Source organism: uncultured Winogradskyella sp. (genome assembly GCF_947498005.1).
Taxonomy (GTDB): Bacteria; Bacteroidota; Bacteroidia; order Flavobacteriales; family Flavobacteriaceae; genus Winogradskyella.
This window is the reverse complement of record NZ_CANMIW010000004.1, coordinates 1-382,370: the sequence shown is the minus strand read 5'-3', so window position 1 is coordinate 382,370 and position 382,370 is coordinate 1. Positions and strand designations below refer to the sequence as shown.

Below are 382,370 nucleotides of genomic sequence, written 5' to 3'. Positions count from 1 at the left end.
GCAGTATAACATACCGATCTCTAAATAATAGTTAAACAGAATATAAATGATACTTACTACTCTTTAACTTTTACATTCATAGTTAAGACTCTTTTATTATTTTATAGAAACTTCACTTTGTCTATTATATATATAGGTATATCTTTGTAGGCTAAAATTTATACTATATATAATGATAAAAATTACTCTACCTGATGGTTCGGTTAGATCTTTTGACAAAAAAGAAGTAACACCTTATGAAGTGGCTGTAGATATTAGCGAGGGATTTGCTCGTAATGTTATTTCGGCAAAATTTAATGATACAGTTGTTGAAACCACCACTCCATTAACTACAGATGGTAGCCTTACTTTATACACATTTAAAAATGATGAAGGTAAAAAAGCTTTTTGGCACTCATCTGCCCATGTATTAGCACAAGCTCTTGAAGAATTATATCCTGATGTAAAACTATGGGTAGGTCCAGCCATTGATAATGGGTTTTACTATGATGTAGATTTAAAAGAAGGTTCAATATCTGAAAATGACTTTAAAGCTATTGAAAGCAAAATGATTGAAATAGCCAGAGGTAAACACGATTTTAAAATGCGTACTGTTTCTAAAGAAGAAGCCCTCTCCTATTATAAGGATAAAAACAACTATAAAGTAGACCTAATTGAAAACCTAGAAGACGGAACAATTAGTTTTTGTGATCATTCATCTTTTACAGATTTATGTCGTGGAGGTCATATTCCTAATACTGGAATAATAAAAGCGGTAAAAATTTTAAGCGTTGCTGGTGCTTATTATAAAGGAGATGAAAAGAATAAACAATTAACTAGGGTTTACGGGATTTCGTTTCCGAAACAGAAAGAATTGACAGAATATCTTCATTTATTAGAAGAAGCTAAAAAACGTGATCATAGAAAACTTGGTAAAGAACTGGAGTTATTCACATTTTCGCAAAGAGTTGGTCAAGGTTTACCACTTTGGTTGCCTAAAGGTGCTGCACTGCGGGAACGTTTGGAAAATTTTCTTAAAGCAGCACAAAAGAAAGCAGGTTATGAAATGGTTGTAACTCCGCACATAGGTCAAAAAGAACTTTATGAAACTTCTGGGCACTACGCTAAATACGGAGAAGATAGTTTTCAACCTATTACCACTCCTGCCGACGGAGAAGAATTTTTATTAAAACCAATGAATTGCCCTCACCATTGTGAAATATATAACAGTAAGCCATTCTCATATAAAGAATTACCGAAACGCTTTGCTGAGTTCGGAACTGTATATAGATATGAACAAAGTGGAGAACTACATGGATTAACTCGAGTAAGAGGCTTTACACAAGATGATGCTCATATTTTTTGTACTCCAGATCAATTAGACACAGAATTCAAAGAGGTAATTGATCTCGTATTATATGTTTTTGGTTCGTTAGGATTTGAAAATTTCACAGCACAAGTTTCTCTTAGAGATCCTGAGAATCCGGATAAATATATTGGTAGTGATGAAAATTGGGACAAAGCAGAAAAAGCTATTCTAAATGCTGCAATTGATAAAGGTTTAAATTATGTAGTTGAAACTGGTGAAGCTGCATTTTACGGTCCTAAGTTAGATTTCATGGTAAAAGATGCCTTAGGTAGGCAATGGCAACTAGGAACAATTCAAGTTGATTATAATTTACCAGAACGATTTGACCTTACATATAAGGGTAGTGATAATGAGATGCATAGACCTGTAATGATCCATAGAGCTCCTTTTGGAAGTTTAGAAAGATTCGTTGCAATTTTATTAGAACATACAGGTGGAAATTTCCCGCTATGGCTAATGCCAGAACAAGCAATTATTATTTCTATTAGTGAGAAATATGAAAAATACGCCGAAAAAGTTTTAAATGTGCTAGAAAATGACGAAATTCGCGCCCTCACAGACAACAGAAATGAAACTGTAGGTAAGAAAATTCGCGAAGCTGAAATGCAAAAGTTTCCGTTTATGATTATTGTAGGTGAACAAGAAGAAAAGGACAATACTATAACTGTACGCCAACATGGAGGAGATGATCTTGGCACAATTACTGTAGAAGACTTTACGAAATTAGTAAATGACAGAGTAAATAAAAGTTTAAAGACTTTTAAATAATATAAGTTTAATTTAAATACAGAAGCCATAGCAATACGTAGAAACAGAAAGAATTATACAAGACGTGTATCTCAAGAAGATAAACACCGTATAAATTCCAAGATCAGATCTGAAGAAGTAAGACTTGTCGGAGATAATGTCGAAATAGGTGTATACCCTATAAAAAAAGCTTTATCCATTGCCGATGAACAAGGTTTAGATCTTGTAGAGATATCGCCAAATGCGAAACCTCCTGTTTGTAAAGTTATGGATTATAAAAAATTCCTTTACGAACAGAAGAAAAGAGAAAAAGCATTAAAATCTAAAGCAACAAAAGTCGTTGTTAAAGAAATTCGTTTCGGTCCTCAAACAGATGACCATGATTATGAATTTAAGAAAAAACATGCTGAAAAATTCCTTAAGGATGGCGCAAAGTTAAAAGCCTTTGTATTCTTTAAGGGAAGATCCATCGTTTTTAAAGAACAAGGCCAAATTTTATTATTAAAATTAGCTCAAGATCTCGAAGAATATGGAAAAGTTGAGCAAATGCCTAAGCTAGAAGGAAAGCGTATGATTATGTTCATCGCACCTAAGAAAAAATAAGACTAACTGTTAAATCAGTTAAAAGATAATAAGCGAAACGTAAATTTAAAAGAGGAGAAAATGCCTAAAATGAAAACAAAATCGAGTGCCAAGAAACGTTTTAAACTAACTGGTACCGGTAAAATCAAAAGAAAGCACGCTTTTAAGAGTCATATTTTGACAAAAAAATCTAAAAAGCGTAAGCTTGCGTTAACTCACGATGCTTTAGTACATAAGGCTGATGAGGACAATATTAAAACAATGTTACGTTTAAAGTAATATTTTTTTAATCGGTTAAAATAAATTATAAACCCTGGAGTTAGGCAAAACAATTTAGCAAGTACCTATTTAGGTCGCCTACTACAAAAAACAATTAAAGAAATGCCAAGATCAGTAAATTCAGTAGCGAAAAGAGCCAGAAGAAAAAAGGTTCTTAAGCAAGCAAAAGGTTACTTCGGAAGACGTAAAAACGTTTGGACAGTAGCAAAAAACGCGGTTGATAAAGCGATGCAATATTCGTACAGAGACCGTAGAGTAAAAAAGAGAACATTCCGTTCATTATGGATTATGCGTATTAACGCAGGTGCAAGACAGCATGGAATGAGCTATTCAAAATTTATGGGAGGTTTAAAAGCTAACAATATCGACTTGAACCGTAAGGTACTTGCTGATTTAGCAATGAACCATCCAGAAGCTTTTGAAGCTATCATAAACAAAGTTAAATAAGGCTTTTAGCCAAATTAATAACAACATTTCGCTTATAAAATCCGGTTCATTAATTTGAATCGGATTTTTTATTTTCTAATAATCTGTTTTCCAAAATTTATTACAATGAATAACATTAAACTAGTGGTTACTGATTTGGATGGTACCTTATTAAATTCTAACCATGAGGTCAGTTCAAGATTTTTTAAAGTATTCAAAGAATTACAGAAACATAATATTCAATTTGTGGCAGCCAGTGGAAGACCATATTATAGTATTATCCAAAAACTTCCATCTATAAAAAATGAAATTATAATTGTTGCAGAAAATGGTGGTTTAATTATTCAAAAAGAAAAAACACTACTCTCCTATGCTTTAGAAACAAGTAGATTATCGCAATTATATAATTTAGTATCAAAAATTAAAAATACGCATCCTATATTCTGCACAAAAAATCAAGCTTATATTCTAAGAGCTTCTGAGAAGATTATAAACACTATTTCTGAATATTATTCAATCTATACTTTTATAGATTCATTTGAAGAAATAAAAGATGATGTTATAAAAATAGCAATATATCACGAAACCAATTCTGAAACCCATGTTTTACCATTTGTTAAACACTTAAAGCCCGAGCTTAATGTCGTAGTTTCAGGAAAAAATTGGGTAGATATTTCTGAAGCAATTACCAATAAAGGAAACGCTCTAACTTTTTTACAAAATGAACTTAACATAAATGTTTCAGAGACTATGGTCTTTGGCGATTATAATAACGATTTAGAAATGCTGGCCTGCGCAAAATACAGCTACGCTATGGATAACGCACATGATAATGTAAAAACTACTGCCAATTTTAAGACTGCATCAAATGATGATTTTGGAGTAGAAGTTGTTCTAGAGAAATTAATTACCAAAAGCCGTTAACACTAAATTTCTACCAGCAGCTTTATTTCTATGCTCACATAAATAAATTCCTTGCCAAATGCCTAGGTTTAAACGACCATTTGTAATTGGAATTTGAACAGATGTACCCATTAAAGAAGATTTTATATGAGCTGGCATATCATCAGGTCCTTCAAAAGTGTGCTTGTAATAGGATTGATTTTCAGGAACCATAAGATTTATATGGCTTTCAAAATCTAATCTCACTGTAGGATCTGCATTTTCATTTATAGTTAAACTCGCAGACGTATGTTTAATAAATACCTGTAATTGTCCTATTTTAATGGAACTAATTTCTGGAATAGCACTGATTATATAAGATGTGATTAAATGAAATCCTCTTGGACAAGCATCAAGTTTAATTTCTTTTTGATAAAATTCCACCGTTATATTTTAAAATTACAATTAAGAATTCGCCGAAATTTCATCAACTGCAAGTTTAAATTCTTCCCAATTTATACGTTCATCACCATCCTTGTCATAGCCTTCAATTAATTTTGAAGACACAATTCCTCTAATAAATCCGCTAATCTCAGCTTGCTTTAAGAGCTTTACTATTTCACTATTATTGAGTTTTCCATCTCCATTTTTATCAAAAAAAGCAAAGGCCTTTTCTGGTGTACTAAAATGATTTGTAATTAAGATTTGAATTTTATTTAGTATATCTTCCTTTGCTCCCATATAATATTGAATTAATTATTTTAAATTACAAAAAAATCAGAATATGCACTAATTAATCTAGGTCTTCTGTTTCTTCTTCTTAGCAGCTGGAAATAATACATTATTTAAAATTAGGCGGTATCCTGGTGACGTTGGGTGTAAATCTAATTCTGTCTTTGGATCTCCTACTCTATGTGTATAATCTTCTGGATCATGACCACCATAAAAAGTAAAAAAACCTTTTCCCTTTATACCATGTATGTATTTGGCTTCTCCATTTGTTCTATTTTCGCCCATTACCAATACATTAGATTTTATTTGATCTCGCGTAAACGAAGTTGTTTGTCCCATAAAGCCCTTGACTAAAGCTGTATGATTTTGAGTTAACATCGTTGGTATGGGATCCCATTTAGCGGAATATTCCATCAATGAAAAATAATCTGTAGTCTTAGGAATTTTTCTCTTCTGAGTCATATCTATAGACGAAAACTCATAAACATTGGGGCTCCGCTCAAGAGTATAATCTTTAAAAGCAAATGTATTTGTAAAGTCAATTTTACTCTGGTAACTAGGATCACTAGCATCACCATCAAACATTGGTTCACAAATATCGACACCTTCTGCAGACAATGCGATGTCAAAACTATCTGTAGCGGAGCACATAGCGAACATAAATCCGCCACCGACAACGTAATCTCTAATTTTTAGCGCAACAGCCAATTTTTCTTCTGATACTTTAGAATAGCCTAATGAACTTGCTAACTCCTCAGCATTATTTTTTTCCTCGATATACCAAGCAGCAGAACGGTATGTTCTATAAAATTTTCCGTATTGCCCTGTAAAATCTTCATGATGTAAATGCAACCAATCATAAAGCAATAGTTCATCATTTAAAACTTCTTTGTCATAAATGGTTTCATAAGGAATCTCAGCATACGTTAATACCATAGTCACAGCATCATCCCAAGGTTGTTTTCCATAAGGTGTATATACTGCAATTTTTGGCGCTTTTTCTAATACAACAGCTTCTTGATTGACAGCAGGACTGGCTATATCTTCTAAAATTTTAGCTGCTTTAGAATCTGAAATCACTTCAAATGATACGCCTCTGATTTGGCATTCTCTTTGAATAATTTCTGCGTCTGGTAATAAAAATGAACCACCTCTATAGTTTAGCAACCATTTAACTTTAAGCTCTCGTTCTAATGTCCAATAAGTAACACCATAAGCTTTTAGATGATTTTCTTGAGTTTCTGCATCCATTGGAATTAATATATAGGATGCATGAGCCTTATAGCTCAAAATCAGTAAGAAACTAAATATGATTATGTTTTTCAAGTTCATTAGAATTTAAACGAAATATAATGATTATTTAGTCTTTTAAACCTGAATTTATTATTCTTTTAAGATTAAGAATACATTAAAGAATAATAAATTATCAGGCATTAGTCCAATTTGGTTTCATTACCAGACAATAGACTCGCTATGACTTTGGTGCCTTCAAACTGATCTAAAATAATTTTTATAAACACTGTTATAGGAATAGCCATAATTAAACCTGGAATTCCCCAAAGAAAACCCCAAAACATCAACATTACTAATACGGCAATAACATTAATAGAAAATGATTTACCCATAAATATAGGCTCTAAAATAGCTCCAAATGTTACTTGTACTAATGAAATGGCAAGTATAAAAAAGAATAAAGTACTCGTAGGATCTAACTCAACAAAGGCAAAAATTGATAATAAAATTACCGAAATAAACGAACCTACCATTTGAACAAAGTTGATAGCGAATGCAAATAATCCCCAAAATATAGGAAAGCTTACATCAAAAAAAACGCACATTAATCCTGTAAATAATCCTGTTAATGCACTAACCAAAAACTTAACCTTAATAAATTTAATAAGGTCGTTTTCAATCTTCATGAAGGTCTTGACAGATGTATGCTTTCTTTTTAGCAATGTATTATTAAGTAATTTGTGTACATTAATAGATTCAGCCAACCATAAAACAACAAAGAAAACTGTCATTAATAAACCAGTTAAGAACGAATTTAGAAATCCAAGTGTTGATCCTAAGTTTTCCTTTTGAAAAAATTGACCTATAAAACCGTGTTCTTGTTCAATCTCAATTCCAAAATTATCAAATAAATAAATCTTTAGATCTGTTATTTTCAATTCGGCTTTAGATAAAAATTCTGCATTACTAGCTAAGATTTGCCTACTAGATAATTGAACTAATTCAATACCTAATTTAAGACCAATTCCTACTAGTGAAAGCACAATAATTATACTAAAAACTTTAGGGATTTTACGACGCCCCAACCATCGCATTATTGGTAAAAACAATAAAGCGATAAACATCGAAAATATGAGTGGAATAAAAATAAATGACAAAATCTTTAGTAAGTAAAAAACTAAAGGAACTACTATAATTAACAACAATATATTTGTTGTACGTCTTTGCTCTAACATTGTAAAGATTTGGTTTAACTGAGCTTACAAAGATAAGTTAAAAATGAATGTGTAAATCCATAAAAAGTTGTTAAAAAGGCACACCATCATCTTCCGGTCCGTCAAATGCATCAGAAGGTGATGGGAAATTATCTGGTGCAAAAGTATTATCGTTGGCAGCAGCATTCATTTTTGAATGAAATTCACCAAAAGGTGTATCAAAATCATCTAAATTATCAAACTTACCTAAGTGACCGATAAACTTTAATCTAATGTTTTCTAATCCACCATTTCTATGCTTGGCAACAATAAATTCACCTTGACCTGCCGTTGGTGAACGTTCTTCATCATCCCATTCATCAATTTTATAATATTCTGGTCTATATATAAATGATACAATATCGGCATCTTGCTCAATTGCTCCAGATTCACGTAAGTCTGATAATAAAGGTCTTTTACTTCCACCACGCGTTTCTACAGCACGAGATAACTGAGATAAAGCAATAACAGGAATACTTAATTCCTTTGCTAAGGCTTTTAAGTTACGAGAAATCATTGAGATCTCTTGTTCACGATTTCCTCCTTTTTGACTTCCTCCTGCTGTCATTAATTGCAAATAATCAATCATTATCATCTTAATGCCATACTGAGATGCTAAACGACGTGCTTTTGCTCTTAAATCGAAAATAGAAAGCGATGGTGTATCATCAATAAAAAGTGGTGCTTTTTCTAATGTTTTTACTTTAACGTTAAGCTGTTCCCATTCGTGTTTTTCTAATTTACCAGTTCTTAACTTTTCAGAAGATAAACCCGTTTCACTAGAAATTAGACGTGTTATTAATTGTACTGAAGACATCTCTAATGAGAAGAATGCTACAGGTGTATTACTATTTACAGCAACATTACGAGCCATCGTTAATGTAAATGCTGTTTTACCCATACCAGGACGAGCTGCAACAATTACTAAATCTGATGGTTGCCAACCAGAAGTTAACTTATCTAATTTATCAAAGCCAGAAGGTATACCGCTCATTCCTTCTTTATTTGAAATCTCTTCAATCTTTTTCTTCGCTTGAATTACTAAACTTTGAGCAGATTCCGTAGATTTCTTAACATTACCTTGAGTTACCTCATATAATTTTGCTTCAGCTGTATCTAGAAGATCAAATACATCTCTAGTTTCATCATAAGCCTCTTCTATGATTTCGTTAGAAATTTTAATTAGACTTCTTTGAATATATTTCTGAAGAATAATACGTGCATGAAACTCAATATGTGCAGAAGATGATACACGTTGCGTTAAGGAAATTAAGTAAAAATCGCCACCTATAAGATCTAACTTTTGTTCTTTCTTTAATTGGCTAGAAACAGTTAATAAGTCAACAGGCTCTGAGTTTTCAAATAATTTAAAAATAGAATCAAAGATGTGTTTATGCGCTTCTTTATAAAATGCATCAGGACTTAAAATATCGATAACTTCATCAACACCTTTCTTGTCAATCATCATAGCACCAAGCACAACCTCCTCTAAATCAGTAGCTTGAGGTGGTATTTTGCCTTTCTCTAAGTTAATGATTGTGCTTTTATCTACTTTATAACCGGTTACTGGATTGGGTTGTTTCATAAGTAACAAAAATAACTAAATAGTGTTGTTGAAATGAAAAAGCTGTATCTACAATCTTAACACATCATCAACAATTGAACTGTTAATAACTCAAAAATATTGTTAATAGTGATAAAAAAAACTGAAGTATAAACTTCAGTTTTTTTAAATAGCCTATGTTTAGTGGAATTAGTCTTTATAGACTCCCATATCATTGTATTTATCCATACGTTGTTTCACTAAATCTTTTGGTGATAAGTTTTTAAGCTCATCATAAGACTTACAAATGGCATCACTTACAGATTTAAAAGTCTTCTCTCTATCTGTATGCGCTCCACCTAGTGGTTCTTTTATAATTTGATCTACAAGTTTCATACGTTTCATATCCTTTGCAGTCAATTTCAATGCTTCAGCAGCTTGCTCCTTATATTCCCAACTTCTCCATAAAATTGAAGAACAAGATTCTGGTGATATTACAGAATACCAAGTATTTTCTAACATCATTACCCTATCACCTACACCTATTCCTAATGCTCCACCAGAAGCACCTTCACCAATAATAATTGTAATTATAGGCACTTTTAAACGTGCCATTTCTAAAATATTTCTAGCAATAGCTTCCCCTTGCCCTCGTTCTTCCGCTTCTAAACCTGGATAAGCGCCTGGAGTATCTATTAGTGTTACCACAGGAATACCAAATTTCTCAGCAGATTTCATAAGACGTAATGCCTTTCTGTAGCCTTCAGGATTTGACATCCCAAAATTACGGTACTGTCTTGTTTTAGTATTATAACCTTTTTGCTGACCAATAAACATATAAGATTGATCTCCAATTTTTCCCAAACCACCAATCATTGCTTTATCATCCTTAACATTTCTGTCGCCATGGAGTTCTAAAAAGGTATTACCACAAAGTGCATTTATGTGATCTAAGGTATATGGTCTATTAGGATGACGAGACAACTGAACGCGTTGCCAAGCCGTTAGGTTCTTATATATTTCTTTTTTAGTTGTAGCTAATTTTTTTTCAATCTGCTTACAGGTTTCCGTAACATCTACATCACTCTCCTTACCTATTATTGCACATTTATCTAGTTGCTCTTCTAGTTCTTTTATTGGTAATTCAAACTCTAAGTATTCCATACAATTTGAAGTTAGTTTTTTAGTTAGTTTGTTTATTGAATACAAACCTACGTATTCTTATTATAATTAATAAAGATAAAAGTAAGTTCTATGTTCAATTTACAAAAATAGATTATAATATAGAAACTATAAAAATTTAATCTCGATTCTTTGCAGGTAATTTTTTTCTACTCTTATAGTTTTTAAAAACAGCATCAAACAATACTGTAATTAAAATGAGAATGGCACCTAGATAAAATTGTGAGGACATTTTTTCTGTTTCAGGATATAAAAATAAAGCGATAGCAATACCATAAATTGGTTCTAAATTATAACTAAGTATTACTGTAAACGGACTTATATAGCGCATTACATCTACTGAGCCTATAAATGCATAAGCTGTGCAAACCGAAGCCAAAATAAATAAGTACACCCAATCTTCATTTGAAAGTGTAAAAAACGCAGCGTTAAAAGTTTTACCTGTAAGCAAAATAAAAATGGTTAGGAAAACGACACCACAAATAAATTCATAAAATGAAATTATTGTAGCACTATGTTGTTCTATAAATCTTCCGTTAATAACCGCAAACAAAGTAGAGAATAAGGCAGAGAATAAACCTAAAACAATACCATTTATGTATCCCATTTCACTGCTTGTGATAAGAAGAACACCAAGTATTACAACAATCCCAAAGACTATTTCATATCCTAAAATACGTCGTTTAAAAAAAATGGGTTCAATAAAAGAGGCAAAAAAAGCGCCTGAGGAAAACATGGCTAATGCTATAGAAACGTTAGCTTGATTTATAGCTTCAAAAAAAGTAATCCAATGTAATGCTATAATTACACCAGCAATTGCGAATTGCAAAAATGACTTCTTAGATATTTTAAGATTGAACTTTCTTATTTTAATGTATATAAACATTAAAATAGCTGCCATTCCCATTCTATACCATACCAAATCTAAAGCGCCAATCGTTATTTCTTTACCTAAGATTGCTGTAAAACCAGCAATGATTACTAGAAAATGTAAATGTAAATAGTGCTTTAGTTTAACGTTTTGCATTTCGCAGTAGATATACTGCCAATATACCAAATATAAAATTGGGAAACCAGACAGCAATCACTGCCGGAAAATTTGATTGCTCAGCCATCACACCAAATACTTTATCAAAAAAGACATAAATCATGGCAATTGCAATACCAAAAGCAAGGTTAACACCCATTCCACCACGTCGCTTTACCGAAGAAACCGCAACCGCAATAATTGATAAAATATAGATAGAAACAGGTAAACTCCATTTCTTAAGCTTTACAACTTCATAGCGACCAATGTTAGGTGAACCTCTACGTTTTTCTGCTGCTATAAAATCTAATAATTCGCCGTAAGATTTGGTTTCCGCTGCGTATTCTACTGGTGTTAAATCTTCTAACTCAAAGGAGAAATCCATATCTTTTTGCCTTTCCTTTTCTACAGTTTCAACGCCATTTTCCCATGATCGTTTTAAATAAGTTCTTAACCTAAATGTACTGTCTTCTTCGTTATAGCGAATATTATCTGCAAAGATTTTATATTTAAGCTCATTATCTTCAAAATGCTCATATGTGAAATTTATTCCTGATTTATTATTAGGTATAAAATTACTTACATAGATATAGTCTGTGTCATTTATTTGTTGGTAGACTTCGTGTGTTTGTTGTATTTTTTTATTCTTTTTAAGATATTTAAATACAAACTCGTTAAACCCTTTACTTGCAATTGGTGCTAAATACATTCCTAAAAACAATGCGAATACTGCAACAATAGTTGCACCTATCATATAAGGTCTTAAAAATCTTGAAAATGAAACTCCAGAGCTTAAAAAAGCAACAACTTCTGTATTGTTGGCTAACTTAGAAGTAAACCATATAACGGATAAGAATAAAAATAATGGAAATAATAAATTAGCGAAATACACTGTGAAGTTTAAATAGTAAAAAGCGACTTCACCAAATGGTGCATTATTCTGAAGCATCTTACCAACTTTCTCAGCTAAATCAACTGTAATTCCAATAGGAACAAATAGCAATAACATCATTAAAAATGTAAATAAATATCGCTTTAATATGTACCAATCAAGTATTTTCAAATTAGTTCTATGTTGTTAATTATTATAAATCACTTAAATTTATAAACGGTTATCCATTTGTTTAACCATTTTTTCTTTCCATGTTCTAAAGTCTCCTGCAATAATATGCTTTCTTGCTTCTCTGGTTAACCATAAGTAAAACCCTAAATTATGAATGGTTGCGATTTGCTTACCAAGTAACTCATTTACCGTAAACAAATGTCTTAAATAAGCTTTGCTGTATTCTGTATCTACAAAAGTAATTCCCATTTCATCTATTGGCGAAAAATCATTAGCCCACTTTAGATTCTTTATATTAATAGAACCATGAGCTGTAAATAACATTCCGTTTCTTGCATTACGTGTTGGCATTACACAATCAAACATATCTACTCCTAACGCAATATTTTCTAATATATTGATTGGTGTACCAACACCCATCAAATATCGTGGTTTATCCTCAGGAAGAATACTACACACAACATCTGTCATGGCATACATTTCTTCTGCTGGTTCACCAACAGAAAGCCCTCCAATTGCATTACCTTCTGCACCTGCATTAGCTATATATTCTGCAGATTGTTTACGTAAATCTTTATATGTACTTCCTTGAACAATAGGGAAAAACGTTTGGTCGTAATCATAACTTAAGGGTGTTTTTTTAAGATGCGTTAGACAACGTTCTAACCAACGATGCGTCATATGCATAGAACGTTTTGCATAATTATAATCACATGGATATGGCGTACATTCATCAAATGCCATTATTATATCTGCACCTATTTTACGCTGAACTTCCATTACGTTTTCGGGCGTAAAAACATGGTAACTTCCATCAATATGCGACTTAAATTTTACACCTTCTTCTTTAATTTTTCTGTTTGAAGATAAAGAGTATACTTGATATCCACCAGAATCCGTTAAGATATTACGATCCCAATTCATAAACTTATGTAATCCACCAGCTTGTTCTAAAATAGGCGTCTGTGGTCTTAAATATAAATGGTAGGTATTACCAAGAATAATATCTGGATTGATATCATTTTTCAACTCTCGCTGATGAACACCTTTCACGGAAGCCACTGTGCCAACTGGCATAAATATTGGCGTTTCTATAGTACCATGATCGGTAGTAATAGATCCTGCTCTTGCTTTCGTTTCTTTATCTGTGGCTATTTTTTGAAATTTCATGTATATATCCTAATTGTTAATCAGCGGAAACATCTTGCAATCAATCAAAATTTGTAAAAATCGATTTCAATTTTGGCAACGACGTATCTTAAATTGTAAGTCCGTCGGCAAATATAAATAACTCTATAAGATTCCGTCTTAATTTAAATCTAAAATGCAGCCTTAAAAATTTATGCTCTTGACTAAACATTAAGTTTTTTATTCAGATTGTTAGCAAATTATACTTTTCGTTAATAAGTGCAAGGCCTCAACTTTTGATAGACATAGGTAAAAAGTTACATTTGTAGCGTAAAACATAAGCAACATAACAATGCCAAACATTAAAGAATTAGAAGATTTAACAACTCAGGTTCGTAGAGATATAATACGAATGGTACACAAGGTAAACTCTGGTCATCCAGGAGGATCATTAGGTTGTGCAGAATTTTTTGTATCACTTTACCAAGACATCATGGACAGAAATGAAAGTTTTGATATGGATGGAATAAATGAAGATTTATTCTTTCTTTCAAACGGTCATATCTCACCAGTTTATTATAGTGTATTAGCGAGATCTGGATATTTTCCGGTTGAAGAATTAAATACATTTAGATTAATAAACACGCGTTTACAAGGACATCCTACGACACATGAAGGCTTACCAGGTATTAGAATTGCTTCTGGCTCTTTAGGTCAAGGAATGTCTGTTGCAATAGGTGCTGCTCAAGCTAAAAAATTGAATAACGATGATAAATTAGTTTATAGTTTACATGGTGATGGCGAATTACAAGAGGGTCAAAATTGGGAAGCAATTATGTATGCTTCAGGTAAAAACGTTGATAACCTTATTTCTACAATAGATTTAAATCAACAACAAATTGATGGATCTACAGATGACGTTTTACCGATGGGAAGCTTAAAAGCAAAATTTGAAGCTTTTGGATGGACTGTAGTAGACATCGAAAAAGGAAATGATATAACATCTATTATTGATGGTCTAAAGGAAGCAAAATCATTAACAGGAAAAGGAAAACCAGTTTGTGTATTATTACATACTGTAATGGGTAATGGTATTGACTTTATGATGCACACACATGCATGGCATGGTAAAGCACCAAACGATGAGCAACTTGCAACAGGTTTAGCTCAAAACCCTGAAACTTTAGGCGATTATTAATCATCAATTCAAAAGAAAAAAATGAAAACATATACATATACAGAGAAAAAAGATACAAGAAGCGGATTTGGTGCAGGTTTAGCAGAACTTGGAAGAACAAACCCAAATGTGGTTGCTTTATGTGCTGACCTAATTGGATCTTTAAAAATGAATGAATTTATTGAAGAAAACCCAGATCGCTTTTTTCAGATAGGTATTGCAGAAGCAAATATGATGGGAATAGCTGCTGGTTTAACCATTGGTGGAAAAATTCCATTTACTGGTACTTTTGCAAATTTCTCTACTGGTAGAGTTTATGATCAAATTCGCCAATCTATTGCATATTCTGGTAAAAACGTAAAGATTTGTGCTTCTCACGCTGGTTTAACATTAGGAGAAGATGGTGCAACTCACCAAATTTTAGAAGACATAGGTCTAATGAAAATGTTACCAGGAATGATAGTTATTAATCCTTGTGATTATAACCAGACAAAAGCAGCTACTATTGCTATTGCTGATTACGATGGTCCTGTTTATTTAAGATTTGGGCGTCCTTCAGTACCTATTTTTACACCTGCCGACCAAAAGTTTGAAATTGGTAAAGCTATTAAATTTACGGAAGGTACAGATGTTACTATCGTTGCTACTGGTCATTTAGTATGGGAAGCTTTAGAGGCTTCTAAAGTATTGAATGAAGCTGGTATTTCTGCTGAAGTAATAAATATTCATACTATTAAGCCATTAGATGATAAAGCTATTCTTGACTCAGTGGCAAAAACGGGTTGTATTGTTACAGCTGAAGAACATAATCATCTAGGTGGATTAGGAGAAAGTGTTGCGAGAGTATTAGCTCAGCACAATCCTACACCACAAGAATTTGTTGCAACTAATGATACATTTGGAGAATCTGGTACACCAGCTCAGCTAATGGATAAGTACGGTTTAAATTCTGATGCTATTGTTAAGGCAGTGAATAATGTGATAAAAAGAAAATAATTTTGTTTTGGCATCGTTTTTGAAAGTAGATGCTTAATCTAAAAAAACGAACATTATGAGAAATTTAAAAAAATCAGTTATTACAACTGCGCTTTTATTATTTATTGGATTTAGTTTAACTGCCCAAAACAACAGTGCTTTTGGTTTTAAAGGCGGTTTAAATTATGGAGGAAATGGTGATTATTTTGATTCTGTTAGTCTCAACAGCAGCAATCCAGATCAAAATATTGGATATCATGTAGGTATCTTTGGTAAAATTGGTAATAAAATTTATTTACGACCAGAAATTGTTTACACAGTGACCAAAAGTGATTACGACAACAATGATTTTAACGTAAAAAAAATTGATGTACCAGTATTAGTTGGTCTTAAAGTATTAGGACCAATCAGTGTTTTTGCAGGACCTTCTGCTCAATATATATTAGAAACTGATTTTCATGGTGTAGAAATTGATGACCTCCAAGAAGACTTCACAGTTGGTTTAAATTTTGGTATTGGACTTAACTTCAATAAAATTGGAATTGACTTAAGATACGAAAGAGGATTTGGAGAAAATGAAGCGAGATTTATTGAAGATAACATTACTAGAAATAGTAGAATTGATACAAGACCAGAACAATTAATTCTTAGTTTGTCTATTGGACTTTAAACTATTTTAAATTAATTATCAATAAAAAAAGCCACTCAATGAGTGGCTTTTTTTTATGTGTAGTAATACTAGTGATTAGTTATTCTCTTCGTTATGATTTGTGACAATAGTTTCATCTAAATAATCTGGAGTACCATCACTATCAGAATCTACAACCGTAACCGTTTTTATAGTAATAACACCACCTGTTTCAGATCTATCATATTCATATTCACCTTCAGCAAGAACTGGCTCCTCTTCATTTTCATTTGTATCTACTGAATAATACGTAGTTATTAATTCATTAAATGTACTAACGCCATCATTATCATCATCAAAATCAATGTAGTCTGGGAATCCATCTTCATCTGTATCGTCATTAAAAACATCAATGTCATTATCTAAATCTTCTAAATAAGAAGGAATACCATCATTATCATGATCCTCTACTTCGTACTGTAATAATTCAAACTTAAACATTAAGTTGTCATAAGAATAACCTGTTGATGTCCCTGAAAAATAACCTAAACCCGATGGTACAAACATTATTCCAAGTCCGTAATCTTCATAAACTATACTTCCATTGTCATAATCAAAATCATAAGCAGTTTTAAACATTGGCATAACAAGTTGCCAAGCTCTAATAGCTCCAAATGTGTTGAATCCATCACCAAAAAGTAACAATTCTTCTGGCGTTGTGATTACATCAAAAATATCGTTATCATAATTAAGAGAGGTTCCTTCATACCTTACACGAACTTCATCTGTAAATTTAGGTTCTCCACCACCACCTTGGTTAATATTTAATACATAATAAACGTAATCTGCTTCTAAGTATGTTGTAGTATGTTCTACAACTGCATCAATAAGCATTGTATTTTGGTCTGGATTTGGCATTGGTAAGTAATCGCCATTATCATCCATTTCTAACTCCGAGATTACAATGTCTGTATATTTATGATTAATTCCTGATTCAAAAAAAGCAGAATTATAGTAATGCGTCGATAAGTACAATACAATGGAATCATTATCCTTTACTTGCTGTTCTGTTCTATCTTCAACTACAAATGTTGAGTCATCATCATCATCATCCTTACATGAAATGAATATTGAAAAAACTGCTAGTAACAGAATACTTAGTCTTAAAATTTTAATTTTCATAGAAACTGATATTTTTCGTTTAAAACCACCACAGTTTTGAAACGATGTTCATTATTGCTTATTTTTAACTCGCAAGATACAATAATATAATATTTTTGTACTAATCTATTAACGTAGTTTTTATTAACAGAATATGCGAATTGACAAATATTTATGGTGTGTGCGCTATTATAAAACGCGCAGTATCGCTACAAAAGCTTGTAAAAAAGGGCAAGTTAAAGTAAATGGCGCAGCTATAAAACCTTCAAGAGAAGTTTATCCAACAGACAAAATTGAACTCAGAAAAGATCAAATTATTTACCAATTAACTGTAAACGATTTACCACCAAATCGTGTTGGTGCAAAATTGGTGGATATTTACAGAGTAGATACTACTCCAAAGTCTGCTTTTGAAGCCAAGGAACTTTTAAAATACAGTAAAGATTATTATCGAAAAAAAGGTACTGGACGACCAACTAAAAAAGACCGAAGAGATATTGACGATTTTTACGATGAAGAAGAATAATACTTAGCAATACTAATTAATTAATGGTAGGAAAAGATTATTGGGAAAAACGTTATATAAATAATGAAACTGGTTGGGATATTGGATCTGTATCAAATCCTTTAAAGCAGTATATTGATCAAATTAAAGATAAGTCTTTAAAAATTTTAATTCCAGGAGCTGGTAATAGTTATGAGGCGGAATATCTATGGAATAACGGTTTTAAAAACATTTATATACTTGATATTGCACAGCAACCATTAGATAACTTAAAAAAACGTGTTCCTGAAATTCCAATAAACCGATTACTAAAACAAGATTTTTTTAAATTTGAAAACCAATTTGATTTAATCATAGAACAAACATTTTTCTGTGCTATTAACCCAAATTTAAGGGTAGCTTATAAAAATAAAATGTTTAAGCTACTTAAACCAAGTGGTAAATTGGTTGGGTTACTTTTTAATTTTGAATTAACGGAATCTGGTCCACCTTTTGGAGGAAGTAAAACCGAATACCAATCATTATTTCAAAATGATTTTAAAATTAAAACTTTAGAACCTTCAATAAATTCTATAAAACAAAGACAAGGTAAAGAACTGTTTTTTATCTTTGAAAAAAAGACCTAATGGCATTAACAAAAAATACAATTTTAAGTCATAAAGAAATTGAACATAAAATAAAACGTATAGCTTATCAGATATACGAAAGTAATGTTAATGAAACCGAACTCATCATTGCTGGTATAGAAAGTAATGGTTATATACTCGCCAAAAAAATTAAAGCCAATTTAGATAAGATCTCCTCTATTGAATCTACATTGTGTAAAGTCACTATTGATAAAGTAGAACCTACCAACCCAATTAAAACATCTATTGATAAAGAAGCATATTCTAATAAATCAATTGTATTGATTGATGATGTATTAAATTCTGGTAGTACTTTAATTTATGGCATAAAGCATTTTTTAGATGTGCCTCTTAAACAGTTTAAAACAGCGGTCTTAGTTAATAGAAACCATAAAAAATTTCCTGTAAAAGCAGATTTTAAAGGTATTTCACTTTCTACTTCTTTGTTTGAACATGTTCATGTTAATCTGTCTAAGCAACCATATGAAGCTTATTTAGATTAAATGTGTCAAAATTGTTTCTAAGACTTCTTGCATAGATTTGTTATCCGTATTGATAATGTGTTCCGCTTCATGATAAAAAGGTGAACGCTCAAAGAGATGTTTCCCTATAAATTCGAGTAAATCATCTTCTGAATCTATATGACTTATTAATGGTCGTTGTTCTTTTGCAACAAACAATCGTTTAGAAAGTAAAGGAATAGATAATTTTAAATAAAACGATACTACGTTAGTATTTGAATTTATAAGTTTCATGTTTTCGCTGTAACATGGCGTTCCTCCACCTAACGAAAGCACATAATTTTCTGGTAGATTTATAATTTCTTTTAAATATTCTGTCTCTTTTCTTCTAAAATAGATTTCTCCTTTGCTTTTAAACACCATTGACACAGAAGAATTCTCCTTTTCTGCGATATAATCATCTAAATCTAAAAATTTATAATTTAAAACTGTAGCCAATTCCTTACCAAGAGTTGATTTTCCAGATCCCATGTAACCTAATAAAATAATTATCATAATGCTTATAAATTGATTTTTAAAGTGATAGCTATTAAGAGTACAAAAAAACAAAAAATTAAATAAAAAAAGTGTTGTATTATTAATTAAACATTTTATATTTGCACCCTCGTTACTGAGAAACACATTATGACCAGTTAGCTCAGTTGGCAGAGCATCTCCCTTTTAAGGAGAGGGTCCTGGGTTCGAGCCCCAGACTGGTCACAAAAAAAGTTAAGCATTTTGCTTAACTTTTTTTTTATATTTACTTCAATAATTTGCGCACGTGGCGGAATTGGTAGACGCGCCAGCTTGAGGGGTTGGTGGACATTAGTCCGTGGAAGTTCGAGTCTTCTCGTGCGCACTTTCTTTAAAACATTTTTTCAAATACATATTTAATTTTTAGCCTTGGGCTAATTTTATTTTAAATAATTAGCTTCCAAGGCGGACTTCAATTGCAGATCGTAATTGTTATTACACTTTATTTGTTTAAAAAATGCCACCTATTTACGCATCTAAATTTTAAATTTTGTTAAAACGAGACTTTGTATTATTTAATATTGTATTTTTGTTTAACTTTTTTAAATAAAAAATGAACAATATTAAAAATCAGTTTAGTATAAAGGATCTTGAAAACCTCACAGGTATTAAAGCGCATACTATAAGAATTTGGGAAAAACGATATAACCTCCTAGAACCAAAGCGTACAGATACTAACATACGATATTACGATTTAGAAAACTTTCAAAAATTACTCAATGTTAGTTTTTTAAATAACAATGGTTATAAAATTTCAAAAATCAGTTCAATAAAAGACGAAGAGATTATTCAATTGGTTAAAGAAATTGCCGTTAAGAGTGATTCTGATAATCATGCTATTGATGGGTTGAAATTAGCTATGATGAATTTTGACCAAAAACAATTTTATAATATTTACAATACACTACTAAAAGAGAAATCATTTAGTAGCGTTTTCTATGACGTATTTATTCCGTTACTCTCGACTATCGGGATATTATGGCAGACAGACACTATAACTCCGGCACATGAGCATTTTATATTCTCTCTAATACGGCAAAAAATTATTGCTAATACAGAGGAAGTTCAATCAAATGAGAATAACAACTCTAAAAGAACCTTTGTTTTGTACCTCCCAGATAATGAAATACACGAGCTAGGATTAATGTATATTAATTACGAGCTTATTAATAAAGGCTATCATACTATCTTCCTAGGTGCTAGTGTACCAATTGATAGCCTAAAAGATCTTGCTAATTATTATGATGATATAACATTTATATCCTACTTTACCATAAAACCAGATAAAGAAAATTTACGCAACTATTTAGACACCCTTAATAATAGTATTTTAGAACCAAATAACTCCAATTTATGGGTTCTAGGCCATATGCTTGCTCAAGTTAATCTCGAAAAATTGCCAAATACCATTAAAACTTATAAAGACATTAAATCATTAACCGAAACTGTAGCCAATGTCTAAAACTATATCCATAATTGGTTCAGGATTTTCTGCCTTATCGGCTTCTTGTTATCTCGCACAGGCTGGTTATAACGTTTCTATCTATGAGAAAAATGAAACCGTAGGCGGAAGAGCACGACAATTAAAAAAAGAAGGTTTTACTTTTGATATGGGTCCAAGTTGGTATTGGATGCCAGATATATTTGAAAAGTTTTTCAATGATTTTGGCAAAAAAACAAGTGACTACTATCAACTTGATAAATTAAGTCCTGCTTATAAAATTTTCTTTTCAGATGATGTTATAACCATAGGAGATCATATGGATAAAATCTGTGAAGAATTTGAACGTATTGAAGCGGGAAGTTCTAAACCACTTAGAAAATTTATTTCAAGAGCTCAAGATCATTACAACATTGCAATTAATAAAGTCGTATTAAAACCAGGATTGTCTCCATTAGAATTAGTAACCAAGGAAACCATAACTCGATTAGATCAATTTTATAAAACCATTAGTTCTCAGGTTAGAAAAAACTTTAAGAACCCTAAATTAATTTCAACATTAGAGTTTCCTGTTTTATTTTTGGGTGCTAAGCCCAACAAAACACCTTCTTTCTATAGTTTTATGAATTTTGCCGACTTTGGCTTAGGTACATGGCATCCAAAAGGTGGTATGTATCAAATTGTTATTGCCATGAAAAGTTTGGCCGAAAGTTTAGGTGTAACAATAAACACAAATTGTAATGTTGAAAAAATAAATGTTGAAGGCCTAAAAGCGATTAGTATAACTGTAAATGGAAAAGAAATAGCATCTGATGTTGTTTTGAGTGGTGCAGATTATCACCATTCCGAAACTCTTTTAGCACCAAAACATAGACAATACACTGAAAATTATTGGAATAGCAGAACGTTTGCACCTTCTTCCCTACTTTTCTATGTAGCCTTTGATAAGAAACTAAACAATATAGAACATCACAATTTATTTTTCGATACTGATTTTGAAAAACACGCTGAAGATATTTATGATAATCCTAAATGGCCCGAAAATCCATTATTTTATGTTAACTTCCCTTCAGTAACGGATAAAAGTATGGCGCCAGACAATTGTGAGACCGGATTTTTCCTTATCCCTATTGCTCCTGGATTAGAAGACACACCAGAATTACGAAAACAGTATTTTGATATTGTTATCAATAGGTTCGAAAAAAGAACGCAACAAAATGTTCAAGATCATATAATTTTTAAAGAGTCGTATTGCGTTAATGATTTCATTGAAGATTATAACTCCTATAAAGGTAATGCATATGGTATGGCAAATACGCTAATGCAAACCGCCTTTTTAAGACCAAAACTAAAAAGTAAAAAGGTAAACGGTCTATATTTTACAGGACAATTAACTGTTCCCGGTCCTGGAGTTCCTCCTGCCTTAATATCGGGTAAGTTGGTTGCCGAATTAATAAATAAAAACGAAAAATAATACCTCTAAAATAGTATGAAATCAATTTTTGACACTGTATCTAAGGAATGTAGCAAGGCTGTTACAAATGCTTACAGCACATCATTTTCTTTAGCTACAAAAATGCTTGCTGATAGTATAAGACAAGACATTTATAATATATACGGATTTGTAAGATTTGCGGATGAAATTGTAGATACATTTCACGACTATGACAAAGAAAAACTTTTTAATAAATTTGAAAGTGATCTAGAAGCAGCCTTGGAGGATAAAATAAGCTTAAATCCAATTTTAAATGCTTTTCAAGAAACATTTCATAAATATAGTATAGATAAACATTTAGTGAATTCTTTCATGAATAGTATGCGATTAGATTTGCATAAAAGTGATTATTTAACTGACCAAGAATTCAAAGCCTATATCTATGGATCAGCAGATGTAGTTGGCTTAATGTGTTTAAAAGTTTTTGTGAAAGGAAACGGAGAGAAATTCGAAGATCTTAAAGATTCAGCTATGAGTTTGGGCTCCGCCTTTCAGAAAGTGAATTTTTTACGAGATTTAAAAGCTGATTTCGATGACCTAAATAGATCGTACTTTCCAAACACCGATTTAAGTCAATTAAACGAAAGTTCTAAAGAAGCTATAATTATAGAGATTGAAGAAGATTTTGCAAAAGGTCTTGTAGGAATTAAAAAATTACCTCTCGAAGCTCGATTTGGTGTTTTTATGGCGTATCGTTATTATAGCAAACTATTAGACAAACTTAAAAAGACACCTGCTTTACAAATTAAATCAACTCGTATAAGGGTTCCAAACTATAAAAAAATTGAACTCCTTACTCGTAGTTACGTAAAATATCAATTAAACCTACTCTAAAATTATAGCACTATTATGCAAGCAATTTTTTGGATATTTATATTCTTTGGTACATTTTTCATTATGGAATTTAATGCGTGGTTCACGCACAAATATATAATGCATGGGTTTTTATGGAATCTTCATAAGGATCATCATCAAAAGGATCATGACAGTTGGTTTGAGCGAAACGATGCGTTTTTTATATTCTATGCTGTTATAAGTATTATATGTTTTTACCTTTGGAGTTATGAAAACGTTTGGTATACATTACCAATTGGTTTAGGAATATTAGCCTACGGAATTGCTTACTTCGTTGTACACGATATTTTTATACACCAACGTTTTAAATTACTAAGAAATATTGACAATAAATATGCTAGAGGTTTAAGACGTGCTCATAAAATTCATCATAAACATTTAGGAAAGCATAAAGGTGAAAATTTCGGTATGCTCATTGTTCCTTTCAAATATTTTAAATAAACTATTCTAGCAATAGTTCGTCTAGTTGGTTTCGTATTTTTTCGCTACTCCAATCTACGGCACTAGATTTATCTATAATAATTTCGCCTTTTTTATTTATCACTAAAGTCCTAGGAATTGATGTAGTTTTCAATTCTTTTGGAGCACTAGTTGTCTTAATGTAAACAGGAAATGTATACTGCTTATCATCTTTAAAAGCTTTAATAATGTCTCTAGGTTCACTAGTTACAAATAGGAACTCAACTTTATCTCCATAGCTCTCATACAACTTTTGCAAACTTGGCATTTCTGCAATACAAGGCGGACACCAAGTCGCCCAAAAATTTACTACGGTCACTTTACTTTTTACGCTCTCAAAATTATAATACGAGTGGTCTTCTTTTAATAGCTTCCAGTTAAAGCTTTCTATTTTAATTCTTTCAGATTTTGATATAGTATCGACCGGATTAAATATTGAGATTGCTTTATGAATGATTATTTGAATTTGTTGTCTAGTTTGTGGAATCAACATTAATAGCACAATAAACAGAAAAATAAAATTTAAAATTTTGCTTTTTAAGGCTTTGTTCATATCCGTCGGTTTTATGCAAAAAGAAGCGTAATCCCAAATTAATGAAATTACGCTTCATATCTAACAAATATTTAAAATTAATTCCTGGTTACAACTCCTGTAACTGTAGCTACAGGACCTACACCTAAAGAAATTGGTGCGTGTACTGACGCATCACCTGGTACCATACCTGCTAAAGGTTTTAATGTAAAAGGTGATGTACTATTATCTGGACTTGGTTCTACAGAAATAACAATTGTTGCCCCTCTTAAATCTGTTGGAAACGTCATTCCCGCAGGTGCATTCTGTAAATAATCTTCTCCCGGATATGCAGGACCATCGCTTGTGTCGCCTTTAAACAAAGACGTTGAAGCATTATCATCAGCTGTCGCTGGATCTGTAAATGTACCTGTACTAATTGGTGTACCATCTAAAACTGCCCAACCTTCATAAACCCAACCATCAGTTAATGTTGGTAAATCTAAACCTGCCACTGCACTACCGCTTGAGTTGTCTAAAAACCAAACACCACTTTCTTCATTGGTATCATCTGCATCGGTTGGTGTGGCTAAAATATAAGTACCTGTTGAAGCACTAAAATCTCCTACAATACCATTTGAATCTACATTTGCAGAGCTACCTGAAAAATCGCCTGCTAAAATTTTAGTGTCTGCTGGAGCAGGATCACTATCTACTGCCGGTTCAATTGATAGCACAAAAGTCGTTGCACTATTTAATTGATCCGTATCAACAACATACGTTTGTGGAAAAACTACACTACTAAATGTACCTGTAGAGACAGGCGCGCCATCTACAATAATCCAACCTTCATAAACAAAATCGTCACCCAAAGCCTCTAAACCATCAAGACTAAGAACTAAATTTGAATTTGAACTACTACTGTTGTCATCATCATTACTACACGAGCTGGCAAAAATCCCTAATGCCAAGGCCGCTAAAATCATTTTTTTTTTCATTGCTTTTTTTGTTTTTTTGTTCAATCAAAAATATAAAAGCAAATAATAATAAAATGTTAGACAGCTAACATTACGCGGTTTTTTTTAAGATTCTTATCTCTTTTCTGTTAAAATCTAAATAATTTTCCTCCTTTAGTTCGTTTAAGAGAATATTTATAGTTGGTCTAGATGTCCCAATCAATGAGGCTATATCCTTTTGAGTGTATGGATGTCTTATAATTTGATCTCCAGTTTTATCACAGTTTTTACCAAAATCTTGACAAAGCTCAAGTAAAAATTCAACAAGTCTTGTTTTAGTATCTTTAAACAATAAGAGTTGTAATCTACGTTCTAGTTTTTTAAACTTAAAACCTATAAACTTATGTACTTTAAAACTAAAGGATTGGTTTTTTTGCATCATGCTATGCATGGTATCCACATCTATTGAACAAATTGAAGTTTTATTATCAATAGATTGTGCAAATTCATCACGTTTATCATCACCTAAAATAGCTTTCTCACCAAATAATTCGCCTTTTGTTAGAATTGCTTTAATGACTTCATTACCATCTTCTGTATAATAGCCAATTTTAACTTTTCCGCTTTCAATTAAATATATTTTGTTAGCTGAATCAGATTCAAAATAGATATAATCTTTTTTATTGTAAGCACAGAAGTTATGCTCATTTTTATACTCGTTAAATTTATGAGGACAGAGAATCTGGATAAGGTTAACGTCGTCAAAGAACCACAGTGACTGCATTATTTTATGGGATTTGTTAGATTACTTTTTTGTCGTGTTAAATCATTAAAACTTACAAAAATAAAAAGCCCTTGATTTCTCAAAGGCTTTTTAAAATATTTAGTTATTAATTAAGCGTTTTCTTTCTTAATTAAGTTTAACGCAGAACCTTCATTATACCAATCTATTTGAGCTTGGTTATAGGTGTGATTTAAAGCAACAGTATCTTTACTTCCATCGGCATGTACTATTTCTACATTTAATTGTTTGTCTGGCGCAAATGCATCTAAATCTAAAAAGTTGAAAGTATCATCTTCTTGAATTAAATCGTAATCCGCTTCATTTGCAAACGTCAATCCTAACATACCTTGTTTCTTAAGATTAGTCTCATGGATTCTAGCAAAAGATTTTACAATTACAGCAACTACACCAAGATGTCGTGGCTCCATAGCAGCATGTTCTCTAGACGATCCCTCACCGTAATTATGATCACCAACCACAATAGATTTTACACCAGCCGCTTTATATGCTCTAGCTGTATCCGGCACACCTCCAAAATCACCAGTTAATTGATTTTTAACAAAGTTTGTTTTCATACCAAACGCGTTGACAGCACCTATTAAACAGTTATTAGAAATGTTATCTAAATGACCTCTAAAGCGTAACCAAGGTCCTGCCATAGAAATATGGTCCGTTGTACATTTTCCAAAAGCCTTTATTAATAATTTAGCACCTTTAATTTCATTCCCAATTGGTTCAAAAGGTGTTAATAATTGTAAGCGTTCTGATGTTGGACTTACCGTAACCTCTACTCCACTTCCATCTGCCACAGGCGCTAAATAACCATTCTCCTTGACCTCAAAACCTTTAGGAGGCAATTCCCATCCTGTTGGTTCCTCAAACATAACCTCTTCTCCATTTTCGTTAATTAATTTATCTTTCATTGGATTAAAGTCTAAACGTCCAGCAATTGCAATAGCAGCTGTTAATTCTGGCGAAGCCACAAATGCATGAGTATTTGGGTTTCCATCGGCACGCTTTGCAAAGTTTCTATTAAATGAATGTACTATGCTATTTTTTGGTGCATTTTTAGGGTCACTATACCTAGCCCATTGACCAATACAAGGTCCACATGCGTTTGTAAAAATCTTAGCGTCTAACTCTTCGAATATGCCTAAAATTCCATCTCTATCTGCAGTATATCTTACTTGCTCAGAACCTGGATTTATCCCTAATTCTGCTTTCATCTTTAACCCTTTATCTAAAGCTTGCTGCGCAATGGATGACGCTCTAGATAAATCCTCATATGAGGAGTTAGTGCAAGAACCTATTAAACCCCATTCAACTTGTATAGGCCAATCATTTGCTTTTGCTTTTTCTCCCATATCTTTGCCAGCAGAAGTTGATAAATCTGGAGTAAATGGCCCGTTTAACAATGGTCCAAGTTCTGATAAATCAATTTCAATAACTTGATCAAAATATTGTTCTGGATTAGCATATACTTCAGCATCACCAGTTAAATAATCTTTTACGCTATTGGCAGCATCTGCTACATCTGCTCTATCTGTAGCACGCAAATAACGCTCCATAGAATCATCATAGCCAAATGTGGATGTAGTCGCTCCGATTTCCGCTCCCATATTACAAATAGTTCCTTTACCTGTACAAGACATTGATGTTGCACCTGGTCCAAAATACTCTACAATGGCTCCTGTTCCTCCTTTAGCAGAAACAATACCAGCTACTTTTAAGATAACATCCTTTGGTGCTGTCCAACCAGAAAGCTTTCCGGTTAATTTAACACCTATTAGTTTCGGAAATTTTAATTCCCATGCCATTCCCGCCATAACGTCAACAGCATCCGCTCCACCAACACCTATTGCTACCATTCCTAATCCACCTGCATTTACGGTATGTGAATCTGTTCCAATCATCATTCCTCCAGGAAATGCATAATTTTCTAATACGACCTGATGAATAATTCCTGCTCCAGGTTTCCAAAACCCAATACCGTATTTATTAGAAACAGATTCTAAAAAACTAAAAACTTCACTACTTGTACTATTAGCATGCTTTAAATCTGTAGCAGCACCATCTTTAGCTTGTATTAAGTGATCGCAGTGCACTGTAGTTGGTACGGCTACTTTTGGTTTTCCTGCTTGCATAAATTGTAATAAAGCCATCTGCGCTGTTGCATCCTGACAAGCAACACGGTCTGGTGCAAAATCTACATAATGCTTACCTCTAGTGAATGCTTCAGTTGGTTTTCCATCCCACAAATGCGAGTATAATATCTTTTCTGAAAGTGTTAATGGTTTACCAACAATCTCGCGAGCAGCGTCTACACGCTCTGTCATTTTGCTGTAAACGTCCTTTATCATATCAATATCAAATGCCATAGTCTTTTAATTTTTAATTTAATTCTACTAATATACAAAATGCCTAATGACTTTTAAAGCAGAACAACTATATATAATGATGATGGAATAAGTTTTATCAATACTTAATTTCTTATAATTAAAATCAAAATCTTATCTTATACGATGAACTACAATAACAAAAAAAAGCCTAAATCTAGGATTCAGGCTTCTTTTATGAAATATTGATAGTACTATCTTACTAATTGTTTCGTGGAAGGTTTAAACTTCGTGAGCACAATACCATCTACTGCAGCTTCATATTCTGCCATAGTCGGAGTTCTCCCTAATATGGTAGATAATACCACCACTGGAGTTGAAGATAATAATGATTCTCCTTTTTTCTCACCAGTATCTTTTACAACTCTTCCTTGGAATAAACGTGTGGATGTTGCCATTACCGTATCTCCTGGCTCTGCTTTTTCTTGGTTACCCATACAAAGATTACAACCTGGACGCTCTAGGTATAGCATGTTTTCGTACTTGGTACGTGCTAATCCTTTTGGTGCGCTATCGTCAAACTCGAAACCTGAATATTTTTGCAATACTTCCCAATCGCCTTCTTCCTTTAATTCATCTACAATATTGTAGGTTGGAGGTGCAACTACTAATGGTGCCTTAAACTCTACTTTACCCTGTTGCGCTTCAACATTTTTCAACATTTGAGCTAAGATTTTCATATCGCCTTTGTGAACCATACAAGATCCTACGAAACCTAAATCTACTTTTTTGGTTCCACCATAGTAAGATAATGGACGAATGTTATCATGAGTATAACGTTTAGAAACATCTTCATTATTTACATCTGGATCTGCAATCATTGGTTCAGCGATTTCATCTAAATCAATAATTACCTCTGCGTGATATACAGCATCAGCATCTGGCCTTAACGATGGTTTAATACCAGTTTTAAGTTCTGTAATTCTAGTATCTGCTTTATCAACAAGTCCCTGAAGCACACCTTTTGCATTGTCCATACCTTTTTCAATCATGATTTGGATACGACCTTTTGCAATTTCTAAAGATTCTATTAAGGTATCGTCTTCTGAAATACAGATGGAAGCTTTTGCTTTCATTTCTGCAGTCCAGTCTGTGAATGTAAAGGCTTCATCTGCGGTTAAAGTACCAATATGAACTTCGATTACACGACCTTGAAATACATTTTCACCTCCAAATTGCTCTAACATTTGCTGCTGTGTTGCATGAACCACATCACGGAAATCCATATAAGATTTCATCTGTCCTTTGAATGTTACTTTAACTGACTCTGGAATTGGCATAGATGCCTCACCTGTCGCTAAAGCTAATGCAACTGTTCCTGAATCCGCACCGAAAGCAACGCCTTTAGACATACGCGTGTGAGAATCTCCACCAATAATGATATCCCAATCTCCAACAGTAATATCGTTAAGTACTTTATGAATTACATCTGTCATTGGGAAATACTTCCCTTTTGGATCACGACCTGTAATTAAACCAAAGTCGTTCATAAAACTCATTAACCTTGGTATGTTAGCTTTTGACTTATCATCCCAAACTGATGCCGTATGACAACCCGATTGGTAAGCACCATCTACAATTGGAGATATCACTGTTGCAGCCATCATCTCTAATTCTTGAGAAGTCATTAAACCTGTAGTATCTTGAGAACCTACAATGTTTACTTCTGCACGAACGTAGGATCCTGCGTGTAATGTAGCTCCTGAAGTTCCTACGGCATTTTTGTTAAATATTTTCTCTACTGCTGTCAACCCTTGACCTTCAATTGATACTTCTTTTGAAGTCGCATAAACTTGAGGCACTTCTATACCCAAAGCTTTAGCCGCAAATGTTTGCAGTTTTTTACCAAAAACAACAGCGTAAGAACCACCCGCTTTCATAAACTCCATTTTTTGTGGTGTAAATGCTGCAGAAATATCTTTTAATTCTGTGTCTCCATTGTATAATTTCTTCTCTTTTGTATTTATGGTTAAAACAGTACCTGTTGCTACCGAATACATTTCTTTTAATACAGGCTCTCCATCTTCATCACGTATTGTTTTTCCGTCTTCATCTTTTTGAATAACCCAGTTTTTTAAATCTAAACCAATACCACCAGTTACACCAACAGTTGTTAAGAAAATAGGTGCGATTCCATTAGTACCTGCAATTACTGGAGCAATATTAATAAATGGCACGTAAGGACTAGAAGAAATACCTGTCCACAATGCTACATTGTTTACACCAGACATTCTAGAAGACCCAACTCCCATTGTTCCTTTTTCTGCAATTAGCATAACACGCTTATCAGGATGCGCTTCTTTTAAAGCCAACAATTCTGCTTGCATTTCTTTATTATGCTCAAACATACATTGGCCATGTAATTCTCTGTCTGAACGCGAATGTGCATCACCACCTGGAGATAATAAATCTGTTGAAATATCACCAACACCAGCAATGTATGTTACCACTTCAATTTCTTCCTCTATTTCAGGAAGTTTAGTAAAGAATTCAGCTTGTGCGTAACTTTCAATAATATCTTTAGAAATTGGACAACCATTCTTCATGGCTTTTTCCAATCTTTCTGTATCAGCTTCGTATAAGAAGACCTGTGTTTTTAAAACTTCCGCAGCCTTCTTAGCGATATCTATATTTTTTTGTTCTAAAACTAAATCAAGTAAAACCTTAATAGACGGTCCTCCTTTCATGTGAGATAACTGCTCTAATGCAAAATCTGGTGTAATTTCTTTCACGTCAGATTCTCCTAGAATAATCTCCTTTAAAAATTCAGCTTTTACACTTGCAGCACTAGTAGTACCTGGCAAAACATTATAGATAAAAAAGTTTACAGAATCATCTCTATCTGGATGCTCTGTATCTTTAATTTGCGCAATGATTGCACTTAGTAGTTCTGAACCATCAATTGGCTTTGGATGAAGACCTTGAGCTTTACGTTCTGCGATCTCCTTGATATAATCTTTATAAATGTTCATATAAGTAGAGTTATTTCTTTTTAAAAAGGACACAAATCTACACATTTTATAGAGGATTTAAAAATATGTAATGAAATAGGAAGCCTAATGAAAACAATACATTATTTAGCAAACTTTATTGATGTTAATTAAGTTTTTAACAAAAAAAAGTACACAAAATCAATAATTTAACAATAATTCAAAATTTGAGTAATTATAAATTATAACTATTTAATAATAACCATTATAAATAGATGAAAAATCAAACCAAAATTTTAGTTTTAACAACTAATTCAACTTCAAAAATATTACTAGAATGACATCGCAATAAATAGGTAGTTTTATTCTTTTCTATAATAATTATATACCTTAAAGAAAGCAATAATAGCCGCGAATAATTCAATACAACTTCCTATAATTAAGAAAAGAGCACCACCTCTTATACTTCCAGCAGCTGCTGCTGAACCAATTCCAAGTTTAGTGATTATACAATCCAATAAGGAATATCAGAATTGTTCCTGTAAAGTTTTTTAGTTTCATCTAAAACAAACTCTGAATAATCTTCTCGTCAGTGACACCTTCCGCTTCGGCCTTGTAGTTTTTAATAATTCTGTGTCTTAGAATCCCTGTTGCCACTGCTTGAATATCTTCAATATCTGGAGAGAATTTCCCATTCGTTGCGGCATGTGTTTTAGCTGCTAAAATTAAATTTTGTGAAGCTCTTGGTCCTGCTCCCCAATCTACAAACTCCTTTACAATATCTGCTGCAGTATTTTCTTTTGGCCTAGTTTTAGCCACCAATGACACGGCATATTCAATAACATTATCTGCTACAGGTATACGACGAATTACGTTTTGAAAATCTATAATTTCATCTGACGTAAACAAAGAATTTACAGTCATTTTAATATCAGTTGTGGTTGCTTTTACAACATCCACCTCTTCTTGAAATGAAGGATATTTTAGATTAATCGCAAACATAAAACGGTCTAACTGGGCTTCTGGCAAAGGGTAAGTTCCTTCTTGCTCAATTGGGTTTTGTGTCGCTAAGACAAAATAGGGTAAACTTAATTTATATTGATGACCAGCAACCGTTACTGAGCGTTCTTGCATTGCTTCTAATAATGCGGCTTGCGTTTTAGGTGGTGTTCTATTTATCTCATCTGCTAAAATGATATTAGAGAAAATAGGACCTTTAATAAATTTAAACTGTCTATTTTCATCTAAAATCTCACTCCCTAAGATATCACTTGGCATTAAATCTGGTGTAAACTGAATACGCTTAAAGTCGAGACCCAAAGCTTGTGCAATGGTATTTACCATTAATGTCTTTGCTAAACCAGGAACACCTATTAATAGTGAATGTCCACCAGAAAAAATTGAAATCAAAATTTGGTTTACAACTTCATCTTGACCTATAATTACCTTTGCTACTTCTTGTTTAAGCGCAGCAAATTTCTTAACAAAGTTTTCAATTTTAACAACATCAGACATATATTCTACTTTTTTAACCAGTTACTTTGAAAATCACATTCTCTATACTCACCATTAATTTTAATGTAAGTATCAGCAATGGTTTCTTTTTGCCATTTTGCAACTGCTTTAATTTGCTTGTCTTGTAATGCTAAATTTTTAATTTTTAAATAATCTTTTGCGAAGTCTGCTTCATGATCATCAATACGGTCTGTAACCGTTAAAATTTTGAATTTAATACTATTTACACGATCTTCATCTTGTAAAACCTCACTTATCTCTCCGTCTTTTAAATCTTGAATTTGAGAGTATAATTCTGGCTCCATACGTGTTAATTCAAAATTAAAATCTTGCGTTGTAGGATTTGTTAATTGACCACCTTCAAATTTAGTTTCAACTTCATCACTAAACTCTCTAGCTGCTTCAGCAAATGTAAGTGTACCATCTATGATCTTCGCTCTAACTTCTTTTATTTCATCATTAGCTTTTTTAATCGCATCTTGAGTTATTTCTGGGCGCAATAAAATATGTCTTACATCATATTCTTGTCCTCTAACTTTTTCTAACAATATTATATGGTAACCAAAATCAGTTTCAAAAGGCTCTGAAATTTCGCCTTCTTGTAAAGAGAAAGCAACATCTCTAAACTCTTTAACCATTCTTGGTTGTTTTCTGTTCAATGTGTATTTACCACCATCACGTTTAGACGCTGTATCTTCTGTATAAAACAATACTTTGGTTGTAAAGCTAGAATTATTCTCTTCAATATCTTTTTTAAATCCTTTAAGTTTATCAATAACAGCTTGTTTCGCATCCTCTGTTACCTCTGGTATAACAACGATTTGAGCTAATTTTAACTCTGTACCAAACGTTGGTCTTTCTTCTTTAGGTATGTCATTAAAAAAGGTACGAACTTCCTCTGGTGTAACCTCAATATCTGCTGTTACTTTAGCTTGCATTTCTTGAGCCAAGTAATTGTTTTTATTGATTTCATACATTTCATCTCTTAAAGCCTGCTCTGTATCTTTCTTATAGTATTCTAACATTTTCTGTAAATCGCCATTTAATTGACCTAAAATACCTTGAAATTGTTGATCTACTCTACTTTGAATTTGTAACTCATTTACAATAACACTATCTTGAATGGCTTGGTGCGCGTATAATTTGCTTTCTAATAAACTACCAAAAAGCTCACATCTTGTATAATCACTTAAATCAGCACCTTGTGCTTTTAACTGCTCAATTTCTCTATCTAAATCTGATTCTAGTAGAATAAAATCTCCAACAACAGCAGCAACGCCATCTGCTTTAATACGTGTTTTGTTTACAACACTATCTGCAACCTGTTCTTTTACTGGTTGGTCTTCATCAATAATTTCTTGTGCGTTAATAAAGCTAACGGACAAAAGGCAAACGATTAACGTTGCTTTATTTATAAATTTGGAATTGATTGTTTTTAATAGCATCTTTTGTAATATCATTTTCGAGTTGCTTGATGAGCTCTAATTTCCTCTTGTTTATAACAATTTTTTTAATCGATGAATTCACATAATTCATAGGTGCGTAATCGTTTTGAAGGCGCACGTCATTAACTTGCATCAAATATAGGTTTAATGAATCTTTGAGTTGTAAATAATTAGATTTTTTTAACAATTGATTTTTATTAGCATCTGTTATGATAGGAATCTTTTCTGCTACATGGTTGAGCTTTACCCAAAGCGAATCATTTAACAAATACGATTTAAACTGTACAGATATTGAATCTAAATACCTCTTATCCTTGGCTTTAAATCGTTTAAATCTTTTTCTAATTGAATCTAAATTCACTGGGTTTAGAGGTAAACTAATGTATCTTAATTGAATAAGGTCGTCATTGAGTTTAAAGGATTCTTTATTGGCTTCATAAAAAAGTTTAGCTTCATCAGGTTTCACAACGCTGTCAATGTTCTTTTTTACTAAACCTTCTAAATATGCCTTTGTGTATAAATCTGTTTTATATTGTTCTACTAATCTTGAATAGCTGTTTTGTTTTTCTTCAGATAAGTTAACCAAAGCACCATCCATTAAAAGTAATTGTCTTGCCCAACGATTTACATATGCATTAACCATTAAAGTGCTATCTTCTTTTGAAGCGCCTTTTGGCACTATATCCGCAATATCTTCCTTATAAAGATAAGTGTCATTGACTCTAGCAACAGGCTCACGATCATCAGATTTTTTAAAAAAATCACAGCTCGTAAGAAATAAACCCAAAATTAGTATGTAAAACGTTTGCTTCAAAAAAATAGGTTTAGTTGCCAATTTTAGATTTAATAGAATTAAGCACCTCTTCATTAACTTCTACTTTGTATCGCTTATATAAATCCTTAATCCAGTTATTTTCTATTTCGGTTTGGTAGTCATTGATTACATTTCCTTTGGCTTCTTCTAAAGTTTTAATTCTTGCAGGAAGAACTTCTTTCACATTAATAATATGAAATGCCTCGTTATGATTATTGTAAACATCAGAAACACCTTGTTCTGCTACAAAATCTGATGGCAATACAGGATTATCTAAATTATAAATCCCTTTTGTAAAAATCACATTGAGTTTATCTTCAGAATTTAAAGCTTCGGAAATCTCAGTTTCAGACTTTCCTTTTTTCATTAATTTCCTTAGTTTTTTCAATTTAGATTCGTCTGATGTTGTTGCAATCAAAACATCTACTCTATCATTCCAAGTGTAATTAGCTTTATTGTTTTCATAGAAATTATCTAAACCTAAAGTATCTTTAGACGCCTTATTCCAAATTTCTTTTTCCATAAGGTCAAACAACAAAAGTCCGTCTCTATACTCTTTTAATATATTAGCATACTCCGGATTTTCTGTTTCTAAATTCTCTTCTCTGTATTTAAAAATTGAAGATTCAAAGAAATTCTCAAATTCCTTATCAACAATAGCAGCTAATGGCAGTTTATTATTAGCGTATAAACGTTGTGCATTCTTTAAATGATTTCCAAAAGCTAAATACGTAAACGCTCTGTTATTTATTGTAAAAACAGGTTCATCTTCTTTAAGGTCTGTTGGCAAATCCCAAGCTCTATTATAATAGTCATCCGTCAATGCTTTTACAAAATAAGATTTCGCGTCTGCATTATAATTGATTTTATACTTTCTCTTAAGTTTAGCAACCATGGCTTCATTTATAAGCTTAGATCTAGAGTCTCTTTTAACGCGTTGCACAAAAGATGCCTTTACGTCTTCAAATGGAGGAATTGGTTTTAATTCTAAACGTTTTACAATGTGCCAACCATAATCCGTTTTAAACGGTTTACTAATGTCTCCATCATTCATTAATCCAAATGCTTCATCTTCAAATTTAATAGAACTCAATTGACCACTTTTAAATGGAGTGATTTTTCCTCCATTTTTTGCTGAACTCTTATCTTCAGAGAATTGCTTTGCTAAAGCTTCGAAACTTTCACCTTGATTTAATTTTTTATAAATGGTATTAATACGTTCTTCAGGATTTAGTAAGCTATCTTTTTGCTCAGACTTAATCATTATATGAGCTGCTGTCACAGTTCCTCTAGATAGTCTATTATCCATAACTTTAACCACGTGGTAGCCAAATTGTGTTCTAAATGGCATTGAGATTTCGCCAACTGGTGTATTAAACGCAGCGGTTTCAAAATCATACACCATTTTAAAGGCGGAAAAATATCCTAAGTCCTCAATAAAAATAGTTTCGCCATTGTGCATTTTCGTTTTCACATTGTCAAACCCTTCACTCAACGCGCGTTTTCTTAAATCTAATACTTGGTTGTATGCAGCGATAGTGTCCTTTGCAGTAGCGTCTAATCTTACTAGAATATGAGCCGCTTTAATATCAATATTACTACGGTCATAAGCTTCTTTCACTAACTCATCAGTAACTTTATTTTCTGAAATATAGTTTTTAATCAGTTGCTTTTTATATCTAGAAAACTCACGTTGGTATTTTTTGTCTTCATTTAATTTAAGACGCTTAGCCTCATTTAATTTTAATTGATATTCAGTAAATAATTTTAAATATCCATCAATATCTTTTTGACTTTCATCCTTTACTAAATCGAGATTTTTGTTATATACACGTAAAAACTCTGATGCCATCACAGGATTACCACCAACGTTAATTAATACGTCGTCTTTGTCTTGAGCAAAAGTTACGTTAAGCGCAAATATGAATACAAGTAAACATTTTAATTTTATCGACTTCATGCCATCTATTTTTAATCTGAATTTAATGTAGAACACTATTGTTTTTTTCAAACTGAGCAAAAATAACATAAATAGCTAATTTAGCAAGATGAATAAAACGCAATGTTGAACTATAATTGCTAGATACGTAGTAAAAATCATACTAGTTTAACAACTCTTATAGTTTAACGTTGATTTTAACAAATAAAACATTAAGAACGTCGATTTATCAAAATAATTGCTCTTTGTTTTTTTACATTTGGTTAAAATCCCTCGTAATGCAATACACCACTGAAATTTTAATAAAGAAGCCAATTTCAGAAGTTATAAATAAGCTCGATTCCATTGACAACCTTAAACATTGGCAAGACGGTTTAGTAAGTACAGAACATATCTCTGGTATTCCTAGTGAACTTGGCGCTAAAATGAAATTGAATTTTTCTTTTGGTAAACGCCAGCTAGTAGTCATTGAAACCGTAACCAAGCAAAATTTTCCAAATGAATATCATGCCTCGTATACTACAGAAGGTGTGCGAAACATACAAGAAAATTATTTTAATACTACAGAAGATAATTACACTAAATGGACTTCAAAAAACGAGTACCAACCTACTAGTTTTAGAATGAGTGCTATGTTATTTTTTATGCCAGGTGCTTTTAAAAAACAAACCGAAACGTATTTAAAAAATTTTAAAAATTTTGTTGAAAACGGAATTTCTATTCTACAGTCCGCCTAATTTAAATTAACTCCATGCGACAATTAAAATTGATTTGGGATTTTAGAGGACCTGTAGCCAATAAAACTGCAGAGCACCATGTTATTCACTTAAAAGAATATGTAGCTTTAAACGAGCTAGATATTACTATTATTGAAACTGAAACCATCAGTGACATGCATACTTTAGCTTTTATGGTCGTTGCTGAGTCTGAGATGAAACCCATTAGAGATGCTCTAAAACCACATCGTGGTCAGGTTTACACAGCAAAATAACCTTTAAAACAGTCTTTTAAAAAACGCTTGAATAAAACGTTTGGGTGGCACTGACAGTATTATTTTTAAATCTTGAATCAATGTTGATTCTTCATCCAAAAATTTAAAAATTGTTTTAATATGTGCTTTCATAAACATAGACGAAAACATTGAAGCGCCTTCATCATTATTGTTGGCTAAAACATCGAGAAATATTAAATCGTAAAACCAGAATTTAGTTTTCTTATGAAACTTAGATAAGTCATTATCTTGTTTCAAAAAAGAAACGACTTGCTTCGTCTTTTTAGCGGTATTACTAAACGTATAACCTGTACTTGCTTTAGTCCATCCACCAGCTGTACCAATATTAAGGATGTTCTTAGAATTTAAGTCAGAAAACTTAAAAGACGTCATTGGTATATTACCTTTTTCTTTTTCTATTATTTTATATTCAAATATTCCTTTTTTATTTAAATAGTTTTTAATACCATCTTCGTATTCAGACAATCGCAACAACTCGCCCGAAAACAACGTATACTCAAATAATGCCTGTTTATTATTTATTGGCAGGACATACATAAAACGTGTATTATCTTTTTGTGGCACTGAAAAATCCATAAATGTCGCTGTAGAGTCATCAAAAAAATCCTCTTTTAGCTCTACAAACCATCCTACAAAATGCTGATGAATTAAAGGATACGTTTCTTGAGACGCATATACTTCCGGATTAGGTATACTATTAAACAGTTTTGATCCTAAATAATTAACTTTATCAGTTATAACTTGTACTCCAGTTTCTAGTTCTAAAAAACTATCGACGTTTTCCTCAATAAATGTAATATTCGGTTTTTTATAAAGGGTTTTCCAAAGTTCATCGTAAAAATCCTTACTTCTTATCATTTTGTAGCGGTATGGAGCAATTGTTATTTTTTTAGAGAATGAATCACTTCCAAAAAAAACATTAGACCATTCTTTAGTCAACATAGTGTCCCATTCGCCAACACCTTCCTCCCAATAGCACCACGTTCTATCATTCCCCTTATCCTTAATTTTATCAATAATTAAAATTGATTTGTCATCAAAAAAAGAATCATTAGCCATTCTGTATGCTAATAATAAACCAGATGCACCTGCTCCTAAAATTATATAATCGTATGTAGTCAAATCTTTGATAGAAGAATTTTAAATGTAAAATTAAAGCATTTTATGATTAAAAATGCAATTAACATACTCAGAGAAATAATATAATAAGCTTAGAAACCATTTAAATATTGAGACCTCTTGAAAACAAAAGAATTTTAATCTTAGCTTTACATTAAATAAATGAGGCTATCGATTTTTCCTCATCGTTTCGATTTAAAAGATTATATAATGTGTTATGATATTAAGGCAAGTACAGAAACACAGCTAAAAAGAGCTCAAAGAAAAGGCGACTTATCGGCTGTTACAGAAATACTTGAATATTTAATTCCGTTTACAGATTTACCCATTTTTCATGCTTCTGGCTTTTCGCATCCAGAACTATTAATTTATACTAATGACGCACCAGAATTTCCTATTGTTGCAACTTGGGGTTTAGTTCCACATTGGATAAAAGACAAACAACAGCAGCAAAAAATTTGGAATAGCACACTTAATGCTCGTATTGAAACTATTTATGACAAACCTTCGTTTAAAGACTCTCTAAAAGATAAACGATGCATTATTTATATTGATGGTTTTTACGAGCATCATCATTATGACAACAAACTATATCCTTTTTATATACAACGCTCAGACAAAAAGCCTATGGCACTAGCTGGTTTGTGGAGCGAATGGACAGATCCTGACACTGGCGGAAAATTTAATTCTTTCACAATTGTGACTACCAAAGGGAATACAATACTATCTAAAATTCATAATAATCCGAAAATTAAAGAACCTCGTATGCCTTTAATTTTAACAGATGATATAGAAGATAAATGGCTTACTTTTCACCAAAATGAATCTAGCGAAGCTTTCTTCAAAAACCCAATTCCATCTTTTCCTAGCGACAAGCTTAAAGCGCATACAGTAGAAAAGCTGAGAGGTAAAAATTATCTTGGTAATGTAGAAGAAACTTCTAAATTGGTAACCTATGATGATTTAATTACTAATTTTTAATTTAAAATAAAATACCTAGTTTACATTACAAATTTACTTTAGGAATTATTATTAATTTGAAGGTTTCGTCTTTTATAATTCACTTTTTATAGTTTAATTTACTAAAATATAGTTTTGATTGCTATCGTATCTCCAATTGGATTGGCATACAAAATTTTAAAATTCAAAACGCATAAACCCTAAAAATGAGCGACAATAATAATCCTACTGAACATTTAAAATTATACTCTCAAAGATCAATCGGAATTGCAAGTTTCATTGGTAGCCCTTTGGCTGCTGGTTATCTTATAAATCAAAACTATAAAGCTTTAAATGAACCTGAAAAAGGAAACAAAACGTTAATCCTGTCTATAATAGTTACCATTATCATTTTTGGAAGCATGTTTACTTTGCCAGAATATATAGTAGATAAAATCCCTAGAATGATTATTCCTGCAGTTTACACAGGAATCATTTATTTAATCGTAGAGAAAATTCATGGTAACATTTTAAATAATCATTTAGAAAAAAACAACGAATTCTATTCTAGTTGGCGAGCCGTAGGAATAGGGTTTCTTGCATTAATATTAATTACTTCTATAACATTTGCTATCCTTTTTGCGCTACCAGACAAAGTGTACGATACTTATGAAACTGAATTTGAGCAATTTTCAAAAAATGAAGAAGCCTCTTTGCAATTCTATGACTACATAGATAAAAAAGATAATTCTGCTCTTATCACAGAACTCAACGAGGTTAGCATACCAAAATGGAAGGAAAATATCGAAATTATTAATAAAACTAATACCATTGAAGGTTTACCTCCAGAATTAATTGAGCGAAACGATAAATTAATGACCTATTCTAAATTAAGACTTGAAGCTTTTGAATTATTTAAAAAACGGATCCTTTATGATTCTGATGCCTATGATAGTGAGTTAAGAAATGTGCACGATAAAATTGATACAATTCTTAACCAAATCAATCAATAATTCAACTTAGATTACAAATAAATAAATCATCATAAAGTGACAAATGGCACCAGCCAGAACAAATAAATGCCATATAACGTGATTGTAAGGAATTTTTTGAATGGCATAAAAAATAATTCCTACAGTATAAAATAAACCACCAGCAAACAACCATAAAACACCTTCAGAACCAAGGGATTCTGAAACGTTAGAAAAATCAAAAACAATTAACCAACCCATTACCAAATAGAGTAAGGTAGAAAAGAGTTCAAATCGTCCTGTAAAAAACAGTTTTAAAATCACACCAAAAAGAGCAATTCCCCAGACAGTCCAAAAGAGCGTCCAACCCAAACTATCAGTCAAAGAAATAAGCAAAACTGGTGTATAAGTACCTGCAATAAGTAAATAGATACTAACGTGATCTACTATTCTAAAATAGTGTTTCTTCTTTTCGTCTTCTACAGCATGGTAGAACGTTGATGCTAAAAATAAAATGATAATAGATAAACCATATACAATAACACTAAAGAGGTGCCATGATTGTGTGTTATCGGTTTTTAAGATTAAAAGAATTAAAGCAACTAAACCTAGTAATGCGCCTAAACCATGCGTCCAAGTGTTTAATTGTTCTTCTCGTTTAGTTTGGCTTCGCATCTTCAACGTTATATTTTATACGCTTCACTTTTTTCCCTTTGGACCATTTGGATACACAAGCATAAAAATCTATATCAAATGCAGGTTCTTGTCGTTTTAATCTTTCGTTTTGAAATGCACGTTGCAGAATATCTTCTATTAAATAATCTTCTTCTTCATTTATAGGACTGAACTCTTTTTTTAAAGAAATATCAAATAAACTCGCTGTACTATTAAACCAAAAGGCACGCCAACCACTTCGTAATTCCTTTATTAATTCAAACGTAGTTTTACCTGTTTGTCTATGAATTAGTTTTACTAAAATCTGACCTTCTGTTTTAGTTAACTTCTTTAATTCTGCTGAGAATTCATCTTCAATATACTTCTGTATTACTTTGGCATATTTCTTCTTATCTCTTTTACGTTCAAGTTGGTCTAAGCGCTCTTGTAATGCTTCTAAACGCTCAGCCGCCAACTTAGCGTACGGATAAACTTTGAGTGTTTTTCGTCTTAAAATGATGTATCTAATTCTAGCAGCTTTATTATCGAATTTTAAGTTGGGCAGCACCAAAACTTCGTTTAACTCAACAGCAGTAACCGGTATAGAATCTCCTTCAATAATCATGTATTGAACTTCTGTAGAATCTTGCTCTTGCTCCACAGGTGTTTCTTGCGCAGATAATACGGCAGAAAAAAACATCGCTATGTAAATAAAATTCTTCATTAATTTCTTTAAAGCTAAAACCATACCAAAATACTAGTTTTATACATATTCAAAATTAGTAATATTTATAGTCTATAACCCTAAATTCGTATTAATATTATTATTTTTAAGGAAAATTAAAACTAATGGCTAAAAAACAATTATTGAACAAAAAGTCTTTGGACTTTTTAGAGAAATATTTAAATAATGCGTCACCTACAGGATATGAGTGGGAAGGACAAAAAATATGGATGGATTATCTTAAACCTTATGTAGATGAATTCATTACGGACACCTACGGTTCTGCAGTTGCAGTTGTTAATCCAAAAGCAAAATACAAAGTTGTCATCGAAGGACATGCAGATGAAATTTCTTGGTATGTTAATTATATTTCAGACAACGGATTATTGTACGTAATTAGAAATGGTGGTAGTGATCACCAAATTGCGCCAAGTAAAATTGTAAATATCCACACTAAAAACGGTATTGTTAAAGGTGTTTTTGGTTGGCCAGCGATCCATACCAGAAGTAAAGCAAAAGAACAAGCGCCAAAACCAGATAATATTTGTATTGATATTGGAGCAAAAGACAAGGACGAAGTTGAAAAAATGGGTGTTCATGTTGGTTGTGTAATTACGTATCCAGATGAATTTCATATCTTAAACAAAGACAAATTTGTTTGTCGTGCTTTAGATAATAGAATGGGTGGGTTTATGATTGCAGAAGTCGCTCGTTTACTAAAAGAAAACAAAAAGAAATTACCATTTGGTTTATACATTACTAATTCTGTACAAGAAGAAATTGGTTTACGTGGTGCCGAAATGATTACACAAACCATTAAACCAAACGTTGCTATTGTTACTGATGTAACTCATGATACAACAACACCAATGATAGACCAAAAGGTACAAGGCTATGCCGAAATTGGTAAAGGTCCTGTTGTAGCATATGCACCTGCTGTGCAACAAAAATTACGTGATTTAATAACAGAGACTGCAGAAGAGAAGAAAATACCTTTTCAACGTGCTGCTTTATCTAGAGCAACTGGTACTGATACAGACGCCTTTGCTTATAGTAATGGAGGTGTTGCGTCTGCATTAATTTCTTTACCATTACGCTATATGCATACTACTGTAGAAATGGTGCATAGAGATGATGTAGAAAATGTAATTAAATTAATATACGAAACATTATTAAAGATAGAAGACGGAGAAACATTTAGTTACTTCAAATAACTAGCCAAGCTAGCTTTGGCAGGCTAATAATTTTAAAGACCTCAAAGGTTTCCGAAATCTTTGAGGTCTTCTTACAACTATGGATGAAATTATAGACATCGTTGACAAACATGGTAAACCAACTGGTAAAACAGCTTTAAAATCTGAAGCTCATGCCTATGGTTTGTATCACAACACCATTCACTTATGGTTATATACGTCTAATGGAAAAATATTATTACAACAACGGTCTCACAAGAAAGCCATTTTTCCTTTGCTTTGGGACGTATCTGTTGCAGGACATATTGACGCTGGCGAATCTTTTACTGAAGCGGCTGTACGCGAAACTAAAGAAGAAATTGGATTAGATTTAGAAACCAAAGATTTAAAACATATTGGTGTTTTTCTGCATGAATCCAGTTATGCAGAAGGTAAAATTCAAGATAATGAATTTCATCAAGTTTTTATTGCAAAATTACAGACAGACTTAGATCAACTTACTATTCAAGAAGAGGAAGTTGAAGCGGTTAAATTGGTTACTTTCAAGGCCTTTAAATCCTTATTAAAACACAGTGAAACCAATTCGCATTTTGTAACTAGTAATACAGATTATTACAAATTCATATTAAAAACTATAAAAGAAAATAATTAATAATGAATTTACTTTTACTCGCCATTGCACCAGTTTTTAGTGTCATATTATACATATATGTTCAAGACAAATATGAAAAAGAACCGAGAGGGTTACTTATTGCTAATTTTTTATTTGGCGCCATAGTTAGTGTTCTATTAGTTTTTGTAATATACTTTTTCACAGGTCGTTTAATTCCTGTTACGGATCAATTCAGTATTTGGCAACAATTTATTCAGGCATTTATAGTCGTTGCTTTAACTGAAGAATTTAGCAAATACGTTATTGTAAAATACTACACACAACCAAAAGCAGCCTTTAACGAACCATACGATGGTATCATATATGCCGTTATGGTTTCTATGGGCTTTGCCTGCACTGAAAACATAATGTACGTCATCGATGGTGGATACCAAACAGCTATTATGCGTGCTTTCACTGCCGTTCCTGCTCATGCTATTTTTGGTGTGTTGATGGGCTATTTTATGGGAAAAGCAAAATTTTCTAACAACAGATTAGTCTTAAATTTAACTGGTCTTTTATTGGCAACTCTTTTTCATGGTGCTTATGACTTCTTCTTATTCATCAATTTTATTCCAGGGATTTCTACAGGTGCATTTGTGTCTTTAATTATTGGAATTGTTTTAGCACGTAAAGCGATAAAAAAGCATCAGGACGATTCTCAGTTCAAATCTTTATAGATTTCGTAAAATATCACTTAATATTTTTTTATTTTGCAGTCGATTAAGCTTTAAATTAACAATCGCGCAATAAAATCATTTTTATGTATAAGATAAAAGTCAATTCTAAACTATCTTTTGACGTATCAAAAGATAGCTTAGAAACTCTAGATGTGGTTAAAACTACTGCGAACAATTTCCATATTCTTCAAGATAGCTACACAATAAAAGCTGAAATATTAGATACTGATTTCAACAAGAAGAGCTATAATATAAAAGTTAATAACAATACTTACAATGTTACAATTCATGATGCTTTAGACCAACAAATAGAAGCTTTAGGTTTTGAGATTGGAGCCGCTAAAAAGATTAATGATGTTAAAGCACCAATGCCTGGATTAATTTTAGAAATTAACGTAAAAGTTAATGATGCAGTAAAAGAAAATGAGCCTTTATTAATCCTTGAAGCTATGAAAATGGAAAATGTAATTAACTCACCTCGCGATGGTATTATTAAATCAATAAAGGTAGAAGAAGGAAATACAGTCGATAAAAATTCACTATTAATAGAATTTGAATAATATGAAAAAGATATTAGTAGCAAATAGAGGCGAAATTGCAATTCGTGTTATGCAAACAGCAAAGAAAATGGGCATCAAAACAGTTGCTGTTTTTTCTGAAGCTGATAGAAATTCGCCACACGTAAAATTTGCAGATCAGGCCGTTTGTATTGGTCCTGCACCTTCAAACGAATCGTATTTACGAGGCGAAAAAATTATTGAAGTTTCAAAAGCATTGCAAGTAGACGCAATTCATCCTGGTTATGGATTTTTAAGTGAAAATGCTGAGTTTGCTGAGTTGTGCGAAGCCAATAACATTATATTCATTGGTCCACGCTCTAAAGCCATACAAGTGATGGGAAGCAAATTAGCCGCTAAGGAAACGGTTAAGGCTTATTATATTCCTATGGTTCCTGGCACAGATGAAGCCATAACTGACATTCCAGAAGCAAAGAAAATTGCCAAAGACATTGGTTTTCCTATCCTTATTAAAGCTTCAGCTGGTGGTGGTGGAAAAGGTATGCGTATTGTAGAAAACGAAGCTGAATTTGAATCACAAATGGATAGAGCTATAAGTGAAGCTAAGAATGCTTTTGGCGATGGATCTGTGTTTATCGAAAAGTACGTGGCTTCTCCGAGACATATCGAAATTCAGATTATGGCAGATATGCATGGCAACGTGATTCATTTATTTGAACGCGAATGCTCTATACAACGTCGTCACCAAAAAGTGGTTGAGGAAGCACCTTCTGCTGTTTTAACACCAGAATTAAGAGAAAAAATGGGTCAAGCAGCGATTAACGTTGCGCGATCTTGTGATTATATTGGTGCTGGTACTGTAGAGTTCCTATTAGATGAAAATCTAAACTTCTACTTTTTAGAAATGAATACAAGATTGCAAGTTGAGCATCCTGTTTCAGAATGGATTGCTAATGTAGATTTAGTAGAACTTCAAATTAAAGTGGCAAGAGGCGAAAATTTAAACATTAAACAAGCTGATTTAAAAATCAATGGTCATGCGCTAGAACTTAGAGTTTATGCAGAAGATCCAATGAATGATTTTCTACCAAGTGTCGGTAATCTTGAAGTTTACAGATTACCTGAAGGTAAAAATATAAGAGTAGATAATGGTTTTGAAGAAGGTATGGATATCCCAATTTATTATGATCCAATGTTATCTAAACTTATAACCTATGGAAAAACAAGAGAAGAAGCCATTGAGTTAATGATAAAAGCCATTGACAATTTCCATATAAAAGGTGTAGAAACAACATTACCTTTTGGACGTTTTGTTTGCGAACATGAAGCTTTTAGAAGTGGAAATTTTGATACACATTTTGTTAAAAAATACTACTCACCTAGCCTTTTAGAAGAGCAACATCAACTTGAAGCAGAAATTGCGGCAAAAATCGCACTAAAGCACTATTTGGCTGAGCAGAAAGTATTGCGAATACCAGGTTAGTTTTCAGTCGTAGTATTTAGATACAACTGTCATATCATGCGGAGTCGAGATGTAATTTAGACAATTAAAAAAAAACCTTAAACTTCCGAAGCTTCGGAAAAGATTGACAAAAAAATAACACATACAGCTTTGCGCCTTTTGCGACTTAGCGAGAACAATCAAAGTATGGACAACAAAATAAAAACATTAAACGATAAATTAGCCTTAGCCAAATTAGGAGGCGGACAGGCCAGAATAGACAAACAACATCAAAAGAAAAAGTTAACAGCAAGAGAGCGCGTTATGTATCTTTTAGATGAAGGCTCTTTTGAAGAAATAGGCGCTTTAGTGACACACAGAACTAAAGACTTTGGCATGGCTGACCAACAATTTTATGGTGATGGTGTTGTTACTGGTTATGGCACAGTCAATGGAAAATTAATTTATGTTTTTGCACAAGATTTTACCGTTTTTGGAGGTTCTTTATCTGAAACACATGCCGAAAAAATCTGTAAAATTATGGATATGGCTGTTAACGTTGGTGCTCCTATTATTGGACTTAACGATTCTGGAGGCGCACGAATTCAAGAAGGTGTACGTTCATTAGGTGGTTATGCAGATATATTTTACAGAAATGTTCAAGCTTCTGGTGTTATTCCTCAGATTTCTGCCATAATGGGTCCTTGTGCTGGTGGAGCCGTTTACTCACCTGCCATGACGGATTTTACACTAATGGTAGAGGACACAAGTTATATGTTTGTTACTGGGCCAAATGTTGTAAAAACAGTAACCAATGAAGAAGTGACTAGTGAAGAATTAGGAGGTGCCAGTGTGCATTCCTCAAAATCTGGTGTGGCACATAAAACATCATCTAATGATGTAGAATGTTTAGAAGACCTTAAAATGTTATTGAGCTATTTACCACAAAGTAATAAACAAAAAGCAGATGATATTCCTTTTGAACTTAAAGACGAAATTAGAGATGTATTATCATCCATAGTTCCTGAGAATCCAAATAAACCTTACGACATGCATAACGTCATTGAAGGTATTATTGATGAAAATTCTTTTTATGAAATCCATAAAAATTATGCCGAAAATATCATTGTAGGTTTTGCACGATTGGGTGGAAAAAGTGTTGGTGTAATTGCTAATCAACCTATGTTTTTAGCAGGTGTTTTAGATGTCAATAGTTCTAAAAAAGCGGCTCGATTTGTTCGTTTTTGTGATTGTTTTAATATTCCTCTTTTAGTTTTAGAAGATGTCCCTGGATTTTTGCCTGGCACTGACCAAGAGTGGAATGGTATTATTGTTAATGGTGCAAAATTATTATATGCATTTAGTGAAGCTACAGTGCCAAGAATTACCGTAATCACAAGAAAAGCTTATGGAGGGGCTTACGATGTAATGAACTCTAAACACATTGGAGCAGATATGAATTTTGCTTGGCCAAATGCTGAAATTGCTGTAATGGGTGCTAAAGGTGCTGCCGAAATCATCTTTAAGCGTGAAATTTCTAAAGCTGAAAACAAGGATGCTAAGTGGAAAGAAAAAGAAGCTGAATATGCAGAACTCTTTGCTAATCCTTACAGCGCTGCAGAACGTGGTTTTGTAGATGAAGTTATTTTACCTCAAAACACAAGACGTAAATTGATAAAGGCCTTTAGCATGTTAGAAAACAAAGAAATAGTTAAGCCTAAGCGTAAACATGGTAATATTCCTTTATAATCGATTTAAGACTGTTTTAATTAAAATAAATTTATAGTTACCATAGAGGAATTATTTATTTATCCAATAATCTTCTGTGGTAATTAATCTGACCTAAATGATATGCAAAATGTGATGATAAGTGAATTAAAAAATAACCTGTAGTCATTGGCTCTTTAAAAACTTGTAGCTCATATTCTGATTCTAATTCGTTTACTGATAATTTTTTTAACGTATTTTCAACTATAATTAAGGTGTCTTCAATTTGCAAAATCAGCTCTGATGCTGGCACATTTACCAATGAAAACTCTAAATCACGCTGTCTTACATAGCCTGACTTCCCTAAGACGGCTCCTATAAAATGATTTAAATTACCTAATAAATGAATACATAATCTACCTGCTGAATTAGAAATAGTGCCATCTGTTATCCAAAGGTTAGTTTCATCTTTATAGAGTGAAATCTCATCGATTAACTTATTAAGGTCTCTATTGAAAAGTGTGATTAATGAATCGGTTAACATATTATAGAATTTAATTAAAATTAAGAATTATATTTTTGCCTGAAACGTGTACAAATCATAATAACGACCTTCTGCCTTTAACAACTCATCGTGTGTGCCGCGTTCTGCAATTTTACCTGCTTCAATGACTAAAATTTGATCGGCTTTTTTAATAGTACTTAATCGATGGGCAATAACAATTGTTGTTCTATTATTAGTTAACTCCGATAAACTCTTTTGAATTAAGCTTTCACTTTCTGTATCTAAATTAGAAGTTGCTTCATCTAAAATAATAATTTTTGGATCTGCTAATATAGCTCTTGCAATTGCAATTCTTTGACGTTGCCCTCCTGATAGTTTCACACCACGTTCTCCTATTAAGGTATCTAGTCCATCATCAAATCTATCTGTAAACTCATTAACATAAGCAGCTTTTACGGCATGTTGCAATTGTGCTTCCGTTGCGTTTGGTCTAGGAAACATAATATTCTCCTTAATAGAACCTTCAAACAAAAACTCATCTTGTAAAACCACGCCTAAGTGTTGTCTAAAACTACTCAATTTTACCTTAGACAGATCTTTTTCATCAATTGTTATAACGCCAGATTCTGGATTTAAAAATGTTGCTGACAAACCTGCAATCGTAGATTTACCAGACCCTGAACTTCCTACTAAAGCAATGACAGAACCAGATGGTGCCTCAAAATTAATATTATGAAGTACAGTTTTTCCTTCTTCATATGCAAATGACACATCATTAAATTTAATGTTTCCTTTTATGGATTCTAATTCTATAATTCTGTCTTTTTGTTCATCTTCGGTAGCTAAACTCATTAATTCTTCGGTACGATCTAAACCTGCCAAAGCTTCCGTTAATTGACTACCAATATTACTCATCTGTACAATTGGAGCAACCATAAAGGCTAGTAAAAATGTAAATTGTAAAAAGTCTCCTGGTGTAATCTCTCCCTGAATCATGTAGTGTCCACCAATTCCCATGATGCCTGTGGTCGCTAAACCAATTAAGAACGTGGACGAACTTGTCATAATAGCCGTTGCTGTCATACTCTTCTTCACATTCTCAAAAATATTTTCTACACCTCTCTCAAACACTTTGTTTTCTTGTTCTTCGGCATTAAACGCTTTTATAACTCTAACTCCAGCTAAAGTTTCATTTAAACGACCTTTGACCTCAGCATTAATTTTTCCTCTTGCTCTAAAAATTGGTCTTATATATTTAAAGGCTTTTAAGGCAATAATTCCAAAAACAGACAAAGGAATAAATGTAAAAAGCGTCATCCACACATTCATTCGTAATAATATAATTAAGGTAATTATTGCTGTAAATGAACCACCAACCAACTGTACTAAACCAGTACCAATTAGGTTTCTTACACCTTCTACATCTGTCATTATTCTAGAAACTAAGGCACCAGATTTTGTGTTATCAAAAAAGCTTATGGGTAATGACAAGACCTTTTTTTGAACTTGTGCTCTCAATTCACTTATTAAATATTGCGCTTGAATACTTAATACTTTTGTTAACAAAAAAGACGTAATAGCTTGAACTAAAATTGCTGCTATTACGATACCTATTAGAATATGTAGCTGATCGTAATTTTTATTTGGCACCACCTCATCTAATAAAACTTTACTTTCTAAGGGTAAAACAAAACCTGCTAAACTGCGAATAATTATAAGCACCAAGCCCAACAACACCAATTTACGTCTTGGCCAAATAATTGTTTTAAAGGCTGTTTTTAAGGTAACTTTAGGTTTCTCTGTATTTGTATTCTTTGGAGATTCTTTAAAATGCTTCATGTAGTGCTAAACTTTATACAAATATAAGCGGTTGCAAACGGAAATGAAATGAATAAAAAATCATTCGACATTTAATTCTCTGGTATTTTAAACACTTCAAATTAATAAATCATTATTATGTTAAAGTGAATCTAATTTAGGGTTTAAATAAATTACTTTTGCGCCATGCAAAATGAAAACCGATCTCAGTTAGAATTTGTGGTACTAATGGCAGCATTAATGTCCATTGTTGCCTTGTCAATTGATGCTGTTCTACCTGCTTTACCTAAAATTGGAAACTATTTGGGTAGTGCAAATGAAACTGAGAACCAAAAACTAATTTTTACCATATTTCTAGGCTTAGGTTTTGGACAATTAATATTTGGACCATTGTCAGATAGTTTTGGTCGTAAACCTATGGTTTACGTTGGGTTTGGGATATTTATTGTGGCTTCCATTATCTGTATCACAACAAGAAATTTTGAAATGATGCTTTTTGGACGTGTTTTACAAGGCATTGGTTTGTCTTCTCCCAGAACCATGAGTGTCGCTATTGTTAGAGATTCTTACAGTGGTGATCATATGGCTAAAATTCTTTCTGTGGTTACAATGACGTTTATCTTGGTTCCTGTTATAGCACCTATGTTGGGTCAGTTTTTATTAAATAATTTTGGATGGGAATCTATATTCAACGTTAACCTAGCATTTGGTTCTTTAATAATGTTATGGTTTTGGAAACGTCAACCAGAAACTTTACATGACAAATACAGAAAAACATTTCGATGGTCTATTTTTAAAACAGGATCGCAGACCTTTTTCAAAATAAAATCAGCAATAATTTACACCTTTCTTTCTGGTTTAATCATGGGATCTTTTATGGTGTATTTGGGAACTGCGCAACAAATTTTTCAGGTACAATACGATTTAGGCGATTACTTCCCATACATATTTGCCAGTTTAGCGATTACTATTGGTTTAGCTACTTTTTTAAATAGTGCTATTGTAATGCGCTATGGTATGTGGAATTTAGTAAATATCGCTTTATTAGCTTTTACGCTAATTTCATTGATTTATGTTGTTTTATTTTGGTCTGGGATCAATCCAAGTATAGAGATCTTAATTCTCTTCTTAATTCTTCAGTTTACAAGTGTGGCGTTCTTATTTGGTAATTACAGAGCTTTAGCAATGCAACCGTTAGGACATATTGCTGGTATTGGATCTGCGCTAAACGGTTTTATTTCTACCATAATGGCTGTACCTATTGCATATTACATTGGTACTTTTATAACAACATCTGTATTACCGTTGTTTATGGGATTTTTAATAACCGGTTTAATTGGAATATTATTATTTTATAGTGTTAAAAAACCAATTAGAGAATAAGCTTAAAAAATCTCTAAACTCCCTTTACCTTCTCTTACAATAATTGGTTCGTCTTCAGATAAATCTACTATTGTAGAAGCTTCGTTATCACCATAACCTCCATCAATAACAACATCTACTAATTTATCCCATTTTTCTATAATTAATTCGGGATCAGTGGTATATTCTAACACATCATCATCATCTCTAATTGATGTAGATACAATTGGGTTACCCAATGCTGAGACTAATGCTAAGGCTATTGAATTATCTGGCACTCTAATACCTACTGTTTTTCGTTTTTTAAAAGGATTTGGTAGATTTTTAGAACCAGGAAGAATAAACGTATATGGTCCTGGCAAAGCACGTTTTAGAATTTTAAACGTTGTAGTATCAATTTGTTTTACGTAATCACTGAGATTGCTTAAGTCCTCACAAACAAATGAAAAATTCGACTTTTCTAATTTAACACCTTTAATTCTGGCTATTTTTTCTAATGCTTTTATATTGGTAATATCACAACCTAAACCATAAACTGTATCTGTAGGATATATAATTAATCCGCCATTTTTAAGGACTTTTATAATTCTTTGAATTGCCTTAGGATTAGGATTTTCGGGATATATTTTAATAAATTCAGCCATAATAAGTATCTTTCCAATACGTTTACAAAGTAACTATATTTTTCAATACGAATCACTCATGAAACATTTAAAGTTCGTTTTCCTAATTTTAATCTCAATTTCAACATCTATTGCTTGTGATTCTAACGGCTCTGATGACGAAGAACCAGAAGTTTTAAATCCTTTAGAAGCACACACAGCACTCAATGTCTCTTATGGTAGTGATAGTGACCAAGTTTTTGACTTGTATTTACCTGCGAACAGATCAAGTAGTACTAAAACCATTATTCTAGTACATGGTGGCGGATGGTCTTCTGGAGATAAAGAAGACATGGATGACTTTAAAGATTTTATATTAGACCAAATGCCTAGTTATGCTGTGGTTAACATGAATTATAGATTGGCTGACCAGACTAATGAAGCTTACCCAATGCAAATCAATGATATTACAAGCGTTGTAGAGTTTATTGGAGAAAATGAAGATTATTACACTATATCAGACGACATTGGTTTTGTTGGTGCGAGTGCAGGTGCTCATTTATCATTACTTTGGAGTTATGGTTTTGATTCTGCCAACCAAACCGAAATGGTATGCAGTGTTGTAGGACCAACCAATTTTACTGATCCTGCTTATTTAGATAACACCAACCCTATTCTACAGGCTTTATTAAATAATTTAGGCATTGATACTTCAACAGCATACTTAGAGGAAATAAGCCCTTACCATAGAGTAACAATATCAGCACCACCAACTATTTTATTTTATGGTGGTGAAGATCCTTTAGTACCAACTACGCAAGGTACAGATATGCAAAGCAAACTTGCTGAACTCAATGTTACGCATGAATTTACATTATATCCTAATGAAGGCCATGGTTGGGTTGGACTGAATTTGCTAGATACATCAGTAAAACTAAAGGCTTTTATTGAAACCCATTTATAATTACCACTTTCGTCGGTTTACGGCTAATAATGTTAAAAAATTGAAAAACTGTAACATTTTAGAACATTAACAGTCTATTATACATGCATCAATCAATCAAAATCATCCTAGTCTTTTTAATTTCAACTAAGCTTTTTGCTACCGAAATTAAACCTCCGATCATTTTTACTAAAGCTGAAGTTGTAAACGCTTCAACCACTCGTATTCCATTTAAAATCATAGATCAACTCATTGTCGTTGAAGTAGAATTACTAGATAAAGAAGGTAATTTTATTATTGATACAGGTTCCGAAACCCTAATTTTAAATAGTGTTCACTTTAATTCCTCTAAACCCAACGTACAAGACGGAAAGCAAAGAAGTGGTGTACACAGTGATATAGAAAATGTAAAGGCTAAATTTCTAGATAAAATGAGTTTAGAAAACTTTAATTTAGAAAAATTAAAAGCCGATGTCATAGATCTATCGCATATTGAAAAAATTAAAAAAATAGAAGTATTAGGTATTATAGGCTATAGTATTTTGAAGGATTTTGAAATATTTATAGATATGCACCTTAATCAAATTACCTTAACTAAAACTGATAAACAAGGAAATCGATTATCGGAAAAGGTATATGCAGAGACCATACATGATAGCATCGATTTTAAATTAAAGAATCACACCATTATTGTAAATGCATTCATTGAAAACGAAAAAGTTCTATTCGGAATAGATACTGGTGCAGAGTATAATCAATTGAATAAAAACTTAGATTCAGAAATTTTAGACTACTTTTATCCTAGCAAAGAACTAAAGCTTACTGGTGCTAGTGGTAAGAAAATGACAGTTATGGCAGGAAATTTGTATAGAGTTAAATTGAACGACTCAATTTACTTTGGCCCAATGAAAACTGTCCTTACTAATTTAAAAAAAATGAATAGTGCATTTAGCACTAATCTCGATGGTATATTAGGCTTTGAATTTTTCGCTCAACAACGTACAATTATTAATTACAAAAAAAAGAAACTCTATTTTATTAAGTTTCCTATTATTGAGCCTTGAAAATAAAATCAAAATATCTATTTTTTCTAATCTTTTCATTATTATTCGCCTTTAAAACCATTGCTCAAAGTAAAACTATTAAGGGTTTTGATATAAAAGGAAAAGAAATAACTTTCCTATTTAATGTCAACGATTATCCTAATATTAAAAATAACGTTGAAAAAATTGATGATGTCTTTGTCTCAGGAGAGTTTAATAATTGGGCATTAGATCAATGGCCAATGACTCAGGTAAATGATTCTATTTACCAATTAAAAAAAGACCTCTCTATATTTACTTCAGATTTTGGTTGGGAATTTAAATTCATTGTGAATAGTAAACATTGGGCAGAGCCAACTAGCGATGTTGAAAACAGTGTAACCGCTGTAGACTACAATGGCTATTCTTTAATGGTGTATAATCTAAAATTTTACAGCGCCTTTGCAACGGACTATGGAAACGTGAGTTTTAAACTTAAAGGCTATAAGGACGCTAAAAAAGTTATTTTAAGTGGAACCTTTAATCGTTGGGATGAAACCGGTTTTGTAATGAAACCAACAGATGATGGTTGGATGGTAACATTACAACTAAATCCAGACATCTATGAATATAAATTTATTATAGATGGCAATTGGATTGAAGACCCACAGAATCCATCAAAAAAAGTAAACGAGTTCAATGGCTATAATTCTGTTATTGATGTACAGAAAAACGTAACCTTTAAACTCTGCGATTTTGAAGATGCAAATACAGTAATCTTAAGTGGCGATTTTAACAATTGGTCTGAGAATGATTACGTAATGACCAAAACTGAAAATTGCTGGACCTATACCAAAAGACTATCTGGTGGTAAACACCATTATAAGTTTATTGTTGATGGAAAATGGTTTACTGATCCTCACAACTCTGTTAAAGAGTACGATGGCGAAGGAAACATTAATTCGGTCTGTATGGTAAAATAAAATTACCCTCTCATAATTTGAAGCTTAGCAAAACGTAACAATAATTTTTTAGTATCGCCTTTCTGAAATTTAATTTCGGCTTTCGCGTCTGCACCTTTACCTTCTAATTTAATCACTTCTCCTCTACCAAAACGTTGATGATTAACTTTACTACCAACTTCTAAACTTGTATTTGTAGCGTCAGTACTACTGTCCGCTTTACTTACTGGCACCATTTTCTTGGGTGCACTAATTTCAAAATTCTCTGGCTTCGCTTTTATCTTCTTTTTTGGCATTTTTGCAGTTTTAGGTTTTGCAAATCTTACTTTATTAGGCTCTATATCTCCAAATATAGTAGCATCTAACATAGGATTAAATCGTTCTTTTAAAGGTGTTGTTATGTTTACAAATTCATCATCTATCTCTTCAATAAATCGGCTTGGTTCTGCGTCTATTAATTTTCCCCAACGGTATCTAGATAATGTATATGTTAAATAGGCTTGTTTTTCTGCTCTGGTTAAGGCAACATAAAATAATCTTCGTTCTTCTTCTAGCTCACTTCTGGTATTCATACTCATGGCACTCGGAAATAAATCTTCCTCCATACCAACAATAAAAACATGCCCAAACTCTAATCCTTTCGCTAAGTGAATTGTCATTAAAGCTACATGGTCAGGATCACCTTTATCGCCATCTAAATCTGTAGCTAAGGCAACATCTTCTAAAAATTCTGCTAAAGAATCGCCAGCATCAGCTAATTCCATTTGACCTTCAACAAAATCTTTTATACCATTGAGTAACTCCTGAACGTTATCTAGTTTTGTTACACCTTCTGGTGTACCATCTTTTCCAAGCTCTCTAATTAAACCACTAGTCTTGGTAACGTGTTCTGACAAATCAAAAGCATTCGCTGTTTGATTCATTACTTTATAACTCTCAATAAGCGTTACAAAATCTCTTAATTTGCCTTTAGTTCCATTATTGATGTTGATATTAACTGAATCAATATCCTTAATAAGATCATATATTGTTCTACCAGTTGCATTAGCAGCAACAATTAAACGATCTACTGTGGTTTGACCAATACCTCTTGCAGGATAATTAATAACACGTTTTAATGCTTCTTCATCTGCTGAGTTAAGTATTAGACGTAAATATGCTGTAACATCTTTTATCTCTTTGCGCTGGTAAAATGATAAACCTCCATAAATTCGGTAAGGAATATCTCGTTTTCTTAAAGCATCTTCAATCGCTCTAGACTGTGCATTGGTACGATATAGAACTGCAAAATCACTATTATGAAGTTGCTCATTCATTTTAGTTTCCCAAATAGTACTTGCTACATAACGCCCTTCATCACCATCAGTCAATGCTCTATGTACAATGACCTTTTCACCAACATCATTGGCTGTCCAAACTATTTTATCAAGTTTTGTTTTATTATGTTCAATTACTGAGTTTGCAGCACCAACAATATTTTTTGTAGAACGGTAATTTTGTTCTAGACGATACATTTTTACATTATCGTAATCCTTTTGGAAATTTAAAATATTATTGATGTTCGCGCCACGGAACGCATAGATACTTTGAGCATCATCACCTACAACACAAATGTTTTGAAAACGATCTGCTAAAGCACGTACTATTAAATATTGAGAGTGGTTTGTATCTTGGTACTCATCTACCAGAATATAACGAAACTTGTTTTGGTACTGCGCTAAAACATTTGGAAAACGCGTTAAAAGCTCATTGGTTCTTAATAATAAATCATCAAAATCCATTGCACCAGCTTTAAAGCATCGATCCACATATTCCTTATAAATTTCACCCATTTTTGGTCGTCTTGCCATAGCATCAGCTTCCATTAATTCAGGATTGCGATAATAGGCTTTAACCGTAATTAAACTGTTTTTGTATGAAGAAATTCTACTATAAACCTGCTTTGTTTTGTAAATATCCTTATCAAGTCCCATTTCTTTAATAATAGAACCCATCAACTTTTGAGAATCTTGTGTGTCGTATATAGTGAAGTTACTAGGAAAGCCTAAATGATGACCCTCAAATCGTAAAATCTTAGCAAAAACAGAGTGAAAAGTACCCATCCAAAGGTTCTTTGCTTCGCCATCACCAACAATATCAGCAATACGTCCTTTCATTTCTTTTGCTGCCTTATTTGTAAACGTTAAGGCTAAAATATTGAACGAATCAATGCCTTTACTCATTAAGTAAGCAATACGAAAGGTTAAAACACGTGTTTTTCCAGAACCTGCACCAGCAATTATTATCATAGGTCCATCGACCTGAATTGTGGGTTCTAGTTGTGCCTCATTAAGTTGACTGAGATATTTTTCCAAGCTTGTTTTTTTGAAGCTGTAAATTTACGGATAGTCTTATTCTTATCCGAATTGAAACACTACAAATATTAAAACAATATTATAAAATTGTAAAATAATTAGTTTTCCTTAGTCCCATCACCTGTCATTGCATCTAATAATCCTTGTCTAACATTTAACCAAACAAAATTAAATACAGATTTCGTTTTGTCTCTTTCTACCGCTTCATCTAATCCATATCTATAAATACTACCTTCGTCTCTACTATTGTCTTTAACAATTAAATTTACCAAGCTTGACAAAAATTTATTTCTCTCTTTTCCATTTTTCTTCAAAATAACAACCTCAAAATCATCGTATTTCATTTTTAAGTTAACACGCGAACTCTCTTTATTTCCACTAATTGTAAAATAAGTTTGCGCTAATGCGCCATTTAAATCTACATTAAGATTAGATTTTGAAAATTGATCTAATTGGTTCACTTCAAATACACCTAAATCTGCTTTAAACTCAAATTCATCTGATTCATTAGCCACAACAAAATTCCAATCTACTTTTAGAATTGAATTTTCCATAAATGTTGTATTGATTTCAATTTCCGTTGGCTGATTTGCGTTAATATTACTCACATTAGTTAATATGACTTCCATATTTGAAAAATCTAATCGACCTGCCGGATTTTCCATGTTCACTTTCTCTAAATAAGAGATCTTTCCGTTATCAATGTTAATTTGTTTTAGATCTAACTGAAAATCAAGATCACGTAGAATTGAAGCATAAAGTGGTTTATGGGTTATACCATCTGCGACTAACTTATCTCTATAAATTTCGGCCTCAGGTGTGTTTAATTTTATATGATCTGAAATTAAATAAAAGGCATCATTTTCATTAAACCCATAATCTAAACCTACGAAGTCAATTTCTTTTATGGATAAGTCAAAGTGATCTCGTTCAGTTTTTAAAATTCTAGAATATTCCGTTTTACCATATTTAGTTTTAATACTTAAGCTTTCTATGTCTATACTATTATTTGAAAATTTAAATAAACTTGCAGTTAAGATTTCAAAATCACTTATGGCATACATCAGGTCATTAGCTACTAAACTGAAGTCGCTATACTTAATTTGATTTTTTAAACCTTCTACGTGAGGATTTAATTCTAAATCATTTAAGTTAATCTTTAAAACAGGTACACTGACAATTATAGAATCTGTCTTGTAATCTGAGATAAGCACATTAGAATCATTGATGAGAATTTCATTTACACCTATGACTTGCTTAATGTTTTCTATAAAACTAGCCTGATATGAATCGTTTTTAACAACTGAATTGTGCTTATAATTAGCAATGAGTTGGTTAACAAAAATTTGATTAATGTCAATTTTATCATTAACTAAAAATTCCCAATAGCTTAGGTCATTCAATTCAATAGTTTTAGTTTTCGCATCAAGAATAATTTCGTTTGTATTTTTTCCTTTGACTTCTATTTTTGGCATAGTGACCTCTATATTACCCAACCAAATATTAGTATCTATAGACTTATAGTCAACCAGAACAGAATCAGGTAAATTAGCAATGGCCTTGGAGATTTTTTGCTCTAATACCATATTCAGTATAAAAGATAAGAGGATTGACACTAAGACTATTGTTGCAATAATAATTCCTGGTTTTTTATATTTTTTGGTCATAGTTTGATGCATAAATTTTCAGAATCTGTAAAATAAATTAACTTTACAAGTTGAAGCATCAAGATACGTTAATACACGTATTGGTTTTAACTTCAAACAAGTTATTCTTAACTCAAAAAAATCAATTGAAATGGATATCGATAAAATTATAGAGCTTATTTTTAGTATTGCACCTGCTTTAATTGTTGGTGCTATTGCATATTACTTTTTTAAGATGCATACTGACAATGAAAATAATAGAAGAAACTTTCTATTGCAAAAAGATTTACAGAAAGAAACCTTTCCATTACGTTTACAAGCCTATGAACGTATGGCACTTTTTTTAGAACGTGTTGCACCTTCTAAATTGCTTACAAGGGTTAACCCAACATCCTCAAATAAAGAAGATTACGAAGCATTACTTATTGCTACTATAGAACAAGAATTTGAACATAATTTATCTCAGCAAATCTATGTAAGTGACCAATGTTGGTCTATTACACAAGCGGCAAAAAACGCAACGATTCAACTTATAAGAAAAGCAACAATGCAAGAATCTACAGACTCTGCCACAAAGCTAAGAGAAGTTGTATTAACTGATTTAATGGATAAGCCTGCGCCAAGTGGTGCCGCATTAGCTTTCATTAAACAAGAGGTTAGTGAGATGTGGTAATTTTTTGAGATTACTAAACCTTATAGATTGTTGGAATATTAGAACTTCGTTAAAACGATTTACATAGAAACTATTTATCGTGACGTTTCTCAGCGTATTCATAACCTTCTCGCCACCATTTTTCCATAAGTCGTTTGCTAAAGATTAATGAATTTTCAGTGAGAGTTGTAGGAGTGTAATAGAGATTCAATTTTACATTTCTATGCTTTGCAGCCAACTTACCTATTATTATATCATTTTTCTCTACCTGATCTAACAGGTGACCAAAAAGGCTTATCATTAACGAAAATGGGTTTTTACCCAATACCTTTTGCTTTCCTAAAGTTTCCGCTTCTAGCACTATGGCATCAATTTCTGTTGCGCCTCTTAAAATTGCTTCTCTAATAGGAATAACACTACCTAAGCCACCATCTGCATATTCATAACCATCTACTTTGGCTAAAGACATAAAAGGAATGTAATTACATGAAATCCAAATCCAATTACAAAACTCTTCATAAGAACACTCTTGTATAGATTTATACTCCACACGGTTCATTGATAAATTTGAAACAGTGACGACAACATCATGCTTTTCTTTTCTAATTTTTAAATATTCCTCATAGGTTACATTTTTTCTAATGTGTTTTCTTAAGGCTTTACTCTCTCCGAACGTTCGCTTTCGCCTAATAAATTGCCATAACGAATTAATAAAATCTATTGAAACATACTCTCTATCGCCTTTTTTACGTTGCACGAATGGACTTATACTAAAAATATCAGTCTGCTGTACATTTGTAAAAATATCATAAAGCTTACCTATTTCATTTACCGCTAGATGTGGCACCAACAAACTACCTGTTGAAGTCCCTAAAAACATATCGTAATTATGTTTTTCGCGTTCCATTAAATACTGTGCAACACCACCAGCAAATGCACCTTTACTTCCTCCTCCAGATATGACTAATGCTCGCATTAATTTTTGTTTTCTTCTATTTTTTTAATTAAATCTTTTGCAAACTTAACCATTCTCCAGTTATGATGCGATTTCGCTTTTTCTAATTCAGAAATACAGTCTTCGTCACAAGATTTCATTAAGTAAAGGTAATTAAATGCGCTCATTCTTAATTCTGCATTATATTTTTCTCCAGTATATTGTTTTAATTCATTAAAGAGTTCATATTTATTATCGGCTTCGTAGAATGGCGTGTTTAAATTTAAAACTATCCATAATAGACGTACATTTTTATCGCTAAAACCAACAACATCTCTCGTTTTAGATAAGTATTTAGCACGATCTGCCGGAAAACTAGTCCAAAGATTATACAATGCACTTTCTATAGTAACATACGATTTATCGTCTAACAATGTCTCATACTCTGATTTTAAAGCTAAAGGAATTTTTGTTACATGTTGCGCAATCGCCTGTCTTACTTTCAAACCGTTTTTAAAGGTATCTGCTGTTACTAAGTCTGGTACTTGAGAAATAATCTTAGCTTTAGCTTCATCTGAGATATAGTACTTAAGTTGCTCTGCACATTTAGAAGACTGCGCTTCGCAATCTACTATTGCATATTCATTCACAAACACAGATTGCTTTTTTAGAATTTCAAACGCCTGTTCGTATGGAAAATCTTTATTTACAATCCAATAATTCACAAAGCTGGTTAACGATTTACCATAAACTTTTTGGACTTCAGCGATAAAATCTTTGGTTTCTACATTGCCAAACTGATACTTTGTTAGATAGTTTTTTACTGCTTTTTTAAACACAGCATCACCGACTTTATCTTTCAAAGCATGCAACACAAAAGCACCTCTTTGGTAAAAGGTTAAACTACTGGCTTTCTCGTCTAGTAATGACGTGCCATTACCAGTTAAATCTTGCCGACTTAAATCGAGTACGTTTTCTAATAATTTAAAATAAAAATAGTCATCACCAAAAATATCGCGTTCGGCCAAAAGTGCGTAATACGTTGCAAAGCCTTCTTGCAACCAATGGTGCTTCCCAGATTTTGCCGATACCAAATCTCCAAACCATTGATGCGCTAACTCATGTGCATTAACATTCACATAATTTTTATCATTAAACCCAATAGAATCTACCACAAAAGCATCTGAAAAAATGGTTAAACTTGTGTTTTCCATACCTGAATATAAAAAATCGTGAACAGGAACTTGTTTATAATTCTGCCAAGGAAAAGGAAAACCAATTTCTTCTTCTAAAAAATCGAACATCTGTTTTGAATAACGATACGTAGGTTCAAACTTTAAAGAATCTTCTGGGTAATAGTAATATTCTAATGGAATTCCAGATTTAGACGTTTCAGTTTTCTTATCGTATTTACCAATTGCTAATGCTACTAAGTAGCTAGACATTGGTTTTTTCATGTTGTATTTCCAAGTTGTTAAAGAATCTCCAACTTGCTTATCTACTAACACGCCATTAGCAAGTGCCTCAAAACCGTTTGGGTAAGTTATTGAAATATCAAATTCAATCTTATCATTGACATCATCTATACTTGGCAACCAATTACTTGTGTATTTCCCTTGACCTTGAGTCCAAATTTGAAAATCATTATTTTGTTTCGTAAAATACAGTGCTTTCTTAGGCTTTGAAAAACAAATCATTGTGAAGTTATAGATTTGTCCGATTTCAAACTCACTACTTCTTATAACAATTTTATCATTTCCTAAAGAGCCAATTCCGCCTTTAAAACTACTATCATGAAGTTCATAGTGATACGTGTTTTTTGCATCTAAATAAATAGAATCTACCTTTTTTAATATTTTGAAAGTGTATTTAGCTTTGAATATAATTTCCTTCTTTTCTGGTTGAAACTCTAATCCTGCATCGACTGAAATAAAATCAACATAATCCGTTTGCTGAGCAAAGGAAACACTGGTAATAAAAACAAATAAATAGATAATAGAATTCTTCATAACTAGATATAAAACAAGAATAAGACCAAAATAGAGATTTTATACCATTACTAAAAAGTTAGCTCATAGAAATAACATAAATTTATAGATTATACAGCTTGTACTGTATCACAAAAAGATTCCTGCTTTCGTTGGAATTAATTAAATTCGCATCTATGAGTGTGAATTTACAAACTCCCATTGATTACCTCAAAGGTGTTGGCCCAAACCGCGCAGATTTATTGCGTTCGGAGTTAGGTATTCAAACGTATCAAGATCTCATCAACTTATTCCCAAATCGATACATAGACCGCACACATTATTACAAAATAAATCAGTTACTACGTAATGGTGCTGAAGTACAGATTATAGGCAAATTAATGGGCTTTAGAGAAGTGGCTCAAAAACGTGGCAAACGTTTAGTTGCTGACTTTAGAGATGACACCGGACAAATGGAATTGGTTTGGTTTCGTGGTCAGAAATGGATAAGAGAAAGTCTTAAACCAGGACAAACCTATGTGATTTTTGGAAAAACCAATTGGTTTGGCGGAAAATATAGTATGCCACATCCAGAAATTGAATTGCAAAAAGAACACGAAAGTAATCTGCGTTCTGCCATGCAGGCCATTTATCCTTCAACCGAAAAATTATCTAATAAAGGGATTACAAACAAAATAACATCCAAAATAATGCAGCAATTATTTTTGGAAACTAAAGGTCGTTTTGTTGAAACATTACCAGATTCTATTTTGAAAGAATTAAAATTAATTTCAAAATCTGAAGCACTTTTTAATATTCATTTTCCGAAGACTCCAGAACTTTTAGCAAGAGCAAAATTTAGGTTAAAATTTGAAGAATTATTCTACATTCAACTGCAATTAATTATTAAAAATCTCATTCATAAATCTAAAATAAAAGGCTTCCAATTTGATAAAGTCGGTACTTATTTTAATAGCTTCTACAAAGACCATTTACCCTTTGAATTAACCAACGCACAGAAACGCGTCTTAAAAGAAATTAGGCACGATTTGGGTAGTAACGCACAAATGAATCGGCTTTTACAAGGCGATGTAGGTTCTGGCAAGACTATAGTTGCATTCATGTCAATACTCATGGGACTTGACAACGATTTTCAATGCTGCCTCATGGCTCCTACTGCTATTTTGTCAGTTCAACACTACCAAGGATTAAGTGAGCTATGCAAACCATTAGGAATCAGTATTTCACTACTTACAGGTTCAACTAAAACTTCAGAACGAAAAATTATTCATGAAAATCTAGAAAACGGCAGTTTACAACTCTTAATTGGCACACATGCGCTTCTTGAAGACAAAGTAAAATTTAAGAATTTAGGACTCGCAATTATTGATGAGCAACATCGATTTGGTGTAAAACAGAGAAGTAAATTATGGCATAAAAGCCCACCTCAATCCTCCCAAAGGGAGGAAGCCAAAAACGTGCTAAAAAAATATATGACCGCTCGTCCTTCGGCTTACAATTTGATGAAAACATTTCAGCAAGAAAACAAAAAAAATAGTACTGAAGCAGAACGAATTTTACGGGAATGTTTAAGAGCTAAAAAATTAGATTTCAAATTTAGGCGTCAACATATTATTGATGAATTTATTGTAGATTTTGTTAATCTCGAAAAAAACTTAGTCATCGAAGTTGATGGAGGATATCATAACAGTTTACAACAACAAGAGGTTGATGAAATAAGAACATTAATATTAAAAGACTTAGGCTTTAAAGTTATTCGATTCTCAAATGAACAAGTCATTGGAGACATAGATAATGTAATAAGCCATATAGAAAAGCAGCTAAAAAGTCTCCCTTCTGGGGAGATTAGAGGGGCAACTATTCCGCCGCATATTCTTGTAATGACCGCAACACCAATTCCGAGAACCTTAGCGATGTCTGTTTATGGCGACTTAGATATTTCAATTATTGACGAATTACCAGCTGGAAGAAAACCGATAAAAACAGTTCATAGATATGATAATAATCGCCTAAAAGTTTTCAAGTTTATGAAAGACGAAATTGCTTTAGGTCGACAAATTTATATCGTCTATCCATTAATTCAGGAAAGCGAAAAAATGGATTATAAAGATTTAATGGATGGTTATGAAAGCGTTTCTAGAGAATTCCCAATGCCAGATTATCAAATTTCAATTGTACATGGAAAAATGAAACCTGCCGATAAGGATTACGAGATGCAACGTTTTGTAAAAGGTGAAACCCAGATAATGGTAGCCACAACTGTTATAGAAGTTGGTGTAAATGTACCAAATGCTTCTGTAATGATTATTGAAAGCGCAGAACGTTTTGGCTTATCTCAATTACACCAGTTACGAGGACGTGTTGGTAGAGGCGCAGAACAAAGCTATTGTATACTAATGACGAGTCACAAACTCAGCCAAGATAGCAAAACAAGATTAGAAACTATGGTACGTAGTAGTGATGGTTTTGAAATTGCAGAAGTAGATTTAAAATTACGTGGACCTGGCGATATTATGGGCACACAACAAAGCGGTATACTAAACCTTAGAATCGCAGATATTGTAAAAGACAAGGATATTCTAGAACAAGCACGTTATTATGCAAAAAACATATTAAAAAACGATCCTAGTTTAGCTGCACCACAGCACCAAGCGATTTTAAATACCTACAGACAAATGAGTAAGTATAAAAACATATGGAATTATATTAGTTAGAAACAACTTTCAATTTATCCATTAAAAACAATTATATAATGAGCATGCTACATCTAAAATTAGAAACCGACCCAAGATGGGCAACTATTGCTGAAGAAAACCTTGAAGAAATACTTACAGATCATGCCTGGTGTGAGCAAAAAGCGGCAACGAATGCCATTACTATTATCGCTAATAACTCTCAGTACGAGGACTTAGTTACAGATTTACTTGAGTTAGCTAAAGAGGAATTAGAGCACTTTCAAATGGTTCATGATATTATTAAAAAACGTGGTTACAAATTAGGAAGAGAGCGTAAAGACAGCTATGTCAACGAACTGTATAAATTTATGAATAAAGGTGGTAGCCGTCTTAAAAGTATGGTAGACAGACTGCTATTTTCAGCTATGATAGAAGCGAGAAGCTGTGAACGCTTTAAACCCCTCTCAGAACGCATAAAGGATAAAGAACTATCTAAATTTTACCACGAATTAATGATTAGCGAAGCTGGCCATTATACCATATTTATAACTTTCGCAAGAAAGTATGGTAAAGATATAGATGTAGATAAGCGCTGGCAAGAATTAGTGGAGTTTGAAGGTAAGGTTATTAAAAGCTACGGAAAGTCTGAATCTATACACGGCTAAAATCTTTTTACTTCTGTTAAAGCTGTAAGAAAAGATTAAGTCCAATTATTTATAAATCAGCTTGAAATTATGAATAACGAAACTATTTCACTCTGATATAAGACAAAAAAAGGAAGCACACGATGTACTTCCTTTTCTCTCTTCTTCAAAGCAATTTTATATTATGCTACTTGCTCTTCATGCTTACCCTCGTAAACCTCTTCTACCAATTTAGCATTGAAGGCTGGTAAATCTTCTGGCGAACGACTTGTTACTAACCCAGAATCTACTACAACTTCTTCGTCTACCCAATTTGCACCTGCATTAATTAAATCGGTCTTAATAGAGTCATACGATGTGACTTTTCTACCTTTAAGAACATCTGCCTCTGCCAACAACCATGGAGCATGGCATATTGCTGCTACTGGCTTATGATTCTCAAAAAATGATTTCACAAAATTTACTGCATCTTCATTTTTTCTTAAAATATCAGGATTTATTTGTCCTCCTGGTAACATTAAAGCATTATAGTCTTTCTGATTGACTTCATTTAATGTTTTATCTACTTTATATGAGTTGCTCCAATTACCATCAGCCCAACCTTTTATTTCTCCCGATTCTAAAGATACAATATGGACATCTGCTCCTGCGTTTTCCAAGGCCTGTTTTGGTTCTCTTAATTCGCTTTCTTCAAATCCGTTTGTTGCTAAAATTGCTACTGTTTTTTTATTTAAATTTTCCATTTTTGTGTATGTGTTTTAATTTGTGTTTAATTCTAATTTTAAATTGTAATAATTTTTAAATCATAGGTAAACCCTAATTAACACTCGTACTTAACTCATTATTTTGTAAACTATTCATCGCTTCTCCTATTACAGTCTCGCCCTGAATAATTTCAAAGGTTTTATTATTTGGCGCATCATCATGCAGTGCTTTTACTAGAGTTTGTGCCACATCTGCTCTACTAATTTCGCCTTGTTTATTTAATTTTTCGCTCAATTCAATCTTACCATTTCCTTCAGTATTATTTAAAGTTCCTGGTCTCACAATTGTATAATTTAATTCACTAGCTCTGAGATGCTCATCTGCATTTTGCTTCGCTTTCATGTAATCTTCCATTCCATCTACGGCATCAGGATTATCTGCTCCCATTGTACTTAACATTACAAACTTTTTAACGTCAGCCATTTTAGAAACTGCCATTAATCGTTTGGCACCTTCTTGATCTACCTCAACAACATTTTTCCCGCCAGATCCTGCCGCAAAAAGCACTTTATCTACGTCTTTTACTGCATGTGTAAGATCTTCTGTTATATCTGCCAATACAGTGCTTACACCTTGTACTTTAAATTGTTCTAATTGATCTTCTTTTCTAACCATTGCAATAGGGTTAAAATATTGCGATGCTTTTAAAAGGTTCACTATTTTTTTTCCTGTGGTACCATTGGCACCAGCTACTAAAATATTCTCCATAATTTTTTTATTTACTATTAACATAAAACGCATAAATAACGCCTGGTAACCATCCTACAATTGTTAATAGAATGCTAATTAGAAACTCAGTACCTACACCATGCTTTAAAAAAACTGCTAACGGTGGTAATAGAATGCTAAGGATAATTGTTAATAATGACATAATATGTGTTTTATTGGTTCGAGTCAAAATTATAGAGAATTAAAGCTTCTGTTTAGCGCAAATGAATGCGATATTGATTCAAATACTAAATTGGGAAAACTTTAATACTTATAAGCAATGAAGCCCAAATACGAGAATGCAAGGGCTTAACTATAAACTATGAAGATATCAGTAAGAGTGAGATAGAAATTTAAGAAAAACTTATTTATCCTGATGGTTATGTAAAAATTTTGAAGTTTTAATTATTCGCTTAATAACTGATTAATAAAATCGCTAAACTCTTTCTTAAATTCAATATACTTATTACCTGTTGCAGGACCATTAAAACCCGTATGTATCTTTCTTACCTTTCCCTTTTTATCTAAGAAAATAGTTGTTGGGTATGATAATACATGATTTAACATTGGCAGTTTTTCTTGCGCCTTGGCTTTATCAGATGTTCCATATTGTGCTAATAGAATCGGATATTCTATTTCTATTCTAGATTGTAAACGATCTATACTTTTAAAGGCTGTCTCTTTGGTTTTAGCGTACTCAAATGCTAAAGCCACAAATTCTATATCCTTGTTTTTATTCTTTTTATAAAACTCTGAGTAGTATTTACTTTCGTCTAAACAATTAGGACACCATGTGCCCATAATTTGTACAACAACCACTTTATCCTTGAAACGATCATCTATAATAGAAATTTCTTCATCCGATGTATTAGGAAATACAAAATCAATACTATCATAACCTTCTTTTAAAAACGTAAGGTTATTAGAATTTGGTAGTTCATAATTTTTGTTGCGTTTAGCCACAAAAGGTTCTCTCCAGTGGTTACCAGAATAAAAAACACCTTGCATTGTAGAATCTGTAACCGTTGCTGTAAATAAAAAGGCATGTGCACCATCAAAAGTAGATAGCTGCATTTCGTTTCCATCCATTACACCTTCAAGATATCTATAATCTCCTGTTGTCGTTCTAAAGGTTCCTGTTACTTTCTGCCCTTCTTGTTTAAAAACCCCTTTAGCAATATATTCATCTTCTGCTATGTCTTCACTAAAAACAGTTTCCCAGATTCCTGAAACATTAGCACTTGGTTTATTAGTTGTTTCAAAACGCGTATCATTATTATACTCTGCAAAGAATGGCACTATTCTACCTAAACTTTCTTTAATAAAACTACCTTTTAGATTATTACCTTCAAACTTTGCTGCAATGTAGCCTTCAAAAACAGGTGTCTCAATAAAAACAGAATCATTTCTGTATGCTATTTCATTGACCTCTATGATCTCTTCAGCATTAAAAATATGTAATTCCGTTGGCGACTTTACTTCAAAATTAAACGGTAATTCTTTATTATCCTTTACTTTTAGTGTAGCTCTGTATGTTCCCGTTTTTAATTCTTGTGCTTTTAGTATGTTAGAATTATTCTCATCTTTACAAGAAAACATAAGTAGTACAAAAACACTTACTATAATATATCGCATAATGGTTTGGGTAAGATTTTAATTTATTTTTTATAATTCTTGTGGCTTTATATTTAAAACAATAGCCCTATATCGAATGCCTCGCAACAACATCATTGGTCGTGCAAAATTTCTAAAATTACAGAAGCACTAATTTTAATTATGGAAGCGTTATTGAAACCTTCCCGTTTAAAATTTCATCATCATTTAAAAGCGTATTGCAAAAAATAAGTGTTAGGGTTTGTCCATCGTTTTCCACAAATAATTCCGTTTCTGAGGTGGAATTATATTCTATAAACACCTCATTGGTAGACTTCACCAATTCTCGTTGAATATAGGTTATATCAAATCCATAATTCACACCATAATATTGACCTGTCTGTGGATATCCATTGTCTAACTCATTAAAATTAATCTGAAATATATCTGGCCAAATCCCAAATCTAATACCAACATTTCCTTCATCGCAGCATTGTGGTTCTTCTATGGTAGCATACGCAGTTCGCCAATTGCCGTTGAGACTGTAATAATTGTTTTGCTGATAGGTGCATGGAATCTCTGATGTGGTAAATGATTCCCAATCTAATTTTTCATTATCTCCATTTTTAGAATAACAGGTGTAATAATATGTTGTGTTTGGAGATAATGAAGACATATCCATACTATAGGTTCTCATAGATGCTTCATAAGCAACGTCTTCTTCAATTATAAAAAACTGATCACTACTGGCATTAGTTTCACTACCAGTTCTAAAAATAAAGCCAACCTCGTAAGAATCTGATCCTTGATAATAATTATTAGAATTATCTATAAAACCGTTAAGTGTAACAGAATTTTGCGATGTATACGTTGCATAAGATTGTACTGGTGGTACATCAGAGGGTTCGTCATCTTCTCCTGTAATTTTGTCCACTACATCACATGAATATATGGTACAAGCAACAAATAGTAAGGCTAATAATTTTCTCATCTTAAATAATTGATTTTTGGTATCACAAATATATTGTATTCTATCATCATTATAAGTCATCAGCATAGAACAAAACAAATATCTTTAAGTAAAGCTTAAATTTTAATAATGGATGTTTCATTACCTATCAACTATTATTATCTTTGTGGCTTGACTAAATTATACTATGAAAATTTCATACAACTGGCTTAAACAGTTTATAAATACCGATTGGGACGCAGAGAAAACAGGAGATTTACTTACTGATCTTGGTCTTGAGATAGAAGGAATTGAAACCTATGAGTCTGTAAAAGGCGGCTTAAAAGGTATTATTGTTGGCGAAGTATTAACTTGTGAGCAACACCCAAATGCAGATCGTTTAAAAGTAACGACTGTAAATATTGGTACAGATGCGCCTCTACAAATTGTATGTGGTGCTCCTAATGTCGCAGCAGGCCAAAAAGTACCTGTAGCAACTATTGGTACAACTTTATATACTGCGGAAGGCGAAGCTTGGAAAATTAAGAAAGGTAAAATTAGAGGCGAAGAAAGCCATGGGATGATATGTGCCGAAGACGAATTAGGTCTTGGTGAATCACATGATGGTATTATGGTTTTAGATGATGCCACTTTGGTCGGTACGTTAGCAGCAGACTTATTTAAAATTGAAAATGATCAGGTTTTTGAAATAGGCTTAACGCCAAATCGGGCAGATGCCATGAGTCATTTTGGTGTTGCTAGAGATTTAAAAGCTGGTTTATTACAAAAAGAAGTGTCGTTAGAACTCATTACGCCTTCTGTAAGTTCTTATCACGTAGATGCAAGAGCATTAAAAATAGATGTTGATGTACAAGATTTAGAAAAAGCGCCTAGATATTGTGGTGTTACAATCTCCGATCTAAAAGTTGAACCTTCACCTGCTTGGTTGCAACATCGCTTAAAATCTATTGGTTTAGCACCTATTAACAATATTGTTGATGCAACTAACTACGTACTGCATGAACTTGGTCAGCCATTACATGCTTTTGATGCCGATAAGATATCTGGCAATAAAATTGAGGTTAAAACCTGCGAAGCTGGTACAAAATTTACCACTTTAGACGGTGTTGAGCGCGAACTCCATGAAGACGATTTAATGATTTGCGATGCTAAAAAACCTATGTGTATTGCTGGTGTTTTTGGCGGTTTAGATTCTGGCGTATCAGATCACACTACACGTATCTTTTTAGAGAGTGCCTATTTTAATCCGGTTAGCGTACGTAAAACTGCTAAACGACATGCTTTAAACACCGATGCTTCGTTTAGATTTGAAAGAGGAATTGATCCTAACATTACAGAGTATGCGCTAAAACGTGCTGCTTTACTTATCATAGAAATTGCAGGTGGCGAAATTACAAGCGATATTGTAGATGCATACCCAAAGAAAATTAAAGATTTTGAGGTTAGATTAAGTTTTGAAAATGCTAAAAAATTAATAGGAGAAGAAATCCCTAAAGAAACCATTAAAAGTATTCTTACATCTTTAGATATAAAAGTAAATAACGTCACGGAAACAGGTTTAGGTTTAACCGTACCTGCTTACAGAAATGATGTACAGCGCGAAGCGGATATAATTGAAGAAATCCTAAGAGTTTACGGTTATAATAATATTGCAACAACAACAAAGTTGAATGCATCTATTTCTAATTCATCACGCTTTGAAGATTATAAACTTCAAAATGTCATTGGCAATCAATTAGCGTCTCAAGGGTTCTATGAAATTATGGCCAATTCTTTAACGTCGCCCAAATACATAGAATTAAGTGATGATTTAAATGAGGAGCATAATGTAAAAATGCTAAATCCTTTAAGTAATGATTTAGAAGTAATGCGACAATCTTTATTATTTTCTGGACTAGAGGCCGTTGCACACAATATTAATAGAAAACGAGATGATTTAAAATTATTTGAATTCGGAAAAACATACCATCACTATTCTACATCTCGAGAAGAGCACAAGCACTTATCACTTTTTGTTACAGGAAATAAAGCTGAAGAGCGTTGGAATTCTAAAGCTAGTCAAACCGATTTTTTCTACCTTAAAGGATCCATTGTAGTTGCATTAGAGCGTTTAGGTTTAACAAAATTAAAAACCTCTCCTGTAAAATCTGATATTTTTAGTGAAGGCATGAGCTTTTCAATAGGTAAAAAGAAGATGGTAGATTTTGGCTTAGTAAAAAAATCGGTTTTAAAACCTTTTGGAATTTCTCAGAACGTATTATTTGCAGATTTTAATTGGGATAACGTGATTGAAATGGCAAAACACAATAAAATTAAGTTTAGCCCAATACCAAAATACCCTGAAGTTAGGAGAGACTTTGCTCTGTTATTGGATGATAAAATCACATTTGAAGAAATAGATACTATAGCCAAACAAACCGAAAGAAATTTACTTAAAAGCGTGAATTTATTCGATGTTTATGAAGGTAAAAAATTGCCATCTGGTAAGAAGAGTTATGCCGTAAGTTTTATTCTTCAAGATGAAAATAAGACGTTAAACGATAAGCAAATAGATAAAATAATGTCTAAGCTGCAATCTAATTTTGAAACTAAACTAGGTGCAGAATTAAGATAACCTTTACGTATAAAACGATATAAGCCTCAGGTTCAACAACTTGAGGTTTTTTTGTGCTATTTTTAAAATAACCTGTACTTTAAAATAAGTAGGCTTTAAGAATTATTTAAGATATTAGTAGCGACCTACTTGCGATAAACCCTCACTTCTTTTATATTGCAGTACTAATTAATCAATCGCTTAAAATATGAAAAAGATCTTAATCTTACTTATTGCAGCACCTCTGTTATTTAACAATTGTGCTTCCATCTTAAATGGTAAAGTTCAAAAGAATGTTACCGTTAGAACTAAAAATGCTAAATCTAAAGTTTACGTGGATGGTTCTAGCCAAGGAACAGGAAGGGCTGTAAAATCTAAAATGAACAGAGATGCTGACGTAAAACAAATTAGAATTGAAACTGAAGGTTACAAAGATCAGTATATTATTCATTATCAAAACCAAAAATCGCCTTTATACATTATGTCTTGGGTTCCTTTTGGGATCTTATTATATCCTCCATTTTTAGATGTTAGTTCTAAAAGTTTTAATTATAAAAAAGAGATTTCAGTAAGAGAAAAACTGATTCCAATTAACGAAAAAGAAGAAGATGACAAATATTTATTTGTTTCAAATACAGCTTTTGATATTGGAGAAGATGACTTAAAAATTAGAAAAATTAGACACCGTTCTTTAAAAAAGAATAAGAAGAATAAGTTTAAGGATATAGATTCTAACTCAGAAGAAGTAAATTTTGATAATTCAATCTTTACAGATGCTTTAAATGAAATATTAGTTAACTATAAATATACAGATACTACTAATACTATTTTTAAGAGTAAAACCAATTCGTCTTATTTAAGTGCTACAGTAAAGAAGCTAGATTTACAACACGTATACCAAACAGCCGCAAGAAGTTACATGAGTTTCTTAAAATCTGAAATAGAAATTGAGTGGGATTTTCAAGATGTTTATGGACAATCTTTATATAAGCGTAAATACAAATCGTTATCAGGAGAATTTTCTTATGATCATTATGGAAAAGAAACGATTCTACTTTCTGTAAAAGATGCTATTTCTACATCATTCTTAAAATTTATTGCTGATTCAAAAGTGAAAAAATTACTTAAAAAAGGTAGTGATGTTGAAGACAAATTAGATGTATTATCACTAGAAAAAGGTACATTAGTATCTAGCTTAAGTGATGCTATTGAATCTTCTGTAACTGTAAAAGTAAACGAAGGTCATGGTAGTGGATTAAAAATTAGCCAAAACGGCTACATAATTACTAACTTCCATGTGGTTGCAAAATCGAAAGAAGATATTACGGTTATCTTAAAAGATGGTACTGAAATGGAGGCCCAATTAGTTCGCCAAAACGAGCAATTAGATTTAGCTCTAATTAAAGTTGATGCAACTTTTGATAAACACTTTAATATTCCTAGTACTAAAAACTATTCTGTAGGAGATGATATATTTGCTGTTGGTACACCTAAATCTATTGAGTTGGGACAAACATTAAGTAAAGGAATTATTTCCGGAGAAAGAACAAACACTGAAGTACAATTAATACAAACTGATGCTAGTGTTAATGGAGGAAACAGTGGTGGTCCATTAATTAATAGTGATGGTCAACTTTTGGGTGTTGTTAACTCTAAATTATCTGGATTTGGAATAGAAGGTTTAGGTTTTGCTATACCTGCTGAACTTATTTTAGAAGGCTTATCTATTCAAATTAAATAAAAGTATTGACGTAAATCTCTTTTAAACAGGAGTGTTACTACATATTAAGCCTCATAAGTATTACACCATAAGTAATATTTGTGAGGTTTTTTCTATTTCTAGCCTTTACAATTCAATTATTATATAGTGACAAAATAATAACCCTACCCTACTTTAGGGTTTAGATTAATTCTAGCAGGTACGTTTACTATTTGTGATAATAAATATTCGAAAATCCAATTATAAATATTTATAGACATAAAAAAGCCTTTAAACAATTATGCTTAAAAGCTTTCTATATGTAATACATTAAGTTATTTGTTCAACAAATTATACTTGCTCTGACCCAAAATTAAATTGAATAGATTTAAACTTCATTTCAACATAAGAGATTAAAGCATAAAAGAATACAGCTGCTCCAGACATTTCCAAGAATTCTTCAAAAGTAAACATCAATGCGTAAGTTATAGTTTCCTCTCCATGCACTTCAGCATGCATTCCTCCTAGCATTTCCATACCAACAGCACCCGAAACAAATAACACACCTGCTAAAATAAATAGCTTTAAAATTCTTTTTGGTAAGCGCATCATAAATTTAAAATAAGCGATACCAAGAATAATAACTACAGCTACATAAGGAATAAACCATGCAAAATATAATAAACCAGATGTATTAAAAAGAGCTTCCATTGGTGCTCTAAATTGTTCATGAATCTGAATCATTTCATCTAAAGAAATGAATACAAATATTGCTGACAAACCTAGCCAATGCCAAAACTTTTCTCCAAGAGCTTTGCAACCATAAGCTATAAACGCCAATAAAATAGCATCACCCAATAGCACTAATGCAGAAAAATATGTTGGTAAATTAGCTTCTAGATTTACACTAAAGAGTTTTACCAGCAATCTTGTTACTTTACTTTCCATACCAGCTGTATTAAACAACAGGTAAATAGCGAATAAATTACCTAGAATCAATAAGATAATTCCAATAAATAAATTGCGAAGAACTTTAGTATTTCGAACTTGAAATTTCATAAAAATTGAGTTTATATTCTTACACCATTCACTGATAGTTATAAGAATATGAATTAGATTGATAGCTTAAAGCCGTCGAAGGTAAAATATTTGCCTAATTGGACTCAATAAATTATTCAAACGACAAATAACTTCGATTAAAGGTTTTCACTGCGCTGTACATAAATAATTAAAAATCTGAATGACAACAACTTAACATTACACATTAATGCATTTTTATTCTCTAAATATTATATAAAATTTAATAGAATTGCTTGTAAAAGTTCTTATTTTTAACATTCAATAAAACTAAAAATTATGGCTAAAATAACGTTAAAAGGAAATCCTATAGAAACAATAGGTAGTTTACCAACAACTGGTAGTAAATCTCCAGATTTTAAACTTACGGCGACAGACCTATCCACTAAAACTTTAAATGATTATGAAGGTAGTCGTTTAGTCTTAAATATTTTTCCTAGCATTGATACTGGCACATGTGCACAATCTGTAAGAACATTTAATGAAAAAGCAAGCCAACTTGAAAACACAAAAGTGTTATGTATCTCTAAAGATTTACCATTTGCACTCGCTCGTTTTTGTGGCGCAGAAGGATTAGAAAATGTAGAGAGTTTATCTGACTTTAAAACAGGTAGTTTTGGAGACGATTACGGTTTAACGTTTAAAACAGGTCCTCTTGAAACATTACATTCTAGATGTATCGTGGTACTTGATAAAGACGGAACAGTACTTCATACTGAACAAGTAGAAGAAATTGTAGATGAACCAAATTACGAAACTGCATTAGAAAGTTTAAGCTAATAAGGGAATGCAAAAAAAGGAATCCTTTTTAGTAAATAGAATAAAAAGCGTTGGTTTTGCTTTTAAAGGCATGCTAATTCTTATTAGAACGGAAGCCAGCATTAAGGTGCAATTATTTATAGCAATTGTAATGACCTTTGCTGGCTTCTTTTTTGATATTTCTAAAAGCGAATGGATGGCTCAAGTTATAATGATTGGTATTGTAATGAGTATGGAAGGTATGAACACTGCTATTGAATATATTGCAGATTTTATTCACCCAGAATACCATAAGAAAATAGGCTTAATAAAAGATGTAGCTGCAGGTGCCGTTTTTATCGCTGCAATTATTGCAGTTATTTTAGCTGGCATTATTTATCTCCCAAAGTTTGTATAAATTTATTAAATGTCATTCAATTTAATAGACAGAGTACTATACCTAAATAAAAGAGGAAACCCTGAACCAATGAAACAAGTTTGGCAATGGATTGTCAAAAATGAAGTTGAACCAGCAAACAAATTTATTAGTGATAGTGAAACTTATTATTGGAAAATAATTTCGTCACAACAATTTAATTCTCTCATAGGCGAAGAAAATACCGATTGGGTTTTAATTTTCACAAAGAATAAAACATTTAAAGCATTAGGAAAGTATATTTTATATTCTGAAAATTTAATAGGAAATAAAAATCATCCTAAGATTCATACATTATGGATTTTTAATTCAAACTTTGAAGGACTGGAAGTATCCAAACAGCCTTTATTTATTTGTTCTCCACATAATTTCAAAAGCACTACAAGAACCATAGATCATGACTTTCAACTTCTCATTTCAAAACTTAAAAACCCTAAGATTAAACTAACCGAGTTTATCATAGATCCTAAATCAAAAGAACGTTATAAACGAATACGATAAAAACTAACTTATCTCTTCATTCTATACCAAAACGAGAAGAATAAACGTTACTAATTTGTATTTTTGTTAAATTCTGATTTTGCAATCCTTTTTAAATAATAAAATGAAGCAATCGTTACTAATTTTTCTGCTTTCATTATTTGTTTTTAGTTGTGAAAAGCAAATGAAATCAGTTCATCATGTTCTTAAAATTAATGGTCGTTTAGGTCAACTTGAAATTAAAAATGCTAACGATTATCTTACAGCAAAAGAATTCGTTTTAGGTAAATTTAATTATCGAGAAGATTTGAGATTTACTAAAGTAAAATCCATGCATTCCGCTAAAGTATTGTACTTAGATATAGAAGTATATAATGCTTTTATAAAAATGTACGATGCTGCAGTTAAAGATGGTGTTTCATTAAAAATAATTTCAGGCACCCGAAATTTTAATGAGCAGAAGGCCATTTGGGAACGTAAATGGCAAAAGTATAATAGTCTTAAACCTACAGAACGTGCAACGAAAATATTAGAATATAGTTCTATGCCAACCTCGTCTCGTCATCATTGGGGAACAGATTTAGACTTAAATAGTTTAAGTAATTCGTATTTTAGCAGCGGAAAAGGAAAAGTCATTTACGATTGGCTCAATGCAAATGCAAATGATTTTGGCTTTTACCAAGTATATACCGAGAAAATAAACGGTAGAACCGGTTATAATCTCGAAAAATGGCATTGGTCTTATTTACCTTTAGCAGGTGAGTATTTAAATTTTTATAATTTTAATATTACCGCAAAAGATGTAAACGGATTTGATGGAGCACTATTAGCTAATGAACTAAATATTATAGAAGACTATGTAAATGGTATTTCTAAAAAAGCAAAAGCGTACAAATAAATATTTCTGATAAATAGAAAATATATACCGAAATGAATTCGGCTAAGAATGGCAAAAAAAACAACAAAAAAGAAAACAACTTCAAAAGCAAAAACGACAAGCAAAGCAAAGGCGTCTATAAAAAAGCCTTCCTTTAAGCTAAGCAGTCAGCATAAACTAGTTTTTGGTAGTTTACTTATAATTTTAGGACTTCTACTTTTTATATCTTTTTTATCGTTTGTGTTTACCGGTAAAGAAGATCAAAGTGTTTTACATAGTTTTCCTGAGCGGTCAACAGAGTACAAAAATTGGGCAAGTCAATTAGGCGCTTGGGTAAGTGAATTTTTTATTACAAAAGGGTTTGGTATACCATCCTTTATATTTTCTGGTTTAATATTTCTTTCTGGAGTTTATGTCACTCTTAATTTAAACAAAACAAAACTCCGAAAACATTGGATTTGGGGAACACTAATAATAATATGGCTATCTATATTATTAGGCTTCTTTTCACACAAATATGATTTACTTGGTGGCACCATAGGTTTTGAAATGAATCAATTTTTTCAAGATTATATCGGTAAAATCGGCACCATCCTTCTATTATTATTTGGTTTCATCACTTATTTAGCCATTAGATTTAAAGTTACAGGTGAGAGTATTATAAACACTTTTAAAAGTGCCAAATCAGCTATTAAAGATGATCTACAATCTGAAGAAAATGATAAAAAACCAACTGTAATTTTTGATAATAACCTAACGGAAGAAGCTGAAGCAATTAAATCTGCGTTTGAGATTCCTTTAGAAGATCCAAAGCCAACTATAAGCAACCATTCTAAGCCAACTGTAAAGGCAGAGCCAAAAACTGAAGTCAAGACTGAAGAGCTTAAAATGGAAGTAACGGCCAAACCTGTTGAAGAATCCGTTGAAGTGCCAGAATTAAAAGTTGAAGTTGAAACCGTAGAAGAAGAAAAATCTGAAGATGATAATTTAGCAGATAAATTAGTTGAAGACTTTGGGCAGTTTGATCCTACTTTAGAGTTGAGTAAGTATCAATTTCCGACTTTAGATTTATTAAAAAAATATGATAACGAAGGGATTTCTATAGATCAAGAAGAACTTGAAGAGAATAAAAATAGAATTGTAGAAACCCTAAACAATTATAAAATTGGTATTAGTAGTATTAAAGCGACTATTGGACCAACAGTTACACTTTATGAAATAGTACCAGAAGCTGGTATCAGAATTTCAAAAATTAAAAATTTAGAAGACGATATCGCTCTTTCTCTTGCTGCATTGGGTATTAGAATCATTGCTCCTATTCCTGGTAAAGGAACTATTGGTATTGAAGTACCAAATAAAAATGCGACTATTGTTTCAATGCGTTCTGTAATAGCATCACAGAAATTTCAAAAATCTACAATGGAACTTCCAATTGCATTTGGTAAAACCATTAGTAACGAAACCTTTGTTGTAGACTTAGCAAAAATGCCACACATGCTAATGGCTGGTGCTACAGGACAAGGTAAATCTGTAGGTTTAAACGCTGTACTAACGTCATTACTTTATAAAAAGCATCCTGCGGAAGTAAAGTTTGTATTGGTTGATCCCAAAAAGGTGGAATTAACGCTGTTTAATAAAATTGAACGTCACTATTTAGCTAAACTACCAGATAGTGAAGATGCTATTATTACTGATAATACAAAGGTTATTAATACATTGAATTCATTATGTATTGAAATGGATAACCGTTACGAAATGCTTAAAAATGCATTTTGTAGAAATATTGCTGAGTATAATGCCAAATTTAAAGCTAGAAAATTAAATCCAAATGATGGTCATGCATTTTTACCATACATTGTATTAGTTGTAGATGAGTTTGCGGATTTAATTATGACAGCTGGTAAAGAAGTAGAAACACCTATCGCTCGTTTGGCGCAACTAGCAAGAGCTATTGGTATACATTTAATTGTTGCAACACAACGACCATCTGTTAATGTAATTACTGGTATTATAAAAGCCAATTTCCCAGCACGTATTGCTTTTAGGGTAACAAGTAAAATAGATTCACGTACCATTTTAGATGGCTCTGGCGCAGATCAATTAATTGGTCGGGGAGACATGTTGTATACACAGGGCAATGAACTTATACGTATACAATGTGCTTTTGTAGATACGCCAGAAGTTGAAAAAATAACAGAATTTATTGGCGGTCAAAAAGCATATCCTGATGCACATTTATTACCAGAATATGTTGGTGAAGAAGGTGGCACAAATCTTGATATAGATATATCAGACAGAGACAAATTGTTTAGAGATGCGGCAGAATTGATAGTGACAGCACAGCAAGGTTCTGCATCTTTATTACAGCGAAAACTAAAATTAGGATACAATAGAGCCGGTAGAATTATAGATCAATTAGAAGCCGCTGGAATTGTAGGTAATTTTGAAGGCAGTAAAGCAAGGCAAGTATTAGTGCCAGATTTATTAGCTTTAGATCAATTATTAGAAAACGAAAAAAATCAATAAGATTAAATATTATAAAATAAATGAAATCAAAGATTCACGACAACAATAAAAATAAAATAAGCGCTATGAGTAAAAAATTATTTGTAATTGCATTTTTAGCATTAGGATTTATAGGATTTGCACAAAGTGATGCCAAAGCAGAAGCATTACTCAACGAAGTTAGCACTAAGATAAAAGCTTATAAAAACATAAGCTTAGATTTTAAATACGAATTAAATAATGTAAGTGAAAGCATTAGCCAAGAAACGCGTGGAGATGTTGTAATGGAAGGCGAAAAGTTTAAATTAAATATATTAGGAATTACGCGTATTTACGATGGAAAAACGATGTATACTATTAGTCCTGAAGACGAAGAAGTAACAATATCCTCAGATAATACAGAAGATGAAAGTACAATTACACCAAGTAAAATGTTATCATTTTATGAAGATGGTTATATCTTTAAAATGGATATTGTTCAGACGGTAAAAGGTAGAAAAATTCAATATGTAAAACTAAGTCCTATCGATACAAATTCTGAAATCAAACATGTATTATTAGGTATTGATGCGACTACAAAACACATTTATAACTTAATTGAAGTTGGTAAAAACGGTACTAAAACAACATTAACTGTTAATTCTTTTAAAACCGACCAACCTATTTCAAAAACCTTATTTACATTTGACGAAAGTAAATACAAAGATTACTACATCAACAAATTAGATTAAGGCAAAATTATAACTGTGTGAAAATACTCGATAGGTACATACTTATCACATTCTTAAGGACGTTTTTAAGCGTCTTTATTATATTCATGTTTATCTTTATTTTGCAAGGAGTTTGGCTATATATTGCTGAGCTAGCTGGTAAGGATTTAGATGTTATTGTGACTGTAAAATTCATTCTGTATTACATGCCAAAACTAATTCCTTTGGTAGTTCCGCTAACTGTATTATTGTCTTCAATAATGGTTTTTGGAAATTTTGCAGAAAACTATGAATTTGCTGCTATGAAATCCACAGGAATTTCACTGCAACGTGCTATGCGTAGCTTAAGTGTCTTTATTGTAGGCTTAGGTATAGCCTCTTTCTTTTTCGCGAATAATGTGATTCCTTGGGGCGAATACAATTTCTATAATTTAAGAAAAAATATTGCTAAAGTTAAACCCGCTTTGGCAATTGCAGAAGGTCAATTCAACGAAATAGGAAATATAAATATTAAAGTAGATAAGAAATCTGGCGATAGAGGTCAGTTTTTAGATGGCGTACTTATTCATAAAAAAAGTAATAAGCGTAAGTCTGGCAATTTTATCGTTATTATCGCCGAAAAAGGCGAATTAAAAAGTAGTCCTGACTCCAATATTTTACAGCTCGAATTAATTAACGGAAATTATTACGAAGAAGTATTAAATAATAATCGCTCTAATACAACAGATCAGCCACACGTAAAAAGTTATTTTGACAATTATATTTTTAATGTTGATTTAGAAAATTTAAATCCTGATGACCTTGATGAGAAAAGCCAAAGTGACAGGTATAACATGTTAGATGTTTCTCAATTAAACTATACCATTGATAGTTTAAAAACACAAAGACAAAATGATTATTCTGCCTTGTCAAATACCTTATACAATAGAAGCACCTACTCTTCTTTAAATATGAATATTGATACCGTTAAAGTTGATACCTTGTATACAGGAAAAAATATTTTAGACCTTTTTAATACAAACCAAAAGGTTCAAATATTAAATCTGGCAAAAAACTCGGCTAATAGCACAAAGCAGATTATAGAATCAAATAAAAAATCATTTCAAAATAAGCAGATAAGATTAAACAAGCATATTATCGTTATGCATGACAAGTTTGTGTTAGCTTTTGCATGTGTTATCTTATTTTTTGTTGGTGCACCACTTGGAGCTTTAATAAGAAAAGGAGGTATAGGATTACCAATGGTTGTGGCCATCGTACTTTTCTTAACCTACCATTTCTTTGGGATTTTTGCAAAAAACAGTGCAGAAAAAGGAAGTTTTAGTCCAATAATTGGCGCTTGGTTATCTACAGCTGTTATGCTCCCATTAAGTATCTATTTAACAACAAGAGCTACCAATGACAAGGGGGTTTTTCAGTTTGATGCCATTACTGTTCCATTAAAAAATTTGTTTTCTTCAAAAAACAAAGTTCAACTTTCTGAAACAGATACAAAAACTTATAATTTTTATAAAAAGTATTCATTAAATGAGTTAATTGGTATCATTAAAAATCAGAATGAATTCGATTTAGATAAAAAACCTAAAGAAATTGCGCTTCACAGTATATTAGATAGAAATATTTTGTTAGAAGGTTTAAAATCCGAAGGCTTAGAAATTCCAAACAAACTTATTGATGCACGGGTTTTATTGACAGACTATAAAGACTATTCTAAAACTAGTATTATTAGTTTTTTCTTAGGTATTATTCTATTAGTTTTATTTTTCGTTTTTAAAAATAACAAACTTCCAGATCTTGCTGAAACCGCTAAAACGTTAAGTATAATTGCAGGTTTGTTTTTTGCAATATATGTAGTTGTAGATGCCTATATATATTCAAAATTTTATAAAACACTTGATTTAGAAGGCAAACGAATAAATCCATTTATTCATATTATTACTTTACCTATTTACCCTTTAAAATATCTCGTATTAAGGAACAAGGTTTCGCAAGACTTTTACACGAGTTGTCTTCAAAATATAAAATAACCTTACCTTTGCTTTTTATAAACTCAATGACTATGATATCTAATTCAGTGAATACTAAAACAAAACTTAATACAATAGAAGAAGCTATTGAGGATATTAGGCAAGGTAAAGTGATCATTGTTGTTGACGATGAAAACCGTGAAAACGAAGGGGATTTTTTGGCTGCAGCAGAAAAAGTAACACCAGAGATGATTAATTTCATGGCAACTCATGGTCGTGGTTTAATCTGTGCACCACTTACAGAGCATAAATGTGAAGAATTAGAACTGAACATGATGGTAAGAAATAACACTGACCCAATGGAAACCGCTTTTACAGTGTCCGTTGATTTAAGAGGGAATGGTGTTAGTACAGGTATTTCTGCTAGTGATAGAGCAAAAACTATACAAGCTTTAGTACAAAAAGACACTAAACCTTTTGAGCTGGCAAGACCAGGACATATTTTTCCTTTGGTAGCAAAAGAAGGTGGAGTTTTGAGAAGAACAGGACATACTGAGGCTGCTATAGATTTTGCAAGATTAGCTGGTTTTGAACCAGCAGGTGTTATCGTTGAGATAATGAATGAAGATGGGACGATGGCTCGTTTACCACAACTATTAAAGGTTGCAGAGAAATTTGATCTTAAAATAGTTTCTATAGAAGATTTAGTAGCCTATCGTATGGAATACGACTCTTTAATAGAGAAGAAAGAAGATTTTGATATTGAAACGCGCTTTGGTAAATTTAGACTTAGAGCTTATCTGCAAACTACAAATAATCAGGTGCATATTGCACTAACCAAAGGAAACTGGAAATCTGATGAAGCCATCCTAACACGTGTCAATTCTACATTAGTGAATAATGATATCCTAGGAACCTTAACTAATAATGCTGATAAAAAATTAGATGACATGTTCAATGTTATTAATACGGAAGGAAAAGGCGCTATTATTTTTATCAATCAGCAAGCACAATCTATGAATTTATTAAACCGTCTTTCATTATTAAAAGAAAATCAAATTGACGGTCAATTAATAAAAGCTCCAAGTTTAGCTATGGATTCTAAAGATTTTGGAATTGGAGCACAAATACTACACGACCTTAAAATTAGCAAACTTAAACTGCTATCAAATAGTCTCCAAACTAAACGTGTAGGTATGATTGGTTATGGTTTAGAGATTGTAGAATATGCTGAATATTAAGAGATAAATAGCTCTTCCTAATTATTACTTCTAAATATTATACTTGAAGCACTTGTTTAAGTTTACAGTTATAATTAGATTCTATTTCTCAATGTAAATAAAAAAAGAAAGCCGCTCCCTACAGCGACTTTCTATGTGTTCTCTTAAATATGAGAACGTCTCAAACTATTGAGCTTATCATGTCATTATTTTCTATTTCGCTTTTTTAAGTAGAGTTTTCAATTCATTTATTTCATTTTCTAAACGATCTATTTTTTCTAATTTTTTATTCTGCGCTTCAATTAGTTGATTTTGCTCTTGAATTGCTTTGGTAAGAACTGGAATTATATCACTATAATAAACCCCTAAGTTTTCATTTTTTTGTAAAACACCAGGTTCATTTTCATCTGGATATACGAAATCCTGAGTTTTCACTACTTCTGGTAAAATTTTTAATAACTGTTGTGCAGAAAACCCAAGTTTCACTTCGGAAGGATTGTTGGAATTTTTCCATTGATAACTAATAGGTTCGAGTTTCATAATTTCATTTAAGCCATAACTTAGACTCTTGATATTCTTTTTTAAACGAATATCACTAGTGTTTACAACACCTGAAGTGGCATAAACGTCATCCCATCTAAATGTTGATGTACCTAAATCATATGTATTATCTATAGGAGAAACCCAAGAGCCATAAGGCCCAATCATTAAATTTCCAAAATCTGTAATATATTCAGTAGACCCTATTTGTATTGCTGTCCCATTGGTGTGGGCAGATCGATAAAATGATGCCACATATTCTAAATTTATACCATTAACAGATGCTCCATTGTTAGTTAGACTTAGAATATTTGTGCCTGCAAACATCACATTTTCTCCAGCGTCAACTCCAAATGCCATAGGGTTAGCATCTGATTCAATTCTAAAATCATTGTTTCCTCCCGTTTCATTAAAAATAGCCGATCCTCTAAGGTCTAAAGTTGCATTGGGTATTGTTGTATTAACTCCTATTCTATTAGTACTAGCATCTACAAACAGCGTACTAGTATCTACACTTAAATCGCCGTTATTACCATTCTGCAAATACATTAATGTATCATTATTGGTAATAATTTCATTACCGTCTAAACGTAATGAATTACCTATTTCTAAAACACCAGAGCCTATAGTTCCATTAGCATCAGCAGTATAAGTAAACTCTACTCTACCTGAGTTAACTTCTAAGTCACCAGCATTTGCGTTTATAACTCTACCTGCACCTGGACCTCCTTGATCATAAGCTTGGTCTAGCGTGTTAGCACTACCTATAAATGGTGTCCAAGTTGTTCCGTTCCAATAATAATAACCTTCTCCACTGCCTCCAATTACTGATGCATTTGTGTTCCATACCAATAAACTTGTTGCAGGTGCTGTAATTGGTGTTGTATTATTTGTAACATTTACTAAACTTACTCTTGGTATTAACAAACCACCATATGTAGATGTAATGTCTAATGCAGATGATGCATCTGGATTTGTATTTCCTATCCCAACTTGTGCATAAGAAATTACTGTTAATAAACAAAAACCGATAACGATAGCTAATTTTTTCATGGTTGTCATTTTTAAATTGGTAATTTTTAATGTGATTTATACTTTACTATATTGTGAAATAAATAGTCTAATGTTTTAAGCACAGCTTATAATTATTAGATGGCATTATTCAAAGAATTAACATCCATAGATGATTTTTATTGAAGGCGTTTTTTTTAACGACCTACAATCTTTTTCATCTTAATTGTGTTATTTAAATGGCACAATTTATAGTTAGTATAAAGGGGGAATTTAATACTGATGTAAAATTACAGAACACATTATTATATCACTGTAAGACATGTAACAAATGCTATGAGATATGTAACATTGTAGTATTTACAAGTGTTACACCTGCTTTAACTGTAATTTTTGAGAGATTCTTTATACGCTGAAGTTAATACAGCAACTTAATGTTTTTGATTAGTTCTCAATTGTATTTGAATACAAACAAGTAAATTTTAAAAAAAATGAATTGCAAAAAAAAACCACTTTATAAGTGGCCTTTCTTTCAAACTAAATTTGTAATATCTAATCCAAGATTGTTTATTTAAACCCAATATATTCTAATTCGGTTTCTAAAATATTCTTAACATATATTTTATAGGTTGGGTAATCTTCAGGCGAGACATTATCATATGGTGTAACGGCTTCAATAGTTACATTCAGTTGATTAGGCCTAGGGTTTTCATAGGTAATAGAATACTTATGATTCTTAAAGTTAAAGTTTTTACTTTCTGGAATTTCAACAAAAGTTTGACCTTCTTCAATCTCTATATTATATTGAGTTGAGTAAGAATCCACACTTTCGTATTGAATATAATCAATTGGATAATTTCGTTCTTCTAATTGAATAATAGAATTCTCATATGGATGCGTAAGTATCGGCAACTGTAGAATTTTAATAGATCCTATACTACTCAACTTTTTATTTAGAGTTAAATCAGATTTAAAAGTAAGTGAAGCTGTGTCATTTTGTTTTTTATAATCTGAAACTGTGTTCAATGTAAAATCATCACTTAGTTTAGATTCAAAATCTTCTGAAATGGATTTCTTAATAATATCTTGGTTAGGTTCACTAAACACTTCATTATAATAAGGCGTATTATGACCTATAACTTCAGTAGCTATTTGCAAATTCATGTTTTGTTGAGATAAATTAATAGTAACCTTATTATTAATTGCTGATTTTATTCTATTAACATTATCTAAGTGGATTAAATCATAAGTTTTATCACTCTTGGCAGTACTAAAAGGTATTTCTAAGGCTGTAGCTCCTCTCAAACTTGTTGGTAACGATTTATATGGCAAATACTTATTTGTCAATTCTAAAAATTGCTCTTTACCATCTATCATTACTTTTACTATACAATGATTAAAATCTGTACTTGGTAAAACCAAATTGTTTCTTCCATAATCTGAAGTTAATACCAATACTAGATTGGATTCTAATTCTGCCATTTTAGCTAGTGTAACGAACAAAGTTGAGAAATCTTTACAATCGCCTAAGCTTGTATTTATAGTTTTGGAAGGCTTTTGAGGAATAAATCCGCTTTGCTTAAAACTCACATAGCTATAATTAAAGTTAGAGGTAATATAATCGTAGATAATTTTAGCTCGCTCATTTTCACTTAGGTTTTTAAAACCATTAGGAAAAAGTAATTTAAATTCACTTTCTACTTTAGAGTTAACCTCTATTCTTGTTCTTACTAAATCTGAATACCATTCTGCAATTTCGTTCCAACTATCAATTGTATTATAATGTAGATAGCCTAATTCATCTACTGAATTTGGCATGTAATCTTCGGCAAAATCCATAGTTTTTGCACCTTTTAATTCCCACTGATAAAGCTTATATCCATTTTTATTAGAAATTTTAGGCTCTAAGTCTCCATTAATATATTTATAATTGAGATGACTGGTTTTTGGTATCAAAATATCTATTGAAGTTAAAACCATTGGATGAAAAGAATCAAATTGTATTTTATCTGAAATGTCTTTGTAGAAGCGTCCTGTAGTAGTTGCCAATCCTTCATAATCTATATAGACAACATCACCAATACTTATATCATTAAATACCAAATTAGAGCCTCTTCGGTCTGCAGGTACAATATTACCATCTGGTTTAACTAACTCTGACTTTAAAAATTTATAAGAACCACTAAGGCCCAAATTGTATTCCTTAAAGGTGTCTATTCCACTATTAGATGTTACTTCATAGACATATACATACCTATATTTAAATCCGCCTTCTTCAAACACTTCTATATTACTTTCATCTAATAAAATATTAAACCCATAATTATTTGTAGTTATTTTATTTCTGTTTTCTGTAATATAATCATAAGCGTCTTCTAAGACCAATTCATTTATAAGGTTAGATTTTTTTGATATATCATTAATCTTTTTTCTGAGTCCAGAATCGCCACTATTATGCTTAAGTGCCTTCTCGTAATATTCTAAAGCCTCATCTGATTTACCAAGTTGTTTTAAAATATCGCCTCTTAGCTCCATTGTTGTAAAACTGTAGGGATAATTTTGAAGCATTTCTTCTGTATACGGCAATGCCTTATCAAACATTTGATATTCTACATAACGATTAACCATGCGCTTTAAATAAGAATTATCCATTCTCATTTCCTTATAATGCTTGTCAATTAAATCTAAAACTTTATCCTTCTCGTTTTTCTTATCGTAATAATTGATAAGCTTATTTTCTGCACTTAAGCTAAAATTCTCTTTAGAAATACTTTCTAAGGCTGCAATAGTTCTATCTTGATCTTGAAACAATTGATCAAATAACGGAGCATATCTAAGTTTAAAGTTTGTGTTCTCGTTTTTTTCCGCTAATGAATTTAATCGCTCCAGTGTGGTTTTAATTCCAGATAAATCCTCTTTTCGTGCGTAGTAGAGAAAATCGGCTGCACCATTAATAATTTCTGAATCAAAAGCATTCTTTAGTTTTTCTATGTAATCTTCAAATTCAGTCATGGTAAGTCTAGAAAGCTCATCGTATTCTGTTACCTTATTTATTATAGGCAAGTAATATTCAGGATCATCGCGCTCTATGTTTTCATCTAACTCATCTGATGACGTATAATCTTTTTCTAAATTATAAGTTGTCATTAATGCGCTTCTTAGCAATGAGCTCTTAGGATATTTTTCATAATGAGGCATTAATATATCTCTTGCTTCATTATATTTTGAATTTCTTAAAAATGTATAATAAAGCGCATAGGTGTATAAAAAGTTATCTGGTTGAGATTTTATTTTTGCTTCAAAATAACTCTCAAAATCATTTTTCATTTCAACAGGATTCAAATCTAATAATGCTGACTTATTATAACTCGTTGGTTTGTTTGAAGAGGAAATAGACGTTAATGGTTTTTTATTTTCATCAAAAATCGCTATCATAAAATAGGGATTAGAATTGCTTTCAGCTGATTTAAATAATAATCTATTATTACCTTTAGGCAGGTTTACCAATACCTCGTAACCATTTAAATCTGTAGAAACATCTTTGTCATACTTATAAATTTCAACATCATTTAAAAAAAGCTTAAATGCAGAACCACAACCTACACGCAAAATAACTCTTTGATCTATTGAAGAATTAATAAAAGTTTGTGCATAATTAACGTTGGAACCATATTCATTATGATTTGAAAAATTCTGATAAGCCTCAATAGGATTTGTTCCATTATACCATTGAATAATCCCGTTACTTTTAGCGTCAAAATCGGTATTATTAGTAGGTGTTGTTTCGGGTGCGTAAAATTTATCTAACCCACTTTTATTCATGTTTTCAAAACTTCCGCAATACTGCCAATCTTTTATAGCATTCATTTTGGAGTTTAGATTATTATAAGCATCCCAGTTATTATTATGTCTATTTCTAATAGCATCTAAATAAAGAATAGCATCTTTTAGATCCATACTATTTAGTTCTAAAGACATTACAGCATCTAAAGTTTCAAAAGTGTTTTTATTGAAACCATCTTCTAAATAATCATCAAAAAGAAATGTTCTATTCCAAAACGCAAATAAATAATATTCAAAATCTTCTTTTTGTAGAAATGTGTTTAAAAAATCGTCATTACGTGTTATTTTACCAGACTCATTTCTGTAAATCTCATTCAATAACAACCAATCTAAATCTGAACTTTTATTTTTATCAATAATCTTACCAGCTTCTACTCTATTATTGGATAATAAGTGGTCCCAAAATTTTGCTTGATTTTTGTTTTGTGAAAAACAATTAATGGAACATAAGATGACTACAGAAAAAAATAATAGTGTTTTATACATAAATAGAAATTATAATAAATTAATTAATAGCTTTAATCAGTTGAGCCATTTTCTCAGCTCTTAATTTTACCTCATCCTCTGTCCATGATAATTTAATTAAACAAGAAATATTACGAGAGATATAGTGATCGGATTGGTCAAAAGATTTAGTTTGAAGATACTCTAATCCTTTTTTAACTTCGGAAGAAATAGGATATAAAGATTTTAAATCCTTTAAATGGTTCCATTTTCTAATGTAATGCCAATTGTTTTGATAATAATTCCAACAGACATCAATTCCATTTGTTTTAAATGCTTCAATTACTTTTTGAGCACCATCTAAATCTGGCATAAAGAAATTTAAAAAAGCATAACTCTCTTCTCCACCAACTGGCACAGTTCTAAATGTTACGCCAGGCACTCTAGCTAATTCATTTTTTATGATTGTAAAATTCCTTTTCTGTATTGCTATAAAATCTGGTAGTCGCCTTACTTGTGCTAATCCTACAGCTGCATGTAACTCTGAAATTCTAAAATTGTAACCTAAAAAGGGATGCGTTTCTGCACCTCTATCATTACCTACATGGTCATGACCATGATCACTAAAATGATCAGCATTAATGTAATAGTCTTTATTATTAGTAACTACTGCGCCACCTTCTCCACAAGTTATAGTTTTTACAAAATCGAAAGAAAAACAGCCTAAATCTGCGATACTACCTAATGGTTTTCCTTTATAAGAGCCTCCTATGGCTTGGCATGCATCTTCAACAAAAACTAAATTGTGGTCATTACAAATTTTACTCAAGGCGTCCATATTACCCATAGAACCGCACATTTGCACAATCATCACAGCCTTAGTCTTTGGCGTAATAGCCGCTTCAACAGCTTTAGGATCTAAGGTTAGTGTATCATCAATATCTACTAAAACCGGAATTGCACCTAACATCATTATGGCTTCAAAACTAGCTACAAACGTAAATGTTGGCATTATAACCTCATCACCTGCACCAACACCTGCAGAAGCCAATGCCACCGAAACAGCTGCAGTTCCGCTAGATACTAACTGAACGTGATTAGAATTAAAAGTTGTGGCTAATTCTGCTTCAAGCTCTTTTGCTTTCCAATGACCTTTACGCATGCCATCAAAACCATAGCGCATTAAAACACCATTGTCTAAAACATCGTTAACTTCTTTTCGTTCTAAATCACTGAATAATTCAAATCCTGGCATATATTAAATTGGTTTTATAAATTGAAAATTGTACAAACAAATATAATATTTTGAAGGTTTTAAAATAAGAAACTGACTACAAATCTATTATAGTTTCTGACACCTGTTTTCTCACTTTTTTTAAACCAGCAAACATATCATCGCCTGCTCTATAACCTACAGGAAGCATTAATACAGAATTAAGTCCGTAGGTATCTAATTTAAGTAGATTGTCTACCTCTGCAGGTAAAAAACCTTCCATTGGGCAACTATCAATGCCTTCAATTGCACAAACCGTCATTAGGTTACCTAATGCAATGTAGGCTTGTCTTGTAGCCCAACCTATCTTTTTTTCTAAAGGCATAGATTTTAGAGTTGTCTGCAACTGAGCTTTAAAAGGATCTAGAATAGAATCTGGTGTGTTTCTTATAGATTTTATAGTTTCAAAATGAGCATCTACATCATTTTCATCAATCTTAGTCTGTATACATAAAACCAATACATGAGATGCATCTACGACTTGACGCTGACCATAAGATACATCAACTAATTTTTCTTTTAGTTTATCATCTTGAACAACCACCATTTTTAGTGTTTGTAATCCATAGGACAAAGCCGTTAGATTAAAGGCTTCTTTTAAAGTTTTTAGTTGCTCTTTAGAAAGTTTCTTTTTAGAGTCAAACTTTTTTGTCGCGTAGCGCCATTTTAATTTTTCTATGACAGACATTCTATTCTTTTTAACAAAAATAAGGAATTATCAATTGCCGAATTTCACAAACGACCTCAATTATTAACTTAAACTACTTTAGTTCATAATTTTAAAATTTAACGGTTTTCAGGGTATTACAGAATTATATTCCAATTTAAATTTGTAACGTAAAACATATGAGTACATATGTTGCATTTATATCGTACAATGCGTTTTTTCATATTGAGAAAGACTATTAATGGAAAGAAATGATAATAGGACAATTTACATTTAAGGTTTATTACAAGTAAAACCTTAAGAATACTAACCGTTTATCGTATTTTTTTGTATGTTTGTCGATATTGCTAAGTTTTAGAAAAGTCGAAAAACCCGATTTTATTTAGAAACAAGATTTCAATAAAAATGAATAAAAACCTCATATTAATTCTAGTTCTAGCGTTTAGTTTAAACACTTTTAGTCAAGACTTTAGTGCCATCTGGAATACTGCAAACACGGAAACTAATTCTACGTTAGATAACCAAATTGAGATTCCAACAAACCCAGCCTACACCTATGATTACACAATAAATTGGGGCGATGGTAATACAGACACTAATGTCACTGGCAATATTACACACACTTATGCCTCACCAGGCACGTATACTATAAATATATCGGGAACCTTTCCTCAAATTTATTTTAATAACACAGGAGATCGACTAAAAATTGAGGAGATTCTTGATTGGGGAAATATTCAATGGCAAAGCATGGAAAATGCATTTTGGGGTTGTAGTAATCTAAATTTTGATGCGATTAGTTCTCCAGATTTATCCCAAGTTACAAGTTTACAGAACATGTTTAGGAATTGTAGCAGCTTCAATGGAATCGTTAATAACTGGAATACTATAACAATAACGAATTTATCTGGCATGTTTGCTAGTGCAGTAACATTTAATAGACCTTTAGATAGCTGGAATGTGAGTACTGTTAACAACATGTTTGAAATGTTTTATAATGCTAGAAATTTTAATGAACCTCTAGATAGTTGGAACACCTCATCCGTTACAGATATGGCAAGTATGTTTAGAGAAGCCTATGATTTTAACCAAAATATAGATAATTGGAGTGTAAATCAGGTTACTACAATGCAACGCATGTTTAGTGGCGCTTCAAATTATAATTCGCCTATTAATTCATGGAATGTAGCCAATGTTTCTGATATGTTTGAAATGTTTGAGGATGCTAACAATTTCAACCAACCATTAGATAATTGGGATGTGAGTAACGTTACTAATATGTCTGGTATGTTTGATGATGCAGATGATTTTAATCAGCCTGTTGAGATATGGAATGTTGGGAGTGTTACGGATATGTCAAATATGTTTAATGAAGCAGGTTCATTTAATCAACCGTTAAACAACTGGAATGTTAGTCAAGTTACAAATATGTCTAGCATGTTTGAGAGAGCTACTATTTTTAATCAACCTATAAACAATTGGGATGTTGGAAATGTAACGACTATGCACTCCATGTTTGACGGAAACTTTGGTGGTTCAAGTTTTAATCAACCGCTAGATTTATGGAATACTATTAATGTTACAGACATGAGTTACATGTTTAGACGATGTGACTTTAACCAACCTATTGCTAGTTGGAATGTTACTAACGTCGTAACCATGTCTGGTATGTTTTATTTAACGCCTGCCTTTAATCAACTTATTGAAAATTGGGACGTTTCTCAAGTCACTAATATGGCGAGTATGTTCTATCAAGCTGCACAATTTAATCAACCATTAAACAATTGGAACACTGGTGCTCTTACAAACATAAATAGCATGTTTAATAATGCACCTCTATTTAATCAACCATTAAATAATTGGGATGTTAGTAACGTAACAAATATGTCTAGCACATTTAATGGTGCAAGTCTATTTGATCAAAATTTAGCTACTTGGAATATTACTAGCGTAACAAACATGACTAACATGTTAAGTAATTCAAATTTAACTTTAGAGAATTATGATAATACGCTTATCGGCTGGGCTGCTCAAACCGTTCAAAGTAATGTTTCATTAGGTGCATCATCACTTACCTACTGTGATAGCTTAGAAGAAAGGCAAGATCTAATTGATATTCACAATTGGAATATTACAGGAGATAGTGTTAACTGCTCGTACGTATTATGTACATCAATTATTTCGCCTATTGATGGCGACACGAATGTACCTGCCAACTCAAACATTATTTGGGATCCTGCTCCAAATGCTACAGGCTATATTATTAGTATCCGAAGAGAAGATGATATGGGCAACATCATTCAAATTATTTTTGACAATGAAGATGTTGGTAATGTTGTGAGTGTCACTTTTACCAACGAATTTCTTCCTGGTGACAATGTATTTGTAACCGTAATACCATATAATGACGAAGGTCCAGCAACCGATTGCGACGAAATCTATTTTAAAACCGTAGAAAGTTGGGTTAATAGTCCTGATGCTTTTAAACTAACATACGATACGCAACTGCTAGACGGTACGTTTACAACACCTATAAACCAATTAGAAATACAAACAAGATCAGGAATAACCTATGATTTCTCAATTGATTGGGGCGACGGACAATATAATAACAATGTCACTGGAGATATAACACATACCTATTTAATACCTGGTGTTTACACGGTTAGTATTATTGGCGATTTCCCTGCACCAAGACATGAAGAATTCTATAGTGATGGTTACAAACTATTAACAATAGACCAATGGGGAACTCAAGTTTGGGAATCGATGCAAGGCGCTTTTGCCGGTTGTGATAATATGGAATACAATGCCACCGATACTCCTAACCTTACCAATGTCACAGACATGAGTAGAATGTTTATTACGTGCTACAACTTTAATGGAAACATAAACGCTTGGAATGTTAGTAATGTTACTAATATGTATGCCATGTTTGGTGTTACAAATTTATACAACCAACCTTTAGATAATTGGGATGTTAGTAATGTTACTAATATGTCTTTAATGTTTTTTGGTACAGATGTATTTAATCAAAATATTGATAATTGGGATACATCTAGTGTTACAGATATGAATAGAATGTTTGAAGGTACAGATGCTTTTAATCAACCATTAAATAGTTGGGACGTGAGTAATGTAACTGATATGAGCAGTATGTTTGAGCGTGCTGCTGTTTTTAATCAACCTTTAAATAATTGGAATGTTAGTAGTGTAACTAGCATGGAAGAAATGTTTTACAGCGCTTCTGATTTTAATGGAGAAATTAGTAATTGGGATGTAAGCAACGTCGTTGATATGAATGAAATGTTCAGATCCGCCACTGTATTTAATCAACCTATAAACGGATGGAATGTTGGCAATGTAATTACTATGAGCAGTATGTTTTATGGTGCTTCATCGTTTAATCAGCCTGTAAATAATTGGGATGTTGGCAATGTAATTACCATGAGTAGTATGTTTTATAATGCATCTGCATTTAACCAACCATTAGATTTATGGGATGTATCATCAGTTACCAACATGTATTCAATGTTTAGAAGTGCAACCTCATTCAACCAAAATATAAATAATTGGAATGTAACTAATGTTATTAATACCTCTAGTATGTTTCAAAATGCTTCCGTTTTTAATGAGCCACTAAATCAATGGGATGTAAATTCTGTTGTAAACATGACGTCTATGTTTGAAGACGCTTCAATATTTAATCAACCAATAAATAACTGGGATGTTAGTGCTGTAGCTACAATGTCTTCTATGTTTGAAGATGCCATTGCATTTAATCAACCTTTAAGTTCTTGGGATGTAAGTTCTGTTACGCTTACAGATGCTATGTTTAAAGGTGCTATAATTTTTAACAATCCAATAGATAGTTGGACAGTCGCTTCTGTTACCAATATGATGTCCATGTTTGAGGAAGCAACTGACTTTAACCAACCTTTAAATAATTGGGATACTGGAGAAGTGCTCACAATGCAAGAAATGTTTAAAGCTGCTACATCTTTTAATCAAGAAATAGATGCTTGGGATGTTTCGTTTGTAACCAATATGGAAGAAATGTTTATGGAAGCTTCAACTTACAACCAAACAATGGATAGTTGGAATGTTGCCTCTGTAACCACTATGGAAGGTATGTTTGAAGATGCAATTGCCTTTGATAGTGCAATAAATAGCTGGAATGTACGCCAAGTATTAACCATGAAAAATATGTTTTATGGTGCCACTGCATTTAATCAAACGCTTAACAATTGGCGAGTCACTGGTGTTGAGAATATGGAGAATATGTTTAGGGATGCTATTTCTTATAACCAATCTATGGATGCATGGAATATTGGTACGGTTACCATGAGAAGTATGTTTAGAGATGCTTCTGCCTTTAACCAGAATTTAGTGGATTGGGATATAAGTAATATCACTAATGCAACCAATATGTTAGATGATTCAGGATTATCTAGAGAAAATTATGATGCATCATTAATTGCTTGGTCAGACCTTACATTAACACCAGGATTAACTCTTGGAGCGGATAATTTATTGTATTGTGATGCTTTACAACAACGACAAAGTATAATAGACAATTACGGATGGAACATTCTTGGAGATATACTAGATTGCCCTATTCCAGAATGTACCCAGTTAATTTTGCCATTAAATGGCGCTACTGATGTACCTGTAAACACCAATTTAACATGGGAAGATGTTCTATTTGCTAATGGCTACCGCTTAGAAATCACAATTCAACCAAGTGGAACTGTAATTAATGAAGTCTTAGGCGATGTCACAACGTATCAATTCCCAACCAATTTTACTGGAGGAGAAACGGTATTTGTTACAATAATTCCATTTAATGATACTGGTGATGCTGTAGGACCATGTACTGAAGAAAGTTTTACAATCTCTTCTAATCCTGCAACAATTCCTGAGTGTACAAATCTTACTTTACCATTAGATGACGCTACAGAAGTTGAAGTTGAAACAGACATAAGTTGGTCTCCTGTAATTAATGCTAATGGCTATAGGTTAACTGTAGTTACAAACCCTGGAGGCATCGTAATTGTAAATAATGAGGATGTTGGAAATGTAAATACCTATGATTTATCAACGGATTTACCAGAAGAGACACTAATAGAAGTAACAATTACACCTTATAATGATGAAGGCGATGCTAGTAGTTGCGCAACTGAAAATTTTACGACACAAACTATTCCTACAGCACCATTATGCACCAACTTAATAAATCCACTTAACAATAGTATAGATGTTCCCATTGATACAAATATTTCTTGGAATGCTGTAGCAAATGCCACTGGATATTTAATTAGCATAGGTACTACAACTGGAGGAATTGAAATAGCCAACAGTATTGATGTCGGAAATATGACGACTTACGATATACCGAATGACCTTCAAAATACATGGACTTATTATGTGACTATCATACCATACAATTCAATTGGTGATGCAACTGGTTGTAATGAAGAAATTTTTATTACTGAAGACCCAATTTCTACAACACCTGCATGTACTAATCTTACAAGTCCTAGTAATGGTGATACTGATATTGTTACTACTTTAAATCAAATTACGTGGAGTACTGCTGCAAATGCGACATCCTACAGCGTAACCATTTCAGGCACCGTAAATAATGATATTACTAATTTTGAAACGACTGATACCTTCTATAATTTTACTAATGCTTTTGTAAATGGAGAAGTTGTAACCGTTAGCATAATTCCTTTTAATGCTACTGAAAATGCATCAGGTTGTATCTCGGAAAGTTTTACGATTATTCCTGAAGCCCCTAACTGTACAAACCTAACTAGCCCTTTAGATGGGGCCAATGGTGTTGCTGTAGATTTAAATCAAATCACATGGAATACTGCTACAAATGCAACGTCCTATAACGTAACCATTACTGGTACAGCGAATAATAACATAACCGATTTTTCTACTACTGATACTTTTTACAATTTTGCTAATACGTTTACAAACGATGAAGTTGTGACGGTTACCATTATCCCTGTTAATGGAACAGTTGATGCTACTGGTTGCGCGTCTGAAAGCTTTACTATTATTCCTGATACACCAAATTGTGCAAATCTTGCTAGTCCTTTAAATGGCGATACAAATATTGAAACAACATTAAACCAAATAACATGGAATACAGTTGCCAATGCGACACTTTACAGAGTGACTATTTCTGGGACTGCAAATAATGATATTACAGATTTTGAAACGACTGACACTTTTTATAATTTCAGTAATCCGTTTGTAAATAGTGAAGTTGTTACCGTAACAATAATTCCTATTGATGATAACGTGGAAGCTTCTGGTTGTGCGTCGGAAAGTTTTACTATTATTCCTGAAACACCAAGTTGTACAAATCTTATAAGTCCAATTGATGGCGAAACTGAAGTTGCTGTAAATTTAAATCAAATCACATGGAATGCTGCTACAAATGCAACGTCCTATAACGTAACCATTACTGGTACAGCGAATAATAACATAACCGATTTTTCTACTACTGATACTTTTTACAATTTCGCTAATACGTTTACAAATGACGAAGTTGTTGCAGTTACCATTATTCCTGTTAATGACACTGTTGAAGCTACTGGTTGTGCGTCTGAAAGTTTTACTATTATTCCTGACACGCCAAGTTGTACAAACCTTACGAGTCCTTTAAATGGCGACACAAATATTGAAACAACATTAAACCAAATAACATGGAGTTCAGTTGCCAATGCAACACTTTATAGAGTAACTATTTCTGGAACTGCAAATAATGATATTACAGATTTTGAAACGACTGATACCTTTTATAATTTCAGTAATCCGTTTGTAAATAGTGAAGTTGTTACCGTAACAATAATTCCTATTGATGGTGCTGTGGAAGCTTCGGGTTGTGCGTCGGAAAGTTTTACTATTATTCCTGAAACACCAAGTTGTACAAATCTCACAAGTCCTATTAATGGCGAAACTGAAGTTGCTGTAGATTTAAATCAAATCACATGGAATGCTGCTACAAATGCAACGTCCTATAACGTAACCATTACTGGAACAGCAAATAATAACATAACCGATTTTTCTACTACTGATACTTTTTACAATTTCGCTAATACGTTTACAAATGACGAAGTTGTTACAGTTACCATTATTCCGGTTAATGACACCGTTGAAGGTACTGGTTGTACATCTGAAAGTTTTACTATTATTCCTGATACACCAAGTTGTGCAAACCTTTCTAGTCCTTTAAATGGCGATACAAATATTGAAACAACATTAAACCAAATAATATGGAACACAGTTGCCAATGCGACACTATATAAAGTTAGTGTCTCTGGAACTGTAAATAATGATATTACAGATTTTGAAACGACTGATACCTTTTATAATTTTACTAATCCATTTGTAAATAACGAAGTTGTTACCGTAACAATAATTCCTATTGATGGTACTGTGGAAGCTTCGGGTTGTGCGTCGGATAGTTTTACTATTATTCCTGAAACACCAAGTTGTACAAATCTTATAAGTCCAATTAATGGCGAAACTGAAGTTGCTGTAGATTTAAACCAAATCACATGGAATGCTGTTGACATTGCAACAAGTTACAAGGTCACAATTATTGGTACTACTAATAACAATGTCACAAATTTTGAAACTACAAATACGTATTATGATTTCACAAATGTGTTCGTAAATGAGGAAGTTGTTTCGGTTACTATAATTCCTGTGAATGATACCGTTGAAGCTACTGGTTGTACATCTGAAAGTTTTATTATTATTCCAGAAACACCAAATTGTACAAACCTTACGAGTCCAATCAATGGAGAAACTGATGTGGTCATTGATTTAAATCAAATCACTTGGAATGCTGTTTCTAATGCAACATCTTATAAAATTACTATCACTGGAACTTTAAGTAATAACGTTACAGCTTTTGAAACGTCTGAAACATTCTATAATTTTTCAAATCTATTTGAAAATAATGAAGTCGTAAATGTAACCATCATTCCTGTTAATGACACTGTGGAAGCTCTAGGTTGTACCTCAGAAAGCTTTAGCATTGTAAAAGTACCACTATGTACATACCTCATTGCTCCTTTTGATGGTGAAACAGATGTAGCAGTAGAATCCCAGTTAGCATGGGAAGACATTTATAATGCTGATGGTTATTTACTCGCCATAGGCACAACTGTTGGTGGTACAGATATTTTAAATTATTTAGACGTAGGGCAAACTACCTCATATAGTTTTGATGATGATTTGGAAAGTATTACAACTTATTACGTTACAATAATTCCTTATAACATAAACGGTGAAGCCGAAAACTGTACTGAAAGTAGTTTTACAACACTCAAAATTCCTAAGAACGATGTTAAGTATGGCTTCTCTCCTAATGGTGATGGTGTTAACGATTTTTGGAACATTGTTGGCATAGAAGACCATCCTAACAATACCGTATCTATTTATAACAGATGGGGAGATTTAGTATTTGAAATTGACGATTACAATAATACGTCTAACGTTTTTAGAGGTGTAGCCAATAAAAAAACGAAAATGGGTGCAGGAAATCTTCCTGATGGAACCTACTTTTTTCAGTTCTCTATTAGTGGTGAACATAATTTTAAAACCTTAAAAGGTTACGTAATTATTAAAAGATAATTAAATGATTTTCAGAAAAAAAGCCACCACTCTAATAATTATTATTGGATTAGCATGTTCAATGTTTAATACCATATTTGCTCAGCAAACACCTTTGTTTTCGGAGTATAATTACAATCCATTTATTATAAATGCGGCTTATGCTGGCATGACATCAAATACCGAGTTTTCAATAAGTAATTCGGGATATTTCAATCAATTTGAAGGAAGCCCTAAGAGTTTTGCTCTCAGTGGACATGGCTCTATAAATGAGAAGAAAGCTGGTATTGGTGCTGGTATCTCTAGAGATGAAATTGGCGTAACAACGTCAACACGTTTTTTTGCAACTTATGCCTACAAAATTTATTTCGATTTTGACAGTAATCGTCCGTATTGGCAGAACTACCATCCTGGAGTGTTGTCTTTTGGTGCTTCAGTTGGCTTACAACAATACCAAGATAACCTAACAGAATTAGGTATCATTGACGATGAGGTTTTCGCTCAAAATATAAACTCAACTATACCAACAATAGGTTTTGGTTTTTTATTTAATCACAACACCTTTTATGTTGGCATTTCTTCTCCTAATGTTGTTGGTGATGCATTAGTAGCAGACAAGAGTATAAATATTACCAACACCTATTATGGCTACCTTGGCTACCGCATATATAACAACAGATTTCAAGACTTAATGATAAAACCAAATGTATTATTAAAATATGAAAATGGTGCTCCATTACAAGCCGATATTAATGTTGCCGTAAGTTTTAAAAATCAATTTGAACTTGGAGCTGGTTACAGAACAAGTAATTCATATAACTTTATTGCAGGCTTATACTTATTTAACAATTTTAGATTGATTTATAATTATAACTTAGCTACAAACAATTCGCCATTAGGAAATGCGCATGGATTCATTTTAAGTTGTCAGCTTGGTGAAGGATTTAGTAATAATTAAACTTACATTAATTTTAGATATCTATTCTTTTACAATCAAAAATTCCGAACGTCTATTTTCAGCATCTTGTTCATCTGTACAATTAGATTTACAATTTATTTTAGGCTCTAAACTTCCCATACCTTTTGCAGACAATCTTTCTTCACTAACACCTTTGGATATTAAGTATTGCACTGTTGCTTGTGCTCTTTTCTCTGATAACTTTAAATTATATTCAGCCTGACCTTTAGAATCTGTATGCGAACGCACTAAAATTTTCATATCAGGATAATCTGTCATAATCTTAACCAGTTTATTCAATTCTGAAGCACCTTGAAGCGTAATATTACTTTTATTGAACTCAAAGTAAATATTATTTAGCTTTACTTCGGTTTCAGTGATCATTTCATTTATGAGTTTTAAATTCGCTTTGATCACAATATCTTCTCCTTCTGACTCCTCTACTCTATAAAATGCGGTTTGATAACCGTCCATGGTAATATTAATAGAATATGCATTCTCACAGCTCACATTGAAGCTAGTTTTACCAGCTGCATCTGTCGCTTGCGTTGCGATTTGGTTATGTTGATCATCTAAAATTGCAATCTTTGCTCCTGATAAAATTTTAGAGCTTTCAGCATCTTTTACTATTGCTACGGTTTCAAACTGGCAAATAGGTATCGCCATATAAATATTATCTGCTCCTGATCGATTAGAAGAAAAATAACCCACTTTCAATTTTGAATTTAAACTAAATGCAAAATCGTCTTTATTAGTATTTACAGAACTACCTAAATTAACAGCATCTTCAATACTATTTAAATCATATTTGAATATATCTAATCCTCCAAAACCTTGTTTCCCTAATGAAGCAAAATATAATACATCATTATCTGTAATTGATGGAAAACCTTCCTTACCTGATGTATTAACACTTTTCCCTAAGTTCACTGGCTTTCCATAAGAATCTCCATCTATACTAATTTTCCAAATATCTGTATCACCTAAACCACCTTCCATATTTGAGGCAAAATATAGAGTTTTACCATCTTTACTTAAACTTGGGTGTGTTACAGTATATTCATTACTATTTATTGGTAATGCTATGATATTACTCCATTTACCGTTTACAAGCGTTGCCTTATACAAGCCTTGCTGTGCTAATTTTAAACGTTTCTTTTTAATTTTTTTATAAGCACCTTCACTATGGCCATCTCGCGAAAAATACATTGTTTTCCCGTCTGCACTTATGGTTAAAGGTCCATCATGATAACTTGTATTTAATTCTGAAATCTGTTTTGGTTGAGACATAGTTCCATCTGCATTTCTAGTCGATTGATAAATATCTAAATATGGTTGTTTTGTCCAATTATCTTTTTTACTTGCGACTTGCCTAGAACTCACAAAATACAATACATTTTCATTAGATAATACAGCTCCAAAATCACTTTGATTCTCATCATTAATAGCTATGTTTTCTACATTAAATGCCTTTGAAATATCTGCCAGCATTGGTATATAGTCTGGATTTGACAAATGTGAAATTGCACGTTGATCATTAGGCATCAATTTGGCAAAACTATCCATTTGCTTATTAGCTGCTTCATAATCTCCTAAAGATCTCAAAACTTGCGCATAACGATAGTAAGTCTCTGCATCTTGGTTAACTTCTACTGCTTTTTTATACCATTTAGATGCCTCTTCAATATTAAAAACATTATAGTAACTATCTGCCAATTGCTTATAAACATATGCATTCGCTTCATTGGTATGTGTCAATTTAAGATACTGATTTATAGCATCTATATATTGATAGCTTTCAAAAAGTTTATCCGCCTTTTCTGTTTTTTTACTTTGCGCATAACTTGACGCAACAATTAGGAATAAACTTAAAAAACTAATAATTTTTTTCATTTTATAAATTTTATTTGACCATAAACTTCTACGTTTTCTAATGTTGTAAACTGAACTCAACATTAAACCACAATACCCATTAAAACACTGTTATCTAAATAATTATAGGCTAAAATTAAAACAAATGATTTTAAATTTAAAATAATATGATGGTTTAAAGTTTCATCTTTATTAAGAATCGATAAGCTACTAATTAGTAAGTTAAACGTAAATACTACTGAAAACCAAATTCAAATTAACGGTTTTCAGGGTATTGAAAGAGATCTTCTACTGATAGTTTTGTACAGTAATAAAAATGGAAATTTTAATCACATGAAAACGAAAATATCTACCCTAATTGTATTAATTCTAATTATTCAATCTTGCGGATTTAGTACAACTCCTGAGAATTATTTTGAATACACCACCGTATATACTAATTTGTTCAGTGACTTCGGATCTAAAGATTTTCAAAATTTTAGAACGTTAATAAAGCAAAATGCCTTAATTATTGAAAATGAAAACGGTGAATGGGTTACTCAAGATAAATTAGTACCTCATATAGAAACATATGTTATTAGTAATATTGAAAAAAATATAAATAAAATACAGGGTTTAAAAAAAACAGCAAGCACTGACGCTATGATTGAAGCATCTTTAAATTTACACGAATTTACTTTAGAAATCTATCAAAAAGAGTATTTACATATAGCAAATCTCATAGATTGTAACGCTTCTGAATCTATAGTTAATGATGCCATTTCAGAATTAGATAAACATCATTTAGAAAAATATTTAGAATTATATACTAAATTAATGGATGTTGCTTTACCTTATGCCGAAGCGAATAAAATAAAAGGATAAATCTTATAAAGTAACCCAACTAAAAACTTAGTACTCAATTTTAATGCAAAACATATCTAATTACATTTTAAATTTAACTTCAAAGAAGTTAGCTACGTATTTAATAGTTTATCCTTTAATTCTTGCGCTTGCACATACTTCATTGACTTTAGTCAGTCGTTTAAATTCTTTTGATTCTGAAATCTATAATAGAATTGTTACTGCTATAGAATATGGTATTTTTATTCTGTTCTTATTCATTATTTTATTTTGGTTTTTATGGCTTAGAGCAGCAGCAAAATCAGTAGCGGAATTAAAATTAGGTTTACCAATTAAATGGTTTCATTTAGCATTTGGATTATTTTTATTCTATTTAGTTTTTAACCTTTCTTATGATTTTCTTATCAATTTTATAAGTAATATTAATCAAGATTATACGTGGATCATGTATGCTGCGCGTGAAACTATAAATTTTGTAGGACTCTTGGTTTTATACCCAATAATATGTCATTATTCGGCTAGAGCTATTTATGTAAAAAAGAATAATGCAGCAGCAACCTTTGTGAAATCAATACCTTTTACATTACTGTTAATTTTTATTCCAATTAGTATTCCTTTTTTTCAGAATTACTTTAGTCCTATTAAAACTAATCAGAATACACTTATTAAAATATATGTTTTAGGCTTAGGAATTATTTTGTTGCTTTTTATGACAGGTTTAATAGCTGCCTTTACGGGAGCCGTGTAATTGATCCGATAAAATCACTATTATATATAATGCAAAAAACCCATAACTTTCGTTATGGGTTTTCTTTTGCGGAGAGTAAGGGATTCGAACCCCTGGAGGTGTGACCCTCAACAGTTTTCAAGACTGCCGCATTCGACCACTCTGCCAACTCTCCTTTAGCGGCTGCAAATATAAAAGCCTTTTTGTTCTCGGCAAACATTTTTAATAGTTTTTTCAAAAAAAAATAATTTTTGCCAACTTATAGAAATAATAGGTCAGAAAATAGATCCTATTTAGATGTTCGGCATAAAAAGTGATGAGTTAATTATTAAATTTACAGATTATTCAGTTTTAGAATCACTTATAAGTTTTACTGTCACTGTTTCATTAACATTAAAAACATATAATCATGAAAAAAGTAATAATAGTACTAGGGTTTATTTCTGCTATAATAGCAACCATTTTATCTGCTTCGAGTTATTATAACTTCGCTACAGCACCAATTGTAATTGCTTTTGCATGTGGTATCGTGGTTTTATTCCTTTCTAAAAAAGAGAAAGTAAAAACAAAACCTATTCAATATATATTTCTATTAGTAATCATATCTTTAAGTCTAACGATTTATAAAAATGTAATTATTCCAGTAGAGGAATTAGAATCAGAACAAATTGAAATTTCTGCTGACGATAATGAAGAAGACGCTGTGGACAACGCTGATATAATTACGAAGAAAAACAGATTGAATTAATGCTAAAATTTCTATTAAACACAGACAACTACTTCAACCTATTTATCTTACATTTACCTAAATTATTTTAATCTATATAACTTGCTGTTATTTCTATTGATTTCGAGGGGAATTTTAATCTATTTTTTTGCAGCACAACCTTTTAAAACAGTATAAAAAAAGGATGAAAACACTCATTGCCTCTGCACTTATTCTTGTTGGTTCTTGCGCAACAATTCGACATAGTGAAAAAATTGACAATCTTAAAAACAATATCTCTTTTAAAGATAAAGCGGTTGTAACCAAATACCTCAATACCATAATTGAAGACGATTTAAAAACACATGTAGTTGAAGTCTCTTCTGACAAATACAATGGTAGAATGACAGGGGAAGAAGGTCATAATGACGTTTGTAATTATATTAGAGATCAATATAAATATCTTAACATATTACCTCCTACTACAAATCTCGATTACTATCAAACTGTACCAAAAGAAGCTCTACCAAATGACCTTAATGCATCTCAAAATATAATTGCTTACATAGAAGGATCTGAATTTCCTGACGAGTATATCTACATTGCCGCACACTCAGATCACGAAGGTGTAAAAAACGGAGAAATATATAATGGTGCAGATGATAATGGCTCTGGCACGGCAGCAGTTATTGAAATGGCAGAAGCATTTAGTTTAGCAATTAAAGATGGTTTTAGACCAAAACGCAGTGTTGTATTTCTTCACGTTACAGCTGAAGAAGTTGGATTACATGGCTCTAGATATTACACAGAGAATCCAATATTTCCAATTGAAAATACCGTTGCTACGTTAAATATTGATATGATTGGTCGCGTTGACCTTAGACACAAAAATGATGAAAACTATATTTACCTTATTGGCTCAGACAAAATGAGTACAGAATTAGATTTTATTGCTCAAAAAGCAAATTCTGACTTTACTAATCTCAATTTAGATTATAAATACAATGATGATAATGATCCTAATCAATACTATTACAGATCAGATCACTACAATTTTGCCTTAAAAGGAATCCCAGTAATATTCTTTTTTAATGGTGAGCATGAAGATTATACAAAACCAACAGATACAGCTGATAAAATTAATTACCCACTTTTAGAAAAGCGATCAAAATTAATTTTTGCAACAGCTTGGTATTTGGCAAATTCTGCTGAACGCTTAACTGTAGAAGTCATCTAAATCAAATTCCTTATTTTGTTTATTGAACAAAGTATTCAATCTGATAAAACTATTTAATATAAAACAAATGAAAAAACTATTAATTCTTGGATTTAGCACACTACTCTTTCTCGGTTGTGGCAGCTCATCAAATAAAAAATCTAATTCACAGGTTAACGAAATAGAAAACGTTGATCCGGCTGAATACGCTTCAACCATAACATCAGAGGAGCTAAAAACAATGCTTTATAAATATGCTTCAGATGAGTTTGAAGGTAGAAATACTGGGGAAAAAGGTCAGAAAATGGCTGTTGAATATTTAAAGGAAAAGTATCAAGCATTGGACATTCCTTCGCCACTTGGTGGTGAAGATTATTTTCAAGAGGTTCCATTAGAGAAACAAAGAGTATCACAAGCAAAAGTTAGTGTAAATGGAAAATCATATGAAAGCTATAAAGACCAAATTGTTTTGGCTGCTTCAAGTAGCATAAATATCTCTGCTGACGAAATTATTTTTGTAGGCTATGGTATTGATGATGCGACCTATTCCGACTACAAAAACATAGATGTTACAGACAAAATAGTACTTGCGAAAGCTGGTGAACCTAAAGACAGCTTAGGAAATTATATTACATCTGGGAAAACAGAAAACACAAAATGGACTAATGGTCGTCAAGCTATATCTAGCAAACGAGAAGCAGCGAAAGCCAATGGAGCAAAAGCGCTATTATATTTAGATAGCGAATCGTTCCCAAGATATGCGCCTTATTATCAAAGACAAGCAGCATCTGGAGCAACTGGTAGATTATCATTAAAAAGTGATACAGATAAATTATTAATGTTAATGATTGATGAAAATTTAGCTCATGCACTTTATCCAAAAATCACTGAAAACTCTGCACCAATGTTTCTAAATGTAAACGTGAATTTAGATGTTGAAAATCAATCTGAGTCCATTGTATCAGAAAATGTTGTGGCTTACATTAAAGGTTCTGAAAAACCAGATGAGATTATAATCATCTCTGCGCACTTAGATCATGAAGGTATTAAGAATGGAGAAATATACAATGGCGCAGATGATGATGGATCTGGTACTGTTGCTATTTTAGAAATTGCTGAAGCCTTTAAAAAAGCAGAAAAAGATGGCCATGGTCCTAAACGAACTATGCTTTTCTTACATGTTACTGGAGAAGAGAAAGGATTACTAGGGTCTAAGCATTATGCAGATAACGATCCTATTTTTCCACTTGAAGACACAGTTGCCGACCTAAATATTGATATGATTGGTAGAACAGATCCTAAACGTAAAGTTGGAACAAGAAACTATATCTATCTAATTGGAAGTGATAAATTGAGTTCAGAGCTTCATACTATTTCTGAAGAAGCGAATAGCAAGTACGTTAATATGGAATTAGATTATAAATTCAACGATGATAATGATCCTAATCGTTTTTATTACAGATCAGATCATTATAATTTTGCCAAAAATAATATTCCAGTAATTTTTTATTTCAATGGTACACATGATGATTACCACCAACCTTCAGATACTGCAGATAAGATTGAATACGATTTATTAGAAACAAGAACACGCTTTGTCTTTTACACGGCTTGGGAAGTTGCTAATAGAGCAGAAAGAATAGTAGTTGATAAAGCAAGCGAATAAAATATATAGTGCGTCTCACTTATTAAAGCCTTTCATTTATTTGAAGGGCTTTTTTTTATGCTAAGTTATATTAACAAAAAAAGCTTCTCTTTTCAGAGAAGCTTTGTCTTTTGGGTGGAAGACCGGGTTCGAACCGGCGACTTTCGGTACCACAAACCGACGCTCTAACCAGCTGAGCTACAACCACCATTTTAAATTGGATTGCAAATGTAAAATATTTACATTTTTCTACAAAGTGTTTTTTAACTTATTTTAAGTCAAATAATGAATCTACTGCAACATAGCGCTCAACAGTGTAACCCTCAGCATGTTCCACTCCAATTAATCGCCCTAAATTTCTTGCTCGGTAATCTACACTATCTGTAAAGTTCTTACTTGAGATAGGTGTTTCTGGTTCTTTACTATCTGGATCAAAAAACTGAGTTTTATAAGCCAATACTGCATCAACCTTTTTATCCATATAACCTGTAACATCTACAACTACATCTGGTTCAAGATCTTTCCATTGAATATAATGATAAATCGTTTTTGGTCGCCAAGGCTCTTGTTCAGTTTTTTCATCATTATAAGTAGTTACAATCTTTTTTAATCCACTTAAAAAACAAGCATCACTGACTAATTGGCTGCCTTTAGGATGATCAATATGCCTATCATCAACTGCATTGCAAATAATAACCTCTGGTTTATTAAAACGAATCATCTTAATAAGCTCTAACTGATGTTGTCTATCATTGACAAAGAAACCATCAGCAAAACGCATATTAATTCGAGAATGAACTCCTAAAATTTTAGCCGCATCTGCTGCTTCTTTATCTCTCGTTTCTGCAGTGCCTCTAGTTCCTAATTCGCCTCTAGTTAAGTCAATAATCCCAACTTTCTTACCATTAGAAACTTCTTTTGCTAATGTTGCACCACATCCTAACTCAACATCATCAGGATGAGCTCCAATGGCTAATATGTCTAATTTCATTCTTTCTTATCTTAATTGTGAAGTTAAATGAAGCATCAAATACCATACGTATAGATCTTTTTCTCATCATTTAACTATTTCTAATTATCAAAAATATTAAAAAGTAGATAAAAAACAGCTTTGTTTTTATTTCGCAATCGGTTTCGTTTAATATAAACTGTCGTTTTTTCAAAAATCGCTATGTAAAAATGAAAAAATCGCAATAGCACTAAAGTATGACTTTCGTCATAATTATTGGCTTTTTATGACTCTACCTTTACACTGTAATCAGAAAAACAAAATCCTTATGAGCTTAATGATAGCCATCCTAGTCATCACTATTTCACTTTTTATTTGGGGAAAATTTACACCAGACATTATCGCGCTTATTTCAATGTTAAGTCTTTTCATTTTTGGCATTTTAGATTTGCCAGAAACATTGAGTGGCTTTAGCAACCCTACCGTAATTATGATTGCTGCTTTATTTATTATAGGTGAAGGACTATCTCAAACAGGTTGGACAGCCTTAGCAGGAGAAAAATTTATAAAACTAGCTGGAAAAAGTAAAGTAAAGCTTTTACTTATCACAACATTAGGGTCTGGTTTACTCTCTGGAGTAGTTAGTAATACTGGTACTGTAGCGACATTAATGCCTGTTACAATTGCTTCTGCTTGGAGTATAGGCACGTTGCCTTCAAAGTTATTAATGCCTGTTGCATTTGGTTCTAACACTGGTGGTTTACTTACATTAACTGGTACACCACCAAATATTATTGTAAATAATACAATGATAGAAAGTGGTTTAGAAGGTTTTTCTTTTTTTGAATTTGGACTTATTGGCCTTCCACTTTTAATAATAGCACTTCTCTATTTTAGATTTATTGGCTATAAATTATTACCAAAGAATAAAACAAATAACAAACCTGTAAACATTAGTACAACATTACACCAATGGATTGAGGCCTATAAAGTAGACGGTGAATATTACAGATTAAGAGTGAGATCTGTGTCTCCTTTTTTAAATACAAAACTTGGCGATTGGGATTTTGAAAACAAACATGGTGTTTCAATTCTTCGTATTAAACGTAGACATCCTAATCGTTTAAAAGGCAATAGTCCATTTATTGAATTACCTACAGATGATACTGAATTTTTATATCACGATATTATTACCGTTAAAGGTGATACTGAAGCTATAAATGCTTTAATGATAACATTTAGATTAGGGCTATTACCATTAGATCCTATTGAGAATGAACTACGTGACAACTTAATTAATCAAGAAGTTGGTATGACGGAAGTATTGGTTACACCTCAATCTGCTTGGGTTGGTAAAAAAATTAAGTCGAGTCACTTATTTGAACGCTACAATGTACAGTTAATGGCTGCATCTAGAAATAATAGCCCATTAATAGGAAATGAAATTACTGTTAAAGCTGGTGATGCCTTTTTAATTCGTGGTGAATGGAGTGCTATTGATGATCTAAAAAAGCATTATGAACATTTAGTAATTTGTGGTAGTCCAGAAGGCATGGCAAAAACGGTAACTAACCTAACAACTAAATCCTATATCGCTTTATTATCGTTAGTTCTAATGATTGTAATGTTAGTTTTTAAAATAGTTCCTGGTGCGATTGCTTCGTTAATTTCCGCAGGTATTATACTTATCACAGGCTGTGTTCCTATTGCTAAAGCTTACAAAGGTATTAGTTGGATTAGCGTGGTAATGATTGCCGCAATGATACCAATGGGAATTGCGCTTCAAAAAACCGGAACAGCTGAACTTATTGCTAATGGCTTAGTAAGTACTCTAGGGAGTTTACATCCTGTTGTATTGCTTGCTGGCGTTTTTTTACTAACCACATCATTTAGTCAAGTAATTAACAATTCTGCGACTGCAGTACTTATGGCTCCTATTGTAATTATTGCTGCAAACTCTCTTAATATTTCAGCAGCTCCATTTATGATAGTAGTTGCTATTAGCGCTTCAACAGCCTTTTTAACACCTGTTGGAACCACAACTAATGCTATGGTTATGACTGCAGGTGGATACAAATTTATGGACTATTTAAAAGTAGGTGCGCCATTGCTCCTACTCTTCTTAATAACCTCATTATTATTAGTGCCATTAATATGGCCGTTTTAAATCGAATGTCGAATTAAAAAAATATTATCATGGAAACTTTATTAAACACATCAGCAAGAAAGTCTAGAGACTTAACAAAGTATGGAATAAAGAATGCCATTGCAAAGTGGAATTTAAGTCCAGAAGAGTTACAAGCCATTACTGTAAAAAAAGGAATGGGAACAGAAACAGCTAACGGAACTTTAGCAATCAACACAGGGAAATTTACTGGTCGATCTCCTCAAGATCGTTTTATAGTAAAAGATGATTACACAGAAAACAAAGTTTGGTGGGGAAAAACCAATAAGGCTATATCTCCAGAAAATTTTGATCATTTACAAGCGGAAATTGTCAACTTTTTAAGTGAAAAAGAAATTTATGTTAGAGATGCATATGTCTGTGCAGATCCAGAATTTAAAACTAATGTGAGAACAGTTACTGAATATCCTTGGTCTAACATGTTTACTTACAATATGTTTTTAAGATCAGAGGACTCCGAATTAGAAAATTTTGAGGAAGACTGGTTAGTACTTTGTGCGCCAGGTTATGAGGCACCAAATCCTAAAGCAGTAGACTTAAGACAGGGTAATTTTTCAATTCTTAATTTTTCTAAAAAAATTGCTTTAGTCGGTGGATCTGGCTATACTGGCGAAATTAAAAAAGGAATATTTTCTTCTTTAAATTTTATTCTTCCAGTTGAGAAAAATGTTTTACCAATGCACTGCTCTGCCAACGTTGGTGAAGCTGGAGATACTGCAATTTTCTTTGGATTATCTGGTACTGGTAAAACCACACTTTCTGCAGATCCTACACGAAAGTTAATTGGAGATGATGAACATGGCTGGACAGCAAACAACACTATCTTCAATTTTGAAGGAGGTTGCTACGCTAAAGTTATTGACCTATCTGAAGATAAAGAACCTGATATCTTTAGAGCTATTAAACCCGGAGCTATTCTTGAAAATGTTGTTTTCAAAGAAAATGGAGACGTTGATTATATGGACAGTACCATTACACAAAACACGCGTGTAAGCTATCCTATTTATCATATAGATAATATTCAAAACCCATCATATGCAGGTAATCCTAAGAATATTTTCTTTTTAACGGCAGATGCTTTTGGTGTTTTACCTCCTGTTTCAAAATTAACTCCTGGTCAAGCAGCATATCATTTTATTTCTGGTTATACGGCAAAAGTTGCTGGTACAGAAGCTGGTATTACAGAACCTGTTCCATCATTCTCTGCATGTTTCGGCGAACCATTTATGCCTTTGCATCCTTCTGTTTATGCTGAGATGCTAAGTAAAAAAATGCAAGATGCAGGTGTTAATGTTTGGCTCATAAATACCGGTTGGAGTGCTGGCCCTTATGGCATTGGTGCACGTATAAAATTAAAGTATACAAGAGCTATGATTTCGGCTATTCTTAATGGCGAATTAGATAATGTAGAGTATAATCAGCATCCTATTTTCGGATTATTTATGCCAAAATCTTGTCCTAACGTACCAGATAATTTATTAGATCCTATGAACACTTGGGAAGACAAAGGACAATATATCAGCAAATCAATACAACTGGCGCATTCATTTCATCTAAATTTTGAAAAGTTCGCAAGTGAAGCTTCAGAACAAATCATAGAAGGTGGACCGCTAATTGATGAACATCATCATTTACACGATCATATTTAAATTTCCATGAGCTAAAAGAGCCCTTAAATGGGCTCTTTTTTTATTACATATAGAATTATGAAAAAATACATATTTATTTTAGTTGCCATTATATTTAACCAAATTCAGTTAGAAGCACAAAGCACTGGAGAGCAGGAATTAGGGTCTTGGTACGAAATAACCTTATCAAACAGAATTAGCGATAAATACAGCGTATTTGGTTCTTTAACAAGTTGGAATTATGAGTTGCCAGCAGAACGATCTCATTTACTATTGGCTATTGTTGGTGCAAAATATCATTTAAATACTAAAACCTCAATAGGAATAGGTTACGCTTATGGTGATATTGATTCCTTTTTTGAAATCAATGACACGCCTCATACTAAAGAACATAGAATTTTAGAGCAATTAGTATTTAATCACAAATTAAATTCTATAAAATTATCACAACGATTTAGATTAGAACAACGGTTTTTAGAATATGAAACTGAAACTATCTTGAAGCATAGACTACGCTATAGATTTAAATCAAAAATCCCAATAAATGATACATTTTATGTTTCAATTTATGATGAAATTCACTTTTATTTAAATGAATTCGATTTTCAGCAAAACAGAATATTTTCTGGACTAGGCGTGAATTTTAATAAAAATATAAAAGCAGAATTTGGTTATGCAAGACATTCTTTTAAAACGAAAAGTTATAACAGACTATCGATTCAGCTTAATTTAAAATTTGACTCAAGGAAAGAGAAAACATAAAAATTATCTCAAAATTATTAAATAAGACAATTTTAATTCAACTCTTTATTATGCATTCTCAATAGCTTGATTGATATCTTTCTTTAAATCTTTAATAGTCTCAATACCAACTGAGAAACGTACTAACTGATCGGTTATACCAACAGCATCGCGTTCCTCTTGAGTTAATAAAGCATGAGACGTTAAATGTGGAGATACGACTGTGCTCTCTACGCCTGCCAAACTCATTGAAGATTTTATTAGTTGTAAAGCCTTTTGAAATTTTTGAGAATCTAAACCATCTACCAACTCAAATGATAGCATAGCTCCAAATCCACTCATTTGGGATTTTGCTAATTTATATTCTGGATGTGATTTTAATCCTGGATAATATACTTTTGAAACATTTGGGTGCTTATTCAACCATATGGCTAATTTTAAAGCATTTTTAGTCTGAGCTTTTACGCGTAATCCTAAAGTTTTCATACTGCGTTCTAACATCCAAACGGTCATATCACTAAGGCTTCCTCCTAAATTTTTTCCAACATTCCAAATGCGTTCTATATGTTCTGCTGAACTTGCTACTGCGCCTGCACAAATATCACTATGTCCTCCAAAATATTTGGTTGCTGAGTGCATAACCATATCTATGCCTAGGTCCATAGGTTTTTGATTAACAGGTGACGCAAATGTATTATCTATAGAGGTTAAGATGCCTTTAGATTTTCCTAACTTGGCTATCGCCTTAATATCTGTGATAGTTAATAAGGGGTTAGATGGCGTTTCAATATGAACTAATTTTGTATTACTTTGAATTACAGCCTCGAAATCTTCAACCTTATAACCATTTGTAAAGGTATACTCAATTCCATATTTAGGAAATTCTTCCTTTATAAAATTTACAGTTCCTCCATACAAGGTATTTTGCACAACTAAATGATCACCTTGCTTTAAAAATGCTAAAAACATGGTACTTATAGCTGCCATACCCGATCCAAAAATCATAGCCGATTCCGTATTTTCTAATGCTGCTATTTTCTTAGCTAAATACTCTTGGTTTGGTGTATTAAAATAACGAGGATAACGCTTCACGTCAACATCTAAGTACTCATATGACGAGCTTAAATACATAGGCGAAACTGCACCTTTAAACTGTTCGTCTTTTACTTCTCCAATATGTGCGCAAATGGTGTTTAAACCAAGATTTTTATTCTCTGACATCGTATAATTATTAATGGAATAAAATTAATAAAAATAGTCTGCTCTAACTTATTTCTCAATATAAACTTTAGAGGAATAAGAAGAAATCTCGGTTTCTAAGGATACAATGTAAATACCTGTAGAAATATTTGAAGTGGGAACTATTATAGAATTTGAAGTAGTATGATCAACGTTATCTAGCCAAATTTGTTTACCATTGACAGTATATAAACTTATTTTTAAAGTATTGTTATCGTTTGAAATACCATCAATATGTAATTCATTTTGAAATGATGAATGCCATATTTTTAACTCTTCAAAATTATTTTGAGTTACGGATAGCACTTCTTCACTTATTGTATCACCAACTGAATTTGAAAATGTGATGAAGAATCTATCTAAATATGTTTCAGCAGCTAAACTATTGAGGTAATCCACATCATTTAATAACGTATATTCATCCAATTCTAAATCATACAAATACACATCAATAACTTCATCAAAATTCTCTAACTCATGTAGAGATATTTTCACATCACCAGAATTTGACAAAAATAGTCCAAGTGGATAATACTTATTTTCATTAAAAGCACCTACGCCTTGTATCACATAGCGTTCGTCCTCAATTATCCAATTTAAATCATTTGATAAATCATCAATATTTATAGCATCATATCCATAGTCCAATCCATCTGTTGCTGAGTTATCTGGCACAAATCCTAATAACAACTGTCTAGAAAAACCTTCTGGATTTTCAAAATTAACTCTAACACGTTGTATTTCGTTTTGTGCGAATGAAAAAGTTATGCTCATCATAAGCATAAGTCCTAATACTATAGTTCTCATTAGATTTGGGGTTTTAATGAATTGTACTACTATGGTTTAAACATAGTAAAAATATCACAAAAAACCCTATTAAAACCATATTTACACGATAAAATACGTTTTTAATTAACAAAATAGGTATTTTACTTACAATAAGCAGAATATTATTTAAGATAAATTATATTCTAAACTTGATAGGTTCTGCTGACGTTAAGACCAACTCCATGCGTAACAAAGAGCAATTATTTCTTATAGTAAATCTTACTTTTTCTATAAGAGAAAAAACCAAGTATGGCAATAACACCTACAGCAATAGCAATTACTTTTCCACTTAAAATTTGGTCTCCACTAGCATAAGAGTGTAAACCTGCCAAGTAGAAATTAACACCAAAATAGGTCATTAAAATACTACCATATGCCACAATAGACATTAAACTATAGATCCAACGACCTCTTAAGCCTGGCACTAAACGCATGTGAATAACAAAAGCATATATCATAATACTTATTAAAGCCCAAGTTTCTTTTGGATCCCAACCCCAATATCGTCCCCAACTTTCATTTGCCCACATACCTCCAAGAAAATTTCCAATAGTTAACATTACTAAACCAACCGTTAATGCCATTTCGTTAATAATGGTCAACTCTTTTATATTTACAAGCATGCGCTCTTTATTCTCTTTTGTTGTAAAAATCATTAACAACAATGCTACGGCTCCTAATATCATTCCTAACGTAAATGGTCCATAACTCGCCACAATAACAGACACATGTATCATTAACCAATACCCTTGTAGTACTGGCTGTAGATTACCTATTGCAGGATCTAACCAACTCCAATGTGCAATCATTAAAATCATAGAGGTTACAAAGGCACCTGCAGCAACAGTTAAACTCGATGAACTAAATTTACCTAAAAATGAAGCCTTTTTATCTGAAGTATTCTTTCGCTTAGTTATACCTACAATAAACCCAAATAACATGGTAGACCATGCTACATAAATCATTGATTCGTATGTATCACTCCAAGGTGCATGACCAGATAAATACCATCTCCAAATTAAACCAATTGTGTGAAGTATAAAAAACAGCGCAATAACAATCATGAATATATTAATAGCTATTTTTAAAGCTTTGCTTTTGTATTTAAAAATCTGAACAATGATCAGAATAAATAACAATGCTCCTACAAGCATGTACATATAATACAATCGTTTGAAGAGGTCGAAATCATTATACATGATCTCCGAATTAATTTTTTCGTCCGATAGCATAACTTCACTACCATATTTCTGCTGAGTTTTCTTAATGCCAGAAAGCAATTCTTCAGCTTTAGAATAATCGCCAGTTTGTTTGGCATTATTTAAAGTAACCAAATAAGCTACAAATCCATTATTTATAAAGTTGCCATAAAGAGAATCCTTTATCTTATCTCTAAATCCTTCGTCTCTAAAATCCTTAGAAGATATCCAACGGTTATTTTCATCTTCTGGTACAGGGAATATTTTAATATTTCTTCCTTCAATGGCATCAGACAATAAACTTAGTCGACCGTAAACTTCTTTTATTTGACTTTGATATCCTGTTGGAATTTTTGCATTAAAAGCATCACTCAAATAAGGATCTAGTTTATTTACACCACGTTCCGTAAAGAAATCGAGTAGACTGGCATGTTTAACCTTTTTATCTACACCAATAATGGTTCTTATAGAATCTGCTTTTCTTGGTGTTAAATAAATAATTGGCACATTATACCAAAGCATAGGACTTTCTTGTATGGAAAGAAAAACTTGATCTGCGTTAAATTCTTCATACGTATCTCTATGACTAATACCACGTAACATTTCTGAAGAATAAGTATGAATTGGCATCATACGACCACTATAATCCTGAATTACCATTTTTGAAAACTCAGCTGCGTGTTCCTTAGGCGTAATATGTACTCTTAAAATTGAATCTATTTGTTCTTTTACAGGCCTATCTTGATGGTTGTGGCCATCGTCCTCTGAATGTTGTTGCGCAAAACCTGTTAAACCGAATAACAACAATATCATTGTCATTATTTTTGCTTTCTTTGCTTTTATCTTCTTTAGTCGGTTTCGTATATCATCAAAGCGTGTGTTTTTTGCGAATAGAATTGCTAACAACCCAAAATACAAAAACATGTAACCTGCGTAGGTAATATATGTTCCCCAAAAATCATGGTTTACAGAAAGGTAGGTTCCTTTTTCATCTGGATCAAAGTTTGCTTGAAAGAAACGGTAACCTCTATGATCTAATACGTGGTTCATATAAATATGATAATCAAAATCGCCTTCTTCTCTATCTAAAACCGTAACCTTACTCTCGTAAGATGAATAAGCTTTTTCGGTGCCAGGATATTTTTCGGCAATAAAATCGTTGAGTTTTACATCAAAAGGTAATTTTAAAACTTTAGGTCCATATTTTAAAGCTAATTCTAAGCCACCAACTTCAAATTCTTCATATTCCGCTGGTATTCCTAGTCCTCCTAAAACGCCAACTTCTTTAGTTTCTCCGTTCGCAGTAACCTCTAAAATTAAACCATCAGTATCATTCTTTAAGAGCTCAGACTTTTTTACCACTCCAAAATCGCCCTTAATAATAGGCTTTGGCATCACAATTTGCATATTCCCAATAATATATCGCGATCTTAAAATCAATGGCTGAATACTATCTTTAAATAATTTACCTGTTGCACGCGTCGCCATCGTCATATACTCTCCTTCGTAAGGTGATTGAATAAATAAACCTTCTTCTGTTTCAGTAATATTTATAGCATCCTTTTCAAATTTATTCAATGACACTAAAACATTATGAAGGCTAGAGATTGTACCATCTTCTAAAAAGTGATTATGAGGTGCTCCATTACCAGCTTCGACTATTTTTAAATAGCGCTTACCTGTTTCATTAGGAATAACGTCCTTTTCAGCACCTTGAATTAATTCCTTGAGTTTAATTGTAACATCTGTATCTCCATAATCTAATGTTTCACTAAATGAATTATCTAAACGATGAGAAAAATCTACTTCCTCTTCTACTCTACGTTGTTGTAACTGACCATTTATTTTATAATCGCCAATAATACGACCGCTTATGTATGTTTTTTGCGAGTAAAATTCATTTTGAGTTTCGCCTTCTCTAATAGGCATAATTCCTTCATAACCTACATAACGCGTTATAAATGCTCCTAGTAAAATAAAGATGAAAGATAAATGTAAAATTAGCGTTGCCCATTTTTCCTTTTTATACAAACGGAATCTAAAAATATTACCTACAAAATTAATGACAAAGAAGACCATAATTGCTTCAAACCACCATGCACCATAAATCAATGTTCTTGTGTAAGGTGTTGGTGAAGTATCCATGTTTCTATCTAAAAGTGTGCCTGTTGCCATGGCTGCGGCAAAGGCAATAAATAAAAACGCAGTAAGTTTTGTAGAGAATAGGAAATTAGCGATTTTCTTTTGCATAATTAATGGCTTTTTTAAGCTCGTGCAAAGATATGGTTTTTAAACGATTTAGGCATTCCTTTAAAACCCTCAATAGTTGTTAAAATTCTATTAATTCTACAAGCTTAATTACTTGAATCTGTCTTTAAAATTTTGTTTTGCTCTTCCATTAAATCTTTTAAATCTGATAACAACTGAATATCCTTAGGTGTTACCACAGTTTCGTCTGTAGTATCTTGAGCCTGATTTATAAGTCTGTTCATAAACTTTACAATTACAAATACTGTAAAACCGATAATTATAAAATCTAAAAACACTTCAGACAATTTACCATAAGCAACAGCTACCTCAGCCGTTATGGTTTCACCAGCAGAATTTAATACAGCATCTCGCAACACTAATTTTTTATCACTAAAATTTACACCATCTGTTAACAGTGACAATGGCGGCAACAGAACCTGTTTTGCCAATACATCGATGACTTTATTAAATGCTGCACCTATTATGATACCAACAGCCATATCCATCATGTTTCCTTTTACTGCAAATTCTTTAAATTCTTTGATGAGTTTCATATCGTAGTTTGTGTTTTAAATTTTAGGTTTTAAAAAACACAAATTTAAGAAGTTGCACATAAAAGCCTAAGTATTTCTAGACGTAAAAATATTCATGTACATAAAAGTGCCCATTTTACGTGCTCTTCGTTTGGCGTTTTCAGCATAATCGCCTTCAAATAATTCGTCTATAGTTTGAAACCATAAATTCAGCCAAATGCCAAAATGCAATTCTGTAATACTATGATTAAAAGCTTTGTCCACTTTGGTGTGTGCTTCTAAAGGATTGCCACTAAATTTTGTTTTTAAAAATAAGCTCGATTCCCAAAAGGTTGTAAGATGCTCTAAATGCGCTGGCCAATCTTTAATGGTTTTATTAAAAAATGGTCCTAGCGTTTCATCTTTTCTAACTTTTTCATAAAATTTAGAAACTAATAAAAAAACGTCTGCTCTGGTTTTTATATCTTTTTTGCTCATTGTTTCAAAGTTATTCTTTTAATCGCTTTGTTGTTATTCTAAGATAAGAAATCTTAGTATTTTTACAGCATGATTTCAGTGATATTACTTGGTGCTGGCAATGTAGCCACACATTTATATAAAGCCTTTTCTAATGCCGATAACGTTTCGGTAAAACAGTGGTATAACAGAAGACGTTCTTCCATTTCTTCTTTTGCCAATGACGTAGAAATTACGGATTCGTTAAATGAACTTAAAGAAGCTGATCTATATATTATGGCAGTGAGTGATGATAGTATTGCAGAATTTTCATCTGCTTTACCATTTACAAATCGTTTGGTTGTTCATACGTCTGGCAGTGTTGCTATGCACGACATTGATAAAAAAAACCAAATTGGTGTTTTTTACCCTTTACAATCATTTACAAAAGGTGCAGAAATTAATTTTTCTGAAGTGCCAATTTGTGTTGAAGTGTATGAAAAAGAAAATCTTGAACTCTTAAGAGACTTAGCAAGAGCAGTTGGGTGTAAGCCACATAAAATAACCACAGAACAACGTCAAACGCTTCATTTAGCAGCAGTTTTTGTAAATAATTTTACTAATCAACTCTATAGAATCGGTCATGAAATTTGTGAAACGAAGAATATAGAATTCGAAATTTTACATCCATTAATTGAGGAAACGGCTAAGAAAGTGCAACAAATGTCGCCTTTTATGGCACAAACGGGACCGGCTAAACGCAATGATAAAAGAACAATTAAAAGACAATTAAAATTAATTGAAAAGGATGAGCATGAAGCGATATACAAAATGCTGACATCTTCGATTAAGAAGACGCATAATGTTTTGAGCAGATCGATGAAGCAAGTAAAACGATGATAAAACCAAATGCAGTTGCCAACGAAAAGGATTCTCCTTACTATGTAAAGAATGAATCATTCTGTTTAAAGTTTGAAAGTTTTATTAGTCAACTTAACGGAAAATCAAAAGGCAATTATAATGCTTGGTCTTATAGTGTTTTAGGTGAAATTAAAACATCCAGAAAATGGATTTTAGAATATAAAAAATCAACATTCTCATCTGGGAATTTAATCCTAAGTGCAAAGAGCCAAAATCTATTTGTTTCAGCTATTTGGAAAACAGAATATACATCACAAAACATTCCAGATTTTATAATAAAAAAAAGAACGATCAAGGACATGGTATCTCAACTTTTAAGGAAAAATTTTTCTGAAATAAAAAGTACTTCCAACTATATTTTAGTATCTGATTCAAAGTCTAAGATAATCGATAAATTAATTGAAATTCTTCACCCCTTATTTGATTTAAATGAAATCTATAAAATTTCAAAATTAAAGAATGTATTGACAATAGAATTGAGAACAGACCAACATTATTTTAATATATTTAACCAAATAAATAATTTAAATTTTTGATATCAAAACCAATGAGCGACGATAAAAGTTATAAAGAATACTTAGCAGATATAACCACCTTCATTTTTGATGTAGATGGTGTTTTAACAGATGGAACCATTACGGTAACAACTGAAGGCGAAATGTTAAGAACCATGAACATTAAAGACGGATTTGCCCTAAAAACAGCTGTTGATGTAGGTTTTAACTTGTGCATTATTTCTGGCGGATCTAACGAAGGTGTTCGTAAACGTTTAGCTGGTTTGGGTATAAAAGACATATTTTTAGGTGCTCACAACAAAATTGAACAGCTTAATGCATATTTAGACCAACACAATGTTTCTAAATCTGAAGTGTTATATATGGGCGACGACATACCAGATTATCCTGTTATGGAATTGGTTGGATTGCCTTGTTGTCCTCAAGATGCAGTTCCTGAAATTAAAGCTATTTCAAAATACATTTCACATAAAAATGGTGGAAAAGGTGCTGTTAGAGATGTTATTGAGCAAGTCTTAAAAGTACAAGGCAAATGGAATGGTAACTTTAGTGCTAAGTATGATTAGCAAGTTATTATTTACCGTTTTTGTTTAATAGAAAAATGATTGTTAAAATAATTTAATCATGTCTAATAGAAGAAGACATAGTACTGGATTTGGATATATAGGTTTTGGGAATAACCAATCTACTTTTAACCGAAAATCGTCTACACCGTTTTCTAAATATAAAGAGAAGTTAGATTTAGAAACTCATTTGCACTACCAAATGGATTTTCTGCATAAAGATTTAACTAAAGAAGATAAGGAAAGAATTAAAAATAAAATAAGGCTCCAAGAACAAAAACTTTTTAAACGTACACTAATTTTAAGCATTATAATAATAGTTATAGTTGCTTTTATCACTTATTATTTAATCACTAAAATAGTATCTCACTAATCCCTCAAATGATTCACATTCTCAATTTAATCCGTTGGAAAAACTTATTAATGATTGCTTTTATGCAGTACTTAATTAAATATGCTTTACTGATACCATTTCAAGAAAGCCACGGCGTGACAATATCTTTATCACATTTTAATTTTTTCTTACTTGTTTTATCTACAATTTTGATTGCTGCAGGTGGTTATGTAATTAATGACATAAATGATATTGAAACCGATAGAATAAATAAGCCCAGTAAACTTATTGTAACAAAAAACATAAGTGAAAAAGATGCTTACTCTCTATTCATGGCATTTAATATAATTGGTGTTGGCTTAGGCTTTTATTTAACTTATGGCATAGGTAAAACTAGTTTCTTCGCTATCTTTTTTATAGCTTCTGCACTACTCTATATTTATTCTACATCACTAAAACAAATTGCTGTTGTTGGTAATATTGTAGTCTCGATTGTTGTTGCATTAAGTATTGTTTTAGTTGGTGTTTTTGAATTGATTCCTGCTATGAACGTCAATAATGAAGCTGTACAAACAACCTTTATAAACATTATTAAAGACTATGCCATATTTGCATTTTTAATAAATCTCGTTAGAGAAATGGTTAAAGATATTGAAGATATTGAAGGTGATAAAAAGACTGAAATACAAACTCTACCTGTACTTTTAGGTAAGACAAAATCTAACAAAATAGTTTTCATTATTTCTTTGCTTCCTATTTTATCCATAACTTATTACGTCATTACTTATTTATTTAAGCAATTACCTGTTGTGGGCTACTTTTTAATTTTGGTAATTGCACCTTTAATTTATGCCAGCATTAAGTTATTTAATGCTAAAGAGAAATCAGAATACAAACAAATCAGTCTAATTTATAAATTAGTGATGCTAACAGGTATGTTGTCTCTAATTCTTTATTATTATATTTTGAAATAATATGCTTAACGAAAAACTTAAAGACTTTAATATTATTTTAGCCTCTGCTTCGCCACGTCGTCATTCTTTTTTAAAAGATATGCATCTCGATTTTGAAATTAGGTTAAAACCAGTAGAAGAGGTTTTTCCGAAACATTTAAAACGTGAAGAAATAACCGATTTTCTGGCCAAGTTAAAGGCTCAACCATTTGCTGAAGAACTTAGAGACAATGATATTCTAATTACAAGTGATACTATCGTTTGGTTAGAAGATGAAGCCATTGGCAAACCAAAAGATGAAGCCGATGCTTTTGAGATGATAAAATCTTTAAGCAACAAAACCCATGAGGTGGTTACATCTATTTGCATTACTTGCAACGGAAAACAATGGGTTGTAAATACTATTACCAAAGTGACTTTTAAGCAGCTCGCAGATGAAGAAATCTGGTACTACATTAATCATTTCAATCCCTTAGACAAAGCTGGTGCATATGGCATACAAGAATGGATTGGTGCCATTGCGATAACTAATATTGACGGCTCTTATAATAATGTGGTTGGTTTGCCAACTCATTTACTTTATAAAACGTTAAATAGCATTGCAGACGATATCTAGAAGCTTATCTTTATTATAAAACCCAACGTACGTTCTATGCTTTTAAGCAATAACAGCGTTGAAATTTGTTGATTATGATAACGAAAATAAAACTCATCTTGGTATTAATTACTGTTAGTATTTTGAGCTTTACCGCTTGTAAAGATGCAACTACGAAAAAAGAATCAGAGATAGCAAAACTTACTGAAGTAGCACCAATACCTGAAGCGCCTAAAAAAGCACTATCCGAAGACTTTAAAGACTATTGGTATAATGGCGATGCAGAAATAACATCTTACAAATTAGAACAAGCGCGATATGGCGAGCTCAAGGAAGGCACTGCCGTACTAATCTTTGTTACCGAAGACTTTTTACCAGATGAACAAGTAAAAGCTAATAATTACAATGCTAATAATGTTCCTGTTCTAAAACTGAATATGACCAAGAATTTCAACAATGGTATTTACCCTTATTCTATAATGCAGAGCACCTTTTTTCCTGTGGCAAATAATCAACATGCTATAAAAATTTCAACCTCTGTACAAGAATGGTGTGGACATGTATATACCCAATTAAACAATCGTGACAAATTTGAAATAATGTCGCATTCTTACTTTCAAGGCGAAGCAGATGACACATTTACATTAGAAAAAAACTGGACAGAAAACGAACTTTGGGCAAAATTAAGGATTGATCCAACTACTCTTCCTGTTGGTAAAATTAAGCTTATTCCTTCTATTGAAAGTGCTAGACTTAACCACGATGAGCTTAAGGTATATAGTGCCACAACAAGCTTAGAGAATGATAGTTATACCATTAACTACAACGAATTAAATAGAACCGTAAAAATTAGCTATAATTCTAATTTTCCACATGAAATTTTAGGATGGACAGAAACTACCATCTCTGGCAAAGGACCTTCAGCAAAGACGTTAACTACGAAAGCTACAAAGTTAAAAACACTAAAAACTGATTATTGGAATAAAAAAAGCAACGCAGATTTAAGCTTAAGAGCAGATTTAAAATTGCAATAAGCAAACTTTAGTTTAATTTAGTTGATATTATTATTTTAAATATTAAAACATGGTTTTAAAACGTAAGGTTAAAAAAAGAACAGAACATTACAAAAAACATGTTGGTCAAGTTCCAGGAACCTTAATATACACAGGAGAAAAATCAAATAAAGATTTTCATATTGAAGCCTTTGATTATACAAAAGATACCTTTACAGAAAGTGTTTTAACCAAAATTGAAGACACCTACACTTTTAAAGAAACTGATTCTGTTTCATGGATAAATGTCGATGGTTTAAAACATACAGAACAGATTGAAAAAATCGGAAAACAATATGATTTACACCCTCTTGTTCTTGAAGATATTGTAAATACTACGCAACGACCTAAGATAGATGAGTATGAAGATTATTTATTCATTGTACTTAAAATGTTATACTACGATAAAGATGAAAACATAGTTATAGAACAAGTGAGTTTTGTACTTGGTAAAAATTATGTTCTCTCTTTTCAGGAGTCTGAAGGCGATGTTTTTGATACGATAAGAGAACGATTAAGATTAGGAAATGGACGAATTAGAAATCTAAAATCAGATTACCTTTTGTATGCTTTAATTGATGCTGTTGTAGACAATTACTTTAGTATAATTGAAACCTTAGGTAATAAAATTGAAGACTTAGAAACCGATTTATTTGCAGGCCATACAAGAGAAAATATTAGTATAGATGTGCAACAACTAAAACGTGAAATCTTAAAAGTGCGTCGTGCTATTTTTCCATTACGAGAAATTATTAATCGTGTTGAAAAAGGGGAGCATCCATTAATTTACAAAAAAACAATTACTTATTACAGAGATATTTACGACCACTTAATTCAAGTTTCGGAGAATATAGATATTTACCGAGAAATGATTTGGAGTTTAATGGATATGTACATGACTACCATTAGCAACAAGATGAATGAAGTGATGAAAGTTCTTACTATTATCTCATCTATTTTTATTCCACTTACCTTTTTAGCAGGTATCTATGGAATGAATTTTGAATACATCCCAGAACTCAGATATCGTTATGGCTATTTCGTACTTTTGGGAGTCATGTTTATTATGTTTATTGGTTTGTTATATTATTTTAAACGTAAGAAATGGTTGTAATTAAAACATCTGCAATCATTTGAATAAATTAGCGATATATGACTGGGTTAAATTAGGATTAAGCATTTCGATTGCCATAATTCTGCTTGTTTTCCGATACTCGATGATAATGAATAATATCGCTTCATCTGTATTGCTTTCTATATTAATATTCGACATAGTTAAATATAACAAAATCAATAATCCCGTATCAGTATTGATACATTATTTTACTTGGATTCTCATAATTTCATGTGTAATCTATATTAGGAGAGTTGGATTAAATTTTTGGTCGCCATTAGTATTAATTTTTTTCATAAAGCCTATATCTTTAATCTTCACTATATTTAAGTTTAAAAAACTTTACGTAACTAAATCTATTTTGGGGAATTTATGGCTAATTAGCATGGCTCTATATTTGTTAGAGCTAATACTAAATTCTACACATGGCTTAGCATCATATGCATTAAAATTGGCTATTATCTCTACTATTGAAACTACTCTAATCATTATTATAAGTAATAAATTATTAATTTATGAACCTAGCATTGTCTCAATGGGTTGGAAAAAAATAAAGCATAATATTTATCAGTAAAAAATTATATATGCTAAGAAAGCAAAGACCAATCTTAATCGTAGCCATTATTATTTCTCTTGCTATAGAGATTCTATTAATTGTATCTGTATATAGTAAAGTAGGCAACGAAAGGCTGCCTTTTCAAATAGGACGATTAGTGTTTCAACTTATATTTATAGCTTGGGCATTGTCTACAAAATCTAACTCAGCGCTTTTTATCTTAATGGCTTACCACGTAGTAACCGGTTTTATTATTTTAAACTCAAACAATGCCACAGAATTAATAGCCAAATTCTTAATCGGTTACCACTTTTTAATCGGCTTAATGATATACTTCCATGAGTATATTGAAGGTAAATTATTCTCTAAAAATCATTGAATTATTAAAGATTAAAATAAAGTAATAGGTCCTTCACTTCTTACTTGTAAAAAATAATTTCTTAACTTAACATCTAATTAGATTTTAAAAATGAAAAATGTATTAGCTACCATTATAGGATTGATTGTTGCGAGTATTACAGTTCATATCTTTGAGGCAGTTATTGGTCATAACCTATTTACATTCCCAGAAGGTGCAGATCTTTCCGATGTAAAATGGATAAAGAACAATATGGGAAAAATTCCAATGGGTTCTAAGGTTTTTGTCGTTATAGCTCATTTCGCAGGCATAATTACAGGTATGTTTACTGCCGCCAAGATCTCTAAACAAAGTGTTATTCCTTCTTACATTACGGGAGGATTAATGGTAATTGCGACGTTTGTAACTATTGTAATATTGCCAAAAGAGCTATGGTTTTCTATTTCTGATGGTGTTTTAGCTATTACAGGTTTTTTAATTGGAAAATTAATAGCTCAGAAACAGATCACAAACTTTTAATTTTTATCGAATTAAATAAATTAAGTAAATAATTCTTAACGCAAATGAGCAGTAATATAAGTTTAAAAGAGGCTATTTCCATCGGAATTGGAGGTATGGTTGGTGGAGGAATTTTTGCAGTACTAGGATTAGCAGTTTCAATTGCTAAAGGAGGAACTCCTGTGGCATTTTTATTTGCTGGTATTTTAGCTTTACTAACCTCTTACAGTTATGTAAAACTTTCTCAAAAATATCCTGATAGAGGTGGTACAGTAAAGTTTATTAATCAAGGGTTCGGAATCTCAATTTTTAGTGGAGCTATTAACAACTTACTATGGGTAAGTTACATTATTATGTTGTCTTTATATGCTTCAGCTTTTGGTTCTTACGCGCCAAATTTACTTGAACTTACACATAATAAAACAATTGACTTTCATATCTATGCGAGTGCTATAATTATTTTGGCAACTTCCATTAACTATTATAGCATTGCAGTCGTTGGAAAAATAGAATCGTACGCGGTAGTTATAAAATTAATCATTCTCATTGGTTTTATAGGTATTGGATCTTATGGTCTTATAGGTAATCCCAACCTATCTCAGTTAGCCATAAGTCATTGGGAAACCCCAATTCAATTATTTGCTGCTGGTATGGTTATATTTGTTGCTTATGAAGGTTTTGAGCTCATTGCAAATGCTGCTCCAGACATTGAGAATCCTAAAAAAAATATTCCGCGAGCATATTATTATTCTGTAATATTTGTAATTATACTATATATTATAATTGCTATTGTTACAGTTGGTTCACTTCCATTTGATAAAATTGCAAAGGCTGAAGATTATGTTTTAGCAGAGGCAGCGCAACCTATGCTAGGCAAGATTGGTTTTACAATTATTACCGTTGCTGCTTTAATTTCCACGTTTTCGGCGATTAACGCGTCATTGTATGGCGGTAGTAGAGTGAATTACGAGATTGCAGAAGATGATGAATTACCACATCATTTTATGTCAAAACTATGGAATCAGCCTGTTGGTTTATTCATAACGGCTATGGCAACATTGGTATTAGTAAATATTTTAAATTTAGAAACAATTTCAACTGCCGGAAGTGTAGGTTTTATACTCATCTTTGGTATTGTCAATTTTGTTGGTTTCAAATGTGCTAAAGAGACTGGTAGTAATAAATTAATTCCTCTTTTAGGGTCTGCTTTTTGTCTGTTAGCCTTAATTATTTTAATTCATCAACAATATCAATCTAATCTTACTGGTGTAATAGTTTCAGTTGTAATAATTGGTTTATGTTTTATCTCAGAATGGATCTTTAAATCACTTGAAAAACGAAATACTTAATAATGCCTTAAAAGCGCATTAGGATTTGGGCAATTACTTTTATAAAACTCTAAATCATTTTCGTTAGTAACACCTGGATAATCGCCTTTGTAATTTTGAATATCTTTAATGACCTGAAAATGTAAATGAGGCGGATAATCACCATTTACATTTGCACTCCCTAAAGTTCCTATTTGCATACCTGACTTTACTTCTACTCCAACAATTTTATCCGTAATAGATTCTATACTTAAATGACCATATAAGGTGTAAAACATATAATCATTTATTTTATGTTCTAAAATTATAGTTGGTCCATAATCGCCATAATTTGTATTGTTATTAAAACTATGGATTATTCCATCTAATGGTGCAAATACTGGTGTTTCTTCACTAATCCATATGTCTGTTCCTAAATGAATATTTCTTTCTTTTTTGGTATCAAGCTCATTAAAGTATTCGCTACGTTTATAAATTCCGCGTTTTTCAAGATAACCTCCATAAGCTAATTTGGCTTTATTATATGTGATATAGTTAGTAATATAGTTATCTAAGTCTTTAGAAGATGAAATGTTGATGTTTAGTAACGCCTCATTATCAATCGATAAATCTAACGTAACACAATCTTGAGGATTTGCTAATGCTTCAATAATAGGATAAGCATTAATGGAATTTAATAAGATTTCAAAACTTGCAACAGGCATAAATAAAAATTTCCATAAAAATAGAAAACTATTTAATGGAAAGAAGAAAGGAATAACAGATTCTATGACAAATCTGCAAAATAAAATTTAAATAATTTTAGTATTTAAGATAGATAACTATCTATTAACTATACTGTATTTTTTTTAATTAACAATCACATTACTAAACTTGGCATTAACCACTATATTTCTATTTGAATCTTGACTATTTGGTAAATTTCTTATCGTCTTTTGTGTTGTAGATTTATTGTTATACTTAGATCTATTACCTTTAAAATAAAGTATATAATCTACATCTTTAGGCAAATTTATTAACGCATCACTATGCTCTAAAACTAAATTAAGATTCTTAAAAACATCCGAAATATTAGAAATGGTAAGGTCTCCAAAACTACCGTCGATAATACCAGTTTCGGTAAGGCTTTGAATATTAATATTAGATGATTTGGAGTTAAGAACTAAGCTTTTTGCGTTTTTAATCTGCGCTTTGTCTACAAAGTTGAGATTTAACGTTCCTAAATTCCATGTATCTATGACGACTGGTGAGTAAGATACATTGATGGAAGTATCACTTCCATCAATGTGTTCTGCTACTAAGAATGAGTGCGAAATATCGCCACTCATGTTATGAATCACAGAGCTTAGTTTCAATTCGCCATGTCTTATGTCTGTTTTTAACTTAGCCTTTTTAGGTATTTTAATTTTAATTACCTTTTTCACTTTACTATTGCTACCTGATTCTAATCGTTGAATAACCTGAGTGTTTCTTCTATTTTGTAACGCACTACGCCTAGCTTCTAATGCAGCTCTACGTGCATCTCTTTGCTCATACAATGCCTCTTTTCTTTTATCAAGCGCTTCCCTTCTTTCCTCCATAACTTCGGAACGTTCATCCATTTCATTACTAAAACGCTCTCCCCAAACTTTCATCTTCTCTTCCCATTCTTTGCCAAATTTCTTACTAAACTCCTCTCCCCATTTTTCCATATCCTCACCATATTTTTCGCCAAATTTTTCGCCCCATTTTTCCATTTCTTCAGTCCATTTTCCATCAAAACGTTTAGCATATTCTTTTCCCCATTTTTCCATTTTTTCTGGATAACCTGCTTCACCAAACTTTCTTGCCCAATCTTCCATTTTTTTCTGAAACTCTTTACCACCTTTCTTTTCGTACTTTTTACTCCATTCAGCCAAATAGGCCTCTCCTTCTTCTTGATATCTTTCGTAATCGAATTCTATAGTCGTTACACCTTTAGGCAATTCCGGTAATTTTGGCATCACAGGCATTTCTGGTAAATCTGGCATCCTAGGCATTTGTACCATTTCTGGAAGCTCTGGCATCTCTGGCATCTCAGGCATTTCTGGCAACTCAATAAGTTGGTACTCTAAATCATTTAATAAAACCGAATAATCATCAGTTTCTAACAAACCAATATGTCTACCTCCATGAGATGAAATTGAAACCTTATTATTAGAACCTTCAACCTTAAGACTCCAATGCTCTAAAGCGTCTTTTAATTGCTCATTAGATAATGTTTCGCTTTCAATGTAAGCTTCGATTTCTACCGTATTTCTATTCCATGTTTCTAAGTGAATTTCTACGTTGCTAGTGTTTAGGTCTACTACAACATCCTTATCTACCTTTATGGATTGTGATGTTTTGTTCATCGTTTTCTGTGCATAACCTAAAGTGGTAAAAAGACAGAGAATTAAAATTTTGATTTTGTTCATGATTCTTTGATTTAACTGTTCGTTTTTTAATTGAATTTGATTGATTGATTGATTGATTGATTAATTGATTGATTTAAGCTGTTTTTTGCTCCATAGGCACATCACTAAAGTCTTTGAGCTTATCCTTTAAACGCATTACAAGCTTTAAACGAAACTTTAGATTTTGTATTAATGCATCTAAAGTTGCTTCATTGGGTCCGTTTTTATTAAGCTCTATCGTTAATTTTTTGTACTCGTCATTTAACTCTTTTAAGCGTGCTATGTAGCCATCAAACAATTCTTTATTTTCAGGTGTTAATTGCACTTTAGACAATTCTAAATTTATACTCGCTAAGTAATAATCCTCTACTTTTTTAAAATCTGGCGATATATCACCTAACGTTTTTATTTCGGTATCAACTACCTTAATTGGGTCTTTTACATCAACTGAATTGTTAAACATTTTAAAACCTCCAATACTTAATCCTAATAACACTATAACACTAGCTGCGACTTTAAAAAACAAAGTCTTATTTGATGATTTTTCTTTTACAGGTAAGGCTTTACCTAATTTCTGAAGAAATCGCATTTCGTGCCCTTCAGACATTTTTAGGTCTTCATTTTTGGCTTCATTTCTATATAAATCTCTAATATCTTGCTTCATTTTGCTTATATTTTAATGCCTTTTTCAACTTTTGTTTGCCTCGTGATAATTGTGTCCTAGAGGCAACTTCTGTAATTTTTAATATGTCAGAAATCTCGCTATGATCATAGCCTTCTACTAAATACAATAGCACAACATATTTGTATTTTTCTGACAACTTCTCAATTTCAATATTGACGTCTTCAACAGTAATTTCTGATTCTACTTGCCAATCACTTTCATTTTCATTTGTAACATCGCTTAAATGAAAATCTTCTAATTCTACCAAACGTTGATGCTTAGACTTTAAAGAATCAATGCATCTATTAATTACTATTCTTTTTAACCAAGCGCCAAAACTAACTTGAGCTTTAAACTGATCTAACCTAGAAAAAGCACTTATAAAAGATTCTTGAACAATATCTTCTGCTTCCATAGTGTTGCGTACATATCTTTTAGCTACAACCAACATGCCATTGCAATACTGATTGTACAATTGCATTTGCGCTTGCCTATTGTTCTGTTTACACAGTTCAACAATATTTATTTGAAACGTACTAATTTTAGATTTGATTTTTTGATTGGTTATACACTAAAGACGATACAAAAAATAAAGTGTTGCAAAAATTTTTCATAAAACATCATTTTTCATAAGAATTGCTTAAAATTCAACGTTAGTAGCTTATAAATTTAAGGAATTGAATTATCTTTAAATTTAGAATGCATAAGTTTGCATTACATTGAACCCTCTTAATTTTTAGATTAAAAACTATGCTGAAACGCCTCCTAATTATACTAAGCATCTTAGCTTTAGGCTTACTATTATATTCTGTATTTGTAGAAAATATTTTTGCGCCACGATTGAGCCCTAAAGATTCTGCAGAAATTACTTTAAATGATTTGAAGTTAAAAGTAGAATACAACAGACCTTCTAAACGAGAGCGTATTGTATTTGGTGCACTTGTACCTTTTGATAAGGTATGGCGAACAGGTGCAAATGAAGCTACAACTTTTGAAACCAACCAAGATTTATTAATTGATGGTATGGTTTTAAAAAAGGGAAAGTACACCATTTGGACTGTCCCTATGGAAGATAAATGGAAAGTAATGTTTAATTCTAAACAGTATAAATGGGGTGTTAATGAAAGAATGGAACCAATGTGGGATCCAAATTTTGATGCCTTAGAAGTTGTTGTACCATCAGAAACAATTGACGAAACTGTAGAACAATTTACAATTGCCTTTGACCATAAAACGGGTAATTTAAAACTCACTATGGCTTGGGATAGTACTATTATAGAGTTGCCATTAAGTGAATACTCCTCTACAAAACCTTAAATTTATAATGCAAAGTGGCAAAAAAAGATAAATCATACACGTCTGCTTTGCATGAACAAGAAGGTGTTGAACCACCTAAAAGTTTGAGCGCTAATGTTGCCAAAATCATAAAAGTAAATCGAAAGAAACAGCCATCTGTTGACGATTTGGTTTCTGGTATTACGTCTCAAAATATCACTTCGCTTAGTAGAGCCATTACCTTAGTAGAAAGTACGAATCCTTCACACACAAAAAAAGCAAATAAGGTCATTTCTAAATGCTTACCATTTGCTAATAAATCTATTAGAATAGGAATCACAGGCGTGCCTGGTGTTGGTAAAAGCACATTTATTGAGGCTTTTGGGTTGTATTTAACCTCTATTGGTAAAAAAGTAGCTGTGTTAGCAGTTGATCCAAGTAGTAGTCTCAGTAAAGGAAGTATTCTGGGTGATAAAACTAGAATGGAAGATTTAGTGAAAAATCAAAATGCTTTTATTAGACCTTCGCCTTCAGGAAATTCTTTAGGAGGTGTTGCCAGAAAAACACGAGAGACTATTATCTTATGTGAAGCTGCTGGTTATGACACCATTATTATTGAAACTGTTGGTGTTGGACAAAGTGAAACGGCTGTACATAGTATGGTTGATTTCTTTTTGCTCTTAAAATTATCAGGTGCTGGTGACGAATTACAAGGTATAAAACGCGGTATTATTGAAATGGCAGATGCCATTGTCATTAATAAAGCTGATGGCGAGAATATAAAAGCTGCAAAAATGGCCAAAGTAGAATTTAATAGGGCTTTACATTTGTATCCAACTAAAGATTCAGAATGGTCGCCAAAAGTTACTTTAAGTAGTGCTTTAAAACGTGAAGGTATTAAAGAGATTTGGAACCTTATTGAAGAATACGTAAAGACTACCACAACGAATGGTTATTTTGAGAACAATAGACATCAGCAAAATAAATTTTGGTTACTACAAACCATAGAGGACCGTTTAAAATCTAATTTTTATAATGCTTCTCACATAAAAGAAGAACTACAATCTCAAATAAAATTAGTTGAAGCCGGTAGAACGACACCTTTTATTGCTGCCGAATACTTGCTAAACTTGTGACCAAAAAGATGATTTACATTATTGTCATTTTAAGCTCTATTAGTTTAATAATTTTGATACATATTAATATAACGATGTACCAACATTATATTAGAACTACTGGTAAAACACGCGCTTTATTTGGGTTATCAGAATGGTTGGTATATGGTTATAGACATTATTATGGCATCATGCCTTTTATAGGCTTCTTTGTTAGTTTATTTCTCGCTTTTAAAATCGAAATTAGAAAAATAGCTTTAATAGCTGCGTTGATTTCATCAGTGGCCGTTATATTTTCAATATTTAGTGTTTGGAGGCTTTTCATATAAAAGATTAGCTTTATATATTAAGGCTTTAACACTAATATAAAAAACAATACTTTTGCAAGGATTAAGAAAAAAAACATGCCGTATAAGTTTACCATCATAGTTCCTGTTTATAATGAGGAAGACAATTTAGAACGTGTAGAAAAAGAACTTTCTATTTATCTCAATATAGCTACAGTTTCAACTTCAATTCTTTTTGTAAATGATGGATCTAGTGATAATAGCCAAGCGTTAATAGAAGGTATTTGTGAACGTAACGAAGCATTCCACTACATTCTATTTAAAGAAAACAGAGGATTGAGTGCGGCAATAAAAGCTGGCTTTGATCATGTAGATTCTGAACTCGTTGGTTATATAGACTCTGATTTGCAAACTGCACCCGAGGATTTTAATATTTTACTACAACATATAGGTTCTTACGAGTTAGTTACAGGAGTCCGCTCTAACCGAAAGGATTCTTTTGTAAAAAACATGTCATCTAAAATTGCAAATGGCATTAGACGTGCATTTACTAAAGATGGTATGGATGATACTGGCTGTCCGCTGAAAGTAATAAGAACAGATTATGCTAAACGTATCCCAATGTTTAGAGGTTTGCATCGATTTTTACCTGCTATGATAATGTTACAAAATGGACGTGTTACGCAAGTCACTGTTCAGCATTTTCCTAGAATGGCTGGTACAGCAAAATTTGGACTTTGGAACAGGTTACTTGGTCCACTTATGGATTGTTTTGCATATCTATGGATGAAGAAAAAGTATATTAATTACGAAGTTTCTAAATCGAGTAAATAATTTAATGTCATATTGAATACTTTAGAAAACAAATTACAGATGACATTGAAATTATAACTAACTTCAATTTGGTAAATCAACACAATTAAACTTGAAAGACTGGATTATTTACAGTATCGGATTTTTGGCTCAGATTTTATTTTCTTCTCGGTTAATAATTCAATGGATAACCTCTGAAAAACAACGAAAGGTTATTACACCTAAGACATTTTGGACGCTGAGTTTAATAGCCTCTTTCCTCCTATTTATATATGGTTATTTACGTTTAGACTTTGCAATTATGCTAGGTCAAAGTTTAACCTATTTTATTTATATTAGAAACTTACAACTGCAAGGTCAATGGCAGAAGTTCCCAAAAGTTGTTCAATATTTATTATTCTTTGTACCTATTTTTATTGTTATATTCTACTTTAATAATAACCAAATAGATGTTGACTTACTGTTTAAAAATGTAGATATACCAACTTGGTTACTAACATTAGGTATTGTAGCTCAAGTAATTTTCACATTACGTTTTGTATACCAATGGATACATTCTGAACGTAATAAAACATCTACTTTACCATTAGGTTTTTGGGTTCTTAGTTTAATTGGTGCAGGTTTAATATTAACTTATGCCATTATTAGAAAAGATCCAGTATTATTTGTTGGACATTTATTCGGACTCATAATATATGCTCGTAATACTTATTTAATCACACAAACTAAGACTAATAATGATTGAACGCATTGAGAAATATCCAATTCTAAGTTTATTACTTTTTGTAATTGTTATGCTCGGCTTTACCTTAGATTCTATTCCTGTTACGATAATGGAGGCTCGTAATTTTATTTCAGCCAGAGAAATGCTAACGGATGACAATTGGATTTTAACTACAATGAATGGCGAAGCACGTTACCAAAAACCACCTTTACCTACTTGGATTACTGCTATTTTTGGATCAGTATTTAGCATAACGTCTGTTTTAGCGTTACGCTGGCCTACTTTACTTTTTGTGGCGAGCATTGGTGTTTCAATTTATTTGCTATCAAAAAAACTAGAACTAGCTAAAGCACACAGTCTCATAAATGGGTTTATTGCTATAACATCTTTTTACGTCATTGGCATTACTGTAGAAGCACCTTGGGATATTTATACTCATGGGTTTTTACTCATGGCTTTGTATCAGCTATTTTTAATGTTTCAAAGTGGTAAAACATCCATTTTAAGAAGCTTACTTTTTGTACTGTTTCTGGCTGGCTCTGTGCTATCTAAAGGACCAGTTTCGTTATATGTATTATTCTTACCATTTGTAATAGCCTATGGTATTGCCTTTAAATTTAGAGGAAAACCTATTCATTTTTTAAAATTAATCAGTCTATTAGTTTTTGGAATCGTTTTAGGTGGTTGGTGGTATTTTCATGTTAGAGTTGCAGATCCCGAAACATTTACCGCTATTGCAGAACGTGAAACTTCTAATTGGAGCAGTTATAACGTAAGGCCATTTTATTACTACTGGAGTTTTTTTGTGCAAAGTGGATTATGGACTATTCCTGCTTTTATAAGTTTACTTTATCCGTATTTAAAAACTAGAGTTTCAAACCTAAAAGCCTATCGTTTTAGTTTCCTCTGGACGCTTATTGCTGTGATTTTATTGTCTGTAATTCCTGAGAAAAAATCGCGTTATTTAATGCCTGTTCTAATTCCTTTAGCCATAAATATTGGCTTTTATATTGATTATTTAATTAGAGAATTCAAAACTATAACTTCAAAAAAGGAAACCATTCCTGTATATTTTCAATTTGGTTTAATTGGCACAATTGCCATTTTATTTTGGGCTTCTGGCTTCTTTTTGTTATCTGATACAGAAGGATTTGCAAAAATTAGATTTTTTATTGCTAGTGCAGTCATAGCAATTATCGGTTTTTTCATTTTTAAAAACTTAAGAGCTAAACTAATTAAAAATGTGTTTTACTTAGTTGTGGCTTTTATGATGAGTATAGGATTACTGGTATTACCATTAGCTAAAGGCTTGGCTCAAGAGCATTACAAATCGGTTGCAGAATTAGCTTCGGATGACTTAAAACTTTACACTTTAGATGGTGTTTCACCAGAAGCTATATATAATTATGGGAGTAAAATTATAAGTATTAAAACGAAAGATGGTATTTTAATTCCTTCGGAAAAACAATTCAGATTATTAACCTCATCTTCAAAACCAGAAGACATTGAAGCGCTTGCTAAACTTTACCACATTAAATTTATTGACACCTATGATTTAAATTTTTCGGCTAGAAATCATAAATCACGTTTGGTGAATCAATTATATGAGCTTACTCTGAAATAAACCGTTTAATTAAATATTTATTCAGCTTATAAAATCCTATTCCTGAAACAGCTCCAAAGAGTAATCCACAAGCAATATCTAATGGATAATGCACGCCAACATATATACGACTGTAGGCTACAACTAAACTCCAAACGATTAAAATATAAATTACATTTTTAAAATATGGTCTAAGTAACAAACCAGCGAATATTGCTGTAGACATAGAGTTAGACGAATGACCTGAGAAAAAACCATACTTACCACAACGAGGTGCAATAAAGCGCGTAAAATCCATAACACCTTCTGCTCTACAAGGTCTTGGACGCATAAATGTATCTTTAAACACATTAGTAATTTGGTCTGTAAATGTAATCATACCTGCAATGACAACAAACATGAGCAATAAAGCTTTCCAACCAAATTTCTTGTAAATCACAAATAATAAAACGAGATATAAAGGGATTGATGAAAACTTATTTGTTATGACTAACCATAAGCCATCCCAAGTTTCTGAACCCAAATTATTGAGATATAAAAACAGTTCTTTATCGTATTGTAGAAGTTGTTCTAACATTAATCGTCGTATCTAGCCACTTCTCTATCGTAGAAATCTGTAGCTTGCTGAATGTAATTTTCAGTTTCAGTTTCTAGTTCCTTTTCGTCATGTTGGTCAAATTCTTCAAACCACTCCACCTCATCGTTTTCTAGATTAATTATAAATCTTGGGAATTCTGTATGTATAATATAAATTGCATTAGGATGATCCGTATTATCGCCTAGTATGAATTTTGGTAATTCCATGTTTTATTTTTTTTCTTGTTGCAAAATTAAACGCTTTGTGAGATAATTAAACCTAAAATATAATAAAATTGAAGCAGCTGTTAAACCTGCTAATAACCCAATCCAAATTCCAATACTTCCATAAGCGTCTTCTTTACCTAGAAAATAACTAATAGGAAAACCAATAACCCAATAAGAAATAAAGGTTAATACTGTCGGAATCTTAACATCTTGCAAACCTCTCAAAGCACCAAGAATAATGACTTGTAAACTATCACTAATTTGAAACACAGCAGATGCCAACAATAATGTAGCCGCAATTTCTACCACTTGAGCTGTATCAATTGCATTAACAGGATCATCTAAATCCACATATAAATTTGGTAGCATTGTATGAAATATCACAAAAAACAAGGCAAATATAATAGCGAAGCAAAAGCCAATTAAAAATATAGATTCTGCAATGCGTCTTAAGGCTTTAAAATCTTTTAATCCTTTTTGATTACCAACACGTATCATTGCAGCAACACTCAATCCCATAGCAACCATAAAGGTCATAGACGATAAATTTAAGGCTATTTGATTAGCAGCTTGCGCATTGGCGCCTAGCGTACCACTTAACCAAATGGCTGCTGTAAAAATAGCTACTTCAAAAAACATTTGCATAGCACTTGGCAAGCCTAAATTGATGATCTTTTTTAAAGGGTATTTTTTAAGTTCAAAGAATTTAATCTGTGTTACAAACGGTTTAGATTTTTCGCGTTTAGCCAATAACCACCATAAATAAGCCACCATAACAAAACGTGACACTAAAGTCCCAACAGCTGCACCTACAATTCCCATTTCTGGAAAACCAAATTTTCCAAAAATTAAAACATAGTTTATTGCTACGTTTAATATGTTAGCCACTATAGTAGCATACATAGGATATTTAGTAAGTGATAATCCATCACTAAATTGTTTAAACGCTTGAAAAATAATCAATGGCACTAATGAAAAAGCAACCAAATCTAAATAAGGCAAAGCCAACTCAACCACTTCTTCTGGCTGATCCATAACATACATTAGCGGTTTAGCGAACAATAGCATTGTAAATAATAACAATCCTAAAACTGTACACAAAAACAAACCATGCTTAAAGACTGATTTTCCTTTCGCAAAATCCTTTTCAGTATCCGCTTCCGCAACTAAAGGTGTAATAGCTGTTGAAAATCCTATACCTAAAGACATGGCAATGAAAATAAAGCTATTTCCTAAGGATACTGCTGCGAGTTCTGCTGCACCTAATTGACCAACCATAACGTTGTCTACAAAACTGACAAACGTGTGGCCAAGCATTCCCAAAATCACTGGAGATGCTAGCTTAAGATTGTACCTGAATTCTTTTGTGTAGTCGCTTAAAACCATGGCGCAAAAGTAATACTTCAATCGCCTATAATACCCTAATTATTTTGTAAAATAATCTGAAATACCTGATAAGATATTCTGAACCGCGTATGCTGCTAAAATTAAGCCCATAATTTTACTAATTACAGTAATACCATAACTACCAATTCTATCTTGAACCTTGGTGGCAGCAAGTAAAATTAAACTTGTTAAACCAATGACTAGTAATACTAAAATTGTGGTTACAATTTGCTCATTAATAGTATAGGTATGGTTATCCGTTAATAAAACGACAGCCATTATAGCACCAGGAGATGCTATTGAAGGAATTGCCACTGGGAAAATAGTAACATGCTTGTAATCTGAAATTTGATTTTTCTCCTTTTCTGGTTTACCATCACCAAAAATCATAGTTAACGCAAACAAGAAAAGAATAACACCTCCCGAAATTTGAAAAGCATCTAGTGACACTTCCATGCCTTCTAAAATAAGTTGCCCAATGACAATGAAAAAGAGTAAAATTAGAAATGCAACACCTGAAGCTCTAAGTGCTATTTTCTTCTTGTATTTTTTATCAAACTCTTTGGTGGCCTCTAAAAATACAGGAACAGTACCAATAGGATCTATAACCGCAAACAGAAAAAATATGCTTGTTAAAATTTCTGCCATTTAGTAAATACGTTTTGCATGTGTTACAAATGATAAGCCTTGTTGTCCTGCTGTAGACGTCATAACTCCTTCAAACAAAGGTTCTGGCGCATCTTTTGGTATTTTCCAATCGAAAAGAAAATTAGAACCTGTACCACCTGAAATATCTGCTTCGTCAATAACAATTTCAACGGTTTCTAATGGTGCTAAATACACCGTGTTCTTTATGTAACTTTTTAAAAGTGTGCCATGCGTATCGTAATAATCTGCGTTGGTTAAGTATATCGTATCCTTCATACTAACATTTCTTAAACTTACCATCGCTGTAAGATTATACGTTTTATGCTGCGAATAGCTATAGATTTGAGAATACACGGATAAATACGAATGTCCTGAAGTAAAAAGTGAGTCTACTTTAGAGATTGAAGCGACGCGCTCATTCCAATTTACTTTCACTGGGTCTTCTTCAGCATCAAAATTGATCTTGTTTTCACAAGCAAAGAAACCAAGAAGTATTACCGAGAGAATTATTAATTTTTTCATGGTTTGATGTATTAGTTAGATTATTGATTTAAGATACTATAAAAACCTTTAAATTCATATCAATATATTATATAAGACCGAACTTGTATTCAATTAAAGTTGATCTAAATATATTGTTTAATAAATCACTTAACAAGATTATTCACTGTTTAAATTCTAATAGCTAATTATTCTCTTGTATATAGTTTTTAACTTGTATTATCCAGTCTAAAGTTGAAGACAGTTTTACATCTGGCTCGATTCCCTTAGATTCAAATTTAAGATATTTACCATGTTTTTTTGAAGTTAAGACCGCTAACAAATTATTGCAAGGCAGATTATAATTAGAGTCAACAATTTCATAAGCTAAGGTTCCATTGGTTCTATTTCCTAAAATAGTGCAATTTTGAAACTCACTCAGTTTATAAGCAAATTGTTCTGCATTACTAGCTGTTCTATTATTAACTAAAACATAGACGTTATTGTTTTTCAAAAATTTTTTCAAAACTTTATACAAGCCATCAGAATTTCTATTTCCACCTCCTCCATTATCTCGTAAATCCAATATCAAATTTTTATGAATCAGCTTTCCTTCTAAAGATTTGTAAAATTGATCTGCTTCTGATAATTTAGGATTCCAAGAACTAAAACTACCTGCTTTCAGATAGATCGTTTCTGGCGAAATTTCGCGCTTTAAATAGGTAGATTCAGGATGTATTGAAACAGAATAATTTACTACAGACTCATCTTTTTGAAATCCCAAGGTTAAAAAAACTCCATTTTCAATACGCTCGCCGAATGCAATCATTCTTTTACTACTCAAACTTCCTCCAACTGCTAATAAATAATTATTACCATAAGGAACCAATGTATAAATAAGCTCACCTGTTTTCCATAGCTCGTTTTCTGAATTTAAAACAATAACATTATAAAAATCAGTTTCTAAAGATTTATATACACCAATAGACATATTATTCTTTCTGTAATAAATACCTTCGATCGAGTTGTTTGATTGTTTTTTTAGTGCTGTAGTTAAACTATCAATATCTATAGTTGGTTTAGGATAGGCTGCAAAAAGTTTTGAGTTTTTAAATTCATTAAACTTTTTATCATTCTTTTTTATTTGCTCAGTAGCTCCTTTATTTATACCATAAAGATTACAATGCCTATCATTTAAAGAGAGCATCAAAATATTTAATTGAAGAAAACAGTCATAACCAGAACCTAAATTTTTAACGGCTTCTTTTATTTTTGAATACGCTTTCTCATAATCTACCTTACTTACCTTATAAGAAGGTGTTTTTTGAATTTTTTCATTTAAAAAATTTAAATCGTTGACACAACTGCAATCACTAATTTGAGCATTCAATGATAAAATTGATAAAAGAAAAATAAATGAGAACTTTATAAATTTAAGCATCAGCTTTCTTTTTAAGAATGAATGAATAGAACAAATAAATTATGTTCATTAGTTTTTAATTATATAAAGTTAGTTTTTAAATTTTTAATTATCAATATATTAAAGCATCAAATCAAAATTATTGAATCAACATCTAAAAATGAAGGTATTTATAAGTTTGTAACAAAGTTTTTTGCCTCCTCAAATTCATGTACCATTTCAGTAACAATTTCAGCGACTGGTTTTATATCATGTATTAAGCCTGCGATTTGCCCAATTTCTAATTCGCCATCCTCTAAATCACCTTCAAACATACCTCTTTTGGCTCTGGCTCTTCCTAATAATTCTTTGAGTTCCTCTGGTGTTGGACTCGTTTTATAAAGCTCTTGTAGTTCGTTGTAGAATTTATTTTTTACTAACCTAACTGGTGCTAATTCTTTTAAAGTTAATTGTGTATCACCTTCTTTAACATCTACAACGACTTGCTTAAAAGCTTGATGCGCTGAAGATTCTTCACTCGCAACAAAACGGCTACCTACTTGTACGCCATCTGCTCCCAAAACCATACACGCTAACATGGCTTTCCCTGTAGCAATACCTCCTGCTGCAATTAATGGAATTTGAAGTTGTTCTTTTACCATAGAAATTAAGGTCAACGTCGTCGTTTCATCTCTTCCGTTGTGTCCTCCTGCTTCAAAACCTTCAGCTACAATTGCATCAACTCCTGCTGCTTGTGCTTTCAATGCAAATTTTACACTACTCACAACATGTACAACAGTAATTCCTTTGTCTTGCAACCACTCGGTCCAAGTCTTAGGATTTCCTGCAGAGGTAAAAACAATTTTTACACCTTCTTCAACTATAATATCCATTATTACCTGAATATTAGGATACAACATTGGCACGTTAACACCAAAAGGTTTATCGGTTGCGGCTTTACATTTCTGAATATGCTCTCGCAACACATCTGGATACATAGAACCTGCACCAATTAAACCCAAAATACCGGAGTTACTTGCGGCTGATGCTAGTTTCCAACCACTATTCCAAATCATTCCAGCTTGAATGATTGGATATTTTATATTGAAAAGTGATGTGATTCTATTTGCCATATTTAGGAGTTATTTTTTTATAAACTTGAACGTATAATTGTTATGTTCCGAAGAAAATTTCATCATATAAATTCCGGATACCAATTTTGATACATCAACTGAATTTACATCTTCATTAAATGAATGAAATAAGATTTCGTGTCCTAATTGATTATAAATTATAGCTTCAACATGCTCTACATGAGAAGGCAATTCTATATTTAAATAAGATAAAACTGGATTAGGATAAAAAACAAAATCTTCCCTGAGTTCAGTATCTATTGATAAGGCATTAGCTCTCGCTAAATCTAAATCTGGTATGCCGTAACCCAAAAAATCATCTGGTGTTGTAAACTGAGAAGCAGATTCTCTTACAAAATCCATAATTTCAGTTGGCAAAGCATCTGGCAAGGCTTGCCAAAGAGAAGCAATACCACCACACATTATTGGTCCACTGAAAGAGGTTCCGTTATTCTGTAAAATTGTGTCAAACTCATTAATCACATAGGCTTGACCTCCTCGCGCAACAACATCTGGTTTTTGATAGTCAACTTGTGCAGCGCTACCTTGCGAACTAAATGACACATAATTACCATCTGCATTTACAGCACCAATACTTAGAACGTTTGGAGAATCTGCTGGAGCACCAACAGTTTGCCAGCTCGTTGCACCTGAATTACCAGCACTGACAACCACCAGAATACCTTTTTCTGCTGCTATTGAAGCTCCTTTTGAAATGTAAGTTACTTGACCATTCATATCTGAAGGTGCGTAATCGTAATTAGAATTATTATAAGTCTGATACCCAAGTGACGTATTAATCATATCTACACCCAAACTATCTGCACGCTCTGCTGCCTCAACCCAATAACTTTCTTCTACCGGATTTTCACTACCAGAATCTTCTGTTCTAAACAAATAATACGATGCATCTGGTGCTGTACCAACATATTGATCTTGCACAAAAGCCGCCATAGTACTCAATACTTTTGTTCCATGATTATTGCCCGTAAAGGCATAAACATCAGCATTTCTATCTACAAAATCATAGCCATTAAGTAAATCGCCATTATCTCTTAAGCGTTGAAAAGCAGTCATTGTATTTACATTGGGAAATCCGGCATCCATAACTGCAACTGTAATGCCTTCACCTGTAAAATCTGCTAAATGCAAGTTATCTGCATTTATCATTTCTACTTGATTCTGCGTGTCACCATATGTAAACGCTATGTTCTCATTCTCTACTTCGTTTTTATCTAAAATCGAAGCATTTCTCGAAGCTGTATCTAAACTATTATTCGCAAAATCTATACTTTCTACATAATTTAAATTACTTAAGACATTGATATCTGCTTCTGTTCCTCTAACATGGATGGCATTAAACCATTTAGACTTTGCCATTACTGTGATACCAGATTGCGTTTTGAGATCGGCAATATAAGTTTCATTGACTGGTACATCGCGTTCATCTATTAACACATTGTGATTTTGCTTTCTATCGATAGCTTTTTGGGTAAGAATACTAATTGGGTTCGCTATGGATGCCGCTACATTTGGTTTGTCTGTAAGGTAAATCCATGCATCTTCTTGCGCATAAACAATTGTATTAATAAATAACAACAGTAATAACGTGAAAGTGATTTTCATAGATTTATGATTTAATGAATTGTAACTCTATAATATACGTAATCACAAATTTTTGGGTTTCTTAAAACCACCTTAATCTGTCATTACAAGCAACAAAACGTTATTCTGCAAGTTAAGAAATAACTCCTGAACCCACCAACTCATCCTCTAAATACCAAGCCACAAACTGACCTTCTGTAATTGCAGATTGTTTATTCTCGAACGCTACATATAAGCCAGAGTCTACCTTGTGTAAGGTAGCTTTTTCTAAAGCTTGTCTATAGCGAATTCTTGCCATTACTGACATTATTTCTCCATCATTTAATGCTAAATCCTCTCTAACCCAATGCAATTCGTCATTGGTTACAAATAAAACATTTCTATATAATCCAGGATGATTCTTTCCTTGACCAGTGTAAATAATATTCTCATTAACATCAGTGTCAATTACAAATAATGGTTCTACAGTTCCGCCAACACCTAAGCCTTTTCTCTGACCTTTAGTGAAATAATGTGCACCTTGATGTCTACCAACCACTTTACCATCAGACATATTATATACTGGTTTTTTAGATCTGTATTTTAACTCTGCTTCTTTTGAATCGAAATTAGGAATGGCTTGATTATAAATCTCTAAATCTGAATTTACCTCAACAATATCACCCTCTTTTGGTTTTAACTGTTGCTGTAAAAATTCTGGTAGTCTTACCTTACCGATAAAACAAAGTCCTTGAGAATCTTTCTTCTCTGCAGTAATTAAATCTTGAGCTTTAGCTATTTCTCTTACTTCTGGTTTCTGTAATTCGCCTATTGGAAATAACGCTTTTGCTAATTGCTGTTGTGATAACTGACATAGAAAATAAGATTGGTCTTTATTATCATCTGCACCTGCTAATAATTGGTGGATTTGCTTACCGTCTTTCTCTATTGTTGCTTTTCTACAATAATGACCAGTTGCTACGTAATCTGCTCCTAGTTCTAAAGCTATATCCATAAAGACATCGAACTTTATTTCGCGATTACATAATACATCAGGATTTGGAGTTCGTCCTTTTTCGTATTCATTAAACATATAGTCTACAATACGCTCTTTATATTGTACGCTTAAGTCTACCGTTTGAAAAGGAATACCCAATTTATCTGCTACCAGCATTGCATCATTACTGTCTTCTAACCAAGGGCATTCATCTGAAATAGTCACAGAATCATCGTGCCAATTTTTCATAAAAAGGCCAATAACCTCGTAGCCTTGCTCTTTTAAAAGATAAGCTGCAACGCTAGAATCTACACCTCCTGAAAGTCCTACTATAACTCTTTTCATAAGCAATACCTGTAAAAACAGGAATCTGGTATTTAGTTAAAAAATCTTAGTCTTAAAAACTTCGGCAAAATTACAAAATAAAAAAGGCAATCCTATTGAGATTGCCATTTTGAAATTCTATAGATATCATAGTTTTAAACTATTCTTTCTTGTAAATTACTTCTTCTGTGGTATGGTCTATTTTTTTTGTTAGTTTCCCACCTTTATAATACTTCCAAATGCCTTTCTTCTGACTTTTAATATAATTGCCTTCTGAAATGATATTTCCTTCAGAATCATAATGCATAGTTTTACCTTCTAAATGATCATCTTCATAATTAGCGTGTCTGAGCAACACACTTTTCTCAGAGTACCATTTAGATTCACCATGAAGTTTACCATTTTTATAGTTTGCACTTTCGGCGACTTTTCCATTTTTAAAATATACAAAACGTTCGCCTTCAAGTAAACCATTATCATTATAATGTTCAATAATCATGACATCTGAAGAGTTCTTATGATAAAAAACCCACTTACCAATAAATCGTTTACCATTCATTTGGCCTTTACTTATCACTTTCTTAGTTGAAGCTAAAAACGTAACATCAGCAATACTATCTGACTGATTAAAGACTTTTACTGCACTTAACACACTTTTACCAGAAGATAATGTGTAATATTTAAATGAGTCTACTTCTTTGCCATGGACAAAAGTACCTTCATATCGTTTTTGATCGGTCTTATGGTAGTTCTTTGTCCATATACCGTGACGTTTGCCTTCTTTGTCAAATTGATTTACAGATTTTTGAGCATAACCAGTTGTTAAAAAAACTGTTAAAATAAAAAGAGTATAAATTTTTTGTTTAATCATTTTCTATATTTGTTAAACAAACCAATGTGGTTTGAATGATGAACAATTTAAAAACTCAAAACAATGAAAATTATTTTAAAAAACTACAAATTACTTGCAGTATTTCTAATGGTTATAGGTTTTACTTCATGTAGCGACGATGACGACAATGGCACAACAGCACCAACAACTGTTGTTGATATTGCTTTAGAGAACAATTTAACGTCCTTAGCAGCAGCACTAACAGCCACTGATTTAGTAACGACGTTACAAGGTTCTGGACCTTTTACTGTTTTTGCTCCTACCAATGAGGCTTTTGCTGATCTTTTAGCGGCAACTGGTTTAGATTTAGACAATTTATCGGCTGCAGAAGAAGATTTAGTGAGAAATATTTTATTGAATCATGTTATAATTGGAGAGACGATTAACTCAACGACTTTGGCTAATGCTGGATCTGGTTACGTTAACACTGGTGCAACGGGTCCAAATGGCGCAAATTTGAGTCTATATTTTAATACTTCTAACGTAGTAATGATTAATGGATCCTCAACAGTAATAAACGCAGATAACATAGCTTCTAATGGTATAGTACATATTGTAGATGAAGTTATTGGATTACCAACTATTGCGACATTTGCAACAACAAATCCTGCTTTAGATACTTTAGTTGCTGCTTTAGCTTATGCTGATTCAGGAACTCCAACTGTGCCATATATAGCAACTGTATCTGATGCTACAGCTGGACCATATACAGTGTTCGCTCCTACCAATGATGCTTTTTCAGATTTATTGACAGAATTAAACGTGTCTGCATTATCAGATTTAGGCACTGATACAGTAGATGCTGTTTTATTATATCACATCGTCAACGCCAATGTACAATCATCACAACTACCAAACGGAACAGTAACAACACTTGGTGGAGATATTACTGCAGACAATACGGCTTTCACTTTAACAGATGCTAATGGCAGAGTGAGTAATATTATCGTTTCATTAGTAGATATACAAGCAATGAATGGTGTGGTTCATGTGATTGATAAAGTTGTTTTAACACCACAATAAAATAAATAAGGGAATTTATTTATATTTTTTGATTAATAGTTAGGTGCAGAAGCTCAAACATAAAGTTTGGGCTTCTGCTATTTAATGCGATATGATTTTACTTTTAGACTATTCTAAAGTTAATTAGCATTCATGGAGACGACACATACATTTATCAAAATGTAACATTAATAAAAAAGCCTTAACAGTTAAGTTAAGGCTTGTTATATAAAATTGAAGAATTACTTCTTTTTGTTCTTTTGCTGTGCTTGTTTTTGAGCTTCAGCCTGCTCCATCATCTCAGCCATTTTTTTCTGAAACTTGTTTTGCTTTTTAGGCTTTGTTTTACTCACTTCAATTTTAGCCAATACTTTGTCCTCATCAATTATGTAGTTTTTAATCACTAACATAATACCAATACTAATTAAATTAGAGATAAAGTAATATAAACTTAAACCAGAAGCATAATTATTAAAGAATACTAACATAAGTAATGGAGAGAAATAAATCATGTATTTCATCATTTTACCCATATCTGGCATACCTTCTTGCGTTGGCTGTGATGCTACTTGCTGACCTGTTGTCATTTTCATATAGAAGAAAATAGCAATTGCAGCTAATATTGGGAATAAACTCACATGACTACCATAAAAAGGAATGCTAAATGGTAATTCTAAAATAGAATCATAAGAACTTAAATCATCTGCCCAAAGGAAACTTTTTTGTCTTAAATCAAAAGCAGTTGGGAAAAACTGAAACAAGGCATAGAATACAGGAATCTGCATTAAACCAGGTAAACATCCGCTTAATGGACTTGCACCTGCTTTACTTTGAATGGCCATTGTTTCTTGTTGCGCCTTTAACTTATTGTCCTTGTACTTTTCTCTTACAGCATCTAATTCAGGCTTTAAAATTTTCATTTTAGCCTGAGACAAAAATTGCTTATACTGCACAAAAGACAACATAATCTTCACTAAAACGGTCATTACAACAATAGCAATACCATGCGGTAAATATTGTATTAAGAATCCAAATAAAGGAATGAATAAAATCTTATTAATCCATCCAAAAATTCCCCATCCAAATGGTATACTTTCCTCTAAACCTTTATCATAAGATTTTAAAGTAGAGGCTTCTGTTGGTCCATAATACAGACCTAAACTCTTATTTATTTCGCCTCCACTGTAAGCCAAAGGTAGCTTAGATGTATAGGTTTTAGTAAAAAGCGTATCTATCTCCTCATCATCTACTAAATTCTTAGACGTCATCGCCACATCTTTAAATGGACTATCGTTAGAAACTAGAATAGAGCTAAAAAAGAATTGTCTGTATGATAACCACTCTACATCTTCAACAATTTCATCATCATCTCCCATTTGAGATAATTTATCGACCTTTCCTTCATCGTGCATGTAGGTTAATCTCGTATAGCGATTCTCGTAGCTTATACTTTTTGCATGACGAATTCCTTTTTGTTTCCAGTCTAAGGTAATCGGTTGTGAAGTATTAAATACACCACTCAAACCTTGAGATTTGATTGAAAAATCAATCATATAATTATCTGGCTTCAACTCATAACGGTATTCTAAAAATGCCGTTTCTGAAGCCTTAAATTTCATAGAAATAATTGTATTATCTCCACTCTTAGTGACTTTAGGTTGAAAAGGTAATTCTTGCGTATTAAACGTTCTGTTGTCTGAAGTACCGAAAGTAATATTGAAGGCACTATTATTATCTTTAACCAAATAGATTGGTACCGAATCATAATCTACAAACTTCTTTAATTTTACCTCAGCTAAATGACCACCTATTCTATTAAATTTTAATTCAAAAACATCAGTTTGTACAGTGGTAACGTCTTCTCCTGATAATGTTGCAGCATAACCAAATCTTCCTAACTTACCTTGAGCAGCTGCTAGTTGTGTAGAATCTAAAGCTTGTGGGTTTGCATAGTCGTTAGACGTAGTAACTAAAGTTTCCTCTGGTTTACTTTCATTTTTTTCAGCTTCAACTTGTTCTTGTTCTGCTTTTTTCTGAGCTTCAAGTTCTTCTGGAGTTGGCTGATTTTGATACATCATAAATACCAAAATCCCAAATATAAGGATGAAGCCAATAATAGATTTAACGTCGAATTTCTTTTCTTCCATGTTTAGTTTTCAATTTTAGACCTGTCAGGTTTTTAAATCTAACAGGTCTTATAAGGTAACAATTGAACAACCCAAAAAACTGTCCAAAGTTAAAATTGCGCCAAAGTGGCACGTTTAATTTATTTTTTCTTCTTGTATTTTAATGCTGCTGATACAAATGCCACAAATAATGGATGAGGATTACTCACTGTACTTTTGTATTCAGGATGATACTGTACACCAACAAACCAATCATTTTCTGGAATCTCTACAATTTCAACTAAACCAGTATCAGGATTAAACCCAGTTGGTATTAAACCAGCATTTTCGAATTGCGCTTTATAAGCACTATTAAATTCAAAACGATGTCTATGTCTTTCCGTAATCATTTCAGATTGATACACTTTATGCGCTATGCCTTTTGTTTCTAACTTGCAGTCCCATGTTCCTAAACGCATTGTTCCTCCTTTGTTAACCACATTTTTTTGTGATTCCATAAGGTTAATTACAGGATTTGGCGTTTTTTCATCCATTTCTACAGAATTAGCATCCTTAAGATTTAGAACATTTCTGGCATACTCTATAACTGCCATTTGCATACCTAAGCATATTCCTAAAAATGGAATATTATTTTCTCTTACAAATTTGACGGCATCAATTTTACCTTCAATACCACGCTCACCAAAGCCAGGTGCCACTAAAACACCATCTAAATGACCGAGTTTAAATTCAATATTACTTTCTGATAAATATTCAGAGTGAATAGGTTCTACTATAACCTTAACTTCTTTTTCTGCACCAGCATGTATAAAAGCTTCAAGTATAGATTTATAAGAATCTTGTAACTCTACATATTTACCAATTAATCCTATAGTTACTTCACTTTTAGGATTTTTATGACGCTTTACAAACTCGTTCCAGCGTTCTAAATTTGGTACATCACTTTTGAGTTGCAATTGGTTTAACACCACTTTATCTAGACCTTCATGAAGCATTAAATTTGGTACATCATATATTGTAGATGCATCAATAGATTCAATAACGGCTTCCTTTTTTACATTACAAAAACGCGCTAACTTGGTTTTTAATCCTTCGCTTAGCGGATGCTCAGTTCTACAAACTAAAATATCAGCTTGTACACCACTTTCCATCAAAGTTTTTACACTGTGTTGGGTTGGTTTAGTTTTTAGTTCGCCAGCAGCAGATAAATAAGGTACTAAAGTTAGGTGAATTACACAGGTATTATGCTCACCTAAATCCCATTCTAGTTGTCTTACTGCTTCAATGTATGGTAAAGATTCAATATCACCAACAGTTCCTCCTATTTCAGTAATTACAATATCATAATCACCAGAGTTCCCTAAAATTTGAATTCTTCGTTTAATCTCATCTGTAATATGTGGAATTACTTGAACTGTTTTCCCTAAAAACTCTCCACGTCTTTCTTTATCTATAACGCTTTGGTAAATTCTACCTGTTGTAACGTTATTGGCCTGAGAGGTTGGTACGTTTAGAAAACGTTCGTAATGTCCTAAATCCAAATCTGTTTCTGCGCCATCATCCGTAACATAGCATTCACCATGCTCATATGGATTTAAGGTTCCTGGATCTATATTAATATATGGATCTAATTTTTGAATGGTAATTCTGTATCCTTGTGATTGTAAGAGTTTAGCCAAAGATGCTGCTATAATGCCTTTTCCTAGTGAAGAAGACACGCCTCCTGTTACAAAAATATATTTAGGGTTTGTGGTCATGGTACGTTGTTAAACGCAGACAAAATTACAAAATAAAACGAGTAATCTATGAATTGTTTAAGGTTTGTTGATATGTTATAAGTTACAGCTCCAAACCTCTGTGTAATTGGGACATACAACGGATTTAATTTGCTGAATTATAAAAAAAGTCGAACTTCGTATAGTAATTAAACCATAGACCTATTGAAATTTAGATTATTTAGCATTCTTTTGGTTTCTGTATTTCTTTCTTGCAAGAAAAAAATATTAGTTCCTAATACCTTAGACATTGCATTTCAGTACTTAGATAAAAACTGGCATGATGATCAGAGATTAGGTTTTAGTGATATAGTAATCAAAGAAGTAACACCTGTTTATTATGATTACGCTATTGAAAATGACTTACAACAAAATCTTTTAAACAACCACGAAGCGTCTGTTAAGTTAAATGCATTTTTTGATTCTTTGGGTGTATACAGAGTTAAGGATAAGTCTGGCTTAATACTAAACACCTATCATAATTATATAAACAGCAAACAACTTAACTTACAAAAGCAAGCAGACGAAATTCTTAATTATTGGCAACCTATTGAAGACTGCCAAAACCAAATTAATAAAAAAGCATTAGACGCTTACCATCAATTTAGTGTTAATGACATGATATTAATACGACTTCCTGTTGATGAACATAATAATGCTATAGATTACAATTGTCCTAAAATAGAGTGGAAATTTAAATCAGAGAGAGATTTAGAAATTACCGCTACGTTGCTAAATAAATTTGTAGCAGAGGATTCTTTAAGTGCTTCATTTCAGCTAAAACTGAAAAGTAAAAATAAAAATGATACAGAAATATTATATCAAGAATTAGATGAAGGCGATACCTTTACGATATCTTTATTTAACTCTTGGAAAATAAGAAATGTAAATTAACGAATGAAACAAAAATCAACAATCTATAAACCTATACTCTGGTTGATATTTGACTTTACACTAATCAGTGCTTTATCTGCTATAATGGAAATTTTCATATATGGTTATTTTCATTATGGCCTATCGCATGGTTTTATTAATATTCACTTTCAATACTATGTACCAGCTTTTAGCATAGTAATAGCAGTAATTTTTAGCGTTATTTCTATATTATTATTAAAGAAAAAAATAAGTTCTATAAAATTAAAATCTTCAAGATTTCCTTGGCTATTATTCGTTTTACTGTCAATATTTGCTGCTATTACGAAACCATTGGTTCAAAATTGGTCTGATAAAAAAGTGATGTTACTTTACGATGATCTTTCAAAAGCAGATTACTTAAGTCAATTAAACTTTGTAAAAATTTTTAATACTATTAACTACAGCAGTATAGGTGCGCTATGGCTTCTTGTTATTCTACTAGTGTGTTACGTTTGGTTTTTAAATAGAAAAGCTACTACTTAGAAAATTTGTTATACTGGAATTCCATAAAAGGAATAATCCTTTATATTATTAAGGCAAGTACATTTAAAAATAATGAAAAGTAGAACTAAAAATGCTATTGAAAACAAAGTAATTTTTCTAAATTGTTTTTGATGTTTCCAATTAAATTGATTTGAATAGCTAAAAAGAAAAATCGAAAAGTATAAAAATAAAAAAACACAAAGTATATTATATCCTCTTGTATCTATAAGCCTATGATGCACATAGCTATACTCACCTTTACATAAATAGTTCATTAGTTTTATATATCTAGATACTTTTGGTTTTTCAATATAAAAATTTTCATCTTCAAAACGCTCTAACAAAGCTTCAACTTCTTTAGCGTCTAAATCGACTTTTTTATGTATTACCAGCTCACGAAAACTCACAGCTAAACTAGCTACAATATTAACACCTCGTTTTTTTAAATGTATTTGACTACTATCCTTATACATTTTAATGGCAGTATCTATAGCATAATTGTAATCGTCAATACTATAAGTTTTAAAGTCATTTGACAAACTATCGAGTGGTAATGTAGTTAGTCTATTGGCACTACTAATAGAAGTAGTTTCACTTTGAGAAAATCCAGTCAAGAAATTGAAAACTAGAATAATAAATAGAAAATTTCGATTTTTAAAGCTCATAAAACGCGTTGTCTAAAGATCTCTATAATAAACCAATAAGCTGGCTGCGTTTTCTATTTTTGAGGATGATGTTAATGGATTAGGCCTATAATTTTTTAATAAGCCGTCTTCTCTTACATACATAATGTCTTTACTACCTGTATCTAAATTAATCATTTTACGTACAGCATAATTAGCTTGACGTAAATAGGCTACAGCATTTAATGCAGAGGTCATTAAATAGTTTTCTTCCGTACTATCTAAAATAATATGATATAGCTGATTGTCTTTTTCGCAAATCACTAAAAACCGTCTACTTCTATCATTATCGCCATTAGTCAGATTTTTAAAATTTTCTTTATCACTTTTATAATTCGTATAGACTAATTGGGTTTGAAAACTAGATATATTCTGTGTTTCAACTAAATTAATAAACGAAAACGTTTCTTCAGGATTATTTCTAATATTATCAGTACTAAAATACGGATAACATTTGCCATCATTACATGTATAGTTCTCTTTATCTAGATCTATAACTTGCATTGTATTAATTTCTGGCTCATTATTATGAATTAGCACAAGACCATCCATAGTTTGATGTGGTATTTTATTTAGTAACTTACCATTCTCTGCACAAAAACCAACGGGATAATTCGCATTTTTATTTACAGAAGAAGCGTAAGATGCTGAGGATACAAATAAAACTTGAACGCTATCCTTTAATTTTAAAAAAGAATTATAACTATCCCTCGCGAAAAAAGCTGATTTAATTTTACCAGTTGCAGAGTCATTTATGGTAAATGGAAATATCGAGATATTTGCGTCATTAATATTCCTCCTATCGTCAAGACTAAAGGGCTCGGCAGAAATTACAGCGATGCTCAAAAAAATAAGAAGAAATATTACTCTACTTTTCTTATTAATAATCTTCTCAATTAAGTCCATTAATGTTTTGTTTTTATTAGGAAAAAACAGTGCAATGTAGTAAAACCAATTATCAAAAACACAAAAAGTAGATGTATGGTTTTTTTTATAGTCTAGTTACAAAAAAGTAAGTTAAACGGCATTTCAAATACCTTAATAAAAATAATATCAACGCACTTTTAGAAAATGCATAAACTAACTTAAGTAAAGTTAATTGTGTTAAAAATCAATTAATTAAAGATTTTATTTTATTATTAAGTAACTTCAAAGTCAACTTAAAACACAACCAATATGAAAAAAATTACTTTACTCTTTACATTACTAACTTTTGCGGTAAATGCACAAACATTTCCTAATCCATATTGTGAAATACCGTCTGGAGCTGTTGTCGAAGAAATTTCATCAGTAAATTTTGATTTAACAAGTATTACTAATTCTGATACTAGTTCCATTTTAGTCGATAAAACAACTTCTATAGTCAATATAATTCCAAACCAAACCTATACCATTTCCGTTACTGGTAATACTTATGGCAACTTTGATACAAATATCGTAGCTTTTATAGACTGGAATCAAAATGAAACCTTAGATGATGCTAATGAGGTCTATTCTATCGGCACACTTACTAACACCACAGGAGATGATGGAACTATAGTTTCCTTAGATATAACAATTCCTTCAGATGCTGTCATAGGAGCTACACGTATAAGAATCACTAAAACATATACAGATGCGGATTCTCCTGCAATTGTAGATCCATGCTCTATTTCTTTTAATCCATTTGGCACAGCAGCTCAACCCGGTTATGGACAAGCTTTAGATTTCACTTTAAGCGTAAGTTCGCTAAGTGTTAATAGTTTTGACATTAGTCAATTATCTGTGTATCCTAATCCAATAAAAAATACTTTGAACGTAAGTTACAATGCAGAAATCAAATCTGTAAAAATCTATAATCTTTTAGGCCAAAATATTCTTACACACCTACCAAATGCCTCACAATTTCAAGTTGATGTATCTTCTTTAAATGCTGGTGTTTATATCGTTAAACTATTTTCAGAAAACGATCAATATAGTTTTAGAACTTTAAAAAAGTAAACGTCTTTTAATTAAATTTACAGAGGAATGACTTCAAGGTTATTCCTCTTTTGTTTTTATAAATTACCTAAAGAGTAAGGTAGAATATCAAAATTAATTTTAGTTATTTAATTGGTTAATGTGGTCTTCAAATTAAATTTCATTTCTGACTCAAGGAATCGTTAAATAAATCTAAATTAAAAGTGATACGTTTCAAACTTTTCTATATTTGAAACGCAACTAACTAATTACCACATGTACCATTTTAGACTCTGTCTATTGCTATTTTTAGGCAGCATTGTTTCATTACAAGCACAACAACCAAAAACATATAATTCATCAGAAATTTACGAAGCAGTTCAGAAACTAAATGTTTTAGGGTCTGTATTATACATAGCTGCTCATCCAGACGATGAAAACACAAGACTAATATCTTACATGTCTAATGAGGTTAAGGCGCGAACCGGTTATTTATCTTTAACTCGTGGTGACGGTGGACAAAACCTTATTGGCCCTGAAATTAGAGAGCTTTTAGGCGTTATTAGAACTCAAGAATTATTAGCAGCAAGACGTGTAGATGGTGGCGAACAGCGTTTTTCTAGAGCTAATGATTTTGGCTACTCAAAACATCCTGATGAAACCTTTGAAATTTGGAACAAAGATGAAGTCCTTTCAGATGTTGTTTGGGCTATTCGTAAATTTAAACCAGATGTTATAATTAATCGTTTTGATCACAGACGTGCAGGACGAACACACGGCCATCATACAGCATCAGCAATGTTGAGTTTAGAAGCTTTTGACTTAGCAAATGATCCAACTAAATATGCCTCACAATTAGAAATTACAGAAACTTGGCAACCAAAACGTTTATTTTACAATACATCTTGGTGGCGCTATGGAAGTCAAGAGGAATTTGATAAAGTGGACAAAAGTAATATGCTAAATTTTGATATTGGTGTATACTATCCAAACAAAGGACTATCTAACAATGAAGTAGCATCTTTAGCTAGTAGCCAGCATTTATGTCAAGGTTTTGGACGATTATCACAGCGTGGTTCTCAACAAGAATATATAGAGTTTTTAAAAGGAGAACCTATTCATAATAAAGAAGGTGTATTTGAAGGTATTGATACATCTTGGAATAGAATTGATGACGGAAAAGCAATTGAAAACATTTTAAAAGACGTAGAAAATAATTTTAATTTTAAAAATCCTGCGTCGCACTTACCACAACTTTTAGAAGCTTATAAGTTAATTCAGTCTATAAAAGATCAGCATTGGAAAACTGTAAAAACAAAAGAGATTAAAATTATTATTGAAGCTTGTACTGGTTTATATCTCGAAGTATCTGCAAACAGTCCTAATACTACTCCAAATTCTGAAGTGTCTTTAAAAATGGAAGTTTTAAATAGAAGCTCCGCTAAAGTAGATTTGGTGTCTTATGGTTTATCAACCCTTTCTCATGGAATTTCTAAAAACATGACGTTAACTTCAAATCAAAAATTAAATTTTGAAGAAAGTATTGTCATTCCAAACGATAGTGATTACACAACACCATATTGGTTAAACAAACAAAGTACATTGGGTATGTATCAGGTTAATGATCAAAATTTAATAGGTCTACCAGAAACGCCTAGAACAGTCTTTGTCGATTTCAATTTATTAATAGAAGGCACTCCAATAAACTATAAAAAACCGGTAATCTTTCGTTACTCTAAACCAGATAAAGGAGAATTATATAGACCTTTTGAAATCATACCTATTGTGTCAGCAAGTTTAAGTGATGACGTCTATATTTTTGATAACAACGAACAGAAAGAAATAGAAGTTATTGTAAAAGCGGGTAAAGATGGAATAGAAGGTTATGTTCAAATGGCCTACCCAAACGACTGGCAGGTATTTCCTCAAAAGCAAAAAATAGCAATAACCAATAAAGGAGATATTCAAAAAGTGGTGTTTTCTGTTGTGCCTCCAAAAAACCAAAGTGAAGGATTGATAACTCCAATGGTAAATGTAAATGGCGATTTTTATACAGATGAACTTATAGAGATTGATTACTCACATATTCCTTTTCAAACGGTTTTAATGCCTAGTGAAAGTAAGATAGTACGAATAAATATTGAAAAACGAGGCAATAATATTGGTTACATTGAAGGTGCTGGCGATGTAGTACCAGAAAGTTTAAGGCAAATTGGCTACAACGTAACAATTATTAAACCTGATGAAATAGCCCCAGAAAAATTAGCTACGTTTGATGCTGTAGTCGTTGGTATTAGAGCATATAATATAGTAGACGAATTAAAGTTTAAACAAAAACACCTATTAGACTTCGTAAAAAATGGTGGAAACTTAGTGATACAATATAATACCAATAGAAGACTTAAGGTAGATAATATAGCACCATACCATCTAAAATTATCAAGAGATCGCGTTACAGATGAGAATGCCGAAATGAGAATTTTAGAGCCAAATCACTCGATTTTAAATTTTCCAAACAAAATTACAAGTGCAGATTTTGAAGGTTGGGTGCAAGAAAGAGGGTTGTATTTCCCTAATGAGTGGGCAGAAGAATTCACGCCATTACTGGCTTCTAACGATAAAGGAGAAACTTCGAAAAGTGGAGCTTTACTAGTAGCTAAATACGGAAAAGGCAACTACATTTATACAGGCTTAAGCTTTTTTCGAGAATTTCCTGCTGGAGTCTCAGGTGCTTTCAGAATTTTTGCTAACTTACTATCCGCAGAAAATACCGATTAACGGTTGACTAAAATCAAAAAAATGTAATTAAAAATATAATAACTTCCTCATATAACTAACTCAAAAACAGAATTATGAATAACCAAAACCAACCACAAGCAAAACAAAAATGGAGTAAATTATACACAGCAGTTTTAATAGCTAATGCACTTTATATTGTGTTGTTTTACTTTATTACCGCATCATTCGCATAAAAAATGCCTCAAATTTTAGATTGGAAAGATTGGACCGTACTTATTGCTACATTAGCAATTATTGTAGGCTATGGGACTTGGAAAACAAGAGGTCAAAAAAACGCACAAGATTACATAAAGGGTGGTAATTCAACCAAATGGTGGACGATAGGTCTATCTGTAATGGCAACGCAAGCAAGTGCTATTACTTTCCTTTCTACAACTGGCCAAGCCTTTTCTGATGGCATGGGATTTGTTCAATTTTATTTTGGACTGCCAATTGCCATGGTCATAATATGTCTGGTATTTATTCCATTATACCATCGACTAAAAGTTTACACAGCTTACGAGTTTTTAGAAAATAGATTTGACCTAAAAACCAGAAGTCTAACCGCCATCTTATTTTTAATACAACGTGGCCTAGCTGCAGGAATAACGATTTTTGCACCTGCTATTATTCTCTCTGTAGTTCTTGGCTGGAACATAATAACGCTTAATATTATCATTGGAGTATTAGTCATAATATATACCGTTTCTGGTGGAACCAAGGCTGTAACCGTGACACAAAAACAGCAAATGTTTGTCATTTTTGCTGGTATGTTAGCCGCATTATTTATCATCATAAATTTAATTCCGGAAGAAGTTTCTTTTATCGATGCTATTGATATCGCTGGAGCAACAGGAAAAATGAAGGTATTAGATTTCTCATTTGATTTAGAGAATAGATACACCGTTTGGACTGGTATTATAGGCGGAACATTTTTAATGCTTTCCTATTTTGGAACAGATCAAAGTCAAGTACAACGCTACCTTTCTGGCAAATCTATTAAGGAAATGCAAATGGGATTATTGTTTAATGGTATGCTAAAAGTGCCCATGCAATTTTTTATCTTATTAGTTGGTGTTATGGTGTTTGTGTTTTACCAATTTAACCCTTCACCTTTAAATTTTATTAATAAATCAACACAAACGGTCTTAGCATCTGAGTATGGAAACGATTACAGAGCATTACAAGATCAACAAGCCGAACTATTTGATTTAAAAAATAAAATCTCTTTACAGTTAGCTCAGTCAGATGGCAATGATGATGCTTCTAAAAAACAACTCGCTGCCTTAAATATTTTAGAAAAGTCATATCGTTTAGAATCAAAATTCTTAATTAAAAAAGCAGTAGATCCAGATTACGAAAAAGCATACAACGAGCTGCAAAGTGAAGTGAACTCATTAGAAAACGATGAGGACAATTCGTCCTACATTGATAAAAATGCTGAATTAAACGCCTTATATAATGATGCTGCAAAAGACACTCAGACCAATGATAGAGACTATATGTTTATCACATTCATCTTAAATAATCTCCCGAAAGGTTTAATAGGTTTATTATTGGCTGTTATTCTATCTGCAGCTATGTCTTCTACAGCATCAGAAATAAATGCTTTAGCAACCATTACATCAATTGATTTATATGGTAGAAACTTAAAAGAAGAAAAGGATGATGAACACATGGTTAAAGTAACTAAGTGGTTTACGTTTGGTTGGGGAATTGTAGCTATAATTATTGCGTGTTTTGCGGATTTGGCTGAGAATTTAATTCAGCTCGTTAACATTATTGGCTCTATTTTCTATGGCAATGTGTTAGGTATATTTTTACTTGCTTTTTTCTTTAAATATATAAAAGGAAATGCTGTATTTATTGGCGCACTCATTACACAAGCCATTGTTGTTATAGGTTGGTGGCTAGATTGGATGCCTTACTTATGGCTAAATCTATTTGGTTGTGTTGTTGTCATTTGTATTGCAAATATACTTCAGGCAATCATGCCTAAAAAAGTGGCATAATGACCTCTAAAACTATCAATTGGGGAATTATTGGAGCTGGTAAAATAGCTTCTAAATTCGCTACCGATTTAAACGCGGTTTCTAACTGTAATTTCTACGCTATTGCTTCTAGGGATATTGAGAAAGTAGACGCCTTTAAAAAACAGCATCATGCAAATGTCGCTTACGGAAGTTATGAAGAACTTGTAATGGATAATAACATTGATGCCATTTACATTGCCACACCACATAGTTTTCATAAAACGCATACTGCTTTATGCTTAAATCATAATAAGCCTGTGTTATGCGAAAAACCATTCGCTATGAATTTACAAGAAGTTGAAGAAATGATTCAACTTTCAAAAGAAAAAAACACCTTATTAATGGAGGCCATGTGGACCAATTTTCTTCCACATTTTAATTATGTATTGGATATTCTTGAACAAAAGCATTTTGGAGAAATATTAAAGCTTGAAGCAGATTTTGGATTCTATCCAACCTATGATGAAAACTCTAGAGTTTTTGATAAATCTGTTGGAGGCGGAAGTTTATTAGATATTGGCATCTACCCTATTTTTGTAGCACTTTCTACTTTGGGTAAACCTAAATCAATTGAAGCTAAAGCAGAGTTTTTTAAATCTGGAGCAGATTCAAAATGCGATATCTTATTTAAATATAATAATGCAGAAGCAAGTTTAAAAAGTACCTTATTAGAGGAAACCAATACCGAAGCAATATTTTATTGTGAAAAGGGTATTATAAAAATAAATAGTCGTTTTCACGAGCCTTCTTCGGTTACATTAATTGACCATACAGGTCATTCCGAAGACATAAACTTCAATTATAAAACCATTGGGTATAGTTTCGAAATTGAGCATTTTAACCAACTAATCAGAGACAATCAAACGGAAAGCACAATAATGCCGTTTAAAAAAAGTAAAGAACTCATTAGAACTTTAGACAAGGTTAGAAATTTAATTGATTTAGAATATTAAAATCAAAAAACGCAACATATTAAGCTGCGTTTTTCAGTATTCTAAATGTAAATTAAGTTTAGAGCATTATTTTGCGCCCCATTCTTTAAGAGAATCTTCATTCATTTTAATATAATCTGCATTACCAGCTGCTTTAGAGCCTTCTAAAGATTTTTTAGCAATTTCAATCGCACCTTTCTTATCTCCTGTTGCTGCATAAATTAATGATTGCTTACGTAATTGATAAAAGCGAGGATTATCCATCATAGAAATCGCTTTATCCATCCATTCTTTAGCTTGCTTAATATCTTTTCCTTCAGCTAAATTATATACTGCCGCAGCATAATAATCATTTGCAGATGGTCCTGCCATTACTTTTTCTATTGCAGCACTAACCGTTTTATCAGTTGGTACTTTAAATTCTACCCCAACATAAGTCTTCTCCCACATCATTCCAATAACTGCAGAACTACTAGTGATATCATCTACCGAAATTGTAAACGATTGAATATCCATTTCTATAGGATAAACTTCAGCAGTAACTCTTGCCGCAACCTTTGATTCATCAATTTCTTTTGGAGTTCCCCAATTATTAGTGTCAGTATAAAAAATCACTTCCCAAGATTTTGCAGAAGGTGTAACAAAAATGGCATAAGCACCAGCTTTTAACTCTTTACCTCCTATTTCAACAGCATCGCTAAACGTTACCATCGTATTTTTGTTAGCTCCTGTTCTCCATAATTTACCGTAAGGTACAAGGTCTCCAAAAATTGTTCTGCCGTTCATTGCTGGTCTAGAATATTCAATAGCAACATCTGTTAAACCAACTACTTGCTCTAACTTAGCAGCAGGACTAGGTTGTGGTGTCTTAATTTGTGCATTTACAGAAAACATTAAAGTTAACGCAAATGTAAATAGTAATAACTTCTTCATAATTTATAGTGTTAAGTGTGTTTATAATGGGTATAAAATTACGCCTAAAGCCAAGCTGTATTTGTTAATAAAAACTTAAAATACCAATTAGTTTTCTGGAAGAAGATGCTTTTATATCAATATAGATCTTACAATTCAGTATCTTTAAGAACATCACTTTAGCTGTTACAAAATAGCTAAGCAATAAATTCTTGTTAAATTTTGTTTAACTATTACCAAAAATGATTAAACATTATTTATCTTTACACCATTCTTAAACGAATATACTATGGCAAAAAAGAAGGCATTTAAACAATCTGACGTAATCGAATTTTATATGGATTATGTTTTAACACATAACCACAAGCCAAAATCGGTCTATGCATTCGCAAAAGACAATAATTTTGAAGAACAAAAATTCTATGAATTCTTTGGATCTTTTGAAGCACTAGAGCAATCTATATTCCAAATATTTTTTGACCACACTATTGCTAATCTTGAGAAAAGTGAAGATTATCATTCTTTTGATGCCAGAAACAAAATGCTGAGTTTCTATTATACCTTCTTTGAAATTTTAACAGCTAATAGAAGTTATGTAATTCATGCTTTAAATGCTAGCAATAACAAATTAGAGACTTTAAAGGTTTTAAAACATTTAAAAAACAGCTTCACTAATTACGTGGCACACTTAGACATTAAGACTATTGATTTAAAACAAGAAAAGTTAGAAAAAATACAGAATAAAGCTTTAAAAGAATCTGCTTGGATTCAATTGTTAGTCACACTAAGATTTTGGATGGACGACGCATCGTCTTCATTCGAAAAGACCGATATTTTTATAGAAAAATCGTTAAAAACTAGTTTCGATTTAATAGACACAACACCCTTAAAAAGCATTATCGACTTTGGTAAATTTTTATACAAAGAAAAAATGCAAACCAAATAGAGCTTATGAAAACTATAGACAGCATACCAATTACTAAAATTTCTAGAGCCACTAAATTGGTATCTACTGGTGCAAAAGTTGGTGTTAATTACCTAAAATATTATGGCGATAAAATGGTTAATTCTAAAGAAGATGCCAAAGAACGACTTAATCAAAATAACGCCGAAGATATTTACGATAGCTTAAAAACATTAAAAGGAAGTGCTTTAAAAGTAGCGCAAATGTTGAGCATGGAAAAAAGCATTTTGCCTCAGGCTTATGTTGAAAAATTCTCCTTATCTCAATTTTCTGTACCACCATTATCGCCACCCTTAGTTATAAAAACCTTTAAAAAATATTTTGGGAAACATCCCGAAGATTTATTTGATACTTTCAACGCAACTTCAGTTAATGCTGCCAGTATTGGCCAAGTCCATATTGCAGAGAAGAATGGGAAAAAATTTGCTGTGAAAATCCAATATCCTGGAGTTGCGGAAAGTATTGCATCAGACTTAGCCTTGGTTAAACCCATTGCTATTAAGATGTTTAATATTAAAGGGAAAGATTCTGATAAATACTTTAAGGAGGTTGAAAACAAACTCACAGAAGAAACCAATTACATCTTAGAAATTGAGCAAAGTAAGGCCGTTGCAGACGCCTGCAAACATATTCCTAATTTAAAGTTTCCTAAGTATTATTCAGAATTGTCGTCTGAACGCATTATTACAATGGACTACATGAAAGGCGAACACCTGTCTGAATTTGTAGCACATAATACGGATGAAGCTTTAGCGAATCAGCTAGGCCAAGCCCTTTGGGATTTTTACATGTTTCAAATTCATAATCTTAGAAAAGTACATGCAGACCCACATCCTGGCAACTTCTTAATTTCTGAATCAGTCGATTTAATTGCACTCGATTTTGGTTGTATGAAAACAATTCCGGAAGAATTCTACATTCCGTATTTTGAATTAGCCGAAAAGGAATGCATCGAGAATCCTAAATTGTTTACCGAAAAACTTTATGAGTTAGAAATTTTAAGACAAGATGATTCCGAAGAAGAGCTGAAATTCTTTAGTGCTATGTTTCATGAGTTGTTAAGCTTGTTTACCAAACCATTTCATGTTGAAACATTCGATTTTTCGAATCCAGAGTTTTTCAATCAAATTTCAGAAATGGGACAACGTTATTCCAAAAGCACTGAACTTAGAAATATGAATGGTAATAGAGGTTCTAAACACTTTATTTATATTAACAGAACGTTTTTTGGACTGTATAATTTAATGTTCGATTTAAAATCTAAAGACGTTAAAATCAATAACTTCAAAAATTTATAAATGATAGAATTTACCAGTGACGACATCGACAAGATGGAACACCTCTACCGAATTAACCTCATTAACAGTTGTTCTGGTTATAAATCGGCAAACCTCATTGGTACTAAAAGTGAAGACGGGATTAGTAATGTTGCTGTGTTTAGTTCTGTGACGCATTTAGGTTCTAATCCTGCATTGTTAGGTTTCTTTTTAAGACCTACAACTGTCACACGTAACACCTATTCTAACTTAAAAACAACAGGAAAATACACTATAAATCACATTCATTCTGAAATTATAGAAGATGCTCATCACACTTCTGCAAAATACGATTCACACATATCAGAATTTGATGCCACGCATTTAACAGAAGAATATAAAGCTAATTTTTTAGCGCCATTTGTAAAAAATGCACCGCTGCAATTGGCCATGCAATTTGTAGAAGAATATCCTATTGCGGCTAACAATACTATTTTGGTCATTGGTAAAATTGAAAAACTATACATACAAGATACCTTGTTAAGCGACGATGGTTTTGTTAACCTTTCTAAAGGGAATGTGGCAACTATCAATGGTTTGGATGGTTATGCTATTCCAGAATTAAAAACACGCTTAGACTACCAAAGACCGAAAACAGAACTTATAAACTCAAAAAAATAATGCGCATATTAATCACAGGTACAACTGGCTATATTGCCAAAAGACTGGCACTTCAATTGCTTGAAGATGAGCATGAGTTGGTTTGTTGTGTGCGTGATTTAAACCGTATTCCAGATGAAATCGAAGACCATCCTTTATGTTCTTTTATTAAAGTAGACTTCTTAAAACCTGAAGATGCTGAAATTCCTAAAGACATCGATGCTGCTTATTATCTGATTCATTCCATGTCCACAAGTTCAGATGATTTTGAGGATTTAGAACAACAATGTGCTCAAAATTTTAAAGACCTTGTTGAACCTACCGACTGTAAACAAGTGCTTTTTTTAAGTGGCATTGTTAATGATGCTTCCTTATCTAAACATTTAAAATCGAGACTACAGGTAGAGAACACTTTAAAATCTGAAACCTATGCACTCACAACATTTAGAGCAGGCATTATTGTTGGTAGTGGTAGCGCATCATTTGAAATCATAAGAGATATCGTAGAAAAACTACCATTTATGATTACTCCAAAATGGCTCAATACCAAAACACAACCTTTAGCCGTTCGTGATGTGCTCAACTTTTTAGCAGGTGGCTTAGGCAAAACAGAACTCTACAATAATGCTTATGATATTTTTGGTCCAGAAGTCTTGACGTACAAGGAAATGCTACTTCAATTTGCTGAAGTTAGAGACCTCAAACGTTACATTGTAACGCTTCCTGTATTAACACCAAAACTCTCGTCGTATTGGTTGTACTTTGTAACCTCTACATCGTTTAAACTAGCAGCCGCATTAGTCGATAGTATGAAGGTTGAAGTGATTGGAAAACCCAGTAACATCAACGGCATTATAGGTATTGAACCTATGGATTACAAAACAGCTGTGGATTTAGCCTTTCAGAAAATTGAACAAAACGCTGTAATATCGAGTTGGAAAGATGCCGTGAGTAGCGGACGATTTAAAGACCAATTATCTAAGCATATAGAGCTACCAAAATTTGGCTGTTTTAAAGATGTCAAACAACGTAAAGTGACAGACGAAGCATTTACACTGAACAAAATTTGGGCTATTGGTGGCCGCAATGGTTGGTACAGCTTTAATGGTTTGTGGAAAATTAGAGGTTACATGGATAAGCTTTTTGGTGGTGTTGGTTTAAGACGCGGCCGAACAAGCGATACGTATTTAGAGGCTGGCGATGCATTAGATTTTTGGCGCGTTTTATATGCCAACAAAGAAGAAAAACGACTTTTATTGTTTGCAGAAATGCGATTGCCTGGCGAGGCTTGGTTAGAGTTTAAAATTGTAGACGACCAGTTACACCAACGTGCGGTTTTTAGACCTAAAGGGATTTGGGGACGTTTGTATTGGTATGCTGTTTTACCGTTTCATGCTTTTGTTTTTAATGGTATGATTAACGCTTTGGTAAAAAAATGAGAGGTGTAAAAAAGGAAAATCTTCCAACAAAGCTTTGCCTTGTTTGTAATCGCCCTTTTACATGGCGCAAAAAATGGGAACGCGATTGGGAACACGTTAAATATTGTAGTGACAGATGCAAAAAACAGAAAACAATAGCAACTTAATATGGTTTAGAAACGACTTAAGAACCATAGATAATGCCGTTTTAAATGAAGCTCAAAAAAACGGTAATCCAATTATAGCTGTGTATTGCTTTAATCCTTATCACTTTACTATTGACAAATTCGGATTTAAAAAAACCGAGAAATTTAGAGCGAAATTTTTAATTGAATCTGTACAAGATTTAAGAGCGCAACTCAACAACTTAAATATTGATTTATTAGTTTATTCTAAAGAACCACAAGTTATTATTCCAGAGCTTTGTAAAACTTATAATATCAATTCAATATTTCTTCAAAAGGAATGGACGTCAGAAGAATTAGAATCGGAAAATGCTGTTAAATCAAAATTGAGTTCTATTAACTGGCACTCTGTTTACAATCAGTTTTTATACCATCCCGAAGACCTCAATTTCAAAATTGAACAAACACCTCAAGTCTTTACCAACTTTAGAAAAAAACTTGAGAAATATGTTGCCATTCGCCCAGAATTACAACCTAAAAAATATCCAGAAAACAATCGGATTACCAACAACACTAAAATCCCAACACTTCACGATTTAGGTTTCGACCATTTTGAAACCCATCCGCATTCAGCTTTTCCTTTTAAAGGTGGCGAAACCGAAGCTAATAAACGTCTCGAGGATTATTTTTTCAACACTAAAAAATTAGGATTTTATAAAAAAACGAGAAACGGTTTAGTTGGTGTTGACTACAGTTCTAAATTTTCGCCTTGGCTAGCAAATGGTTGCATCTCAGCCAGAACAATTTATGGGCAAGTGAAAAAATTTGAAAACGAATGCTTCAGAAATCAATCAACCTATTGGCTCATTTTTGAACTCATTTGGCGTGATTATTTTAAATATGTGTCCTTAAAACATGGCAACCAAATCTTTAAGTTAGAAGGCATACTTCAAAAGGAATACGACTGGTCCTCAAACCAAACCCAGATTGATAAATGGATTAATGGCGAAACCACATCAGAATTTGTAAACGCTAATATGATTGAACTCAAAGAAACCGGTTGGATGAGCAATAGAGGACGCCAAAATGTGGCATCCTATTTTGCCAAAACATTAAAATTAGATTGGCGTATTGGTGCCGCCTATTTTGAGTCTTTACTCATAGATTATGACGTGCACAGCAACTATGGCAATTGGATGTACGTGGCTGGTGTTGGCAACGACCCAAGAGACAGAACATTTAATGTTGAATTACAAGCTGAACGTTATGACGCAAATAGAACATTTAGAAGTTTATGGTTACAACCCAAATTATTTTAGAGAATGAAAGAAGCCATACTCATATTTCCACATCAATTATTTAAGGATGCACCCATTCTTAAAGTAAATGCTGATATTTATTTAATTGAAGAATTCTTATTCTTTAATCAATACAAATTCCACAAGCAAAAAATTGCCTTTCACAGAGCGTCCATGAAAGCCTATGCGAATTATCTCAAAACCCAAGATAAAACCGTAAATTATATTGAAGCCAAGACAAAACAATCTGATGTTAGGCAACTGATAGCAAAGCTTATTGAAGATGGTTTAGAAAAGCTTCGCATAATTGACCCAACTGATAATTGGCTTCAAAAACATATAAATTCCGCTGCTAAAGCTATAGATATTGAATGGTATGAAAATCCACTATTCATAAATACGAAAGAGGACTTAAGTTCATTTTTTAAACCTTCCAAAAAGAAATTCTTTCAAACCTCTTTTTACAAGCAGCAACGTAAGGAACGTGATATTTTAATAGTTAATAGCGAACCTGAAGGTGGTAAACTTACCTACGATTCAGATAATCGAAAGAAATACCCAAAGGACAAAACACCACCACATATTCATTTTCCTGATAAAACAGCGTATCACAAAGAAGCTAAAACTTATGTCAATTCAAATTTTAGCGCGCATTATGGCGAACTGAATGATTTTGTAATTTATCCTATTGATTTTAAATCTTCAGAAGAATGGTTACATCAGTTTTTTGAACAACGTTTTCATGAATTTGGACCTTATGAAGATGCCATTGTTAAGGAAGAACACTTTTTAAATCATAGCATCCTCTCGCCTCTTATCAATGTTGGGTTGCTACATCCAATGGACGTTATAGAAAAGGCCATTGATTATGCCAAATCTAATGACGTCCCGTTAAATTCTTTAGAAGGTTTTGTGCGCCAAATATTAGGTTGGCGCGAATTTATAAGAGGCGTTTACGAAGTAAAAGGCACAGAAGAACGCACAAAAAACTTTTGGAATTTTGATAAGAAAATACCAGCCTCATTCTATGATGGCACCACAGGAATTAAACCCATTGACGACGTTATTAAAAAAGTATTAAAAACAGGCTACGCCCATCATATAGAGCGTTTAATGCTACTCGGTAATTTTATGGTGCTCTGCGAATTTCATCCAGACGAGGTTTACCAATGGTTTATGGAACTATTTATAGACGCTTACGATTGGGTTATGGTACCCAATGTGTACGGCATGAGTTTGTTTGCAGATGGTGGTTTAATGTCTACAAAACCGTACATCAGTAGCAGCCATTACATTATGAAAATGAGCAACTATTCTAAAGGCGATTGGCAAGCCACTTGGGACGGTTTATTCTGGACGTTTATGGACAAGCATCGCGATTTCTTCGCAGGCAATCCGAGACTAGGTATGCTTTTGGGCAATTTAGATAGAATGAAAAAAGAGACTTTAGAAAACCATTTTAACAACGCCGAACAATTTCTAAAGCAACTTTAAGATGAAAGCAAAAGAACACATTACTATCGTTTGGTTGAAACGCGATTTAAGACTTCAAGATAATGAAGCCATTTCGAATGCATTAAAATCAGGCAAACGTGTTCTTATTATTTATGTTTTTGAACATTTATTACTGAATGATGCACATTACAGTGATAGACATTTCAACTTTATAAAAGAATCTTTAAGAGATTTAAACAAAAACCTTGCGGCACACCAAACCAAAGTATTAACGGTAACTAGTGATATTACGAGTGCGTTTAATCAACTGCAAGAGTTTTATAAAATTGATACTGTTTTTTCGCATGTGGAAACTGGATTATTAGTGACCTACAACAGAGACAAAGAATTTACACGCTATTGTAGAAATAATTTTATTAACTGGGAAGAATCTAAAAATAATGGTGTTGAACGCGGATTAGTGAATAGAGACCATTGGTTTGAAAATTGGGAAACGTATATGAACAGTGCTTTGGAAGTTTTTCAACCTAGCGACAATCAGTTTTTAAATCATTCAGAAATTGAAAGTTTAGAAAACGTGTTGACCGTTACCGATTTATCCACACCTGAAGACACCAAGTTTCAAAAAGGGGGCACCACCATGGGTTGGAAATATGCCAATTCATTTTTTGAAAACAGACATGAAGACTACATGGTTAATATTTCAAAACCGGAAGCTTCAAGGACAAGTTGCAGTAGAATTTCGCCATACATTGCTTGGGGAAATTTATCTATTAGGCAAGTCTTTCAGAAAGCTAAACAATTTCAATCCGAATCTAAAGATAAGCGTCATATTGGTGCATTTATTTCAAGATTACGATGGCAAGCACATTTCATTCAAAAGTTTGAAATGGAACACACCATGGAAAACGCAAGTGTTAACAAAGGCTATCATAAACTAAAGAAAACGCTATCTGAAACCTACCAAACGGCATGGAAAGAAGGCCAAACCGGATTTCCGTTAGTAGATGCAAGTATGCGCTGTTTACTTGAAACAGGATACGTAAAATTTAGAATGCGTGCCATGTTGGCATCTTTTTTTACGCATATCCTCTGGCAACCTTGGCAGGCTGCAACCACACATTTATCACAACAATTTTTAGATTTCGAACCTGGCATTCATTTTCCACAATTACAGATGCAAGCAGGCGAAACGGGCATCAATAATCTTAGAATTTACAATCCAACCCTTAATGGTTTAAAGCACGATCCTGATGCGGTTTTTATTAAAAAATGGGTTCCAGAATTGGCACACTTGGATACACCTTTTATCCATGAACCTTATTTGATGACTGAGATGGAAAAAGCCTTTTACAACTTTAAGCCAGGCAAAGACTACCCAACGCCTATAGTAGATATCAAAGAAAACCGAAAACGCGCAAGTGAAATTCTTTGGAATATGAAAAACGATGCAGAGGTTATTAGTGAAAGTTATAGAATCTTAAAACGACATACGTTACAAGATAGAAAACGTATGTTGAGAAGTGATTGATTTTTATTCCATTACACAATAAATTCCATAGTCATAATTATCTGTTAATTTTTGTTTAATCTTTTTATATAATCATTAAACATTATGTATATTTGATAATATATGATATTAAATACCACACATCACAATTCTGAACACAAGCAAATAATTGCCGACTTAGTTGGCAGTCCCTTTAGTTTGGTACAGAAATTGAAAATGAATGGTGTAGGTTCTAAGCGTATGATTATTGATGATGTGAGTCCAAATATGCAATCTATAATAAATTTGGTATCTGATATTAATTACGGAAATATTGAATTGAGACCAAAAGGTATTTTAATTAGAATTAACAAAGGCTTAAAGAATTTTACATGGATTATACCTTATTACCATCTCGTTATATATAAAATCAATGGGTCTAGCATACATGCACAAGGAAAATTTGTGCACTTTAGAGCCAATAAAACTTTTAAAGAGAATAAGAAGTTTTTTGACAAATTAATGGATGAAAAAGTAAAGTACGATTTACAACATGCAATGCCTCATGGACTATGAATTTAGAACTAAAAGACATTGACCGAATTATTGAAATGGCATGGGAAGACAGAACACCGTTTGATGCTATTACGTTTCAATTTAATTTAAAAGAACAAGAGGTTATTAATTTGATGAGACGCGAATTAAAACCAAGTAGCTTTAGATTATGGAGAGCGAGAGTGCAAGGCAGAGCTACTAAACACAGTAAAAAAAGAACGTTTGACAAAGGCAGATTTAAATGCTCGAGGCAAAGAACAATATCAAATAACTCTATTTCAAAACGTTAACACGTGCTTTGATTTAAGTTTGGAGTACTTAAAGACAGCACATTAAAAAGATTCTATGAATACAGAAACGACTTCCAAAGACAATGGACAGCTTAATGGTTTTACAAACGAAGCGATAGGCGACGACCATTTATTTACAAGTTTAGACACACCAATGAAAGCCAATGCTTTTGATATGTCTAATGAAGAAAAGAAAAAACGCATATCTATTTTATTTTCAGAAATAATGGATGTTATGGGTTTAGATTTAACCGACGATTCACTTCAAGGCACACCAGACCGTGTAGCAAAAATGTATATTGAAGAGATATTTTCTGGTTTAGACCCTAAAAACAAGCCTAAAATGGCTCTTTTTGAAAATAAATATCAATATAATCAGATGTTAGTAGAAAAAAATATTACCTTCTACTCTAATTGTGAGCATCATTTTGTACCTATTATAGGAAAAGCACATATTGCATACAAATCATCTGGAAAAGTTATTGGACTTTCTAAATTAAACAGAATTGTTCAATACTATGCCAAACGTCCTCAAGTTCAAGAGCGATTAACAAACCAAATTGCTAATGAATTAAAATCAGTTTTAGAAACTGAAGACGTGGCAGTAATCATAGATGCCAAGCATTTATGTGTGTCTTCTAGAGGTGTACAAGACGATACTTCTACAACGATAACAACATTTTATGGAGGCGAATTTAATAACGCTTCAAAAATTTTAGAATTACAAAACTATTTAAACAAGTAAGCTATGAGTACAGTAGAAAAAGCTTTAGAATTTGAAAACAGAAAGTTTTCATTTAAAACAACAAGTGACAGAATTTTAGCAGCAAGAGAGGCTAAAGATTTAATATTAGAAGTCAACGAATTATATAAGAAAGAGAAAGATACCAAATTAATGGACTTAATGAAGCGTCTTACAGTGATTAAGCAAAAGATTGAAAAGCGCTTAAAAGGTAGACCATTAACAGCAACCTCTTAAATTTAACAATGAAAAGATTAATTATTATTGGAGGAAGCAAAGGTATTGGTAATGCAATTATCTCATCTTTGCTTTCTTCTTATGATGAGATTGTAAATATCAGTCGTACATCGCCAGAAGATTCACATCCTAATTTAAAACATTACGATTGTGATATTTTAACTGATGAATTACCAGACTTCGATGAAGCCGACGGATTAGTGTATTGTCCTGGAAGTATTAATCTTAAACCCATAAACAGACTTAGCGTTGATGATTTTAAAAATGATTTTGACATCAATGTTATTGGAGCTGTAAAGGCAATACAAAAGTATTTACCAGCTTTAAAAAATGGTAATAAACCATCAATTGTACTGTTTAGTACGGTTGCTGCCAAGTTAGGCATGCCTTTTCATGCAAGTGTAGCAGCTTCAAAATCTGCAATTGAAGGCTTAACAAAATCTTTAGGTGCAGAATTAGCACCCAACATACGCGTTAATGCAATTGCACCAACGGTTACCGACACAGAGTTGGCTTCAAAATTATTGCGTAATGAACGGATGATTGACAATATGAATGAACGTCATCCCTTAAAAAAATATCTTCAACCTAAAGAAGTTGCAGATATGGCTGGCTTTTTATTATCAGAAAAAGCGGCTTCTATGTCAGGACAAATATTTGAAATGGACTGTGGCATCGTAAGTTTCAAATTGTAAATACCATTTAATTACTTAATACCAAAACATCATGATAGCAACTGCTACGCAATCCGTGTACGATATAAAGATTAACAGCCTGCAAGGTCAACCTATAGATTTCCAACACTTTAAAGGTAAAAAGATACTCTTTATTAATGTGGCTTCTAAATGTGGTTTTACACCTCAATATAGAGCGTTACAAGAGCTTCAAGATACATATAAAGATAAGTTAGTGGTTATTGGTGTGCCTTGTAATCAGTTTGGAAATCAAGAACCTGGTAATGCAAACGAGATACAAGAGTTTTGTGAAATTAATTATGGTGTTTCATTTTTAATAACCGAAAAAGTTGACGTTAAAGGCAGCTCTCAACATCCATTATACGCTTGGCTTACAAATAAATCTTTAAACGGAAAACAAAACTCTAATGTACGTTGGAATTTTCAAAAATACTTATTAGATGAGCATGGCGGCTTTTTAGACTATTATTTTTCCATTACAAAGCCAATGAGCTCTCGAATCACAAAACACCTTAAATAGAACATTATGTTTGGACTCTTTAAAAAAACTTCAGAATTAGAAAAGCTTCAAAAACAATATAAAAAATTGATGGCAGACTGGCATAAATTGTCTGCTACAAACCGAGGCGAAAGTGATAAAAAATATGCCGAAGCACAATTAGTAATGGACAAAATTGAACAATTAAAAGCATCGTAAATTGAACAAGATTTATCTTATTATTCTATTTCTAGTTATTAATTTCGGTGGTCTTGCCTTAGGTCGATATTTTATGGGAGATGCTGTAACTGGCGAATGGTACTCTAATTTAAACAAAGCACCTTGGACACCACCTGGTTGGGTTTTTGGAGCAGCATGGACGTTAATAATGATATGTTTTTCTGTATACCTCAGTTATTTATTTTCAGTTCGTAATTCTAATTTTGTTAAAACACTATTCGTTATTGCTGTAATTTTAAATGTTAGCTGGAATTATCTGTTTTTTAATCAACAATTCACAACACTAGGATTCGTTAATATCTTATCACTCACTTTACTCATTACCTACTTCTTTATAACGTTTGGCGACGATAAATTAAGCCACATTAAATACCTGTTGCTACCCTATATTATTTGGCTTTGCATTGCTACATCGCTCAATGGCTACATAGTATTAAATAATTAATAGAAAATTATCAACCGATACATCAATAAGATTTCATAAAACCAACAGATGAAAATATACACGTTACACAAAAAGCAAAATTTACCAATCTCAGTAGAAGAGGCTTGGGCATTTTTATCTAGTCCTGCTAATTTAAAAACCATCACACCAGATTATATGAGTTTTGATATTCTCTCTGGTGCAGACCGACCTATGTTTCCAGGGCAAATCATTCAGTATATTGTAACACCTGTTTTAGGCATAAAAACGAAATGGGTTACGGAAATTACACATGTAAGAGATAATGAATATTTTGTGGACGAACAGCGTTTTGGCCCCTATGCACTTTGGCATCATAAGCACTTTATAAAAGAAATTGAAGGAGGCGTAGAAATGGAAGACATTATAGATTATAAAGTACCAATGGGCATCCTTGGGCAACTCGTCCATCCTATTTTAGTGAAGCCAAAATTGGAAGAAATTTTTAATTACAGGACGACAAAGCTGGAAGAATTGTTTGGAAAATATGGTCAGTAAGTTGCAAAGATTCAGAGATTCATAGTTACAGAGCTACAAAGTCTCAGAGTTTCTAAAAGCAGATTAAATAAGCAAGACTTTGTACTTTTCACTTTACAATTTTACTTTACACTTTTTCAACTTTCAACATTTCAACCTTCCACTAACTAAAAAAACACATGACTAAAAAAGTAAACATTTTCTGGTTTCGAAGAGATTTAAGATTAGACGATAATCTCGGTTTTTATGAAGCTTTAAAATCGGAACATCCTGTACTTCCTATTTTCATATTTGATACAACAATTTTAGAAAAACTACCTAAAGATGATGCTCGTGTTACTTTTATTTTTGAAACACTTCAAGGGTTAAGACAGACTTTACAAGATAAGCATAGCAGTAGTATTGCCATGTATAAAGGAAAGCCTGAAGACATCTACAAGCAATTAATTTCAGAATACGATATTGAAACCGTGTTTACAAATCATGATTATGAGCCTTATGCTACAACTCGAGATACCTCAATTAAAACACTCTTAGAGAAACATAATATTGAATTCAAAACCTATAAGGACCAGGTTATTTTTGAAAAAAGCGAAATTGTAAAAAACGATGGAAAACCATACATGGTTTACACACCATACATGCGCAAGTGGAAAGAAAAATTTAGAACGCTCGATTTAGAAATTTTCTATACCAATTCTTATCTAGACAATCTTATAGAACATAGTAGATTACCTAATTTAACCTTAGCTGATATTGGTTTTGAAAAATCGAGTCAAGACATAGCAGCTTATGATGTTACACCAACATTGATTCAAACCTATGAAGCTACTCGTAATTTTCCGGCACAAGATGCAACCTCACGTTTAGGACCACATTTAAGATTCGGAACGGTTAGTATACGTAAAATGGTTAAAAAAGCAATTGCTGAAGACAATGAAATATTTTGGCAAGAGTTAATTTGGCGCGAATTCTTTATGCAGATTCTTTGGCATTTTCCACATACAAAAGATGAAGCCTTTAAACCAAAATACGACAGAATTGAATGGCGTTATAATGAAACTGAATTTAAAGCTTGGTGTGAAGGTAAAACTGGTTATCCGTTAGTCGATGCAGGTATGCGACAACTGAATGCGACAGGCTTTATGCACAATAGAGTAAGAATGTTGGTTGGTAGTTTTCTTTGTAAACATTTATTGATGGATTGGCGATTAGGAGAAGCTTATTTTGCCGAGAAACTTCACGATTACGATATGTCTAGTAATGTGGGCAATTGGCAATGGGTTGCTGGTTCTGGTGTAGATGCTTCGCCTTATTTTAGAATTTTTAATCCTACAACTCAGATTCAAAAATTCGATAAGAATTTAGAATACATAAAAGAGTGGGTTCCAGATTTTCAAGAGTTGACTTACTCAAAACCAATTGTAGAACATAAAATGGCAAGAGAACGCTGCTTAGCAACTTATAAAGCAGCACTGAATTAAAATTTAGTATAGTTGCCAAATTCATTTCAATATATTCAATTCAATATGCCCTTAAATAGCAATTATTTAATTTAAAAGTTAAAAACGTCGTTATCAATTACATAATTTAGAAAAACTTTTCACTAACTTTAAAGCACTAATTTAAATTTAGAGAATTATGAATACTTGGGGAGTTGCTAGAAAGTGGAAAGAAATGTGTGAGCAAGGTAAAAACCTTGATTGCATTAACGAGCTTTATTCTGAAAATGTTGTGAGTAAAGAAATGCCAGGTATGCCAGGAGAAAATATTACTGGTAAACAAAATGTTTGGAACAAGAATAAAGAATGGTTAGAAAACGTAGAAGAATTTCATTACAGTTCTATTAGCGCACCTCTTGTGGCTGGAAATCATTTTTCGTCTAAAATGCACTTTGATTTAACTTTTAAAGACAGAGGCAGACAGCAAATGGAAGAAATTGCTGTATTTGAAGTTAAAGATGGTAAAATTACATCTGAGCAATTTTTGTATTCAATGGAATAACGTAACTCATCGTTTTAAAGTAAAATGTCCTTTATGCGTTAACCCGTTAGAACGTTCTACCACAAACCAGTAATCGTTTGTAGGCATAAGATTACCATTATAGTTACCATCCCAACCAACGTCATTGCCAGTAAAGTTAATTAATAACTTTCCGTACCTATCGAAAATATATACTTGTAAATCGGGTTCTAACTGCGAACCTGTAATTTGCCAAAATTCATTTTCGCCATCGCCATTTGGTGTAAAGAATTTTTTATAATTTAATAAGGAAATAGTTTCGGTATTAATACCACAGCCATTAATATCTCTTACAAAAACTGTATAAATTCCTGATTCTAGATTTTCAAAATAATTCTCCGACTGATAGGTCACACCATCTAATGAATACTCATAATCGCCAATACCAGATATTTCAATATCGATAAAATTACTATTTGAAGTAAAATCTTCGTTAATGATATTTTCTATATTAGCGACACCAGACATATCTATATTATAAGTTTTTGTGGCCTCACAATAAAAGTCACCATAATCATTTGAAACTGTAACCGAATAATTTCCAACAGTATCAACGACTATACTTCGTGTTGTTTCACCTGAAGACCATAAGTAGCTCGAGTAACCAAAATCTGCGGATAACACAACAGAAGTACCTTCACAAATAGTAATAGATTCATCCAAACCTAACTGAGGAATAGAACCAACAATAAGCTGAAAACTGTCTGTTTCGTAACAAATATCTAATGTATTATGAATCATTCTAACGTAAATGGTCTGTGGATTTACTATGTTCTCATAACTATCTGAAATTGGATTATTACCAGAATCTGCATCAGTTTGATTTAGGTGGTAAGTAATAGTTAAATTTTCTGGATTTTGATTACCTATCAACTGCGTGTATTGTTGTGATAGATCAAAAACGGCTTGGTTATCATTATCTTCATCACAAACGACCAAATCAGATGGACTACCTAGATTAACTACAGGAAGTAAATCCAAGGAATTAACAGTAATTGCTTCTATACTTCCACAAACATCCTCAACCCTTATTTCGTAAATGTCAGGACTTAAATTTGTAAAAACATTATCATTTCCATTGTCAATAAAAATAGGAGAAACAATAGAAAAATTATAAGGAGGTACACCACTTACATCCACTAAAATATCAGAAGGTCCTGATCCACCATCGCAATTAAGATTAAATACATCATTTATTATTAAATCTGAATCGATTTCAAATTCCCCAAAAATATCAAAACAATACTCATCTGTGTTTGGGTTATTAGTTGATTGAAATACTTTTATCAATCTAAATGTTCCTACCACGAAAATATTAAGTAGACTTTCTCCATTTTCTATAGAAATAGAATTCGCTGTATTCGGTAATTCACCTTCACTATACGTTACTCCAGTATTAGGATGTCCCCAACTATCAGATTGCGGATTATACCTCTGAAACCAATAGGTTTGATTTATCACTGAACTATCATTATCTAGAATACTTAAATCAAAAGAACCACAGTTTTGTTGTAAATTATAAATAGATTCATTGTTATCATAATTATACGTTTCTATGGTTTGAGTGAACATGAATTCATTGCCACAACTATCTGTAAATTCAATAGTATAATTTCCTGCGGGTAAATCATCAACATAGAAAAGTCCTTCTGATAAAATTGCAAAACTATAGTCGTAAGGTAACGTCTCTGAGAATTCAGTAGGTGCTGCAATAAACGTAACGGATTCTACTGCGCCATACGCACCAGCAATACTCAAGCTACCTGTATCAGAACTACAACTCACTGAGGTTGACACATTGAGTTCATAGTCTTCGAGTTCTGGAATTTCAAATTCTTCAAGATATGTTGTACCACAATTGTCTATCAATTCTATAGTAAAAGTACCTATTGGCAACACATCAACTATTAACAAACCATTGGGTGTGATAAACTCAGAAATATCAGATGGTATTTCACCTATATATGTTAGTGGAGCAACTGTAAGTGTCGCAGATGCAATCTCTCTATTTGGTATACTTACCGTTAAAGCACCTGTTAACGCATCACAACCTCCATTTGAAGTAGAAATAACAGGCTCTTCTGGCTCTTCAATTAATTCAATTGACGCTATACCTATATTATCACATGCATCAACAACTGTAACCTCGTAAACACCATAAGGCAAACCTAAATCTTCTTGTTCAAACGAAATTACCGATTCTGTATAAACGCCTTCATTATCATTATAATCTGATGGATTAAATTCCATTGGTGCCTCAGTAAATTCAAGAGAATATGGAGGAACCATATTAGAAATCACGATTATTAAATCGTCTCCACAAATATTGGTTACTGTAGATAAATTTATAACAGGATTGGGATTTACAACCTCAGAACTAGCAACAACATCTCCACAGCCATCTTGTACTACCGTATCGACTGTAAAAGTTTGATCGCCAAAATTAGTTACGGTCGTTGATATTTCGAGTTCTGTTTCTGAACCATCATCATAAGTCTGGGAATAACTTGTAGTTTCATTTCCATCAGAAAAATTAATGGTATAGTCAACGGTAATTGGATAAGACAGTTGAGATCCACTGCTAGCCGTAATTGTTTGATTAATTGTCGTCTCATCACAATTATTCAGTGCGTTAGATTGTTCTATAGCCGAAATTGTAAACGTAACGTCACTAATTAAAAGCGTATAAGTCTTCGTTAAGGCATTTCCACAAGTATCATATACACGTATAACATAAGTTCCTTCAGGCAGATTACTAAAACTATTATCAGATTGCAAAGGCACAGTGATAGGTCCTGATATAATCTCATAGGATTCTGCATTACCTGACAGTGTCGTTATAACTAAACTGATTTCGCTACAATCGCCTGTAAAACCTTGTCCGACTTCAAAATCTAGAGCTGTGATAACATCATCAATATCAGCATCTGCACTTTCTGAATTTTGTAAATCATTTAAGGTTTGTACGGCCTCTACTAAATAATTACCGCTATCTAAACTACTAAATGTATTTGAGGATGTTTGCGCTATAGGAGAATTAATATTTGGATATAAATAAAGATTATAAACGATAGTTGCACCTGGCGTAACCTCAGAAACATTCATTGTTATTGAACCATTACTTGCACATGTTTCATCTGTAGAAGTTACGGATAAATTAAAAACATTTAATTGTGCACAAACTAGCTGACTTGTCAAAAAAAGACAAAATATTAGGCTATATCTTGGAGGGAAGACAAGTTTCATTAGATTAAGAATTCACTAGCTTTAATGAGTAAATTACGAATAAATGCAACGCAGTGATTCAATACCTCGATGTAATCAATAATATTACCGACAGAAAACCATTTTAGACGAAAACCTTTACTAAAACCTCATATCATATAAAGCGATTTCATATGGACCTAAAAAATAATATATGATAAATAAAAAAGACCTCAATTACTTGAGGTCTCTTATTATATACTTGAATTGGTAATTATAATTTCTAATTACCTTCTACACGTTCAATCTTAGCACCAATAGCTCTTAAACGTTCGTCAATATTTTCGTAACCACGATCAATCTGTTCAATATTATGAATTATAGATGTTCCTTTTGCAGATAATGCCGCAATTAATAAAGAAACACCAGCTCTAATATCTGGAGATGTCATAGTTGTTGCTTTTAGCGTTGACTTAAAGTCATGACCAATAACGGTTGCTCTATGTGGATCACAAAGAATAATTTTTGCTCCCATGTCAATCAGTTTATCTACGAAAAACAAACGGCTTTCAAACATTTTTTGATGCACTACAGCACTTCCTCTAGCCTGCGTTAATACAGTTAAAATAATACTTAACAAATCTGGAGTAAAACCTGGCCAAGGTGCATCAGCAATAGTTAAAATTGAACCATCTATAAAGTTTTGCACTTCGTAACCATTGGTATGAGCAGGTATATGAATGTCATCACCTTGACGCTCTACTGTTATACCAATTTTTCTAAATACATTAGGTATTTGACCTAAATCATCCCAACTCACATTAGTGATGGTCAATTCACTCTTAGTCATTGCCGCTAATCCAATCCAGCTACCTATCTCAATCATATCTGGTAGCATTCTGTGGTCAGTGCCACCTAAAGCATCAACACCTTCTATAATTAACATGTTAGAACCTACACCAGAGATTTTCGCTCCCATTCGGTTTAACATTTTACACAATTGCTGTAAATAAGGTTCGCATGCAGCATTGTAAATTGTAGTTACACCTTCTGCTAAAACAGCTGCCATTACAATATTTGCGGTACCAGTAACTGAAGCTTCATCTAAAAGCATGTATGTGCCTTTCAGTTTTTTAGCTTCAACACCATAAAACAAATCTTCTTTATTATATCGAAATTCTGCACCAAGATTAATGAAACCTTCAAAGTGTGTATCTAAACGACGACGACCAATTTTATCACCACCTGGTTTAGGAATATAACCTTTGCCAAAACGCGCTAACAAAGGACCTACAATCATTATAGAACCTCTTAATCCTTTTCCGTCTTCTTTAAATTCTGCAGACTCTAAATACTTTAGATTAACTTCATCTGCCTTGAAAGTATAAGAACCTTTACCTAATTTATTAATTTTTACACCTAATTTTTTCAATAGCGCAATAAGTTTATTGACGTCTATAATATCTGGTATGTTATCAATCTTAATTTCTTCCGGAGTTAAAAGCACTGCACATAGTATTTGTAATGCTTCGTTTTTTGCTCCTTGTGGTTGAATTTTCCCTTTTAGTTTGTGACCACCTTCAATTTTAAATGTACTCATACAATTTAGTAACGTTTTCTGTTATTAGAATATTTCTTCTTGTTAGAATTGTTATTCTTTTTGTTTGAATTGTTTTTACCTCCATATTTAGACTTTGTACGCATTAAACTCGTAGAATCTGTAAGGCTTTCTTCACTACCTTTAAGGTTTAATGCACCACCTGAAAGTTCATATAAATGATTGTAGATCACATCATCTTCAACTGTATCTTTATTCCAATTAAGGAAGCACTTTTTCATGTGATTAGCAATCGTATAGGTTAAAGCTTCCTTTAACTCACCATCTTCCCAACTCACAGCAACATCTATCATCGTTTTTATGTTATTTCCGTAAAAACGATATTTAGGATGATTTTGAGGGTACTTTAAAGGTTCTGGTCTTGCTTGTATTTCTTCTTTTGATGGCTCGCCATAAGGTGCGTCAACGTCAATTTCAAAATCAGCCATAATAAAAAGCTGATCCCATAACTTATGCTTAAAATCTGGCACATCTCTTAAATGCGGCTGCAAATTTCCCATTACAGAAATGATAGCATTTGCTAATTTATTACGCTCTTCTTTTGTTTCGCGAGATTTTGCGTGATTAATCATCTTTTGCAGATGACGTCCATATTCTGGAATTATTAAATGCTCGCGCTCTGTGTTATATTCTAAATCGTCAATCAAAATTGTAAAATGTGTGTAGTAAATATTTTATTAACCTGAAGTCTCTAGGTTTTGTTGCAAAGTACAAAAAAATACGAAGCTTAAAAGGTATTTTATAGAGAAATTACATCGTCTACATTTTCTGCGACTTCCTTGTATTTATCTACCACTGCTTCAGGATCTTTCATCCTAACATTTATCGATACACTTGTGTATTTTCCGTTTTTAGATTCGGTTGTAGTAATTACGGCTCCTAAATTATTAAAAAGCGATTCAATTCCACTTACTCCAGAACCATCGGTAAGCACAATAAACTTATATAAATACTCTGTTGGCCACTGCGCAGTATCATATAGTTGTGATTTTAATTTTTCGTAAAATTCGTCTGTTTTTTTAGAACTATCCATTGTCATTTTTTTCTAATGCAAAGATACGTTTTAAACTTAAAAACTAAAGATTAAATAAATTCTCAGCCCAATTTTAAGCTAAAAATTAAGTTAAAAATTGACAGAATTGAGTTCTAAATTTAGTTTTGAATTCAAAAAATAAAAAGGATTTTAATATTCTGTTTTTTATCCCTTATTTTTAACCCTAATTATAAGTGTAAATTTTAAACAATTTGAACCCAAAAAAAATAGTCATTGCTGGTGGTCCTGGAACCGGAAAAACTACGATTATCAATGAATTAAAAAACCGTGATTTTATTTGCTATGATGAAATCTCAAGACAAATTACGCTTCAAGCAAGAGCAGAAGGTATTGAACAAATGTTTCTAACGGAACCTTTACTTTTTAGTCAGAAACTTTTAGATGGTAGAATAAATCAATTTAAAGAGGCAACAAATGAAACGGAATCTGTTGTTTTTTTAGACAGAGGTATACCTGATGTTTTAGCCTATATGGATTTTATTGGTGATACATATCCTAAGTATTTTGTAGATGCTTGCGAAAAACACATTTATGATTATATCTTTGTTTTAGCACCATGGCAAGAGATCTTTACGAGTGATAATGAGCGCTATGAAAACTTTGAAGAAGCTATTAAAATTCATGACCATTTAATTGATACTTACAAGCGTTTTGGTTACAAATTAATTGATGTTCCGTTCGGAAATGTAGAATCCAGAGCTAACTTTATTCTAGAGTCCTTAAATTTGGAATAATAACTATGGAATCTACTGATATTAAACATATAGAAAAACAACTTGGAATAGAGCTTCCAGAGTTCTACTTCAAAACAATGTTAGATTATCCTTTTTCTGAAGATTCTTTTGGAGCAGAATTCTCATTATCTAATGACCCTAAATATATCATAGATATAAATGGTGTGTTTACACAAGAAGACGAAAGTTTTTCAATTGGTTCAGATGGAGGAGAATTTTACTATTTTATCAAACTTAATGGTAATGAAAAGGTATACATATTTGACTTAGAAGGTTCTAAAGACCATATGAGTGTTGTCTCTGAATCCTGGTCGGAATATCTAACACAAATTGAAAATTTACATGACGAATTTAGACAAGAGAAGCTAAATGATCTAGAAAGAAAAAAGCATAAAAAATGGTGGCAATTCTGGATATGAAAACCCATAATATAAACACATTAAATTGGCAATATGCATCCAATAGAAGTTTTAGAGCGGTATTGGCAACATACGTCTTTTAGACCGTTACAAGAAGAGATTATTACTTCGGTTTTAAACCATGAAGACACCTTTGCTTTGTTACCAACTGGTGGCGGAAAATCGATATGTTTTCAAATACCTGCTTTAATACAAGATGGCATTTGTATTGTTGTTTCGCCGTTAATTGCACTGATGAAAGACCAGGTTACTACCTTAAAAGAAAAAGGTATTAAGGCTATTGCACTGACTTCTGGCATGTCTTACAAAGATTTAGACACGCAATTAGATAATTGTATTTATGGTAATTACAAATTTTTATATTTATCGCCAGAACGCTTACAACAAACTTTAGTGCAAGATCGCATTCAGCAAATGAAAGTGAATTTAATTGCTGTAGATGAAGCGCATTGTATTAGTCAATGGGGAAATGATTTTAGACCTGCTTATAAAAACATTTCCATTTTAAGACAATTGCATCCTCATGTTAATTGTATTGCATTAACTGCAACTGCAAAGCATAATGTTGTTAATGACATCGTAGAAAATTTAGATTTTATAAGCCCTAAAATATTTAAAGCTTCTTTTGCGAGACCAAATATTGCCTACAACGTTATACATACCGACGACAAATTATTTCAATTAGAACATATCTTAAAAACCAATTCTGGTTCATCAATTATATATGTAAGAAATAGACGTGCTACAACTGATATTCATAATTATTTAAATTCTAAAGGGTTCTCCTCTACGTTTTACCATGGCGGAATTACAAACAAAGAAAAGCAAGAACGTTTATATCAATGGACTAATGGTCAATTAGACATTATGGTCGCAACTACAGCTTTTGGAATGGGAATTGATAAGGCTAATGTAAAAACCGTTATTCATTTTAATTTACCAGAAAGTCTAGAAAGTTATTACCAAGAAGCTGGCAGAGCAGGACGTGATGGCGCCTTAGCTCATGCCGTTATTTTAAAACAACACATAGATGAAGACCATCTTCGTAGTCAGTTTTTAAGTACGTTGCCTTCCGTAGCATTTGTAAAAACGGTGTATAATAAACTGTGTAATTATTTTCAGATTTCTTATGGAGAAGGGGAAAATACGTTGCATCAATTAGATTTTAAATCTTTTTGTAATCAATATAAACTTAGTGCAAGCATTACTTATAATGCTTTACTATTGTTAGATCGAAATGCTATAATTACGCTAACACAACACTTTAATTTTAGAACAAAAATTCAGTTTATAACGACTAATGCCGTTTTGTTTCAATATTTAGAAACACACATGGATTTAAATATACTGGTAAAAGTGTTATTAAGAACTTATGGTGGAATTTTTGATTATGACACCAAGGTAAACTTAAGTTTAGTCATTAAAAAAGCTAACTTATCTGAAAAGAAAGTCATCGCGCAGTTGCAACGTTTAGAAAAAGATGATGTTATTAGTTTACAAATGGCAAATACAGATTCTGAAATTACGTTTTTGAAACCGCGAGAAGATGATATTACCATTAATCCTATTGCTAAAACTATAGAACAGCAGCATACGCTGAAACATAAACAGATTGAATCTGTTTTAAATTATATAAAAAACGATACCGTTTGCAGAAGTCAGCAACTCCTACTCTATTTTGGAGAAAAGACTAAAGTAACTTGCGGTATTTGCTCGGTTTGTGTTGCCAAATCTTCAAAATTAAAATCATCATCACATGAAGGCATATCGCTTCAAATTATAAAATTATTAAAAGTTGAAGCTTTATCTTCGCGACAATTAATACAGAAACTAAATTGTTCTGAAAACGTCTTATTGTTCTGTATTTCAGAATTGATTGAAACAAATAAAATAAAATTAACTCCAACGAACACTTACACTATTTTATGATTAAAAAACGTGACTTACGCATTGTTTTTATGGGCACACCAGATTTTGCCGTGGCCAGTTTAAAAGCACTTATTGACCATAATTATAACGTTGTTGGCGTAATTACTGCACCAGACAGACCTGCAGGTCGTGGGCAAAAGCTAAGAGCGTCAGCTGTAAAGGAATTTGCGTTAGTACAAAACCTAAATATCTTACAACCTACAAATTTAAAATCTGAATCCTTTATTGAAGAATTGGCAGCGCTTAATGCCAATTTACAAATTATTGTAGCCTTTAGAATGCTACCAAAAGTAGTTTGGCAAATGCCAGAGTTTGGTACTTTTAATTTACACGCTTCTTTATTACCACAGTATAGAGGTGCTGCACCAATCCATTGGGCTATTATTAATGGCGAGACCAAAACTGGTGTAACCACATTCTTTATAGATGAAAAAATTGACACTGGTGCTATTATAAAAAGTGAAGACGCCTTAATAGGACCTAAAACAACCGTTGGCGAATTGCATGATGATTTAATGAAAATAGGTAGTGATTTGGTTCTAAAAACAGTAGATCAAATTGAAAATGATGCTGTAACAACAACCATACAACCACAAACCGAAGATTTAAAAACAGCCTATAAACTAAACCGTGACAACTGTAAAATAGATTGGTCACTTTCATTAGATACTATTTATAATAAGATTAGAGGTTTAAACCCTTTTCCAACAGCTTGGTGTAATTTGGATAATGCGGAAGACAAACCATTATCTGTAAAAATTTATGCTGTAGAAAAAATTGAAGAACATCATAATTTTGAGGTCGGTAAAATAATAACAACAAAAGACGAGTTAAAGGTATCATGTAAAGATGGTTACATAAATATTCTTGAAATTCAATTACCAGGAAAACGCAAAATGGAGGTAAAATCTTTATTAAATGGGTTCAGTTTTTCAGCATCAGCAAAAATGCTGTAAACCCTTGTAAACATTGGATTTGTGAAAAAATCGTTAAAATGCATCGTCTTTATTAACAAATGTTCAAAGTTATTAACAAAAATCCGTTTTTCCCTTGCTATTCCTTGCGTAGCTTAATATTCCTAATAATTTTGTGTACGGATTTTAACAACACTAATTTTAAAATCGAATTATTTAACAAATTTAAATTTATAATTTTATGAACAAAACAGATTTAATCAACGGAATGGCAGAGAATGCTGGTATTACTAAAGCAGCAGCAAAGAAAGCATTAGACTCTTTATTAGTTGATATCGAAGGTTCTTTACAAAAAGGGAACAGAGTATCTTTAGTAGGATTTGGTTCTTGGTCAGTTTCTAAAAGAGCTGCAAGAGATGGAAGAAACCCACAAACAGGTAAAACTATCAAAATTAAAGCTAAAAACGTAGTGAAATTTAAGGCAGGTTCTGACTTAAGTAGCGCTGTAAACTAAGACATATTTAGTTTAAAATACAGAGCCTGCTCAATGAGCAGGCTTTTTTTTGTACCAATTTTAAAGCGTTAAAGTTGTTTATGTTACAAAAAAAAACTAGATTTAGTTCTAATTATAGATTACAAAACTAGTTAAAGCCAAAATGAGCAAACCCGAAAAAGGCAATTTATTAATTGCTGAACCATCCATTATCGGAGATATTTCATTTAATCGTGCGGTGATTCTGTTAGCAGATCATAACGCACTGGGTTCAGTTGGCTTTATTTTAAATAAACCTTTAGAGTACAATCTTAAAGATCTTATTGAAGGTACAGAATCTGAATTCCCAGTTTATAATGGTGGTCCTGTAGAACAGGATAATCTCTATTTTATTCATAAATCTCCAGACCTTATTCCTAATAGTGTAGAAATATCAAATGGTATATTTTGGGGAGGCGACTTCGCTGTAGTTATTGACCTAATCAATAATGGCAAAATTTCTTCATCAGATATACGCTTCTTTTTAGGGTATTCTGGTTGGGATGAACAACAATTAGATAATGAACTTAAATCTAATGCTTGGCTCATATCAGAGAATGTATATAATAATGATATCATCTCTAAATCTTGCAACTCCTTTTGGCGTGACAAAATGTTAGAACTCGGTGGCGACTATAGCATTTGGTCTAATGCTCCCGAAAATCCGAGTTATAACTAAACTAACCTCAACTTAGCGTTTAGCTTTGTTATTAGGCTTTGCGCAAAATCATTTTTAAATTCTTTTTTACGGTATTTAGTAATAGGCATAATTCCTTTTATAACGTTTGTTACAAATAATTCATCCGCTTTTTGAAGTTCGAACGGACTTATTGATGCTTCCTCAGCAGTAACATTAAGATCCTTAGATAACAATTCTAATATTTGCTTTCGCATTATACCTTTTAAACAACCATCTTCTAATGGTGGTGTTTTTATATGCGTCCCTTTTACTAAAAATAAATTTCCGTTTAAGGCTTCAATAACACTTTTATTGGTATTTAGAACTAAGCAGTTATCAAAATCATTTTCTTTTGCATAAATACTTCCTATTACTTGTATTGCTTTATTATTAGATTTTAAACCCGATAATAAACCTGGTGCCACAAAATAGTCCTTGTATAAATCAACAATATATGATGTTTGTGGATCAATAGTGTAGAATGGATTATCATGTGCTTCTACACTTATATTATAACCGACTTTGGCATTGGAGGCTGGTGTATATTTACCACCTTCACCTCTATCTACATTTAGTCTTACACGAGCAGAGGCTTGTAATAAGTTGTTTGCCTCTAATGTTTTTAAGATTTCAGCTTCTAGAAACTCCATAGTAAAGTTCATAGGAATATCCATTCTCAAAATACGCATAGATGCCATTAACCTGAAGTAGTGATCCTCCCAAAACAATATTTTACCATTAACCACTTTTAAGGTTTCAAATAAGGCATCACCATATTTGTAACCTCTATTGTTTACTGTAAGTTTAGAATCTGCAATTGATAGCAATGAACCATTAAAATTTACCATAAAAAAATCTCGATTTAGGTTTAAATTAAATCGAGACAAATATATATTAGATAAGTTATTTACTGGCTATCTAGAGCCTAAAACTTGTTTCAGACTTCCTATTTGGTTGGTCCAAAGCATTTTTCCTTCTTCTATTTCATCATCTTCAGCAAAATCTGTAATCATCAACGACACATCTTTTGTAATTTCATCTACTTGAATACGGATTTCAAAATAGTAAGGTAGCCCGTCTTCATCATCCTCTACCCAACGAAACTTAATGCGTTCGCCACTTTTTTTACTTAATAATTTGGCTTGCTCCTCAGATCCATCCCATATAAAAGTAAAAAACTCTCCACGAGAATTAACGTTATCTGCAAACCATTCTGACAAGCCAGAAGGTGTTGATATATAAGTATATAGTAAAGCTGGTGATGCTTGAATCACAAACTCCATTTCATATTTTTCTTTATCGTCCATACATGCTAATATTATGTGCTCAATATATACAATTTATGATGGATTCTTAAGGTTTAAATTAATAATTATTTTTTTTAGTTTTTATTGTTTGCTATAGAAGAATTTGTTTTTATATTTGCAGCCGCAATTACGCACAGGTATTAATTCTAAAAATGTAAATCCTAATATAGTGTAATTGATATGGCGAGGTAGCTCAGTTGGTTAGAGCGTTGGATTCATAACCCAGAGGTCACGAGTTCAAATCTCGTTCTCGCTACATCAGAAAAAGTCTAGTACAACAGTACTGGACTTTTTTTATGTGTTGTACTGAAGTGTGCTTCAAAGTGCATAAGCATAAAAAAAGGCAAAAGTAATGCGCTAGCATTGTTGACTTTTACTAATGTATATCGCAATATTGAAGTACAAGCCTATGCTACTTCAGTCAAAACAGCATCAACTTACATCAAAATTTCACTTATTACTCTTTCGCAAAAAAAGCAGCTAAGTTTTCACTCTGTGCCAACACCTTATCGGCTTCCATTTTTGCAACATCTGGCGGATAGCCATAACGCATTAATATCTTTTTTACTGTTAACCTTAATTTGGCTCTAACATCATCACGTTTACTCCAATCTACAGTGGCATTGTTTCTAACCACATCAACAATGGTATGAATTAAGTCTTTCATTTTATCATCGTCTAAAAAGCTTGTGGATTCATTTTGTGATAACACAGAATAGAAGGCATATTCTTCTGGAGTTAATCCTAAATCCACACTCTTTTTATCTTCTAAACGCATGTCTTTAGCTATTGCCGAAAGCTCTGCTAGTACTTGCGCTGAATCGATTTGATTGTTATGATAACGTTTTACTACAGACTCTAACATTTCGGAAAAGCGTTTACCTTGTGCTATGTTCTTTGTTTTACGCACACGAACCTCATCTGCTAACAACTTTTTAAGTAACTCAAAAGCCACATTTTTTTGTTGCATGTTCTTTACTTCTAGTAAAAACTCATCGGATAAGATGCCTACAGATGGCGCTTTAATTCCTGCTGCTTCAAATACATCTATAACACCTTCGCTAGATAAGGCATCATCTACAATTTGTTTGATTGCTGTTTCTACTTCATAATCTGATTTTGTGCTATTACCTGTAAACTTATTAATACGTGCTTTTACTGCTTGAAAAAATGCCACCTCATCTTTAATGTTATCTGCTTGCGGACTAGGAATAGACATTGCAAACAACTTAGAAAGTAGCGTCACTTCTTTTATAAATCTGTTTTTTACATCTTCTGTTTGCAATACAAAGTTTTGCGCGCCTAGTAGAATTTGAAGTTTGGTATTCGTTTCTGCTTTAAAATAAGATTGGTAATCATAGCCATGTAAAATTTGTTCTACGACTTCAAACTTTTCTAACATGCCTGCAATGGCTTCTTTAATATCTACAATGGGTGTGCCTTCGCCTCCACTTTGCAAATAGGTTGCCATAGCATTACGTAAATCTTGACCTATACCAATATAATCGACTATTAATCCGCCTGGTTTGTCTTTATAGACACGATTTACACGTGCAATGGCTTGCATTAAATTAGCACCTTGCATCTTTTTATCTATATACATGGTATGTAAGTTTGGTGCATCAAAACCTGTGAGCCACATGTCTCTTACAATTACCATCTGTAATGGGTCGTTTGGGTCTTTTATACGTGCTGCTAACACTTTTCGTTGTGCTTTTGTAGTGTGATGTGGTTGTAAAATGGCTTCATCATCACTGGTACTTGTCATAATGACTTTTATAGCGCCTTTATCTAAATCGTCGTGATGCCAATCTGGACGTAAAGCAATAATCTCATTATAGAGTTTGGCGCAAATTTTACGACTCATACTCACAATCATCGCTTTACCTTCAAACACTTGTTGTCGTGCTTCAAAATGCGACACTAAGTCTGTAGCAATGTCTTTTAATCTATCGGCTTTACCTATAATTTTTTCTATAGCTGCACTTTTAGTTTTTGCTTTTTCTATTTGCTCTTCGCTTGCGCCTTCAATAGCATCTATTTGTGCATCTATAGATTTGGTAACTTCTTCGTTTAATTTAATTTTTACCAAACGTGATTCATAACTAATAGGCACCGTTGCGCCATCATCTACCGCTTGTTTAATATCGTATACATCTATGTACTCTCCAAAAACGGCTGGTGTAGATTTGTCTTCTTTTTCAATGGGTGTTCCTGTAAAACCTATATACGAAGCATTAGGTAAGGCATCGCGTAAATACTTAGCATTTCCGTATCTAATTTCCGAACCTTCTTCTACATCTACTACGCGTGCTTTAAAACCGTACTGACTGCGGTGTGCTTCATCTGCAACTACTACAATATTTGTTCGTTCAGATAATGTATCAAACACATTACCTTCTTCTGGTGAGAATTTTTGAATGGTTGTAAATATTACGCCTCCACCAGACACATTTAATAGTTCTTTAATGTGGTCTCTGCTTTGTGCTTGTACTGGTGTTTGCCTTAGTAATTCTTTACAATTCCCAAAGGTAGCAAAGAGTTGGTCGTCTAAATCGTTTCTATCTGTTAGCACCACAATAGTTGGGTTTTCCATTTGTGGATGCGTTACTATTTGTCCTGAGTAAAACACCATAGATAAGGACTTACCAGAACCTTGGGTATGCCAAACCACACCAACTTTACGGTCACCTTCTTTACTATTTGTAGCACGTATAGTTTGTGTGACTGCTTTTTGTACCGCGTAATATTGATGATACGCAGCGACTTTTTTAATTTTTACTTGAAAAATTAAACCTGTCTTCTCATCCTTTTTTTCTTCTTGCTCAAAAACCGTACAGTAGCGAATTAACTCTACCAACGTTTTTTTGTTAAGCATGAACTCGGTTAGAATTTGTAATTCTGTTCTTGGGTCGTTGTCTGCTTTAATTGGTGCTTTCCAAGATAAAAATCGAGAAAAAGGTGCCGACACACTAGAGGTTTTAGCGTCTATACCATCGCTAATTACACAAATGCTATTGTAATAAAAAATGCTTGGTACAGCGGTTTTATAGTTTTGTATTTGCGTGTAGGCTTTTTTAACCGTTGCGTTCTCGTCTGTGGCGTTTTTAAGCTCTACAAATACCAATGGCAAACCGTTAATGTAGACGACTACATCAAAACGTTTCTCATTATTATTTTCTTTTACCACTAATTGATTGACAACCCAAAATTGGTTGTTTTGTGGCTGAGCCACGTCTAATAATTTTACATTAATGCCTTTGGTTCTACCTTCTTTGTGATACTCAACGGTAACACCATTGGTTAACAAAGTATGGAAACGCTCGTTGTTTTCCATAAGGTCTTGTGTCCCTAGATTAACAATCTTATTGTAAGCTTCTACGCGTGCCGATTCTGGAACGTCTGGATTTAATAGTTGTAACGCATTTTTTAATTGTTGCTCTAACAATACAGACTCAAAACCTTCTCGTTGTGGATTATCGCTATACGGTGCAATATCTGGACCATAATAATACGTGTACCCTTGACCTACTAATTGGTCTATAAAGGCTTGTTCTATTTTGTCTTCGTTAAGCATACTTTATATTTTCAATTGTTGTTTTAACCAAAGTATTGAGGCTTCTCCTTTCATTCTAACTATAGTATCAACTTCCCTAGAATGTCTTAATGCATTCCTAAGATTTGCCATATCATTGAACTCTGTGGTAAGTTTATCTTTAGAACCAAATGTTGTTTCGAAAAGATGCCAATGTGTTTTAGCATTAATAATTTGAAGCAATTCTTGTAAGTCTGAAAACTGCATCCAATAATTAACATCTTCAATATTGTCACTAACTAGAGACGGATTACGCTTGCGTTCTCTATTTAATTTTTGCGTAAACTTATCGTATATATTAGGTGGTATTTGTTCCTTTATATCATTTCTAGAGTTTAGCTGTAATCTATCAATGATTAAACCTCTTAAATACAATTCTATGTGTTCAATAGAAGTGTTTAGTTTACCTAAATCTTCTGGTAATTCTACCGAATCATCAATAACCGTTTTATAAATAGTGTTAATTATAGTGTCTTTACGTTCATTAATAAAATCGTTATAATCTTCAACAGAAAAATTATCTCGTAATAAAATATCTACGGCCTTTCTACTAATAAGATGTGATTTTAAAACTCTGTAAACAGTAGCCTCATCATTATGTGCTAACATGTTTTTAATATACACGTTTGGCAGATTATCTTTTATAATGTTTCGGTTGGTATTTCCAGATAAAGGTGTTCTGTTTAAAATGGTATTAATTTCTTTACTAATCCCCATTTTTTTACCCCAACTTTTAGGCACAATATGGTGGTCGTCTAAGTCTTCGTATTCTGGCAATTCTGACGAATCCCAATCTCTAGCTTCGTTTAAAATATATAAATTAAAAATAGCCTTATAAATTGCAGAACCACTATTAACTTCCTTATGTAAGTCTAATGATTTATAAGTCCCTATAAACTCAGATACGCAATCTATCTCTAAGGCATCATTATCAAACCACTTTTTTAAATCTAAATAATCTTTTGTTGACGTGGTTTCTACAGAACTCGAATAGCGCGTTAAAAATATAGACGACCAATACCACTTTTTAATCTTTCCTGCTATATCAGCCTTATTTTTAAAATCGGACTGTTCTACATAATGCTTTATTGCAGACAAACAAGGTATAATGGATGGATACGGTAAAAAACGTTTATTTATCGCACCAAATTCGCGTTGGTTTTTTAAAGTATTAAGTGTTTTATGTATTGCAGTTACTGAAGTATCCCATAAACTATTAAATGCTTCTTTATTTTCGATTAAGGTTTGGTATTCAAATTTGCCTTCTTTGTTTTTAATTTTCTTTACCTCTTTAGGCACTAAATAATACAAATACTTAGGACTACAATAGTTTTGCTTTATCATAGACATAACCATCATAATGTACGACTTCATCTCAAAACCAGGATAACTAACATCATCTAAGGTTTTAGAAGCTTCGCGATACATATCTTTTAAGTAGATGTCTTCTTTTCTGGTAATAGAATTTAATAAATCAAACGTATCTAGAGGTTTTCCCTTAGAGTTAATATGTGTAAAAATATCGCAGACTTTGTTTAACTCTAATTGCTTAGCTAATGAAATGTAACTTACTTGGTAATTATCTAGTAAGTCTTTAAAAAGTTCTTTAAGCTTTAGTGCATTTTTAGCATAGCCTGAATATTCGTTTTTTACATCTTGGTCTTCCTCTTGTTCTGCAATTTCTGACCAGTAATCTTTATAGCCTTTAATCCAATCGTCTATCTCCCAAGAGCCATGTTGCATAATCCCTAAAGGAAAAATATGCTCTTTATATTGTTGTTTTTTATCGGTTACCAAATCATTATAATACCGAGTGGCACTATTATAAGAAAAAGCTTCTTCAAAATTCTCGTCTAATAATTCGTTTAAATGAATAAAGTAATAGATTGGGTTTTTACGATTTCTGAAATTAACTTTAGGCTGAAAAAAGGCATAATGCAAAGCCGACAAGCGTTGTTGGCCATCTAGCACAATATATTCTGGGTCTGCCTCTTTAGTAAAGGCATACAAATTGGCACAACCTAGTTTTCTATAATTCTCTTTATTGCCTTCCCAAAGTAAGAGTGTACCAATATAGTAATCCATAAAAATAGATTTAATAAGGTCTCTTACATCCCAAGGTTGCCAATCGAACTCCCGTTGAAAGTCTGGAATAACAAAACGCCCTTTGCCAATCTCTGAAATTAAGCGTCCTAAATGTATTTTTTCTGGTTTTTGTACGTTTTTCATGTATTACTTTTTAAACCCATTAACCCTAATCTCACCACGCATTAACTTGGATAATAAAGCATCTCTGGTTTGGGTTAGGGTTTGGATTTGAGATTGATTATGATTCACTTTATCAAGATTTGATCTAAGAAATTTATAAAGTCTATTTCTTTTATTTGAATCTTTAATAAACGGTATGGTTAATTCTCTTATACTTGATATCGTCAAGGCTTTTTGTGTACTACCTATAGAAACCATATTTAATAAATTTTGTGTACTTTTTAACTTAAGCCAATTGTATACAAAATCGGAAGAACAAGTTTTATTAAAATTTTTAAACCAAATTAAATTTCCGTCTTTAAAATAAAATGGATTATCGTCTCTTACTTGAAAAGCTACTCCTAATGTCCCTACTGCAGAAAGAAGAATATCTCCTTTTTTAGGAACATCATATTTATCTTTAATTTCTTTAAATCTCTCTTCTGAAATAAATAATTCAGTTGAAATACTTGGCTTTGTACTTAACTCTATAATTTCTTTACTTCTATAAAAAGGGATTCCTTCATTTACATATTCACCATGAAAAATTCTTTTACTCGATGAAATATCCAATAGAGTGTTAATTGCTACAAACTCCCAGTCATCAGATTCTTTACCAAACCATTCTTTAAAAATAGTTTGTGCGGTTTGCTCTAAGGTTTGGTTTTGTGCGCGTAGGTTTTCTATTTTATCATCAAAAGCGGTTAAGACTTTGGCTATGGCTTTTTGTTCTTCTTTATTTTCAGGGTATTTAAATTCAATTGTTTTAAATGCACCATGATTTAAATCCTTTTGAACTGAACCAGCTGCTACTTTTTGGACATAATTGTATACCTTTTTGTTTTTTAGATACCAATACAAATATTTAAAATGTAATTTATCACTTGGTATTACTTTGAAGCTGTTGTTATGTAAAATTCCGTATTTATTTATTAAAACTTCTCCAACTTGACCTGTTCTCGTAAATATGACATCATTCTCATGTATTATACTTTTTTTAGGAACTAATTCAGGATTCGCATATTGGTCTATCGTATTATTAAGTAAATTATTGATTTTTAGTAAAGGAATTCCATTTTCTTTATTCGAAAGCACGTGATTGGTTTTAGCATTTATAGCAACTCCTTGAGCCAATTCAACTAAATTACCTATATCTGTTTCCACCCAACCATCAGGCAATTTTTTCTCTAAACTACTCATAATCTAAACCCAATATTAGCCAGTTGTGTTTTAATCTCTTGGTTTAACGTTGCCTCTTGTTGTATTTGTTGTTGCAAGGTTGCGGTAAGGTCTGCCATTTTGGTTTCAAAAGGGATGCCATCGTCTTCCTCGTCTGGTATGCCAACATAACGTCCTGGTGTTAGAACATGGTTGTGTTTGCGTATAGCGTCTAAGTTGGCAGCTTTGCAGTAGCCTTTTATGTCTTGGTAGTCACCTTCTTTTTTCCAATTTAAATAGGTATCTGTTATCTTTGCAATGTCTTCTTCAGTAAAATCTCGGTGTACTCGGCTTTTCATAAAGCCCATTTCTGAGGCATCGATAAACAAGACTTCGTTGGTGTTGGTTCTACCTCTGCGCAAGTACCAAATACAAGCAGGAATACCTGTGTTATAAAACAGTTGTTTTGGTAAGGCTACAATACACTCTACCAAACCAGCTTCTACTAAGGTTTTACGTATATCGCCTTCGCCAGAGGTATTAGAACTTAAAGAACCATTGGCTAAAACGGTTGCCATAACGCCACGTGGCGATAAATGGTACAACATGTGCTGCATCCACCCAAAATTGGCATTCCCATTGGGCGGTGTGCCATATTGCCAACGTGCATCGTCTTGTAAAATATCAATTCCCCATTCTTTTTGGTTAAATGGTGGATTGGCTAGTATATAATCGGCTTTTAAGTCTGGGTGTGCATCTTTTAAAAAAGAACCTTCGGTATTCCAAGCCACAAACTTGCTGTTAATGTTACGTATGGCAAGGTTCATACGCGAGAGCTTCCATGTGGTTTGGTTGCTTTCTTGTCCGTACACGGTTATGTCTTTTATGTTACCAGAATGTGCGGTAACAAACTTTTCAGACATAATAAACATACCACCAGAACCCGAAGCAGGATCGTAAATACGCCCTTTGTAGGGTTCTATCATTTCTACCATGAGCTTTACAATAGCTTTTGGTGTGTAGAATTGCCCACCTTTTTTACCTTCGGCATTGGCGAACTCTCCTAAAAAGTATTCGTACACGCGACCAAACAAGTCTTTGGAATTTTCGTTTTCGGCTTGTAACTCGGTATTCGATATTAAATCGATGAGTTCGCCTAAAGCCGTTTTATCTAAATTGGCTTTACCATAAACTTGTGGTAACACGTTTTTAAGTTCTTTGTTTTCTTTTTCTACCGCTTCCATAGCTTCGTCTATGGTTTGACCAATGCTTGGTAATTTGGCTTGTGCGTGAATATGAGACCAACGTGCTAGTTTTGGTACAAAGAAGGTGTTTTCTGCAATGTACTCGTCTCTGTCTTCTGCATCTGAGTATTCATCTGCTACTAGTTTTTGGTACAACTCATCAAAAGATTCTGAAATGTATTTTAAAAAGATAAGCCCAAGTACGACGTGTTTGTACTCGGCTGCGTCTATGTTTTTACGCAATTTATCTGCGGCTTTAAACAGGTCTTGCTCAAAGGTATTTTTGGTTTTTGCCATTTATTAGTTGGGTTGCTATTTCTACATTTAACTATTTAAGGTACAAGATATTAAACGTGTTGAAAGAATTTTACAGCGTAATTACAGTATTCTATAATTTTATCTTTATCGGTATCAAATTCTTTTCTATTACCTAAATAGTTTCGGCTCGTTTCTGTTATTTCTTTACCTTCCTGAAGCTCTTCAAAAGATATACATTTTATATGTTTTTTGGACATTAAAACGATTAATGCATTTTGGTATGGATAATCACCATTCTTATCAATATCACTTAACTTAAAACAACCGTTTGCTCTAAATTTAACTTCAATAAAATGTGCTTGATTGTCTTTAAAAACAACCAAATCTGGCATTCTCCTTATATTCATTGCCACATCATCTTTAACACCTCTTAGTAAATCCTTAATACCAGGAATAGTATTTTCCATTCCATATTGAAACACCTGAAAGCCTAAATCTACAAATAAACGTTCTATTAAAGTCTCTGCAATTCTACCTTTTGTTAGATTATAATTAAAATTATTTGTCGTAACATCTATAGTTTTTTGGGCTGCACTATCTTTGGTATTATCAAACTTCGTTGTACTCGTTTTAGTTTTGGGTTTAGCTTTTGGTTTTTCTGCAACAGCAACGTCTTCGCTGTTATTCTCTTTTTTGTAACATTTATAACAGAGACCACCATTAAATTTGGTGTAGCCTCCACATGTAATACATTCTGCCATTTAGTAGGTTTTTAATTGATGTTTAGTTATGAGCACATACTAGTTTATTCGTTTTGTAAAAACATTTCACAAAGGGGAAAAGACTATTAAAAATTAAGGGGTTTTAAAGGTAGAAAAAACAAACAAATCACATAATTTTTTTTAATATTTTAAACTTAGAGACGACCTAACCCAAGTAACATTGTAAAAAACCCAAAAATTATTGGCAGAGCAATTAACCACCATACTAATTTTGAGGTATTACTGCGAATTTTTTCTAATTTATCAATTTGTAATTGTTGCGCAAATAATAACTCTCTGAGTATTTCTTCGTTATTAAAATCATTATAAGTTTTTATAAACGTAATGCGCTTTGGTGTTAACTTAATCTTATCCGTCATTATTTACTATTTTAATTAATACTGAGATGTAAATTAAAAAGGTCTATCCACTTAATATTATGGGATTCCGCAATTATTAGAAATATTACTTCAAAGTGAAAATTCTAAAGCAACAGGTAAGTGATCTGATATTAATCTTGCTGTTGCTAAATTTTCACAAGTTTTGATGTAATCAACAACTCTAGAATTAATAAAACTTATTTGTTTGGAATAGTATATATTATCTATAGCATGACTTAAATAATCTCCACTTTTACATTTTCGCTTTAAAGTAGTTTTTGAGTTCTTAACTGCTGAACTATAACCTTGATCATAAAAATCATTCCAAACACTGTGTTCTTCATTTAAGTAAAAATCACCTGATATAATAATTTTATCAGAATTTAGTCGCTTCTGATATTCTTTAAATAGTACAATTTCTAATTCTGGTAAATCGTTATGTTTTCTAGAATGAAAGTTAACAACAAAAAAAGTTGAATCCTTATGTTTAGCTTTAAATTCTGCGATAAAAGGCTCTCTAATTATTTGAGATTCTAATTCACTATCCAAGAATGCTCTTCCTTTTAAACTCACTTTACTTGTTTTCCATAAAAAAGCATAACGTTCACTCATATAAGCAGAAGGGCTTTTGGTAGGATTACTAATTCTATAATCCCACTTGCTTCCTTTTCTATTAAGCTCATCTGCAATTTGAGCAATTTTTTGTGCGCCTCCTGGATGCTTAGCCACAACTTCTTGGATAGCAACGACATCAAAATCATTTAATGTCTTTGCGATGAACGCTATTTCTTCATTGTTTTTTGATTGGCCTAAGTCTTGGATGTTCCAAGTAATTAATTTTATACTTTCAATACTCTTAGACTCTAAGTTATATGGGTTATTAGAAAAGCTAAGTAACGTTATAAACAAGCCTAAAAAGAGTAGTTTTTTCATTTATGAATCTCCTATTTATTATTAATGAAATTTTTAATTATTATATCCATATTTGCGGGTAGTTCGGCCATTTTAAATTCAAAATCACCTTCCTTTAAGCCCATTCCATACAACCAATCTGACCAATATTTTTTAAGCACATCATAGTCGTAATCATTATTATTTGATGTTGACGGATTTATACCTAAAACTAATATCTCTAGATTAGACAAATCTTGATTTACAGGAATAAATCCATGGCTATTAGATTCTATTATTTCTTTCCAGTTAGATGAATTCAATTTTTTATGTCTTATTTTTTTTGGAGTAATGTACGATGATAAATTATCTTCATTTAAATTACTATCCTCATAGAAAATATAGCGATCAGTTAATATTACTAAAATATTTCTGTAGTCTTTATCAATGCAATAATCTTTTACTTTATTTTTAAAAAAGCCCCAAGTATCTGAACCATTATCGTGATTAGCATCTTTTAAAGCTTGTTTATATATTTCTAACCCAAAATAAGCATAAGTAGAACTTATTTCATTTATATAGTCTAATGTGCCATTATCTCTAGTTACATGGAATTTTAACTGATTAGACAAATCATTAATCTTAGGATTTAAAGGTTCTGGATCAAAATACAACTGCATCTTATCATCTAAATGTCTCGATTTTTTATGCTTAATCTCATCTTCAAACGCCTCTGCAACCAAGTTTAAATAACCAACGTCTCTTCTATAAAATTGCATACTGGGATTATTATATTTTATAGTATCAATTCTATCGGACAAATCAAGCAGAATACTAATGTTTAGATTAGAAATCTGCTTGTTTTTTTTTGTGGTTGAATTCGTTTTAATTTCCTTCTCCGCCTGCTTATTAGAATCTGAAGCACAACCAAGGAGCGTTAATGAAAAAGCGGTAATTATTAATAATCTATTCATAATCTAATTTTGGGTATATATTGTATGCTGTGTAGAATCTTCGTTAAGATTTAATGCAATGAGATGATTATTGCAGATGGTTTGGCAATTCTCTAATAACTCATCTTTTTGTCTTGCTGGCAATGCAATCTCTGTTCCGATTGCTTGAAACCACCCTTCTACATATTGATGATGATAATGAAGGTATTTTTTAACAGGAAAAATAAATCCATCAATTTTATTTTGAACTTCTGAAATTTTCCCTTTCGCTTCAGTAATTTTAGATTTTATTGAATCACTTATTATTCCGTTTTCTTTTAATTCTAAATTTATTTTGGCTAACTCTTTTTGTTTTGCTCTTATAAACACATTAATTTTATCTAAACTTTCGTGCTCTTTCATTATAAAATCAAAAACTAATCCCCAAATAATATAAACAATAAAACCCGCAAAAATTATAACCCAAAATTCAGATTCTTTAATAGCTATAGTTAAATCAAAATCTGGAGATGAAGGTGTTCTATTAAATTCGTAAATCTTTTTTTCAATAACGTATGCAAGCAGTCCATCAAACAAAAATGTTATAATAAATAGACCTAACAACTTAATTTTACTCGCTACTCCTGGTACTTTTTGCATCATATGAATAATATAACCCAAGCCCATGAATACAAAAGGAATAGTAACTATTAGTATTGCCTCTAATGCACCATCTTGAAGAGCTTTTGAAAATGCTTGTGCATCAAATATTGCAGAAGACAAACTATCATCGTTGAACTCTTTAAAAAACACTGAATATGATGCTGAAATATAAAATACTAATAAATAAAGTGTAATTGGCAATAAGAGCGCAAGACCAATGTAAAACTTAATCTTTGGATTTCTTTCTACTATTAATCCGTGATTATTAGGGTTAACTCTGACATCAATAATGTCATCCTTTATCTGCGATACTTTATCATTATATTCTACTTGTTTTTCGTCATTAATTTCCTTTGCTGTTTCTAACTTTTTTATCTCAGATTTTTGTCTTTCAATTTCTTCGTGGTACGGCTTTTTAAGTTTTTCTTGTTCAATCTTTTGATTTCTGCATTGATCTTCAAAACTATTATATACATTTTGAAGACAAGCTTTTAACACAATCGGTTTGCCAGTTGCCTTTTGAGCTGCAGCAAAACCACTTTGGTAATAAGTTATCCTAATATTATCTTGATTAGTTAAATTATTATCTAATTCTTCTTCCTCTGGTTGATCTTTTTTAACAGCAAATAAATTTCTTAACTTCTCCATATTTATTCGTTAATTTTTGTAATTATTTCCTCTACTGACAACTTTTGTTTAGCGCACTCCAGTAAAAAGTCCACTAATTGTTGTAGGTTTTCATCTAAAAAACCAAATCTTTTACAATATTTTAATAGAGTGTTTCTTTCATCTTCCGTTACAACGCCATCAGCCCATATCATTTTAGCCAAATCATTGAGGTATTCTATTTTTAAATTCAAAGTTTCAGGAATTTTTGCGTCGTCAGTTAAAGGATTTAAAAGAACTTGTTGCAACTGCACCTCTGACACTCCTCTTTCTTCAGCAAAACGATATAACATTTTTAATTCTAACACATCAAAATTGTCATCTGAGAAGGCCATTTGATAAAGTCTTAAAAAATGACTTTTTAATTCGGTTGATATCATATTATCTATTATGTTATAGTTATCCTCAAACATAAATCCATTAAAAAACAAAACCTTACGGATTTCCGTAAGGCTCTGCAAAGCATCTAATTAATAGCAAATATTATAGAAACTCAATTATTTGACCCGAGACAATTACTTTATATTTATTAAAGAAAAATAAAAACCCGCTAGTCTTTACTTCTACCAATTCATTAATCACAGTTCTTGATGCACCTTCCATCCCAGCTGATTGTAGCATTTTAGCTTTTGCTTCTGCAACTAAGCCGTTTTTAGCTAATCCACCGATACCAAAAATATAGGTCGCTGAGGCTTCTCCTTTAGCAATATTTACAACCTTAAAGTTATTTTCTGTCAACACCACTTCTGTAGTATTCTGGTTGTAATTTTGAGGTAATCCATAGTGCGCAGCACAACTTGTAAAGCACATTGAAACCACAATTAATAACATAGATAATCTTTTCATTTAATAAAACATTTATTGTTTGCCTACTTCTGCTTTAAGTCTGTTTTCGGCTTATTCCGACTTTCCATCGCGAACTTAAAACCAAAACAAAAGACTTCCTTACGGAAAACCTTAATGCACAAAAAAAGAGGTATTCAATTAAGAATACCTCTTCAATTATTTTAATTTCTACGATAGAACAATTTCCCTTACATCCCCTAAAAGTAGAAATCTTTCAAACTTAAAAACAACGCAATAATATTTTTTACGGCAATCCGTAAAAGACTATCTTTTTTAAATTAAACCTAAATCTTTTACCGTTGCCACTAAGTGTATGGCATTATTAGCCTTGAATTGAATACGAAGTTTATTTAATCGTTTCTCTATAGTACTTAAACTATTTGGACTAATAGCATTAGTTTTAAAACTATGACTAATTTCTTCTTGAGATAATCCATTAGACAACAGTTTTAGCAATTGAATATCATAGTCGTAAATTTCTAATTCGTTTTTTGGGCTAACGGCTTGCTCCACCTGCGGAGATAAATAACGATGCTGTTGTGCCACTGTCTTTATAGCTTCTTCCAATTGAATTGACCCCTTCCTATCCTTACACACATATGCATTAACACCAAATTGATTAACTAAAGATCTAACTTTTTGTAATTGATCTTTCATTGAATAAACGATTATTGGCAATTCAGTAAAATCTTTGCGTAACGCAGCAATTAAGGCTTCTCCAGATTCAAAATTAGCATTACGATGGTCTTTTTTAAAGGATAAATCTGTAATCACTAAATCATAGTCTTGTTGGTCTAGTGCTGCACGTTTCACTTTTAAAAAGGCATCATCACAGTACTGTACTACGTCTACAGTTTTAACCTTACAGTGTGCTAGTACTTGCTGAACGCTTTTAGTAATAGCATCATGATCATCTACAATTAAAACTTTCTTAAACATGACTAAATAATAATTTGGGTTTTAAATCCTTTATGAGGTTCTGTATCAAAAGTAATTGTTCCGTTTAGAGATTCAATACGGTTTTCCACATTTTGCAATCCTGTACTTTTATTTAAGTCACAACCAACACCATTATCTGAATAGGTTATAATGGTTTTCTTTCCTTCATTTTTAAACGTAAAAACCGCTATGGAAGCTTGGCTATGCTTTTTCATGTTTATTAATAGTTCTTGCAACACTTTATAGATGGTAGTTCTTTTCATTTTAGAAAATGATTCCCAATCAATATCAGCATTACCTTTGGCTAATACACTTGTAGAAGCATTACTAAAACTTAACACTAAATCTTTAATAACGTCTTCAAATAGATCATCGCCTTCCGTATAACCATGTTCTTTTGAAATGTCTCTTGTTTTACTGTATATATCTTGTAAATCATCTATGAGATGACTATTACTTAGTGGTTCACTTTCTAGTTTTGTCATAAACTGAAATACATCGTTGGCAACCTCATCGTGTATTTGCTTAGAAATTCTTGATTCAGTGTCATACACTTGTTGTATTTTTTCCTTTCTATGCTTAGATTTTAATAAGAAATATATAAAGATTGATAATAACGTAATAAAAGCACCTGCAATAACGGCAATGATAGTTCTCGTTTTCTGTTGCTCCTCTTTTAACTGACTTTCTAAAGCCTTTCTTTTAAATTCTGAATTATCATATTTTAAAAAAGCATCTTTGCTTGCACGTTCCTTATCTGCATTTGTTATACTATCATTAATCGTTTTATATGCTCTTGCATTGTAGTCTGAACTCAATTTAGTAAGCATACCTAAAGCATCATGCTTGTAAATAGGTGAATTGATATAATCTGCAAACTCTTGTGCTTTTATCGCATGATTTTCGGATTGCTTTACGCTATCAACAGCATAGTAATATTGTGCTAAATGTGCATAGCTCGTGTAGAGTGATGAAGTATCTTTTTTAGCTTGTCTTAATTCTAAAGCTGATTTCATTAAGACTAAACCTTTAGATCTATTGTCTAATAATGAATAAATAAATCCTAAATTATCAACAATACGAGCTACAGTAAGCGTATCTGTAAGTCTAGGTGAGATCTCATATGCTTTTAGTAATTGATCCTTAGCTTTATATAAATCATTGTCTTCTTTATAAAGGTTGGAGATATTATTATAAACAATGGCACTATCTTTTGCATTATTTGTTATTTCAAGAACTCTATCAAAAAGTTCTAATGACTTAGAAGTATTTCTTTCCTCATGATAGATCATACCAAGCAGAGTGTAAAAACTTTTTCTCAGTTGGTTATTCTTGCCATAATCTAAATTACCATCTAACAACTTTATGGCTTTTAAAGCTGAATTTTCGCTGGCTGTATAGGCGCCTTTTTTAAAATGTATACTAGATATATAATATAAGTCATTTAAGATAAACGATAATCTATTTTGCTCTGTTGAGTTTTCATAATGCTTTATAAAAAATGTATATGCGTTATCTAAGTCAGCAGAGTTTTGAGGCTTTAAAGCCATTTTAGAATAATACGGTAGACTATCTTTTAGTTGCTGAGCAGACACGGTCTGGTTGCAAACAAATGAATATATGCTAAAGACTAAATAAAAAAAGAGGAATGAACCCTTGTTTGATTTCATTCCCCTAAAATAAGAACTTAATTTTTATTTACCATCAACATCTTCTGGAGGTGGAGGCGGAATCTCTCCATTTTCACCACAGCATAACTGAGGCGTATTATCTTCATTTAAACTTTCTGGATTACAGGATAAAAAAACTGAATTGAGGAAAACCGTAAACAATATTACATATATTTTTTTCATTTTGTATTGTGTTAAAATTGAACAATAGTGTTGCTGTCCGAGAAATTCTCAGATGATTTGTTGCTCAGCAACACAGACTAATTTTGAGGTAGTAACCTCGGTTATGGGAAGTATGAAGTCGTGAAGTAAAACCTGCTCTACCTTCCCGAATATTGCAGCTATTTACTTTATAACTTCATTATAGAATTGAAATTCGCAAGTCTCATTGCGAGTGAGACAATTATCAATTCTATGTCAAATGAAAGGCTTATGTATTGGAACTAATGGAAATAAACTGGAAACTATTTGGAAAAGAAATTCCATGCGTTTTCCACAAAAAATTTAGTATTTTAAAATGAATAATACCAACTAAATGAATAATAAATTACTCATAAAAGCATTTGAAAAAGCGAAAGAAGAAATTAACACGGATAGCGTAGCTCCCAGAGCTCAGAAACTGTCAGACTTTATTTTAGAAGATAGTAAAGAGCCTTATGGTGCAAAGATTTTGAGAATAAAATTTAATTCGATTAAACTTGATCCTGAAACTTCAATTACTCTGAAAGATCATGCAAAAAATTCTTTAAGTCATTATTTAGGTTATAACGATTTTTTAGAGTTCTCGCATAAAAACCAAGACCCAAATTCTAATGATAAAAGTGTATCAAACAAATCAACTGCTCATTACAAAATAATTATTGCATGTTTAGTAATTACGCTTTTAATAGTTTCTATTTATCAATATACAAATAGACAACGTTGGATGATATGGGAAGGCACACGGTATGTTGAAGTTAATTTTGATTTAAAAACCTATGAAGTCAATAAATTAAAAATCTATAAGCAAGATCGAATAGACTTTTTTGAAAAAATTGTACCAAAATGTGAAGATGTTTTTTTTAAGAAAAATGGAGATGTGATTCTTTGGTATGGAAAAAACGCAGAAAAAGAAATAGAATATTTTACCGCTTTAGGCTTACATCCTGAAACAGGTAAATCACTTAAACCCATAACACAATATATGATTGACACACATATTTGCAATTAGAATATTACCATGATTAACCACATCTTAAAACAATAGGATTTAAAGACCATCAAAATTTAGATGATATTAATCTCATTTAGCTACCTATTATAGTAATTAATATTTTAAAAATTTTTAATTAATTATCAGATAGTTTAAAACATTTCAATTCTTATAGCCATAAAACCCTGCTATAAAAGGTATCAAAGATGCCAACGAAATTAAAAACGCAATACATAAAGATATACCCTTAAAAAAAGAGTCGTTTTCTATCTTGCTGAGGTAACTTAAAGCTATAGGATAACCAGAGTTTTCATCTCTTGGTCCTGGAGTTAAAATACGTCCTTCCTTTCCTATTACTTTGTACGCTACAGTCATTCCTACATTTTCATTAACTGTCGCAAAACCATACGCTTTACTTTGAGGCTCAATAATTCTAAACTCATCACCAATATTTAATTCATGGGTTGCCGATTTATAATAGTCATTACTTAAAAGTGATTTTCCAATTACTACTACACTACCATTTCTTAACAAGGCTGTAGGACTACTCAATGTTTCAAACGACACATTCCTACCTAACTCAACATTACCTGTAATAGGTACAATGTAACTTACACCTTCTAATACATTGTTTTCAATATTATCATACACAAACTCTATATAATCTGACGAGGGTTTTGAGCTTTGTTCATCAGACAAATATTTAAAATTACCAGCACTTTGTCCATTTTTTCCTTCTATCCGAATTGACATTGGTCCAAACCCAATACGCTGAATATTCACAGTAGAACCAACAGCAAGTTTAAAAGTGCCGTAAAAAACTCCAATACTATCAGTATCGCTATTATACATTACAGCATGTTTAATTGGTAATTCTGAATTTACTTGATCTGTAACTTCATATTCTAATAGTTCAGTATTTACTGATAGATTAAATGTGGTAGCAATAGGAATACTTAATAAAATGATTAAACTAATTGGAAGCACAAAAATTAGCACCATTAATATCCATTTCAAAACACGACGCTTGTTTTTCTTTTTTTTACTCAAAGCTTAATAGGTTTTACAATCATTATATGCTTCATAAAATTAGTTCGGTTGCCACGCCCTATTCGCTCTTTAATTATTAGTTTACTTGCTGAATTGTAATCCTTTAGCGGAATAGTACATTTTTTACTATAGGCTACTTTCGGAAACTCTACTGTGTTGCATTTAAATTCTTGGAAATCATTATCCTTTTTTTCTACAATTACTGAAGTAGGAACCATAGAATTCACATAAACTGATACACTCTTTGATTCAACTGTTTCGAGCCATCCGCTAACTAAATAAGCCACTACCTCTCCTTCACAATCCTCACTTAAAGTCGATAATATAACGACTTCATTTGCGCTATAATCTTCAAGCTCTGATTTGTATTTTGTAGGTAATACAAACTCTTGAATTCCTGATTTTAATTCAGAAATATCATAGTTGATATTAGCAGAATAACGACCATCTTTAGAGCTCAATTCTACACAAAGATTAACCGTTTCTGTCTCTGGTATCAACACATAAAATGAAGATGGATTAAAATCCTCTTCTTCTTGATCTAGCATTAATCCAACACGCACATTACCACTTACAGGTACTTTGTCTTGCCATTGTTCCCAATTAGCATCTAATCCTTTTTCATCTGGATAGGTTTGAGCAAATAAGATAGTAGTAACTAAAAATAATATTATGGTTGAGAACGTTTTCATTATTTAATAGTAAACGTTTTTTCGGCACAAGCTTCTACCATTATTTCACCTTTGTCCTCTAAGTATTTCATATACATAGACGGAATTATTCTAGCCTCAACACCTTCCAAATCGTCAGTAAATGTTTTAAATTTCACGATATAATATTCCGTTTCTTTATTAAATAACTCATAAACACATTTAGTTTTTCCTGCATCTATAATTATTGTCTTCGATATTTTTGTGCCTCTTTTTTGGTCAGCATATTTAAAATACCTAACAGCAACTATCATTTTTTCATTAGTAGTATTATGAAAACACAAACTACCTTTATCACTCTCACAATTACTAGAATTACCTGTTGTTCCTTTAGTTTTCGTCCCACCTGCATCATAACTCGTATTTGCTATATCTTTTAAATCATCACTCAATGGCAGCAATCCCATATTAGCCGCAAATTGTAATGCACTTTCTGTATCTAAGACTTTTACCCTAACTTTAACTTTATCTGCGCCTACCATAGAATACGTCCCTGTAATAATAGCATCAGCCGCCGTAATTTTACCAATCTCCTTTGCTGTATCGTTATCTATAAAACCCTCTGCATTTAACTTATGTTCTTTTAATAATAAATCTAAATGGTTGCGGTCAATAATCTCAAAATTATCTCCATAATTGGTGATATAGACTGAAAAATCCTCTGTGATATAATTCCCTAAAGCGGTTTGTTTACCGTTAGCTTCAAAAAAGCCCCAAACCGCAATTTTCTTTTTAGAATTTTCAGTGATTTTACTTGCTGTGTCTTCTGCTAATTTTTCGAGTTTAGAATCAAAATCTTGAGCTTGTATATTTGATATTGAAAATACTATTGATATTAGTAATAGTAGCGTTTTAATCTTCATAAATTTGATTTTTTAATTTAGTTAATATTGATTTAATAGCTTGTTCTTTTGCAGAAGCTTTTTTAAAACCTAACCCTTTTGTGTTTATACTAATCGATTTTATTAGGCTAGAATCCTCACTTAAATAGAGGCCACCTTCAAAAGTGATATAAACAAGTTGCATGTTCTTCTCATTGCTATCATAGGAGACTGACAACTTTCCTAAAAGCAATTGATCTGTTCCATTTTGAATTTTGGCAGACATGTCATCAAAAAAACTTCCATTAATTATTGCTTCTAGATGTTTGTTTATAAACTTAGGATCAGGCAATCGGTTAAGTAGTGTATAATTTTTTACAGTTTTTAATGTGGACTTAACGCGATTAACAATTGATAAATCCTCTGAATCCTTAACATTAATCTTTACACCCAGCTTAATTACTTTCTTCTCAATATCTTCTTCAATAAATGAAGAGACTGTTGTGATAATATCATCCCATTGATATATAAACCCATCAACTGATCCTTCTTCAATAGACATTAACATACCTGCAAGCGTTTTTTCTCCATTGTGCATAATATAAAAAGGGCTGCCACTCATACCCTTTTTGAACGTATGATTATTAGATTGTGGTGTAACCGTAAAACTACTTTGATCCTTAGAGGTAATATTTACATGAATATAATTAACGATGCCTAAACCATCTAAGTAAGCCACAAAGCCTGAGCTAGCATTAGCAATAGCTTCTTTATATACTTTGGACAACTTTAGTGTTTGATATTTTGATTTCTGATTATTTTCTTTAACACGCAGAATGGCTATGTCGTTTGTATATGTTTCTAATAATGTTGCTTGAGAATTTGATTTACGATTATCGCTTAATACAATATCATCAATAGAAGTGTCTACTACATGAGCTGGCGTCAATACAAATGACTCTCCCAACCTATCAAAACCTATACCATTGCCTATTTCTGAAGCCTGCACATAAATAGGTTCTTGACTATAACCGAACGTGATAAAACAATAATAAATAGTAAGAATTAAAAGTTTTTTCATTAAATCTACAACAGATATTTTAGTAGGCTTATTAAAAAAACTTAGTGTTTGGGAAGCTAAGCATCTAACGCTCAAAAGAATAATCAAATATAAATACTTATCTTGAAATATAAACGACTTATATCGAATATATTAGCTTTATAACACTAATTTTTATTTAGTAAGATTAGTTAACAACCATTAATCAAAAATCAAAATTTTGACTAATACTATAGTCAAAAATCTAATAATTGACATAATTCATAGTCGTTGAAATTGGTGTTAATTTAACCTATGACAACAAATAACGTCATCAAAGTAAAATACCGTTTTCAAATTAATTTTTTAGAAAAATTTATTTATTAAAATCTTTTATTTAACTTTGAATAACAGAAATTTTTAACCAAAAGTGAACACTAAACTGGCACTTTTTGCACACAATTAAGAATAAATTGAATTTTGTAAGTAATTGAAAAACAGATATTTACAAACCGATATAAAGCATTTGGGCGAAATTCATAACCCAGAGGTCACGAGTTCAAATCTCGTTCTCGCTACAATAAAAAAACCCAGAACTTTTGTTCTGGGTTTTTAATCTTCATATAAGTAATTCTGATTATCTAGCCGTTAAATTAAATGAAACAGTTCTCATGTTACCCGAACCTGAAAAGCGTTCTGCATAAATCTCTATATAATCATCCGTCTCTAACTCTACAGTTCCCACGACAGGTAAAGCCAAAATTCCAGATCCTGTATAATACCCATAAACCTTAGTTTCAGGTAAAACAACACCATTTTTAGCGATATATAAAATTAAAATAAAATCATCTGTAGATTGATAAGAAACTGAAGAAGCAACTTGAAAATAACGTGTTTTATGACCTTTATAAATAATTTTATTATCTCCATCTCTTGAAAATCTCAACAAATTATTTGAGGTCGTAATCCCGTTAACCTTTATTCTAGAATTTGTACCTGTACCAGTAAACGATGTTAACTCTCCACTACCTACATCGGCATCTAAATTAATATCTCCTGTAGCGGTAGCATCTGTTTCTAAAGGAAGACCAGGAGTATTTACGGTCCAATCTGCATTAAAATTATAACCTTCATAGCTTCCTACGCTATAACCATTTACATATCCTGAAGCGTTAGACGTTATACCAGAATATACTGTGCCATTTAAAATACCTTCGCCAACACTAAGCGCTGGATCACTAACATCTAATGCTACATCAGCTCCATTTACAGTGCTAAAACCACTTGCCTTTTGTATAAAACCAAAATGTCCTTCAAATGTTTCAAAAGTGCCACTGTTACTGCTCATCCATCCTTGCGTGTTTAGTAACAAGTTACCTATATTTGAGTACGTTATGCCATCTGCATTATTTAGAAACTGATTAATACTTGCAAAATAAAGTCCTATATCAGAGATTGAACCTACGCTCGTCGTCATTCCATCTACAATAATATTTTGAACAATTACAGTCGTAGCTGTAGCTATTCCTGGACCATTAATATTAAATGCTTTTGTTCCCTTTAGTGTTAAATTCCTAATACTTCCACCTGTATTACCTTCAAAAACAACACCTGTAGATGATAATATATCCTCACCTACGTCTTGTCCTGAAATATAAGCTCCGTTTAAATCAATAGGGTGTGTTAACAATATAGTTCCATTAATTTCATACAAAGTATTTGTATCTAACAAATAACGAGAACCACCACTTGCTAGTTCTGGAGCCAAGTCGTCTGCAGACTTAACTAATTTATAATTATCTCTTTTTCCACTCGTATTATCAGACATTTCAATCCACGACGTTGATGCGGTATTGTAATAGAAAAAACTTGTTTCATCTGTATCAAAAACTAAAAGGCTTTCTGCCGGACTTTCAATCGCAAGACGCTCTAAAGTTGTCATTCTAGGCGCCAACAGTCCTTGTGAAGTTGAACTTAAATCTAGTAACGAGGAGGCATCTGGAGATTCTGTACCAATACCTACTTGTGCATAGGATAAACTGGTAATCAATAAACTAATTAAAAATAAATTAAAATTTCTCATGGGTTAGGGTTTGAGAGGTTAATGAAATTTATGGATGATTTTTTAAGACACCCTTTAGATAAATGTCACATTACCTTTATTAAAATATAAAATGTTTGTTTTGTGTTTTTAACGAAGAATGACTTTTTCGGTTTGCTCGTGCATAATATTAGACAGTTTCACAACATAGATTCCACTGCTAAGGTTATTAGTTCTAATAGAATTTAAATTAGAGCCCTCCTTTAAATTAGTTTTATTAACTAACCTACCTTGAATGTCATAAATAAATACTTGAGAATCTGCGAATAGCAAACCTCTTATATAAACGGTTTGGTCTTGTGCAGAGATATATAAATTTTTACCTTCTACATCATCTATGGAAAGTGCGTCAGTTCCTAATCTAAGAAAGAAACGACCTGTACCGTCTATATTTGTTTGTGGCACAAAGCTATAGTTCTCGTTGTTAAGCAAAGTAAATGTATTCGTAAGATTATCTTCTAGGTACACATCATAGGTATCAGGTAATGTCATAGAATCGATACTAAATGTAATCTCTTCACCTTGATTAGCTTTTAAACCTAAAGGAATAATAACGTTATTTTGACTATCAAAATCTAGACTTTGAATGGCCATATTTTCTCCTGTATTATTTTCTACAAGTTGAGAATACAACAATAAATTAGAGCTAAGTCCGTCAAAATTAGCTGCATCATATCCTGGATCCAAACCTCGCGTAGAATTTTCGTTAAAATATATTTCTGTAGCATACTCGGCAGAATTATTTACGACCTTTAAACGTAACATTTCGTTCGTACTACTACTTCTTCCTAAAACAAAATCGTCAGTACCATTAAAAGATCGCATTGCCATAGTAAAACTTACTTGTCCATTGAGGTTATCAGGATTATTAGCCACTAAAAAACCTTGACCAGGCGCTATAATGCTATTACTGTTCGTTAAATTATTTATTACGGTAAAGTTACCAAACGAACCAGGACCTTCACCAACATAAGTACCACTATTATAACCATAAATAGCTGTTGCACTTGGGTTTAACACTGCTGCATTATGAGATAAAAATTGAAGCGAATTTAAATATGTAGGATAGGGATTTCCTACCAAATTCCAACCATTAGCATTCGATGAAATATCTACAGACTCTGTAAGTGTAGATACCAAACCTGTAAAGCGCACAGTTTGCCCAGAGTGACTTGCAGCTCTGTAACCTACGCCTCTTCTTATCTCAACATTTCCATCTATAGCTGTATCAAAGTTCTCATAACTTTGAGTTGAATTATTATAAGGTCCAAAAGCATACATTGTTTCTAATGTCGGTGAATTTGGAATAATGCTAGAATTAATGGTTGTTCCATCTGTATAACCCAAAAAATCATTAACCGTGACAACTCCTGATGTTTTCACAGGCATTGAGATTAAATCATTTCCTCCATTCATCCCTAAAGTTCCTATAATGTTGATATAACGATCATAGTTCACAACAATTGAAGGATCTAAGTCTTCATTGAGAAATAATGTTGAAAATTGATTTGAAGTTGATTTTAAATTAATCTGATCAGTAGAAACAGTTGTTGCTACAGACACATAGACTGGTGTACCTGCACTGACATGCATAGTACTTGTTAGGTCTTGGGCATTGGTAACTAAACCAATAACCAACGCTAACAGCGTAGGATAATATATTTTCATTTTTATGAGATTAGGGTCATGCAATAAACACATTAATTCTAATTAATTAAAATTTCGTCATAAAAAATCGTTGAAATATTTTGTTTTTTTTCAGGTTAAAATGAATAAATTTGTAGGACATTTCCACAACTATATTCAACTTATTATGTCATATTGCTATACTAATAAAAATTTGCAAAAGGCCTGAATAACAATACAGAACACATAATATAATGTAGTGAAGTAGAAAAAATAAATTAAATCAATCGATAATTAAATCGCATTTGTAATGAAAATTAAACGTAATACTAGAATCTCTAATTTGTAGTACAATTAGCACAAATAAAATTTAAATATTAAGTTTTATTTTCTTACAAATAATTACTTAATCTCGTCAAAATACGCGTTTAAAGGTCTTTTATCCGTTAGTTAACCGATTAATTTCTGGACAAAACAGCCAAATTCAATATTTAATTGGCATCATTTAACAAGATTACTTTCTAATAAATTGAAAGTCAGCGTTTGATAATTATAGAAATTTTTGTTTAATTCAGAATTTCACTCGATTTGGTACCAGTTCTAAAACAACGTTCTGTACCAATAAACAAAGGATTACCGTGCTTCTCTGACCAAAAGCCATCTAAAACATCTTTAGTTAAGCACCTATATACTGCAACGCCTTTGTAAATTTGGTTGTCATTACCCTCGTAGAAGAAATTAATTACAAGGATATTATCTTTAAAAAAACCAGTGCCTATTTGCTCTTGATCCTAATTTATAAGCCACTTTGCATTGAGTCTATTATTTTCATTTAATGATAACTTTAATGTTCCCTGGTAAGCCATACCATCTTCATTCTGGTTGCTACCTTCTATTGTGTACGTGCCTACAAGATCTGTTATGTGCATTATATTTAAATAATATTTTACACAAAGCTAGCTCTTATTTTACAAAAATCAATTTTGAATTAGAGCACTAGAAATTAAGACCTCAAGAATATAAGATCGATAATGTTATGGAGACTTTAAAATAAACTAGATAAACATAAACGTATCCTCATCTTTAGAGAACGCCTTAGTAATTAAAGTTTTTGGCTTTGTGTTTTTTACCTTTTGTGAGTTTTGTACTCTACCGATGGATAATTTTTGAAGTCTCTTTTTAAAGTTTTGTAATGGTTTCATTATTAATAGCATTTAAGAATACTAAAGATACGTCTAAAACCTATACTTTGGATGTTTCAAAAACCATAAAAACCACTACAAACCAACAACTTAACATTCAATTAACATTTTAATACCACTGTCTAAACATTTGAGCTAATTTATTCTAAATCTTAAATAGTTTCGACAGCCTTTCTGAGATTTTCATTCTTGATATATTATTGGGAGATTGTAAAATTCATGAGGACTTCAAATAGATACCCTCAATGAAATTTATAGTTCAAATTTGAACAATAAATTTCAGTCTATTGTTATTTGTTATACATCAAAAAACAGATTTCTATCGCTTACGACTACGATCCGTTGGGCAATTACGACAACGCGACATATAGGTAACAGAAAACTCATAAACACCATTTGTTCGTCCGATTTTTGAGATATTAGCATCGTAGGATAATCCAAATCTAAAGCTAGTATACTCTAAGCCAATAAAACTATTTATAGAGGTTAACAAATGACTGTTAGAATCGTTTTTTGCCGGATTTGTAGCCGCAGTTATTCCTACTAAAAACTGATTAACCTGAAACAGCGAACCTATATCTAATCGATTATATTCGCCTTGTTGCATATAGTTGGCTGTCATCATTACTCGGTAATCATTAAGAAAAGGAAAACGGTAATTACCATGCACTGAATAGAAAATATCTAATGGCACGTTCTGGTCTCTTATAAATGAGATATTAGGACGGTTAAGATGTTTCGCAGAAAAACCAAACCAATACGTATAATCATTCCGAGCGTTTTTCTCAAACACAACACCTCCTGTAACATCAAAAAACATTACATTTTCAGTATTTGCACCAAAAGGATCAACCGAATTAGGACTTATAACACCTGTATTTATATTAATTTGATCTGCTAAAGTTAAACTTCTGAAGCCAACATCTTTAAGACCAAAACCAACCTCTAATGCTGGTCTAAAAAACCAGCCACCATTTAGATTAACACGATGCATGTAGTTGATATTAACTTGATAAAAGTTATAATTGCTGAAGGATTCGTTTTGCCACATGGCATTAAAACCAATACCACTACCAGAACTATTTCTGTTTTCGTAAGATTTATTAATAAAAAAATATTGCGTACTAACTTTAAGGTCCAAATTTGGCCATTGCGTTCTACTTAGTAATCCAGCACTGACTCTGTCATTATCTTCAAAACCCGTAAATCCTGGATTTAAGGTTTCTTGTATATAATTAGATTGCGTAAATATTGGATCTTGCGCTTGTGCAGTATACCCAAATAAAACCACTACTAAAATGGAAATCGTTGTCTTTATTGTCATTCGGTTCTATTTGATATATATAAATGCGCCTTGTTGTTTTACCTCGTTTCCGTAAAAGGTTTTAGCAGAAAAAGTATAATAATAATTTCCGTTTTCGGCTTCTTCTTCTTTTACCATACCATCCCATCCTCTCAAAGAATCACCTTTTTCATTATATATTAAACTTCCCCAAGTATCATATACGTTAAGCTCTAAACTACTTAATCCTACAAATACTGGTGCAAAGAAATCGTTGATTCCATCATCGTTAGGAGTAAACGCGTCTGGCACTACTAACTTATAACCTTCCTCTATAACTAAGGTTATAATTTGCTCATATACACAACCATAAGCATAGGTTACGGTTTGCGTGACTACATAACTTCCTGGTGTATAATACGTATGCGTTGGGTTTTCTTCTGAAGAAAAACTACCATCACCAAATTCCCATAAAATACTTTCAAAATTTCCTGTTGAAGTATTCGTAAACTCAATTGGATCTTCAATGGCGTATAAACCATAATTTAAATATCCAAAAGATGATGTCGTAAAACCAGGATCTCCAAAGACACCAATTTCTACATTAAATGTATAATTAGCTGTACAGCCTAAACTATCTATAACTTCTAAAACCACTAAGCCATTGGTGTCTGTAGACATGAATTCATTGTTGAGTCCACTTACGGTTCCATCAGACCAGCTGAACTGAAATGGAGGAACGCCTCCACTTGCCATAGCCAAAAACGTTTGATCTATTGTAGCAGAATCGCAATCTACATCCACTTGGTCAATAACCTCAACAAGTAAAGGATCAAATCTAGTCACATCCCAACTGCCCTCTATTTCACAACCATTAGCATCCGTAACTGTAGCGACATAAGTATTGGGAGGAACGTTACTTAAATCTTCAGTGATGTCACCATTACTCCAAACCACACTAAAAGGAGGTGTTCCACCTTCTATTAACAAATTAATGTCACCACTATTAGTATCATCGCAGTCTAAAGCATGTGAAATATTTGCAGACAAACTTAGAGGCACAATATCAAAAATGGTAAAACTCTCTTGAATTTCACAAGGTGTCCCATCAATAATGGACACCGTATAAGTTCCTGGCGCCAAATTATTTCGTTCTGTACCTGCAACAAGATCATCATCCCAAACCAAAGTTACAGGCTCCATTCCACCAACAAAATTAAGCGCAATACTTGCATCATTTTCGCCAGCACAAGTCATTTGTGATACAACAGGGCTTATTGAAAACTCAGGTGGTTGCTCAATTATTACTGGAAATTGACGCTCACAGTTTTCGGCATCCGTAATCGTTATCGTATAAGTTCCACCAGATAAATTAATCTGACTCATGCCTAATCCAAAATTACTCCAAGCCACCTCGTATGGTGCAATTCCACCCGAAATTGAATTTATAATTATAGAGGCATCATTGTCGCCATAACACTGCATTTGTGTTACCGTTAAGTCTACTTCTATTTGTGAATTCTGAAGGATTTCTACTTCTATATCGTCCGTACAACCAGAATTATCCGTAACTGTTAGGTTATAAATACCTGCAAATAGTGTATTTATATCTTCGTCTGTACTTGTAAAACCATTAGGTCCTGTCCATACATATGAGTAGTCTGTTCGTCCACCAACAACATCTACCAAAACACTTCCCGTCGCATCACCAAAGCATAAAACATCTGTTTTAGTATCTAAAGTGACGTCTAATACATCTGGCTCTACAATTACAAAAGTCATGGCAATAGGACCACAGTTATTAGCATCTGTAACCGAAATATCATAAGTACCTGGCCCTAGATTGTTTAAATCTTCATCGGAAGAAAAAGGTGCACTATTCAATGTCCAAGTATAAACATAAGGTAAAACACCTCCCGAAACATCAATTGAAATTTCGCCATCATTAGCATTATAACACGAAATAGTTTCCGGATCAAAATTAACAGCACTAAATACCAATTCTTCTGGTTCTGTTATTTCGAAAGATTCCGTAAACGGACAACCACCATCATCTTCAATATTTAAGGTATATGTCCCAATTTCGAGATTAGTAATATCTTCATCTGTACTTGAAAAACCATTAGGACCTAACCAAGAAATCGTGTACGGATTACCAGTTGAAAATGGAATACCGCCAACAATATCAATAGCAATTGATGCTGTATTTACCTGATAGCATAAATTATTAGTTACGCTTGATGACACAGCTATTGAAGGATTAACAGTCACTACCATATTGAAAGTTTCACCAACGCAATCGCCAGAAACTGGCGTAACGACGTAGGTCACTGTTGAAGGGTTTGTTGTTGTATTTTCTAAAATTTGAGAAATAGTTGATACAGCTGTTAATTGTTCTGAAGCTCCAATTATTGTGCCTGCAGGACTAACCGTTGGTTCAGTCCATGTGCAAGTCGTATTGGTTGGCACAATATCTCCTGTATTACTCGTATCTGGCATAAACACAAAGGCATTGCCGCTACAAATTAATGCCGAAGAGTCATCAATAATTGGTGTTTCATTAACAATAATCTCCGCAGTTTCTGACACAATTTCTGAACAACCACCTGTACTAAAATTTATAATAACATAATAATATGTTGAACCTACCGTACTCACATCTGGACTATAAATTGCAGAAGTTGCACCTGCAATGGCAATACCAGATGTAGGATTGTCGGTTGGTGTCTGATACCATTGATAGGTAGCTGAGCCTGCACCATTGGTGTATGACACAAATAAATCTGGCGTTGTTTCTCCTAAACACAATTCATCTAAAATAGGTTGCGCACTAAATTGAGCACCTGCACTAATTATAAGTTCTGCCGTTGCACTGGTAACTTCACAGCCAGAAACATCTTGCGTTACAATACAGTAATAGTAGAATGTACCTACCGTATCTGTTGGAGGCGAATAAGTATTTCCCGTTGCTCCCGATATATCTGAACCAGATGTTGTATTATTTGCAGCACTTACATACCATTGGTAAGACAAAGTACCTAATCCACCAGAAACGGTAACCTCTAAATTTTGGGCGTTAGAATTTTGACACAAGCTCTGAGTAGTTATTGGACTAGTTGTAATTTCAGGGTCGTCAACTACAACAATTTCTGAAACTGTACTTGTTAAAGCCGAGCAACCGTTGGCGTTATAATTTGCTTCTACATAATAATAATACGTACCAATTGTATTAAAAACAGGTGGTGTAAATGCCGCATTTGTTTCTCCTGAAATTAAAGTTCCTCCCGAATTACTATTTACATTATTCGAATACCATTGAAATGTTGGTGCTTCTGGACCTCCTGATACAGAAATTTCTAACACTTCTGAACTTCCACCTATACAAAGCGATTGCGTATTTAGTGGTTGTGTATCAATCTGTGTAAGACCTGTTATTTCTATCTCAGCAGTATCTGAACTTATTTGAGAACAACCACCTGTCGAAAACGAAATAACAACATAATAATACGTTGTACCAACTGTTGTCGTTGGTGGTGTATACGTATCTGATGTTGCACCAGCAATGGCCGTTCCAGATGTGGTATTATTTACAGAATTCTGATACCACTGATAGTTTGGCGTACCAGAACCATCAAAAGCGACCGTTAAATCATTAACGACACCATTTTGACATACCGAATCTGAACTTGGCTGAGTGGTAATCAATGGTGCAGGAATAACAACAATTTCGAAATCTAAAGGATCCCCTTCACATCCATTAATCTCTGGAGTAACCGTGTAAATTAATGAAATATTATTCGTTGTAGAATTTACAATCGTTTGTGAAGGAATAGAATTCGATGTTCCACTAGAAAGATAACCAGTTAATCCTGAAGGACTATTAGACACCCTACTAAACGTAGTTAAAGGGTTATCTGCTGTTAAATTTATTTCTGTTGTTGACGCACCAGAACAAATAGTCTGTAAAACATCTGTATTTGTTATACTAGGAGAATCATTAACAGAAAAATCTTCAGTTACAGTTGTTGTACCACAAGCGTTAGTTATACTAAAAGAAATGGTGTAATCACCAACTGTTCCGTAATCTATTGTTCCTGGGTTTAATAGATTTGAAGTTGAAGGTGTTCCACCAGGAAAAGACCAACTGTATGTTATAGTATCTGATGTATCTGCACAAATTTCTACCGTTGCAACCGGGTTTATACTTGCCGCTCCACAAACATCGTCAACCTCATTAATGATTGCTGTTGGTGGTTGCCTTACTTCAATAAATTGTGATGTTGAAAAGTCGCCACAAGAATTAGTTGCCGTCATCACTAGTTCATAAGTTCCAGCTGTATCAAATTGAAATGATGGACTGGCTGTGGTTTCATCCGTTCCATTAGTATAAGCCCAAGTTGCTGTAGTTCCACAAAATTCTGAAGTATAATTTACTTCCCATAAATAAGTTGGCGTTACACAGCTATTAGATTCGTCTGTAGTATTAGTTGTATTTATTTCAAGCGGAATACAGCCTTCAGAAACATTTGTTGAAAACATAGGAACTAAATCATCTTCTACACAAATGGTTCTAATGATATCATCCATACCACAACGATTACCTGTTCTTAATTTCACTTCATATGTTCCAATCTGAGTAAAATTAAAACATATATTATCAGAGCCGGCTAACCAAAGACTAGGATCGCTACTTCCAAAATCATTTCCCATTGAACCACTAGACACGGTAAAACCTGTTGCAGGTGTTACTTCCCATATAATATTAGGGCTGGTATCACAAGAATTACCTAATCCATTATTTTCGTCACCTATAGATGTATTTTCAAAACATGCTGGCTGATTTGTACATACAACATCATCACCAGTAAAACTAGCTTCTGGAGCAATAGAAACATAAATTGGTACTACACCAACTGAAGATGTGCTACAAGGATTAGAGGCTACAATAATTGCCGAAAATGAGTTTTCATAAGTGTTAGTACCATCAGAACTCGTGGTATTACAAGATGACATATCAAACGAGTGTGTGACACTAGCTGGAGGCGGATGACTAAATACTTCAGGAGCAGAACCGTCATTAAAAGTGACAGTATAAGTCGTTCCTGGTGGATTATTTTCAGTTCCCGTTATAGGAAACGTTAAAGGGTTTATATTACAAATATCTGTATTACCAGGATTACCTAGCGACACTGCTGGATTAGAACCAACAAAAACTGTGTAATCGGTAACCGTATCACAGCCATTACTGCCTGTTATGGTATAGGTTAAATTATAGATACCTACGCCATAACTATGCGTTGTACTAGACCAATTGTTCGCAGTAAAATCTGGTGAACTATCTCCCCAATTTATGGTGTAACTCGTATTAAGTGCAGGTGTAGAAGATAAATTTGTAAACGTAAATTCTGAACCTGAATTAATACATTGCCTAAAAACTGGCAAGCCATTAAATGTTGTACCAGAACCTGTACCTCCTAAATTTCCGTCTGGTGATTGAATAACCGTTAACTGTACACTTTCGTTTATATTTGATATTTCTGGTACATCATCCTCAACACTTACTAACGTATAAGTTACTGTACCAACGTTACTAATGTCTGCAGCAATATTTACCGAATCGTTTGTTCCTGTTGTACTAACTGTTTGAATAGCTCCTCCATTTACGCGGTAACTAAAAACATAAGGTTGTGTACCTGCTGAGCCTGTGAAGGTAATTTGTGGCGCTAGCTCTTCATTTTGACAGACGGTAACACCACCTCCACTAATTGTAGCACTTGGTAATAAATTAGAAGATTTTATAATGTTTGATTCTTCTGTTACCTTTTCTATAATATTATAAGCACCTAATAGTCCAAACACAAGACCAATGACTAATAATAGGCTATATTTTATTTTCCCCATAAATATATGATAGCTAATTATTTAATAAGCTTTGAATGTAATAAAATCTAATATTGAAGACATCAAAATCGCATGTTTTTCGACAAGATTTAATTTTACTCTATCAAATACATCATAAGCACTAAGAAGTACATTATCAACTTAATAGAATCATGGATTAGACGATTATTTAATTAAGATAAGATTTTACATAATTGGACAAAAAAATCACTAAATGATTCATGTTGAGTTAATAAAAATTCAAAAACGAATGCATTTAATCGTATTTATTTGCATTTTATAGATAATTCTTGTAGGTTTGTCGAAGAATTAGTCCCAAGCTAAAAAATCTACTTATGAAAATTTCGATACTTCCAATAAAATGGAAATATATCTTATTTGTATGTGCTATTCATTTAACCAGCTTTTCGTTCTCACAAGATTTTAAAGTTCAAGGTAATTCAATTTCAATTGTCAATGGAGATATAACACCAAATATTAATGATCTTACAGATTTTGGTTCTTCGGATGTTGGTTTTCCTATATCACATACATTTACAATCGAAAACCTAGGAAATTCAGATTTAAATATATCAAATATATCATTGTCTAACACTACTGACTTCTCCATTATAGGTGCAAGCTATTCTAGTCCTATTTCAGTATCTAATACTACAACATTTACCATTCAATATAATGCTGTAAATAGTAATCTAAATACAGCTATAGTAACTATAAATAGTGATGACTTAGACGAAAACCCATATGAATTTACCATTATTGGCCAATCCAATCAAAACTGTTTTGATAGTGATGGTGATGGCGTTTTTGATAATGTAGATATTGATGATGATAACGATGGAATAATGGATACTGACGAGGAATTAGCGTGTCAGAACTCAAATATTGCTATTTCCACAAATTATAAATACTTAAATGAAACCTTTGGAGTTGGTACCAATAGAACTACCATTAATACGACCTACAATGCTGCAACATCATATAACTTCGAAGATGCTGCAGGAGAAAATACAGACCACAATTTAAACGATGGTGAGTATACGGTTTATTATAAAGCCGGAAATGGTGATGGTGTTAATCAAACTCCAAATGGCGAAGTAGCTGCTTGGGCAGATTCTGTTTGGTATACAGGAGAAGATCATACACCAGGAGATAGCAATGGTAGAATGGCAATGTTCAATGCTTCTTACGATACAGGATTATTTTACACAGCGAGTATCACAGGATCCTTACCTAATGTACCGATTACCTATAGTTTTTGGGTACTTAATTTAGATACCTCAACAACCAATAATATTGATAGTAGGCTGAGACCAGATATTCGTGTGGAATTTAGAGATATTAGTGGTAATTTATTAGCAGGATTAACGACTGGAGATATTCCGCCTTCTATTAATGGAGATCCAGAAAATAGTTGGCATAATTTCTCTGCCAATTTAACATTCAATGTATCTGAATTTAATGTATTCTTTTATAATAATGAAACTGGTGGATTAGGAAATGATTTAGCTATAGATGACATTTCTATTGTGCAAACCTTATGTGATACAGATAATGATGGTATCGCAAATGTTTTTGATTTAGATTCAGACAACGATGGAATTCCTGATATTGTTGAAGCTGGTTATGGTAATTTAAGTAATGGTCAAGCATTAATTTCAAATTGGGTAGACTCTGACGGTAATGGAATGCATGATACTTTAGAAGGCTTAACTATTCTTGACTCTGATAACGATGGTACTCCAAATTTTATTGATTTAGATAGTGATAATGATTCAATCTTTGATGTTGACGAATCTGGTGCTGGAAACTCTAGCAATACATCCTATCAAAATGGTGATGGCGATATTGATGGTGATGGCGTTGGTGATGGACCAGATACAGATTATGTAAGAGAGAAAGATTATGACTCTGATGGCACAATAGAATTCTTTGCCGATGGTATTTTAGATATTTATGATTTTCATAATGGAAACACAATGTCTAGTGCATATGGAAATACAAACCAAGGTAATGGAAACACCTATTTTGTATTAGATAGTGATGCAGATAGCATACCAGATTATATAGACACTTACAACAATAACACTAATATTTACGACATCTCCCAGACTTTATATGCCGATTTAGATGCTAATGGTGATGGTGTTATTGATGGTAGTGTAGACAATGACAATGACGGCATTGTAGATACATTTGATACTGATGATGATGCATTTGGCTCACCCAGAAACTTAGATAAAAAACTTCAACTTTATTTTGATGGTAGAAACGACTATATACAAGATCAAAATTTATTCAGCGGTTGGCCTCAAATTTCATTAATGGGATGGATTAAAATTGATTCTGAAAGTGCAGGAAGACATAGCTATTTGTTTGGGCAAAACAATTATTCTATGAAAATTAGAGACGATGGTCGTTTGCTTACCGTAGTTAACGGAAAAAATATAAACAGTTTAGAATTGCCCACAGATCAATGGGTTCATGTCGCTTCAACATATAGTGATGATGCCAATAGCATTAAAGTTTATATCAATGGCGAACTCGTTACAGATTTAAACTTAGATGAAGGTGTTCTTGATGCTGATACTACGCCTTTTTACTTAGGAAGACGACATAATGATTTAAGCCCATTATTCTATCAAGGCTATATGGACGAAATAAGACTTTTTAACAAAGCATTATCAGAAGATGAAATTCACAAAATTGTCTATCAAGAAATTGAACAAAACGGAACTAATATAAGAGGAACAGAGATTCCAAGAGATGTTACAGATTTTATCAATACAGAAAATATAAATCCTTTACTATGGTCTAACCTTGTTAAATATTATAGGTTAGATAACTTTAAAGGCGATGTCACTGATAACTTAACAACATCAACTATTGATTCAGGTTTTGGTGCAAAACTTTATAATATTAAACAAATTGAACACCAATCTGCGCCAATGCCTTTTATCACTCAACAAAGTGGATCTTTAAGTGATGCTGTAAATAGTACTGAGGATGGTGTTGTTGGGCAAGATGCTATAATCTACGATTGGTCTATTGTAAAAATTTTACACAATGATGTAATGTTTGACGATAGGCAGAAACATTTAGGTCTGTTTATCAATGAAAAAGACGCTAACGACAACCCCATAGAATATCATGTAAATAATGATTCTGAACTCAACGTTTCTTGGTACTTAAAATTAGATGGATTTATAGATTTAGAAAATGAATCACAACTAGTACAAGGAGAAGACAGTTTATTAGACGATAATAGTATTGGTAAAATAGAACGCGATCAGCAAGGAACAGCCGACACTTACACTTATAATTATTGGTCATCACCAGTAAAACGTCAAAATTCAACTGCTGTTAACTTTAGAATTACTGACATTATGCAAGATGGTTCTGATGCAGATGACCCTATTGACATTAATTTTTCTTCTTCAGGCTATAATGGCTCAGAAGGAGATCCTATTAAAATCGCGGATTATTGGATTTGGAAATACGCAAACCTACCCACTGGAGACTATTCCTCTTGGCAACATATAAGACGTACGGGCAGAATTTATCCTGGAGAAGGCTTTACTATGAAAGGTCCAGGGACAGGCTCTAATTCAACACCTCAAAATTATGTGTTTTCCGGTAAGCCTAATAATGGAGATATTAACCTTACACTAGCTGCAGAAAATGACTATTTAGTAGGTAACCCTTATCCTTCTGCAATAGATGCAAATATTTTTATAAGAGACAATGGTCCAGAACTTTTACCTAATGATGCTTCCCAATCAAATTCGGAACCTAGAATAAGTGGTACACTTTATTTCTGGGAACATTGGGGAGGAGGCTCTCATGTTTTACAAGATTATCAAGGTGGTTATGCAACTTACAACTATTCTGGTGCAGTTGCAGCAGCCTATAAAGCAGACAATCATCCTGGATTAGCACCAGGAGAAACACCTACCAAAGAACCAGGACGCTATATACCTATTGGACAAGGCTTTTTTATTACTGGTCAGTACGCTGGAACAATTAATTTTAACAATGGACAGCGTATTTTCAGTAAAGAAAATAGCACATCTGTATTTTTACGTAATGCTTTTTCAGATACTTCAGCAACTGATGCAGAAGCTGAAGATGGCTTAATTGAAGATGATCTTAGAATGAAATTTAGAATCGGTTTCAAGTCCGTAAACACTATAAAACGACAGCTATTACTAACAATAGACGAGAATACTACAACTGGTGTAGATTGGGCTTATGATGGTTTACTAAATGAAGTCCAAATTGATGATATGTTTTGGAGAATAAATGACCAAGCCTATATCATTCAAGGAAGTAATGAAGCTGAAGTTACAACAACATATCCTCTAGGTATTAAAACAAATACAGATGGTGTTAATACAATAAACATTGATAAATTAGAGAATGTGCCAAATGAGTTTAATGTTTACTTACATGATATAGATTTAGATATATATCATGATTTAAAAGCAAGTAACTACAACATATTTTTAACTGCTGGTGAATATTTAGATCGTTTTGAAATAACTTTTGGCACACAAGAAGAAGCCTTAAGTATAGATGATATAGCAGAAAACAGTATAGATGTTTTATACTCAAATACGCTTGATAAAATTGTGATAGCTAATCCTAACCTAATAGCATTAAAATCTATGACGTTATTTAATATATTAGGTCAATTGGTTTACACAAATACCAACATTGAAGAAAATTCATATTCAGAATACAATATAAAGAATTTAAGTACTGGAACTTATATTATTAAGCTCCAGACAGAAACGGGTTCATTTGTAACTAAAAAAGTTATAATAAAATAAGAAATTGTTTTTAGTTGATGATAAGAAGTCTCAATCTCTGATGGTTGAGGCTTTCTTTATTTTAGCTTGGTCAACAAATCATTAAAAGTAACTTCTTGTTGTTCACCAGACTCCATATTCTTCAATGTAAACACCTCTGAATTCAACTCCTGGTCACCTACTAAAACTACAAATGGAATATTGCGACGATTCGCATAATTCATTTGCTTTTTCTTTTGTTTACCAGAAATTGCAGCATCAGGAAACAACTCGGCTTTTATACCTTCTGCTCTCAATTTAGTTACAGCACCTAAACTATACATCGCTTCCTTATCTCCAAAATTGATAAATAAAACCTTCGTAGAATCTGTAATAGTATCTGGAAACAAATTCAATTCTTCTAAAACCAAATAAATTCGGTCCAAGCCAAAGCTAATACCAACACCACTCATATCTGTTAAACCAAAGATTCCTGTAAGATCATCGTAACGACCACCTCCACCAATGGATCCCATTTTTACACCTTCGGGCGCTGAGACTTCAAAAATAGCGCCTGTATAATAATTTAAACCTCTAGCTAAGGTAACATCTAATTGTAAGATGGCTGTTTTTAATTTTAAGTTTGAAATGGCCGTATTTATAAATTCTAATTCTTCAATACCTTTTAGTCCAATTTCGGATGCACTTAAAATAGATTTTAAACTTTCTATTTGGTCTCCAAAATCGCCTTTTAATGTAAATAAAGGTTGAAGCTTAGTTATACCGTCTTCAGAAATACCTTTACCTCGCATTTCTTCTTTTACTTTCTCCTCGCCTATTTTATCTAACTTATCTAAAGCGACTGTAAAATCGATGAGTTTATCTTGTGCACCAATCACTTCTGCAATACCAGATAAAATTTTTCGGTTATTGATTTTAATGGTTACACCTTCTAATTTTAAAGCTGAAAAAACCGCATCATAAAGCTGAACAAATTCTACTTCTTGAAACAACGATTTAGAACCTACCACATCTGCATCACATTGAAAAAACTCTCTAAACCGTCCTTTTTGTGGACGGTCTGCTCTCCAAACAGGTTGAATTTGGTAACGTTTAAAAGGAAATTCTATATCATTTTGGTGCTGTACTACGTAACGTGCAAAAGGCACTGTGAGGTCGTAACGCAATGCTTTTTCTGAAATTTTAGGCGTTATTTTAACTTCAGACTTAGCATTATAATCTTCATCAGAAATCTTTTTTAAATACTCACCACTATTCAAAATTTTAAAAATCAAACGATCACCTTCCTCTCCATATTTTCCCATTAAGGTTTCTGAGTTTTCAAAACTTGGTGTTTCAATAGGTTGAAATCCAAAAATCTGAAACTGTTCTTTTATAGTTTCCATTATATAAGAACGTTTTGCAACCTCTGCTGCATTAAAATCTCTTGTACCTTTTGGGATGCTTGGTTTTTGTGCCATGTTAACGTCCTGCGAAAGCAGGAATCTCTTTTAGTGAAACTTAATTTTGAACTTAAAATTCAACACAAAAATATTATATTTTTCAGAGGTCTTATAAAGATATCTTCATTTTATAGTAACTTTATACGGATTAAGTAGTCTTATACTTAAAACAACCCAACTAACGCGACTAAAAACTATGTTTTCATTAGCTAGAGAGAATATTAGAATTGCCTTCGACTCTATAAAAGGTCAATTACTTCGTACTATATTAACGGTTTTAATTATTGCTATTGGGATAATGGCTTTAGTAGGAATTTTAAGTGGTGTGTCTGCTCTAGAAAATACGATTACTAGTAATTTTTCTTCAATGGGTTCTAATACATTTAATATTCAGCGTTACGAATTTACCAACCAACGTCAAAGCAGTAGAGAACGTCAAAAAATTAATCCGGTTATTGATTATCGTAATGTAAAGGCTTTTGAAGACAATTACAATTACCCATTTACTAAAGTTGCAGTTTCATTTATGGGCACTTTTGCCGCTGAGGTAAAATATGAAAGTAAAAAAACAGATCCTGAAGTTGCCGTATTGGGAGCTAATGAATATTATATAGAAAATTCTGGTTTAGAAATTGAAAATGGTCGCTCACTCAATGTTTTTGATGTAGATAACAGTAATGCGGTTTGCGTTATTGGTAGCGATCTACAGAAAGCTTTATTTCCTGATGATAATCCTATAGATAAAACGATTAGCATTAGAGGTTCTAAATTTAAAGTTATAGGTGTATTAAAAGAAAAAGGATCAACGTTTGGCAATAATCAAGATTTAAGAGTATTTATGCCAATTCAAAAAGCACGCTCTATTTTTACGAATGCTAATATTAACTACAACTTAAGTGTAAAAGTTGATAAAACTGATATGCTAGAATCTGCACAAGAAGAAGCTATTTTAACCTTTAGAAATATAAGAGGGCTTAACCCAATTGAAGATAATGATTTTGGTATAGAGCGCAGTGACGATTTACTTAATCGTGTGGCAGAAAATACAATGGCATTATATATTGCTGCATGGATTATAAGTATAATTACCATTTTTGGATCTACAATTGCTCTTATGAATATAATGCTAGTTTCCGTGAGCGAACGCACGCGCGAAATTGGTGTAAGAAAAGCACTTGGTGCAAAGCGTAAAACTATCGCATTTCAATTTTTTATGGAAACCATAATAATTGGTCAACTTGGTGGAATTTTAGGCATCATTCTAGGTATTTTAATCGGTTGGGCTGTTGCCAATGGTTTTGATCTTGAATTTTCTACACCTTGGGTCGCCATGATTTGGGCTACAAGTATAGCATTTATTGTTGCTGTTGTATCAGGTTTATATCCAGCTACAAAAGCAGCGAAACTAGATCCTATTGAGAGTTTACGTTATGAGTAAATAAAAAAATTATGAAAACATTCTTATTAAAACTAAACTCTTTTATCAGGAACATTCTCTTAGATGATGTTGATAAACCGTATGATAAACCATTGCCTTACCATCGTAAATTTGGTTCTGTAGAAAGACAGAAAAAAGATATTAAACAAAAGCGTTACATTGAACAAAAACAACAATCTGGTGGCATTTAAGCTCCTTTAACCAAATTAGCAAAGTACTCAAACAATTCTCCTTTAGTAATGTTTGCGCCAGACTGAATCATTTTAAATATATCTAAATACTTATCGTCTGAATAGTCTTTTTTAGCATTAAAAAACTCCACAGATTCAGATAATAAATTATCGCGTAACCAATTAAAACCTTCTTTAGTTGTAAAATCTACACGTTTATTTTCAATTCTTAGGGCAATTAAACGCATGCTATTTTCATTGCACTGAAATAAGTGAATTTGTTGTGGCGAAATATGTTCTAAATATTGAACTTTCTGTAAAACACCTAACCAAACCAAATCGCTAAATACGTCGAGCTCTTGCTCTGCAGTTTCTGGCTTATTCTTTTTAATGTCTTCCCATTCATCACCAGTAATGGATTGTGTAGCTAAAAAATTAATGAATTCTTGGTGTAATTCTTCAAACTGTTCTTTCGTTAATCTTGAATACTTCATTTCAACATTGTTTTGTCATTCTGAACTTGTTTCAGAATCTATTTATTTAATTATTTATAGCTTTATATGCAGCAAAAGGTCTATCTGTTGCTAAAACATCTGCACCTAGCGCTTTCCATTCCATGTAAATATCATCTCCTCTAGCCTCTGCTCTTTTGTCTAAATTTCCTAAAGTACCTAACATACATACAATATTATAATCATGTAATCTCTTAAACAAAGAGGCACCAGATAAGCGCGTACCAGTGAATGCAAGCATATTATCTGTCGGTATTTCAGTTTTTAATAACCTATCGAATTCTACGTCGTTTCTGGCAGAAACTGATAACAATAAATCTGGAGCTAATTGGTAAGCGGTTTTGGCTTGGTCAATGTTATAGGTAATTATAATACTAACGTCTTCTGCTGCCTGCTTTTTGATTTCATTTATTACGGTCTCTTGACTAACTGTTTTTTTAATATCTACGGTTAAAACCACATTGTTTTCTTCACACCATGATAAAACTTCAGAAAATAGAGGAATTTTAAACTCAGTCTCGTTGCCAAAATCATCAACTAAATTAAATTGTTTTAATTCAGCATAAGTTAAATCCCCAACTTTACCGCTGCCATTAGTTGTTCTGTCAATAGATTTATCATGCAACAATACCAGTTGACCATCTTTAGTCTGTGCTACATCTACTTCATAAATAGCATAAATACTGTCGTTGATATACTTAATGGTTTCTAAGCAGTTTTCAGGATAATTTAAAAGTCCTTTTCCGCCACGATGCACACTAATGTTGGGATAATCTGAATGCGAGGCCTTAAAAAGTTGTATAAGATTAGACGCTTTGGTCTCGGAAATAGTTTTTTGTTCTGTGCCTTGTTTACAGCTAAAAACCGCACAAATTAGTAATAGGTAGAGAAAATTTTTCATAATAAATCAATTTTATGACCATTGTGATAAATGAATTCAGCTAGGTCAACGGGAAAATATTAATTGTGTTCTGAAAAAAAAATTACAAAAAAACCGCTTAGTAAACTAAACGGTTTTTAAAAATTGTATTAAGTAAGATTATGCGTCAGCAATAACATCGAAAGTTAAATCTACTGTTACTGATCTGTGTAATCTAATTGCAGCTTCATACTGACCTAAACGCTTAATGTTACCACCTGTAATAGCGATAAACTTTTTGTCAACTTCATGACCAGCGTTTTTAAGTGCAGCAGCTAAATCCATATTGGTAATAGAACCAAATAATTTATCTCCAGCAGTAGCACCTGTACCAGCTTTAGCTGTTATTTTAATATCTAAACCTCTTAATCCTTCAGCAGTTTTTTCTGCATCAGCAATAATAGATTTTTCTTTAAAAGCTCTTTGCTTTAAAGTTTCTGCTAATACTTTTTTAGCAGAAGAAGTAGCCATTACAGCTTGTCCTTGAGGAATTAAAAAATTTCTACCATAACCGTTCTTAACAGATACAATATCGTCTTTAAATCCTAAATTATCAACGTCTTGTTTTAATATAAGTTCCATTGTTATGATGTTTTATTTTAATAAATCAGCTACGTATGGCATTAAAGCTAAATGTCTAGCTCTTTTTACCGCTACAGATACTTTTCTTTGGTACTTTAAAGAAGTTCCTGTTAAACGTCTTGGTAATAACTTACCTTGTTCGTTAACAAAACCTAATAACCAATCTGCATCTTTATAATCTACATACTTGATTCCAGATTTCTGAAAACGACAATACTTCTTAGTCTTAGACGTCTCAATATTTAACGGTGTTAAATATCTAATTTCTCCGTCTTTCTTTCCTTTTGCTTGTTGTTCTATTGATGACATAATTACGCTTTTGCTTTTGCTTTTACTTTAAGTTTTTCTCTTCTTCTCTCAGCCCACGAAATAGCATGCTTGTCTAATTTCACAGTTAAGTAACGCATAAAACGCTCATCACGTCTAAACTCTACTTCTAAAGGTTCAATTACTTCTCCAGCAACAGTGTACTCAAATAAATGGTAAAAACCACTTTTTTTGTTTTGAATTGGGTAAGCTAATTTTTTTAAGCCCCAATCTTCTTTTGATACCATCTTAGCTCCTTTAGAAACGAGGAAATCCTCATATTTCTTTACTGTCTCCTTTATCTGATCTTCAGATAAAACGGGATTTAAGATGAAAACAGTTTCATAATGATTCATAATAAATAATTTTGTTTATTGTTAAAACGGCTGCAAAAATACATATTTATTATATAACTGACAACTAGTTTCCCAACTACTTTTAAACCTAGCTTTTTACCCATAAAAAACGATAAAAATTAATGTTAATTATTACGCTTTGTCGGTAATATTTGTTTTTTAACCGAATTTATCGTACTATTGTCGATATCTTAACCTAAAATTAATAATGTTATGACTTTAAACTGTGTAGTTGTTGATGATTCTGCGATTCAGCGTCTCTCTATTGTAAAGTTAATTGAGAATCATTCCTCACTTAATCTTATTGCAGAGTACAGCAGTGCGTTAGAAACAAAAAACGGTCTTAATACTCACAAAGTAGATCTTATCTTTCTAGATATAGAGATGCCAGTATTAAACGGTTTTGAATTACTAGATGTACTCAACAACAAACCCCAAATTATCTTTGTTACCGGTAAAACCGAATATGCTTTTAAAGCATTTAATTATGATGCCACAGATTATCTTCAAAAACCTATTACTAAAGAACGTTTTAATACTGCCGTAGAAAAAGCTATTGAGCAGCACAAATTAAAACTGGACTTTAATGAAACGGATGGCGAACATATTTTTGTAAAAAGCAACCTTAAAAAACGTAAAGTTTATATTAAGGATATTAAATGGATTGAAGCTCTTGGTGATTACGTAAAAGTAGTTACTGAAGAAAACAGTCTCGTGGTTTTATCTACAATGAAAGCTTTTGAAAGCGAATTACCAGAAGGTAAATTTTTAAGAATTCATAAATCTTATATTGTGAATCTCGATAAAATTGACCGATTTAACAGTAAAAATGTTGAAGTTGGTGCTTACGAAATCCCATTGAGTCGAAATAAAAAGACTCAATTAGTTGATGCTTTAAATAACATGTAGAAACATTACATAAACATTTTAAGCATTACATTATAATTTTAAAGAATCCTAAACTTCGGTTTAGGATTTTTTGGTTTAATAATTATCTACATTGATAACCACTCTAACTGGTCTAAAATCTTTGACAGCATTAAAACTATTATCAATCTTTCTTAAAACCTCTTTTGTTTTACCTAAGGATTGCTGCTGCGGAATTTTTATTAAAATATTTTTGTGATATAAATTTCTAATTCGAGATACTGGTGGAAATTCTGGACCCAAAACATTAGATTTAAAATACTGTTTTAATGATTTGGCATACCAATCTGCTGCTAAATTAACACGATTGTAATCCTTATGTTTAAATGTTATTTTAATTAATCTAAATATTGGTGGATATTTAAAATTATAACGCTCATTCATTTGTTCTGCAAACATTTCTTTATAAGAATTAGTAGAAACCTGCTGTAAAATATTATGATGTGGATTATACGTTTGTATCAACACTTTACCTCTCAAATCCGTTCTACCTGCTCTACCAGAAACTTGTGCCATAAGTTGATAACTGCGCTCGTGAGCTCTAAAGTCTGGAAAATTAAGCAAGTTATCTGCATTCATTATACCAACGAGTTTTACAAATCTAAAATCTAATCCTTTGGTTAACATTTGCGTACCGACCAAAATATCAACTTCACGTTGTTCAAAACTGTTTATTATTTTCTCAAAACCGTATTTACCTCTTGTGGTATCTAAATCCATTCGAGCCACCTTTTTATCGGGAAATAGAACTTTAACTTCCTCTTCAATTTGTTCGGTTCCAAAACCTTTGGTATCTAAAGTAGAATTACCACAAGCTTGACAGCTTTTTAGCATAGCCGAATTATAACCACAGTAATGACATCGCAACTGATCTCTGTATTGGTGATAGGTTAAACTCACATCACAATTAGGACATTGAGGCGAAGTTCCGCAGGTTGTACATTCTATAATTGGCGAAAAACCTCTTCTGTTTTGGAACAGTATAATTTGAAAGCCTTCTTCTAAGGTTTCGGTCATTTCTTCAATTAATCTATCGCTAAAATGACCTTTCATGCGTTTACGCTTGTACTTATCTGCTAAATCTACCAACTCAATATCTGGCATTAGTACATTATTGTAACGTGTGTTTAATTCTACCAAACCATATTTTCCTTGGCTGGCATTAAAATAACTTTCTAAACTTGGTGTTGCGGAACCTAAAAGTGTTTTTGCTTTAAAAATATTAGCTAATACAATGGCTGCATCTCTTGCATGGTAACGAGGTGCAGGATCAAACTGCTTGTAAGATTGCTCGTGTTCTTCATCTACAATGATTAATCCTAAATTTTTAAAAGGTAATAATAACGACGAACGCGCACCAATAACAACCTGAGCTTTATCAGAATTAGAAAGCATATTTTGCCATACTTCTACCCTCTCGTTTCCAGAATATCTAGAATGAAAAACAGCCACTTTCTCTCCAAAATAATCTTGAAGCCTATTGACCAATTGCGTAGTTAGTGCAATTTCAGGTAATAAATACAAGACTTGCTTACCTATTTCTAGTTGTTTTTGAATAAGCTGAACATAAATTTCTGTTTTACCAGAAGACGTTACACCATGCAATAAGGCTACTGATTTTTCTTTAAAAATAGTTTCAACCTCATCATATGCCTTTTGTTGTGCTTCACTTAAACGTTTAGCGTCTTCATTACCTTCGCCTTCAAATTGTACGCGATCTATTTTAATATGATATTCTTCTAATATCTGTTTATCAATTAAAGTTTTTATAATGCTTGAAGACGCTCCACTTCGTTCTGATAAATCTGAAACTTTTATAGGCTGATTTAGGGACGCTTCCATGGTAAACAATGTTAATACCACTTCTCTTTGCTTAGGAGCACGACTCAATTCTTCTAACAACTCTTGCAACTTGTTTTGAGTTTTATGATTGTGATGCAACTTTACATAGCGTACTAATTTTGGCGTATACTTCTCATAGAGTTCTTCTTGTAGATTAAGAACACCCTTCTCAACTAAACCATTAATTACTGGCAATACACGTTTTTTATCTAAAATTGAGACAACATCATTAATTTTAAGTGATGATTGATGTTGTAAAGCCTCGTAAATTAAAAATTCGTCATCCTTTAATTCCGATTCACTAATCTTTACTTTTTCGTTTTTAGAAATAATAGTTTCACTTTCTAACAAAAAAGCATTTGGCATTGCTGCTCTTAAAACCTCACCAATACTACACATATAGTACTTAGCTATCCACTCCCAATGCTTTAATTGGTTTAAAGTAATTACAGGTGTTTCATCTAAAATTTGATGAATGGTTTTTGCATCATAAGCCGTTGGTGGATTTTGATGAATACTATAAACTAAAGCCGTATAAATTTTACTTTTACCAAAAGGTACGGCCACACGCATACCTAGTGATAAATATTGAGATTCTGCTTCAGTAATATGATAGGTAAATGCCTTTTGAAGCGGAATGGGCAAAATGACGTCTATAAAATGTAGCATACATCAAAAGTAATGCCTTTAAATAAAAAAACCATCTCGATTTGAGATGGTTTTTTAACATAACTCGCCAATTGACTATTGCTTTACTATCTTAAAGGTTGCTTTTTCATTTTCAGTAGATAAACTTAATATATATATACCACTTTCTATATGCCCTAACTCTAAGTTTCTTATGTCTTCTTTAGTTGAATAAACCTCTTTTCCTGTAATGTCATAAACAGAAACCTCTTTAAAAGTTACAGCTCTAGAAGCCTCGAAATTTATTGTGTTTATAAACGGATTAGGGTTAACATTTATAGAATTATATAAACTTTCATCTGTACTTAATTGACCACTTATTGTAAATATTTCGCAATCGTAAAGTGACCAATTTTCATCTTCATTTTTGGTTCTTACACAAAAAACATGATCTCCCTGAGACAATCCTGTAGTGTTTACATTAATAACTCTACTTAGTGATGGCTCAGATGGGTTAACACTTACATCAGTAAGCCCATTTATCTCTGAATCAACATAGTATTGAAATGCAATAATATTGGAAACTTCACCAATAGCTGAGATATAAATTAGTTGCCTATCATATAAACTCCATTTTTCCTCAGAATTTTTAACTCTAACATATAAGATATGAATGCCAGAATCTAAGTCCGTGGTTGAAATTGTGGATGTTACTATAGGATTTGCCTCATTAGGTATACTTAATGACATATTATCGCCAAACCCAACATCTTCATCATCAAAGAAATACTCTGCAGCTACAATTACTGAATTTGAATCTGTATTGGTTTTTGAAACATAGACCCATTGCTTGTCGTTTAAACTCCATCTTCCAAGATCATCTTTTACTCTAAAAGTTATTAAATGTACACCTTCTTCTTCTGCTGCCATAGAAATAGTATAAGATTGATTTATACTACCAGTATTTGCATTAACACTTAAGGTATTTCCCATTCCGATCCCTGGATCTTCATCTATAAAATACTCAGCAGATGTTATACTCTGAGCTTTAATATTACTTACAAATAGCGTAATACAAATAATAATATATATTCTTCTCATATTATTATCTTTATTAATTTGTATTACCTTGTATTGTAACCTCTACATCTGCACCCTCAGCAACTGTATTAGTAATTGCTGTAATAGAAACACGCGGCACACCATTAGTAAACCCAAAATTATTAAAACTATATCCACTGTTATAAATACCCACATCTAATCCATCATTTCCAAAATTAATTCCTGGAGAACCTGATAGTAAATGATAATCATTTGTATAAGCATTAAAACCAGCATCTGATACTGCTAAAAATTGAGGATCTATATCATTTAAGTTAGTATCCACACCTTCAAAGGGTAAATTTACAAAACCACCTTGTGCATTGTAACTAATACAGTTTTCAAACACAAAACCATCATTACCAGAACTAAAGTTAGTTACATCTGCTGTGCCTGTTGCTTTAATTAATATACAATTTTCTACCGTAATATTATTTGGACTAGCTGCAGAATACGTGGTGTTATTTAAACCAGTTGCATTTGAATAATCATTTATGAGAATGACATTATTTTTAAAAGTTATATCATAAAAATCAAATATTATACCAGCTCCTGTGAAGAGGTTATGTGATATTACTGAATTACTCATTCTAATATCACTTGCACTATTAATAACATTCCCTAATAGAAACGAATTATTCATTACTGAGGTGCCAGAAAAATCAACACTATCTAAGTAATTATTTTGAATTTTCATATTTGTAATTATTGCACTATTCTCAGTATACAAATCATCTATCCATAATCCACTAATAAATGAACCGGACCCTGTTTCTGCAATGGTCATTACATCCATTTTAGAAGTATATGAATTTTCACTATGCGAACGACCTACTATGTTTAATAACTTGTTCACGGTAGCATCCTCATAATTTGTTTCAGACTGCTGTATATATATGGTATCTCCAGCTACCGATGTATTAATTGCAGATTGCAAATCTGTAAAATCTGCAGTTGCACCAGCATTATTGTCAACAATCCAAGTGTTTTGTGAATATGTACTCACTGTTACTAGAAATGCACTAATAAAAAGTAAAAAATTTGTTTTCATTTGTTTTTGTTTTTAAGAATTAATTAATAGCTAAATAAAATTTTATTGAAACATGTTTAAAAACTTCAATGACGCAATTAAACACATGCATTCTTGTCTATAAATACAATAGATTATGTATAGACAGATAATTATTGATTATAAAAAAGTGAAATGAACAGAATTAAGGATGTATCGATTTTAAATAAAATAGTGTCTGCAATGAATTAAATCATTAATTCTATATACTATTGAATTTACACATAAAAACTTAGGCGAAACAGTCTAATGAAACAATCGCAAACTTCTTATTTTCAACAGATTAAAGAACTACAATTTCAATAAAAACTGCAAAAATTTACGACAAACTGTAAAAAACCTAGTCAAAAATAACTTAGATCACTGAAATTGAGCATTTTACAATAAAGACATGTACAGAATTAAAATTTTCTAGATTCAAAAATCATAATGATATGGAATATCTGTAAAGCTTCCGTTAGAAATAGAATATGTAGTATTTGTGTCTTCATCAGTAGTTTCATAACTAAATGTCCCTGACATTTTTTCTCCAGAGGCATCCACTGAAGAAATGTATAATGTAGCTGATACTGTTTGATCTGCATCAATAATCGTTGTTCCATTTTCATAGCTATACGTCCCTAAAACAAGATCGGAAGGTGTGTTAAATGATGCTCCTGAAAAAATAGCATCAGGACTATCTACAAATACAACAATACCAATAGATCTACTCACTGAATTATCTGAAACACCATCTGTAGATGCCGCAATACCCAATGCATATAAAACCTCAGAGCCTGCCATTTGGCTCGTTAATACAGCACCTAATGAATTTGGGCCAAATTCCCAAGTTTTTGTTTCTCCATTAATATCTGCCTGTACAGTACCTTCACCAAGCTGACTAATAATTTCGTCTGTATCACAACTTGCCAATGTTATGGCCAGTAAACAAATTAATATTTTTTTCATGAGTTTAATTTTTATAAGATTTATAAATCGAAATAATAATGAATACCAACACCGTACGCAAAACCAGCAAAGCTCCCAATTCCTTTATCAAAAGAACCTCCTACATAGCCTAATTCTACATTAAATGCCAAACCTTCTACAAATTCTGGAATAGTACCTTCAATACCTCCACCAACACCAAATGAAACCGTATTATAGGATTCAGAAACATCTAAAAACTTTACTTTTACACTAAAATAACCTAATTGCCCATAAGCATAAGGTCTATATACCAGCTTATTACCTCCTGATTCAAAATTATAAAGATAACGACCAGAAATAGCTAATGAACTGGTACCAAAACCATAAGCCGCACTTCCAAGAATGACTTGACCAGCATGCGTCTCCGTAAAATTATATTTAGCGCTTAATCCATAAGCCGGAAAAGATGATGCCAAACCAACACCTAGTTTGCCAGGATCAGATATACTTTGTGATTGCATTTCTGAAAATAAAAAGAGACTTAAAATAATTGTAAATACACACTTGTTTTTCATAATGAGAGATTGATTTATTAGTTTATAATTTGAACAATTTTCTAAGCGAGGCAGAATCAGTCTTTTTTACCGACTTATCACTGCTCGTTCTACTAGTATTTTTATTTGTTTTTTTATGAATATTCTTATTTAGGCGATCTTGCTTACTATTAACATTTATCTCCTGCGCCTGTCTATTTGGCTCATTTAATTCTGCTGCAGATGGCATATTCCCTAACGTTCCTCCTCTTTTTTTATCTGCAAGGGCTCTTAACTTCAATACTTCTATATCTAATTCTCCAAAATAAATTTTATCATAGAGTGCGATAGCTTCAGCATAGCGTTCTTGCTCCTCATAAACCCAAGCTAAAAGTTTTAACTCATGTCTTGTAGATTTAAAATTCTCTTTATTTGGGTTTAGTTCTAAACATTTATTAATATCAGCTTCCGTTTCTTTTAAATTTCCTAACTTAAAATGTATTTGAGCTCTCATATAATAAGCGCTAGATGTTGGAGACAAAGCCACCATTTGATCATAGCGTTCTAATTCACTTTCCTTTGCATTTTCTCGTGAAATGAGTTTTTTACTGGTTCTCTGATAATCAATATGCTTATAATAGGCATCGCAGGTGTATATCAATTCAGCTGGCATTGCAAGTAATAATTCTTTTCTAGCCAGTTGCCCTTTTAGATATTTCTGTTGAGGATCAGCTTCAATAATACTCGCATCAATCTGTTCTGCATACGTTGGTAACGTTTCTCTTAAACAGGTTTTAAAGGCATTTTCTGTTAATGGTCTTTTTAGACTTTCTTCTTCTAAACAACTGCACATATCTGCTCTAAATGCACTTTTATAAGATTGTGCATTTAAAGACAAAAGCCCTATCAGTAAAATAAAATGAGTAACTATTTTTTTCATAGGTTTTTATTTAATCTTCGTCTTCTTTTGTGCCTACAAAGTATTCCTTAACAGCAAACATGCAGAATTTTAATGCTTTCTTAGATCGATTTAAATTCAGCGTGGCCTTTGCTTGTTTCATAAATGAAGCATCACTAATGTCATCTACAATATCTGGAACTTCTTGCCACAAACTATCTACATCGCTTTCTGCTCGTTCAATTAATTCATCTTCAATTTCTGCTGGCACTTCAATACCTGCTCTAGTTAAGCTATCATAGACAAAGACTTTGTAATACAGCTCAAAAGAATGATTAACAAATTTATCTACACTTTCTATTTTGGAGTTTCTCTTTGGTGGTTTTAAACGTTTTACTTGAGACCAACCGATAAGTGGAAGCAATATAAACATTGACAATACTATTACTAAATGAGGCTTGTTTGGATTGATTAATTTCATAGTTAGAGATTTTAATTATTAGTCATATTGAATAACACCATTCATGGTTAATACACTCTCATTATCAACATTGATAACCTTTGTATTGGTAAAAACAACTTGCTTATTTACTTTATCTACACTAAAACCAGTACCACAATCCATATTATCCGCAGCGCTTATAGCAGGTGTGGAACACACATAACTCATTTGAACTCCGTTTTTAATAATAGTCATTGAAATTGTTTTCTCTGCTGCTGCTTCATCTTGAGGTGCAAACTCTGCTGCTACAATTATAAAAGCGTTTGAAAAATCTGAAGATTCTAATTCGCCATTTTCAATAGTTGTATTTTCATCTAGAAGCACTACTGAACTCGATGTGCCTGTGGTATCTAAAGCATCAGAATCTATATTACCAACAATTAATGAAGACCCAACAACAGCTGTATCTGCCCCAGATAATTGAATAGTTCCATATACATCAGAATCTGAGTCATCACTACTAGAACAACTTACAATTATTAAAAAAGTTAAAGTGATTTTTAGAGATTGCAGTATTATTTTCATGATTTGCATTTTATGGATTAATAATATTTAAAGGAACAACGATTTATCTTTAATCACCATAGCAAACTTATTATCGTTGACTTTGAATATATTAACGTAGAACTTGTAGTTAGTTTTCAACAATTAATTACTATTTTTAACCTAGCTATTAATTGATTTACCGAATGAAAAAATCCCTGATTATCGTTTTTTTGTTGACTTCACTATGTTGTGTTTCTCAGAATAAAATGATTGACTCTTTAGAAAACATCATTACTAATTACAAAACGCAAGACACTAATTATGTAAATCTTAGAATTAAGTATGTGGCACGAAAGATGTTTTTAACACCTGCTGATACCACATGGACGGCATACAATAACAAAACTCTAGACATATCAAAAAAACTTAATTATCCTAAAGGCATAGGTATATCTTATAATAATTTAGGCATTATCCAACATTACTTATTATCTGATCCATTAAAAGGTTTAGAGTATTATCAACAGGCCTATGAAGTCTTTGAAAAAGAGCCAAAATTTCAAAAATATGTTATTGGTGTTCTCACCAATATTGGTCTTATATATTTAGAACAGCAAGAATACACTAAAGCTTTAAAAAGCTTTAAAACCTTATTGCATAATCCTGAAAACAAGAGTAAATACACTACCGAATTTTATATTGGTAATGTCTATGGTGAACAAAAAAAGTTAGATTCTTCCATTTATTACTACAAAAAGTCATTGGTAGGCGCAGAACAAAACAAGCATTTTATGTTTATGGCAAACATTAAAACCAATTTGGGTTTAATGCAAACAAATGCAGGCTTTTTAGAAGATGGATTATTAAATACACAAGAGAGTTTAGACTTAATTGAATCCAATAATATTGGAGGCCTACGTGTTACGGCTTACACTAATGCTGCCGAAGTTTATTTGCAAAACAACAACATTGAAAAAGCTGAATATTATGCTTCAAACAGTATAAAGTTGAGTGAAAGTTTAAATAGTTTATCCACTAAAAATAGTGCTTTAGCAACTTTAGCCAATGTATATGCTAAAAAAGGCGATTATAAAAACGCACTTACCAATTATAAAGAACATATTGTTTTAAGAGACAGTCTAATAAATGCTGACAGAAAGTTAGAAATTTCTAGAAAGGAAATTCAGTTTGAAGCTGATAAAGACAAAGCTATAGCACAAATTGAAATTGAACGCCAAAAATCTATTAAAAACGCATCTATTCTTGGAGGTACGGGATTGGTTTTAGCCGCAATTATTGGTTTCATTCTATACCGAAGAAAGCAAGATGCCGTTTCTAAATCTAAGGAAGCCGAATTTAACGCTAAGGTTTCTGATACAGAATTGAAAGCGTTGCGCTCTCAAATGAATCCGCATTTTATATTTAATTCTTTAAACTCAATTGGCGACTATATTTTAAAAAATGATACGCAATCTGCAAGCGATTATTTAAGCAAGTTTGCCAAATTAATGCGACTCACTTTAGAGAATTCTGAGAAAAAGGAAATTCTACTGAGTGAAGATATTTCATTACTAAGAACCTACATGGATATTGAGCGTAAACGCTTCAACGATAGCTTTAACTATGTTATAGAAGTAGATGACAACTTAGATGAAGACAATATCCTTGTACCTCCAATGATTTTGCAACCTTTTATAGAAAACAGTATTATCCATGGATTAGCGCAAAAAGAAAATACTGGTGTTTTAACCATTTCGTTTTATGCCGAAAACGACATGCTCGTTTGTAGTGTGGATGATAATGGAATTGGTAGAAAATCCTCTACAGCAAACAAAGCTAATAGTAATAACAAATCTTTAGGAATGGCTATTACGAAAAGTAGAATTGAGATTATTAATAAATTGAAAAACACAAATGGAGATGTAGAAATTATTGATAAGACCGAAGGCACCAGAATAAACGTTTCACTACCTATGCAACTAGCTTATTAATATGATAAAAACCATCATTATAGACGACGAAAAACATTGCTCTGACCGTGTTTTAAATTTAATTGATAGACATCCTAATACCTTTAATGTCTTAAAAGTTATAGATACGGTTGATGAAGCCTTAGAACTCGTTCCGCAACTAGAACCAGATTTAGTGTTTTTAGATATTAAAATTCATGAAAAAACAGGATTTGATTTTCTTCAAGCTATTGACACTAAAAATTTTAAAGTCATATTCACGACTGCTTTTGATAATTTTGCGATAAAAGCCTTTAAGTTCAGCGCTATTGATTATTTATTAAAACCAATTGATGCTGACGATTTTAATGCTTCCGTTTCACGATTAAAAGAAACCATTTCCCAGCAAAGCATGGAGCAGCAACTTCAAAGTTTATTTAAAAACATAAAACCTAACCAAAAAAAGGTAATTACAATTCCGTCATTAACAGGCTTTGAAACTTTAAAAGTTGAAGACATTATTCATTTAGAAGCCGATACTAGTTACACACATATTTTTACCAAGAATGGCAAAACAATGGTTTCTAAGCCTATTAAGTTTTATGAAGATTTACTAGATGATGGATCGTTTTTTAAAGCACACAAATCGCATTTAATAAATATAGACCACGTTAAGCAATATTTTAAAGGCAAACAAAGCTACGTATTGATGTCTAATGATGCGCAAGTGCCAATATCAGTGCGAAGAAAAGAAGAATTCCTTAGACATTTTAACTAATAATTTCCTTGAAATTAATAGGTTTTTTAGCTCTAGGATGTTTTCTTAAAAACTGAAGTGATGCATTTAACTCGTAACCTAATAGCAAAATGTTAGAGTTTAACCACAGATAAAGTAACAAGATTAACAAACCTCCAATTGAGCCATATAGCTCATTATACTGCGAGAAGTTATTAATGTATATCCCAAAAAAATAGGAGGTTAAAATTATTAGTAATGTGGTCAATAGAGCACCAACGGAAAAGAATCTAGATTTTCGGCCTTCTCTTGTTCCAAAATAATATAGTGTTGCTGTTGCTAAATACGTCATGAGTACAAAAAACATATACTTTGCAAAGATGATCCATCCAACACTAGAGTTATCTTCAGACACCATTTCTTTATTAATACTTTCATATAACGGTTCGATCACATATATCTGAAAATACCCAAAAAACGCAACGGTTAACAATACTAAAATCGCTAAGATTAATGCGATACCTAATGCAAAAATATATTGCTTAAATACATTTCTAGTTAATTGTTTATGATACGAATTTTCAAAACCAGAAAAAACAGCATTTACACCATTTGCCATTAATAACATAGATAATAAAAAAACCGAAGACAATAGACCTCCTCCTCCATTTCCACTTATGTTATCAAAAATATTCGAAATGAAAAAATCTGAAGTCTGAGGTGGTAAAAATGAATTTAAAAAATCTAAAAATTCAGCTTGAAATTCTGGAATTGGAATATGCGGAATTAAAATAATTACGAATAATAAAAACGGAAATATTGCTGTAAAAAAACTAAAAGCAATAGCACTAGCTCTTGTGGTTAGTGCACCTTTCACGATTCCCATAACGTAGAGCTCTAGCAAATCATAAATGGATAAACCTTCAAATCCTGGTAATCTAATCTGCTTAAAAAAACGCACAATTATATTTAAAACCGGAATCTTATCTAATTTATCTTCTATGTGTTTAGTCATTATTTAGCTTTTAGCTCTCTTTCATCATCTACTATGACGTTTAATTACAAAGAGCTTTTTTATACCGCTTTTAAGCTTAAATCCTTGTTGTAAACGGAGTGAGTTAATGCACCAGACGAAATATAATCCACACCACATTCGGCATATTTTCTAAGGGTGTTTTCGTTAATTCCACCAGAAGATTCAGTTAAACATTGGTCTCCTATTAATTTTACAGCTTTGCGCGTGTCCTCGTAATTAAAGTTATCAATTAAAATTCTGTAAACGCCACCACAATCTAAAATTTCTTTTATTTCATCAAGGTTTCTTGCTTCTACAATGATTTTTAAATCTCTTTTGGTATCCTTTAAATAATCCTTAGTCAAATTAATGGCTTTAGAAACGCCTCCTGCAAAATCAATGTGATTATCCTTAAGCATAATCATGTCATACAATGCGAATCTATGGTTTTCACCACCACCAATTTTTACAGCCCATTTTTCTAAAGCTCTAATACCTGGTGTTGTTTTACGCGTATCTAAAATTTTGGTTCCTGTACCTTCTAAAATATCAACAAACTCTCTAGTCTTTGTTGCAATAGCACTCATACGTTGCATCGCATTAAGTACTAAACGCTCTGCTTTTAAAATAGATTGTGAAGCACCTTCAACATAAAACACAATATCGCCATGATTAACTCGGCTTCCATCTTCAATTAAGGTTTCCACTGTCATATCAGCATCCACATAAGCAAATACTTGTTTAGCAAATTCTACACCTGCAATTACACCTGTATCTTTTACCAATAATTTTGCTTTTCCTTGCGCTGAAGCTGGTATGCATGCTAATGAACTATGATCACCATCGCCAACATCTTCGCGGATGGCATTAGAGATTATTAATTCTATTTCTTTATCGAATTGTGCTTGTGAAATCATACTAAATACTTATTTGATGTAAAAATAGGAATTGAAAGATGATATTTGAAATATTGTTGTAATTTAGTTTCACTAACATCAATACAATCTATGAATAACCATTTAATTTATATACTATTCATATTTTCAATTTGTAGCTTTTCTCAAGATGACTCTAAACCAATAATATATATTAATGAGGAGTTAGAGCAAATTGATGAAACTACCTATTATCAAAATGTCCTTAAAACTATATATAGAGAGGAAAAGGTTATTCAAGACTCATTAGTTATAAAGAGACTTATTAAAACTTATGATTTCGGTTATTTTAATGAAACCGAACTCCCTCAAATTCAGAACGCTTTAAAAAAATACTTAAACATTAAGCAATTTGACAAAAGTATTATCTTAGTTTTTCAAGATTCAATTTTAGGCTTCTCCCATTATAAAAAATCGCAGTATTTAAAGAAAGAGCATGATGAACTTGATAATTCTTCAGAAAAAAAATATTTAGAAAGAAGAATTGGCTTTGATGAGAGACAGAAAAAATGTGTGAAATTCGCAAAAAAGAATAACGCCATTCCAAAGTACGTTTATTCTAGAAATGTAGATTTCAATCTTGATTTAAAACATCATACCAAAGAAAAAATTCCAGATTTTTTGAAGAACATTTTTTTTAAAAATTTAAAGCAAGGCTTAATTATTTTAAAACCTAATGGTCATTACTTTTATTACACTAGGCTAACGCAAGCAATGGTTAAAAAGATGTTAGAAACGGACTGGGAACCATATATTAAAGAATTTAATGCGGTAAAAAACAATACTGAGAAATATTCACTACAATTTATTGATAAAATGTATATTGATTTGGAAAAAGAGATGAAATCTCAAGCTATGCGAAGAGTCAAGCAAATTCAAAATGAACGAAGAAAAACAAATAGTACTAACCAGAACAGAAGAATATCAGGCAGATTCCCTGTTCCAAATTGTTATGTAGGTGGCACGTATTAAACTCATAGCCATTGGCAAAACGGACAATAAAAATCTTCAAGCATTAATTGCAGATTACACCAAACGACTTGGACATTATATAAAGTTTGATTTTGAAGTTATTCCAGATTTAAAAAAGACTAAAAATTTATCTGAAGCCCAACAGAAGGATAAAGAAGGCGACCTTATTTTAGCTAAAACTCAAAACTCTGATGTTTTAATTTTACTCGATGAAAACGGTAAACAGTTAGATTCTGTTGCATTTTCTAACTACTTGCAAAAACATATGAATTCTGGAATTAAAACCTTAATTTTTGTAATTGGAGGTCCTTATGGATTTTCTGATGCCGTTTATAAAAGAGCTAATGGAAAATTAGGCTTATCTAAAATGACCTTTTCGCATCAAATGGTTAGGCTTTTCTTTATAGAACAATTGTACAGAGGGTTTACAATTCTTAGAAATGAACCATATCATCATCGCTAAAAACCATAAACCCTCTGACAATTAAACATCGGTATTTATTAATGTGTACTAAAAACTTCTTTACGTTTTTTAAGTTGGCGTTCTAAATCTTTAATCGTTTCTGTCATAGCCATTTCGTAATTCTTTTTATTAGATGTTGCAAATATGCGTGGTCCTGGTAAACTTAATTCTATATTACAAATTTTACCAGATTCATTATCCTTTTCATCATGCTTAAAATAAACCTGAGCAGAAATTAAAAACTCAAATTTATGAGCCAATTTTTCTAATTTTTCTGTTGTTAATGCAGAAAGAGTTTCGCTTGTATCTATGTTTACGTATTGAAAATTTACAGTCATAATTTATCTCGTTTTATGTTAATAATTCTTTTGTCTAAGATAAAAATTTAAGGCTATTTTTAGGCTGATAAATATCATAAAAAATCTATAAAATTTATACTTTGCTATCAATTAAACACATAGGAAGTGTATTTACTATAAGACCAAATAAAGTACTAATTGTTTCGGCTTCTAAATCTGTAACCAATGGCCAATTTGGCATTCGTAAGGTTTAGGCGATATCTATTATCATTATCAAAATGTGTAGTATATAATCCATTACTGTAAGTTAAACTCACGTAATATCTGTCAAAATTATAGCCTAAGCCAACCATAAAATCAAGCTTAAAAAGCATAGGGTGTTTTGGTGTATAGCTACCTTCTTGATCTGTGATTTTTTTATACATTAATCCCATTCCTGGCATAAAATTAACCGTCGCAGTTATATTTTCTGGTAATTTAAAATACGAAATAAAACCAGCCAAAATACCAGCAGTAACTCCTTGATAGCGCTTAATATCTGCCTCTTCATTAAAATAAATATTTGTTGTCTCTGTTAAAATACTAGAATTAGACGAGAAATAATCAAAGCCTGTAAAGAGACCAACGCCACCTGTGATAAATATTTTTTCGTGTCTTTTTTCGGCTAAACCAGCTTTTAAAAGTGCATAAGAAAACTCAATATCATCAAAGGTGTACAAATAATTAACACCAAAACTCACTGAGCGCAAATCATCTCTAAAGACGGAAGGCTCATCGAAATTATTCTTTGCCGTAAAGCCTTTATAGGTTTGAATATATAAGTTTGTGTAGTGTCTGTTCTTTAAAATAGTGACACCTTGCAAATCGAACTTTTTTGTTTCCTCTTTATTCGCATTTTTTATATTAAAAGCGATATCAATGATTATTTTTCTATTTGCTACACCAATACCTAAACCATGTCTATTGTTCGGTACAAATCTAGCTTTATAGTCGTCATTTTGAATACTAAATTTATTGGCTTTAAAATTGGTAAATAAACGTAATGAATAATTATCTAAGTCTCTGTCTACAAGTAAAGAATCAATATCTTCAATATCTTGCGCGTTTACAAATAGGCAATTCAAACAAAGACTAAAAAGGAGAAGACATTTTAAATGATAAGGCTTTTCAATTATTATTTGATTTGACACAAAAAAAGTAATTAGATTCATATTTTTACAATAGCTAAAATACATTAATAAAAAGACTCTATGCAACTCGTTTTCGCCACAAATAATTTAAATAAACTAAAAGAAGTACAAGCTATTGTACCACCTCACATTAAACTTTTGAGTTTAAAAGATATTGCATGTAACGAAGATATTCCTGAAACACAATCTACTATAATGGGTAATGCCATTCAAAAAGCAGAATATCTAAAAACGCATTACGGTTATGATTGTTTTGCGGATGACACTGGCTTAGAAGTACATGCACTAAATGGCGAACCTGGTGTATACTCAGCGCGCTATGCTGGTTCACAACGTAATGCAGAAGACAATACCAATAAATTACTTGCGGAACTTCAGCCCAAATCTAACCGAAGTGCTCAATTTAAAACCGTTATTGCATTACATATTAATGGAAAACTACACACGTTTACAGGCATCTGCAAAGGAGAAATAACGACCGAAAAACATGGCGAAGGTGGATTTGGTTATGATCCTGTGTTTAAAGCTGAAGGTTATGATAAAACATTTGCCGAAATCTCATTAACTGAAAAAAATAAAATTGGTCATCGCGGAAAAGCCGTTGCTCAATTAGTTGAATTCTTAAGTCTATAAGGCATTTTCCAAATAAAATGTTAAATGTATTTTTTATTTCTAACCGATTGTTTAGTTTTGTCGTGTAATAAAAATGTTTCTGTTTACAGGAAATAAAAAATGGCAAGGACTAAACAATATAACGAAGCTGAAGTTGTAGAAAAAGCTATGCATCTTTTTTGGAAGAATGGCTATGAAACAACCTCCATGCAAATGCTCGAAAAAGAAATGGGCATTAACAAGTTTTCTATATATTCTAGTTTTGGCAATAAGCACGGATTATTTCTAGAGAGTTTAAAACACTATAAATCAAGAGTAAACTCGGTTTTAGAAAAATTTAAAAATGGAACTAAAGGTGTCGAAGATATTAAACAATTTTTCTACGACTCTGTAAGTTCCAATTTTAAAAACGACCAACAAAAAGGTTGCTTTGTTACTAATACTTACAATGAATTTTCAGAAAATGAAGATGAATTGATAAAGGAACAAATGGACAATTTTATGACTAATTTAAAACAAATTATCATAGAAAAATTAAAAATGGATCCCTCTAAAAACAAAGAAACTATTTTAAAGCAAGCTAACTATTTGTTATTAGCTAAACACGGTTTAGCTGCAGCATCTAGAGTCAATACCAAAGAAGAAATTGAAGATTATATAGAAATGACCTTTAAAAACATGTAAGCCTTTTTTTTACACAATAACTAAACGAACGTTTAGAAATAATTAACATAAATTAAAAAAAATTATGACAACTTTAAAAATTCACAACATCGAAACTGCTCCAGAAGGTAGTAAAGCTTTATTAGAAAACTCTCAAAAATCATTTGGGATGATTCCTGGATTGCATGGTGTTTTAGCAAGTTCTCCACAAATCTTAAAAGCTTACCAAACCTTACATGAATTATTTACCCAATCTTCATTTAATGAGGATGAGTTAACTGTTGTTTGGCAAGCCATTAATGTAGAGCATGCTTGTCATTATTGTGTACCTGCACATACTGGTATTGCAAAAATGATGAAAGTAGATGACAATATTACAGAAGCATTACGTAATGAAACTCCATTAGAGGATTCTAAATTAGAAGCATTACGTACAATGACGTTAACTATTGTTAGAAATCGTGGTAATGTAACTGAAGAAGAATTAAATACATTCTACGCAGCAGGTTACGAAGAAAAGCACGTTTTAGATATCATTCTAGGATTATCTCAAAAAACAATTAGTAACTATACAAATCATATAGCAAACACACCAGTAGATGGTGCATTTGAAAAATTTGCATGGTCTAAAGAAAATGTTGTTTCATAATCCCATTAACCACAACATTGATTAATAGCAATAAACCTTCCGTGTTTGCGGAAGGTTTATTAATTTAAATTAAACTATATATGAAAAAGAAATTAAAAATAGATATCGTATCTGATGTGGTTTGCCCTTGGTGTACCATTGGTTACAAACGGTTAGAGAAAGCAATTTCAGAATTAGGTATTGAAGATAAAGTAGATATAGAATGGCAATCGTTTGAGTTAAACCCAAATATGCCAACCGAAGGTCAAAATGTCACTGAACATATTACTGAAAAGTATGGCTCAACTATAGAACAGCAAAAAGAATCTAAGAAACACATGACCGAAATTGGCGAAGACTTAGGTTTTAAATTCGATTATTTTGACGATATGAGAATGGTTAACACTTTTGATGCGCATGTACTTTTAGAATACGCTAAGGATTTTAATAAGCAAACCGAATTAAAAATGACCTTAACGAAAGCATTTTTTAGCGAGCGTAAAGATGTATCAGATAGAGACATCTTAAAACAAGCATTATTAGATGTTGGCTTAGATCCAAAAGAAGGTTTAGCTAAATTAGATAATGAAGAAGCACGTTATACTGTAAGAAGTATCCAAAATCAATGGAAAAATTTAGGTGTAAGCTCTGTACCTACTGTTGTTTTTAACAGAAAAAGTGCCGTAACAGGTGCACAACCTGTGGCCACTTTTAAGCAAGTTCTTTCAGAATTAATAGCAGAATTGGATTAAAAATATGCATAAAATCAAGGATAATTGGTTATTAAATAAATTAAACTACCTTTGCACCTTGCAAAAAATCCAAATTTAGGATTTTTATATTCCTCAGAGTGAGGATGTGTTACCTAGAAGTTTTAGTGTTTAGTATGTCGATTCGCTTCTCTTGTAACACCAACAGAACATAATCGAATACATAAAACTCAAGAATGAGCACATTCCAAGAATTAGGTCTTAATGAAGACCTTCTTAACGCAATTACGGATTTAGGTTTTGAAAAACCATCAGAAGTCCAATCAAAAGCAATTCCACTTTTATTAGAAGAAGACAAAGACCTAGTGGCTTTGGCACAAACTGGTACAGGTAAAACAGCAGCTTTCGGTTTTCCGATGTTGCAAAAAATTGATATCGATAGCAGAACGACTCAAGGTCTTATCTTATCGCCTACTCGTGAACTTTGTTTACAAATTACAAACGAGTTAAAAAACTACGGTAAATATTGTAAAGGTTTAAATGTGGTTGCCATTTATGGTGGCTCTAGCATTTCTGATCAAGCAAGACAAGTTAAACGTGGTGCACAGATAATTGTGGCAACTCCAGGTCGTATGAAAGATATGATCAGCCGAAGAATGGTTGATATTTCTAAAATACAATACAGCGTTTTAGATGAAGCTGATGAAATGTTAAACATGGGATTCTATGAAGATATCACAGACATTTTATCACATACTCCTGATGATAAGAGTACATGGTTATTCTCAGCAACAATGCCTAAAGAAGTATCAACAATTGCTAAGAAATTCATGTACGATCCTACAGAAATTACTGTTGGAAATAAAAATGAAAGTACAAGTAACGTTACCCACGAATACTATTTAGTAAACGCTAGAGATCGTTACCAAGCCTTAAAACGTTTAGCAGATGCAAATCCAGATATTTTTTCTGTGATATTCTGTAGAACTAAAAGAGATACACAAAAAGTAGCCGAAAACTTAATAGAAGATGGCTATTCTGCTGGTGCATTACATGGCGATTTAAGTCAGAATCAACGTGATTTAGTGATGAAATCGTTTAGAAACAATCAGATACAAATGCTTGTTGCTACTGATGTTGCTGCTCGTGGTATTGATGTAGATGATATTACACACGTAATTAACTACCAATTACCTGATGAAATTGAAACGTATACACACAGATCTGGTAGAACAGGACGTGCTGGTAAAACAGGAGTTTCAATGGTTATTGTTTCAAAAAGTGAAACACGCAAGATCAAAAGTATTGAGCGTATCATTAAGAAGCAATTTGAGAAAAAAGACATTCCTTCTGGTACTGATATTGTAGAAGTACAATTAATGTCTTTAGCCAATAAAATTCATACGACAGAAACAAATCACGAAATTGATAAGCATTTAGATAGTATAAATGAATTATTTGCTGATACAGATAAAGATGAATTAATCAAAAAATTCTTTTCAGTTGAATTTAATCGCTTCTTTAATTATTACCAGAAATCAAAAGATTTAGGCGTAGTAGAATCTAGAGGTGATAGAGATGGCGGACGCGATTACGGAAAACAATCTAACGACACACGTTACTTTATTAACGTTGGTAGTAAAGATGGTTTTGATTGGATGAAGTTGAAAGATTTCTTAAAAGAACAATTAGAATTAGGACGTGATGATGTCTTTAAAGTTGACGTAAAGGAAAGTTTCTCTTTCTTTAATACAGAAAAAACATTACAAGAAAAAGTATTAGCATTTTTTACCGACTTTAAATATGAGGGTCGTTTTGTAAACGTTGAAGTTAGTGAAAATAGAGGTCGCAGTGGTGGCGGAAGACGCGATAGAAATCGTGGACGTGGCGGAAACGACAGACGTTCTGGTGGTGGCAATCGCAGAAGAGATGACAGAGGAGAAAGACGCTCTAATGAAAGACGTTCTTCTGGTTCTGGTAATCGTAGTGATAGAAGAAGTAGCAGACGCTCTGATGACAATAGAAGTGACCGAGGAGGCGACAGAAAGTTTAACGATTCTAGAGGAGACAGACGACCAGAATCTAGCAACTCTGGGTCAGACAGACCAAGACGCTCTAGACGTAGAGATTAATTTCTCATTAGATAATAATTTCATTCCTATATCATTATTAGGAAGTATAAAAATCCAAAACTTGAAGATTTACTTTAGGTTTTGGATTTTTTCATTTCAATCATTGAAACTTAAGTTTGTTAATTTTAAGTCAAATATAAAGGCGCGATATGTTAAATCCGTTTTGTTTATTACCTTTACAATGTAACACAACTACATGCGATATTTATTAATACTCTTTTTATGCTTAACTACGGTCCATGGCTATAGTCAAGATAGTACAGCCACAAAAACACCAACAACCGTAAAAGGCACTTTAGTTAGTGCGTCCACAGAGTTACCTTTAAGCGAAGCTAATATTGTAAATATCAACCAAGTTGTTGGTACAGCTTCTAATGATGATGGTGAATTTGAAATTAAGGCAAAAGTTAATGATACACTTCATCTATCGTATATTGGATATAAATCTATAAAAGTGCGTGTTACTAATGACTGGTTAAAATTTGGAGATACAGAAATTCAAATGACAGAACTCGCATTAGCCTTAGAAGAAGTAACCGTTAAGCAGCTAGAATTAACAGGTTATTTAAAGGTAGATATGGAACAAATCCCTGTGACGTCTAACAACCGTTATCGTATTTCTGGATTGCCAGGTCAAGGTTATGAGGCTGGCAAACCCAATATTGCTACTAAAGTTTTAGGTGCTATTTTTAATCCTGCAGATTTCTTATACAATATGTTTGGCAAAAAGCCGAATGAAATGCATAAGCTTAAGAAAATGAAGGAAGATGACGAAATTAGAAATCAGTTGGCTAGTCGTTTTGATAGAGAAATGCTATTGGTTTTATTACAAGTCACTAAATTTGATTTAGACGAAATCGTTAACCAATGTAACTACTCTAAAGACTTTATTAATACAGCAAATGATCTTCAAATTTTAGATGCTATAAGTGAATGCTACGAAGAATACAAGGTTATTAATCGTAGTAAGGATCGTAAGGGTAAGAAGGATTAAGTTGATTTATTATATTAACTAAAAATTATAACCTATACGAAAAGTTAAATCTACAGAAATATCATTTAAATTTGACTCAAACCCATATTGCTTACCAATACCAAATGCTGACTCGAAAACTAAATTGCTATCCCATACTTTTCGGTAACCTATTTTGGGAATAAAACTTATGCTTTCTGATACTGATAAGTTCTTCTTGTTTGATATTACAAAAAAATCTGGTAAATATTGAAGCTTTAAACCTAAGAACCCACCACTATTTGCTCTAACAGACCTACCCTTCTCTACACGATTTTTAAAATTATAATACCATCGCGGCTCTAAAACTATATTTGGTATAAAAGCAAAGACTACATTATTATTAGTAAGTACACCCTTTCTAAACCCAAAATCAAGACCTAATTCTGAACGCAAAGTAATTGTTTTTGTGATTTTTTTTTCATAATGACACCAAACACCTAATACACCTAATTGAATGCCGTATACATTATTAACAGATGCTATTTTGTTATCTTCTGAAATCTCATCTTGAGAAAACAAAAATTGACTTCCTAAAAAAAGCACAAATAATACTATTATTTTCATATTAATAAATTTTTATAATCTAATACCAAAACTTAACCCAAAACCACCTATCAAATTATTAATAGGATCATCATTAAAAGTTCTACTGTATCTAAACAATTCTAAAGTGTAATATTTATCTTTATTTAAATCAATTAAAAAACCAAAGCCTATTTTCGCTGTATTACCACTATTAAAATTATTGTTAATATTCATATAGCTTCCTACATTTATAAACAAGTAAGGGCTTTCATCACCAATTGGGTTAGCAAACCATTTAAGGTCACATATAATTGGAATTGCCCAAAATTTATTATTATAATTTTTCACAATTCCGCTACCCAATGAAAGTAATAAATGTCTTGTAAAATGCAACCCTAAATACCCATTTACACCAAAACCAAAAGGTTCACCACTTTCTAAGGTTAAATTTTCATTTCTACCTACAACTATTTCAGCATCCAAAGAAGAAACAAATGACAAAGTATGCTTATCGTTCTTTTGACAAAACAATTCAAAAGACGATAAGCATAATAAAATAGTGAATAGAATAATTCTCATTAAAAATCAATTAAACTGCCGTGCCACTGATTACCCACTTTAACGGCACCATATAAAGAAACACTATAGTCTTTTGGCTCATAAAAAAGACTATCATCAACGCCTCCACTAAGTGACCAATTATCATCTGGATTAGTACTAGCCTCTAAAACAACACTGAATTCAAAGGTCTTATCTAATTTTTTACAGTTTAAACAATCTTGGTAAACTGATTTTTGAACCAGTACCTTACCATAATTTGGTTTTTTACTAATAAGTGTTCTATTTAAAGGAACCTCAAAATCTGGCTGACCTGTTAAATATTCTTTTACTAGTGTTTTAGTAGCATTCCTAGCTTGCTGCCAAAAAAACTTATTTAATTCCTCTTTTGTTAATTGCTTATTTACTTGATCTAGTGCCCAATCTATTGCAACATTATCTTTAAAAGTTTCAATAACAAAATCATCATGTACAGCAGTTGGATAAGGTGTATTTACATAATTAGTTTCTGATTTCGCCCACCAAGTACCGTACGGGTCTGAAAATAAAGTTGTATTAAACGTCCATTGCTTACCTAAATCACTTGAAGATATTCTAGACTCGAACAAATTAAGACCTGACCATACACTTGCTATAACAGAATCAAAATCATAGTTATATTGAACTCTTGGAGAACCCATAACCATAACTGAAACATCTTGCTTACGCCATATACCAGTCCATCCTTTCTTCTGATGTTTAACTTTTACACCAGTATTAACTACAACAAAATAATCGTAATTATACGCTTTAGTTTTAACCCTTTTATCACTCTCATACTTATCAATGCACACTTTATTTGTACCAAATAAGCTACCAAAAAGACCAGAACTCGAGTTACAAGCTTCTAGATTATTAACAAATGCTTCTAAACCATCAAGAGGTTGTGTTGGAGTGCTACCATTTGAAACTCCAGAACTTGAACCTCCGCTTCCATTCTCTAAATCTGGGTCGTACATCGTTAACACATTAACTAAATTATTACAAAAAGAATCTTCAACAAATAATCCTTGATTGCAGCCAGAATATTCAACGCCAATAGAAGGCTCAATTACAGCTAAAGTACCAGTAGTTTTCTCTTTAATATGATTTAATGCAATTGTCCCATTTGTTTTTACCAAAGGATTTTTAGATATAGACTTTTGATCTAGATATACCTCTAGTAAAGTGAAGTTATCAACAGGAACTACAAATAAACCTACATCAGTATATTTATATATTTTATTGTCTATTTGTATCTCAGCATTATTATTTAAAAATGCAGCAAAGGCATCATCTCCAATAAGATCTTCTAATTCATCAATACTATCTAACAAACTATTCCCATTCTTATTTTCATTTATGTTTGATTTTTTTTGATTACTACTATCAGAATTATCATAAACTTTCAAAATAAGATCATATATATAATCTTCATTTGTCTCAGTAATTGGTGGTCTTAAAGAAAAGAAACCCTTAGAATAAAAAGGTTCAACAAACTCAAATAAGATTTCTTCTGATTCATTTTTATAAATATCATAAAAAGTAGTAAGAGTTTCTAAGGAATTAAAATGTAAACGGTTATTTGTAACTTTAACTTCGTCATCAGAATAAATAGATAAATCTGAATTATTTTCAAAAACAGGTTCGTTTTGACAAGAGTTAAAAAGAATGGTAAATAACAATAAATAACAGTAAATAACAGTAAATAACAGTAAATTTTTTCATGAAAATTAATAATTAAATTAGTTTGTTTATTTTTTCCAAATTTATATTAACTATAGTATATTAACAACATTATTTTAAATAAATTTATTACATAATAGTTTCATTAATTATTATCCATTTTCTTCTATATAACGCTCTACAATAGCATCATAATCCTTAACCGTTTTTTTTATCCAATCGAAACGTTTTTCAACAACTTCCTCTTCCGTTAATTGCCAATTTATTTCAGACTTTCGTAATTGCGCTGTAACATGTTGAAGAATAATAGCTGCTGAAACCGAGATATTAAGACTTTCAGTAAAACCAACCATTGGAATTTTTAAATAACAATCTGCTTCATCTATAACTTGTTGAGACAAACCTTCTGTCTCTCTTCCAAATAAAAAACATGACTTTTTAGTAATATCAAAATCAATTAATTCACAATCATCAATATGAGGTGTTGTAGCAACAATTTGATAGCCTTGTGCTTTTAAATCTTTAATACAATCTGTTGTAGAATGGTAGCGATTAAGATCCACCCATTTTTGCGCTCCCATTGCAATTTCTCTATCTATACTTTTAGAATTAACTTCTTCTAATATATTTAATTCTTGTATACCAAACACATCACAAGAACGCATCACTGCACTTGTATTATGCAATTGATAAACATCTTCTGTTGCCACAGTAAAGTGCTTCGTACGCAGTGGAAGTACTCTTTTAAAACGCTCTCTCCTATTTTCAGTTAAAAAGCCCTCTAAATATTCTAAAAGTTTTAAGTCTTGCATATATCAAAAATAACTATTTTTAAATTATGAAAAAACACATCGTTGTATTAACAGGTGCAGGAATGAGCGCTGAAAGTGGAATAAAAACATTTAGAGATGCAGATGGTCTATGGGAAGGACATGATGTTATGGAAGTTGCTTCGCCAAAAGGCTTTGCTCAAAATCCGGAATTAGTTCTAAATTTTTATAACGAAAGACGTCAACAACTAAAAGAAGTAGAACCCAACCAAGCGCATAAGGATTTAGCGATGCTTGAAGACAAATACAAAGTTACCATTGTAACCCAAAACGTAGACGATTTACATGAGCGTGCTGGCAGTACCAATGTGGTTCATCTTCATGGCGAACTTAGAAAAATACGAAGTACAGGCAATGAGCACGATATCAGAGATTGGACAGAAGATCTAAACATAGGCGATTTATGTGAAAAAGGACATCAATTACGTCCGCATATTGTTTGGTTTGGAGAAGCCGTACCAGAGATTGAAACTGCAATTAAGATTTGTTACGAAGCCGATATTTTAATCATTATTGGTACAAGTATGCAAGTTTATCCAGCTGCAAGTTTAATTGACTACGTGCAATCAGATACACCTATTTATTATATAGATCCTAAACCAGCTTTAAGCAATAATGGCAAAGTAAATGTTATTGCAAAATCTGCTACTGAAGGTCTAAAAGATCTCGTTGATTTATTGATTCAATAAGAACAAACTAATCATCCTTAGTTAGCTTAAAGAATTCGTTTACAGGTTTACTAAATACCTCAGAAAGTTTTAAAGCTAAAACCGTTGAAGGCACATAGCGGTTGGCCTCTATAGAATTTATTGTTTGACGCGATACGCCAATTTTCTTAGCCAAATCATCTTGAGTTAAACTTAAAATGGCACGTTCTACTTTTATGGTGTTTTCCATTATCTAAAACGCTTTAAGTTATGATAAAACATTAACTGAATCATTAACATAAACAGTAAAACCTGAAAGTCGCCTAAATCCTTATAGGCCTCACCACCCGAATTTACTGCGTTAGAGACACCAAATTCTACGTAGGGCATAATCAAAGCATAAATAACGCCAACGATAAAAGCAACGGCATAAGACTGACCTCGTAAACTGATGGTCATCTCATCTTCAATTTTATCCTTAGACATAGACATAATAAGCATACCAACTAAAAGTGTTTTTTGCAATAATTGTTTTAACCATTCTGTTTCACCATCCATAATAAATGCACGAACAAACATCATTACTATAGATAACACCACAATAGCAACGCCAATACTCATAAAACGATGTGGCAGTCTAAACTTAATAATCTTATTAAATCGATTACGTTCGCAATTAATTAATTTTTCTGTATTCATAATTGACAAGTTTATTTTCTATTAAGTAAAATTAATTTTACTATATGACAAATATACTTTACATATTGATATTTTCCAAATTCCATACCGAACATTCAAACACAAAAAACATACTAACTAGTATTTTTTTAATTATATTTGTACCATGGAACAAAAATTAAAATCTGAATTCACCAAACAGTTAATTCTAGACGAATCGTTCAAACTGTTCTATCAAAATGGCTTTAAAACAACGAGTGTAGATAAAATAATGAATGCCACTAACCTTACCAAAGGGGCTTTTTATCACCACTACAAAAGCAAAAGAGATTTAGGCTTAGAAATCATTAGCACAAAACTACAACAACGCGTATATGATGGCATGATTACACCATTATACGAAGAAGGCAATGCTTTAGATTTGTTAGAAACTACATTCTCTAGTCGTTTAAAGTCATTTTCACTTTTTGACAAGCGTCATGGATGCCCAATGAACAATTTTATAAATGAAATTGCAGATCAAGAAGAAGTTTACCAAATAGCTTTAAAACGCATTATTGAAGAATGGAAAGCAGCATTAATCCATTTATTAGAACGCGGAAAAAAGGACGACATCATTAATAATTCTATTTCTAGCAGTGCTGTTGCTATTTATTTAATTAGTGCTTTTGAAGGCGTAAGAGGCCTTAGAAAATTGTATAATGACGATCAAATTTTAGATGAATACATTGAAGGGCTTACACTCTACATTAGACGACTAAAAGCCTAATAATTTTTTATTAAAATAACAGCATACCATAAAGTATGTTTATACAAATTTATGAGCACAAATAACAGAAGAAGTTTTCTTAAAAAATCAGCATTACTAGGTTTAGCGAGCGCTGCAATGCCACAATACGGATTCTCCACTAATACCAAAACAAATACAGAGATGAATACAAATACTAAAAGACCAAAAGTTTTATTTTTTGATGTTAATGAGACCTTATTAGACCTCACTGCAATGAAAGAAAGTGTTGGTAAAGTTCTCGGCAATAGAAGCGATTTATTACCATTATGGTTCACAACAATGCTACAATACTCGTTAGTTTCTACTGTAGGTAGGCAGTATAATGATTTTGGAATTATTGGTGCAGCAGCATTACAAATGGTAGCAGCAAACCATAATATTAAATTGAGTGAAGAAGAAGGAAAAGAAGCCATATTAGGACCTTTACGCTCTATTCCTGCTCATCCTGAAGTTAAACAAGCGCTTGCCGATTTAAAAAAAGCAGGTTACACTTTAGTATCATTTACTAACTCATCTAATATTGGCGTAGAGACCCAATTTAAAAATGCTGGCTTGTTAGATTATTTTGATCAACGATTAAGTATAGAAGATTTAGGAAAATACAAGCCACATACAGATGCATATGATTGGGCAGCCCGAAAAATGGGAGTTCAACCAAATGAATGTTTATTAATAGCTGCACACGGTTGGGATATTGCTGGTGCATCATGGGCAAACTGGAGAGGTGCTTTTGTAAGTCGACCTGGTGCACAACAGTATCCACTTGCACCTACTCCAGAAATTGCCGAACCTAATTTAACATTGATTGCAGAGCAGTTAATTGCACTTAAATAAACTTATGAAAAAATTAGAAAACAAAGTCATAATTGTTACTGGATCCTCAAGGGGAATTGGTAAGGAAATAGCTATACAATTAGCTAAAAATGGTGCAACAGTTATTGTCAATTATTCTAATAGTAACACTGAGGCAGAGCAAACCGTGCGTACAATAATTGATGAAGGAGGAAAAGCAATCGCTATACAAGCAGATGTGAGTAAAAAAACAGAAGTTACACAATTGTTTGATAAAACCATTGCGGCATATGGCAAAGTTGATGTTTTGATAAACAATGCTGGCGTAATGATTTCTAAAACCATTAATGACAACACTGAAGAAGATTTTTCAAAGCAAATTAATATCAATGTAAAAGGTGTTTTTAACACGTTACAAGAAGCATTTAGCAAATTATCAGACAATGGAAATATCATCAATATTTCATCGAGTACAGTAAAACTAATGTTTCCCACTTACGCTTTGTACTCAGCATCAAAGGCTGCTGTTGAACAAATGACTCGTGTTTTTTCTAAAGAAATTGGTAGAGGCATTTCAGTAAATGCATTAGCACCTGGAGCTACGGAAACAGAATTATTTTTAAACGGAAAATCTCAAGAATTTATTGACAAATTAAGCAATATGAATGCTTTTAATCGCTTAGCAAAACCTATTGACATTGCTAAAGTGGCAGTCTTTTTAGCAAGTGATGATTCTAAATGGATTTCTGGTCAAGTAATTGGTGCCAATGGTGCTTTAATTTAAGTTATAAAATAAATCAACCTATAAAAAACATATGAAAGCCAATATTTTTACACTTTTAATTTGTGTTATTTTAATGTCTTGTAATGAGACTAAAAAAACTACGGATAACGAAACTACATTAGAGACGGTTAAATCAGAAACTAAGACTTTTAAAAACAAAGGTCATGAACTGGTTTACAATCTCACTCAAAAAACAGGAAATTACCAAATGCTTCTAAACAAGAAAGATGTTGTATATACTTATACTTACACAATACCAGACGGTAAAACAGATAGCTCAACAGAAAAATATATTTTTAACGGAGAATTATCTTATGGTGCATACAGCAAACACCAACGTACGTTACCAAACTTAGAAGGATCAATAGAACAAGGTTTTGATGGCAATGAATTTTGGCTTAAACACAATGGCGAGATCATAGAAGACGAAGCCGCATTAAAACGTGTTGCTTTTAATAGACCAACAAATTTTTATTGGTTCGCTATGATGCCTAAACTTTTAGACCCAAGTGTAGTTTATGAATACCTAGGCAACAAAACCATTGATACTATGGAGTACGACGTTGTAAAAGTATCATTTACATCAGAAGACAATAAACCAACAGATATATATCAATTATATATTAATGAAAACACAGGCTTAGTAGACCAATTTTTATTTACTGTAGCTGACTTTGGCAAAATGGAAATCCCAAATTTAATGCAATTACAATATGAGGAGATTGATGATATATTAATTCCAACTAAACGACAATATAAAAAGTCTAATTGGGAAGCTGAAGTTACAGAACAACCTTGGATTTATGTTAATTGGACAGACATTAAATTCAACAATAACCTGAAGAAAGACATTTTTAAAAAATAAGACCTTGTCTCAACAAGATATATTCTGAGTTAGAGACACAACAAAATAATTGAAAAAGGAAAATTAAATTACGCATACCAGATACCAATGTTAGCTAAGACATAAAAGTTATAAAACTATCATTTGTATCTAAAAGAATTATTTATTGATAGTTTGTTTTTGTTCACTAAAAAAGTCATTATTTATGTAATGGCTTTTTTTTTATGCTTATCATTAAAATCAATTTTACTGTTAAAACAACTTCGCAAAATGATTCTAATTTATTTCTATTAACTTCGTTTATACAATCTAAGATTACCTTAAGAACAAAATAAAAGCTATAAAAACTTCAGCTACTCATAGTGTGCCATTGCGCTCTGCTCCTATTCGGCTTCAAGAATATGGTGTTGGTATTTTTGATGCTTGCCCAACAAAATCAGCTTTAAAAAAAGCTTTAAAAAAAAACTACATTTTGGTCAATGGGAAAATAGCAACTTCTGCAACCTATATTAATGGCGGAGAAATCATTACACTATCCACACCAGAATCAACCCACTCACATAAAAGATTACACTTTAATTTAAAGGTTTTATTTGAAGATGAATATTTAGCCGTCATACACAAACCTGCTGGCATTTTAGTCAGTGGCAATCATTTTAAAACTATTGCAAACGCATTACAACAAAACCTAAAAACAAGCACACTAGCAGATGCCTCTAAACCTCAGCCAGTGCATCGTTTAGATTTTGCTACTACAGGAATTTTATTAATAGGAAAAACAAGCAAGAGCATAAGAACATTAAATAAACGCTTTGAAAACAAAAACATTAAGAAAACTTATTTTGCCGTAACTATTGGCAGCATGAAAAATAAAGAAGGAACTATAGCTACCCATATTGAAGATAAAGTTGCACAATCTAAATATAGCGTTGAACAAACAGTGTCATCAAAGCGATTTGGTCAACTCAATTTAGTAAAGCTTGAACCCTTAACAGGAAGAAGACATCAATTACGAATTCATTTATCGCAACTTGGAAATCCTATTTTAGGCGACAAAGATTATGGCATAAATGATTTAATATTGAATGGAAAAGGCATGTATCTCCATGCGTATTCATTAGAATTTGTTCATCCTTTTACACAAGAAAATATTTGTTTAATAAGTGAATTACCAGAAAAATTCAAGAAGTTATTTTACTCCATTTAATTTACTATCAGTAAGAAAGTTAGTATTTGACTTTGTAATTTTAAATACCTAACTTCGTTTACTTGTGCTGAACTAGCTTCAACAACTAATAATGTAAACATTGAGATGCTTTTATATCATAGAATCATTTTAGCACAAGCCAAAAAGCCAACACACAGTCAAGGACATTTAATTTTCTTCGTGCCTCAAAAAACAAAAAGAACTTGCCTTATCCCACTTCCTAACAACTAATTAAATATCCCGAAAATCTAAATAATCATCCGAATTTTATATATTTTTATCAAATACTTCTAAACAAATGACTGAAATAGGTAAGTTTTTAAATAAAAAATCGGTAAACAAAGCTGAAATTTCTAGACGAACAGGAATAAGCACCTCACGTCTAAGTGAATTAAGTCTAAATGAATCTACTAGATTTACAGTTGAAGAATTATATTTAATAGCTTTAGCTATTGACATCAAACCAGGAACTGTATTAGAAGAAGTTTGTAAAAATTTAAAACTTAATATTCAATAATGTCAAAAGTAGAATTTACAGTATCTGCTAGAACCGTTAGATTAATTGGTCGTGAAAATGTTGCGAACGCAGAAGGTGCTATTATCGAGCTTGTGAAAAATGCTTATGATGCAGATGCCAATAATTGTATAGTTTACTTTGATAATAGATACAATACTCCTCCTACTGAGTTATCAAAAGACGATTATTTAAAGTTTGTATCAGAAAATGAAAATATAGCTAAATTTTACACACTTAATTTACTCGGAAGCTATTCATTATCTGAAAAATTAGATAATGATTTAGTGAAACAATTAACCAGTTTTTTTCATTCCAAATCATCATTATACATTATCGATAATGGAGAAGGAATGAATAACGATATTATCAGAAAGCGTTGGATGCATATCGGAACTGATTTTAAACTAAATGATATTTATACGCCTAAAGGACGAATTCGTTCAGGAGCAAAAGGCATTGGTCGTTTTGCACTCGATAGATTGGGTGACAATGGAGAAATGACTACTCTTCCAAAAAAGAGCGAGATTGGATATAAATGGAATGTTGATTGGTCTGATTTTGAAAAGGAGAATGCCATTATTGGGAAAGTTACTGCTGATTTATTTGAAATTGAGAATATGGATTTCAAGGTAGAAACTATTGAATCCATAAGTGACATACGAATAGAAAACGTGATAAAAGAAATTGAATCAGAAGAAGATAACCATTTCAAAAACGGAACGATATTAAAGGTTACTAACTTACGTGATAATTGGAATGAGAGAAATGTTAGAAGAATATTTAATAGCTTAGAAATATTAACTCCTCCTGATGGGCAAAAAGAGTTTGTCATTCATCTGTTCTCAAGTGCACAACCTAACGAATTTGGAAAATTAGACAATTCAGATTTTAATGATTATGATTATAAAGTTCAAGCCAAATATCTTAATGACGAAGAAAAAAATATAGAAATTACAATAGAAAGAAATGAAATTGATTGGGAGCTTTTAGATAAAGACGTGTTCAAGGAAGAAGATATGACTGAATTTCCATTTGACTCATCCACAATCAACAAGAAAAGTTTTGTTTTAAATAAAACTTTATATGACTTTTTTCCTGGTTATAAAGAAGAACTTGGTGAAGTAGCAGATGAAAAATTTGATATGCTTGGGCAATTTGACTTCAATTTTTATTTTTTAAAACGAGGTCTTTCTAGTATCGACCAAGCTAAGTATTTCCAAAAAGATATTTCAAAATCTAGACGTGATAATTGGTATAAAAAATTCGGAGGTATTAGAATATTTAGAGACAGCTTTAGAGTTCGTCCTTTTGGTGAATTAAACAGTAGCTTTTATGATTGGCTTGCCTTAGGAGAGAGAAGCACACAAAGTCCAGCAGCAATTAGTCGAAAATATCAGTGGAGAACTAGACCTTATAACGTTGCTGGAAATGTACATATTTCTAGAATTTTTAATTTAGAACTTCAAGATAAATCAAGTCGAGAGGGTTTACAAGAAAATGAAACTTATAATTTATTGAGAGAAGTTTTACTTAAAATCATAAAAGTTTTTGAAGATGATAGAAGTACAATTGCTTATAATTTAGATATCCTTCATACAAAGAACAATAAAATTAAAGAGGCTATCGATAAAGCCAATAAGATTCTAGAGCAAGAAGAAAAAGAAAAAGAGGAAGAATTAAAAAGAGAAAAAGAAGGTAAAAAGCAAAAAGAAAAAAGAGAAAAAACCAAAGAAAAAATTGAAGAGGAATACGAATACTTTAAAAAAGGATTTGAGTCTCTTCAGAAAGACAAAGAAGATTATGTTAACAAAGAAGCTCGACTACAATCTTTAGCAAGTACAGGTATTCTATTTACTAGTTTTGCACACGAATTAGCTGCAATTAGAAATGATTTAGATAGCCAAATACCATTTCTTAGAAAGTATATTAATAAACTAAATATTGATTTCTCTTCTTTTAAACAATATGAAAACCCATTATATTGGGCTGGTGAAATTGAAAGTACTGATGAAATAATCAAACAATGGTATGATTTTGTTTTAAACAAAATAAATAGGAAAAAACTCTTTTCTAAAGAACAAAGTTTAATTATATATCTAAATTCATTAACATCTTCTTGGAAAAAACTAATAGAGGGAAATCAAATTGAAATAATTCTAACCCATTTGGTTGATGAAGAGAATTTCAAATTTTCTGAGATAGAATTCAATTCAATTTTTGATAATCTTATTGTTAATTCTGTAGATGCATTTTCACGATTTGGATTTAATGGAGACAAAAAAATTGAAATTCATATATCAGACAACGAAGATAAATATACTATTGAGTATAAAGATTCTGGTCCAGGACTAATTAACGCATATAAAGGTTCTCCATATAAAATTTTAGAATTTAACGAGTCTTCGAAACTCAACAAAGAAGGTGAACAAGAAGGAACTGGTGTTGGTATGTATATTGTCAAAAACACTATAAATGAATATAAAGGAACATTAAAAATCTATCCAGATTTTAATGGATTTAAAATTACTATTGAAATACCTAAGTAATTATGGAAAAATATAAATTAGGAATAATAGATGAAACCGAGAAAGATAGAATAAAATCTATTGCTCATTTTGAAGATAATAATGTTTACAATTTTGAATGTGTGGAACTTTCTCTAGAAGTTGATAGCGAAGATGAAATAATTGAGCAAATAATTGAGCAAAAATTAGATTGTGTTGCAATAGATTATAAACTTATAGACCATCCAAGATTAAGTTTTAACGGTAATATTGTTCTTAATAAATTATTATCTGAAAAATATAAATTTCCAGCTTTCATATTAACCAATCTAGTTCCAGATGCTTCTCAAGAAAATATTGATGATTTTAGAATAATATCTAAAAGAGCAATAAATCCTGAATCTCAAGAAGGTGAAGAATTAATTAATAAGCTTAAAAATTATACAGATAAATATTATAAGAGAATAAAAGAAAGTGAAGATGAACTTTATGATTTAATAGAAAAAGAACGTTCTGAAGAAATAAATGATATTGAGCGTGATAGAATGATAGAACTAGATGACTTTTTAGAACATTCTTTAAGCTCTAAATCTAAAATACCTAGTGGTTGGAAAAAACCAAGTGGCTTTGAAGATATTAGTAAAATGACAAAGCTTGCAGAAGAAATTTTAAATGAAATAAAATCTGAGAATGAATAAGTTTAGAGAAGAACCACCAATTAAAGAAGAGGTTTTAACTGTTGTCTCTAAATATCAACTTCATAAACCAACGTTAGAAAAAAATTTCAGAAATAAATGTGGCTACTGTAATGATAATGATGTTTGGCGAAATACATTTTATGAAGTAGACCATTATATACCTAAAGGATATTTGACAGAAGATGAGATAAAAGAATATTGGAATCTTATTTATTCTTGTAGATATTGTAATAACTCCAAAAGAGCTAAGTGGCCAACAAAAGACAGAAATATTGACAATAACGGTATAGAAGGTTTTGTAAGTCCTTATTCTAAAGAATATGATTTACTTTTCATTAGAGATGCCGAAGGAAAAATAATACCTCAATCAGATTTGGCTAAATGGATTCACAAAAATTTACATTTAGGTTTAAAAAGACACTCGTTGATATGGCAATTGGAAAAAATAGATGCGACTTTAGATGTACTTGAGGTTAAATATCCTAAAATTAAAAACACGCAAACAAAGGATAAAATAACAAACTTATTATTTCAATTTAGACAAAAAGTAAAGGATTTACAGAAAGATAATGACTAACCAAAAAAATACAGGCTCATATTACACGCCACAATACTTGGCGAGTTTTATCTCAAAAAGAGTATTATCTCATTTTGAGGACAGAACCCGTATGTCTATTTTGGAGCCAAGTGTTGGTAATGGTGCTTTTATTTCTGAATTAGAAAAAGAAGAAAACATAAACATCAAATTAACCGCATTGGACATTAATGAAGTTGAATTAAATACTGCTTCTGATAAATGGAATAAAAAAACTGCTTCATTTATAAAAACAGATTTTTTAGAATATTCAGCTTTAAATAAATTTTCAGCAGTTATTGGAAATCCGCCTTATGTAAAGAAAAATTTACTTAAAGAAAAACAAATTGAATTAATTAGAGAAATACATACAAACGAAAACCTTACAGAAGCTTCTGTAAAAAACATTTGGACTACATTTTTAGTAAAAGCAAATACGTTATTAGTCAATAATGGAATTTTAGCATTTGTCCTTCCTTCTGAATTATTGCAAGTCAAATTTGCTGAAGAAATTCGTGAATACTTAAAAAAAGAATTTGAAAGAATTGAAATTTTCACGTTCAATGACCTTATGTTTGAATGTAAAGGACAAGACACAGTTGTTCTATTTGCGTATAAAAAAGCAGAGCAAAAAGGAGAGTTTTTTACCAATATTTCATCAAAAGAAAAGTTAGAACAAAACAATTTTATTCTAAAAAACAATAATCTATTAGTTGAATCAAAAGTGAAATGGACGCATCATTTTTTAACTTCTGATGAACTGACTTTTATCGAAAATTTAAAGAAACAACTTAAAACAGTCAATGATTATTCCGAATCAAAACCTGGAATTGTAACTGCTGCAAATAAGTTTTTTATTATTGATAAAGAAACTGAAAAACGGTATAATTTATCAAAATACACAAAATCAATTATTCAAAAAGGTTTTTTTGTAAATGGTAGTGTTGTATTTAGTGAAGAAGATATTAAAAAACTTGAACAAAAAAACAAACCAACTAGACTTTTACAGTTAAATAACAATGACAAAATCTCTAAGAGATTAAGAGAATATTTAGACATTGGAGAGACAGAAGAAATACCTGACAGATACAAATGTAGAATTAGGAATAATTGGTATGTTATTCCAAACATTTCAGAAAAACCAGATGCTTTTTTCTTTAAAAGAAGTCATTTATACCCAAAACTATTAAAGAATAATTCTGATGCACTTGTTACAGATTCAGCTTATAAAGTTGGAATGAGAAATGGTTATGACTTAAATAGTTTTATTTATTCGTTTTACAACACTTTAACGCTACTTCTATCTGAATTAGAAGGAAGATATTATGGTGGTGGAGTTTTAGAACTTATACCTAGTGAGTTTAAGAAATTACCAATTCCTTATAATGAAATCGACAATGCTCAATTCGGAAATTTCACTTCTAATTTTGAAAATAAATCGAACATTGAAGAAGTATTAATACAGAACGATTATAACATACTAAACCCTACTTTAGGTGTTAGTAATGATGATTTAGTAAGGTTAACTGAAATACGAAATAAACTAAAGAAAAAAAGACTCAGGAATTAAGCAAACGTAAGTTCAAGTACAATTAAAGTTTGCTCGTTCCTCACAAATTTAAAAGAGCTTAAACGCCAATGCTAGCAATTTTGCAGAATAAAGCCAGTTGCTAACACATGATATAAGACATTGAAAAACTTTTATATCATCGAATCATAATTAATCCAAAGTCAAAAGATCAACTATTCTTAGCCTCTATCCACTTACTCATATACTTGGTGCTTTGCATGGTTTGATGCATCAATAATTGACCAATAAAATTCAATTCACGATGAGTCTTTAAATCATTAGATAGTGTTTTAATATGAGTTAAAAAATCAGCTTCAAAAGCTAAATTATTAAAACGTTGGTTTAAAACTTTAAATCCATTTTGTTGTTTCTGCTGCCATGCTTCAACGTTGTTATAAAGTTCAACGGCTTGTTTTGCAAACGCTTCTGGTGTATCCTCTATAAATCCATTGGGTTTAGAATTTCCAAACATACCTTCTGCAGCAATAGTAGTCATAACAGCTGGTGTTCCATTTTGCATAGCATCAACTAGTTTTCCTTTTAAACCAGCACCAAACCGCAATGAGGCTAAACAAATTTTAGCATGTCTCATCACCTCATTTACATCTTCAGCAAATCCTTTAATTAAAAAACCTTCCTTATTATTATTATTGAGTTGGGTTACTTTCTGAGATTCGTAAGCACCATAAATATGTAATTCTGCTTTCGGTAATTGTTTTCTAATTAATGGCCAAATTGTCTGTTTCAAATACAAGACTGCATCATAGTTGGGTGCATGCAGAAAATTCCCGATGGTAATAAAATGTTGTCGCGCTTCAAATTTTGGCAACAGATTTATAGCTTCCTGTGGAATAGGAGCTAACAAAAATGGTAAATAATACAATAAGCTTTCATCAATATTAAATTGCTGTTTCAAGATTTCTATTTCAACTTCAGAAATCATTAAACTTAAATCACATCGATAAATACTGGCAATTTCGCGTTTGGTAATATCATTCTGCATATGCTGAGTAGAAACCCTTTCATTGCGTTTTAAAGCCGCTTCCCTAGCCTTTCGTAACCCATGAAAATCTTCTGTATCTAATAAGCGTAGTGCTTTTGGGCATTGTTCAGCAACACGCCATCCATATTGTTCTTCAGTCATAAAACGATCGAACAACACAATGTCTGGATCTAAATTTTTAATAAACAGATCAAAAGATGAGTCGTTAAGTAGTATCGGCTGAGTTTCAACCTTAATAGAACTTAAATCAAATGTATTATCTGAAGTTTTCGCCGCAGATGCAAATACAACGTCATAGCCTTGTTGCTGAAATTGTACTATTAATTGAAGCATACGACTACCAGCCGCAGAACTTTTAGGCTCTGGCCAAACAAAACCGATAACTAATAATTTCTTTTTCATGAAAAATTATAACTACAACCTCATTGCTCAACTCAGTTCAGCATCCTTTTAGAAATTAGATGCAACTAAACAGAATCACAATTTCCTAATCACTTGTGAAAGTTAAGTTTATATGGAATTAGACTTCTTACTGAGGATCTTCTGTAAAAGCATATTTTAAACGCACATACTTAGCCCAAGAAATAACAGCGTCTATTTGCTCTTGTGATAATTTTGCCTCACCATGTGCCCAAGTATAGCTATCTAATGGCATCTCTTTGTCTTCTACCATTTCTATTAGCTCATCGAGTTTATGATCTTTTCTCTTATCATCATAGTCGTTCCATTTAGAAAAATTTAAATGTTTTGTACCATGCTCTATGTGATCTGCTAACCAATAATTTACGGGAGTTATATTATTGTACCAAGGATATCGTGTACTGTCGCTATGGCAATCATTACAAGCAGTTTCTAAAATTAATTTCACTTCCTCTGGTGGATTTGTATCGGCATAAAACGCATTAACTGATGTAAAATCGCCATCGTTTTTTTCTGGTCCAAAAAATTGTGCAATTATAAATACTACTAAAAGTAAGAGAACTATTTTTTTGAAAATCTTCATATTTGATTAATTTTAGACCTCTAAATTAATCATTTTCTATTGACCAAGGCAGAACTCTATAAAGAATTAAGTTATGTAAATCATTCGCGAGAAAAACGATTGAAATATGCAAACCTCGTTATAGACAATCCTGAATTGGTTAAACCGCTTTTAGACATTCTTTTTGATGTAAATGACAAAACCTCGTGCAGAGCAGCTTGGGTTTTTGAGTTTATGTGTAGTAAAAAAGTAGAAGCCATCATTCCGCATTTAGATGTATTCACAGAAAATATTTCTAAAGTTCATTTAGATTCTGCCGTAAGACCAGTAGCAAAAGTTTGTGAGCTTATTGCAAAAACTTATTACGGAAAAGAAGAATCCAAAATAAAACAAAGCTTAACAGCACAGCACAAAGAAAAAATTATTGAAACCTGTTTTGATTGGCTAATCAATGACGAAAAAGTTGCACCAAAAGCTTACAGCATGATTAGCTTATATTTATTAGGAACTGAATACAATTGGGTTCACCCAGAATTAGTCATTATTTTAGAACGGGATTTTCACATACAAAGTGCTGCTTTTAAAGCTAGAGCGAGACATATCTTAAAGAAAATTAAAAAGTAATTTCGCCGCTTGCCATCAATTAATATATTACAAAAAGTAACCGCTAAAGACCAAAGAATAATTCATTCTTCCAACTAACTTTATTATATTTGATGCTTCTAAAAAATCAACTCAAATGGCACTTTCTCCTCTTAATGCAATTTCTCCAATCGATGGAAGATATAGATCTAAAGTCGAAAAATTAAAAGACTACTTTTCTGAAGAAGCACTTATAAAATATCGTGTTTTAGTAGAAATAGAATACTTTATTGCACTATGTGAGTTGCCATTACCTCAATTAGAGTCTGTTAATCATTCACTATTTGAAGCATTAAGAAACATCTATAAAAATTTTACTGCAGCAGATGCTTCTGCAATAAAAGAAATAGAAAAAGTAACAAACCATGATGTAAAGGCAGTTGAGTACTTTATTAAAGAGAAATTTGATGCTTTAGATTTATCATCATATAAAGAGTTTATTCATTTTGGATTGACGTCTCAAGACATAAACAATACAGCCATTCCTTTGAGTATAAAGGATGCCATGAACGATGTTTATGTACCAGAATATTTTTCACTTTTAGAGAAAATTGAAGGTTTAGCTAAAGATTGGGAGGCGATACCAATGTTAGCCAGAACACATGGTCAGCCAGCTTCGCCAACACGCTTAGGTAAAGAAATTAGCGTGTTTGCGGTAAGACTTAAAGAACAGTTTAATTTATTAAATGATGTACCAAGTGCTGCAAAATTCGGTGGTGCAACCGGTAATTTTAATGCTCACAAAGTGGCTTACCCTTCTATTGACTGGAAAGCATTTGGAACTAAGTTTGTTCAAGAAAAATTGGGTTTACAACATTCTTTCCCAACCACACAAATAGAACATTACGATCATGCAGCTGCATTATTTGATGCATTAAAACGCATAAATACAATTATTATAGATTTAGATAGAGATATATGGACTTATGTGTCTATGGATTACTTTAAACAAAAAATTAAAGCTGGTGAAGTAGGAAGTTCTGCAATGCCACACAAAGTAAATCCTATAGATTTTGAAAATAGTGAAGGTAATTTAGGTATAGCAAATGCTATTTTTGAGCACCTTTCTGCTAAACTACCAATATCTAGATTGCAACGTGATTTAACAGATAGTACTGTACTAAGAAATGTTGGTGTACCATTTGGCCATACTATAATTGGGTTTAAATCTACAATGAAAGGTTTAGGCAAATTATTATTGAACGAATCTAAATTTGCACAAGATTTAGAAAACAATTGGGCTGTTGTTGCAGAAGCAATTCAAACCATATTAAGACGTGAAAGTTATCCAAATCCTTATGAAGCGTTGAAAGGGTTAACAAGAACTAATGAAGCTATTACACAAAGTTCAATCTCAAATTTTATTGATACATTAGAGGTTTCAGACGAAATTAAAACTGAATTAAAAGCTATTACACCTAGTAATTACACTGGGATCTAATTATTTTATTTGTGAAATTTATTCCTAAAACAGAAAACGGCATTGCTCTGGCTAGTGTAGCTGTCCTTACATTTAGCTTTTTCTTTGCTGGTATATTCGATATTCTGGACTATTTCATTGTGCAGGTTCTGATCTTCCTTGGATTTGGAGCATTGTTCTTCGCAGCTGTTAATTTTGCTTTAAAAAATGATTCAAAAAAAAATCGTCCTGAAGACAAGCTTCAAGACGATTTACATTAACATTTAAATAAAAGTCAGTTTATTTAAATTTCATTAAGCTATTATTTGAAAAATTCTTTTAAACCTACAAGATCAGTGCTATCATAATTTGCCTTTTCTAAAACCGAACCTAATTTCATTAATTCGCCTGGTTGCATATCATCACCTAAAACTCTTGCAATCATAAAGCCTTTATTGTTAGCACTACCAAATACAATAAGCTCATCTATACGTTCTACATCTCCTAAAAATTTCACTACAAATTTGCCATCTTTAGAATTTCCTCCACGCATGAGTTCTTCATATTTAGGGTTTTCAAGAATCGTTTTAACCTTTTCTAGTTCTAACTTATAAACTTCAGAATCGGTATCTTCTTTCATATAAGTCAATACATTTAACTTATCTACTGAATTATATGCTTCCTTTTGTTCTTCGGTCATATCAACGCTTTCTACGTTAATAAAACTTGTTGGTACATCAAATGAAGCAAAGCCAGCTTTTTCTTCATTATCTACGTAATACGTTTGCAATGTTGGCCCTTGATTACAGCTTGTAAAAGCCGTAATCAGAAGCAACACTACCATTGATTTTTTGATTGATTGTATCATAACTTTATTCTTTATTTTCTCCTGCTTTATTAAGTTGTTCTCCACCAGGAATATCCATTTGACTTGTAATCTTAGATATTTGTCTTAAGTCTATCTCACCTGTTAAAGAAATAACGACAGTTTCGAACTTAAATTCTTTACCATTTATTTTTACACCTTCATCATCTGTAAAGTCACTTAATCCTGTCATAAACATTAATAGCTCTTTTACATGGTTTTCATCTTTACCCTCTCTTACATAAAACTTAACCGTTTGGTCACCATCTTTAAAACGCATTAACTCTTCTAATTTTGAAGACTTTAAATAACTCGTCACTGTACTTGTCATAGCTTTTGAGGCAGACTCATCACCAGATGTAAACACCTTTAAACCTGTGATTTTATTAACCATTTCTACATACTCTTTCCCTTCAGCATCTTCAATGTTCATTCCCATTGTTGCCAACATCCTGAACATTTTTTGATTTAAAATAAAGGATGTAATATTCTCATTATCTTCTAATTTGTCTATTGATGTCTGACCAAATGACGCTAATGTTGAGACCATTAGTACAGCTATTAAAATAGTTTTTTTACCCATTGTTAAATATGATTTATAATTTTTCATGATTTCTTGTTTTTAAAATTTAATTCTTTAATAATTTGTTTGTTGTATTACTATACACCGAAATATAATGGGCTTTTTCTAGACCTCTGTTTAAGTTGTCTCCTGCCATATCGAGTGCATTCATTCCTTGCAAACCTTGATTTAAATTATTAGAAATTAAGGCGAGCGCTTGCTTTGTCTCTAAGTATAATTTCTGCTCTTCTGGTGTATATTCCGAAAGCGTTTTTGGTCCACTATTCCAATTAGGAATAAATATTCCAAGCATTAAAACAGCCACAGCTGCGACAGAAATCCATTTATACAATTGTGTTTTATTAGACTTTAATGGAACGTCTTTAGTGTACTGCTCTTTTTTCGCATTAGAAAAGTATTGAAACATTGGCTTGTAATGTTCTAAATGAGGTGCTACATCATCGCTTAAAAAATAGGCTTTTAATTGCGCCTCTTCTTTAAGTGTAGTCTCAGCATTGTTATACTTTTCTACTAATTTTTCTATATTATTTAATACCATATTGATGTGTATTAGTTAATTTTTCTCTTATTATTTTTCGTGCTCTAGATAAATTCACTCGTATTGCAGTTTCATTCATGTCTAGCATTTTAGCTATTTCTGCAAAATCGTATTCTTCAATATCTCTTAGTTGCACTATTATTTTTTGTTGCTCTGGTAGGTCTTCCATTATTTTTGAAACCCAATCCACACTATCTTTTGCTTCTACTTGCTTCTGTAATGATGTGTTACCATCTGTATAATTACTATGAACAATTTTTAAATTTTGTGCTTGCTTAGATTTTAATCGATCCAAACAAAAATTCTTGGTCATAGTCATAGAAAACGCTTCCACATTTTTATAGTCTTCAATCTTTTTATTATTCTTCCATAATTTCAACAGTATTTCTTGTGTTGCATCTTCTGCTTCTTCACGAGATATTAGTAATCGTTTCGCTAAACGAAAAACTTTATCCTTAAAGGGCATCACGATTTTTACAAAATCTGCCTGTTTCATTATTTTTTTGATTGGTTGATGATTGCAATTTTACTCGCTTTCAATATTACGACGAACCACTTTATCTTTTGTTACAAAGATTTTATGTTTTTTATAATATTGTGAGTAAATTTAGAGTTTTACACATAGACATAGATGTAAAAAATTGCTATTTGAAAAAAGAAAAAGAATTATGAAGAAAATTAAAATCTTATTACTTGTATTTATCACGACAATTAGTATCACGTCTTGTTATGACGACTTAGATGATGATATCATCGTTTCTACTTCTGTAGAAATTAGTGATTTTGTCTGGAAAGCAATGAATGCCGTTTATTTGTACAAACCTGAAATTCCAGATTTAGCTAACGATAGGTTTGCTACTAATGTAGAATACAACGACTATCTCAACAGTTATAGCTCTCCAGAAGAATTATTTGAATCTTTAAAATATATGCCAAATACTATAGATCGATTTAGTAGAATTTATAGTAATTACAATCAGTTATTAGATCTATTAGGAGGCACTACAATAAGTAATGGTATTGAATACAATTTATATTTTGTACCAGGTAGCGATTCTGAAATATATGGTGCTATCACTCTAGTTTTAAATAATAGTGTAGCTTCTAATTTAGGTTTAGAACGCGGTCAAATATTTAGGACAGTAAATGGAGAAAACCTTAATTCTAGTAATTATACTGACCTCTTATCATCAAATAATTACACCTTAGGTTTTGCTGATTATAATAACAACGGAACCAATGATACTGAAGACGATACGATTACGCTAAATAACGAAAATGTAAGTTTATCTAAAGAAACCTACACTGAAAATCCTGTACATAAGTCTGAAGTTATTCAAGTTAATGGCACTAATATTGGGTACTTAATGTACAATGCATTTAATAGTAATTATAATTCCGCTTTAAACGACGCATTTGGAGAGTTCAGCACAGCTGGTGTTACAGAATTGGTATTAGATTTAAGATATAATGGAGGTGGCTCTGTACAAACAGCAGCATATTTAGGTAGCATGGTTACAGGGCAATTTATGGGCTCTGTCTATTCTAAATTATTTTATAACGACAATTTGAGTAACAACAATGAAGACTATTTATTTACAAATTCTATCTCAGGTGGTGGCTCTATAAATAGTCTTAACCTAACTAAAGTCTATATTTTAACTACCAATAGAAGAACAGCTTCTGCTAGCGAATTGGTTATTAATAGTCTTAGTCCATACATCGATGTTATTGTTATTGGCGAGAATACTGTAGGGAAAACTCAAGCTTCTCAAACCGTTTATGACTCTCCTGGCTTATTTTCAACAGATGGCATCAACCTTGGTCATACATATGCTTTACAACCTTTAATTGCAAATTCTACCAATGTAAATGATGAATTGGTTCCAAATACAGGTTTAATTCCAAATATTGACTTATCAGAGTCACCAACTAATTTCGGGATTCTTGGAGACGTCAACGAGCCGCTTTTAGCTGCAGCCATTCAAAACATAACTTCTGCTGATCGTTCGTCTGGTCAAGCCATTGAAATTAATGAATTTAGACAAGTAAAGCAAATTATAACACCCTTAGAACAAGACATGTATATTGATTAAACACGTTACATATAACTAAAAAAGCCGCATTCTAAATTTAGAATGCGGCTTTTTGTCTTTCTAAAGGGTTATTTTAATTAAAATATACACCTCCAGGAATTATACCTGTGTTAGCAAAGTTTGTAACCTCGTTAGAAGATAAGCTGTATGATAAAAGCATACCATTACTTGTGTAATCTAAAGCATCAACTCCATATAATACATTATCTTTAACTTCCATACCGTAAAAGCTTAAACCAGTAATTTCTGCTGATGTTGGCAATACTGTATCATCTTCATCCATTTTATAAACACTACCAGATAAATAATAGTAAAGTGTTCCGTTTTCTAATGCGAGAAAGCTTGGGTGCTCTGTACCTGCAAAATCAATTGATGTTACAGAATAATCACTACTATCTATTTTAGATAATTTTCCACCAGTTTCACTACCTGTCCAAGATGGTGTTCCACCAGCTAAAACCCATAAATCGCCATCACTATCTAATCTTAAAGAATTTGGTACATCTCCTACTGTTATTGTTGTAGACACCACATCTGTAGCTGCATTTATAACTGAAATAACATTGTTCTGTCCATAACCACCTTGATGTGCAACGTAAACTGTGTTTCCGTTTGCTACTATTTTCTCTGGCCCTTCTTCTACGGCAATAGATTGTGAGCTCATTGTGTTCGTTGTAGCGTCTATAACAGCAACATAATCATCAGTAGCAACACCACCATCTCCCCAATTTGTAACATAACCTTTACCATTTGCAAAAGCAATATGTCTTGGGTTATTTAAACCAGTATCTATGGTTGCTACAGATTCGAAAGTGTAACGGTTTACAATTTCAATAGCATTAGACACGTTTAAAACGATATACGCCAAATCATCATTGAAGGCTATACTTTGAGCTACATCTCCCAAAGCTCTACCATTTACAGCACTAAAAACATTATTTTCAATAATAGATAAATCATCAGAAGTATACGTAATTGAGGCATTTCCTTGTCCAAAATTACCTTCGTTTGAAACAATTATTCCGTTTTCGTAATCGCCTAAAGATTCATTTCCATTATTATCATCGTCACTATTACACGAAGTAAATAATAAGGTTACTGATAAAAAGAGTAAAGTAATTTTTTTTGAAATCATTTTGTTTTAAAATTTAAGTGTTAGTTTAATATTGAAATTTCTGTTTGGCATTGGTCGCAATGCTACGTTTTCGTAATAAGTGTTATAAATGTTATTAACTTTTAAGTCTAGGATATAATTTAATTTTCCGGATTTATTTAGTTCATAAGAACAGCCTATATTTCCAACGTCATAACCATTTAATGAACTACCAATAATATCTACCTCTCCAGTGAACAAGTGTTGGTAATAAGCGGTAAATGATTTAAAATTATATGATAACGCTATATTTGCTTTATGGAGCGGCACATAGTATAAAGGCTGATTTTTCTCTACGTCTTCCGTTTCTGTATAAGAATAGATTGTTACTAAATTAAAGTTATGTGCTTTGATTTTTTTGATATAGCCAAGCTCCACCTCTAAGCCATAATGTTTTGCATTAGCAATATTTACAGGATTCCAATAATTAGTTTCAGTATTTGGTCGCCATTGAATGAGGTCTGAAGTTTCAATGTAAAATGTGTTCAGTTTTAAATGTAACGATTTTAAAATTTCGAGTTGATGACCTAAATCAAATTGAAAAGACTCTTCTGGTTCTAAGTCTAAGTTTCCACCAGGATTCCAATACAAATCATTAAATGTTGGTACTCTAAAGTTTTTAGATGCATTAAACTTTAACATATATGATTCCGCTACTTTATAACTTAAATCTCCAGCAAAAACTAATGGGCTTTTAAAATCTGAAATCACATCTTTTCTAATATTTAGGTTGTACCTAAACCTTGTTGAAAATTGATGATTGAATATTGCCGTAGCTGAAAAAGCACAGCGTTTTGGGTCTACATAACTATTGCCTTCTGCTGTAATAGAACTGTAATCTGTAATAACACTCAAGGCCATTTGTTTAGATAGATTAAGTTTATAATGATGCTTAATGAGCCATGTCTCTGCTTGACCTTCAGAATAATTGTTTAAATCTTTGTTTTCAAAATATTTAAATTTTTCTAATAAATGAACCGTTTTTAAACTGGACGTAAAATTGTCACTAACATGAGCCCATTCTAACATACTACGATAATCTTCAGTTTCATATTTACTATTAGAAGGTGCTAATAAGGTTGAAGAAAATGCTCTATCACTTCTAAAATTCTGATGGTATACTTTTAAAACATCCTTTTGAGATAAAACATAACCCAAATTGAAATTAAGATCTAAATTGTTAAAAGCACCATTTTCATTTTTCTCATCTGTACCCAGAATACGATAATCATTTTCGGTATTAATATAAGAAACACCAGCACTACCAGACCATTTGTTATTACCAAAAGATAAATTATAACTAGCATTCTCTGTTTCATAACTTCCGTAACCCAATTGTAACCTATGATTTATATGCTTTGTAAAATCAGAATCATTAGAGAGATGTACACTTCCTCCAATAGCTCCACTTCCATATTGCACACTTCCTCCTCCACTTCTTATACTTATTGAATTGTAATTAGCTGAAGAAATGGTATTAAAATCTACTTGTCCAAGCAATGGAGAGTTAATATTAATACCATTCCAAATCACAGCAGTTTGTGATGCATTGGTTCCTCTAAAAGAAGCCGAAGAAACCATACCATAGCCATTCTCTTTGAAATAGATGTTAGAATTAAAACGTAATACATCAGTTAAGGAATTTCCGTTTTTTCTAAGAATAGAATCGTTTAAGACAGTAAGTTTATAGCCTTGGTTATAACGCTTCAGTTTAACATCACTTAACACAACTTCATCCAAGCGCTGAATAGAATCAGTGGACGTTTGTGCCTTAGCAACGCTATAAAAACATAGCAATAATAAACAGAGTACTATACGTATCATACCGCAATCACTTTTATCCCGAAAGTTTTACTTTTTGTTAAAAAAATGGCAGGTCTCCTGACTTACGTCTTGTTATTTTGCCTTCCCATTCTTAATTGAACAGTGACTAGAAGTTTAATAACAAGCATCACCGACGTGACTAAGCTTACAGTTGCGGGAACAGTTCTGGTATCTCACCAGATTCCCTTTTAATCCATTCAATTAAGAATGAAACCAATTTTCAATGCAAAAGTAGTCTATTAATACAAAGTGACTCTAATAAAATGTTACTTTTTCTTATTCATTTTGTAGATAAGATAAATGAATCCGATTAAAAAATGTGCTATGATTATTCCTGCAACGATATATAGTGTTAAATTTGAATCGCCTCTCATGGTAGAATTTTTATCAAAATTAATGAGAACTCAAATAACAAAACGTTACAATTGTTACCAATGAAATATATTAAAATTTTAATTATACTATTATTTGTAAGTTCATGTAAAAATGAACCAAAGCAAGACAATTCTCCAACAATTGAAACACAAAAATTAGAACTAAAATATGCTAAAGGTTTTTCTGTAACATACTTTGACTCCTATAAGGTACTTGAAATCTTAGAGCCATGGCCTAATTCTGAGAAGACCTATTCTTACGCAATTGCAAATAACAAGTCTTCAAATACTATTAAACCTAAAGATTTCGATGCTATTATCAACACCGAAATAAACAAAATCGTAGTAACATCTACAACGCACATTCCGGCTTTAGAATTATTAGGAGTAGAACAGAATTTGGTTGGTTTTCCAGGTACAAATTATATATCTTCAAAAAAAACAAGAGCTTTAATCGATGCCAAAAAAGTTAGAGAATTAGGAAAAAATGAAGGTATTAACACTGAGGTTTTGTTAGAACTCAATCCTGATTTGGTCATTGGATTTGGTGTAGATGGCGTCAATAAAACCTTTGAAGTGATCAAAAAGGCAGGAATTCCGGTAATATACAATGGCGATTGGGCAGAAAGTTCCGCATTAGCAAAAGCGGAATGGATTAAACTTTTTGGCACCTTATTTAATAAAGAAAAAGAAGCAGATTCTATATTCAACAACATTGAAAAAGAATACAATTCAGCTAAAGAGATTGCAAAAAACGCTCAGCATCAACCTACGATTTTGAGTGGTGCTTTAGAAAAAGATGTTTGGTATTTACCAAATGGTTCCAGTCCTGAAGCTCAATTCTTAAAAGATGCTAACGTTAATTATTTATGGAGTGAAACGACTGGTAATGGAAGTTTGGCACTTAGTTTTGAAACTGTTTTAGACAAAGCCCAAGATGCAGAGATATGGCTGAGCCCTTCCTATTATAAAAGTTTTGATCAGTTAGAAAAAGCAAATGCTCTTTATAATAATTTTGAAGCCTTTAAAAATAAAAACATTTATACATTCTCAAATAAAACAGGAACAACAGGTGGTGTTCTATATTATGAATTAGGTACTGCAAGACCAGATTTGGTTTTAAAAGATTTAATAAAAATTACACATCCTGAATTACTAACTTATTACCAACCGTATTTTTTTGAAAGACTAATTCAATAAGGTAGTTTTAAATTACTGTTGGATAAAAAACATGAGTGCTCTAATATCAATGAAATCTAACTATACATATTCTTTTATTATTTTAATTGCACTATTGCTTTTGTGCTTTGTGGCTAATATTAGTTTAGGTTCTATTAGTATTCCATTTTCTGAAGTTGTTAAAGGCCTTTTTAGCTCGTCTGACAATGCTACGTGGGAAATTATAATTACCAAAGTTAGATTACCCAAAGCCATTAATGCTGTCATGGTTGGTTCTGGTTTAGGTATTTCAGGTTTACTAATGCAAACGCTATTTAGAAACCCATTGGCTGGACCATTTGTTTTAGGTATTAGCTCTGGCGCCAGTCTTGGTGTGGCTATTGTTATTTTAGGTTCTGGACTCTTTGGTGGTCTTTTTGCGACTCTTCTAATTTCAAAATGGAGTATTGTAATCGCTGCTAGTTTAGGTAGTTTTTTAGTGCTTTTGTCAGTATTAGCAGTTTCTAGTAAGATTAGAGATACAATGGCAATTCTTATTATTGGTTTAATGTTTGGTAGCATCACAGCTGCAGTTGTGAGTGTGCTTTCTTACTTTAGTTCGGCTGAGCAATTACAACAATATATATTTTGGGGATTTGGTAGTTTAGGCAATTTATCCTGGGAAGAATTGCTCATTTTCTTCGGAATTTACGCTTTAGGAATTACCCTCAGTATTGCGTCGGCTAAAAGCCTGAATGCCTTGCTATTAGGAGACAACTACGCAAAAAGCCTTGGATTATCTTTGAAAACTAGCAGATTCGTTATTATATTCGCCACAAGTTTAATTGCAGGAACTGTTACCGCATTTGCTGGCCCTATAGCATTTATTGGATTGGCAATTCCGCATTTAACTCGGCAAATATTTAAAACCTCAAATCATAAAATATTATTGCCTGCTGTGTTTTTATTTGGTGCTATAGTAATGCTAATTTGTGATAGTATTGCTCAAGTTCCTGCTAGTGACTATACCTTACCTATCAATGCGATTACTGCGTTAGTAGGAGCACCAGTAGTAATTTGGTTACTTGTAAAACAGCGGAAAATGATGTTTTAAACTATTAAAACATGAAAACAAAAACTCCCCTAAGTTTTTGTAAGATGAACACTGTTAAACCCTTACTAATAGCATGTGCAATTACATTATTAATTGGATGCAAATCTTACAAAACCACTACCGAACTCCAAACGACCTTTGCAAAAGAAGAATTAAAAGATCTTGAAACCATACGATCCTTTTTCGTTAAAGACATCATGGGATTAAAAGATGATAATTTTCACTTTCAATTTAGAAATAAAGTTCAAAAATTAGAATCTACAGGATTTTCTAGCGTAGAGCCAAAAAAAATTGAAAACCTATTTAAATCGGTTTCAGAATCTACAATTGATGAAATTTGGGAAACCAAAACACATTCCAAATCAAATAGAAACAATACAGAATACAAATACCTTGTCCCAAAAGAAGGTGGCAAATACATTGAGTTTTTAGCTAAAAACACAAAACATAATCTAAGGATAAAAGATTACTATAACAAAGTTGTGAAGTCTGGAAATTTTAGTCATTTTTCAATTCTTAGCTATATGGAAGACAATAAGCTAGATTTTGATTTAGCTAATACTAATATTCAGATTGTGTTGGCAATTCACTATATTACACTCTGTCACGACAATAATATTACAAGTAATTTAATGAATTAGTGCCAAAATCAAATAGCAATACCATTTTACAAGTGCAACAACTTTCCATTGGTTATAAAACCAAAAAAGTGGAGACCGTTATTGCTAGCGCTATAAATTTCGAATTACAACAAGGGCATCTCATAGGTTTAGTTGGTGCCAATGGCATTGGTAAATCCACCCTTTTAAGAACACTAATTGGTGTGCAACCAACTCTATCTGGTACAGTAGAACTCAATCAACAACTCTTAGAAACTACGTCGCCTGTAGAACTAGCTAAGCAATTAAGTATTGTATTAACAGAACCATTAATATCTAAAAACCTTTCCGTTTTTGAGTTGGTTTCATTAGGAAGACATCCTTATACAAATTGGATTGGTAATTTATCTGATAACGACCTCTCAATAATTAATAATGCTTTACAACTTGTAAACATTATGGACTTAAAAAACAGAAGGTGCTATGAGCTAAGTGATGGACAACTACAAAAAGTAATGATTGCAAGAGCTTTAGCTCAAGATACCGCAATTATTATCTTAGATGAACCCACTACTCATCTCGATATGTATCATAAAGCATATATATTAAAACTGCTTCAAAAATTAACTAAAGAAACGGGTAAAACTATCCTATTTTCTTCTCATGAAATTGATTTGGCCATACAACTATGCGACACCATGATTGTGATGCAACAAGACCATGTTGTTTGTGAGCAACCTTGTAATTTAATTAAAAACGGCGTTTTTGAAACCCTTTTCCCAAAAGATTTAATCGCGTTTGATAACAATACAGGAAGTTTTAAAGTTACGCAATAGGCTTAAATTTTAATGCACATATTAACTAATAGAATCTTTAAGAATTCTAGTTAAGTCATTTCATTTTCAAAATTCAACTTCAATGTCCACTTTATCGATTATCTTTGAACAATATCTTTTTTAAAACATGAACGACACCATCATTCTTATCATTTCTATTTTTGTTTCAGCCGCAATTGGCGCTTTTATAGGTCTAAAATTCGCACAATTAAAAGGCAAAAGTGATAGAAGTACATTAGAAGAACGTAATACTAATTTGCAAAAACAATTTGAAGATTTCAAACAATTCTCAGAATCTGAAAATCTAAAGCAAGACCAATATTTCAACCAAACGCTTAATGAATTAAAAGAATCGATTTCTAAAATTGAAACAGAACGCGAAAACATAAGGAAAGAAAAAGATTTTTTAAATACAGAATTATCGAGACGTAATACCGAATTCGAAAATCTACAAGAACAAAACCTTAAACGAGATGCCGAATTAGAACAACAACAAATTCAACTTCGAAAAGATTTTGAATTAATGGCTTCAAAAATCCTTGAAGAAAAATCAGAAAAATTTACGCTTCAGAATAAAGAAAACATAAAAAACATTTTAAACCCACTTGAAGAAAAAATAAAAACCTTTGAGAAAAAAGTAGATGATACACAAAAGGAAAGTATAAGTATGCATTCTGCTTTAAAGGAGCAATTATTAGGCTTAAAAGATCTTAATCAGCAGATGACAAAAGAAGCGACCAACCTTACAAGAGCCCTAAAAGGTGATAGTAAAATGCAAGGTAATTGGGGCGAATTAGTTCTGGAACGTGTTTTAGAAAAATCGGGCTTAGAAAAAGATAGAGAGTATTTCGTGCAGCAAAGTTTTACTCTAGAAAATGGTTCTCGAGTTTTACCAGATGTCGTTTTAAACTTACCTGGTAATAAAAAAATGATTATAGATTCTAAGGTATCTTTAACTGATTACGAACGTTTGGTTAATGCAGATGATGATAATGATAAATCAACTTTTCTTAAAGCACATGTCAATTCAATTAAGAGACATGTTGACCAACTTTCTGATAAAAACTATCAAGATTTATACGATATAGAATCGCCAGATTTTGTACTTCTATTTATACCCATAGAACCCGCTTTTGCCATAGTTGTTAATGAGGATAACACCATTTACAATAAAGCATTTGAAAAAAATATTGTTATTGTTACACCTTCTACCCTTTTAGCTACGCTACGTACTATTGATAGTATGTGGAATAATGAAAAACAACAACAAAACGCTATTGAAATTGCAAGACAAGCTGGTGCTCTTTATGATAAATTTGAAGGTTTAGTAAAAGATTTAACAGGTGTTGGAAAAAAGATTGATGCTGCAAAATCAGACTATTCATCTGCAATGAACAAGTTAGTTGACGGTAGAGGCAATTTAATCACTAGCGTTGAAAAACTCAAAAAAATGGGTGCCAAAGCGAAAAAGGCGCTTCCAGAAGCCATTTTAAAACGAGCCGAAGAAGAAGATAATTAGTAGAATAGGATTTAAAACTTTAGTTTTAAAATAAATAAAAGCGAAAGCTTAGTACTATAGAAAAATATAATATCATGAAATTTTTAATCAAATCAATTATTGTCCTTTTAATATTAGCGGCTGGCATATTCTGTTTCATGTATTTTGTACATTACAGTGAAGGTATAAGAGCAGGGAAATTGGTTAAATTCAGTAACAAAGGTGTTATATTTAAAACTTGGGAAGGCGAAATAAGCCAAGGTGTTTCCGATGCGCAAACATTTACCTTCTCTGTTGAAGATGGCGAAGAAAAGGCGATTGAAGACCTTAATAGATTACAGGGTAAATTTGTAAAGCTTTATTATTTTGAGCGTTACAAGACGATGTTTTGGCTAGGTGATACTAAGTATTTTATTACTAAAGTTGAAGAAGAAAACGAATAACGTTCCTCTACTTCATTAAGTGGTTTAAAATTCTCAATGGTAATTTTTATAATTCCGATAGCAATAATTATTAAAATCACTTTATAATTTAGAATATATTAGAACTTACTAAAAATAGAAGAGAGATTAAGTTTACGAAAAATAAATAACTAATTTAGGCAATCATAGGCTCATCAGGCCAATACTAAAGTAAGACTCATGTATAAATACGCAAAGGACTCTCAGGTTACGATCACTCAGCTAATGTTACCATCACATTCTAATTTTAGTGGTAAAATACATGGTGGTCATATTTTAAATCTAATGGATCAAATTGCTTTTGCATGTGCCTCAAAACACTCAAGAAATTACTGCGTTACGGCATCTGTAAATAAGGTTGACTTTTTAAATCCTATTGAAGTAGGCGAATTAGTCACCTTAAAAGCCTCTGTTAATTATACGGGAAATACATCAATGGTCATTGGGCTGCGTGTTGAATCTGAGAACGTACAAACAGGTATCGTTAAGCATTGCAATTCTTCATATTTTACAATGGTTGCTAAAGGCGAAGACGGAAAAAATGCTAAAGTTCCTGGTTTAATTTTAGACTCAAAACAAGGTGTAAGGCGTTTTGCAAGAAGTATTGCTAGACAAGAACAATCAAGAAATAGATCATCTCGTTTTAATTCTTCAGATTTTAAATTAGAAGATCATATTGAATTAATTAAAAGTCAAAATGCTATGATTGAATTATTTGAATCTTAGTTTTTTACGCTTTTTAATCTTAAAAAAAATCAAAAAAAAAGTTGTTCCACCTAAATTTAACTAGGATTGAAACAACTTTTCTATTTTAAATTATTTTTATTGCTTTACAAACCGTTTTGTTTGGGTTTGTTTATCTCCAGTGATTTTAACCAAATACATTCCTGTTTTCCAGTTAGTAACATCAATTGAAGATTCTAATCGCGTAATTGTACTTTTATGAATTCGCTTACCTAAAACATCATATACTTCTAACAGTAAGTTTTCAGAATATTTTGGCAATTTAATATTTAACCTATTTTTTGATGGATTAGGCGAAATTTTAAAACTACCGTCTTGAAAATGATAATTTTTATTCACAGTAGATTCCATAGCAAAATCATTTTGGAACACATGCGCATCAGCACATACACTAGCAAACATAACTACAGCAATACAACTAAGTAATATTTTTTTCATCTAATCGGAATAATCTCTTGTACTAAGTTAGTAAATATTAATTGATATACTTAGTATACACGCGAAAATTGTGCCAACTACTTACTTAAATACATTTTTCTTCTTGAATAAAGATCGTAAAATTGATCATCCTTTAAACTATCAATAAATAAAATACTTTCTCCTGTACTTTTCATCTCTGGTCCTAATTTCTTATTCACATTAGGGAATTTATTGAATGAGAAAACGGGTTGTTTAATCGCGTAACCATCTAATTGAGGATTAAAATCAAAATCAGTAACTTTTTTCTCTCTTAACATTACTTTAGTCGCATAATTAACATATGGTTCTTTGTAGGCTTTAGCAATAAAAGGTACGGTTCTCGATGCTCTTGGGTTAGCTTCAATGATATAAACAACTTCATCTTTAATGGCAAACTGAATATTAATTAATCCAATTGTATTCAATGCCCTTGCAATAGTATGCGTATGATCTTTTATTTGTTGCATCACTAATTCACCTAAATTAAAAGGTGGTAGCGTTGCATTACTATCACCAGAGTGAATACCACAAGGCTCAATATGCTCCATGATACCAATGATATAGACATTACCTTCTGCATCACATATAGCATCAGCTTCTGCCTCAATAGCACCATCTAAATAGTGGTCTAATAGTAATTTGTTACCAGGAATAGATTTTAATAAATCAATAACATGAGATTCTAGTTCTTGTTTGTTAATCACAATTTTCATTCCTTGTCCACCCAATACATAAGATGGTCTCACTAAAATAGGAAAGTCTAAAACATCTGCTATCGCTAAAGCTTCATCTGCAGATTCTGCAACATCAAACTCTGGATAAGGAATATTATGTTCTTTTAATATGTTTGAAAAACTACCTCTATCTTCAGCTAAATCTAAAGCCTTAAAGCTAGTTCCCATAATTTTAACACCCCATTTTTCTAACTTCTCAGCAAGTTTTAAAGCGGTTTGTCCACCTAATTGAACAATAACACCCTCTGGTTTTTCATGTTGAATAATATCATAGATATGTTCCCAGAATACAGGTTCAAAATATAATTTATCTGCAATATCAAAATCTGTAGAAACCGTTTCAGGATTACAGTTAATCATAATGGTTTCATAACCACATTCTGCAGCAGCTAAAACACCATGTACACAACAGTAATCAAATTCTATACCTTGTCCAATTCTGTTTGGACCAGAGCCTAAAACAATGATTTTCTTTTTATCTGAAACTATACTTTCGTTATGCACGTAAACTTCGCCAGATGGTGTTTCAACCTCACTTTCGAAAGTTGAGTAATAATACGGAGTTTGAGCCTTAAATTCGCCAGCACACGTATCTACTAATTTAAAAACACGATTAATATTCAGTTCCATTCGTTTATTACGAACCTCACTTTCTAAACAACCTAGCATATGTGCTATTTGTCTATCTCCATAACCTTTTTGCTTCGCTTCTAATAACAACTCACGGTCTAATGAATCTATGGTATTTGTAGAAATCTCTTTTTGAAGTTGAAATAATTCTTCATATTGCCTTAAGAACCACATGTCAATTTTTGTGATTTCGAAAATACGGCTCAATGGAATACCTATTTCTATAGCATCATAAATAGCAAAAACACGATCCCAACTCGCATATTTCAATTTATTTATAATAGTATCATAATCTTTATAACCTTTTCCGTCTGCACCTAATCCATTTCTTTTAATTTCTAAAGATTGTGTTGCTTTGTGAAGGGCTTCTTGAAACGAACGACCAATAGCCATTACCTCTCCAACAGCTTTCATTTGTAAACCTAATGTTCTGTCTGAACCTTCAAATTTATCAAAATTCCAACGTGGTATTTTAACAATTACGTAGTCTAATGTCGGTTCAAATAAAGCCGATGTTGATTTTGTAATTTGATTATTTAACTCGTCCAAAGTATAACCTAACGCCAATTTTGCTGCAACTTTTGCAATTGGATAACCTGTAGCTTTACTTGCCAATGCAGACGAACGTGATACACGTGGATTAATTTCAATTGCAATAATTTCTTCCTCCTCATCTGGACTAACCGCAAACTGAACATTACAACCACCTGCAAAGTCTCCAATACTACGCATCATATGGATAGCCATATCTCGCATTTTTTGTTGCGTTTTATCAGACAATGTCATTGCTGGTGCCACAGTAATTGAATCACCTGTATGGATTCCCATAGGATCCATATTTTCAATAGTACATATAATCACAACATTGTCATTACTATCACGTAGTAACTCAAGCTCATACTCTTTCCAGCCCAAAAGAGCTTTATCTATCATTACTTCATGAATAGGGGAAATTTCTAGACCTCTTGTTAAGTTTTCGTCAAATTCTTTTTCATCATAAACAATAGAAGCTCCTGCTCCACCTAGCGTAAATGATGCTCTAATACAAAGTGGAAAACCAAACTCTTGTGCTATTTCTTTTCCTTTTAAAAAAGAGGTTGCTGTTGCCTGAGGTGCCATGCCAACACCAATTTTTAACATTAATTCTCTAAACTTTTCTCTATCTTCAGTAATATTTATAGCATCAATATCTACACCAATAATTTCCACACCAAAATCTTCCCAAATTCCTTTTTCATCTGCTTCAATACATAAATTTAAAGCAGTTTGACCACCCATTGTAGGTAATACAGCATCGATTTGAGGATGATCTTTTAAAATTTGAATTAAGGACTTAGTCGTCAATGGCAACAAATAAACATGATCTGCCATTGTAGGATCTGTCATGATTGTTGCAGGATTAGAATTAATTAAAATGGTTTCAATTCCATCTTCTCTCAAAGATCTTAATGCCTGAGAACCAGAGTAATCAAACTCACAGGCTTGACCTATTACTATAGGTCCTGATCCGATTAATAAAATTGATTTTAAGCTATTATTTTTTGGCATGAGAATAGGTATTATATTTTATACGATTTCTTTTTAATTATTTAGCTGTGCAAAAATAGTTAACAAATAGATACAAAAAAAGGCGTTACACCTAAGTAACGCCTTTAATATATTAACAATTGTTAATCATTATTTTTTATGTCTTGATTCAGTTGAAACAGACAATTTTTTTCTTCCTTTAGCTCTTCTACGTGCTAAAACTTTTCTTCCGTTAACAGAAGCCATTCTTTCTCTGAAACCATGTTTGTTTCTTCTCTTTCTTTTTGACGGTTGAAATGTTCTTTTCGGCATGACTTATATATTTAAAAACTAATTTTTCTTTAATTGATTGAGGGCTACCTCAAAACTGCGTGCAAATATACAACAAGTTTTTACTTTAGCAAGTGTGAAAATAAAAATTTTTATATAGATTTTTATTACCTTTGCGCTCCGCAAAAATACTCAGAAATATGTTTAATAAAAATATAAAGTTAGTTATTGCCGCTTTAATCATTGGCTTTGGCATCTATCAATTCACTGAAGGTTACATTGGTAATGGTATAATGTATATATTACTTTCTACCATTTTTATATTCTTATACTTTAAAAACGAATTAATTTTATTAGCTTTTTTAAAGTTAAGAAAGCAAGATTTTCCTGGAGCAAAGAAATGGTTAGACAAAATAAAAAATCCTGAAGGCGCTTTAGTAAAGAAGCAACAAGGGTATTTAAACTACCTAAATGGCATCATGGTTTCTCAAACTAATATGAATGAGGCTGAAGGCTATTTTAAAAAAGCAATTAACTTAGGTTTATCTATGGATCATGATTTAGCTATGGCGAAACTTAATTTAGCCGGAATCGCTTTTTCTAAACGTAGAAAACCTGAAGCGATGAAATTATTAGCTGAAGCTGAAAAATTAGATAAAAGAGATATGTTAGCTGATCAAATAAAAATGATGAAGCAACAAATGAAAAAGACTGTAATTCCAAAACAACAATATGGTCAACCAACTTCTGCAAGACAAAATCGTAGAAGTAGACGTTAATATTCTTATTAGTTTATTAAAATAAAAAAGGCTTAAACATTTATTTGTTTAAGCCTTTTTTAATGACACTTATTGTAATAGCAGATTATACATTTATAGAACTTATAATAATGGAGCCATTAATCTAGCTGTGGCTTCAATAAGTTTTGTTCGTTTAGAGCGTTCTACCCAAGTTTCTAGTTCTAGTTTTTCACAATCCTTTAAATCGTCTGTAAAAAAATCAGTAAGTTGTTTTCCTAATGATTTATTATAAATTAAGGCATTGACTTCAAAATTAATATTGAAACTTCTGTAATCCATGTTTGTGGTACCAACTGTGCTAAACACACCATCTACAACCATAGTTTTAGCATGTATAAAACCTTTGGTATATTGATAAACCTCTACTCCTGCTTCAAGTAGTAACTGTAAATATGAATTTGTAGCATATTCTGCAATCCAAGAATCTGAAGTTTTAGGTACAATAATCTTTACCGTAATATTACTTCGTGCTGCTACTTGAAGCGCTGTTACTATTTCTCCATTTGGTATAAAATAAGGTGTTGTTATATAGATGTGATCTTCCGCTGTAGTGATAGCCACAAAAATGGCTTCCATAATGTTAGACCAATCAGTATCTGGTCCGCTTGCCGCAATTTGCAAAGGCACATTTTCTTTACAGCCATGCTCTGGAAAATAAGCACTAGATATTTCGGTTGATCCTTTACTAACAAAATCCCAAGCAGTAAAAAATAATATCTGCAACTGTTTTACAGCTTCACCAACAACACGAATATGTGTATCCCTCCAATAACGATTATTGTTAGCATTCACATAATTATCTGAAATATTAACACCACCAACATAGCCTATTTTACCATCAATAACAATGATTTTTCTATGGTCGCGATAATTCATGTGCCCTGTAAATTTTGTAAACAATACTGGCATGAAAGAATACATTTCTACATTGCAGTCTTTTAACTTACGCTTCATAGAAGAAGTAATAGAACTCCCAACGTCATCAATTACAATTCTAATCTCTAAACCTTCTTTGGCTTTTTTACACAACAGATTTAGTACTTCTGTTCCTATTTTATCATCTTTAATTACAAAATATTCAAGATGAATGTGATGCTTTGCTTCTTTAATGTCAGTAAAAAGGATTTTGAATTTATCATCTCCATTTTTTATAAGCTTAACTTCGTTATTAATCGTTAGCTTAGATTTTTCATTATTATATAATAGCGGAATTAACTTTGACTTTTGATCTAATAAATCATCAACTTCATTGATCTGTTTAGTATCTAACTCTAACTGTTGTTGAATCTTTTTAATCGTTGACTGATTTAAAACCCGTTTTCTATCAAAAATTTTAGTTTTACGGTATTCTTGCCCAAAGAGGTAATACATTATTAAACCCAAAAACGGAAAAGCCAACAAGCCAATAATATAGCTTAATGACTTTGTTGGGTTTATTTTTTTTAATAGAATAGTCACTACTGCTGATAAAGCAATAGTATAATTTAATGCAATTAAAATTTGCCAGATATGGTTTCTAACAAACTCCAAAAATTAAGGTTTAGCAGAATAATAACCTTCCTTAGGTATTTCTATTAAATAAGGTTTACGCGACTTATTATTTAAATGAGCTTCTCTTAACCAAGGATTATGAAGTTTTAAAATTTTATAGTTGATACCAAAACGTTTTGCAAATTTCGCAAAATCAGTCACTGCTGTATCTACTTCTACTTTGTACGTTGGCACTTCTTTATATAAATGTGATTTATTAAAGTTGAATCCATATTTATCTGGATGAGAAAGAATTTCTTTCAACGCAACAATTCTAAAAACATAACGACCTGTTTCTTCTCCTAAAAGCAAATCATAATAACCAGTAACGTCTTGTGCTTTCAATCGTTTAGATACACCGTAATTTCCTGCATTGTATGCAGCAGCAGCTTTAGTCCATGATCCTAATTTTTGCTTGGCTTTCTTTAAATAATCGCAAGCCACCTCTGTTGCTTTTTCAAGGTTATATCGTTCGTCAACATTATCATTAACCTCTAAACCATTCTCTCTTCCTGTTGCTTTCATAATTTGCCAAACACCACTTGCACCAGCAGGAGACTTTGCCGTTTGAATTAATCCACTCTCAATAACAGCCAAATATTTAAAATCGTCTGGTACACCATTTTTTTCAAGAATTGGCTCTATAATTGGGAAGTATTTCTGAGCACGTTTAAACATTAAAAGTCCATTAGATTGCCAATACGTGTTGACTAACAATTCACGATCCATGCGTTCGTAAATATCAGGATCTTCTACAGGTACAGGTTCACCAGCAAAATTTAAATTTTCTGGCATTTCTAAGGCGTATACGTTATAATTATTTATAATAGGATCTTCTTTTCCCAATTGATAATCTGAAGGTGCTTTGTCGTCTGGCGACTTTTGCATCGCGAAAATAAATAAGCCAGATATGCTTATGATTCCTACTAAGGCTAAACTATTTTTTATGAATTTCATAACTTTTCTTTTTTTCTAATTTATAAATGTAATCAATCTATGAGCAAGATTCAAATTCACGGATTGATTAGTTTTGGTAAATTTTCGTTAAACCATTTATACTTATTGATAATCATAATATGCGAACCACCTTCAATAATTATGCAATTTCCAACACATGAATGTGGAAAAACGTTATCCTTACTACCATGAATATAAATTGCATTGGCATGAGCTTCTTCTTGATCCCAACAAACCACTTGTTTAATGGCCCAATCGAGATATGTTTTATCATTAACAGACAAATACTTTTTATATAAATCTACGCGCTTCTTTATGGTTTCACCAAAGGCATATTTAGCTAACAAATCTATATTACTAACTATTTGAGTAGGCAATATATTATAGGCTTTAGTTATTTTAAGTAATTTTAATCGTTTTGGCAACTCGTGATGCGATTTTACACTCGATACAACGAACAGTTTTTTTAAGCTAATATACTTACTCATTTCTTGCACCAAGATACCACCAAAAGATACGCCAAGTAAAACAACATTGTCATGTACTATAAATTTACACATACGAATTGCATATGCCTTAAGCGTCTCATTTTTATCAGGAATTTGCCATTCTAACCAGTGCATCTCAAATTGGTCTTTTGGCAATTGAATATTTTCAAAAATTGATGGATTTGCTGCCATACCAGGCATTAAATACACGTGAGTTATTTTAGAATCCATAGGTCTTAAAACAGTTTAAATGGGACGTCTTAATTCTTTACAATTTAAGGTTTTAACATCAACAACCTAATAAATTGCTTGATTTTTTGTACCTTTGCAACGCAAAACTATATATTTTTATAGTATCTACACGCCAACCGCTGAATTTAATAAATAAAAATTATGACAGAAACTGCTGAATTGATTGACAATGATTTTCTGCGTCAATTTGAATTAAACGTTGAAAACGAAATGGCAATTATCGAATATTCCTTACAAGAACGTAAGATATTCTTAACAAAAATGATAATTCCAGATGCTATAAGAACAGACGAGTTTGAACTCGATTTTATTGATTTAGTATTTTCTAACATTAAAGAAAGAAACATCAGCGTAGTACCAACAAGTCCTGAAATTGCAAAATTTGTAAGAAGAAACCGAAAATATAAGCGAATGTTACCAGTAGGAATTCGCATATAATTTGAAAAAATTAAATAATTCTAAAAAAATCCGAAGCTTTATAAGTTTCGGATTTTTTTTATCAACTACTTAAGTGTTTAAGATTTATACAAAATTAAATCTTACTAATCCATCTTCATCGATTTCTGTTAAATCTACTTTATGCAATGTATTAACAAGCTCAGGATTCCAAGGTGTTTTTACTTTTACATAATTTTCCGTGAATCCGTGGATGTAACCTTCTTTGTTTTCGCCTTCAAACAACACAGTTCTTTCAGAGTTTAATTGGTTTTCATAGAATGCTCTTCGCTTTTTAGCAGATAAACCACGTAGCATTTTACTACGTTTAGCTCTTACGTTTTTATAAACAACACCTTCCATTTCGGCAGCTTCCGTATTATCTCTTTCAGAGTATGTAAATACATGAAGATAAGATATATCTAGTTCACTTAAAAAATTATATGTTTCTAAAAACAACTCATCCGTTTCTCCAGGAAAACCAACAATGACATCTACACCAATGCATGCATGTGGCATTACTTCTTTTATTTTAGAAACACGATCTACATATAATTCTTTCATGTAACGACGTTTCATTTTTTTCAAAATAGCATTACTTCCACTTTGTAATGGTACATGAAAATGAGGAACAAAGGCTCTCGATTTTGAAACCAAATCTATAGTTTCGTTTTTTAATAAATTAGGTTCAATTGAAGAAATTCTTAAGCGCTCAATACCTTTTACTTTATCGAGTTCTGTTACTAAATCTAAAAAGGTGTGTTCGTGTTTTTTATTACCAAATTCGCCTTTTCCATAATCTCCAATATTAACACCTGTTAATACAATCTCCTTAATGCCTTGCTCAGAAATTTCTGCAGCATTTTTTAAAACATTAGTCATGGTATCACTACGAGAAATTCCTCTTGCTAACGGAATAGTGCAATACGTACATTTATAATCACAGCCATCTTGGACTTTTAGAAATGCTCGAGTTCTATCACCAATAGAATAACTGCCAACATAGAAATCTGCATCTTCAATTTCGCAAGAATGTACTTCTCCAAAATCATTTTTAGATAAATCGTTAAGATAATCTGTAATCTTAAATTTTTCAGTTGCGCCTAATACCAAATCTACGCCATTCACATCTGCTAACTCTTCTGGCTTTAGTTGCGCATAGCAACCGATAGCTGCCACAAAAGCTTCAGGATTATTTTTCTGTGCTTGCTTTACAATAGATTTAAAGCGTTTATCGGCATTTTCTGTGACAGAACAAGTATTAATTACATAAATATCTGCTTTGTCTTTAAAGTCTACACGGTTAAATCCTTCTTCTGTAAAACCTCTAGCAATAGTAGAAGTTTCAGAAAAATTAAGCTTACAGCCTAGCGTGTAAAATGCGACTTTTTTTTGTTCCATGTTTTATTATTTCAAACTTGGTGCAGCGTTTTTAATAAATTATATTTACTCGTTGCAAAATTTAAGTGTGCAAATTTACGCAATTGTTAGTGGTCTTGCAATCTATTAGACACCGCTAACGTTAAAATATTAAACCAGAATATATGTCTAAAGCTGAAGACCGAATTAAGGAGGTTATTTCTTTCTACAATAATAATGATACCGTTCTTGGCTATCGTAAATTGATGGATTGTGTTATTGATACGCAAGACTTAAATTTATACAAAGAAGTCATAGAACTGACCGATTGGAAAGAAAAACATCCAGAGCAAGATGATGAGTTTATTAAAAAATCTTTAGCCATTTTAGACCAAGTTTCTAAAATACCAATTACAGCATACAACACTAATAATCCTGTAGTTGTGGGCAAGTCTTTATCTAAAAGCTATGGTGTAAACCGCTTTAAATTAGGACCAATCTCTGTTAATATCAGAAAAGGCCAAGTTTATGGATTAGTGGGAGAAAATGGTAACGGAAAAACCACTTTACTGCGAATATTAGCCAAAGAATTAAAGTTTAATTCCGGAAGTTTAGATTTTAATTTTGATACTTCTTATAATTCAAATTATGATTTACGCACTAACCTAGTGTACATTCCACAGCGCACGCAAAAATGGTATGGTAGCTTAAAAGACAATCTAAAATTTGTTTTATCTAACTACGGAATTTCGCCCGAAGAAAATGAAACTAGAGTTTTAATGATGATTGCTCGTTTTGGGTTATGGAATTACAAACATTTAAAATGGAGCGAACTTTCTTCTGGTTACAAAATGCGCTTTGAACTAGCAAGAACCTTACTAAGACAACCAGAATTACTTTTGTTAGACGAACCTTTAGCTAATTTAGATGTTTTAGCACAGCAAGTGATCTTAGAAGATTTAAAATCTATGTGTAATTCTCTAAATAATCCTATTGCATTGATTCTTAGTTCTCAACAATTATATGAAGTTGAAAAGATTTCAGACAAAGTCATATATCTGAAAGATGGAAAATATAAAGACAACACAACTGATAATTCTGATGAAGATCACCAACTCATTGTTGAAATTGATTGTACAGCAGAACGCGATACTTTGTTGACTGTCTTCACGGATTTAAATATCAGTAAGTTAATTTATAATGGTGGTATTTACGTCGCTTATTTTGAGAACACTACTAATTTTTCATCAGTACTTGAAGCCTTAGGAAAGCATAAAATAGAAGTAACATACACAAGAAATATAACAGCTTCTACAAGACGCTTTTTTGTATCCTAACATTTAGAATTTACACATGAAGAAACTTATATATAATATCAATCAATATTTATTAGAACGATATCCTACCATTTGGAATACACGTTTAGTCTGGATGCTCTTAAGTGCATTATTACTGCACCTGTTATTTTTTGTTTTCGGATTTTTTACGTTAACAAATCCTGAAATACTGCATGATTATAACATAAAAGATATCTTTTTTAAAAATGGCACTGTTTATTTTACAATTATGGTTTCCGTGCTACTATTGGTAGTCTGGCTTATTTATATGTTTAAAAACAATGGATTTAAGAATTTTTATCCTACTTCTAATTTAAAATTATTTGGGCAATTCCTTAGCTATATTGTCATTATATATAGTTGTAGCACCTTCTTTTTATCATACAATTATGGTGTAAAATCTTATATCGCTTTTAAATATCCAGATGTACAAGTTTCAAAAGAAATAGAGATCGCTAACGATATGGCAATGTTCTTTTCAGAAAACGTAAGCGATTATACTATTGATAGACGTAATTATCCAAAGTTATTTTATGATTTGTATTGTGAAACTACAGAAGAATTTATTGACCATAGTTTATCATATGAAGAATTTGCTGGAGAAAAATATCAATTCTACTCTATTAAAACTAAAGAAATCCCTACTAAAGATCAACATAGGTATATCTCTAACGAATATAGCGAAGATACAACCTTACTCTCTCCTGTATATACAAAAGAGCTCGATAGTACCATTATATTGTACTTAAAAGATACTGTGGTTAATATTAAACCATTTATAAAAACCATTAAACCAAGTTTTTATAACGCTTCAACATCATTTTACATTTCTCGTAATGACACTCTATTTAACACTTTAGAGGCTAACCAATATAATAAAATATCGCACTCTGTAAATTTAGATTATAATCGTTACGATAACGAAAAAACATCTATCAGACAATTTTATAGAAACAAACGCAACGCAGAGCTTTTAGACCGAAGTAACAAAAAAGAAATCAATACTTTAATTGATGACTTTTTAAAAATTTCGGACGCCTATAAAATACCTCACAACTTAACAGCTAAAAAATGGACAGACTTAGTTTATCAACCAAATAATTTTGAAGTTAAACATTTTATAAGAACTGGACCAAAAGACAATTTTACATTTGATAGTGAAGGTTATACCTATGAGCGCACCAAGTTTGAACAATTTTATGTAGATAGAGTTACTAATCATTTTTATTCTAACGCATCCTTAAAAAATGTTTTTGATAATATAGAAGATATTAAGGCTTCTACTCCTTTTGCAGATAGCATACACTTTTTCATGTGGTTTGCCTTCTTCTTCACAAGCATTATTTTGATGTTTAGAACTACAGGTATAAAACCCTTGTTATTTGCAGTAATTACTGTTGGAGTCATAGGTATGGCAGTTGCATTATTAGGTACAACATTATCATATCTAATAGTGCCAAATGATGATATTACATCCTATGTAATTTTATATTTTTTATTGATACTAGCTACATTGATACTTTTAATACCAATCACTTTTTCAGATCGATTCCATAAACTAATCATTGGTATTTGTGTCAATATTTCTATTATTGGTTTTCCGCTGTACTTACTTTTAATAACTGGTATTATTTCAACACATCAAGAAGATGCCTGCAGAGCACGTGAAGATTATTACACATCAGGTTACCAATGTCATACCATTTTCGATTGGCTTGAAGTAAATTGGAGCTTCTTTTATTTTGTAGCAGCAATAGTGTTTTTATTATTTTATGCTAGAATTATTAAAAAATGGAAAGCACTTCCTGAAGGATAATTATGACTCAAAAAACCAACGTTTATAAGGCCAACTGTTTCAAAGTCATTTGTTTTTCAATTGTATGGATGTTAGTTTCTTGTAACAATTCATCTAACTCAAACAAAGACAGCCTAGTTTTTAGATATAATGAACATAAAAATATTGGTTCTTTAGATCCTGCTTTTTCAAAGGATTTAGCAGATATTTGGGCGACACATCAGTTATTTAATGGCTTAGTTCAAATGGACAATAAGCTTAATGTAATACCAGCTATCGCTAAACATTGGGCAATCACTGACAGTGCTAAGACTTATACATTTACACTTCGAAATGATGTGTTTTTTCACAAGCATAAATTGTTTAACCAAGATTCTACTAGGACCGTTAATGCTCAAGATTTTGAATATAGCTTTAATAGGCTTCGTGATAAATCTATTGCTTCACCTGGAAGTTGGGTTTTAAGTAAAGTAGAAAACTTCACGGCTGTAAATGATTCTACCTTTCAAATTAATTTAAAGCAACCTTTCCCAGCATTCTTGGGACTTTTAACCATGAAATATTGCTCTGTGGTTCCTAAAGAAATTGTATCACATTATGGTACCGATTTTAGATCTCATCCTATAGGCACAGGTCCTTTTAAATTTAAACGTTGGGAGGAAAATTTAAAATTGGTTTTTAGAAAAAATAATAACTATTTTGAAACGGACTCTCTCGGTCAAAACTTGCCATATTTAGAAGCTATTGCTATTACCTTTTTACCAGATAAGCAAAGTGAATTTCTTCAGTTTGCTCAAGGAAATATAGATTTTGTTTCTGGTTTAGATGGTTCTTATAAAGATGAAGTTTTAACTGCAGACGGGCAACTTAGGCCAAAATATGCCAACGATGTAAAAATGATTAGAGGTCCTTATCTCAATACAGAGTACTTAGCTTTCTTTATGGAAACCGAGGTCAACACCATTCAATCCTTAAAACTGAGAAAAGCAATTAATGTAGGGTTTGATCGGGATAAAATGATGACCTATTTAAGAAATGGAATAGGAATACCTGCCAATGGTGGATTTATCCCAAAGGGATTACCTGGTTTTGATGCTTCTGTTGGTTATACATACCAACCAGAATTAGCAAAGCAACTAGTATCAGAATTTATAAACGAAACAGGAATAAAGAACCCGGAAATAACGTTAACTACTACGAGTAATTACCTCAGTTTTTGCGAATTTATTCAGCGAGAATTACAAAAAACAGGTTTACTTGTAAATGTGGATGTAATACCACCATCAAGTTTAAAAGATGCAAAAGCGAATGGACAAGTCGATTTTTTTAGAGCCAGTTGGATTGCAGATTATCCTGATGCTGAAAATTACCTGAGTTTATATTACAGTAAAAATTTTGCTCCTAATGGACCAAACTACACTCATTTTAAAAATGAGGAATTTGACAAAATGTATGAAGCTTCTTATCTCGAAACAAATCCTGATGTGAGAGCAAAATTATATACTAAAATGGACTCCTTAATTATGGACTCTGCACCTATAGTACCTTTATTCTATGACGAAGTGGTAAGGTTTTCAAGAAAAAACATAAAAGATTTAGGCATAAACCCAACCAACTTGTTAGAATTAAAATCTGTTAGAAAAACAAAAGACTAAATGGTTACTCTCCGTCTTCAATTTTAAAATTCTTGAAATAATATAAGTCATCTCCACCTTCGCCTCGCGAACGTCTAGAAGAAATATAACCAGTGGTTAAATCATCATTTAAAAAGAATGAAAAATCATCGCCTTTGCTATTAATAGGCTCATCTAACAATAATACTGGTTTCATTAAATTTGAAGAATTTAAATCGTAACAGTAAATATCTAATCCTCCTAATCCTCCTCTTCTATCTGAAGAAAAATAAAGTTTATTATCAGAACTCACAAACGGATAAATTTCAGTTCTTGATGAATTAATGTCTTCACTGAGTTTTGTAATTTCTCCATAAGTTTCGTGATCAGTAACAGATACTTTATATAAATCAGATTTACCTTTTGTGCCCTTTATTGTAGATACAAAATATAATGTATTACCATCTGGACTTAAAGCAGGATGTAAATAGTTGAAGTTTTTATCGCAAAATGGAAGCGTTGTAAAGTTTGTCCAACCTTTACCTTCTTCGTACTCTGCTCGTTGAATTAAAAGGTTAAAAGTGTTTTTACCTTGATATTTATTATCACCAGCTTCAGTTTGGTTAGATGTAAAATACATATATTTTCCATCTTTAGAATACGTGGCAGCCGTCATGTTATGCATACCAACTTCTTTTCGCTTTACTAGTTTAGCATCTTCAATTTCTCCATCTTCAGCAACGACACCTTCATAAATACCATAAAGTGTTTGAGAAAATTTATCGAGAATTACACGACCGTTTTTTCTTGTAAGATTTGAGCTAAAAAATATTTTATCATTTACAACTCTAGCCGCAAAATGATCGAGTTTATTATTGATTTCAAGTTTATTAACTTCAACATCTTGAGAAAAACCAAGTGTTACAATAAATAAAAAAAGTAGGCTTAATTTGGGGTTTAAATTCATATTATTCTCTTCTATATTGTTTTGTTTCTTCATATATATGCTCTAAAATAGCTTTGTCTTGTTCTGTAAATTCAATAGATCTCCTAGACATTACTACTTTAGCTACTTCGAATACTTTTGCAGTTTTATAGGTTACAAATCCACTATTTCCGCCCCAAGAAAAACTAGGAACAAAATTACGTGGAAAACCACTTCCAAAGATATTAGAACTTACTCCAACAACCGTACCAGTATTAAACATAGTATTAATACCACATTTACTATGGTCTCCCATCATTAGTCCACAAAATTGCAGTCCGGTTTTTGCAAAACCTTCGGTTTCATAATTCCAAAGTCTAACTTCTGCGTAGTTATTTTTTAAATTACTATTATTAGTGTCTGCGCCTAAATTACACCATTCACCTAATACTGAGTTTCCTAAAAACCCATCATGACCTTTATTAGAATAGCCAAAAATTACAGAATTATTTACTTCTCCTCCAATTTTACTGTGAGGACCAACCGTTGTAGGTCCATAAACTTTTGTTCCTAATTTTAATGCTGCATTGTTGCAAAGCGCTAACGGACCTCTTACCATAGAACCTTCCATTACTTCAGCATCTCTACCAATATAAATAGGTCCAGAACTGGCATTAAGAATAGCAAAATTTAAAGTCGCTCCTTTTTCTATAAAAATGTTTTCGCTATTTATGGTTTGTACAGTATCTGGTATTGGTTCTGATTCTCGGCCTTTGGTTATAAGATCAAAATCTTCTGAAATAGCGTCACCATTTTTAGAGAAAATATCCCAAGTATGTTCAATTTTCAGAATATCGTTTTGTAACTCTATAGCTTCGAAAGTTGAAAAATCCGCATGCTCTTCTCCTTCCTTTGCAAAGAATGCAATAACATCTTCATCTTTAAATAAAGCTTGGTTATGTTTTAAGTTTTTTACAATTTCAACAACTTCAGTATTTGGAAGAAATGAAGCATTAATTATTATATTATCTTCCATCTCAACCATCGGAAATTTTTCAGACAAATAGTCTTCAGTAATAGTTGTAGTTGTATATTCTAAGTATGACTCCCATTTTTGACGAATGGTTAAAATACCAACTCTAATATCTGCAACTGGTCTTGTATATGTAAATGGTAATAAATTATTTCTGTACGGACCGTCAAATAGTATATAGTTCATAATGAGATTACTGATTTAGGTTAATAGCGAAACTTATAACTTCTATTAACGTTTCAAAAGTAGCTTAATTGTACAAAACAGAAAAGCCTTTCTGTTAATTAGAAAGGCTTTTTCGATTATCGGTAGACTATGCTTATTTTTTAAACTTAGCGTATTTGTTTTTGAACTTATCAATACGACCAGCAGTATCTACTAACTTAGATTTACCAGTATAAAAAGGATGAGATGTTCTAGAAATTTCTAATTTCACTAATGGATATTCAGTTCCATCAACGTCAATAGTTTCATTTGTATCTGCTGTAGATTTTGTTAAAAATACTTCTTCATTAGACATATCTTTAAACGCTACTACTCTATAATTTTCTGGATGTATTCCTGCTTTCATCGCTAAATGCTTTAATTGTATTCAATTTTTCGAGGTGCAAATTTAAGTAATTTTTATAAATCTACAATCTTTTTACTAAATTTTATTTATCAAATGTATGTAACATTTATGTAACTTTGAGTACTAACTAATTAATTAACCAATAAATTAACACTATTATGGAACCAAATAAGCCATCTATTAAACCAATTGCATATAATTATGGACTCTATTTAGGGCTTTTAACTATAGCAAGCCTAATTATTTTATATGCTTTAAACATTGAAAGTCACTGGATTGCTAGCGTACTTAGTACAATTGCTACAATTGCAATTTACTATTTTGGCATTAACACTTATAAAAAGCAGAATGGCAATGCACTAAGGATTAAAGATGGTCTAAAAACCGGAATGGCAATGGCATTACTTGGTGGACTTATATCTGCGATATACTCGGCAATTCATTATGCGTATGTAATTCCTGAATTTCTGATAGGTAAAAAAGAGGAAGCATATGCACAAATGATGGAGCAAAATCCTAACATGCAAGGTGAGCAATTAGAAATGGCAACTAAAATGCTTAATATTTCTACTTCAGAATTTTTTATTGCTACAATGATGCTTCTTGGGAGTTTATTCTTTGGTTTTATTGTCTCTTTAATTATATCTGCGATTCTAAAAAATGACCGTTAGTATCCTTAATTATTTTCTCTATTTTTGAAGTTTAGTAATTAGACCAATACTCAATGGATATATCAGTAGTAATACCACTACTTAACGAAGAAGAATCTTTAAAAGAATTACACAATTGGATTGTATCTGTGATGCAATCCAATCAGTTTTCTTATGAAATTCTGTTTATTGACGATGGTAGTACTGATAAGTCTTGGGAAATTATCTCTGAGCTTGGTAATATAAATCCATCTGTAAAAGGTATACGGTTTCTAAAAAACTTTGGTAAATCTCAAGCTTTACATGCTGGTTTTGCAAAAGCACAAGGTGATGTTGTCATTACTATGGATGCAGATTTGCAAGATAATCCAGAGGAAATCCCAGAACTCTTTAAAATGATTAAAGATGATGGTTATGAACTTGTTTCTGGCTGGAAAAAGAAACGTTTTGATTCTTATTTCTCTAAAAACTTACCTTCAAAATTATTTAATTGGGCTGCCAGACGTACATCTGGTGTTAAGCTAAACGATTTTAACTGCGGTTTAAAAGCCTATAGCAACACGGTTGTAAAACATATTGATGTCTATGGAGAAATGCATCGCTATATTCCTGTATTAGCTAAAAATGCAGGTTTTATGAACATCGGTGAAAAAGTGGTAAAACACCAAGCCAGAAAATATGGGCATACCAAATTTGGTATGAATCGTTTTGTCAATGGCTTCTTAGACCTTATTACTATTTGGTTTATATCGCGTTTTGGAAAAAGACCTATGCACTTATTTGGCGCACTTGGTGTCATTATGTTTTTCATTGGTTTTGGATTTTCATTTTATATAGGAATCGATAAGTTATTTCTGAATCCAACTGGCAGACTTATAACAGATCGTCCGCAATTCTACATTGCACTTTCAACAATGATAATTGGTTCGCAATTATTTATCGCAGGGTTTTTAGGCGAGCTTATTTTACGCTCTAACCGTCAGCAACAACGCTATTTTATTAAGGACAACCTCAATCTTAAATAAGGTTTAGATTTTTGGGCTAGTTAGTCGGTTTCAATTTGTATATTGTTTATTTTTGTTTAACTATTTATTAATCACTAATAAAACTATACAACCATGATTCATATTAAACCAGAAATTTTAGACCGTGTAAATGCGTGGCTAACGCCAACTTTTGACAAAGAATCTCAAAAAGAAATCAAAGATATGATTGCTTCTAATCCTAAAGAGTTAGAAGAGAGTTTCTACAAAAATCTAGAATTTGGAACTGGTGGAATGCGTGGTATAATGGGTTTAGGTACCAATAGAATTAACAAATATACGTTAGGTAAAAACACACAAGGCCTAAGTAACTACTTAAAAGAGTCATTCCCAAACGAAGATGTGAAGGTTGCTATAGCTTACGACTGTAGGCATAATAGTAAGACTTTTGGAAAAGTTGTGGCAGACGTATTTTCTGCTAATGGGATCAAAGTATATCTATTTGAAGATTTAAGAGCTACACCAGAATTATCTTTTGCATTAAAACATTTAGATTGCCATTGTGGTATTGTTTTAACCGCATCTCATAATCCGCCAGAATACAATGGTTATAAAGTGTATTGGCAAGATGGTGGTCAATTAGTACCACCTCAAGATGCTGGCGTTATTGCTGAAATCAATAAAATTGATTATTCTGAAATTAAATTTGAATCTAATTCAGATCTTATTCAATATATAGGAAAAGATGTGGATGATGTATTTATTGATGCTTCTGTAAAAAACGGAAGTTTTGACACTTCTGCAGAAGCGAAAGAAAATTTAAATATTGTTTTTACGTCATTACATGGTACTTCAATTACAGCCATACCAGAAACTCTTAAACGTGCTGGTTTTACTAATGTGAATATTGTTGAAGAACAACGCGTACCAAATGGCGATTTCCCAACTGTAGTTTCTCCAAACCCTGAAGAGCCAGAAGCGCTTAAAATGGCAACAGAATTAGCTCAAGAGGTAAATGGAGATATTGTTATTGGTACAGATCCTGATTGTGATCGTTTAGGTGTTGTTGTTAGAAATCTAGAGAACGAATTGGTTATTCTAAATGGAAACCAAACTATGTTATTAATGACTGATTTTCTTTTAAAACAATGGAAAAAATCAGGAAACATAAATGGTAATCAATTTGTAGGTTCTACAATAGTATCTACGCCAATGATGACTGTTTTAGCCAATGCTTACGATGTAGAATGTAAAATAGGCTTAACTGGTTTTAAATGGATCGCCAAAATGATTAAAGATTTTCCAACTATGGATTTCATTGGTGGTGGAGAAGAAAGTTTTGGTTTTATGGTAGGCGATTTTGTACGTGATAAGGATGCCGTTACCTCTACCCTTTTGGCATGCGAAATTGCAGCACAAGCAAAAGCAAATGGTAAAACCATGTACCAGGAATTAATTGACTTATACGTAGAACATGGTTTCTTTAAAGAACGTTTAATTTCATTAACAAAAAAAGGAATTGAAGGTGCACAAGAAATTAAGCAAATGATGGTTGACGCTAGAAATAATCCTTTAAAAGAAATTAATGGTCAAAAAGTAGTATTAATTGAAGATTACGATTTATCAATCTCTAAAAATCTACAAAATGATGAGGAAACTCCAATTGATATTCCTAAATCTAACGTACTTATTTACTATACAGAAGATGGCAGTAAAATAGCGTTAAGACCTAGTGGAACTGAGCCAAAAATTAAATTTTATATTAGCGTAAATACAGATCTTGACAATTCGGCAGACTTCAAAAAAACGGAGCAATTATTGGAAGATAGAATTGACGATATCCTCAAGGATATGAATTTGTAATTAATGGATTATATAAAAAAGTTATCTAGGTATATTGTTCCATATAAGCGATATGCTTACCTCAATATATTTTTTAACGTGCTTTACGCCTTATTTAGTACGTTAGCCATGGTATCCTTGATGCCAATGATTAACGTGTTATTTGGTGAAACTGAACAACTAACCACCAAACCTGTATATGAAGGTATTACTGAGCTAAAATCTTATGGCGAAGATTATTTAAATTATTTTGTAACTACAACTAACGCAAGCGATGGTCCACAGCGTACTTTGCTATACATGATTATTTTAATCATTAGTCTGTTTTTACTGAAGAATATATTTAATTACCTAGCCTTATTTTTCATAACTTTTTTAAGAAACGGTGTTTTAAAAGATCTACGAAATTCTATTTATAATAAAGTAATGACTTTACCGATCTCCTATTATTCTGAAAAGAAAAAAGGAGATATTATTGCTAGAATCTCTGGAGACGTAAACGAAGTTAAAAACTCTTTGCTAGCCATATTAGAACTTATAGTAAAAGAACCGTTAACCATAGTTTTTGCAATTGTAACCATGTTTACAATCTCTATGAAACTAACGATTTTTGTATTTCTATTTATTCCTTTCGCTGGATTAATAATTTCGAGAATTGGAAAAAGTTTAAAGAAAAAATCTAATCGTGTGCAAACCGAACAAGGTGTATTTCTTTCAACTTTAGAAGAAACATTAAGTGGACTCAAGGTTATAAAAGGGTTTAATTCAGAAAAACGATTTAATGATAAGTTTCAAGAATCTACCCATAGATTTTACAACTTCTCTAATACATTAATGAACCGTCAAAATTTAGCTTCTCCAGCAAGTGAATTTTTAGGTATAGCAACCATTGCTGCACTATTATGGTATGGAGGAAGCATGGTTTTAATAGATAAAAGTCTATCAGGTGGAGCGTTTATAACCTATATGGCATTGGCCTATCAAATATTAACGCCTGCAAAAGCGATTAGCAAAGCAAGTTATAAGGTTAAGGCTGGTAATGCAGCTGCAGATCGTGTTCTAGAAATTATTGAAACACCATCTTTATTAGAAGACAAGCCAAATGCTAGCGTAAAAAGTGATTTCACTTCAGAAATTAAACTAAACAACATCTCCTTTAAATATGAGGATGATTTAGTATTAAAAAACTTCACGTTAACAGTACCTAAAGGAAAAAGTGTTGCTTTAGTTGGACAATCTGGTAGTGGAAAAAGTACTATAGCCAATCTCGTTACACGTTTTTACGATGTAAATGAAGGCCATATTTCTATTGATGGCCAAGATATTAAAGACATTACCAAACATTCATTAAGAAGCTTAATGGGCTTGGTTACACAAGATTCAATTCTATTTAATGAGAGTATAAAAAACAATCTTTTATTAGGAAAAGAAGATGCTTCTGAAGAAGAAATCATTGAAGCTTTAAAAATTGCGAATGCATGGGAATTTGTGAAAGATCTACCTAAAGGAATTCATACTAATATTGGTGATTCCGGTGGAAAATTATCTGGTGGACAGCAGCAACGCTTAAGTATTGCAAGAGCTGTTCTGAAAAATCCACCAATAATGATTTTGGATGAAGCGACCTCAGCGCTAGATACAGAAAGTGAACGTTTAGTGCAAGATGCTTTAGAAAATATGATGAAAAACAGAACCTCTATTGTCATTGCGCATCGATTATCTACGATTCAAAATGCCAATTTAATTGTAGTAATGCAAAAAGGCGAAATTGCAGAGCAAGGTACACATGCAGAACTAATTTCTAAAAATGGTGTTTATAAAAAGCTTGTAGAAATGCAAAGTTTTGAATAAAATTTAATACTATTCGTATTCGGTTTAATTAACTACAAATAACTTACTATTTATATACAAAAAAAGGATGTGTAATTAAACACATCCTTCTCTGTTGTTATCAGATTTGGGGAACTGATAACGGTTAATAGGTTAAGCTGGTACAAACATAAATGAAATAAACATACCACGCAAGAAAAAAATGCTTTTTATCGGTTTTTTTTGCATTTTGTCGTTATTTTCAATTATAACTATCTGATTTTCAATAAAATTAACATATGATAATTTTTTAAATATTTTATCCATTAAACTTTTAGTAAATTCACAAGTCTAATTAGTACTATTTCAACTCGAAATAAATAATAAAATAAATCATTTGATTGACGAATCAGAATTTATAGAACGATTAAAAAACCCAATACAAAAAGAAGCCGCTTTTAGAGAATTATTGCAACTCTATAAAGAGCGCTTGTATTGGCATATAAGGAAGATTGTAAAAAATCATAACGATGCAGATGATGTACTACAAAACACGTTTATAAAAATCTATCGTAGTATAGATAAATTTAAAGGCGAAAGCCAATTGTTTTCTTGGATTTATAGAATTGCCACAAACGAATCTATAACACTCATTAATAAGAATGCGAAACGTTTGCAGATTACTAATGAAGAATATCAAACTAAAGCTATTAATAATTTAGAAGCTGATGTTTATTTTGAAGGAGACTCTATTCAATTAAAATTACAAGAAGCCATTGCAACATTGCCAGAAAAACAACAACTCGTTTTTAATATGCGCTATTTTGAGGATTTAAAATATAAAGATATGGCCGAAATATTAGACACTAGTGAAGGTGCTTTAAAGTCATCGTACCACATTGCCGCAAAAAAAATAGAAGCCTATTTAACTTCAAATTAAACCATTTAACAAATTTGAAGTCTTATATATAGAACACAGATTAAATAATAAAGGAAGAACTAAATCTAGTTCAGCATAAAATGAAAAAAGAACATATACATAACATTAAATCTTCTGGTTTTAAAACACCAGACCATTATTTCAAATCTTTAGACGAACAAATTTTAAACCGTTTAAATGAAGATGATATAATAAATGGTATAGAAACACCTGGTTTCGCTGTTCCTGAAAATTATTTTGATACTGTTGAAACTTCTATTTTAAATAAATTAGAAGAAAAAGTTGAAACACCTGTCATAAACTTTAAACCAAGAAAACGTACTTTTTATTATGTTGCAGGTATTGCCGCTAGTTTACTTTTATTAGTAAGTTTAATATTTAATAAAGATGATGCATTAGATATAAATGCAATAGACACTGCAAGTATAGAAAACTACCTATACCAAGAAGATTATAGCTATGACGAATTAGCAACATTATTTAAAACGGCAGATATGTCTGAAACAGATTTTATAGACATTAATTTTTCCGATGATTATTTAGATCAATATATCGATAATTTAGAAACGGAAGATTTTATTTTAGACTAAATATTACGTTTTAGATGAAAAATTTACGAATTCATTATATAAAATAAGAACCCAATGAATAAGACGATAATAACCATATTAGTAACGCTATTTGTTTCTGCAAGTGTTTTTGCACAACGATTAGATAAGGAAAAAATTAAAACTCTAAAAATCGCGCATTTAACCGAGAAATTAGATCTAACTGAATCAGAAGCTCAGAAATTTTGGCCAGTTTATAATGCTATCGAAGATGAAAAATCTAAGTTAAGAATAAAGTCTACCAATATTCGTAAAGATAAAATTGCAGATAAACTTTCTGAGAAAGAAGCAAAGTCATTGTTATTGGAAATGGAAAAAATTGAAAAGGAAAAAGTTCAATTGCAATCTAAATTATTGAATCAATTACTTGAAATTCTGCCAGCTAAAAAAATATTAAAATTATATCAAGCTGAACGCTCGTTTAAACATAAAATATTTGAAGAATACAAAAAGCGACACAGCAAAGAAAAATAATAGCGAAAGTAAATAGATAAAAAGGAAGCCTAAAAAGCTTCCTTTTTTTATTCTCTAAAAGTTAATTTACTAATTCTCCCTTTTCCGGCTGCATAAGCCACTGAATCATTTGCAAAACGAATGGTATAAAAACCTTCATCACTTAAATGTTGCCATGAATCTCCAGCATCATTACTATAATCTATGCCTTTAAAACCAATAGCAACCAGTTCTCTTCCATCAGAATTTGGTACATATTGCACACAACTTCTGTAACCAGGTCCTTTTTCGTTGGCTACTACTTGCCAAGTTTTTCCACCATCGTTAGTTCTTATTTTATTATTTAAAGCATCGTTTGGCTTTGTGTAATCGCCTCCAATGGCAAAACCATTCTTTTCATCATAAAAATCAACTGAATATATACCTGTAGTTTCTTTACCTTGTATAATAGGCGTGTCAAAAACTTCCCATGTTTTGCCTTTATCTGGCGAATATAAAATTCTACTTGTTTTCCCTCCTGTGGCCACCCAAGTATGGTCGCCAACAATTGCAATATTTGTATCACTTGCAGCAAATGCAGCTTCGCCTTCTTTTGCTTTAGGTAAATTGTCACATGATAATTTTGTCCATGTGTTTCCGCCATCTCGCGTAATTATGACACTCATACAATCTTCAGTCGGATCTCCAATGGCAATACCTTCTTGATCGTTCCAGAATTCCATAGAATCATAGAAAACATTAGGGTGGTTTTCTTGATATACAATATTGTTTTTTTCCAAATCAGCATCTAAACTAAAAACCATAGCTGGATTACCTATTGTTATTCCATAGCCTTTCTCATTTCGAACTCCCATTGCTCTAAAATTCAACTTAAGTGAATCATTAGACAAATTGATTTTGTGATTATAAAATGGCCTATCTTTTAAAGAATCTACATGTTTAATAAAATAACTTGGTAGTATTACACCAAATTCTCCCATTGAAGTTAAGTAAACTAAAAACTCTTGTGGCTTTTTAATAAGCTCAATGGCTCTAACATTCAGTGTAGAATCTTGAACTAATGTTTCAATATTAATCGTTTTTTTAATTGCATTTAGTTCATCAAAATTTTTGTTGAATCTACTAAAACAAGTACTTACAATGCCTATACCAACAATCGTAACAAAAATTAAAAACAATTTATTCATAGTTCTATATTTTCCTTAAAGATAAAAAAGCTTTGCGGCATATTACAACAAAGCTTTTCTAATTCTATAACGCATTATTTTTAATTTAAAGTGTTATCTAGTTCCGATTTCAAATCGTTGTAGATTTCTAACTCATTACTCGTCATCGTTTGATCTAATAAATTGAAATCTTCAAACGGATCTTCTATTAAATCGAAAAAGGCTTCAGTATTATCAGTAAATCTAATATACTTATGCGTTACATTTCTTGTCGCAAAATCTGCGGTTCCACCTACATAACTGACTTCAGAAAATAAATAATCTCTATTTACAGATGTTGTACTAGACAAAATAGCTTTAAAACTTTCGCTATTATTACTTTGCGTGGTTGTATTTCCTGATAATTCTACAATAGTGTCATACAAATCAGTAGCGTTAATTAAGTTGTTATCTGTGACATTTAATCGTGTTACGTTTTTACCAGAAATAACCATTGGTACATTTATGCCTCCTTCATATATAGAACCTTTTACTTTTCCTTGTCCATATGCTTGTGCTACTTGCCCTGGCGAGCCATTGTCTCCAATAAAAATGATGACAGTATTATCGCGTTCTTCAGTAGTCATAGACTGAAGAAGTCTTCCCATTTCTGTATCTAAGGCTTCTATTGCAGCGAAATAATAAGCCAATCTATTAGAATTTATACTGGCTTGATTTGTTGGTAAATCGCCTTGACCATGCAACTCTGTTGGTGGTAAATGAAAAGGTGTATGTGGTGCGTTATATGCCAACCATAAAAACCAAGGTTGATCTTGATCTTCTACCCAATTAATAGCAAGATCTGTGAGTTTTGATGTAACATATTCGGTACTCGTTGTAGTTATGCCATTTTCTACAAGACTCCAACTTTCGTAATCATCTACACCTCCAGACAAGATACCTGCGTAATAATCAATGCCCATTGACAATGGCTGATTAACATCATTAGACAAATGCCATTTGCCAATTAAAGCTGTTGCATAATTAGCCATATCGTTTTGAAGAATATGGGCTGAATTACTCAATTGATTACCTACCCGAGTTACGCCATTATTAGTCCCATAATTGCCAGTGAGAATTGAAGCTCTTGTTGGACTACAAACTGGGTTTGCCCATACGTTATTAAATGTAATGCCATTATTCATTAAATTTTGAAGATTTGGCATATTCGGCTTTTGACTTCCTATATTGTAATTTGGTGTGGCATCTAATCCCATATCATCTGCAATTATCAGTAAAATATTAGGAACAGATGATTGCATAGTTCCATCATCGTCTTGAGTACCACTACTATCATCATTGCCACATGACACTAATAACAGCATAAATATTAGGAAAACAGTGTTTTTATAAACCATAATAACATTATATGTTGTGTCTTTTATACTTCATCCATAAAGGTACAACAACCACACATAATAGTATAAAACCAAGTAAAAATTGAATATTAGAATTTACTTTTGAAGCGGCTTGCAATCTAAATGTATTAGAATTTAAGGACGTTATAAATTTTATTGAATTTGGCTCTATTATTAATTCGTGATAATTTTCTTGATCCTTGTAGACATTAAATAAAATGGTGTTTTTGATAGTATCGAAAGTTTTACCTTCAAACAATAACACAAAATTATTTTGATGCGAATGCCCTGAATGAGCTACTTCTTCTACGGAAATTAATTTCAAAGTTGAATTACCATGAACAATCTGAAAATGACGTTCTATGTATTGAAAAAAAGCATTTTTAAAATCAGAATTTAAATTAGAATTTTCCAGCGTTGGAAATTCTTCAATTATGGCGTTTCTTATACTCCAAGGAAATTCTGCTTGTACCTCAACATTATTATCCTTTTGTTGAATTTTAAAAAAAGATTTATTAGCATCATGCGCAAAACTGAATGTTGAAAATAGAATCGTAAAGTATAGAAAGAAACGAAAAAGCTTCATCTAATTATTTCCTATTTTAAAATCATTAGATGGTGTACCTCTAAAATATCTTGGGATACTTGGAAACTCATCCGTAAGCACATAATAATAGGTTCCTGATGGATATTCTGGTGTTATACCTGTTCTTCCATTAGCCTCGTCTAAAGTACCTAAGCCTGAAATATATTCGTAATCATTAGAATACACACCATCGTAATCTCCACATGGTACAGTAATACCATCGCCTCCTCTACTACCAGATTTTAATTGATAACTAGAAGCCATTGAAATTACGGACGAGTTAGAATCTGAAGCATTCGAATATGCGTATTTATAATAGATAGGAAATCCATCTGCGGCATAACCAATTAACGTCATTGCATCAGTTGGTACATTTAAAGCATCTAAAAATAATATGGGCGAACCATGATAATGGTATTTCCCTGTAGGTTGTACATGTGCACTATTACAATCTAAACCTAAATTGACGTTTAAGGCTTCAAGATTCCATTCCCAATTAACATTAGCACTCATTGCACCTTCATGTGGAAATGGTTCTGCAGCCACAGGATCTAGTTCTACACCATTTAACAATACTCCAAATGAATATTGCGGTCCAACATTTGGCCCATTTCCTGTTGTTGACAATAATCCTGTGAAGGAATTTGCCGCAGAAGGATTCAAAGTAATCGTATAGGTTTCATTTTGTTCAGAGATAGCATTTGGATTAAGTGAACCTGCTCCCATACCAAAACGACCAACCATATGCTCAGGTATACTATTAGATGATATAATTCTATTGGCTCCTGAAATTGTTTGCGAATATAAACTTACAAACGTTAGCGATTGGTCACATGCACCTCTTGAGCTATCTAAAACCTGATCTGATTCACAACCAGAGTCATCAGTATCTGAATTATCTGCAACATAACCTACAGGTTGTTCGCAGGCCTCAATACTAACTTCTACATTTCCTAAACCGTCTTCATCATTATCTTGATACCAAATAGTTTCTGAACATGAACTGTCGTCATTATTTGAGCAGGCTACAAAAATTGTAAATAGGGTAAGCAGTAGTAACTTGAATAATGTTTTCATAGTTTGAGTTGGTTAATCGTTATAATTTGACTCTAAATTTACGAGTTGGTTTAATTTGAAATTATAAAACGTGATAACGTTTCAAAAATACTTTAAATCGATACCATAAAAAAGCTTTGTGAATAATAACAAAGCTTTTCCAATCATCAATCAATCAAAATGAAGCTAACCATCACATTAGCTTTCTTCTTTTAGGGCTTTTATATCAATTATTAGCTGTGCAATTGATGCCCTATTTAAACCGTTATATATGCCTCTAATATGTTTATTCTTATCAATAAGTAAAAAGTTTTCTGTATGCAAAAAATCGTCTACACTCTTTACTTCTCCTAGATCACTTTCAACAAAATATTGATCTCTACCAAGGGTATAAATATCACTTCTGTTTCCTGTTACTAAATGCCATTTATCATCTATAACATTATTATTCTCTGCATAAGATTTTAAAATAGACACTGTATCTGTGCTTGGCATTACCGAATGTGATAGCAATAAAATGTCGCTATCGTTTTTAAATTCTTCCTGTATTTTGCCCATATTATTTGTCATTTTAGGACAAATACCAGGACAAGTTGTAAAAAAGAAATCTGTTATGTAAATTTTATCATCAAACGTTTGTTGAGTAACCGTATCTCCTAATTGGTTTATAAATTTAAAATCTGGTATTTTATGAAATAATTGTTCTTCTTCACTACCAGGAATCAACCAATGCGGTGTAAATGATTCGTCCTTATAAAAAGGCAAATAATCTACTCTACTAGTTTCATCAGCTTTAGTGTTTACGTTTTTTACTTGTTGGTTACAACTTAGCGCAAACACAACTAAGAAAAGAAATACAACTTTATATTTTTTTGTTTCTAATAATAACTTCATCTTCTAATCTATAACATGAATTTGCACGTCTCATTCCAAAAATTCGTCCATTTTTAGCTTCGTAATTAACGTATATTTTGCCGTTGGCTAACCAAGCTTTTTGAAAACCATGTTCTTCTCCATCAACAAGATTACGCAATTTAGCTAGTTGACCAGAGGCATACCATTGTTTCTCTTCTCCTTGTATTTTGCCTTCTTTGTAATATGCTAAACTAGCGAGCGTATCATTTTCCCACCAGCTTCTATGCATACCAGACAAACGATTATTTTTGTAATTAGATTCTACTTGTAGCTTCCCATTTTTAGTAAAACGTTTGGCAACGCCTTCTCTTTTACCATTTTGAAAACCCCATTTTTCTTCTAAAACACCATTTGGATAGTACTTTAATGAATACCCATTAAAGGGCTTTTCCTTGTAAAACCATTGTCCTTTATTTCCGTTGAGTACTAATTCATCTTTTAACACTTCTAGACTATCAATAACCAGAAATTGCTCCTCTTCGATAACTGTATCAACAGTATTATTAGGTTCTATTTTTTTGCAACCTACTAATGACAACATTATAAGTATTAAAAGAAACAATCTCATATTGTAAAAATTTTAATACCCTTGAAATGGTCCTGCGAATAGTACAATAGCTTCATCATATCCATATAATGGTGCATTGTATTCTTCATTAATGATATGATAATGATACTCTCCATCTGGATTATGTGGTGTTGGACCAAAATGCCCTCCAGATGCATCTAAATCTGTAGGATAATCATTTGATGGATAATCTCTTCTTCCATAAAGAAACACACCATCGAGTAAAATACCTACTAAATTATCGTCATCATTAGAAATGGATCTTGGTTCTAAGTGATAGTGATAAACACCAGGACCTTTATGTGCTCCATTATAATCTAAACTACCTGCTGCCTGATCTAAATCTCCCGCACCTTCTTGATCATTAAAAATAGCCGCTCCACTTACTGCTATACCAATTGTATTTAACTGGGTAGCGACAGTAGAACCGGTTAAATCTGGTGTTGCATCTACTGTAAAACTAGACGCTTCGCCAGTTCCTCCGCCAATATAAGTATCTGGAGTTGTTTTAGTAACTGTTGGCTCTTCTATAAATAACGCATGGTCTGGTTCCCAATAAATTGAAGTGTGATTAGGGAAACCGGTAGTTTCAATATAAATTTCAGTACCATTATCAGATAGCATTACTGTAACTGCATCACTATCAAATTCGTCAAAAGCAGCATGAAGTTCTGTTACAACGTCGTCATCTGAACCATCGACATCATCCGAAGAAGTTGCACTGTCATCTGAAGAGCATGCAATGCTCATTGAAAAGACTGTTATCATTAAACCCAATAATTTAAATAAATTTTTCATATGTTTTTTTTAGTGTTTTATATTTAGATGCTAATTTAAAAAAAAACTTGCGCTTCTATATTAATTATTTTTAAGTGGTCTGTTTCCATGGCCATTTTCACTATTTTCAAATTCTTCTTTCGTTAAAAAACCATCTTTGTTTTTATCAAAGTTTTCATTCAATGGTCCTTTTGCTTCCGATTTAGAAATCTTATTATCATTGTTTCCATCCATCATTTCTATAATTTCGTCAAAACTAGGTCGTCCTCCACCAGGTCTTCCACCTTGTCCTTGACCACCTCTTCCTTGGCCAATTCCTGCTGCTCTGCCTTCTTTTTGGGACACTTCGCCCATTAAGCATCTACCAATATATGGAAACTCATTAGTAACTAAGTACATATATTGACCTTCTATTGTAATACCATTACATTCATCTAAATCTCCTGATCCTTCAACATATTCAAAGTCTGAAGTAAATGTACCATCATGATGACCTCCTACAGAAATATCCATGGATTGGTGTGGATTTTCATAAGAACAATTTTCGCCTTCTCTATCGCCATCTAAAGCTTTGTAACTCGGTTTATATTTTCCACTTTTTAAATAATACATAGGAAAACCATCGTGAGCAAAACCAATATGAATTAAATCCTCTCCGTTATCAAAATCATTAATTACCGACGTTGGTGTACCATGATAATGATAAGCTCCTGTAGGTTGCACGTGGGCATGATTAAAATCTAAACCTAAATCAATTACATCTTGAAGCCCCTCAACTCTAAAACTTTCTCCTGTTTCACATTCTACAACTTCGGCTGTTCCTGGTTCAAATTTAATACCGTTTAGTGCAACACCTGGTTCTCTTGCCCAAGTTGCATTACCTGTATATTTTGGATGTAAAGGAAAATTATACGTTCTGTTTTGAGCCGCTATTGCATTTGGATTTCCAGGATTTGGAAATTCTCCAGTTTTATGATTTGGCAACGCATTAGTTACCATAACACGTTCTGTATCTGTAAGCGTTACTTTGGTTTTAGTGCCATAAGATTCATCTTCTAAATCATACGCTCCAAAATAATCATTGACGTTAGTTATGGTTTCATTATCGTGTGAATGTGGTTCTGAACCATCGTGTGTGTGATCGCCATTCTTTTTTTGGCTATTACAACTTACTAACAGGCTCATTGCAAACACACCCATTATAAATATATTTTTCATATTTTTTTTAATCGAATAGTTTTTAAAACAAGCTTACGAACGCGTCTGTTCTTTAATTCTCTACAGTTAATGAGCCACTTACACCATGTAAGCAACCTAAAATTTTATTGCTTCCTGCTGCACCTGCGTGATAATGATAACCTCTATCTTCATCGTAATGCCCATAACAATCATCTAAATCTGCGTTAGTATTTCCGTTATTATCTTTATGTGCGTATATACCAAAACCATCTAAAGCATAACCAAGCATTGCTGCATGCTCGTCTTTTTGTTTTACTTCTTTAGTTGCACCTGTTACAGCATGGTAATGATAACCAGAATGCGGATTTACGTGCCCACCTGCATCATCTAAAGGTGCTAAAGTATGTGCTGCAAGAATAGCGTGTGTTGGTGCTGCTGCATCAAAATTAACACCATTAAAAGCAATACCTATTCCGTTACCTCCTAGCGAATTAGAATTTTCTAAATACATAGGTTTTACAGGAATAACATACGTAGAGACTTTTTCTTTATAATAATCTGGTAAACATTGCACGCAATAATTATGATAGGCCTCATCAACATCTGGTCTTGCTGCAGCTTCACATTCCTCTTGAGTTTCTGTTACTTTTATTGAGCCATCTTCTCTAAACAAAGCCCATTCCTCATCGCTGTAAAAATCTTTTAGATTCGCTATAAAATGACCATCTACATCATATACTTTATCATCTTTAAACCATATTCCTCCTTTATCTTTGCCATCATTAATGTGTGTAGGACACCAAGGTCCCATATTATGTTCATTCGGTTGAGATGCTGTTGTAATAATATAACAAAGCGCTACAGTACCATCTGCAAGTGTTCGCTCTTCTTGTTTTATATCCTTTAACATACTTTCTTTTATAAATAAAGATGGATCTACATTTACAGTCACTTCTAAATCTTTTTGCACATTATTAGAATTGTCTACATTGCCAGGTCCTCTTCGTTCTGGTTTTGGTGCATTTTCTAATTCTTCTTTAGAAAGAAAGTCATCCTTATTAGTATCAATTTTAGAGAAATCATTGTATAAGGGCCCATGAACTTCAGATTTTGAAAGTTTATTATCTGCATTTGTATCCATTTCTTTTATTAATTCAGATACGGATGGTCTTCCATCGTCTGGATGGTCGCCTTGGATTTCTGTTTCAGATTTACCAGCTTGTTTACAACTCACTAAAAATAAAACCATTAGAAACAAAATAATGGATTTAAAAAAAATAGAATATTTCATATAAAATTAATTTGTTGTTCTCCTTTAATTTACAAAAAACTAATTAACATGGATTTAGTTCTTTCGTTTTCTTTTTTTCTTATCATCATCCTTTGCATCGTAAAACGTTTCCAACTCTTCCAAATCTAATTGACCATCTTCATTAAGATCAATTTCAGAGAAGTGTTCCATTAAATCTCGTCTATCCTTTGCCGCAATCTCTAATTCATTTAAAAATCCGTCTTCATCTTGATCAACTTCTTTTAATAGTTTTTTAGCAGATACTTTTCGCGGTCCTTTACGTTCAATTTCTGCTTTAAGCTCTTCTAAATCTATAAACCCATCTTCATTGGTATCTATTACATCAAAATCCTTTGCAATTTTTCCTCTTTCATCTTTTGAAGCTTCTTCTTTATCTATTTTATCATCGCCATTGGTATCCAATAACTTTAAAATTTCTGAAGCCTCTGGTTTTTCTCCTTTTGGTGGTCCGCCTTGTCTATCGCCTCTACCGCCTTGACCTCCTCCAGGAGGTCCTTGTGCTAATCCTATTGCAGAGCATAATAACGCTAAAATTGTGAATGCTAATGTTTTACTTTTCATATGTTTATTTATATTATTAATGACCTCCTGGACCACCTTCTCCTGGCTCACCAGTTGGTCCCATTTCGCCTCCTATTTGTGTTACTGTATTAGTTATAGTAAATGAATTACTTGATGCTATACCTCCTGTATAAGTACCTGAAGTGTACAATCCATTGATGGCTGTTCCATTACTTACACTGCCACCTGTATAAATATGATAAGTTTGTCCTGATTCTAATTTTCCATTAGAATATATAATAGTATTTACACTATAAGGCACTTCAAACGTCAAGGCTTCTGTACCATCTTCCGATTGTATATTTAATAATTGATTGGCATTTATTCCATCGAAAATAACAGTGTTTTGTGTACTTTCAGTTTCTGAAGGAAAGGAGGTGTTTAAGCCTAATCCTAAAATGGTTCCGCCTGTGATTTTAAAAATGTCGTCATCACAATCAAAACTACCATCTGGTTCATCGGTTCGTATTGCTATCGCAATGGTAGTTCCTCCTGTAACTGTAATATTTGAATTACTATCTATAGCATCATTTAATGTACTATACACATAATGATTTCCTCCATTAATATATAAATTTCCACCTGAATTTAAACCATCGTCATAAGCGCTGATATTTATATTACCGTCGTTAATTGTTAAAATACCTTTGGCTTCAATTCCTTCTCCTTCAGTTGTAATGATAACAAAATCGCCACCATTTATTGTAACGTTAGGCAAAACAGAATCATCTGGATCTTCTTCTTCATCTATATCATATGAAGCTGCAATTCCATCATCAATAGCATTTATATTCAACGAGCCGTCATTAATTATGACATAACCTTCTTCGCAATCTAAACCATCACTACCTACAGATAAGTTAAGCGTACCACCATCGACAATTATGTAATCATTGGCATGTATACCATCAGAGACAGCTTCTGTTACAGAAATTGTTCCGCTGATCACTCTAACATAATCATCACTGACAATTCCGTGTTTATAAAGACCTGCAATATTAAGAGCTCCAGATCCACTAAACACTAGTTGTCCTTCACTAAAAAAAGTGGCTTTTGCATCTTCATCATCAGGAATATTACTGTAATCTGAGGCGTCAGTTAAGTTATTTGTTCCTTCTAGAATTACGAAAACAGTTTTTGACGATTGAATATTAATTGCAGGACCATCCGCATTTGTGATGCTTAAATCACTTAACGATAGTTTGAATTTTTTATCGCTGTAAATTTTCAACATACCATCTGTAGTAGATCCTGAAACTTCGTATGCTACTTCTGAAATGGTTGAGTTAATAGTAACATCTGCGCCATCTAGAGTGACAACAACATCATAAGGAACAGGATTGGTAATTGTAACATCTGTATCTGAATATACAATTTGAACAGTGTTTGCAAACGTTGCATTTTCTACTAAATCATCTTCATCGTAACCTGTGTTATACGTATCTCCTTCTGCAGTACTTGTTATATTTCCATCAGTAATAATAACATCGTCTGAGTATGTTACAATAGTTTCACTTTCATCATCACTACATGCATTAAAAGTAAATAAAGACACACTTATTAATAGCGCTGTAAAAACAGGTTTTCTAATCTTTTTAAGTCTTATCATCTCTTTAGGTTTTAAGGTTTGTTTTACCTGATAATTAATCTCAGTTTTTTTATGCCTTTACAATGTTAGGTCATGTAAATTTAGATGTGTTTGTCTTTTTAAACTTGTGTGAAGCCTTGTTAAAAAAAACATAAATTTCAGCAGTAACTTCAATCATAAAACCACATAAGATTAAATCTTTTTGAACGAACCCTTAAGAATTACTTACAATACCAAATTTTAAAAAATCAATGAAGCAAAACAGCTACGAGGCTACCTCTTAAAATAGAAATAATGAATGCAGAACTGCGCTATTAAAAAAGCCCAAGAACAATATCGTTCTTGGGCTTTTTACTTTAACTAAGGGTATTTATCTCAATATCATTATATATTTACTATTTAATTTCGTGAAATCTTTAAGACTGTGGTCTTATTTAAAACTACCATATAAAGACCTTTAGAAAAAGGCGTAAAATCTAAAGTTATTGCATTATTATTAGCATTTATATCTTGAAATAATTGTTGACCATGAAGATTATAAACTTCTACGGTTTCAATAACAACATTTGCACTCTCAATTTCTAGGAAATCGTTTGTAGGATTTGGATAAAACCTTAAACCATCATTTAGTGATACGTCTCCAACGGAAAGCGATTCATTATTCATGGCAAAAGTTGGTGCCTGAATTACAAAATCTCCGGTTCCATTAGGACTTCTTGCATAACCCATATCTGTAGTTTGCGCTCCGAATGTAATATTTTCTAAAACAGTACCGTCTGCATAAGATAAAATGGCTGTCTCACCTCCTGATGAGAATTTAAAATCGGCATGAAAATCGCCTTGATCAGGATCACCATCACACCAAACAATTAAATAACTATCGGCTTCTAATGTTGTTCCTGTAGGAAATTGATATATTAAAGGGTCATCTGCATCATCTGATAAATATAAATTATCCAAGCTGATTGTAGCGTCAGTGGTGTTGTATAATTCTATCCAATCTTCATACTCACCTGCTTCATCTACTTCTCCAGTATCATTTGAGGCCAAAATTTCATTAACCACCAAATCTCCAACATTTAACATTGGTACATCATTATCCACTGCGTTATCATTATTAGAATTGAAAGTTGGTGCTTGTATCACAAAATCTCCTGTTCCATTTGGATTTCTGGCATATGCCATATCTGTTGCTTGTGCTCCAAATTCAATATTTTGTAAAATAGTACCATCTGCATAAGATAAAATGGCTGTTTCACCACCAGAAGAAAATTTAAAGTCTGCATGAAAATCGCCTTGATCTGTATCTTTATCACACCAAACAATTAGATAACTGTCTGGCTCTAATGTTGTACCTGTTGGAAATTGATAAATTAACGGATCGTCCGCGTCATCTGATAAATATAAATTATCTAAACTAACTGTTGCGTCTGAAGTATTGTATAATTCTATCCAGTCTTCATACTCACCAGCCTCATCTACTTCACCTGTATCATTAGACGCTAAAATTTCATTGATCACCAAATCACCAACATTTAAAGTAACATAAGTGGCATCAACCGAATAAAATTCGTATTCAGCTCGAGCAGGAGAAAATGCGCCAATATTAGAATTTTCAGCATAAATATAATATTGCATATAAGCATTGTCAATAGTCACATTCACACCATATATGTTATCACCAGCTGCGCCATCATTATGTGCGCCGTCATCAAACATTTCAACTTTAGTAAAAGGCATGGTTTCATCAGTTCTATAACCCAAATAAACATCATTAGTATCTGTTACATCTGCAGTAATTGCAATTTCATCACCAATAGTAGGTACAGCAATTGATGAACCTAAATTGGTTATAGAAGGTTGTGTATTTGTAAAATCTGACTGTGATAATAAATAAGAACTTCTAGCAGACATTATATTGGTTAAACCTGAAGCTGTATTCATTCCTAAACTATAATCAGTATTAATATTTCCTGAGAATTGAGCATTTGAATAAAACTTATTTGTATCCGCAGTTACTGCAGCTGAAATAATTGCTTGGTAATCGTTAGCCAATGTTAAGTAATTAGAATTACTTATGTTTTCAGTAAGAATAGTTTTAAAATGTGCTAAATACATTCTTTTATATTTAGGCACTGCTAATAATTTAGAAACCAAAGGAAAATCCGTACTCGTATCATGCAATAAATGATCTAATTGTGCTTTTTGAGTTGTTGTGTTTAAGGTTCCTCCACTTCCTGGACCAGGACCGCCTCCAGTTTCTCCCGTCATTGCAAAAGTTCCGAAAGACATATTTAAATCCCATACGATCGATTTAAACTGACCATTATTATCTTTATATAAATAATAATTTTGTTTAAATTGACCAATATAACTATCCAAATTGACCATTACATTATCAAAGGCTAGCATCCATATTGCCATATCAACATCTAGAACTGTTTCTATATTAGAAATATCGTTATTTAGTGTATTAGTTAGTTCTATTAAATCTGCCCAATGCGCTAAAGCTATGGATGGATCGTCGTCGTCATCAGATTTAATTTCATAGGCGTCATCATAATTTGTATAACTTGTTCCTAAATATTGTAAATTAGGTAAGGATGTAGATTGTGGACCCGCTCCAGCTGGAGGACTACAACTAAAAAAAGCATTATCGTTAGAATTGAAATGCTTATTCACAAACTTCTTAGATATCGATTCTGTATTGGTATATAGACCTATCAAAGTACCATTTACATAAACATTAGCATAATTGGCTTGAGGTGCATCCATGTATTGGTTAGCTATATTATAAGCAACTGTTTCTCTTACAAAAGAGGGATCAAAAATTACATTAGCTAATTTTATATCTGTATAACCTTGATGATCTTGATCTACATAAGTATCTAATTCTATATGAAAGGGATTCTTTGCTTGATTGGAACTATAGGAACTATTTCCTTTATACTTAACGCCAACCTGATTGTAAACTGTACCATTTATAGTAACCGATAACGCTTCTGTATAATTATTATCACCTGCCTTCTCAGCATCTAAAAGTGCATCCCAATTACTTTGAGCAAATTGAATTTCTATAGTTTGAATAGTATTAATATCATACAACTCTTGAGAGAATCCTTGTATAGAGAGCAACAATATTAATAATTGAGTAATGTTCTTTTTCATTTTATTTAATTGAAGATTTGTTAGTCATATAGCTTTAGATGTTATTTTTAAATAAAACTTGCGCTGGATTTTATAAAAAAGCTTCGTAATTTCTTACGAAGCCCTTAACAACCAAACCATCAATCAATCAAAAAGAATTTGGCCTTACTTATAATTCAATTACTATTAATTTACTTATTTCGCTTCTTACGTTCAGGTTTTGGTGCATTTTTAAATTCTTCTTCAGAAATAAAACCATCCTCATCAGTATCAATCTTAGCAAAATCATCTTTTAAAGGTCCTTTTAATTCGTCTTTTGCCAGTTTACCATCCTCATTAGCGTCCATTTCTTTTAATAGTTGAGCATAAGTTGGTGGTTCTTTTCTTTCTGGTCTATCTTGAGATTGACCAAAAGAATAATTTGACATAAACAATACCATTCCAAATACTAATAATACCGTCTTCAATTTGCTATTTTTCATCTTTTAAGTTTTAATGTTATATAACTTTAGATGACTTATAATTAAATTACTTGTGCTTGTCTTTGTTAAATAAAACACAAAAAAAAACCTTCAATAGTATTGAAAGTCTTTTTCTAATTCTTAGTTAGGTCTTGGAGGAGGCGGTCTATGCCCTTCTATACCATCTCTAGGAGGTGGTCTATTACCTCTATCGTCTTTACGTAAGGCATCTAAAAGTAAATTATTAAATTTTTCTCTTTGTTCTTCATTAGCGATATCTCTTATCATTTTAAAATGATAAAATATTTCCTTTTCCTTCTCTTTTTCTTTTTCACAAATTAAATTGGAAATGGAATCAATCGTGGCTTCGCTGACAATATCGTTAGACAGCGTACCAAACAATTGATCCTTTAACTTTCTGACATCATCAGACATTTGCATCATAGTTTTATGATGTCCTTTACTTTTCTTTCTAAATTGTTTTATTTGTGAGGCATCAAATCCAAGCTCTTCAATAATAAACTCTTTATTCTGTTGAGATTCTCTTGGTCCTTTAGCATTCCCTTTTCCTATATAATTAAATAAGAAAAAACCATTTACTGCTATAAGAAAGATGAGTAATACGTATAAGATTGTATTCTTTTTCATAACTAATTTAATATAGTAGATTCTGAACTTATTGTTAAGCCATAAGACTCTGCAAAACTGTTTACATTTTCAGTATAATCACTTTTTTTCAAACTGTTAAAAGCCATCACATTTAAAACGACAACACAAACTAATGTAGTTAATTGTAATTTTGGAGTAAACCAAGACCACGTAGCATCTTGAATATCTTCAGGTAAATGACGAATTTTATGCATCACATTCTCCTTAAAGAAAGGAGATACCTTAACCTCTTGTATGGATTCTATTGAATCTAATGTCTCTTTAACTTTTATATTCATGTCAACATTATGTTTCATTATTATATCTTTAGATGCAATGTTTTATTAAAACTTGCGCTAAAGTTCGTTTTTATAATATTTTTCTAAAACCTTTTGTAGATTCTTTTTTGCTCTAAACATTAGTGATTCTACAGAAGACAAACTTCGTTCAGTTATATCTGCTATTTCCTGATAACTTTTACCATCAATTTTATGCAATGTAAATACTACAGATTGCTTTTCTGGCAGGCTATGTATTGCTTTAAACAAAGTTGCATTTAATTCTTTATTTTCTAATAAAATCCCAGGATGATTCATCTCCGTAAAATAATCAGTCTTATCCATTGGGATGGCATTACCAGTAATAGATTGTAAAAAGGCAAACCTCTTTTTGGTATTCTTTTTTCTAATAAATTCTAAACATTTATTGGTTGTAATTCTATAAATCCAAGTTGATAATTTAGACTCGCCTTTAAACTTATTTATAGAATTAAAAACTTCTACAAAAACCTCTTGTGCAACATCTTCTGCATCTTCCTTATTAGGCACAAATGAAATACATGTACTAAACACCTTTTGCTGATAATCGTCCAAAAGCTTACTATAAGCTTTAGTACTCTGCATTCTTAATTCTTGTATAAAATCGGATTCGATCAAAAAACTTATATGGTGGTTAATATTTTATTAGCAGTAGTATTATAAAAACGTACACTAGTTTCAAAAGTAACACTTTTGAATAAAGTCTCACAATTTTAATCTTTTAGCGTACCTTTGCACGTTATTTTTGTATAGTGCATTTTGATGCATTAAAAACTAAAGATTAGTTATGAGATTACATAGAAATTTATGCTTTGCGGTAATTGACGGATTACACCTTATATTTAATGAAGGTGAATATGCTGATAAAGTTATTCAAAAATTACTAAAACGTGATAAACGATGGGGAAGCAGAGATCGTGGTTTTGTTGCAGAAACTGTATATACAATTGTACGCTACCAAAGACTCTATGCTGAAATTGCTAATGTAAAAGCACCTTACCACAGAGATGACTTATGGAGATTGTTCGCTGTTTGGGCAACATTAAAAGGTATCAAATTACCTGACTGGAAATATTTTACAGACACACCTACAAGAAAGATAAAAGGGCGTTTTGATGAATTATCTAAAATTAGAAAATTCAGAGATTCTATACCAGATTGGATTGATGAATTAGGTGTTAAGGAACTTGGCGAAAAGGTTTGGACTAAAGAAATCGCTATGCAAAACGAGCAAGCCGATGTAATCCTAAGAGTTAATGCGTTAAAAACAACTAAAAAGGATCTACAATTAAAACTTCAATCTGAAGAAATTGAAACAGAAACCTTACCTAAACACCCTTCAGCTCTAAAATTAGTTGAACGGGCTAATGTATTTAAAACAGAAGCTTTTAAAAATGGTTGGTTTGAGGTACAAGATGCTTCTTCTCAGCTTGTGGCAGCTTATTTAGATGTAGCACCTGGTATGAAAGTGGTTGATGTATGCGCTGGCGCAGGTGGAAAAACATTGCATTTAGCTTCCTTAATGGAAAACAAAGGACAGCTAATAGCCATGGATATTTATGAAAGTAAATTAAAGAAATTAAAAATTAGAGCCCGACGAAATGGCGTCCATAATATTGAAATGAAAGTCATTGACTCTACTAAGCCTATTAAAAAATTACATGGCAAAGCTGATCGTTTATTAATTGACGCACCTTGTTCTGGACTAGGAGTTTTACGTAGAAATCCCGATGCTAAATGGAAGCTTCAACCTGAGTTTATTGAAAACATTAAGAAAATTCAACTTGATGTATTACAACAATATTCTAAGATGGTAAAACCAGGAGGCAAAATGGTTTATGCAACATGCTCTGTACTACCTTCAGAAAATGAAAAGCAGGTTGAAAAATTCTTAACATTAGAGGCCGGAAAAGATTTCACTTTGATTAAAGACAGAAAAATACTATCTTGTGAATCTGGTTTTGACGGTTTTTACATGGCATTACTAGAAAAAAAATAAAATAATATTTCCCCTAATACTATTAACTTACTGGTTATGAAGCAAATCTACTTAGCATTCCTATGTCTTAGCGGCATTGGATATTCTCAAATCCCTTCAAATTATTACGATACTGCAGATGGTCTTAGTGACTTTGCATTAAAAACTGAGTTACAATCCATTATTTCTACTGGTCACGTAGATCAAGGCTACAATACGCTCTTTACGGGTTACATTGCAACCCATTCAGATAATATTGAAAAAAATGGATATGAAAATGACGACACAATTTTACTTTATTATGGTGAAAATCCTAATGGTTCAGATGCGTACACATTTTCACATAATGTAGACCAATGTGATAACCCATCAATTGAAGGTGATTGTTACAATAGAGAATCCATAGTTCCACAAGGAACTTTTGGTGCAGCTTTACCAATGAAAAACGATATACATCATGTTGTACCATCGGACGCTTTTGTAAATAATCAAAGAGGTAGTTTACCTTTTGGCACAGTTGGCTCTGCAACTTGGACATCCTTAAATGGTTCCAAAAAAGGAAATAGCTCATTAACTAATTACTCTGGTGTGGTATTTGAACCTATCGATGAATTTAAAGGCGATATTGCTAGAGCTGTGTTTTATTTTGCCACTCGATATGAAGATACTGTTGATAATTACACAGGTTTTGCAATGTTTAATGGTACAGAGAACCAAGCACTTTACCCTTGGGCAATAGAAGTATTATTAGATTGGCACAATAACGTGGACCCTGTAGATCAAAGAGAAATTGACAGAAATATTGCGGCTTACAATTATCAAGGGAATGCAAACCCATTTGTAGATCATCCTGAGTATGCAGATGCTATTTGGGCCAATGTTTTAAACGTAGAAGTTTTTAATTCTTCAAAAATTAGTTTACATCCAAACCCTGTAACCGATAACGTAACTATAGACTTACAATCTCCTGTAGATACTGAAATAGAAATTTTTGATATTCTTGGGAAACGTGTTTATAAAAGTTTAATTAATAAATCAAGTTCTTTAAATCTTGAAGGTCTAAATACAGGTATCTATGTGATGAAGCTTACTAAGAACAGCGAGACCATAACTAAGAAATTAGTAAAAAAGTAATGATAATTTCTTAAAAAAAGACAGCTATAAAAGCTGTCTTTTTTTTGTCATAAACTTTTTCAAAACAATACAAACAAACGTTTGTTTCAATTCTCTCTCTCTAATAAATAAACTACTTTTGTAAAAAATTGATATTTAATCTCATTTCGCATGAAACACATCTACTTATTATTTCTTTTTATTGCAGGAATTGGGTTCGCTCAAATCCCATCTAATTACTACGATAGTGCAGCCGGACTAACAGAATATGCATTAAAAACAGAATTAAAAAATATAATTTCTAATGGTCATGTTGATCAAGGTTATGGAGATTTATATACAGGTTACGTTACAACATTTACAGATACTGAATACGAAAATGATGGCAGTATATTATTATACTACACTGAGAATCCTAACGGAACTGATCCTTATGGTTATAATCATGGCTCTAATAACTGTGGAAACTACAATTCTGAAGGCGATTGTTACAATCGAGAACATTTAGTTCCTCAGTCAGCCTTTGGTAGTGCAAATCCTATGAGAACAGACATTCATCATGTAATACCTAGTGATGGATATGCTAATGGACAACGAGGAAGCTTTCCTTTCGGAACTGTAAGTTCTGCCAGTTGGACTTCTCAAAATGGATCTAAAAGAGGATCTAGTAGTGTTTCTGGTTATTCAGGAACAGTGTTTGAACCTATAGATGAATTCAAAGGTGATATAGCAAGAGCTGTACTTTATTTCGCTGTACGTTATGAAAGTAATATGGACAATTATGGTGGTTTTGATATGTTTAATGGTACTGAAAACCAAGCTCTAGAGGATTGGGCCATAACATTACTATTAGATTGGCATTATAATGTTGATCCTGTTGATCAACAAGAAATTGACCGAAATAATGCAGCATACAATTATCAAGGAAATGCGAATCCTTTTGTAGATCATCCAGAATATGCAAATATGATTTGGAATCCTACAACAGATACAGAAGCGCCTTCAGACCCAACAAATTTAATTGCTTCAAATCCTACGGACAATACTATTGATTTAAATTGGACCGTATCTTCCGATAATGTTGCTGTTGATTCTTATGATGTTTATATGAATGGCACCTATTCATTTAATGTTGATTCAAACTTTGCAACAGTTACAGGTTTATTACCAGATACAAACTATTGTTTTACTGTTAAAGCAAAAGATGCAGCTGGAAATGAATCTAATTTCAGTAATCAATCTTGTGAAACAACAACCAATAACGGAACTGGTGGAGGATCAGATTGTTTAGTTGAAACTTTCGAAAATTTAAGTACTTCTTCTGGTTCTTATACTGATGTAACATGGACGGGCGATGATGGTGGAACATGGAATGCTACTGATGCCAGAACAGACCAAAATTTAAACACAAGAGCAATAACAGTAAGAAATGGTTCTTTAACCTTACCAACAACCTCTGGAGGAATTGGTTCGTTAACAGTAACTACGCAACGTGTTTTTAGTGGAGGAAGCGGAACATTTAACCTAAAGGTAAACGGAACACTTGTTGGTACAATAGCATATGGTGATACTGAACAAACCATTACAATACCAAATATTAACATAGAAAATAATGTATCAATTGTTATAGACGGAAATACTGGAACAGGAAATAGAGTTATGTTTGATGATCTATCATACACGTGCTATGCTGGATTAAGCCTAGATGATCATTCTACAAATACTGTAAAGTTATATCCTAATCCAGTGAACAATCAATTAACTGTTGCATTAAATAGTAATATTGATACAACTATTGAAATATATGATATCCTTGGAAAATTAATTCTGAATTCTGAAATAAATAAAACGAGCACATTAAATGTAGAAAATTTAAAAACTGGAATTTATATTATTAAAATTTCTCAAGGAGATTCTACAATTACCAAGAAGTTAGTTAAGCAATAAAAACTACTTATCACTAAAAAGGCAGCCACATACTTTATTAAATAAAAGTGTGGCTGTTTTTTTTTGTTTAAAACTTGTTGAATACTTCAACATTTGAAATTTAAATTTTCTACAAAAACCCACAAATTAAATTAACTTTGCATTTTATTTTTCACATCAAAATAAACCAATAAATGATTCATTTCTTCGGAAACCAAAACAGTAAAGTTTACGCTGTTCAAGCCACAAAAGAATTATCAACTGCAACCATCTCAAAATTGACATGGTTATTTGCCAACCAACCTAAAATAGAACAAGCATCACTAGATGCTTTTTTTGTTGGACCAAGAGCGGCAATGATAACACCTTGGAGTACAAATGCAGTAGAAATTACTCAGAATATGGGAATTTCAAATATTATTAGAATTGAAGAATTCACTTCTGTTTCTGATGATTTTTCTGAATTCGACCCAATGATTTCTGAAAAATATCAAAGTCTGAATCAAGATATTTTCAAAATTGATATTCAACCTGAAGCAATTTTAAACATAGAAGATATTTCAGCCTATAACGAACAAGAAGGTTTATCACTTAGTGAGGAAGAAGTTGCATATCTAGAAGGTGTTGCTGAAAAAATTGGCAGACCTCTAACAGATTCTGAAGTTTTCGGTTTTTCTCAAGTCAACTCAGAGCACTGTCGTCATAAAATATTCAATGGTACGTTTGTTATAGATGGCGAAGAAAAGGACACTTCTTTATTCAAACTTATTAAAGAAACATCAAAACAAAATCCAAACGATATTGTTTCAGCATACAAGGATAACGTTGCTTTTATTAAAGGACCAATTGTGGAGCAGTTTGCACCTCAACGTGCAGATATACCAGATTTTTATACAACAAAAAATTACGAATCTGTAATCTCATTAAAAGCAGAAACACATAATTTCCCAACAACCGTTGAGCCATTTAATGGAGCTGCAACTGGTTCAGGTGGAGAAATTAGAGATAGATTAGCTGGTGGAAAAGGCTCATTACCTTTAGCTGGTACTGCGGTTTATATGACGTCTTACTCAAGATTAAACGACGAACGTCCATGGGAAAAAGCTTTTCCAGAACGTAAATGGTTGTACCAAACACCAATGGATATTTTAATTAAAGCAAGTAATGGTGCTTCAGACTTTGGTAACAAATTTGGTCAACCGTTAATTTGTGGTTCAGTTTTAACGTTTGAACATAGCGATAACAATGGCAAAATTGGTTACGACAAAGTGATTATGCAAGCTGGTGGTATAGGTTATGGTAAAGCAGAACAAGCGCTTAAAGATGTACCAAAAGATGGCGATAAAATAGTAATTCTTGGTGGTGACAATTATAGAATCGGAATGGGAGGCGCTGCAGTGTCTTCTGCAGATACTGGTGCTTTAGCTTCTGGTATTGAGCTAAATGCTGTACAACGTTCTAATCCAGAAATGCAAAAACGTGCTGCCAATGCTGTCCGTGGTATGGTAGAAAGCGACGAAAATTTCATTGTTTCTATTCACGATCATGGTGCTGGTGGACATTTAAATTGTTTATCAGAATTGGTAGAAGATACAGGTGGACATATTGATTTAGATAAATTACCTGTTGGCGATCCTACGTTATCTGCCAAAGAAAAAATTGGTAACGAATCTCAAGAGCGAATGGGATTAGTTATTGCCGATGAACATTTAGAGACGTTGCATAAAATAGCAGACAGAGAACGCTCGCCTATTTATGATGTTGGTGAAGTAACAGGAAAACATAGATTTACTTTTGAGTCTAAAACTACTGGTGAAAAACCAATGGATTTAGCTTTAGAAGATATGTTTGGAAGTTCTCCAAAAACGATAATGAATGATGTTACAGTTGAAAAAGAATACAGTGGCATTTCATATAACACCAAAAATTTCTACGATTATTTAGACCAAGTATTACAACTTGAAGCTGTTGCCTCAAAAGATTGGTTAACAAATAAAGTAGACCGTTGTGTTGGTGGAAAAGTTGCCAAACAACAATGTGTTGGTCCATTACAATTACCACTAAATAATGTTGGTGTAATGGCATTAGACTTTAAAGGTAAAGAAGGTATTGCAACATCCATTGGGCACTCGCCTATTTCGGGTTTAATTAATCCTGAAGCAGGAAGTCGTAATTCAATTGCAGAAGCTTTAACAAATATTATTTGGGCACCACTAAAAGATGGTCTTAAAAGTATTTCTTTATCTGCCAATTGGATGTGGCCTTGTAAAAATAAAGGTGAAGATGCACGTTTGTATGAAGCTGTAAAAGCGATTTCAGAATTTTCAATAGATTTAGGTATTAATGTACCAACAGGAAAAGACTCTTTATCAATGAAGCAAAAATATCCTGATGGTGATGTTATTTCTCCTGGTACAGTGATTATTTCTGCTGCTGCAAATTGTAATGATATAACTAAAGTTGTAGAGCCTGTTTTACAAAAAGGCAAAGGGTCTATTTATTATATTAATCTATCTCAAGATTCTTACGAGTTAGGTGGAAGTTCTTTTGCGCAAATCAATAATAAAATAGGAAATACTACGCCTAATATTAAAAGTGCAGCTTACGTAAAAACGGTATTTAATACCATTCAAGATTTAATAAAGAAAGACCAAATTGTTGCAGGACACGATGTGGCTTCTGGTGGATTAATAACCACCTTATTAGAACTTTGCTTTGCTGATAATAATTTAGGTGCTGAGTTAGATTTATCTAGTCTTGGTGAAAAAGATTCTTTTAAAGTATTATTTGCTGAAAATGCAGGACTTATTTTTCAATCTTCTGATGATGCAATTGAAGCTGAATTAACTAATGCAAATATTGATTTCCATAAAATTGGAGAGGTTACAGAAAGTGATGTCTTAGGCGTAATCAATGGTAACGACGTCTTTACCATGACCGTTTCAAGATTAAGAGATATGTGGTTTGAAACATCATACTTACTCGATGAGAAACAAACAGCAAATGGTTTAGCGAAAGATAGATTTGATAACTATAAAAATCAGGCTTTAGATTTTAAACTTCCAACACATTTCACTGGAAAATTAGATACAATAGCTTCTGATGCAGTAAGACCAAAAGCAGCAATTTTAAGAGAAAAAGGCTCTAATTCAGAACGAGAAATGGCAAATGCTATGTATTTAGCTGGTTTTGATGTTAAAGATGTACACATGACGGATTTAATTTCTGGTAGAGAAACTCTAGAAGATATTCAGTTTTTAGGCGCTGTTGGTGGCTTTAGTAATTCTGATGTTTTAGGTTCTGCTAAAGGTTGGGCTGGTGCCATAAAATATAATGAGAAAGCGAATAAGGTCATTAATGATTTCTTTAACAGAGAGGATACCTTATCCGTTGGGATTTGTAATGGTTGCCAATTAATGATGGAATTAGATTTGGTAAATCCAGAGCATGAGAATCATGGCAAAATGACCTATAATGATTCTCATAAGCACGAAAGTGGCTTCACTTCGGTTAAAATTCAAGAAAACAATTCTGTAATGCTATCTAGTTTAGCTGGTAGCACTTTAGGTGTTTGGATTTCTCATGGCGAAGGAAAATTTAGCCTTCCATATGCTGAAGAAAAATATAATATAGTTGCTAAATATGGATATGAAGGATATCCTGCAAATCCTAATGGTTCAGATTTTAATACGGCTATGTTAACCGACAAAACAGGAAGACACTTAGTAACCATGCCTCATATAGAACGTTCTATTTTTCAATGGAATTGGGCCAACTATCCACAAGATAGAAACGATGAAGTTTCGCCTTGGCTGGAGGCTTTTATTAATGCTAGGAAATGGTTAGAGAAATAAATAGAATCATAAAAAAAAGCTTTTACAAAATGTAAAAGCTTTTTTTTGGGTTAAAAACTAAAGCACTAATCTTTTATAATAAGCTGAGTATATTTTAAACCTACTTCGTTAGATAAACTAAGAATATAGCTTCCCTTAGATAGATTAGTTATATCGATAGTATATGAAGAATTGATAAAATCTGTATTCATATTCACAATTAATTTACCTTCTAAACTGTAAATCTTAGCAGATTCAATTTGCGTGTCATTTAATATTTCAATATTTATCACATCCTTCGAAGGATTAGGATAAACTTTCAAATTTTCACTAAAATCAAATTCATTAACTGATAAGGCATTAGATCCAAAAAACTCAATTTCCGCAATGGTACTCCAAGCACTTGTTCTAGTATCCCCTGCACTATTAAATCTTCCATAACCTATCATTTTCACATAACGCGCAGCAGCTGAGAATTGATATTGATTAAAATCCATAGTATTTGTTGCTGTTAACAATAAATCTTCTGTCTCTGGTAGAACTTTATTAAAATCTGCTTCATTTGTTCCTGTTGTAGATACCCATATTTGATACCCAAAGGCATCTGATTTATTTGTTGTACTAAACTGAATTAAATCTAAATTATACTCAGACCCTAAATCATATATAATGTATTCTCCATCACCTTTATAATCGCCTGAAACAATTGAGCCGTCTTGTGCAGCCCAAATAGATGAACTTGTATTTACCTTATCTAAGGTATTGATTGCTACTTCTGGTGGACTATCACTAGCGTTATCACTAGAAAACGAATGAATAGAAACTGGCCCTCCTCCTGCAACATCGTTAATTAGATCATATAAATCTGTTAGGTCTGCACCTTCTTGAGTAACATTTAATGTTCTAACAATATCATCTCCACCTGGATCTTGTGTAAACGTTACAGAACCTGTTCTGCTATTAACGTCTGTGTTTTCCGTCACTGAAACCGAAACAGTGTCGTCACCAGATCCAGAATTAATATCAATAGAAATCCATGCATCATTAGACATCGCTGTCCAACTTACATTAGCATATACGGAAACATCATAACTCCCAGCTTCTGCATCTAATGTTTCTAAACTACTCACGGTTAGTGACTCTGGAATTTCAATAACACAGTTACCATCAATTATATTACCACCTAAATTATCTACAAAACAAGCACCAATTCCGTAACCGACCATATCATCTGTTATTGGCAAATACGATCCCATATCTGCACCTTTACCAGCAGATCCTGCTCCTGAAAACGTAAATATTTCGCCATCTGCAGTAGCAGAAATTCCTGTCTCTTCAGAAAAACCTGTATTGGTTTCTCCTAACGCGCTTCCTGTGTAAACGTTTCCTGTGTAAGATAATGCTGTTCCTAAGTCGGCATACGAGGTTGCAGTATCTCCTGATATAACATCTGTAATATTTCCATTACCAGACGTAAAGTAAATTAAATTGTTATCCACTGAACCGGTAGGATCCGTAGACCCCTTATCTGTGTTATAAAATAAAGGTGCATTCGTATTTATAATAGTATTATTAGAAAGTGTAATATTTTCAGATTTTTGATAACCATTAGAAACACTTGTAGAAGTACATACCACCGAATTATTATCGCCACCTCCTAAAAAGGTAACACCATTATTCCACTTGGCTTGGCTAACAACTGTAATACAATCTTGGATATAATTATTTGTAATTACATGATCACTATCCGTAATTCTAATACCACCTGTTCCATCTATGTTTTCTCCTAAAAAGTAATTACCTTCAACCGTTGCATTAGATCCATGACGTAGCACTAATGAACCTCTACAGCGTCTGAATGTATTATTAGTATAGGTATTATTTTTACTCTTATTTGTAATAATTTCATTCTCTCCATCAGCCTTGACAAAGTAGTTATTACTAACTGTGGCATTACTATTTACATTCTGATATTCACTAGTACCAATACGAATCGTTTCACTATCACCAGAGTTACTTAAGGTATTATCAATTTTTACGTAATTATAGAAATAATTATTACTAATTGTATGACCTACAATATCGCAACGTGTATTAGTCACGCCTTCATCTGGTGTTGCGTTATATGCATATTCTGCTAAAATTAAAGCACCAGCACTTTCCTTATTCATGAATGAACAGTTAATAACAGTATTATATGTGCCATATAACACAATCCATCTGTGTTTTGTTATGGATCCATCTGCAATATCATCCGCAATATCATCAGGATGAATTTCTAATCCATCAATAACACAATTTTGAATGGTACTGTGATTGGCATAGTCATAACCATTTCTAAACTGAATAAAATTACTTGCACCATAGCCACCTTGCCAGTGAAAACCATCAACTACAACATAATCTCCACCAATATTCATTTGTAATCCACCTGTAAACTTTACGCCACCTGGAGTTTCTGCTCTAAATACAATTGGGTCTGTTGCTGTCCCATTTCCAACGAAGTCTATACGTTCATCAGAATCATAGATACCATTAGACAATATAATCACATCTCCAGGCAGATACGTCTGGTCTTCTAAATCCTCTGGATCACTAATAGTATAGGTGGTTTGAGAAAACAAATTTAGAGATGATAACAGCATCACAATGAATGTGATATGATAAAATTGAAATTTAAAAGTGTAAAGATTATTCATAAGTCGTTATTTAATTTAGTTTATAAAATCACAACTGGAAGACCAGATTGGTTAACCAATTATTTTCAATTTAAAAGTAATTAAAAAATTAAAAATTAGCCCTCTTAATTGAAGAAAAAAAATAAATAAATTATGAATACACCAAAAAATCCTAATAAATATTATTAAGTCCACCCTTTTTTTATTCGAAATTTGAAAATCCTTTTTATTTTCATAATTTGCGCTGTTATAATCGTAATGCATAAATGACAGAAATAACTCGACTTTTTGATTTTCCATATTATCAGTTAGAAAATAAACCTAACAAATCGGCTTTAGTTACTAAATACAATGGTAAATGGGAACATACCTCCACACAAGAATATATTGACAAAGCAAACGCAATAAGTAGAGCATTGCTAAGGCTTGGCATTCAAAAAGACGATAAGATAGCTGTTATTTCTACGACGAATAGGACCGAATGGAATATACTGGATATCGGAGTCCTTCAAACTGGAGCACAAAATATACCAGTTTACCCAACTATTTCAGCAGAAGATTACGAGTATGTTTTAAATCATAGCGAATCTATCTATTGTTTTGTTTCTGACGCTGAAGTTTTAGAAAAAGTTAGAATAGTACAAGCAAACACCAAGGTAAAAGAAGTCTATTCTTTTGATCATATAGAAGGTTGTAAGCATTACTCTGAGTTATTTGAACTCGGAAAAGATGATAGCAATCAAGCAGAAGTTGAAGCAAGAAAAGACGCTGTTCTGCCAAATGATTTAGCAACCATCATCTATACATCTGGTACAACAGGCAAACCCAAAGGTGTTATGCTATCTCACTGGAATATTACTAGTAACGCTCTAGACAGCTCTCCTAGAGTACCTTTGGTTGACGGCGAAAATAGAATTTTAAGTTTCTTACCAATCTGTCACATATTTGAACGTTTACTTATTTATGTGTATCAGCATGCTGGTGCATCTATCTATTTTGCAGAGGCCATTGATAAAATTGGAGACAATGCCAAAGAGATAAACCCAAATCTAATGAGTGTAGTACCACGCTTATTAGAAAAGGTATTTGATAAAATTATGCTTAAAGGCGAAGAATTAACCGGTATTAAAAAAGGTTTATTCTTTTGGGCTGTAGGTTTAGGTGAAAAATGGGAACCATATGGTGCTAATGGCGCATGGTATGAGTTCAAACTTAAAATAGCTAATAAACTTATATTCAGTAAATGGAGAGAAGCATTAGGTGGTAATTTGGGCACTATGGTTTCTGGGAGCGCAGCGTTACAACCACGTTTAGCACGAATCTTTGGAGCTGCAAAAATGCAAGTTATGGAAGGTTACGGACTAACTGAAACTTCACCTGTTGTTGGCGTAGGAGTTTACAAAGGCAATGGTTATAAAGTAGGAACCGTAGGTAAGCCAATCAATAATGTTGAAGTAAAAATTGCCGAAGATGGCGAGGTGCTCATAAAAGGACCTAACGTTATGTTAGGCTATTATAAAGATCCGGAAAAAACGGCAAGCGTAATGACTGGAGACTATTTCCATACAGGAGATAAAGGGGAAATTGATGCTGAAGGTTTTCTAAAAATTACAGGTCGTAAGAAAGAAATGTTTAAAACTTCTGGTGGTAAATATGTAATTCCGCCATTATTAGAAAACGATATGAAACAATCGCTTTTCATAGAACAAATTATGGTTGTTGGTGAAGGGGAAAAAATGCCTGCTGCTTTAATTCAACCAAATTTTGATTTTATTAGAGACTGGATTGACCATAAACAGAATGGTATTGGTAAAACCGAAAAAGAAATTTCAAGTTCAGAGTTAGTAATTAATCGTATTCAATTAGAAATTGACAAGTACAATAAAAATTTTGGTAAATGGGAACAAATAAAACGTTTTGAACTCACACCTGATGTATGGTCAATCGATGGAGGACATCTTACTCCAACTATGAAAATGAAACGTGCAATCATAAAAGAAATCTATAAAGATTTATACGAAAAGATTTACCGATAAAAAGACTTGGAATTCCCTACTTTGCAAGTCCAACTTCTCTTTTTATAAATGTTAAACGTAAAAACGAAACCGTTAATCCCTGATAATTAATCATTTATGTAAATTTTCGTATTTTAGGTATTACTAACCATTTAATACCAACCATGAAAACCAAAACGTTTATCATTGCTGGCATATGCGGAGGAATAGTCAATTGGCTTTTAAGTTGGCTCAGTTATGGTATTGTTCTAGCAGATTATTATCCTCTACCGCAAGAAAACCTTCGCTCATTTACTTATGTATTTCTTGGGTGTCTATCAATAGCATTTTTTTTATCTTATTTCTTTAATCGTTGGGCCCAAATAGCCACCATTACAACTGGAGCAAGAGCAGGTGCATTCTTTGGCTTCTTCTTATCTATATCTTACGGTTTCATCGCAATGGCAATGGATAGTTCTATGTCAGCTGAATTGCTTACCTTGGATGTTGCAACTTCAATTGTAATTACTGGAATTACTGGAGCTGTTATCGGTTTTATTAATAAAAAAGTACGATAATCGCAATTAAACACACCTGTAATAACATATCTCGAAATTTAATAGCTGCTATTTTTAAATATTCATAATAATATTTTTCTTATTTATTATGCGTGCATAGTATTTTTTATTATATTTGATTCCAATAATGCTTTATGAAAGACAAAACAATTGATTACATACTGAGAACCACCTGGTTAGCGGTAAATAAAATGTATAACGAAGAAGCCGTAAAATTCGACTCTACCATGGCAATTGGTTTTGCATTGTTAAGTATTGATCCAGAAAAAGGAACACCTTCTACCTCCTTAGGACCTAAAATGGGTATGGAAGCAACAAGTCTCTCTAGGACATTAAAAACTATGGAAACGAAAGGTTTAATTGAGCGCAGACCAAATCCAGATGATGGAAGAGGTGTATTAATATTTCTAACAGATTTTGGCCGTGAAAAAAGAAATTATTCTAAAGAGCGCGTGTTAACGTTTAATGAAACTATAAAAGCAAATGTTTCAGATGCTGAATTAAAAAGCTTTCAAAAAGTAGCCGAAGTCATCAATAACATGATTTCAAACAAACAGATATACAACAATAAAGAACACATTTTAAAATAAGATGAGTAAACGAAGAATTAAAAAAATCGCCATTATTGGTTCAGGAATTATGGGAAGCGGCATCGCTTGTCATTTCGCCAATATTGGTGTAGATGTTTTATTATTAGACATCGTACCAAGAGAACTTAACGCTAAGGAACAAGCCAAAGGCTTAACTTTAGAAGATAAAGTGGTTAGAAATCGATTAGTAAATGATGCTTTAACCGCATCTATAAAATCGAAACCTGCACCACTGTATCATCCTTCATTTAAAAACAGAATTACAACTGGTAATCTTGAAGATGACATTGCTAAAGTAAAAGATGTCGATTGGATTATGGAAGTTGTTGTTGAGCGTCTAGACATAAAACAACAAGTGTTTGAAAAGCTTGAACAACACAGAACACCAGGAACGTTAATTACATCTAACACATCTGGTATTCCTATTAAATTTATGAGCGAAGGACGTAGTGAAGATTTCCAGAAACATTTCTGTGGAACACACTTTTTTAATCCTGCGCGTTACTTAAAGTTATTCGAAATAATCCCAGGACCTAAAACGGATGCGTCTGTTTTAGAATTCTTAAATGGTTATGGCGAACAATTCTTAGGAAAAACATCAGTAATTGCTAAAGATACACCTGCTTTTATAGGAAATAGAATCGGGATTTTCAGCATACAGAGTTTATTTCACGCGGTTAAAGATTTAGATTTAACCATTGAGGAAGTAGATAAATTATCTGGTCCTGTAATTGGTCGTCCTAAATCGGCAACTTTTAGAACCGTTGATGTAGTAGGATTAGATACTTTAGTGCATGTAGCCAATGGTATCGCTGAAAACTGTAAAGATGATGAGCGTTTAGAGTTATTTCAATTACCAGATTTCATCAATACCATGATGGAAAATAAATGGTTAGGAAGCAAAACAGGACAAGGTTTTTACAAGAAAACAAAAAATGATAAAGGTAAAACTGAGATTCTTTCATTAGACCTTAACACTTTAGAATATAGAGAAAAGAAACGTGCAAAATTTGCTACCTTAGAATTGACTAAAACCGTTGATAAAGTTGTAGATCGTTTTAAAATTTTAGTAAAAGGAAAAGACAAAGCTGGCGAATTCTACAGAAAGAGTTTCTCTGCTTTATTTGCTTATGTTTCAAACCGTATTCCAGAAATCACTGACGATTTGTACAAAATCGATGATGCTATGAAAGCTGGATTTGGTTGGGAACATGGTCCTTTTCAAATTTGGGATGCTATAGGCGTTGAAAAAGGTATTGAAATGATGCAAGTTGAAGGTTTAAAACCTGCAGATTGGGTACAAGATATGTTGCAGTCTGGTAGTGATAGCTTCTACTCTATTAAAGATGGAGCGACTTATGCGTACAACATTCCTACTAAATTACAAGAAAAAATTCCTGGTCAGGACAGTTTCATCATATTAGATAACATCAGAAAAACATCTGAAGTATTTAAAAACTCTGGTGTTGTTGTTGAAGATTTAGGTGATGGTATTCTTAATGTAGAATTTCAGTCTAAAATGAATACTATTGGTGGCGACGTTTTGGCAGGATTGAATAAAGCCATTGATTTAGCCGAAAAAGATTTCGCAGGATTAGTTGTTGGAAATCAAGCTGCAAATTTCTCTGTTGGTGCAAACATTGGTATGATTTTCATGATGGCTGCAGAGCAAGAATATGATGAGCTAAATATGGCCATCAAATATTTCCAAGACACTATGATGCGTATGCGTTATTCTGCAATTCCAACCGTTGCTGCACCTCATGGTATGGCACTTGGTGGAGGCTGTGAATTATCAATGCACGCAGATAAAGTGGTTGCAGCAGCAGAAACTTACATCGGCTTGGTTGAGTTTGGTGTTGGTGTTATTCCTGGTGGTGGAGGTTCTAAAGAAATGACTTTAAGAGCTTCAGATACCTTCAAAAAAGGCGATGTACAATTAAATACACTTCAAGAATATTTTTTAACGATCGGCATGGCAAAAGTAGCAACATCTGCTTACGAAGCTTATGATTTAGGCATTCTTCAAAAAGGAAAAGATATCGTTGTTGTTAATAAAGATCGTCAAATAGCAGTTGCAAAACAACATGCAAAATTAATGGCAGATATGGGTTACACACAACCTGTAAAACGTACAGATATTAAAGTTCTTGGTAAACAGGCTTTAAGCATGTTTATGGTTGGTACAGACTCTATGCAAGACAGCAACTACATTAGTGAACACGACAGAAAAATTGCGAATAAACTGGGCTACGTTATGGCTGGTGGCGATTTATCTGAACCAACTTTAGTAAGCGAACAGTATTTATTGGATTTAGAGCGTGAAGCTTTCTTGTCTTTATGTACTGAACGTAAAACTTTAGAACGTATTCAACACATGCTAACAAAAGGTAAACCTTTAAGAAACTAAGAAAAATGAAAACAGCATATATAGTAAAAGCATACAGAACCGCAGTTGGTAAAGCACCTAAAGGCGTGTTCCGTTTTAAAAGAACAGATGAATTGGCTGCAGAAACCATTCAATACATGATGAAAGAACTGCCAAATTTAGACCCAAAGCGTATTGACGATGTTATTGTTGGTAACGCCATGCCAGAAGGTTCTCAAGGATTAAACATGGCACGATTAATCTCGTTAATGGGATTAGAAGTGATTGATGTTCCTGGTGTAACCGTTAATCGTTTTTGCTCTTCTGGAGTTGAAACTATCGGAATGGCAACTGCAAAAATTCAAGCAGGAATGGCAGATTGTATCATTGCAGGTGGTGCAGAAAGCATGAGTAGCGTACCAATGACAGGTTTTAAACCAGAATTGAATTACGACGCCATTGTAAAAAATGGTCATGAAGATTATTATTGGGGAATGGGAAATACGGCTGAAGCAGTAGCTAACCAATTCAATGTATCTCGTGAAGACCAAGATGAGTTCGCCTACAATTCTCACATGAAAGCATTAAAAGCGCAAGCTGAGGATCGTTTTCAAGATCAAATTGTGCCTATTGAAGTTGAACAAACATATATAGATGCCAACGGAAAAAAAGCCACTAAATCTTACACTGTAACTAAAGACGAAGGTCCAAGAAAAGGAACAAGTAAAGAAGCTTTAGCGAAATTAAGGGCAGTATTTGCTGCTGGTGGAAGTGTTACAGCTGGTAACTCGTCTCAAATGAGTGATGGGGCAGCATTTGTTATGGTAATGAGTGAAGACATGGTTAAAGAATTAAATCTAGAACCTGTTGCAAGAATGGTAAACTATGCTGCTGCAGGTGTAGAACCACGTATTATGGGAATTGGACCAGTAAAAGCAATCCCAAAAGCATTAAAACAAGCAGGTTTAAAGCAAGATGATTTAAGCTTAATTGAATTAAATGAAGCTTTTGCCTCCCAATCTTTAGCAGTAATTAGAGAATTAAACCTTAATCCAGATATCATTAACGTGAATGGTGGAGCCATTGCATTAGGTCATCCATTAGGTTGTACAGGAGCAAAACTATCTGTCCAACTATTTGATGAAATGCGTAAGCGTGATATGAAAGGGAAATATGGAGCAGTAACAATGTGTGTTGGTACTGGTCAAGGCGCATGCGGAATATTCGAATTTTTAAATTAATAAAAGAACTTAATATAAAATATAAAATGGCAGATACAGAAAAAGATATCCTACGTGGAGGTCAATTCTTAGTAAAAGAAACAAACTGTGAAGACGTTTTCACACCTGAAGATTTTTCAGAAGAACAAGCAATGATGAAGGATTCTGTAATGGAATTCAATGACAGAGAAATCATTCCTCATAAAGCAAGATTTGAAGCTAAAGATTATGCCTTAACCGAGGAAGTTATGCGCAAAGCTGGAGATATGGGCTTTTTGAGCGTAGCTGTTCCTGAAGCTTATGGCGGAATGGGAATGGGATTTGTATCTACCGTTTTAACCTGTGATTATATTTCTTCTGGAACGGGTTCTTTTAGTACTGCTTTTGGTGCACATACAGGTATTGGTACTATGCCAATTACATTATATGGTACGGAAGCCCAAAAACAAAAATATGTACCTAAATTAGCGTCTGGCGAATGGTTTGGTGCGTATTGTTTAACAGAACCTGGTGCAGGATCTGATGCCAATTCTGGTAAAACAACTGCTGAATTATCTGCAGATGGAAAATCTTATAAAATCAACGGACAAAAAATGTGGATCTCTAATGCAGGCTTCTGTAGTGTGATGATCGTTTTTGCACGTATTGAAGATGATAAAAATATTACCGGTTTCATAGTTGAATATAATGGCGATAGTCCTAACGGAATTACTTTAGGAGAAGAAGAACACAAACTAGGAATTAGAGCAAGTTCTACGCGTCAAGTATTTTTTAACGATACAGTTGTACCTGTAGAAAATATGTTAGCTGGTCGTGGTGAAGGATTTAAGATTGCTATGAACGCACTAAATGTTGGTCGTATTAAATTAGCAGCAGCTTGTTTAGATTCTCAAAGACGAATTTTAACGACCGCAGTAGATTATGCTAACGAGCGTAAACAATTTAAAACACCTATCGCCAATTTTGGAGCAATAAAAACCAAATTAGCAGAAATGGCAGCTAGTGCTTATGCAGGCGAATCTGCAACCTATAGAGCTGCAAAAAACATCGAAGACAGAATCGCGATTAGAGAAGCTGCAGGTAACACACATCAAGAAGCTGAACTTAAAGGAGTTGAAGAATATGCAATAGAATGCTCTATATTAAAAGTAGCTGTTTCTGAAGATGTACAAAATGCTGCTGATGAAGGTATCCAGATTTTTGGTGGAATGGGATTCTCTGAAGAAACACCAATGGAATCTGCATGGAGAGATGCGCGTATTGCTCGTATTTATGAAGGTACTAACGAGATTAACAGAATGTTAGCCGTTGGTATGTTAGTAAAGAAAGCTATGAAAGGTCATGTAGATTTATTAGGTCCTGCGCAAGCTGTACAAGAAGAATTAATGGGAATTCCTTCGTTTGATACGCCAGATTATTCTGAATTATTTTCTGAAGAAAAGCAAATGATTGCAAAACTTAAGAAAACATTCTTGATGGTCGCTGGTGGTGCGGTTCAGAAATTTGGACCTCAACTAGAAGAGCACCAACAATTATTGATTGCTGCTGCAGATATCTTAATTGAAATCTATATGGCAGAATCAGCAATTTTAAGAACAGAGAAAAATGTAAAACGTACTAGCGAAAAAGAGCAATCTGCTCAAATAGCAATGGCGAAATTATATTTATATCACGCTGTAGATATCATCGAAGAAAAAGGAAAAGAAAGTATTATTTCTTTTGCTGAAGGTGATGAACAACGTATGATGTTAATGGGACTTAAACGTTTCACTAAATATGCAAACTATCCAGATATTGTAGATTTACGTATCGAGATTGCAGAAAAAGTAAAAGCAGAAAATAAGTACTGTTTCTAATGATTCAATAATTAGACTAACTCAAATAATTCTAATTATAAAGCCAATTCTTCCAAAATAAAATTTGGATTGAATTGGCTTTTTTAATTTGCGAACATCTATCCTACTCTTTCATTAGTAATGCTTCATAAATAGTCTTTGCAATTTCCTGTTGTTTTTTAGTATTAGTCACTATAGCATAATCTTTAACATTAGTTAAAAAGCCAATCTCTAACAACACAGATGGACTTTCAGATTCTTTAATTATTTTAAAATTACTAGGAATCAGCTTTGATGACTCAAAGCCAAGTTCTAAAAGTTTTGAAGCTATTCTAGAACTATAAGACATGGAACTACTGTGGCGTTCAATATTTTCACTTTCATAATAATAAGCTTCAATACCTGAACGACTTACATCCGAATGTGCATTACAATGCAGACTTAATACTAGGTCAGGCTTTTGCTCGTTTATAAAATCTATTCTTTCTTGTAAAGACGAAAACTCATCACTGTCTCTAGACATTATAAATTTTACTTTATCATCACTAAGTAGTTTTAATTGCTTAGAAATTGTCAATACAATATCTTTTTCACTGATATTATTAGAAATTTGACCAGAATCTTTTCCACCATGACCTGCATCTACGATAACCACAAGTGGTTCTTTTAAATCCTTATAAGAACTAAAGGCAAAGACACCTGCAAAAAGCAACATAACAGATGCTATTTTTAAAGTTCGGTTTAATACTGAGGTTTTTGATTGATGTAACATAATAATTCGATTTTTGATTTGAATGAAATTAAATCCGCTAGTTAGAGGAATGCGGTATTCCTTTTGACCTAAGTTTATAATGGTATTTGAATAATTCTCTATGTCAATACCTGAAGACACCGATTTATCATCAGCTAAATATTCATGATTCTGAAGTATCGCTTTTCTGTATAACCAAATGATTGGGTTAAGCCAAAACAAACAAATTAACAGCTCTATAAAAATGATATCCAATATATGCCGTTCTTCAAAATGAACAGTTTCATGTTTTAAAATACTCGTAAATCCTTCATCATGTAAATCTTGATTTTCATTTATAAATACATAATTGAAGAAACTCGAAACCAATTTAGAATCCTTACTTCTAATCAATTTCAGGTTTCCTAAACGTTCGTGTTTATGTCTTGTAAGTTTGAATATTTGAAAGAAGTTCTTCAAAAATCGAAAAACAAAAAACAAACTAATGGTTAAATACACATAGAAAAATGGGCTTCTTTGAGAAGTATTAATCATTTCAATTTCCCCAAATTCTACATTTTCTATAGTTTCTAAGCTAGCTGATGCATTAGTTAACGTATTAATTGGTAATTCGGTAATACGAGGTACCGAATTAAAGAACTCAATTTCTAACAAAGGAGATATTAAACACAATACTAACGAACCTATTAAGAAAAATCGATTAAACTGAAACGTTTTTTGTTTTCTCAGCAACAAAAAATACAAGCCATAAGCGCATGCTAAACTTATAGTTGTATAAATAAAATAACCTATCATTTGTTTTTCTTTTTAGTCATTTTTTCTTTCAATAGATCTTGCAATTCTTGCATCTCTTCCATTGAGAAATCGGCATTTTTAGTAAAGAATGAAGCAAATTGCGCCTTAGAATCGTTAAAAAAATGTTGAATCATGCCATTGACCTGCTTTGAGAAATAATCATTCTTTTTAAGAATTGGGTAATATTGCTTATCTCTTCCTAAGCGCTCAAAACCAATATAGTCTTTGTCTGTCATTCGCTTTAACAAAGTCGAAATTGTTGTATATGCTGGTCTCGGTTCAGGATACTTCTCTACAATATCTTTCATAAATCCTTTTTCAAGCATCCACAAGTACTTCATTATCTGTAGTTCGGATTTATTTAGCTGTTTTATATCCACAATTATAGTTTTAATACTACAAATGTAGTAATAAAAATTTATTGTGCAAATCATTTATAAAAATTCTATCTTTAAAAAAACTTAAAGTAAGATGCGTTATATTATTATTGCCTTGTGTTTATTACCATTAATTACGTTTTCACAATCTAATACTGAAATATTTCTTTTCGATTTAAAAATTAACAATTCTAAAATTGAATTGAGTAATCCAACAAACATTTCAAATAATGAAGGCTATGACAACCAACCTTCGTTTCTAGATGATCGTTATATTATTTTTTCATCTACGCGAAATGGGCAAACAGACATTGCTAAATATGATACTCGTTACCAGGCAAAGATTTGGGTCAATCATACTGATGGTAGTAAATACACACCTTTAAAAATTCCAAATAAACATGAAGTTTCCGCAGTACGTTTAGATCAAGATGGTAAGCAACGGTTATATAGTTATAGTCTAAGCAACGGACAATCTACAGAACTCTTAAAAGATATGGTTGTGGCATATTATACATGGTATGACGATTCAACTATAGTAGCTTCAGTCATTGCAGAAGCCAATCTAAATCTTTATGTTTTAGATACAGAAGGTAAAGTTCACATCAAGGTTGACGAAAATGTTGGTAGGTCAATTCATAAAATTCCAAATTCTGATTTAGTAAGTTTCATATCAAAAAAGAATAAAAATCAATGGCAGATTAAATCCCTGAATCCCAAGACAGGTGCTATCAAAACTATTGCTAATACATTGCAAAACGTTGAAGATATTTGCTGGTTAGATGATAAAACAATTCTTTCAGGAAAAGACAATGTTCTTTATAAATTAACTTTAAATAAAGATAATAACTGGAAAACAGTGGCCGATTTATCCTCAGCTGGTATTCAAAACATAACCCGACTTGCAGTGAATCCTTCAGCTTCAAATTTATTAATAGCAGGCGATGTTAAGATTACTACAGAAACAGTTGAAGAAACTAACAATAACATAGATGAGCAACAAAATACAGTTATAGATGACAATGAAGAAACTTCTGAAGTAGAAAAAATTATTCAGAGAAATCTAGACGCCTACAATTCTAGAGATATTGATGGTTTTATGAAAGATTATGCTGACAATATTAAACTATATAACTATCCAAACACCTTGCGTACTGAAGGAAAAGAAGCCATGCAAAAGAGTTATAAAAGCTGGTTTGAATCCACACCAGACTTGAGAGCATTTGTTAAAAAACGAATCGTCATTGGCAATAAAGTAATTGATGAAGAGCAGGTAACAGCCAATGGCAAAATTTTTAATGCAGTTGCTATTTACGAAGTAGAGAATGGTTTAATTACTAAAGTGACATTCATACAATAACTTAAATATGAAAAAAATTATAGTTCTATTTTTAATTTCTAGCTTGATTTGCAACGCTCAAGACGAAAAAACTTTAGCTCCAAAATTAGAAAATATTGCTTGGATATCTGGTTCATGGCATGGCGAAGCCTTTGGTGGTACAACTGAGGAGATTTGGAGTGAGCCTTCAGGTGGTTCCATGATGGCAACGTTTAAATTAATCCACAACGGTAAAGTTTCTTTCTATGAAATTGAAATTATTCGCGAAGTAGAAAACACATTAATGCTTCAACTCAAACATTTTAGATGGGATTTAAAAGGCTGGGAATCTAAAGATGCTACAGTCGATTTTCCACTTATAAAAATCACAGAAAATAAAGCTATTTTTGAAGGTATGGTTTTCGAAAAAGTATCACCTACCGTAATGAATATCTATGTAGATATTGAGGACAAAGGAAAAACTGAAACTGTAAAGTTCAATTATAAAAAGAAATCTGAAAAAGCTAAACCTATTAATCAGTTCATTACTGTAAAGAAAGCTAAAACAACACCAATTATTGACGGTAAAGCAGATGAAACCATTTGGGCAAATAGTGGTTGGTTGCCGTTAGACCAAACTTGGCTTGGTGATGCATACACAACGGAGGACTTTTCTGGTCGTTATAAACTCTCTTGGACAGAAGACGCGCTTTACCTTTTAGCGGAAACTTTAGATGATAAGTTAGTTGATAACAACGCTGATCCATTAACTGCATGGTGGGACGATGATTGTTTAGAAATATTTGTCGACGAAGACAATAGTGGTGGTGAACATCAGTACAACCATAATGCTTTCGCATATCACATTGCCTTAGATGGCAATGTAGTAGATATGTCTACGAAGAAAACAGGCAAGCTTTACAATTCTCATCTAGAATCTAAACGCATAACAATTGGGAATAAGACCACTTGGGAAGTTAAAATCTCATTATTTAACGATACCTACAATGATGAGGAAGATAACGTTGCTGTTAAACTAAAACCTAACAAAATGATAGGTTTTGCATTAGCATATTGCGACAATGACAATAGCAAAGAACGCGAAAATTTTATCGGCTCTGTATATGTTGAAGGAACAGATAAAAACAAAGGTTGGATTGATGCTAATATTTTCGGAACTTTAAAACTTATAAATCACTAATTACATGAAGCATTACTTTTTACTTTTTACCCTCGCGATGGTAATAAATTCTTTTGCACAAACAGATCAAAAAATCTACGATATTGTCGATGCCATTTCAGAGGAGAATCTACGTAGTGACGTAAAAAAACTAGCTGACTTTGGTACACGTCATACACTAAGTGATACAGTTTCAGAAACTAGAGGCATTGGAGCAGCAAGACGATGGATAAAATATCAATTCGATATTATTTCTAAAGACTGTAATAACTGTCTTAACGTATTTTTTCAAAGTAATTTTGTTGAGAAAGGTGCCAACCAGCGTATTGTAAAAGATGTTAATGTGGTTAATGTTGTGGCTATTCAAAAAGGTACAAAATATCCTAATCGCTATATAATAATGAGTGGCGACATTGACTCTAGAGTTACAGATCCTAATGATTTTACCTCAGATGCTCCTGGCGCAAACGATAATGCCACAGGTATGGCAGGTGCTATGGAAGCCGCACGAGTTTTATCTAAATACAAATTTGAAAATAGTATTATTTATGTTGGCCTGTCTGGTGAAGAACAAGGCTTGTTTGGTGGACAAGGATTAGCGAAATACGCTAAAGAACAAAACTGGGACATTATAGGTGTTTTAAATAATGATATGATTGGAAATATTTCTGGTGTAGATGGGATAATTGACAACCGTACATTCCGAATTTTTTCTGAACCAATAACAACCGCAGAAACAGATCCAAAAAAATTAGCTAATCAAAATAGAACGCGTCGTTACTATGGCGGCGAAATTGATGGTATTTCACGTCAGTTGGCTCGCTATGTTTATAAAACTACAAATACGTACATGCCAGAGATGAACCCAATGTTGGTCTACAGATTAGATCGTTTTGGTCGTGGAGGACATCATAGACCCTTTAATGACATGGGTTTTGCTGGTTTACGAATTATGGAAGCACATGAGAATTATACGCAACAACATCAAGATATTAGAACGGAAAATGGTATTGATTATGGTGATACTTTTGAGCACGTTAATATTCCGTATTGCAAAAAATTAACTGCTGTTAATGCAATAACAATGGCGAGCCTTGCCTCTGCTCCACCTTCTCCAAAAGAAGTTGGTATTGGAGGAATTGTTGAAGCTTCAGTAAAACTAAAATGGTCTAAAATTGAAGGTGCAAAAGGCTATAAAATTTATTGGCGAGATACGACATCGCCAACTTGGGATCATAGTAGATTTGTAGAAGATATTACTGAATTTACGTTAGATGGTATCGTGGTAGACAATTCATATTTTGGTGTTGCTTCTGTAGGCGAAAATGGTCATGAGAGCGTCGTTGTTTTTCCAAATAAAATTTTAAGATAATTACATGAAGCAAACTGCGCTTGTATTAATAACACTTTTCTTCTTTTTAAGTTGTCAAGGTCAAGGTCTACTGACAGACAAAAATAATTTTACTCGACAAGATACTCTAAGAGGTAGTATTACACCAGAACGTGAATGGTGGGATTTAACGTATTATCATTTGGATATAGAAGTTATACCAGATGATAAATTCATTTCAGGAAAAAACACTATTCACTATAAGGTTTTGCAATCACAACAAGTGATGCAAATAGATTTACAACACCCATTAAAAATTACTAAGGTACTTCAAAACGGAAAAGCATTAGAAGTTAAACATGATGGTAATGCACATTTCGTTTCACTATTAGAAAACCAAAAAATAGGCACAGTAAATTCTATTGATGTCTATTATGAAGGTCATCCAAAAGAAGCTAAACGTGCACCTTGGGATGGTGGATTTTCATGGAAAAAAGATAAGAATGGCAACCATTTTATAGCTACATCTTGCCAAGGATTGGGTGCTAGTGTATGGTGGCCAAATAAAGATCATATGTATGATGAAGTGGATAGTATGCTTATCAGTGTTACTAACCCAAAAACGTTAACCAATGTATCTAACGGAAGGCTGAGAGCATTAGTAGAAAACAAGAATAATACAGTAACATCACACTGGTTTGTAAATAACCCAATCAATAATTATGGTGTAAATGTAAACATTGGAGACTACGTGAATTTTTCTGAGGTTTATAATGGAGAAAAAGGGGATTTAGACATGAATTATTATGTTTTAAGAGATCATCTTGAAACCGCAAAAACCCATTTTAAGGACGCTCCAAAAATGATGAAAGCATTTGAGCATTGGTTTGGTCCTTATCCATTTTACGAAGACAGCTTTAAACTCGTAGAAGTCCCATATTTAGGTATGGAACACCAAAGTTCTGTAACCTATGGCAATAAATACAAACAAGGCTATTTGGGTCGTGATTTATCTGGTACAGGCTTAGGTCTTAAGTTCGATTTTATTATTATTCACGAAGCTGGTCATGAATGGTTTGCCAATAACATTACCAATAAAGATATTGCAGACATGTGGATCCATGAAGGGTTTACCTCCTATTCTGAAAACTTGTTTCTAGATTATTACTACGGTAAAGAAGCATCAGCAGATTACGTTATTGGTACACGAAGAAATATTCAAAATGATAAACCTTTAATTGGAAATTATAATGTAAACAATGAAGGCTCTAGTGATATGTACTATAAAGGTGCAAATATTTTACATACGCTACGTCAGTTAATAGAAGATGATGAAAAATGGCGCGGAATCTTAAGGGGAATGAATGCTGAATTTTATCATCAAACCGTGACAACAGACCAGATTGAAAATTATCTAAGTAAAGAAACTGGTAAAGACTTAACAGCATTTTTTAATCAGTATTTAAGAACGATTAAAATTCCGACATTGGAATATTCAATTTCGGATACCTTATTAAAATTCCGATGGACAAATACAGTTGAAAATTTTGACATGCCAATTCAAGTTGAATTTAATGACCAATCCAAATGGATATTTCCTACTACTGAGTGGCAATCAACAGAAATCGTTTCTAAAAAAATTAAGATTGATAGAGATTTCTATGTGAAATCTAAAAAAATATAAATGTCAGATTTAAAAGAACTCTATTTTAAAACAGATAAGGAATGGCGAGATTGGTTGCACCAAAATCATAAATCTGAACAAGGTATTTATCTCATATTTTACAAAGTAGACCATTCAATGGCTTCAATGCGTTGGGAAGAAGCAGTACGAGTTGCACTTTGTTACGGTTGGATAGATGCAACAGTTAAAAGCTTAGGCGAAGGTAAACGACGTCAATATTTTTGCCCACGAAAATCCAAAAGTGTTTGGAGCGCTGTAAATAAAAAGCACTTAATAGAATTAGAAAGAGATAAGTTAATTCATCCATCTGGCTATGATGCTATTAAAATTGCGAAAGAAAATGGCAGTTGGTCTGCTCTAGACGATGTTGAGAATGGGATTATTCCTGAAAATCTGCAAATCGCGTTTAACAACAATAAAAAGGCCTACGATAATTACCTCAACTTTGCTCCTAGTTATAGAAAAGGTTATTTGTATTGGTTAAACCAAGCTAAAAGAGAGGCGACTCAACAAAAAAGAATCGCAGAGATTATAAAACTCTGCGATGCTAATATTAAAAGTCGTGATAATCGGTAAATTCTACAATCCACTAATATAACTTCCGTAAGGGTCTTTAAACTGAAGCCCTTCTGAAAAACGATACTTACTTAGTTTTTTAAATTGTGTTAAACCCCAAAGAATAAACTCTTTTTCAAAATAGACATCTTTTGAATCAATCTCTGGTTGATAATCTGCAATTAAAGCATCTAAAGGTGTTACCTCATCTAATTTAGCTTTATAAGTAGCATCGTCTAAATCATCTAAAAGTTCAAAACCATCGCCATTAAAAAACCAAGAGATTAAATCATCATAAGGTGTTTCTTCGCCTTGCTTTTCTAATTTTTCAACCTTAGGAAAATACTTCGGAAACAATGTTTTTACAGCGTCTTCCATTAATGAATTAGCCACAAAATCTGCGCCTTCTTGTTCACCTTCGTAAACCAATTCTACTTTTCCGGTAATGGCCGGAATTACGCCAATAAAATCAGATAATCTCACAGCTGTTTTAGCATCTCCAGAAATTAAGGCTCTACGTTCTGCTGTGCTTAATAAATTTTCAAATGCTGTAATACTCATACGTGCACTTACACCACTTTTTACATCAACGTATTCACTTTCACGAGCTTCAAAACTAATTTGCTCTAATAAGTCTTTTGCTAATTCTGGTACGTAAACCGATTCTGATTGTCTGGTATCTAACTTCGCTTCTTGGAATGTAATTGTTCTGGCAATATCCACAGATTCTGGGTAATGTGTTAAAATCTGAGACCCAATTCTATCTTTTAAAGGCGTTACAATACTTCCTCTATTGGTATAATCTTCAGGATTTGCTGTAAATACAAATTGCATATCTAATGGCAATCGTAATTTAAAACCTCTAATTTGTATATCGCCTTCTTGTAAAATATTAAATAATGCGACTTGAATTCTTGCTTGTAAATCTGGCAACTCGTTAATTACAAAAATACAACGGTTGGCTCTTGGAATCATGCCATAATGAATCACACGATCGTCTGCATAACTCAATTTTAAATTTGCTGCTTTTATAGGATCTACATCGCCAATAATATCTGCTACAGTGACATCTGGTGTTGCTAATTTTTCGGCAAAGCGCTCACTTCTATGCAACCAAGTAATTGGTGTATCTTCTCCTTTTTCTGCAATCAGTTCTACAGCATAACGCGAAATTGGTTCTAAAGGATCATCATTAATTTCTGAACCTTCCACAACGGGAATGTATTCATCTAACAACGTTACCATCAAACGTGCTAAACGTGTTTTAGCCTGACCTCTCAATCCTAATAAATTAATATTATGACGCGATAAAATGGCACGTTCTAATTCCGGAATCACAGTATTCTCATAACCATGAATACCTTCAAAGGTTGTTTTTTTGTTCTTTATGTTTTCAATTAAATTATCTCTTAATTCATCTTTTATAGATTTTGATTGATAACTTGATTGTTTTAATTCGCCTAGTGTATTTATATTCATAAATTAGCCCCTTTTAATTTCCCCATAAGGGGAAAAACTCAACGTGGGAATTTGAGCTTTAATTTCCATTTTTTCTTTATTCCTTCCCTTCGGGAAGGTTAGGATGGGCTTTTTTTTTTAACCCTTAATCCTCTTTTTTCTGTTATTCTCGTAATCTTCAAAAATCATTTCACCCAAACCTTTTAAGCCTGTGTAAAATGCTTTCCCTCTATTGGCTTGCGTAAATTCTCTAATAAATTGCATTAAATAAGGGTCTTCTGCAATCATAAATGTAGTTATGGGAATATGTAGACGCCTTGCTTGCTGTGCCATTGCATAACATTTATTAGTTATATATGGATCTAAACCATTACTGTTTTTATAATACTGACCGTCTGGTAAACGCAAACAACTTGGTTTCCCATCTGTAATCATAAAAATCTGTTTATTAGTGTTTCGTTTTCTGCGCAACATATCCATAGCTAACTGTAAACCTGCAACCGTATTGGTATGGTAAGGTCCAACTTTTAAGTATGGCAATTCTTTAATTTTTATTGGCCACGCATCATTACCAAACACTAAAATCTCTAAGGTGTCTTTTGGGTATCGTGTGGTAATTAATTCAGCCAAAGCCATAGCCACTTTTTTTGCTGGTGTAATTCTATCTTCTCCATAAAGAATCATACTGTGACTAATATCAATCATTAACACAGTACTCATCTGGCTTTTATGCAGAGTTTCTTCTACTACTAAATCATCTTCAGTAAGACTAAAATCACCAATACCGTTATTAATTTGAGCGTTTCTAATACTTTCGGTCATAGAAACTTTATCTAAATTATCACCAAATTGATAGTTTCTAAAATCGCCTGTATGTTCATCACCTAGACCAACACCTTTACTTTTATGATTACCAGATCCACTTCGTTTTATTTTACCAAAAATCTGGTCTAAAGCTTGTTGTCTTATAGCACGTTCAGTTTTGGCTGTAATGGTTAGTCCGCCTTCACCTGTTCCGTTAAGATCAATTTCTTCACGTATATAACCTTTGTTTTTTAGATCTTCTATAAAATCATCAATAGTATACTCTGGTGTGGTAAGTTTATACTCCTTGTCTAATTGACGTAACCAATCTATAGCTTCGTCAAAATCGCCAGATGTATGTGTAATTAATTCCTTAAAAATTTCAAAGAGTTTTTCAAATGGCGATTGCTGAGGCGCTTCGTATGTTTTAAATACAAAGCCTCTTTTTTTTGTTTTTTCATTCATAGCTATGTAAAAATAATGAATTTTCAGATTAAAAAACAGCTACATAAACAACTTAACAACTCCTTAAGAAATCTATCAATTCTTTTACTTAATTTTAAGCATTACTCAACCAACCTAAAAATAAATGAAGAAATTACTCGCACTCGTTATGCTTATTAGTATAACATTTATGTCTGCTCAAGACTTTTCAATGGACTTAGTAAAAAATATGACACCACGTAATATTGGTCCTGGTGGTATGTCTGGACGTGTTACTGCTATTGATGTAGTGAACAATAATCCGGATATTATGTACGTCGGAACCGCTTCTGGTGGACTATGGAAATCTAATTCTGGAGGTATTACTTGGGAACCTATTTTTGATAAAGAAGTTACAGCTTCCATTGGTGCTGTTGAAATTCAGCAATCAAATCCAAGTGTTATTTGGGTTGGTACAGGTGAAGGAAATCCACGTAACTCATTAAATGGTGGTTATGGCATTTATAAATCTTTAGATGGTGGAAAAACGTGGAAGACTATGGGTCTTGAAAAAACAAGACATATTCATAGAATTATTGTAGACCCAACCAATCCAGATATCGTATATGTTGGTGCCATTGGTTCACCTTGGGGAGAACACCCAGAACGTGGTGTTTTTAAAACCATTGATGGTGGCGAAACTTGGAACAAAGTACTATTCGCGAACAATAAAACTGGTGCTGCAGATTTAATTATGGATCCTACAAACCCAAATAAATTAATCGCCACACTATGGGAACATAAACGCGAACCTTGGTTTTTTAATTCTGGAGGTGAAGGTTCTGGAATGCACATTACACATGATGGTGGGAAAACTTGGAAAAAGATCACAGAAGAAGATGGTTTCCCAAAAGGAAATTTAGGACGTATTGGTGTTGCTATTGCACCAAACAAACCAGACGTTATTTATGCTTTGGTTGAAGCTAAAAAAAATGCACTCTACAAAAGTGAAGATGGTGGTTTTAAATGGAAAAAAATAAATGATAAAAGTGATATTGGAAATAGACCATTCTATTATTCTGAAATTTACGTAGATCCTGAAAATGAAAACAGAGTGTATTCAGTTTTCACATACGTTAATGTTTCAGAAGATGGTGGCAAAAACTTTAAACAACTAATGCCAGCTTATGGTGTAGATAATGGTGTACACCCTGATCATCATGCTTGGTGGATTCATCCTGAAAATGGAAAATTTATGATTGATGGTAATGATGGTGGAATGAATATTACTAAAGATGGTGGAAAAACTTGGCGATTTATTGGAAATCTTCCTGTCGCACAATTCTATCATATAAATGTCGATAACGAATTTCCGTATAACGTTTATGGTGGTATGCAAGATAATGGATCTTGGAGAGGACCAGCTTACGTATGGAAATCACAAGGCATTAGAAATAGCTATTGGCAAGAAATTAGTTTTGGCGATGGCTTTGATGTTATTCCAGATAAAGACGATTCTCGTTATGGTTGGACGATGAGTCAACAAGGTTACGTAAGCCGATACGATTGGAAAACAGGAAACAATTACATGGTAAGACCTACACATGAAGATGCTAATGTAAAATTACGTTTCAACTGGAATTCTGCAATTAATATAGATCCATTTAATAATTCTACAGTTTACTTCGGTAGTCAGTTTGTTCATAAATCTACAGACAAAGGCGAAACTTGGACGGTTATTTCACCAGATCTAACAACTAATGATCCTGAAAAATTAAAGCAATCTGAAAGTGGTGGTTTAACTATGGATGCAACTGGTGCAGAAAATCACTGTACTGTTTTGGTTATAGAACCATCGCCTGTTGAAAAAAACATGCTTTGGGCTGGTACAGATGATGGACGAGTTCATTTCACTACAAATGGAGGAGATTCATGGAATGATGTTACCAAAAACCTGAAGGATTTACCTAAAGGAAGCTGGATCGCTCAAATAAAAGCATCTAATAAAAATAAAGGAGAAGCACTTTTAATAGCTAATGATTACAGACGTTTTAACTATACGCCTTATGCTTACAGAACCAAAAATTATGGTAAATCTTGGGAACGAATCGTCGATGCTAATGATGTACAGAGTTATACCTTAGCTATTGTTGAAGACTTAGTAGAACCTAATCTTTTATTCTTAGGGACAGATGATGGTTTATATATATCTTTAGATGCTGGAAATAAATGGACGAAATGGACCGAAGGTTTCCCTACAACTTCTGTTAAAGATTTAGTAATTCAACCAAGAGAACATGATTTAGTGATCGGTACATTTGGAAGAGCAGCTTGGGTTTTAGATGATATTAAACCATTAAGAGAAATGGCTAAAAACAAATCTATTATGGATTCTACAATTAAACTTTTTGAACCACCAACAGCTTATCAAGCCGCTTACCAGCAACCAACAGGAAGCCGTTTTGGAGCCGATGCCATGTATCAAGGTGAGAATAGAAAAGGTGGTGCAACGTTTTCTTATTTAATTAACAAAAAGGAAGACGTCAAGTCTAACATAAAAGCGAATGCAAAAAAAGGTGATAAGAGCATAAGTGACAAGAAAATTGGGCCAGATGATGAAGAGTCTGATGACATTAGTAGTGACAAAAGCAAAGATGAATCTAAAGTAAAATGGGATTCTTTAACTTTAAAATTGTATGATGGTGAACGTTTAATAAGAACTTTAAAAACGAAAGCGCCTAAAGAAAATGGTTTGCACAATTGGACGTGGAGAATGCGTGAATCTGGAGCAGACAGACCATCGAGAAGGATTAGAAAAAACACAAGAGAGTCTTCTGGTGTAAATGTAAAACCTGGTATTTATAGAGCGGTTCTGCATTATGGTGACCAAGTATCGGAAACCACTGTTAAAGTAGAATCTGATCCTCGATTAGACGCTTCTCAAAAAAATATTGATGAAGTCTATGCAGCTGCAAAACAGTTAGAACAAATGCAACAAACTACTGCGGATGCTGTAAAACAATTAGTGGAAAGTGAAGCTATAGCAGAAAACTACAAGAAAGACTTATCTAAATTAGATAAAGAAAAGTTTAAAGAGGAGATTAAATCTTCTAAAGCTATTATAAAATCAATTAATGGATTATTAGACAAATATCTAGGTAAAGAAGACAAACGACAAGGAATTACGAGAAGTCCTGAAGTTACACCTTTATTGCGTTTAAGAACAGCAAGTGGTTATGTGAATGGCAGCCAAAATGGATTAACCTCAACAGAAACTACACTAATTAAACAAGCTACTGACGCTTTAGATACACTACTTTCTGAAACTAATGCTTTTTTTAATGAAGATTGGACAGCGTTTAAAGCTAAAATGGAAGTTGTAAAAACAAATCCGTTTAAGGAAGTTAAGCGTTTTAGTACTGACTAGAAGCTGAAGTGAATTTTATAAAAACACCCTAATTTTTTTAGGGTGTTTTTTTTATTCAACACGTCTTAACCCTTCTAAATCTTCAATTTTAACATGTTTCCCTTTTGTAAAAATTAAACCAGATTTTTTGAATTGAGATAAGATTCTAATTGCAGATTCTGTTGCTGTACCTACTAAGTTAGCATAATCTTCTCTTGATAATATGACATTTAAAAACCCATTGTCATCCTTATCAAACGTTTCTTGTAGATAAATTAAAACATCGGCCAAACGTTGTTTAACAGATTTCTGAGCCATATCTACTATAATGTTATCAGCAGTTTTAAGTTCTTTTGCCATCTCTTGTAACATATCTAAAGAGAACTTGGCATTATTAGTTAGATCGTGCATAACTTCATTCTTAGGAATAAAGCAAACTTCCATATCATTCAGTGCTATAGCTGTGAGATTAGATTTCTCATCAGACACCAAAGAACGTTGCCCAATTAAGTCGCCTCTGACTACCAATTTCACAATTTGGTCTTTGCCATTAGCACTCAGTTTAGACAGCTTACAGACACCATCTTTAACACAATAAACACCATTAATACTTTCCCCTTCTCTAAAGAGAACTTCGCCTTTATTTACAAACCGCGAAGTCTTACAACCAGAGATTCTAATTAAATCTTCCTTCCCTAAAGCTTTTAAAGAATTAAACTGTTTTATAATACATTGGTCGCATTTACTCATAGCAATATCCTATTATTTCAAAGTTAATCAAAACATGACAAATATCATAGTTTAAAACCACTTGTATTGTGACTTTTGTCACAGGTATAATTGAGCAAATATTAATATGGAAAACAATACGTGTTTTCATTGTGGAGATGACTGTGGTAATCATCCAATCACATTTCAAGAAAAATCATTCTGCTGTAATGGCTGTAAAACAGTTTTTGAAATTTTTAACGAAAACGACCTAACTTGTTATTACGATTTACAGAATTCGCCAGGAGCAATCCCAAAAGAAATTGAAGGTAAATACGATTTTCTTTCGCAAGATAACATTATAGAAAAGCTTACGGAATTCAGAAGTGATTCCATAGAAATTGCTACGCTTTATATTCCGCATATTCACTGTAGTTCTTGTATTTGGATATTAGAAAACCTCAACAAATTAAATCCTAATATTTCAGATTCTCAAGTCAATTTTGGTAAGAAAACCCTAAGGGTAACCTATAATTCTGAAAGCACAAATTTAAAGTCTGTTGTCTTATTATTAAGTTCTATTGGCTATGAACCTTATATCAGTTTAGACGATTTTAAATCAGGAAAACAACACATCAATAGAACCTTAATTTACAAACTTGGTGTTGCAGCTTTTGGCTTTGGCAACATTATGTTTTTATCGTTTCCTGAGTATTTTGAAGTGAACGAATTTTGGTTAGAACAGTACAAACCTTTATTTAGGTGGTTAATGTTTGCGCTATCGCTTCCTATTGTATTCTATTCGGCACAAGATTATTTTGTTTCAGCTTTTAAAGGTCTCAAAGCAAAACTTCTAAATATTGATGTGCCTATTGCTTTAGGAATTTCGGTATTATTTTTTAGAAGTACTATTGAAATTATTTTTGACTTAGGTTCAGGCTTTTTCGATAGTTTAGCTGGTTTGGTATTCTTTTTATTAGTTGGTAAATTCTTTCAACAAAAAACTTACGATTTCTTATCCTTTGAGCGCGATTATAAATCCTACTTTCCTATTGCAATTACTAAGATTGATAAAGAAGGAAGCGAAAATTCTATTCAAGTTTATGATATAGAAAAAGGCGACCGTATTTTAATTAGAAACGAAGAATTAATTCCTGTAGATGGTATTCTCATAAACGGAAACGCTAAAATAGATTACAGTTTTGTTACTGGCGAATCGCAAACTGTTTCTAAACAATCGGGAGACAAGCTCTTTGCTGGAGGCAAACAAACTAAAGGCGTTATAGAAATGGAAGCTCTAAAATCTGTTGAGCAAAGTTACCTAACGCAATTATGGAGTAACGATGTTTTCAATAAAAACAAAGAGGATGGCTTTACTAATATTACCAATACAATAAGCAAGCATTTTACCATTGCTATTTTAACCATCTCAATAATAGCCACCACGTTTTGGTTATTTACAGATAGTACAAAGGCCATGAATGTCTTTACGGCTGTGCTCATTATTGCTTGTCCTTGTGCTATTGCGCTTTCTGCACCATTTACTTTTGGTAATCTTCTTAGAATCTTAGGAAAACAAAAATTCTACGTAAAAAACGCTAGTGTTATTGAGCAACTTGCACAGATAAATACTGTGATTTTTGATAAAACAGGAACCATTACATCCAACAAAGAAAGTAATGCTGAGTACGATGGCGACTTATTATCCGATTCTGAAAACATAGTGCTTAAAAACTCACTTAGAGGTTCTAATCATCCTTTAAGTAGAACCTTGTATAATGTTTTACAGGAAAATAATATCGTAACGCTTGATGCTTTTGAAGAACACATTGGCAAAGGTATTGAAGCAAAGCACAATGCTGTTAACATGAAAATTGGCTCGGCAAGTTTTGTAGGTAATCCTAATGACACAGCGGTTTTAAACACAACGGTTCATGTCAGTAGTAACAATGTTTATAAAGGAAAATTCACGTTTTATAATAGTTATAGAAAAGGTGTTTCAAAATTATTTAATCAATTGAAGCAACAGTTTGATTTGGTCATTCTATCTGGCGATAATGAAGGAGAACGCGAAAACTTGAAAAAATTACTTCCTGCTAAAACTAAACTCATTTTCAATCAGAAGCCAGAAGATAAACTCGATTTTATAAAATACCATCAATCTGAAGACGCAAAAGTATTAATGATTGGCGACGGATTAAATGATGCTGGAGCTTTAGCACAAAGCGATGTAGGTATAGCTATTTCTGAAGATGTTAATGTGTTTTCGCCTGCTTGTGATGCCATCTTAGATGCTACAAAATTTGAAGAATTGTATACTTATATAAACGCTTCAAAATCGGCCATAAAAATTATTAAATGGAGCTTCGTGCTGTCATTTATCTATAACGTCATAGGATTATATTTTGCAGTAACAGGGCAGTTAGAACCCGTTGTTGCTGCCATCCTTATGCCTTTAAGTTCTATTAGCATTGTTGTTTTCACAACCATTGCCACCAACTTATTAGGGCGAAAAATAAAATAAAAAATGTAACATGATAATTGTCATGTTTTACAAAAAAGTTGAAACGTAATTTTGAACCATAACTTCAGTAGGTATGAGTGTTATTTATATTTTATTAACTGTTAGCGTCGTTGTTGGCGTTACATTCTTCGTCATTTTTATAATGGCTGTAAGATCTGGTCAATATGATGATGACTACACACCTTCTGTACGCATGCTCTTTGAAGACGAACTTGTAAAAGAACAAACCAATACAATAAAACAAACTAAAACCGACTAATTTTTTTAATATGGAAATGCAACAATTCTATTACGATAATAAAATCGTTAAAAAATTCCTCTATGCCACAATTGTTTTTGGTGTGGTTGGTATGCTCGTAGGTTTACTACTGGCTTTTATGTTTTTATTCCCAAACATGACCGATGGTATATCTTGGTTAAGTTTTGGTCGTTTAAGACCCTTACACACCAACGCAGTTATCTTTGCCTTTGTGGGTAATGCCATTTTTGCAGGCGTTTATTATTCATTACAACGTTTATTAAAAGCGAGAATGTTTAGTGATGTTTTAAGTAATATCAATTTTTGGGCATGGCAACTCATTATTGTTGGTGCAGCTATTACTTTACCTTTAGGTTATACAACATCTAAAGAATATGCCGAATTAGAATGGCCATTTGATATCGCTATTGCAGTCGTTTGGGTTGTTTTTGGTATCAACATGATTGCTACAATTTTAAAGCGTCGTCAACGTCACTTATATGTTGCCATTTGGTTTTACTTAGCCACATTTGTCACTGTAGCTGTACTTCATATTTTTAATAGTTTAGAACTACCTATTAGTTTAACAAGCATGAAGAGTTATTCTGTTTATGCAGGCGTTCAAGATGCCTTAGTGCAATGGTGGTATGGACATAATGCCGTTGCCTTTTTCTTAACGACACCGTTTTTAGGTTTAATGTATTACTTTGTTCCTAAAGCCGCAAACAGACCAGTTTATTCTTATAGGTTATCTATTGTTCACTTTTGGTCTTTAATCTTCATATACATTTGGGCAGGACCACACCATTTATTATATACTGCTTTGCCAGAATGGGCTCAGCACTTAGGTGTAGCATTCTCAGTAATGTTATTAATGCCATCTTGGGGAGGAATGATTAACGGGTTATTAACCTTGCGTGGCGCTTGGGATAAAGTACGTACAGACCCAGTTTTAAAATTCATGGTTGTAGCGATTACTGGCTATGGTATGGCAACTTTTGAAGGACCAATGTTATCGCTTAAAAATGTAAACGCCATTGCGCACTTTACAGATTGGATTATTGCACACGTGCATGTTGGTGCATTAGCATGGAATGGTTTCTTAGCTTTTGGTATGATTTATTACCTGATCCCAAAATTATTTAAAACAAAACTATACTCTATAGGTTTAGCAAATATTCATTTCTGGATAGGTACTTTAGGTATCTTACTATATGCGTTACCAATGTATGTTGCTGGTTTTCAACAAGCAAGTATGTGGAAACAATTTAAGCCAGATGGTACTTTATTCTACGGTAACTTCTTAGAAACTGTAACTGAAATTATGCCAATGTATTGGATGCGAGCAATTGGTGGTACACTTTATATTACAGGAATGCTGATTTTAGTGGTTAATGTAATTATGACGGTCGTTACCTCTAAACATAAAGTCACAGATGAACTTGCTGAAGCACCTGCCTTAAAACGTGTGTCTAAAAAACGAGTAGCTGGAGAAGGATGGCATACTTGGTTAGAGCGTAAACCAATTCAATTAACTATTTACGCAACCATTGCTATTTTAATTGGTGGTATTGTACAGATTGTACCAACGATTGTTGTAAAATCTAATATACCAACCATAACGAGTGTAAAACCGTATACACCTTTAGAATTAGAAGGAAGAGACCTTTATATAAGAGAAGGTTGTGTTGGTTGTCACTCGCAAATGGTACGTCCATTTAGATCAGAAGTTGAGCGTTATGGCGAATACTCAAAAGCAGGAGAATTTGTTTACGATCATCCCTTCCTTTGGGGAAGTAAACGTACAGGACCAGATTTACATAGAGTTGGAGGAAAATACTCAGACAACTGGCACTTTAACCACATGTACGATCCTCAGAGTACTTCAACAGGTTCTATTATGCCATCTTACAAATGGTTGATTGTTGGAGAAGGTGCTAAACTCGATAAATCTATGACTGAAAAGAAAATGGAAGCCATGGTATCTCTAGGTGTTCCATATTCTGAAGAAGATATTGCAAACGCTCAAGCCTCTATGTTAGAACAAGGCACTCAGATTGAGAAAAACTTATACAGCGATCCAGATTTTGTAGCCTCTTACGAAGCTGATAAAGCCAACTCTGGAGCTGAATTCGTAGAAATGCGAAATAGAGAGATTGTTGCCATGATTGCTTATTTACAGCGACTAGGTACAGATATAAAAGTTAAGGATATTATAAACGAAACTGCACAAAACTAAGATACTATGTTCAAATTTATAAAAGGCCATTTAGAAAGTATCACAGGTATAGAGATATACCCAATGATATCACTTCTTATATTCTTCATCTTTTTTGTAGTGTTATTCTATTGGGTAATAACTGCTAAGAAAGACTATATAACAAACGTTAGTAATATACCATTAGACAACCAAAACGATACTGAGATATGAGACATTTAATACCATCATACATTAGAGTACCTGTAATCTTTTTTACCATTGCTGGTCTCGTTGAGTACTTTGTAGAATCAGGCGATAAACCTGCATTTATAGAGCAACCCATTATTTTATTATTCCTATTACTTGTACTTTTAGTTTTAATTGGAATAGAAGGTATTGTTGGATCCTTAGATAACATCCTTTTTCAAAGTTTAGATGAAAAAAGTAAAGAGCGTTATTTAGCGTCTAGAACAAAATCGCCTCAGTTCACAAAAGCGAAAGCTATTTATTCAAAATTACTTGGTAAACAAAAACCAATTGAAGAAGAAGGCGAAATTATATTAGACCATAACTACGATGGTATTAAAGAATTAGATAACAATTTACCACCATGGTGGGTTTATAGTTTCTATATCTCAATTGTATTTGCTGTGATCTATATGGTACGTTACCACGTCTTTAATGCAGATGACCAATTCGTAGAATACGAAATTGAATATGCAGAGGCCAATGCTGCCATTGAAGAATATAAAAGAACAGCTAAAGGACTTGTTGATTTTAACACCGTAGAACTACTAACAGAGACAAGCGATTTAAATGCTGGTAAAAAAATATTTGAAACTAACTGTGTGGCTTGTCATAAAGCCGATGGTGGCGGAAGTATTGGTCCAAACTTAACCGATAAACATTGGATTTTAGGAGGCGGAATTAAAAATGTATTTAAAACCGTTTCTCAAGGTGGACGTGATGGTAAAGGAATGATATCTTGGAAAAAAGAAGGATTGAGTCCTTTAGAGATTGCACAAGTGGCTAGTTATGTGCTACAATTTCAAGGTACAACACCAGCAGAACCTAAAGCTGCGGAAGGCGATATTTGGGTAGACGAAAATGCTGAAAGCCCTGAAAATATGGATACCGAATCTACTGAAGAAAGCGCTGAAGATTCTGCAGAAGAAACAACTGACACTGCTGAAACTGTAGTATCAAATAACTAATAATAGTTATTCAATAAAAAAAATGGAAACGCCAGATAAAGAAATATTTAGAGACTCAATTGGTACCATTGATGAGGAAGGGAAACGTAAATGGGTTTTCCCTAAAAAACCCTCTGGTCCATTATATGAAAAGCGCAAATTAGTTAGCTATATTTTATTGGCCTTTTTACTAGCTGCACCTTTTATAAAAATCAATGGTAATCAGTTTCTACTATTTAATATTTTAGAAAGGCGTTTCAATATTTTTGGTTTTCCTTTTTGGCCACAAGATTTCTATCTTTTTGTCATCTCAATGTTAATTGGTGTGGTTTTTATCACTCTATTTACGGTAGGATTTGGTCGTGTTTTTTGCGGATGGATCTGTCCGCAAACCATATTTTTAGAAATGGTTTTTAGACGCATTGAATACTGGATTGATGGCGACCGAAATAAACAAATGCGATTGGCTCGTCAAAAATGGGATGCTGAGAAAATTAGAAAACGTGTTTTAAAATGGTTTATCTTTTTAATTATTTCATTTGTCATTGCTAATGTGTTTTTGGCCTATTTAATTGGAGGCGATAAACTCATAAAATATATAACTGAAGGCCCTTTTGAACATACAAGTACGCTAATTCCTTTACTGATATTTACTGCAGTATTCTATTTTATATTCGCTTGGTTTAGAGAACAAGTTTGTATTATAGCTTGCCCTTATGGACGTTTACAAGGCGTATTATTAGATAATAAATCTATCGTTGTAGCTTACGATCATAAACGAGGAGAAGCTGAAAACGGTAGAAAGAAATTCAGAAAAAATGAAGATCGTGAAGCACTTGGACATGGCGATTGCATTGACTGTTCGCAGTGTGTAAATGTTTGTCCTACTGGTATAGATATTAGAAACGGTACACAATTAGAATGTGTGAATTGCACTGCGTGTATTGATGAGTGCGACCACATTATGGAAAGTATCAACCTACCTAAAGGCTTAATTCGATTTGCAAGTGAAGATGAAATTGAGAAAAAAGAATCTTTTAAATTAACGCCTCGTTTAAAGGGTTATATAGCTGTACTTACCATTTTAGTTGGTGTTTTGGCTGGTATGCTCTTATTGAGAAGTGATGTTGAAGCCCGTATTTTACGATTACCAGGACAACTTTACGAGCATAAGGATAATGGTATAATCAGTAATGTTTATACATTCAAACTGGTTAATAAAACGTCAGAAAACATAGATGATTTAACCTTTAAACTGAGAGGTTGGGACGGAACTATTAACGTGGTTTCAACATCAGACACCTTTAAAGTAGATGCTCAAGGTATCGCAGAAGGCACATTATTTATTGAATTGAAACAAAGTGATTTGTCAGGAGATAAAAATGAAGTTATGATTGACCTTTACAGTAATGGCGAATTAATTGAACATACATCTGTAACGTTTTTAGGCCCTCGAAGTTTTAATTAATAAATGAGGAAATGGCTTCAATACAGTAACTAAGTATAATATGAGATCCTGAAAGGAGTTCAGGATGACAATTAAAAAAATGGAGGTTCCCAATTGGGAAGTAGAAATATGAAAATAAATTGGGGAACAGCAATAGTAATTGCATTTGTATGTTTTATTTCATTCATAATGTATTTTGTTATTAGTATGAGTACAAATGATAAATACGACCATGATTTGGTTGTAGAAGATTACTACGGACAAGAATTAGAATTTCAAGCAGATATTGATAAAGAGAATAATTCTAAAAATTTAAATTCTAATTTAACTTGGAAAAAAACGAATGAAGGAATTGTAATAACATTTCCAAAGGATTTAGCTATTAATTCAATCTCAGGAAAAGTGTTCCTATACAGACCATCTAACAAGCAACTAGATTTTGAAACGCCAATTTCATTATCTAACCACAATTTGCTCATACCTGACAATCGCTTGTTGGATGGTCGTTGGAACCTTAAAATAGATTGGAAATATAATACTAATTCTTACTTATTTAAAGAAGACATCAATTACTAAATGTTAGTTTCTGGGCTCATATTAGGTTTATTAGGAAGTTTGCACTGCGTAGGTATGTGTGGACCAATTGCCTTTATGTTACCAGTAGATCGCTCTAACTCATTTAAAAAAGTAAGTCAAGTTGCCATTTATCATATCGGAAGACTTTTAGCTTATAGTCTTATTGGCTTAGCTTTTGGTATCTTAGGTAAAAGCTTTTACCTCTTTGGCGTGCAACAACAACTCTCAGTTGTTATTGGACTATTAATGATCGTCATTGTTCTTTTACCGCATAAAACAATTAGCAAATACAATCTTTCAAAACCACTATATAAACTCATCTCTAAGGTAAAAACATCTTTAGGGAAAGCCTTAAAAAAGAAAACTGCTGACACCTTTTTAACTATAGGTTTTCTTAACGGATTTTTGCCTTGTGGCTTAGTATATATGGCTGTTTTTGGAGCTGTTGCTACAGGCAGTTTATTACAAGGAAGTTTGTATATGCTTCTTTTTGGGCTTGGCACTATTCCTCTAATGACCACAGCTATTTATTTAGGCAAGTTTTTAAATTCCACAATAAAACAACGTATACAAAAAGCAATTCCTGTATTTGTGGTTATTATTGGTGTTTTGTTTATTCTCCGTGGTTTAGGCTTAGGAATTCCTTACATCTCTCCTGCTCCAATGATAGAAATGGCTTCTAGTGCTATTGAGTGTCATTAAACTCAAAGGATTTTTAACAAACTGAATTATTTATCGTTACTTTGATAATACAATCAGTAATCGTTAATCAATCCACGAATGAAAACCTACCTTATTCTATTTCTTTTTAGTGTTTCAATTTTAAATGTAACTGCACAAGATGCCAGCGTAGAAAAATCTACTTTCGGCATACAAACAGGAATTTTAGGCATTTGGGCTCATAACGAATCTAAACTCACTAACACCATAGCTTTGCGCAGTGAATTAGGGTTTGATGTAGGTGCATTCAGTGAAAGGTTAGGAGAAGATCCTGAATTCTTATTCATCTTAATACCTGCAATTACTGTGGAACCAAGATGGTATTACAATTTAAATAAACGCGAATCTAAATCACTTAGAACAGATGGCAACAGTGGAAATTTCATTTCTATAAAAACAACCTATCATGTGGATAAAGTCATAGGTTCAGTACCAAATCACTTAAACTATATTAGTGATATAACTATTGTGCCAACTTGGGGAATTAGACGAAATATTGGAAAACATTTTAACTACGAAACCGGAATTGGTATTGGTTTCGGTCATTATTTTAAAGAGAAGAACGTCTACATTAAAGATGTTAACGTAATGGCATTAAATCTACATTTAAGATTAGGTTACCGGTTTTAAACTGTGTAGCTTCTAAATTAAAAATCTAGTTAAGTTTAAAACTCATCGTTGCAATAAATTATAGCATTAAAAAACGCCAAAGATTTGAATCTTTGACGTTTTTAAAACGGTGTTACCAAACACTAACTAAAATAACATCGTTATTTAATTATATTTTAAAAGTCATCACTGGTAATGTAGAATGATTTGCTATATCCTCAGATACACTACCTTCAAAGAAATGTGATAACCCTTTTCTGCCATGTGTCGCAACAGCTATAACATCTGCTCCTATTACATTAGCAAAATTTAAAATTCCTTTTTCCACTGAATAATCCGAAACGACATTTACCGCATTTAAACTGTTTAAATCGCCATCTGCTTTTTCTAGGAATTCGGCAATTTTTTTATCTATTTCTGAAGAGCTTAGAAAATTTCCGTCTGGAGAATTAACATATACCAAATGTAGTTTTGCGCTAAGTTTATCAAAAGTAGATTTAGCTCTTAGATAAGGTCTTATAGCTTCTTCCGTAAAATCACTTGCAAACACAACATTATCAAAATCAAATAATATAGGGTTATGTTTTACCACTAAAACCGGAATATCTGAGTGACGAACCACTTTTTCGGTATTAGAACCTACTAAAACTTCTTTAATGCCACTAACTCCATGAGAGCCCATAACAATGAGATCAGCGTTGTGTTCTTTTGCTACATCATTTACTTCACTCCAAACTTTAAAATGTTTAACAATTGGAGTTAATTCAATATCCTTTAAAAATGGTTTATCTAAGAAATCATCAAATTTTTGTTCGGCCAGTTTTAAATAAAATACAGCCTCTTGACTTAAAGCATCACTAGAAGACGAAATGATAGCATTAGACAATTCTAACATATGCAATACAATAAGTTCAGAATTAAACTTTTGAGCTAAACTTGCTGCTGCTTCAAGAGCAAACTCAGAATGTTCAGAGAAATCTACTGGTACAATTATTTTTTTCATGATATTTTTTTTTAATTAGTGATGTTATTTAATGATCGTTTGTATTACAATTTTGTTTACTTTATGATTGTTAAATGGTCATTGAAAACAAAGCTGTTTCTGGCCTTTTTCGTTGTAAACGCAAATCAAATGCCATACAAATATTTCTTATAAACGGTTTTCCTTTTTCTGTAATGGTTACTTTTTTTGTTTCAAATTGAAGGAGATTATCTTTTTCAAATTCTTTTAATTTAACCAACACTTCTGGTAATTCTTTAAATGATAATTCAGCATTTTCCCAAGACGTGCTAAAGTTGCACATTAGATTTAGGATGTGTTTTCTAATCACTAGGTCTTCAGAATTAAGAATATGACCTTTAACCACAGGTATTATATTTTCTTCGAGCAAATGGTAGTAGTCTTCAATAGATTTTACATTTTGAGCAAACCCATACCAACTATCACTTATTGCAGACACTCCCAAGCCAATCATAGCTTGAGTTTTAGAAGCAGTATAGCCCATAAAATTTCTATGTAACGTTTTATACTCCATAGCTTTAAACAGAGAATCACTTTCTAAGGCAAAATGATCCATTCCTATTTCTATATAACCCACAGCTTCTAATAGTTTTTTACCAGTTTCATACTGCTGTCTTTTAGATGCCGCAGAGGGTAAATCGCTATCACTAAAACCTCGTTGACCATTTCCTTTTATCCATGGCACATGCGCATAACTATAAAATGCCAAACGATCTGGCTTTAATGTTCTCGTTTTTTTAATGGTTTCTATAACATCTACTTCAGTTTGAAATGGTAAGCCAAAAATTATATCGTGCCCAATAGATGTATAACCTATTTTTCTTGCTAATTCTGTAACCTGTTTTACGTTTTTAAAAGGTTGAACACGATGAATTGCTTTCTGTACCTTTAAATTATAATCTTGTACACCAAAACTAACACGTCTAAATCCTAAATTAAATAAGGTTTGTAAATGGGCTTCTGTAGTATTGTTAGGATGACCTTCAAAACTAAACTCGTAATCTTCTGCCAATTTTGAAGTTTTTAATAATTCTTTAATTAAAAACTTTAGATTTTCAGGCGAAAAAAATGTTGGTGTGCCACCACCAAGATGTAATTCTTTAATCTTAGGCTTTTCATCTAATAATTCACAATACAAACTCCATTCCTTTAAAACGGCTTTTAAATATGGAGATTCTACATTGTGTTGTTTTGTAATTCTTTTATGGCAACCACAAAACGTGCATAGACTCTCACAAAACGGCAAATGGATATAAAGGCTTAAACCTTCAGATGTGTTACTTTCTACAAAAGCACGTTTTAGTGTTGTTTTCCATTGTGATAATGAAAAAGAATTAAGCTCCCAATATGGAACTGTTGGGTAACTCGTATATCGAGGACCAGCGACATTATATTTATTTATTAACACTTGACTCATACCAAAAATCTACGGTTCAAAATTAGTAGAATGTATTATTTTAAAATATGATTTTTATCATGTGAACATTAAATGAAATTACATTTAGGCTATGGTTAATTACAATTATCTCCTTAACTTTACTAAAAAAAATCTGATAATATGAAACGTATAAAACTCTTATCATTCCTAGCCATTTTTACTTTAGTATTAACCTCTTGTAAAGAAGAAAAAAAGGAAGCGGAACCAACTACGGTAGAAAACACAGTTAACTATGTTGTAAAACCAGCAGCAACATCTGTAAAATGGACGGCTTATAAAACAACAGAAAAAGTTCCGGTAGGTGGAGAATTCGCAACCCTAAATTTTGATGAAAAATCTGGTGCGACACCACAAGAAGCATTGAATGATTTAGAATTTTCAATTCCTATTAGTAGTTTGTTTACTAAAGATGATTCTAGAGACGAGAAATTAAAAGCTTCATTTTTTGGTGCAATGCTAAACACCGAATTGTTGAAAGGAAAAATTATTTATCTTGATGATAAAGCTAAGGCTCAAATTACCATGAACGGTGTAACTGCAGATTTACCTTTAAAAATCTCTATTACTGACGAAAGACGTGTAAGCCTTAAAGGCACAATGAACTTAAAAGATTGGAACGCTTTAGATGCATTAGCTTCTTTAAATAAAGTTTGCTATGAATTACATAAAGGTGCAGATGGTGTTAGTAAAACTTGGGAAGATGTAGCTATTGAAGTGAATACTTACCTTCGTGAAAATTAAAATAGGACAAAAATAAAATAGTTGTACCTTTAACATCTTATAACCAATTAACTCTTAAGTTTAGAATAATTGCGGTGAATAACTTCCCCTTATCTGCATTGTGTTCTAAGATAATACTCTTATGGCAGATTTAGATATTTTAGTAAATCAATTTCAGAACAAAAACCAAGTTGCATTTAAAAAGCTTTATGGTATGTATAGTAAAAGTATACATGGTGTCGTTTACAATATTGTAAAAGATGCAGATATTGCAGATGAACTGATGCAAGATGTTTTTATAAAAGCATGGCACAAAGCAGACACCTATTCTTCTAAGAAAGGACGTTTTTTTACTTGGATCTTAAATATAGCGCGTAATGCAGCGATTGACAAAACACGATCAAAAGCGTTTAAACAGTCTAAACAAAACCTAAACGCAGATTATTTCGTAGATATAATAGCAGGTCATGAAAATTTAGATGACAGCACAGATGCCATCGGTATTAAAAAATTTGTAACCCAATTAGGCGAAAAGTGTAAAGCAGTAATTGAACTCCTATATTTTAAAGGATTTACACAAAAGGAAGCCTCTGAAGAATTACAAATGCCTTTAGGCACTGTAAAAACCCGAAACCGAAACTGTATACAACAGTTAAGAGATATGGTATTGTAATATGGATATTAAAGCATACATAGAATCAGGTATTTTAGAGCTATACGTAGCTGGTCAACTTTCTGAACAAGAAAATCAAGACATCTATGATTTATTGCATCAACATCCTGAGTTGTTGCAAGAAGTTTTAGAAATAGAAAGTGCGGTAGTAAAATTAACTGCAGCAGTATCTCCACATGCTATAGATTTTGATTCGTTTAAAGGAAAATTAGGCCTCACAGATACTAAAGTAGTAGATCTAAAACCTAAGAAACCAAATTGGATGTCTTACACAGGTTGGGCAGCCTCTATTTTATTAGCAGGTGGTTTATTATGGACTCTAAACCAGAAAACAGAATTAGAATTACAACTGCAAACTGCGGAAACCGATAAGCAATACTTAGAAACACAAATAGAAGATGCAAGAACAGATTTGGCAGCCACCAAAAACCTATTGGATGTTATAAGAGATAAAGATATCATTGCTGTACCACTTGGTGGACAAGGCGATTATGCAACTAGTTTTGCAAAAGTATATTGGAATAAAGCAGATAACACTATCTATGTAGATGCAGAAGGTTTACCAAATGCACCACAAGGAAAAGTATGGCAAGTTTGGTCTCTAACCTTAAATCCATTAACACCAACTAGTTTAGGTACAATCGACGATTTTAACACAGACGATAATAAGATATTTACCATAGCTAATGCTAACGAGAGCCAAGCTTTTGGTATAACACTAGAGCCAGAAGGTGGAAGTGAATCGCCAACAATGGATCAACTATATACACTTGGTGTTATTGACGCAACACCATAAAATTGAGTTTTTTAAACGATTACTAAAGCCTATTCTTTAAATAGAATAGGCTTTTTTATATCTTTATTGTACCGTTTTTTCAACTTGTTATGATAAAGTCCATTACGTTAGCCTCATTTACACATAACGCTAAAATGTGTATTGCCATAAAGTTTCCTTATGATTTTGAAACAAAAGAATATATCAAGAAATTTCGAGGCGTGTATTGGACAAAAACGCATCGTACCTTTTACATATATTATGACGAAGTACGTCTAGAAGACCTAAAGGTCCATCTTAGAAAAGCAGATTTACTAATTAATGAATCTGATAAGAATAAAAACATCCCAAGATTTAGTAAAGGTGATGTTGTGACACTAAAACCTTTAAATAACGAAAAGACTATTATTTATCGTCACTACCTAGAATTTTTAAAAGGGAAACGATTTAGTAAAGGTACAATAGCTTGCTATAGTAAATTTATACTAGAATTTTTAAGATTTACAGAACAGAAACCTGTAAATGAATTAAATGAAAACGACGTTAGAGATTATATACAATGGGCTGTATCCTCTTTAAATTATGCCGTAAGCACACATCGACAAATGGTAAGTGGTTTTAAACATTTTGCATATTTTTACCCAGCATGTTCTATAAACACAGATCGTATTTATATGCCAAAAAAGGATATGAAACTACCGGTAATTTTAAGCATCGATGAAGTATTATCCTTATTACAGGTCACAAAAAACTTAAAACATCGTGTGGTCATTGCATTAATCTACTCTTCTGGTCTAAGAATTAGCGAAATAATAAATTTAAAACTCAGCAATTTTGATTTTAACAGAAAGCAACTACATATACAGAATGCTAAAGGCCGAAAAGACAGATATGCAACATTAGCAGAAAGCATCTTTCCACTAATTAAGAATTATTATAACACGTATAAACCTAAAGAGTATTTTATAGAAAATCCAAAAGGCGGTAATTATAGCCCACAATCCATAAGAGCCTTTTTAAAAAAGAGTTTGAAATTGGCAGGTATAACCAAACAAGTAACACCACATAGTTTAAGACACAGTTATGCCACGCATATGTTAGAGCAAGGCATTGGCATAAGGCACATACAGGAATTGTTAGGTCATAGCAGGCCTGAAACCACAATGATATATACACAAGTAACAAGAAAAGATTTAGAACAAGTAAAAAGCCCTTTAGACATTGCAGTAAATAAATTATATTTACAGGATAACGACAACAAAAATCTTTTCATATCCTGAACTAATTCCGGGATATCGACAATAAAAGTTTTTATATAAGGAGTTGCCAGTAATGCGAAAAAAAACTAACCGATATAAATGAGTGTAGCGACAAACTTCAATACTTTCTGTGATGATTTAAAAATTTCGAGCGATAAAAGGTCTACAATTTCGTCTCGATACAATTCCATTTGCACAAGATTGAACAAAGATTTTTGGAATATGGACACAACACACGGAGGAAGATATGTTGGTTCTTATGGCAGAAATACGGCAAATGGTTGGGTTAGTGATATTGATATGATTTTTGAAATGCCGAGTAGTTTAAAAAACACTTACGACAATTATATTGGGAATGGACAATCTGCGTTTTTACAATCCGTAAAAAACTCATTAGCAAAAACTTACCCAACCTCACATCTTAAAGGAAATGGACAAATTGTAGAAATAACCTTTTCAGACGGAATTTCCTTTGAAGTTTTACCAGCATTTAAAAATAGTGATGACAGTTTCACTTTTGCGGATTCTAATTCAGGAGGTAGCTGGAAAAATACAAATCCGATTCCAGAAATAAATGCAATTAACAACGGAGATTCTTTAACAAACAACAACCTGAAAAGACTTTGTAAAATGGCTCGCTCTTGGAAAGGATATTGTAGTGTTCCAATAAAAGGATTATTGATAGACACTTTAGCTTATAGATTCTTAATTGATTACGCTCATAAAAATCAATCGTATCTTTACTATGACTTTATGAGTAGAGATTTTTTTAAATATTTAAAGGAACAGAAATCTGACCAAACAGTTTGGTATGCTGTTGGAAGTTTACAAAATATATACAACTCTGAAAATTTCAGATATAAAGCTACTGTGGCTTATAATAAATCATTGGAAGCAATTCAATTAGAAACAGACAATAAGAGTTGGTCAGCGAAACAAAAATGGATAGAAATATATGGCAACAGATTCCCAAGCTAAAAATGTGTTAGAAGCACAATTACGAGAACTTTACGGACGAACTGTATGGACTCATAAAACACAAGAAAAATGTGCAGACATTTTAAGAGCGAGAAATCATAATATGAAAATATTTCAAATTATACTTTCTGCACTCACAACAACAGGAATTTTAATAACTGTTTTTGGAGACAACAGAATAATTGGAATTGTTTCAGCAATTTTATCAGCTATTCTATTTACACTAAACGCATATTTCCAAAAATATGATTTGGGAGAAATTGCACAAAAACATTCCGAATCAGCTTCTGATATTTGGAATATTCGGGAACAATATCTTTCGGTATTGACAGACCTAAATTCTGGAATATTGAATTTAGAACAAGTAAGTCAAAAACGTGATGAATTACAAAATGATTTATTTAATGTTTATAAAGGAGCACCAAGAACATTAAGTAAAGCATATAAAAAAGCTACAGAAGCATTGAAAATGAATGAAGAACTAACTTTTTCAAAAGAGGAAATTAACAACTTGTTACCAATGGTATTAAGAAGGGAATAAAGCACTACTGGCAACACCGTGTATAATTAATTGCTTGTCTATTAACTACTTACGAAAGTTCTCGCAGACTTCAAATGTAGTTTTTATTTACTAAATTCAGTGCTTAAAACACGCAACTAATCATACACAAACACGTTGGCTTCAATAACTCAGCACAACCAAAATTGGAATTTTAAGCTATTAAAACATTTAATTAAAGCCGA

The 382,370-nt window shown here is 32.3% G+C and carries 344 protein-coding genes, 5 tRNA genes, 1 pseudogene and 1 riboswitch; of the genes and pseudogenes, 184 read left to right on the top strand and 166 right to left on the bottom strand.

The genetic code is table 11. The features are described 5' to 3' along the window. The first annotated feature begins 172 nt into the window (after positions 1-172). The 5 genes from thrS (at position 173) to Q0891_RS09945 (ending at position 4,306) form a co-directional block, all read left to right on the top strand. Complete coding sequence (gene thrS, locus Q0891_RS09965; RefSeq protein WP_299101209.1) at positions 173-2,116, top strand: threonine--tRNA ligase; 1,944 nt, start codon at positions 173-175, stop codon at positions 2,114-2,116. A 33-nt stretch (positions 2,117-2,149) separates the two neighbouring features. Next, a complete protein-coding gene (infC, locus tag Q0891_RS09960; protein WP_299101224.1) occupies positions 2,150-2,698 on the top strand; it encodes a translation initiation factor IF-3 in 549 nt (182 codons plus the stop codon). A 60-nt stretch (positions 2,699-2,758) separates the two neighbouring features. Further along, positions 2,759-2,956: a 50S ribosomal protein L35 gene (gene rpmI / locus Q0891_RS09955; RefSeq protein ID WP_173282254.1), complete on the top strand. Its 198-nt coding sequence runs from the start codon at positions 2,759-2,761 to the stop codon at positions 2,954-2,956. 102 nt (positions 2,957-3,058) lie between these two features. Next, complete coding sequence (gene rplT / locus Q0891_RS09950) at positions 3,059-3,403, top strand: 50S ribosomal protein L20 (protein ID WP_173282253.1); 345 nt, start codon at positions 3,059-3,061, stop codon at positions 3,401-3,403. Between the two features lie 105 nt (positions 3,404-3,508). Continuing rightward, entirely contained in the window at positions 3,509-4,306 is a 798-nt protein-coding gene (locus tag Q0891_RS09945) for a Cof-type HAD-IIB family hydrolase (protein WP_367179567.1), read from the top strand. Here Q0891_RS09945 and Q0891_RS09940 read toward each other — a convergent pair. The 9 genes from Q0891_RS09940 to tgt form a co-directional block, all read right to left on the bottom strand. Continuing rightward, positions 4,286-4,708, bottom strand: a complete 423-nt coding sequence (locus tag Q0891_RS09940) for a secondary thiamine-phosphate synthase enzyme YjbQ (RefSeq protein WP_299101207.1) — start codon at positions 4,706-4,708, stop codon at positions 4,286-4,288. The two genes, Q0891_RS09945 and Q0891_RS09940, sit on opposite strands and share 21 nt — an antisense overlap. Before the next feature lie 21 nt (positions 4,709-4,729). Next, the gene (locus Q0891_RS09935; protein ID WP_299101205.1) at positions 4,730-5,005 is read right to left on the bottom strand and encodes an EF-hand domain-containing protein; all 276 of its coding nucleotides are present in this window, start codon (positions 5,003-5,005) and stop codon (positions 4,730-4,732) included. A gap of 57 nt (positions 5,006-5,062) precedes the next feature. Further along, positions 5,063-6,247 (bottom strand): asparagine synthetase B, encoded by a 1,185-nt coding sequence (locus Q0891_RS09930; protein ID WP_299101219.1) that lies wholly within the window; start codon positions 6,245-6,247, stop codon positions 5,063-5,065. A 182-nt stretch (positions 6,248-6,429) separates the two neighbouring features. Then, entirely contained in the window at positions 6,430-7,464 is a 1,035-nt protein-coding gene (locus Q0891_RS09925; protein ID WP_299101203.1) for an AI-2E family transporter, read from the bottom strand. A gap of 70 nt (positions 7,465-7,534) precedes the next feature. Beyond that, positions 7,535-9,067, bottom strand: coding sequence for a replicative DNA helicase (dnaB, locus tag Q0891_RS09920; RefSeq protein WP_299101202.1), 1,533 nt, complete (start codon positions 9,065-9,067; stop codon positions 7,535-7,537). A gap of 168 nt (positions 9,068-9,235) precedes the next feature. Further along, positions 9,236-10,189, bottom strand: coding sequence for an acetyl-CoA carboxylase carboxyltransferase subunit alpha (locus tag Q0891_RS09915; protein WP_299101200.1), 954 nt, complete (start codon positions 10,187-10,189; stop codon positions 9,236-9,238). 136 nt (positions 10,190-10,325) lie between these two features. Beyond that, positions 10,326-11,234 (bottom strand): DMT family transporter, encoded by a 909-nt coding sequence (locus Q0891_RS09910; RefSeq protein ID WP_299101198.1) that lies wholly within the window; start codon positions 11,232-11,234, stop codon positions 10,326-10,328. After that, positions 11,221-12,297: an LptF/LptG family permease gene (locus tag Q0891_RS09905; RefSeq protein ID WP_299101196.1), complete on the bottom strand. Its 1,077-nt coding sequence runs from the start codon at positions 12,295-12,297 to the stop codon at positions 11,221-11,223. Before Q0891_RS09905 ends, Q0891_RS09910 begins: the two co-directional genes overlap by 14 nt. A gap of 39 nt (positions 12,298-12,336) precedes the next feature. Beyond that, positions 12,337-13,467, bottom strand: a complete 1,131-nt coding sequence (gene tgt, locus Q0891_RS09900) for a tRNA guanosine(34) transglycosylase Tgt (protein WP_299101194.1) — start codon at positions 13,465-13,467, stop codon at positions 12,337-12,339. A 310-nt stretch (positions 13,468-13,777) separates the two neighbouring features. On the opposite strand from tgt, the gene Q0891_RS09895 reads away from it, so the two are divergent. Genes Q0891_RS09895 through Q0891_RS09885 form a run of 3 tightly spaced genes read left to right on the top strand, consistent with a single transcriptional unit; the run spans position 13,778 to position 16,247 of the window. Then, positions 13,778-14,623 carry a transketolase gene (locus Q0891_RS09895; RefSeq protein WP_299101192.1) on the top strand — a complete coding sequence of 282 codons (846 nt, stop codon included), beginning with the start codon at positions 13,778-13,780 and terminating at the stop codon, positions 14,621-14,623. Between the two features lie 21 nt (positions 14,624-14,644). Beyond that, entirely contained in the window at positions 14,645-15,598 is a 954-nt protein-coding gene (locus tag Q0891_RS09890) for a transketolase C-terminal domain-containing protein (protein ID WP_299101190.1), read from the top strand. A gap of 55 nt (positions 15,599-15,653) precedes the next feature. After that, on the top strand, positions 15,654-16,247 hold the full coding sequence (locus Q0891_RS09885; protein ID WP_299101188.1) for an outer membrane beta-barrel protein: 594 nt from the start codon (positions 15,654-15,656) through the stop codon (positions 16,245-16,247). A 75-nt stretch (positions 16,248-16,322) separates the two neighbouring features. Here Q0891_RS09885 and Q0891_RS09880 read toward each other — a convergent pair whose 3' ends face one another. Then, positions 16,323-17,387, bottom strand: coding sequence for a hypothetical protein (locus Q0891_RS09880; RefSeq protein ID WP_299101186.1), 1,065 nt, complete (start codon positions 17,385-17,387; stop codon positions 16,323-16,325). Positions 17,388-17,520: 133 nt separating this feature from the next. Between Q0891_RS09880 and Q0891_RS09875 the strand changes: the two genes are divergently transcribed. Genes Q0891_RS09875 through Q0891_RS09865 form a run of 3 tightly spaced genes read left to right on the top strand, consistent with a single transcriptional unit; the run spans position 17,521 to position 19,000 of the window. After that, positions 17,521-17,892 carry an RNA-binding S4 domain-containing protein gene (locus tag Q0891_RS09875; RefSeq protein ID WP_299101184.1) on the top strand — a complete coding sequence of 124 codons (372 nt, stop codon included), beginning with the start codon at positions 17,521-17,523 and terminating at the stop codon, positions 17,890-17,892. A 23-nt stretch (positions 17,893-17,915) separates the two neighbouring features. Further along, complete coding sequence (locus tag Q0891_RS09870) at positions 17,916-18,497, top strand: methyltransferase domain-containing protein (RefSeq protein ID WP_299101183.1); 582 nt, start codon at positions 17,916-17,918, stop codon at positions 18,495-18,497. Continuing rightward, entirely contained in the window at positions 18,497-19,000 is a 504-nt protein-coding gene (locus Q0891_RS09865) for a phosphoribosyltransferase family protein (RefSeq protein ID WP_299101181.1), read from the top strand. The genes Q0891_RS09870 and Q0891_RS09865 overlap by 1 nt, the downstream gene beginning before the upstream one ends. On the opposite strand, the gene Q0891_RS09860 is transcribed toward Q0891_RS09865, so the two are convergent. Continuing rightward, positions 18,992-19,513 (bottom strand): shikimate kinase, encoded by a 522-nt coding sequence (locus Q0891_RS09860; protein ID WP_299101179.1) that lies wholly within the window; start codon positions 19,511-19,513, stop codon positions 18,992-18,994. The genes Q0891_RS09865 and Q0891_RS09860 overlap by 9 nt on opposite strands. 131 nt (positions 19,514-19,644) lie before the next feature. Here Q0891_RS09860 and Q0891_RS09855 point away from each other — a divergent pair. The 6 genes from Q0891_RS09855 to Q0891_RS09830 all read left to right on the top strand — a co-directional run bounded on the left by Q0891_RS09855 (position 19,645) and on the right by Q0891_RS09830 (position 23,763). Further along, positions 19,645-19,717, top strand: a tRNA-Lys gene (locus tag Q0891_RS09855). 55 nt (positions 19,718-19,772) lie between these two features. Continuing rightward, a tRNA-Leu gene (locus Q0891_RS09850) sits at positions 19,773-19,856 on the top strand. A gap of 228 nt (positions 19,857-20,084) precedes the next feature. Beyond that, positions 20,085-20,993, top strand: a complete 909-nt coding sequence (locus Q0891_RS09845; protein WP_299101177.1) for a MerR family transcriptional regulator — start codon at positions 20,085-20,087, stop codon at positions 20,991-20,993. Continuing rightward, complete coding sequence (locus tag Q0891_RS09840) at positions 20,986-22,446, top strand: NAD(P)/FAD-dependent oxidoreductase (protein ID WP_299101175.1); 1,461 nt, start codon at positions 20,986-20,988, stop codon at positions 22,444-22,446. The genes Q0891_RS09845 and Q0891_RS09840 overlap by 8 nt, the downstream gene beginning before the upstream one ends. Before the next feature lie 15 nt (positions 22,447-22,461). Then, a complete protein-coding gene (locus Q0891_RS09835; RefSeq protein WP_299101172.1) occupies positions 22,462-23,301 on the top strand; it encodes a phytoene/squalene synthase family protein in 840 nt (279 codons plus the stop codon). 15 nt (positions 23,302-23,316) lie between these two features. After that, the gene (locus tag Q0891_RS09830) at positions 23,317-23,763 is read left to right on the top strand and encodes a sterol desaturase family protein (protein WP_299101170.1); all 447 of its coding nucleotides are present in this window, start codon (positions 23,317-23,319) and stop codon (positions 23,761-23,763) included. A gap of 1 nt (position 23,764) precedes the next feature. Here Q0891_RS09830 and Q0891_RS09825 read toward each other — a convergent pair whose 3' ends face one another. The 10 genes from Q0891_RS09825 to Q0891_RS09780 form a co-directional block, all read right to left on the bottom strand. Next, positions 23,765-24,334 carry a TlpA disulfide reductase family protein gene (locus tag Q0891_RS09825; RefSeq protein WP_299101168.1) on the bottom strand — a complete coding sequence of 190 codons (570 nt, stop codon included), beginning with the start codon at positions 24,332-24,334 and terminating at the stop codon, positions 23,765-23,767. A 77-nt stretch (positions 24,335-24,411) separates the two neighbouring features. Next, a complete protein-coding gene (locus tag Q0891_RS09820) occupies positions 24,412-25,290 on the bottom strand; it encodes an anti-sigma factor (RefSeq protein WP_299101166.1) in 879 nt (292 codons plus the stop codon). 70 nt (positions 25,291-25,360) lie between these two features. Continuing rightward, entirely contained in the window at positions 25,361-26,032 is a 672-nt protein-coding gene (locus Q0891_RS09815; protein WP_299101164.1) for a Crp/Fnr family transcriptional regulator, read from the bottom strand. Positions 26,033-26,142: 110 nt separating this feature from the next. Continuing rightward, positions 26,143-28,410 (bottom strand): aconitate hydratase, encoded by a 2,268-nt coding sequence (locus tag Q0891_RS09810; protein WP_299101162.1) that lies wholly within the window; start codon positions 28,408-28,410, stop codon positions 26,143-26,145. Between the two features lie 212 nt (positions 28,411-28,622). After that, positions 28,623-31,400, bottom strand: a complete 2,778-nt coding sequence (locus tag Q0891_RS09805) for a bifunctional aconitate hydratase 2/2-methylisocitrate dehydratase (RefSeq protein WP_299101161.1) — start codon at positions 31,398-31,400, stop codon at positions 28,623-28,625. 320 nt (positions 31,401-31,720) lie between these two features. Beyond that, entirely contained in the window at positions 31,721-31,876 is a 156-nt protein-coding gene (locus tag Q0891_RS09800; RefSeq protein WP_299101159.1) for a hypothetical protein, read from the bottom strand. A 43-nt stretch (positions 31,877-31,919) separates the two neighbouring features. Then, positions 31,920-32,873: a MoxR family ATPase gene (locus Q0891_RS09795; protein WP_299101157.1), complete on the bottom strand. Its 954-nt coding sequence runs from the start codon at positions 32,871-32,873 to the stop codon at positions 31,920-31,922. Positions 32,874-32,878: 5 nt separating this feature from the next. Then, positions 32,879-34,258: a peptidylprolyl isomerase gene (locus Q0891_RS09790; protein WP_367179566.1), complete on the bottom strand. Its 1,380-nt coding sequence runs from the start codon at positions 34,256-34,258 to the stop codon at positions 32,879-32,881. A 22-nt stretch (positions 34,259-34,280) separates the two neighbouring features. After that, entirely contained in the window at positions 34,281-35,132 is an 852-nt protein-coding gene (locus Q0891_RS09785; RefSeq protein ID WP_299101155.1) for a peptidyl-prolyl cis-trans isomerase, read from the bottom strand. 10 nt (positions 35,133-35,142) lie between these two features. Next, positions 35,143-37,092 (bottom strand): peptidylprolyl isomerase, encoded by a 1,950-nt coding sequence (locus Q0891_RS09780; RefSeq protein WP_299101153.1) that lies wholly within the window; start codon positions 37,090-37,092, stop codon positions 35,143-35,145. Between the two features lie 257 nt (positions 37,093-37,349). Between Q0891_RS09780 and Q0891_RS09775 the strand changes: the two genes are divergently transcribed. Beyond that, a complete protein-coding gene (locus tag Q0891_RS09775; RefSeq protein ID WP_299101151.1) occupies positions 37,350-37,808 on the top strand; it encodes an SRPBCC family protein in 459 nt (152 codons plus the stop codon). Between the two features lie 14 nt (positions 37,809-37,822). Then, positions 37,823-38,062, top strand: a complete 240-nt coding sequence (locus Q0891_RS09770; RefSeq protein ID WP_299101149.1) for a hypothetical protein — start codon at positions 37,823-37,825, stop codon at positions 38,060-38,062. Between the two features lie 3 nt (positions 38,063-38,065). On the opposite strand, the gene Q0891_RS09765 is transcribed toward Q0891_RS09770, so the two are convergent. Continuing rightward, complete coding sequence (locus Q0891_RS09765) at positions 38,066-39,205, bottom strand: lycopene cyclase family protein (protein WP_299101147.1); 1,140 nt, start codon at positions 39,203-39,205, stop codon at positions 38,066-38,068. Between the two features lie 159 nt (positions 39,206-39,364). Between Q0891_RS09765 and Q0891_RS09760 the strand changes: the two genes are divergently transcribed. After that, on the top strand, positions 39,365-40,183 hold the full coding sequence (locus Q0891_RS09760; protein ID WP_299101145.1) for an SOS response-associated peptidase: 819 nt from the start codon (positions 39,365-39,367) through the stop codon (positions 40,181-40,183). A 185-nt stretch (positions 40,184-40,368) separates the two neighbouring features. Continuing rightward, positions 40,369-41,154 (top strand): hypothetical protein, encoded by a 786-nt coding sequence (locus Q0891_RS09755; protein ID WP_299101143.1) that lies wholly within the window; start codon positions 40,369-40,371, stop codon positions 41,152-41,154. Positions 41,155-41,160: 6 nt separating this feature from the next. Here the strand turns inward: Q0891_RS09755 and Q0891_RS09750 are convergent, their stop codons facing one another. After that, positions 41,161-41,787, bottom strand: a complete 627-nt coding sequence (locus Q0891_RS09750; protein ID WP_299101141.1) for a hemolysin III family protein — start codon at positions 41,785-41,787, stop codon at positions 41,161-41,163. Next, the gene (locus Q0891_RS09745; RefSeq protein ID WP_299101139.1) at positions 41,771-42,490 is read right to left on the bottom strand and encodes a DUF4294 domain-containing protein; all 720 of its coding nucleotides are present in this window, start codon (positions 42,488-42,490) and stop codon (positions 41,771-41,773) included. Before Q0891_RS09745 ends, Q0891_RS09750 begins: the two co-directional genes overlap by 17 nt. Before the next feature lie 125 nt (positions 42,491-42,615). On the opposite strand from Q0891_RS09745, the gene Q0891_RS09740 reads away from it, so the two are divergent. The 6 genes from Q0891_RS09740 (at position 42,616) to Q0891_RS09715 (ending at position 48,723) form a co-directional block, all read left to right on the top strand. Then, a complete protein-coding gene (locus tag Q0891_RS09740; protein ID WP_299101137.1) occupies positions 42,616-43,704 on the top strand; it encodes a M42 family metallopeptidase in 1,089 nt (362 codons plus the stop codon). 79 nt (positions 43,705-43,783) lie between these two features. Next, positions 43,784-44,335: an NUDIX domain-containing protein gene (locus Q0891_RS09735; RefSeq protein ID WP_299101135.1), complete on the top strand. Its 552-nt coding sequence runs from the start codon at positions 43,784-43,786 to the stop codon at positions 44,333-44,335. Between the two features lie 2 nt (positions 44,336-44,337). After that, entirely contained in the window at positions 44,338-45,015 is a 678-nt protein-coding gene (locus tag Q0891_RS09730; protein WP_299101133.1) for a PrsW family glutamic-type intramembrane protease, read from the top strand. Positions 45,016-45,098: 83 nt separating this feature from the next. After that, positions 45,099-45,575 (top strand): acetyl-CoA carboxylase biotin carboxyl carrier protein subunit, encoded by a 477-nt coding sequence (locus tag Q0891_RS09725; RefSeq protein WP_299101131.1) that lies wholly within the window; start codon positions 45,099-45,101, stop codon positions 45,573-45,575. A 1-nt stretch (position 45,576) separates the two neighbouring features. Then, positions 45,577-47,016 carry an acetyl-CoA carboxylase biotin carboxylase subunit gene (accC, locus tag Q0891_RS09720; protein ID WP_299101129.1) on the top strand — a complete coding sequence of 480 codons (1,440 nt, stop codon included), beginning with the start codon at positions 45,577-45,579 and terminating at the stop codon, positions 47,014-47,016. 165 nt (positions 47,017-47,181) lie between these two features. Then, complete coding sequence (locus tag Q0891_RS09715; RefSeq protein ID WP_299101127.1) at positions 47,182-48,723, top strand: acyl-CoA carboxylase subunit beta; 1,542 nt, start codon at positions 47,182-47,184, stop codon at positions 48,721-48,723. A gap of 55 nt (positions 48,724-48,778) precedes the next feature. Here the strand turns inward: Q0891_RS09715 and Q0891_RS09710 are convergent, their stop codons facing one another. Next, positions 48,779-49,225: a DUF1572 family protein gene (locus tag Q0891_RS09710; RefSeq protein WP_299101125.1), complete on the bottom strand. Its 447-nt coding sequence runs from the start codon at positions 49,223-49,225 to the stop codon at positions 48,779-48,781. A 27-nt stretch (positions 49,226-49,252) separates the two neighbouring features. Next, entirely contained in the window at positions 49,253-51,025 is a 1,773-nt protein-coding gene (locus tag Q0891_RS09705; RefSeq protein ID WP_299101123.1) for an ABC transporter ATP-binding protein, read from the bottom strand. A gap of 165 nt (positions 51,026-51,190) precedes the next feature. Between Q0891_RS09705 and Q0891_RS09700 the strand changes: the two genes are divergently transcribed. Continuing rightward, positions 51,191-52,387, top strand: a complete 1,197-nt coding sequence (locus Q0891_RS09700; RefSeq protein ID WP_299101121.1) for a multidrug effflux MFS transporter — start codon at positions 51,191-51,193, stop codon at positions 52,385-52,387. A 2-nt stretch (positions 52,388-52,389) separates the two neighbouring features. Here Q0891_RS09700 and Q0891_RS09695 read toward each other — a convergent pair whose 3' ends face one another. Beyond that, entirely contained in the window at positions 52,390-53,010 is a 621-nt protein-coding gene (locus tag Q0891_RS09695) for an L-threonylcarbamoyladenylate synthase (RefSeq protein ID WP_299101119.1), read from the bottom strand. 58 nt (positions 53,011-53,068) lie between these two features. Here Q0891_RS09695 and Q0891_RS09690 point away from each other — a divergent pair, with 58 nt between their 5' ends. The 3 genes from Q0891_RS09690 (at position 53,069) to Q0891_RS09680 (ending at position 55,916) form a co-directional block, all read left to right on the top strand. Continuing rightward, complete coding sequence (locus Q0891_RS09690; RefSeq protein WP_299101117.1) at positions 53,069-53,932, top strand: alpha/beta hydrolase; 864 nt, start codon at positions 53,069-53,071, stop codon at positions 53,930-53,932. 83 nt (positions 53,933-54,015) lie between these two features. After that, positions 54,016-54,975: an aspartyl protease family protein gene (locus tag Q0891_RS09685; protein WP_299101115.1), complete on the top strand. Its 960-nt coding sequence runs from the start codon at positions 54,016-54,018 to the stop codon at positions 54,973-54,975. Then, positions 54,972-55,916, top strand: coding sequence for a hypothetical protein (locus tag Q0891_RS09680; protein WP_299101113.1), 945 nt, complete (start codon positions 54,972-54,974; stop codon positions 55,914-55,916). The genes Q0891_RS09685 and Q0891_RS09680 overlap by 4 nt, the downstream gene beginning before the upstream one ends. A gap of 2 nt (positions 55,917-55,918) precedes the next feature. On the opposite strand, the gene Q0891_RS09675 is transcribed toward Q0891_RS09680, so the two are convergent. Together Q0891_RS09675 and Q0891_RS09670 are read right to left on the bottom strand one after the other, a co-directional pair. Next, positions 55,919-58,249, bottom strand: coding sequence for an ATP-dependent helicase (locus Q0891_RS09675; protein ID WP_299101111.1), 2,331 nt, complete (start codon positions 58,247-58,249; stop codon positions 55,919-55,921). Positions 58,250-58,347: 98 nt separating this feature from the next. Next, positions 58,348-59,916: a hypothetical protein gene (locus tag Q0891_RS09670; protein ID WP_299101109.1), complete on the bottom strand. Its 1,569-nt coding sequence runs from the start codon at positions 59,914-59,916 to the stop codon at positions 58,348-58,350. Positions 59,917-60,046: 130 nt separating this feature from the next. Between Q0891_RS09670 and Q0891_RS09665 the strand changes: the two genes are divergently transcribed. Then, on the top strand, positions 60,047-60,568 hold the full coding sequence (locus tag Q0891_RS09665; RefSeq protein WP_299101107.1) for a hypothetical protein: 522 nt from the start codon (positions 60,047-60,049) through the stop codon (positions 60,566-60,568). Between the two features lie 70 nt (positions 60,569-60,638). Here Q0891_RS09665 and Q0891_RS09660 read toward each other — a convergent pair whose 3' ends face one another. Continuing rightward, a complete protein-coding gene (locus Q0891_RS09660; RefSeq protein ID WP_173282192.1) occupies positions 60,639-61,523 on the bottom strand; it encodes a patatin-like phospholipase family protein in 885 nt (294 codons plus the stop codon). Continuing rightward, complete coding sequence (locus Q0891_RS09655; protein ID WP_299101106.1) at positions 61,523-63,490, bottom strand: M1 family metallopeptidase; 1,968 nt, start codon at positions 63,488-63,490, stop codon at positions 61,523-61,525. Before Q0891_RS09655 ends, Q0891_RS09660 begins: the two co-directional genes overlap by 1 nt. A 155-nt stretch (positions 63,491-63,645) precedes the next feature. Between Q0891_RS09655 and Q0891_RS09650 the strand changes: the two genes are divergently transcribed. Further along, positions 63,646-66,183 carry a DUF559 domain-containing protein gene (locus tag Q0891_RS09650; protein ID WP_299101105.1) on the top strand — a complete coding sequence of 846 codons (2,538 nt, stop codon included), beginning with the start codon at positions 63,646-63,648 and terminating at the stop codon, positions 66,181-66,183. Between the two features lie 44 nt (positions 66,184-66,227). Continuing rightward, positions 66,228-66,809, top strand: a complete 582-nt coding sequence (locus Q0891_RS09645) for a tRNA-(ms[2]io[6]A)-hydroxylase (protein ID WP_299101215.1) — start codon at positions 66,228-66,230, stop codon at positions 66,807-66,809. A 161-nt stretch (positions 66,810-66,970) separates the two neighbouring features. Here the strand turns inward: Q0891_RS09645 and Q0891_RS09640 are convergent, their stop codons facing one another. The 5 genes from Q0891_RS09640 to Q0891_RS09620 form a co-directional block, all read right to left on the bottom strand. Next, positions 66,971-67,531 (bottom strand): type 1 glutamine amidotransferase domain-containing protein, encoded by a 561-nt coding sequence (locus tag Q0891_RS09640; protein ID WP_299101103.1) that lies wholly within the window; start codon positions 67,529-67,531, stop codon positions 66,971-66,973. A 73-nt stretch (positions 67,532-67,604) separates the two neighbouring features. Beyond that, positions 67,605-68,261 (bottom strand): SDR family oxidoreductase, encoded by a 657-nt coding sequence (locus tag Q0891_RS09635; RefSeq protein ID WP_299101101.1) that lies wholly within the window; start codon positions 68,259-68,261, stop codon positions 67,605-67,607. Between the two features lie 7 nt (positions 68,262-68,268). Then, the gene (locus Q0891_RS09630) at positions 68,269-68,424 is read right to left on the bottom strand and encodes a YqaE/Pmp3 family membrane protein (RefSeq protein ID WP_299101099.1); all 156 of its coding nucleotides are present in this window, start codon (positions 68,422-68,424) and stop codon (positions 68,269-68,271) included. A 242-nt stretch (positions 68,425-68,666) separates the two neighbouring features. Further along, complete coding sequence (locus tag Q0891_RS09625; RefSeq protein ID WP_299101097.1) at positions 68,667-69,896, bottom strand: peroxiredoxin; 1,230 nt, start codon at positions 69,894-69,896, stop codon at positions 68,667-68,669. Between the two features lie 139 nt (positions 69,897-70,035). Beyond that, complete coding sequence (locus Q0891_RS09620) at positions 70,036-70,845, bottom strand: hypothetical protein (RefSeq protein ID WP_299101096.1); 810 nt, start codon at positions 70,843-70,845, stop codon at positions 70,036-70,038. 166 nt (positions 70,846-71,011) lie between these two features. Between Q0891_RS09620 and pheT the strand changes: the two genes are divergently transcribed. Both pheT and Q0891_RS09610 read left to right on the top strand, forming a co-directional pair. Further along, positions 71,012-73,438, top strand: coding sequence for a phenylalanine--tRNA ligase subunit beta (gene pheT, locus Q0891_RS09615; RefSeq protein WP_299101094.1), 2,427 nt, complete (start codon positions 71,012-71,014; stop codon positions 73,436-73,438). Between the two features lie 187 nt (positions 73,439-73,625). Next, positions 73,626-75,158 (top strand): trypsin-like peptidase domain-containing protein, encoded by a 1,533-nt coding sequence (locus tag Q0891_RS09610; protein ID WP_299101092.1) that lies wholly within the window; start codon positions 73,626-73,628, stop codon positions 75,156-75,158. A gap of 309 nt (positions 75,159-75,467) precedes the next feature. Here the strand turns inward: Q0891_RS09610 and Q0891_RS09605 are convergent, their stop codons facing one another. After that, a complete protein-coding gene (locus Q0891_RS09605) occupies positions 75,468-76,175 on the bottom strand; it encodes a hypothetical protein (protein ID WP_299101090.1) in 708 nt (235 codons plus the stop codon). Between the two features lie 297 nt (positions 76,176-76,472). On the opposite strand from Q0891_RS09605, the gene tpx reads away from it, so the two are divergent. The 8 genes from tpx (at position 76,473) to ribB (ending at position 85,147) form a co-directional block, all read left to right on the top strand. After that, positions 76,473-76,973: a thiol peroxidase gene (gene tpx / locus Q0891_RS09600; RefSeq protein WP_299101088.1), complete on the top strand. Its 501-nt coding sequence runs from the start codon at positions 76,473-76,475 to the stop codon at positions 76,971-76,973. A gap of 7 nt (positions 76,974-76,980) precedes the next feature. Then, positions 76,981-77,349, top strand: coding sequence for a diacylglycerol kinase family protein (locus Q0891_RS09595; RefSeq protein WP_299101086.1), 369 nt, complete (start codon positions 76,981-76,983; stop codon positions 77,347-77,349). A 9-nt stretch (positions 77,350-77,358) separates the two neighbouring features. Beyond that, positions 77,359-77,868: a hypothetical protein gene (locus Q0891_RS09590; RefSeq protein ID WP_299101084.1), complete on the top strand. Its 510-nt coding sequence runs from the start codon at positions 77,359-77,361 to the stop codon at positions 77,866-77,868. Positions 77,869-77,971: 103 nt separating this feature from the next. Next, on the top strand, positions 77,972-78,745 hold the full coding sequence (locus Q0891_RS09585; RefSeq protein WP_299101082.1) for a M15 family metallopeptidase: 774 nt from the start codon (positions 77,972-77,974) through the stop codon (positions 78,743-78,745). Between the two features lie 48 nt (positions 78,746-78,793). After that, the gene (locus Q0891_RS09580; protein WP_299101080.1) at positions 78,794-81,250 is read left to right on the top strand and encodes a DNA translocase FtsK; all 2,457 of its coding nucleotides are present in this window, start codon (positions 78,794-78,796) and stop codon (positions 81,248-81,250) included. A 65-nt stretch (positions 81,251-81,315) separates the two neighbouring features. Continuing rightward, positions 81,316-81,960: an outer membrane lipoprotein carrier protein LolA gene (locus Q0891_RS09575; protein WP_299101078.1), complete on the top strand. Its 645-nt coding sequence runs from the start codon at positions 81,316-81,318 to the stop codon at positions 81,958-81,960. 17 nt (positions 81,961-81,977) lie between these two features. Then, complete coding sequence (locus Q0891_RS09570) at positions 81,978-83,966, top strand: LptF/LptG family permease (RefSeq protein ID WP_299101076.1); 1,989 nt, start codon at positions 81,978-81,980, stop codon at positions 83,964-83,966. Positions 83,967-83,998: 32 nt separating this feature from the next. Continuing rightward, complete coding sequence (ribB, locus tag Q0891_RS09565; RefSeq protein WP_299101074.1) at positions 83,999-85,147, top strand: 3,4-dihydroxy-2-butanone-4-phosphate synthase; 1,149 nt, start codon at positions 83,999-84,001, stop codon at positions 85,145-85,147. 192 nt (positions 85,148-85,339) lie between these two features. Here ribB and Q0891_RS09560 read toward each other — a convergent pair whose 3' ends face one another. From Q0891_RS09560 to Q0891_RS09545, 4 genes are all read right to left on the bottom strand, one after another. Further along, positions 85,340-86,719 carry a tail fiber domain-containing protein gene (locus Q0891_RS09560; RefSeq protein WP_299101072.1) on the bottom strand — a complete coding sequence of 460 codons (1,380 nt, stop codon included), beginning with the start codon at positions 86,717-86,719 and terminating at the stop codon, positions 85,340-85,342. Positions 86,720-87,244: 525 nt separating this feature from the next. After that, on the bottom strand, positions 87,245-91,006 hold the full coding sequence (locus Q0891_RS09555) for a transglutaminase domain-containing protein (protein WP_299101071.1): 3,762 nt from the start codon (positions 91,004-91,006) through the stop codon (positions 87,245-87,247). A 19-nt stretch (positions 91,007-91,025) separates the two neighbouring features. Beyond that, positions 91,026-92,219 carry a DegT/DnrJ/EryC1/StrS aminotransferase family protein gene (locus Q0891_RS09550; RefSeq protein ID WP_299101069.1) on the bottom strand — a complete coding sequence of 398 codons (1,194 nt, stop codon included), beginning with the start codon at positions 92,217-92,219 and terminating at the stop codon, positions 91,026-91,028. A 76-nt stretch (positions 92,220-92,295) separates the two neighbouring features. Beyond that, complete coding sequence (locus tag Q0891_RS09545) at positions 92,296-92,925, bottom strand: NAD(P)H-dependent oxidoreductase (RefSeq protein WP_299101067.1); 630 nt, start codon at positions 92,923-92,925, stop codon at positions 92,296-92,298. A 384-nt stretch (positions 92,926-93,309) separates the two neighbouring features. Here Q0891_RS09545 and Q0891_RS09540 point away from each other — a divergent pair, with 384 nt between their 5' ends. Next, positions 93,310-101,568, top strand: a complete 8,259-nt coding sequence (locus Q0891_RS09540; RefSeq protein ID WP_299101065.1) for a BspA family leucine-rich repeat surface protein — start codon at positions 93,310-93,312, stop codon at positions 101,566-101,568. A gap of 4 nt (positions 101,569-101,572) precedes the next feature. Continuing rightward, the gene (locus tag Q0891_RS09535; protein WP_299101063.1) at positions 101,573-102,505 is read left to right on the top strand and encodes a PorP/SprF family type IX secretion system membrane protein; all 933 of its coding nucleotides are present in this window, start codon (positions 101,573-101,575) and stop codon (positions 102,503-102,505) included. Between the two features lie 21 nt (positions 102,506-102,526). Here the strand turns inward: Q0891_RS09535 and Q0891_RS09530 are convergent, their stop codons facing one another. Beyond that, on the bottom strand, positions 102,527-104,398 hold the full coding sequence (locus tag Q0891_RS09530; RefSeq protein ID WP_299101061.1) for an OmpA family protein: 1,872 nt from the start codon (positions 104,396-104,398) through the stop codon (positions 102,527-102,529). A 312-nt stretch (positions 104,399-104,710) separates the two neighbouring features. Between Q0891_RS09530 and Q0891_RS09525 the strand changes: the two genes are divergently transcribed. After that, entirely contained in the window at positions 104,711-105,241 is a 531-nt protein-coding gene (locus tag Q0891_RS09525) for a hypothetical protein (RefSeq protein ID WP_299101059.1), read from the top strand. 43 nt (positions 105,242-105,284) lie between these two features. Continuing rightward, complete coding sequence (locus tag Q0891_RS09520) at positions 105,285-105,968, top strand: hypothetical protein (protein ID WP_299101057.1); 684 nt, start codon at positions 105,285-105,287, stop codon at positions 105,966-105,968. 69 nt (positions 105,969-106,037) lie between these two features. On the opposite strand, the gene Q0891_RS09515 is transcribed toward Q0891_RS09520, so the two are convergent. Beyond that, a tRNA-Ser gene (locus tag Q0891_RS09515) sits at positions 106,038-106,122 on the bottom strand. Between the two features lie 234 nt (positions 106,123-106,356). Here Q0891_RS09515 and Q0891_RS09510 point away from each other — a divergent pair. From Q0891_RS09510 to Q0891_RS09500, 3 genes are all read left to right on the top strand, one after another. After that, entirely contained in the window at positions 106,357-106,695 is a 339-nt protein-coding gene (locus tag Q0891_RS09510) for a hypothetical protein (RefSeq protein WP_299101055.1), read from the top strand. A 163-nt stretch (positions 106,696-106,858) separates the two neighbouring features. Next, the gene (locus Q0891_RS09505) at positions 106,859-107,890 is read left to right on the top strand and encodes a M28 family metallopeptidase (protein ID WP_299101053.1); all 1,032 of its coding nucleotides are present in this window, start codon (positions 106,859-106,861) and stop codon (positions 107,888-107,890) included. A gap of 67 nt (positions 107,891-107,957) precedes the next feature. Then, complete coding sequence (locus tag Q0891_RS09500) at positions 107,958-109,535, top strand: M28 family peptidase (protein ID WP_299101051.1); 1,578 nt, start codon at positions 107,958-107,960, stop codon at positions 109,533-109,535. Between the two features lie 112 nt (positions 109,536-109,647). On the opposite strand, the gene Q0891_RS09495 is transcribed toward Q0891_RS09500, so the two are convergent. Further along, positions 109,648-109,723, bottom strand: a tRNA-His gene (locus Q0891_RS09495). Positions 109,724-109,782: 59 nt separating this feature from the next. Continuing rightward, positions 109,783-110,505, bottom strand: coding sequence for a bacillithiol biosynthesis deacetylase BshB1 (bshB1, locus tag Q0891_RS09490; RefSeq protein WP_299101049.1), 723 nt, complete (start codon positions 110,503-110,505; stop codon positions 109,783-109,785). A gap of 286 nt (positions 110,506-110,791) precedes the next feature. On the opposite strand from bshB1, the gene Q0891_RS09485 reads away from it, so the two are divergent. Genes Q0891_RS09485 through Q0891_RS09475 form a run of 3 tightly spaced genes read left to right on the top strand, consistent with a single transcriptional unit; the run spans position 110,792 to position 115,038 of the window. Continuing rightward, a complete protein-coding gene (locus tag Q0891_RS09485; RefSeq protein WP_299101047.1) occupies positions 110,792-112,630 on the top strand; it encodes an SLC13 family permease in 1,839 nt (612 codons plus the stop codon). Between the two features lie 29 nt (positions 112,631-112,659). After that, complete coding sequence (gene pckA, locus Q0891_RS09480; protein WP_299101045.1) at positions 112,660-114,297, top strand: phosphoenolpyruvate carboxykinase (ATP); 1,638 nt, start codon at positions 112,660-112,662, stop codon at positions 114,295-114,297. A 57-nt stretch (positions 114,298-114,354) separates the two neighbouring features. Next, entirely contained in the window at positions 114,355-115,038 is a 684-nt protein-coding gene (locus tag Q0891_RS09475) for a DUF2490 domain-containing protein (RefSeq protein ID WP_299101043.1), read from the top strand. Between the two features lie 48 nt (positions 115,039-115,086). On the opposite strand, the gene Q0891_RS09470 is transcribed toward Q0891_RS09475, so the two are convergent. The 5 genes from Q0891_RS09470 to Q0891_RS09450 all read right to left on the bottom strand — a co-directional run bounded on the left by Q0891_RS09470 (position 115,087) and on the right by Q0891_RS09450 (position 121,543). Then, positions 115,087-116,238 (bottom strand): aminotransferase class I/II-fold pyridoxal phosphate-dependent enzyme, encoded by a 1,152-nt coding sequence (locus tag Q0891_RS09470; protein WP_299101040.1) that lies wholly within the window; start codon positions 116,236-116,238, stop codon positions 115,087-115,089. Positions 116,239-116,286: 48 nt separating this feature from the next. Next, positions 116,287-117,063 carry a T9SS type A sorting domain-containing protein gene (locus tag Q0891_RS09465; RefSeq protein WP_299101038.1) on the bottom strand — a complete coding sequence of 259 codons (777 nt, stop codon included), beginning with the start codon at positions 117,061-117,063 and terminating at the stop codon, positions 116,287-116,289. Positions 117,064-117,284: 221 nt separating this feature from the next. Continuing rightward, on the bottom strand, positions 117,285-120,533 hold the full coding sequence (ccsA, locus tag Q0891_RS09460) for a cytochrome c biogenesis protein (RefSeq protein ID WP_299101035.1): 3,249 nt from the start codon (positions 120,531-120,533) through the stop codon (positions 117,285-117,287). Between the two features lie 104 nt (positions 120,534-120,637). Then, positions 120,638-121,087 carry a large conductance mechanosensitive channel protein MscL gene (gene mscL / locus Q0891_RS09455; RefSeq protein WP_299101033.1) on the bottom strand — a complete coding sequence of 150 codons (450 nt, stop codon included), beginning with the start codon at positions 121,085-121,087 and terminating at the stop codon, positions 120,638-120,640. 66 nt (positions 121,088-121,153) lie between these two features. Further along, positions 121,154-121,543, bottom strand: coding sequence for a group III truncated hemoglobin (locus Q0891_RS09450; protein WP_299101031.1), 390 nt, complete (start codon positions 121,541-121,543; stop codon positions 121,154-121,156). Between the two features lie 69 nt (positions 121,544-121,612). Between Q0891_RS09450 and Q0891_RS09445 the strand changes: the two genes are divergently transcribed. The 8 genes from Q0891_RS09445 (at position 121,613) to corA (ending at position 127,548) form a co-directional block, all read left to right on the top strand. Beyond that, positions 121,613-122,401: a Rossmann-like and DUF2520 domain-containing protein gene (locus tag Q0891_RS09445; protein WP_299101029.1), complete on the top strand. Its 789-nt coding sequence runs from the start codon at positions 121,613-121,615 to the stop codon at positions 122,399-122,401. After that, on the top strand, positions 122,398-122,958 hold the full coding sequence (locus Q0891_RS09440; protein ID WP_299101027.1) for a hypothetical protein: 561 nt from the start codon (positions 122,398-122,400) through the stop codon (positions 122,956-122,958). Before Q0891_RS09445 ends, Q0891_RS09440 begins: the two co-directional genes overlap by 4 nt. A gap of 11 nt (positions 122,959-122,969) precedes the next feature. After that, entirely contained in the window at positions 122,970-123,503 is a 534-nt protein-coding gene (locus Q0891_RS09435; protein ID WP_299101024.1) for an HAD family hydrolase, read from the top strand. Between the two features lie 58 nt (positions 123,504-123,561). Then, entirely contained in the window at positions 123,562-123,873 is a 312-nt protein-coding gene (locus Q0891_RS09430) for a hypothetical protein (protein ID WP_299101022.1), read from the top strand. A gap of 8 nt (positions 123,874-123,881) precedes the next feature. Continuing rightward, positions 123,882-124,808 carry a geranylgeranylglycerol-phosphate geranylgeranyltransferase gene (locus Q0891_RS09425; RefSeq protein WP_299101020.1) on the top strand — a complete coding sequence of 309 codons (927 nt, stop codon included), beginning with the start codon at positions 123,882-123,884 and terminating at the stop codon, positions 124,806-124,808. Between the two features lies 1 nt (position 124,809). Next, positions 124,810-125,403, top strand: coding sequence for a Maf-like protein (locus tag Q0891_RS09420; protein ID WP_299101018.1), 594 nt, complete (start codon positions 124,810-124,812; stop codon positions 125,401-125,403). 74 nt (positions 125,404-125,477) lie between these two features. Beyond that, positions 125,478-126,416, top strand: coding sequence for a septum formation inhibitor Maf (locus Q0891_RS09415; RefSeq protein ID WP_299101016.1), 939 nt, complete (start codon positions 125,478-125,480; stop codon positions 126,414-126,416). 49 nt (positions 126,417-126,465) lie between these two features. Beyond that, positions 126,466-127,548 (top strand): magnesium/cobalt transporter CorA, encoded by a 1,083-nt coding sequence (corA, locus tag Q0891_RS09410; RefSeq protein WP_299101014.1) that lies wholly within the window; start codon positions 126,466-126,468, stop codon positions 127,546-127,548. Between the two features lie 342 nt (positions 127,549-127,890). Here the strand turns inward: corA and Q0891_RS09405 are convergent, their stop codons facing one another. Continuing rightward, positions 127,891-128,037: a hypothetical protein gene (locus tag Q0891_RS09405; protein ID WP_299101011.1), complete on the bottom strand. Its 147-nt coding sequence runs from the start codon at positions 128,035-128,037 to the stop codon at positions 127,891-127,893. A 95-nt stretch (positions 128,038-128,132) separates the two neighbouring features. On the opposite strand from Q0891_RS09405, the gene Q0891_RS09400 reads away from it, so the two are divergent. The 3 genes from Q0891_RS09400 (at position 128,133) to Q0891_RS09390 (ending at position 130,309) form a co-directional block, all read left to right on the top strand. After that, positions 128,133-128,483, top strand: a complete 351-nt coding sequence (locus Q0891_RS09400; protein WP_299101009.1) for a hypothetical protein — start codon at positions 128,133-128,135, stop codon at positions 128,481-128,483. A gap of 90 nt (positions 128,484-128,573) precedes the next feature. Then, entirely contained in the window at positions 128,574-128,981 is a 408-nt protein-coding gene (locus tag Q0891_RS09395; RefSeq protein WP_299101006.1) for a hypothetical protein, read from the top strand. A 44-nt stretch (positions 128,982-129,025) separates the two neighbouring features. Further along, a complete protein-coding gene (locus Q0891_RS09390) occupies positions 129,026-130,309 on the top strand; it encodes an APC family permease (protein WP_299101004.1) in 1,284 nt (427 codons plus the stop codon). Here Q0891_RS09390 and Q0891_RS09385 read toward each other — a convergent pair. The 4 genes from Q0891_RS09385 to Q0891_RS09370 all read right to left on the bottom strand — a co-directional run bounded on the left by Q0891_RS09385 (position 130,306) and on the right by Q0891_RS09370 (position 133,847). Further along, positions 130,306-130,992, bottom strand: a complete 687-nt coding sequence (locus tag Q0891_RS09385) for a peptidoglycan DD-metalloendopeptidase family protein (protein WP_299101002.1) — start codon at positions 130,990-130,992, stop codon at positions 130,306-130,308. The two genes, Q0891_RS09390 and Q0891_RS09385, sit on opposite strands and share 4 nt — an antisense overlap. Positions 130,993-131,136: 144 nt before the next feature. Continuing rightward, entirely contained in the window at positions 131,137-132,723 is a 1,587-nt protein-coding gene (locus tag Q0891_RS09380; RefSeq protein WP_299101000.1) for a hypothetical protein, read from the bottom strand. Between the two features lie 73 nt (positions 132,724-132,796). Then, on the bottom strand, positions 132,797-133,366 hold the full coding sequence (locus Q0891_RS09375) for a hypothetical protein (protein ID WP_299100998.1): 570 nt from the start codon (positions 133,364-133,366) through the stop codon (positions 132,797-132,799). Continuing rightward, the gene (locus Q0891_RS09370) at positions 133,350-133,847 is read right to left on the bottom strand and encodes an RNA polymerase sigma factor (protein WP_299100996.1); all 498 of its coding nucleotides are present in this window, start codon (positions 133,845-133,847) and stop codon (positions 133,350-133,352) included. The genes Q0891_RS09375 and Q0891_RS09370 overlap by 17 nt, the downstream gene beginning before the upstream one ends. A 269-nt stretch (positions 133,848-134,116) precedes the next feature. Between Q0891_RS09370 and Q0891_RS09365 the strand changes: the two genes are divergently transcribed. Next, positions 134,117-134,683, top strand: coding sequence for a DUF2911 domain-containing protein (locus tag Q0891_RS09365; protein WP_299100994.1), 567 nt, complete (start codon positions 134,117-134,119; stop codon positions 134,681-134,683). 14 nt (positions 134,684-134,697) lie between these two features. After that, positions 134,698-135,777, top strand: a complete 1,080-nt coding sequence (gene meaB, locus Q0891_RS09360; protein ID WP_299100991.1) for a methylmalonyl Co-A mutase-associated GTPase MeaB — start codon at positions 134,698-134,700, stop codon at positions 135,775-135,777. A 160-nt stretch (positions 135,778-135,937) separates the two neighbouring features. Here meaB and Q0891_RS09355 read toward each other — a convergent pair whose 3' ends face one another. After that, positions 135,938-136,081 (bottom strand): hypothetical protein, encoded by a 144-nt coding sequence (locus tag Q0891_RS09355; protein WP_299100989.1) that lies wholly within the window; start codon positions 136,079-136,081, stop codon positions 135,938-135,940. Positions 136,082-136,160: 79 nt separating this feature from the next. Here Q0891_RS09355 and Q0891_RS09350 point away from each other — a divergent pair, with 79 nt between their 5' ends. The 3 genes from Q0891_RS09350 (at position 136,161) to Q0891_RS09340 (ending at position 139,204) form a co-directional block, all read left to right on the top strand. Next, positions 136,161-136,877 carry a glycosyltransferase family 2 protein gene (locus Q0891_RS09350; RefSeq protein ID WP_299100987.1) on the top strand — a complete coding sequence of 239 codons (717 nt, stop codon included), beginning with the start codon at positions 136,161-136,163 and terminating at the stop codon, positions 136,875-136,877. A 91-nt stretch (positions 136,878-136,968) separates the two neighbouring features. After that, entirely contained in the window at positions 136,969-137,601 is a 633-nt protein-coding gene (locus Q0891_RS09345) for a lipid-A-disaccharide synthase N-terminal domain-containing protein (RefSeq protein ID WP_299100985.1), read from the top strand. Beyond that, entirely contained in the window at positions 137,594-139,204 is a 1,611-nt protein-coding gene (locus Q0891_RS09340; RefSeq protein ID WP_299100984.1) for a glycosyltransferase, read from the top strand. Before Q0891_RS09345 ends, Q0891_RS09340 begins: the two co-directional genes overlap by 8 nt. On the opposite strand, the gene Q0891_RS09335 is transcribed toward Q0891_RS09340, so the two are convergent. From Q0891_RS09335 to Q0891_RS09290, 10 genes are all read right to left on the bottom strand, one after another. Further along, positions 139,191-139,760: a phosphatase PAP2 family protein gene (locus Q0891_RS09335; RefSeq protein WP_299100983.1), complete on the bottom strand. Its 570-nt coding sequence runs from the start codon at positions 139,758-139,760 to the stop codon at positions 139,191-139,193. The two genes, Q0891_RS09340 and Q0891_RS09335, sit on opposite strands and share 14 nt — an antisense overlap. Continuing rightward, on the bottom strand, positions 139,760-139,987 hold the full coding sequence (locus Q0891_RS09330) for a hypothetical protein (protein WP_299100982.1): 228 nt from the start codon (positions 139,985-139,987) through the stop codon (positions 139,760-139,762). Before Q0891_RS09330 ends, Q0891_RS09335 begins: the two co-directional genes overlap by 1 nt. Before the next feature lie 3 nt (positions 139,988-139,990). Beyond that, positions 139,991-141,373, bottom strand: coding sequence for an MATE family efflux transporter (locus Q0891_RS09325; RefSeq protein WP_299100981.1), 1,383 nt, complete (start codon positions 141,371-141,373; stop codon positions 139,991-139,993). 39 nt (positions 141,374-141,412) lie between these two features. Then, complete coding sequence (locus Q0891_RS09320; RefSeq protein WP_299100979.1) at positions 141,413-142,021, bottom strand: MarC family protein; 609 nt, start codon at positions 142,019-142,021, stop codon at positions 141,413-141,415. After that, positions 142,022-142,543 (bottom strand): DUF3124 domain-containing protein, encoded by a 522-nt coding sequence (locus Q0891_RS09315; protein WP_299100977.1) that lies wholly within the window; start codon positions 142,541-142,543, stop codon positions 142,022-142,024. It lies immediately after the preceding gene. 163 nt (positions 142,544-142,706) lie between these two features. Then, complete coding sequence (locus tag Q0891_RS09310) at positions 142,707-143,942, bottom strand: S41 family peptidase (RefSeq protein ID WP_299100975.1); 1,236 nt, start codon at positions 143,940-143,942, stop codon at positions 142,707-142,709. A 149-nt stretch (positions 143,943-144,091) separates the two neighbouring features. Then, the gene (locus tag Q0891_RS09305; protein WP_299100973.1) at positions 144,092-145,033 is read right to left on the bottom strand and encodes a nitronate monooxygenase; all 942 of its coding nucleotides are present in this window, start codon (positions 145,031-145,033) and stop codon (positions 144,092-144,094) included. A gap of 9 nt (positions 145,034-145,042) precedes the next feature. Then, positions 145,043-146,659, bottom strand: coding sequence for a S8 family serine peptidase (locus tag Q0891_RS09300; protein ID WP_299100971.1), 1,617 nt, complete (start codon positions 146,657-146,659; stop codon positions 145,043-145,045). Positions 146,660-146,771: 112 nt separating this feature from the next. Next, complete coding sequence (gene mnmA / locus Q0891_RS09295) at positions 146,772-147,959, bottom strand: tRNA 2-thiouridine(34) synthase MnmA (RefSeq protein WP_299100970.1); 1,188 nt, start codon at positions 147,957-147,959, stop codon at positions 146,772-146,774. Positions 147,960-148,098: 139 nt separating this feature from the next. Beyond that, complete coding sequence (locus Q0891_RS09290; protein ID WP_299100968.1) at positions 148,099-148,809, bottom strand: toxin-antitoxin system YwqK family antitoxin; 711 nt, start codon at positions 148,807-148,809, stop codon at positions 148,099-148,101. 63 nt (positions 148,810-148,872) lie between these two features. Here Q0891_RS09290 and Q0891_RS09285 point away from each other — a divergent pair, with 63 nt between their 5' ends. Continuing rightward, a complete protein-coding gene (locus Q0891_RS09285) occupies positions 148,873-149,853 on the top strand; it encodes a fasciclin domain-containing protein (protein ID WP_299100967.1) in 981 nt (326 codons plus the stop codon). A 221-nt stretch (positions 149,854-150,074) separates the two neighbouring features. Here the strand turns inward: Q0891_RS09285 and yidC are convergent, their stop codons facing one another. Together yidC and Q0891_RS09275 are read right to left on the bottom strand one after the other, a co-directional pair. Further along, a complete protein-coding gene (gene yidC, locus Q0891_RS09280; protein WP_299100965.1) occupies positions 150,075-151,979 on the bottom strand; it encodes a membrane protein insertase YidC in 1,905 nt (634 codons plus the stop codon). A gap of 119 nt (positions 151,980-152,098) precedes the next feature. After that, the gene (locus Q0891_RS09275) at positions 152,099-153,715 is read right to left on the bottom strand and encodes a CTP synthase (RefSeq protein WP_299100964.1); all 1,617 of its coding nucleotides are present in this window, start codon (positions 153,713-153,715) and stop codon (positions 152,099-152,101) included. Between the two features lie 183 nt (positions 153,716-153,898). Between Q0891_RS09275 and Q0891_RS09270 the strand changes: the two genes are divergently transcribed. Both Q0891_RS09270 and Q0891_RS09265 read left to right on the top strand, forming a co-directional pair. Continuing rightward, positions 153,899-154,627, top strand: coding sequence for a DUF6794 domain-containing protein (locus tag Q0891_RS09270; protein ID WP_299100963.1), 729 nt, complete (start codon positions 153,899-153,901; stop codon positions 154,625-154,627). Between the two features lie 3 nt (positions 154,628-154,630). Continuing rightward, positions 154,631-155,131: a hypothetical protein gene (locus Q0891_RS09265; RefSeq protein WP_299100962.1), complete on the top strand. Its 501-nt coding sequence runs from the start codon at positions 154,631-154,633 to the stop codon at positions 155,129-155,131. Positions 155,132-155,139: 8 nt separating this feature from the next. Here the strand turns inward: Q0891_RS09265 and Q0891_RS09260 are convergent, their stop codons facing one another. Together Q0891_RS09260 and Q0891_RS09255 are read right to left on the bottom strand one after the other, a co-directional pair. Further along, positions 155,140-155,745, bottom strand: a complete 606-nt coding sequence (locus Q0891_RS09260; protein ID WP_299100961.1) for a hypothetical protein — start codon at positions 155,743-155,745, stop codon at positions 155,140-155,142. A 63-nt stretch (positions 155,746-155,808) separates the two neighbouring features. Continuing rightward, on the bottom strand, positions 155,809-156,720 hold the full coding sequence (locus Q0891_RS09255) for a hypothetical protein (protein WP_299100959.1): 912 nt from the start codon (positions 156,718-156,720) through the stop codon (positions 155,809-155,811). 270 nt (positions 156,721-156,990) lie between these two features. Here Q0891_RS09255 and Q0891_RS09250 point away from each other — a divergent pair, with 270 nt between their 5' ends. The 4 genes from Q0891_RS09250 to Q0891_RS09235 all read left to right on the top strand — a co-directional run bounded on the left by Q0891_RS09250 (position 156,991) and on the right by Q0891_RS09235 (position 163,516). Continuing rightward, positions 156,991-157,794, top strand: a complete 804-nt coding sequence (locus tag Q0891_RS09250; RefSeq protein WP_299100958.1) for a T9SS type A sorting domain-containing protein — start codon at positions 156,991-156,993, stop codon at positions 157,792-157,794. A gap of 234 nt (positions 157,795-158,028) precedes the next feature. Continuing rightward, the gene (locus tag Q0891_RS09245; RefSeq protein WP_299100957.1) at positions 158,029-160,530 is read left to right on the top strand and encodes a PIG-L family deacetylase; all 2,502 of its coding nucleotides are present in this window, start codon (positions 158,029-158,031) and stop codon (positions 160,528-160,530) included. Positions 160,531-160,727: 197 nt separating this feature from the next. Next, positions 160,728-162,542 (top strand): sodium:solute symporter, encoded by a 1,815-nt coding sequence (locus Q0891_RS09240; RefSeq protein ID WP_299100956.1) that lies wholly within the window; start codon positions 160,728-160,730, stop codon positions 162,540-162,542. Next, complete coding sequence (locus Q0891_RS09235) at positions 162,542-163,516, top strand: Gfo/Idh/MocA family oxidoreductase (protein WP_299100955.1); 975 nt, start codon at positions 162,542-162,544, stop codon at positions 163,514-163,516. Before Q0891_RS09240 ends, Q0891_RS09235 begins: the two co-directional genes overlap by 1 nt. A gap of 66 nt (positions 163,517-163,582) precedes the next feature. Here Q0891_RS09235 and Q0891_RS09230 read toward each other — a convergent pair whose 3' ends face one another. Beyond that, a complete protein-coding gene (locus Q0891_RS09230; protein WP_299100954.1) occupies positions 163,583-164,428 on the bottom strand; it encodes a DUF2911 domain-containing protein in 846 nt (281 codons plus the stop codon). Positions 164,429-164,696: 268 nt separating this feature from the next. Here Q0891_RS09230 and Q0891_RS09225 point away from each other — a divergent pair, with 268 nt between their 5' ends. From Q0891_RS09225 to Q0891_RS09135, 19 genes are all read left to right on the top strand, one after another. Continuing rightward, positions 164,697-165,353 carry a TetR family transcriptional regulator C-terminal domain-containing protein gene (locus Q0891_RS09225; RefSeq protein WP_299100953.1) on the top strand — a complete coding sequence of 219 codons (657 nt, stop codon included), beginning with the start codon at positions 164,697-164,699 and terminating at the stop codon, positions 165,351-165,353. A gap of 5 nt (positions 165,354-165,358) precedes the next feature. Beyond that, the gene (locus Q0891_RS09220) at positions 165,359-166,669 is read left to right on the top strand and encodes an AarF/UbiB family protein (RefSeq protein ID WP_299100952.1); all 1,311 of its coding nucleotides are present in this window, start codon (positions 165,359-165,361) and stop codon (positions 166,667-166,669) included. Next, positions 166,670-167,308, top strand: a complete 639-nt coding sequence (locus Q0891_RS09215; protein ID WP_299100950.1) for a flavin reductase — start codon at positions 166,670-166,672, stop codon at positions 167,306-167,308. Beyond that, entirely contained in the window at positions 167,308-168,726 is a 1,419-nt protein-coding gene (locus Q0891_RS09210; protein WP_299100949.1) for an SDR family oxidoreductase, read from the top strand. The genes Q0891_RS09215 and Q0891_RS09210 overlap by 1 nt, the downstream gene beginning before the upstream one ends. Beyond that, entirely contained in the window at positions 168,723-168,872 is a 150-nt protein-coding gene (locus Q0891_RS09205) for a DUF2256 domain-containing protein (protein WP_299100948.1), read from the top strand. The genes Q0891_RS09210 and Q0891_RS09205 overlap by 4 nt, the downstream gene beginning before the upstream one ends. Beyond that, positions 168,842-170,149: a DASH family cryptochrome gene (locus tag Q0891_RS09200; RefSeq protein ID WP_299100947.1), complete on the top strand. Its 1,308-nt coding sequence runs from the start codon at positions 168,842-168,844 to the stop codon at positions 170,147-170,149. Before Q0891_RS09205 ends, Q0891_RS09200 begins: the two co-directional genes overlap by 31 nt. A gap of 3 nt (positions 170,150-170,152) precedes the next feature. Next, positions 170,153-171,622, top strand: a complete 1,470-nt coding sequence (locus tag Q0891_RS09195; protein WP_299100945.1) for a cryptochrome/photolyase family protein — start codon at positions 170,153-170,155, stop codon at positions 171,620-171,622. A gap of 1 nt (position 171,623) precedes the next feature. Continuing rightward, positions 171,624-173,114, top strand: coding sequence for a cryptochrome/deoxyribodipyrimidine photo-lyase family protein (locus tag Q0891_RS09190; protein WP_299100944.1), 1,491 nt, complete (start codon positions 171,624-171,626; stop codon positions 173,112-173,114). A gap of 102 nt (positions 173,115-173,216) precedes the next feature. Further along, positions 173,217-173,648, top strand: coding sequence for a hypothetical protein (locus Q0891_RS09185; RefSeq protein ID WP_299100943.1), 432 nt, complete (start codon positions 173,217-173,219; stop codon positions 173,646-173,648). Then, positions 173,645-173,917: a TIGR03643 family protein gene (locus tag Q0891_RS09180; protein WP_299100942.1), complete on the top strand. Its 273-nt coding sequence runs from the start codon at positions 173,645-173,647 to the stop codon at positions 173,915-173,917. Before Q0891_RS09185 ends, Q0891_RS09180 begins: the two co-directional genes overlap by 4 nt. A 55-nt stretch (positions 173,918-173,972) precedes the next feature. Next, positions 173,973-174,662, top strand: a complete 690-nt coding sequence (gene folE, locus Q0891_RS09175; RefSeq protein WP_173301770.1) for a GTP cyclohydrolase I FolE — start codon at positions 173,973-173,975, stop codon at positions 174,660-174,662. A 3-nt stretch (positions 174,663-174,665) separates the two neighbouring features. Further along, positions 174,666-174,896 carry a hypothetical protein gene (locus Q0891_RS09170; protein WP_173301769.1) on the top strand — a complete coding sequence of 77 codons (231 nt, stop codon included), beginning with the start codon at positions 174,666-174,668 and terminating at the stop codon, positions 174,894-174,896. Between the two features lie 8 nt (positions 174,897-174,904). Continuing rightward, a complete protein-coding gene (locus Q0891_RS09165) occupies positions 174,905-175,591 on the top strand; it encodes an SDR family NAD(P)-dependent oxidoreductase (RefSeq protein ID WP_299100941.1) in 687 nt (228 codons plus the stop codon). Positions 175,592-175,622: 31 nt separating this feature from the next. Next, positions 175,623-176,111 (top strand): glutathione peroxidase, encoded by a 489-nt coding sequence (locus tag Q0891_RS09160; RefSeq protein WP_299100939.1) that lies wholly within the window; start codon positions 175,623-175,625, stop codon positions 176,109-176,111. A gap of 6 nt (positions 176,112-176,117) precedes the next feature. After that, positions 176,118-176,288, top strand: a complete 171-nt coding sequence (locus Q0891_RS09155) for a Lacal_2735 family protein (RefSeq protein WP_299100937.1) — start codon at positions 176,118-176,120, stop codon at positions 176,286-176,288. A 1-nt stretch (position 176,289) separates the two neighbouring features. Then, entirely contained in the window at positions 176,290-176,754 is a 465-nt protein-coding gene (locus Q0891_RS09150; RefSeq protein WP_299100935.1) for a TspO/MBR family protein, read from the top strand. A 48-nt stretch (positions 176,755-176,802) separates the two neighbouring features. Next, positions 176,803-177,270 carry an SRPBCC family protein gene (locus tag Q0891_RS09145; RefSeq protein ID WP_299100933.1) on the top strand — a complete coding sequence of 156 codons (468 nt, stop codon included), beginning with the start codon at positions 176,803-176,805 and terminating at the stop codon, positions 177,268-177,270. A gap of 158 nt (positions 177,271-177,428) precedes the next feature. Beyond that, complete coding sequence (locus Q0891_RS09140; protein ID WP_299100931.1) at positions 177,429-178,733, top strand: deoxyribodipyrimidine photo-lyase; 1,305 nt, start codon at positions 177,429-177,431, stop codon at positions 178,731-178,733. A 157-nt stretch (positions 178,734-178,890) separates the two neighbouring features. After that, positions 178,891-179,253, top strand: a complete 363-nt coding sequence (locus tag Q0891_RS09135; protein ID WP_299100929.1) for a nuclear transport factor 2 family protein — start codon at positions 178,891-178,893, stop codon at positions 179,251-179,253. Positions 179,254-179,259: 6 nt separating this feature from the next. Here Q0891_RS09135 and Q0891_RS09130 read toward each other — a convergent pair whose 3' ends face one another. The 4 genes from Q0891_RS09130 to Q0891_RS09115 all read right to left on the bottom strand — a co-directional run bounded on the left by Q0891_RS09130 (position 179,260) and on the right by Q0891_RS09115 (position 185,126). Next, entirely contained in the window at positions 179,260-182,469 is a 3,210-nt protein-coding gene (locus tag Q0891_RS09130) for a T9SS type B sorting domain-containing protein (RefSeq protein WP_299100927.1), read from the bottom strand. 289 nt (positions 182,470-182,758) lie between these two features. Then, the gene (gene murA / locus Q0891_RS09125) at positions 182,759-184,075 is read right to left on the bottom strand and encodes a UDP-N-acetylglucosamine 1-carboxyvinyltransferase (protein ID WP_299100925.1); all 1,317 of its coding nucleotides are present in this window, start codon (positions 184,073-184,075) and stop codon (positions 182,759-182,761) included. A gap of 5 nt (positions 184,076-184,080) precedes the next feature. Beyond that, complete coding sequence (locus tag Q0891_RS09120) at positions 184,081-184,740, bottom strand: DUF4290 domain-containing protein (RefSeq protein WP_299100923.1); 660 nt, start codon at positions 184,738-184,740, stop codon at positions 184,081-184,083. A 92-nt stretch (positions 184,741-184,832) separates the two neighbouring features. After that, positions 184,833-185,126, bottom strand: coding sequence for a DUF493 family protein (locus Q0891_RS09115; RefSeq protein WP_299100921.1), 294 nt, complete (start codon positions 185,124-185,126; stop codon positions 184,833-184,835). A gap of 212 nt (positions 185,127-185,338) precedes the next feature. Between Q0891_RS09115 and Q0891_RS09110 the strand changes: the two genes are divergently transcribed. The 6 genes from Q0891_RS09110 to Q0891_RS09085 all read left to right on the top strand — a co-directional run bounded on the left by Q0891_RS09110 (position 185,339) and on the right by Q0891_RS09085 (position 190,354). Next, positions 185,339-185,881: an ATP-binding protein gene (locus Q0891_RS09110; protein WP_299100919.1), complete on the top strand. Its 543-nt coding sequence runs from the start codon at positions 185,339-185,341 to the stop codon at positions 185,879-185,881. Between the two features lie 5 nt (positions 185,882-185,886). Beyond that, positions 185,887-186,300 carry an SMI1/KNR4 family protein gene (locus Q0891_RS09105; protein WP_299100917.1) on the top strand — a complete coding sequence of 138 codons (414 nt, stop codon included), beginning with the start codon at positions 185,887-185,889 and terminating at the stop codon, positions 186,298-186,300. 33 nt (positions 186,301-186,333) lie between these two features. Continuing rightward, positions 186,334-188,229 carry an ATP-dependent DNA helicase RecQ gene (locus tag Q0891_RS09100; protein WP_299100915.1) on the top strand — a complete coding sequence of 632 codons (1,896 nt, stop codon included), beginning with the start codon at positions 186,334-186,336 and terminating at the stop codon, positions 188,227-188,229. Next, a complete protein-coding gene (gene fmt / locus Q0891_RS09095) occupies positions 188,226-189,185 on the top strand; it encodes a methionyl-tRNA formyltransferase (protein ID WP_299100913.1) in 960 nt (319 codons plus the stop codon). Before Q0891_RS09100 ends, fmt begins: the two co-directional genes overlap by 4 nt. Before the next feature lie 199 nt (positions 189,186-189,384). After that, positions 189,385-189,657 carry an HU family DNA-binding protein gene (locus Q0891_RS09090; protein WP_020894395.1) on the top strand — a complete coding sequence of 91 codons (273 nt, stop codon included), beginning with the start codon at positions 189,385-189,387 and terminating at the stop codon, positions 189,655-189,657. Positions 189,658-189,799: 142 nt separating this feature from the next. Continuing rightward, positions 189,800-190,354 carry a YqgE/AlgH family protein gene (locus Q0891_RS09085; protein ID WP_299100911.1) on the top strand — a complete coding sequence of 185 codons (555 nt, stop codon included), beginning with the start codon at positions 189,800-189,802 and terminating at the stop codon, positions 190,352-190,354. Here the strand turns inward: Q0891_RS09085 and Q0891_RS09080 are convergent. Then, positions 190,351-191,202 carry an aminotransferase class IV gene (locus tag Q0891_RS09080; RefSeq protein ID WP_299100909.1) on the bottom strand — a complete coding sequence of 284 codons (852 nt, stop codon included), beginning with the start codon at positions 191,200-191,202 and terminating at the stop codon, positions 190,351-190,353. The two genes, Q0891_RS09085 and Q0891_RS09080, sit on opposite strands and share 4 nt — an antisense overlap. A gap of 66 nt (positions 191,203-191,268) precedes the next feature. Next, positions 191,269-191,661 (bottom strand): START-like domain-containing protein, encoded by a 393-nt coding sequence (locus tag Q0891_RS09075; protein WP_299100907.1) that lies wholly within the window; start codon positions 191,659-191,661, stop codon positions 191,269-191,271. Positions 191,662-191,843: 182 nt separating this feature from the next. On the opposite strand from Q0891_RS09075, the gene Q0891_RS09070 reads away from it, so the two are divergent. Continuing rightward, positions 191,844-191,917 (top strand) — tRNA-Met (locus tag Q0891_RS09070). 201 nt (positions 191,918-192,118) lie between these two features. Here the strand turns inward: Q0891_RS09070 and Q0891_RS09065 are convergent. From Q0891_RS09065 to Q0891_RS09000, 14 genes are all read right to left on the bottom strand, one after another. Further along, positions 192,119-195,238, bottom strand: coding sequence for a type I restriction endonuclease subunit R (locus Q0891_RS09065; RefSeq protein WP_299100904.1), 3,120 nt, complete (start codon positions 195,236-195,238; stop codon positions 192,119-192,121). Positions 195,239-195,241: 3 nt separating this feature from the next. Next, positions 195,242-197,485, bottom strand: coding sequence for a DUF262 domain-containing protein (locus Q0891_RS09060; protein WP_299100902.1), 2,244 nt, complete (start codon positions 197,483-197,485; stop codon positions 195,242-195,244). Between the two features lie 3 nt (positions 197,486-197,488). Next, positions 197,489-198,703: a restriction endonuclease subunit S gene (locus Q0891_RS09055; RefSeq protein WP_299100900.1), complete on the bottom strand. Its 1,215-nt coding sequence runs from the start codon at positions 198,701-198,703 to the stop codon at positions 197,489-197,491. Next, entirely contained in the window at positions 198,700-200,202 is a 1,503-nt protein-coding gene (locus Q0891_RS09050) for a class I SAM-dependent DNA methyltransferase (protein ID WP_299100898.1), read from the bottom strand. Before Q0891_RS09050 ends, Q0891_RS09055 begins: the two co-directional genes overlap by 4 nt. Before the next feature lie 50 nt (positions 200,203-200,252). Continuing rightward, positions 200,253-200,924 (bottom strand): hypothetical protein, encoded by a 672-nt coding sequence (locus Q0891_RS09045; protein ID WP_299100897.1) that lies wholly within the window; start codon positions 200,922-200,924, stop codon positions 200,253-200,255. A 155-nt stretch (positions 200,925-201,079) separates the two neighbouring features. Further along, positions 201,080-201,304: a hypothetical protein gene (locus Q0891_RS09040; RefSeq protein ID WP_173280500.1), complete on the bottom strand. Its 225-nt coding sequence runs from the start codon at positions 201,302-201,304 to the stop codon at positions 201,080-201,082. Between the two features lie 90 nt (positions 201,305-201,394). After that, complete coding sequence (locus tag Q0891_RS09035) at positions 201,395-202,237, bottom strand: endonuclease/exonuclease/phosphatase family protein (RefSeq protein ID WP_299100895.1); 843 nt, start codon at positions 202,235-202,237, stop codon at positions 201,395-201,397. 11 nt (positions 202,238-202,248) lie between these two features. Beyond that, a complete protein-coding gene (locus Q0891_RS09030) occupies positions 202,249-203,169 on the bottom strand; it encodes a hypothetical protein (RefSeq protein WP_299100893.1) in 921 nt (306 codons plus the stop codon). A gap of 3 nt (positions 203,170-203,172) precedes the next feature. Continuing rightward, entirely contained in the window at positions 203,173-204,438 is a 1,266-nt protein-coding gene (locus tag Q0891_RS09025; RefSeq protein WP_299100892.1) for an ABC transporter permease, read from the bottom strand. A gap of 2 nt (positions 204,439-204,440) precedes the next feature. Then, positions 204,441-204,836, bottom strand: coding sequence for a TerB family tellurite resistance protein (locus Q0891_RS09020; RefSeq protein ID WP_173280498.1), 396 nt, complete (start codon positions 204,834-204,836; stop codon positions 204,441-204,443). Positions 204,837-204,939: 103 nt separating this feature from the next. Further along, entirely contained in the window at positions 204,940-205,302 is a 363-nt protein-coding gene (locus tag Q0891_RS09015; protein WP_299100890.1) for a DUF6567 family protein, read from the bottom strand. 273 nt (positions 205,303-205,575) lie between these two features. Beyond that, complete coding sequence (locus Q0891_RS09010; RefSeq protein WP_299100889.1) at positions 205,576-206,241, bottom strand: response regulator; 666 nt, start codon at positions 206,239-206,241, stop codon at positions 205,576-205,578. 2 nt (positions 206,242-206,243) lie between these two features. Further along, positions 206,244-207,911 (bottom strand): hypothetical protein, encoded by a 1,668-nt coding sequence (locus Q0891_RS09005; RefSeq protein ID WP_299100887.1) that lies wholly within the window; start codon positions 207,909-207,911, stop codon positions 206,244-206,246. A 24-nt stretch (positions 207,912-207,935) separates the two neighbouring features. Then, complete coding sequence (locus Q0891_RS09000; protein WP_299100885.1) at positions 207,936-208,094, bottom strand: hypothetical protein; 159 nt, start codon at positions 208,092-208,094, stop codon at positions 207,936-207,938. 352 nt (positions 208,095-208,446) lie between these two features. Between Q0891_RS09000 and Q0891_RS08995 the strand changes: the two genes are divergently transcribed. Further along, positions 208,447-209,121, top strand: coding sequence for a hypothetical protein (locus tag Q0891_RS08995; RefSeq protein ID WP_299100883.1), 675 nt, complete (start codon positions 208,447-208,449; stop codon positions 209,119-209,121). A gap of 144 nt (positions 209,122-209,265) precedes the next feature. On the opposite strand, the gene Q0891_RS08990 is transcribed toward Q0891_RS08995, so the two are convergent. The 7 genes and pseudogenes from Q0891_RS08990 to Q0891_RS08960 form a co-directional block, all read right to left on the bottom strand. After that, on the bottom strand, positions 209,266-210,153 hold the full coding sequence (locus Q0891_RS08990; RefSeq protein ID WP_299100881.1) for a hypothetical protein: 888 nt from the start codon (positions 210,151-210,153) through the stop codon (positions 209,266-209,268). Then, positions 210,150-210,845 carry a hypothetical protein gene (locus tag Q0891_RS08985; protein ID WP_299100879.1) on the bottom strand — a complete coding sequence of 232 codons (696 nt, stop codon included), beginning with the start codon at positions 210,843-210,845 and terminating at the stop codon, positions 210,150-210,152. Before Q0891_RS08985 ends, Q0891_RS08990 begins: the two co-directional genes overlap by 4 nt. Continuing rightward, positions 210,845-211,726, bottom strand: a complete 882-nt coding sequence (locus Q0891_RS08980; protein WP_299100877.1) for a FlgO family outer membrane protein — start codon at positions 211,724-211,726, stop codon at positions 210,845-210,847. The genes Q0891_RS08985 and Q0891_RS08980 overlap by 1 nt, the downstream gene beginning before the upstream one ends. Next, the gene (locus Q0891_RS08975) at positions 211,716-212,765 is read right to left on the bottom strand and encodes a hypothetical protein (RefSeq protein ID WP_299100875.1); all 1,050 of its coding nucleotides are present in this window, start codon (positions 212,763-212,765) and stop codon (positions 211,716-211,718) included. The genes Q0891_RS08980 and Q0891_RS08975 overlap by 11 nt, the downstream gene beginning before the upstream one ends. Positions 212,766-213,360: 595 nt before the next feature. Then, positions 213,361-214,806 carry a hypothetical protein gene (locus tag Q0891_RS08970; protein ID WP_299100873.1) on the bottom strand — a complete coding sequence of 482 codons (1,446 nt, stop codon included), beginning with the start codon at positions 214,804-214,806 and terminating at the stop codon, positions 213,361-213,363. A 108-nt stretch (positions 214,807-214,914) separates the two neighbouring features. Continuing rightward, positions 214,915-216,492 carry a T9SS type A sorting domain-containing protein gene (locus tag Q0891_RS08965; RefSeq protein WP_299100871.1) on the bottom strand — a complete coding sequence of 526 codons (1,578 nt, stop codon included), beginning with the start codon at positions 216,490-216,492 and terminating at the stop codon, positions 214,915-214,917. A 524-nt stretch (positions 216,493-217,016) separates the two neighbouring features. Further along, a pseudogene (locus Q0891_RS08960) lies at positions 217,017-217,379 on the bottom strand (hypothetical protein). 263 nt (positions 217,380-217,642) lie between these two features. On the opposite strand from Q0891_RS08960, the gene Q0891_RS08955 reads away from it, so the two are divergent. Next, a complete protein-coding gene (locus tag Q0891_RS08955; RefSeq protein ID WP_299100870.1) occupies positions 217,643-217,765 on the top strand; it encodes a hypothetical protein in 123 nt (40 codons plus the stop codon). Positions 217,766-217,971: 206 nt separating this feature from the next. Here the strand turns inward: Q0891_RS08955 and Q0891_RS08950 are convergent, their stop codons facing one another. Next, complete coding sequence (locus Q0891_RS08950) at positions 217,972-218,976, bottom strand: PorP/SprF family type IX secretion system membrane protein (RefSeq protein ID WP_299100868.1); 1,005 nt, start codon at positions 218,974-218,976, stop codon at positions 217,972-217,974. Between the two features lie 6 nt (positions 218,977-218,982). Further along, positions 218,983-224,835: a PKD domain-containing protein gene (locus tag Q0891_RS08945; protein WP_299100866.1), complete on the bottom strand. Its 5,853-nt coding sequence runs from the start codon at positions 224,833-224,835 to the stop codon at positions 218,983-218,985. Positions 224,836-225,170: 335 nt separating this feature from the next. On the opposite strand from Q0891_RS08945, the gene Q0891_RS08940 reads away from it, so the two are divergent. Then, a complete protein-coding gene (locus tag Q0891_RS08940) occupies positions 225,171-229,667 on the top strand; it encodes a LamG-like jellyroll fold domain-containing protein (RefSeq protein WP_299100864.1) in 4,497 nt (1,498 codons plus the stop codon). 56 nt (positions 229,668-229,723) lie between these two features. On the opposite strand, the gene hisS is transcribed toward Q0891_RS08940, so the two are convergent. Beyond that, positions 229,724-231,106 (bottom strand): histidine--tRNA ligase, encoded by a 1,383-nt coding sequence (hisS, locus tag Q0891_RS08935; protein ID WP_299100862.1) that lies wholly within the window; start codon positions 231,104-231,106, stop codon positions 229,724-229,726. A 178-nt stretch (positions 231,107-231,284) separates the two neighbouring features. Here hisS and Q0891_RS08930 point away from each other — a divergent pair, with 178 nt between their 5' ends. Next, a complete protein-coding gene (locus Q0891_RS08930) occupies positions 231,285-232,526 on the top strand; it encodes an ABC transporter permease (protein WP_299100861.1) in 1,242 nt (413 codons plus the stop codon). Positions 232,527-232,537: 11 nt separating this feature from the next. Continuing rightward, complete coding sequence (locus Q0891_RS08925; protein WP_299100859.1) at positions 232,538-232,717, top strand: hypothetical protein; 180 nt, start codon at positions 232,538-232,540, stop codon at positions 232,715-232,717. Here the strand turns inward: Q0891_RS08925 and Q0891_RS08920 are convergent. From Q0891_RS08920 to rpsF, 5 genes are all read right to left on the bottom strand, one after another. Then, complete coding sequence (locus tag Q0891_RS08920; RefSeq protein WP_299100857.1) at positions 232,714-233,190, bottom strand: DUF6495 family protein; 477 nt, start codon at positions 233,188-233,190, stop codon at positions 232,714-232,716. The genes Q0891_RS08925 and Q0891_RS08920 overlap by 4 nt on opposite strands. Positions 233,191-233,236: 46 nt before the next feature. After that, positions 233,237-234,109, bottom strand: a complete 873-nt coding sequence (locus Q0891_RS08915) for a glycerophosphodiester phosphodiesterase family protein (protein ID WP_299100855.1) — start codon at positions 234,107-234,109, stop codon at positions 233,237-233,239. 138 nt (positions 234,110-234,247) lie between these two features. Continuing rightward, positions 234,248-234,709 carry a 50S ribosomal protein L9 gene (gene rplI / locus Q0891_RS08910; RefSeq protein ID WP_299100853.1) on the bottom strand — a complete coding sequence of 154 codons (462 nt, stop codon included), beginning with the start codon at positions 234,707-234,709 and terminating at the stop codon, positions 234,248-234,250. A gap of 12 nt (positions 234,710-234,721) precedes the next feature. After that, on the bottom strand, positions 234,722-235,021 hold the full coding sequence (gene rpsR, locus Q0891_RS08905) for a 30S ribosomal protein S18 (protein ID WP_173280593.1): 300 nt from the start codon (positions 235,019-235,021) through the stop codon (positions 234,722-234,724). Further along, on the bottom strand, positions 235,021-235,371 hold the full coding sequence (gene rpsF, locus Q0891_RS08900; protein WP_299100851.1) for a 30S ribosomal protein S6: 351 nt from the start codon (positions 235,369-235,371) through the stop codon (positions 235,021-235,023). The genes rpsR and rpsF overlap by 1 nt, the downstream gene beginning before the upstream one ends. A 213-nt stretch (positions 235,372-235,584) precedes the next feature. Here rpsF and Q0891_RS08895 point away from each other — a divergent pair, with 213 nt between their 5' ends. Continuing rightward, entirely contained in the window at positions 235,585-236,280 is a 696-nt protein-coding gene (locus Q0891_RS08895; RefSeq protein ID WP_092443855.1) for a LytTR family DNA-binding domain-containing protein, read from the top strand. A gap of 75 nt (positions 236,281-236,355) precedes the next feature. Here the strand turns inward: Q0891_RS08895 and priA are convergent, their stop codons facing one another. The 8 genes from priA to Q0891_RS08855 all read right to left on the bottom strand — a co-directional run bounded on the left by priA (position 236,356) and on the right by Q0891_RS08855 (position 244,304). Further along, entirely contained in the window at positions 236,356-238,809 is a 2,454-nt protein-coding gene (priA, locus tag Q0891_RS08890) for a primosomal protein N' (protein ID WP_299100849.1), read from the bottom strand. A gap of 75 nt (positions 238,810-238,884) precedes the next feature. Further along, positions 238,885-239,868 (bottom strand): T9SS type A sorting domain-containing protein, encoded by a 984-nt coding sequence (locus Q0891_RS08885; protein WP_299100847.1) that lies wholly within the window; start codon positions 239,866-239,868, stop codon positions 238,885-238,887. A gap of 13 nt (positions 239,869-239,881) precedes the next feature. Next, entirely contained in the window at positions 239,882-240,919 is a 1,038-nt protein-coding gene (locus Q0891_RS08880) for a hypothetical protein (protein WP_299100845.1), read from the bottom strand. A 435-nt stretch (positions 240,920-241,354) separates the two neighbouring features. Next, positions 241,355-241,885: a hypothetical protein gene (locus Q0891_RS08875; RefSeq protein WP_299100843.1), complete on the bottom strand. Its 531-nt coding sequence runs from the start codon at positions 241,883-241,885 to the stop codon at positions 241,355-241,357. Between the two features lie 20 nt (positions 241,886-241,905). Beyond that, entirely contained in the window at positions 241,906-242,421 is a 516-nt protein-coding gene (locus Q0891_RS08870) for a hypothetical protein (protein ID WP_299100841.1), read from the bottom strand. A gap of 22 nt (positions 242,422-242,443) precedes the next feature. Further along, the gene (locus Q0891_RS08865; RefSeq protein ID WP_299100839.1) at positions 242,444-243,319 is read right to left on the bottom strand and encodes a hypothetical protein; all 876 of its coding nucleotides are present in this window, start codon (positions 243,317-243,319) and stop codon (positions 242,444-242,446) included. A 10-nt stretch (positions 243,320-243,329) separates the two neighbouring features. Beyond that, positions 243,330-243,758, bottom strand: a complete 429-nt coding sequence (locus Q0891_RS08860) for a hypothetical protein (protein ID WP_299100837.1) — start codon at positions 243,756-243,758, stop codon at positions 243,330-243,332. Between the two features lie 18 nt (positions 243,759-243,776). Next, on the bottom strand, positions 243,777-244,304 hold the full coding sequence (locus Q0891_RS08855; protein WP_299100835.1) for a hypothetical protein: 528 nt from the start codon (positions 244,302-244,304) through the stop codon (positions 243,777-243,779). A gap of 227 nt (positions 244,305-244,531) precedes the next feature. Between Q0891_RS08855 and Q0891_RS08850 the strand changes: the two genes are divergently transcribed. Further along, the gene (locus Q0891_RS08850; protein ID WP_299100832.1) at positions 244,532-246,256 is read left to right on the top strand and encodes a histidine kinase; all 1,725 of its coding nucleotides are present in this window, start codon (positions 244,532-244,534) and stop codon (positions 246,254-246,256) included. A 1-nt stretch (position 246,257) separates the two neighbouring features. Further along, on the top strand, positions 246,258-246,992 hold the full coding sequence (locus tag Q0891_RS08845) for a LytTR family DNA-binding domain-containing protein (RefSeq protein ID WP_299100830.1): 735 nt from the start codon (positions 246,258-246,260) through the stop codon (positions 246,990-246,992). On the opposite strand, the gene Q0891_RS08840 is transcribed toward Q0891_RS08845, so the two are convergent. Next, complete coding sequence (locus Q0891_RS08840) at positions 246,985-247,965, bottom strand: YihY/virulence factor BrkB family protein (protein WP_299100827.1); 981 nt, start codon at positions 247,963-247,965, stop codon at positions 246,985-246,987. The genes Q0891_RS08845 and Q0891_RS08840 overlap by 8 nt on opposite strands. Positions 247,966-248,024: 59 nt before the next feature. After that, positions 248,025-248,882 (bottom strand): carboxylating nicotinate-nucleotide diphosphorylase, encoded by an 858-nt coding sequence (gene nadC / locus Q0891_RS08835; RefSeq protein ID WP_299100824.1) that lies wholly within the window; start codon positions 248,880-248,882, stop codon positions 248,025-248,027. A 90-nt stretch (positions 248,883-248,972) separates the two neighbouring features. Between nadC and Q0891_RS08830 the strand changes: the two genes are divergently transcribed. Together Q0891_RS08830 and rlmH are read left to right on the top strand one after the other, a co-directional pair. After that, the gene (locus Q0891_RS08830; protein ID WP_299100822.1) at positions 248,973-249,872 is read left to right on the top strand and encodes a hypothetical protein; all 900 of its coding nucleotides are present in this window, start codon (positions 248,973-248,975) and stop codon (positions 249,870-249,872) included. Then, positions 249,868-250,335: a 23S rRNA (pseudouridine(1915)-N(3))-methyltransferase RlmH gene (gene rlmH, locus Q0891_RS08825; protein WP_299101213.1), complete on the top strand. Its 468-nt coding sequence runs from the start codon at positions 249,868-249,870 to the stop codon at positions 250,333-250,335. The genes Q0891_RS08830 and rlmH overlap by 5 nt, the downstream gene beginning before the upstream one ends. A gap of 38 nt (positions 250,336-250,373) precedes the next feature. On the opposite strand, the gene raiA is transcribed toward rlmH, so the two are convergent. Then, positions 250,374-250,673 carry a ribosome-associated translation inhibitor RaiA gene (gene raiA, locus Q0891_RS08820; protein ID WP_299100820.1) on the bottom strand — a complete coding sequence of 100 codons (300 nt, stop codon included), beginning with the start codon at positions 250,671-250,673 and terminating at the stop codon, positions 250,374-250,376. A 155-nt stretch (positions 250,674-250,828) separates the two neighbouring features. Next, positions 250,829-251,758, bottom strand: coding sequence for a DUF4421 family protein (locus Q0891_RS08815; RefSeq protein ID WP_299100818.1), 930 nt, complete (start codon positions 251,756-251,758; stop codon positions 250,829-250,831). 126 nt (positions 251,759-251,884) lie between these two features. Between Q0891_RS08815 and Q0891_RS08810 the strand changes: the two genes are divergently transcribed. The 6 genes from Q0891_RS08810 (at position 251,885) to Q0891_RS08785 (ending at position 257,563) form a co-directional block, all read left to right on the top strand. After that, on the top strand, positions 251,885-252,457 hold the full coding sequence (locus tag Q0891_RS08810; RefSeq protein ID WP_299100817.1) for a non-canonical purine NTP diphosphatase: 573 nt from the start codon (positions 251,885-251,887) through the stop codon (positions 252,455-252,457). Positions 252,458-252,556: 99 nt separating this feature from the next. Then, positions 252,557-253,120, top strand: a complete 564-nt coding sequence (locus Q0891_RS08805) for a TetR/AcrR family transcriptional regulator (protein ID WP_299100816.1) — start codon at positions 252,557-252,559, stop codon at positions 253,118-253,120. Positions 253,121-253,184: 64 nt separating this feature from the next. Then, on the top strand, positions 253,185-253,748 hold the full coding sequence (locus tag Q0891_RS08800; protein ID WP_299100815.1) for a carboxymuconolactone decarboxylase family protein: 564 nt from the start codon (positions 253,185-253,187) through the stop codon (positions 253,746-253,748). An 80-nt stretch (positions 253,749-253,828) separates the two neighbouring features. Next, entirely contained in the window at positions 253,829-254,479 is a 651-nt protein-coding gene (locus Q0891_RS08795; RefSeq protein WP_299100814.1) for a DsbA family oxidoreductase, read from the top strand. A 194-nt stretch (positions 254,480-254,673) separates the two neighbouring features. Next, positions 254,674-256,569, top strand: a complete 1,896-nt coding sequence (locus tag Q0891_RS08790; RefSeq protein ID WP_299100813.1) for a DEAD/DEAH box helicase — start codon at positions 254,674-254,676, stop codon at positions 256,567-256,569. A gap of 196 nt (positions 256,570-256,765) precedes the next feature. Next, positions 256,766-257,563 carry a carboxypeptidase-like regulatory domain-containing protein gene (locus Q0891_RS08785; protein WP_299100812.1) on the top strand — a complete coding sequence of 266 codons (798 nt, stop codon included), beginning with the start codon at positions 256,766-256,768 and terminating at the stop codon, positions 257,561-257,563. An 18-nt stretch (positions 257,564-257,581) separates the two neighbouring features. On the opposite strand, the gene Q0891_RS08780 is transcribed toward Q0891_RS08785, so the two are convergent. The 4 genes from Q0891_RS08780 to Q0891_RS08765 all read right to left on the bottom strand — a co-directional run bounded on the left by Q0891_RS08780 (position 257,582) and on the right by Q0891_RS08765 (position 261,183). After that, positions 257,582-258,148, bottom strand: a complete 567-nt coding sequence (locus Q0891_RS08780) for a hypothetical protein (RefSeq protein WP_299100811.1) — start codon at positions 258,146-258,148, stop codon at positions 257,582-257,584. Positions 258,149-258,160: 12 nt separating this feature from the next. Then, positions 258,161-258,688, bottom strand: coding sequence for a hypothetical protein (locus Q0891_RS08775; RefSeq protein ID WP_299100810.1), 528 nt, complete (start codon positions 258,686-258,688; stop codon positions 258,161-258,163). Next, a complete protein-coding gene (locus Q0891_RS08770; RefSeq protein ID WP_299100809.1) occupies positions 258,688-260,370 on the bottom strand; it encodes a hypothetical protein in 1,683 nt (560 codons plus the stop codon). Before Q0891_RS08770 ends, Q0891_RS08775 begins: the two co-directional genes overlap by 1 nt. 153 nt (positions 260,371-260,523) lie before the next feature. Then, positions 260,524-261,183: an RNA methyltransferase gene (locus tag Q0891_RS08765; RefSeq protein WP_299100808.1), complete on the bottom strand. Its 660-nt coding sequence runs from the start codon at positions 261,181-261,183 to the stop codon at positions 260,524-260,526. A gap of 26 nt (positions 261,184-261,209) precedes the next feature. On the opposite strand from Q0891_RS08765, the gene Q0891_RS08760 reads away from it, so the two are divergent. Then, positions 261,210-261,890, top strand: a complete 681-nt coding sequence (locus Q0891_RS08760) for an NAD-dependent deacylase (RefSeq protein ID WP_299100807.1) — start codon at positions 261,210-261,212, stop codon at positions 261,888-261,890. Between the two features lie 7 nt (positions 261,891-261,897). Here Q0891_RS08760 and Q0891_RS08755 read toward each other — a convergent pair whose 3' ends face one another. Next, complete coding sequence (locus Q0891_RS08755) at positions 261,898-262,098, bottom strand: helix-turn-helix transcriptional regulator (protein WP_299100806.1); 201 nt, start codon at positions 262,096-262,098, stop codon at positions 261,898-261,900. Further along, positions 262,098-262,547, bottom strand: coding sequence for a hypothetical protein (locus Q0891_RS08750; RefSeq protein ID WP_299100805.1), 450 nt, complete (start codon positions 262,545-262,547; stop codon positions 262,098-262,100). The genes Q0891_RS08755 and Q0891_RS08750 overlap by 1 nt, the downstream gene beginning before the upstream one ends. Before the next feature lie 145 nt (positions 262,548-262,692). Between Q0891_RS08750 and Q0891_RS08745 the strand changes: the two genes are divergently transcribed. The 10 genes from Q0891_RS08745 (at position 262,693) to Q0891_RS08700 (ending at position 272,806) form a co-directional block, all read left to right on the top strand. Further along, positions 262,693-263,295, top strand: a complete 603-nt coding sequence (locus Q0891_RS08745; protein ID WP_299100804.1) for a TetR/AcrR family transcriptional regulator — start codon at positions 262,693-262,695, stop codon at positions 263,293-263,295. Between the two features lie 51 nt (positions 263,296-263,346). Continuing rightward, positions 263,347-264,150 carry a haloacid dehalogenase type II gene (locus Q0891_RS08740; protein WP_299100803.1) on the top strand — a complete coding sequence of 268 codons (804 nt, stop codon included), beginning with the start codon at positions 263,347-263,349 and terminating at the stop codon, positions 264,148-264,150. Between the two features lie 4 nt (positions 264,151-264,154). After that, positions 264,155-264,892, top strand: coding sequence for an SDR family oxidoreductase (locus tag Q0891_RS08735; protein WP_299100802.1), 738 nt, complete (start codon positions 264,155-264,157; stop codon positions 264,890-264,892). A 31-nt stretch (positions 264,893-264,923) separates the two neighbouring features. Next, the gene (locus tag Q0891_RS08730; RefSeq protein WP_299100801.1) at positions 264,924-265,757 is read left to right on the top strand and encodes a DUF6503 family protein; all 834 of its coding nucleotides are present in this window, start codon (positions 264,924-264,926) and stop codon (positions 265,755-265,757) included. Positions 265,758-266,100: 343 nt separating this feature from the next. Beyond that, positions 266,101-266,943 carry an RluA family pseudouridine synthase gene (locus Q0891_RS08725; protein ID WP_299100800.1) on the top strand — a complete coding sequence of 281 codons (843 nt, stop codon included), beginning with the start codon at positions 266,101-266,103 and terminating at the stop codon, positions 266,941-266,943. A 298-nt stretch (positions 266,944-267,241) separates the two neighbouring features. Continuing rightward, positions 267,242-267,460 (top strand): helix-turn-helix transcriptional regulator, encoded by a 219-nt coding sequence (locus Q0891_RS08720; RefSeq protein WP_299100799.1) that lies wholly within the window; start codon positions 267,242-267,244, stop codon positions 267,458-267,460. Continuing rightward, on the top strand, positions 267,460-270,006 hold the full coding sequence (locus Q0891_RS08715) for an ATP-binding protein (protein WP_299100798.1): 2,547 nt from the start codon (positions 267,460-267,462) through the stop codon (positions 270,004-270,006). The genes Q0891_RS08720 and Q0891_RS08715 overlap by 1 nt, the downstream gene beginning before the upstream one ends. A gap of 2 nt (positions 270,007-270,008) precedes the next feature. After that, on the top strand, positions 270,009-270,662 hold the full coding sequence (locus Q0891_RS08710; protein WP_299100797.1) for a hypothetical protein: 654 nt from the start codon (positions 270,009-270,011) through the stop codon (positions 270,660-270,662). Next, on the top strand, positions 270,655-271,239 hold the full coding sequence (locus Q0891_RS08705) for an HNH endonuclease signature motif containing protein (RefSeq protein ID WP_299100796.1): 585 nt from the start codon (positions 270,655-270,657) through the stop codon (positions 271,237-271,239). The genes Q0891_RS08710 and Q0891_RS08705 overlap by 8 nt, the downstream gene beginning before the upstream one ends. Beyond that, a complete protein-coding gene (locus Q0891_RS08700; RefSeq protein ID WP_299100795.1) occupies positions 271,232-272,806 on the top strand; it encodes an Eco57I restriction-modification methylase domain-containing protein in 1,575 nt (524 codons plus the stop codon). Before Q0891_RS08705 ends, Q0891_RS08700 begins: the two co-directional genes overlap by 8 nt. A 169-nt stretch (positions 272,807-272,975) precedes the next feature. On the opposite strand, the gene Q0891_RS08695 is transcribed toward Q0891_RS08700, so the two are convergent. Then, on the bottom strand, positions 272,976-274,211 hold the full coding sequence (locus Q0891_RS08695; protein WP_299100794.1) for a glycosyltransferase: 1,236 nt from the start codon (positions 274,209-274,211) through the stop codon (positions 272,976-272,978). 127 nt (positions 274,212-274,338) lie between these two features. Next, positions 274,339-274,812, bottom strand: a complete 474-nt coding sequence (locus Q0891_RS08690) for a heme-binding domain-containing protein (protein WP_299100793.1) — start codon at positions 274,810-274,812, stop codon at positions 274,339-274,341. Between the two features lie 39 nt (positions 274,813-274,851). Here Q0891_RS08690 and Q0891_RS08685 point away from each other — a divergent pair, with 39 nt between their 5' ends. The 3 genes from Q0891_RS08685 to Q0891_RS08675 all read left to right on the top strand — a co-directional run bounded on the left by Q0891_RS08685 (position 274,852) and on the right by Q0891_RS08675 (position 277,113). Next, complete coding sequence (locus Q0891_RS08685) at positions 274,852-275,415, top strand: adenylosuccinate lyase (RefSeq protein WP_299100792.1); 564 nt, start codon at positions 274,852-274,854, stop codon at positions 275,413-275,415. A 115-nt stretch (positions 275,416-275,530) separates the two neighbouring features. After that, positions 275,531-276,874, top strand: coding sequence for an adenylosuccinate lyase (purB, locus tag Q0891_RS08680; RefSeq protein WP_299100791.1), 1,344 nt, complete (start codon positions 275,531-275,533; stop codon positions 276,872-276,874). 11 nt (positions 276,875-276,885) lie between these two features. Beyond that, entirely contained in the window at positions 276,886-277,113 is a 228-nt protein-coding gene (locus tag Q0891_RS08675) for a hypothetical protein (RefSeq protein WP_299100790.1), read from the top strand. A 41-nt stretch (positions 277,114-277,154) separates the two neighbouring features. On the opposite strand, the gene Q0891_RS08670 is transcribed toward Q0891_RS08675, so the two are convergent. Genes Q0891_RS08670 through Q0891_RS08655 form a run of 4 tightly spaced genes read right to left on the bottom strand, consistent with a single transcriptional unit; the run spans position 277,155 to position 279,314 of the window. Further along, complete coding sequence (locus Q0891_RS08670; protein WP_299100789.1) at positions 277,155-277,700, bottom strand: DUF4252 domain-containing protein; 546 nt, start codon at positions 277,698-277,700, stop codon at positions 277,155-277,157. Between the two features lie 4 nt (positions 277,701-277,704). Further along, complete coding sequence (locus Q0891_RS08665) at positions 277,705-278,307, bottom strand: DUF4252 domain-containing protein (RefSeq protein WP_299100787.1); 603 nt, start codon at positions 278,305-278,307, stop codon at positions 277,705-277,707. A gap of 19 nt (positions 278,308-278,326) precedes the next feature. Beyond that, the gene (locus tag Q0891_RS08660) at positions 278,327-278,818 is read right to left on the bottom strand and encodes a hypothetical protein (RefSeq protein ID WP_299100785.1); all 492 of its coding nucleotides are present in this window, start codon (positions 278,816-278,818) and stop codon (positions 278,327-278,329) included. Continuing rightward, on the bottom strand, positions 278,805-279,314 hold the full coding sequence (locus Q0891_RS08655; protein ID WP_299100784.1) for an RNA polymerase sigma factor: 510 nt from the start codon (positions 279,312-279,314) through the stop codon (positions 278,805-278,807). The genes Q0891_RS08660 and Q0891_RS08655 overlap by 14 nt, the downstream gene beginning before the upstream one ends. Before the next feature lie 172 nt (positions 279,315-279,486). Here Q0891_RS08655 and Q0891_RS08650 point away from each other — a divergent pair, with 172 nt between their 5' ends. Next, positions 279,487-280,914, top strand: a complete 1,428-nt coding sequence (locus tag Q0891_RS08650; RefSeq protein WP_299100782.1) for a S41 family peptidase — start codon at positions 279,487-279,489, stop codon at positions 280,912-280,914. A 73-nt stretch (positions 280,915-280,987) separates the two neighbouring features. Here the strand turns inward: Q0891_RS08650 and Q0891_RS08645 are convergent, their stop codons facing one another. After that, a complete protein-coding gene (locus tag Q0891_RS08645) occupies positions 280,988-282,049 on the bottom strand; it encodes a YncE family protein (protein WP_299100780.1) in 1,062 nt (353 codons plus the stop codon). Positions 282,050-282,055: 6 nt separating this feature from the next. Next, on the bottom strand, positions 282,056-283,891 hold the full coding sequence (locus Q0891_RS08640) for a TonB-dependent siderophore receptor (RefSeq protein ID WP_299100778.1): 1,836 nt from the start codon (positions 283,889-283,891) through the stop codon (positions 282,056-282,058). Positions 283,892-283,920: 29 nt separating this feature from the next. Next, positions 283,921-284,124: riboswitch (cobalamin riboswitch) on the bottom strand. Between the two features lie 201 nt (positions 284,125-284,325). Between Q0891_RS08640 and Q0891_RS08635 the strand changes: the two genes are divergently transcribed. From Q0891_RS08635 to Q0891_RS08605, 7 genes are all read left to right on the top strand, one after another. Continuing rightward, on the top strand, positions 284,326-285,465 hold the full coding sequence (locus Q0891_RS08635) for an ABC transporter substrate-binding protein (protein WP_299100776.1): 1,140 nt from the start codon (positions 284,326-284,328) through the stop codon (positions 285,463-285,465). Between the two features lie 31 nt (positions 285,466-285,496). Beyond that, on the top strand, positions 285,497-286,537 hold the full coding sequence (locus Q0891_RS08630) for an iron ABC transporter permease (protein WP_299100774.1): 1,041 nt from the start codon (positions 285,497-285,499) through the stop codon (positions 286,535-286,537). 44 nt (positions 286,538-286,581) lie between these two features. Then, complete coding sequence (locus Q0891_RS08625) at positions 286,582-287,178, top strand: hypothetical protein (protein ID WP_299100772.1); 597 nt, start codon at positions 286,582-286,584, stop codon at positions 287,176-287,178. Continuing rightward, positions 287,178-287,972 (top strand): ABC transporter ATP-binding protein, encoded by a 795-nt coding sequence (locus tag Q0891_RS08620; RefSeq protein ID WP_299100770.1) that lies wholly within the window; start codon positions 287,178-287,180, stop codon positions 287,970-287,972. The genes Q0891_RS08625 and Q0891_RS08620 overlap by 1 nt, the downstream gene beginning before the upstream one ends. 127 nt (positions 287,973-288,099) lie before the next feature. Beyond that, positions 288,100-289,491 carry a DNA recombination protein RmuC gene (gene rmuC / locus Q0891_RS08615; protein WP_299100768.1) on the top strand — a complete coding sequence of 464 codons (1,392 nt, stop codon included), beginning with the start codon at positions 288,100-288,102 and terminating at the stop codon, positions 289,489-289,491. 74 nt (positions 289,492-289,565) lie between these two features. Further along, complete coding sequence (locus Q0891_RS08610) at positions 289,566-289,913, top strand: 6-phosphogluconate dehydrogenase (protein ID WP_299100766.1); 348 nt, start codon at positions 289,566-289,568, stop codon at positions 289,911-289,913. Positions 289,914-290,111: 198 nt separating this feature from the next. Next, entirely contained in the window at positions 290,112-290,657 is a 546-nt protein-coding gene (locus Q0891_RS08605) for an acyl-CoA thioesterase (protein ID WP_299100764.1), read from the top strand. A 96-nt stretch (positions 290,658-290,753) separates the two neighbouring features. Here the strand turns inward: Q0891_RS08605 and Q0891_RS08600 are convergent, their stop codons facing one another. The 3 genes from Q0891_RS08600 to rpmH all read right to left on the bottom strand — a co-directional run bounded on the left by Q0891_RS08600 (position 290,754) and on the right by rpmH (position 294,337). Beyond that, positions 290,754-291,113: a T9SS type A sorting domain-containing protein gene (locus Q0891_RS08600; protein ID WP_299100762.1), complete on the bottom strand. Its 360-nt coding sequence runs from the start codon at positions 291,111-291,113 to the stop codon at positions 290,754-290,756. Between the two features lie 77 nt (positions 291,114-291,190). Further along, a complete protein-coding gene (carB, locus tag Q0891_RS08595; protein ID WP_299100760.1) occupies positions 291,191-294,046 on the bottom strand; it encodes a carbamoyl-phosphate synthase large subunit in 2,856 nt (951 codons plus the stop codon). Positions 294,047-294,175: 129 nt separating this feature from the next. Beyond that, positions 294,176-294,337, bottom strand: coding sequence for a 50S ribosomal protein L34 (gene rpmH, locus Q0891_RS08590; RefSeq protein WP_115818167.1), 162 nt, complete (start codon positions 294,335-294,337; stop codon positions 294,176-294,178). Positions 294,338-294,495: 158 nt separating this feature from the next. On the opposite strand from rpmH, the gene Q0891_RS08585 reads away from it, so the two are divergent. Next, entirely contained in the window at positions 294,496-295,074 is a 579-nt protein-coding gene (locus Q0891_RS08585; protein WP_299100758.1) for a DUF2892 domain-containing protein, read from the top strand. A 102-nt stretch (positions 295,075-295,176) separates the two neighbouring features. On the opposite strand, the gene cls is transcribed toward Q0891_RS08585, so the two are convergent. The 3 genes from cls to Q0891_RS08570 are packed head-to-tail and all read right to left on the bottom strand — an operon-like array spanning position 295,177 to position 298,301. Further along, positions 295,177-296,625 (bottom strand): cardiolipin synthase, encoded by a 1,449-nt coding sequence (cls, locus tag Q0891_RS08580; protein WP_299100755.1) that lies wholly within the window; start codon positions 296,623-296,625, stop codon positions 295,177-295,179. Between the two features lie 3 nt (positions 296,626-296,628). Then, on the bottom strand, positions 296,629-297,582 hold the full coding sequence (locus tag Q0891_RS08575) for a lytic transglycosylase domain-containing protein (RefSeq protein ID WP_299100753.1): 954 nt from the start codon (positions 297,580-297,582) through the stop codon (positions 296,629-296,631). A 56-nt stretch (positions 297,583-297,638) separates the two neighbouring features. After that, a complete protein-coding gene (locus tag Q0891_RS08570; protein WP_299100751.1) occupies positions 297,639-298,301 on the bottom strand; it encodes an alpha/beta hydrolase in 663 nt (220 codons plus the stop codon). Between the two features lie 162 nt (positions 298,302-298,463). Here Q0891_RS08570 and Q0891_RS08565 point away from each other — a divergent pair, with 162 nt between their 5' ends. Continuing rightward, entirely contained in the window at positions 298,464-298,760 is a 297-nt protein-coding gene (locus Q0891_RS08565; protein ID WP_299100749.1) for an N-acetyltransferase, read from the top strand. Between the two features lie 84 nt (positions 298,761-298,844). On the opposite strand, the gene mtaB is transcribed toward Q0891_RS08565, so the two are convergent. Beyond that, the gene (gene mtaB, locus Q0891_RS08560; RefSeq protein ID WP_299100747.1) at positions 298,845-300,158 is read right to left on the bottom strand and encodes a tRNA (N(6)-L-threonylcarbamoyladenosine(37)-C(2))-methylthiotransferase MtaB; all 1,314 of its coding nucleotides are present in this window, start codon (positions 300,156-300,158) and stop codon (positions 298,845-298,847) included. A gap of 143 nt (positions 300,159-300,301) precedes the next feature. Between mtaB and Q0891_RS08555 the strand changes: the two genes are divergently transcribed. The 3 genes from Q0891_RS08555 (at position 300,302) to Q0891_RS08545 (ending at position 304,903) form a co-directional block, all read left to right on the top strand. Continuing rightward, the gene (locus Q0891_RS08555; RefSeq protein WP_299100745.1) at positions 300,302-301,453 is read left to right on the top strand and encodes an ATP-binding cassette domain-containing protein; all 1,152 of its coding nucleotides are present in this window, start codon (positions 300,302-300,304) and stop codon (positions 301,451-301,453) included. Between the two features lie 16 nt (positions 301,454-301,469). Beyond that, positions 301,470-303,269 carry a hypothetical protein gene (locus tag Q0891_RS08550; RefSeq protein WP_299100743.1) on the top strand — a complete coding sequence of 600 codons (1,800 nt, stop codon included), beginning with the start codon at positions 301,470-301,472 and terminating at the stop codon, positions 303,267-303,269. 68 nt (positions 303,270-303,337) lie between these two features. Continuing rightward, positions 303,338-304,903 (top strand): ABC transporter substrate-binding protein, encoded by a 1,566-nt coding sequence (locus Q0891_RS08545; protein WP_299101211.1) that lies wholly within the window; start codon positions 303,338-303,340, stop codon positions 304,901-304,903. A 4-nt stretch (positions 304,904-304,907) separates the two neighbouring features. On the opposite strand, the gene Q0891_RS08540 is transcribed toward Q0891_RS08545, so the two are convergent. The 3 genes from Q0891_RS08540 to Q0891_RS08530 all read right to left on the bottom strand — a co-directional run bounded on the left by Q0891_RS08540 (position 304,908) and on the right by Q0891_RS08530 (position 307,390). Continuing rightward, on the bottom strand, positions 304,908-305,861 hold the full coding sequence (locus Q0891_RS08540; protein WP_299100741.1) for a hypothetical protein: 954 nt from the start codon (positions 305,859-305,861) through the stop codon (positions 304,908-304,910). Next, a complete protein-coding gene (locus tag Q0891_RS08535; protein WP_299100739.1) occupies positions 305,830-307,005 on the bottom strand; it encodes a GlmU family protein in 1,176 nt (391 codons plus the stop codon). The genes Q0891_RS08540 and Q0891_RS08535 overlap by 32 nt, the downstream gene beginning before the upstream one ends. Before the next feature lie 133 nt (positions 307,006-307,138). Then, the gene (locus tag Q0891_RS08530; protein ID WP_173280421.1) at positions 307,139-307,390 is read right to left on the bottom strand and encodes a type B 50S ribosomal protein L31; all 252 of its coding nucleotides are present in this window, start codon (positions 307,388-307,390) and stop codon (positions 307,139-307,141) included. Positions 307,391-307,548: 158 nt separating this feature from the next. Between Q0891_RS08530 and Q0891_RS08525 the strand changes: the two genes are divergently transcribed. From Q0891_RS08525 to Q0891_RS08495, 7 genes are all read left to right on the top strand, one after another. Then, a complete protein-coding gene (locus Q0891_RS08525; RefSeq protein WP_299100737.1) occupies positions 307,549-308,061 on the top strand; it encodes a DUF4199 domain-containing protein in 513 nt (170 codons plus the stop codon). Positions 308,062-308,114: 53 nt separating this feature from the next. After that, positions 308,115-309,065: a glycosyltransferase family 2 protein gene (locus Q0891_RS08520; RefSeq protein WP_299100735.1), complete on the top strand. Its 951-nt coding sequence runs from the start codon at positions 308,115-308,117 to the stop codon at positions 309,063-309,065. 93 nt (positions 309,066-309,158) lie between these two features. Then, on the top strand, positions 309,159-310,886 hold the full coding sequence (locus tag Q0891_RS08515; protein WP_299100733.1) for a phospho-sugar mutase: 1,728 nt from the start codon (positions 309,159-309,161) through the stop codon (positions 310,884-310,886). 3 nt (positions 310,887-310,889) lie between these two features. Then, positions 310,890-312,716 carry an ABC transporter ATP-binding protein gene (locus Q0891_RS08510; protein ID WP_299100731.1) on the top strand — a complete coding sequence of 609 codons (1,827 nt, stop codon included), beginning with the start codon at positions 310,890-310,892 and terminating at the stop codon, positions 312,714-312,716. Positions 312,717-313,071: 355 nt separating this feature from the next. Then, on the top strand, positions 313,072-313,614 hold the full coding sequence (locus tag Q0891_RS08505) for an RNA polymerase sigma factor (RefSeq protein ID WP_299100729.1): 543 nt from the start codon (positions 313,072-313,074) through the stop codon (positions 313,612-313,614). An 80-nt stretch (positions 313,615-313,694) separates the two neighbouring features. Then, positions 313,695-314,204, top strand: a complete 510-nt coding sequence (locus tag Q0891_RS08500) for a hypothetical protein (protein WP_299100727.1) — start codon at positions 313,695-313,697, stop codon at positions 314,202-314,204. A 54-nt stretch (positions 314,205-314,258) separates the two neighbouring features. Continuing rightward, positions 314,259-314,696: a sensor of ECF-type sigma factor gene (locus tag Q0891_RS08495; RefSeq protein ID WP_299100726.1), complete on the top strand. Its 438-nt coding sequence runs from the start codon at positions 314,259-314,261 to the stop codon at positions 314,694-314,696. A 47-nt stretch (positions 314,697-314,743) separates the two neighbouring features. Here Q0891_RS08495 and Q0891_RS08490 read toward each other — a convergent pair whose 3' ends face one another. The 16 genes from Q0891_RS08490 to Q0891_RS08415 all read right to left on the bottom strand — a co-directional run bounded on the left by Q0891_RS08490 (position 314,744) and on the right by Q0891_RS08415 (position 330,938). Continuing rightward, the gene (locus tag Q0891_RS08490) at positions 314,744-315,862 is read right to left on the bottom strand and encodes an oxidoreductase (protein ID WP_299100724.1); all 1,119 of its coding nucleotides are present in this window, start codon (positions 315,860-315,862) and stop codon (positions 314,744-314,746) included. An 80-nt stretch (positions 315,863-315,942) separates the two neighbouring features. After that, complete coding sequence (locus Q0891_RS08485) at positions 315,943-317,205, bottom strand: sulfatase-like hydrolase/transferase (protein ID WP_299100722.1); 1,263 nt, start codon at positions 317,203-317,205, stop codon at positions 315,943-315,945. Between the two features lie 40 nt (positions 317,206-317,245). Next, on the bottom strand, positions 317,246-317,824 hold the full coding sequence (locus Q0891_RS08480; RefSeq protein ID WP_299100720.1) for a hypothetical protein: 579 nt from the start codon (positions 317,822-317,824) through the stop codon (positions 317,246-317,248). Further along, on the bottom strand, positions 317,825-318,901 hold the full coding sequence (locus Q0891_RS08475; RefSeq protein WP_299100717.1) for a YHYH protein: 1,077 nt from the start codon (positions 318,899-318,901) through the stop codon (positions 317,825-317,827). 177 nt (positions 318,902-319,078) lie between these two features. Beyond that, entirely contained in the window at positions 319,079-319,774 is a 696-nt protein-coding gene (locus Q0891_RS08470; protein ID WP_299100715.1) for an SCO family protein, read from the bottom strand. Beyond that, a complete protein-coding gene (locus Q0891_RS08465) occupies positions 319,743-320,363 on the bottom strand; it encodes a toxin-antitoxin system YwqK family antitoxin (RefSeq protein ID WP_299100714.1) in 621 nt (206 codons plus the stop codon). Before Q0891_RS08465 ends, Q0891_RS08470 begins: the two co-directional genes overlap by 32 nt. Before the next feature lie 12 nt (positions 320,364-320,375). Next, positions 320,376-321,161 (bottom strand): YHYH protein, encoded by a 786-nt coding sequence (locus Q0891_RS08460; protein WP_299100712.1) that lies wholly within the window; start codon positions 321,159-321,161, stop codon positions 320,376-320,378. A gap of 60 nt (positions 321,162-321,221) precedes the next feature. Further along, positions 321,222-322,358 carry a YHYH protein gene (locus tag Q0891_RS08455; protein WP_299100710.1) on the bottom strand — a complete coding sequence of 379 codons (1,137 nt, stop codon included), beginning with the start codon at positions 322,356-322,358 and terminating at the stop codon, positions 321,222-321,224. Positions 322,359-322,410: 52 nt separating this feature from the next. Beyond that, on the bottom strand, positions 322,411-323,610 hold the full coding sequence (locus Q0891_RS08450; RefSeq protein WP_299100707.1) for a YHYH protein: 1,200 nt from the start codon (positions 323,608-323,610) through the stop codon (positions 322,411-322,413). Positions 323,611-323,664: 54 nt separating this feature from the next. After that, complete coding sequence (locus tag Q0891_RS08445; protein WP_299100705.1) at positions 323,665-324,192, bottom strand: EF-hand domain-containing protein; 528 nt, start codon at positions 324,190-324,192, stop codon at positions 323,665-323,667. A gap of 16 nt (positions 324,193-324,208) precedes the next feature. Then, positions 324,209-325,801: a carbohydrate-binding domain-containing protein gene (locus Q0891_RS08440; RefSeq protein ID WP_299100703.1), complete on the bottom strand. Its 1,593-nt coding sequence runs from the start codon at positions 325,799-325,801 to the stop codon at positions 324,209-324,211. 378 nt (positions 325,802-326,179) lie between these two features. Next, a complete protein-coding gene (locus Q0891_RS08435) occupies positions 326,180-328,948 on the bottom strand; it encodes a CotH kinase family protein (protein ID WP_299100701.1) in 2,769 nt (922 codons plus the stop codon). A gap of 170 nt (positions 328,949-329,118) precedes the next feature. Continuing rightward, positions 329,119-329,409, bottom strand: a complete 291-nt coding sequence (locus tag Q0891_RS08430; RefSeq protein ID WP_299100699.1) for an EF-hand domain-containing protein — start codon at positions 329,407-329,409, stop codon at positions 329,119-329,121. Positions 329,410-329,529: 120 nt separating this feature from the next. Further along, positions 329,530-330,036 carry a hypothetical protein gene (locus Q0891_RS08425; RefSeq protein WP_299100697.1) on the bottom strand — a complete coding sequence of 169 codons (507 nt, stop codon included), beginning with the start codon at positions 330,034-330,036 and terminating at the stop codon, positions 329,530-329,532. A gap of 2 nt (positions 330,037-330,038) precedes the next feature. Then, positions 330,039-330,353: a hypothetical protein gene (locus Q0891_RS08420; protein WP_299100695.1), complete on the bottom strand. Its 315-nt coding sequence runs from the start codon at positions 330,351-330,353 to the stop codon at positions 330,039-330,041. Between the two features lie 39 nt (positions 330,354-330,392). Then, positions 330,393-330,938 carry an RNA polymerase sigma factor gene (locus Q0891_RS08415; protein ID WP_299100693.1) on the bottom strand — a complete coding sequence of 182 codons (546 nt, stop codon included), beginning with the start codon at positions 330,936-330,938 and terminating at the stop codon, positions 330,393-330,395. Between the two features lie 202 nt (positions 330,939-331,140). Here Q0891_RS08415 and Q0891_RS08410 point away from each other — a divergent pair, with 202 nt between their 5' ends. The 4 genes from Q0891_RS08410 (at position 331,141) to purL (ending at position 339,224) form a co-directional block, all read left to right on the top strand. Further along, entirely contained in the window at positions 331,141-332,352 is a 1,212-nt protein-coding gene (locus tag Q0891_RS08410; RefSeq protein WP_299100691.1) for an RsmB/NOP family class I SAM-dependent RNA methyltransferase, read from the top strand. A 36-nt stretch (positions 332,353-332,388) separates the two neighbouring features. Then, positions 332,389-333,465, top strand: a complete 1,077-nt coding sequence (locus Q0891_RS08405; RefSeq protein ID WP_299100689.1) for an endonuclease — start codon at positions 332,389-332,391, stop codon at positions 333,463-333,465. Between the two features lie 150 nt (positions 333,466-333,615). Continuing rightward, complete coding sequence (locus tag Q0891_RS08400) at positions 333,616-335,391, top strand: endonuclease (protein ID WP_299100687.1); 1,776 nt, start codon at positions 333,616-333,618, stop codon at positions 335,389-335,391. A gap of 173 nt (positions 335,392-335,564) precedes the next feature. Then, entirely contained in the window at positions 335,565-339,224 is a 3,660-nt protein-coding gene (gene purL, locus Q0891_RS08395) for a phosphoribosylformylglycinamidine synthase (RefSeq protein WP_299100685.1), read from the top strand. Between the two features lie 65 nt (positions 339,225-339,289). Here the strand turns inward: purL and Q0891_RS08390 are convergent, their stop codons facing one another. After that, the gene (locus Q0891_RS08390; RefSeq protein ID WP_299100683.1) at positions 339,290-341,902 is read right to left on the bottom strand and encodes a chondroitinase-B domain-containing protein; all 2,613 of its coding nucleotides are present in this window, start codon (positions 341,900-341,902) and stop codon (positions 339,290-339,292) included. 245 nt (positions 341,903-342,147) lie between these two features. Between Q0891_RS08390 and Q0891_RS08385 the strand changes: the two genes are divergently transcribed. From Q0891_RS08385 to Q0891_RS08360, 6 genes are all read left to right on the top strand, one after another. Further along, positions 342,148-343,917 carry a long-chain fatty acid--CoA ligase gene (locus tag Q0891_RS08385; RefSeq protein WP_299100681.1) on the top strand — a complete coding sequence of 590 codons (1,770 nt, stop codon included), beginning with the start codon at positions 342,148-342,150 and terminating at the stop codon, positions 343,915-343,917. A gap of 143 nt (positions 343,918-344,060) precedes the next feature. Further along, on the top strand, positions 344,061-344,453 hold the full coding sequence (locus tag Q0891_RS08380; RefSeq protein ID WP_299100679.1) for a hypothetical protein: 393 nt from the start codon (positions 344,061-344,063) through the stop codon (positions 344,451-344,453). A gap of 134 nt (positions 344,454-344,587) precedes the next feature. After that, positions 344,588-345,043: a MarR family transcriptional regulator gene (locus Q0891_RS08375; protein ID WP_299100677.1), complete on the top strand. Its 456-nt coding sequence runs from the start codon at positions 344,588-344,590 to the stop codon at positions 345,041-345,043. Position 345,044: 1 nt separating this feature from the next. Beyond that, the gene (locus Q0891_RS08370; protein WP_299100675.1) at positions 345,045-347,453 is read left to right on the top strand and encodes a 3-hydroxyacyl-CoA dehydrogenase/enoyl-CoA hydratase family protein; all 2,409 of its coding nucleotides are present in this window, start codon (positions 345,045-345,047) and stop codon (positions 347,451-347,453) included. 5 nt (positions 347,454-347,458) lie between these two features. Then, positions 347,459-348,652, top strand: coding sequence for an acetyl-CoA C-acyltransferase (locus Q0891_RS08365; protein ID WP_299100673.1), 1,194 nt, complete (start codon positions 347,459-347,461; stop codon positions 348,650-348,652). A 26-nt stretch (positions 348,653-348,678) separates the two neighbouring features. Beyond that, positions 348,679-350,487, top strand: coding sequence for an acyl-CoA dehydrogenase family protein (locus Q0891_RS08360; RefSeq protein WP_299100671.1), 1,809 nt, complete (start codon positions 348,679-348,681; stop codon positions 350,485-350,487). Between the two features lie 103 nt (positions 350,488-350,590). Here the strand turns inward: Q0891_RS08360 and Q0891_RS08355 are convergent, their stop codons facing one another. Next, positions 350,591-352,012, bottom strand: a complete 1,422-nt coding sequence (locus tag Q0891_RS08355; RefSeq protein ID WP_299100669.1) for a M56/M15 family metallopeptidase — start codon at positions 352,010-352,012, stop codon at positions 350,591-350,593. Further along, the gene (locus Q0891_RS08350) at positions 352,009-352,446 is read right to left on the bottom strand and encodes a BlaI/MecI/CopY family transcriptional regulator (RefSeq protein ID WP_367179565.1); all 438 of its coding nucleotides are present in this window, start codon (positions 352,444-352,446) and stop codon (positions 352,009-352,011) included. Before Q0891_RS08350 ends, Q0891_RS08355 begins: the two co-directional genes overlap by 4 nt. 37 nt (positions 352,447-352,483) lie before the next feature. Here Q0891_RS08350 and Q0891_RS08345 point away from each other — a divergent pair, with 37 nt between their 5' ends. From Q0891_RS08345 to Q0891_RS08325, 5 genes are read left to right on the top strand one after another with little or no spacing between them, the layout of a single operon-like run. Continuing rightward, positions 352,484-353,749 (top strand): nuclear transport factor 2 family protein, encoded by a 1,266-nt coding sequence (locus Q0891_RS08345; RefSeq protein WP_299100665.1) that lies wholly within the window; start codon positions 352,484-352,486, stop codon positions 353,747-353,749. A 7-nt stretch (positions 353,750-353,756) separates the two neighbouring features. Further along, the gene (locus Q0891_RS08340) at positions 353,757-354,908 is read left to right on the top strand and encodes a DUF6265 family protein (protein ID WP_299100663.1); all 1,152 of its coding nucleotides are present in this window, start codon (positions 353,757-353,759) and stop codon (positions 354,906-354,908) included. Positions 354,909-354,912: 4 nt separating this feature from the next. Continuing rightward, on the top strand, positions 354,913-356,259 hold the full coding sequence (locus Q0891_RS08335; RefSeq protein WP_299100661.1) for a M28 family metallopeptidase: 1,347 nt from the start codon (positions 354,913-354,915) through the stop codon (positions 356,257-356,259). A gap of 4 nt (positions 356,260-356,263) precedes the next feature. Then, a complete protein-coding gene (locus Q0891_RS08330) occupies positions 356,264-357,901 on the top strand; it encodes a M1 family metallopeptidase (RefSeq protein WP_299100659.1) in 1,638 nt (545 codons plus the stop codon). Next, complete coding sequence (locus Q0891_RS08325; protein ID WP_299100657.1) at positions 357,902-358,477, top strand: YdeI family protein; 576 nt, start codon at positions 357,902-357,904, stop codon at positions 358,475-358,477. 3 nt (positions 358,478-358,480) lie between these two features. Here the strand turns inward: Q0891_RS08325 and Q0891_RS08320 are convergent, their stop codons facing one another. Both Q0891_RS08320 and Q0891_RS08315 read right to left on the bottom strand, forming a co-directional pair. Continuing rightward, positions 358,481-359,935: a magnesium chelatase gene (locus Q0891_RS08320; RefSeq protein WP_299100655.1), complete on the bottom strand. Its 1,455-nt coding sequence runs from the start codon at positions 359,933-359,935 to the stop codon at positions 358,481-358,483. A 117-nt stretch (positions 359,936-360,052) separates the two neighbouring features. Beyond that, entirely contained in the window at positions 360,053-361,183 is a 1,131-nt protein-coding gene (locus Q0891_RS08315; RefSeq protein ID WP_299100653.1) for a VWA domain-containing protein, read from the bottom strand. A 124-nt stretch (positions 361,184-361,307) separates the two neighbouring features. Between Q0891_RS08315 and Q0891_RS08310 the strand changes: the two genes are divergently transcribed. Next, entirely contained in the window at positions 361,308-364,568 is a 3,261-nt protein-coding gene (locus Q0891_RS08310) for a hypothetical protein (protein ID WP_299100651.1), read from the top strand. Between the two features lie 51 nt (positions 364,569-364,619). Here the strand turns inward: Q0891_RS08310 and Q0891_RS08305 are convergent, their stop codons facing one another. Further along, positions 364,620-365,297, bottom strand: coding sequence for a Crp/Fnr family transcriptional regulator (locus Q0891_RS08305; RefSeq protein ID WP_299100649.1), 678 nt, complete (start codon positions 365,295-365,297; stop codon positions 364,620-364,622). A gap of 106 nt (positions 365,298-365,403) precedes the next feature. On the opposite strand from Q0891_RS08305, the gene Q0891_RS08300 reads away from it, so the two are divergent. The 9 genes from Q0891_RS08300 to Q0891_RS08260 all read left to right on the top strand — a co-directional run bounded on the left by Q0891_RS08300 (position 365,404) and on the right by Q0891_RS08260 (position 374,783). Further along, positions 365,404-367,779: a heavy metal translocating P-type ATPase metal-binding domain-containing protein gene (locus Q0891_RS08300; protein ID WP_299100646.1), complete on the top strand. Its 2,376-nt coding sequence runs from the start codon at positions 365,404-365,406 to the stop codon at positions 367,777-367,779. A gap of 73 nt (positions 367,780-367,852) precedes the next feature. Beyond that, positions 367,853-368,038: a cbb3-type cytochrome oxidase assembly protein CcoS gene (ccoS, locus tag Q0891_RS08295; protein WP_299100644.1), complete on the top strand. Its 186-nt coding sequence runs from the start codon at positions 367,853-367,855 to the stop codon at positions 368,036-368,038. A 10-nt stretch (positions 368,039-368,048) separates the two neighbouring features. After that, positions 368,049-370,256, top strand: a complete 2,208-nt coding sequence (gene ccoN, locus Q0891_RS08290; RefSeq protein WP_299100642.1) for a cytochrome-c oxidase, cbb3-type subunit I — start codon at positions 368,049-368,051, stop codon at positions 370,254-370,256. A gap of 6 nt (positions 370,257-370,262) precedes the next feature. After that, entirely contained in the window at positions 370,263-370,448 is a 186-nt protein-coding gene (locus Q0891_RS08285; protein ID WP_299100639.1) for a CcoQ/FixQ family Cbb3-type cytochrome c oxidase assembly chaperone, read from the top strand. After that, positions 370,445-371,431 carry a cbb3-type cytochrome c oxidase N-terminal domain-containing protein gene (locus Q0891_RS08280; RefSeq protein WP_299100637.1) on the top strand — a complete coding sequence of 329 codons (987 nt, stop codon included), beginning with the start codon at positions 370,445-370,447 and terminating at the stop codon, positions 371,429-371,431. Before Q0891_RS08285 ends, Q0891_RS08280 begins: the two co-directional genes overlap by 4 nt. 22 nt (positions 371,432-371,453) lie before the next feature. Continuing rightward, positions 371,454-372,878, top strand: coding sequence for a cytochrome c oxidase accessory protein CcoG (ccoG, locus tag Q0891_RS08275; RefSeq protein WP_299100635.1), 1,425 nt, complete (start codon positions 371,454-371,456; stop codon positions 372,876-372,878). A 108-nt stretch (positions 372,879-372,986) separates the two neighbouring features. Next, entirely contained in the window at positions 372,987-373,433 is a 447-nt protein-coding gene (locus Q0891_RS08270) for a FixH family protein (RefSeq protein ID WP_299100633.1), read from the top strand. Next, complete coding sequence (locus Q0891_RS08265; protein ID WP_299100631.1) at positions 373,434-374,135, top strand: sulfite exporter TauE/SafE family protein; 702 nt, start codon at positions 373,434-373,436, stop codon at positions 374,133-374,135. It abuts the gene before it with no gap. Positions 374,136-374,213: 78 nt separating this feature from the next. Next, entirely contained in the window at positions 374,214-374,783 is a 570-nt protein-coding gene (locus Q0891_RS08260; protein WP_299100629.1) for a hypothetical protein, read from the top strand. A gap of 148 nt (positions 374,784-374,931) precedes the next feature. Here Q0891_RS08260 and Q0891_RS08255 read toward each other — a convergent pair whose 3' ends face one another. Together Q0891_RS08255 and hemN are read right to left on the bottom strand one after the other, a co-directional pair. Next, positions 374,932-375,765: a universal stress protein gene (locus Q0891_RS08255; protein ID WP_299100627.1), complete on the bottom strand. Its 834-nt coding sequence runs from the start codon at positions 375,763-375,765 to the stop codon at positions 374,932-374,934. Positions 375,766-375,835: 70 nt separating this feature from the next. Beyond that, positions 375,836-377,200 carry an oxygen-independent coproporphyrinogen III oxidase gene (gene hemN / locus Q0891_RS08250; RefSeq protein WP_299100625.1) on the bottom strand — a complete coding sequence of 455 codons (1,365 nt, stop codon included), beginning with the start codon at positions 377,198-377,200 and terminating at the stop codon, positions 375,836-375,838. Between the two features lie 141 nt (positions 377,201-377,341). Here hemN and Q0891_RS08245 point away from each other — a divergent pair, with 141 nt between their 5' ends. From Q0891_RS08245 to Q0891_RS08220, 6 genes are all read left to right on the top strand, one after another. Continuing rightward, positions 377,342-377,962 (top strand): YceI family protein, encoded by a 621-nt coding sequence (locus tag Q0891_RS08245; RefSeq protein WP_299100623.1) that lies wholly within the window; start codon positions 377,342-377,344, stop codon positions 377,960-377,962. 121 nt (positions 377,963-378,083) lie between these two features. Continuing rightward, the gene (locus Q0891_RS08240) at positions 378,084-378,614 is read left to right on the top strand and encodes a sigma-70 family RNA polymerase sigma factor (RefSeq protein ID WP_299100621.1); all 531 of its coding nucleotides are present in this window, start codon (positions 378,084-378,086) and stop codon (positions 378,612-378,614) included. Position 378,615: 1 nt separating this feature from the next. After that, complete coding sequence (locus tag Q0891_RS08235; protein ID WP_299100619.1) at positions 378,616-379,410, top strand: anti-sigma factor; 795 nt, start codon at positions 378,616-378,618, stop codon at positions 379,408-379,410. 89 nt (positions 379,411-379,499) lie between these two features. Then, a complete protein-coding gene (locus Q0891_RS08230; protein WP_299100617.1) occupies positions 379,500-380,669 on the top strand; it encodes a tyrosine-type recombinase/integrase in 1,170 nt (389 codons plus the stop codon). A gap of 78 nt (positions 380,670-380,747) precedes the next feature. Further along, on the top strand, positions 380,748-381,626 hold the full coding sequence (locus Q0891_RS08225; protein WP_299100615.1) for a hypothetical protein: 879 nt from the start codon (positions 380,748-380,750) through the stop codon (positions 381,624-381,626). Continuing rightward, positions 381,604-382,167, top strand: a complete 564-nt coding sequence (locus Q0891_RS08220) for an SLATT domain-containing protein (RefSeq protein ID WP_299100613.1) — start codon at positions 381,604-381,606, stop codon at positions 382,165-382,167. Before Q0891_RS08225 ends, Q0891_RS08220 begins: the two co-directional genes overlap by 23 nt. The last annotated feature ends 203 nt before the right edge of the window (positions 382,168-382,370 follow it).

Coding starts and splice junctions, on each gene's coding strand:
- rpmH (WP_115818167.1), bottom strand. CDS start 294,337: ATGCCGAAAAGAACATTTCAACCGTCAAAAAGAAAGAGAAGAAACAAA.
- Q0891_RS09845 (WP_299101177.1), top strand. CDS start 20,085: ATGAACAATATTAAAAATCAGTTTAGTATAAAGGATCTTGAAAACCTC.
- Q0891_RS08400 (WP_299100687.1), top strand. CDS start 333,616: ATGAAACACATCTACTTATTATTTCTTTTTATTGCAGGAATTGGGTTC.
- Q0891_RS09945 (WP_367179567.1), top strand. CDS start 3,509: ATGAATAACATTAAACTAGTGGTTACTGATTTGGATGGTACCTTATTA.
- priA (WP_299100849.1), bottom strand. CDS start 238,809: ATGCTACATTTTATAGACGTCATTTTGCCCATTCCGCTTCAAAAGGCA.
- Q0891_RS09865 (WP_299101181.1), top strand. CDS start 18,497: ATGGCATTAACAAAAAATACAATTTTAAGTCATAAAGAAATTGAACAT.
- Q0891_RS09355 (WP_299100989.1), bottom strand. CDS start 136,081: ATGAAAAGCCTCCAAACACTAAATATTGAAAATATAACGGCCACTGAT.
- Q0891_RS09210 (WP_299100949.1), top strand. CDS start 167,308: ATGCGCATATTAATCACAGGTACAACTGGCTATATTGCCAAAAGACTG.
- ccoG (WP_299100635.1), top strand. CDS start 371,454: ATGGAAACGCCAGATAAAGAAATATTTAGAGACTCAATTGGTACCATT.
- Q0891_RS08435 (WP_299100701.1), bottom strand. CDS start 328,948: ATGAAAAAGAACATTACTCAATTATTAATATTGTTGCTCTCTATACAA.
- Q0891_RS09830 (WP_299101170.1), top strand. CDS start 23,317: ATGCAAGCAATTTTTTGGATATTTATATTCTTTGGTACATTTTTCATT.
- Q0891_RS08705 (WP_299100796.1), top strand. CDS start 270,655: ATGAATAAGTTTAGAGAAGAACCACCAATTAAAGAAGAGGTTTTAACT.
- Q0891_RS08795 (WP_299100814.1), top strand. CDS start 253,829: ATGAAAAAGAAATTAAAAATAGATATCGTATCTGATGTGGTTTGCCCT.
- Q0891_RS08565 (WP_299100749.1), top strand. CDS start 298,464: ATGACAGAAACTGCTGAATTGATTGACAATGATTTTCTGCGTCAATTT.
- Q0891_RS08390 (WP_299100683.1), bottom strand. CDS start 341,902: ATGAATAATCTTTACACTTTTAAATTTCAATTTTATCATATCACATTC.
- rplI (WP_299100853.1), bottom strand. CDS start 234,709: ATGGAACTTATATTAAAACAAGACGTTGATAATTTAGGATTTAAAGAC.
- Q0891_RS09430 (WP_299101022.1), top strand. CDS start 123,562: ATGTCTAATAGAAGAAGACATAGTACTGGATTTGGATATATAGGTTTT.
- Q0891_RS09485 (WP_299101047.1), top strand. CDS start 110,792: ATGAGCTTAATGATAGCCATCCTAGTCATCACTATTTCACTTTTTATT.
- Q0891_RS09730 (WP_299101133.1), top strand. CDS start 44,338: ATGAATTTACTTTTACTCGCCATTGCACCAGTTTTTAGTGTCATATTA.
- Q0891_RS09610 (WP_299101092.1), top strand. CDS start 73,626: ATGAAAAAGATCTTAATCTTACTTATTGCAGCACCTCTGTTATTTAAC.
- Q0891_RS09910 (WP_299101198.1), bottom strand. CDS start 11,234: ATGCAAAACGTTAAACTAAAGCACTATTTACATTTACATTTTCTAGTA.
- Q0891_RS08500 (WP_299100727.1), top strand. CDS start 313,695: ATGAAAAAAGAACATATACATAACATTAAATCTTCTGGTTTTAAAACA.
- Q0891_RS08515 (WP_299100733.1), top strand. CDS start 309,159: ATGATTCATATTAAACCAGAAATTTTAGACCGTGTAAATGCGTGGCTA.
- Q0891_RS08345 (WP_299100665.1), top strand. CDS start 352,484: ATGCGTTATATTATTATTGCCTTGTGTTTATTACCATTAATTACGTTT.
- Q0891_RS08385 (WP_299100681.1), top strand. CDS start 342,148: ATGACAGAAATAACTCGACTTTTTGATTTTCCATATTATCAGTTAGAA.
- Q0891_RS09375 (WP_299100998.1), bottom strand. CDS start 133,366: ATGAAGCAAGATATTAGAGATTTATATAGAAATGAAGCCAAAAATGAA.
- Q0891_RS08810 (WP_299100817.1), top strand. CDS start 251,885: ATGCAACTCGTTTTCGCCACAAATAATTTAAATAAACTAAAAGAAGTA.
- Q0891_RS09810 (WP_299101162.1), bottom strand. CDS start 28,410: ATGGCATTTGATATTGATATGATAAAGGACGTTTACAGCAAAATGACA.
- Q0891_RS08885 (WP_299100847.1), bottom strand. CDS start 239,868: ATGAGAAGAATATATATTATTATTTGTATTACGCTATTTGTAAGTAAT.
- Q0891_RS08555 (WP_299100745.1), top strand. CDS start 300,302: ATGTCTAAAGCTGAAGACCGAATTAAGGAGGTTATTTCTTTCTACAAT.
- Q0891_RS08260 (WP_299100629.1), top strand. CDS start 374,214: ATGAAAACCTACCTTATTCTATTTCTTTTTAGTGTTTCAATTTTAAAT.
- Q0891_RS09080 (WP_299100909.1), bottom strand. CDS start 191,202: ATGGTAAATTTTAATGGTTCATTGCTATCAATTGCAGATTCTAAACTT.
- Q0891_RS09405 (WP_299101011.1), bottom strand. CDS start 128,037: ATGATTAGAGTAGTTTCAATAGTAGAGATAATAGCCAATTTTAATGCA.
- Q0891_RS09390 (WP_299101004.1), top strand. CDS start 129,026: ATGAGCAGTAATATAAGTTTAAAAGAGGCTATTTCCATCGGAATTGGA.
- Q0891_RS08765 (WP_299100808.1), bottom strand. CDS start 261,183: ATGCAAGACTTAAAACTTTTAGAATATTTAGAGGGCTTTTTAACTGAA.
- mscL (WP_299101033.1), bottom strand. CDS start 121,087: ATGAAACTCATCAAAGAATTTAAAGAATTTGCAGTAAAAGGAAACATG.
- ccoS (WP_299100644.1), top strand. CDS start 367,853: ATGAGTGTTATTTATATTTTATTAACTGTTAGCGTCGTTGTTGGCGTT.
- Q0891_RS09335 (WP_299100983.1), bottom strand. CDS start 139,760: ATGTTAGAACAACTTCTACAATACGATAAAGAACTGTTTTTATATCTC.
- Q0891_RS09020 (WP_173280498.1), bottom strand. CDS start 204,836: ATGATATCAACCGAATTAAAAAGTCATTTTTTAAGACTTTATCAAATG.
- Q0891_RS09590 (WP_299101084.1), top strand. CDS start 77,359: ATGTCATTCAATTTAATAGACAGAGTACTATACCTAAATAAAAGAGGA.
- Q0891_RS09655 (WP_299101106.1), bottom strand. CDS start 63,490: ATGAAGAATTCTATTATCTATTTATTTGTTTTTATTACCAGTGTTTCC.
- Q0891_RS09140 (WP_299100931.1), top strand. CDS start 177,429: ATGACTAAAAAAGTAAACATTTTCTGGTTTCGAAGAGATTTAAGATTA.
- Q0891_RS08315 (WP_299100653.1), bottom strand. CDS start 361,183: ATGAATGAAAAAACAAAAAAAAGAGGCTTTGTATTTAAAACATACGAA.
- Q0891_RS08915 (WP_299100855.1), bottom strand. CDS start 234,109: ATGAAAAATTTTCTCTACCTATTACTAATTTGTGCGGTTTTTAGCTGT.
- Q0891_RS08640 (WP_299100778.1), bottom strand. CDS start 283,891: ATGATACGTATAGTACTCTGTTTATTATTGCTATGTTTTTATAGCGTT.
- Q0891_RS08865 (WP_299100839.1), bottom strand. CDS start 243,319: ATGAAAAAAATAGTTACTCATTTTATTTTACTGATAGGGCTTTTGTCT.
- Q0891_RS09425 (WP_299101020.1), top strand. CDS start 123,882: ATGATTCACATTCTCAATTTAATCCGTTGGAAAAACTTATTAATGATT.
- Q0891_RS08465 (WP_299100714.1), bottom strand. CDS start 320,363: ATGAGATTGTTTCTTTTAATACTTATAATGTTGTCATTAGTAGGTTGC.
- Q0891_RS08945 (WP_299100866.1), bottom strand. CDS start 224,835: ATGGGGAAAATAAAATATAGCCTATTATTAGTCATTGGTCTTGTGTTT.
- Q0891_RS09160 (WP_299100939.1), top strand. CDS start 175,623: ATGATAGCAACTGCTACGCAATCCGTGTACGATATAAAGATTAACAGC.
- Q0891_RS08455 (WP_299100710.1), bottom strand. CDS start 322,358: ATGAAAAATATATTTATAATGGGTGTGTTTGCAATGAGCCTGTTAGTA.
- Q0891_RS08805 (WP_299100816.1), top strand. CDS start 252,557: ATGGCAAGGACTAAACAATATAACGAAGCTGAAGTTGTAGAAAAAGCT.
- Q0891_RS09315 (WP_299100977.1), bottom strand. CDS start 142,543: ATGAAAAAATTAATAATTCTCTCGGTAATACTTCTTGGTTTCTTTGCT.
- Q0891_RS08335 (WP_299100661.1), top strand. CDS start 354,913: ATGAAGCATTACTTTTTACTTTTTACCCTCGCGATGGTAATAAATTCT.
- Q0891_RS08545 (WP_299101211.1), top strand. CDS start 303,338: ATGTTAGTTTCTTGTAACAATTCATCTAACTCAAACAAAGACAGCCTA.
- Q0891_RS08495 (WP_299100726.1), top strand. CDS start 314,259: ATGAATAAGACGATAATAACCATATTAGTAACGCTATTTGTTTCTGCA.
- Q0891_RS08575 (WP_299100753.1), bottom strand. CDS start 297,582: ATGAAATTCATAAAAAATAGTTTAGCCTTAGTAGGAATCATAAGCATA.
- Q0891_RS08750 (WP_299100805.1), bottom strand. CDS start 262,547: ATGAATACAGAAAAATTAATTAATTGCGAACGTAATCGATTTAATAAG.
- Q0891_RS08660 (WP_299100785.1), bottom strand. CDS start 278,818: ATGGTATTAAATAATATAGAAAAATTAGTAGAAAAGTATAACAATGCT.
- Q0891_RS08310 (WP_299100651.1), top strand. CDS start 361,308: ATGAAGAAATTACTCGCACTCGTTATGCTTATTAGTATAACATTTATG.
- Q0891_RS09755 (WP_299101143.1), top strand. CDS start 40,369: ATGAGCGACAATAATAATCCTACTGAACATTTAAAATTATACTCTCAA.
- corA (WP_299101014.1), top strand. CDS start 126,466: ATGGTTTTAAAACGTAAGGTTAAAAAAAGAACAGAACATTACAAAAAA.
- Q0891_RS08440 (WP_299100703.1), bottom strand. CDS start 325,801: ATGATAAGACTTAAAAAGATTAGAAAACCTGTTTTTACAGCGCTATTA.
- Q0891_RS09740 (WP_299101137.1), top strand. CDS start 42,616: ATGGCTAAAAAACAATTATTGAACAAAAAGTCTTTGGACTTTTTAGAG.
- Q0891_RS09035 (WP_299100895.1), bottom strand. CDS start 202,237: ATGAAAAAACTACTCTTTTTAGGCTTGTTTATAACGTTACTTAGCTTT.
- Q0891_RS09045 (WP_299100897.1), bottom strand. CDS start 200,924: ATGGCAGAATGTATTACATGTGGAGGCTACACCAAATTTAATGGTGGT.
- Q0891_RS08305 (WP_299100649.1), bottom strand. CDS start 365,297: ATGAGTAAATGCGACCAATGTATTATAAAACAGTTTAATTCTTTAAAA.
- Q0891_RS09635 (WP_299101101.1), bottom strand. CDS start 68,261: ATGGAGAATATTTTAGTAGCTGGTGCCAATGGTACCACAGGAAAAAAA.
- rpmI (WP_173282254.1), top strand. CDS start 2,759: ATGCCTAAAATGAAAACAAAATCGAGTGCCAAGAAACGTTTTAAACTA.
- Q0891_RS09165 (WP_299100941.1), top strand. CDS start 174,905: ATGAAAAGATTAATTATTATTGGAGGAAGCAAAGGTATTGGTAATGCA.
- Q0891_RS09695 (WP_299101119.1), bottom strand. CDS start 53,010: ATGGCTGAATTTATTAAAATATATCCCGAAAATCCTAATCCTAAGGCA.
- Q0891_RS09875 (WP_299101184.1), top strand. CDS start 17,521: ATGCGAATTGACAAATATTTATGGTGTGTGCGCTATTATAAAACGCGC.
- Q0891_RS08285 (WP_299100639.1), top strand. CDS start 370,263: ATGTTCAAATTTATAAAAGGCCATTTAGAAAGTATCACAGGTATAGAG.
- Q0891_RS09325 (WP_299100981.1), bottom strand. CDS start 141,373: ATGGTTTTAAGCGACTACACAAAAGAATTCAGGTACAATCTTAAGCTA.
- Q0891_RS09250 (WP_299100958.1), top strand. CDS start 156,991: ATGAAAAAAATTACTTTACTCTTTACATTACTAACTTTTGCGGTAAAT.
- Q0891_RS08540 (WP_299100741.1), bottom strand. CDS start 305,861: ATGAAGAAACAAAACAATATAGAAGAGAATAATATGAATTTAAACCCC.
- Q0891_RS09520 (WP_299101057.1), top strand. CDS start 105,285: ATGCAAAACATATCTAATTACATTTTAAATTTAACTTCAAAGAAGTTA.
- Q0891_RS08690 (WP_299100793.1), bottom strand. CDS start 274,812: ATGAAGATTTTCAAAAAAATAGTTCTCTTACTTTTAGTAGTATTTATA.
- Q0891_RS09075 (WP_299100907.1), bottom strand. CDS start 191,661: ATGGACGATAAAGAAAAATATGAAATGGAGTTTGTGATTCAAGCATCA.
- Q0891_RS09890 (WP_299101190.1), top strand. CDS start 14,645: ATGAAAACATATACATATACAGAGAAAAAAGATACAAGAAGCGGATTT.
- Q0891_RS08975 (WP_299100875.1), bottom strand. CDS start 212,765: ATGAAAAAACTTTTAATTCTTACTATTTATTATTGTTTTATCACGTTC.
- Q0891_RS09560 (WP_299101072.1), bottom strand. CDS start 86,719: ATGAAAAAATTAGCTATCGTTATCGGTTTTTGTTTATTAACAGTAATT.
- Q0891_RS08340 (WP_299100663.1), top strand. CDS start 353,757: ATGAAAAAAATTATAGTTCTATTTTTAATTTCTAGCTTGATTTGCAAC.
- Q0891_RS08950 (WP_299100868.1), bottom strand. CDS start 218,976: ATGACAATAAAGACAACGATTTCCATTTTAGTAGTGGTTTTATTTGGG.
- Q0891_RS09290 (WP_299100968.1), bottom strand. CDS start 148,809: ATGATTAAACAAAAAATTTATACTCTTTTTATTTTAACAGTTTTTTTA.
- Q0891_RS09030 (WP_299100893.1), bottom strand. CDS start 203,169: ATGAATAGATTATTAATAATTACCGCTTTTTCATTAACGCTCCTTGGT.
- Q0891_RS09640 (WP_299101103.1), bottom strand. CDS start 67,531: ATGGAAAATTTAAATAAAAAAACAGTAGCAATTTTAGCAACAAACGGA.
- Q0891_RS09930 (WP_299101219.1), bottom strand. CDS start 6,247: ATGGATGCAGAAACTCAAGAAAATCATCTAAAAGCTTATGGTGTTACT.
- Q0891_RS08850 (WP_299100832.1), top strand. CDS start 244,532: ATGATTGACTCTTTAGAAAACATCATTACTAATTACAAAACGCAAGAC.
- Q0891_RS09690 (WP_299101117.1), top strand. CDS start 53,069: ATGAAACATTTAAAGTTCGTTTTCCTAATTTTAATCTCAATTTCAACA.
- Q0891_RS09450 (WP_299101031.1), bottom strand. CDS start 121,543: ATGAGCAAAAAAGATATAAAAACCAGAGCAGACGTTTTTTTATTAGTT.
- Q0891_RS09870 (WP_299101183.1), top strand. CDS start 17,916: ATGGTAGGAAAAGATTATTGGGAAAAACGTTATATAAATAATGAAACT.
- Q0891_RS09145 (WP_299100933.1), top strand. CDS start 176,803: ATGAAAATATACACGTTACACAAAAAGCAAAATTTACCAATCTCAGTA.
- Q0891_RS09445 (WP_299101029.1), top strand. CDS start 121,613: ATGATTTCAGTGATATTACTTGGTGCTGGCAATGTAGCCACACATTTA.
- Q0891_RS09090 (WP_020894395.1), top strand. CDS start 189,385: ATGAACAAAACAGATTTAATCAACGGAATGGCAGAGAATGCTGGTATT.
- Q0891_RS09815 (WP_299101164.1), bottom strand. CDS start 26,032: ATGCAGTCACTGTGGTTCTTTGACGACGTTAACCTTATCCAGATTCTC.
- Q0891_RS09415 (WP_299101016.1), top strand. CDS start 125,478: ATGATAACGAAAATAAAACTCATCTTGGTATTAATTACTGTTAGTATT.
- Q0891_RS09915 (WP_299101200.1), bottom strand. CDS start 10,189: ATGGAATACTTAGAGTTTGAATTACCAATAAAAGAACTAGAAGAGCAA.
- Q0891_RS08230 (WP_299100617.1), top strand. CDS start 379,500: ATGATAAAGTCCATTACGTTAGCCTCATTTACACATAACGCTAAAATG.
- Q0891_RS09535 (WP_299101063.1), top strand. CDS start 101,573: ATGATTTTCAGAAAAAAAGCCACCACTCTAATAATTATTATTGGATTA.
- rmuC (WP_299100768.1), top strand. CDS start 288,100: ATGAACGACACCATCATTCTTATCATTTCTATTTTTGTTTCAGCCGCA.
- Q0891_RS09055 (WP_299100900.1), bottom strand. CDS start 198,703: ATGAGTAGTTTAGAGAAAAAATTGCCTGATGGTTGGGTGGAAACAGAT.
- Q0891_RS08670 (WP_299100789.1), bottom strand. CDS start 277,700: ATGATACAATCAATCAAAAAATCAATGGTAGTGTTGCTTCTGATTACG.
- Q0891_RS09530 (WP_299101061.1), bottom strand. CDS start 104,398: ATGAAAAAAATTATTAGTTTTTTAAGTTTATTCCTAATTGTTGCGTCA.
- Q0891_RS08225 (WP_299100615.1), top strand. CDS start 380,748: ATGAGTGTAGCGACAAACTTCAATACTTTCTGTGATGATTTAAAAATT.
- Q0891_RS08925 (WP_299100859.1), top strand. CDS start 232,538: ATGAAAACATTCTTATTAAAACTAAACTCTTTTATCAGGAACATTCTC.
- Q0891_RS08980 (WP_299100877.1), bottom strand. CDS start 211,726: ATGAAGATTAAAACGCTACTATTACTAATATCAATAGTATTTTCAATA.
- Q0891_RS08635 (WP_299100776.1), top strand. CDS start 284,326: ATGAAATATATTAAAATTTTAATTATACTATTATTTGTAAGTTCATGT.
- Q0891_RS09780 (WP_299101153.1), bottom strand. CDS start 37,092: ATGAAGTCGATAAAATTAAAATGTTTACTTGTATTCATATTTGCGCTT.
- purB (WP_299100791.1), top strand. CDS start 275,531: ATGGCACTTTCTCCTCTTAATGCAATTTCTCCAATCGATGGAAGATAT.
- Q0891_RS08940 (WP_299100864.1), top strand. CDS start 225,171: ATGAAAATTTCGATACTTCCAATAAAATGGAAATATATCTTATTTGTA.
- Q0891_RS09320 (WP_299100979.1), bottom strand. CDS start 142,021: ATGGCAGAAATTTTAACAAGCATATTTTTTCTGTTTGCGGTTATAGAT.
- rplT (WP_173282253.1), top strand. CDS start 3,059: ATGCCAAGATCAGTAAATTCAGTAGCGAAAAGAGCCAGAAGAAAAAAG.
- Q0891_RS09115 (WP_299100921.1), bottom strand. CDS start 185,126: ATGGATAGTTCTAAAAAAACAGACGAATTTTACGAAAAATTAAAATCA.
- Q0891_RS09715 (WP_299101127.1), top strand. CDS start 47,182: ATGGACAACAAAATAAAAACATTAAACGATAAATTAGCCTTAGCCAAA.
- Q0891_RS08510 (WP_299100731.1), top strand. CDS start 310,890: ATGGATTATATAAAAAAGTTATCTAGGTATATTGTTCCATATAAGCGA.
- Q0891_RS09620 (WP_299101096.1), bottom strand. CDS start 70,845: ATGAGAAAATTATTAGCCTTACTATTTGTTGCTTGTACCATATATTCA.
- hisS (WP_299100862.1), bottom strand. CDS start 231,106: ATGGCACAAAAACCAAGCATCCCAAAAGGTACAAGAGATTTTAATGCA.
- Q0891_RS08370 (WP_299100675.1), top strand. CDS start 345,045: ATGAGTAAACGAAGAATTAAAAAAATCGCCATTATTGGTTCAGGAATT.
- Q0891_RS08270 (WP_299100633.1), top strand. CDS start 372,987: ATGAAAATAAATTGGGGAACAGCAATAGTAATTGCATTTGTATGTTTT.
- Q0891_RS09760 (WP_299101145.1), top strand. CDS start 39,365: ATGAGGCTATCGATTTTTCCTCATCGTTTCGATTTAAAAGATTATATA.
- Q0891_RS09925 (WP_299101203.1), bottom strand. CDS start 7,464: ATGTTAGAGCAAAGACGTACAACAAATATATTGTTGTTAATTATAGTA.
- rpsF (WP_299100851.1), bottom strand. CDS start 235,371: ATGAATCATTATGAAACTGTTTTCATCTTAAATCCCGTTTTATCTGAA.
- Q0891_RS09275 (WP_299100964.1), bottom strand. CDS start 153,715: ATGACCACAAACCCTAAATATATTTTTGTAACAGGAGGCGTGTCTTCT.
- Q0891_RS09215 (WP_299100950.1), top strand. CDS start 166,670: ATGATAGAATTTACCAGTGACGACATCGACAAGATGGAACACCTCTAC.
- Q0891_RS09225 (WP_299100953.1), top strand. CDS start 164,697: ATGGCAAAAAAGAAGGCATTTAAACAATCTGACGTAATCGAATTTTAT.
- Q0891_RS08780 (WP_299100811.1), bottom strand. CDS start 258,148: ATGAAAATAATAGTATTATTTGTGCTTTTTTTAGGAAGTCAATTTTTG.
- Q0891_RS09065 (WP_299100904.1), bottom strand. CDS start 195,238: ATGCTTAACGAAGACAAAATAGAACAAGCCTTTATAGACCAATTAGTA.
- Q0891_RS08430 (WP_299100699.1), bottom strand. CDS start 329,409: ATGAAAAATAGCAAATTGAAGACGGTATTATTAGTATTTGGAATGGTA.
- Q0891_RS09310 (WP_299100975.1), bottom strand. CDS start 143,942: ATGCTTAAATTTATAAAGTTCTCATTTATTTTTCTTTTATCAATTTTA.
- Q0891_RS09105 (WP_299100917.1), top strand. CDS start 185,887: ATGGAATCTACTGATATTAAACATATAGAAAAACAACTTGGAATAGAG.
- carB (WP_299100760.1), bottom strand. CDS start 294,046: ATGCCAAAAAATAATAGCTTAAAATCAATTTTATTAATCGGATCAGGA.
- Q0891_RS08625 (WP_299100772.1), top strand. CDS start 286,582: ATGAACACTGTTAAACCCTTACTAATAGCATGTGCAATTACATTATTA.
- Q0891_RS08600 (WP_299100762.1), bottom strand. CDS start 291,113: ATGAAAAAAATATTACTTAGTTGTATTGCTGTAGTTATGTTTGCTAGT.
- Q0891_RS09595 (WP_299101086.1), top strand. CDS start 76,981: ATGCAAAAAAAGGAATCCTTTTTAGTAAATAGAATAAAAAGCGTTGGT.
- murA (WP_299100925.1), bottom strand. CDS start 184,075: ATGAGTACATTTAAAATTGAAGGTGGTCACAAACTAAAAGGGAAAATT.
- Q0891_RS09605 (WP_299101090.1), bottom strand. CDS start 76,175: ATGAAATTTCAAGTTCGAAATACTAAAGTTCTTCGCAATTTATTTATT.
- Q0891_RS08965 (WP_299100871.1), bottom strand. CDS start 216,492: ATGAAAATATATTATCCTACGCTGTTAGCGTTGGTTATTGGTTTAGTT.
- thrS (WP_299101209.1), top strand. CDS start 173: ATGATAAAAATTACTCTACCTGATGGTTCGGTTAGATCTTTTGACAAA.
- dnaB (WP_299101202.1), bottom strand. CDS start 9,067: ATGAAACAACCCAATCCAGTAACCGGTTATAAAGTAGATAAAAGCACA.
- Q0891_RS09330 (WP_299100982.1), bottom strand. CDS start 139,987: ATGGAATTACCAAAATTCATACTAGGCGATAATACGGATCATCCTAAT.
- Q0891_RS09625 (WP_299101097.1), bottom strand. CDS start 69,896: ATGCGATATATTATAGTAAGTGTTTTTGTACTACTTATGTTTTCTTGT.
- Q0891_RS09795 (WP_299101157.1), bottom strand. CDS start 32,873: ATGTCTGATGTTGTTAAAATTGAAAACTTTGTTAAGAAATTTGCTGCG.
- Q0891_RS09185 (WP_299100943.1), top strand. CDS start 173,217: ATGATATTAAATACCACACATCACAATTCTGAACACAAGCAAATAATT.
- Q0891_RS08710 (WP_299100797.1), top strand. CDS start 270,009: ATGGAAAAATATAAATTAGGAATAATAGATGAAACCGAGAAAGATAGA.
- Q0891_RS09235 (WP_299100955.1), top strand. CDS start 162,542: ATGACCTCTAAAACTATCAATTGGGGAATTATTGGAGCTGGTAAAATA.
- Q0891_RS09000 (WP_299100885.1), bottom strand. CDS start 208,094: ATGAAAAAAATATATGTAATATTGTTTACGGTTTTCCTCAATTCAGTT.
- Q0891_RS08485 (WP_299100722.1), bottom strand. CDS start 317,205: ATGCTGTTATTAGTGTCATGTGGCAATGATGATAGTAGTGGTACTCAA.
- Q0891_RS09525 (WP_299101059.1), top strand. CDS start 104,711: ATGAAAACGAAAATATCTACCCTAATTGTATTAATTCTAATTATTCAA.
- Q0891_RS09285 (WP_299100967.1), top strand. CDS start 148,873: ATGAAAATTATTTTAAAAAACTACAAATTACTTGCAGTATTTCTAATG.
- Q0891_RS09350 (WP_299100987.1), top strand. CDS start 136,161: ATGCCGTATAAGTTTACCATCATAGTTCCTGTTTATAATGAGGAAGAC.
- pheT (WP_299101094.1), top strand. CDS start 71,012: ATGAAAATTTCATACAACTGGCTTAAACAGTTTATAAATACCGATTGG.
- ccoN (WP_299100642.1), top strand. CDS start 368,049: ATGGAAATGCAACAATTCTATTACGATAATAAAATCGTTAAAAAATTC.
- Q0891_RS08740 (WP_299100803.1), top strand. CDS start 263,347: ATGAGCACAAATAACAGAAGAAGTTTTCTTAAAAAATCAGCATTACTA.
- Q0891_RS08415 (WP_299100693.1), bottom strand. CDS start 330,938: ATGCAGAGTACTAAAGCTTATAGTAAGCTTTTGGACGATTATCAGCAA.
- Q0891_RS08265 (WP_299100631.1), top strand. CDS start 373,434: ATGTTAGTTTCTGGGCTCATATTAGGTTTATTAGGAAGTTTGCACTGC.
- nadC (WP_299100824.1), bottom strand. CDS start 248,882: ATGATTTCACAAGCACAATTCGATAAAGAAATAGAATTAATAATCTCT.
- Q0891_RS09365 (WP_299100994.1), top strand. CDS start 134,117: ATGCTGAAACGCCTCCTAATTATACTAAGCATCTTAGCTTTAGGCTTA.
- Q0891_RS09155 (WP_299100937.1), top strand. CDS start 176,118: ATGTTTGGACTCTTTAAAAAAACTTCAGAATTAGAAAAGCTTCAAAAA.
- Q0891_RS09555 (WP_299101071.1), bottom strand. CDS start 91,006: ATGTATAAAACACTATTATTTTTTTCTGTAGTCATCTTATGTTCCATT.
- Q0891_RS09220 (WP_299100952.1), top strand. CDS start 165,359: ATGAAAACTATAGACAGCATACCAATTACTAAAATTTCTAGAGCCACT.
- Q0891_RS09025 (WP_299100892.1), bottom strand. CDS start 204,438: ATGGAGAAGTTAAGAAATTTATTTGCTGTTAAAAAAGATCAACCAGAG.
- folE (WP_173301770.1), top strand. CDS start 173,973: ATGAATACAGAAACGACTTCCAAAGACAATGGACAGCTTAATGGTTTT.
- Q0891_RS09440 (WP_299101027.1), top strand. CDS start 122,398: ATGATAAAACCAAATGCAGTTGCCAACGAAAAGGATTCTCCTTACTAT.
- Q0891_RS08325 (WP_299100657.1), top strand. CDS start 357,902: ATGTCAGATTTAAAAGAACTCTATTTTAAAACAGATAAGGAATGGCGA.
- Q0891_RS09805 (WP_299101161.1), bottom strand. CDS start 31,400: ATGAACATTTATAAAGATTATATCAAGGAGATCGCAGAACGTAAAGCT.
- Q0891_RS08785 (WP_299100812.1), top strand. CDS start 256,766: ATGCGATATTTATTAATACTCTTTTTATGCTTAACTACGGTCCATGGC.
- Q0891_RS08280 (WP_299100637.1), top strand. CDS start 370,445: ATGAGACATTTAATACCATCATACATTAGAGTACCTGTAATCTTTTTT.
- Q0891_RS08420 (WP_299100695.1), bottom strand. CDS start 330,353: ATGAAACATAATGTTGACATGAATATAAAAGTTAAAGAGACATTAGAT.
- Q0891_RS09190 (WP_299100944.1), top strand. CDS start 171,624: ATGAAAGCAAAAGAACACATTACTATCGTTTGGTTGAAACGCGATTTA.
- Q0891_RS09400 (WP_299101009.1), top strand. CDS start 128,133: ATGCTAAGAAAGCAAAGACCAATCTTAATCGTAGCCATTATTATTTCT.
- Q0891_RS08610 (WP_299100766.1), top strand. CDS start 289,566: ATGAAATTTTTAATCAAATCAATTATTGTCCTTTTAATATTAGCGGCT.
- Q0891_RS09895 (WP_299101192.1), top strand. CDS start 13,778: ATGCCAAACATTAAAGAATTAGAAGATTTAACAACTCAGGTTCGTAGA.
- Q0891_RS09475 (WP_299101043.1), top strand. CDS start 114,355: ATGAAAAAATACATATTTATTTTAGTTGCCATTATATTTAACCAAATT.
- Q0891_RS09545 (WP_299101067.1), bottom strand. CDS start 92,925: ATGTCTGTCATAGAAAAATTAAAATGGCGCTACGCGACAAAAAAGTTT.
- accC (WP_299101129.1), top strand. CDS start 45,577: ATGAAAAAGATATTAGTAGCAAATAGAGGCGAAATTGCAATTCGTGTT.
- Q0891_RS09300 (WP_299100971.1), bottom strand. CDS start 146,659: ATGAAAATCACTTTCACGTTATTACTGTTGTTATTTATTAATACAATT.
- Q0891_RS08715 (WP_299100798.1), top strand. CDS start 267,460: ATGTCAAAAGTAGAATTTACAGTATCTGCTAGAACCGTTAGATTAATT.
- Q0891_RS08320 (WP_299100655.1), bottom strand. CDS start 359,935: ATGAATATAAATACACTAGGCGAATTAAAACAATCAAGTTATCAATCA.
- Q0891_RS08365 (WP_299100673.1), top strand. CDS start 347,459: ATGAAAACAGCATATATAGTAAAAGCATACAGAACCGCAGTTGGTAAA.
- Q0891_RS09540 (WP_299101065.1), top strand. CDS start 93,310: ATGAATAAAAACCTCATATTAATTCTAGTTCTAGCGTTTAGTTTAAAC.
- Q0891_RS09255 (WP_299100959.1), bottom strand. CDS start 156,720: ATGGACTTAATTGAGAAGATTATTAATAAGAAAAGTAGAGTAATATTT.
- Q0891_RS08760 (WP_299100807.1), top strand. CDS start 261,210: ATGAAAAAACACATCGTTGTATTAACAGGTGCAGGAATGAGCGCTGAA.
- Q0891_RS09650 (WP_299101105.1), top strand. CDS start 63,646: ATGAGTGTGAATTTACAAACTCCCATTGATTACCTCAAAGGTGTTGGC.
- Q0891_RS08880 (WP_299100845.1), bottom strand. CDS start 240,919: ATGAAAACAAATTTTTTACTTTTTATTAGTGCATTTCTAGTAACAGTG.
- Q0891_RS08220 (WP_299100613.1), top strand. CDS start 381,604: ATGGCAACAGATTCCCAAGCTAAAAATGTGTTAGAAGCACAATTACGA.
- Q0891_RS09200 (WP_299100947.1), top strand. CDS start 168,842: ATGCAAAAAACAGAAAACAATAGCAACTTAATATGGTTTAGAAACGAC.
- Q0891_RS08855 (WP_299100835.1), bottom strand. CDS start 244,304: ATGAAAATAATACTGCAATCTCTAAAAATCACTTTAACTTTTTTAATA.
- Q0891_RS08450 (WP_299100707.1), bottom strand. CDS start 323,610: ATGAAATATTCTATTTTTTTTAAATCCATTATTTTGTTTCTAATGGTT.
- Q0891_RS08480 (WP_299100720.1), bottom strand. CDS start 317,824: ATGAAGCTTTTTCGTTTCTTTCTATACTTTACGATTCTATTTTCAACA.
- Q0891_RS09340 (WP_299100984.1), top strand. CDS start 137,594: ATGATTGAACGCATTGAGAAATATCCAATTCTAAGTTTATTACTTTTT.
- Q0891_RS08240 (WP_299100621.1), top strand. CDS start 378,084: ATGGCAGATTTAGATATTTTAGTAAATCAATTTCAGAACAAAAACCAA.
- Q0891_RS08655 (WP_299100784.1), bottom strand. CDS start 279,314: ATGAAACAGGCAGATTTTGTAAAAATCGTGATGCCCTTTAAGGATAAA.
- Q0891_RS08235 (WP_299100619.1), top strand. CDS start 378,616: ATGGATATTAAAGCATACATAGAATCAGGTATTTTAGAGCTATACGTA.
- Q0891_RS08375 (WP_299100677.1), top strand. CDS start 344,588: ATGAAAGACAAAACAATTGATTACATACTGAGAACCACCTGGTTAGCG.
- Q0891_RS09395 (WP_299101006.1), top strand. CDS start 128,574: ATGAAAAATGTATTAGCTACCATTATAGGATTGATTGTTGCGAGTATT.
- Q0891_RS09180 (WP_299100942.1), top strand. CDS start 173,645: ATGAATTTAGAACTAAAAGACATTGACCGAATTATTGAAATGGCATGG.
- Q0891_RS09660 (WP_173282192.1), bottom strand. CDS start 61,523: ATGCGAGCATTAGTCATATCTGGAGGAGGAAGTAAAGGTGCATTTGCT.
- Q0891_RS09245 (WP_299100957.1), top strand. CDS start 158,029: ATGTACCATTTTAGACTCTGTCTATTGCTATTTTTAGGCAGCATTGTT.
- Q0891_RS09040 (WP_173280500.1), bottom strand. CDS start 201,304: ATGACGGATAAGATTAAGTTAACACCAAAGCGCATTACGTTTATAAAA.
- pckA (WP_299101045.1), top strand. CDS start 112,660: ATGGAAACTTTATTAAACACATCAGCAAGAAAGTCTAGAGACTTAACA.
- Q0891_RS08405 (WP_299100689.1), top strand. CDS start 332,389: ATGAAGCAAATCTACTTAGCATTCCTATGTCTTAGCGGCATTGGATAT.
- Q0891_RS08380 (WP_299100679.1), top strand. CDS start 344,061: ATGAAAACCAAAACGTTTATCATTGCTGGCATATGCGGAGGAATAGTC.
- Q0891_RS08245 (WP_299100623.1), top strand. CDS start 377,342: ATGAAACGTATAAAACTCTTATCATTCCTAGCCATTTTTACTTTAGTA.
- Q0891_RS08985 (WP_299100879.1), bottom strand. CDS start 210,845: ATGAAAACGTTCTCAACCATAATATTATTTTTAGTTACTACTATCTTA.
- Q0891_RS09510 (WP_299101055.1), top strand. CDS start 106,357: ATGAAAAAAGTAATAATAGTACTAGGGTTTATTTCTGCTATAATAGCA.
- Q0891_RS08695 (WP_299100794.1), bottom strand. CDS start 274,211: ATGAAAAAGAAATTATTAGTTATCGGTTTTGTTTGGCCAGAGCCTAAA.
- Q0891_RS09005 (WP_299100887.1), bottom strand. CDS start 207,911: ATGAAATCAAACAAGGGTTCATTCCTCTTTTTTTATTTAGTCTTTAGC.
- bshB1 (WP_299101049.1), bottom strand. CDS start 110,505: ATGAAATTAGACATATTAGCCATTGGAGCTCATCCTGATGATGTTGAG.
- tpx (WP_299101088.1), top strand. CDS start 76,473: ATGGCTAAAATAACGTTAAAAGGAAATCCTATAGAAACAATAGGTAGT.
- Q0891_RS09880 (WP_299101186.1), bottom strand. CDS start 17,387: ATGAAAATTAAAATTTTAAGACTAAGTATTCTGTTACTAGCAGTTTTT.
- Q0891_RS08875 (WP_299100843.1), bottom strand. CDS start 241,885: ATGAAAAAAATATTAATTTGTTTACTGGCCATAACATTGGCAAGTTGT.
- fmt (WP_299100913.1), top strand. CDS start 188,226: ATGATTAAAAAACGTGACTTACGCATTGTTTTTATGGGCACACCAGAT.
- Q0891_RS08830 (WP_299100822.1), top strand. CDS start 248,973: ATGAATAACCATTTAATTTATATACTATTCATATTTTCAATTTGTAGC.
- Q0891_RS08650 (WP_299100782.1), top strand. CDS start 279,487: ATGAAGAAAATTAAAATCTTATTACTTGTATTTATCACGACAATTAGT.
- Q0891_RS09305 (WP_299100973.1), bottom strand. CDS start 145,033: ATGGCAAATAGAATCACATCACTTTTCAATATAAAATATCCAATCATT.
- Q0891_RS08700 (WP_299100795.1), top strand. CDS start 271,232: ATGACTAACCAAAAAAATACAGGCTCATATTACACGCCACAATACTTG.
- Q0891_RS08535 (WP_299100739.1), bottom strand. CDS start 307,005: ATGAACTATATACTATTTGACGGTCCGTACAGAAATAATTTATTACCA.
- Q0891_RS08360 (WP_299100671.1), top strand. CDS start 348,679: ATGGCAGATACAGAAAAAGATATCCTACGTGGAGGTCAATTCTTAGTA.
- Q0891_RS08665 (WP_299100787.1), bottom strand. CDS start 278,307: ATGAAAAATTATAAATCATATTTAACAATGGGTAAAAAAACTATTTTA.
- Q0891_RS08860 (WP_299100837.1), bottom strand. CDS start 243,758: ATGAAATTAATCAATCCAAACAAGCCTCATTTAGTAATAGTATTGTCA.
- Q0891_RS08350 (WP_367179565.1), bottom strand. CDS start 352,446: ATGATTTGCACAATAAATTTTTATTACTACATTTGTAGTATTAAAACT.
- ribB (WP_299101074.1), top strand. CDS start 83,999: ATGATATCTAATTCAGTGAATACTAAAACAAAACTTAATACAATAGAA.
- Q0891_RS09665 (WP_299101107.1), top strand. CDS start 60,047: ATGGATATCGATAAAATTATAGAGCTTATTTTTAGTATTGCACCTGCT.
- Q0891_RS09840 (WP_299101175.1), top strand. CDS start 20,986: ATGTCTAAAACTATATCCATAATTGGTTCAGGATTTTCTGCCTTATCG.
- Q0891_RS08550 (WP_299100743.1), top strand. CDS start 301,470: ATGAAGAAACTTATATATAATATCAATCAATATTTATTAGAACGATAT.
- Q0891_RS09735 (WP_299101135.1), top strand. CDS start 43,784: ATGGATGAAATTATAGACATCGTTGACAAACATGGTAAACCAACTGGT.
- yidC (WP_299100965.1), bottom strand. CDS start 151,979: ATGGAAGAAAAGAAATTCGACGTTAAATCTATTATTGGCTTCATCCTT.
- Q0891_RS09770 (WP_299101149.1), top strand. CDS start 37,823: ATGCGACAATTAAAATTGATTTGGGATTTTAGAGGACCTGTAGCCAAT.
- Q0891_RS08790 (WP_299100813.1), top strand. CDS start 254,674: ATGAGCACATTCCAAGAATTAGGTCTTAATGAAGACCTTCTTAACGCA.
- Q0891_RS08355 (WP_299100669.1), bottom strand. CDS start 352,012: ATGATAGGTTATTTTATTTATACAACTATAAGTTTAGCATGCGCTTAT.
- Q0891_RS08475 (WP_299100717.1), bottom strand. CDS start 318,901: ATGAAAACATTATTCAAGTTACTACTGCTTACCCTATTTACAATTTTT.
- Q0891_RS08525 (WP_299100737.1), top strand. CDS start 307,549: ATGGAACCAAATAAGCCATCTATTAAACCAATTGCATATAATTATGGA.
- Q0891_RS09265 (WP_299100962.1), top strand. CDS start 154,631: ATGAAACAAAAATCAACAATCTATAAACCTATACTCTGGTTGATATTT.
- Q0891_RS09935 (WP_299101205.1), bottom strand. CDS start 5,005: ATGGGAGCAAAGGAAGATATACTAAATAAAATTCAAATCTTAATTACA.
- Q0891_RS09240 (WP_299100956.1), top strand. CDS start 160,728: ATGCCTCAAATTTTAGATTGGAAAGATTGGACCGTACTTATTGCTACA.
- Q0891_RS09775 (WP_299101151.1), top strand. CDS start 37,350: ATGCAATACACCACTGAAATTTTAATAAAGAAGCCAATTTCAGAAGTT.
- Q0891_RS08755 (WP_299100806.1), bottom strand. CDS start 262,098: ATGGAAAACACCATAAAAGTAGAACGTGCCATTTTAAGTTTAACTCAA.
- Q0891_RS09370 (WP_299100996.1), bottom strand. CDS start 133,847: ATGCAATTGTACAATCAGTATTGCAATGGCATGTTGGTTGTAGCTAAA.
- Q0891_RS09705 (WP_299101123.1), bottom strand. CDS start 51,025: ATGAAGCATTTTAAAGAATCTCCAAAGAATACAAATACAGAGAAACCT.
- Q0891_RS08470 (WP_299100715.1), bottom strand. CDS start 319,774: ATGAAGTTATTATTAGAAACAAAAAAATATAAAGTTGTATTTCTTTTC.
- Q0891_RS09885 (WP_299101188.1), top strand. CDS start 15,654: ATGAGAAATTTAAAAAAATCAGTTATTACAACTGCGCTTTTATTATTT.
- Q0891_RS09670 (WP_299101109.1), bottom strand. CDS start 59,916: ATGACCAAAAAATATAAAAAACCAGGAATTATTATTGCAACAATAGTC.
- Q0891_RS09100 (WP_299100915.1), top strand. CDS start 186,334: ATGCATCCAATAGAAGTTTTAGAGCGGTATTGGCAACATACGTCTTTT.
- Q0891_RS08920 (WP_299100857.1), bottom strand. CDS start 233,190: ATGAAGTATTCAAGATTAACGAAAGAACAGTTTGAAGAATTACACCAA.
- Q0891_RS08645 (WP_299100780.1), bottom strand. CDS start 282,049: ATGATTTCAAAAAAAATTACTTTACTCTTTTTATCAGTAACCTTATTA.
- Q0891_RS08425 (WP_299100697.1), bottom strand. CDS start 330,036: ATGAAAAAGAATACAATCTTATACGTATTACTCATCTTTCTTATAGCA.
- Q0891_RS09700 (WP_299101121.1), top strand. CDS start 51,191: ATGCAAAATGAAAACCGATCTCAGTTAGAATTTGTGGTACTAATGGCA.
- Q0891_RS09010 (WP_299100889.1), bottom strand. CDS start 206,241: ATGTTTAAGAAAGTTTTAATTGTAGATGATCATGATGCTATTACTAAA.
- Q0891_RS08775 (WP_299100810.1), bottom strand. CDS start 258,688: ATGAGAATTATTCTATTCACTATTTTATTATGCTTATCGTCTTTTGAA.
- hemN (WP_299100625.1), bottom strand. CDS start 377,200: ATGAGTCAAGTGTTAATAAATAAATATAATGTCGCTGGTCCTCGATAT.
- Q0891_RS09580 (WP_299101080.1), top strand. CDS start 78,794: ATGGCAAAAAAAACAACAAAAAAGAAAACAACTTCAAAAGCAAAAACG.
- Q0891_RS08895 (WP_092443855.1), top strand. CDS start 235,585: ATGACTTTAAACTGTGTAGTTGTTGATGATTCTGCGATTCAGCGTCTC.
- Q0891_RS08995 (WP_299100883.1), top strand. CDS start 208,447: ATGAATAATAAATTACTCATAAAAGCATTTGAAAAAGCGAAAGAAGAA.
- Q0891_RS08630 (WP_299100774.1), top strand. CDS start 285,497: ATGAGTGCTCTAATATCAATGAAATCTAACTATACATATTCTTTTATT.
- Q0891_RS08490 (WP_299100724.1), bottom strand. CDS start 315,862: ATGAATAAATTGTTTTTAATTTTTGTTACGATTGTTGGTATAGGCATT.
- Q0891_RS08800 (WP_299100815.1), top strand. CDS start 253,185: ATGACAACTTTAAAAATTCACAACATCGAAACTGCTCCAGAAGGTAGT.
- Q0891_RS09170 (WP_173301769.1), top strand. CDS start 174,666: ATGAGTACAGTAGAAAAAGCTTTAGAATTTGAAAACAGAAAGTTTTCA.
- Q0891_RS09645 (WP_299101215.1), top strand. CDS start 66,228: ATGCTACATCTAAAATTAGAAACCGACCCAAGATGGGCAACTATTGCT.
- Q0891_RS08735 (WP_299100802.1), top strand. CDS start 264,155: ATGAAAAAATTAGAAAACAAAGTCATAATTGTTACTGGATCCTCAAGG.
- Q0891_RS08605 (WP_299100764.1), top strand. CDS start 290,112: ATGTATAAATACGCAAAGGACTCTCAGGTTACGATCACTCAGCTAATG.
- Q0891_RS09205 (WP_299100948.1), top strand. CDS start 168,723: ATGAGAGGTGTAAAAAAGGAAAATCTTCCAACAAAGCTTTGCCTTGTT.
- Q0891_RS09470 (WP_299101040.1), bottom strand. CDS start 116,238: ATGTCAGAGAATAAAAATCTTGGTTTAAACACCATTTGCGCACATATT.
- Q0891_RS08730 (WP_299100801.1), top strand. CDS start 264,924: ATGAAAGCCAATATTTTTACACTTTTAATTTGTGTTATTTTAATGTCT.
- Q0891_RS08930 (WP_299100861.1), top strand. CDS start 231,285: ATGTTTTCATTAGCTAGAGAGAATATTAGAATTGCCTTCGACTCTATA.
- mnmA (WP_299100970.1), bottom strand. CDS start 147,959: ATGAAAAGAGTTATAGTAGGACTTTCAGGAGGTGTAGATTCTAGCGTT.
- Q0891_RS09685 (WP_299101115.1), top strand. CDS start 54,016: ATGCATCAATCAATCAAAATCATCCTAGTCTTTTTAATTTCAACTAAG.
- tgt (WP_299101194.1), bottom strand. CDS start 13,467: ATGAAATTTCAAAAAATAGCCACAGATAAAGAAACGAAAGCAAGAGCA.
- Q0891_RS08870 (WP_299100841.1), bottom strand. CDS start 242,421: ATGAAAAACAAGTGTGTATTTACAATTATTTTAAGTCTCTTTTTATTT.
- Q0891_RS08720 (WP_299100799.1), top strand. CDS start 267,242: ATGACTGAAATAGGTAAGTTTTTAAATAAAAAATCGGTAAACAAAGCT.
- mtaB (WP_299100747.1), bottom strand. CDS start 300,158: ATGGAACAAAAAAAAGTCGCATTTTACACGCTAGGCTGTAAGCTTAAT.
- purL (WP_299100685.1), top strand. CDS start 335,565: ATGATTCATTTCTTCGGAAACCAAAACAGTAAAGTTTACGCTGTTCAA.
- Q0891_RS08970 (WP_299100873.1), bottom strand. CDS start 214,806: ATGAGAAATTTTAATTTATTTTTAATTAGTTTATTGATTACCAGTTTA.
- Q0891_RS08410 (WP_299100691.1), top strand. CDS start 331,141: ATGAGATTACATAGAAATTTATGCTTTGCGGTAATTGACGGATTACAC.
- Q0891_RS09550 (WP_299101069.1), bottom strand. CDS start 92,219: ATGCCAGGATTTGAATTATTCAGTGATTTAGAACGAAAAGAAGTTAAC.
- Q0891_RS08570 (WP_299100751.1), bottom strand. CDS start 298,301: ATGGATTCTAAAATAACTCACGTGTATTTAATGCCTGGTATGGCAGCA.
- Q0891_RS08330 (WP_299100659.1), top strand. CDS start 356,264: ATGAAGCAAACTGCGCTTGTATTAATAACACTTTTCTTCTTTTTAAGT.
- Q0891_RS09710 (WP_299101125.1), bottom strand. CDS start 49,225: ATGTTAACCGATTCATTAATCACACTTTTCAATAGAGACCTTAATAAG.
- Q0891_RS09500 (WP_299101051.1), top strand. CDS start 107,958: ATGAAAAAACTATTAATTCTTGGATTTAGCACACTACTCTTTCTCGGT.
- Q0891_RS08445 (WP_299100705.1), bottom strand. CDS start 324,192: ATGAAAAGTAAAACATTAGCATTCACAATTTTAGCGTTATTATGCTCT.
- Q0891_RS09380 (WP_299101000.1), bottom strand. CDS start 132,723: ATGAACAAAATCAAAATTTTAATTCTCTGTCTTTTTACCACTTTAGGT.
- Q0891_RS08300 (WP_299100646.1), top strand. CDS start 365,404: ATGGAAAACAATACGTGTTTTCATTGTGGAGATGACTGTGGTAATCAT.
- Q0891_RS09060 (WP_299100902.1), bottom strand. CDS start 197,485: ATGAAAAACGTACAAAAACCAGAAAAAATACATTTAGGACGCTTAATT.
- Q0891_RS08530 (WP_173280421.1), bottom strand. CDS start 307,390: ATGAAAGCAGGAATACATCCAGAAAATTATAGAGTAGTAGCGTTTAAA.
- Q0891_RS08955 (WP_299100870.1), top strand. CDS start 217,643: ATGGTTTCATTATTAATAGCATTTAAGAATACTAAAGATACGTCTAAA.
- Q0891_RS08845 (WP_299100830.1), top strand. CDS start 246,258: ATGATAAAAACCATCATTATAGACGACGAAAAACATTGCTCTGACCGT.
- Q0891_RS09725 (WP_299101131.1), top strand. CDS start 45,099: ATGTATAAGATAAAAGTCAATTCTAAACTATCTTTTGACGTATCAAAA.
- Q0891_RS09435 (WP_299101024.1), top strand. CDS start 122,970: ATGAGCGACGATAAAAGTTATAAAGAATACTTAGCAGATATAACCACC.
- Q0891_RS09135 (WP_299100929.1), top strand. CDS start 178,891: ATGAATACTTGGGGAGTTGCTAGAAAGTGGAAAGAAATGTGTGAGCAA.
- Q0891_RS09820 (WP_299101166.1), bottom strand. CDS start 25,290: ATGAAAAAAAAAATGATTTTAGCGGCCTTGGCATTAGGGATTTTTGCC.
- Q0891_RS09585 (WP_299101082.1), top strand. CDS start 77,972: ATGAAGCAATCGTTACTAATTTTTCTGCTTTCATTATTTGTTTTTAGT.
- Q0891_RS08745 (WP_299100804.1), top strand. CDS start 262,693: ATGGAACAAAAATTAAAATCTGAATTCACCAAACAGTTAATTCTAGAC.
- Q0891_RS09825 (WP_299101168.1), bottom strand. CDS start 24,334: ATGAACAAAGCCTTAAAAAGCAAAATTTTAAATTTTATTTTTCTGTTT.
- Q0891_RS09465 (WP_299101038.1), bottom strand. CDS start 117,063: ATGAGAACTATAGTATTAGGACTTATGCTTATGATGAGCATAACTTTT.
- Q0891_RS09050 (WP_299100898.1), bottom strand. CDS start 200,202: ATGGCAAAAACCAAAAATACCTTTGAGCAAGACCTGTTTAAAGCCGCA.
- Q0891_RS08585 (WP_299100758.1), top strand. CDS start 294,496: ATGTTTAATAAAAATATAAAGTTAGTTATTGCCGCTTTAATCATTGGC.
- Q0891_RS09015 (WP_299100890.1), bottom strand. CDS start 205,302: ATGAAAAGATTATCTATGTTATTAATTGTGGTTTCAATGTGCTTTACA.
- Q0891_RS09505 (WP_299101053.1), top strand. CDS start 106,859: ATGAAAACACTCATTGCCTCTGCACTTATTCTTGTTGGTTCTTGCGCA.
- Q0891_RS08255 (WP_299100627.1), bottom strand. CDS start 375,765: ATGAAAAAAATAATTGTACCAGTAGATTTCTCTGAACATTCTGAGTTT.
- Q0891_RS09750 (WP_299101141.1), bottom strand. CDS start 41,787: ATGCGAAGCCAAACTAAACGAGAAGAACAATTAAACACTTGGACGCAT.
- Q0891_RS09575 (WP_299101078.1), top strand. CDS start 81,316: ATGAGTAAAAAATTATTTGTAATTGCATTTTTAGCATTAGGATTTATA.
- Q0891_RS09420 (WP_299101018.1), top strand. CDS start 124,810: ATGCTTAACGAAAAACTTAAAGACTTTAATATTATTTTAGCCTCTGCT.
- raiA (WP_299100820.1), bottom strand. CDS start 250,673: ATGACTGTAAATTTTCAATACGTAAACATAGATACAAGCGAAACTCTT.
- Q0891_RS08840 (WP_299100827.1), bottom strand. CDS start 247,965: ATGACTAAACACATAGAAGATAAATTAGATAAGATTCCGGTTTTAAAT.
- Q0891_RS09745 (WP_299101139.1), bottom strand. CDS start 42,490: ATGAAGAATTTTATTTACATAGCGATGTTTTTTTCTGCCGTATTATCT.
- Q0891_RS09835 (WP_299101172.1), top strand. CDS start 22,462: ATGAAATCAATTTTTGACACTGTATCTAAGGAATGTAGCAAGGCTGTT.
- Q0891_RS08460 (WP_299100712.1), bottom strand. CDS start 321,161: ATGAAAAATTTATTTAAATTATTGGGTTTAATGATAACAGTCTTTTCA.
- ccsA (WP_299101035.1), bottom strand. CDS start 120,533: ATGCAAAAGAAAATCGCTAATTTCCTATTCTCTACAAAACTTACTGCG.
- Q0891_RS09195 (WP_299100945.1), top strand. CDS start 170,153: ATGAAAGAAGCCATACTCATATTTCCACATCAATTATTTAAGGATGCA.
- Q0891_RS09630 (WP_299101099.1), bottom strand. CDS start 68,424: ATGTCATTATTAACAATTATCCTTAGCATTCTATTACCACCGTTAGCA.
- Q0891_RS09230 (WP_299100954.1), bottom strand. CDS start 164,428: ATGAAGAAGTTATTACTATTTACATTTGCGTTAACTTTAATGTTTTCT.
- Q0891_RS09085 (WP_299100911.1), top strand. CDS start 189,800: ATGAGCAAACCCGAAAAAGGCAATTTATTAATTGCTGAACCATCCATT.
- Q0891_RS09385 (WP_299101002.1), bottom strand. CDS start 130,992: ATGCCTGTTGCAAGTTTTGAAATCTTATTAAATTCCATTAATGCTTAT.
- Q0891_RS09860 (WP_299101179.1), bottom strand. CDS start 19,513: ATGATAATTATTTTATTAGGTTACATGGGATCTGGAAAATCAACTCTT.
- Q0891_RS08520 (WP_299100735.1), top strand. CDS start 308,115: ATGGATATATCAGTAGTAATACCACTACTTAACGAAGAAGAATCTTTA.